Raw genomic sequence first — 451912 nt, 5'->3', positions numbered from 1 at the left:
ACCCGTTCTTCCGCGCCGACCGGCTGCACGTGTCGGGCACGGCGGCGCTGGAGCCCTCGTTCGGCGTCTACGTGGTGCTGGAGGGCGCCGGCACGCTGGGTCCCGTCGCGGTGCACCGGGGCAGCACGGTGGTCGTGCCGCACGCGGCGGGTGAGGTCGTGGTGACCGGCGACGTCGTCGCCATCCGGTGCAGGCCGCCAGTGGTGTAGAGCCCGGGAGCTGATGCGCATGGCGTTACCCCTGCTGGACGCACGGGAGTTGGTCAAGCACTACGGGAACGTGGAGGCGTTGCGAGGCGCCTCCTTCACCGCGCACGCGGGCGAGGTGGTCGCGCTCGTCGGTGACAACGGCGCGGGCAAGTCCACGCTGGTGAAGTGCCTGTCCGGGGTGGCGCGGCCGGACTCGGGCACGATCCTGTTCGACGGGTCGCCGGTCGAGCTGGACTCGCCGGTGGCCGCGCGGTCGCTGGGCATCGAGACCGTGTACCAGGACCTGGCGGTCGCGCCCGACCTCGACCCGGCCGCGAACCTGTTCCTCGGCCGGGAGTTGCGCCGGCGTGGCCTGCTCGGCCGGCTCGGCGTGCTGGACAAGCGGGAGATGCGGCGGCGGGCGGTGGCGTCGTTCCGCGACCTCGGGGTGTCGCTGCCGGACGTGGACGTGCCGATCGGCGCGCTGTCCGGCGGTCAGCGGCAGAGCGTCGCGGTGGCCCGGTCGGTGGTGTGGGCGAGCCGGCTGGTGTTCCTGGACGAGCCGACCGCGGCGCTGGGCGTGGTGCAGCGCGAGCGGGTGCTCGACGTGGTCCGGCGGGTCCGGGACCAGGGCATGGCGGTGGTGCTGATCAGCCACAACATGCCCGAGGTGCTGGCCGTGGCGGACCGGGTCGAGGTGCTGCGGCTCGGTCGGCGGGTGGCCGGGTTCGACGCGGCGTCCACCACGGTCGACGAGCTGGTCGGCGCGATGACCGGCGCGTCGGCGCGGGAGGGGTCGTGACCGCGGCCGGGTCCCGGACGGCCGTGCGGCGGTTGTTCGGCGCGAACACGCTGTGGATCGCGGTGGTGCTGCTGGTGCTGGTCGCGGTGTTCGGCGCGCTGCGGCCGGACGCCGTGCTGACGGTGTTCACGCTGCAGACGACGCTGGTCGAGACGTCGGTGCTGCTGGTGCTGTCGGTCGGCATGACGTACGTGATCGTCACCGCCGGGATCGACCTGTCCGTCGGCTCGGTGCTGGTGTTCTCCGGCGTCACGTCGGCCATGGCGATGAACGCGCTGCACGGCGGCGACGCGACCGGCGCCGGGTGGGGCGTGGTGCTCGTCGGCCTGCTGGTGGCCCTGCTGTCCGGTGCGGCGTGGGGCCTGCTGAACGGCGTGCTCGTCGCCCGCGCCGGCCTGCCGCCGCTGATCGTGACGCTCGGGTCGTTCGGCGCGGCGCTCGGGGCCGGGCAGCTGCTGTCCGACGGGTCGAACGTGGCCGGCGTGCCGGACGTGCTGGGCGACGCGCTGGGCACCGGGACGTGGTTCGGCGTGCCGAACCTGGTGCTGTCGGCCGCCGCCGTGACCGCGGTCGGCGCGCTGGTGCTGGGCACGACGGTGTTCGGGCGGCACACGTACGCCATCGGCTCCAACGAGGAGGCCGCCCGGCGGGCGGGCATCCCGGTGACCGGGCACCTGGTCAAGGTGTACCTGCTCGCGGGCGTGCTGGCGGGGTTGGCCGGGTTCATGGCGCTGGCCTACTTCCGGGTCGCGTCGATCACCGGGCACGACACCGACAACCTCAACGCCGTCGCCGCCGTGGTGCTCGGCGGCACCAGCCTGTTCGGCGGCGCGGGGTCGGTCGTCGGCACGGTGCTCGGGGTGTTCATCCCGGCCGTGCTGCGCAAGGGGTTCGTGATCGTCGGCGTGAACGTGTACTGGCAGCCGATCGCGGTGGCGCTGGTCCTGGTGGCGGCCGTGTGGTTCGACCAGTCGCGGAGAAGGGCTCGCGACAAGCGCTAGAGGAGAGGGAGAACGTGTCAACGAGGACGGTTGCTCTTGTCTCAGCGGCTCTGCTGCTCACCGCGTGCGGCGGCGGGCAGATCGGCGACACCGGTGGCGCGGTCGACGCGAAGAAGCTCGTGCTGATCCCCGGCGTCACCGCCGAGCCGTTCTACACCTCCGTGGAGTGCGGTGTCCGCGAGGCCGCCGCGGCCGCGGGCTACCAGGTCGACGTGCAGGCGCCGGCGAAGTTCGACGCCACGATGCAGACCCCGATCGTCACCGGCGTGCTGGCCGACAAACCGGGCGCGGTGCTCATCGCGCCCACCGACGACAAGGCCATGGCCGGCCCGCTGCGGCAGCTCAAGGACGCCGGGATCAAGGTCGTCGAGGTCGACACCAGGCTGGAGGACACCTCGATCGCGGAGTCCACCGTCTCGTCGGACAACGAGCAGGGCGGGCGGCTGGCCGCGCGGACCCTGGCCGAGCTGGTCGGCGGCAGGTCCGGGTCGGTGCTGGTGCTGAACACCAAGGCGGGCACGTCGACCACGGACGCGCGGGCCGCCGGTTTCGAGGAGGAGGTCCGAGAGCACCCGAACCTGGAGTACATCGGGCAGCAGTACACCGACAACGAGCCGGACCAGGCGGCGTCGAAGGTGACCGCCACGCTGGCCGCCAACCCGGACCTGATCGGCGTGTTCGCCACGAACCTGAACACCGGCGAGGGCGCGGCGACCGGGTTGCGCAACGCGGGCCGGACCGGCGTGGTGAACCTCGTCGGGTTCGACGCCTCGCCCAAGCAGGTGGAGGACCTGCGGGTCGGCGCGGTGCAGGCGCTGATCGCGCAGGACCCGGCGACCATCGGCCGCACCGGCGTCGAGCAGGCCGTGGCGGCGCTGGAGGGCGAACCTGTGCGGCGGGACGTCAAGACCGACCTGGTCGCCCTGACCAAGGCCGGCATGGAGGCCGACTCGGAGTACTTCTACAAGCAGAAGTGCTGACGCGGTGACGGGTGGCCGGGCGCGCGACCCGGCCACCGCCGTCACAGGTACTTGTTCGCCAGCTCCGAGTACTCCTTCTCCAGGTCGTCGGCCAGGTAGGCGACGTAGGCCCAGGGCACCTCGTGCACGTGGTCGCGCATGCCGAGCAGGTGGCGCTTCGCCCGCGGCGCGTCGTCGGCCAGCGCGAACGCCGCCGCGAACAGGTTGTGCGCCTGCAGCGCCCGCGGGTGCGGCTTGGTCGGGGTCGAGTCCCACTTGTCCGCCGCGGTCGCGATCTCCTCCCGGTGCCGGGTGAAGTAGCGCATCTTCAGCGTGGCGATCTTCAACGCCGACCGCGACTGCACGGCGTCCTCGAACTGCTCCAGGAAGATCTCGAAGTGCGCCAGCGGCAGCATCGCCACCACCGGGTCGCCCGGCGGCGCGGCGTCCACGCTGCCCTGCGCGAACGCCATCATCTCCTCGGCCGAACCGCCCCACTTGGCCGCCAGGATCTGCAACCGGGTCCAGTGCGCCGGGTACAGCGTCGCGCACCGCGCCACGATCTCCCGCCACACCTCGTCCTTCTGGTCGCGGTCCACCTGCAGCCCCAGCCCCGCGGTCTGCAGCTGCGCCCACGGCACGGCGTCGCGCGGCAGGAGCTTGGCGGCCTCGTGCAGCGGGCCGACGGCCTTGCGGAGGGTGCCGAAGAAGACCTTGAACCGGTCCTTGCCGACGCTGTCGGCCCGCCCGGAGCCGCGGATCGCCCACGCCTCCCGGATGAACGCCGTGCCGGCCAGCAGCCACAGGTCCGGGTCGGTGTTGTTCTTCGCCAGCTCCAGCAGCTCGTCGGCGTGCCCGATGGCGTGCTCGCCCAGCACCTCCGCCCGCAGCGCCCGCACCTCGGGCTGGTCGCGGCACTCCGCGAGCACGGTCGTCGCCGCCCTCAGGTGGCCCGCGTCCATCTCCTCCGCCGCGATGTCGAGGATCGCGTCGTCGTAGGTGTGGTCCCGCACCACCTCGCGGGCGACCGCGGCAGGCCGCTTCCTCCGGAAAATCCCCACTCCAGCGACCTTACTTCCCTCCGAGCCCGAGTGGCTTCGAGTCTTGCGCGGAACCGGGCCGCGCCGGTCCGCGGTCGTCCTCCAGGGTACGTGCGCGCCCGACCGCGCCGCCGCCGGCTCCCGCCGGTCAGCGCCCCCCGCCACCTGCCTGCCGCCGGCGCGCGGCGTAGACGCCCGCCTCGGTCCGGCGGTCGAAACCGAGCTTGTGCAGCAGCGTCGAGACGTAGTTCTTGACCGTCTTCTCCGCCAGGAACAGCCTGCCCGCGATCTGCCGGTTGGTCAGGCCCTCGGCGATCAGGTCCAGGATGCGCCGCTCCTGCGGGCTCAACGACGCGTAGCGCGGGTCCTCGACCGGACCGCCGCGCAGCCGTTGCAGCACGGTCGCCGTCACGCCGGAGTGCAGCAGCGAACCGCCCGCGGCCAGCGTGCGGATCGCGGACACCAGGTCGTTGCCGGAGACCTGCTTGAGCATGTACCCGGCCGCGCCGGCCATGATCGCGCCGAACAGCGCCTCGTCGTCCGAGTACGACGTCAGCATCAGGCACGCGGGCGGCGGCTGGACCGTCGACCGGATCTCCCGGCACACCGTGACGCCGTCGCCGTCGGGCAGCCGCACGTCGATCACCGCGACGTCGGGCCGGTGGAACGCGGCGGCGGTCACGGCCTCGGCGGCGTTCTCCGCCTCGCCGACCACCTCGATGTCCGACTCGACCGCCAGCAGCTGCTGCAACCCCCTCCGCACGATCTCGTGGTCGTCCACGAGGAGAACCGAGATCGACATGTCACTCCCTATCCCGACCCGAGCGGCACGGACCACGTCACCGTGACGCCACGCCCCCCGGTCGACTCGACCTCGCACGAACCGTCCCACCGCGCGGCCCGTGCCGCCATGTTCACCATCCCGCCGCTGTGCCTGCCGCGACCGGGCGGCAGGCCGTCGCCGTCGTCGCGCACGACCAGCCGCAGGCTCGTCGCCGAGCGGTCCACCTCGACCTCGACGTCCACCCGCTTCGCCGACGCGTGGCGGGCGGCGTTGGCCAGCGCCTCGCGCAGCGTGGCCAGCAGGTCCGGCCGCAGGTGGTCGGGCACCACGGAGTCGAGCGGGCCGTCCATCGCCAGCGCGGGCTCGAAGCCGAGCAGCCTGGTCGACTCCTGCACCACCTTCATCAGCTGGGCGCGCAGGTCGGCCGCGCCCGCGGGCGGCTCCTGGAGCGAGAAGATGGTCCGCCGGATCTCCCGGATGGTCTGGTCGACCTCCTTGACGAAGTCGGCCAGCCGCTGCGCCACCACCGGCTGCTCCACCAGCCCGTTCATGCTCTGCAACCCGAGACCGAGGCCGAACAGCCGCTGCACCACCAGGTCGTGCAGGTCGCGGGCGATCCGGTCGCGGTCCTCCAGCACGGCCAGCCGCCGGTTCGCGCCGGTGACCCGGGTGAACTCCAGGATCAGCGCGGCCTGCCGGGCGAACGACTCCACCAGCGCCACGTCCGAGGCGTCGAACGCCCGCCGGTCCCGGGCGCGGGCCACCATCAGCACGCCGAGCACCCGCTCGCCCGCCGCCAGCGGCGCGAACACCACCGGGCCGGTCGGGTCGTCGAGGCCGGGCAGGCCGTCGAGCACCTTGGCCCGGCCGGTGTCGAACACCTCGTCGACCTCGCCGGACACGTCGACCCCGCGCAGCCCGCCGTCCACCACCCGCACCACCAGCTCGCCCTGCACGTCCGGCAGCGCCAGCAGCGCGTGCGCGCCGTCGGCCGCCAGCCGGGCGCGGACCGCGACCAGGCGCAGCGCGTCCCGGTCCGGCGCGCCGGTGAGCAGCGCGTTCGTCACCTCGTTGGACGCGCGCAGCCACACCTCGCGCTGCCGGGACTGCTCGTAGAGCCGGGCGTTCTCGATCGCGATGCCCGCCGCCGCGGCCACCGCCACCACGACCTCCTGGTCGGCGCGGGTGAAGTCGGCGCCGCCCTCCTTGTCGGTCAGGTAGAGGTTGCCGAACACCTCGCCGCGCACGTGCACCGGCACGCCGAGGAAACCGGGCTCGGACGGGTCGAACGCGGTCGCCGCGCCCCGCTCGGCGGCGGGCTGGTGGCCCTCGCCGTAGGTGAACTCCAGCAGCTGCCGGTTCGGCCCGACCACCGCCAGCGCGCCGTACCGGGCGCCGACCAGGCTGCACGAGGACTCCACGATGCGGCGCAGCACGTCCGGCAGCGACAGGTCGCTGGCCAGCGACACGACCGCGGCCAGCAGCCGGTGCAGCCGCTCCTGCGAGACGACCACCTCGGCGGTCCGGTCGGTCAGCTGCCGCAGCAGGCCGTCCAGCCGCACCGCCGCGTTCGCGTCCGGGGTTCCTGGCACCCGAGTCCACCCTCCGGGTTGGGGTCCCCGAGGTTATCGCCTCCGACTAGGGGATGCGACGACCCGACAGGACCTCCAGGTCGACCAGCAGGTAGCGGTCCCGGTCGCCGTAGCCGCGGGAGGCGAGCGGCAGCCGTTCGAGCCGGGCCAGGTGGTCCGCCTCCTCGACCTCGGTGACGTGCCCGACCGCCATCACCGACCAGCCGCGGGACAGGTCCGGCGCGACGTCGTCGATCTGGAACGCCACGATGGTGTCCCGGGCGACGAGGGCCGCGCTGCCGTCCGGGACGCGCAGCACCACGCACTCGCCGTCGAGCGCGAACACGACGGGGTGCACCACCGGCAACGCCTTGTCGGTGTAGACCAGCCTGCCGACGGCGGTCGCGCCCAGCAGCTTCAGGCACTCGTCGCGGGAGAGGACCTGAAGCCCAACGGAGTCGTACATCGTGCCCCTTATGTCCTCCAAGTCACTGCGATAAACGTTCGGCTCCGTGATCGTCCTTGCCTAGGGTCGGAAGTCCCGGCTTCTCCGAGCCGCCCGGATGGGGGATTTCCGCATGATTGCGCCCGATGTCACCGCGTTCCTGCGCCGGCTCGGCCTGCCCGACGCCGAACCGCCGAGCGCGGCGGCGCTGACCAGGCTGCACCGGGCGTTCGCGGAGCGGGTGCCGTACGAGACGGTGGAGATCCAGCTCGGCAGGCCCACCTCGATCGACCCGCGCGACTCGGTGGCCCGCGTGCTGGCCGGTCGCGGCGGGTACTGCTTCCACCTGAACGGCGCGTTCGCGGAGCTGCTGCACGCGCTCGGCTACCACGTGACCCGGCACGCCGGCGGCGCGCAGATGAAGCGCGAGGACGAGCCCGCCCTCAACCGCAACCACCTGGCGCTCACCGTGCGCGACCTGCCGGACTCGGACGACGTCTGGTTGGTGGACGTCGGACTGGGCGATGGCCTGCACGCGCCGCTGCCGTTGCGCGAGGGCACGCACCGGCAGGGCCCGTTCGCGTTCGGCCTGCGGCCGTCGGTGGTGGCGCCGGGCGGCTGGCGGCTGGAGCACGACCCGCGCGGCAGCTTCTTCGCCATGGACTTCGCGCCGGCCGCGGTCGGCCTCGACCACTTCGCCGACCGGCACGCGCACCTGTCCACGTCGCCCGAGTCGGGGTTCGTGCGCGCGTTCTGCGCGGAGCGGACCGACGCGGAGGGCTGGGACGTGCTGCGCGCGCTGACCCTGTCCCGGATCGGGGAGACCACCGCGAAGACGCTGGTGGACGACCGGGGCGACTGGTTCGCCGCGCTGGCCGACGTCTTCGGGCTGGTCGTCGCCGACGAGGACCGCGAACCGCTGTGGCGCAAGGTCGTGTCGCAGCACGAGGCCCGGCAGACGGCGACCTGACCGGCTACCCGGCGAAGTGCGGCACGTAGCCCCGGTAGAGCTGCGGCGCGTGCCGGGTCAGCGCCAGGTCGAGCAGGTCGGCGCCGATCCCGTCGGACAGCTCGACCCAGTGGCCGTGCGCGTTCCTCGGCACGCTCAGGTACGTGACGGCGAACGCCCGCGGGTCGCGCGGCTCCAGGTACACCCACAGCGACGACTTGGGCCCGCCGCGGGCCAGCGCGATCGCGTTCAGCTCGTACCAGGGCACCGCCCACGAGGCGCCCTTCTCCTCCCAGCGCAGGCCCTGCGGCTCGACCAGCAGCCGGCGCGGCCGCGCCTTGCGCCGCCAGACACCGCCGCCGATCAGGCCGCCGATCACCACCAGCGGGCCGACGAACATCGCCGCCAGGTGGCCGTCGGCGTAGGACATGAACATCAGCACGACGCCGACGACGGCCAGGCCGAGCTGGACCGCGAGCGCCGCCCGCCGCTCGACCGGGCTGCCGAAGGGGATCTCGACCTCTCTCATGACAGCCCCACCTCGAAGCCCTCGTCCAACACCCCGGACGCCGCGCCGCCGATGAGCACCCGACGGGTGTCCCTCGTGCCGATGTCGACCACTACCGGCGTCATGCACCCACCCCCTCGACCAGTCGATCAGCCGCAGCGTAGGGGTCCAGCTCGCCCGCCACGACGCGTTCGGCCAGGGTTCCCAGCGCCGCCGCGCCGCGCAACCCGCCGATCCGGGACCGCAGCCGCGCCAGCGCGATGGCCTCGACCTCGCCCGCCGCCCTGGCCGCGCGGCGTCGTCCCAGCTCACCGCGCTCGACCAGCCAGGCGTGGTGCGCGTCGACCGCGGCCACCACCTCGTCCAGGCCCTCGGCGCGGGCCGCGACCGTCTTGACCACCGGCGGTCGCCACCGACCGCCCTCGCGCTCCCGGCGGCCCATCGAGACCAGGTGCTTGAGGTCGCGGGCGGTCCGGTCGGCGCCGTCGCGGTCGGCCTTGTTCACCACGAACACGTCGGCGATCTCCAGGACGCCCGCCTTGGCGGCCTGGATGCCGTCGCCCATGCCGGGCGCGAGCAGCACCACCGTGGTGTCGGCCAGCGACACCACCTCGACCTCGGACTGGCCGACGCCGACCGTCTCGACCAGCACCACGTCGCAGCCCGCCGCGTCCAGCACCCGCAACGCCTGCGGCGTGGCCCAGGACAGCCCGCCCAGGTGGCCGCGGGTCGCCATGGACCGGATGAACACGCCGGGGTCGGTGGCGTGCTCGCCCATCCGCACCCGGTCGCCGAGCAGGGCGCCGCCGGAGAACGGCGACGACGGGTCCACGGCCAGCACGCCGACCCGCTCGCCGCGGGCGCGGTAGGCCGCGACCAGCGCGGACGTGGACGTGGACTTGCCGACGCCCGGGGCGCCCGTCAGGCCGACGACCCGGGCGTTCCCGCAGAACGGGGCCAGCGCGCCCGCCACCTCGCGCAGCTGCGGGCTGTCGTCCTCGACCAGCGAGATCAGCCTGGCGACCGCGCGCGGTTGTCCCGCACGCGCGCGGTCGACCAGCTCTGCTACGTCAACGGTGCGGGCCACACCTCTAGACCTTCGGCACGCGCACGATCAGCGCGTCGCCCTGACCGCCGCCGCCGCAGAGGGCCGCCGCGCCGATGCCACCGCCGCGGCGCTTCAGCTCCAGCGCGAGGTGCAGCGCGATCCGGGCGCCCGACATGCCGATCGGGTGGCCCAGCGCGATCGCGCCGCCGTTGACGTTGACCTTGTCCTCGGCGATGCCGAGCTCGCGGGTGGCGACGATGCCGACCGCGGCGAACGCCTCGTTGATCTCGACCAGGTCCAGGTCGGCCGGGTCGATGCCCTCCTTGGCGCACGCGGCCTTGATCGCGTTCGACGGCTGCTGGTGCAGGCTCGCGTCCGGACCGGCCACCACGCCGTGCGCGCCGATCTCGGCCAGCCAGGTCAGGCCCAGCTCCTCGGCCTTGGCCTTGCTCATCACGACCACGGCCGCCGCGCCGTCCGAGATCTGCGACGCCGAGCCCGCCGTGATCGTGCCGTCGGGCGCGAACGCCGGGCGCAGCTTGGCCAGGGTCTCCGCGGTGGTGTCGCCGCGCACGCCCTCGTCGGTCGCGACGACGACCGGGTCGCCCTTGCGCTGCGGGATCGAGACCGGCGCGATCTCCTCGTCGAAGACGCCGTTGCCCGCGGCCTTGGCGGCCAGCTGGTGCGAGCGGGCCGAGAACGCGTCCTGCTCCTCGCGGGTCAGGCCGTGGCGCGCGTTGAACTTCTCCGTGGACATGCCCATGGCCACCTGGTCGAACGCGCAGAACAGGCCGTCGTGGGACATGTGGTCGAGCATCGTCACGTCACCGAACTTGAACCCGCCCCGCGACTTCTGCAGCAGGTGCGGCGCCTGCGTCATCGACTCCTGGCCGCCCGCCACCACGACGTCGAACTCGCCCGCCCGGATGAGCTGGTCGGCCAGCGCGATCGCGTCGATGCCGGACAGGCACACCTTGTTGACGGTCAGCGCGGGCACGGTCATCGGGATGCCCGCGTTCACCGCGGCCTGGCGCGCCGGGATCTGGCCCGCGCCCGCGGTCAGCACCTGGCCCATGATCACGTACTGCACCTGCTCGGGCGCGACACCGGCCCGCTCCAGGGCCGCCTTGATCGCGACGCCGCCGAGCTGGGCGCCGGTGAAGTCCTTCAACGACCCGAGCAGTCGCCCCATCGGGGTACGGGCCCCGGCGACGATGACGGAACCGGACACAGCGGCCTCCACAGCGGGTGTAAGCGGTTGTTAACACGCCACGATACCCAGGGTTACCGCGGAGTAGCCCTGTGAGGCGTCGCACAGGGCTACCTGCACCGATTCGGCCACTAGCCTCCCGGCCATGGAACAACTCTCCGGCTTCGTCACCGCCATCGACCACGTCGGCATCGCCGTGCCCGACCTCGACGCCGCGATCGCGTTCCACCGGGAGCACTTCGGCCTGGAGGTCGCGCACCAGGAGGTGAACGAGGAGCAGGGCGTGCGCGAGGCGATGCTGCGCGCGCCGGGCGACGACGGCACGGGCGCCGCCGTGCAGCTGCTCGCGCCGCTCACGCCGGAGTCGACCATCGCGAAGTTCATCGGCCGGTCCGGGCCGGGGCTCCAGCAGCTGGCCTACCGGGTGTCCGATGTGGACGCCGCCGCCGACGCGCTGCGGGCCAAGGGCCTGCGGCTGCTGTACGAGGAGGCGCGCCGCGGCACGTCGGACAGCCGGGTCAACTTCGTGCACCCGAAAGACGCGGGCGGCGTGCTGGTCGAGCTGGTCGAGCCCGCGGCCCGCTGAGGGCGTTCCGACACACCCCACCACGCACCGCCCAAGGACTCGCTTCACCCGGCGCACCTCTAGTGGCGCATTCGGTCGAGGGGGACCGATCGGGGGAAATGCCAGTGCAGTGGCTCACAGCCCGCGTTCTGAATCGGTTACCGATGGGTAACCTCCGGCCACTCGCGTGGACCTCTAGAGCCCGCCACACCCACCATCCCGAAGCCCCCTTGGGAGGGAACGCCGTGCAGAAGATCCTCGACGCGATCCTCGCGGACGAACTGGACGCGATCGGATCGCTGGACGTACCGGAGAGCTACCGGGGCGTGACGGTGCACGCCGACGAGGTCCGGATGTTCGAGGGCCTGGAGACCAAGGACAAGGACCCGCGCAAGTCGCTGCACGTCGACGAGGTCGCCACCCCGGAGCTCGGCCCCGGCGAGGCGCTGGTGGCCGTGATGGCGAGCGCCATCAACTACAACACCGTGTGGACCTCGATCTTCGAGCCGCTGTCGACGTTCGGGTTCCTGAAGAAGTACGGCGGCCGGCACGACCAGCCGTTCCACGTGGTCGGCTCCGACCTGGCGGGCGTGGTGCTGCGCACCGGTCCCGGCGTGAACGCGTGGAAGCCCGGCGACCGCGTCGTCGCCCACTGCCTGGACGTGCAGCTGGAGCACCCGGAAGGGCACGGCGACACCATGCTCGACCCCGAGCAGCGGATCTGGGGCTTCGAGACCAACTACGGCGGCCTGGCCGAGATCGCGCTGGTCAAGGCCAACCAGCTGATGCCGATGCCCGCGCACCTCACGTGGGAGGAGGCGGCGTCACCCGGTCTGGTGAACTCCACCGCCTACCGGCAGCTCGTGTCGACCAACGGCGCGAACATGAAGCAAGGCGACACCGTGCTCATCTGGGGCGCGTCCGGCGGCCTCGGCTCCTACGCCACCCAGTTCGCGCTCAACGGCGGCGCGACCCCGGTGTGCGTGGTGTCGTCGCCGGAGAAGGCCGAGATCTGCCGCCGGATGGGCGCGGAGCTGATCATCGACCGCAGCGCCGAGGGCTACCGGTTCTGGAAGGACGAGCACGAGCAGGACCCGCGCGAGTGGAAGCGGCTCGGCGCGAGGATCCGCGAGCTGACCGGCGGCGACGACCCCGACATCGTCTTCGAGCACCCCGGCCGGGAGACGTTCGGCGCGTCGGTCTACGTCGCCAAGCGCGGCGGCACCGTCGTGACCTGCGCGTCCACCAGCGGTTTCCTGCACCAGTACGACAACCGGTACCTGTGGATGCACCTCAAGCGGATCATCGGCTCGCACTTCGCGAACTACCGCGAGGCGTGGGAGGCCAACCGGTTGGTCGCGAAGGGAAAGATCCACCCGACACTGTCCAAGGTGTACTCCTTGGAGGACACCGGGCAGGCCGCGCACGACGTCCACCGCAACGCTCACCAGGGCAAGGTCGGCGTGCTCGCGCTGGCGCCGTCGGAAGGGCTCGGCGTGCGCGACCACGAGCTGCGCGCCGCGCACCTGACCGGTATCAACCGTTTCCGGGGCGTGTAAAGCGAAATCACTCCCGATGTGCGGCCTCTCGGGTGACCGCCGCACATCGGGAGCGGGTAGCGTGCACGGCATGGGCCTCGCCGACGACCGTGACCTCGTCCCCCTGGGATCCGGCTTCGACATCGTCAAGCGCGGGTACGACCGCGCCCAGGTCGAGGACCACCTGGAACGCCTCGACTCGGACCTGCGCCTGCTCGCCGCCGACCGCGACGCGGCGGTGTCGCAGACCAACGACCTGGCCCGGCAGCTGGAGGCGGCCCGGTCGGAGATCGCCGAGCTGCGCGGCCAGGTGGAGCGGCTGTCCCTGCCGCCGACGACGTTGGAGGGCCTGAGCGAGCGGTTGCAGCGGATGCTGCGGCTCGCGCAGGACGAGGCGAACGAGATCAAGGCGCGGGCCGAGGCCGAGGGCGGGCACATCCGCGCCAAGGCCGAGGCCGACGCGGGGGTGCTGCGCACCCGGTACGAGAAGTTGATCGCCGAGCTGGACCAGCGGCGCGCCGACATGGAGGCCGAGCACCGGGGTGTGCTGGAGCAGGCGCGCGCCGAGGCCGACCGGGTGGTCGGCGAGGCGCGGGCCGAGGCGGCCAGGTTGGACGAGGAATCCCTCCAGCGCCGGACCACGGTCGAGGAGGACTTCGAGATCGCGATGGCGGCCCGGCGGGTCGAGTCGATGAAGACGCTGGCCGAGCAGGAGGCGTCGTCCAAGGGCGAGGCCGAGCGCCGGGTGCGCGAGGCGGCCGAGGAGGCAGCCCGGGTGCGCGCCCAGCTGGCCCAGGAGCAGGCCGCGTCGAACGCCGAGGCGCAGCGGTTGGTGCGCGAGGCGACCGAGGAGGCCAACCGCCGCCGGCACGACTCGGTCAGCGAGGCGACGGCCCGCGTCCAGGAAGCGACCGACGAGGCGAACCGCCGCGTGCGCGAGGCCACCGAGGAAGCCAACCGCCGCGTCGCCCAGGCCACCCAGAAGGTCGACGCCCTCCGCCAACTCCGCAACCGCCTCTCCCAGCAACTGCACGCCGTCAGCTCCGCCCTGCACGACGTCACCCCCCTGCTGGACCCCCTGGACGAGGAACACCCCCAACCCCCCACCCCCACCACTCCTCCCGCACCCTCCGCCACTCCCACCCCCGCCACTGCCGCTCCCACCACCCCCACTGCCGCTCCCACCCCCGCTCCCACCTCGACCAAACCGGCCCCCGACGGCCCAACCCAAAAGATCACGCGCCCGAAACCCCAACCGACCAAGCGCTGACCCCCGCGCGAGTCGAACACCCACGTCCCGCGAGTCGAACGCTCCCGACCCGCGTGTCCTACGTTCCCGTCACGCGTGTCCTACGTTCAGGACCCCCGAGTTCAACGCTCAGGACCCGCTGACCCGGCCCGGCCTGCTCAAACACCGGCACGCCGCCGCCAGTCCAAGACCGCCGAGGCGAACGCGCCCGGCGCCTCCAACGGCGTCAGGTGCCCGACGCCCGGCAGCTCGACGCACTCGCCCCGCCGCAGCACCCCCGCCAGCTCCCTGGCCAACGCGGGCGGCGTGAGGACATCGTGCTCCCCCACCAGCACCAACGCCGGCACGTCCGCCTCCGCCAGCACCCGCGTCGAGTCCGGTCGAGCGGCCATCGCCCGCTGCGCCCACGCCACCTCCGCCGGGTCCTGGGCGAGGACCAGCTCGCGCACCCGCTCGACCACCGCCGCGTCCGGCGCCGGACCGAGCAGCCCGCTCACGACCGTCTCCGGCACCCAGCCGACGCCCTCCGCCTCGACCCGGGCCGCCATCGTGAACCGGTTCGCCCGCGCCTCCTCGGCGTCCGCCCCGGCCCGGGTGTCCGCCAGCACCAGCCCTGCCACCCGCGACGGGTCGCGCCGCAGCAGCGCCATCGCCACGTACCCGCCCATGGAGCACCCGCCGACCACCGCCCGCTCGATCCCGCGCTGGTCGAGCAACCGCAGCACGTCATCCGCAACAGCCACCAGATCGGGTGAACGTCCGCCGCCCCGCTGGTCCGGCGTGATCGGTTTCAGCAGGTCACGGACCCCGTCCCACATCCGCGAGTCGAGCGGGAAGGCGTGCAGCAGGACGAGAGGCACAGGTTTCATGCCCGAAATTGTCGGACCCCCTGACTACCTTCGCCCCCATGACCCCCACCCCGGGACCGGACGAACCGCGGACCGATCGCCTGCTGCTCAGGCGCGTCGGCCCTGGTGATGTGCGGGCGGCGATCGCCGTGCTGTCCGATCCGGAGACCAACCGCTTCAACCCGGCCGGGCCACCGTCCGCGGAGCAGGCGGTGAAGATGCCGGCCGAGTGGCAGGCCCACTGGGCGCACGACGGCATCGGCTACTGGGCGGTGGAGCTGCCGGGGACCGGGGAGGTCGTCGGCTTCGGGGATCTGCGCCACCACGAGCTGGACGGTGAGCGGACGCTCAACCTGTTCTACCGGTTCCGCACCCGGCACTGGGGCCGCGGCTACGCCGGGGAGATGGCGCGCGCGGCCGTCGACTGGGCGGGTCGGGTCCGGCCGGTGGCGATCATCGCCGACCCCGGCAACACGCCCTCCCAGCGCGTCGCGGAGAAGCTGGGCTTCGCGCACGTGGGCGACAGCACCACCGCCGAGGGTCCGGTGCTGGTCTGGCGGCGTCAGGAGGCCACGATGGTCACCTGACGCTGCTCGTGGGGGCCGGACCAGGTGCGCGGCAACGGCGTGGGCACCTCGGGCACGGCCGCGGACACGATCGCGTCCAGCACCTCTTCGGCGTGCCCGACCATGAGGTGCTTGGCGCCGGGGAAGTCGATGACGTCCGCGGTCGGGATGCCCGCGCCGAACCGCCGTCTGGCTTCGGCCGGTGGCAGGTACGTGTCGAACTCGGGCACGAGGCACACCACCGGCTTGCCCGCGGTCGCCCACGTCCGCAGGTGCTCGGCCTTGCTCCACCGAAGGGGAGGTGAGATCAACACGGCGCCCTCGACCACCGGGTCGCACCCGTGCATCAGCGCGAGGTCCGTGCCGAACGACCAGCCGACGAGCCACACCGAGGGCAACCCGCGCTCGGCGACGAACGCCAGGGCGGCGGCCACGTCCAGCCGCTCGCCCACGGCGTGGTCGAACGCGCCCTCACTGCACCCGGCCTCGCTGGCGGTGCCCCGCGTGTTGAACCGCAACACCGCGAGGTCCGCCAACGCGGGCAGCCGCCACGCCGCCTTGCGGTAGAGGTGGGAGTCCATCATCCCGCCGTGCGTGGGCAACGGGTGCAGCAGGACCACCGTGGCCCGCGGTTGCCGGTCGGCGGGGAGGGCCAGCTCGCCGACCAGCGCCAACCCGTCCTCGGTCCGCAACGTCACCGCTTCCCGGCGTGCCGGGAGCACGGTGTTGGCCTTGATCGGGACTTCGCCACGCACGAGCGTCACGACCTCATCGTGCCACCCGCCGACAACGCCGCCGCCGCGCTCGTCGGCCGGCCGCGCTCGGCGGCCAGTTGACGGCGCTCGGCGGCCTCGGCCACCCAGCGCGGGCGGGCTCAGCCAGCACAGAGCGTCACCAACGGCGGGCGGTGGGGCCTCGGCGGCCGCGGGAGTTCCAGCAGCCCTGGTGCCAGTGGCGGCGGTCTTCGACCGAGCCGTAGTCGGCGGCGGGCCACGCCACGACGTGCGGGGTGCCGGGGCGGATCTCGTGGTCGCAACCAGGGCAGCGGTAGGTCTTGGTGGTCGCCGTGCCGGACACGCTGCGCACCAGCCACTCGCCGTCCGGGCCGCTCTCGGCCCGCGCCCAGCCGTGCCCACCGACGGGTGACGGCTCGGGCGGGTGTTGCGGGCGGTTACGGCGGGGCATGAGAAACGAGGGTATCCGGGCTTGCCGTCCGTGATCGCCTACGGTCCACTGGGTGAGCAAATGGCAACGGGTCATATTAACCGTGCTCCTGGTGGCCGAGGTGGCTGTGACGCTGCTCCCGGCCGTGCGGGGGCTGCTGTTCGAGGCGTCACCGACAAACGTCCTGCGTGATGACGCGGCACGACCGGTGTACGCGCAGACCGACGTGCCGGTCGGTCAGCCGCGCGGGCTGCGCCAGGGCGTGCTGCTCGGTACGACGGTGTTGATGCTGGTCACAGCGCTCTCGGCGTTGGCCCCGGTGTGGCTGCGACCGAGGTCGCGGACCTGGGTGGTGACGTTCACCGGCACCCACCTGGCCGCCGCGGGCCTGGGCTGGGTCCACAACCTGCCGCTGATGACGCTGCTGGCCGTCGTGTCAGCCGCTGGGGTGCCCTTGCTGGTGCTCGCCCCACCTCGCCGGGAACAATGAGCGACGTGCCCACCTACGAGTTCCGTTGCAAGGCGTGCGGGTCGACCTTCGACGTGAAGCGGTCGATGAACGACGCCTCCGCCCCCGCGCCGTGCCCGAACGGCCACGACGACACCGTGAAGCTGCTTTCCATGGCCGGCCTCAGCGGCAAGGCCAACGCGCCCGCCGGTGGCGGCGGTGGCGGTGGCTGCTGCGGCGGCGGGTGCTGCGGCTGACCCGACCGAGTCACCAACGCGACGGAGCCGGCCGCCGAGCCGCCAACGCGGCGCGGCCGGCCAAACGCGCCACCGGCCGAACGCGGCTGGCCAACGCGCCGCCGACCGAACGCGGACGGCCAACGCGGTCAGCTGAACGCGGCCGACCGCCGACCAAACGACCGCCAACCACCGACCTCGGCTCCGCCTCCCCGGCCGATCAGCCGGCGGGCTCCTTCTCCAGCAGCACCTCGGCCACCTTCTTGCCCTGGTCGCAGATCGCGCCGTACCGAGCCGAGCCGTCGATCACGATGATCCCGATCCCACCACCGGCGTAGTCCATCACCAGCACGCACGACGGCTGCACCGACGTGTCCGTGGTCCGGTCGAAGTACGTCACCTTCCGGTCACCGAGGTCGAACTGGCCGTTGCTCTGCTCCAACGTGATCGCCCGCCCCTCCCGGAACCGCAGGGTGACGCCGACGTCCAGCGACCCGACCGACGTCTGCCACTTGCACGACTGGTCGAACGTCTCGTCGTACCCGGTGTCGGTCGGCTTCGCGCCCTTGTCCGGCACGTCGTACGGCAGGTCCTTCCACCCGATCAGCGAGCAGATGTCCCCGACGTTCCCGGTCGGCTCGTCGGTCGGCTCGTCGGTGGGGTCGGCGGACGGGTCGGCCGACCCCGTCGGCGTCGGCCTGGACGAGGTGAACGGCGGGTCGACGTCGAGCAGCTGCTCGGCGACCGGGGTGCCGTTGACCGTGTACGCGCAAGCGCTCGTCAGACCGAACGCCGCCACCAGGAGCGAGATCACCACACGCCGCATGCCACCACGATGCCAAACGCCGAATCCCGCCGGTGCATCAGCCCGCGCAACCGACCCCGGTCGACCTCGCACCGAACCCCTCAGGCGGCGTAGTCGCGAAAGCCCTTGCCGGTCTTCCGCCCCAAGCGACCAGCCGTCACCAGGTGCTCCAGCAGCGGCGCGGGGGCGAAGCCGGCCTCGCGGAACTCCAGGTACAGCGTCCGCTCGATGGCCAGCGACACGTCCAGCCCCACCACGTCCAGCAGCTCGAACGGCCCCATCGGCAACGAGCAGCCGACCTTCATCGCGTTGTCGATGTCCTCGGACGACGCGTAGTGCGCCTCCAACATCTTCACCGCGTCGTTCAGGTACGGGAACAGCAGCGCGTTGACGATGAACCCCGCCCGGTCGCCGCAGTGCACCGGCGCCTTGCCGAGGTCCAGGCACACCTGCCGGGCGGTGGCCACGACGTCCGCCGACGTCGAGATGGTCTCCACCACCTCGACCAGCTTCATCACCTGGGCCGGGTTGAAGAAGTGCAGGCCCACGACGTCACCGGGCCGGGACGTCGCCGCCGCGCACTCGATCACCGGCAGCGACGACGTCGTCGTGGCCAGCACCGCGCCGGGCTTGCACACCCCGTCCAACGCCTCGAACACGGCCTTCTTGATCGACAGCTCCTCGGCGACCGCCTCGACCACGAGGTCGCAGTCGGCCAGGTCCGAGAAGTCCACGGCGGGCGTGACGCGACCGAGCGCCGCGTCCCGGTCCTCCGCCGACAGCCTGCCCCGCGACACGGCCTTGTCCAGCGACTTGCGCACCCTGCCCACCGCGCCGTCGGCCTTCTCCGCCGACCGCGCCCGCAGCACCACGTCGTACCCGCGCTTGGCGAACACCTCCACGATGCCGGTGGCCATGGTCCCGGTGCCGATCACGCCGACCCGCTGGACCTCCCGCGCGGGCGCGTCGTCGGACGACGTGACCGGCGTGTGCACGTCCGGCACCACGACCGGCGAGTCCGGGCCGTCGTAGGTGTAGAAGCCGCGCCCGCTCTTGCGGCCCAGCAGCCCGGCCGTGATCATCTGCTTGAGCAGCGGCGCCGGGGCGTGCAGGCGGTTGCGCGACTGGTGGTACATCGTGTCCAGGATCTCGTAGGCGGTGTCCAGCCCGATCAGGTCGAGCAGCGCCAGCGGACCCATGGGGTAGCCGCAGCCGTGGCGCATGGCCGCGTCGAGGTCTTCCCTTGTCGCGTAACGGGTCTCGTACATCCGCACGGCGTGGTTGAGGTAGCCGAACAGCAGCGCGTTCGCGATGAACCCGGCCCGGTCGCCGATGACGACCGGCGACTTGCCCAGCCCTTCGGCGAACGCGACCACGTCGGTCACCACGTCCGGCTCGGTGACGACCGTGCGGATCACCTCGACCAGCTTCAGCACCGGCGCGGGGTTGAAGAAGTGCAGGCCGACGACCTTCCCCGGCCGTCCCGTGTGGACACCGATCTCGGTGATCGACAGCGACGACGTGTTGGACGCGAAGACGACCTCCGGCCCGCAGATCCGGTCCAGCTCGGCGAACACGGCCGCCTTCAGCTCGATCCGCTCCGGCACCGCCTCGATGACCAGGTCCGCCCCGGCCAGCGCGTCCAGCGAGGTCGCGTACGAGATGCGGCCCAACGTCTCGTCCCGCTCCCGCGCCGACAGCTTCCCGCCCGCCACCGCGCGGTCCGTCGAGTGGTCCAGGTGACCGCGACCGCGGGCCAGGCCGGCCTCGTCCACGTCCACCGCCACCACAGTGATGCCGCTCCGGGCGAGGACTTCGGCGATACCGGCGCCCATCGTGCCGAGACCGACGACGCCGACCGTGTTGAACTGGCGCATCACTGCTGACCTCCCACTCACCGGAGTGGCTACCGAACGGTAACTTGATCGCGACTATCCCACGGTCGTGACGCCTCGTATGCGTGAGCTTCACCATCGGTATCGAGCAAGTAATCGGTCCAGCGCTTCACTCGCCGAACTGCCGCGCGGCCAGCTCCTGAACCCTCCGCACGGCCTCCGCGGCGTCGGCGCCGGTCGCCACGACCTCCACCCGCGCACCACCCGGCGCGCCCAACCCCATCAACGCCAGCACGCTCTTGCCGTCCGCTTCGGACTCCCCGAACCGCACCACCACCGACGCGTCCAACGGGTCCAACGCCCGCACTACCAACGCCGCCGGCCGCGCGTGCAGGCCGACCGGGTTGGTCAACTCCACCTCGGCCCGGACCGCGTCCCCCACCACTCCCGGCCCGGCACCGCCTGCCCAGTTCGACGCCGCACCCGCCGCCGCGGCGGCCACCTCCGCCAACCCGGCCCCGCCCTGCGCCCGGACCGCCGCCGCCACCGCACCCTCGACCAGCGGCGCGTCCACGACCACCACCGACGACGACGCCTCCTCGGCGGCCATGTCGGCCACCATCTTCGCGCTGCCCAGGTCGAACAGCACGACCACACCACTCCCGGAATCAGCCGCCGCGATGGCCTCGCCGACCGCCAGGTAGTCCGTGCCCAACCCACCGGACCCGTCACCACCGGATGGCACGATCGCCACCGAGGGCGCCATCTGCCCGGCCAACTCCGCCACACCCGCCGCCAACTGCCGGCTGTGCGACACCACCACGAGCCCGATCACCGCGCGACCCCCGCGAACGTCCGCAACAGCAACGCCGTCGACCGCGAGCCAGGATCGAGGTGCCCGGCACTGCGCTCGCCGAGGTAGGACGCACGCCCCTTCCGCGCCACCAGCGGCACGGTGGAGTCGGCCCCCAACTCGGCCGCACCGGCCGCCGCCTCCAGCACCTCGGCCACCCCACCACCCGTCGCCGCGACGGACTCCGCCGCCGCCACCGCGGGCGTCAGGGCGTCCACCATCGTCTTGTCCCCCACCTCCGCCTTCCCCCGCGCGACCACACCCTCCAACGCCGCCCGCAACGCCGCCGCCACCGCCGTACCGTCCAGCGACGCCACGTCACCCACGGACGTCGCCGCACGCAGGAACGCCGTCCCGAACAGCGGACCCGCCGCACCACCCACCGTGGAGATCAACGTCGTCGCGACCAGCCTCAACACCCCACCGGGCGACGACGGCACCTCCTCCAGCTTCGCCACGACCGCGTTGAACCCCCGCGCCATGTTCTCGCCGTGGTCGCCGTCCCCGATCTCCCGGTCCAGCCGGATCAGCTCGTCCCGGTGCTCCACGACGACACCGGCCGCCGCCCGGATCGCACCCGCCAACGACTCCGCCGTGCACCCCATCAGACGCCCCACCGCAGCGCCGGGGTGTGCACGGGCGCGTCCCACAGCTCGACCATCTCGTCGTCCAGCTTCAACAGGGTCAAGCTCATCCCCTGCATCTCCAGGCTCGTGACGTAGGGCCCGACCAGCCGTCGCTCCACCACGATCCCCCGTTCCGCCAACAACCGCTCCGCGATGCCGTGCGCCAAGTACAGCTCGATCAACGGCGTCCCGCCCATCGAGTTCGTGAACAGCAGCACCCGGTCGCCCTCGCCGAACGGCAGGTCCTCCAACACCGGTTCCAGCAACGCCGCCACCATCTCGTCGGCCGACCCCACCGGCACCCGCCGCCGACCGGGCTCCCCGTGGATGCCGATGCCCAGCTCCATCTCGTCGTCCGCCAACGTGAACGACGGCTCCCCCGCGTGCGGCACCGTGCAGGCCGTCAACGCCAACCCCATCGACCGCACCCGTGCGACGACCTTCCGCGCCAACGCCTCGCACCCGTCGAGGTCGACCCCGCGTTCCGCCGCCGCACCAACGATCTTCTCCAGCAGGACGGTGCCACCGACACCCCGCCGCCCCGCCGTGTACAGCGAGTCCTTCACCGCCACGTCGTCGTCGATGACGACCGTCCGCACGTCGACGCCGTCGACCAACTCGGCCGCCGTCTCGAAGTTCAGCACGTCACCGGTGTAGTTCTTCACCACCAACAACGCCCCCGCGCCACCATCCGTGCGCTCCACCGCCGCCGCCACCTGATCAGGCGTCGGCGAGGTGAACACCGCACCGGGACAGGCCGCGTCCAACATCCCCCGACCGACGAACCCCCCGTGCAACGGCTCGTGCCCCGACCCGCCACCGGAGATCAGGGCGACCTTCCGCGGCACCGGCGCATCCGCCCGAACGATCACCGCCGGGTCGAAGCGCACGTCCAGCAGGTCGCCGTGCGCGAGCGCCATCCCGCGCAACGCGTCGACCACCACGGTCGCCGGATCGTTGATGATCTTCTTCACGGGTGACCTCCCGATCGACGCTGATCACCCCATTACTACTCCACCCGCCGCGCCCCGGAAAGCGGGAGCTACGGTGAGGACAGCCTAAGAACAGCAGGTCAGTGACCTGGAGTAGTGGAGGAACACCGGAGTGTCGTACACCAGGACCGCAGCCCTGCTAGCAGCGGCAGCCCTCATCCTCACCGCGTGCGGCCAGACCGGCACACCCGCCGACAAACCCGCGGTCGCCCAGGGCGGCTCGGAGTTCGGCCAGGCAGGCGAGAAGAGTTCCGCCTTCGGCACCGACGCCCAACCGGGCCAGTTCCCCCGCACGATCAGGCACGCCATGGGCGAGACCGTCATCGAGGAGCGCCCGGAACGCGTCGTCGTCCTCGACGGCGGCGAGCTGGACAACGTCGTCGCGCTCGGCATCGAGCCGGTCGGCGTCGCCTACCCCGACGGCGCGCCGACCATGCCGACCTACGTCGGCGACCGGGCGGGCGCCCCGGAGAACGTCGGCGGCATCACCAGCCTCAACCTGGAGACGATCGCCAAGCTCCAACCGGACCTGATCATCGGCTCCCAACTGCGCGCCGAGCAGCAGTACCCCAAGCTCTCGGAAATCGCCCCGACCGTCTTCGCCGTCCGCCCGGGCTACACGTGGAAGGAGAACTTCCGCCTCAACGCCGCCGCCCTGGACAAGTCCACCGAAGCGGAAGAACTGATCTCCGACTACGAAACCCACGCCAAGCAGGTCGGCGAGAACATCGAGCAGAAGGCCGGGAAGCGCCCCACCGTCACCATGCTCCGCTTCATGCCGGGCAAGACCAGGCTCTACGCCAAGAAGTCGTTCATCGGCACCGTCCTCATCGACGCCGGCATCCCCCAACCCCCGGCCAGCCAGGCCGACGACCTGGCCGTCGAGGTCAGCACCGAACAAATCTCCCAGGCCGACGCCGACTGGATCCTGATCGGCGCCTACGGCGACCAGACCAAGACCGCCCAGGAACAAGTCCTGGCCGGCCCCCTCTGGCAAACCCTCGACGCCGTCAAGACCAACCACGCCAAACCGGTCAGCGACGAGACCTGGTTCCTCGGCCTCGGCGTCCTGGCCGCCGAGGAGGTCCTGACCGATCTGGAACAAACCCTGACCAGCTAACAACCGACCGCACCGACCCACCGAGGCTCGATTTGACATGGGTTCGTCCAGCCTGGGGTGCCCGTAAGGGCCCCATGTCAAATCGAGCCGGACAGCACCACCGCCCTGAACGTTGAACTCAGGACTCCCGAACGTAGGACTCTCGCGTTCCCAACGCAGGACTCTCGCGCCCTGAACGTAGAACTCAGGGGTCCTGAACGTTCGACTCGCGCGACCCGAGTGTTCGACTCGCGCGGCTGGAACGTAGGACGCGCGGGGGTCAGCGGCCGTAGAGGAGGCGGACGAGGCGCAGCACGTGGCGGATGGTGCGCGAGCCCCGGTCGTACGTCATCGGGTTCAGCAGCGCCCCGAACCGCTTCCGGGTCACCGAGTGCGCGTAGGCGAACTCCCGCAGCCCGTCCTCCCCGTGAATCCGCCCGAACCCCGAATCCCCCACCCCGCCGAACGGCAACGCGGGCACCGACGCGTACGCCAGCACCGCGTTCACCGACACCATCCCGCACCGCAACCGGTCCGCCAGCTCCTCACCCCTGTTGCGCGAGAACACCGACGCGCCCAACCCGTAGGCCGACGCGTTCGCCCGCCGAACCGCCTCGTCGGCGTCCGCGACCCGCGTCACCACCAGCGTCGGCCCGAACGTCTCCTCCGTGACCGCCGTCGACTCGTCCGGCACGTCCACCAGCACCACCGGCTCCACGTAGGGCGGCCGGATGGACTCCAGCCCGCCCACCACCGCCCGCCCGCCGCGCTCCAGCGCGTCGGCCACGTGCGACTGGATGACGTCGACCTGCTTCGGCATGGTGATCGGCCCGAAGTGGGCGTCCGCCTCGCCACCGGGCCGCAGCTTCTTCGCCTTCTCCACCACCAGGCCGACGAACTCGTCGTACACCGCTTCGGCCACGTAGATCCGCTCGACCCCGGCGCACGTCTGCCCGGAGTTGAAGATCCCGCCCCAGACCGCGCCCTCCGCCGCCGCGCGGACGTCCGCGTCCTCGGCCACGATCAGCGGGTCCTTGCCGCCGCACTCCACCAGCACCGGCGTCAACGACGTGGCGCACGCCGCCATCACCTTCTTGCCCGTCGCCGTCGACCCGGTGAACGCCAGCTTGTCCACCCCGGACGTGCACAGCGCGGCGCCGGTCTCGCCGAACCCGGTCACCACCTGCAGCACCGGGAACTCGGGGACCACCTCACCCAGCGTCGCGGCCAGGAACCCGCCCACACCGGGCGTGAACTCGGACGGCTTGAACACCACCGCGTTGCCCGCCGCCAGCGCGTACGCGATCGACCCCATCGGGGTGAACGCCGGGTAGTTCCACGGCCCGATCACCCCGACCACGCCCAGCGGCCGGTACTCCAGCGACGCCGCGTGGTTGTACATCAACATCCCCGGCGACACCTTGCGCTTGCCCAGCACCTTCGACGCGTGCTTGGCGGCCCAGTGCAGGTGGTCGATCACCAGCGCCAGCTCGGTCCGCGCGTCGTCGGCCGACTTGCCGGTCTCCGAGCTGATCAGCGCCTGGAACTCGTCCAGCCGCTTCACCAGCACCTTGCGCCACGCGTCCAGCCGGGCGCGCCTGCCGTCGAAGCCGAGCTCCGCCCAGAACGCCGCCGCGCCGCGCGCCACCCGCACGGCCTCCCGGACGTCCTCCTCCGACGCCACGGGGTGGTGCGCGATGACCTCACCCGTGCGCGGGTCCAGCGACGCGAAGCGCTGCTCCTCGTCGGCCCGCGCAGGAGTGGTGGGAGCTGTCTGCGTCATCGGGCCCTCCAAGCACAAGCACGAACGCGGGGGTGTTACCGGACAGTAACGGGTAACAGGGGGTGATGTCAGCCCCCGTTCAGCCCTTGGGGATCTTGGCGACCACCGTCTTGGCGAACGTCACGGCCACCGCGCACCGGTCGAACTCGGACGACTTCGGCCCGGCCGACTTGACGTCGACGACCTCGCCGTCGTTGTCGCTGCCGGCCAGCTGCACCCACTTGACCTCGCACGACGGGAAAGCCGTGTCCGAGACGACCTGGTACCCCGTGACGCCGCCGCCCAGGTCGACCTCCGTCTGACCCTCGTCGAACTCCCGGTCGTCGGGGATGAACGCCTCGCGGAACGCCAGCGACAGCTCCTTCTTGTCGCCGACCCACGCGCAGTTGTGCAGCCCGTACGGGAACACTCGGTAACCGGCGCCCGCACCCGCCTCGACCGCCGCCCGGTCCACGACCGCGCACGGGTCGAGCGTGAGCAGCGAGCCCTTGGCGGCCGTCCGGGCCCCCGTGCCCGCCTTGATCAGCCCGACCACCGACGCCGCGACCTCGCGGCCGGGCGCGCACGCGTCGGCGTCCTCGTAGCCGATCTGCACGGTGATGCCCAGCCCCGGCTCCTCCTGGGTGATCACCGAGACGAAGCACGCGCTGCCCTCCAGCACCTGCTCGTAGCTGCGCAGGCCGGCGAGCTGCTTGTCCGCGTTCTTCAGCTCGGTGGTCATGGTCTGGCCGATCTCGACGGTGACCGCGAGGTCCTTGCCGCCCTGGTCCTTCATGAAGTTCGAGCACCGGCTGAACCCGCTGCGCGACTGGGTGCCGGGCGTGCCGAGCTTCTTCAGCAGCTCCTCGTCCAGCAGCTCGCACGGGTCGAGCAGCCGCAGCTTGTCCGCCGCGAACGCCGGGTCGACCGGCTGCCCGTCGGCGGGCGGCGGCGTGCTCCGGTTGGCGCCGGAGGTGCCGGTCGGGTCGGCGACGTTCTCGGCGTCGGCCGGGATGGTGGTGCGCGGGAAGTTCTGCTTGGCCAGATCCGCCCCGGCGCAGCCGGCCAGCAGCAGGATCGAGCTCAACACGGCGACGAGGCGGGACACGAGGTGCACGGTAGCGACCGACTGCGCCATTCGTGGCACGAACCCGCGCGTCATCCCGCACCAACCCCTGTGTGCCCGGCCTCACCGATTGTTCGGGAACGATTCAGAAGATCGACGCGCTGTACCGGGTGACCCCGACGAGAGGACACCGAATGCGCCACCGCGTCCGACGCGCCGTCCGCTGGCTCGACACCTGGACGGTCGAGGCGTTCAACCCGGTCTACCCCCGGCGCTGAGCGCTCGCCCCACCCGAACCCGACCCGTCGGAGCCGGGACCGGAACCGGAACCCGGACCGGCTCCCGCCTCCGCGCCCGACGTGCCCGACCCATCGGGTTCGGGCACGATCACCGGCCGCAGCGTCGCCCAGGCCCCGAACACCGCCGACAGCGCGAGCATCCCGACCCCGCTCCACAGGTTGATGTTGAGCCCGTCCGCCTTGGCCAGGTCGGCGTCGTCGGTGAAGCCGAGACCGACCACCAGCAGCACCACGCCGTAGATGCCGAACAGCACCGCGATCACGAGTCGCAGGTCGAAAAGACCGGCCTTGTGCGCCATGACGACTTCCCCCTCCCTCAGCCGAAGATGATGTTGAGCACGGCGGTCAGCAGCAGCACGCCGATGCCCAGCAGCAAGGGCGACCGGTACCAGCCGGCGTCGTCACCGGTGGTGGAGTGCCTGCGGTCCTCCTTGGGCGTCAGGCTGTAGACCAGCCCGACCAGCCGCTCCTCCGGCACCGGCCGGGTGAACGTGGTCACCACCACGCTGACCACGATGTCCACCGCGAACGCCGCGCCCGCGCCGATGAAGCTCGCGCCCTGGCCGGGCAGGTCCAGCACGCCGGTCTCGGCGAGCACGAACACCGCCACCGCCGCGAGCGTGCCCGCGACCAGGCCGGACCAGCCCGCCGCCGCCGACATCCGCTTCCAGAACATGGCCAGGATGAACGTGGCGAACAGCGGCGCGTTGAAGAACGAGAACAGCGCCTGGATGTAGTCCATGATGTTGCCGTAGCCGGCGGCGAGGAACGCGGTGCCGATGGCGACCAGCGTGCCGCCGATCGTGGCCAGCCTGCCGACCCGCAGGTAGTACTCGTCCGGCCGGTCCTTCTTCACGTAGTCCTGCCACAGGTCGTACGTGAAGACCGTGTTGAACGAGGACACGTTCGCCGCCACACCGGCCATGAACGACGCCAGCAGACCGGTGATCGCGATGCCGAGCATGCCGTTGGGCAGCAGCTCGCCGATCAGCGCGGGCAGCGCGTTGTTGGGCACCGCGCCGCTGCTGTCGTCACCGGCCTTCAGCGCCGCCATCTCCGGCACGACGAGGGCGGCGATGATGCCCGGGATGATGACCACGAACGGGATCAGCATCTTCGGGTACGCGCCGATGATCGGCGTGCGCCGGGCCGCGGACATGCTCTTGGCCGACAGCGCGCGCTGCACCTCGGCGAAGTTCGTCGTCCAGTAGCCGAACGAGAGCACGAAACCCAGGCCGAAGACGATGCCGATGACGCTGAGCACCGGGTTCTCGATGCCGGTCAGGTTGGTCGCGGGCCACGCGGACAGGTCCTCGGCGCCGCCGGGGCCGGCCGTGACCTTGTCCACCAGGCCCTGCCAGCCGCCGACCTTGTGCAGGCCGACGATGGTCAGCGGCAGCAGCGCGGCGACGATCACGAAGAACTGCAGCACCTCGTTGTAGATGGCCGCGGACAGGCCGCCGAGCGTGGTGTAGGCCAGCACGATCAGCGCGGCGGCGACCACCGAGAGCGGGATCGGCCAGCCGAGCATGAGGTTGAGCAGGAACGCCAGCGCGTACAGGTTGACGCCCGCGATCAGCACCTGGGCCACGGCGAAGCTGATCGCGTTGACCAGGTGGGCGCCCTTGCCGAAGCGGCGGCGCAGGAACTCGGGGACGCTGCGCACCTTCGAGCCGTAGTAGAACGGCATCATCACCAGGCCGAGGAACACCATGGCCGGGATCGCGCCGATCCAGTAGTAGTGCACGGTCGCCATGCCGTACTGGGCGCCGTTGGCCGCCATGCCGAGCAGTTCGATCGCGCCGAGGTTGGCGGAGATGAACGCCAGGCCCGTCACCCACGCGGGCAGCGAGCGGCCGGAGAGCAGGAAGTCGAGGCTGGACGAGACGGATCTGCGGGCCAGGAAGCCGATGCCGAGGACGAACACGAAGTAGATCGCCAGCAGGGTGTAGTCGAGCGGACCGGCGTCCAGCCTGAGGTCCACCTGCGCCAGTACGGGCACTTCCGCCCCACCTCCGATCGAACAACCCCGAACACCATCGCGCACTACCGCACAGCCGATCAGGCCGACGGTAGTGCACCCCGGCGCGCTCCGCCGGTTTGAACTACCCGGGGCTAAACCTCAGGTGAGCGGGGGCGGGCGTCAGCCGGTGAGGACGAACGGCGTCTCGCCGTAGACCGGTCCGGAGGTGGCGCCGATGGTGAACTGCGTGCCAGGCGCGGTGTCGCCGAACGAGTCGGGCACGTGCACCGGGACCGCGCTGAACCGGCCCGCGGCGTCCGCGGTGGTGTCGCCGACCTGGAGGCCGTGGAAGGTGAACACCACCCGACCGTGTGCCGGGTACCCCTCACCGCTGAGCCGGACCTCGCCACCGGCCGAACCGGCGAGCGGCTGAGCCGCGAGGTGCGCGGAGGCCACGGCCACCGCGGTGGAGCTGAGCGCCGGGAGGGAGGGCGGGGTGATCGACGGCGGCGGCGCGCAGCCCGTCAGCACCAGGGAGAGCAGCAGCAGGACAAGTGGACCGGATCTTCGTCTTCGCACCGCACGCCTCCAGGCCCGTTGACGGGGGTCGTCAGCGTATATCGCGGAATCCGGCCTGCCACGCACCCGAACGGCTTACCGGACATAGGCATCACCGATCCGCGGTGCGGGGCAGTTCGGGGCAGTTCGGGGCGCCACACCCGGGTCCACGGCCACTACCCTGACTTCGACGATGCTCCTCGAACCCCGGCGGAAGACACCTTGAGCACCCACGGCACCGAGGGCGGACCCGGCGCCGACGCCTCGCGCGCGTTCCCCGGGCGGGACGCGGCGGGCTGGTCGAGCGACACGTTCCTCGGTCGGCTCCCCGCGAGCGCGCGGTCACGGCTGTTCGCGACAGGGCACGAAGTCCTGTTCCACCCCGGGCACCCCCTCATCCGGGAGGGGGAGGAGACGACCACGGTGTTCGTCCTGGTGGAGGGCATGGCCAAGGTCACCATCACCACCTCGACGGGTTACACGACCCTGCTCGCCATCCGGGTGGCGGGCGACATCGTCGGCGAGCTCGCCCCCATCGACCGCGCGCCCAGGAGCGCGAGCGTGGTGGCCGCGCTGCCCACTCGGGCGCTGGCGCTCACCGGTGAGGCGTTCCTGCGATTCCTGGAGGAGAACGCCACCGCGAGCCTCGAACTGCTGCGCGCGATGTCGCAGAAGCTCCGATCCGCGACCAACGCGCGGTCCATCAGCGGCGGTTACCCGGTGGTGAGCAGGCTGGCGCAGATCCTGCGCGAACTCGGCCGGTCCTACGGCGTGGCGGCCCCCGTCGGCACGGAGATCATCGCGCCCCTGTCGCAGTCGGACCTGGCCGCGTTGATCGGGGCATCCGAACCGGCCATCCACAAGGCGTTGCGAGACCTGCGCGACAGGGGTGCGATCCGCACCGGGTACCGGCGGATCCACATCGCCGACGACGGGATCCTGGCGGAGATCGCCGATCCCGACAGCGCATGACCCGCAGGTGGGAGAAGGCGGCCCGTGGGTTACCAAGCCACAGGCCGCCTGACGATGAACCAGGCTCGGCAAGAGCTGATGACATCGCGTCACGAGGTTAGACCCGCACCACGGCCGCAAACCTTGTAACAGTACGAGTTCGCTCGGGTCAGCCCTAGCACCCCAGTTGGAGTAGTACCTTGTAAAAGTATTACTTCTTGCGAAGAACTTTCTTCTTCGGTCTAGGCACGCCCTCGTGGAGTGGCTACGCTGATCGACACTCGATCAACCCGGGCCGGCCCCTTACCAAGGCCGCCCAAGGCCCGGGACCCCTGGTCGAGCAGGCTCGGCAAAGCTGACGCAGGGAGTGCGGATGGACCAGCGACTCATCACCATCGCAGCAATCGTCCTGATCGTGTCGGTCCTGGCAGGACCGGCCTGGTTCGCCATCGCTCGGGTGGCCGAGGCGGCACCTGCTCGGGTCGGTATCGTCATCATGGCCCCGGCGACGTTCGCGACCGCGAGCGCGGCCGTGATCAGCGCCTTCGGTCAGTGACTTAAGTGAACCGGCGCCGATCCCCGGTCACGGCGGTCGAGTCCGCGGTGCGGAGTCCGGTGTTCGCGAGCCTGCTCAGCCTCGGGCTCCCCCCGCACCAGTTCGTGATAGCGGGGAGCGCCCCGTTGTGGGCACACGGGCTCAAGGAGCGCATCGCCGATCTCGACGTCGTGGCCTGGGGATCGGCCTGGGCCACCGCCCGCCGGCTGGGCGCCGTCGAGGCCGCCCCGTACCAGGGGTGCCGGGCGGTGCACCTGTTCGGTGGCGCGATAGAAGTCCTGGACAGGTGGTTCCCCCACTGGTTCGCCCAGGAGGACCTGTTCGGGCGGACCGAGCTCATCTCCGGCCTGAGCTTCGTCAACGTCGAGGACACCCTGGCGTGGAAGCGCCGCTTGAGGCGCCAGAAGGACCTCGCAGACGTGGCGCTCGCCCTGCGGCGCGATCCGGCCAGGGGCCGGCCCGACGAGGCCCGGCCCCTGGCCGCCTAGAACGGCCAGCCGGCGTTCCGACCGCCCTCCAGCAGCGGGATCATGGTGAAGGCGTGGTCGGTCAGGCCGCCGAACGCGTGCCGGTGACGGCTGCCGCTCGGCGCGTGGCCGTGGCGGTACCCGGCCAGGTTCCACGTGTACAGCGGCACCCGGGCGGGGACCTCGCGGTGCACGTCGCCCTGGTCGGCCTGCTCGTCGGTGACGATCACGACCCGGTCGTGCCGCCCGAGGTGCGACCGCACCGCCCGCGCCGTGGCCGTGCCGCTGCCCAGGAAGTAGCCGTCGGACTTCCAGCGGTCCACCGCCTTCAGCAGCGACTCGCCCCCGCGCAGCGCGAACGGCCGCGTGCCGTCGGAGAACGACACCACGTCCGCCCGCTCGCACCGCAGCCCGAGCGCGATCCCGAACACCGCCGCCGCGTCCCACCGCTTGAGCGTGCCGTCCTCCGAGAACGGCGCGTTCATCGAGTACGACGTGTCGACCAGCACCAGCGTGCGCCCCGGCAGCTCGGGCACGTTGCCGAGCGACAGCGCGATGGCCCGCTCCAACGCCCACGCCCACCGCAACGACGGCGCCGCGCGGTACGCGGACAGGAACCTCATCGGCAGCTGCCGCGACCGCGCCACCTGCTCGGGGTCGGCCAACCGCGCCGCGACCGCCGCCGCCACCTCGTCCCGGACACCGGCCTGGTCGAAGTTGCGGAGGTTGCGCAGGACGGCCATGTACCCCATCGACGGGATCAGGGCCTCCCACACCCGCGCGGTCATCGGGCCCTGCAGCCAGCCGGCCACGGACTCCCACGTCATGCCCGCGCGGCGCAGGGTCGTGGTGACGGTGTCGCTGTCCTCCTCGAACAGCGCGCGCCGCCGCTCCACCGGCCACGCCAGCAGTTCCGCTCGTGCGCGCAGCACGCCCAGCGAGCCGGGCACCTCGGCGTCGCCACCGCCGTGCCTGCGGTCGAGGGCGTGGGTGAACAGGTCGGCCTGCCAGTCGGCGCGCGGCGACGGGTGGGTCAGGTTCAGCACGTCGCCGAACCGGAAGCCGCGCGCCTCCGAGTCCCACTTCACCAGCGCGCGCTCGTCGTAGAGCCGCCGCACCGCGTCCGCGACACCGCGCTTGACGGGCTTCGGCAGCGCGCGGCCGTACCGCGTGGTCCAGTGGGCCAGGAACTCGCCCGGCTCGTCGGGCCGCTGGAGCACCGAGTCGACGACCTGCCGGGACATCCCCCGCGCGCCGGCGTCGAGGCGCGCCTTGACGAAGTGCGCCGCGCCGGCGATCGCCGCCGACCGCAGGTTCGCCTCACCGCGCAGCCACGCCAGGAACCGCGCCGTCCACTCGGGGTCGGCGGTGGTGGTGGCGCGCACCAGCGCGGCGTAGCGGTCGTCCCGCTCGTCGGCGCCCTCGTAGAACGTCCGCTCCCCCACCATGTTGGCCACCGCCAGCAGGAAGAGCTCCGACTTCAGCTCCCGCGCGTACCCCGGACCGCCCTCGTGGGTGCGCCCGCTCGCCACCGCCTCGGACACGACCGGGCTGGACACGGCCGCGCGCAGGCGGCCGAAGTTGAACTTGCTCATTTCCGCCCCTCGACTTCGAGGGGAGCGACGACGACCCCACACGTGCCCGAGATCGATTCGGCGAAGGCACAAAGGCGCTCTCGGCCACTGAGCTACACCGGTCGGACCGGCGACGGGATTCGAACCCGCGACCACCCCGTTATCAGCGGAAGTAGCCCTCGCCCGCGCACCGGGCACGTGTGGAGTCGTGTGCTCCCGAGATCCGGTTCGTCCTGCGGCATGGATTCACCTGAAGAAGTAGCCGCCGGACTTCGCACCGGGAGTGCACGCGTCAGAGTATTCGGCGCGGCCCGGATCTCAACCGAATTAGGGAGCGACCGGGAACCGTCAGAACAGGCGGAACTCGTCGGATTCGATGCCGCGCAGCGCGTCGTAGTCCAGGACGACGCAGCGGATGCCGCGGTCCTCGGCCAGGGTGCGGGCCTGCGGCTTGATCTGCTGGGCGGCGAAGACGCCGCGGACCGGGGCCAGCAGCGGGTCGCGGTTGAGCAGTTCGAGGTAGCGGGTCAGCTGTTCGACGCCGTCGATCTCGCCCCGGCGCTTGATCTCGACCGCCACCGAGGCGCCCTTGGCGTCGCGGCACATCAGGTCGACCGGGCCGATCGGGGTCGGGAACTCACGGCGGACCAGGGTCCAGCCGTCGCCGAGGGTGGTGACGTGCTCGGCCAGCAGCTTCTGCAGGTCCGCCTCGACGCCGTCCTTGACCAGGCCGGGCTCGGGGCCGAGCTCGTGCTTGGAGTCGTGCAGCACCTCGGCCAGCGTGATGATCAGCTTCTCGCCCGCCTTGTTCTGCACCACCCACAGGTCCGGGTCCTCGATCAGCCAGCACGGCGGGCTCATCCAGTTCAGCGGCTTGTACGCGCGGTCGTCGGAGTGGATCGACACGGAGCCGTCCGCCTTGATCAGCAGCAGCCTCTGGGCCATCGGCAGATGGGCGGTGAGGCGTCCGACGTAGTCGACCTGGCAGCGAGCGATGACGAGGCGCACGGCCGACAGGCTACGGGGTGCGGGGGTCCGGCCACCGGCAGGTACCGTCGGCCGACGTGTCACCACTGCGGCAGCTCCTGCGCACCAAGCCCGTCGACCTGATGACCGACGAGAGCGCGCGGACGACGCTGCGCCGCAGCCTCGGGCTGTTGCCGCTGGTCTCCCTTTCGGTGGGCGCGACGCTGGGCACGGGCATCTTCGTCGTGCTCGGCCAGGCGGCGCCGGTGGCCGGGCCCGCGGTCACCGTGTCGTTCGCCGTGGCGGCGCTGGCGGCCTTGTTCTCGGCGCTGTCTTACGCCGAATTGGCGGGTGCGGTGCCGGTGTCCGGGTCGGCCTACTCCTACACCTACGCCACGTTGGGCGAGCTGGTCGCGTGGGTGTGCGGGTGGTGCCTGCTGCTGGAGTACGGCGTGTCGGTGGCGGCGGTCGCGGTGGGGTGGAGCGGCTACCTCAACGCGTTCCTCGACGCCACGGTCGGCTTCCAGCTGCCCGCGGCGCTGTCCGGCGAGGTGGTGAACCTGCCCGCGGCGGTGGTCGTGCTGCTGGCGACGGCCGTGCTGCTCGGCGGGGTGCGGGAGAGCGCGGTGGTGACGACGGTGACCACGCTGCTGAAGGTGGCGGTGCTGGCGTTCTTCGTGGTGGTGGCGGTGTTCGGGTTCCGCAGCGGCAACCTGGCGCCGTTCGCGCCGGCCGGGGTCGCGGGCGTCACGGGCGCGGCGTCGCTGGTGTTCTTCTCGTTCATCGGGTTCGACGCCGCCTCGACGGCGGGCGAGGAGGCCCGCGACCCGCAGCGGGACCTGCCGCGCGCCATCGTGATCTCGCTGGCCGTCGTCACGGTGGTGTACGTGCTGGTGGCGTTCACCGCCGTCGGCGCGGTGGGCGTGGACGCGCTCGCGGGCTCCGACGCGTCGCTGGCCGCGGTCGTCCAGCAGGTCACGGGTTCCGGTTGGCCCGCGACCGTGCTGTCGGCGGGCGCGGTGGTCGCGATCGCGTCGGTGGTGCTGACCGTCCTGTACGGACAGACGCGGGTGCTGGTCGCGATGGCCCGGGACGGCCTGGTGCCCAAGGTGTTCGCGCGGGTCGGCGGGCGGCGGGTGCCGACGGTGAACACGGTGCTGGTCGGCGTGGTCGTCGCGGCACTGGCGGCACTGGTGCCGCTCGGTCAGCTGGCCGAGGCGACGAGCATCGGGACGCTGGTGGCGTTCAGCCTGGTCAACGTCGGCGTGCTGGTGCTGCGGCGGACCCGGCCGGACCTGCCGCGCGGGTTCCGCACGCCGTGGTCGCCGGTGGTGCCGCTGCTGGGCCTGGGCATGTGCGCGCTGCTGGTGACGGGCCTGGCGCCCGCCACGTGGGCGGCCTTCGGCATCTGGTCGGCCGCGGGTCTGGTGGTGTACTTCGGCTACGGGCGGCGGCGGTCGGAACTGGCCCGGTCGCGATCCGGCCCGGGGACAACGGCACAGGGAGAAGACTGATCGTGGAAACCCTCGGATCACGTGAGGTGTACGCGAACCCGTGGATGGTGGTCCGGGAGGACGCCATCGCGCGGGCGGACGGGACCACCGGCATCTACGGCGTGGTGGACAAGCCCGACTTCGCGCTGGTGATCCCCCTGGACGGCGAGCGGCTGCGGCTGGTCGAGCAGTTCCGCTACCCGCTCGGCCTGCGGCGCTGGGAGTTCCCGCAGGGCACCGCGCCGGAGCGGGCGCACGTCGACCCGCTGGCGCTGGCCGAGCGCGAGCTGCGGGAGGAGACCGGGCTGCGGGCGGGCAGGCTGGTGCAGCTGGGCCTGCTCGACGTCGCGCCGGGCATGTCCAGCCAGCGCGGCCGGGTGTTCCTGGCCACCGAGCTGCGGGAGGGCTTCCACGAGCGGGAGCACGAGGAGCAGGACATGCGCTCGGCGTGGTTCCCGCGGGCGGAGTTCGAGGCGATGATCGCCCGCGGCGACGTCACCGACGCCCAGTCGATCGCCGCCTACACGCTCCTCCTGCTGCACGAGAACGCGCAGCCGTAGGTCACCTCCCACGCCGCCCGGACGTCGGGTGAGCAGTCCGCTCACCCACGTCCGGAGGTCCCGTGTCCACCGCGCACGTCGTCGTCATCGCCCTCACCGCCCTGCTCAACGCCGGCATCGCCGTCGCCGACCTGGCGCGGGCGGGGTTCGTCCTGGCCAACTCGGCGGCGGTCGGCGTGCCGCCGTCGTGGCTGCCGGTCCTGGGCGCGGTGAAGGGGGCGGGCGCGGTCGGCCTGCTCCTCGGCCTGCTCGGCGCGCACGCCGTCGGGGTCGCGGCGGCGGCCGGGCTGGTGGCGTTCTTCACCGGCGCGGTCGCCGCCCACGTGCGGGCCCGGGTGTGGCGCACCATCGGGGCGCCCGGCGCGTTCCTCGCCCTCGCCGCCGCCTCCCTGGCGCTCACGGTCGCTCGCTAGCCGCCCGCTAGTCGGTCCAGGCGGCCGGGCGCTTCTCCAGGAACGAGGACATGCCCTCCTTGGCCGCCTCGGTCTGCGACGCCGCCGCCATCACCTCCACCGCGATGGCGTAGGCGTCGGCCTCCGGCCGGTCGAGCTGGGCGTAGATCGTCTGCTTGCCCAGCGCCTTGCTCGCCCGGCTGCCGCGGGTGGCCCGGCGCATCAGGTCGTCCACCGCGTCGTCCAGCCGGTCCGCCGGCACGACCCGGTTCACCAGGCCCCACTGCTCGGCGGTGCGCGCGTCGACCGGGTCACCGGTGAGCGCCATCTCCAGCAAGCGCTTGCGGCCGATCGAGCGGGCCACCGGCACCGCCGGGGTGTGGCAGAACCAGCCGCCCTTGCCGCCGGGCAGGGCGAACGCGGCCTCCTCGGCCGCCACGGCCAGGTCGCACGAGGCCACCAGCTGGCAGCCCGCCGCCGTGGCCAGGCCGTGCACCCTGGCGATCACCACCTGCGGCACCGACTCGATGGTCCGCATCAGGTCCGTGCACAGGGTCAGCAGGTCGCGCACGCCCTCCAGGTCGCGGGCGGCGACGTCGGCGAAGTCGTGCCCGGCGGAGAACACCGGCCCCTCGCCCGCCAGCACGACGCCCACCGCGTCCGTCGCGGCCACCTCGCGGAACGCCGTCAGCAGCTCAGCCAGGTGCTCGGCGGACAGCGAGTTGCGCCGTGCGGCGCGGTCCATGGTGATCCGCACTACGTCATCCGCCCGGTCGACGCGGATGTGCTGGTATTCGGCCATGTCGCGACCGTAACCGGCCGTGCAACCGACCGCTCGGGGACTACCGTCCAGCGGGTATGAGACTTCCGCTGTCAGCCGTGGTGCTGGGCGTCCTGCTGGCGGGCTGCGCCCAGCCGATCGGGCCCGGCGCGCAGGTCCCGCCCGTCTGGACCACCACCGCGACCCCCGGCGAGCCGGTGCGGCCCGCCACCCCGGACCCGGAGGGTTTCCCGGTGGCCGCCGTGCCCCGCCCGATCGTGCTGATCGGGCCGCCGCTGGAGCTGGTGGACCCGGTCGGCAGCGAGCAGGAGAAGGTGGCGGCCGAGAGCGGGACGTACTCGTTCACCGGCGCCGAACCGCCGACGCCGGGGCCGACGTCGGTGCCGCTGCCCGGCGGCGCGGCGACGCTGCCGCTGATCGGCGTGCGCGACGCGCTGGCGGCGATGTCCGCCGGCGGCCGCGGTGGCGAGCCGCTGGAGCTGGTGGACGTGGAGCTCGGCACGGCGCGGTTCCCGACCGACCGGGGTGGGCTGGAACTGCCCGCGTGGCGGTTCCGCAGCGGTTTCGGCAGCGTGTGGGCGTGGCCCGCGGTCGCGCCGACGGCGTTCTGGCACCTCGGCGGCATCCCCCACGCGCTGCACCGGGCCGTCACGTCCGACGGGGTCGAGCTGGAGGTGGAGCTGCCCGCGCCGCCGCTGCCGTGCCCCGGCCAGGAGCCGATCACCACCGAGGTCGTGGTCGTCGAGGGGGCGACGTCGGTGAAGGTCGGCGTGCGGCAGCCGGGCCCTGACGGCGTCGGCTGCGCGCGGGACGCGATGTACCGCAGCGAGAAGCGCACCGTGACGCTGAAGGAGCCCTTGGGCGCCCGGTTGCTGGTGGACGAGCAGAACGGCGTGGTGCCCGTGGAGGTCCGCTGAGGGTGGATGCCAGTATCCGGTGGTGAACAACAGGTTGGTCGTGCTCGTGCTGGGTCTCGCGCTGACGGCGTGCACGGCGCGGGAGGGCGAGGGGGTTCCGCCGACGGCGTCCGTCGCGCCGCTGGTCGGGCACGCCCTGTGCGGCGACCACGTCCTCGTCGACTTCAGGACGGACGACGAGATGCGCGCCGGTGTCACCGCCGTCGGCTCGGACCCTCGGGTGCGGCAGGTGTTCACGGAGACCAGGGAAGAGGCGTTGGCGCACTACAAGGAGATCTTCGAGTCCCGCCCGGAGCTGGTGGAGATCGCCAGGGTGGAGGCCATGCCCGCGAGCCTGAAGCTGCTCCCGGCGCCGGGCGTGGACGTGCGCGGGTTGGCGACCTCCCTGCGCGAGGAGTTCCCGGGTGCGAAGAAGGTCGACAGCTTCACCCGGCCCACCGACGACCCGGACGTGCCGGACTGCCCCGAGAGCGGCTTGTGGCCGCCGAGGTGAACCCGCGGGATCAGGAGCCGCCGGCACCCGGATCGCGCGGTGGCAGGCGACTGGCCCCACCCGCCGCCACCGGCCCGGGAACGGCGTGGTCTACAGGCCGTTCGCCTCGCGCACGACGGTCACGATCTCGTCCATGATCTGGGTCAGCTCGTAGTCCTTCGGCGTGAACACCCGGGCCACCCCCCGCGCGCGCAGCTCGTCGGCGTCGGCGGGCGGGACGATCCCGCCGACGATCACCGGCACGTCGCCGGCGCCCGCCGCGCGCAGGCCGTCGACCACCGCGGGCACGACCTCCAGGTGCGAGCCGGACAGGATCGACAGGCCGACCACGTGCACGTCCTCCTGCACGGCGGCGGCGACGATCTGCGCGGGCGTCAGCCGGATGCCCTGGTACACCACCTCGAAGCCGACGTCGCGGGCCCGCACGGCGACCTGCTCGGCGCCGTTGGAGTGGCCGTCCAGACCGGGCTTGCCGACCAGGACGCGCAGCCGCTCGCCCAGCTCCTCGCCGGTCGCCCGCACCCGCTCGCGCACCCGGCCGATCTCCGCGCCCGCCTCGCCGGACGCCGACGCGGCCGACACGCCGGTCGGGGCGCGGTACTCGCCGAACGTCTCGCGCAGCGCCTGCGACCACTCACCGGTCGTCACGCCCGCGCGGGCGCACGCGATGGTCGCCTCGACCAGGTTCCGGTCCGTCCGCGCCACCGCCCGCAGTTCGTCCAAAGTGGACTTCACCTGCGCGTCGTCGCGGCCGGACCGCCACTCCCGGATCGCCTCGACCGCCTGCCGCTCCACGACGGGGTCGATCTGCTCGATCGCGTTCGCGCCCTCGGCCTGCAGCGGCGACGGCTCGGTGGTGGCGAACCTGTTCACGCCCACCACGACGTCCTCGCCGACCTCCACCCGCCGCCGCCGTTCGGCCAGCGACGACACCAGCGCCGACTTCATGTACCCGGACTCGACCGCCGCGACCGCCCCGCCCATCGCCTGCACGCGGTCGATCTCGGCCCGCGCGCCCTCGACGATCTCGTCCACCTTGGTCTGCACGACGTGCGAGCCGGCGAAGATGTCCTCGTACTCCAGCAGGTCGGTCTCGAAGGCCAGCACCTGCTGCATCCGCAGCGCCCACTGCTGGTCCCACGGCCGGGGCAGGCCGAGCGCCTCGTTCCACGCCGGCAGCTGGATCGCGCGGGCCCGCGCGTCCCGGGACAGCGTCACGGCCAGCATCTCCAGCACGATCCGCTGCACGTTGTTCTCCGGCTGCGCCTCGGTCAGCCCGAGCGAGTTGACCTGCACGCCGTACCGGAAGCGGCGGTGCTTGGGGTCCGCGATGCCGTACCGGTCGCGGGTGACCTCGTCCCACAGCTGGACGAACGCCCGCATCTTGCACATCTCCTCGACGAACCGCACACCGGCGTTGACGAAGAAGGAGATGCGGGCGACCACCTCGCCGCGCCGCTCCTCCGGCACCTGGCCGGAGTCGAACACCGAGTCCAGCACGGCGATCGCGGTGGACAGCGAGTAGGCGATCTCCTGCACCGGCGACGCGCCCGCCTCCTGCAGGTGGTACGAGCAGATGTTGATCGGGTTCCACTTCGGCGCGTTCGTCACGGTCCACGCGACCACGTCGGTGATCAGCCGCAGGCTCGGGCCGGGCGGGAACACGTACGTGCCGCGGGACAGGTACTCCTTGATGATGTCGTTCTGCGTGGTGCCCGCGAGGGTGGCGCGGTCCGCGCCCTGCTCCTCGGCCACGCTCACGTACAGCGCGAGCAGCCACATGGCCGTCGCGTTGATGGTCATCGACGTGTTCGCCCCGGCCAGCGGGATGCGGTCGAACAGCTGCCGCATGTCGCCGATGTGGCCGATCGGCACGCCGACCTTGCCGACCTCGCCCCTGGCCAGCTCGTCGTCCGGGTCGTAGCCGGTCTGGGTGGGCAGGTCGAACGCCACGGACAGGCCCGTCTGCCCCTTGGCCAGGTTGCGGCGGTACAGCTCGTTGGAGGCGGTGGCGCTGGAGTGGCCCGCGTACGTCCGCATCACCCACGGGCGGTCGCGCTCTCGGTCGGCCGGGTACGGCACGGCACCTCCTACGACGTCGTTCCCCGTAGCGTACTGACGGGTAACACGGGTCGCGCGTGCCGTTGCTCACTGAATCGAAGCCGCGGGACGGTGGTCGGCGTGACCGCGCTCACTGCGTTCCCGCCCCCCGGAAGGCGGAGGGCGGGCTCGGTCGCCGGTGGCGGGTCAGGCGCTGATGCGGTCCACGGTCGCGCCCAGCTTGCGCAGGTTCTCCACGAAGCCCGGGTAGCCGCGCTCGATGTGGAAGATCTCGTACACCTCGGTCGCGCCGTCCGCGCACAGCCCGGCCAGCACGAGCCCCGCGCCCGCGCGGATGTCCGACGCCCACACCGGCGCGCTGGACAGCCGCTCCACCCCGCGCACCACCGCGTGGTGGCCGTCGGTGCGCGCGTCGGCGCCCAGCCGCACCATCTCCTCGATGAACCGGAACCGCGCCTCGAACAGGTTCTCGGTGATCATCGACGTGCCGTCGGACACGCTCGACAGCGCGATCGCGAACGGCTGGAGGTCGGTGGCGAAGCCGGGGTACGGCAGGGTCACGAAGTCGACCGAGCCGGGCCGCTCGGTCTGCACCACGCGGAAGCCGTCCTCCAGGGTCGTCACCTCCGCGCCGGCCATCCGCAGCTTCTCCAGCACCAAATCGAGGTGGTGCGGGTCCACGCCGCGCACGGTGATGTCACCGCGGGTCATGGTGGCGGCGAACGCCCAGGTCGCGCCGACGATCCGGTCGCCGATGACCCGGTGCTCGGTCGGCTTCAGCGACTCCACGCCGTGCACGGTGAGCGTGGACGTGCCCGCGCCCTCGATCTTCGCGCCCATCTGCTGGAGCATCACGCAGATGTCCACGATCTCCGGCTCGCGGGCGGCGTTGTCGATGACCGTGGTGCCGTTGGCCAGCACCGCCGCCATCAGGATGTTCTCCGTCGCGCCGACGCTGGGGAAGTCCAGCCAGATCTGCGCGCCGTGCAGGCCCTCGGCCTCGGCGATGACGCAGCCGTGCTCGATCTCGCTGTGCGCGCCGAGCTTGCGCAGGCCGTTCTGGTGCATGTCCAGCGGCCGGTTGCCGATCGCGTCGCCGCCGGGGAGCGCGACCACGGCCCGCTTGCACCGGCCGACCAGGGGGCCCAGCACGCAGACGGACGCCCGCAGCTTGCCCATCGCCTCGGAGTCGGCGCGGTGGTTGAGCTCCGCCGGGGTGGTGATCGTGACGACCTGGCCGTCGAGGTTCACCTCGCAGCCCAGGCTGCGCAGGACGTCCGCCATCAGCGGCACGTCCAGGATCTCCGGGCAGTTGGTGATCGTGGTCGTGCCCTCGGCCAGCAACGCCGCCGCCATCAGCTTGAGCACGCTGTTCTTCGCGCCTACGACGGCGACCTCGCCGACCAGCCGCGCACCGCCCTGAACCCGGAAGTGCTCACTCACGTGGGGAACTCCTCGCTCGTAGTGCCGCAATCCTACGTACGGTCTGAATCGAGCCCGTCCGTGGTGGGGCACTGCGGTGTCTACAGTGCTCGGCATGGCCGTGCACCTGACGAAGATCTACACCCGGGTCGGCGACGACGGGACCACGGGCCTCGGCGACTTCTCCCGGGTGCCCAAGACCTCTCCGCGGATCACCGCCTACGCGGACGTGGACGAGACCAACGCCGCGCTCGGCGTGGCGCTGGCGCTGGGCGCGCTCGAAGCGGACGTCGCCGACGTGGTGCGGCAGGTCCAGAACGACCTGTTCGACGTCGGCGCGGACTTGTGCACGCCGATCGCGCCGGACCCCAAGTACCCGCCGCTGCGGATCACGCAGGCGTACGTGGACCGGCTGGAGGCGTGGTGCGACGAGTTCAACTCCCGGCTGGGCAAGCTGGAGTCGTTCATCCTCAACGGCGGCACGCCGGGCGCGGCGCTGCTGCACCAGGCCCGCACCATCGCCCGCCGGGCGGAGCGCGGCGCGTGGGCGTTGATCGAGGTCGAGGCCGAGCAGACGAACGCGCTCACCGCGAAGTACCTGAACCGGCTGTCCGACCTGCTGTTCATCCTGGCCAGGGTGGCGAACCCGGACGGTGACGTGCTGTGGCGGCCGGGGGCCAACGCCTGACCGGCGCGTGGCACGGCGGCGGGGCCCGGGAGCGGGGTCACGCCGCCGCCGGTCCGACCGGCCCCGGTCTTCTCAGGAGGCCCAGGGGATGGAGCGGCCCGGGGGCGCCGACTCCAACCAGGACAGGAAGCCGGTCAGCGCGTCCGGGCCCATCGCGATCTCGACCTCGCCCTTGGCGCCTCGGCACCGCAGCACCACCGCGCCGGACGGCATGGCGTACGCCTCCGGCGCGGTCGGCTCGCGGCGGTCGTCGATCTCGAAACCCTCGCGGGAGATCACCATGTCCGGGCCGGAGCGCAGGCTCAGCACGCGGAACCAGGTGAACTCGTCACCCCGGTAGTGGCCGACACCCAGGTGCCAGCCCCGGCCGGAGTCCTCGATCCGGGACCTCAGCGCGACGTGCACACCGCCCGCGCGCAACAGCCGGACGCGGCGCCACGCGAGGTACGCGAGGACCACCACCGCGCCGAACAGGACCACCCCGACCAGTTCGGCGATCCCCACGGCGTCGTCCGCTCGTCCGCGTCAGGCCGAGTGCCCCGCGGCGCGGAGCCGCGCGATGGCCCTGGCCCGCTGGACGTCGTCGTCGTTCTTGACGTCCGCCCGGGCCCGTTCGACGTCGATCTCGTCGGCGAGCTCCGCGTCCTCGGCCAGGATGCTCACACCCTCGCCGGTCACGGAGAGGAAGCCACCGTGCACGGCCGCCGTCACCAGCTCGTTGTCCGTGGTCCGGATCTTCACCACGCCGCCCTCGACGAGCTGGCCGAGCACCGGCTCGTGACCGGGCAGGATGCCGATCTCGCCTTCGAGCGTCTGGGCGACCACGGTGGTGGCCGTGCCGGACCACAGGCGGCGTTCCACCGCGACCAGCTGGACGGTCATCTCGGCCACGCGCATCTCCCTGAGTCGACTGGAGTCACCCGCAGTCTAAACGGTGCCCGGAACCCACCGCCGCACCAGCCACCCCCAGCCGCCCCGACCACCCGCCGGCACGGGCGCCGCGAGCGCGCGGGGGCCGTTCGGGCGGGTGGGAGACTGGGCCCGTGCCGACACCGAAGTCGCTGCTCGACCGGGCCTTCTCGCTGCTGTCGGTGTTCACCGTGGACCGACCCGCGGTGACGCTGTCCGAGCTGAGCCGCCACTCCGGCCTGCCGCTGAGCACCACGCACCGGCTGGTGGCGTCCCTGGTGGCCCTGCGCGCCCTCGACCGGGCGCCGGACGGCCGCTACTGCGTCGGCCTGCGGCTGCTGGAGCTGGGCTCGCTGTCGCCCGGCAGCCTGGACCTGCGCGACCGCGCCCTGCCGTTCCTCGAAGACCTCTACGAGGTGACGCGGCACAACGTGCAGCTGGCCGTCCGCGACGGCGTGGAGGTCGTGTACGTGGAGCGGATCTCGGCGCGGGACGCGGTGAACGTGGTGACCCGCGTCGGCAGCCGGATGCCGCTGCACTGCACGGGCGTCGGCCTGGTGCTGCTGGCCGCCGCGCCCGTCGCGGTGCAGGAGGCCGTGCTCGCGGGACCGCTCAAGCGGTTCACGCCGAAGACCATCGGCACGCCCCAGGAGCTGCGGGAGACCCTGGCCAGGGTGCGCCGCGACGACTACGCCACCAGCGACCGGCAGATCGAGCTGATCACCTACTCGGTGGCCGCGCCCGTGCGCGACCAGGACGGCGAGGTGGTGGCCGCCGTGTCCGTCGTGGTGCCCACCGGGACCCGCACGGACACCGTCGTGCCCGCCGTGCGCGCGTGCGGCCTGGCCATCTCCCGCGCGCTGGGCTGGGCGTCCCCCTGACGCCGGCAGGGCCGCCCCCGGTGGGGACGGCCCTGCGGACGAGAGCCCGGCCTACTTGCCGGCGAGCTTCTTGGCGTTGGCCTCGACGTCGTCCAACCCGCCGCAGGAGAAGAACGCCTGCTCCGGGAAGTGGTCGAACTCGCCCTTGCAGACGCGGTCGAACGCCTCGATCGTGTCCTTGATCGACACGAAGGAACCCGGCTGGCCGGTGAACTTCTCGGCCACGATGAAGTTCTGGCCGAGGAAGCGCTCCAGGCGACGGGCGCGACCGACGAGGACCTTGTCCTCCTCGGACAGCTCGTCCATGCCGAGGATGGCGATGATGTCCTGCAGCTCCTTGTACTTCTGCAGGATCCGCTTGACCTCCTGCGCCACCCGGTAGTGCTCCTCGCCGACGATCGACGGCTCCAGGATCCGGGAGGACGAGGACAGCGGGTCCACCGCCGGGTAGATGCCCTTCTGGGAGATCGGACGGGAGAGCTCCGTCGTCGCGTCCAGGTGGGCGAAGGTGGTGGCCGGCGCGGGGTCGGTGTAGTCGTCCGCGGGCACGTAGATGGCCTGCAGCGAGGTGATCGACTTGCCGCGCGTCGAGGTGATGCGCTCCTGCAGCTCGCCCATCTCGTCGGCCAGCGTCGGCTGGTAGCCCACGGCGGACGGCATGCGGCCCAGCAGGGTCGACACCTCCGAGCCCGCCTGGGTGAACCGGAAGATGTTGTCGATGAACAGCAGCACGTCCTGGCCCTGCACGTCGCGGAAGTACTCCGCCATCGTCAGCGCGGACAGCGCGACGCGCATGCGCGTGCCGGGCGGCTCGTCCATCTGGCCGAACACCAGGGCGGTGTCGCTGAGCACGCCCATCTCCTCCATCTCCAGGAGGAGGTCGGTGCCCTCACGGGTGCGCTCGCCGACGCCGGCGAACACCGACGTGCCGGAGAACTCGCGGGCGATACGGGTGATCATCTCCTGGATGAGCACCGTCTTGCCCACGCCCGCGCCGCCGAACAGGCCGATCTTGCCGCCCTTGACGTACGGGGTCAGCAGGTCGATGACCTTGATGCCCGTTTCCAGGATCTCGGTCTTGCCCTCGAGCTGGTCGAACGACGGCGCCTTGCGGTGGATGCCCCACTGCTCGCCGTCCCGGCCGAGGCCGGGCTCGTCCAGGCAGTCGCCCAGCGCGTTGAAGACGTGGCCCTTGACGACGTCGCCGACGGGCACGCTGATCGCCTTGCCGGTGTCGGTCACCGCCGCGCCGCGGACCAGGCCGTCGGTCGGCTGCATCGAGATGGTGCGGACCAGGTTGTCACCCAGGTGCTGGGCGACCTCCAGGGTCAGCGTCTTGGCGACCGCCTCGTAGGTGATCTCCACGTTCAGGGCGTTGAACAGCTCCGGCACCGCGCCGCGCGGGAACTCCACGTCGACGACGGCGCCGATCACCCGGACCACACGGCCGGTGCGGGTGGCGGTAACGGTTGCGGTCATGTCACTCATCACTTCCTGCGCCACCGGTAAGCGCGGAGGCGCCACCGACGATCTCGCTGATCTCCTGGGTGATCTGGGCCTGGCGGGCCGCGTTCGCCTGACGGCTCAGGTTGCGGACCAGCTCGGTGGCGTTGTCCGTCGCCGCCTTCATCGCGGTCCGCCGCGCCGCCGACTCGGAGGCCGCCGCGTCCAGCAGTGCCGAGAAGAGCCGGGTCTTGACGTACTTGGGCAGCAGCGCGCCCAGCAGCGTGTCCGCACCCGGCTCGAACGAGTACACCGACTGGAGCTTCTGCGGCTCCGGGTCGAAGTCGACCACCATCGGCGCGATCCGCTTGGCGACCGGCGTCTGGCTCAGCATCGACTTGAACTCGGTGTAGACCACGTGCAGCTCGTCCACGCCGAGCACGCCGTCCGGGCCGGGCTGGTCGCCCTCGTCGTCGCTGCCCGCGACGAACGCCTTGACCAGCGCCTCGCCCGCCTCGGCGGCGTTGACGTAGTGCGGCAGCTGCGAGAACCCGGTCCACTCGCCGGCGATCGCGCGCCTGCGGAACCGGTAGTAGCCGACGCCCTTGCGGCCGATGACGTAGAGCACGGGCTCCTTGCCCTCGGACCGCAGCAGCGAGAGCAGTTCCTCGGCGGCGCGCAGCACGTTGGCGTTGTAGCCGCCGCACATGCCCTTGTCGCTGGTCACGACCAGCACGCCGGCACGGCGGGGGTTCTTGCGCTCGGTCAGCAGCGGGTGGTCGAGGTTCGTGGACGCCGTCGCCAGCGCGGAGAGCACCGAGGTGATCTCCTCCGCGTAGGGCTTGGACGCCGCGACCCTCGTCTGCGCCTTGGCCAGACGGGACGTGGCGATGAGCTCGTACGCCTTCGTGATCTTCTTGGTCGAGTTGACCGAGCGGATCCGCTGGCGCAGCTCTCGGATCTGTGCCGCCATGCCTACGTCACTTCTCGGCCGGAGCGGGCCGGTTGACCTTCACCGACTCCTGCCCGACCTGGTCGGCGTCCATCGCGTCGGCGGGCACGTCGGCGACCGACGCACCGTTCGAGGCGCTGAACTGCTGCTTGAACGCGTTGACCGCGTCGACGATGCCCTTGGCCGTGTCGTCCGACAGCTTCTTGGACTCGCGGATGTCGGACAGGATCACGTCGTGGCCGCGGCGCACGTGGTTCAGGAACTCCGACTCGAAGCGGCGGACGTCGCCCACCGGGATGTCGTCGTAGTGGCCGTTCGTGCCGAGGTAGATCGAGACGACCTGCTCCTCGACCGGGACCGGCGAGTACTGGCCCTGCTTCAGCAGCTCGACCAGGCGGGCGCCGCGGTCCAGCTGGGCGCGCGAGGCCGCGTCGAGGTCCGAGGCGAAGGCGGAGAACGCCTCCAGCTCGCGGAACTGCGACAGGTCCAGGCGCAGCGAGCCGGCGACCGTCTTCATCGCCTTGGTCTGCGCGGCGCCACCGACGCGGGAGACCGAGATACCCACGTTGACGGCCGGGCGCACACCGGCGTTGAACAGGTCGGACTCCAGGAAGCACTGGCCGTCGGTGATCGAGATGACGTTGGTCGGGATGTACGCCGACACGTCGTTGGCCTTGGTCTCGATGATCGGCAGACCGGTCATCGAGCCGCCGCCCATGTCGTCGGACAGCTTCGCGCAGCGCTCCAGCAGGCGCGAGTGCAAGTAGAAGACGTCGCCGGGGTAGGCCTCGCGGCCCGGCGGGCGGCGCAGCAGCAGCGAGATGGCGCGGTACGCCTCCGCCTGCTTGGTCAGGTCGTCGAAGATGATCAGGACGTGCTTGCCCTGGTACATCCAGTGCTGGCCGATGGCCGAGCCGGTGTAGGGCGCGAGCCACTTGAAGCCGGCCGAGTCGGACGCGGGGGCGGCGACGATGGTGGTGTACTCCAGCGCGCCCGCCTCCTCCAGCGCGGACTTGACGCCCGCGATGGTGGAGCCCTTCTGGCCGATGGCCACGTACACGCAGCGGACCTGCTGCGTCGGGTCGCCCGACTCCCAGGCCTTCTTCTGGTTGATGATCGTGTCGATGCAGACCGCGGTCTTGCCGGTCTTGCGGTCGCCGATGATCAGCTGGCGCTGACCGCGGCCGATCGGGGTCATCGAGTCGATCGCCTTGATGCCGGTCTGCATCGGCTCGCTCACCGGCTGCCGCTGCAGCACGGAGGCGGCCTGCAGCTCCAGGGCGCGGTTGTCGTCGGCCACGATGTCGCCCAGGCCGTCGATCGGCTGGCCGAGCGGGTTGACCACGCGACCGAGGAAGCCGTCCCCAACGGGCACGGAGAGCACCTGGCCGGTCCGCTTGACCTCCTGGCCCTCTTCGATCTTGTCGAAGTCGCCCAGGATGACCGCGCCGATCTGGCGGACTTCCAGGTTCAGGGCCACGCCGAGCACGCCGCCGGGGAACTCCAGCAGCTCGTTGGTCATGGTGCCGGGCAGACCCTCGACGATGGCGATGCCGTCGTAGGTCTCCGCGACGACGCCGACCTCTTCCCGGCTGACTTCCGGGGAGTAGGTCGAGACGTACTTCTCGATCGCACTGCGGATCTCGTCCGACGAGATCGTCAGCTCCGCCATGTCGTTCCTGCTCTCACTTCGTTCTGGGAAAGGGGCTTGTGGGCCGCGGTTCCGATTCGGTCAGCCGGCGAGATCGCGGCGCAGGGACGCCAGCCGACCGGCCACGCTTCCGTCGATGACCTCGTCGCCGATCTTGATCAGCAGACCACCGCGCAGCGTGGGGTCCACCTCCACGTGCAGCGCGATCGGCCTGGAGTAGATCCGGGTCAGCGTGGCTTCGAGGCGGTCCTGCTGCGCCGCGTCCAGCTCGACAGCAGAACGGACGTACGCGACGGAACGTTCCCGGCGCTTGGCCGCGAGCGAGGCCAGCTCGCCCAGGCCGTTGACGACCCCCTGGCCGCGCGGCTCGCGGACGAGCTGCTCGACCAGGGTCTTGGTGGTCTGGTCCACCTTGCCCGCGACGAGGCCGTCGACCAGCGCGACCTTGCCGGCGGGCTCGGCCGCCGGGTCGGACAGCGCCAGCTCCAGCTCGTGGTTGGCCGCGATGATGCGGCCGAGCCGGAACAGCTCGTCCTCGACCGAGTCGAGCCTGCCGTCCCGCTCCGCCCGCACCAGCAGCGTGGTGCGGGCCAGCGACTCGATGCCGTCGACCAGCTCGCGGGGGCTGGACCAGCGGACGGTGACGACCGTGGCCAGCACCTGCAGCGTCTCGTCGGAGACCTTGCCGGCGAGCAGGCCGCGCAGCAGCTGCTCGCGGGACGCGGGCTCCGAGGAGTTGTCGGCCATCGCGCGGCGCAGCGCGGGCTGCGCCGACAGCAGGCTCACGGCCGCGAACAGCTCGCTGCCCAACTTCGCCAAGGACTGGCTGGCGGTGGGGCCGGTCGTGCCGTCGACGACCTCCAGCAGCCGCAGTTCGGCGGCGGCCAGGGCGTCACGGCTGGCGGCGTGCAGCGTCATCGGCGTTCCCTCACTTGGCGGCCGGAGCCGACGTGCCGTCGAGCTCGGAGAGGAAGCGGTCGACGGTGCCCCGACGGCGCACCTCGTCCTCCAGCGACTCGCCGACGACCCGGTCCGCCAGGTCGATGGCCAGCCTGCCCAGCTCGCCGCGCAGCTCCGCGACGATCTGCGCGCGCTGCGTCTCCAGCTGGGTCTGCCCCTGCGCGATGATCCGCGAGGACTCCTCCTGCGCCTTGGCGCGCAGCTCGCTGATGATCTGCTCGCCCTCGATGCGGGCGTCGTCGCGGATGCGGGCCGCCTCGGCGCGAGCCTCGGCCAGCTGCGCCCGGTACTGCTCCAGGGCCTCCTGGGCCTGGGCCTGGGCCTGCTCCGCCTTCTCGATGCCGCCTTCGATCTTCGCCGCACGCTCCGCGTACAGCGCCTCGAACCGCGGGGACACGTACTTCTTCATGACCCACAGCAGGAGGAGGAAGGCGATGAGGCCGATGATGACCTCGGAGAGGTGCGGCACGACCGGGCTCGGCTCGCCCTCGGCCGCGAGGATCATGGTGTTCAGCACGGCGTCTCCCTACGCGCTCAGTCGGTGATCAGGCCGTCGAAGCGAGGAAGTAGAGAACCAGACCGATCAGCGCGAGGACCTCGACGAGCACGAACGTCGTCCACGCGATGCTCATGAGCGGGCCGCGCGCTTCCGGCTGCCGGGCGGTGCCGTTGATGACGGCGGCCCAGATCAGACCCACGCCGATGCCGGGGCCGATCGCGCCCAGGCCGTAGCCGATGAGGGCCAGACCCGGGTTGATGTTCGCGGCTTCCTGCGCAAGAACGATAGCGCTCACTTTGTGCATTCCCTTCAACTTCGGTCCGCGGTAACTGCGGATCGGAGGCTTTTTGTCGTGGTACCGATCAGTGGTCGGACGCGAGCGCCATACCGATGTAGCTGGCGGACAGCAGGGCGAAGATGTACGCCTGGATGACCTGGACCAGCGCCTCGAGGAACGTCATCGCGATGGCGAAGGCGAACGAGACCAGCGAGATCGGCTTGAACAGCGCGGACGCCTCGAGCAGCAGGAACTCCCCCGCCAGGGTGAACACCAGCAGGATGAGGTGACCGGCGAACATGGCCGCGAACACCCGGATCGCCAGCGTGATCGGGTTCATGATGAACTTCGAGAAGAACTCGATCGGCGTCAGCAGCAGGTAGATCGGCTTCGGCGCGCCGGGCGGCATGAGCTGGTTCTTGAGGTAGCCGGCGAAACCGTGCCGCTTGAACCCGACGTAGTGGTAGACCGGGTAGACCACCAGGACCGAGAGCGCCAACGGGAAGCCGATGTGCGACATGGTCGGGAACTGCACCAGCGGGATGATCCCGAAGATGTTGTTCACCAGGATGAACGTGAACAGGCTGAGGATCAGCGGCACGAAGGGCTGGAAGTCCTTGCCACCGATCTGCTCCCGGGCGATCGTGTTCCGGCCGATGTCGTACAGGGACTCGGCCATGAACTGGAACTTGCTGGGAACCAGCTTGAAGCTCCGCGTCGCCAGCAGGAAGAACACTGCGATGATGATGACCGACAGGACGACCAGCACCATCGGCTTGGTGACGCCACCGAAGATCGGCGGCAAGAAGAAGTCCTTCGCGCCGGGGGGGACGAACTCGCCACCCTCGGCCAGCACCAGGTTGGTCACTGTCTTCCTTCCGGTTCTCCCGGCCGGCGTTCACTCCGCCGGGGGAATCGTCACGATCGGGACTAAACGTACCTCACGCGCCACAGCCGCCTGCCGGGAGGCACCACCTGCGTCCATCAGGACGTGGGCGCCTCCCTGTCGCGCGCACCATACCAACCGGTAGGCGGGCGTTCGCGACCGGCCCTAGGGCTGCTGAGCTGCGGGGATCACGTTCGGGAGCCGGGTGCGGCGGGACGCGATCGCCTCGGCGGCGGCGGTGGCCACGATCATCGCGATCATGGTGAAGGCGAGGGCCCGGGGGTGCAGCCCGGGGACGTCCCTCAGCAGCATCATCACACCGAGCAGGATCAGCATCTTGACCACGAAACCGCCCAGCGCGGCGGCCATCACCAGGTGGACGTCGAGCGCCGCCGTGCGGCGCATCGCCCAGAGGGTGGCCAGCGAGGAGGCGCCGACGACGAGGCCGCCGACCAGCGCGCCCAGCGCGCCGTCGAGGCCGTAGAAGAAGGAGGAGACGGCGATCCCCAGCAGCGCGGTCGGGATCGCGGCCCAGAGCGCGCCACGGGACATCGCACGGGCCGTGATCCGCACAACGTCCTCGTGGGTCTTCGGCTCGGGGCTGGCGCTCATTCCGTCGATTGTAGACAGGGGCCTTCCCGGCGCGTCGGCGGCCGTCAGGAGCGCCGGACCTCGCGCAGCCGGGGGATCGCCGAGACCAGCAGCGCCAGCAGCAGGCAGATGCCGAAGCACCACACCACCACGACGACGTCGAACATCGTCAGCGCCACCGCGCCGAACGCCAGCACGCCCGCCCACAAGTAGATGAGCAGCACGGCGCGGCGCTGGGAGTGGCCGATCTCCAGCAGCCGGTGGTGCAGGTGCATCTTGTCCGCGGAGAACGGGCTCTCGCCGCGCCGGGTGCGCCGCACCACGGCCATCAGCAGGTCCAGCAGCGGCACGAACAGCACGGCCGCCACCACGACCAGCGGCGAGAGCAGGCCGAGGACGTCGGTGGCGCGCACCGACTCGTAGTTGATCTTGCCGGAGGCGGAGATGGTGGCCGCGGCGAGCATCAGGCCGATCAGCATCGAGCCGGAGTCGCCCATGAAGATCCGGGCCGGGTTGAAGTTGTGCGGCAGGAAGCCGAGGCACGCGCCGGCCAGCGTGGCGGCGATCAGGGCGGGCGGGTACGCGCCGACGTCACCGCCGTTGTTGGCCAGCAGACCGATGGAGAACACGCAGGTGGCGGCGGCGGCGATGAGGCCGATGCCGGCGGCGAGGCCGTCCAGGCCGTCCACGAAGTTCATCGCGTTGACCATGGTGACGGCCAGCAGCACGCTCAGGATCGCGCCCTGGTTCTGGTCCAGCGACAGCAGCGAGCCGGTGCCCTCGCCGTCGTCGCCCCACGGCACCCAGAACAGCAGCCACTGCAGGCCGAACAGCACCAGGATGCCCGCGGCGGTGACCTGGCCCGCGAGCTTGGTCAGCGAGTCCAGCTCGAACCGGTCGTCCAGCACGCCGACGAGCACGATCACGCCGCCGCCCACGATCACCGCGTACGGGTCGTAGGAGAAGTCGAACGCCGAGCGCAGCACCGGCAGCTGGTGGGCGAGCAGCATGCCGCCCAGCACGCCGCCGTACATGGCGAGCCCGCCCATCCGGGGCATGGGCTTGACGTGCACGTCGCGCTGGCGGGGGTAGGCGACCGCGCCGATCCGGAACGCCAGCACGCGCACCAGGCCGACGAGCAGGAACGTCACGACCGCGGCGGTCAGCGCGACGAGCAGGTACTCCCGGACGGGGAGGACGTTGGACACGGCAGGCAACTGGCCCACGGCAGGCTAGCCCCTCGGCGATGGGGTGTCGGGTGGATCTTGCACGGGTGGTTCGTGCGGCAGGACCACCACGCTACTCCGATCGGGAAGATCCACTAGCGCGCGACCCCGACTTCGACGCCGAGCGCCTTGGACACCTCGGCGACCGGCACCGCGCCCTCGCGCAGCACGACCGGGTCCGGGCCGGTCAGGTCGACGATGGTGGAGGCGACGTTCTCCGCCGCCGGCCCGCCGTCGAGGTAGACGCCGACCTCCTCGCCGAGCTGGTCCCACGCCTCCTGCGCGGTGCCCGCGGGCGGGAAGCCGGACTTGTTCGCGCTGGAGACCGCCATCGGGCCGACGTCGCGCAGCAGTTCGAGGGCGACCGGGTGCAGCGGCATGCGCAGCATCACCGTGCCGCGGGTGTGACCGAGGTCCCACGCCAGCGACGGCGCGTGCGGCAGGACGAGCGACAGGCCGCCCGGCCAGAACGCCTCGATCAGCGCGCGGGCCTGCCGGGGCACGCCGAGGACCAGGCCGTCGATGGTGGTCCAGGAGCCGACCAGCACCGGGACGGGCATGTCCGGGCCGCGGCCCTTGGCCTCCAGCAGCGCGCGGACGGCGGAGGCGTCGAACGCGTCGCAGCCGATGCCGTAGACCGTGTCGGTGGGGAGGACCACGAGGCGCCCGGATCGCACCGCGCCCGCGGCGGCGGCGAGACCTGCCGCCCGGTCGACCTGGACGCTGCAGTCGTAGACCGTGCTCACCCTGCTGATCCAAGCACAGGGCGGTGGAGGGCGGCGGCGGAGGTCGGCGGTGCGAGGAGCGGGGTCAGCGTCGGCGGGCGGTGTCCGCGTCCACCGACCACTGGCGCTTGCGGTGGGTGAGCACGAAGCCGAACACCAGCGCCCCGCCGACCAGCACGCCCGCCGCCGTCACCACCCGGTCCCCGATCGCGCCCCCGACGAACGGCAGCACCAGCACCGCCAGGCCGACCGCGGCCGCCGTCACCACGTCCGGTTCGACCCAGCGCCAGCGCCGGGCCACCGCCAAGCGCTGCCGCAGGTCGGTGGCGAACCCGGTCAGCTCCGGGTGCGGGCTGAGCGCGACGATCTCGTCGGCCAGCGCGCGGCACTCGGCCTCCTGGCGCGCGCCGGTGACGACGAGCCTGCCGTCGGGGGCGACGTCCCGGACCTCGGCGGTGCGGGCGGCCAGGGCGGCGGCCAGGTGGGTGCGCAGCAGGTCGTCCGCGCGCGGGCCGCCGCCGAGGTCGAGCTGGCCGCGGACGGCTTCGACGGCGGGGAGGCTGTCGTCCAGGGCCGTGCCGAGCGCGGTCGCCGAACGGGTGAGGCGGAGGCGGTCGTGCTCGGTGAGGCCGGTCGGGTCGAACGGGCGCGCGAGGTGGCCGGCGAGCCATTCCCTCAGTTCGCTCCACTCGTTCGGGCCATTGACAGCCATCGCGGGTTCTCCGATTTACTCGGCGGAGCGTTGACGTCCAGGATATCCCGATGGTGAGGCGCCCGGTGAGTGCCAGGAACCAGCTCGGCGCCCTCCCGCTGGCGTTGTCGTTCGCGGCTCTGTACGTCGTCGTGGCGGGGGCGGCCGGCTATTCGGCGCTGGACGCGCCCGACCCCACCGCCGTCGCGGCTGCCCCGACGCTCCCGGTGATCACCACGACGACCACGACGACCACCGTCGCGCCCACGACCACCACCACGAGCACTGCCGCGCTCCCCCCGGACCTGCGACGCCTGGAGGCGCCGGGCGGCCTCACCACGGCGATCCCGGCGGACTGGGAGGTCGGTCCCGGCACGGTCGCCACCACCCTGGTCGCCACCGACCCGACGGCACCGCGCCGCGAGGTGCGGCTGGGCGGCGCGCCGGTGACCGATCCGGCGAAACCGCTGCTGGACCGCATCACCGGGGCCGCCGCGGAGCGCGAGCGGGAACCGGGCCACCGCCGGGTGGCGCTGACGGCGACGACGATCCGGAACCACCCGGCGGTCAGCTGGGAGTTCGACGAGAACGCCGCGAACCGGGTGGCGACCGCGTTCTGGGAGGCGAACGGCGTGGAGTACGTCCTGTACTCCGCGGGGCCGCCGGAGGAGTGGGACCTGACGAAGTCGCGGCTGGCCGGGATGGTCGAGCGGGCCACCCCCTGACCCGGCGCCGGACGAACGCCGCCAGACCCTCGGCAGGCACGCCGCCAGACCCGGCGCGCAACCGCTGAACGCCGCCAGACCCGGCGGACAGCCGCCGAACGCCGTCAGACCCGGCGCGCGGTCGCGAAGCGGGGGCGGCCGGCCAGGTCGCGGTGGTCGGCCACGTCGGTCAGCACGCGGCGGGCGGCGAGCAGGGCCGGGACCGTCGAGCCCTGCGTGTCGTCGTGCTCGATCGCCACGTGCCCGCCCGGCTTGAGCAGGCGCGCGGCCAGGGTGACGACGTGCTTGACCACGTCCAGCCCGTCCTCGCCGCCGAACACCGCCTGCCGCGGGTCGTGGTCGGCGACCTCCGGCTGCACCTCGGTCCCGTCCGGCACGTACGGCGGGTTGCACAGCACCAGGTCGACCCGGCCGTCCAGGTCGGACAGCACGTCCGGCGCGGTCACGTCGCCCGCGTGCAGCGTGATCGGGGTGTCGCCGGCGGCGGCGCGGGCGTCGGCGTTGCGCCGCGCCCAGGCCAGCGCGGCCGGGTCGCGCTCGACCGCGTGCACGGACGCGCGGGGCAGCCGGTGCGCCGCCGCGAGCGCCAGCGCGCCGGAACCCGTGCACAGGTCCACCACCACCGACCCCTCCGGTTCCACAGTGGACAGGCCCCACTCCAGCAGCAGCTCGGTCTCCGGGCGCGGCACGAACACCCCCGGGCCCACCTCCAGGTCGACGCCGCCCAGGTGCGACCAGCCGGTGATGTGCTGCAGCGGCACGCGCGTCATGCGCCGCCGCACGACCTTGTGCAGCGCGTCCACCACCGGCGGGTCGACCAGCGGGATCAGGGCGAGCCGCGACCGCTCGACGCCGAGCACGTGCGCCGCCAGCAGCTCGGCGTCCACCCGCGGGCTGTCGACACCCGCCGCGGCCAGCAGGCGTTCCGCTTCGATGATGGCCGGCCGCAGCGGGTGTCGGGTCATGCCGCCCAGGGTAGGCGGATCAGAAGTTGATCATGTGCCCGGCCAGGCCGTGCACCGCTTCCTTGACCGCCTCGCCCAGCGTCGGGTGCGCGTGCACGTTGCGCGCCACCTCGTGCACGGTCAGGTCCCACTGCTGCGCCAGCGTCAGCTCCGGCAGCAGCTCGGTCACGTCCGGCCCGATCAGGTGACCGCCCAGCAGCTCGCCGTACTTCGCGTCGCTGATCAGCTTCACGAAGCCGGCCGAGTCGCCGATGCCGTGCGCCTTGCCGTTCGCGGTGAACGGGAACTTCGCCACCCGGACGTCGAAGCCCTTCTCCCGGGCCTGCGCCTCGGTCCAGCCGAACGACGCGATCTGCGGCTGGCAGTAGGTGGCGCGCGGGATCATCACGTAGTCCAGCTCCATGGTCTCCGCGCCCGCGATGGTCTCCGCGGCGATGATGCCCATGGACTCGGCGGCGTGCGCGAGCATCAGCTTCGCGGTCACGTCGCCGATGGCGAAGATGTTGTCCACGGTCGTGCGGCACCGGCTGTCGACGGCGATCGCGCCGCGCTCGGTGAGCTGCACGCCGGTCTTCTCCAGCCCGTAGCCCTCGACCCGCGGCTGGAAGCCGATGGCCTGCATGACCTTGTCGGCCTCCAGGACCTCCTGCGCGCCGTCCTTGGACACCGTCACGCGCACCTTCGGGCCGGAGTCGTCGATGGACTCGACCCGGGTGGACGTCCGCACGTCGATGCCGAGCTTCTTGTAGCGCTTGGCCAGCTCCGCCGACACCTCGGCGTCCTCCAGCGGCACCACCCGGTCGAGGAATTCGACGATGGTGACCTTCACGCCGTAGTTGTGCAGCACGTAGGCGAACTCGACGCCGATGGCGCCCGCGCCCGCGATGACGATGCTCCCGGGCAGGTCCTCGGACAGGATCTGCTCCTCGTACGTCACCACCCGCTCGGACAGCTCCGTCCCCGGCAGGAGGCGGGTCGTCGCGCCCGCCGCGATGATCGCGTTGGTGAACGTGACGGTCTCGTCACCCACCTGGATGGTGTTCGCGTCGAGGAAGGTCCCCCGACCGTTGTACTCGGTGATGCCGTTCTTCTTCATCAGGAAGTGCACGCCCTTGACGCGCCCGTCCGCGACCTTGCGGCTGCGCTGGTAGGCGGCGCCGTAGTCGAACTTCACCGAGCCGTCGACCTGGATGCCGTAGGCCTTCTGCTCGTGCGTGAACAGGTGCGCGAGCTCCGCGTTGCGCAGGAGCGCCTTCGACGGGATGCAGCCCACGTTCAGGCACACCCCGCCCCAGTAACGCTCCTCGATGACCGCCGTCTTCAGCCCCAGCTGGGCCGCCCGGATCGCGGCGACGTACCCGCCTGGCCCCGCACCGAGGACCACGACGTCAAAGTGTGCGCTCATGAACGACACATTAGGTGCCCAGTTGGTCCGACAAGAACTCAACGGTCCGCCGCCACGCGTCGGCGCGGGCGGCGGCCGTGGCGGCGGGCGTGCCACCCGTGGCGAACCGCACACCGGGCCCCGGGACGACGTCCTCGACGGCCGGTCGGTGCGGCGGGCCCGCGATCAGGTGTCCTGCCTCGGGGTACACCACGCGCTCGTGCCGGTGCGGGTGCCCCGCCTCGGTGAGCCTGCGCCAGGCGACCTCGCTCAGCGCCTCGCACGGCCACAGCCCGTCACGGCCCGATGAGAGGAGCAACACACCGCCGTCGATCCGCTCGACCGGGATCTCGGTGTCCTCCGGGATGCCGTCGGCGAAGTCGTACGCGAGCCGCAGCGGCACCGGTTCGCCGTCCACCACCAGGCGGCGCAGCTCGTCCGGGACCGAGTACGGCAGGTAGGGCAGCGGCCTGCCGCGGAACGTCCAGGACGCGGCTTCGTGCTCCAGCTTCTGCGACAGCCGTCGGCCCGGTCCGACGCACTGCGTCACCACTCCGCTGCCGACCACGCTCACCACGGCCTTGACCTGCGGGAACGTCGCCCCGATCAGCAACGCGGCCTCACCGCCGCGCGAACCGCCGACGATGCCGACGGGACCGGTCCGCGCGCCGAGCCGGTCCAGCGCCGCGCCGAAGTACTCCAGCGGGATCTCGACCAGGTCGTCCGGCACGCCCGGCGCGCCGAAGTAGGCGAGCGCGAGCGCCGCGAACCCGTGCCCGGCGAGCAGCGCGGCGTCGTCCTCGCGCAGCCCGCCCTCGGACCCGCCGAGCACCACCACTCCGGGGTGGGTGGCGTCGTCGTCCGGCTCGAACAGCACGCCGACCAGGCCGTCCTCGGCGACCTCGGTCCGCCGCACCCCTCCGGGCACCGCCGACCGGTGCAGCTCGACCTCGCCGACGCCGACGACCTCGACCAGCGTCGGGCCCGGGTCCTCGCCCGTCCGGGTCATGGACCAGAACAACCCCATCGGGTCCACACCGGTGTAGCTGCCCCCGACCGGCGCGTGCCTGGTCAGGTCCACGACGCCGCGGTCGTCGGCCAGGAAGGCCGCCGCCGCCGCCCGGTCGCCGGTCGACGCGCGGACGGTGACCCGTTCACCCGGTGGGAGGTCGACCACCCGGATGTCGATCGCGGTGTCCAACGGGGCGCTCTGCGGGTTCACCAGGATCTCCGCCATCGCGCGCCCCTCTCGTCGTCACCCTCCGGCGAGCCGTTCCGCGCGGTCCGCCGCCGCCAACGCGTCCAGCACCGCGTCCAGGTCGCCGTCGAGCACCTGGTCCAGGTTATGGGCTTTGTACCCGACCCGGTGGTCGGAGATGCGCGATTCCGGGAAGTTGTAGGTCCGCACCCGCTCCGAGCGGTCCACCGTGCGGATCTGGTTGCGCCGGGCGTCCGACGCCTCCTGCTGCTGCTTCTCCTCGGCCAGCGCGGTCAGCCTGGCCTGGAGCACCTGCATGGCGCGCGCCTTGTTCTGCAGCTGGCTGCGCTCGTTCTGGCAGGACACCACGATGCCGGTCGGCAGGTGCGTGATGCGCACCGCCGAGTCGGTCGTGTTGACGCTCTGCCCGCCCTTGCCCGACGAGCGGAACACGTCCACCCGCAGGTCGTTCTCGTCGATCTCGACCTCGACGTCCTCGGTCTCCGGGAACACCAGGACACCGGCGGCGGAGGTGTGGATGCGGCCCTGCGACTCGGTCACCGGCACCCGCTGCACGCGGTGCACGCCGCCCTCGTACTTCAGCCGCGACCACACGCCGTCCGGGCCGTCGGTGCGGCTCTTGATGGCCACCGTGACGTCCTTGAAGCCGCCCAGGTCGGAGTCGGTGCCGTCGAGCACTTCGGCCTTCCACCCGTGCCGTTCGGCGTACCGCAGGTACATCCGCAGCAGGTCGCCCGCGAACAGGGCCGACTCCTCGCCGCCCTCGCCGGACTTGATCTCCAGCACGACGTCCGCGCCGTCGTGCGGGTCGCGCGGCAGCAGCAGCTCGGTCAGCTTCGACTCCAGCGCCGGGACGGCCGCGGCCAGCTCGTCGGCCTCCTCGGCGAACGCCGGGTCCTCGGCGGCCAGCTCGCGGGCCGTCTCCAGGTCGGACTTCGCCTGCTCCAGCTCGCGGGCGGTCTTCACGATCGGGGTCAGCTCGGCGTAGCGCTTGCCGAGCTTGCGCGCACCCGCCTGGTCGGCGTGCACCGAGGGGTCGGCGAGCCTGGTCTCCAGCTCGGCGTGCTCGGCCAGCAGGGCGTCCAGCGTCACGATCTTGCTCCGGTCCTGGGGGTCTGCGGCATCGGTCTACGGCGTCGGCCTGCGGCGTCGGCTTGGTGCGGAGACGACAACGGCGCCCACCCGCGAACTCGGGGTGGACGCCGTTCTGGCAGCTACTTGGCGCGCTTGCCGTAGCGGGCCTCGAAGCGCGCGACCCGACCACCGGTGTCGAGGATCTTCTGCTTGCCCGTGTAGAACGGGTGGCAGTTCGAGCAGATCTCGACGTGGATGGAGCCGGACGACTTGGTGCTGCGCGTGTGGAAGGTGTTGCCGCAGTTGCAGGTGACCTCGGTCGTCACGTACTCGGGGTGAATGCCGGTCTTCAACGTCTTGTCCCTTTCCCTGGTGGCCGCCGGGTCCTCGCCACCGATCGGGCGAGGTGAACCGGAGCCGGACTCGACCCGACAGTGTGCCAGATCGGCTGTCCCCCTCTGAAACGCCAGGCAGTCGGGCGTTGTTCCCGGTGCCGGCCGTCACAGCCGCTCGCCGATGGTGGTCGACCATTCGGCGCACGAGGTGACCGTTGGACTACGGAGAGCAGCGTCAGTCGTTGCGCGGACGCCACACTTGACGGGTGTTATGCGCTGCCGGGCGACCGCTGACGTTGACCACGTGGCTGGTCCTGCCACTCCTGTTCAGCACCGCCGTCCTCGGCGTCGCCGGGGTGGCCGGCCTGCTCGTCGGCGCGCCGGGCGACCTCGCCCTGTCCAGCCCGGTGTTCGGCGCCGGCGTGGCCGTGGGCGTCGCGGCGTCCGGCTCGGTCCGCTGGACCGCGCCCTGGCAGCGCGTCTGGCTGCGGTGGCCGTACCTGGCGCTCGTGCTGGTCCTGGGCTCGCTGCTGCACGGCGTGCGGGTGCCCGTGCCGGCCGTCGTCGGCCTCGGCGTGCCGGTCACCGGCCTGCTGGTCACCCAGTACTTCCTCGAACGCCGCCGCACGGCCGCGCTGGTGGCGGCGGGGGCGGCGCCCGCCTCGCGCTGCTGACCGCTCCCCCGTGACGCCCGAAGGCCCGCCCGGCTGTGCTGCCGGACGGGCCTTCGGTGGTCTGGCCCGAGGTGGACCGGACCCTGATCAGTCGTTGTCCGCACCCGGGGTGGTCTTGGCGACCTGCATCAGGAACTCGATGTTCGTGCGGCTCTTGCGCAGGCGGTCCAGCAGCAGGTCGATGGCCTGCTGGCTGTCCAGGGCGTGCAGCACCCGGCGCAGCTTGTGCATGACCGCCAGCTCGTCCGGCGAGAGCAGCAGGTCTTCCTTGCGGGTGCCGGACGAGTCGACGTCCACCGCCGGGAAGGTCCGCTTGTCCGCGATCTTCCGGTCGAGCTTGAGCTCGGCGTTGCCGGTGCCCTTGAACTCCTCGAAGATCACGCTGTCACCCGCGGACCCGGTCTCGACCAGGGCCGTCGCGATGACGGTGAGGCTGCCGCCGCCCTCGATGTTGCGGGCCGCGCCGAGGAACCGCTTCGGCGGGTACAGCGCGGTCGAGTCGACACCACCGGACAGGATGCGGCCGCTCGCGGGGGCCGCGAGGTTGTAGGCACGACCCAGCCGGGTGATCGAGTCCAGCAGCACGACCACGTCGTGACCCATCTCGACCAGGCGCTTCGCCCGCTCGATGGCCAGCTCCGAGATCGTGGTGTGGTCCGACGGCGGGCGGTCGAAGGTGGAGGCGATGACCTCGCCCTTCACCGACCGCTGCATGTCGGTGACCTCTTCGGGGCGCTCGTCCACCAGCACCACCATCAGGTGGCACTCGGGGTTGTTCTTCGTGATCGCGTTCGCGATCGACTGGAGCACCGAGGTCTTGCCCGCCTTCGGCGGCGACACGACCAGGGCGCGCTGGCCCTTGCCGATCGGCATCACCAGGTCGATGACGCGCGTGGTGAGGATGTGCGGTTCCGTTTCGAGGCGCAGGCGCTCGTTCGGGTACAGCGGCGTCAGCTTGGTGAAGTCCGGCCGGTTGCGGGACTCCTCCGGGTCGAGGCCGTTGATCTTGTCCACCCGCACCAGGGGGTTGAACTTCTGGCGCTGCTGCTCGCCGTCGCGCGGCTGCCGCACGGCGCCGATCAGGGCGTCGCCGCGGCGCAGCCCGTACTTGCGGACCAGCGACAACGACACGTAGACGTCGTTCGGCCCGGCCAGGTAGCCCGAGGTGCGGACGAACGCGTAGTTCTCCAGCACGTCGAGGATGCCCGCCACGGGCAGCAGGACGTCGTCGTCGCGCACCTCGGTGTCGGTCGACTGGCCGCCGCCGTCCTCGCCGCGGCCACCGCGACGGCGGCGGTCCCGGAAGCGGCGACCGCGACGGCCGCCGTCCTCGTCACCGTCGTCGCCGGGACCGCTCTGCTGGCGGTTGCGGTTCTGGTCGCGGTCACGGTCGCGGTCACGGCCACCGCGGTCGCCGCGGTCGTCCCGACCGCCGCGGTCCTGCCGGTCACCGCGGTTGCCGCGGTCGCCCCGGTCCTGGCGCTGTTCGCGCTGCTCGGAGCGGTCCTGCCGGTCACCGCGGTCCTGCCGGTCGGCACGCTCGCCCCGGTCGGCGCGGTCGGTCCGCTCGGCGCGGTCGATCCGGTCGGCCTGGGCCGGTCGGTCGGCACGCTCGGCGCGCTCGGCCTGGGCGGGCCGGTCGGCCTGCGGCTGGGCCTGCTGGCCGTCCGCGGCCGGCGCCTCGGGGCTGCCCGCGGGGCGGTTGGCGGAACGGCGGCGACGGTTGCCCCGACGGCCGCCCTCCTCCTCGGCGGGCCGCTCGGCCACGTCGAGCTGCTGCTGGGTCGGCTTGTCCACCGGAGCGGGGGCCTCGACGGCCTTCTCCGCCGCGGGCGCCTTCCCGGCGGCCGCCTTGGGCGCCTCGGCCTTCTTCTCGGCCTTGGGCGGCGTCGCGGCACTGCCCCGACCGGAGGTGCCGCCCTGCCGCTCCTTGATGGCGGCGATCAGGTCGCCCTTGCGGAGGCCGGCCGTGCCGGTGATACCCAGCTGACCTGCGAGTTCACGGAGTTCGGCCAGCACCATTCCAGAGAGGCCCGCGCGCTTGCGCGGCGTGGCGCTGCCGTTCGAAGGGGTGGTCAGAGCGTTCTCCTCGGCTCCGGAACTGGCAGCGGTGTCGGGAGCAGCAGGAGCTTGGCTGCTCAGTACGTCGGTGTTGGTCACACATGTCCTTCCTGACCGGGTCGCGCCTCCTACGCGACCCAGCGGACCTGCCGTCCGACGGAATGCGGTGCGGCAGTTTCGCCCCGGTTCAGGCGGACCTCGGACGGCGCGGAACGCGCACGAAAGCGGAGTCCTCCGGTACGGGACTTCGGTCACACGGCGAGCGGGTGCCTTCCAGCGTCGGCCCCGTCCATACGGCACAGAGCCAAGTCACTGGAGGAATGCGATCCGGAGCGAACGTCCGGGCACCACACCGGCGCCCGTGCGCGCGGTGACTGATGGCCCCGAGGGTAGACGCCGGTCCGGCCGGGTGCAACAACCGGGGCGCGGCGCGTCGCACCGCTCAGCCGAGTGGCGCAACCCGGACCCCGGCCAGGTCGACCGGCACCCTGCGGGCCTCGAACCCGGTCCGGTCCACCTCGGCCGGCAGCGCCCCGTCGACCGGCAGGGCCAGGACCGTGGGCCCCGCCCCGGACACCGCGGCCGGCACCCCGGCCTCCCGCAGCGACCGCACCAGGCGCGTCGTCGCAGGCCAGGCGGGCTCCCGGTACGGCTCGTGGAGCCGGTCGTCCAGCGCTTCGAGCAGCAGCGACGGGTCCGAGGTCAGCGCGTGCACGGCCAGCGCGGACCGGCCGGCGGCGAACGCCGCGTCCTCGTGCGGCACCTTCGACGGCAGCAGGCCGCGGGTGGTCTCGGTGGACGACTCCTCCGCCGGCACCAGTACGACGGGCATCACACCCGGGTGCGGGTCGACGCGGACCGCGCGGTACCGGTCACCCCGCGTCCAGGCGATCGCGACGCCGCCGAACATGGCCGCGGCGGCGTTGTCGGCGTGGCCCTCGAACTCCGCGGCGAGTTGCAACGCGCTCGTGTCCAACTCGCGACCGGCCAGGGCGAACCCGGCCGCCACCCCGGCCACGACCGCCGCCGACGACGAGCCGAGGCCGCGGGCGTGCGGGATGGCGTTGCGGCACGTCAGCCGCAGTCCCGGCACGTCGAGTCCGACCAGCCCGCAGGCCGCCCGGAACGCCCGGACGACCAGGTGGCCCTCGTCCACCGGCACCGCGCCCGCGCCCTCGCCGGAGACCTCCACGATCAGCCCGCCGCCGGTCACCTCGAACTCCAGCTCGTCGTGCAGGCCGAGCGCCAGGCCGAGCGCGTCGAACCCCGAGCCTAGGTTGGCAGTGGTGGCGGGCGCGACGACCCGCGCACCGCGGCCGACCAAGGCCGTCACGTCAGTTCCAGCGCGCTCGCCACGGCGCCGGGGTCCACCGGCACCGGCTCGACCTCGGACACGCCCAGCAGGGCGGTGTCGGGGTCCTTCAGGCCGTGCCCGGTGACCGTGCAGACGACCGTGGAGCCCTTCGGCAGCCTGCCGTCGGCGGCGGTGGCCAGCAGGCCCGCCACGCTGGTCGCGGACGCGGGCTCGACGAAGATGCCCTCGGTCGAGGCCAGCAGCCGGTACGCCTCCAGGATCTTCTCGTCCGTCACGGCCTCGAACAGGCCGCCGGACTCCTCCTTGGCCGCCACCGCGCCGGTCCACGACGCCGGGCTGCCCACCCGGATGGCGGTCGCGATCGTCTCCGGTTCCGCCACCGGCGCGCCCAGCACCAGCGGCGCGGAGCCCGCGGCCTGGAAGCCGAACATGCGCGGGGTCGACCTGGTCACGCCGTCACCGGCGTAGTCGGAGTAGCCGCGCCAGTACGCGGTGATGTTGCCCGCGTTGCCCACCGGCAGGCAGTGGACGTCGGGCGCGCGGCCGAGCACGTCGCAGATCTCCCACGCGGCGGTCTTCTGGCCGATCAGCCGCACCGGGTTGACCGAGTTCACCAGCGTGATCGGGTACTCGGCCGACGTCTTGGAGGCCAGCTCCAGGCAGTCGTCGAAGTTGCCGTCGATCTGCAGGATCCGCGCGCCGTGCGCGACCGCCTGGGCCAGCTTGCCCAGCGCGATCTTGCCCCGCGGCACGAGCACCGCGGCGGTCAGGCCCGCCTTGGCCGCGTACGCCGCCGCGCTGGCCGACGTGTTGCCGGTCGACGCGCAGATCACCGCGCGGATGCCGCTGGCCAGGGCGTGCGTCATGGCCACGGTCATGCCGCGGTCCTTGAACGAGCCGGTCGGGTTCGCGCCCTCGACCTTGATGTGGACCTCGCACCCCGTCAGCTCGGACAGGCGCTCGGCGAACACCAGCGGCGTGCCGCCCTCGTGGAGGGTGACGACCTCGGCGCCCTCGGGGAGCTGGATCCGGTCCGCGTAGGCGTGGATGATGCCGGGCCACCCCGGCCGCACCGCAGTCTGATTGTCGGCTCTGCCGACGGTCGCTTGGGCCGCCATCACTCTTCGCCTTCCACCCGCATCACGCTGACCACTTCCCGAACCACGGGCAGACCGCCGATTTTGTCCACGGTCGACCGCAGTGCCGCGTCGGTCGCGGCGTGGGTGACGATCACCAGGCTGGCGTCGTCGACCCGTCCCTCCTGCCGCACGGCCGCGATGCTCACGTCGTGCTCCGCGAACACCGCCGCCACCTGCGACAACACGCCCGCCCGGTCGGCGACGTCGAGGCTGATGTGATACCGCGTGGGCGTCTGGCCCATCGGCCGCACGGGCAGTCCCGCGTAGGCCGACTCGCGCGGGCCACGACCGCGGTGCACCAGGTTGCGGGCCACCGCGACGAGGTCGCCGAGCACCGCGCTGGCGGTCGGGGCGCCACCCGCGCCCTGGCCGTAGAACATCATCTCGCCGGCCGCGTCGGCCTCCACGAACACCGCGTTGAACGCGCCGTGCACGCCGGCCAGCGGGTGGGAGGTCGGGATCATCGCCGGGTGCACGCGCACCGAGATGCCCTCGGCGCCGTCCTGGACGACCCGCTCGCAGATGGCGAGCAGCTTCACCGTGCGGCCGAGCGCCTTGGCGGCGGCGATGTCGGCCGCGCTGACCGACGCGATGCCCTCGCGGTGCACATCGGCGGCCGTCACCCGGCTGTGGAACGCCAGGGACGCCAGGATCGCGGCCTTGGACGCGGCGTCGAAGCCGTCCACGTCGGCCGTCGGGTCCGCCTCGGCGTACCCGAGCCGGGTCGCCTCCTCCAGCGTCTCGGCGTAGCTCGCGCCGGTGGAGTCCATGCCCGAGAGGATGAAGTTCGTGGTGCCGTTGACGATGCCCATCACCCGGGTGATGCGGTCACCGGCCAGCGACTCGCGCAGCGGGCGCAGCAGCGGGATCGCGCCCGCCACGGCCGCCTCGAAGTACAGGTCCGCGCCGGAGCCGTCGGCCGCCTCGGACAGCGCCGCCGAGTGCTCGGCCAGCAGCGCCTTGTTCGCGGTCACCACCGACTTGCCCGAGCGCAGCGCGGCGAGCAGCAGCGTGCGGGTGGGCTCGATGCCGCCGATGACCTCGACCACCACGTCCACGTCGTCGGAGGCGATCAGCGCCTCGGCGTCGGTCGTCAGCAGCTCGGCGGGCACCTCGCGGTGCTTGTTCGGCTTGCGCACGGCGATGCCGACCAGCCGGACCGGCGCCCCGACCCGCGCGGTCAGGTCGGCCGCCTGGTCGGTGAGCAGCCGGACCACCTCGGTGCCGACCGTGCCGCAGCCCAGCAACGCGACCCCGATCGGTTTGCGGTCGCCCTCGTGGCTTGACACTTCTCATACCTCCAGGCGGAACAGGTCTTCCTCGGTCTCCCGGCGCAGCAGCAACCGGGCCTGGCCGTCCACGACCGCGGCGAGCGCGGGCCGGGGAAGTCGGTTGTAGCCGCTGGCCATCGAGTAGCAGTAGGCGCCGGTCGCGGCCACCGCGACCAGGTCGCCCGGCGCGAGGTCGCCGGGCAGCCAGCAGTCGCGCACGACCACGTCGCCGGACTCGCAGTGCTTGCCGACGACGCGGCACAGCACCGGCTCGACGTCCTCCGCCGAGGCCCGCGACACCAGCTTGCAGTCGTAGACCGCGTCGTAGAGGGCGGTGCGGATGTTGTCGCTCATGCCGCCGTCCACGCTCACGTACCGGCGCACCGCGCCCGCGTCGAGCTGGACGTCCTTGATGGTGCCCACCTCGTACAGCGTCACCGTGCCGGGGCCGACGATGGCCCGGCCCGGCTCGACCGCGATCTTGGGCGTCGGCAGCCCGGCGTGCTCGCACTCCTTGGCCACGATGTTGCGCAGCTGCCTGGCCAGCTCGGCGGGCGGCGGCGGGTCGTCGTCCGGGGTGTAGGCGATGCCGAGGCCGCCGCCGAGGTCGACGGTCGACACGTGGTCGAGGATCGCCTCGCCGTGCTCGTCGCGCAGGTCGGCGAGCAGCCCGACGACCCGGCGGGCGGCGACCTCGAAGCCGCTGGCGTCGAAGATCTGCGAGCCGATGTGGCTGTGCAGGCCGATCAGCCGCAGGCCCTCGGACTTGAGCACCCGGCGGGCCGCCTCGGCGGCGTCGCCGGAGGACAGCGAGAAGCCGAACTTCTGGTCCTCGTGCGCGGTGGCGATGAACTCGTGCGTGTGCGCCTCGACGCCCACCGTCACCCGGATCATCACCGGCTGCACCCGGCCGCGCTCGCGGGCCACCTGGTCCAGCCGGGCGATCTCGTGGAACGAGTCGAGCACGACCGCGCCGACACCGGCCTCGACGGCGGCGGTCAGCTCGGCCACCGACTTGTTGTTGCCGTGCAGCGCGATCCGCTCCGGCGGGAACTCCGCGCGCAGCGCGACGGCCAGCTCGCCGCCGCTGGCCACGTCGATGCTCAGGCCCTCCTCGGCGACCCAGCGGGCCACCGCGACGGACAGGAACGCCTTGGACGCGTAGTGGACGCGGGTCGGGTCGCCGAACGCCTCGGCGTGCGCCCGGCAGCGCGCCCGGAAGTCGGCCTCGTCCATCACGAACAGCGGGGTGCCGTGCTCCTCGGCGAGCTGCCGCACGTCCACGCCCGCCAGGCGCACCGCGCCGTCGTCGCCGCGCTCGGCGTTGAGCGGCCAGACCTGCGGGTGCAGCGCGTCCAGGTCGGCGGACCCGGTCGGGCGATTGCCCGCCGTGTTCGCGGGGACCACGACGTCGGCGTGCCGGGGACCGGCCGGGTGCGCGCGCATCACATGCGCTCCGGAGCGGTCACGCCCAGCAGCGCGAGGCCGTTGGCGAACACCTGGCGGGTGGCCGCGCAGAGGCTGAGCCTGGCCCGCTGGACGTCGGTGGCCTCGTCGTCGCCGCGCGGCAGCACGCGGCACTCCGGGGTGTCGTAGAACCGGTGCAAGGCGCCTGCCAACTCCTCCAGGTAACGCGCCACGCGGTGCGGTTCGCGCAGCTCACCGGCGGTGGCGACGACGCGCGGGAACTCGCCGATGGTGCGGATGAGGTCGCCCTCGCGGTCGTGCCGCAGCAGCTCGTAGGACTCGTTCGGAGCCATGCCGAGGTCGGCCGCGTTGCGCAGCACCGAGCAGATCCGCGAGTGCGCGTACTGGACGTAGAACACCGGGTTGTCGTTGCTGCGCTTGCGCAGCAGGTCGAGGTCGATGTCCAGCGACGAGTCCGCCGACGAGCGGGTCATGGCGTACCGGGCGGCGTCCACGCCCACCGCGTCCACCAGGTCCTGCATGGTGATGACGGTGCCCGCGCGCTTGCTCATCCGCACCGGCTTGCCGTCGCTGACCAGGTTCACCAGCTGGCCGATCAGCACCTCGACCGACGCCGGGTCGTCGCCCAGCGCCGCCGCGGCGGCCTTGAGCCTGCCGATGTAGCCGTGGTGGTCCGCGCCGAGCATGTAGATGCACAGGTCGAAGCCGCGCGACCGCTTGTCGACCAGGTACGCGATGTCACCGGCGATGTACGCCGGGTCGCCGTCGCTCTTGATGACCACGCGGTCCTTGTCGTCGCCGAACTCGGTGGACCGCAGCCACCAGGCGCCGTTCTCGAAGTACAGCGCGCCGGAGCCCTTCAGCTGCTCGACGGCCTTGGCGACCGCGCCGGACCGGTGCAGCGAGTCCTCGTGGAAGTAGACGTCGAAGTCCGTGCCGAAGTCGTGCAGGTCCTTCTTGATCTCCTCGAACATGGTGCCGACGCCGATCCGGCGGAACACCTCGTGCGAGTCCTCGGCGGTCAGCGCGCCCGGCTCCTGCCGCAGCACCTCGGCGGCGATGTCGCCGATGTACCCGCCCGCGTAGCCGTCCTCGGGCGCGGGCTCGCCCTTCGCGGCGGCGATCAGGGACCGGACGAACCGGTCGATCTGCGCGCCCGCGTCGTTGAAGTAGTACTCCCGGGTGACGTCGCCGCCGTTGGCGGCCAGGACGCGGCCGAGCGCGTCGCCGACCGCGGCCCAGCGGGTGCCGCCGAGGTGGATCGGGCCGGTCGGGTTCGCCGAGACGAACTCCAGGTTGATCCGGGTGCCGGCGAGCCGGTCGCCGCGACCGAACGCCTCGCCCGCCGCCAGCACGTCGCGCACGATCGCGCCCTGGGCGTCCGCGGCGAGCCGCAGGTTCAGGAAGCCGGGGCCCGCGACCTCGACCGACGAGATCGCGTCGGTGCCGGTCAGCGCGTCGGCCAGCCACCCGGCCAGGTCGCGGGAGGCCACGCCGACCTTCTTGGCGGTCTGGAGGGCGAGGTTCGTGGCGTAGTCGCCGTGCTCGGGGTTGCGGGGGCGCTCGATCGTGACCGCTGTGGGCAGGGCGGCGGGGTCGAGGCCGCGGGCGGACAGCACGTCCACGGCCGTCGCACGGACCAGTTCGGCTAGCGCAGCGGGAGTCACCCGGCAAGTCTAGGGAAGCGTTCCCGCTGGTCTCGCACGGGATGGGCGTCCCGCGAAGTGGGAACGGCAACTGTTGACGACCACCGGCTGTGACGGCCAGTTGACGGTGATCAGACACGATGTCCCTACACTGGCCCACGGCATGGGCGTATGACGAGACTGAGGCGGACATGACCAGCGGCAAGAAGACGAAGGCCGCGCGCTCCAGCGTTGCGGCGGCGCGCTCCTCGGTGGTGGCGAAGAAGCCGAAGCCATGGGGGACCATCCTCGCGGTGGTCGCCGTCCTGGCCCTGGCGGGCACCGTGTTCGGTTACGCGTACGCGCAGATCGCGGAGCGGAACGAGAAAGAGGCCGCCCTCGCCCAGTGGAACCCGTCCGAGGAGAACAAGGACCCCTCGGACCAGATCGCCGGTGTGGTGAAGGTCGAGTACGAGGCGAGCAAGCACGTCGACGCCACCCAGCGGGTCGCCTACGACCAGTCGCCGCCCTTCGGCGGTCCGCACGACAACGTGTGGGCCGACTGCACGGGCACCGTCTACGCGTCCCCGGTGCGCAACGAGAACATGGTCCACCCGCTGGAGCACGGCGCCGTGTGGATCGCCTACAACCCGGACCAGGTCAGCGGTGACGCGCTGGACAAGCTGAAGGCGCGGGCCGACGGCCAGCCGTTCACCATGCTGTCGCCGTACCCGGGCCTGGACAAGCCGATCTCGCTGCAGTCGTGGGGCCACCAGCTGAAGCTGGAGAGCGCCGACGACGAGCGCATCGACCAGTTCATCCAGTCGCTGCGGCGCAACCAGTACGCCTACCCCGAGGTGGGCGCGACCTGCGACAACCCGCAGTTCGACGTGACCAGCCCGCCGCCGTTCGTGGCGGAGGCGCCCGGTGCGGACGCCGTCCCGATGGACGGTGGCGCCGAGGCCGCCGCGGAGGAGTCGGCCGCGCCGACGGCCGCCTCCACGCCCGGTAGCTGACCCGTGGCGGACGCCGAGCAGGAAGAGGTCGCGCCCGCGCCCGCCCGCGCGACGACCGCGACCAGGACGGTCGTGGTCGCGGTGGCGGTCCTGGCCGTCCTCCTGCTCGGCGCCGCCGTCGGGCTGCTGATCAAGCTGCCGGGCGCGGACAACAGCTCCACGCCCGCGCGCGACTCGGTGGACGTCGGCTTCACCCAGGACATGTCGGCGCACCACCTCCAGGGCGTGACGATGTCCAACCTCGCGCGCGACAAGACGGCGGACCCGGCGGTCGAGCAGCTCGCGTTCGACATCTCCTCGACCCAGTTGGAGCAGGTCGGCCGGATGAAGGGCTGGCTGTTCCTGTGGGGCTACCCGGAGCAGTCGGTCGACGGCAGGCACATGTGGTGGATGACGTCCTCCACCCACGGCCACGGCGGGGGCACCGGCTCCGACTCCGGCGCGGGCGCCGACGACCCCGACCTGATGCCCGGCATGGCCACGGCGGAGGAGCTGAACCGGCTGCGCTCGCTGGTCGGCGTCGACTTCGACGTGTACTTCCTCCAGCTGATGCTGCGCCACCACCGGGGCGGCGCGCCGATGGCCGAGTACGCCACCACGCACGCCGGGCAGTCGGTCGTGCGCACGCTGGCCGAGAACATGCTCAAGTCGCAGACCAGCGAGAGCGCCTACCTGGAGCAGCTGCTCACCGAGCGCGGCGCGGCGCCGCTGCCGAGCTGATCCCGGTCCTGAGCGCCCTGAAGGTCCTGAGCGCCCGAACCTCGTCCTGAAAGCCGTTGTGCACGGGGCAGGTGTTTGGCGGGCGCGGCACCTGCCCCGTGGCACGGTCGAAAGGGGACCACGTCCCCCGTACTCCCCTTTCGACTCCCCTTCTAATAACGGAAGGAACAACACCCTCCAGGAGGAGGTACGGTCACGCTACGTCATTACTGGTGAGTTAGCTCCTACATCTTTCGAGTGAATCACCAGGTGAGGGCCACTCGACTACTCTCAGAGAGTCACAGCACCGCGGCGGTCGAACACCAGCTCCCGCGCCGACCGCAACCCGATCTCCACCGCGCCGCTGAGCACCGCGCCGTCACCCAGCTCCCCCGCCGCGATCCGCGGCGCCAACGGCGTCATCCGGCGCAGCGCGGCCTCGATCGGCTCGTGCAGCAGGTCGGCGTTGCTGCCGATGCCACCGGCCAGCACCACCAGCTCCGGGTCGATCACCGCCACCACCGAGGCCACCACGAACGCCAGCCGCTCCGCCTCGTCCCGCACCGCCAGCAGCGCCCGCTCGTCACCGGCCTTCGCCGCCGCGAACACCTCGCGCGCCGACCGCGCCACCAGGCCGCGCTGCTTCGCCAGCGCCACCACGGACTCCGCCGCCGCGGCGGCCTCCACCTGGCCCCGCTGCCGCCCGTCCTCTTCGGACTGACCGGTGTAGGGCAGGTAGCCGACCTCGCCCGCCGCGCCGTGCGCGCCGCGGAACAACCGGCCGTCCAGCACGATCCCCATGCCGATCCCGGTGCCCACGGTGACGCACACGAACACGTCGGCGCCCCGCGCCACCCCGTGCGCCTGCTCGCCCACCGCGGCCAGGTTCGCGTCGTTCTCCACCACCAGGCCCGCGCCCAGCGCGGCCTCCAGGTCGTCCAGCAGGCCGGGCCGCTCCCAGCCGGGCAGGTTCGGCGCGTGGTGCAGGGTCCGGTCGCGCGGGTCCGGCACGCCGGGCGTGCCCACCACCTTCACCACCAGGTCGGCCAGCGACAGGCCCGCGTCGGCCGCGGTCCGCTCGGCCAGCTCCCGCACCGTGCGGACCAGCGCCGTCGCCGAGCGGCACCGGTTGCGCTCGTCCACCCGCGCGATGACCGAGCCGGCCAGGTCGGCCACCGCCACCCGGATGCGCTGCCTGCCGATGTCGACGCCCAGCACGTGCCCGGCCGCCGGGTTCGGCTCGTAGACCATCGCCGACCGGCCCGGACCCGCCGTGGTCCGGCCGATGGGCCGCACCAGGCCGTGCTGCTCCAGGTCGAGCAGCGCCTGGCCCACCGTCGGCTTGGACAGGCCGGTGTCCCGGGCGACCTGCGGCCTGGTCGCCGGGCCGCCCGACCGCAGCCGGTCGAGCACCGCGCGCTGGTTGAGCACGCGCATCCCCGCGGGGGTGCCCACCTGGGGCGTGTTCCGGGCCGTCACAGCGAGTGAGTGTAGATCGGTTGGAGCAGCATTCGGACAGGCTTGCGGACAAGATGGGCGACCGTACTTGACAACGATGTCAGGTGCCCCTTTGCTTCGCTAAGGATCGGGTCGGTATGGGCGAAAGGCGTGCGCAATGGGGCACATGCGGGGCAGGAGATCACTCGTGGTGGTCTCGACCATCGCACTGGCGGTGGGAGGCGTGGGAGGCTGGTCGTCCGCGACCGCCGCACCGGGGGAGCCAACCGTGAGCGATCCGCTCTTCGCCACGTCCTTCGAGGACGGGCAGCCGCAGCCGGACTGGACGAGCACCGTGGAGACGGGCCCGGACGGCACGCCGAGGACGTCGGGCGTCAACGGCTCGGACTCCACCAGCATCCCCGGCAACGTCACCGACCGGGTGGTCGACGTGGTGGCCAACTCGGAGAACTCGGCGGCCGGCGAGGTCGCGGGGAACCTGGTCGACGCCAACGGGTCCTCGAAGTGGCTCACCTTCACGTCCACCGGCTGGGCCCGGTTCACCTTCGCCGAACCGGTCGCGGTCCAGCGCTACGCCATGACGTCGGCCAACGACGCGCCCGAGCGCGACCCGAGGGACTGGGCGCTGCGCGGCTCCAACGACGGCACGACGTGGACCCCGGTCGACGCCCGCGCCGGCGAGGTGTTCGCCGAGCGGTTCCAGACCAAGACCTACGACACCGCCAACACCGCGGCGTTCAAGCACTACCAGCTCGACATCACCGCGAACGCGGGCGGCGTCAACCTCGTCCAGCTCGCCGAGGTGCAGTTCTCCGACGGCTCCACCACCCCGCCGGCGCAGAACATGCGCACGACCGTGGGCAAGGGCGCCAACGGCGGGTACAACGCCAAGGCGGGCGCGGGCTTCACCGGCGTGAAGGCGTTGCGGTACCAGGGGACGCACGTGGCCGACGGCCGCGGGTACTCGTACAACAAGGTCTTCGACGTCGACATCCCGGTCACCGCGACCACCGAGCTGTCCTACTTGATCTTCCCGTCGTTCACCGCGGACGACCTGAACTACCCGGCCACGTTCGTGTCGCTGGACCTCGCGTTCGCCGACGGCACCTACCTCAGCGACCTCGGCGCGCGCGACCAGCACGGGTTCGAGCTGTCGCCGCGCGGCCAGGGCGCGGCGAAGTCGCTGTACACCAACCAGTGGAACCGGGTCGCGTCGGTCGTCGGCGCGGTGGCCGCGGGCAAGACGATCAAGCGCGTCCTGCTCGCCTACGACAACCCCGAGGGACCGGCCGGGTTCAACGGCTGGGTGGACGACATCGCGGTGAAGCCCGCCCCGGCCGTCGTCGAGCGCGCCCGCCCGTCGGACTGGGTGCTGACCACCCGCGGCACGAACTCCAGCGGCTCGTTCTCCCGGGGCAACAACATCCCGGCCACCGCGGTGCCGCACGGCTTCAACTTCTGGTCCCCGATGACCAACGCGGGTTCGATCAGCTGGCTCTACGAGTACGCGAAGAACAACAACCGGGACAACCTGCCCACGCTGCAGGCGTTCACCGCGAGCCACGAGCCCAGCCCGTGGATGGGCGACCGGCAGACGTTCCAGGTGATGCCCGGCACGGGCGCGCCGACGGCCGACCGGGCCGTGCGCGCGCTGCCGTTCAAGCACGAGAACGAGACGGCCCGGGCGCACTACTACGGCGTGCGGTTCGAGAACGGGATGCGCACCGAGATCGCGCCGACCGACCACGCCGCGCTGTTCCGCTTCACGTTCGTGGACGACACGTCGAACCTGGTGTTCGACAACGTCAACAACAGCGGCGGGCTCACGCTGGACCCGGCGTCCGGCGTGGTGACCGGCTTCTCCGACGTCAAGAGCGGCCTGTCGACCGGCGCGACCCGGCTGTTCGTCTACGGCGTGGTGGACAAGCCGGTGACGGCGAGCGGCCGGCTCACCGGCGCGGGCCGGGACGACGTGGCCGGTTACTTCCGGTTCGACACGTCCGCCGACAAGACCGTGACGATGCGGATCGCGACGTCGCTGCTGGGCGTCGACCAGGCGAAGCGGAACCTGGAGCTGGAGGTGTCCGCCTCGGACACGTTCGACTCGGTGCGGGACCGCGCGCAGCGGGCGTGGGACGACGTGCTCGGCATGGTCGAGGTCGAAGGCGCCTCGGAGGACCAGCTGACCACGCTGTACTCCAACCTGTACCGGCTCTACCTGTACCCGAACTCCGGCTTCGAGAACACCGGCACCGCCGACGCGCCGAAGTACCAGTACGCGTCGCCCGTGCAGGCCGCGGGCGCGAGCACGCCGACGCGGACCGGCGCGAAGGTGGTCGACGGCAAGGTCTACGTCAACAACGGGTTCTGGGACACCTACCGGACCACCTGGCCCGCGTACAGCCTGCTGACGCCGGGCAAGGCGGCCGAGCTGGCGGACGGCTTCGTGCAGCAGTACCGCGACGGCGGGTGGATCTCGCGCTGGTCGTCGCCCGGCTACGCGAACCTGATGACCGGCACCAGCTCCGACGTGGCGTTCGCGGACGCGTTCGTCAAGGGCGTCGAGCTGCCCGACGCGAAGGCCGCCTACGAGGCGGCGGTGAAGAACGCGACGGTCGCGCCGCCGAACGCGGGCGTCGGCCGCAAGGGCCTCGACACGTCGATCTTCACCGGCTACACGTCCACCGCCACCGGCGAGGGCATGTCGTGGGCGATCGAGGGCTACGTCAACGACTACGGCATCGCCAACATGGCGCAGGCGCTGTTCGAGAAGACCGGCGACCCGCAGTACCGGGCGTCGTACGAGTACTTCACCAACCGCGCGCAGAACTACGTCCACATGTTCGACCCGTCGACCGGCTTCTTCCAGGGCCGCGACCCGGACGGCACGTGGCGCGCGCCCACCGACGAGTACGACCCGCGCGAGTGGGGTCACGACTACACCGAGACCAACGGCTGGAACATGGCGTTCTCGGTGCCGCACGACGGGCAGGGCCTGGCCAACCTCTACGGCGGCAAGGACGGGCTCGCGTCCAAGCTGGACGAGTTCTTCGCGACGCCGGAGACGGCGAAGTTCGTCGGCTCGTACGGCGGCGTGATCCACGAGATGACCGAGGCGCGCGACGTGCGGATGGGTCAGCTCGGGCACTCCAACCAGGTCTCGCACCACATCGCCTACATGTACGACTACGCCGGTCAGCCGTGGAAGACGCAGGAGAAGGTGCGCGAGATCCTGTCCCGGCTGTACCTGGGCAGCGAGATCGGCCAGGGCTACCCCGGTGACGAGGACAACGGCGAGCAGTCGGCGTGGTGGCTGTTCAGCGCCATGGGCTTCTACCCGCTGCAGATGGGCAACGACTCGTACGCGATCGGGTCGCCGCTGTTCAAGAAGATGACCGTGCACCTGGACAACGGGCGCACGCTGGTGATCAACGCGCCCGGGAACTCGGCGGAGAACGTCTACGTGCAGTCGTTGAAGGTCAACGGCAAGGCGTGGGACAAGTCGCACCTGCCGCACGCGGAGATCGCCGACGGCGGGGTGCTGGACTTCGTGATGGGGTCCGAGCCGTCCCGGTGGGCGACCGGTGCGGACGCCGCGCCGCCGTCGCTGACCACGGGGACGTCGGCTCCCGCGCCGCTGCGCGACGTGACGTCGCTGGGCACGGTGACCGGCGCGCCGGCCGCGCTGGTGGACAACACGTCGCAGACGTCCGGGGCGCTGTCGTGGTTGCAGGTCGACGTGCCGACGAACAAGGAGAGCGCCACGTTCTACACGCTCACGTCCGGCAAGGCGGGTGGCGACCCGGCGTCGTGGGTGCTGAAGGGCTCGTACGACGGGCAGGCGTGGGCGACCGTGGACGAGCGGTCCGGCGAGGCGTTCCCGTGGCGGCAGCAGACCAGGGCGTTCGAGATCGCCCGACCGGGTCACTACCAGCACTACCGGCTGGAGTTCCCCGGTGAGGCGACGCTGGCCGAGTTCGAGCTGCTGGCCAAGCCGTTCGTGACGTGCTCGGCGTCGGTGACCGGCGAGCACGCCGGGCCGTTGCGCGTGCAGTCGGGCGTGACGTGCGTGGACGGCGCTTCGGTGACCGGGCCGGTGACGGTCGCGGCCGGCGCGTCGCTGTACGTGTTCGGCGGGTCGGTGAGCGGTCCGGTGTCGGCGACCGGCGCGGCGGCGGTCGTGCTGGTGGGCACGTCGGTCGGCGGACCGGTGAGCGTCACCGGGACGTCCGGTCAGGTGTCACTGGAGCGGGTGACCGTCGGCGGGCCCGTGCGGCTGGTGGACAACAAGGGCGGCACGGTCGTCGCCGGCAACACCGTCAGCGGGCCGATGTCCTGCTCGGGCAGCGACCCGGCGCCGGTGGACAACGGTTGGGCGAACGAGGTGCGCGGGCCCAGGACGGGTCAGTGCGCCAAGCTGTAGGTGCTGGTCACCAGGAGATTTCGCGGCACCTGCGCGCGGAATCTCCTGGTTCGACCTGCAGCGTCGCGTGCTCGATGTGGTACCGCTGGGCCAGCAGCGCCTGCGCGGCGTGCAGCACCTCGGCCGGGTCGACGTCGTCGCGGGTCGTGAGGTGGGCGGAGGCGACCTCCATGCCCGAGGTGAGCGTCCAGACGTGCAGGTCGTGCGCCTCGGCGACGCCGGGCAGGCGGCTCAGGTCGGCCTGCACGGCGGCGACGTCCAGGCGTTCCGGGGCGTGCTGGAAGAGGATGCGCAGCGCGCTCGCGGCCAGCTTGTAGGTGCGGGGCAGGACGAACAGGCCGATCGCGACACCCATGACGGGGTCGGCGTGGCGCCAGCCGAAGACCAGCGTCACCAGGCCGCTGACGAGCACGCCGACCGAGCCGATCAGGTCGGCCAGGACCTCCAGGTACGCGCCGCGGACGTTGATGTTCTCCTTCGCGCCGTCCCGCAGCACGAAGAACGAGACGACGTTGGCGACCAGGCCCGCGGTGGCGGCCAGGACGACCGGCAGGCCGGGCACCTCCGGCGGGTCGCTGAACCGCCCAATGGCTTCGTGGACGACGTAGCCGGCCACGCCGAACAGCAGCACGGCGTTGGCCAGGGCGGCCAGCACCTCGGCCCGGTAGAGGCCGAACGTGCGGCTGCCGCCCGTCTTCGCGCGGCGGGCGAGCGCGATGGCCGCCAGCGCCATGCCGACGCCCAGGACGTCGGTGAGCATGTGGGCGGCGTCGGAGATCAGGGCCAGCGAGCCGGTGGTGACGCCGACGACGAACTCGACGGCCATGAACGCCGCCCCGATGCCGAAGGCGACCCAGAGCCGACCGAGGTGCTTGGCGCCACCCGTCGCAACGCCGTGGCCGTGTCCGTGACCCATGGGCAGAACATATAGTCACATGCGCATGAGTTCAACTCGACTGTCAGGCGCGCCACAACCGTCCCAACCGGCGGACCAGCCCCGGCGCGAGCCGGTTGAGCAGGTGCACCGCCTTGGCCTCCGCGGTGACGGGCACCACGACCCTGCCCCGGTCCACCGCGTCCAGCACCTCGGCCGCCACCCGCTCGGGCCCGAAGCCGCGTCGACGTGCCGTGCCGGCGGCGCGCCGACGCCGTTCGTCCTGCTCGGCCGCGGTCGCGCCGGAGAACGTGAAGGAGTGGGCGATGTTCGTGCGCACGATGCCGGGGCAGATGGCGGTGACGCGGACGCCGTGCTCGCGCAGCTCGGCGTCCAGGCACTGGGCGAGCATGAGGACGGCGGCCTTCGTCGTGGAGTAGGCCGGCATCGCGGCGTTCGGCAGGTAGCCCGCCGCGGAGGACGTGACGACCAGGTGACCGCCCTCGGCCCGGTCGACCATGTGCGACGCGAAGGCCCTGAAGGTGTGGACGACGCCCCAGAGGTTGACGTCGACCACCCGCCGCCAGTCCTCCTCGGACGTGCGGAGGAACGACCCGACCACCCCGATGCCCGCGTTGGCCACCACGACGTCCGGAACCCCGTGCCGCGCGCCGATCTCCGCCGCGACCCTCTCGACCGCCTGCCCGTCGGCCACGTCGAGCCGGTACGCGTGCCCGCCCACCTCCGCCGCCACCTCCCGGGCCGACGCCGCGTCCACGTCGACCACGACCACTTCGGCGCCCTGCTCCGCGAACTTCCGCGCGGTGGCCCGCCCGATCCCGCTGCCCGCACCCGTGATGACCACCAACCGCTTCCGCCGCCGTCCGTCGATGGCGTCCTCGATGTGCCGCGCGACCTGTTCCGGGTGCGTGCGCGGCGCCCAGTGCCCGGCGTGCAGCGTGCTGCGGGTCAGGTCGTCCACCCACGGCTCGGCCGCCTCCAGGTGCTGCCGGACCACGAAGGGGTCCTTGGCCAGCTCGACCTGGTGAACCCTCACCCGGACCGCCTTCGGCGGACGTCCCCGGCCCACGTTCGCCCGGTACAGCCCCAACCCGTTGACCAACTCCCGCCGCCCCGCGCCCAACCGCTCCCGGATCGCGGGGACGCTCCACACCACCTCCGCCACCCCCGGAACCTTGAACCCGGCGACGTACCACGACCGGCGGAGCACGTTGAGCACCTTCAACGGCCGCAAGCGATTGCGCCTCACCCAATCCGCCAGGTGCCCCAGATCCGGCCCCGAGATGCTGGTGAACGACAGGAACAACTCGGGCCGCTCCACCACCGCCGCCCACCCCTGCACCGACCCCCAGTCGTGCCCGACGAGGTGAACCGGCCCACCCACCTGTCGCACCACGGTGGCCAGGTCCTCGACCAACCGCTCCAGCGCGTACCCCTCGGCACCGCCGGGCTCCCCCGACCTCCCGGCGCCCCTCACGTCGTACCGGACGACCCGGAACCTCTCCCCCAGCCTGCGGACCACCCCGTCCCACAGCTGCGAGGTGTCGGGGAACCCGTGCACCAGCACCACGGTCGCCGCCCCCTCGACTCCCTCCACCTTCCCCCAAATCCGCAGGTCATCCACCCCGGCCCCGCTACGCCACACCGCCTCCATGCTCCGAGGGTAGGCCCGGTGAAACCCCCTCGCCCCCGTGCGCTAAGCTTCTCCCCGTAGCTGCGGCCCCCGTAGCTCAGGGGATAGAGCACCGCCCTCCGGAGGCGGGAGCGCAGGTTCGAATCCTGCCGGGGGCACCACGCAAAAAAGCCCGCTGAGCAGCACGAATGCTGCCCAGCGGGCTTTTTGCTTGTCCGGCTGTGTCCGGCCAAAACCGGCCGTTTGCGGCTGCCTGTGCCGATGGTGTGCCGACGAGATCCCGCCGACCTTGATCAACGGGGCGGATCGGGCCCCGTCGCAGGTGACGTCGATCACGTCACTCTGAGTCGCCCGAAGCCCCCTTCAACCCCGCCTCGACCAGCGCGCGGATGGCGTCGTTGGAGCCGCTGAGCACGTGGGCGTAGATCCGGAACAGCACCTCCAGCGAGTGCCCTGCCCACTCGGCGACCTGCTTCGGCGGCACGCCGGAGCTGAGCCACAGCGACACGCCCGCGTGGCGCAGGTCGTAGGGCGAGGCGGCCAGGTCCGTGGCCGCCAGCTCGGGCGGCAACGCCTTCTCCCTCGCCTTGCGCCACGCCCGCAGGATCGTCAGCTTGGGCAGCTCGTCGTCGTTGCGCTCGCCGCGGAACAGCCGCCCGTCCCTGGCCGTGCCGTAGACCCGCATGTGGCGGTGCAGCAGCTCGGTCAGCTCGGGCGGGCTGGGGACCGGGCGGATCGTGCCCGCGTCCCGCTGTTTGAGCTGGCGCTCGTCCCGGTTCTTCCCGCTGTCGGTCCACTCGCGTCCGGCGTGAGGGCGGGCGGTCTCCAGGTGGATCTCTCCCCAGCCCTCCTCGGGCAGGGAGAGCTGGTGCTTGGACAGCGCGACGGCCTCCTCCGGGCGCATCCCGGCGTAGTAGAGGCAGCCGAAGAACGCCACCAGGCGCGGGCCGCTGCGCTGCTGCACGCGCACAGCGTCCAGGAGGTCGCGCACCTGCGCCGGGTTGGCGACGCGGCGCTGGTCGATCGCCTGGACCGTCTTCCGCGGCGCGATCCACTTCAGGGCCGGGATGGGGTTGGAGTCGAGGAGCTTGCGCTCCACGGCGTACTCCATCGCCGTGCCGAGGATCTTGCGCTGGCGGGACACGACGCTCGGCGCCGCGGGCTTGCCGTCGAGCTTGACCGCGAGCCGGTCGAGCAGGGGCCGGAGCACCTGCGGGTCGCGCAGCGCGGTCACCGGCAGGGTGTTCGCCGCGACCCACTTCAGCGCCCGGCGCACGTCCTCGGGCGCGTCGGCCCGGCGGGCGGTGTTGAACCCCCAGCGGGTCAGCGCGGACCTGATCAGCGCGTCGTCCGGCTTCCCCTTCGTCGAGGAGAACATCGCCGGGGTGGCCCTGGTCAACGCCTCGGCGTGCGTCCGCCGGGTGGTCGCCGCGACGTGCGGCCACTTCATGTCGACGAACGCGCAGGCGAACTCGTACCAGCTCATCTCGTCGGACTGCCGCGCCATCGACACGGGCAGACCGTCGAAGGTCCGGAACGCCTCGCCCTTGCGGGCCGCGGAGAGCAGCTCGGACCGGAACCCTTCCGCGAGCGCCTTGGTCGCGTACTTCTGCTTGAAGCGCTTTTTGATCACCCGCCAGCGGACCCAGTAGGTGACCTTCTTGCTCCCCTTGTGGATGTAGGGGTCGAGCGCGAAAACCTGGACGTCGTAGCTCGTGTCGTCCGTCATGCCGATTCCTCCAGTTCTTCCAGCCACCGTTCGTAATCCGCGACCCGGATTCGCAGCTCGCCATTCGGCAGGCGGATGCACTTCGGGCCGCGCTTCTTCGCGCGCCAGTCGTAGAAGGTGGACCGGGAGATTTCGAGGTCGGCACACACGTCAGCAACGGTGAGGCGGCGAGGGTTCAAGGGGGCAATTCTCCGATTCGATTTCAGGGAATGGGGGCGGGACGCCCCTGAGTGGAGCGCCCCGCCTTCGTTCAGCGCCTCACAGGCTGGAGACGATCCGCGCCACGTTCGACGACTGGGGCAGCACGGCCATGCGGCGGTGGGCCATCACCTGGACTTCGCCGTGCTCCACCCAGACGTCGATGTAGCCGTCGTCCGGGGCGTTCGGCCGGAACCGGACCCGCCGCCCTGTGCCCAGGCCGATCGGGATCTCGGCGTACGGGTCGAGCACGGCGTCCGAGTCCTCGGGCCGGGTGGCGAGCCGCGCCTCGTCCGCGCGCTGGTCGGCCGCCACGACGTCGAGGGCCGCGAGACTGACCGCGCGACGCAGGCCCTCCATCTTGTTGCGTGCCCAGCGCGGGAGCTTCTCCTCGCGCGGGTCGGCCTTGATGAGCTCCGCGAGCTTGGGGTACGTCACGCCTGGAACGCCCGAGCCTGGTTCAGGCCGCGCACCAGCGCCGCGTCCGCCTCGGCCAGCCGCCCGTAGTCCTCGATCGGGGCGATCAGCTCGGCGGTCCCGCGCGCCACCTGGTACTCCAGGGTCGAGCGCGTCTGGGCGAACAGCACGGAGCGCGCGGCGTCCGGCGTGAAGTAGACGCGGCGGAGGTGACGGCCGTGCAGGGACCTGTTCGCCTGCATGGCCCGCACGATCTGGCCGCGCTCGAACTGCGGGTAGTCCGCGGGGTTGTCGCGCTCGCCCGTGATCAGCAGGTCCAGCTCGTGCGCCGGAGCGGCGTGCCGCGCGGCGCGGTCGGCCTCGTCCGCCGCGGTCAGCCGCTCGTAGGCCGAGACGTGCACGATCATGTCCGCCTCGCCCTTCGCCACCCGGTCGTGCAGGGTGTCGGCGAGCCGGTCGAAGCCCTTCATGCGCTGCGCGCCGTCCGTGAAGTAGGCGCGGCGGAAGCGACGCCCGCTCAGCATCATCGTCAGCGGCGCCGAGGCGGCGTAGACCTGCCAGTGCCGGAACTGGGGGTAGGCGCGGCGCTCCTCGGTGAAGCCGACGATCAGGATGTCGGTCTCGGGCGCGAGCTGGGGGGCGATGGCGTTGGTCACTGGGTGGGACCGTCCTTCGGCGACGACGCGGACGAGGGAGTGTCCGCGTGCTGGTTGATCAGGAGGGCGACGGACTGGAGGCGTTCGCGGTCGATGACCGTGACGGCCTCCTGGATGCTCAGCGGCTCGGCGTGCTTCCAGCCGTGCCGCACCAGGGCCATGCGGGCGGCGAACATGCCCGCCATGAAGGGGTTGAGGTACCGGGGATCGTTCTCCGGCAGAGCTACGGGGCACCGCCGGAAGTGGTGGAGGGCTCGCCTGGAGCCCGCCGGGCACGTGCACCGCACGGACGTCGGGGGCTGCACCTCGGCCAGCACCTCGAACTCAGGCTCGGAGCCCACCGGGCAGGTGCACCGGATGGACTCGTACCAGCCGTCTTCGTCGATGCCGGGCGACAGCCAGGCCGCCCGGCACCCCTTGCATCGGTGGACAATCACCAGCCGCGCTCGCCGTACGCGACGCAGGCCGGACGCGGCGCGAAGCCGCCGGGCGGCAGGCCGCGGAGCTGAGCGTTCTGGCGGCGCAGCGCGTCGACCGCGGTCACGACGCGGCGCATGTTCGCCGGGCTCCACACGTTGCCGTCGAGCGGGTCCTTGCCGAGGTCGACGCCGACCAGGCGGCCGATCGCCTGCACGATGCCGCGGGCCTCGCCGCCGCGCTCGTTCTCCTCGTAGACCGCGCCCCGGATCGCCTCCAGGGCGGCTTCGAGAGCGACGCTCACGCGGCCACCTCGCAGTACGCCTCGTGCTGGGTGAGCACGCTCTTGGCGTCCTCGACCTTTGCCTTGGCGGCGATCACGAGCTCGACGTTGCGCCGGGTCTCGTTGCGGGCGGCCATGCGGGCGAGACGGCGGAGGTTGGCGGCCTCGGAGGTCACCACCGCTCGGCGGTTCACGCAGGTCATGCAGCTCACGCGACCGCCCCCCAGCGGCGCGCGGTGTGCTGGTGGTGCACGCGGCGGGACTGCTCCGTGAGGTGGAGCAGGCCCTCCGAGCACTCGTAGTACCTGTTCTCCCGCTTCATCCCTCGCCGCGAGGCGGGGTTGATGCGGTCGGCGTTGCGCTCACGACGGGCGCGGGCCCTCCCCAGAGCCTTCTCCGCGTCGTGTTCGTCTTCGAAGCCGCGCTTGCCGCAGGTGTCGCACCACACGTGGGCGACGGTCTTGATGTTGCTCACAAGGTCACATCCAGGGGGAGAACTGCCAACGTTGCACACGCGGACAGGTGGAGACGTGGGGGATTCACTTGCGGTCTTGCTTGCAGGTACAGCGCCGGATGGCGCACCTACCGCCGAACTTCGGGTGCTCGTGCGCGCCGTGGGGATGGCCGCAATCCGTGCAGTGTTCGGTTGGGGCGATGTTGCCTTCCGCGATGCGGGCGAGAAGGCCGTTGGTGCTGTAGAGCTTCAGGGACATCGACTCGCCGCCCAGGCTCGCCTTCTTGGCGAGCTTCAGCACTTCGGAGTCGCTGGTCAGCGGGCCCCAGGCCAGTTGAAGCTGACCGGGGCCGAAGCGGTGGACCCAGGCGTAGAACTCGCGGTCGCCGAACAGCTCGGCGACCCTCTTGATCACGTCCTTGGCGAGCGCCTCCGCCGAGTCGTAGCCGTCGCTCTCCAGGAGCTGAACGACAGCCGCGACCTCGTCCTTGCGGGGGGTGATCTTCACAGGACGTCACCCCCCGCCTTCGCCAACGTTACACACTCAGCCACGCGAAGTGGGCGGAACGTAGACGACGAGGAGTCCTTCGGCGATCTCCTCCGCGGCCTCGATGCTGTAGGGGCCGGGCCAGCCGGGCTGTCGCCAGGTCCCGGCTCCGTCCTTGACGAAGACCTGGTTGCTGACCTCGTTCACGATCACCGTGCCGGGCCGCAGCGCGGCCAGGTCGGCGAGGTCGGCCACCTTGCGGTACGCGGGCGCGTCGATCAGCGCGACCAACTCCTTGGCGCGGAGGGGGAAGAGAATCCCCGAGTGGTCGAGGCGCACGTAGACGAACCCCTGCTCGACCTCGCGCACCGTGCCGATCGAGCCGCGCGGCGCCGTGCCGGGGACCTCGTTGGTCATCACGCGGACCCGGTCGCCCACGGCGAAGGTCGGATCGGGGTCGACGGGCGCGGCCTTGATCTTGGCCGGGTCCAGCAGCACGGGGGCGCCACCCTCGCCCACGGCGAGGTAGCGGTTGCCGTCGAACGCGGGGTGCTGAACCAGTCCGGTGATCGTGAAGACCTCGGCATCGGGGTGCTCGGCCAGCACGACCGCGTCCCCGCTGTCGAACTCCGTGGGCGCGGTGGATGGCGTCGGCGCCTTGGACAGGACGAGCGTTCCGCCGCCGAGGTCGAGGTCACCGGTCTGCACTGAGGTACCGTGGACCTTGCCGATGAGGGTGTTGTAGACGGTCACTGCCGAGCTCCTTCGTTCCGGTACTGCCAACGTTACACACCACGTCGGGCGTGTGCAACCTTGTCGAACTTGAAAATCACGCCGACCGCTCGGGTGAGTCGAAGCGGTCGTCGGTGCCGATGTCGCGGAGCTGGAAGCTCAGCATCGCCAGACAGTGCCAGGCGGCGTGCGCTACGTGCGGCAGACCGCTCTCGGGATCGAGTTCCTCGCCCGCCCAGAAGGCCAGCAGGTGGCGCTGCGCGGCGTCGAAGCTCAGGCTCCAGGCGTAGCCGCGGAGGAAGTTGTGCTGGTCGTACTTCGCCGCGCCGAAGCCGGACGCCTCAGCCAGCACGAGCAGGGCCTTCGGGTCGAGGCTGCCCAGGGAGGCCAGCTTCTTGCCCTTCGCCCCGCCGGTCTCCGATACCACGCGGACCTCCTCGCCGCGCTTCAGCGGCGTGGGCGTGAGCGGATCGTCGTCCTGACGGACGTGTCCGATCAGCGGCGTGATGAACCTGCCGTCCGGCAGCTCGACGCGCAAGCGCCAGCCGTCCGCACGGTCGATGCGGTACACCTCGGGCGGATCGGCGACCTTGCCGCGGTCACCCTGGAACATGCCACCGATGACCTTGACAGGCTGGCCGACGCTGAAGAGGTTCGGCCACGGCTCGGTCAACTCCATCAGGCGGCCCGCAGCTCGCGCAGCTCGATGTACGGCGCCCACTCGGGGTGACGCTGCACCAGCAGGCGTGCGTAGCGCGAGGTGTAGACGTCGTTCAGGGCGAACGTGCCGGGGGCCGCGAGCTTGCTGCGCTCCCACCGCATCGTCTCCCAGAGCATCTTCACCCCAAGCTTGCGCTTGCCCGCCTCGAACCACTCGGCCGCGAGGCGCTCCAGCGTCTCGTAGACGTCGGGGTTGTCCACGTGGAACTGCTGGAAGCGGTCCTGGATGGTCTGCACTAGGCACTCCTCCTCATGGCAGGCTCGTCAGCGGTGGGATGCCACCCCACCGGACCCGGCTCGCGCCGGGTTTCGCCTCATCTCGTCGACTCGTTGAAGTGGCGGACCCAGAAGTTCGTGATCGTCGAGTCGATCACCAGGTGCGGCACCTCGACGATGCGCGCAACGAGGTCGCGCACAAGCGCTCCGTCCCCCGCCACACGCGCCAGGCGTGCGAAGTCCTGGTACGCGCGCTCCTTGCGCTCCAGCAGGGGCGCCGCGCGCTCGCGCAGCCCTTTGTAGGGCAGCGTGACGACGTGGCGCACGTAGGCGCTCATCGCCTCGTCGTTCACCAGCCGCAGGCGCCATGCCTCCTGCGGAATGGCCGGGATCAGGACGCTGATCGCGTCGAGGCACCCGTTGCACCGGTTGCGGTCGTTGCCCGCGTGGTAGATCGAGGACCCCATCGCGTCGGTCTCCGGGCAGCCCGGCGTGTAGCACAGGCCGCCGAAGTTGCCCCTCGCCTCACTGGCCTTGGTCATCTTGTTCCCCTCGTCTCGGCAGGCTCGTCAGCGCGGGGATGCCAGCCCCGCGGACCCGGCGTCAGCCGGGTTTCGCCTCATCTGCGCTTGCGCTCCCGGATGCGCGTCTCCACCGTCTTCAGGAGGGCGTCGAGCGCGCTGTTCCAGCCGCCCTCCCACGGGCGGGCCGGGGTCTCGTTGCGCATCTCTCGGAGCGTGGCGGCCAGGCGCTCGTCGTCGACCGCGCGCACCGTCTCGGTCACGGTGATGACGACGTCGCCGACCAGCGTCGTCACGTTCCAGTCCGGCTGATCGGAGCTCGTCGCCTCGACGATGTTCTTCAGGTGGCCGGGCCCGGCGACGACGGCCTGCCACACCTTCTCGGGCACCTGCGCCACGCGCGGGCTGGGAGCGTCGCTCTCGTCGTCGCCGCCGTCCTCGGGCTCGGTGGTCAGCGCGTCGATCGCTTGCTGCGCCTCACGTTCGGCCTCGGCCTCGGACTCGTAGCCCCCGTGCTCCTCGACCAGCTCCCACGTCTGCCGGGTGGTGCCCAGTTCGGGGCTGCTCCAGGTGACCAGGCGCTCGATCACGTATTTGAGCACCTCGCCGCGGGCCCACGCGCGGTACTCGGTGCGCTCGGCCTCCAGGATCTTCATCGCGTACGCCTGGAGTCCCTCGGGGGCGTAGGCGAGGTTCACGTCCTCGGGCAGCAGGTACCAGATCGCGCGGGCCCCGTCGTAGTGCGCGGTGTCGAGCAGCACGGTCGCCCCGTGCACGGCCTGCGCGTACCTGACGAAGATCGCCATCGCGCGGCCCCTGGCGTACCGCTCCTCCAGGCTGCGCCACTGGTCGGCCAGCGGGCCGAAGTCCTCGTCGACCGGGATGGACCTGTTGGCGTCGACCGTGATCACGTGCGACGTCTGCTCGAAGGTCAGGCGCGGGTTCTCGGCGTCGTCGTCCCGCTCGATCCGCACCCGGTAGGCCGGGGTGAGCAGCTCTGTGGTCGTCATGGGTCGTTCCCCCTTGCTCACGGCAGGCTCATCAGCGCAGGGATGCCAGCCCTGCGGACCACCCCCAAAGGGGGCGGTTTCGCCTGGTCATAACGGGTGCCACTGGTGCTGCCTGATCGGCTGCATTGCTGGCTCTCCTCTCGCTCGGCGGCAGGCTCGTCGGCGGCGGGATGCCAGCCCGCCGTACCCCTCGCGGGGTTTCGCCGTAGATCAACCGGCCGCGGCGATGCGCCCGTGGATGCGCTGGAAGAAGTCGCGAGTCGCGTTGCGGAGGTTGACCTCCGTCGAGATGCCGTTGAAGTCCTTGCTCCCGAACCAGTAGGTCGGGGTGTCGGCGAACACCGACACGGAACCGGTCGCGTAGTCCAGGCCCAGGCCGCTGGGCTTCGCCAGCAGGAGGATGCGCTCCCCCAGGCCCAGGAAGTCGTAATGCGCGACCACTCGGTACGTGCCGACCCGCTCGGGCACGGGCGCCGCCTTGGCGACCTCGGCCGGGGCGGTCATCGCTGCACCTGGCCGGGCAGGACGCGCTTGCGGACGCTGACCGGCTCGCCGCGCTCGTCGAAGTGCACGAGGATCACGACGCCGGTGTCGTCGGGGTCGGGGAAGCCGCAGTCGTGGTTGCCCATCGTGCGGCAGTTCCAGTTGGGGTCGTCCTCCTGCGGCTCGCCCCACGGGACGGTCGCCACGCTCGCCACGGCCAGGCTCGCCGCGAAGGCGAGGGCCGGGATTCTCCACAGCAGCCGCTTGCGCATGGCCGCTCTCCTCTCGTTCGGCAGGCTCGTCAGCCGAGGGATGCCAGCCCTCGGGACCGCCCCGCGGGGGGCGGTTTCGCCGGGTCATCTGAAGAACCACTGGTCCTGGAGGGTCGGGAGCATCAGCCGTAGACCAGTCGTCCGAAGGCGGCGACCTGCACGATGCAGTCGGCCGCGTCGCTGTCGACGTGGGTCGTGTCGATGCCCTCGCCGTCGCGGTCCCGCCAGGCGGCGAGGAGGTAGCCCTGCACTCTGTCGTTCACGAGCGTCTGCTCGGGCCCGAGGATCTTCAGGAAGGCGTCGCGGATGTGGTCGCGGGTCAGGTAGTGGACCTCGCCGCTCCCGTCCTCCTCGTCCTCCACGATCACGAACGAGGTGTCCTCGGGCGCCTTCGCGAGCTGCCCCTCGGTCGGGCTGGTGGCCCAGTAGGTGATGCCGTATCCGGCCGTGTCCATGATCTCGTCCACGTTCTCGTCGGTGATCACGTTGCGGTCGAACTCGTTGTCCTGCATGGTGTTCCCCTGTTCTCGGCAGGCTCGTCAGCCGGGGGATGCCAGCCCCCAGGACCCCCGACAGGGGGTTTCGCCGTGCGTTCAGCCCTCGTGGCGGTCGTGGACGCGGACCGCGAACCCGCCCGGAAGCAGGGCGTCGAACCGGGAGTCGGTGGTGTCCGCGAAGTTGCCCCCGTGCATCCACCAGCGGGTGTCCGGCTGCCACGTCTCCTGGTCGGCCGGGATGATGAACCGGTCGTTCGGGCCGTGCTTGCCCATCACCAGGTAGACCGCCGGAGCGTCGGGCCTCGGCTCGACGACCTGGCTGAGCTTGGGTAGCGGCTGCGGTGCGGGGGGCTGGCCCGTGAGTCGCGCGCTGGTGTGGTTGATGATGCCGATCAGCACGCACTGGTCGAAGCGCCCGGAGATCCCGCCGAGCGTGTAGTCCCCGCCTCGCGCGGAGCGGTAGAAATCCAGGCCGAGCCCCTTGGGCTTGGGCGTCTCGCTCATGTGGTCCCTCCTCGTTGGCAGGCTCATCAGCCGAGGGATGCCAGCCCTCGGGACCGCCCAGCACGGCGGTTTCGCCAGTCAGCCCCAGTGGCCCTCTGCCTCCAGGCAATCGGCGCAGTTGCCGCAGAACCCGTCGTAGCCCTCGCCGTCGTCCGGGTCGCCGTCGCATCCGTCCGTGCGGCACGTCGCGGTTTCGTCCTCGTAGTCGTCCATGTCGTCCGTCCTCGTTGGCAGGCTCATCAGCCGAGGGATGCCAGCCCTCGGGACCGTCCGGTGTGGACGGTTTCGCCGGATCAGGAGGCGATGGGCAGGGAGGTCTGCTCGGGGTCGACCGCGACCGCGCGCCAGGCGTCGCGGATGGTGTCGATCACGTGGTCGACCGTGTCCTCGTGGGCGTGGTTGGTGACGGTGTTCGAGTCGCTGAACTGCCAGTCGTTGTCCTCGAACCCGAGGTAGATGTCCCGGACCTGGTCGTCGGTGAACCCGAGGTCGTCCGCGTTGTAGCCGGTGAGGTGCTCCAGCTCGTGGGACACCTCACGGGCGTAGAAGTCGCTCCACGCCGCCGCGATCCGGTCCTGGCGGTACTCCTCCAGCGCCTCGTCGTTGAGGCACACGACGTCGCCCTGGGTCAACGCCTCGACCAGCTTGACCAGGGCCTCCAGTCTCTCGATGCCCACGTCGATCGGGTCGTCGGTGACGGTCGGGAGCTCTCCGAGCTGGACCCACGCCGCCCGGTACCCCTTGGACAGCTCGTTCTCGTTCAGGCCGTGCGTGTCGATCAGCTCGCCCACGTTCACGGCGTCGTACTCGTCGCCGTGGTAGTCGGAGTGCGAGGCCACGATCACGGTCACGGCGTCGTAGTCGCGCGTCGCGGCGCCGTCGCTCATGACCAGCGCGTACAGGTGCTCCGGCTCGACCTTCTCCAGGCCGCGGTTGTACCGGTCCTCGGTCAGGCTGATCCGGTGGCTGTCCAGCAGGCGCCCCCACAGCTCCACCGTCTTGGCGTACTGCTCCGGGGAGTAGGCGTGCCAGATCGCAACCTCAGTACTCATGGGGTTCCCCTCGCGGGTGAATTGGCAGGCTCATCAGCGCAGGGATGCCAGCCCTGCGGACCCCCGCCAGGGGGTTTCGCCAGTTAGCTCCGGGCGTTCAGGCGGTCCGCGACCCCCTGCGCTTCGCCGCGCCAGCCGTAGTCCGTGGAGTGCCAGTGCCGGTACTCGGGCGGGGCGTTCTCGTCGTCGGGGAAGACGGGATCGGGGCGGTTGTCGTAGACACCCCACCCGCGCCCCATCGGAACGCGCCCGACCGTGTAGCGCGGTCTTCTCCGCATCTCCGCTTCGAGCCGGACCTCGCGCCGTTCGGCCAGGGTGGCGTCGAGCCAGTCCCGGTAGATCAGCGGTGCGTACCCGCTGGGCCCTTCCCAGACGGTCTGGACGTAGGCCCGGAAGCAGACGCCGCACGTGCAGTCCCACGGGTGGGCGCCCAGGCCGCGACCGGCGATCATCTGGTCGGTCGTCCACTCCTCCAGGAGGGAGATCCGGATCTGGGCTGCGAGTTGCAGCGCGCGGTGAACCCCGTCGCGGATGCCCATCCGGCGGTACTCCCGCGCCCAGTCCACGAGGGCGGCGTGCTGGTCGAGGAGACCTCGCCGCGCCTTGGCCCTTGCGTCCATTCGATTCCCCTCGTCTCGGCAGGCTCATCAGCGCAGGGATGCCAGCCCTGCGGACAGGGGTCTCCCCCTGTTTCGCCGTCAGTCGGTGTCGCCGACGTACTTGCACTGCACGCGGTCGCCGTTGTGCCAACCGCCGCACTCGATTTCGCCCAGGACGCGCTCCGCGACCGCGAGCTTCCGGCGGGATTCCGCCTCCAGGTCGTCGATCTGCGACCCCTTCAGCGCTTCGTAGTGCGGGAGGTCGCTCTCGATCGCGGGGACGAGGTCCGGGAACGCCTTCTGCCACATGCGGAAGTAGAGACCGGCCGCGCTGGTGTTGAGCGGGGTCACCTTGCTTGCGTCCGAGGCGATGCAGCACACCTCCGCAGCAGTCCCCGGTCGGGTGTCCTCCCGGTTGACCACGCGCTGGAGCAACTCGCGGCAGTGGGCCCGGAACACCCTCTCCGAGTCCATTCGGTCGTGCGTCGCCTTCAGGAGCTCGAAGCTGTGGTAGAGCAGGTCCGCTTCCGCCGGGTTCCGGCGCATCGCGCGCTGGATCTCGTCCTCTGCCCACTCGATCCGGTCGAATGCAGTGCCCATCGCCTTGAACAGGTCGCCCCCGAGGATTTCCCGCACCAGGGGGACGTCGGTGATTCCGGGCATGGCAAATACACCTCTCGATTGCTGAATTGGCAGGCATCCTCAGCGCGGGAATGCCAATCCCGCGGACCGTCCGGGCGGACGGTTTCGCCAGTCGCTCAGCGCCGATGCACGCAGGCTGCGTAGCTCCAGCCCTCGGATTCGGTGACGGTCATGCCGCCCTTGCACAGCACTCCCGTTGCGGTCGCTGGGGAGTAGGCGTAGACGACCAGCACCAAGCCGACCGCCACGGCTACCGCGACCAGGAGGGACGCCACGAACGCGCCCACGACTTGCCAGGTCTTCAGCTCCACTGCGATTCCCCCGTAACTCGGCAGGCTCATCAGCGCAGGGATGCCAGCCCTGCGGACAGGGGTCTCCCCCTGTTTCGCCAACGTTTCACACCTGGGCGTCCTCTTGGGCCCACTGCTTCCGCAGCTCGTCCAGCTCGAAGTCGGAGATGTACCAGCGCTTTTCCTGCGCCTCTCTCACGAGCCGGGCCGCCCGGTCGTCGTCGTTGCCGACCAGGGGACGCACCGCGTCCGTGAGCTCTTTCTGGAGGGTGAAGACCAGGAGCTCGTCCGGGTCCGCGCCCCTCTGTGCGTTTTCGAGGGCGATCAGCAGGTCGTCGGCCTTGCGGACGAGCGCCATCTCCTCGCGGAAGGCCCACTCCTTGCGCATCTCGGCCAGGTTGTAGGCGACGTCTTCCCCGTTGTCGCACAGTTGGTAGTCGATCCACTCCGCCTGTTCTTCGTTCCCCCCGCACAGCTCCAGCAGGGAGACCCGGAGCGCGTGCTGCACCGCCGCGTACGGCTTCAGGGCACGCCACCCCTTGGCGTTCGCCTGGTGCGAGTTGTCCGAGGCGTAGAACCCGTTCACCGAGTCGTGCGCCATGTTCAGCTCGCGCAGGGTCTTGCACAGCATCTCCGCCATGCGGACGTGCTCCGCTTCCGCCTCTGCGGACAGTGCGCCATCGGTGGTGCTCATGGATTTCCCTTCGTTCGGCAGGCTCATCAGCCCTGGGATGCCAGCCCAGGGGACGGAGGTCTCCCCCCGTTTCGCCGGTTACCGGGGCAGGGCTCTCGTTCGCTGGGCGCCGAGCGCCGCCTGACGGGGCACGCCGTAGCCCTCGATCGAGCCGTCGAGGCGGTGCACGTAGACGTGCGGTCCCTTGATCTCCCGCCGGGGGCGGTCGGGGACGTAGTCCTCCACGGGCACGCCGTAGACCTCGGGCCGGTCGCGACCGGGAGCGTCGGACCCCAGCTCCCACCACCGGTAGCCGCAGCAGCTCTTGCACTGATCGTCGAAGTTGATCCCGATCGCCAGTGCGCGCCGGTTCGCCTCCACCGCGGAGGCGGCCTGGATGAACACCCGCACGGAGATCCCGCGCTCGGCGTCGAACCAGTACCGACCGCCAGCGTTGTTCTGATCGAACTCGAAGTAGCGCAGAGGAGTCGGACGGATGGCGTCGACAAGCGCCAGGGTCATGGCCGACAGTCCTTTCGGGATGGGCAGGCTCATCGGCACGGGGATGCCAGCCCCGTGGACAGGGGTCACCCCCTGTTTCGCCAACGTTTCACACCAGGGCCATGAAGACGACGTCCGGCTCTCCGGGCGTCCAGTTCGCCTCCCGGTGGGTCTCCCGGAACCCGAAGGTCTCGTAGAACTCCGGCAGGAAGCCGTCGAAGCAGTCGAGGCGCACGGCACCGGCGGTGATCGCTTCGGTCACCAACTCCTTGCCGCGCCCTTTGGTGGTGCTGAACAGGCCGATCAGCTCGGCGTCGGCCGACACACCGAACCCACTGGTCAGGTCGTCGGCGAGGTAGTACACGGCGTCCTCGGGCATCTCCTCCGGCTTGGAGGTAGCCGCCGCGATCCGGTCGGACTGGTCCCGTGCCACGGCAAGCGCGTCGCGGTACAGCTCCGGGGACACCTCGAACAGTCGGAACACGGTTCACTCCTCTGGTCAGTGATCAGGAACCGAGCGCCCGCCGCTGCTTCCGAAGCACGCCGTCCAAATTCGACGGAAGCGACAGGCTGCCAACGTTACACACGCTGGGCTTGAAGTGCGGGCAGAGGTCACCCCCTGCCCGCCATGCGTTCAATTCAGGCCACGATGTCGCTGCGTCACCATTCCTACGGGGGCTCCGCGTGCGATGGTCGTCCGCACACTTCCCCGGCGTTTCGGCTGGCCCTTCCACGTGCCCCCGAAGGGGGCTAACGGGCTGCCCGTATGCAGTGACGCATTCCGGTTACACGCTATTTATTTCTCAAAGAACAGGTTTTTGGGGGCTACTCCGGACTTAGCAGCTATTGCTAGCGACCAGTATCCGGTCCCGCCTTGCCTTGCTCTCTCGCTCTGTGTCAAACCTTAGCAGGTCCGACCCGTCTGCGCAAGTTACACACTCGGCGATTTTGCTTCCGCTCTGTGCTGCCTCCCGCTACCCGTCCGTGCTATCCCGTTCGGTACGCACATCCTTGCAGGACAACCGCCTTTCCCCTTGCGCCCGTTGCGTAGGTAGTCCGGCAGCTTCACAACGGTTGCCCGTTGTGCCGCTTGGGTGCGCGTTCCGATCGTTCCCGCTGGGCGGTCGCTATCGGCTCTTGCTGTGAAGAACCTTAGCAAAGGTTCGCCACGTGTGCAAGTTGCGCATTCGGTTTTCAAAGGACCTGCGCCGGAACTTCGTTCCCCCTGGTGAGGGCCGGTTCGTTCTGACAGCGAGAACACTAGGCCAACGTTGCACACCACGTCAAATCGAACCTGTTTTTGCTGGTCAGCCCTGGTTTTGGGCCCTTTGTGGGCAACGTTGGCAGATATTCCAGCGCATGGCCGTATAGGGCCCTGGTTTGGCCGTAGAGGCGATTTCCGGTCAGTCCGGTACAGCCACACACCCCCGGTCGTGAGAGGCGCTCTCAGACGTTTTGGCTGGTCAAAGGGGGGTTCAAATCGGACATTTCGGGACTTCAAGATCCACACCATGCGGACCTTGCCAGGTGCGCCCGGTGGCCTGCCCTCGCGTTGTGACCTGGCTCACGCTCTGTCGCGTGCTCGCTGCCTGCCTCGCGCTGGTCGCTCGCTCGCTGGTCGCTGCCTGCCGTGCCCGTGCCGCGTGCTCTGCGGTGAAAGGGAACCGCGCAACGGGCGCGCGATCATACACCATGCCGAGCGACCCGCGTACCCCCTGGGGGTATGACCCCTCGCGAGCCAGGAGGGGTACCGCCATGTCTTAGCGGCTGAGATTCCGCCACGGTTCCAAAGTCGTTCGCAAGCTTGCGAGCGGAGCTCGCTCACCGTGTCGCCGCAGCTCAGTGGCGGTCAGCTACGCCTGGCAGCCCGCACCTGGGCGTCGCGAATCTCGTCGTTTGGCACTCCGGCGGCCTCCAGCTCTCGGCGGCGGCGGGAGAGCTCTGCGAGGCGGCTACCTGCGGGGATGTCCTCTGCGGAGGCTAGCTCGGCGCCCAGCACGAGCGCGCCGAATCGAGCGGTTTCGGCCGCCGCGGACTCGCGCTCGTTCGTCATGCCTTCACGGTACAGCAGGTGTGCAACGTTGTCCCACGAGTTGGGCCAGGCCAGTGCCCAGGCGCCAAGCCTCGACGCCGTTGCCCAGGTGGGCCCCGGAGGGGCCCCAGCGCGAAGTCCTCGCGGAGGCCAGCCCTTCGCCGCTGCGGGCCCCGCCAGGGGCCCAAGCCTTCCACCTGGCGCTCAGCCCTTCGCCGCCGCCCAAGCCTGTAGGTGTGACCCAGGTCACAAGCGAGTGTGGTTCTAAGACCATGATCAAAAACCGTATATATAAGTGAAAGCCTGAAACGCCAAGACGAAGCGCTGAAGGCTTAGGCCCCTGTCGGGGCCTACAGACGAAGTCACTTAGGCAAATACAAGCCTCCTGCGCTTGTGCCTTCCAAGTCGCCTCGGGTCGGCAGCGGGCCCTCCTCTCCCCGCCCACGTCGTCGAGGCTCCCTTTTCCACGTCGTGAAGGCGGTTTTTCGCCATGCCCCAGTGGTCCGGTTCTGACCGGCGTAGTCGCCTCCCGGCCGACTGGGTTCGCATCCGCGCTCGCATCTTGAAGCGCGACGGTTACCGCTGCACCCACCTCGACGAGCTCGGGGTGCGGTGCGCGGAACCGGCGAGCGACGTGGACCACGTTCTGCGCGGTGACGACCACCGAGACGCCAACCTCACCTCGCTCTGCGGGTGGCATCACCGACAGAAGTCCTCCAAGGAAGGGGCGGCGGCGAAAGCCGCCAACTGGAGGCGGCAGAACGCGAAATTCCGGCGCACTGAGGAGCACCCCGGCCTCATGTGAATTCCCGCGGACGAGGGCGCCGGTCCCTTGTCTAGCTTCAAGGCGTGTAGCTCAGCGGCCAGAGCAACGGTCTCCAAAACCGTGTGTCGCGGGTTCGAGTCCCGCCGCGCCTGCGCGCGAAAACCCCGTCAGCGAAATCGGCTGGCGGGGTTTTTCGTGCGCCCTGCGATTGGAGATGAGCCTTTGTCCTACCTCCTGGCGCCCGCGCTGGTCACCCTCCGGGCCCAGTTCGACCAGAAGTTCCCCGGCCGGTCCAAGGCCAGCGACGGCTGGATCGGCGACGCGGCACACCGCGCGCAGGGTTCGGCGTCCGACCACAACCCGTGGGTGGTGATCGACGGCCAGGCGTACGTGACCGCGCTGGACATCACGAACCACCCCGAGATCGGCCTGGACCTCAACCGGTTCACGGACCAGCTCCAGGTGGCGTGCCGCGACCAGGGCGAGAACCGCCTGAAGTACGCGATCCACCGGGCGTTGATCATGGACACCCGTCCGCAGTTCCGGCCGTACCAGTGGACGCCGAGCTCGGGGCACTGGTCGCACGCGCACTTCAGCGTGCACAGCGACCGGCGGTTGCTCGACCCGCGGCCGTGGAACATCCCCATGCTGACGGGCACCAGCGCACCGGCTCCGGCCCCCGCGCCGCCCCCGGCACCGCCCAAGCCCGCCGCTCCGGCATGGCCGCTCGCGCACCTGCCGGGCCACTGGTTCGGCGACTGGCGCGGCGACCACCGCCAGCACGGCGGCGCACCCGGCTCCCAGTACGACTGGGAGCGCCCGCACATCCGGGCCATCCAGGTCAAGCTCCAGCAGCTCGGCCTCGCCCCCGGCTACGCCGGTTGGGCTGACGGTCGGTGGGACCCGCCCACGACCGACGCGATGGCGGCCTTCCAGCGGAAGTACCGCCCGAACCAGACGACGATCTGGGGCAAGTGCTACAGCGACGACTGGCAGCACCTGTTCAGCCTCTGATCGACGCGACCACGCCCGCCCCGTCCCCTGTCACGGGGCGGGCGTCCCCCTACTTCACGAGGTGGTGATCGAGATGCCAGGCCCCGTGCCTGACCGCGAGGACAACCTCGCCCGCCCGCGCGAGCGGAAGGGCGGCGACGCCCAGTCGGTCACCCGCGGCACCCTGCGTCCGGTCACCGTCCCGCACCCGGACAAGGAGTGGCACCCGATCGCGCTCCGCCTCTACAGGGCGTTGAGGAGCTCGGGACAAGCCGACTTCTACCAGGACTCGGACTGGGCCTTCGCCTACTCGCTGTGCGAAGACCTCTCGTACTACAAGCGGGCGCCGGGCGGGAAGCGGTCGGGGCAGATGCTCCAGACCATCTACTCGGCGTTCGAGCGGCTCCTCGTCACCGAGGGAGATCGCCGCCGCGTGCGCATCGAGCTGCACGAGCAGGAGGAGGAGAGCACTCCCGCCTCCGTCACGGCCATCGCCGACTACCGCAAGGATCTCGGGCTCGAAGCCTGAGCCCTGACCTTCTCCTCGCGGTCCCCCGCCCGAGGAGGTGTCACCAGTGGCGAACGTGCTGACCGCCGAGGAGATCGACGCCCTGGAGCCGACCTTCCTCGGCCCCACCTGGCGGCGCAACCCGCTCGGCGCCTGGGAGCTCCCGCGTTACACCCTTGGCTGGCAGATCGCCGGGTGGTGCGCGGAGTACCTCCTCGCCGAGGACGGCGGGCCCTGGAAGTTCACGCCGGAGCAGCTCCGCTTCGTGCTGTGGTGGTACGCGGTCGACGAGACCGGCCGCTTCGTGTACCGCAAGGGCGTCCTCCAGCGCATGAAGGGCTGGGGCAAGGACCCCCTGCTCGCGGTGCTGTGCCTGGTCGAGCTGGTCGGCCCGTCGCGGTTCTCCCACTGGGACACCAAGACGATGGAGCCGGTCGGCATCCCGCACCCGCAGGCGTGGGTGCAGGTGACCGCGGTCAACCAGTCGCAGACCACGAACACGATGGCGCTCATCCCGTCGTTGATGAGCGACCGGTTCAAGAAGACCTACCGCGTCAAGGACGGCGCGGAGCTCATCCGGGCCAACGGCGGCAAGTGCCGCCTCGAAGCCGTCACGTCGAGCTACCGCGCCATTGAAGGCAAGCGGACGACGTTCGTGCTGCTCAACGAGACCCACCACTGGGTGAGCGGCAACAACGGCCACAAGATGTACGAGACGATCGACGGCAACGCGACCAAGAAGGACTCGCGCTACCTGGCGATCACCAACGCCTACCTGCCCGGCGAGGACTCCGTAGCCGAGCGGATGCGCGACGCCTTCGAGAAGATGCTCGAAGGCCGCGCGGCCTCGATCGCGTTCCTCTACGACTCGATCGAGGCGCACCCGCGGACCCCGCTGACGCCCGAGTCGCTGAAGATCGTCATCCCCAAAATCCGGGGTGACGCGGTCTGGTTGCGCGTCGAGGCGATCATCGAGTCCGTCCTCGACACCACGATCTCGGCCAGCCGGTCCCGCCGGATGTGGCTCAACCAGATCGTGGCCGAGGAAGACGCGCTGTACGGGCCCGCCGAGTGGTCGGCCTGCCTGCGCGAGGGCGCGGTCCTGCGCCCCGGCGACGAGATCGTGCTCGGGTTCGACGGCGGCAAGAGCGACGACGCGACCGCCCTCGTGGCGATCCGGATCAGCGACTTCACGGCGTTCGTCATCGACGTCTGGGAGAAGCCGGACGGCCCGCAGGGCGAGGGCTGGGAGGTCAACCGCGTGGCCGTGGACAGCACGGTGCACGAGACGTTCCGGCTTTACGAGGTCAAGGCGTTCTACGCCGACGTCGCCCTGTGGGAGAGCTACATCGCCGACTGGGCCGAGGCGTACGGCGAGAGCCTGGCCGTCAAGGCTCCGGGCACCAACGCCATCGCCTGGGACATGCGCGGCTCGCTCCAGCGCTCGACGCTGGCGCACGAGCGGCTCATGCGGTCGATCTTCGACGCGAAGCTGGGCCACAACGGCGACTTGGCCCTGAAGCGACACGCGCTCAACGCGCGCCGCCGCACCAACAACTACGGCCTCTCCTTCGGCAAGGAGAGCGCCGACTCCCCCCGCAAGGTCGACCTCTACGCGGCGCTGATGCTCGCGCACGAGGCGCTCTACGACCTGCGCACGAGGGGCAAGAAGACCAAGAAGCGCACCGGGCGCGGCTACTTCATGTGAGGCGGTGAGACCCCTTGGCGGACACCAGTCCCGCGTCGCTGGCGAAGCAGCTCCTCGGCATCCTCTACAAGGACGGCGACCGGCTGGAGCGCATCGACAACTACCTGCACGGGGAGCACGACGACCCGTACATGCCGGAGACGGCCGACGACGAGTACAAGATGCTCGCCAAGCGAGCGGTGTCCAACTGGATGCCGCTGCTCGTCGGCACCCCGGCACAGGCGCTGTGCGTGGACGGGTTCCGGCGCGGTCGCCCCGGCGAGCTGCCCGTCAGCGGTGCCGCGGTGCTGCCCGAGTGGGACCACTGGGAGCGGTCGGGCCTGGGTGCCCGGCAGACCGCGGTCTACCGCGGCGCGCTGACCTACGGCCACGCCTTCACCCTGACCGAGAAGGTCAAGGGCGGGCGCCGGGTGGTCACCAAGGGCCTGTCGGCGCTGAAGACCGCGGCACTGTTCGAGGACCCGGCTAACGACCTGGTCCCGTTCGCGGCGCTCACCATCGTGACGAAGCCGCTCGGCGAGATCCGCGGCGTGGCCCGGATGTGGGACCGACGCAACGAGTACCGGGTGACGTTCAAGTCGCTGTCGGACCTCGCCTCGGTGGTCGTGCAGAACGGGCGCCGCCACGGCTCCTCGGAGTGCCCGGTCACCCGGTTCGCCGCGATGGTGGACCTGGAGGGCCGCACGGTCGGCGTGATCGAGCCGATGATCGAGCTCCAGAACCGCATCAACCAGACGGTTTTCGACCTGCTGATCGCGCAGACGGGCGGCTCGTTCAAGGTCCGGTACGCCTCGGGCATGGCCCCGCCGGTCTACCGCGACCCGGAGACCGGCGAGCCGATCCTCGACGAGCACGGCAACCCCAAGCCGCTGCCGATCAACCTCAACGCCAAGCGGTTCCTGTTCTCCGACGACTCGGATGTGAAGTTCGGGACGTTGGACGAAACGCCCCTCGGGGGCTACATCGAGTCCATCGACATGAGCATCCGGCACCTGGCCGCGATCTCGCAGACCCCTCCGCATCACTTGCTCGGGCAGATCGCCAACCTGTCGGCGGAAGCCCTGCTGGCCGCGGAGACGGCGCTCTCGCGCAAGATCGAGGAGTTCCGCCGGGTGTTCAGCGAGGCGTGGGAGCGGGTCTTCCGGCTCGCCGCCGAGCTCGCGGGCGAGACCTTGTCGGCCGACGACTGGCACGGCGAGGTGCTCTGGCGCGACATGGAGCAGCGCTCCCTGGCGCAGTCCGCGGACGCGCTGGGCAAGCTGGCCGACCAGCTCAACGTCCCCAAGCGCGGCCTGTGGCGGCGCATCCCCGGCGTCACCCAGAACGAGATCGACGACTGGGAGGAGCTGCGCGAGGAGGAGGACGCCGAGCTCCAGCTCGCGCAGTCCATCCGCCGCGCCACTACCCCGGCGCCCGCGGTGCAGTTCTCCGACGCTGAGCCGGTGGCCGCATGACGGCCGTGGAGATCGACCTGCGCAACGCCGGGCTCGGCCCGGCCACGCCGCGCGTGCTCACGTTCGTGCCGACCCGGCGCCTCACCGCGCCGAGCCACGTCGTGCTGCCCGAGCCGATGCGCGTCGCCCTGGCGAACGGCAAGGCCACGGTGCAGCTCGCGGCGACCAACGGCGGCACCTACGCGGGCCTGTGGGCCTGGCGGGTGACCGAGTACGGCCCGCTGGCCCGCCACGTGCGGACCGTGCTGGTGCCCAACTCGGCGACCCCGCTGGCCTACTCCGCGCTGGTCGACGTCGACCCCGCCACGCTGGCCCCCGAGGTGCCCCCTCCGGCCGCGTGGTGGGGCGAGATCGCCGACCTCCGCGCGCAGCTCGCGGCGCTGGACGGCGTCTCGCCCGAGGAGGTGGAGGCCGCGGTCGAAGCCTGGCTGGCGGCCAACCCGCTGGCGGGCGAGCCCGGTCCCGCCGGTCCCGCCGGTCCTGCCGGTCCGGAAGGCCCCGCCGGTCCGGCCGGTTCGGTGCCGACCAACGCCATGTTGGCCTGGCGCTGGGGCGGAAGTGCCTACGTGGCGTCGACCAGCGCCGGTCACTACGTGGGCCCGGTCGACCCCGGCAACGTGCCGGACGGCTCGATCTGGGACGACACCAGTGCCTAGGCGGGTGCGGGTCGGCGGCTCCTGGGTCGACGTGCGGCGCTCGGTGCGCCTGGGCGGCGCCTGGGTGCCGGTCGACCAGGAGCCGCCGCTCGAAGCGGTGCCCCTGTCGATCATGGACGGACTGACGCCCGCGAACCCGAACGTGGACGACACCGAGTCCTACACCCTCGGCACGGTCTGGATCGCCAGCGTGCCGGGTCGGGTGCACGGTGTCCGCCTGTTCTGCCCGTCGACCCTGCCGCTCGGCACGCCCACCGGCCTGCTGTACCGCCTCGACACCGACAGTGCCGGAGTCGAGCTGGCCCGCGCGGACTTCGGCGCGCTCACGCCTGGCGCGTGGTGCGAGGCCCTGTTCGCCGAGCCGATCAGCGTCGCGGCGAACCAGCCCTACGTCGCGGCCTACTGGACCCAGCGCGGCTACGTCGCCACCTCCCGCGGCCTGTCGCAGCCCATCGTCAGCGGTGGGCTCACGGCTGTGCCCAACGAGTGGGCCTACCCCGGCGTCGACCTGCTGCGCAACGGGCGCTACGGCCAGGGCTCCGCGCCCGCCTTCCCGGTCAACGCCTTCAACGCCACGAACTACTTCGCGGACGTCCTCTGGACGCCCGCCTGATCGAGCAGGGGGTGATCAACTGACCGCCCCCGCTCCGCAGTCCGAGACCGACGCCGCGTCGGTCGCCTACCACCTGGCCTTGACTCAGCTCGGCGTCGCCACGATCCAGGACGCCCTGAAGCTGTGGGCCAGCGTCCCGCCCGCCAGGACCACCGCGCTCAGCGCGGCCTGGCTGGCGCGGGCCGTCCGGCAGGTGCTGACCCGCAGGCGGCAGTCCCGCGACCTGGCGATGGCCTACTACCGCCTCGCCCGCGCGCTGCACACCGGAACCACCATCGCCGACCCCCGGCGGCCCAATCCGCCCTACGTCACCCTCTCCATGCTGCGCGCCGAGTTCGCCGAGCTGGCAAGCCCCGAAGCGCCCCAGGAGGGCGTCGTCGAGCCTGCCGGTACGACGAGCCGGCCCACCCCGGAGAGGCCCGCAGAGAGCGAACCAGGGCCCGAGAGCCGGCCCTCCGACACACCTGCGGAAACGCCCGCAGAACCCCCCGAGGACGACCGCATCCCCGTCGAGACGATCGACGGTCTCGACCGCGAGCTGGAGCGCCTGGAGCGCGAGGCGGAGGCCGAGGCCCGGCTCGTGCTCGAAGCCCTGGGGCTGGACAACCTCGACAGCAAGCTGAACGAGATCGACGAGGAGCTGCCTGCGTCCGAAGTGGACGTGCTGCGCGCCGAGGCCCACCGCAAGGCCGGAGCACGCCAGGCCGCCGCCGCCGAGCGCGTCGCCATGAACGGTGCCAGGAGCACCACGTGGTCGACGGGCCAGCGCGACCGGCGCGTCCTGGGCTACGTCCGGCTGTCCCGCACCGGGACGCCCTGCGGCTGGTGCGCCATGTTGATCTCGCGCGGGGCGGTCTACCGCTCCGAGAAGTCCGCCACCTACGCGGACGGCGACAAGTACCACGACGGCTGCCACTGCTACGCCGAGCTCATTTACAGCGACGAGCAGTTCGACAACTCCGCGTTGACCGAGCTGAACCGCAAGTACGCGGTCGAGTGGCCCCGCGTCACCCGAGGTCTGAGCGGCAAGGCCGCCGTCTCGGCGTGGCGCCGATTCATCCGCCAGGAGCAGCGCAACGCGCGCCTGGCAGCCCGCTCGCGTCCAGGTGACGCGGCGTGATCCCCGAGAACGTCCAGGAGGCGTCCCGTGCCCGAGCCCACCCAGCCCGACCCGACCACCGAGGAGCCGACGACCGATGACCAGCAGGCCACGGGGAGCGCAACGGCCCCCGAGGGCGGCGAGGTACCCGGCGACGGTGCAACGCCCCCCGAGGTGAAGCCCGAGGACGAGCTCCCGGAGTGGGCCCGCAAGGAGCTGACGAAGGTCCGCGGCGAGGCCGCGAACTACCGCACGCAGCTCCGCGAGGCACAGAAGAACCTGGAGTCGGCGAAGACCCCCGAGGAGTTCGCCGCGGCGACCACGTCGCTGACGGAGAAGGTCGCCGAGCTGGAGCGCCAGCTCGTGCGCGAGCAGGTCGCCCGCAAGTACGAGCTGCCCGACGAGCTTGCCGCTCTGCTCACCGGCAAGACGCCCGAGGAGCTGGAGGCGGTCGCCAAGACACTCCAGAGGTACGCCCCGGCCACCGAGCCCACCGTGCTGGGCGGGGGCCTGACCCCCGACGACGGCGACGACGGCGAGATGGACCCCCGCAAGCTCGCCCGCCGCACCCGCCGCTAACCGAGCACACCCCCGCCCACCACAAGCCCCTGAGCCGATCCGGCCAGGGGCTTTGTCATGCCCTGGAGGAGCCACACAGTGCCCACCCCTCAGCACCAGGTCGTCAAGCCGGAGAAGTTGGTCGCGACCGCCATCGGGATGCTGGAGCAGGAGCTCGTCGTCCCGAACCTGTTCAAGAAGGAGTCCGTGGACGCCTTCAAGGGCGCCAAGGACGACACGATCTCGGTCAAGGTCGAGGGCGTCCTGCCGTTCCACGAGTACGCCTGGCGGAACGACCGCTCCAGCGGCATCGTCTTCGACGAGTACGCGGAGCGGAAGATCCCCGTCACCTTCGGCGGGAACTTCTACTCGGCGGTCAAGCTGACCGACGAGCAGAACGACTTCGACATCGACCAGTGGGGCAAGCTGCTGCGCCCGCAGGTCAAGGCCGTCGCCCGCGGCCTGGCGCGCAAGTGCGTCACCACGCTGACCGGCGCGGCCTACAACGTCGTGATCGGCAACGTCGAGCAGGGCCTGCGCGGCGCGCTGATCGAGGCCCGGCGCGTGCTCAACGCCTTCCGCGTGCCGGAGGGCCAGCGGTTCATGCTGGTCGGCTCCGACTTCGAGGCGGCGCTGCTCAACGACGACAAGCTCAACCTCGCGCAGTACGTCGGCGACAACGAGGCCGAGAGCGCGCTGCGCCTGGCGAGCCTGGGCCAGAAGTTCGGCTTCAACTTCGTGGTCGACCAGACCATCGGCGCCAGCGACGCCTACGCCTTCGCCGACACGGCGTTCATCATGGCGACCGCGGCCCCGAGCGTCCCGCAGTCGGTGCCCTACGGCGCGACCACCTCGTTCGAGGGCCTCGCGCTGCGCTGGGTCCGCGACTACGACTCCGAGCACATGCAGGACCGCTCGGTCGTGAACTGCTACGCGGGCGTGCGGGACGTCAAGGACGTCCTGGTCGGCTGGGACGAGGTCGAGAAGACCGAGATCGTCTCGGCGAGCGAATACTTCGTGCGCGGCATCAAGCTGACGCTCGACGGCTCCTCGAACTACCCGGCCGCGTCCTCGGAGCTGGCCCAGATCACCGGCGTCAGCGACGCCCGCGTGTGGACCCCGACCGGCCGCAAGGCCGAGACGGACCCGGCCAACGCCTGACCCCCCTGAGCACGGCGGCACGTCCACCTCGGGCGTGCCGCCTGCTCGCGTGCGCAAGGAGGCACGATGGAGCCCTTCGCCACGCTGGACCAGCTCAAAGACCGCCTGGACTGGGTGCTCGACGACGACGAGGAGCGCCTCGGCGCTGCCGCGCTGGACGACCTGTCGGGCTGGGCCCGGCACTACGGCCGCCCCTGGCCCGACCCCTCGACCGCCCCGCAGCTCGTCCGCACGCTGGTGTTGGGCGCCGCGGTGCGCTACATGCGCAACCCGGACGGCTACGTCACCAGCCGCGCGGGCGACGAGACGCTCACCTGGGCCGAACAGGGCGACCGCGCAGGGTCGGCGCACTTCAACCGCGACGAGCTGGCCGCGCTGGTCAGCCTGTCCGGCAAGACGGCGCTGCTGTCCGCGCCCGTGTCCACGTGGGGCCCGCAGCGCAAGCGCGACGCCTCGTACGTGCCGGTCGTCGGCGGCGGCAAGCCGTTCCCGATGTTCTCCGACCCGGAGAGCCCCTGGTGAGCTACCAGCGACGCCGCGGGCAGCCCGCCCGCATCTGGAAGACCGTCAAGACCACCGACCGGCGCGGCAACCACGTGACGCGCGCCGAGCCGGACGGCCCGCACGAGGTGCGCGCGGCGTTCATCCCGCAGCGCTCCGCGCGGGCCGAGGTGCCCGGCCAGCAGCAGATCAACGTGACTCGCATGATCGTGGACGCCGACCTGCCCGACGTGAACCTCTGGTCCCGCGTCGAGTGGAAGGGCAAGCAGTGGGACATCGTCTCGCCGCCGCAGTACCACCACGGCACGCGCCGCACCCGGCACTGGTCACTCGACATCAGGGAGCGGCCGTAGTGGCTGAGGTGTACCGGCGCGTAGGGCGCCTGAAGATCGAGAAGCTGATCGCGCTGCACCGGACCGTGCACGACAGCCTGGACGACATCGCACTGGATCGCGCGGAGAACGCCGAGGCCCGGCTCGCGGCCCACCGACACGACGGCCACGCCCAGATCACTGTCGAGGTCGGCGACATCGACCGCTACGTGGTGCTCGACGACGAGCGCGGCCTCATGGCCGCCCTGTCGATCGAGTTCGGCCGCGCTCCCGTCCCGCCGACCGAGGACGACCCGGACGGCCGCGCGGGCATGGAGGGCCTCGGGGTCCTCCGCGACGCGATGGGTGTCCAGCGCAAGCCTCGCAGGGGCAGGCGGTGATCGACCTCCCTGCCAGCGTGCTGGCCCTGGTCGAGCTGACGCCGATCGAGGACATCTGCCTGCGCATCCTGCGCGACGGCCTGCCGGACGTGCCGGTCAACTCGCTGATTGCCGACGACGCGCCCGGCCTGTTCATCCTCGTGCGCCGCCTCCCCGCGCTGGGCGACTGGCGCGGCGACCCGCGGTTCACCGACGCCGCGCGGTTCAGCGTCAACGTGTTCACGCGAGACCCGGACGGCGACGAGAAGGGCGCGATCGTCTCCGAGGCCGTGCGCGTGGTCATGCGCAACGCCTGGCTGGCGCACGTCAACTACCCCGGCCTGGGGTCGGTCATCTCGATCCGGATGCGCGGCGAGCCGACGCGCAAACCCGACTGGGCCACCAGTTCGGGCCCGGTGCAGTACGCCGACCTGCCCACCGGCATGTGGCGCTACGAGAGCACTTACGACCTGGAGATCCGCAAGCCGCGCAGGCGCTGATCCCCCTTCCCCCTCACCCCGCCCTCGTCGAGGCGCGGGGTCTTCGCCGACCCCTGATTCCCTTGGGAGGGAACGACTTTGGCACTCGACGACGGCGCCACTCTCGTCATCGACACCGGCAACTACCTGCTGGCCCCGACCGGCACGGAGATGCCGTCCGACCTGACCTCGCCCACGGCCCCGTGGGAGAACGTCGGCCACACCTCGCTGGAGGAGCTGCTCAGCATCACCTCCGAGGGCGGCGAGGCCACGGTGCTCGCGACGCTCCAGAACAAGACGCTGCGCACCCGCTACAGCGCGCGGACCGAGCGGATGACCTTCATCCTCCAGCAGTTCGACATCAAGGGGCTGCGCCTGTTCTACGGCGCGAACGCGCCCCTGCTGGCGAACGGCACGCTCGGCGTCCCGACCGACCCGAAGCCGACCGTCTGCGCGATCCTCATCGTCTTCGTGGACGGCGACAACACCTTCGCCTTCTACGCCCCGAAGGCCGAAATCTACCGCGCGGACGACCTGTCGCTGTCGGACACGGAGTCGCTCGCGGGTATGCCGATCGGCATCACCCCGCTGGTCCACGGCACCAACAACTGGACCTACGCCGTGACGCCGCTCACGAGCACCCCGGCCAGCGTGGTCGCCACGGGCGCCACCGCGGGCTCGCCGGGCGCCTTCACCCCGACCGGCGCGGCGCTCCCGGCCAGCCTGGCGGCGCTCCAGTCCGGCTCGATCACCGCCTCCCCGGCCACCGCGTGGACCACCGGCCAGCACGTCGTGCTCGGCAACTCCACGCAGGCCCACTGGGACGGCGACTCCTGGGAGTCCGGCGCGGCGGCCTGACCCGCGTCCTCCCCCTGACACCCGGCGCGCACGTGCCTTGCGGACCCGCGTGCGCGCCGGGCCACCCCTCACGGTGGCCCTCTCGGTCCGCTTCCCCTTGTCCCGCAACACACTGGAGGTCCGCAAACCGTGTCCAGCTTCTCCCTCGACGACATCCGCGCCGCCGCCGACCGCAAGTACGGCTCGACCGACATCCAGGTCGGCGACACCACCGTCCGCCTGCTCAACCCCTTGCGGATGCCCAAGGCGCAGCGGGACAAGCTCGTCGGCATCCAGAAGGAGATGGAGGGCGAGGGCGACGAGGTGGACCAGGTCGCCGTCTTCCAGAACGCCATCAAGACCATCGCCGAGTCCGCCTCCCAGGCCAAGGTGCTGATCAGCGCCATCGGTGACGACCTGGGTGTGCTGGCCGAGGTCTTCGAGCGCTACACGGAGGGCCAGCAGGTGGGGGAAGCCTCGTCCTCTGCCGCCTGATCGACGACTACGGGCGGGGCCTGTACGCGGACTTGCGCTTCCACTACGGCATCGACCTGGTGGACGTCATCGAGTGCCGCGGACCGGCCCCGTCCCTCGTCCTCGCTCTGGTGCAGAGGCTGCCCGACACCTCCCTGACCGTCGCCCTCGCCAGCGGCGGCGCCCACCACTTCGGCTGGGGCATCGACCGGCACCTGCGCGCCGACCTGTTCGACGCGCTCAACCAGAACACCCGCGCCACCGGCAACTGGGGCAAGAAGCCCCCGACCTTCCCGGAGTGGCCGCGCCCCAGCGACAAGCCCAAGACCCCCGCGCCGCCCGGCAAGAAGCGGGTCTCCGTGGCGGATCTGCACGCCCGTATCTCCAGGAGGTAGCCCATGTCTGGCACCCAGATCATCGGCCGCGTCGCGGTCAAGGTGCTGCCGGACACCGACGAGTTCCGCCCGGAGACCGAGCGCAAGCTCAACATCGTCGAGAAGGCCCTGCGGGACGTCAAGATCGTCGTCAAGCCGAACCTCGACATGAGCGGCGTGGCGGCCCAGACGCGGAAGTTGCGCGAGACCGCGGCCAAGCAGCTCGACGCGATCACGCTGCGCGTGAGGCTGGACGACCAGGGCTCGGTGCAGCGCGGCATCGCGCGCCTGCGCGCCGAGCTGGACAAGCTCGACGAGAAGGAAATCCAGGTCAAGCTCAACCGAGCCGACCTGACCGCCAAGCTGAACGCACTGGAGGCGCAGCTCCAGCAGATCGCCACCCTCGACCTGAAGGTCAATAAGAGCAGCACGAGCTCCCTTCAGCGCGCCGTCGCCAAGATCGAAGCGGAGCTGGAGAAGCTCGCCGAAGTCGACCTGAAGATCAAGATGGACAAGGCGTCACTGGAGAAGGCCCGCAAGGAGCTCCAGGACCAGATCGACGCCGCGGCCACCGTCGACCTGAAGGTCAACAAGGGCAGCGCCGCCTCGTTGACCTCGGCTATCGCCAAGCTCGACGCCGAGCTGGAGAAGATCCGCGAGGTCGAGATCAAGGTCAAGCCCGACCGCGCCTCGCTGGAGAAGGCCAAGGCCGAGCTGACGCAGAAGCTCCAGTTCCAGCACAACCTGGAGCTGGTCGCCAACTACGCCAAGGCGGACCTGATCCGCCAGAACGTGCAGGCGCGACTCGACGGCATCAAGATCGCACCCACGCTGGACCAGGCCGTCGTCGCCAAGACGATGCGCCAGATCGAGGCGCACGCCGAGAAGATCGAGCAGCTCCGGGCGCAGATCAAGCCCGAGTTGGACCCGGTCGCCCGGCGCAAGCTGGAACGCGAGATCGAGGACATCGAGGACCGCATCAGCGGCCTGACCGCCGAGATCCACACCGACGTCAACGCGGTGGCGCAGAAGGCGACCCAGGCGAAGCTGGCGGCTTTGACCCGCGCTCGGCGCGTGGAGATCATCGTCGACCTGAACAAGGCCGCGGCGGCGCGCGTGAGCGCCGCCCTGGCCGCTCTGTCCGGCGCCCGCGTCGCGGGCAACTGGATTCGCCGCCTGGGCGAGTCGCTGTCCAGCCTCGACAAGAGCGTCCCGATCATCGGCTCGATCGCCCTGGCGGTCGCCGGGCTGGCCGGATGGGCGATCACCGCAGGCTCGAACCTGTTCGCCCTGTCGGCGAGCCTGGCGCAGATCGGCGGAGCAGCGCTCGCGCTGCCCGGCATCATCGGCGGCCTCGCCATCGGCTTGGGCGTGACCGTCGCGGTCCTGCGGGACTTCAACGAGGTCATCCCCGAGGTCAAAGAGCGGCTCGCCGACCTCCAGGACCAGCTCTCCGAGCGGTTCTGGAGGGTGGCCGAGGCCCCGATCCGCCGCCTGACGGACAAGCTGCTCCCCTCCCTGGAGAAGGGGCTCGGACGCACGGCCGACGCCCTGGGCGGGTTCTTCGGCCGCTTGGCCGACTCGCTCGCGCGGGCCCTGCCCGCGGACGTCCTCGACGGGATGTTCGCCGGGCTGATCGCCTCGATCCGCATCGCCAGCACGGGCACCGACGCCTACGCCGGAATCCTGGCGAAGCTCGGCACGGTCGGCGCCGCCTACCTGCCGCGCCTGGCGAAGTGGTTCGTCGACATCTCCCGCCGCCTGGACGACTTCCTCGGGCAGGCCGCGGCGGACGGTCGACTCCAGACCTGGATCGACAACGGCATCCAGGCGCTGGCCGACCTCGGCACGGTCATCCTCCAGATCGGCCGGATCTTCAACGGGATGTTCAACGCGGCCGAGGCCGCGGGCGGCTCCACCCTGGGCACGCTGGCCGACGCGCTGACCCGCATCGCGGACATCGTCAACGGCGACCGCTTCCAGCACGGGATGACCGAGGTCTTCCGCGCCGCGCACGAGGCGATGGACCTCATCTCCTCGCAGTCGGGCCCGGCGGTCGCACGCCTGCTGGAGGCCCTCGGGCAGACGCTGACGTTCATCCTGCCGTTGGTCGGCAGCGCCATCGGCACGCTGCTTGACAGCGTTGCCACGGCCCTGAGCCAGCCTGCCTTCCAGGGCGGGCTGGTCCTGATGTTCCAGGGCATCCACGACGCGGTCATCGCGTTGGCCCCGGCCTTCGAGCCGCTCGGCCGAGCGCTGGGCGTGCTGGCCTTCCTGATCGGCGAGGTCGCCCGCGTCCTGGCCCCGCTGCTGTCCAAGGTGCTCTCGACCGTGGCCGAGGTCGTGGTCCGGCTCGCGCCGAGCGTCATCAAGCTGGTCGACGTCCTGGGCGGCGGCCTGCTGCGCGTGGTCGAGGCACTCTCGCCGGTCCTGCTGCGTGTCGCCGAGGCGCTTGCGCAGGCGGCCGACGACGGCTTGATTCCCGCGCTGACCGCAGCGGTCGACGGCTTGGCCCCGGCGCTGGAGCGCGTGCTGCCGCTCATCGGCGAAGCGCTCGTCAAGGCGCTGGAGGGGCTCACCCCGATCCTGCCGAAGCTCGGCGTGATGTTCGCCCGGCTGGCCGACGTCTGGGCTGACTACGTCACCACCGTTGGGCCGAAGCTCATCGAGCTGATCCCGGCCATCGCCGACGCTCTCCTGCGAATTGTGGACGCGGTAACGCCTCTTGTCCCGCAGCTCGCGGAAATGGCCCTCGTGATGGGAACGGTACTCGTTCCCGCATTCGCCCGCTTCGCCGTGGAAGTCCTTCCGGGGCTCGTTGAGTCGATTGTCAGCCTGGTCGGCGTCTTCGCTTCGCTGCTCGGGAGTTTCGGCGAGGTCACCGAAGCGCTTCCGGTCCTGCTCCCTGGGATCGAAATGCTGGCGAAGTACCTCGGCGAGAACCTCGCCACCGCCCTGTCCGGGCTCGGCGACATGTTCAAGGGCACCTTCGAGACCATGAAGGGCGCCTGGGACATCTTCTCCGGGTTCCTCACGGGCGACTGGGACAAGGTCTGGAACGGGATCAAGGAAGTCGGCAAGGGAATCTGGGACGGGATCGGCGGCCTGTTCGACCTGTTCCTCGGCGTCACCATGCTGGCCCCACTGAAGAACAAGCTCGTCGAAATGGGCGAGAAGTGGTCCGAATCCTGGGACGCGAAGAAGCGGAAGCTCAGCGAGGCCGCCAGCGAGATGGGCCGACGCTGGGACGAGTTCTGGTCGAACCTGGGCTCCACGCTGCGCTCGAAGGCCGAAGAGGTCAAGAGCAACATGGCCGAAGCCTGGGAGAACATCAAGCAGAAGGCGTCCGACGCCTGGCGCAACATCCAGGACACCGTCCGGGATGGCGTGCAGGGCGTCATCGACTGGGTCAAGGGCATTCCCGGCCGGATCGTCGAATCCCTCGGCGACCCCGGACGCATCCTCGTCGAAGCGGGCAAGAAGGTGATCGACGGATTCCTTCAGGGAATTCAGAGTGCCTTCCAGAGCGTGAAGAACAAGCTCTCCGAGCTGACCTCCATGCTGCCCGACTGGAAAGGACCGGCCTCTCGTGACCGGACCATCCTGTTCGACGCTGGACGCCTTGTTGTCGACGGCTTCATCGACGGACTCGAATCGCGTTACGACGCAGTTCGCCGTTCACTGAAGGGGCTCACCGACGACGTGGCCGGAACCGAATTCTCCTCCCCTGAAATGCGCGCCCCCGGCGTCGCACGACGGATCGCGGGAATCGCGGACGGTGCACTCGGAAACGGTGATACCGGCACTCAAAAGGTTCTCAACTACTACGCGGCACCCGGTAGCAGCATCTCCTCCGAGGAGGATCTGTTTGCAGCCGCAGGTCGCGCGAGGATGGGCTGGTAAGTGCCACGACTGCAACTCGAATCAGCGACGGACGTCTTCGACCTCGACGACGCCCTGCGCAAGGGAAGGGGGGTGCAGGCCCTGTCCGGCGTAACCGGGCTGGGCCTGCCCCCCGTCTCCGTGCAGTGGCTCAGCGGCGCGGGCGACGGCGCCATCTACCGCGGCAAGCGCGTCCTGCCGCGCGACGTCGATCTGCCCCTGCTGCTCGAAGCCCCCGACCGCGCCGAGCTCCAGCGCCTGGTGAACCGACTGGCGGTCATGCTGTCCGGCCCGTGCACGCTGCGCTGGGTCGAGGACGACGGCACCTCGTGGACCACCACCGTGGTCCGCGTCGGGGGCGGTGACTACGCCTTCGGCGTGGACACGGTCGGCGAGACCGACCTGCTGATCGTGGTCACCGTGCGCGCCGGGAACCCGTACTTCACCTACAGCGTGCCGACGCGCAAGACCATCGGCGAACAGGCCGTCGTCCGCGGTCTGCTGGTCGGGGGCCTGGCGAACATGAACGTGGCCTCCAGCCAGGCCATCGGCCAGATCCAGTTGGAGAACACCGGCGACGCCCCGTCCTTCCCCGTGTGGGAGGTCATCGGGCCGGGCCGGGACTTCAAGGCCATCTCGCCGACCGGCGAGCTGCTGCACTGGCGCGGCACCCTCGGCGTCGGCGAGAGCCTGGTCTTCGACGCCAGCCTGGGCACGGTCGTCGACCACCTCGGCGCGAACCGCTACGGCGAGCTCGCCGCCGCCCCCCGGTTCTGGTCCATCCCTCCCGGCACGACCACCGCGACGGTCAGCCTGGAGGACGTCATCCCCGAGTCGCGCATCGTGTGCACCTGGCGACCTCGGAAGTGGATGGTGATCTAGCAGTGCAGCTCGCCGACCTCACCGTGGAAGTGCGCGACCGCGACCTGAAGCGCCTGGGCCTGATCCGGCCCGAGGAGCTGAACCTCCGGATCGAGGGCGAGCACAACGGGATCGGCACGTGGAAGCTGGAGCTGGCAGCGGAGCACCCTCTCGCGGGCGCTCTGCGCCAGCCCGGCTCCGGGGTCATCGTCACCGGCCCGCAGGACATCCTGCTGTCCGGGCCGACCGTGAGCCCGGTCGTGGTCACCTCGGCCGACGACCCGGCGGGCATGGTCAGCTTCGAGGGCGTGTCGGACTCCGTCGTGCTCGCCGACATGCTGGCCTGGCCCCAGCCGGGCAACCCGGACCCGACCACGCAGACCGCCTCGCACGACGTCCGCCAGGGCGACGCCGAGAGCGTGATCCACGGCTACGTCAACGCCAACTGCGGGCCCGGCGCCCCGGCCGCACGCCGCAAGGCGAGGCTTCGCATGGGCGCCAACCTCGCCCGCGGCCCGCAGGTCAAGAAGTCCGCCCGCTTCCCCGTGCTGGGCTCGCTGATCGCCGAGATCGCCGTGATGGCGGGCTTGGGCTTCCGCGTGGTGCAGCGCGGCGACGAGCTGGTGTTCGAGACCTACCAGGTGACCGACCGGAGCCTGGACATCCGCCTGGACGTGCTCAACGGCACGTTGGCCTCCCAGTCCGTCGCCATCGCCCCGCCGGGCGTCACGCGCGTGATCGTGGGCGGCCAGGGCGAGCTGGAGAACCGCGACTTCCTCGCGGCCACCACCGACGAAGCCGTTGCGGCGGAAGTCGAGTGGGGTCGCCGGATCGAGCGGTTCGTGGACCAGCGGCAGACCGACGACCCGGCCGAGTACCAGCAGGCCGCGGACGAGGTGCTCGCCGAGGAGGGCTTCACGGGCGTCGCCATGCGCGCGGTGCCCACCGACGACACCACCATGCGCTTCGGCGTCGACTGGTACCTGGGCGACCGCGTCTCGGCCGTCGTCGGCTCCGGCGAGCTCACGGCCGTGGCGACCGGCTTCGTGCTCGCGGTCGGCGCGACCGGCGTGCAGCTCGGCGCAATCCTGGGCGACCCGAGGCAGTTCGACCGCAACGAGACGCTGAACCGCCGCCTGGAGGACGCGCGCAGGCGCATCAGTGCGCTGGAGCGCAACGCAGAGATCGGAACCACCGCCGCAGACGACGTGGCGGTCATGAACCTGATGGGGGTGTGGTAGCGCATGGCGAACACGCCCAAGGCGCTGCACCGCGGACTGCTCAGCGCCACGACGAACGAGGTCGTCGGCACGGTGCCCGGCGGCAAGCGATGGATCATGACGAATCTGATCCTCACGAACTACGGCACTGCGGCGGTTAACGTCTACGTGCAGCTCAACGCGACCCCCGTGGTGCACGCGATGCTGCTAACCCCGGCCGCGACCTTCACCCTCGACTGCGCCCAGGTGCTCGAATCCGGCGGCGTGATCCGTGCCTGGGCTAGCGCCGCGAGCAGCGTCGCCATGCACGCCTGCGGAGTGGAGATGGACGTCTGATGGGCATCCACATCATCAACGGCCCCCGCGAGATCGACGCGGTCCGCTCGCAGGTCATGCTCTCGGGTGGCGGCATCAAGTCGTCCACAGTGGACGGCGTGAAGTGGTCTCAGCGCCTGCTGGTCATCAGCCTCGGTCGCAACACCCGCTGGAGCAGGGATGGTCTGTGGGAGATCGACATGCCGCCGGACGGCACGGTGATCCCCAGCATCTCCGGTGGGGCGTCGGTGACGGTCGCCAACGGTCGCGTGCCCATCCCCAGCGCGTACGGGGCGCTGTGGTACATCCCGCCCATCAGCCGCGGCCAGGCGTCGGTGCCGGGCAACTTCCGCGTGTCGCGCTACATCGACAGCTCGAACTGGGAGATCCCCGAGCACTGGGTGCTCATCGTCAGCCGCAATGACGACGGCCAGGCGAGCCTGTTCAAGTGGGGCGACGGCAGCACCACGGACTACTGGCGCCCTCTCAGCCTGCTGAACAACTGGGTCAACTACGGCTCCGGTTACGCACCCGCCTGGTTCCGCAAGGGCGTCGGAGACCTGGTCGAGGTACGCGGCCTCGTCGCCAACGGCACGTCCAACCACATCGCGACGCTGCCCGCAGGCTTCCGTCCGGGTTCGATCCTGCTCACCTCCCAGCACGCCCAGGACAGCTTCGCCCGCGTGGACCTGCACCCGAATGGCGAGCTGCACCGCAACATCGGCGGGACGAGCTTCCTGTCGATCAACATCGTCTTCCACGCCGAGCAGTAGGAGCGCCCGTGTCCACCGACCCGAGCACGGCCGCCGCCCCCGGCGTTCCGCTGCGCCCGCTGAGCTGGGCTTACGACGAAGCCGCGGGCATGATCCTCGGCACGTTCACGGACGGCCCTCTGGACGACGACCCGGACCCCGTCGCGTTCCGGCCGTCGCTGCGCTACGTCGTTGCGCTGGAAGTCATCGCCAGCGAGACCCACCCGCTCGACGAGCCGCCGGTAGACCCGGCGCCCGAGCCGGACCCCGCCTAGCTTCCCGTCCCCGAAGCCCCCTGCGCCACGCCGCGCGGGGGGCTTCCCCATGCCCGCAGGAGGCCGCCCTCGTGGCAGTCAGCTCGTACCCCTTCGACAACCAGGCCACCACCGAGTCGCAGTACAGCGCGCTGTTCCGTGAGCTCCAGGACTCCGGTGTCGTGGACACCGCGACCGGCACAGGCTTCGCGGTCAGCGCGGACGCAGGCGGCATGTACGTCAACGTCCAGCCCGGCATGGCGATCGTCCGCGGACACGTCGTGGTGTCCACCGCCGTGGAGCAGATCCCGATCCCCGCGGCCGAGCCGCTCTCGCGCACCGACCGCGTGGCGCTGCGCCTGGACCCGGCGCAGAACAAGATCAGTCTGGAGGTCGTGAAGGGTGAGCAGGGCGCGGGCCTCCCGCCGCTCACCCAGACCGACAGCGGCATCTACGAGCTGGGCCTGAGCCGGGTGCCCGTGCCGACCGGCACGACCAACATCGGCACGACCGTGCCGCAGGACGACCGCCAGTTCGTCGGCGGTCGCGTCCGGGTGTGGCGCACCGAGACCCGCCCGCCCGCGCCGCGCGTCGGCGCGCTGGGGCTCAACCTCTCCACGGGCAGGTGGGAGTGGTTCAACGGCACGGCCTGGGTCGACCTGGCCCCGGTCATCGTGTGGAACACGATCGAGGGCAAGCCAGCGACCTTTGCCCCCTCCGCGCACCGCCACCACTGGAACGACCTCGACGGCGTGCCCGCCTCGTTCACGCCCGCGGCCCACTCCCACACCTGGGACAGCGTCACCGGCAAGCCGAGCTCGTTCCCGCCGTCCGGCCACACGCACGGCAAGGGCGACGTCGTCGGCCTTCAAGGCGACCTGGACTACCTGGTCAACAACAAGGCGTGGGCCGACCACGGCCACGGCCAGTACGCCACGTGGGGTCACCGGCACGGCGGCGGCGACATCGACGGCCACGTCTCCCGCGCCTGGGGCACCGACCGCGTCCACACCAACGGCCCCGGCCCCGGTCCGTGGTACGCGGCGTGGGTCGACGGCAACCGCAACTTCTGCCAGAACACGTCGGCCCGGCGGTTCAAGGAGAACATCCGCGACTACTGGATCGAGCCGGAGCGCGTGCTCGCGCTGCGCCCGCGGGTCTACGACCGCAAGAACACCGACCACAAGGACGAGCTCGGCCTCATCGCCGAGGAGGTCGACGCGACGCTGCCGGAGATCGTCCAGCGCAATGAGGACGGCGTGATCATGTCCCTGCGCTACGACCTGCTCGGCGTCGCCCTCCTCCCGGTCGTCCAGGACCAGCAGAACCGGATCGAGCGCCTGGAGCGACTCGTCCACGACCTCATGGAGCGTGGCGCGTGAGCGACCCCGTCCTCGTCGCCCTGATCACCTCGGGCCTCGGCTTCCTCGGCGTCGTCGCCGGACTCCTCCGGCGGCAGGACCGCAAGCTGTCGGAGGTCAAGGAGAACACCGCCGAGGCGCGCAAGCAGGTGCAGAACTCGCACAGCACGAACTTGCGCGACGACCTGGACCGAGTCATCGCCGGGCTGGACCGGGTGCTCGCCGGGCAGGCCCGCCACGACGAGGCGCTGCGCGAGCACGGCCAGGAGATCAGCGGCCTGGCCCGCGACCTGTCCCACGAGCGCGCCGAGCGCCTGGCCGTGTCCGAGCGCCTCGACCGGCACATCGACAGCGAGCGCTGACCACCCCTCTACCCCCACGAGCCCCCGTCTCCACACGAGACGGGGGCTCGTGGCTTTCGTCACACCAACCTGAAGGAGGCCCCCAGTGGGTTCCACCCCGACCAAGGCCGTCGTGATCCGCGGCGCGATCGTCGCGGCGATCACCGGCCTGATCCACACCCTCGTCGTGCTCGGCGTGCTGCCGATCACCCCGGAGGCCGAGGACGCCATCGCGGGCGCCGTCGACCTGCTCGGAACCGCCGTGCTGGTCATCTGGCTGCGCGGCGCGGTGGCCCCGTCCGGTGACGGCACCGACAAGGGCTGATCCGGATACACAAGAGCGCCCCACCCGCTGACTTGTTTCAGCAGGTGGGGCGCTTTTGGCGTTCTTCGGCTACTGCTTGGCGGCTGCCTTCTCCGCTTCGACCTGTGCCAAAGTCTTGACGACCTTGCGCTTGCGGCCGGACGAGGGGGCGCCCTCCGTGGGCGCCGCGGGCGAGGCCCGCCCTGTGGGCGTCGGAGCGTCGGCCAGGAGCTGGTCGAGCTGCTCGCCGCCGTGCTCGGCGCACAGATCCTTCTGCACCTCCAGGCCAGTCGTGACATCCGTGACCCGGTATGTCTTGGCGGGCACGCTGCGCTCCTGGCATACGTCACAGACAGTCAGGCTGATCTTCACGAATGGGTCCTCCGTCTACCGTGCGTTACGTCTGCGGGTTAGGCTCCCCTCAGAGTGGCAACCCTTGACAAGAACGATCAAGGCGTGCCAATGTTACACACGACAGTGTGTAACATCAACCGCACCTCAGGTTGCACCGCGGAGAGGATCATGCCAGCACCGAAGATCCAGAATAAGCAGGAGGTGATCCGTTGGTTCAAGGAAGGGCTCACCTACGAAGAGATGTGCCAGAAGTACATGGAGCTCTACAACATCGAGACCGTTCCCTCGCTCTGGGGCAACTTCCGCAGGCGTGAGGGGCTACCGAAGCGCCAGGCCCGAGATACCAGCCTCATCCCGTGGAAGGTCAAGCCGGAGCACCGGTTCTCGTACGACCTTGCGATGCTGCGTGTCGAGGCGCGCAAGCGGCAGGAGTTCGAAGTCCGGGAAACCGACCTGAAGCGCCTGGAGAGCTGGCGCAAAGACCTCGACGAGGCCAACGCGGTCGTCCACTACGACCCCGGCCACCCCGAGGGGTTCAACTGGGTTCCCCGCGAACCCACGGACAAGGACATCATCCGCCAGCCTCCCCCTGAACTTCGCACCGGCCGCAGGTCCGCTGACGATGGCGACACTCCCGGTGACACTAAGTGACACTCTGAAACCCCCTTCTTGCGGTTGAATCGTCACATACCGCCCTCATTCGTGTCGAGGCCGAATCGGCATCATCGCAGCGCCCTGGCATCCAGCCGGGGCGCTGTTCGCTTAGGTCGAACGTCTGATCGAAACTTACTGGCGCGTAGGGCGTAACAGGCGTTAGCCCGTTCGCGATGGCCTTGACGCTGCACGCCACGCAACGTAACTATCGGGTTGGTCCAGATCGTTGACACCGCATCGTTCGGACGGGTAAGACTTCCCTATCTCGCCAACGTTACACACCGGAGGTTTTGCCCAGTGCAAAGCGCAAGGCTGCAAGAGCAGCCCCCCACGGAACCGGCAAGGCCCCACCTGCGACTGGTGGTCCCTCCCGCCAGCGAGACAGCCACCGACCCGGCGGCGGTCAGCCTGCTGTCGTTGGTGGCGAAGGATCAGGTCCGCGTGGTGTTCGACGCGGAGAACTTCGACTTCCACGCCGACGTGGCCCCGAACGCCGACCCGCGGTGGACGAAGTTCCTCGTGGGGTACCTGACCTTCCTCGGCTACGAGCTGCTCGACGACGATGAGTGCGAGCCCGAGGTTCTCGACGACGACTGGGTGCGCTGCTACTTCGTGCCCGTCGAGCCCGCCGAGGATGACCAGCACCTGATCTCCCCGCCGCAGGTGAGCGCTTGACCATCGAGCTCCCCCGCAGGCTGTCCTACTCCTCCCTGTCCTCCTACGCCGAGTGCGGCGAGCGCTGGCGCCTGGAGCGAGGCCACAAGCTCAACGCCTCCACCTGGTTCGCCACCGTCGCGGGCTCCGCGGTCCACGAGATCACCGAGGCGCACGACCTGATCGAGGTCGGCCGCCGCGAGGGCGCCGTGCCCTCGTTCAAGGAGGTCTTCGACCGCCTGCTCGCCAAGGAGCGCGAGCTCGGCCGCGAGATCAAGCCCTCGGGCAAGAAGCTGAAGAACATCGGCCCCAGCGGTGGGCCGAACAAGAAGGACTACGACTGGTGGCTGGTCTATGGCCCCCTGTACGTGGAGAAGTGGCTGGCCTGGAAGGAAGCTAGCGACTGGAAGATCGCGATTCTGCCGGACGGCAACGTCGGCATCGAGGTCATGATCAACGACCCGATGGCGGACGACGCCTTCCTGGGGTTCATCGACCGCGTCTATGTCACGCCAGCGGGACAGGTCGTCATCGTCGACCTGAAGACCGGCAGCGTGCCGATGTCCTCGCTCCAGCTCGGCAGCTACTCCGTGGGCCTGTGGCGCAAGTACGGGCTTTTCGCGGAGTGGGGCGCGTACTGGATGGCGAGCGACGGCGAGCTGACCCCGCTGAAGGATCTGACCGCGTACTCCGACGAGTACATCGACGAGCAGTACGCGATGGCCTGGCGCGGCATCCGCAACGGCGTCTTCCTGCCCAACGTGACGTCGTTGTGCAATGGCTGCGGCGTGCGCGACTACTGCCGCGCGGTCGGCGGTCTGCGCGCGAACGAGCTGCCGGTCCGGGACGACCTGATCCTCACGCCCGCTGTGACCCAGACCACAGACGCCAAGGTTGCACACGCAGGTCCCAGTGTGTAATGTTGGCAATGTCAGAGAGAGAGGAGCCCACCTCCCAGTGAGCATCGACACCGCCAAGGCCCGCGGCCTGAGCGTCACCATCAAATACGACAAGGGCCACGACGCCACCTGGGCGGTCTTCACCGGCACGCCGGAGAGCATCCGCCAGGACATCGCCTCCTACTTCGGCGTCGCGAGTGCAACGTTGGCAGACCTGAGCTTGCACGAGATCGTCGTCAACATGACGCAGATCGCGCACGGGGTCACCACCGCGGCCACGCTGCTCGGCGCGACGGTCATCCCCACGCAGGGACAGACGCCGGTCAGCGCCCCACCCAAGCCCGGCCAGGACGTCTGGGCGGACGCGGGCAACACGGCCAGCACGCCGCCCTGGCAAGACCTCCCGGCCGCGCCCGCGGCGCCCGAGCGCAACCCGCTGCTCGACCAGATCGCTGCCGCGCCGACCATCCCGGACCTCCAGCGGCTCTGGGCCGAGAACCAGGCCGCGTTCGCGGACGGCGCCCTGATGGACGCCTACAAGGCGCGCGGTCGCGCGCTGAAGGCCGCCACGGGCGCCTGACCGGCCCGCCCCTCACCGACTTCCCGTTTACCGCAGAGGAGAACCCCACCCCGTGCTGAAGAAGCTGCTGAGCGCCCAGCCCACCGAGACCCCCGAACCCACCCTCGACGAGCGCGCCGCCAGCGCGGCGGCCCGCGCCTCGTCCGCCCGCTCGGTCTTCCAGGTCAGCATCGACGAGCTGGAGGGCGCGGCGCGCGAGCAGGAGCACGTCGCCCAGGACGCCCAGGCGAAGATCGAGGAGCTGGCCGAGGTCGCCGCCTCGGCCGCCTTCCAGGCCGCGGAGAACCGCGCCGCAGCGGACAAGCTCCGCGCCCTCGTCGCCTGACCCTGCACCACCCGGCGAGCAGGCCCGTGACGTAGCCGGGCCCCGTCCCCTTCTCGGCGGTCGCTCCGCGCCGCCTTCCCCTCTTGCGCGACCCTTCGTTTCGGGTCAGGTGTGTAACGTTGGCGAGTTGTGCAACGTTGGCAACCTGCCCCTTCTTGTCCTGCCTCGAAACTCACCTCTCATTAGGAGTAACCCAACAGTGGCTCTCACCTTCGCGGAAATCCCCCAGCAGGGCGGCGGCTGGTTCAAGCCCAAGGAGCACACCGGCGCGGTGGCGATCCTGGTCGAGGTCAAGCAGTTCGACGTCCAGCGGCCGACCCCCAACGGCCCGAAGGACTCCGCGCTGGTCGACCTGTCCATCTTCGACTCGGCCGAGGCGCTCGCCGCGGGCGAGCCGACCATCGTCAAGGGCACGCGGATCGAGCAGACCGTGCTGGCCCGCGACCTGAAGGGGCTCGTCGGCCAGGCCACGGTCGTCACCGTGACCCAGATCCCGGCCTCGAAGCCGGGCGCCCACCCGGCGTGGGTGTGGCGGCAGGTCGACCGCTCGGTGATGCAGAAGGTCGTCGAGTACGCGACGAAGCGCGAGCAGGCCGTCCAGGCGGCCGTGGCGGCGGCGCCGGACTTCGACTGATGCCCGAGGCGCAGCAGGGGACGAGGCGGGCCTCCCGGTCCGCCTCCGCCCCGGTCCCCAGCGTAGGCCGGCTCGTGCACTACTCGACCGACCCGGACGGCGCCGTGCGCGCCGCGCTCATCACCGACGTCCACGACGACGACTCGACCGCGGACCTGCTCGTGTTCAACCAGGTCGCCCCGTACGCGCACCCGCTGCCCGGCGTGCCGTTCGCGATCGAGCCCTCTCCCGGTCACTACAACTGGCCCCCGCGGGCCTAGGAGGAGGCAGCAGTTGCTCACGCCCTCGCGGTCGTTGAGCCTGCACGCCGAGTCCGGCCGTGAGCTTCCTCGGGTGGCGGCATTCCAGTCCCTCTACGACATGGGATGCCGCCCCCGGCACGGGGAAGTCATCATGATCGCCGGGCGGAGCGGCACGCAGAAGTCGGGCCTCGCCCTGTTCTGGGTCGCGCAGATGAACCTGCCGACGCTGTACTTCAGCGCCGACATGAGCGCCTTCACCGCCTCGTCGCGGCTGGCCTCGATGTTCACGGGCGACACCACCGAGATGGTCGAGGCGGGCATGGCCGCTGGCGGGCACCACCGCCAGCGGTACCTGGACGCGCTCGGACCGTCACGCATCACCTTCTCGTTCGGCTCGCCGATCTCCTGGCAGGGGGTCGACGAGGAGATCGAGGCGTACATCGAGCTGTGGAACGCCTATCCGCAGGTCATCGTCTTCGACAACCTCATGGACTTCGACGGCGCGGAGTCCGACTACACCGAGCAGATGGCGGTGATGAGCTCGGCAACCGAGCTCGCCCGCGCCACGGGCGCGACCGTGATCCTGCTCCACCACGCCAGCGACAAGTCCTGGGAAGCCAAGAGCGACCCGTGGGCGCCGCCGTCGCGCGACCAGGTCAAGGGCGGTCTGTCGGAGAAGCCCGAGCTGAGCCTCTCCGTGGCCCTCGACCCCACGTCGATGGTCTACAAGATCGCCGTCATCAAGCAGCGCATGGGGCCCTGCGACCCCACCGCGCGCACGCACGCCACGTTGATGTGCGAGCCGGACAAGACCCGCTTCCACGCCATCAACGCCCAGAACCCCGCATTGGTAGGTGTTTCACTTTGATCTACGACCGCTCCGTGCGGATCGACGGCGAGGACTTCGAGGTCGTCGCCGCGGCAGGCGACTACGGCTACGACTGGAGCGAGGCCGCGCTCCTGCGCTCGGCTTCCGGGGAGCTGTTCTACGACTACGAGAGCGGCTGCTCCTGCAACTCCTTCGGCGACTACACCACCCGCGACGACCTGAAGCCGGTCCAGACCTGGCAGCAGGCCGTCGAGCTGGCGAAGGTCGACCTGGACCCCGGTGACGCGGCCACCTTCGCAGCTCGGCTCAACGAGCTGCGCCCCGCCCGTTCGACCGCGGCGGCGGCGTGATCTTCCGCGAGGGCGAGTACGTCTCGATCGCAGGCGCCGGGCGGTGCGAGGTGCTCGCCGCCTCGGGCGCGGGCATCGGCGAGTACAGCTTCCGCGAGTCCGCGGTCCTGCTGACCCCGACCGGCGAGGTCGTCTACGGCCACGAACGCGGCACCGAGGCCAGCTACTGGGGTCTCGACCTGACCGCCAGCGGCCTGAAGCCGATCGCCAACTGGCGGCAGGTCGCCCAGTGGGCCAGGGCCCATCTCTCCCCGGAGCAAGTCCTCACGTTCGAGGCCCGGCTCGTCGAGCTCGGCTTCCTCCCTTCCACCCCTGGAGGTGCATCCCAGTGACCGACATCGCGAAGCGGAACGCCGCCAATCGGCGGCGCGGCGCGAAGTGGCAGAGCGACCTCCGCAACGGCCTGCGCGAGGCGGGGCTCGACGTCGAGCGCCTCGTGCTCACCGGCAAGGAGGACGAGGGCGACCTCGTCGTCAGGGACTTCGCCCACCCCGGCGAGTTCGTCGTGATCGAGGCCAAGGCCGGGCAGCTCCACCCCGCCGAGTTCGTGCGCCAGGCGCTGGTCGAGGGCGGGCACTTCGCGGCACACCGCAACCTCGACCGGGCGCGCGTCGCCAGCATCGCCGTCGTCAAGCGCGCCGGGATGAACTGGAAGGACGCCTACGTCCTGACCACGGTCGGCGACTACTTCGGGCTGACCAGGTGACGGACGAGAACCACCTCGGCCCCTACCTCCACGTCCTCAACGCCGCGGTCGACGTGCTCTCGGACCCCGACTTCCTCGCCGGGGAGGTGCCCGGCCTCAACGAATTCTGCGAGGCCGAGCCCGAGCCCTACCGCACGCCGACGCTGGCCGAGCTCGGCTTCGACCGGACAACCGGGACGCTGCGCGGCCGGAGGCTGGCGTGAGCAACGAGCGCCCGGACCTCGGCGCCCTGCTCGACCACTACGGCGTCCAGCGCTCCGACCGCTCCAAGCAGATGGTCGCGTGCCCGCTGCACGAGGACCGCACCCCCTCGTGCAGCGTCGACCTGGACAAACACCTCTGGAACTGCCACTCGTGCGGCAAGGCGGGCGACAGCTACAACCTGATCGAGATCAAGGAGAACGTCGACTTTGTCGGAGCACGCGCCTTTGCAGCCACTCTCGGACTCGCAACGGGAGGCTCTGGAGGAGGCGGTGAGCAGCTATCAGGCAGCGCTTACGGTGGACGCCGCAAAGTGGCTGGTCGCAAGGGGGCTAAGCCGGGAGGCGGCAGCTACGTTCCGGCTTGGCGTCGTCGGTGAGCCCTTCCCCGGCCACGGCCCGTACCGCGGGTTCCTCGCGATCCCGTACCTCGACCACCAGGCCAAGCCGCTGACGGTCCGCTTCCGGTGCCTCCAGGAGCACGACCACCGCGTCTACGGGCACGGCAAGTACATGACCGTGTCGGAGGACATCCCGCGGATGTTCAACGTGCGCGCGGTGCACGAGGCGGGCGACGAAATCCACGTCTGCGAGGGCGAGCTCGACGCGGTGATCCTGTCGATGCTCGGCCTGCACGCCGTGGCGATCCCCGGCGCGAAGCTGTGGTTCGGCCGCCACCGCCGGATGCTCGCGGGCTTCTCGCGGGTGTGGGTGTGGGGCGACCCGGACGACGCGGGCGCCGAGTTCGTCGCCAAGGTGACCCGCTCCCTGCGCAGCGCCAAGGGCGTGCGCCTGCGGGTCGGCGACGTCACCGAGACCTACCTCGCGGGTGGCCGCGAGGCCATCTTCGACCTGATCAAGCCCAAGGAGCTGACCGCCGCGTGACCCTGACCTTCGCCGAGCTGACCGCGATGAACGAGCGCGTCCGGCTGACCAACAACACCCTGTCCCTCGTCCGCAGCGAACGCATCGCCCAGGACGCCCAGTGGGGCGTGCAGGACCACCCGGACGGCACCGGCCCCGCGTTCCACGAGATGCTCCGCGACGTCCGGTCGAACATGCGCCTCGCCGAGCGGATGGGCGTCGTCTCCTGGCGCGACGTGCTCCTGGAGGAGGTGGCCGAGGCCCTCGTCGAGCAGGACCCCGTGCGCCTGGCCGAGGAGCTCGTGCAGATCGCCGCCGTGGCCGTCGCCTGGCGTGAGAGCCTGCACCGCCGCGGGGTCGCGGCCGTCGTGGCAGTCGCGTGATCGCAGGCTTCACGCACGGCGAGCTGGCCTACGTCGTCCTCTACGGCGAGACGGAGCCCCGGCTCGCGGAGTACAACTTCCTGCTCGGCGGTGGCTACTGGGCCTTCTTCGGCACCGAGCAGACCGCGCACCCGGCAGAAGTGACCGTGCTGCGCCGCGCGGTGGTGATGCCCGAGTGACCGCCGAGACGATCACCATCCGCGTGCCGGTCTACCCGGCCACCCCGATGGACTTCGGCAGCCACCCGGAGCACGGCGGGCGCGTGGACCGGCTGTGTCGCCTGTGCGGCACCAAGACGCGGTCCTTCGACACGGGCGACTGGCCTCGGCCCGAGGACGACGAAGTCCCCGACCAGGTGGTGCTGTCCGACCTGTTCGGCACGGTGCACGCGACCTGCTACGTGCGGGTCGTCGAGCGCCAGCAGGGCGCCGGGGCGTGGACGATTCTCGCCGCCGACATCGCCAAGGCCCCGAGCAAGTACCGCGCCGCGGACATCCGCGCGGTACTCGGGCAGCTCCTCCGCATCGTCAGCACCAAAGCACTCAGGAAGGCGGTGAGCCCGTGACCGAGTCCCCCAAGGACTGGCGCGGCACTCCGATCGAAGTCGGCTCGGCCGTCCTCTACGCGACCAGCCCCGGCCGTGCGACGGCGATCGTCGAGGGCGTCGTGTCCGGCTTCCACCCGTCCGGCCTCGTGAAGGTGGACGTGATCCGGCGCTCGCGTTACGGCGGCTCCAAGCCGACCGTGGACGTCGGCACGACCTCCCTCACCGTCGTGAGCGCGCTGCCCGCCAGCGACGTGCCCACGCAGGCCGAGGCGAACGAGTCCACGCGGGTCAAGCTGCTCGCCTCGTACGAGAGGGACCTCGCCAACCTCCGCGCTGGCGAGGTCGAGGGGCAGCCCTCCTGGTACACGGAGGAGTACCTCCTGCGACAGATCGCGCGGTACTCGTGAGCGAGCCTCTCCCCGGAACACCAGGGCCCACGCTCCAGGCCCTCTGGGACGAGCTCAACGCCGACCAGAGGGCCGCGTTGCGGCCCCACCTGCTGGGCGACACGTCGGCCGACTGGCTGACCGCCCTGCTGCGCGAGCACGGCTTCTCCGTGTCCGCGTCCACTGTCCGTACCTACCGACGAGCGATTCGTCAGAAGGGGGTGTGTAACGTTGGCTGACAGCCTGACAGAGCAGCTCCTCGCCAAGCCGGTCGGCCCCGCCATCCCCGCGAAGGCACCCAGCCCCGAGAAGGACTTCACTCGCCAGGTCGAGGTGTCCGGCGACGTCGCCGAGGTCACCGTTCGCGGTGAGGTCCAGGTCGACGAGAGTGCGGCAGCCGCCTACCTCCGCGCGCAGGGCGAGGACCCGGCGTTGTGGGAGGTGACCGGCTTCCGCTCCTCGGAGTGGACGATGGCGAACGGCTCGACCGGCGTCTCCACCCGCTACAGCTTCGCCCGGCGCGGTTCGGCCGTCAGCGCGGAGCGCCCGCCGCTCGACGAGCTGTTCGCGCAGATCGAGCGGCACGAGCCGGTCGCGAAGCGGGCCGAGGGCGACCACGGGTTCATCGTCGCGCTGGGCGACACCCAGTTCGGCAAGATCGACGGCGACGGCGTCGAGGGCACCCTCAACCGCGCGATCCACTACCTCAACGAGGCGCGCGACCTGCTGGAGGTCTACCGCCTGCGGGCCGACATCGGCCACGTGCACGTGGCGTGGCTCGGTGACCACGTCGAGGGCTTCGTCTCGCAGGGCGGCGCCAACACCTGGCGCACGCAGCTCACGCTCAACGAGCAGATCCGGCTGACCCGCCGGGTGATGCTGCACGCGCTGAAGCTGTTCGCCGACAGCGCCTCGCAGGTGTCGATGGCCGCGGTGCCCGGCAACCACGGCGAGGCCGTGCGCTTCGCCGGGAAGGGCGTCACCCGCTACGACGACAGCCACGACACCGAGTCGCTGATCGCCGTCGCCGACGCCGCGGCGCTCAACCCGGAGGCGTTCGGGCACGTGCGGTTCTACGTCCCGGAGACCGACGAACTGACCGTCGTGCTCCCGGTGGCTGGGACCGTCGTGGCGCACGCCCACGGCCACCAGTGGCGGCCCGGCAAGCACTTCGAGTGGTGGAAGGGCCAGGCGTTCAACCAGGACTCGGCGATGCACCAGGCCGACCTCCTGCTGGCCGGGCACCTGCACCACGAGCACGTCGACAGCGACGGACGTCGCCTGTTCATCCAGCCGCCCGCGATGGAGAGCGAATCCACGTGGTGGCGGCACGCCAAGGGCACGACCGGCCACCCCGGTCTGGTCGTCGCCATCACGAAGGACGGGGCCACAGGGCCCCTGGAGGTGGTTCGTTGATCGACCTGATGGACTGGGACCTGCTCCGCGTTGACGCGGTTCTGTCGGCCCGTGAGAGCGCGGTGTCCCGCCTGGTGCGCGACCTCGGCCACCTGGTCGAGGCCGACGACCTGTTCCAGGAGTCGTCGATCATCATCGCCAGCCACCCGGAGAAGGTGCGCGCCTACCTGGCGGACGCCGAGAACCCCGGCCACCTCACGCGGTGGATCTGGTCGCGGCTGAGGGACAAGATTCGGCCCGAGCTGCGCCGGGCCAACCAGACCGTGTCGCTGACCCGCGTGGAGGCGACGCACCAGTGACCTACACCCCGGAGCAGGTCGAGCGGCTACTGCCGACCGTCTGGGGCGGGACGTGGGCCTGGGGGATGCAGAACCCCCAGGCCCCGGACCCCGACATGCCCCGAGCGACGAGCGTGGCCTCCCAGAGCGGCACCTACTGGGCCCACCTGGCGGACATCCGCACGGCCTGGCAGAAGACCTTCCTGACCCGCGAGCTGCGGGCCGCGCTCCTGCTGGCCTACGGCTGGGGCTGGACCCAGGAGGAGATCGCCGAGCACGAGCACGTCAGCCAGCGGGCGATCAGCAAGCGCTGCACCCGCGGCCTGGAGCTGCTGACCAACTACCTGAACGGGACCGCCCACGAGGAGGCTGCCGCGTGACCTGGCACAACACGTCCATCGACCGGCGCCCGCCGGGCAGCACGCCTCCGATCGACCCCACCGCGTACGCCAGCCGCGTACCGGACCGCTCGCCGAACTGGAAGGTGCACACCACCCTCGGCCGGGCCCGCGCCGCGGTCGGCTGGAGCGGCTACGGCGGGCCCCGTGGCGGCGAGGTGTGGAAGCTGGTCGACGGCGAGTGGAAGCTGCTCGACACGGTCGTCGCCGAGTCCTGAGTCCCGGCGAGGCTAGGCCGAACGCACGAAAGCCCCCTACCCTGAATCGGGTAGGGGGCTTTTCGTCGTTGGAGGAGGTGCAGCCGGATGTCCCCTGGTGGCGACTTGCAAGAGCGCCTCGGCTTGGACGACCTCGACCCCGAGCTGCGCCGGGTGGCGCTCCTGCTGGCCGATGGCGACGCCCGTCGCATCGAGGTCGTGTCCGCGGACGAGGTCCGCATCTGGCACCAGCCCGGCGGCGGGACGCTACCGCTGTTCGAGCTCTGACGCCTCCTGCATCTCGCGCTGAAGCGCGACGAGCAGCTCCAGCAGCGCGTCCGCGTGCTGGTACTCCAGCTCGACCGTGCGCACCGCCCAGTCCTGCTCCAGGCCGTAGGCGTGTGCCGGGCCGTCGAGGTAGACCAGCCCGTCGCGCCGCTCCAGCAGTGTCCAGGAGCCCGCCTGCGTGATGCCGCCCTCGGCCCGCCAGCGGCTGTAGTTCACGTGGTTGAGCACCTGGCGCACCGCGGCCTCGACGCGCGGCAAGTCCTCCTCGGGGAAGGCCAGGCCGCCGTCCTTGCGCGCCCGCGGGGCGTGCACCGTGGCCGGGGCGTCGCCCTCGGCGAAGACGTCGTGCCCGTTGAGGTACCAGCTCTCGCGCCGGACCTCGACGCGCCACGGCGTCATCTCGGTCGTGGGGTCCAGGAGTGCACCCATCTACCTCACCTCTCCGTACTCGGACGCTCCAGGGGAGCCTGTCATGGTGGCGACGGCCACGACCGGGTGACCGGCGGGACCGCTGGTCCCGAAACGCAGAAAGCCCCCCTCGCCGGTCAGGGAGGAGGGCTTTCCACAGGAACTCACATGTGCACGAAAAAGGTACCTGCCAAGCGGTCTCCCTTCGGTTGACGTGGGGCGCGTTCCGCGTATCGGACGCGGTCTGTGGGCGTCAGGCGCTCGCGGGTGGGGGTCCGGTGAGCCAGGGCAGGGGGACCTCAGCAGGAGGCACAGAACCGCCTCCGTCTGACTGCGCAGGCTTGCAGTCCGCGCACCCCGCACACTGCCGACTGATCGCGGCGGCCGGTCCGCTCGCGGTGTCGCGCACGATCTGGACGACGCCTGATCCTCCGCACGTGTTCGCCAAGGTCGCCCCCCTCGTCCGTTCGCCATGCTGCGGGGAGCGCGAGGTGGGCGGCTGCACCAGGCCGTCGCGGTACGGCAGTCGGGCGCTCAACCCACCTCGCGCTCATGGCGAACCCTCGTGGGAGGGTTCGGGCTTCGGGCGCAGCATGAAGCGCGGCAGCGGCTGCCTCAGCCCGGCTGGCCGGAGCGTGCGGCGCGATCCGAGCCGCTCGAAGTACGGGCTGACGCCGGGCGGCGTCGGGATGACCACGTTCGGCGCGGCGGGGTGGCCGGGCTGCGGCAACGTGAGGATCGACCGGACGATGTGCACGGGCTTGGCGCCCTCGTTGACGTACAGGACGTGCCCTGGGTGAAGGAAATCCACCCCCTGCGGAGTGAGGGCGCGGTAACCGAACGCGAACTCCTCGTGCACCAGCGAGATGACGTCGGTGATGCCGAGCCCGCGCCACTCGCGGTAGGCAACCACCGCGTCGGGAGTCTTCCAGTTCGGCCAGTAGAGGAAGGCGTAGCCGTCCCTCGCGACGAACTCCAGCCAGTCGCCAAGCAGGTTCGTGTCCGCGCGCTCCGTCTCCACGGCGGTCATCGCGTCAGGCCCAGCAGTCGCCGAACGGACTGCGGGACCGCCCGTGCGCAGTCCTGGCATCCGGTGACCCAGTAGTGGGCCAGAGCGCCCACGCCGAACACGGCCACCACGAGCAGGACTCCACCTATCGCACCTAGAACCGCTCCTAGCTGTTCCATGCCGTTCACCTCCGAGTGGGCTGGCGAGGCGGGGGCCTCCAGCGGCGCCCGGCTCGGGCAGCACGCCGCGGGGGATGAAGCCCCCGCCTCGCGTTGTGCGGGCGGGCAGGGGCGCCGCTGGGACAGCGCGCCGGGCGCGAGGGACACCTGACGGCGCTTTGCCAGACGCGCTACGGTTGCCCCTGCCCGCAGATGCAGACGCTACCATTTGCGGAACCGCAATTACAGGGTCTGCGTTCGGGTGACGTCGATGCGTAAAGCGCTACGCACGGTGGTTAAGGTGCAGGTATGGCGACAGGGAGCACGCGAGCGAAGCGGCGACTCGGGCGACACGTACGCCCGATCATGGAGCGCGCCGGGCTCAAAGCCGGGGACGTCGCGAGGATGTCCAAGACGTCGCGCGACACGGTGGACCGGATGCTCGCTGGCGCGCACCTGCCGCGCTACACGACGCTCGTCGCGATCCTGACCCTGCTTCGAGCCACGGAATCCGAGATCGCGGAAGCGACCGTCTTGTGGGAACGCGCCAACAAGACGGCCGTGAAGATCGAGAACGCCGACGTGCTTGCGCCGTCCTACCTGCGCTTTAGGATGGACGAGGGTGAAGCCAAGCTGGAGCGCACGCTCGACCAGCAGCTCATCCCTGGCCCGTTCCAGCTCGGCGGCTACGCCGAGGAGCTCGGCGAGCGCGCGAAGCCGCTGACCGCCGGGTCGGGCTGGACGTCAGCGGCGGCGGCCGAACGCGACGACCGGCGCGGCCTCCTCGACCGGGAGGAAGACCCACTCCTGGTCGACTCCCTGATCGACGAGTCCGCGCTCTATCGGATCATCGGCAGTCGCGAGCTGATGGCCGACCAGCTCGACGTCCTCGCCGAGAGGGCGAAGAAGCCGAACGTGACGATCAGGATCGTCCCGTTCGAGCGGGGCAGCTACGGACTGCACTACGGCGCACTGACGCTGCTCCAGTTCCCGGAGGCCGACGAGCCGATCTCGGCCTACGTCGAGGAGCACACCGGGGTCCGGGCAGTAGAAGATGCGGAGGAAGTGGACAGGCTCGTCGCGACTTGGGACGCCGCGGCGGAGCTCGCGCTCGACCCCGAGCGGTCCGCGGAGCGCATCATTGAGGTGAGGGACACCAGATATGCAACACGATGACGAGCTGAGCTGGAGGAAGTCCCGGCGCAGCACAAGCAACGCCAACTGCGTGGAGGTGGCGTTCGCCTCCGACGACGAGGCGCGCGTCAGGGACACGAAGCGACGAGACGGGGGCACGCTGGGGTTCACCCCCAGGGCCTGGCAGGCGTTCCTGGAGGCCCAGAGGACCGAGTAGCGTGTAACCGGAGAGTGACGAACGTGCGGGGCGCCTCGATTGCGGGGTGCCCCGTCGTCGTGCCGGGGGCTGTCGCGCCTTCGGCTGCGTGCGAGCCCTCCCTGTGCCGACGAGAACGCGGTGCCCGTCGTGTGCCGACGGGAAGATCGTCTTCTGAATACGTGCAGGTCGGAGCAGGTGTGTATACCGCCCTCCGGAGGCGGGTGCGCAGGTTCGAATCCTGCCGGGGGCACCATTGCGAAAGGCCCTTGACCAGCACGAACGTGGTCAAGGGTCTTTTTCGTGCGTCCGGCTGTGTCCGGTGAAATCCGGCCGTCTACGGCTGGCTGTGCCGAACACGTGCCAAAGTTCAGGCCGTCGACGCGTCTCTGACGGCCACTCCAGCAGCAGGCCCTGCGAGCCGACAGCGGCAGGCGAAGGCAGCAGGACTCCCGACCCTCCGGCAAGCATCGTTCGTCACATCCCGATCAAACTGCCGCAGCCTCTCACCGCATCAAGCTATAGAGGACACGCAACCCTCCTTACGCGTCGCGGTGGTGCTTTTGACAGCCGTGACAGCGGTCTGTGCCGTGATTCTGACGATCGCCCTGATCTCAGGGAATGCATCCGTGCGCGTGGAACAACTGCGGACGTTCGACCGCGTGGAGTTGTCCAACGCTGTGCTCGACCTGGTGGTCGAGCAACATCCCGACTCGGGTATCAGCAGCTTCAGCCACAGCTCCCTGCCGTGTCCTGCCTCTGTGGCCGTCAAGAGTGGCGTGAAGTTCACCTGCGCCTTCGCAGGAGAGGGTGGCTTGAAGAAGAAGGTGCCGGTGACCGTCAAGGACACCTACAGCGCCGAACTGGAGATAGGCGCTCCGACCGAGTGACTTCACCGCCCGGCCGGCAATGCACCGCATTCACCAGGCAGGTCGATGGGGATCAGTCGCCAGTAGATTCAGAAGTCGGGTCGTCAGGCGGGTTGGGTCCGGCGTCAACAGTCAGAATGCGGTGCCAGGTTCCCTCGCGACCTTCGATGGCCGTGTGGTCGGATGAGAGCCGCCATCCGGGTGGCCACGACGAGAAGGTCGACGTGCCCAGAGAGTGACGGAACGTCGCTTCGTAGAAATTGGCTTTCTCGGTGAACGTAGCTCCGTTGAACCGGGTGTACCCGGTGAACGTCGCCTCGTGGAACAGCACGTGCCCTGCGAATGTCGCTCCATCGAACCAGGCGGGCCCGGTGAACGTCGCTCCGCCGAACTGAGCGCCCCCGATAAACGTGGTCTGGTAGAACGTCGCGTGGCGTACCAGGCACCCTCTCATATTCCAGCCGATGAGGACTGCGGCGGTGAGATCGAGGTCAATATCCGTCCAGAAGGTTTTCGTGGAGTGGTCGGCATCAACACCGGGGTTGAGGTGTGCGGTGAGGATGCGTTGAGCGGTTAGCCGGACCTCGCGTTCCTGCACTTGTTCGCGGTGCTCGTCGCGGGCGGCTCGGTCGGCATCGTCGCCGGGCGGGTCGCCGGGGAGGTCGAACGGGGCGCGGAGGTAGGCGCAGAGCACGTTGACCACGGTCTGGCGCAGGGCGGGGTTGTCGGGGTGGTCCTGTGCGAGGCGTTCCAGGGCGTACAAGCCACCGTGACGTACCGGGGCCTTGTCCGAGCCGAGCTGCTCCACCGACTTCGCGTACAGGTCGGTGATCCGGCGGGCCTCGGCGTCGCGTTCGGTCGTGGCCGCGACGCGTTCGGCGTGAAGGCGGGTGTGCTCGGCGGTCTCGCGTTGCAGTTCGTAGGCGCGGGCGACGTCGGCCTGGTCGCGTTCCTTCTGCACCAGCCCGATCTCGGTGGCGTGCTGGCGTCGCCACGCCAGGTACAGCGCGAAGATCCCACCACCACCTACTCCGATGCTCAGCCCAGTGCGTAATGCGTTGAACCGCGCGTTCACAAGCTCCGCACCGGACAGGCCCGCGGTGCCTGCCCACCACAGCGCCACCACCAGGCCGATCGTCGCCGTGGCGATCACAGCCGCCACGGTCGCGATCACCTTGCGCGGTATCGGCTCCAGCGGCGTGCGTGACGTGGGTGGCGTCGGCAGCGGCGCATGGGTGGTGCCCTGCTCGCCGGGGGAAGGTCGGGGTAACGGCGCAGGAGTGGGGCGGTCCTCGGGCATGTCCGGATCATCGTTGGTCGACGTGACCGTGTTCCGAAGGCACGCCAGTCGGGCCGGATGGCTTGCTGACGCTGCCCCACCTGTCTCGCTCCTCCACGCTGACCTCGGAACGCTGTAACAGCAGGGCGTGTTGAGGCTCCCCTTGGCTCTACACGCTTGGCTGTGCTCGATTTCGCCGTTCACTGCGGCGGGCGGACCGATTTCTGCACAGGGCCCTGCACGTAGCGCTGAGACGGCCGCAGAGCAGTGCGCGAGCCGTGGTTGACGGGTTGGCTACCCGGCGCCCAGCAGTCGACACGATATCCACCTGCGCCAAATACGGCGTACCCACCAATGAGAACCGAATCCAGTGGATGCGCAAAAAGCGCGGTGGGCGGTGTCCGGTTCCGGGATTGAGCGGGCCAGGCAGATCTCGTCCAAGGGGCGGATGAGCGCACGTAGTTCGCACGCTGCCTTCGTCGGCAACACGTGCAAGGCGGTGTGCAGCGCTTGGCGGCGCACGATTGGATCGTGCCACTGGCACTCTGGGCAGGAGCACGGCTCGGGCGCGTGGTCGTAGAGATCGCGGATGGGACCGCGGACGAATCGACCTCAGCCGTCGGATTGCGGTCGCTCCCGGTGGCCGGTAGTGGTCTTGGCGGGGCTCGACGGCATGCTATTCCAGCGCGGTGATCGTTGCTGAGGCTGCTGGATGCGGGTGGAACCGCGCGGACCCGGAGCTTTGCGTGGTTCAGGGTTTTCGTGCTCGGGCGGCGGCTTCGGAGCACATTAGGAAGCTCACGGTCCGCACTGCGTCATCGACGAGATGTGGGTAGGCGAGGCGGATCGCGCGGTCTACCGCCTCCTCGATCAGCGTCCACTCGCGGTGTTTCGGGGAGGGTTGCAGTCCGGCGCACGCCCGCTCAGCGGTGGCGATCACCCGCATGACCTCGGGCAGCAGGGCCGGGTCGACGGCCTCGGGCTCCCGGGTCGGGCGACGACCGCCGTGCAGGTAGCGGCCCGTGTACTGGAGGAGGGCGGCGTCGAGCGGGGTGAGGTGGACGCCGCGGCGGGCGCGGTCGCGGTTGGCGTCGTAGTGGTGGACGCGTTGCCAGTCGGACTGGGCGGTTGCGGGGTGGAGGGCGGTGAAGAGTTTGCCCTGGTCGAGTGGTTCGAGGGCGGCGCCTTGGGCGATGAGCCGGCGCTTGTCCCAGGGAATGCCTTCGAACAACAGCTCGATGTCGTCGGGCTCACCGAAGAGGATCGGGTCCAGCAGGGCGACCGCCGCGCGTTCGTCAAGAGGACCCCTGATCCCGGCAGCCGCGCACAAGGGCAGGATCGCGCTCCACAGCAGCAGGTGCCGGGTCAGGTCGTCCCTGATCACCTGGAAGTGCTCCTCGGTGATCGGGACGGTGAACGTGCGGGGGTCGTGGTTGGCGTCGGCTCCGGCGCCCAGTTCGAGCCTGAGCTGACCGTCCGCGCGCACCACCCGCGGGATCCAGCTGTTCTCGCGGGTGAAGAGGACTTCGCTCATGTCCCCCAGCCTCCCCGCCTCGCCGGTGACGGCTCCCGGCGGGGCCTGCGAGCAGGTCGCCGGGCCGTCCACCACAGCACGGGGGCCCGCCTCAGCCGGCGGTGCGCTCCTCCACGCCGGTGGCGGGGCCGGGGTTCGGCTGCGACCGCTCGGCGGACTGCGGGGTCCAGTCGGCGCCCAGCTTGGTCCGGCGCGGGTTGGCGACCGCACGGCCCGTGTTCACTTCGTGCATCCTGTCCTCCAGGTAGAGATGTAACGCCACTTAATCATTACCTTTTGTTCGCCTGGGAAAACGATGACGTGCATCACCGACTTCCGATTCCGGACGTCGGCGGACCAGGGTCGGGACGCAGTCGGCGATCCAGGCGACCTGCACCGGCCAACCGGGGAGACCCATGATCAACAGGGTCAAGGTAGCCGATGCGCGGAGCGGGGCGGCGACCAGGAGGCGCGGAGCGCGGAACCCGAGGACGGCTCACCGGGGGCGCACGGCCAGACCGCGCAGCACCACGGCGATCGGGTGGTCCAGGCGGCGCAGGTCGGCTCGGGGGTCTTCGGCGTAGACGACGGCGTCGGCGGGGGCGCCCGGGACCAGGCCGGGCAGTCCCAGGTAGGCGCGGGCGTCCCAGGACGCGGCGGCCAGGGCGTCGTGGGGGCGCATCCCGGCGGCGGCCAGGGCCCGGACCTCGTCGGAGATGCGGCCGTGGGGCAGGGAGTCGGTGCCCGCCAGGATCCGGACGCCCGCTTCGGCGGCGGCGGCGATCAGGGCGGGGTGCGCTTCGGCTCCCCTGGTGTACCAACGCTTCCCGGGACCGTCGGGTCGGCTGCGGACTTCCGGCAGGGTCCGCTCGAAGATGGACAACGTCGGGGTCAGCGCCGTGCCCTGCTCGGCCATGCGGTGGACCAGGTCGGGGTCCAGGAGCATGCCGTGCTCGATCGAGTCGACGCCGGCCGCCACCGCGATCGCGCCGCCCTCCGCCTGCTGGGAGTGCACGGCGACCCGACCGCCCACCGCGTGCACGGCGTCGACCACGGCGGTCAGCACGTCCAGCGGCACGGGGGCGCCGGTCGAGCTCCAGTCGCCGATGACCTTCGCCCAACCGGTGCGGGACGCCTGCGCGGCGGCCAGGGCGGGCAGCTCGGCGTGGTCCGCCCGGCGCCCCCAGTTGTCGAAGAACTGGCCGTGCTGCGCCAGCCACAACCCGGCGTGCCGGGCCCTGGGCGTGTCGGGGTCCGAGCCGAACCACGACGGCGGCTCGCCGGCCAGTCCGGGCGCCCGGATCAGCGTCACGCCGGCGTCCACGTGCTGCCGGAGGTGGCGGCGCAGCACCTCGTCGTCCAGCTCGTCGTCGACCTCCTCGACGCCGGGGTGTGTGTGGGCGTCCACCAGGCCGGGCAGCAGCCAGCCCTCGGCGACCAGCTCGGCGTCGGGCACCGGGTCGGTGGTCCACCGGTCGCCGTCGGCGTAGAGGTCCGTGAACTCGCCGTGCGGCAGCGCGCGGCCTCGGATTCGGATCACCATCGGACATCCCCCCTCGATCACCGTTGAGTCTCCCCCTGCGGGAGGTGTGAAGGTCGGCGCATGGACGACGACGCGGTCTTCGCGATCGGTGAGCCGGCCCGGCGGACCGGGTTGACGGTCGAGGCGGTCCGGTTCTACTCCGATCGCGGCATCGTGCCGCCGACCGGTCGCAGCCCGGCCGGTTACCGGCTCTACGGCCCCGACGCCGCCGCGCGCCTCGACCTCGTGCGGACGTTGCGCGAGGTGGGGCTGGACCTGCCGACGATCCGGCAGGTCCTGGACCGCGAACGCACGCCGGCCGAGGTGGCGGCCACGCACGCGGACGCGCCGGCGGCTCCTGGCCGCCGCCTTCGGCGACCTGGCGGACGACCCGGCGTTCGCCGGGATCATCCGGTCGATGACGCCGGAGCTGCCGGAGCACCCCGGCGTCGAGCAGGTGGAGGCGTGGGTCTCGCCGGCCCGGCTCACGCAGGACCCGGACTTCCGGGCCTGCCTCAAGCGGCTGGTCGAGCACCACGTCGGCACGCGGGGTGAAGGGCTGCGGCCCGACCCGACGGCGGTGGTGCGGGACGAGGTGGGCCCGGCACTGGCCTCTGGGGTCGACCCGGCGTCACCCGAGGCGCGGGACGTGGTCGAGGCGGTCCTGGTCCGGGTGCCGCACGTGTCGCGCGAGCAGTTGGCCGCGCTGCTGGAGAGCGCGAACGACACGCGCCGCGAGCGGCGCCTGCGGCTGCCGGCGGTGGTCAACGGGTGGCGGGCGCCGGAGAGCACGGCGCCCGCGTTCGACTGGTTCCTGCGCGCCCCGGGTCACCGGGCGGTGGCCAGCACCCCGTAGTCGGTGTAGCCGGTCTCGCCGCCCACGTACATCATGTGCTCGTCGCGCACCGGGTTGAGCGGGGCGTCCAGGCGCAGCCGGTCGACCAGGTCCGGGTTGGCCAGGAAGGCCCGGCCCAGCGAGACCAGGTCCGCGCCGGCCGCCAGCAGCCGCTCGCCGTGCCGCTTGCCGCCGTCCGCGGGCAGCGGGCCCGGCCACGGCAGCTTCGGGTTGGCGATCAGCGTGCCCGCCCACCGCTCCCGCAGGACGCGGAACAGCGGCTGGTCGGGGTCGGCGAACCCGACGTGCAGGTAGGCGAGGCCGAGGTCGGCGACGGCCGCGAGCAGCGCCGGGTAGACCGCGTCGGCGTCGTCCTCCCGGATGCCGTTGGAGGTGACGCCGGGCGAGATGCGCAGGCCGACGCGTTCCGCGCCGACCTCGGCGACCACGGCGCGGGTCACCTCGGCCACGAACCGGACGCGGTTGGCCGCCGGGCCGCCGTACTCGTCGGTCCGCCGGTTCGTGCCGCTCGCCAGGAACTGGTGCAGCAGGTAGCCGTTCGCGCTGTGCACCTCCACGCCCTCGAAGCCCGCGTCGACCGCGTTGCGGGCCGCGGCGGCGAAGTCGGCCGCGGTGGACCGGATCTCGTCGGTGGTCATCTCGCTCGGCACGACGGCGGGCACGCGGCCGTCCGGGGTGACGATGGTGTCCGGCAGCGGGATCGGCGACGGCGCGACCGGGTGCAGGCCGCTGTTGGCCGGGTGGCCGATCCGGCCGCCGTGCTGGAGCTGGAGGAACATCCGGCCGCCCGCGTCGCGGACGGCGTCGGTGACGCGGCGCCACCCGGCCGACTGGTCCCGGTCGTGGATGCCGGGGATGTCGGGGTAGGTCTGGCCGACGGCGTTCGGGGTGGTCGCCTCGGCGATGATCAGACCGGCGGACGCGCGCTGCGCGTAGTAGGTCGCCATGATCGGTCGCGGCACGCCGGCGGAGTCGGCGCGGTTGCGCGTCATCGGGGCCATGACGAGGCGGTTGGGCAGGTCCAGGCGGCCGAGCCGGGCGGGGTCGAACAGGGTCTTCGTCATGCCGGTACGGTAGAAGTTGACACCGGTGTCAGGTTCAAGTCGGGAGTGAGGTGGGTCATGCGGATCGGGGAGCTGGCCGAGCTGACCGGCGTGAGCGTGCGCTCGTTGCGCTACTACGAGCAGCAGGGGCTGTTGACCTCGGACCGCACCGCCGGTGGTCACCGGGACTACCCGCGGCGCGCGGTCGACCGGGTCATCCGCATCCAGGAGCTGTTCGCCGCCGGGCTGCACAGCAAGAAGATCGCGCAGGTGCTGCCCTGCATGCGCGACGCCGACGGCGGGCCGTCCGAGGTCGCCACGCCGCTGCTGGTCCGGGACCTGACCGCGGAGCGCGCCCGCATCGACCGGATGATCACCGACCTGGTGCGGTCGCGGGACGTGCTGGACGAGGTGATCGAGACGGCGGCGGGGCGCGCCGCTCAGTCCAGCACGGCGGCCACGGCCTCGATCTCCACCAGCTGATCGTCGTACCCGAGCACGGTGACGCCGAGCAGCGTGCTGGGCACGTCGTGGTCGCCGAACGCGGCCCGCACCACGTCCCACGCCGCCACCAGGTCGGCCTGGTCGGTGGTCGCGACGAGCACGCGGGTGCTGATGACGTCCTCGACGCCCGCGCCCGCGTCTTCCAGCGCGGTGCGCATGTTCTCGAACGCCTTCGCCGCCTGGGCCGCGTAGTCGCCGACGCCCGCGGTCGTGCCGTCCTCGTTCAGCGGGCACGCGCCGGCCAGGAACACCAGGCGCGCGTCGGCGGGCGCGGTGGCGGCGTAGGCGTACTCGGCGACGTCGGACAGCCTGGACGAGCGGATCAGGGTGACGGCCTTGCCCACGGTTCCTCCCCTGGTGGTCGGCGGTCCGACCAGCCTAGGCGGCCAGGGCCTGGTCGATCTTCCGATTTGTCGCGGCGGTCAGGCCGAGCAGCGTCAGCAGCGCCACCACCGACATGACCACGAAGACCGCGCGCAGGCCGAACACCTCGCCCAGCACGCCGCCGAGCGCCGCGCCCAGCGGCATGGTGCCCCAGGCCACCAGTCGGTAGGCGCTGTTCACGCGGCCGAGGAGGCGGTCGGGCGTGATGTGCTGCCGCAACGACACCGCGACCACGTTCAGCAGCGTGATGCCCGCCCCGGCCACCGCGAACGCCGCCGCGACCGCGTAGGGCTCGGTGGTGACGGCGGGCGCCACGACGAGGAGGGTGGCGGTGAAGAACCCGGTGGCGAGGGCCCGCCCCCGGCCCAGCCGGGTGATCACGCGCTCGGCGACGAGCGCGCCGAGCAGGCTGCCGGCCGCCGGGGTGGTGATGAGCAGGCCGAAGAGCTGCGGTGTCAGGCCCATCGCCGAGGACGGGCCGACGGCGTGCAGGACGAGGACGGAGCCCGTCGCGGTGTTGGCGACGTTGAACAGGCCCACCATGAGCGCGAGACCGCGCAGCAGCCGGTGGCGCAGCAGGAAGCGCAGCCCCTCGGCGATGTCGGCGCGCAGGGTGCTCCGGTGTTCGCGCGGGACCTCGAACGTCCCCCGGATCGACCACAGGACGGCGAGGGCGACCAGCCAGAGGGCGGCGGGCGCGGTGAACGCGGCCAGCGCGCCGGCGGCGACCAGGAGACCGGCGAGGGGCGGGCCGACGAACTCGCTCGCGCTCAGCTCCGCGGCTTGCAGGCGGGCGTTGGCGCGCGGCAGCAGGTCGCGGTCGACCAGTTGCGGCAGCAGCGACTGGGCCGACGTGTCGTAGAGCGTTTCGGCGGTGCCGGCCGCGAACGCGATCGCGTACAGGAGCCAGATGTCCACCCGGTCGAGGGCGACGGCCGCCGCGAGGAGCGCCATCAGGCAGGCCCTGGCGGCGTTGGCCCGGAGCATGGTGCGGCGGCGGTCGAGGCGGTCGGTCAGCGCGCCCGCCGGCAGCGCGAAGACCAGCCACGGGAGGGTCACCGCGAAGACCAGGCCGGCGATCAGGGTCGGCTCGCGGGTGGTCTGGATCGCGACCAGCGGGAGGGCCACCTTGAACGTGCCGTCGGCGAGGTTCGACAGGCCGGTGGACGTCCAAAGGCGCCAGAAGCCGGTTCCCGGGGATGCCATTGGTGGAGGGTTGCACATCGGTGGAGTTTTCTCCATCGGTTCACTTGTCCACCGGTGGATTAAGTTGTGCCCCATGGGTGAGCGACAGCGGCGTCCGGCGACGGTCGAGGAGACGAAAGCGCTGGCCCACCCGTTGCGGCTGCGGATACTGCGGTTGTGCGGGCAGCAGGAGCTGACCAACAAGCAGTTGGCCGAGCGGTTGGGCCGCGACCCCGGGACCGTGCTGTACCACGTGCGCCAGTTGGCGGCGGCGGGGTTCCTGGAGCCGGGCGAGGTGCGCACCGGGGCCAGCGGCGCGCTGGAGAAGCCCTACCGGTCGACCGGGGTGTCGTGGTGGCTCGACGGGCCGTTGGCGGACAGCGGCGCGGTGGCGAGCACCGCGCCGCTGGAGGCGTTCCAGGAGGAACTGGCGGAGGCCGGGCCGGAGTCGGTGCGGGTGCACGCGCGGTTCGCCCTGCACCTGTCGGCGGAGGACCTGGTCGAGCTGGACCGCCGCGTCAGCGCCGTGCTGGACGAGTACGTGGCGACCGACCACGAGCGGCGACACCTGCCGGCGCACGGCGGGATCATCGTCGTGCACCGGCTTCGGGAGTGACCCCGCTCAGTCGCTGACGCGCCGCCGGTACAGCACGGTGGCCAGGGCGAACGACGCCAGCAGCAGGCCGACCGACCAGGCTGTCGCGACCCAGCCCCGGTCACCGATCGGCGTGCCGGTGAGCAGGCCGCGCACGGTCTCGATGACCGGGGTGATCGGCTGGTGCTCGCTGATGCCCCGCAGGAACGGCGGCATGGTCCGCGTCGGCACGAACGCGCTGCTCAAGTAGGGCAGGAACAGCATGAAGAAGCTCAACGCGCTGGCCGACTCGACCGACCTGGCCACCGCGCCCAACCCCGCCGCCAGCCACGACAGCGCCAGCACGAACAGCAGGAGCAACCCCACCGCGGCCAGCCACTCCAGCGGTGACGCGGACGGGCGGAAGCCCATCGCGACGGCCGCGCCGACCACGATCGTGGTGGACAGGGCGTTGCGGGCGACGCTGGCGGCCACGTGCCCGGTCAGCACGGCGAAGCTGCTGATGGGCATGGAGCGCAGGCGGTCGATCATGCCGCCGTTCACGTCGTCGGCCACCGACATCGCGGTGGACGCGGCCCCGAAACCGCTGCACAGCAGGATGATCCCGGGCACCACGTAGTTGATGTACGCGGTGCCGGTCTCGATCGCGCCGCCGAAGACGTAGACGAACAGCGCCATCATCAGCAGCGGCAGGACGATGGACATGATCAGCGTGTCGAGGTTGCGCCTGCCCAGGCGGACGCTGCGGTCGATCATCGTCATCGAGTCGGCGAACGCGTGGCTCATGCCGGCACTCCTTCACGGGTGGTCAGGGCGAGGAAGACGTCGTCGAGGGTCGGGCGGTGCGACGAGACCTGCGCGGGCTCGGCGGACGCGGCGCGCAGGTGGTCCAGCACCCGGTGCAGGTGCGCGGCCGTGCCGTCGGACGGGAGGCCGAGCACCAGCCGCTCGCGGTCGGCGGACCCGCCGAGCGACGCGGCGGCGACGTCGAGCGCGGCGACCGAGGTGAAGCGGAGGTCCAGGCGGTCGCCGCCGACCCTGGCCTTGAGGTCGTCGGCGGTGCCCTGGGCGGCGACCTTCCCCCGGTCCAGCACCATGATCCGGTCCGCGAGGCGGTCGGCCTCCTCCAGGTACTGGGTGGTGAGGAAGATCGTGGTGCCGGTGCGGACCAGGTCGCGAATGGCGTCCCACATGGTCGTGCGGCTGGCCGGGTCCAGGCCGGTGGTCGGCTCGTCCAGGAAGATCACCCGCGGCTCGGCGACCAGGCTCATGGCCAGGTCCAGCCGCCGGCGCATGCCCCCGGAGTAGGTCTTGACCCGCCGGTCGCCGGCGTCGACCAGGTCGAACCGCTCCAGCAGCGCGGCGGCCCGCCTCCTCGCCCCCGACCGGCCCAGGTGCATCAGCCTGCCGATCATGACCAGGTTCTCCCGGCCGGTCTGCTCGGCGTCCACGGCCGCGTACTGGCCGGTCAGGCTGATCACGCCGCGCACCTCGGCCGGTTCGCGCACCACGTCGAACCCGGCCACCCGCAGGCGCCCGCCGTCCGGGCGCGAGAGCGTGGACAGGATCCGGATCGTGGTCGTCTTGCCCGCGCCGTTGGGACCGAGCAACGCGAAGATCGACCCCTCGGCGACCTCCAGGTCCAGCCCGTCCAGCACCGCGGTCGAGCCGTACGCCTTGCGCAGGCCGCTCACCTCGATGATCATCACGTCCCCCTTATGTGTATCAGGTACGCCTAAGAGCGTAGCTCATACGCACTTTAAAGAGGAAGCCCTAGACTCGACCCCGGCGGAGACGAGAGGGTGGAGATGACCGACGAGAACGGCCTACCGGCGGACGTCGCCCTGCTCTGGGGCCTGCGCGAGGCGCCGCGACGCGGCCGGAAGCCCTCCCTGACCGTCGACGACATCACCCGGGCCGCGATCGAGGTCGCCGACGCCGAAGGGCTCGGCGCGGTGTCGATGGCCAGGGTGGCCAAGCACCTCGGCAACTCCACGATGGCGCTCTACCGGTACGTGGACAGCAAGGAATCCCTGCTCAAGCTGATGTCCGACGCCGCCCTGGACGACCCGCCGGAGCTGCCGGCGGACGGCGACTGGCGGTCCGGCCTCACGCTGTGGACGCACAGCGTGCTCGCCTCGCTGCGCAAGCACCCCTGGTACACCCGCATCCCGCTGCACGGACCGCCGATCGGACCGCGCAACCTGGCCTGGTTCGACAGCGGGTTGCGCGCGCTCACCGGCACACCGCTGGAGGAGGCCGAGAAGGTCGGCGTCGTGATGGGGCTGATCACGTTCGTGCACGGCCAGCTGCGGTTCAGCGTGGAGCTGGAGGAGGGCTTCCAGGGCAACCCGGACGCGTTCGGGCAGTCGTACGGGCGGGCGCTGCGGGCGGTGGTCGACCCGCGCCGGATGCCCGCGCTGGACCGGGTCGTCGCCGCGGGCGTCTTCGAGCCGGGCGACGTCGCCTACGACCAGAGCGACATCGACGCCGACTTCACGTCCGGCCTGGACTTCTACCTGGACGGCGTGGCCGCCCACCTGGCCCGACGGGGGTGATGGTGCTGCGGGGCCGGTCGGGGCCCCGCAGCACCGGAGGATCACCGCCGACCGGCGTCGACCGGCGTCGCCCGCTGCCGCACGGGCGCGTCGGCCGCCATGACCGCGAGGCCGGCGGTGATCAGGACCAGGTTCTTGACCACGAACTCACCCGTCATGGTCAGCAGCAGCGGGTTGCCCGCCTGGAACGCGACGGACGGCTGCACGACGAGCGTCGAGAACGTGCCGATCAGGTGCAGCACCACCAGCAGCGCCACCCAGCGCAACCGGCGGCCCACCACCAGGGCGAGCCCCAGCACCACCTCGACCACGCCGAGGGCCGGCACGAAGGCGCCCGGGTCCAGCCACGGGACGGTGTGCGCGACCAGCTCCGCGACCGGCGTCGTGCCGGTCACCTTGAGGGCGCCGAACCACACGAAGACAACGCCGAGGGAGCCCCGCAGGAGCGGGGTGCTCAGCGTCCGCAGGGTGTTCGCGGGCGCCTCCGGACGGGACGAGAACTCCGCCATCCACATCACTTCCTTCGTGAGCGGGTCCACGTCGACCCGCTTCCGGAACGGACTGGGAGCGCTCCCAGAACTGTAACGGTAAGGACACGCGTTGTGAAGGATCGATTCCACCCCGTTCCGGATGGAGCCGGCGACCGGCCGTGGCGCTCGCCCGTTCGGGCCGGCTCACCAGGTCCGGCTCACCAGGTCCGGAACTCGCCCGCCCCCACCGGCCCGCCGAACAGCGCGCCCGTGCCCGCCACGGCTCCCGCGGCCCGCCACCACCCGGCCCGCTCCGCCGAGTCCAGCCCGTCGACCAGCACCCGCGCACCGGCGCGGTGGGTCAGCGGCACCAGCCCGGCCAGGAACTCCGCCTCGCCCCTGGCCTGCCGCTCGACCAGCCTGCGCGCCACCCGGACCCACCTGACCGGCAGCTCCGAGGCCGCCGCCAGGTCGTCCGGCCCGAGCCCGAAGTCGTCCAGCGACGTGCCCACGCCCAGCTCGGCCAGCACCGTCAGGTTGTCCACCGCCTCCGGCTCGGACAGCGCCCGGACCGGCATCCCGACCGTCAACCGGGACGCGGGCAGCCCGGTGTCGTCCAACACCCTCCGCACCCGGCGGACCAGATCGCCATCACCCGATTGGTGGCGGGTCAACCCGACGTGCAGCGGTGCGGTGAACCCCGACCGCGCCTGGGCCCACCACCGCAGCTGGCCGCACGCGGTGGCCAGCTGCCACTCGCCCAGCGGCAGGATCAGGCCGGTCCGCTCGGCCAGCCCGGCGCACGCCTCGTGGTCGAGGCTCCCGCCGTCGTCGCGGTCCCAGTGCAGCCGGGCCGCCACGCCGACCAGGGCGCCGTCGGCCAGCCCGACCAGCGGCTGGTAGCGCACGCCCACCTCGCCCTGCTCCCACGCGCCCGGCAGGGCGACGGCGAGCGAGTCCGACCGCCGCTCGGTCTCGTCCTGGCCCGGGTGGTGCAGCTCCCACTGGCCGCGCCGGCCCGACTTCGCCCGCCGCAGCGCCTGCTCCGCGGCCCGCATCACGTCCTCCGGGCCCCAGTCCGGCGGCGGTCGGCGCACCACGCCGACGCTGACCGACACGGCCAGCCCGCGGTCGTCGAAGTACACCGGCTCGGACAGCTCTCGGTTGATCTCGGTGACGGTGGTCGCGACGTCCGGCGTGGTCGCGGTGTTCTCGACCAGGATGGCGAACTCGTCGCCCTCGAACCGCGCCACCATCGCCTTCTCCCGCGCCACCACGGCCTTCAGCCGCTGCGCGACGTGCACCAGCAGCCGTTCGCCGGTCTGCCTGCCGAGGCTGTTGCACACCATGCCGAAGGCGTCGATGTCGAGGTGGAACACCGTCACGCCGCGCACCGGGTCGGCCCGGCGCAGCGCGCTCTCCAGGTGGGTGGTGAAGAACTGCCGGTTCGGCAGCCCGGTCGACACGTCGTGCAGCGCCTGCCGGTTCAGCTCGGACTGCAGCAGCATCAGCTCGGTGCCGTCCTCGATCACGGCCACGAAGTGGCCTGGCTGGTCGCCCGGACCGCGCAGCAGCGACACCGTCAGCGAGATCCGCGCGACGTCGCCGTCCTTGCGCAGCAACCGCTGCGCCTGCCGGACCCGCTCCTGCCCGCCCTCGACCAGGCCGCGCATCGCCTCGTCCAGCACCCGCGCCGAGTCCGGGTGCACCAGGTCGCGCAGCGCCAGGCCGGTCAGCTCCTCGGTCGTGTAGCCGAGGATGTCGCCGATCGCCGCGTTGGCGCGCACCAGCCGACCGTCCGGGTCGACCACCAGGATGCCGCTGGCGGACGAGGTGGCGACCTCCTCGAAGCGCGCCTCGCTCTCCCGCAGGTTCCACTGCGCGTCGCGGACCGCCTTGAGCAGCGACAGCTGCATGGACTCCTGCTGCTCGAACACCGCGCGCCTGCTCGCCGCCAGGAAGCCGGACGACAGCGAGCCGAGCACGGCCACGATCGGCTCGGCGTAGCGCTCGACGGGCTGGAACTCCGGCAGCGCGAGCAGGCCCTTGCCGAGCACGTCCAGGCTGACCCGCAGGCCGTCCTCGACCACGTAGCCCAGCTCGACCAGGCTCCGGCCGATCTGCTCGGCCGACCGGGCGGGCGGTGGCGAGGCGGACGACGCGGCGTGGACGGCCGCGCACACCTCGTCGAGGCGTTCGCCCATTTCGCGGTCGAGTTCGGCCCTGTTCAGCGCGATGACGACGACTTCGCTGAGCAGGTACGACCACTTCCGGGCGAGCAGTTCACGACCCTGTTCGGGTGGTGACGCGCCCTCCGGTCTACGACTGGGGGTGGGCATTCCCGTTGCCTTGCTGTGATATTGAGGATTCGCGGCAGTTTACCCACCCCCCACTGGCCAACGCTCGACCGGAAGTGTGAATCTCGAACACTCAACGTGACTTTCGGCGAACCATTTCACAGTTTCCGTCCGACGCCCGCGTACACCAGCATGTTCATGTCCGGCTGCCCGGCGATGTCGCCGGGTCCGCCCGGTCGCCATTCGCCGCAGCCGACCAGTCCCGGTTCGACCAGGTCGAAACCGTCGAACAACTCGGCCACCTCGGCGTGCGAGCGCAGGTTGACCTGGTCCGGGCTGTTGCTCCGCTTGATGGCGTCGGTCGCCTCGGTCAGGCCGTCCCCCTGGTTGTCCGCGGTGGCGTGGGTGACGGCCAGGTAGCTGCCGGGCGCGAGCGCGTCGCGGTAGCGGGCGACCAGCGAGCGCGGGTCGGCCGAGTCCGGCACCCAGTGCAGCATCAGCAGCATGAGCAGCCCGATCGGCTGGTCGAAGTCCAGCAGCCGGCGGGCCGCTTCGCTGCCCAGGACGGCCTCCGGCTCGCGCATGTCTGCCTGCACGACGGCCGCGCCGTCGTTCGTGACCAGCATCAACTCGCTGTGCGCGACGGCCACGGGGTCGCGGTCGACGTACAGCACGCGGGAGCCGGGCGCCTGCGCCTGGGCGACCTCGTGCACGTTGCCGACGGTCGGGATGCCGGAGCCGATGTCGAGGAACTGGCGCACGCCGCGGTCCACCATGAACCGCACGACGCGGCCGAGGAACGCCCGGTTGACCCGCGCCGCGTGCCGCAGGCCGGGCATGGTGGCCTCGATGTGGTCGCCGAGCGCGCGGTCGACGGCGAAGTTGTGCGCGCCGCCGAGCATGTAGTCGTAGGTCCGGGCAATGCTCGGCACGGAAATGTCCACGCCGGATGGAATCCATTCGCCCTGCGTCATCTGCGAACACCTTCTTCACGTCCGGGAGGCGGACAGTACCGGCTGGACGGCACGCGTACTCAGTCGCCTGTTAGTGTGACACCAACCCACCCGAATGGGCGCTGTCAACCTCCGCCGAACGGGTCCTAGGGTAGGCCGTCCCATTCGGTGGTCGACAGGAGCGGACATGAGTGTCCCGGTGGCTCCCGGCCGCCTGCCATTCCTCGGGCACACCGCGGCGATGTTGCGCCGAAGGCACCGGTTCACCTCATCACTGCGCGATCACGGCGACGTGGTGGGAGTCGACCTGGGCCCGCTGCGGACTTATTTCGTGACCACTCCTCAGCTTGCGCACCAAGTGCTGGTCACCGATGCCGCGCGGTTCCGCAAAGGCGCGATGTTCGACAAGTTCCGCCCCTACCTGGGCAATGGCCTGCTGCTTTCCGACGGACCGTTCCACCTGCGGCAGCGGCGGATGGTCCAGCCCGCCTTCCACCGCGAGCGGATCGCCCGCTACGCCGGGATGATGACGCGCGCCGTCGCCAACCTGACCTCGTCCTGGGCGCCCGGCGAGGTGCGGGTGGTGGAGGACGACATGCAGGGCCTGGCGGTCACCGTCGTCGGCGAGGCGCTGTTCTCCACCGAGCTCGGGCAGCGGGTGATCGCCGAGGTGCGGCGGTCCGTGTTCGTGGTGATCCAGCAGGGCATGGTGCGCGCGCTGTCGCCGTCGTTCGCGGAACGGCTGCCGCTGCCGGGCCACCGCGAGTTCGACCGGGCCATCGCGCGGATGCGCGCCATCGTGCTGGAGGTCATCGCGGGCAGGCGGGCCGAGGGCGCTCGCGACCACGGGGACCTGCTGTCGACGTTGCTGCGCGCGCAGGACGAGTCCGGCGACGGGATGACCGACCAGCAGACCCACGACGAGGTGCTGACCCTGCTCACCGCGGGCATCGAGACCACGGCGCTGGCGCTGGCCTGGTCGTTCCACGAGGTGGCCCGGCACCCGGAGGTCGAGCGGCGGCTGGTCGCCGAGGTGGACGAGGTGCTGGGCGGCCGACCGGTCCGGTTCGACGACGTGCCCCGGCTGACGTACACGGCGGCCGTGGTCAACGAGGTGCTGCGGATGTACCCGGTGTGGATCCTGATGCGCCGGGCCACCGCGCCGGTCGACCTCGGCGGGGTGCGGTTACCCACGGGCGCCGAGGTCGTCGTGAGCCCGCACGCCCTGCACCACGACCCGGCGTCCTTCCCCGAGCCGCACCGGTTCCACCCCGAGCGGTGGTTGACCGGCCCCGACGTGCCGCGCGGCGCGTTCATCCCGTTCGCCGCGGGCGCGCGCCAGTGCGTCGGGAACCTGTTCGCCCAGGTGGAGATCATGATCACCCTCGTCACCGTGCTCGCGCGGTGGCGGCTCGTCCCGGTGCCCGGCAGGCCCGTGCGCACCAGGTTCACGTCCGCCGCCTACCCCAGCGGTCTGCTGATGACGGCGGTCCCCCGTTGACGTTGTGGAGGTTGTCCAGTCGTGCGTAGGTCGCGATCCCGGTTGTCCGCGGTCACGAAGTCGCTCGTCGTGGCGTTGCTGGCCGCGGTCATGGCGCCCGTGCCGCCCGCGAGCGCCGCGGCTGTGGAGTGCGAGGAGCTGCGGGTGCCGGTGAGGGTGCTCGGCGCGCCGCACACCATGCACGGCACGCTGTGCACGCCCGCGGGCGCGTCCACCGTGCAGGTGCTGATCCCCGGTGGCACGTACAACAGCTCTTACTGGGACATCTCGTACTCGCCGGCCACCCGGTCGTACCGGCAGGCCATGAACCGGGCCGGGATCGCGACGCTGGCCGTCGACCGGCTCGGCACCGGGCGCAGCTCGCGGCCGTTGAGCGCGCTGGTGACCGCGACGACCCAGGCGCAGGCCGTGCACCAGGTCGTCCGGGCGGTGCGGCCGCGGTTCGGGAAGGTGGTCGTCGGCGGGCACTCGATCGGCTCGGCGATGGCGATGATCGAGGCCGGGCTGCACCACGACGTGGACGGCGTGCTGGTCACCGGGTTCACCCACCGGATGAACCTCGTCACCGTCGTGCCGGTGCTGGCGGGGATGATCCCGGCGGCGCTCGACCCGCGGCTGGACCGGTTCGGCCTGGACCTGGGCTACCTGACGACCGCGCCCGGCACCCGGTTCGGCGCGTTCCACTCCCCCGGGCCGCGGGTGCCCGGGGCGATCGACGCGGACGAGGCCGCGAAGGACGTGTTCGCCGCGTCCGAGGCGGTGGACACGATCGCGCTGAACAACGTGGTCATCCCGTTCACCCGGCTGATCGACGTGCCGGTGATGGTGGCGGTGGGCCGGGGCGACACCCACTTCTGCGGCAGCCCGCTGGGCAGCGACTGCGCGTCGGCGGAGGCGTTGCGGGCGTCGGAGGCGCCGTTCTTCTCGGGCGCGGCCCGGCTGCACACCTACGTGCTCGACGGCTACGGCCACGCGATCAACTACGCCCCCAACGCCCCCGACCTGCACGCCGCCGTCGTGGCCTGGACCAACACCCTCTAACCCACGAGAGTCCTACGTCCAGAACGCGAGAGTCCTACGTCCAGAGCACGTGAGTTCAACGCTGAGCGTTGAACTCACCGGTGCTGGATGTAGGACTCTCGCACTTGGGGGGTTGGACTCTCGCGCGGGGGGATCACTTGTCGCCCAACGACTCCAGCACCTGCTTCAGGGTGTCCGCCAACGCCGCCCGCTCCCGCTTCGTCAACGCCCCGAGCAGGCGGTCCTCCGTGGCGAGGTGGTCGGGTAGGACTTGATCGACCAGTTCGCGACCGGCGTCGGTGAGCGCCACGACCACGCCCCGGCCGTCGTGCTCGTTCGGCGTCCGGGCGACGAGGCCGCGGGCTTCGAGGCGGTCGAGCCGCTGGGTGACCGCGCCCGAGGTGACCATCGACGCCCGCATCAGCTCGGTCGGCGTCAGCCGGTGCGGCGGCGCGCTGCGGCGCAGGGTGGCCAGCACGTCGAACGACGGCCGGTCGAGGTCGTGCCGGGCGAACGTGCGGCCCAGCTCGCCGTCGACCAGCCGGGCCAGCCTGCTGAGCCTGCCGATCACCGCCATCGGCGAGACGTCGAGGTCGGGCCGCTGCGCCCGCCACTGACCGAGGACCAGGTCGACGTGATCTGCCACCGAACTAGCTTAGCGGTGAGGTAAGTCACCCCGGAGATACCTTAGCGATGAGCTACTTTGTCTTAGTGCTAAGCAAATGGGTGACCGCGCTCGCCCCCGCCGCGTGGGGCACGACGTACTACGTCACCACCGAGCACCTGCCGCCGGACCGGCCGCTGCTGGCGGGCCTGCTGCGGGCGCTGCCCGCCGGGTTGCTGCTGGTCGCGCTCACCCGCAGGCTGCCGCACGGCGACTGGTGGTGGCGTTCGCTGGTGCTCGGCACGCTCAACATCGGCGCGTTCCTGCCGCTGTTGTTCCTGGCCGCGTACCGGCTGCCGGGCGGTGTCGCGGCGACCGTCGGCGCGGTGCAGCCGCTGGTGGTCGCCGGGCTGGCGGTGGCGCTGCTCGGGCAGCGGCTGCGGACGCGCACGGCGCTCGCCGGGATCGCGGGCGTCGTCGGCGTCGCGCTGCTGGTGCTGCGGGCCGACGCCCGGCTGGACGCGGTCGGCGTGGCGGCGGCGCTCGGCGGCGCGGTGGTGATGGCGGTGGGCGTCGTGCTGAGCAAGCGCTGGACCTCGCCCGCGCCGCTGCTGGCCGTGACGGGGTGGCAGCTGGTGGCGGGCGGACTGGTGCTGCTGCCGGTGACGTTGCTGGTCGAGGGCGTGCCGCCGGCGCTCACCGCGTCGAACGTCGGCGGCTTCGCGTACCTGGGCGTCGTCGGCGGCGCGCTGTCCTACGCCCTGTGGTTCCGCGGCATCCGGGTGCTGGCCGCCACCCGGGTCACGTTCCTCGGCCTGCTCAGCCCGGTCGTGGCCACGCTCGTCGGCTGGCTGGTGCTGGACCAGGGGTTGACCGCGTCGCAGGTGCTCGGCGCGGTGGTGGTGCTGGGCGCGCTCGTCGCGGCTCAGGTGAGGACAGCGGACAAGGAGGAGGACAACCGTGCGGATCACCGTGTTCGGAGCCTTCGGTGACGTCGGCCGCCGGGTGGTCGCGGAGGCACGGCCACGCTCCTCACGCCGCACGGGCACGCGGTCGAGGAGGCGCCGGACTTCCCGGAGGCGTTGAAGCCGATCGCGCGGGCGTGCGCCGGGCAGCCGTCGGGTACTGACGCGCAGAGGGGGCGGACCCGTCGCGGGTCCGCCCCCTCCCGTCACGTCACGCCAGTTCGGCGCACGTCTTGGCGTCCGGGTCGGCCGCCGCCTTCGGCACCCACCGCACGTTCGCGAACGACGCCTGGAACGCGCCCTCGGTGTAGACCAGGAACGGCGTGTTGACGTTCTCCAGGTCCAGCCCGCCCTGCCCGAAGCAGGAGATCGGGATCTTCACCGTCGACTTCACGCCGGTCGGCAGGCCGGTGAACACCCCGGTCGCGTTGACCTCGGCGAAGCACGGGTACTGGCAGTGCGTGCTCACCACGGTCCGCGCCGCGGGCGCCTGGTGCACGATCACGTCGAACACCAGCGCCGCGTTCGCGTTGAGGTACCCGCGCAGGTCGGAGCCGCCCGCCGGGTCCTGGAGGTAGAGCTGGCCCGGCCCGGTGCCGGTCCACGTCGTCTTCATCGCGTCGCCCTGCACGTTGACGTCCGCCGGCACGACGTTGATCTCGCCGTGCGCGGCCTCGCCGTCGGGGCCCAGCTCGGTGCCGCCCCAGTTCTCCGGCGAGCCGATGAAGCTCTTGTACGGCGCGACGTCGGTCCGGACGTGCACCTCCAGGTCCTCGGTCGCGGTGCCGCCGCCGCCGTTGCCGGAGCAGCCGAACTCGGGCGAGGACTCGTCCAGCTGCCCGAGGTCGCCGGTCTGCCAGGAGCGCAGGCCGTAACCCGGCTTGAACAGCGGGTCGTACCCCTCCGCGCCCGGGTTCAGCGGGGTCTGGCAGGCGCTGCGCGGCCACGAGAACGACAGCGCGCCGGTGAAGCCGGGGTACGTGTGCCGACCGCGGACCAGCAGGTCGGCCACGCCGCCGCCCTCGGTGCCGGGCAGCCACGCCGCCACGAACGCGTCCGAGCGGTTCAGCTCCTTGTTGACGTGCAGCGGGCGGCCGGACACGTAGACCGTGACGACCGGCGCGCCCTTGCCGCTGACCTTGTCCAGCACGGCCAGGTCGTTCGGGTAGAGCTTCGCCGCCTCCAGCGAGCGCTTGCCGATGTCGCCGACGCCCTCCGCGTACGGGGTCTCGCCGATCACCGCGATCACCGCGTCGAACCCGGCCGGGTCGACGTCGCCGGTCTCGCTGAAGACCACGTTCCGCTCGCCGAGCGCTTCCCTGAGCCCGCCGAGGATGGTGGTGCCGTTGGGGAAGTCGGCGTTGGTGTTGCCGGTGCCCTGCCAGGTCAGCGTCCAGCCGCCGGTCTGGTTCTGCAGGCTGTCCGCGCTCTTGCCGACGACCAGCACCTTCGACCGCGGGCTCAGCGGCAGCACCCGGTCGTCGTTCTTGAGCAGCACCTGGGACTCGCGCACGGCTTCCCGGGCCAGCTTGCGAGCCTCCAGCGCGTCGGCCCTGCCCGCGTGGTCGCGCCGCGACGGCTTCTCGCCGTCCAGCACGCCCGAGCGGAGCTTGACGCGCAGGATGCGGGTCACCGCGTCGTCGATCCGGGCCATCGGGATCTGGCCGCCCTCGACCTGGGCGATCGTGTTGGCGATGAACGCCTTCCAGTCGTTGGGCACCATCACCACGTCGATGCCCGCGTTGATCGCCTGCGGGCAGCTGGCGTTGGTGCAGCCCGCGACCTGGCCGATGCCGTTCCAGTCGGAGACCACCAGGCCGTCGAAGCCCATCTTGCCCTTGAGGATGTCGTCCACCGCGAGCTTGCTGCCGTGCAGCTTGCCCTCGTCGATGCCGTGCTCCTCGTTGGTCCAGCTGTTGAACGAGACCATCACGGTCTGGGCCCCGGCGGCCAGCGCGCCGTAGTAGCCCTGGCCGTGCACGTTGATCATCTCGGCCTCGGAGGACGGGTTGACGCCCTGGTCCTTGCCGCCGAGCGTGCCGCCGTCGCCGATGAAGTGCTTGGCGGTGGCGAGCACGTCGACCCGCCGCTTGCCGTTGCCCTGGAGGCCCCGGACGGCCTCGTAGCCGTAGGCGCGGGTGATCCGCGGGTCCTCGGAGTAGCCCTCGTAGGTGCGGCCCCACCGGTCGTCCAGCGGCACGGCCAGGGTCGGCGCGAACGCCCAGTCCTGGCCGGTGGCGCGGATCTGCTCGGCGGTCGCCTCGCTGATGTCCCGGATCAGGCACGGGTCGTGCGCCGCGCCGAGGCCGATGTTGTGCGGGAAGACCGTCGCGCCGTAGACGTTGTTGTTGCCGTGCACGGCGTCGATGCCCCAGATCACCGGCACCTCGGTGCGGCTGGCCTTGGAGGCGTCCCAGTAGGCGTCGGCCAGCGACAACCACGCCTCGGGCGCGGCGTGCTTGTCGCGGTTCGGCCACGAGCCGCCGCCGTTGAGGACCGAGCCGATGCCGTAGTCGCGCACCTCGTCCGGGGTGATCGCGGCGATCTCCGGCTGGGTCATCTGGCCGACCTTCTCGGCCAGCGTCATGTCGGCGAGGATCTTCTTGACGCGCCGCTCGTCGGCCGGGTTGGACTTGACCCGGCTGTCGACCCTCGGCCACTCGGCCAGCTCGGGGAGGTTCTTCTCGATCCGGGCGCACCCGTGCTCGGTGCGCGGCTCACCGATGACCGGCTGGCGTGGTTTCGACTCCGGGGAGGCACTGGCGGCGCCTCCGGTGATGAGACCGGCGGCGAGCACCGCGGCCAGCGCGGCGCTCAGGTGTCTGCGGGACATCGGCGGTTCCGTTCGTCTTCAGGGGCGACGGCTCTGTCGCGCCCGATCCTCGTTACCCCGCCAGACATGGTCAAGACCTCCGTGGGAGCGCTTCCTCGCAGGTCGGAGTTACGGTCTCGACCTTGGTTCCCGGTTTCCGGAAGTGAAACTCATTCACGTCACGCAGCGTGTCGGACCAACTACTTGACTCCGGAGTAGGTAGTGGGTCAGACTCGGTCGCGGTAAGCAAGGTCCACTCAGGACTCTCCCCGCCAAGTCCTTGCCACGCTGGAAGAGCACACCATGTCCCCGAGGTCTCCCCTGTCCCGTCGCGCCTTGGTCCTCGCCGCGACGGTCGCCCTCACCACGTCCGGCGCGGTCGCCCAAGCCGCCGACAACCCGTACGAACGCGGACCGGCTCCGTCCACTTCGAGCATCGAGGCCACCCGCGGGCCGTTCGCCACCAGCCAGACCACCGTGTCGTCGCTGAGCGCGCGCGGCTTCGGCGGCGGCACCATCCACTACCCCACCAGCACCGCCGAGGGCACGTTCGGCGCGGTCGCCGTGTCGCCCGGCTACACGGCGAGCCAGTCCAGCCTGTCCTGGCTCGGGCCGCGACTGGCCTCGCAGGGCTTCGTCATCTTCATCATCGACACCAACTCCCGCTACGACCAGCCGTCCTCGCGCGGCGACCAGCTGCTGGCCGCGCTGGACTACCTGACCACCAGCAGCAGCGTGCGCAGCCGCATCGACCCGTCCCGCCTCGGCGTGATGGGCCACTCGATGGGCGGCGGCGGCGCGCTGGAAGCCACCGAGGACCGACCCACCCTGCAGGCGTCGATCCCCCTCACCGCGTGGAACACCACCAAGACGTGGTCGACCGTGCGGACGCCGACGCTGGTCGTCGGCGCGCAGGACGACTCGGTCGCGTCGGTGACGTCGCACTCCGAGCCGTTCTACACCGGCCTGCCGTCCACTCTGGACAAGGCGTACCTGGAACTGGCGGGCGCGAGCCACTTCGCGCCGAACTCGGCCAACACGACGATCGCCAAGTACAGCATCGCCTGGCTCAAGCGGTTCATCGACGACGACACCCGGTACGAGCAGTTCCTCTGCCCCGCGCCGCGCGGCACGGCCATCTCGGAGTACCGCGACACCTGCCCGCACTCGTAGCCGGAAAGCGCTTGCCAGAGTGATTACCGGTGCGTTACCTTCGGGATCTGGGAACGCTCCCAGAACCTGATCGGCGAGAGTGCTGAAGTTCCCGTAACGCGCGGCGGGCGTTACGGGCACACGGGCCGCCGTCGGCGTGGTGGGTCTCAACGACGAGACCGCCGCACCGGCGGCGGCCCTCGTCGTGGGCCTAGCCGGCGGACACGCCCCGGTACGGCAGGGTCTGGCTGTAGACGATGTTGGTGGTCGTGCTGCCGAAGCCGGTCAGGTCGTTGACCACCTGCTCCAGGTGCGCCATGGACGTCGCCGCGACCTTGAGCGTGTAGCAGTCGTCACCGGTGGTGCGCAGGCACTCCAGGATCTCCGGGCGCTCGGCGAGGAGCGCGTGCAGCGGCTCGTGCCGGTTGCCGGGGTACTTCAGGCGGACGACGGCGAGCACCGCGTAGCCGACCCGGCCCAGGTCGACCTCGGCCCGGTAGCCGGTGATGACGCCGGTCGACTCCAGCCGGCGGACGCGTTCGGTGGTGGCCGAGGCGCTGAGGTTGACCCGGCGGCCCAGCTCGCTGAGCGCGATCCGGCCGTCGCGCTGCAGCTCGCCGAGGATGGCCCAGTCGGTCGGATCGAGACTTGCGGTCATCGGCCGATATTACCGGGGAATCCACGGCTTTCCAGGCTTCAGACCGGTGGGATTCTCTTCAAGACGGGCGGTCGGCGGCCTAGTGTTGGCGTCGTGCAAATCGGTGTGAACGTGCCGAACTTCGGCCCTGGGACCTCACCGGAGGTGCTGCGGCGGTGGGCGTTGACGGTCGAGGGGCTCGGCTTCGACCTGTTGATGGTGTCCGACCACGTGGCGGTGACGCCGGACGTGGCCGAGCAGTACCCGGCCCCGTTCTACGAGCCGTTCACCGCGCTGGCGTGGCTGGCCGGGGTGACGTCGCGGATCAGGCTCGGGACCACCGTGCTGGTGCTGCCGTACCGGCACCCGCTGCTGGTGGCGCGGATGGCGGCGAACCTGGACGAGCTGTCCGGCGGGCGGTTCGTGCTCGGCGTCGGGGTCGGGTGGGCGCGGCAGGAGTACGAGGCCCTGGGCGTGCGGTTCGCCGACCGGGGCCGGTTGACCGACGAGGGGCTGCGAGTGCTGCGGTCGGCGTGGGCGGACGCGTCCGACTACCGGGCCGGGCGCATCCCGATCTGGGTCGGCGGGCACTCCGACGCGGCGCTGCGGCGGGCCGTCCGGCTCGGGGACGCCTGGCACGGCCTGCGCCTCACGCCTTCGGCGTTCCGGGAGGCGGTGGGGCGGTTGGGGTCCATCGCGGAGGCGGAGGGGAAGCCGTTGCCCGCCTTGACCCCTCGCATCCTCTTGAACATCACGTCCGACGAGGTCGGGCCGGAGCGGCGGTTGGGCGAGGGGACGGTGGACCAGGTCGTCGGCGACCTGGCGGAGCTGCGCTCGCTCGGCGCCGAGGCCGTGGTGCTGGACCCGTTCGTCGGCGATCCGCAGGAGACCGTTCACCCCGAAGTGGCATGGCAGGCGCTGGCCACCGTGCGGAAGGAGTTCCGATGAGCTTGCGCAGGGCGATCGAGCTGGCGACCGAGGCCAGGGAGGCGGGCAACCCGCCGTTCGGCTCGTTGCTGGTGGGGCCGGGCGGCGAGGTGCTGGCGGAGGAGCGCAACACCAGCGTGACCGACGGCGACATCACGGCGCACCCGGAGCTGAAGCTGGCCCGGTGGGCGGCGCGGGAACTGGCGCCGGAGGTGGCGGCCGGCACGACGATGTTCACCAGTTGCCAGCCGTGCGGGATGTGCGTCGGCGCGATCGAGCGGTCCGGGCTGGGCCGGGTGGTGTACGCCCTGTCGACCGAACAGCTCAACGCGTTGAAGCCGGGCGGCGGCTTCGCCCCCGTGCCGCAGGAGGGGCCGTCGTTGCTGGAGGAGGCGAGCGCGGCGGTGGCCGGTTACTACCGCTGACGGGTGTTCCCAGTGCTCAACTCGGGTGTTCCGAACGTTGGACTCTCGCGTTCTGAGCGTTGGACTCTCGCGTTCTGAGGGTTGGACACGCGCGGTTGGGGGTGTGGGCGGGGCCGATCGGGTGACTGTCCGGAACGAAAAAGCTTCGTCCGGACATGGGGTTCACAGATTGTGCCCGGTTCGCTACCTTGGGATCTGGGAGCGCTCCCAGTCCCTGTAGGCGGCACATCCTCAACGTGGAGGACACACACATGACCTTCCGACGCGGTCTCCGCTCGGTAATCGGCGTCTTCAGCTCGGTCCTGGCGGTCCTCGCCGCCGGCCTCGTGGCCCTGGTCGGCACGTCGGGCGTGGCCAGCGCTCACGGCTCGGTCACCGACCCGCCGTCGCGCAACTACGGCTGCTACCAGCGCTGGGGCAGCGACCACCTGAACCCGAACATGGGTCAGACCGACCCGATGTGCGCCCAGGCCTGGAAGGCCGACCCGAACACGATGTGGAACTGGAACGGCCTGTACCGCAACGGCGTCGGCGGCAACCACCAGGGCGCCCTGCCGAACGGCCAGCTCTGCAGCGGTGGCCTGGCCGAGGGTGGCCGGTACCGGTCCCTCGACGCCGTCGGCGCGTGGAACGTCGCCAACAAGCCGCGTCAGTTCACCCTGACGATCACGGACCAGGCGAGGCACGGCGCGGACTACCTCCGCATCTACATCACCCGCCAGGGCGTGAACACGGCCACCACGCCGCTGCGCTGGAGCGACCTGGAGCTGGTCACCTCGACCGGCCGCTACGGCACCACCGGCCTCTACCAGGCCCAGGTGAACGCGGGCAGCCGCACCGGCCGCCACGTGGTGTTCACGATCTGGCAGGCCAGCCACATGGACCAGGCGTACTACCTCTGCAGTGACGTGAACTTCCAGTAGCACCGGGCGGTTCGCGAGGCAGTAGCGGAAGACCGGCGCACGGGTGCGGTGGACCACCAACCACCGCACCCGTGCGCTTTCCCCGGTTCAGCCGGGGAGGTTCGTGGTGGCCCAGAACGCCTCGCCGTCGCCCGCGACCTCGGCCGCGTCCGGGCTGTGCGGCAGGAAGGCCGACTCGCCGCCGGCCAGCGCCACCTCTTCGCCCGCACGGCGGACGGCGATGAAACCCCTGGTGCACAGCAGGAGTTGAGGCCCGTCGCCGGGCAGCAGGGCCCCTGGCCGCACGCGGTGCAGGCGGAACTCCGGGTCCGGCGTCCGGTAAGTCCTCAGTGGACCTTCGCCTTCACCGTCGAGCACGGTGGCGGGGCCACTGCTGTGGTCGACCAGCGCCAGCACGGCGCGCACGTCCACCGGCTTGGTGGTCAGCCCGGCGCGCAGCACGTTGTCGGAGTTCGCCATCAGCTCCACGCCGGTGCCGCGCAGGTGCGCGTGCAGCACGCCCGCGCCGACGTGGACGGCCTGGCCCGGCCGCAGCGTCACCGCGTTGAGCAGCAACGCCGCCACCACGCCCGCGTCCGCCGGGTAGACCTCGGCCAGCGGCGCGATGTGCGCGAGCGCGGGCACGCGGGCCGCCGCGCCGGCCACTTGGACGACCAGGTCGGCGTCGGCCGTGTGCAACGCCCAGCGCAACGCGCCCCCCGTGTCGCCGACCGACAGCGCGGCCCGCAGCGGCGCGAGTGCCGGGAGGTCCAGCACGTCCAGCAGCGCCACCGCGTCGGCGGGGTGGCGGAAGCCCGACAGGGTCTCGAACTCGGTCAGCGCGAGCAGGACCTCCGGCTTGGCCCGGTCGTCGCGGTAGCCGTGCTCGGCGAACCCGACCGCGGCCTGCTCGCGGTCCGGGTGCACCTGCAGCGACAGCGGCGCGTCCACGGCCAGCACCTTCAGCAGGAACGGCAGGCGCGGGCCGAACGCGGCCAGGCTGCGCGGGCCGAGCAGCCCGGCGGGGTTGGCGGCCAGGTGGGCGTCCAGCGGCACGCCGCTGCCGGCCAGCCGGGACGGGTCGTCCGGGTGCGCGCCCACCCACAGCTCGGCCTGCGGCGCGGCGCTCGGCGACGGCTCGCCGAGCAGGTCGGCGAGCGCGGTCCGCGAACCCCAGTGGTACTCGCGGATGACGGTGTCCAGCTTGCGCACGGCGTTCCCTCAGATCCGGGCGGGCACGGACGGGGCCCGTTCGTCGGCGAGCAGGGCCGCCGCGCCGATCAGGCCGGAGTCGACGCCCAACGTCGCCGGGCACACGTCGACCCGGCGCATGAAGTCCAGTCCCGCGTGGTCCGCGAGCGGACCGGTGACGGCGGGTTCGAGCAGGTCCCACGCCTGCGCCACACCGCCGCCGATGACCACGCGGTCGATCTCGCACAGCGCGGCGGCGACCGTGATGACCTGGGCGACGGCCGCGCCGCAGCGGTGGAACGCCGCCCGCGCGGTCGGGTCGCCCGCCCGCGCGGCGGCGGCCAGCGCGACGCCGTCCGCGGCGCCGCCCGGCGGCTGCCAGCCCTGCGCCAACGCCCAGCGCACCATCGACGGCCCGCTGGCGACGGCCTCGGAGCAGCCGTTCGCGCCGCAGCCGCACGGCGGGCCGGCCGGGTCGACCACGAAGTGCCCGACGTGGCCCGCGTTGCCGGTGACGCCGAAGTGCGGCCGGCCGCCGAACACGAACCCGCCGCCGATGCCGGTGGACACGACCATGCCGAGCAGGCACTCGCTGCCCCGGCCGTTGCCGTGGTGGTGCTCGGCCAGCGCCATGCACAGCGCGTCGCCGCCGAGCCGCACCGGCAGGCCGGGCAGCAGGTCGCCGACCCGCGCGGTGATCGGGAAGTCGCGCCAGCCGGGGATGTTGACCGGGCTGATCGTGCCGGTGCGCAGGTCCATCGGGGCGGCCGAGGCGATGCCCGCGCCGAGCACGACGCGACCGGCGGCGAGGGCGAGGAGTTCGCCCAGCACGCCCGCGAGGCCGCGCCAGACGGTCTCGGCGTCACCGGCGGGCGTCGGCGTGGTGCGGCGGGCCACCACGGCGCCGTCCACCCCGACCAGCGCCCCGGCGAGCTTGGTGCCGCCGATGTCGACGGCGACCGCGACCGGGTCGATTGCTTGCCCCATGCGACGTAGTTAAGCGGTTAAGCACAGCCTCGTCAAGGGGTGGCGATACTCTAGCGACTACCTGAACTGAAGCGGTTCACCTGAGGAGTGCGACGACGCCCGTCCACTGTGGACGGGCGTCGTCAGCGGGGAGGTCAGAGGTGCCGCTCGATCTCGGCCAGCTCGTCGGCCTCGAACGCCAGGTTCGCCGTCGCGGCGACGTTGTCCTCCAGCTGCTTCACGCTCGAAGCGCCGATCAGCGCCGACGTGACGTTGCGCAGCACCCACGCGATGGCGAGCTGCGCCAGCGTCTGCCCGCGCCGCTTCGCGACGTCGTTGAGCGCGCGCACCTTCGCCAGCGTCGCCTCGGTCAGGTTCGCCTCGGACAGGAACGGCGACGCGCCCGCCGCCCGCGAGTCGACCGGCACGCCGTCGAGGTAGCGGTCGGTCAGCACCCCCTGCGCCAGGGGCGAGAACGCGATGCTGCCCGCGCCGACCTCGGCCAGCGCGTCCAGCAGCCCGTCCTCGACCCACCGGTTGAGCATCGAGTAGGACGGCTGGTGGATCAGCAGCGGGGTGCCCAGCTCGCGCAGCACCCGCGCGGCTTCCAGCGTCTGCTCCGCCGAGTAGTTCGAGATGCCGACGTACAGCGCCTTGCCCTGCCGCACCACGGCGTCCAGCGCGCCCATCGTCTCCTCGATCGGAGTCTCCGGGTCCGGCCGGTGGTGGTAGAAGATGTCCACGTGGTCCAGGCCCAGCCTGGCCAGCGACTGGTCCAGCGAGCTGATCAGGTGCTTGCGCGAGCCCCACTCGCCGTACGGGCCGTCCCACATGTGGTAGCCGGCCTTCGTGGACACCAGGACCTCGTCCCGGTGCGCCCGGAAGTCCTCGGCGAACAGCCTGCCGAAGTTCTCCTCCGCGCCGCCGGCGGGCGGGCCGTAGTTGTTGGCCAGGTCGAAGTGCGTCACGCCCAGGTCGAACGCGCGGCGCAGGATCGCCCGCTGGCCGTCCAGCGGCTTGTCGTGGCCGAAGTTGTGCCACAGGCCGAGCGACACGGCGGGCAGCTTGAGCCCGCTGCGACCGGACCGGCGGTAGGGCATGGCGTCGTACCGCGCCGAAGCGGCGTCGTAGGTCATCGGTGTCCCTTTAACGAGTGCTTTCCCGCGCGATGAGCGTGGGCCTGGGCGACCAGCGCTCGGCGACCTCGACGCCGTCGACCAGCTCCAGCACCGACTCGGCCACGCTGACGCCGAACTGGTGCACGTCGACGCTCATCGTGGTCAGGGCGGGCGACGCGAGGCGGCACAGCGACGAGTCGTCCCAGGCGACCAGGCTGAGCCGGTCGGGCACGGTGACGCCCAGCTCCTTGGCGGCGTTCAGGCCCGCGACGGCCATCACGTCGTTGTCGTACAGGATCGCGGTGGGCGGCTCGGGCGCGTTGAGCAGCGCCGTGGTGAGCTTGGCGCCGGACTCCTCGGAGTAGTCGCCCTCCAGCACCACGGGCTCGATGCCCGCCTCCGCGCAGCCTTCGAGCAGGGCGGCCGTGCGGGCGCGGGTGTGCAGCAGGGTCTCCGGGCCGCTGACCCGCGCGACGCGGCGGTGCCCGAGGTCGAGCAGGTACGCCAGCGCCTCGCGCACGGGACCGGCGTCGTCGGTGCGGACGGCGGGCACGGCCAGCTCGTCCGGCTCGCCGACGTACAGCGCGGGCAGGCCCATCTCCCGCAGCACGGCCGGGCGGTGGTCGTCCACCGTCCGGTTCACCACCACGACCGCGTCGACCACGCCGCCCGCCGCCCACCGGCGGTAGGCGGCGATCTCGGCGTCCTCGGTGGACACGATGTGCAGCAGCACCGAGCGGTCGCGCTCGGCCAGCCGCTCCTCGATGCCCGCGATGAACTCCATGAAGAACGGCTCCGCGCCCAGCAGCCGCGCGGGGCGGGCCAGGACGAGGCCGACGGAGCCGGTGGTCACGTGCGCACCGCGCACAGGCCGTTGGCCGAGCGCAGCACCAGCGGGCCGGTGAACGCCGACGGGTCGGCCACCTCGGTCGCGGTCCGGACCAGGAACGAGTGCGTCCCGCCGGCGGGGATCGACACCAGGGTGTCGTCCGCGACGGCGTCCGGCGCGACCCGGTCGGCCAGCACGGCGACGTCGCGGGCGAAGGAGGACGCGGTGACGTCCACCCGGTAGCCCTCGGCCACCCGGCGCACCTCGGCGGTCAGCGGCGCGGGGTCGTAGGACAGGTCGACGTCCTCCCGGAACAGGTGCGCGGCGCGCGCGTCGGCCGTGCTCACCACCAGCACCTCCCCCTCCGGGTCGCCCGGCGTGACCAAGTCGGCCGCCAGGTCGAGCCGCGCCACCGAACGGGCCGGCACGTCGAGCGGGAGTTTAACCGCCGCGAGCACGTCACCGGCGAAGGTCTGGCGCTCCAGGACGACTTCGCTGGTCCAGACCTCGTCGGTGTCGTTGACGGCGATCAGCGCGTCCACCCCGTCGCGCGGCTGCACGGTGAGCAGGCGGGGCGCGAAGGCGTGCTTGAGCGCGTAGAACAGCGGCTTGGGCCGCTCGTCGCCGTCGATCGCGGCCCACGAGGTGACCGGCCAGCAGTCGTTGAGCTGCCAGACCAGCGCGCCCGCCGTGCGGGGCCAGTGCGAGCGGAAGTGCTCGACGCCGAACGCGACCGCGCGGGCCTGGTTGAGCTGGGTCGCCCAGTGCCAGTCCTCGAACGCGGTGGGCGCGGGCAGGTGCGGCGCGAGGCCGCGGGCCAGCTTGCCGTTGCCGTCCTCGGCCTTCTGGTGCAGCAGGAACGCGGGCGAGGTCGGCGTCATCGGCTCGTCGTGCACCCACTCGGTGAGCGTCGTCCAGGTCGGCGGCCCCTGGAAGCCGAACTCCGAGCAGAACCGGGGCGTGGCGTCGCGGTAGTGCGCGTAGTCCACCCGGTTCCACACCTCCCACTCGTGCCGCGTGCCGTGGGTGTCCTCGTTCGGGTGCAGGTCGCCGGGGCTGTACGGGCTGCCGGGCGAGTAGTGCCTGGTCGGGTCCAGCTCGGCGACGATCGAGGGCAGCAGCTCGGTGTAGTAGCGCAGGCCCCAGCTGCGGCCCCGCAGCTGCTCCTGCCAGCCCCAGTCGGCGAAGCCCCACAGGTTCTCGTTGTTGCCGTTCCACAGCGCCAGGGAGGCGTGCGAGGTCAGCCGGGCGACGTTCTCGCGCGCCTCGGCCTCGACCTCCTCCCACAGCGGCGACTCCTCGGCGTAGGCGGCGCAGGCGAACAGGAAGTCCTGCCAGACCAGCACGCCGCGCTCGTCGCAGACGTCGTAGAAGTCCTCGGTCTCGTAGATGCCGCCGCCCCAGATCCGGAGCATGTTCATGTTGGCGTCGAGGGCCTGCTCGACCCGGCGGACCAGGCGGTCGCGGGTGACGCGGGTGAGGAAGTGGTCGTCTGGGATCCAGTTCGCGCCCTTGGCGAACACCGGCTTGCCGTTCACGACGAAGGTGAACGGGGCGCCGATCTCGTCCGGCTCGGTGTCCACGGTGATGGTGCGGAAGCCGATGCGGCGCTCGGCGCCGTCCACGTCCTCGCCACCGGACTGGAGGACGACGTGCAGGTCGTAGAGGGGGTGGTCGCCGTAACCCACGGGCCACCAGAGGTCGACCCGCGGCACCTCGACGGTCACCACGGCGGAGTCGCCCTCGACCCGGACGCGCCGCTCGACGCCGTCCACGGTGGCGATCGCGGTCAGGTCGGCGTCGGCGGCGGCGCGGTCGACCGCCACGTGCACCTCGACCCGGCCCGTGCCGTCCTCGTCCACCGTGACCAGCGGGCGGACCTGCGCCAACCGCGCCTCGGTCCAGCGCTCCAGCCGGACCGGCTTCCAGATGCCCGCGGTCTGCAGGTCGGGGCCCCAGTCCCAGCCGAACGAACAGGCCATCTTGCGGACGGCGTTCATCGGGTGCGGGTAGGCGCGGTCCCGCCGGCCCAGCGCCTCCTCCTGCTCCTCGGCGTGGGCGAGGGCGGAGCGGAAGGTGACGACGAGCTCGTTCGCGCCGTCCCGCAGGTGCCCGCGCACGTCGAAGCGGTACGAGCGGAACATGTTCGCGGTGCGGCCGAGCACGTGGCCGTTCAGCTCGACGGTGGCGACGGTGTCCAGGCCGTCGAACGCCAGCTCGACCTTCTCGCCGCCCCCGGCCGCCTCGGCCTCGAAGGTGAGGGCGTAGCGCCAGTCGGCGCGGTGCATCCAGGCCAGCTCGGTCTCGTTCGTGTCCAGGTACGGCTCGGGGATGAGGCCCGCGGCGAGGAGGTCGAGGTGCGTGCTGCCGGGAACGACGGCGGGAACCTCGCGGTCGGCGACGGCCGCCGGGACCGGCCCGCCCACCGCGCTCAGGCGCCACCCGTCGTGCAAGGTCGTGCGGATCATCGTTCCTCTTTTCCCGGCGGCGGTGGGTTTCTGCCGTGCGACCATCAAGGTATGGCGATTCTTACGCCAGCAACTAAAGTAAGTCAACGAGGTTCACCGCCAGAGAGGAAGACCACAAGTGGCAGACCTGAAGCACCTGCGGGCAGCCGGTGTGAGCCTGGTGCTCGACTTCTCCGGGGGCGCCCTGCCGCGAGTCCGCCACTGGGGTGCCGACCTGGGCGAACTCGATCCGGACGAACTGGGCGCGGTGCTCCTGGCGCAGGCGCCGCACCCCATCGGCTTCTCGGTCGACGGCGCGGTCGGCGTGGCCGTGCTGCCCGAGCAGTCGGCCGGGTGGCTCGGCACGCCGGGGGTGGTCGGCAACCGCGCCGGGCGGGACTTCTCGACCGCTTTCCGGGTGGTCTCGGTGGACGGCCCGGTCGTCCGGGCGGTCGACGAGGCGGCCGGGCTCGGGCTGGAGCTGGTCGTCGAGCTGACCCCGTCCGGGCTCGTGCGGCAGCGGGCGGTGCTGACCAACACCGGGTCGTCGGACTTCGCCGTGGACGCGGTGAACCTGACCCTCCCGGCGCCGCCGCAGGCCGTGGAGATCCTGGACTTCACCGGGCGGTGGGCGCGCGAGCGCAGCCCGCAGCGGACCCGGTGGACGCAGGGGCTGCGGGTGCGGGAGAACCGGACCGGGCGGACCGGCTATGACTCGGCGTACCTGCTCGCCGCGGGCACCGCCGGCTTCGGCAACCGGTCCGGCGAGGTCTGGGCCGTGCACACGGCCTGGTCCGGCAACCACCGGACGTTCGCCGAGCGGACCTACCACTCGGTGTCCCTGCTCGGGTCCGGCGAGCTGCTGCTGTCCGGCGAGGTCGTGCTGGGACCGGGCGAGTCGTACGCGTCGCCGTGGCAGTACGCCTCCCACGGGCACGGCCTGGACGAGGTGTCGGCGCGGTTCCACCGGCACCTGCGGTCCCGCCCGTCGCACCCGACGACACCGCGCCCGGTCGTGGTGAACACGTGGGAGGCCGTGTACTTCGACCACGACCTGGACCGGCTGAAGGCGCTGGCGGACGCGGCCGCGGCGGTCGGCGCGGAGCGGTTCGTGCTGGACGACGGCTGGTTCGGGTCGCGGCGCGACGACCGGCGCGGCCTCGGCGACTGGTACGTGTCGGACGAGGTGTGGCCGGACGGGCTGGGGCCGCTGACCGACCACGTCACCGGGCTGGGGATGCAGTTCGGCATCTGGGTCGAGCCGGAGATGGTCAACCCGGACTCCGACCTGGCGCGGGCGCACCCGGACTGGATCATGGCGGCGGGTGACCGGCTGCCCGGTGCGGCGCGGTCCCAGCAGGTGCTCGACCTGGCGCGGCCGGAGGCGTTCGCGCACGTCCTGGAACGGCTGGACGACCTGCTGTCCGGCTACCCGGTGTCGTACCTGAAGTGGGACCACAACCGGGACCTGGTCGACGCGGGCCACCGGCCGACCGGGCGCGCGGGCGTGCACGGGCAGACGCTGGCGGTGTACCGACTGCTGGACGAACTGCGCCGGCGTCACCCGGACGTGGAGATCGAGTCGTGCTCGTCCGGTGGCGGGCGGGTGGACCTGGAGATCCTGGAGCGCACCGACCGGGTGTGGGTGTCGGACTGCATCGACGCGCTGGAGCGGCAGTCGACGCAGCGGTGGACGAACGCGCTGATCCCCTTGGAGCTGATGGGGACGCACGTCGGCGCGGGCACGTCGCACACCACGCACCGGCAGCACCCCATCGACTTCCGCGCCGGCACCGCGCTGTTCGGGCACTTCGGCATCGAGTGGGACCTGACGGCGGCGTCCACCGCGGACGTGGAGCGGCTGGCGTCGTGGGTGGCGCTGTACAAGTCCCTCCGGCCGTTGCTGCACAGCGGGGTGGCGGTGCACGGCGACCACCCCGACCCGGCGATCGAGGTGCACGGCGTGGTGGCGGAGGACGGTTCGGACGCCGTGTTCGCGATCGTCGCCCTGGAGACCTCCCAGTACTACCCGCCGGGCGCGGTGCGGCTGCCGGGCCTGTCCGCCGACCGCCGCTACCACGTGCGGCCGCTGGCGCCGGGTGACGTCCCGGACGGCAACGCGCACGACTGGGGCGTGGCCCTGCCTTGGTGGCGACCGGAGGGCGTGACGCTGCCCGGCCGGGTGCTGGACACGGCCGGCGTGCAGGCGCCGGTGCTGTACCCGGAGCGGTTGGTGCTGGTGCGCGCCACCGCCGTGTAGCGCAGTAGTCGAATGCGAGTGCCGCACACCTGAAGGCGTGCGGCACTCGCGTTTTATCCCCCTTTTGCGCCGCCGAATTGCGGTCCGCCGTCCACTCGCCACTGCCACCATGGGCCTTGTGGATCAAGAGGGGGTACTTCGGGCGTGACGCGGGAGATCGTCTGTTCGTTCGCCGAGCTGGACGCGGTGGGCGACGCGTTGCGGCTGGACGTCCGCCGGTTCCCGTTCACCATCGGGCACCACGGCGTGACCGTCGAGGAACGCATTTCACTGATAACGGCAGTTCACCGCGACCTGGTGGCGCGCGATCTCGTGCGCGGAAACGACTTCGCACCCGAATTGGTCGAGCAATTGCACCTGTTCGCCCAGGCGCCGCTCACCATCGCGGTGGTCGGCGCCATTCGGGACGCGCCACTGGTCGCCCTCGCCGCCACGGATGGTCGCAGCGGCGTGCTCGCGGTCCAGCGGGACGAGGCGGTCGCGTTCCACCGGCACTCCCCGGACACCGTCGTGCGGGCACTGCTGGGACTGCTGCCCGAACTGCGCCCCGGCCCCGGCTCCCCCGTCGTCGTGACGACCCCCGCGCCACGGGCCCCGGATGAGGACTTCTCACAATTCCGCTTCACGTCCGGAATGCGCCCCGCCGCCACCGCCGACTCCCTCGCCGCGGAAATCGTGCGCCGCCCCCGCCTGGGCGCGGGCTACTTCACCGCCACCGCCCGCCACGGACGCCGTGAGGCGGAACTGGGCACCATCAGCTACCTCGACACCGATGCCGGCCGGTACGCGGTACTACCGGGCACCGGCCCGGACGGCCGCCCGACCGCCACTTACACACCCGCGGACCGCTGGTCCCTCGAACGCATGCTGACCCGCCTTACGAGTGAATTCGGAGGCGGAGCCGGAACTGCATGAGCACAACTGCTGTCGGACCCGACATCACTTGGGAGAGGGTGATCGCTGTGGAAGGTCTGATCAGGGGGGTCAGCGGCATGAACGCCGCCGTCTCCGACTTCGGCGCCGCGGTCGCGGCGGGCTTCACCGTCAGCACGACCGGAGGTGAGGCCCTGCTCCGGGCCATCGAGATGATCAACTTCGACCTCGACCGGGCAGCGCAGGCCACCGGGCGGCTGACCCAGGAACCGCCCTTGGGCACCACGCCCGCCGCACAGGTCTACAAGCCGTTCCTGGCCACCATCGCCTCGGACCCGGTCCAGGGGTTGGAGGCCGCGCTGAAGCAGTTCAGGAGCGATCTCGACCGGCTCGGGGAGCAGGTCCAGGAGGCGATGAAGCTCTACGACACCGAAGACCAGGACGTCGCGAAATCCGTCACCGACACCGGTGGATCGACGCTTTCCACCTGAACACCGAGGAAGAACCCGTGAACTTTCGGATGGCCGCAGTCGGGCTGGCTGCCACGTTCCTCGCCGTCACGGCGTGCGGCGGGCCGATCCAGGGCAAGCCGTCGGCGAACGTGGGCGGCTCACCGTCGACCTCGACGGGCAAGACCTCGACCACCACCGGTAGCGCGTCACCGACGTTGGAGGACGCCGACCCGTGCGAGCTGCTGACCGTGGCCGAGGTCGAGCGCGTCGCGGACAAGCTCGCGGACGAGCCGGCCCGCAACGACCTCGGCACCGCGCGCGGCTGTGAGTACAACGTGAACGGACGGCCCTTGTCGGTCGACATCCGCACCAACGTCGGGTTGGCCGGGGTCAACCCGACCGGCCCGGTGACTGACCACACCATCGGTGGGCACGAGGCGAAGGTGTGGGTTTCCCCTTACGGGAGCTGCTTCTTCATCTTGGGGGTCACCGCGTCATCGCGGGTGGACGTCGTGTTCACGGCGAAACCCGGCGAGGACTCGTGCGGCTTCGCCAAGCGGCTCGCCGAACTGGTCGAGCCGAAACTGCCGTAGCCGTCCGGGGAGGGACAACAACGATGAACCAGGGAACACCGGGAAGACCGTCCTCCTACGAAACGGACGGCTCCGAGCACCGCTCGGAGGTCACCACCGGTCGGGAGTTCGACGAACGGGTCACCCAGGAGCCTTCGCAGACCCTCGGACCGTTCAACCCCGTCGTGGCGTCACTGCTCAGCCCCGGCCTGGACGGCGGCCTGCTGGACTCGCGGGTTTCCCAGCAGGGCGGGACCATGCTGAAGCGCTCCGCACCGCCCCAGCCCCGGGTCGACTACCTCAGCATTCCCCATCGGGAGCTGTACGAAAGCGTGAACATCGACGCCAACCCCGGCGTCGTCGGCGAGAACAGCGATGTCTGGACGAAGTTGGGCAACAAGCTGGTCGAGTTCGAGGATGTCATCGCCAGGGCGATCACTGCCAGCGAGTCTTATTGGACGGGAGACGCGGGGGACCGGGGTCGGCAGGCCATGGCCGAGATCGGCCGCAGGTCGGCGGGAATGGGAGCTGCGGCGCAGGTGGCGGGCACCCTGTCCGCACAGCAGTCGGATGCTCTGACAACGGCAAAGTCGAACGTGCCGCTGCCCCCTGCCGAGCCGTTCAACGTGGAGGCGGCGAACCGGCGGCTGATGACCATCACCGACCCGATCGCCTACGCGATGCAGGCGGAGGCGGATCGGGCTGAGTTCACCAAGCAGCGGCGGGAGCACATGGAGGCGGCGCTGGCGGTGGAGGCGTACGACCGGACGGTGGCGCAGACGGCGGCGGCGCAGCCGGCGTTCGCGCCGCCGCCGGTCGTGCCGCCACCGCCACCGCCTCCGCCGCCGCCGATGCCTCCGCCGCCTGACCAGCCGCCCGTCCGGCCGCAGCCGGGTCGGCCCGGGCAGCCGTTCGGGACCGCGCCGGGTGAGCGCGCGGTCGTGCCGCCGGTGGTCGGTGGTACGACCGGTGTCGCTTCGGTGGGTCCGGGGGATGGTGGGAGTGGTGGAACTGGTGGGACGACGGGCACCAGTGGCACTGGGTCGGGTACGTACACGCCCTCCGGGGGGCGGGATGGGCACGTAGGTGGGACTGGGGTCGGTGGTCGGGATGCCTTGGGTGTGCCGGGGCCGGGTGGGCTCGGTGGAACGGGCGCGGGGCGGAACGGGCGGGGTGGGGGCGGCTTCGGCAGAGGGGTCGGAGGTGTTGGCGGTGTAGGTGGCGCTGCGGGAGGTGGCGGTCGGGTGCCCGGTGGTGGGCTGCCCGGTGGCGGGTTGCCGGGGTCCGGGTTGGCCGGAGGGGCTGGGTCGGCGGCGAAGGGGTGGGCTGCGGGTGGCGCCCACGGTGAGGCAGGGGCACGGGGTGGTGGTCGGGCGGGTGTGGGCGCCGGGATGCCTGGCATGGGGCCGATGGGTGGGCCCGCCGCGGGCCGGGGCGAGGAGGACGTTGAGCACCAGTCGCCGTCCTACCTGCTCGAACCCGACGCCGAAGCCCTGTTCGGCAACGACGAGGCGACCGCGCCGCCGGTGATCGGCGACTGGTCCGGCCACTGACGGCGCTGCGCGGCAGGTGCTGGGCCGGTTCGCGGGACAACGGTCTGGTAGCGCTCCCAGAAAGTGGGCTACCGTCGGTCACCCATGCCGGCGGCGTTCTTGCACCGCCCTGACCGATCAGGGAACCCCGTGAACCGTCGAACCACCCTGGCCGCGGTCGCGGTCGTGTTGTCGGTCCTCACCGCCTGCGGGACGGGTGAGCCGGAGTCCGCGCCGGCCACCGGCACGACCACCGCGCCGCAGTTCGGTCCGGTCAAGGGCGGTCCGCTGGACGGCGCCGACCCGTGCGCCCTGCTCACCAAGGCCGAGGCCGAGCAGGTCACCGGCGCGCAGACCGCCGAACCGGCGGTGGAGCAGTTGGGCGCGGCGAAGGTGTGCAACTTCTCCCCCGAGAAGGCGCGGCTCGGCGTCGGCATCCGCACCTCCACCGGGCTGGACGCCGTGCAGTCGAACGGCAACCCGGTCGACGAGATCACCATCGGCCGCCACCGGGCCAAGCAGGCGGTGGGCGCGACCGGCAGCTGCGGGATCTTCATCGGGGTCACCGACTCGTCCCGGGTCGACGTGGTGCTGAACTCGGGCAGCCCCGACGAGGACCCGTGCCCGGCGGCCTTGCGGGTCGCCGAACTGGTCGAGCCGAGGCTGCCCTAGCGGTCAGCCCGCCAGCCGCACGACGACCGCCGCCGGGGCGTCGCCGGAGTGGTGGACGCGCAGCACCCCCCTCTGCGCGTCCCACCCGAAGGCCCACGACGGCGACGCCACCGGGAACACCGGCGACGCCGCCACGTCCCGCCCGCGCAGGTGCGGCACCGGCAGGTCGACCGCCGCGGTGGCGTCGGGCAGCCGCCAGACCGTCACGTAGCTGTTCCCGGCGGCGCGCAGGCCCTGCGCCAGCCAGGGACCGACGTGGTCGGCCAGCCCGAGCGGCCAGAAGGGCGTCGAGGTGGCGATCTCCGGCCGAAGTCCCTTGTGGACGGTCACGGCCTCGCGCACCAGCGCCCGCTGCGCGTCGTCCATCAGGTCGACCCGCCCGGCCAGGTAGAGCCGGCCGAGCACGCCGGTGGCCAACGTGAACGCGGCCTCGTCCGGCGACATCCCCGGCTGCGCGCACGCCCAGTTGCCCGCCTGCTCCGGCAGCACGGAGGCGGGCGCGGCGGCGGCGATCGGCGGGTACAGCAACGGGTTCTGCTGGTCCGAGGTGGACTGCAGGTGCAGCCGGGACAGCATCGCGTAGTCCATCCGCATGGCGCCGGACGCGCAGTTCTCCAGCAGCAGCCCCGGGTGGCGGGCCAGCACCGAGTCCAGCCACGCCAGGTGCGCCCGGTTGTGCCCGAGCAGGCCGTCACCGGGCGCGAGACCGCCGACGTCGGTGCCGGCGCCGGGCATGATGTTGTAGTCCAGCTTGACGTACCCGATGCCGAACTCGCGGACCAGCCGGTCGACCACCTCGTCCACGTGCCGCACCGCGGCGGGGTGGCGCAGGTCGAGGTGGAACCGGCCGTGCTCGCCGACCCGCGCGCCCTGGCGCTGGAAGAACGCGTCGTCGGGCAGCGACCTGGCCGGCGCCGACCGGATGCCGACCACCTCGGGCTCCAGCCAGATGCCGGGCACCATCCCGCGTTCCCGGATGCGGTCGGCGACCTCGCCGAACCCGCCGGGGAACCGGGTCCGCGACGGCTGCCACTCGCCGACGCTGTCCCACCACTCGCCGTCCTCGGCGTACCAGCCGGCGTCGACGCAGAAGTAGTCCGCGCCGACGTCGGCCGCCGCGTCGACGAGCGGGAGCAGCTTCTCCGTGGTCGGGTCTCCCATCAGGGTGTTCATGTAGTCGTTGAAGACCACCGGCAGCTCGGGCGCGCGCCGGTCGCGCAGGGTCGCCCGGCGCTGCCGGGTCAGCGCGCCGAACGCCTCGTCCACCCCGCCGGCGGCGACCGCCACCGACACGGGCACGGTGGTGAAGCCGTGGTCCTCGGTCACCACCCGGCCCCACTGGTGCTCGCCGTCGCTCGGCCCCAGCAGCGCCAGGTACGCGCCGGCGACCGTCTCGCCGACCTCGAAGTGCCACGCGCCGTTGTGCTCGATCTGCCACGCGAGCGCCCAGCTGTCGTCCCGCGCCACCAGCACGCCGGTCGGCAGGTGCTCGCCGGTGGACCACGAGCTGCGCGACGTCAGCGCGAACCGGCTGCGGGACGCGTGGTGGTGCGCGGTCGGGTCCATCGCCACCAGGCCGGCCTCGCGCAGCGGGGTGCGGTGCCAGCGCGACTCGGCGACCCAGTCCGAGTCGGCGTGCACCAGGTCCACCTCGTCCACCGACCGACCGGAGTCGACCAGGAACGCGCCGGTGGACAGCGACGTCACGGCCTGGACGTGCACCGGCCCGCCCTCGACCGCCACCTCCGTCCACGTCCGCACGGCGGGCACGCCGGCCACGCCCTGGAACACCGACGACACCACCAGGCCCGTCACCGGGTCGTGCTGCACGACCCGCAGCTCGTCGGTGGACGCCACGTGGTCGCGGTAGCGCAACCGGGCGCCGATGGTGGTGTCCGCGTAGCGGTGGCTGCCGGGGAACCGGCCGTGCCCGAGGGCCTGCACCTCGACCAGCGGCACGCCGATCCCCTCGACCGGGCCGTCCGGCCGCAGCGAGAGCAGGCTCACCGGCCGGTCCTCACCGCCCGTCAGGACGAGCCGGATCGCGCCCGTCGACCAGGTCACCGTCATGTGGCGACCTCCTCCCACGCACCGGTGTTGTGGTCGTAAGCGGCGGCGGAGCCGGCCCGTTCCACGTCGGCCGGGTCGATCTCGACGGCCCGGCCGCGCGCCTCGGGGTTCGGCGCGGCGGAGGCCAGGATCTTGGTGTACGGGTGCTGCGGGTTGAGGATCACCTCGTCGGCCGGGCCCCGCTCGACCACGCGCCCCTTGTAGAGCACGAGGATGTCGTCGGAGAAGTGCCGTGCCGTGGCCAGGTCGTGGGTGATGTAGAGGACGGCCAGGTCCTCCTCCCGCTGCAGGCGCGCCATCAGGTTCAGCACGCCCAGCCGGATCGAGACGTCGAGCATGGACACCGGCTCGTCGGCCACCACGACCTTGGCGCCCGGCGCGAGCGCCCGCGCGATGGCCACCCGCTGCCGCTGGCCGCCGGACAGCTCGTGCGGGCGGCGGCCGGCGACGTCGCGGCCGGGCAGCGACACGCGGTCCAGCAGCCGCACCACGTCGTCCCAGCCGTGCGGCTTGCCGTGCAGCTTCAGCGGTCGCGCCAGGTGGTGCTCGATGGTGTGGAACGGGTTCAGCGACGCGAACGGGTCCTGGAACACCATCTGCACGTGGTCCCGGTACTGCCGGTCGGGCACGCGGGCGCCGTCCGGGCCGGTCACCGCGATGGAGCCGCCGCTGGGCTTCTCCAGCCGGGCGATCATCCGGGCGATGGTCGACTTGCCCGAGCCGGACTCGCCGACCAGCGCCACCGTGCGGCCGGGGGTGAGGGTGAACGACACGTTGTCCACCGCGCGCAGCCTGACCCGCCGCAGGCCGACCCGGACGTGGAAGTCCTTGACCAGCCCACTCGCTTCCAACGCGGTCATCGGGTGCCTCCGGGCGTGGTGGGCTCGCCGGAGCGGACGAACGAGCCGCGTTCGCCGGTCAGGCTGGGGAACGAGTCGAGCAACTGGCGGGTGTAGGGGTGCTCGGGCCGCTCGAACATCTCCTCGGCGGTGCGGTACTCGACCACCTCGCCCTCCTTCATCACCGCGATCCGGTCGGCGAGTTCGAGCAGCAGCGGCAGGTCGTGGGTGATGAACAGGACGGCGAAGCCGATCTCGTCGCGCAGCCGCAGGATCTCCCGCAGGATGCCGCGCTGCACGACCACGTCCAGCGCGGTCGTCGGCTCGTCCATGATCATGACCTGCGGGTCGAGCAGCAGCGCCATGGCGATCATCACCCGCTGCCGCATGCCGCCGGACAGCTCGTGCGGGAACGAGCCGAGCCGGCGCACGTCCACGCCGACCAGCCTGAGCACTTCCTCGCACTTGGCCCTGCGCTGCGCCTTGGTCATCTCCGGGCGGTGCGTGGTGAGCACGTCCTCCAGCTGCGCCCGGATCGAGATGACCGGGTTCAGCGCGTTCATCGCGCCCTGGAACACCATGGACAGCTTCGACCAGCGGAACTCGCGCAGCTCGCCGGGCGTCAGCGCGAGCACGTCGACGTCGTCGCCCTCGCGGTCGTGGAACGTGACCGAGCCGGTGGTCACCTCCGCCGGGGGCCGGTGCAGCCGGTTGACCGCGTAGGCGAGCGTCGTCTTGCCGCAGCCGGACTCCCCCGCCAGGCCCAGGATCTCGCCGCGCCGCAGCGTGATCGACACGTCCTTGACCGCGTGCACCGGGTTCTCCACCTGGTAGACGACGGACAGGTTCTCGACGGTCAGCACCACGTCGTCGTCCACCCGCGCCGCGGGGTCCGGCGTCCGGGCGGCCTCGGCCTCGCCACGCCGGGGCACGTCGCGCAGCTTGGGGTTGATGATCTCGTCGATGCTGAAGTTGACCAGCGCCAGGCCGCAGCCGAACAGGGCGATGACCAGGCCCGGCGGCACGAACCACCACCACGCCTCGCGTTGCAGCGCGAAGCCGTTCTGCGCGTAGTAGAGCATCGTGCCGAGGGTGGACGAGTTGGACGCGCCGAGGCCCAGGAACGACAGGCCCGCCTCGCTCAGGATCGCGTAGATCACCGAGAAGACGAACTGCGAGGCCAGCAGCGGCAGCAGGTTCGGCAGGATCTCGACCGTGATGACGCGCCACGGCCGCTCGCCGGAGACCCTGGCCGCGGCGACGTAGTCCCGGTTGCGCAGCGACAGCGTCTGGGCCCGCAGCACGCGGGCCGACGCGGCCCAGCCGGTGATCGCCAGCACCACCGCGATCGTCCACGAGCCGCGCTGGTCGGCGGGCACGAACGCGGAGATGACGATCACCAGCGGCAGGCCGGGGATCACCAGCATCACGTTGGAGAACAACGAGAACGCCTCGTCGACGTACCCGCCGATGTAGCTGCCGACGATGCCGAACAGCGCGGACAGGGCGGTCGCCATCACGCCGACCATCAGGCCGATGTAGAGCGAGCCGCGGGTGGCGTGCGCGAGCTGCGCCACGATGTCCTGGCCGGTGAGCGTGGTGCCCAGCCAGAACTCGCCGCCGGGCGCGGTGAGGCTGATGTCGCGGATCGTGTTCGGGTCGCCGACCAGGAACGGGCCGAGCAGGCCGAACAGGCCGATGAGGCCGATCAGGACCAGGCCGACGCCGAGCTTCGGCGACCAGCGCGGCAGCGTGGACCGCCAGCCGGCCCGGCCGCGCGGCGGCTCGACGGCGACGGCACTGAGGTTGGTCACGGTGTCCGTTCTCCTTCTCAGCCGCTGACGCGGGTGCGCGGGTCGATGACGGCGTACAGCAGGTCGACCACGAGGTTCGCGCCGAGCACGGCGACCGTGATCACCAGGAAGATGCCCTGCATGAGGGCGTAGTCGTTGTTCTGCACCGCTTGCAGCAGCTTGGAGCCGATGCCGGGGTAGGAGAACACCTGCTCGGTGATGATGGAGCCCGCCACCACGAAGCCGAGCGAGATCGCGAAGCCCGCGACCGACGGCAGCACCGCGTTGCGGGCCGCGTACTTGATCATGATGCGGGAGTCGCGCAGGCCCTTGGCCTTGGCCGTCAGCACGTAGTCCTCGGCGGTGGCGGACACCATCATGTTGCGCATGCCGAGCAGCCAGCCGCCGACGGACGAGATGACGATCGTCAGCGCGGGCAGCGTGCCGTAGTAGAGGGCGGAACCGATGAAGTCGGCGTTCCAGCCGGGCCACAGGACCACGTCGTAGCCGCCCTGCAGCGGGAACCAGCCCAGGCCGGACGACAGGATCGCGACCAGGATCAGCGCCAGCCAGAAGTACGGCACGGCGGCCAGCACGGTGGTGGCGGGCACCAGGCTGTCCAGCCAGGTGCCGCGCCGCCAGCCGACGAACGTGCCGAGGGCGATGCCGAGGACGAACGACAGGAACGTCGCGATGCCGACGAGCATCAGGGTCCACGGCAGGGCTTCCGCGATGATCTGGGACACCGGCGTCGGGAACGCGCTCACCGAGATGCCCAGATCACCGCGGAACATGTTGCCCAGGTAGGACGTGTACTGCGTGAGGAGCGATTCACCGCTGTTCGTGCCGAGCAGCAGTTCGTACGCTCTGCGGGCCGACGGGTCCACGGTTCCGCCGCGTTGCGCGAGCTTCGCCATGAGGATGTCCACCGGGTTGCCCGGCATGAGCCTCGGGATGAAGAAGTTCAGCGTCAGCGCCGCCCAGAGGGCGACCAGGTAGAACGCGAACTTTCGGGCGTAGTACCTCATCGGTCCGCCTATCGCCTCGATCAGTCGGTCACTGGCCGGCCGGCTTGAGCTTCAGGTAGATCTCCGAGTGCTCCGGTCGTGCCCAGACGGCCGGGAACGAGTAGAGGTCGTCGGTGGTCGGCCACCCGGTGAACTTCTTGGCGTTGAACTCGCTGGTCGTGCCGCCGGTGAGCACCGGGATGTACGGGATCGACTTCTCGATCTCGGTCTGGATCGTGTCGAAGTGCGGCTGCCGGGCGGCGTCGTCCTCCGGGTCGATGCCCTTCAGCGCGGCCAGCGCGGCGTCCACGCCGGGGTTGGAGAAGCGGGCGAAGTTCGGGTTCGCCACCTCGCCGACCTCGGCGGTGGTCGCGGTGCTGAAGAAGTAGGACGCGTTGTAGAACGGGTCGGGCGCCGGGCCCTGGTGCAGCGAGTCGATCAGCAGCTCGAAGTTGCCGCGGCCGCGGGCGTCGGACCACTCGTTCCAGGACACCTGCTGCGCGGTCGCCTTGATGCCGACCTGCTGCAGCTGCTGCGCCATCGTGTCGACGGCGGTGATGTAGTCGGTCCAGCCGGCGACGACCTTGAGGGTCATGGCCAGCGGCTTGCCGTCCTTCTCGTAGATCCCGTCGCCGCCCTTGGCGTAGCCGGCCGCCTCCAGCAACTGCGTGGCCTTGGCCGCGTCGGGCTGCATCGGGGCGGTCTTCTCCTGGAGCTCGCCGGAGATCTGGTCCTTGTCCCGCTCGACCAGCGCGGCGCCCGGCGAGACCTCGCTCGCGGTGTTCTCGAAGGCCAGCGAGTTGATCTGGGTGCGGTTGATCCCGTAGTAGATCGCCTTGCGGACGGCGACGTCGGTCTGCGGGCCCTGGCAGCCCAGCTCGGCGTTCGAGCAGGTGAAGAGGGCGACCTGGTTCATCGGGATGGTGATGGCCTTGTAGCCGGGGTAGTTCTTCTCGACGTTCTTGATGTCCGGGACCGGGCCGGTCTGCCAGTCGATCTGGCCCTGCTTCAGGGCGGCCTCACCGGACTGGTTGCCGGACAGCGCCAGGTAGCGGACCTGCTTCAGCGCGGGCGCGCCCTCGTAGTAGTCGGGGTTCGCCTTGAGGGTGAACGCCTGGGCCTTGAACTCGTCCAGCATGAACGGGCCGGTGCCGACGGGCTCCTTGACGACGTCGGTCGACGGGGTCGCGACGTCCTTCCACTTGTGCTCGGGGACCATCCAGACCCGGCCGAGGACCTGCGGGCCCTCCATGAAGGACGGTTCGGTGAACTTGATCGACACGTGGGTGTCGTCCACGGCGGTGGCGACGCCCTTGTAGCCCGTGCCGTTCATGGCCGGGTTCTTGGTGATCATGTCAAGGGTGAAGACGACGTCCTCGGCGGTGAACTTCTGGCCATCGGTCCACTTCGCGTCGCCGCGCAGCTCGATGTCGAGCTGGGTGCCGTCGGCGTTCCACTCGAAGCTCTTGCCGAGGCGGGGCCGCGGTTCGACGTCGCGGATGTTGTTGAAGAAGAACAGCGGCTCGAAGATGGTGCCCGGGCCTTCGAGCATGGTCGGCGAGAACGGGTTGAAGTTCAGCTGCCAGTCACCGGACTGACCGGTGTACACGATGAGCGTGTCCTTGTTCGCGTCACCGCCCGAGCTGGACCCGCCGCACGCAGTCGCGAGCATGGCGACCGCGGCCAGTCCGGCCGCCGCCATGCGCGCCCGTGAGAAGCGCCTTGCCTTCAGGGACATCGTCGATTCCTCTCGTGGCCCGAGACCGGCCGCGGTCCCGCGTTGAGGCAGATTGTTAAGTCATCGAAGAAACGAAGTCAACACCTCGGCGTCATCTGCCGGTCAAGTTGCTACTCTTCGACCGACGAACGAACTAAGACGGACGCGGGGGACCACGTGAGCGGACCGGCGCGGGCGACGCAACACGCGAGCAGCAAGTCCGCCGTGCTCGACGTGATCCGCGCGGCGGGCACGATCAGCCGGGTCGGCCTCATCAACGCCACCGGCTTCACCGGCGCCACCATCTCGACCGTCGTCCGCAAGCTCATCGACGAGGGGTTGGTCGTGGAGACCGGCCGCGCCGAGTCGACCGGCGGCAAGCGGCGGGTGCTGCTGCAGCTCAACCACTCCTCCCGCTACGCCGTCGGCGTGCACCTCGACCACGCGGGCATCACCTACGTGCTGACCAATCTCGGCGGTTCGGTCGTGGCGCGCATTTCGAGGGCGGGCGCGGGCGCGGCGGAACCGCGGACCGTGGTGGCGCGGATGGCGGCCGAGGTGAAGGGCCTGATCGACGGCGTCGGCGTGGACCACAACCGGGTGCTCGGCCTCGGCCTGGTCTCCCCCGGCCCGCTCAGCTCGGAGACCGGCATGGGCCTGACCCCGCCTTCCATGCGCAAGTGGGAGGACTTCCCGCTCGACCAGGAGCTGGAGCGGGCGACGGGCCTGCCGGTGGTGCTGGACAACGACGCCACCGCGGCGGCGTTGGGCGAGCACTGGTCGGGCGGCATCGGCGGCACGTCCACCTCGGCGGCCCTCTACATGGGCACCGGCATCGGCGCGGGCCTGGTGATCAACGGCATCACCTACCGCGGCACCAGCGGCAACGCCGGGGAGATCGGCCACATCTGCGTCGACGCCGACGGTCCGGAGTGCTGGTGCGGCGCGCGCGGGTGCGTCGAGGCGCTGGGCGGGCCCGCGGCGGTGGTCGCGGCGGCGCGGGCGGACGCGGAGCTGGCCAGGTCGGCCGGGTTGACCGGGCGGGCGCGTTCGGTGTCGTCGGACTTCGCGGCGGTGAGCCGGGCGGCGCGGCGGGGCGAGCCGGCGGCGTCGGCGATCCTGGAGCGCTCGGCGCGGTACGTCGCGGTGGCGGCGCGGACGTTGGCCAACATCATGGACCTGGAGGTCCTGGTGCTGACCGGACCGAGCTTCGCGATCGCCGGGTCGGTGTACCTGCCGGTGGTCCGGGACGAGCTGGAGCGCACCTTCTTCTCGCGCGCGGCGCACGGCGTCGACGTGCGGTTGTCGCGCTCGGCCGCGACGGCGTCGGCGATCGGCGGGGCGGCGCTCGTGCTGCAGTCCGAGCTCGTGCCGCTGCACGAGGGGCTGCGGCTGCCGGAGAACCTGGCCGACTCGGAGCCCGCGGCCCTGCCGGAGCCGGTGGGCGAGCAGACCCGGGGCGCTTGAGCGGGGTCGTGAGCGTTCGGTTCGGGGGTCGTGGGTGTTCGACTCGCCGGTCGTGGGCGTTCGACTCGCCGGTCGTGGGCGTTCGACTCGCGGGGGTCAGTGGCGGGTGGCCCAGAGCAGGCCGCGTTCGACCAGGGTCCGGACCGGCGGGTGGGCCAGGTCGGCCGGGAAGTGGCCGATCGTGCAGGCGAACACGCGGCCGGCGCCCCAGCGGCGGGTCCACACGGCGGGCACGGTGAGCGGCGCGTGCCACGGCGACTCGGCGGCGAAGGTCGTGGTCGCGTGGACGTCGTTGAGGCCGTCGGTCAGCACCCAGTACTGCTCGGTGCGCAGGTCGAAGCCGGACAGCCCCTCCACCACGGGGTGGGTCGACGTGATCTCGACCCGGTGGTCGACGAAGCCGCCCGGGTGGGCGACGAACTGCCCGCCGACCAGCTGGAGGTAACCGCGGGAGTGGCGGAACGAGTCGACCAGGCCGCCGTGCCACCCGGCCAGCCCGGTGCCACCGCGCACCGCCGCCTCCAGGCAGGCGAACTGGTCGTCGGTCAGCACGCCGTCGCTCCAGCACTGGAGGACCAGGTCGTAGGAGCCCAGGTTCGCGTCGTAGACCTCCAGCGAGTCGGAGACGTCCACCGAGAAGCCCGAGGACCGCAGGAACGGCAGGAACGAGTCGGTGGCCTCCACCGGCGAGTGCCCCGGCCAACCACCGCGAACGACGAGTGCCTTCACCCCACCGACCCTAGGTGATCGACCGAGGACGACGCCGTCACGGCGCGGGTGGGACGGGCTCCGGTTCGGGCGCGGGCGTGGGAGGGGGCGGCGGGTCGTTGCGGATCACCACCGGCGGTGGCGGCCGGCGGGTGCCCAGCGTCTCCTCCATCGACGGCCGCGGGGTGGCGACGCGGTTGTTGCGCTCGGCGACGGACAGGCCGTCGGACGGGGTCGTGCCGGTCTGGTCGGTGACCGCCTGGCCGGTGACTCCCTGATCGGTGACGGCCTGGCCCGGAACGGGCTGGTCGACGGGGGCGGCGTTGGGCAGCGACTCGGCGACCGGCTCGGTGGCGGCGGGGTGGGCGGGCGGCGCGGGTCGGTCGGCGTCCGCGCGCAGCGATCCACCTTGGACGGAGAGCGGCGCGGCGGCGGCCGACGGGGTCCGCGCTTCCGGCAGGCGCGCCACGACGGCCGAGGGGACGGCGCCGACCAGCGCCGCGGCCACCAGCACGTGGACAGCACGAACGACCCGCACGACGCCTCCCGCACCCCGGTCGAGGCGACGCGCCTCAAGCAGTCGCCCGCATCCTGCCCGACCGGGCGGGTCCGGGCAAAGCGTGGGATCAGGACCGCGCCACCAGGCCGACCAGCTGGTTGACCAGGCCCTCGGTCAAGCCGTCGCGGACCAGCTCGGCCGCCGGCGGGCCGCCCAGTTCGGCCACCGCCCGCGCGACCGCGTCGGTCGGGTGCGCGTGCGGCCACAGGCCGGCCGTCATCACCAGCACCGCGCGGGCGAAGTGGCGCGCGCCCGCCTCGTCCAGCACCGGCACGCGTGCCCGCACCAGGTCCGCCAGCCGGTCCGTGCGCGCGTGCGCCCGCCGCTTGAACCCGCGCGCGAACTCCACCGTGATGTTGCGCTCCAGCACCCCGGCCATGCCGCTGACCAGCTCGCACAGCAGCGGCCGGCGCAGCAGCGTCGTCGCGACCGCGGTGGCCACCTCGACCGCGTCCGAGGTGGCGCCCAGCGCGTCCTCCACCTCGTCCAGCCAGGCGGCCCACTCCCCGTCCAGCACCTCCAGGAAGATCGCCTCCCGGCTGTCGAAGTACCGCAGCACGTTCGACTTGGCCAGCCCGACCCGGTGGCTCAGCTCGCGCAGGCTGATGTCGGCGACGGACCGCTCCCGCAGCACCGCGCGCGCCGCGTCCAGGATCGCCCGCCGCCGCTGCTCCACCTGCTCGGGCCGCCGGGCGCGCTGGAACTCCACCGCCGCAGGCTAACAGCCCGCCGGTCTCTTGTTCATGCCCAACTTCACCCGCCCGGTCCGCTTGACCCGCCGCCGCACGGGGTAGCTGCCTGGGGTGCAGACGTTCCTGCCGTGCGACACGTTCGGCCGCAGCGCCGCCGCCCTCGACTCCCGCAGGCTCGGCAAGCAGCGCGTGGAGACGTTGCAGATCCTGCGCGCCCTGATCTGGCCCGAGTACGGCTGGAAGAACCACCCGGCGGTGGTGATGTGGCGCGGCTTCACGCCCGCGCTGGTCGCCTACGGCGTCGCGGTGTGCGACGAGTGGCGCCGCCGCGGCCACCGGGACGGGATGCGCGCCGTGCTGCTGGACTACAACGGCGGCCGGGAGGTCAGCTGGTCCTGGTGCTTGAAGGAGGGGCTGCTGCCGCCGTGGCTCGGCGACGAGGACCTGCACCGCAGCCACCAGTCCTCCCTGCTGCGCAAGGACCCCGACTTCTACCGGCCGCTGTTCCCGGGCGTCCCGGACGACCTCGACTACGTCTGGCCGACGCCGGTGTTCCCCCTGGAGGTCCCGGAGACGACCGGCCTGATCGCGTGCCGGCTCGACCTGCCGCCGCTGCCCGACGAGCACCTGCCGCCCGCGCCGCCGCTGGACCACCGGCCCGGCCCGTCCGTCGCCAGGGTGCCGACCGAGGCCGACCTGGACGCCATGCGGGCCGAGGCGGACGACCCGCGGCAGGTCCGCTTCTTCCGCCGCGGCCAACGCCTACCGGCTCCGACCAGCCGGTTCACCCTTCGCTTGAACTTCTCGGAAAAAAGTTCGGCGGCCGTGTCGATCCCGAGGGGTCCCCGTTCGACGCCTTGGTGAGACCACCGAGAAGGGGAGCCCGAGATGACCACGACCGAGATCCGCACCGCCGCCAGCATCGCCACCGCCGCTGCCACCACCAGGCGCAACGACCTGGTGCTCGCCGCCACCCGCGTCGTCGTGTCGTTCCTGTTCGGCTGCCACGGCCTGATGGGCCTGGGTTTCCTCGGCGGCATCGACGGCCAGGGCGCCGCGGTGCCGTTCGGCTCGTGGCCGGGCTGGTACGGCAGCGTGATCGAGCTGGTCGGCGCGGTCCTGGTGCTGGTCGGCGTGGCCGCCCGGCCGGCGGCGTTCGTGCTCTCCGGCGTGATGGCCTACGCCTACTTCACCGTCCACCAGCCCGAGGCGCTGCTCCCGGTGCACAACACGGGCGAGCTGGCCGCCGTCTACAGCTGGGTGTTCCTGCTGCTCGCCGTCCTCGGGCCGGGCGCGTTCACCCTCCAGCGCGCGTTCCGCAAGCAGCAGATCTCGCAGCGGTAAGCCGATCCCGAACGCCTGAAGCGCACCTCACGCCCCGAGGTGCGCTTCAGGCGTGTCAAGGACCCGTCACCGGGCACCCTGCGGTCATGGCCGAGACCTCCATCGAATACCCAGGTTTGACCGACGACGTCCGCCCCACCCCCGACCACGGCGAGGACAGCTACCGCGGCACGGGACGGCTGACCGGGAAGAAGGCCGTGATCACCGGCGGCGACTCCGGCATCGGCCGGGCCGTCGCGCTGGCGTTCGCGCGCGAGGGCGCCGACGTGCTGATCTCGTACCTGCCCGCAGAGGAGAAGGACGCGCGCGACACCGCGCGGCTCATCGAGGACGCCGGGCGCAAGGCGATCACCGTCCCCGGCGACCTGGTCGAGGAGGCGCAGTGCGCGGCCGTCGTGGCCCGCGCGGTCGAGGAGTTCGGCGGCATCGACATCCTGGTCAGCAACGCCGCCTACCAGATGGCCCAGGAGGACGGCCTGCTCGGCATCACCACCGAGCAGTTCGACCGGGTCGTGAAGACCAACGTCTACGCGATGTTCTGGCTGTGCAAGGCGGCCGTGCCGCACATGCCCGAAGGTTCCGCGATCATCACCACGTCCTCGATCCAGGGCTTCCAGCCCTCGTTCCAGCTCCTCGACTACGCGACCACCAAGGCCGCGATCGTCAACTTCACCAAGGGCCTGGCGCAGAACCTGGTCGACCGGAAGATCCGGGTGAACTCGGTGGCCCCCGGTCCGGTGTGGACGCCGCTCATCCCGGCCACCATGCCGCCGGAGAAGGTGGCGGACTTCGGCGAGCAGTCGCCGATGGGTCGCGCCGGGCAGCCCGCCGAGCTGGCGCCGCTGTACGTCTTCCTCGCCTCCGCCGAGTCCAGCTACATCACCGGCGAGGTCGTCGGCGTCACCGGCGGCTCGCCCATCACGTGATCGCCGCAGGTCAGGAGCCTGGCAAAAAATCTCGGAGAAAGTTCGGCGACCGTGTCGATCCGCACCCCCGCCCGATCGTCGCACAGGTGCAGGCCAGGATGGACCGGCCACCGGACCCGACAGGGAGATCGAGATGCGTTTCATGGTGATCGTCAAGGCGACCGAGGAGACCGAGGCCGGGGCGCAGCCGACCGAGGAGCAGCTCAACGAGATGGGCGCGTTCAACGAGGAGCTGGTCAAGGCGGGCGTGCTGCTGGCGGGCGAGGGCCTGCACCCCAGCTCCAAGGGCGCGCGGGTCTACTTCTCCGGTGACCGGCGGACGGTCGTGGACGGCCCGTTCACCGAGACGAAGGAGCTGATCGCGGGTTTCTGGCTGCTGGAGGTCAAGTCGCTGGAAGAGGCGGTCGAGTGGGTGAAGCGGGTGCCGAACCCGACCGGTGAGGAGTCCCAGATCGAGATCCGCCAGGTCTTCGGCGAGGACGACTTCGTCAACGCCTCCGAGGAGCTGAAGTCCCGCGAGCGCGAGCTGCGCGCGCAGCAGGAAGCCCGCGCCGACGGCTGACCGCCCGGTGCCCGCCTCGCTTGCCGACGCGCGTCGGTAGCTGATCTGATCCCCGGTCGTGATGGCTACCGATGCGCGTCGTGCGGTCGAGGCGGTGTGGCGGATCGAGTCCGCCCGCCTGATCGCCGGGCTGGCGCGACTGGTGCGCGACGTCGGGCTGGCCGAGGAGCTGGCGCAGGACGCGCTGGTCAGCGCGCTGGAGCAGTGGCCGGAGCAGGGCGTGCCGCGCAACCCGGGCGCGTGGCTGATGACGGCCGCGAAGAACCGGGCCGTCGACCGGATCCGGCGGGAGCGGAACTACCGGCGCAAGCTGGAGCAGGTCGGGCGGGACACCGAGGCCGACCACGCGCCGGACGCGTCGGCCACCGTCGGCGAGATCGACGACGACCTGCTGCGGCTGGTGTTCACCGCGTGCCACCCGGTGCTGTCGACCGAGGCGCAGGTGGCGCTGACCCTGCGGCTGCTCGGCGGCCTGACCACCGACGAGATCGCCCGCGCGTTCCTGGTGCCCGAGGCGACCGTGGCGCAGCGGATCGTGCGAGCGAAGAAGGCGCTGGCCAAGGCCGGCGTCCCGTTCGAGGTGCCGGCGGAGGACGAGCGGGACGCCCGGCTGGCGTCCGTGCTCGGCGTGATCTACCTGATCTTCAACGAGGGCTACTCGGCCACCGCGGGCGACGACTGGATGCGCCCGGCGCTGTGCGAGGACGCGCTGCGGCTGGCCCGCGTGCTGGCCGGCCTGGTGCCGCGCGAGCCCGAGGTGCACGGCCTGGTGGCGCTGCTGGAGGTGCAGGCGTCCCGGGCCAGGGCGCGGGTCGGCCCGGACGGCGAGCCCGTGCTGCTGCTGGACCAGAACCGGGCGCGCTGGGACCAGTTGCTGATCCGGCGCGGCCTGGCGGCGCTGGCGACGGCCGAGTCGCTGGGCGGCGCGGGCGGCCCGTACGCGTTGCAGGCCGCCATCGCCGCGTGCCACGCGCGGGCCAGGGCGCCGGAGGACACCGACTGGACCCGGATCGCCGGTCTCTACGAGGCGTTGTCGCTGGTCGCGCCGTCGCCGATCGTGGAGCTGAACCACGCGGTGGCGATCGGGATGGCGTTCGGCCCGGAGGTCGGGCTGGAACTGGTGGACGAGCTGCTGGACGAGCCCGCGCTGCGGGACTACCACCTGCTGCCGAGCGTGCGCGGCGACCTGCTGGTCAAGGTGGGCAGGCCCGCCGAGGCGCGGGTGGAGTTCGAGCGGGCGGCCGGGCTGACCCGCAACGAGCGCGAGCGCAGGCTGCTGCTCGACCGGGCCGCCCGCTGCTAGGCGACCGGCGCGTCAGGCGCGGCGCGTCAGGTGCGGCGCGCCCGGTCGAGGCGGATGCGCACGGCGACGCCCGCGCAGAGGACGACGGCCAGCCCGCCGAGGACGGTCGGCCAGGTCAGCTCCTCGCGCAGCAGCAGCGCCGCCCACCCGATGGTCAGCACGGGCTGGACCAGCTGCACCTGGCTGACCCGCGCCATCGGGCCGATCGCCAGCCCTCGGTACCAGGCGAAGAAGCCGAGGAACATGCTCACCGCCGCCAGGTAGCCGAACGCCGCCCACTGCGCGGCCGTCGCCGACGGTGGCTGCCGGACCGCCGAGACGACCGCGAGCACGGCCATCACCGGCGCCGACAGCACGAGCGCCCAGGACACCGTCTGCCAGGAGCCGAGCTCGCGGGCCAGCAGCCCGCCCTCCGCGTAGCCGACCGCGGCGGCGGCGACCGCGCCGAACAGCAGCAGGTCCGACCAGTGCGGCCGGCCGAACCCGCCGCCCTGCGCGGAGGCGAACACCAGCGCGGCGACGGCGCCCACCGCGGCCATGACCCAGAACGACCGAGGTGGCCGCTCCTTGCCGCGGGCCACGGCCATGGCGGCGGTCGCCGCGGGCAGCAGCGCGATCACCACGGCGGCGTGGCCGGCCGAGGCGGTGGTGAGCGCGTAGGACGTCAGGACCGGGAAGCCGACGACAACTCCGCCCGCGACCACGGCCAGCCGCGCCCACTGCCCGCCCCTCGGCCGGGACTGCCCGGTCAGCGCGAGCGCGGCGGCGGCGAGCAGTGCCGCGACGACCGCGCGGCCCGAGCCGATGAACAGCGGCGACAAGCCGCCGACGGCGACGCGGGTGAAGGGGACGGTGAACGAGAACGCCACCACGCCGAGCAGGCCCCACGCCAACCCTGCCCGCTCCGACTCACGCTTTTGCGGTAGCACGGCTGCCGATTCGTCGATAGCGCTATCGTTTGCCGACATGTCCAACGATAGCAGCGCACGCATCATGGCCGGCCTGCGCGAGTGGATCGCGCAGGCGCCGCCGGGTGCGCGGGTGCCGTCCACCCGGGCGCTGATGGCGGAGCACGGCGCCGGCCCCGTCACCGTCCAGAAAGCGGTGCACGCGCTCACCGCGCTCGGGCTGGTCGAGCCGCGACCGGGCGTCGGCACGTTCGTGCGGGCGGCGCGGACCGCGCAACCGCCGGACTACGGCTGGCAGACCGGCGCCCTGCGCGCGCCGAGCGCCCGGCTGCCCGTGCTGGCCACGCCGCTGCGCGGCAACCTGCCGGACGCGATCGGCCTGCACGCCGGCTACCCCGAGCGCGACCTGCTCCCGGAGCGGCTGGTGCGCGCCGCCCTCACCAGGGCCGCCCGCGCCGACGCCGCGCTGACCAGGTCGGACACCGCCGGGCTGCCCGAGCTGCGGGCGTGGTTCGCGACCGAGCTCGCCGCGGCGACCCCGCCCGGGACCACACCGCCCGCGCCGCGCGACGTCGTGGTGCTGCCCGGCAGCCAGAGCGGGCTCAGCTCGGTCTTCCGGTCCCTGGTGGGCGTCGGGCAGCCGCTGCTCATCGAGTCGCCGAGCTACTGGGGCGCGATCCTGGCGGCGACGCAGGCCGGCGCGCGGGTGGTCCCGGTGCCCAGCGGCCCGTCCGGTCCGGACCCGGACGAGCTGGCGCGCGCGTTCGAGGAGACCGGGGCGCGGGCGTTCTACGCCCAGCCGAACTACGCCAACCCCACCGGCGCGCAGTGGTCGCCGGACCTGGTCGACCGGGTGCTGGGCGTCGTCCGCGCGCACGGCGCGTTCCTGGTGGAGGACGACTGGGCGCACGACTTCGGGATCGACACCGGCGCGCGGCCGGTGGCGGCGCACGACGACGCGGACCACGTCGTCTACCTGCGCTCGTTGACCAAGAGCGTGTCACCGGCCATCCGGGTCGCCGCCGTCGTCGCCCGCGGGCCGGCGCGGGACCGGGTGCTGGCCGACCGGGGCGCCGAGTCGGTGTACGTCAGCGGCGTGCTCCAGGCGGCGGCGCTGGACGTCGTCACCCAGCCCGGCTGGCGCACCCACCTGCGCGGCCTGCGCCAGCGGCTGCGCGACCGGCGGGACCTGCTGGTCGACGCCCTGGCCGAGCACGTGCCGGACGCGCACCTGGACCACGTGCCGCCCGGTGGGCTCAACCTGTGGGCGCGGCTGCCCGACGCGACCGACCTGGACCGGCTCGCCCGCGACTGCGAGGCCGGGGGCGTCGTGATCGCGACCGGGGCCGAGTGGTTCCCCGCCGAGCCGTCCGGCAACTTCGTCCGGCTCAACTACTCGGGTCCGGACCCGGACCGCTTCCCCGAGGCGGCACGCGTCATCGGGGAGGCGTTGAGCCGTGCGACCGAGCGGTGACCCCGGCCCCCGTGCCCGTCGCGGTCGGCGATGAGCCGGGACGGGCGCCGGTCGAGCGCGGCGGGTCCGCGGCGCACCGGGGTGGACCTCGGCTGCGGTTGGGACAGCGCGGCCCGGCTGGTGGACGGCCGCTGGGTCGAGCGCCGGCCGCGGCGGCCGGAGGTGGTGGACCAGCTGCGCCGGGAGACCCGGTTGCTGCCGTGGCTCGCCCCGCGCCTGCCGCTGCCCGTGCCGGTGCCGGAGGTGGTGTCGGAGGAGCCGTTCGCGGTGCGGCACCTGCTCGTGCCCGGTGAGCCGATGGCCCGCCCGGAGCGCGGGCGCGAGCTGGGGTTGTTCCTGCGCGCCCTGCACGACTGCCCGACCGGCGAACCGGCCCGCCTCGGCGTTCCGGGCGCCGGGCGGGGCGCGGCCCGGTTCGAGGCCGAAGTCCTGCCGCTGCTGCCGGCCGACCTGCACGAGGACGCGCACGCGGTGCTCGCGGCGGGACGGCGGCCGGTCGACCACGCCCTCGTGCACGGCGACCTCGGACCCGACCACGTGCTGACCGCGGACGGCGAGCTGACCGGCGTGATCGACTTCGGTGACGCGCACCTCGGCGACCCGGCGGTCGACCTGGCCTGGCCCCTGCACGGCGCCACGCCGGAGTTCGCCGACGCGGTGGCCGACGCCTACGGCGCGACCGACGACCAGCGCGAGCGCGCGCTGGTCCGGCACCGGCTCGGCCCCTGGCACCACGTCCTCTTCGGGCTCGACCACGACGACCCGGTGATCGTCCGCGAAGGGCTCGTCGACGTCGTCGCCCGGTTGCGGCGGGACCGGGCGCCGGCAGCGGGCCCCTGGCTTTGACAGGGTGGCCGCGTTTGACAGGGTGGCCACGGGGGGTGGCCGCATGGCGGACGGTGGACTGCTGCGCCGGCCGGGTTTCGCGCGGTTCTGGGCGGCCGACGCGGTGTCGCTGGCCGGGACGCACGTCACCGCGCTGGCGCTCAAGGCCGTGGCGGTGCTGACGCTCGGCGCGTCCGCCACCGCCGTCGGCATGCTCGAAGCCGCGCGCTGGCTGCCCTACCTGCTGTTCGGGTTGGTCGCGGGCGCGCTGGTGGACCGCGGGCGGCGGATGCCGGTGCTGATCGGCGCCGACCTCGCCCGCGCCGCCGTGCTGGCCCTGGTCCCGCTGATGGCGTTCACCGGGACGCTCACCATGCCGCTGCTGATCGCGCTGGTGTTCGTCTTCGGCGCGCTGTCGCTGTTCCACGACGCGGCGCACCAGTCGTTCCTGCCGGTGCTGGTGCCGACCGCGCGGCTCACCGACGCGAACGCGCGGATGGAGCAGACCCGCTCGGCGGCGCAGGGCTTCGGGCCGCTGGTCGGCGGCGCGCTGGTCAAGCTGATCGGCGGGCCGCTCGCGATCCTGGTCGACGCGGTGTCGTACCTGGTGTCGGGCCTGGTGCTGGCCACCCTGCGGAAGCTGGAGCCGCCGGTCGAGCCGCCGCCCGAGCGCGACCTGCGCGCCGAGGTGCGGGAGGGGCTGCGCTGGGTCTACCGGCACGAAGTGCTCCGGCCGCTGGCCTTCGCGACGCACGCGTGGTTCCTGTTCACGTCGATGGTCTCCGCGATCTACACCGTGCTGGTGCTGGACGAGCTGCGCTTCGACGCGTTCCTGTTCGGCGTCACGTTCGCCGTCGGCGGGTTCGGCGGGCTGCTCGGCGCGTCGCTGTCCGGGGCGGCGGGCCGGCGGTTCGGCGTCGGCCCGGTGATCGTGGCCGCCCGCTGGCTGCCGCCGGCGGCCTACGCGCTGGCGCCGTTGGCGACGTCCGGCGGGACGGGGTTCGCGCTGCTGTGCGCGGCGCAGTTCGTGTTCTTCCTGTCGATCGGCCTGGACGGCCCGGTGGAGATGGGCTACCGGCAGTCGATCACGCCGGACCGGCTCCTCGGCCGGATGAACGCCACCATGCGGTCGGTCAACCGGGGCATGGTCGTGTTCGGCGCGCTGGCCGGCGGCCTGCTGGCCGACTGGCTCGGCACCCGGCCCGCGCTGTGGACCGCCGTGGTGGGGCTGGTCGGCCAGGCCGTCTGGATCACCTCGTCCGCCGTCCGCACGGCCCGGCTGTAGCGCCGTGCGACCGGGCGGGCTCGCGCTGTTCGCCCGCGACCGCTAGCAGTAGGTGGCCGCGGGCAGGTCCCCGGCGAGGTAGGCGCCGGGCGGCACGCCCATCGTGGCCCGGAACTCCCGGCTCAGGTGCGACTGGTCGTAGTAGCCGAGCTCGGCCGCCAGCCGCGCCCACCCGCCGCGCCCGCCCCGGGCCACCACCCGCCGCACCCGGTCGACGCGGGCGTACCGCTTGGGCGACAGCCCGACCGCCCGGGTGAACACCGTGCGCAGGTGCCGCTCGCTGGTGCCGAGCGCCCGCGCGGTGTCCGCCACGCCACGCGTGCGCAGCAGCCGCACCGCCGCGTGCACCAGGTCCGACCGCTCGGGGTCGGTCGACGCGAGCCGGTCGAGCAGCGCCGACCGCAGCGCGGCCACGTCGCCCACCGGCCGTCCCCAGACCTCGCTCAGCGGCACCACCCGGTCGACCAGCTCGTCCACCGGCACGTCCAGCACCGCCTGCGCCCGCCCCGGCGCCAGCCGGACCACGGTCCGCCGCGCCGCCGGCCCGGTGGTGTAGCGGGCCCGGTCGCGCGGGCCGACCACGAACGCGCCCTCGGACGCCGTGCAGACGACCAGCGTGGTCGCCGCGTCCGGCGCGTGCACGAACCGCTCGCCGGTGAACGACTGGGTGCCGATCGCGGTGACCCAGGGTCGCAGGCGCTCCTCCACGTCCACGACAACCGCCGAATCGTCCAAGACCTTCCCGGACCCGGTCGGCCAGGCTGTGACCATGTTGCTGATCACGGGTGCCACCGGCACCACCGGCCGTGAGGTCGTCCGCCTCCTCGCCGACCGCGGCGCCCCCTTCCGCGCCATGTCCCGCACGCCGACCGGCGACCAGGTGTTCGGTGACGGCGCCGATCCGGCGTCCCTCGACCGGGCGATGGAGGGGGTGGACGCGGTGTTCCTGCTCGGTCCCGGCACCGCCGACCTGCCCGCCTACGAGCTGGCCGTGCTCGACGCGGCGGAACGCGCGGGCGTGTCGAAGGTGGTGAAGCTGTCCGCGATCCCGCTCGGGCCGGTCGCCCGGTGGCACGGACCCGGCGAGGAGGCGGCTCGCGCGTTCCCGTCGTGGACGTTGTTGCGCCCCAGCGTGTTCGCGTCGAACTCGCTGCAGTGGGCGCCGCGGGTCGCCGCCGGCGAGCCGATCCCGAACCCGATGGGCACGGCCAGGCTCGGCGTCGTGGACCCGCGCGACCTGGCCGAGGTGGCGGTGGCGGCCCTGCTCGGCGACCACCGCGGCCGGACGTACGTGCTCACCGGGCCGGAGCTGCTGAACGTGCCGGAGCAGGTCGCCGTGCTGTCGGAGGTCCTGGGCCATCCGCTGTCCACTGTGGACATCTCGCCGGACTCGCTGCCCGCGCCGTACGCGGAAGGGCTGAAGGCGGTGCGCGCCGGCGGCGGCGCGTTGCTGTCGGACGACGTGGCCGAGGTCCTGGGCCGACCGGCCCGCGACTACGCCACCTGGGCGCGGGAGAACTTCCCGCGGTCCTGACCTACTTCCAGGCGACGTCGCCCGCGACACCGTTGGACACGGCTTCGCGGGCGATGTCGGTGCGGGAGCGCACCCCGAGCTTCGCCAGCACGTGCGACACGTGCGTGGCCACCGTGCGACCGGACAGGAACAGCCGCTCGCCGATCTGCCGGTTCGACAACCCCGCCACCACCAGCTCGGTGACCTTCAGCTCCGTCGGGGTCAGGCTCTCCCAGCCGTGCGTGGCCCGCCGGTGCTTCGCGTGCGGGCCGCGCCGGATGCCGAGCTCCCGCATCCGGGCCAGCAGCCGGGTCGAGTCCCACTCCGCGCCCAGCTCCGCCTGCACGTCCACCGCGTGGCTCAACGCCGCCCGCGCCGACGACCGGTCGCCCGCCGCCGCGAACCGCTCCGCCGCGGCCGCCAGCGCCTTGGCCCGGAACAGCGGCCGGCCCGCCACCCGGTACTCCTCGGCCGCGCGCAGCAGCGCCACCGGGTCGGCCGACACCAGCGCCCGGCAGTAGGCCGCGGACGCCCGCCGGTGCGGCACGTCCAGCTCGGCGGCCAGCGCCTCGGCGTGCACGACCGCGGCGGAGGCGTCCTCGCCCAGCTCCGCGGCCAGCCGCACGAAGTCCGGCAGCAGGTCCTCCACGCAGTCCCACCCGGTCAGCACCGACCACGCCTCGCGCACCCGTCCGGCCTGCTCCAGCTCCAGGCTCACGGCCAGCGCCAGCGGCCCGATCACGTGCCCTTCGAGCCCGGTGCCCGCCGCGTCGAGGTGCCGCCGGGCACCGGCCGCGTCACCCCGGTGCAGGTGGATCAACGCCGCCACGCCGTGGTCGCACCGCGACACCATCGGGTGCTTCAGGTCGTCGGCCAGCAGGTCGACGTCCACCAGCGCCTCGTCCCACCGGCCCGCGTCCAGCAGCAGCTGCCCCAGCGCGCTCTGCGCCTGCCCGAGCCGGACGAGGTTGCCGACCTGGTCGGCGGCGTGCCGGACCACCTGCGCGGACGCGATGGCCTCCGCGCCGCGGTCCAGCTCGCCCAGCGTCACCGCCTGGTTGATCTGGAGCAGCAGCCGCAGGTCCGACGTCGCCGGCTCGCCCATGGCCACCGCCAGCGCCCGGTCGAACAGCGGCAGCGCCTCGGCCATCCGACCGCGCGCCATCGCCACGATCGTGCGCACGTGCAGGCCCCAGCTGGTGGCCCACCGGTCGCCGTCGACCAGCGCCGCGCGGGCCAGCCGCTCGGCGGCGTCCAGGTCGCCCATGTCCCAGTGCGCGCGGGCGGCCAGCACGAGCAGCCGCGCCCGGTCCGCCGAGCAGAGGTCCGGCGCGCCGAGCGCCCGTTCCACCTCGACCAGCGTCTCCGCCGAACGGCCGGTCATGCTGCGGCACTGCGCCAGCGTCCAGTGCAGGTCGACGAGCGTGCCGTGCTCCAGGCCGGCCAGCGCGACGGCTTCCGCGCCGTGGTGGTCGCCCAGCCGGAACCTGGCCTCGGCCAGGTGCGCCAGCAGCACGCCGCGCCTGGTCCCGGCGTTCGGCGCGATCACCACCCGGCCGAACAGGTCCACGGCGGCCTCGGGGGCGTGCGCGACGAGCATCGAGCCGTGCAGCACCAGCCAGTCCGCCACCCAGTCGGGCACCCGGTCGTCGGCGGCGAGCAGCTGCCGGGTGACCCGGTCGACGCCCGCGCCCGTGTCGGCCAGCGCGCGGGCCGCCTCGACGTGCCACGCGCCGCGCGCCGCCTCGGGCACCTCGTCGTACAGGGCGGTGCGCACCAGCGGGTGCCGGAACGACAGGCCGGCCGTGCCGTCCACCAGCACGCCCGCCACGGTCGCCTCCTGCAGCGCGGGCAGCAGCTCCACCACCCGCACGCCGAGCACCGCGGCCAGGTCGGCGACCGGGAAGTCCACGCCGAGCAGCGCGGCGGCCACGAGCACCCGCCGCACGTCCGCGCCGAGGAACCCGATCCGGTCCGCGATGGCGGCCGACAGCGACGGCGGCACACCGGAGTCGACCAGCCGGGCCGTGCCGGTCGCGTCGGTCTCGATCGCGGCGCCGCGGACCAGCGCCTCGACCAGCTCGACCAGGTAGAGGGGGTTGCCGCCGGCGTCCTCGGCCAACCGGGCCAGCGCCTCGTCCGGCGTGCCGCCGACCAGCTGGCCGGTCAGCTCGACCACCGCGGACGGCGCGAGGCGCGGCACCGGTAATCGGAGCACGCCGCTGCGCAGCACCGCCAGGTCGCCGCGGCGCGGCAGCGGTCGCAGCACGCCGATCAGCAGCAGCGGCAGCTGCGGCACCAGACCCGCCAGCCGCCGCCACACCGCGACGCTCGCCTCGTCCGCCCACTGCAGGTCGTCCAGCACCAGAACCACCGGGCCGACGGCGCACAGGTCGTCCACGCGGGCCAGCAGGCGTTCGGCGGTGACCGCGGCGCTCTCCGACCGGGCCACCGCGAGCGCGTCGAGCAGCGGCAGCAGCGGGAGCGGTCGGCCGAGTTCGTCGCCCGCGCCCCGGCACACCCGGAAACCGCGGGCCGCCGCCGCGTCGCACGTCACCCTGACCAGCGCGGTCTTGCCGATCCCCGGCTCACCCTCCACGAGCAGCGCGCTTCCCCGCCCCTGGGACAGGTCGTCCACCAGCGCCAGGAGGCGTCCCAGCTCACGCTCGCGGCCGGCGAGGCGCAGTGTGACGGCGCGCACACCACAAGAATACGTTGCGCTCGCCAGGTTAACAAGGTGTTACATTTTTTCCCAATTAACCTGCCTGCCGCACATTTTGCAGTTTGTTCACGCCGATTACGCTGCACACCGCTCCGGCTACTGCCACGGTAATCGCCGGAATTCCCCGACCCTGTCGACTGGAGAACGCATGCGAATCGGCCGAGTGCTCATCGCCGTCCTGGTGGTCACCCTCTTCACGACTGCCGCGGAGGTAGCCACCAGCCCATTCGGCGGAATGCCCTACAACTGACCGGCACTATTCCAACCCGATCCGAAAGATATTCCAACCGAGTTGCCGGACAGCCGGGAATAGGGGTCGCCAGGACGACGAGGTCCGGCGCGCCCCGCCACCGCCGAAGATTCGCCCTTCATGCCGGGCGATCGCGGCGCTACGCTCCGCAAGCGTGGCACCGGTTCCGACCAGAGGCGTCGCGCGCGTCGTGCGCTGCGGCGCGGTCGGGCTGTCCACCGGTCTGCTGGCCGTGCTCGCCCACGCGAGCGGCGGCGGTCACCTGCCGTCCCTGCCGCACCTGCTGGTCTTCACGCTGGCCATGGCCTGGACGTGCGGGCCCCTGACCGACCGGCAACTCGGGTTCGCCGAACTGCTCGGCCTGGTGGGCGTGGTGCAGGTGGCCGCGCACGTGTTCCTGGCCGTGCTGTCGAGGCACCCGCGCGAGGTGCTCCCCTCGCCGGCGGTGCTGCTGACCCACGTGGCGGCCACGACGATCGTCGTGGCCGCCCTGGCGGGCTTCGAGCGGGCCGTGTTCCGGCTGGCCGCCGTCCTGGCGGCGGTGCTGCCGCGCCGGCTGAGCCCGCCGCCCGCGTTCGCGCCGCTGCGCATCCCGATCGCCGCGCACCCGCGGCACCCGTTGTCGGAAGTGCTGCGCCGCCGCACCGTGCCCCGGCGCGGACCGCCCCGCTCCTAGGTGACGAATCCCCCCACCACCGTCCCGTCATCGGGACCGGTGGCACTCCCCACACCTAGGAGTTCTTCGCCATGACCGAATCCTGGCGCGGCTTAGTGCTGCGCTTCCACTTCTACGCGGGTGTGCTGGTCGGCCCGTTCGTGCTGATCGCCGCGCTCACCGGCGTGCTCTACGCCGCGACACCGCAAGTGGAGTCGTGGCTCTACTCGGACCAGCTCCGAGTGCCCGCCCCCACGTCGACCGTGCCGTTGTCGGAGCAGGTGAAGGCCGCCATGGCCAGCCGGCCAGGCGACGACCTGGTCGCCGTCCGACCGGCGCCCGAACCGGGCGCGACGACCCGCGTGCTGTTCGCCGGCGACGGTGACGCGCGGCCGACCGTGTTCGTCAACCCCGGCGACGGCGCCGTCGTCGGCGACCTGATGACCTACGGCACCAGCGGCGTGCTGCCGCTGCGCACCACGATCGACTCCCTGCACCGCAACCTGCTGCTCGGCGAACCCGGTCGGCTCTACAGCGAGCTGGCCGCGTCCTGGCTGTGGGTGGTGGCGCTGGGCGGCGTGTTCCTGTGGTTCAGCCGCCGCCGCGCGCAGCGGGTCAAGCCGACCACCGAGCGGCACGCCAAGCTGGGCCTGTGGGTGCTGGTCGGCGCGCTGTTCCTGTCCGCGACCGGCCTGACCTGGTCGACCTACGCCGGGGAGAACGTCTCGGACCTGCGCGCGGCGCTCAACTGGAGCACCCCCGCGCTGGCGGGCGGCGGCGACCACGCCGGGCACGACATGACCGACCCGATCCCCGCTCCACCGGGCCAGGTGGACTCCGTGCTCGCCACCGCGCGGGCCGCGGGCATCGACGCGGGCGCCATCGAGATCACCGTGCCGCCGATGGCCGGGATGGCGTGGAACGTCACCGAGATCGATCGCGGCTGGCCGACCCAGGTGGACGCGGTGGCCGTCAACGGCGGCGAGGTCGTGGACGAGGTGCGGTTCGCCGACTACCCGTTCGCCGCCAAGCTCGCCCGGTGGGGCATCGACGTGCACATGGGCGTGCTGTTCGGCTGGCCCAACCAGCTCCTGCTGCTGGCGCTCGGCCTCGGCCTGGTCGGCCTGGTGCTGCTGGGCTACCGGGTGTGGTGGCTGCGCCGCCCGACCCGCGGGTTCGGCCGGCCGGTGCCGCGCGGGCAGTGGCGGAAGGCGCCGCGGGCGCAGCTGTTCGTGGTGCTCGTGGTGGCCGCCGCGGTGGGCTGGTTCATCCCGCTGTTCGGGCTGAGCCTGCTGGCGTTCCTGCTGGTGGACGCCGTGCTGAGCAGGCGGTCGCGGCGGGGCGAGGACGTCGCCGAGCCGGTGGCCGGGTAAACCGCGCGACGGCCGAGCCGGGTCGGGGTCAGCCTGCGCCGTGCGCTTCGGTTGACGCCCCCTACCGCCCCCGGCTCGGCCGCCGGCCCGCCTCGCGGTGGGCTGGGCGGTGCCGGCCGACACCGTGCCGATCTACCCGCTGTACGCGCTGCTGTTCGTGGCCACCGGGTTGTCCGACGCCCAGGTCTCGGCGCTGTTCGCAATCTGGTCCGCGGTCGCGGTCGTCGCGGAGGTGCCCTTCGGCGCGTTCGCCGACCGGTTCTCCCGGAAGTGGTCGGTCGTCGGCGCCGGCGCCGACGAGCACTTCGGGCACGTGTTCGGTCAGGTCACGGCGGTCGGTCTGCCGGCGCAGGCGCCCGCCGCCCTGCCGGCGGTGGCGCTGTTCTCGACGGGCGGGTTCGCGCTCGTCGGGTGGGTGAGCGTGGCGACGTGCCTGGGCGCGGCGCTGGTGGCGACCCGGCTGCCGGAGGCGCCGCGACCGGAACCCGGGAGCTACCTGGCCGTGTTGCGGTCCGGCCTGTCGGAGACCGTGCGGGCGCCCGACGTCCGGCTCCCGGTGCTGGTGGTGGCCGTGCCGGCGGCCGTCGACGCGGTCGAGGAGTACTTCCCGCTGATCGCGGCGGGCTGGCGGGCGCCGATCGGCCTGGCGCCGCCGGCGACGGTGGCGATCCCGTTGGCGGGCGCGGCCGGGGCGGCGTTGGGCGGCACGCGGGCGCCGTCGGGGGTGCGGTGCGGCGGTGCGGCGGTGCTGCTGGGTGGCGCGGGGTTGGTCGGGCACCCGGCGGGGCTGGCGGTCGTCGCGGTGTTCTACGGGGTCTACCGGTTGGTGCTGGTGAGCGCGGAGGCCCGGTTGCAGGCGAGGATCACCGGCGACGCGCGGGCGACCGTGACGTCGGTGGCGGGGCTGGGCAGCGAGGTGTTCTCGTTCGCCGTGCACGGGGCCTGGGTGGTCGGCGGCGTGGTCGCGGTGGCGGTCCTGGTGCTGCCGATCGCGTTCGCGCACGGCTGGGAGCGCACCCGGCCGGAACCGGACGAGCCGGTCGTTTCACCACCGTGAACGGTGTTGACGCTGGTGGTCCAGACCACACAAACTCCGTTGCATGCGTGGGAAATCGGTCTTCTCCGCCGCCCTGGTGGCGGCCAGCCTGGTGGTCGTGGCGCCGTCTTCCTCGACGGCGGCTCCGGCCACGTTCGCCCACCCCGGGGTGTTGGTGAGCAAGTCGCAGCTGGACTTCGTGCGGGCCAAGGTGAACGCGGGCGCGCAGCCGTGGCGCGGGGCGTACGACCAGATGCTGGCGCACCCGTTCGCCTCGCTGTCCCGCGTGCCGAAACCGCGCGCGGTGGTGGAGTGCGGGTCGTACTCCAACCCCAACTACGGGTGCACCGACGAGCGCGAGGACGCGTTGGCGGCGTACACGTTGTCGTTGGCGTGGTACGTGACGCGGGACAACCGCTACGCGGCGAAGGCGATCGAGATCATGGACGCGTGGTCGGCCACGATCCGCGACCACACCAACAGCAACGCGCCGCTGCAGACCGCGTGGGCGGGCTCCTCGTGGCCGCGCGCGGCGGAGATCATCAAGCACGTGCACGGGAACTGGCCGAACGCCGGGCGGTTCGCGACCATGCTGCGCGACGTCTACCTGCCGGAGGTCGTGAACGGCAGGCCGGCGACGAACGGCAACTGGGAACTGTCCATGATGGAGGCGACGATCGGGATCGCGGTGTTCCTGGAGGACCGCGCGGTGTACGACCGGGCGGTGTCGACCTTCCGGACCAGGATGCCCGCGTACGTCTACCTGACCACCGACGGCGCGCTGCCCCGGACACCGCCGGGCAGCGGCATCGACACCCGGGACGAGATCGTCTCGTACTGGCACGGGCAGACGACGTTCGTGAACGGGCTGTCGCAGGAGACGTGCCGGGACTTCACCCACACCGGCTACGGCCTGGCCGCCGCCGCGCACATCGCGGAGACCGCTCGGCACCAGGGCCAGGACCTGTGGGGCGAGGTGCGGGAGCGCCTGCGCCACGCCTACGGGCTGCACGCCAAGTACCAGCTGGGCGTGGAGCCGATGCCGTCCTGGCTGTGCGGCGGCACGCGCGAGCAGGCCCTCGGCCCGACCACCGAGGTCGCGTTCAACGCCCTGCACACCCGCCTGGGCATCGCCATGACCAACACCCAGACCCTCACCGAGCGCCAGCGCCCCGCCGCCACCGACCGCCTCTTCATCGGCTGGGAAACCCTGACCCACGCCACCAACCCCTCCTGACCCCGCGCGAGTCGAACACTCGCGACCCCCGAGTCGAACGTTCGCGTCACCGACGTTCGGCCTGAATGTTGAACTCGGGGGTCCTGAGTGTTCGACTCGCGGGGTGGTGGGGGCGGTCTCCTGGTCGAACGCCGCCAGGGCCGGCACCGCTACGTCCAGCTGGCCGTCACCGACGACGGCCTCGCCCGGCTGCGGGACGAGCTCGCGTTCACCCCGCCGGCCACCCGCCGACCGCCGGCCAAGGCGTGCCTGGACTGGACCGAGCGCCGCTCCCACCTCGCGGGCGCGGCGGGCGCGCACGTGTGCGGCCACCTGCACGACCGGGGCTGGGTACGCCGGATCGGCACGGGCCGCGCCGTCCGCCTCACCCCGACCGGCGAGGCGGCGCTGCGCGACCTGCTCGGCATCTCGCCCTAGCCGACCAACCGACCAACCGGTCAGCCGGTCGGGGTCAGCCGGTCAGCCAGTCCGGCAGCCACGAGGAGTCGCCCGACGGCAGCACGTCGATCACGACGCAGGTGATGTTGTCCGGCCCGCCGCCCGCGTTGGCCGCCTCGATCAGCGACCGCACCGTCGCGTCGCCGTCCGCCGACGCGGTCAGCAGCCCGGCGATCTCCGCCGGGCCCACCACGTCCGACAGCCCGTCCGAGCAGATCAGGTACCGGTCGCCGACCTCGACCTCCTGGAAGAACAGGTCCGGGTCGTGCGCGCTGCCCGCCTGCAGGGCGCGCATCAGCATGGACCGGCCGGGGTGCTCGGCGGCCTGCTCGGCGGCCATCCGCCCGTCGTCCACGAGCGCCTGCACCATCGTGTGGTCCCGGGTGACCTGCGCCAGCTCACCGCCGCGCACGACGTAGCACCGCGAGTCCCCGATGTGCCCGACCGCGAACCGCTCGCCGTCCCAGAGCAGCGCGGTGAGCGTGGTGCCCATGCCGCGCATGTCGAAGTTCTCCTCGGCCAGGTCGGTCAGCCGGATGGCGATCTCCCTGGTCGCGCCGGACAGCTCGCCGAGCGGGTCGTCGGAGTCCACGTCGAGGTCGGCCAGCACCGCGACCGCGATGGAACTCGCCACTTCGCCGTACGCGTGACCGCCCATGCCGTCGGCGACGGCGAACAGGCGTTCGCTGAAGTGCACGGAGTCCTCGTTCGCTTCACGGCGCAGGCCGGGGTCGGTGCCGACGGCGTACCGGAGCGCATACATGCCGCACAGTGAATCACCCGCACGAGTGCCCGTGAGCAGGGCATGTCGAATCCGGCTACCTGGGACGGCCGTAGAACTCGCTCAGGAGGAGCATCGCAGCCCCCGCGGCGACCACGTCATCCCCCAACGGGGTGATCGACACGTCCACCGGCAGCCACTCGTCCTTCGGCATCCGGGCGCGCACGCCTTCGAGGTAGGCGGCGGGTTCGGCGAGCACCGCGCGACCGGCCAGCACCACGTGGTCGATGTCGAGCAGCTGCACGAGGTCGGCCACGGCCACGCCGACGACGGACGTCGCCTCGACCAGGTCGCCGCGCCCGGCGGCGAGGTTGTGCAGCGCCTCGACGCACCCGCTGCGCCCGCACACGCACAGCGGTCCGTCGAGCTGGAGGGTGGTGTGGCCGTACTCGCCCGCGTTGGTGCGCACGCCCCGGTGCACGCGGCCGTCGAGCAGCATGCCGATGCCCAGGCCGGTGCCGACGAGCACGAGCACGGCGTCCCGCAGCTCCTCGCCGCGCCGCCACGCCTCGGCGACGACCGCCGTGTTGGTGTCCTTGTCGAGCACGACCGGCAGGCCGAGCCGCTGCTCGGCCAACGCCCGCAGCGGCACGTCCTGCCACTCGGTCAGCCCGGTCGGGTAGTGCACCACGCCGGTGCGGTGGTCGAGCGGACCGACGAAGCCGATGCCGACGCCGAGGATGCGGTCGCTGCGCAGGTGGTCGACCAGCCGGTTCAGCTCGGCCACGAACGTCGGCGGGTCGAAGTCGCGCGGCAGCGGGGCGACCGCGCGGTCCAGGACGGTGCCGGCGAGGTCGGTGAGCACGACCCGCAGCTCGTCCCGCTCGACCTGGGCGCCGAGCGCCAGCCTGCTGTCGGCGACCAGCTTGAGCAGGGTGCGCGGCTTGCCGACGCCGACGTTGCGGGTGCCGGACTCGACCAGCAGGCCGTCGTCGATGAGCCTGCTGACCACCTTGGACACGGCCTGCGGCGTGAGACCGCTGCGATCGGCCAGCTCGACCCTGGTCACCGCGCCGGACCTGGCCAGCCCGAGCACCACCGCGTCGTTGTACCCCCGCAGGAAGCGCAAGTTGGCCACGGGTCCATCATCGCACCTGGCGCTTAACTACACGGCGTTGCTTTAATCGGAGGACGGCGGTCGCACCCGCCCGGACCGGACAGGTGGTGTCGCCGTGAGCTTGCTGGACACGTTGGTCGAGCAGGAGGCCCGGCTGGTGTTCACGTCGTTCGACAACGACGTGGCGCTGGCGCTGGGCGCGTTCCTGCTCGACGCCGCCCGCGAGCGGTCGCTGCCGGTGACGATCTCGGTGCGGCGCGGGCAGCAGCGGCTGTTCCACGCGGCGCTGCCGGGCACGTCGGCGGACAACGACGAGTGGATCGACCGCAAGAGCCGGGTGGTCGACCGGTACGGGCAGAGCTCCTACCGGGTCGGCGAGAGCTTCCGGGTGAGCGGCAAGTCGTTCGAGGTGGACTCCCGGCTGGACCCGGACCGCTACGCCGCGCACGGCGGCGCGTTCCCGGTGACCGTGGCCGGTGTCGGCGTGGTCGGCACCGTCGGCGTGTCCGGCCTGCCGCAGGCCGACGACCACGCCTTCGTGGTCGAGCAGGTGGCGGAGTTCCTGGCCTCGCGGTGACCACGGGCGCACCGGCTGCCGCCCAGCCGCGGCGCCCCTCCACCCGACGCGTCCTGCCCCCGGACGCACGTCGGGCAGGCGGTGAGGGGCCTCCCGACCACCCCCGGGAAGCCCCTCACCGCCTTAGACCACTCCTCGGGCGGGCGCCGCGATCAGCAGAACACCTCGTTCAGCAGCTCGTCGAAGCCCTGGACGTCGGCGGGGTCGGGGGCGAACGTCAGCGACACGACCAGGCGCGTCTTCGTGTCCGGCGTGCTGAGCATCAGGCTGGCGTAGCCGGGGATGCTGCCCCCGTGCCCCCAGACGGACCCGCCGCACGGCAGGTCGGTCCGCTCGACGCCCAGGCCGTAGCCGTTGGTGGTCGGCAGCGCCGACGTCAGCTCGGCCCGCTGCGCCGGGCGGAGCAGGCGGCCGTCCAGCAGCGCGTCGGCGAACCGGTCCAGGTCCGCCGTCGTGGAGATCATCTCGCCCGCCGCGTACGCGACCGACGGGTTCATCTCGGTGATGTCCACGACCTCGCCGCCGTCCCTGAGGTAGCCGTGCGCGTGCGGGCCGGGGATGTCGCTCCGGGCGCCGGGCACGACCGTCGAGCGCAGCCCGAGCGGCCGCAGGACGCGCTGCGCGACCTCCGCGCCGTACGGCCTGCCGGTGACCGCCTCGACCAGCAGCCCGGCCACCACGTAGTTCGTGTTCGAGTAGTTCCAGCCCGTGCCCGGCTGGAAGTCGAGCGGCCGGGCGGTGGACAGGGCCACCAGCTCGGCGGGCGTCCACGTCCGGAACCGCTCGGACAGGTCCTGCGGCAGCACGAGCGTGTAGTTGTGCAGGCCGCTGGTGTGCTGCAGCAGGTGCCGCACGGTGATCCGGTCGCCGTCCGGCAGCAGGCCGGGCAGGTAGCGCCCCACGGGCGCGTCCAGGTCGACCTCCCCCTCGCCGACCAGCTGGAGCACGACGGTGGACACGAACGTCTTGGTGATGCTGCCGACCCGGAACCGGCCGTCGGTCGGCACGGGCCGCGGCGAGTCGACCCGGGCCGTGCCGGCGCGGGCGGTGAACTCGCGCCGCCCGTCGGTGACCCGGACCTGCACGCCCTGCGCGCCCGTGCGCGCCATGGCGTCCAACGCCCGCTGGACGACCTGCCGGTCGACCCGGCCGGCGGGCTCGGCCACCGCCGTGCCGCCGACGCCCGCGACCGCCAACCCCACGACGGCGGCCAGGGCGATTCCCCTCTTGCCCATCAACGGCTCCTCCCTCTTCCGTCGAGACCCCCTCGACGGCTCCGAGTCTGGCCGTCCCGGCACACGCCCACGTCCGACCCTGGTCTTGGGGTCGACGCGACTTTAGGCTCATCCACCCCTAGTGGTCGCTGTTCTTCGGAACCGGTTCCGAAGGTCCTGCGACTACTCCATTCGAGTGACGAGAATGGTCTAGACCTTGACCGTGAAGTGGTCTGAACCACATGGTGGCGTCAACCCTGCACTCCTTTCCTGACAAGGAGCACGATGTCCAAGATCCGATGGCATGTCACAGCGTTGTTCGTGGCGGTCGCCACGTTGGTGGTGGGACTGGTGGTCGCGCCCGCGGCCAGCGGCGCGGGCGGTGTCTCGGCCACCTTCACCAAGGGCTCGGACTGGGGCACCGGGTACGAGGGCAAGTACACGATCAAGAACGGCGGCACGTCCGCGCTGACGTCGTGGACGGTCGAGTTCGACCTGCCCTCCGGGCACAGGGTCAGCTCCCTGTGGGACGGCTCCCACACCGCCAGCGGCCAGCACGTGACGGTCAAGAACACGTGGAACGGCACCGTGGGCGTGGGCGGGACGGTGAGCTTCGGCTTCAACGTCACCTACTCCGGCGCGTTCAGCGGCCCGCTCAACTGCAAGCTGAACGGCGCGTCGTGCGACGCCGGCGGGACCAACCCGACGACGACCACCACGACCACCACGACGACGACCACGACCACGACGACCACCACGACGGGTCCGACCACGACCACCAGCAACCCGCCGGTCGGCTCGCGGAAGAACCTGGGCTACTTCACCCAGTGGGGCGTCTACGGCCGCCAGTACTTCGTCAAGAACATCCACACCTCCGGCTCGGCCTCGAAGCTGACGCACATCAACTACGCGTTCGGCAACGTGCAGAACGGCCAGTGCACCATCGGTGACGCCTACGCCGACTACGACATGGCGTACACCGCCGCGAACTCCGTCGACGGCGTCGCGGACACCTGGGACACCGGCGCCCTGCGCGGCTCGTTCAACCAGCTGCGCAAGCTGAAGAAGATGTACCCGCACATCAAGGTGCTGTGGTCGTTCGGCGGTTGGACCTGGTCCGGCGGCTTCGGCCAGGCGGCCCAGAACCCGGCGGCGTTCGCCGAGTCCTGCTACAAGCTGGTCGAGGACCCGCGCTGGGCGGACGTGTTCGACGGCATCGACATCGACTGGGAGTACCCGAACGCCTGCGGCCTGACCTGCGACACCTCCGGCTTCAGCTCGATGAAGACGGTCTCCCAGGCCCTGCGCGCCCGCTTCGGCGCCAACTACCTGGTCACCGCCGCCATCACGGCGGACGGCTCCAACGGCGGCAAGATCGACGCGGCCGACTACGGCGGCGCGGCGCAGTACCTCGACTGGTACAACGTCATGACCTACGACTACTTCGGCGCGTTCAACGCCAAGGGCCCGACGGCTCCGCACTCCCCCCTCACCTCCTACCCCGGCATCCCGCAGGCGGGCTTCAACTCCGACGCGGCGATCCAGAAGCTGAAGAGCAAGGGCGTCCCGGCGTCGAAGCTGCTGCTGGGCATCGGCTTCTACGGCCGCGGCTGGACCGGCGTCACCCAGGCCGCCCCGGGCGGCACGGCGACCGGCGCGGCTCCCGGCACCTACGAGGCAGGCATCGAGGACTACAAGGTCCTGAAGAACACCTGCCCGGCCACCGGGACCGTCGCGGGCACCGCGTACGCGTTCTGCGGCAACAACTGGTGGAGCTACGACACCCCGGCCACCATCGGCGGGAAGATGAGCTACACCAAGTCGCAGGGCCTGGGCGGCGCGTTCTTCTGGGCGCTCGACGGTGACACCGCCAACGGCGAGCTGATCACCGCCATGGGCAACGGTCTGAAGTAGCGCGACCGGCACGAGGAAGGGCCCCGCGGGCAGCTGCCCGCGGGGCCCTTCGCCGTTCGGCGTTCGTGACCCGACCTGCCTAGAGGGTCAGGCTCCACGAGTTCAGGTACCCGGTGTCGGCCGAGTACACGTCCTGGACCTTGAGCTTCCACGCCCCGTTGCGCGCCTCGGACGAGACGTTCGCCGTGTACGTGGTGTCGATGTTGTCGCCCGAGTCGTTGTTCGACGCCTTCAACCGGTACGACGAGCCGTCCGGCGCGACGAGGTCGATCACCACGTCACCCCGGTAGGTGTGCACGACGTTCACCCCGACCTGCGTGGACGACGAGGCCGTGCCCTCGCACCCGGTGATGGTGATGGTGCTGGTCACGGCGGCGCCGTTGTCCGGGATCGCGACGTCGGTGTCGTTGGTGGCCTTCGCGCAGCCGACCGGCGGGTTGCCGCCGCCGCCGTACGGGTTGGCCGCCTTCTTCGCCGCGTACATCAGCATCGGCTTCGTCTTCGGCCAGAACGTCGACGCCTGGCACGAGTACGCCGGGAAGAACCCGGAGCAGGCGCCCGACGACGGCCCGATCTCCCACACGAACGACGCCACGCCCAGGTCGTCGTACACCCAGTCGTCGGTCGCGCCGGCCGCGTTGTACAGCACCTCGCCCGGCTGCCCGTACTGCCAGCCGCCGGCCATCGTCGCCATGTCCTTGGCCATCGCGCGCAGCGGCGCGTCGTTGCCCGTCTTGTACGACGTCGTCCAGCCCCACGGGAACAGCACCAGGTTCGAGTAGCTGTGCATGGAGATCACGACGCCGGTGGTGTCGGCGGGCGCGGCGTCGGTGACGCCGGTGCCGCGGCGGTCGCGGTAGAGGTTGCGCCACAGCGCCTGCAACGCCCGCGTCTCCACCTCGGAGTTCGCCGACGGGCCCTTGTAGGTCTGGTCGCACGGGTTGGACGACGTGCCCGAGCCACCCCAGTGCGAGTCGGTGTTGCGGTTGAGGTCGACGCCGACCTGCGACGACGACGTGCCCGAGCAGTTCGACCCGTTCGTGGTGTTGGCGTTCTTGCGCTGGTAGCGCGGCGAGTTGCCGCCCTGCTGCACGATGTTCACGCCGTCCGGGTTGGCGATCGGCACCACCCACACCTCGGTGGTGTCCAGCAGCGCGGTGACCTCGGCGTCGGCGCCGTAGCCGGTGGTCAGGTGGTCGATCCACTTCCACGCCGTGTCACCGGTGGTCAGCTCGCGGGCGTGCAGCTGGCCCATCACGAAGAACCGGGGCTTGGGCGCGGAGGGGTTCAGCGCGCAGTCGCCCGCGTTCTTCTTGGTGATGCAGACGGCGCGCAGGTCGTAGCCGCCCGAGCCCTGGGTCTTGCGCCAGGAGTCGCCGTAGTCGACCAGCGTGGCCAGGCCGGGGTACTGCTGCGCGACCTGGTCCAGGTGCGACCAGTGCGCGTTGATCGTGCGGTAGCCGCCGTAGTACGTCTCGTTGATGTCGGCCGCGTCGAACGTGGGCGACTGGGACTTCTTGGCGGGCGGCTGCCACTCCGGCGCGGGCAGCACCTCGTCGATGACGGCGGTGAATCCGGCTTCCTCGATCCGGCCGCCGGTGCCCGCGTCGCCGAGCACGAACAGGTAGTCGCCGTCCCGGTCCTCCAGCACGTCGAAGCCGCGCCCGAGCAGGGTTTGGGCGGCGGCGCCGAGCGGCGCGTGGACCTTGTAGACGTAGGTCGGTCCGGCGGGTGCGGCGGTGACCTCGGGGGCGGGGCCGGCGGTGCCGGGGACGCCCCCGGTGACCACCGCGGCCGCCGCGACGCCGGCTATGGCCAGCGTGAGCAGTGAACGTCTGGTCGACTTCACGGTCGTTCCTCCTACAGGCAGGGTTCGAGCAGGAGGATGGGGCACCGGGGGCCACCTTGCACACCCGCCGACCGGCCGTTCCTGGCCGTCGGCGGACGGGGTTTTGACAGATGGCGTCGAGGTACCCCGGCTCTTGGTCCGGATGGAGGAGGAATCGTGACGGACGAAGAACTGGTCGCCCGAATCACCCAACTGGTGGAGGAAGAGCACCGGCTGGAGGGCTCGCGCATCGGCGAGGGCCTGGGCGAGGGTGACGTGCGGCGGCTGCGGGACCTCGAAGTGGCCCTGGACCAGACGTGGGACCTGCTGCGCCAGCGCCGGGCGCGGCGGGCCGCCGGCATGGACCCCGACGGCGCGGAGCCGCGCGACCCCGGCACCGTGGAGGGCTACCGGCAGTAGCGGACCGCCGGCCGGGATCGGGCGCCGCGGCGGTCGGGAGCCGGGGGTTGACCCGTCCCCTGGGGCAGGCCGCAGGGTCGTCGCCGTGGAGGATGTGGCGGTGGCACGGCTACTGGGGATCGGCGAGTTCGCCCGCCGGTCGCGGCTGTCGGTGAAGGCGCTGCGGCTGTACGAGCGGCAGGGGCTGCTGTGCCCGGCCGAGGTCGACGCGGGCAACGGCTACCGGCGGTACCGCGAGGACCAGCTGGTCGGCGCCCGCCTGGTGGCGCTGCTGCGCAGGCTGGACATGCCGCTGGTCGACGTGGCCCGGATCGTGGCCGCGCCCGAGGCGGACCGGGCCGACCTGGTCGCCGACTACTGGGCCGACGTCGAGCACCGGGTGGCCGTGCGGCGCGGCCTGGCCGCCCACCTCCGCGTCGTGTTGTCCGGAGGGAAGGGGTTGGCGGAGATGTACGAGGTCAAGCAGCGGGAAGTACCCGAACAGGTGGTCCTGACCGAGCAGCGGCACCTGCTGCAGCCCGAGCTGGACGGGTGGATCGGCGCGGCGGCGGACCGGCTGGCGAAGGCGGCGGAGGCGCACGGCGGGGTGGCCGGACCGATGTTCGTCGTCTACCACGGTGAGGTGAACGAGGACAGCGACGGACCGGTGGAGGCGTGCGTGCCGGTGCGCGCGGACGCGCCGCCGAGCGGGGTGGCGGCCCGGGTCGAGCCGGCGCACCGGGAGGCTTACGCGCGGCTGACGAAGGCGCAGGTGGTGTTCCCGCAGATCCTGTCCGCCTATGACGCCGTCGCCGCATGGATCAAGGAGAACGGCCACTCGATCCACGACGCGCCGCGCGAGGTCTACTTCGCCGACTGGGCCGCCGCCGGTCCGGACGACGGCGTGTGCGACGTCGCCTTCCCGCTGCGCTAGCGGACCGAGCGCAGGAACGCCTCGAAGGCCCGCGCGGGAACGGCCACGTGCCCACCCGCGCGGGACTTCGTGTCCCGGATCGCGGCGAACCCCGGCACCACCGCCACCTCGACGCAGGTGCCGTTGTCCTCGGTGTGGCTCGACGTCTTGAACGCGGCAACCGAGAAGTCCGGAGTCATGGCGGGGACCACCTCTCGCAGTCAGGCGTAGCTCTGGGCGACACCCAGGACGAACCTCCTCGATTCTTCCACCCCGAGCGCGTTGGCGGTGAGGTTGGCCCACAGCTTGGAGTAGTCGGCGACCTCCTTGTCGCCATCGAGGTAGTCGGCATCGTGCAGGTTCTCGACGTAGACCATCTCCAGCGGCGGCGCGGAGGTGGGAGCGGGGATCCGCAGCATGGTGAAGCCGAAGGTGCTCGCCCCACCCGGCGCGTCGAACGGCAGCACCTGGATCCGGACGTTGGGCCGCCGGGCGATGTTCGCCAGGTGCAGCAGTTGCTCGTGCATCACCGCGTTCCCGCCGAAGACCCGCCGCAGGCAGCTCTCGCTCAGCACGAAAGCCGCATCGGTCGGTTGGTCGCGGAACAGGATCTGCTGCCGCTCCAGGCGCATGGTGATCACATCATCGATCTTGTCCCGATCGACCCGGTTCCGAGCGACCAGCAGGGCTCGCATGTAGGACATCGTCTGCAGCACACCGGGCACCAGTTCCGTGCCGTACAAGCGCAACTCGCTGGAATCCAGCTCGAAGTCGTAGTAGGGCCGCAGCTCCATCGGCACCGCTGCCCGGTGCCCGGCCCACCGACCGCGCTGACTCCTGGTCCGCGCCAACTCGACGATCTCGGCCTTCTCCTCCTCGGTGTGGACGTCGTAGTGGTCGAGCAGCATCTTGGCGTCGCCCGGGGTCAGGCCCTCCCGGCCCTTCTCCATCTTGGTGACCCGGGTGGTGTCGCGGCCGAGGAGCTTGGCGACCTCCTTCGGCTCCACACCGGCGCGTGCGCGGGCTTCCCGCATGCAGATCGAGAGGAACTTGAGCCGGACCGTGGGCGTCAACGGCATGGTCATCATCCGATCGGGTCAATTGCTCGCTAGCAGTTGCAAAATCATCTCGGTCAGGATCAGGCTAGCAATCGGGTCGGGGGTCTCGGCCGCAGAAGATCGGGAACCACTCGAAAGGGGTCGCCGTGCAGGTCAAGAGGGAATGGCTGGTCCGGTGCACGGACAACCAGGAGCAGCCGTCTGTCTGCTCGATCGCGGTCAGCGACGGCATCGTGGAGGTCTGGGACACGAACGGCCACGTCATCAAGTTCGGCGGCACCGAGATCGAGGACTTCCGCACGATGTTCGCCGAGGCGGCGGAGCGGGCGGCGGCCGACGAGGGGTTGCGCCGGGCCGGCTGACCGGTCAGACCAGCTGGGCCAGGCGGTGGTCCAGCGCCGTGTGCCGCCGTCCCGCGCCCACGGTGCGGACCGCCTGCCCGATCGCCTTGCGCGACCCGACCAGCACCACCAGCTTCTTCGCTCGCGTCACCGCCGTGTACAGCAGGTTCCGCTGCAACATCATCCACGCGCTCGTCGTGATTGGAATGACCACACATGGGTATTCACTGCCCTGTGAGCGGTGAATCGTCATGGCGTAGGCGTGGGTCAACTCGTCCAGCTCGCCGAACTCGTAGTCCACGTCCTCTTCCTCGTCGGTCCGAACGGTCAGCTTCTGCTCCACCGCGTCAATCGCCGTGACGACGCCCAGCGTGCCGTTGAACACGTTCTTGTCGTAGTTGTTCCGCAGCTGGGTGACCTTGTCGCCGACCCGGAACACCCGGCCGCCGAACCGGCGCTCCGGCAAGTCCTGCCTGGACGGTGTCAAAGCCTCCTGCAGCAACGCGTTCAGCCCGCCCGCGCCCGCCGGTCCCCGGTGCATGGGCGCGAGCACCTGCACGTCGGTGCGCGGCTTGAGGCCGAACTTGCGCGGGATGCGGTTCGCCACGACGTCGACCACCAGCGCCGCCGCGTCCTCGGCTTCCTCCACCGGGAACAGGAAGAAGTCGGGCAGCCCCTGCACGACCGGGTAGTCGCCGTTGTTGATCCGGTGCGCGTTGGTGACCACGCCGGACTGCTGCGCCTGCCGGAAGATGTGCGTCAGCCGGACGTTGGGCACCGGGCTGCGGTCGGCCAGCACGTCGCGCAGCACCTCCCCCGCGCCGACGGACGGCAGCTGGTCGACGTCGCCGACGAGCAGCAGGTGCGCGCCGGGTGCGACGGCCTTCGCCAGCTTGTTCGCCAGCAGCAGGTCCAGCATCGACGCCTCGTCCACGACGACGAGGTCCGCGTCCAGCGGCCGGTCGCGGTCGTAGGCCGCGTCACCGCCGGGCTTCAGCTCCAGCAGCCGGTGCACGGTGCGGGCCTCGTGCCCGGTCAGCTCGGTCAGCCGCTTGGCCGCCCGGCCGGTCGGCGCGGCCAGCACGACCTTCGCGCCCTTGGCCGCCGCCAGCTTCACGATCGACCGCACGGTGAAGCTCTTGCCGCACCCCGGGCCACCGGTCAGCACGGCGACCTTGCTGGTCAGCGCCAACCGGACGGCGTCCCGCTGCTTGTCCTCCAGCGACGCGCCCAGCCACCCGAACGCCCGGTCCCAGTCGACCGACGCGAACGCGGGCAGCCGCTCCTCGTCGGTCCGGAGCAGCCGCAGCAGCTGGTTGGCCAGGGAGATCTCCGCCCGGTGGAACGCGACCAGGTAGACGCCGGGCTCGCCGTCCGGCATGACCTCGCGGACCACGCCCTCCTCGCCGACCAGCTCGGCCAGGCAGTCGATCACCAGGCCCGCGTCCACCTGGAGGATCTTGATCGCGGCGCCGATCAGCTCGTTCTCCGGCAGGTAGCAGTTGCCGTCGCCGGTCGCCTCGGACAGCGTGAACTGCAACCCGGCCTTCACCCGCTGCGGGCTGTCGTGCGGGATGCCGACGGCCTTGGCGATCACGTCCGCGGTGCGGAACCCGATGCCCCACACGTCGTTCGCCAGCCGGTAGGGCTCCTCGCGGACGACGTCGATCGACTTGTCCTGGTACTGCTTGTAGATCCGCACGGCCAACGACGTCGACACGCCGACGCCCTGGAGGAAGACCATCACCTCCTTGATGGCCTTCTGCTCCTCCCACGCCGCCGCGATCAGCTTGGTGCGCTTGGGGCCCAGCTTCGGCACCTCGATCAGCCGCTGCGGCTCGTGCTCGATGACGTCCAGCGCGTCGACGCCGAAGTGGGTGACGATCCGGTCGGCCAGCACCGGCCCGATGCCCTTGATCAGGCCGGAGCCGAGGTAGCGCCGGATGCCCTGGATGGTGGCGGGCAGCACGGTCGTGTAGTCGTCCACGTGGAACTGCTTGCCGTACTGCGGGTGCGAGCCCCAGCGACCGCGCATCCGGATCGACTCGCCCGGCTGCGCGCCGAGCAGCGCGCCGACCACCGTGATCAGGTCGCCGCCGCGGCCGGGGTCGACGCGGGCGACCGTGTAGCCGGTCTCCTCGTTGGCGAACGTGATCCGCTCCAGCACCGCTTCCAGGACCGCGTCAGCCACCGGGTCACCCTAGGACGTGCCACCGACGCGCCGCGGTCAGGGCCAGAGCACCGCCCGCCCGCCGAACTCGCCGACGACCACCCCGCCGGCGTTGACGCCCAGCGCGAACCCGTAGGTCCCGGACGGCACGGGCAGCAGCTGCACCTCGCCCGTCGGCGACCAGCGGATCGGCCTGACCTCCCGGTTCTGCGCCGTGCCGACGGCCACCCCGGCGTCGTTGAGCCGCATCACCTCACCGATGGTGAAGCCGGTCGGCAGCGCCAGGGTCGTGAGCGTGCCGTCCGCCGCCCACCGCGCCGGCTTGCCGCTCACCCGGCCGAACGCGGCGCCGGTCGCGTCGACGGTCTGGAGGGTGCTGGACTGGCCGGGTGACGCGGGCGCCTCGGTCAGCGCCGTGCCGTCCCAGCGCGCGGCGAAGGACGTCCGGTCGCCGCGCTGGAAGTGGGCGATGACGAACGGGCCGCGCACCGCCTTCACCGAGAGCGAGGCGCTGTCGGGCACGGCGCCGAGGTCGGTGAGCGCGCCGCCGTCCCACCGGACGGCTCGTCGGTGGTCGGCGAAGTGGGCGATGCCCGCGATGGCGCCGTCGGCGTCGACCGCGGTGGCCTCCGTCGCGACGCCGAGGTCGGGCAGGGCGGTGGCCCGGCCGTCGCGGTCCCAGCGGATCGCCCGCCGCACGCCGCCCGCGTCGCCGCCGTAACCGACGACCGTGCCGCTCGCGTTCACCTCGACGGCGAAGCTGTAGGTCCCGCCGGGCAGGAGGTCGAGGACGGTGGCGACGCCGTCGGCGCCCCACTTCGTCGCCTGCGCCCAGTGCTCGGGCGTGCTGGTGTTGCCGTGCGCCACGCCGTCCGCGTCGACCCCGAAGACCTTCCCGGGGTTGACGGCCCCGGGAGGCGGGAGCAGTTCGGTGATCGCGCCCGACGCGTCCCAGCGCACCGGCCTGGCCTTCCCGTCCGCGCCGGTCGAGCGACCGACGACCACCCCGGCGTCGTTGATCGCGACCGCCGAGCCCTTCGTCCCGCCGGGCAGCGCGGCCAGTTCCACCACGCCCGGCTCGGCTCGCGCCGCGGGCGCGCCGAAGACCACCGATGCGAGCGCCAACGCGGTGCCTAACGACCGTCGCACGACCAGACCTCCTCGTCGAAGTCCCGCTCGTGCCAGCTAAGCAGGTTGCCTCTGGGAGCGCTCCCAGAATCGGCCGATCGGACGTCTCGGCGCTTCGGGTCCCGGGAACGGCGAACGGCCCCGGGCAGGTGCCCGGGGCCGTTGCCGTCACGCGGGTCAGGCGGCTCGGCGCCGCCGTCCGCCGACCATCGCCGCCGCACCGGCGAGCAGCGCCAGCACGCCGACCGCCATCAGGCCGAGCGGGGCGACGCCGGTGTCCGCCAGGGCCGCTGCCGCCGCGCCGCCACCGGCAGCCGGTGCCACCGGCGCCGCCGGCGCCGCCGGGGCCTGGGCGGGCGGGTTCGGCACGGCCGGGGGCGTCGTCGGCTCCGGGCCCGGGGCGGTGTCCTCCCACGGCACGAGCCGGGGGTACCAACCGCCGCAGTAGTCGCCGCAGTTCGCCTTGAAGTGCATCACGACCCGGTCGACGGGCAGCTCGCCCCAGTCGCTGAACCGCCACGGACCGTCCACCTCGACCCAGTACGGGCCTGCCGGCAGGTCGGTGAAGTCGACCCGGCCGGTGGCGTCGGTGACGCCCCGCGCCGCGGTCTGCCCGGAGAACCAGTCGACCAGCCGCACGGTGAGGCCGGTGACCTGCTCGCCCTCGTCGTGGATCGTGTCCTCGTCCGCGTCGTGGGTGAACCTCATCCACGTGTGCGTGGTCCCGGTCGGCACGCGCGCCAGGTCGTAGGCGTCCGGGAAGCCGCGCTCGTTGTAGAAGTCGTCACCGAAGGTGCACCCGAAGCTCACCGAGCCGAAGTCGGCGGCCTTCGGCGGCACCACGCCGCTGACGGTGACCGTCACGGTCTGCCCGGCGGGCACGTCGACGCCGGACGCGTCCCAGTTCAGCGCACCGAGCCGCAGGTCGACCACGTGCGGCCCCTCGCCGCCGCTGCGGTCGCAGAACGCGGTGATCCGGTGCAGGTCCGTCGTGCCGCTGTTGGTCAGCGCCACCACGGCGTGCGCGGTGTCGCCCACCGAGTACTGGTCCTGCGTGAACGCGATCGACGCGGAGAACCGGTCGGTGAGCGGCCGGACCGCCACGTACTCCACCGACTCGTCGCCGTCGACCTCGACGGCGGCGTTGGACGGCATCACCCAGCCGTCCGGCACCCGGCTGAAGAAGACCGAGTAGCGGACGAGCGGCAGGTCGGCCAGGTGGAACCGGCCGTCGGCGCCCGTCGTGGCGACGGTCTCCCGACCGGCGTGGTTGAGCCGCACCTGGACGCCGGCGATCGGTTCGCGAGCGCCGTTCCGCTCGCCGAGGACCAGGCCGCTCACCGAACCCGCGGCGGCGTCCGGAGCGGTGAGCAGCGGGGCGACCGTCGTCCGGTTGTTGTCCCAGACCATGTCGTTCTGGGAGTAGATGATCACCTCGAAGACCGGCGGGCCCTCCCAGTTGTAGACCTGGCCCTGCCACCGCGCGGTCGCCGACTGACCGGGCGCGAGGGTCTTCGGCAGGTCCGGCAGGGGCCACTGCAGGCTCACGTACGACCCGGACGTCCGGAGCGTGTAGGTGCTCAGGCCGGTCACCTCGGCGGTGCCGTGGTTGGTGACCGTGACGTCGATCGGGAAGGGCTGGCCGACCAGGTACGGGCCGCCGTCGACCTTCGCCGTGACGCCCGGGTCGGCGAAGGGCTCCGCCGCGGGCTCGACCTCCGGGTCCTGCTGCTCCCCCGCAGGCGTGCCGGTGTCGGCTCCGGTCTCGGTGTTGGTGTCGGCGGGGTCTTCGGTCGCCGGCTGGTCGGTGTTCGCCGGGTCCGGCGTCGCCGGTTCGGTGTCCGGTTCGGACACCGGCTCGGACACGGGCTCGGTCACCGGTTCCGCGGCCGGTTCGGTCGCGGGCTGCGTCACCGGCACGGTCACCGGGTCCGCGATCTCGGCCGGCTCCGCGGTGGTGACGGGCTCGGCGGGTGGCGCGTCCTCGGCGTGTGCCGTGGCGCACAGGGTGGTGGTGAGCGTTATCGCGATGGCCGCCGCGGCGGTCCTTCGTGCGAGCAGACGTGCTCTGCGCACGGTCAAGCCGGCCCCCTTTTGCAGGGTGCCCGAACAGGCGACTGGTCCCCCGACCCCCCCGTGACCTGCCGAACACCACTTGGCATGTCCCGTTCACCGTATCCGAAACCGCGTGGTCCTCACAGCGTTATCGGTTCGAAGTCGTCGCCTCGAACGAGTCTCCACAGGACGTTCACAACTCGCGCCGGTCACCTCCACCACCCGCACCTAGAGTCGGTCGCATGACACGCCGCGTTCTGGTGGTCGAGGACGACCTGACCATCGCCGACTCCGTGGCCGCGAGGTTGCGCGCCGAGGGGTTCGAGGTGGAGTTGGCGCACGACGGCCCGACCGCCGTCAACCGGGCGCGCGACGTCCGCCCCGACCTGGTGGTGCTGGACGTGATGCTGCCTGGGTTCGACGGGCTGGAGGTGTGCCGCCGCATCCAGGCCGAGCGGCCGGTCCCGGTGCTCATGCTGACCGCCCGCGGTGACGAGACCGACCTGCTGGTGGGGCTCGCGGTCGGCGCGGACGACTACCTGACCAAGCCGTTCTCGATCCGCGAGCTGGCCGCGCGGGTGCACGCGCTGCTGCGGCGGGTGGAGCGGGCGGCTTCGGCGGCGGCGAACCGGATCGCGGTGGCGGACCTGGAGATCGACCTGGCCGAGCGGCGCGTGGCGCGCGGTGGCGAGGAGGCGCACCTGACGCCGACCGAGTTCGAGCTGCTGGTGCACCTGGCCGAGCGGCCGCGGGCCGTGCAGTCGCGGGAGCGGTTGCTGAACGAGGTGTGGGGGTGGGCCGACGGCACCGGGACGCGGACCGTGGACAGCCACATCAAGGCGTTGCGGCGGAAGCTGGGCACCGACCTGATCCGGACCGTGCACGGCATCGGCTACGCGCTGGAGGTGCCCCGGTGAGCCTGCGGTCGGCGTTCCTGACGGCCGTCGAACTGCTGCCGCGCCCGCTGGACCCGGTGCGGTCGATCAAGCTGAAGCTCGGCATCCTGCTGGTGTCGGCGATGGCGGCGGGGTTCGCGTTCTTCCGGTGGCGGATCGGGTGGTTGGCGCCGGGGACGACGTTCGGCGCGGTGGCGATCGTGCTGGTGACGTCGCAGGTGCTGGCGCACGGGATGACCAGGCCGCTGCGGGAGATGACGGCGGCGGTGCGGGCGATGCGCGCCGGCGACTACAGCCGGCGGGTGCGGGCGACGGCGCGGGACGAGGTCGGCGAGCTGGCCGGCGCGTTCAACCAGATGGCCGCCGCCCTGGGCGCGGCGGACCAGCAGCGGCGCGAGCTGATCGCGAACGTGTCGCACGAGCTGCGGACGCCGATCACCGCGTTGCAGAACGTGCTGGAGAACGTGGTGGACGGTGTCGAGCAGCCGGACGCGGCCACCATGCGGACGGCGTTGGCGCAGACCGAGCGGCTGGGCAGGCTGGTGGCCGAGCTGCTGGACCTGTCGCGGATCGACGCCGGCGCGCACCGGCTGGACAAGGCGGAGTTCGCCCTGGAGCCGCTGCTGGAGGAGGTCGTCGCCGAGGCTTCGGTGGCCGCCCGGGGGGTGCGGTTCACCGTCGCCGTGACGCCGGTGGAGGCGGTGGTCTACGCGGACGAGGCGCGGTTGGCCCAGGTCGTGGCGAACCTGGTCGACAACGCGGTCCGGCACGGGCCGGCGGGCGGCGAGGTCCGGGTGTCGGCGAGCGTGGGCGCGGAGCTGGTGCTGGAGGTCTCGGACGACGGGCCGGGCATCGCGCCGCAGGACCGCGAACGGGTCTTCGAGCGCTTCACCAGGGGCGAGCGGGCCGGCGACGGGGGCACCGGCCTGGGCCTCAACATCGCCCGCTGGGTGGTCGACCTGCACGGCGGCACCATCGCCGTGGTGGACGGACCGGGCTGCCGCATCCGCGCCACCCTGCCGGCCACCGGGCCGACGACGACCTAGTTCGCGCAGAGCGCTGCCCCGCAAGGGTCCCCGCCCAGGGGAACCCTGAATTCGATTCAACCACGGACCACCGACAATTCCGGCGCCTCAAGCCGGCCGTGCCACAACAACCGCGTCCGACAACGCGCCTACAACAACCGCGCCACAACGACGCGACCACGACAACCGCGACCACGACAACCGCGCCCACAACCGCGACCACGACAACCGCGCCCGAAACAACCGCGCCCGACAACCGCCGCGAGTTCGGCGGGCGGTGGCGCACGCCCTGGAGGCGACACCGGATGACACCCAACCGCGTACTGCTCACCGGCGCCGTCGCCGGGACCGGGGCAGCCGTGCTCCTGCCCCTCGACGAACCCGGCCTGGGCTGGGCCCTCACCGCCGTCCTCGTCTTCGCCCTGCTGCGCAAGGTGAAACCGGGTTGGGCGGCCCTCTCCGCCGCCCTCTTCGGCGTCGGCGCGTTCGTCGCCGCCGACTGGCTCTTCACCCTCTGCGCGATCGCCGGGTGCGCCGCCGGGTCGCTCGCGGTCGTCGGGGGGCGGACCGCGCGCGGCCTGGCGCTCGGCGCGGTGGCCGTGCCCGCCGCGACGATCCGCGCGGTCCCGTGGGTGGCCAAGGGCGTCCGCGAGGGCGGCACGCCCGCGCTGGCCCGGCCCGTCCTGGTGACCGCCGCCCTGCTGCTGGTGTTCGTCCCACTGCTCGCCGGGGCCGACGCCGCGTTCGCCGACCTCCTCGGCTCGATCACCCCGGAAGAGGCGTCCGGCCAACCGCTGGTGCTGTTCCCGGCCGTCGGTCTCGGCACGGTCGGCGCGGCCTACCTGCTGGTCGCCCCGCCGAAGCCGGTGGAGGCCGCCGGTCTGCCCCGCCGCCTCGCCCGGCGGGACTGGGTGCTGCCGGTCGGCGCGCTGGTGCTGCTGTTCGCCACCTTCGTCGCCGTCCAGGTCAACACCCTCTTCGCGGGTGACGAGCACGTGATCACCACCGCCGACCTCACCTACGCCGACTACGCCCGCAGCGGCTTCTGGCAGCTGCTCGCCGTCACCGTCCTCACCCTGGGCGTCATCGCGTTCGTCGCGAGCCGGGCGCACCTGGACTCGGTGACCGACCGCCGTTGGCTGCGCGGCCTGCTGGGCGCGCTCAGCGCGCTCACGCTGGTGATCGTCGCCTCGGCCCTGACCCGGATGTGGCTCTACCAGCAGGCGTACGGCTTCACCGTGCCGCGCGTGCTCGTCGCCGCCTGCGAGCTGTGGCTCGGCGTCGTCTACCTGATGGTGCTGGCGGCGGGCGCGCGGCTGCGGGGCGGTTGGCTGGCGCGCGCCGTCGTCGGCACGGGGTTCGCCTCGCTGGTCGCCCTCGCCGCGCTCAACCCGGACCGGTTCACCGCCGAGCGCAACGTCGAGCGCTGGCACGCCACGCAGAAGGTCGACGTGTGGTACCTGGCGACGCTCTCCGACGACGCCGTGCCCGCCCTCGCCTCGCTCCCGGCCGACCTGCGCGGCTGCGCGCTGGAGTTCCGCCGGGTCGGCCCGGACGACTGGCGCTCCTACAACCTGGCCCGGCAGCGGGCCAGGGACGCCCTCGCCGGGCTCAAGCGGGCCGACTGTGCGCGGTGACGTGGTCGGCGACGAGCAGCGCGACCGCGCGGGCGTGCGTGACCGGCGCCCAGTGCCCGGCGTCGATCACCCGCCGCCGCACGTCCGACGCCCACAGCTCCACGTCCTCGTTGATCTCGCCCGTGACGTACTTGTCCCGCAACGGGTGCACGAGCTGCACCGGCACGTCGGTCCGCCGTTCGCGGGGCGAGCGCAGCCGCGGGATGAAGTTGGCCCGGTACAGGGACATGCCCCGCACGCCGTCCCGCACGACGGTCGGCGACACCTGCGGCGACACGCCTTCCACCTTCCGCAGGACCTTCTCCCAGCGCGGCCCGACGACGTGCCGCCAGACCAGGGGCGCGACGAACGGCAGGTGGAACGCGGCGATGTACCAGGAGTGCAGCAACTGCTTGAGCTGCTTGGGCCTCGGCCGGCGCATCCAGTGGCCGACGTGGTCCAGGCACGGCCCGGACATCGACGTGAACGACGCGATCGGCGCGCCGGGCGTCGTCACCGCCTCCCACGACTGCACCGAGCCCCAGTCGTGCGCGGCGACGTGCGCGGGCGCGTCCGGGCTGACCGCCGCGATCACCGCGAGCAGGTCGCGCGCCAGCACCGGCAGCCGGTACGCGGCCAGCCCGCGCGGCGCGGAGGACGCCCCGGCGCCGCGCACGTCGTACGTCACCACGTGGAACTCCTCGGCCAGCAACGGCACGACGCCGTCCCACACCCGGTGCGTGTCCGGGTAGCCGTGCACCAGGACGACGGTCGGCGCGGACCGGTCGCCGTGCTCGAACACGGCGAGCCGCGCACCCTCGGACTCCACGAACACCGCTGCCTCCGAGCCGCCGAACGATTGCTACGCCTGCGTAGCTTTGTGAAAGCTACGACACCGTAGCAATATGGCCCGGTGACGACAACGCGTCGCAGGTACGCCCCGCGCCTGCCACCCGGACAGCGGCGCGACCAGCTGCTGGACGGCGCGCTCGACCTGATCGCCGACGGCGGCTTCGACGCGGTGACGATGGAGGCCGTGGCCAGGCGGTCGGGCGTGACCAAGCCGGTGGTCTACGAGCTGTACGCGAACCGGGCCGAGGTGGTCGCCGCGCTGCTGCGGCGCGAGGCGGAGCGCGCCACCGGACAGGTGCTGTCGGCGATCCCGACCACCGACTTCGGCGACCGCTCGCCGGAGGAGGTCTACACCGACGCGGTGCGCGCGTTCGTCGACGCCGTCGTGGCGTCGCCCGCCCGGTGGCGGCTGGCCCTGCTGCCGCCGGAGGGCACGCCGGTCGAGTTCCGCCGCCAGGTCGAGTCGGTCCGGGCCCAGGTCCTGGCCCAGGTCAGCGCGCTGGCCGAACTCGGGCTGAAGGCGTGGGGCAGCACGGCCCCGGACGCCGAGCTGCTGGGCCACACCGTGCTGGCGCTGGCCGAGATGGCGGGCCGGCTGGTGATCACCGACCCGGAGCGGTTCCCGCCCGAGCGGCTGGTCGCGTTCGTCGGCCGGGTCGCCCGCGCGCTGCCCGGCAGTGGGGAATCTCGCACTTCGCCCGTTCCCGGTTGAAACACGCCTGAACTACTCCGTTCGCGGGTACGGGTCCCCAGACGTACCCGCGCAGAGGAGGTGCCTTCTTCGTGCTCGCAACCGTCATCACGTTCGCCGGATCGCTGCTGGTGGCCCTGCTGGCCGTGACGCTCGTGCACCGGGTGGTCCGCCGCATCGGCCGCCGGTCCGACCTGTTCGCGGGCCTCGCCCGGCACGCGCACCGACCCGCGCTGGCCGTGGCGGTGCTGGTGGCGGTGCAGTTCTCCCTGGGCGTGGTGGCCCACGGCGAGTGGCGGCCCGTCGCGCTGCACGTCACCGGGATAGCGCTCATCCTCGCCGGCGCGTGGCTGCTCGCGTCGCTGCTGGTGGTGATCGAGGACGCCACGCTGGCGCGCATCCGGGTCGACGTGTCCGACAACCGGCACGCGCGCCGCGTGCACACGCAGATCACCCTGGTCCGCCGGGTCACCGTGGTCGTGGTGAGCGTGCTGGCCGCGGCCGGGGTGCTGATGACGTTCCCGGGCGCCCGCGCGGCGGGCACGAGCATCCTGGCGTCCGCCGGTGTGATCGGCGCGATCGCCGCGCTGGCCGCGCAGTCGTTGCTGGGCAACGTGTTCGCGGGCGTGCAGATCGCGTTCAGCGACGCGCTGCGGCTGGACGACGTGGTGGTCGTGGAGAAGCAGTGGGGCCGGATCGAGGACATCACCCTGACCTACGTGGTCGTGCACCTGTGGGACGACCGGCGGCTGATCCTGCCCACCGCGTACTTCCTCAAGTCGCCGTTCGAGAACTGGACGCGGACCCAGTCGGCGCTGCTGGGCACGGTGGAGCTGGACGTCGACTGGACGGTGCCGGTGGAGGAGCTGCGGCAGGAGCTGCGGCACGCCCTGGAGCAGGGCGACCTGTGGGACGGCCGGGTGTGCGTGGTGCAGGTGACCGACGCCGTCGGGTCGTTCGTGCGGGTGCGGGCGCTGGTGAGCGCGTCGGACGCCGGGCGGCTGTGGGACCTGCGGTGCGTGGCCCGGGAGCACCTGGTCGACTGGCTGCGGTCGCGGCACCCCGGCGCGCTGCCGCAGGTGCGGGTGCGCGACCTGCCCCGCACCGCCGGTCGGGCGCCCGCGCAGTCGTCGAACGGGGCGTCGGACAACCGGGTGTTCGGCGAGAGCCAGGACGGCGAGGAGCGGGTGCAGGCGTTCAGCGGCCCCGACCAGTCCGTGCAACCGCGCTGACCCCGCGTTCCGTCCTGGGGACAGGACCGGTTCGGCTGGAGGGCTCATGCGAAGACTCGTGGCACTGGCGCTGGCGGGGTCGGCGCTGACGGCGTCCGCCCTGGCGGGCTGCGCGCAGCAGCAGGGGCACACCGGCTCGGCCGGCACGCCCGCCCCGCTCACCACCGCCCCGGTCAGCACCACCCCGGTCACCACCGCCCCGCTCACCACCCCGGCCGACGCCTCGGAGGTCCCGGTGCCGCCCAAGCTCAGCCCGCACGGCGAGGACGTCCTGGCGCGGGCCAAGCGCTCCGGCGCGCGGGCGGTCGTGCTGACCGTCTCCGCGGACCGGGGCAGCACCGACCAGGTGGCCGACCGGGTCCGCGCGCTCGGCGCGACCGTGGAGGCCACCGACCCGACCATCGGCTACCTGCGCGTCTCCACCCCGGTCGAGCTGGCCGAGCGGGTGGCCGCGGTCGAGGGCGTCAGCCGGGTCGACGTGGACGAGCCGCTGAGCAACGCCGACCCCACCCCCTGATGACACCCCCTGACGAAGTTCCCCGACGAAGCTCCCTGACTGCAGGACCGGTGGAACGGCTCAGGGCCACCCCCGCGGCGAACGCGGGGGTGGCCCTGAGGTCTTCAGCGGGGTGGCGTCAGGCCACGTTCCGCACGATCACCGCGCCGCGACCGACGACCGCGCCCTCGGAGGTCTGCACGGCGAGCTCGCCGCGCAGCACCCGGCCGGGGCCGGCCGGACCGGACACGGTCACCGTGCCGGGGACCGTCCACGTCGACCCGGCGGTGCGGTCGGCGTCGGCGTCGGTCACCGCGACCGAGCCGAGGCCCGGGGCGACGAACAGGTCGATGTAGTCGTACTCCGTGGTGCCCGCGGGCACCTCGTAGCCGTCGACCTGCACCCGCCACGCGCCGGCGGCCGGGTTGGCGATGGTCACCGACTCCTCGGAGTCGCCGTCCGCCGCCTGACCGGCCAGCACGCAGGAGCCGGACGCGCAGTTGTAGACGAACAGGTCGAGGTCGGCCGACAGGTCCGCCGTCTTGCCGATGGTCGCCCGCAGCGACGTCGCGCCGGGGGCCACGGTCAGGTCGTACACCTGGACCGCGGCGTCGGCGATGGTCGGGCGGTCGATCCGCGCGCTGGCCAGCGAACCGCCGACGAGCTTGCCGTTGAACGCGGCCAGCGAGTTCGTCACCACGTACTCGCGGCTGATCGGCGTGCCGATGACGGCAGACTCGATGGTGTCCGGGTTCGGGCTGACCGACGTGCCCAGCACCGACGCGGTCACCGAGAACGGCGCGGCGTCGGCGTCCGAGGTGCGCCGGGACTCGACCACGATCTCCCACACGCCCGGCACCGGGTTGCTCACCGTGCGGCTGGTCGGCGACCCACCGGCACAGCCGGCGCCCGCGTCGGGGTTGTAGCAGTTGGTCGAGGACGTGGTGTCGAACGGCACGCCGTACGGGTCGTAGCGCAGGAACCGGACCTGGCCCTTGCCCTCCGCGCCGCCCGCCGCCATGTCGACCTTCAGCGCGCTCGTGCCCGCGGGCACGTTCACGAACAGCCGCTCCGACTGGTTGCGCGCGACCGTGCCGGTCTTCGTCACCGCGTACTTGCCCGCCGCGGTGAAGTCCTCCGCCGCGAACACCGTGTTCAGCGTGAACACGTCGATGCCGCGGGTGGCCGGGTTGTCCAGCTTGAGCACGGCCGAGTGCGCGCCCGCCTTGGTCGGCTTGACCTTGACGTCGAACGTGACCGGCGTGTTCAGCGGCAGGCTGACCAGGGACTTCGACTTGAACGTGCCGTCGTTGCCCTGCCACTTCACCAGGAACTGCTGGTTGCGGTTCGGGCCCGTGGTGCGGGTGAGGGTGTACGTGCGGGTGTACTCCTCGCCCACGCTCACGCCCTCGCGGTCGTGGATGCCGACACCGGTGTTCGGGGTGGCCAGCGAGCCCGACAGCGCGGTGTTCACCGTCACCGACGTGCTGACCGCCTGCGTCTCCGGGTGCGCGTTGAGCTGCGACCACGCGCGCTTGGTGTCGAACAGGCCCGCGCCCTGCTCGAACGCCTGGAGGGTGGAGACCCACTTGGCGCCGGACTGGATCGCGTTGCGCAGCGCCGCGACGGGCGGGCGCTCGCCGTTGTGCTCGGCCTTGTAGGCGCTGACGAGCAGCGCGGCCGCGCCGGTCGCCTGCGGCGCGGCCATCGACGTGCCGTTGAACATCGCGTAGCCCGCGGGCAGCTCGTAGGTGCCGGCCACCGGGCCGGGCGCCTGCCACTGCGGCGTGGTGGAGATCGCCGAGCCGGGCGCGATGATGTTCGGCTTGAAGCCGCCGTCCTCGCGCGGGCCGCGCGACGAGAAGCCGTGCAGGCTCTCGCGCTGCTGCGTCTTCGAGCCGTAGTTGGACAGCCAGGTGTCCTTGGTGATGTAGGAGCCGACGCTCACCGCGTCCGTGGACACCGACGGGTCGCCGACGGTGTTCGCGCCCGCGCCGCTGTTGCCCGCGGAGATGAACACCTGGACGTTGTACTCGGCGATGGTGCGGTTGTAGAGCTCCGCACGCGCGTTGTTGCCGTCGTTGAGGGCGGGCAGGCCGCCGATGGAGATGTTGACGACGTCCGCGCCGTTGCGCGCCGCGTACAGCAGGCCGTCGATCAGGCCGCTGTTGGTGCACGACGGGGTCGACAGGCAGACCTTGACGCCCATCAGCTTCGCGCCGGGGGCCGCGCCGGTCATCTTGCCGCCGAACATCTTGTTGGCGGCGGTGATGCCCGCGACGTGCGTGCCGTGCGCCGCGGCCGAGATGCCGATGTTGACCCACGCGGCGCCGTTGGCGTCGTAGATCGACTTGTCGGTCTGCACCACGAACGCCACGGTGTCCAGCACCGGGGTGGCCGGGTTGTCGGCGCCGAAGTGGCCGACGTCCTTCTTGTACTTGTAGTCGATCATCGCGGCCTGGTCGGTGAAGTCACCGTCACCGTCGACGTCGACCCGGACTTCCTTGGTGGTGATGTCCTGGAGGACGCCGAACGCGTCCGTGCGGTCGCCGTCGCGGTTGATGTCGCCGCCGGTCTCGCTGTTGGCCAGGCCCAGGTCGCCCGCGGTCTCGCGGAACAGGCCGAAGCTGTACGGGCCGCCGGTAGCCGGCGCCTTGTAGGTCGCGCCGCCGCTGGTGAACGAGCCGTTGTAGCGGCCGGCCACCTGCAACCACGTGCCGTCACCGGAGTTGGTGGCGTTGGCGTTGTACCAGTCGACGATCTTGCGCTCGCCGGTCGTGGTGGTCGCCAGCGCCGGGTGGTCCAGGTCGATGCCGGAGTCCATGACCGCGATCGTCGTGCCGCGGCCGTCCCACTTGGGGTGCGCGTCGGTGAACTGCGCCGCCTGCGTGTCCTGCGTCGGCATGTACGGGTTCTTCTTGGGCGTCTTGGCGCCCGGCGCGGGCTGCGGCAGCGGCGCGGTCGCGCCGTCGGGACGCGGGTCGTCGAGGACGACCAGGCCGTCCACGTCCACCGAGTCCACCGACGCCAGCTCGGCCACCTTCTCGGCCCGGTCGCGCGGCACCGACACCTTGAGGTAGTCGACGTCACGCTCCGTCGACTCGACCACGCCGCCGAGGGCCCGGAGGTCGTTGGTCGCGGAGTCCAGCTCGCCCTCTTCGGCGGCGACCAGGAGCGTGACGTTCGCCTGCCCGGCCTGCTCGGCCTCGGCGATGCGCTCCCGGTCCTGCTTGTCGAGCTGCTTGTCGGCGGGCGCGGGCGCGGTCTGCGCCTCTTGCGCGACTGCCGACCCGGCGGCGAAGCCGAACCCAGTGGTGCCCAGCACGGCGGCCAGCAGGGCCGCACTGGTGCGGTGTCTCCACCGACTTCCTGAGTTGATCACGGCGCAAACCCTTCGTGGGGAAAGATTGGCGCAAGCACATCTCCCCGACCCCCGGGTAACAATCGGACGAACAGCCCAATGGAAGTGTCCTTATTGGACTGAACAGCCTATTGCGCGAACGCGCGAGAAGTGCCGCAGAACACCGGAACGGGTGCGGCACCTCCAGTCAAGAGCCGACCGGCCGGAATGTCAACCACTGTCAACGGTGAACCGCCCGGACCTGCGAGGAATCGGTAACAAATCGCACATCAACGCGATGGCGAGCACACTGGTCGACATCGTGGACCCCGCACCGATCGACCTGGTAGCCGACGAGCTGTACGCCCTGCCGCCGGCTCGGTTCGTCGCGGCCAGGGACGCCCGCGCGCGGGAAGCCGCGGAGCGCGGCGACCAGGCGTTGGCCAAGCAGGTGGCCGCGCTGCGCAAGCCGACGTCGTCCGCGTGGGCGCTGAACCTGCTGGCCCGCGAGGGCGCGTCCGACCTGGCCGAGGCGGTCGCTCTGGGTGACGAGCTGCGGGCCGCGCAGGAGGAGCTGCGCGGCGGGGCGCTGCGGCAGCTGGGCGCCCGTCGCCGGGCCGTGCTGAGCGCCCTCGTGCGGCGGGTGGAGGCGTTGGCCCGGGACGCCGGCCGGCCGCTCGGGCCGGACGCCGTGCAGCAGGTGCGGACCACGTTGACGGCGGCGCTGGCGGACGACGTGCTGGCCGCGCGGATCAAGGCCGGGCGGCTGGTCAAGCCGGTCGAGCAGTCCGGGTTCGGGCCGTTGAGCGGGACCGCGACGCCGGTGCGCGACGACCTGGCGCCCCGCCGCGAGCAGCGGCGGGAGCGGCAGCTGGAGCGGGCCCGGGACGACGTCGGCAGCGCGCGGGCCGACGTGAAGAAGGCGGACGCGGCCGTCACCGAGGCCGAGCGGGCGCTGGCCGAGCGCGAGGAGCACACCGCGACCCTGCGCGCCGAGCTGCGGCGGGCGCAGCGGGCGGAGCAGGAGGCGTCGACCAGGCTGGCGCGGGCCGAGCGCCGGGCCGAGGCGGCGCGGGACAAGCTGGCGGGCGCGGAGGCCCGGATGGGCGAACTGCGCGGCGACGCCTGAGCAGCCGTTCCCGCACCTCTCGCACCACCTCCCACCGGCCACCCTCGCAGCGCCCCTCACCGCCCTCACCGGCCGCCCCGCACCACCTCCCGCCACCCCGCGCGAACACTCGTGGTGATGCCCGACACCCCACCGCCCCCCGGGGAACACCCGCAGGTCACCACCCGTTCTACTGTTGGTCGGCACGTGGACGCCGCACCGGACGTCAGGCCCGCAGGGCACCTCCCCCTCGGCCCGCGCGGCACCTCTCCCCGAGACGTTGCAGGTGCGCCCACGCATGCCCGACCACCGCCGGCCGTTCCGGTTCCCCCCACCGAACGGCCGGCGGCCTGATACCGCTCCCAACCCGACTCACCGATCTCGGCGAGTTCCCGGAAGTACTCCTCGCGCGGCGGCGCGGGGCGAACAGGATCAACATCGACGCGGGGTCGTCGGAGTCGTTGCGGAAAGCGTGCACACCGCCCTCCGGGACGTACAGGAAATCGCCCGCGGTCGCGTTCACCCACGTCTCGCCGTCGTACAACCGGACCGTTCCTGAGATGACGTGGAACGACTCGGAGAACGTCTTGTGGAAGTGCGCCGCCGGACCACCGGCGGGCGGCCGCATCCGATGATCGGCACCTCCGAGACCGGCCGCCACACCGCGCTGACCTCGCCGACGTCCCCCGTGTACGACACCGCCACCACTCCCTAAGGTGAATTTTCTTCAACTATCGTCCAGCGCCGCGCTTCGATCTAGACTCGCCCGATGCCTCATGACGCTGATGTCATCGTCGTCGGCGCCGGCCTGGCGGGCCTGGTCGCCACCGCTGAACTGGTCGACGCCGGTCGCAAGGTCATCCTGCTCGACCAGGAGCCGGAAGCGTCCCTGGGCGGTCAGGCGTTCTGGTCGTTCGGCGGGTTGTTCCTGGTCGACAGCCCGGAGCAGCGGCGGCTGAAGGTCAAGGACTCCGCCGAGCTGGCCCTGCAGGACTGGCTGGGCTCGGCCGCGTTCGACCGGGACGCCGACCTCTGGCCACGCCGGTGGGCCGAGGCGTACGTGAACTTCGCGGCCGGTGAGAAGCGGTCGTGGCTGCACGCGATGGGCGTGCGCTGGTTCCCGCTCGTGCAGTGGGCCGAGCGCGGCGGGTACCTGGCCGACGGCCACGGCAACTCCGTGCCGCGCTTCCACGTGACGTGGGGCACCGGCCCCGGCATCGTCGCGCCGTTCGAGCGGCGGGTGCGGGAGGGCGTGGCGCGCGGGCTCGTGCAGCTGCGGTTCCGGCACCGGGTCACCGGCCTGACCACCACCGGCGGCGCGGTGGACGGCGTGCGCGGCGAGGTGCTGGAGGTCAGCACGGCCGGTCGGGGCGAGCCGAGCTCGCGGACCGCGTCGGGCGAGTTCGAGCTGCGCGCGCAGGCCGTCATCGTCACGTCCGGGGGCATCGGCGCGAACCACGAGGTGGTGCGGCGGAACTGGCCGTCGCGGATGGGCACGCCGCCCGAGCACATGCTGTCCGGCGTGCCGGACCACGTCGACGGCCGGATGCTGAAGGTCGTCCAGGACACCGGCGGCGAGATCATCAACGAAGACCGCATGTGGCACTACCCCGAGGGCATCGCCAACTACGCGCCGGTGTGGAGCAGGCACGGCATCCGCATCCTGCCCGGACCGTCGTCGCTGTGGCTGGACGCCACCGGGTCGCGGCTGCCGATCCCGCTGTTCCCGGGGTTCGACGCGCTCGGCGCGCTGGAGCACATCGTGAAGACCGGGCACGGGTACTCGTGGTTCGTGCTCAACAGCCGGATCATCGGCAAGGAGTTCGCGCTGTCCGGGTCGGAGCAGAACCCCGACCTGACCGGCAAGGACGTCAAGGCCGTGCTGAAGCGGGCCATGCCGGGCGCGGTCGCGCCGGTCGAGGAGTTCGCGAAGCGGTCGGAGGAGTTCATCTTCGGGCGGACGCCGGAGGAGCTGGCGGCCGGGATGAACGCGCTGACCGGCACGTCGCTGATCGACGCCGGCGCGCTGCGCCGCACCATCGTGCGGCGCGACCGGCAGGTGCTGTCCGGGTTGGGCAAGGACATGCAGGTCAACGCCATGCGCGAGGCGCGGCGGTTCATCACCGACAAGCTGATCCGGGTGGTCGAGCCGCACGCGCTGATGGACCCGAAGGCCGGTCCGCTGATCGCCGTGCGGCTGTCCGTGCTGACGCGCAAGACGTTGGGCGGCCTGCACACCGACCTCTCGGCCCGCGTGCTGAAGTCCGACGGCGCCCCGCTGGAGGGCGTCTACGCCGCCGGTGAGGCGTCCGGCTTCGGCGGGGGCGGCGTCCACGGCTACCGCGCCCTGGAGGGCACCTTCCTGGGCGGCTGCCTGTTCTCCGGCCGAACCGCCGGCCGCGCCGCCGCCGACGCCACCGCCTGACCCCCGAACGCAGAACTCGGGGTACGCGAGCGTTCGACTCGCGGTACCTGAACGTACGACTCGCGCGAGAGTCCTACGTTCAGCCCGCGCGAGTCGAACGCTCGCGTGCCGCGAGTCGAACACTCAGGACCGGCGAGTTCAACGTTCGGGTCAGGGGGAGGAGAGGGTAGCCGGGTCCAGTTTGCGGGCCAGGTCGTCGGCGTCGGCGAGGCGCAGGTCGCGGTAGAGGTGCAGGGCCGCCAGCCAGTGGGGGACGGCGGCGGAGGGGCCTTCGGACTGCTCCAGGACGTCGCCGATCGCGCGGTGGCACAGGGCCTCCTGGTAGCGGTCGCCCAGGCGGGCGGCCAGCGCCAGGCCCGCCCGGTAGGACTCCAGGGCCTCGTCGGCACGGCCCAGCTGCTGCGAAGCGGCGCCGACGGTGTGAAGAGTCGCCGTGTGCGCCTTCGACGGCGCGGACGGGAACAGGCTCAGCGCCTCCCGCGCGTGCCGCAGCGCCTCCTCCGGCTGGTGCTTGCGCAGCAGCACGTTCGCCAAGTTGTTCTGGATGCTCGCCTGCGACCGGTCGTCACCGACCTCCCGCGCCACCTCCAGCGCCTCCAGGATCGTCTCCTGCGCCCGGTCCAGCTGGTCGTCGGCCATCAGGCAGTACCCGAGGTTCGCCAACGCCGCCAGCTCCAGGTGCCGGTCGCCGTCCGCCAGCGACGCCGCCCGCGTGCACGCCCGCACCGCCTCGTCGATCCGCCCCAGGTCGGCCAGCGTCGAACCCAGCCGCAGCAGGAACGTCGCCTCGGCGTGCCGGTCGCCCAGCCCCCGCGCCGCCGCCAGCCCGATGCGGCACAGCGCCAGCCGGTCCAGCCGGTTCCCGCGCCGGAAGTGGAACGCGTCCAGGCACAGCGCCAGCTGCCACGTCCGCTCCCGCTGCCCGCCGTTCACCGCGATGTCCAGCGCCAGCCCGAGGTTCGCCTCCTCCAGCGTGAACCAGTCCAGCGCCGCCGCGTGCGACGACAGCTCGGGGAACGACGAGGGCCGGTGCTCGGCCGGTCCGAACGGCCGCACGTGGTCCGACAGGTGCGCCCGCGCCCGGTCGGCGACGTGCAGGTAGTAGTCCAGCAGCCGGTTGGTCGACACCTGGTTGTCCACTTCGGACTCGGTGGCCGCCAGGTGGTGGGTGAACAGCCGCACCAGGTCGTGCCGCGAGTACCGGTCGGGCGTCGACTCGTGCAGCAGGTTCGCGTACGCCAGCGTGCGCAGGTGGGTGCGCGCGCTGACCACGTTGATGTCCAGCAGCGCCGCCGCCGTGTAGCTGTCCAGGTCCGTCCCGGGGTGCAGCCCGAGCCGCCGGAACAGCCGCGCCGCGCCCTCGGGCAGCTCCCGGTAGCTCACCGCCAGCGCCGCGTGCACCCCGCGCCCGGCCTCCGGCAGCGACAGCGCCGACAGCCTGCCCTGCTCGTCGCGCAGCTCGTCGACCAGCGACTGGATCGTCCACCTCGGCCGGGACGCCAGCCGCGCGCCCGCGATCCGCAGCGCCAGCGGCAGCCGGTCGCACAGCTCCACCAGCTCGGCGACGGCGTCCGGCTCCTGCTCGATCCGCAGCCGGCCGAGCACCGCCGTCAGCAGGTCCTCGGCGCCCGCCTCCGGCAGCGTCGGCACGTGCAGCGACGACGCGCCCTCGGTGACGACCAGGTCGTCCAGCCGGTGCCTGCTGGTCACCAGCACCAGGCACCGCGACGAGCCGGGCAGCAGCGGCCGGACCTGCTCGGCGGACCGGGCGTTGTCCAGGAACACCAGCACCCGCCGCCCGGCCAGCAGCGACCGGTACTGCGCGGCCTGGTCCTCCAGGTCGACCGCGATCTGCGAGTCGGTCAGCCCCAGCGCCCGCAGGAACCCGACCAGCGCCGTGCGCGGATCCAGCGGCTCGGTCTCGTCGAACCCGCGCAGGTTCACGAACAGCTGGCCGTCCGGGAAGTCGCCGGCCACCCCGTGCGCCCAGCGCAGCGCCAGCGCCGTCTTGCCGACCCCGGCCGGGCCGACCAGCAGCCCGATCGCCGAGTCCTGGCCGCTCAGGCTCGCGCCGAGGTCGGACAGCTCCGCCTCGCGCCCGACGAACCCGCGGTGCTCGCGCGGCAACTGGGCGGGGGCGCGGTGCTCGCGAGCGGGCGGCGGCGACGCGGGCGGCGGCACCGGCGGCGGTGTGCGGTCCACCGGCGTGGCGTCGCCCGCCAGCACGGCCTGGTACGCCTCGCGCAGCTCCGGCCCGGGGTCCACGCCCAGCTCCTCGGCCAGCCGCTCCCGCGTCCGGTGGAACAACGCCAGCGCCTCGGCCTGCCGGCCGGTCCGGTGCAGCGCCAGCACCAGCCGGGCCACCAGCGCCTCGCGCAGCGGGTTGGCCTCCACCGCGTCCCGCAGCCCGGCCACCGCCTCGGCCGCCCGGTCCAGCCGCACCAGCCGGGTCGCCAGCTCCTGCACGCCGACCAGCCGCAGCTCCTCCAGCCGCGCGGACACCGCCTCGCGCAGCTGGTCGCCGGGCACGTCGGCGAGCACCGGACCCCGCCACAGCCCCAACGCCTCGCGCAGCACCCCGACCGCCTCGTCGTCGGCCGCCGCGCGGGCCGCCGCCAGCAGGTCCTCGAACCGGAACACGTCCACGGCCGCGCGGTCGCCGGTCAGCGCGTAACCGGGCGCACGCGTGACGAGCGCTACACCGCCGTTGAGGACCTTCCGGAGTTGGGCGATATGTCCCTGCAAGGCCGCTTTGGCCTGCGGCGGTGGTGAGCCGTCCCACACCAGCTCCAGCAGGCGGTCGCCGGACACCACGCGGTTCAGCTCGAGCGCGAGGGCCGCCAACACCGTCCTCCGCTTGGCGGCGCCCAGCCGGACGACCTCGCCACCTGCGGAAACAAGCTCGACGGGGCCAAGCAGGTTCACCCGCATCCGCAAGCCCTTTCGGCGTTGTCACCGTGTAGTCGCAGAGTTTCCCACAGTCGTGACGACCCCTCGGGAGCACGCGTTGGGCGCGCGTTGGCCGGGCGTTGGAGCGCTCCGGGACGGTGGGTTCCGTCCAGCAGGCCGCCTTCGCGAGGGATACCGATGTACGTCGCCGAAACCGGGGGTGAAGTGGCCCCGCCCCAGGAGGTCCCGACCGTCAACGGGCAGGTCGTGGCACTCCAGGAGACCGTGAACTCCGGCCGGGTCTCGCTCGACCCCGCGACCGGCGAGGAACTGCGCAAGATGCTCCTGGAGCAGATCGACCAGGTCGACTCGTGGCTGGAGCGCGCCGGGCGGCTCGCCCGGCCCGCGCCGATCGGGGCGAACCCCGTCGGCGACCGGCTGGCCCGCAAGTTCGAGGCGCGCGCCGACGGCGACCCGAGGTCGTTCGTGGCCGTGATGACCGCCTACCGCGAGGTGCTGCAGCAGACGCACGACTCGGTGCGCAGCGCCATCCGCAACTTCACCGCGGTGGACGAGGAAAGCAGCGTTGCGCTGACCAGGCTGAGCGGGAACTGAGGGAGCGGCGACGATGGCGGACGAGCAGGTGGCCGGGGCCGTGCAGGCCGCGCAGGCCAGGCGGCTGACCCGGGAGGAGCGCGAGGTCGACCTGGTCCTCACCGAGACCCAGAACTGGGCGTCGAGGTCGCACCGCGAGCTGTACGAGGCCGTGCACAACAACAACGACCCCGGTCAGACCGGCGAGATCGGCGCGGAGTGGGGCCAGTTCGGCACCGAGCTGACCGAGGCCGCGCGGCTGATCAACGAGCGGGTGGCGGTCAGCGAGTCCGGCTGGACCGGTGACGCGGCGGACGCGGCGCGGCTCGCGATCAAGGGCCTGGCCGACTGGGTCACGCACACCGCGGAGACCGCGGTCGAGGTCGGCAAGCGGGTGCAGGACGAGAGCCAGATCATGCAGAACGCCCGGGCGAGCATGCCCGCGCCGGTCGAGTTCAACTGGGACCAGGCGACCGGGGCGTTCACCGCGGGCGGCATCTCGGGGCTGGCCAGTTCTGCCGCCGACGTGCAGGCGGCCAACGACCACGCGCGGGCGCTGCACGAGCACGCCATCACGGTCATGACCACGATGGAGCGCGAGTCGCAGGCCGTCGACCAGACGACGCCGCTGTTCAGCGCGCCGTTCAACCCGGTCACCGGCCGCACCGAGGAGCCGCAGGTCGCGACGATGCGGGCGATGTCGACCACGACGCTGGCGGACGCGGCCCTGGCGAGCGGCGGCGGTGGCGCGGGCGGGACCACGTCGGCGTCCTACGCGTCGGCGCAGGCCCAGCCCCACCAGCAGGCGCAGGCGTTGCAGGCGGGGCAGGCGTACCAGCCCTCGGGGACCACGAACGCGTCGTACGCGGCGCCGGCCGCTGCCTCCTACCAGTCGCCGACGGCGCCCGCGGGCGGCGCGTACACCGGCGTCGCGTCCACGACCCCGGCGACCCCGATGACGGCGTACCGGCGGCCCGAGGGCACCACGGCGGCGGCCGCGGCGGCCCAGGTGCCGGTGGCGAACCCGTACACGCCGCCGTCCAACTCGTCCTACACCGGCGGCGGCAACTACCAGTCCGGCGGCGGGTACAACCAGCCCGGCGGCAGCGGTTACGTGCCGCCGTACCAGCCGGCGAACCCGAACACCGTGCCGCGCCAGGGTGGCGGCACCCTGCCGCCCGGCGTGAAGCCGCCGGCCTACGTCCCGGCCGGCAGCCCCGGCACTCCCCCGCTGCCCGGCAACGTCCCCGGCGGCGGCGCCCCCGGTGGTGGCGGCGGTGGCGGTGGCGTTCCCGGCGGCGGTCGGATGCCCGCGGGTGGCATGCCGCCCGGTGGTTTCGGCGGCGGCGCGGGCGGCTTCGGCGGCGGCGGTGGCTTCGGCGGCGGTGGCGGTGGCGGTGGCTTCGGCCCGACCGGGTCCGGCGGGGCCGGTGGCGGTGGCGGTTCGCTGGCCGCGGGCAGCTCCACGGGTGCGGTCGGCGGCCCCGGTCCGCGCGGCCCGATGCCGGTCGGCGGCTTCGGCCCCGGCGGCGCGAGCGCGGCGGGTTCCCCGATGGCCGGCGGCGCGCCGATGGGTGGCGCGCCGGCGGGCGGCCAGCAGGGCGAGGACAAGGAGCACCGGGCCGCCGCGTACATCCGCGGCGAGGACATCTTCGAGGTGCCCGGCGAGAACCTGCCCCCGTCGGTGATCGGCGGCGCGAAGCCGCGCAAGAAGGGCGACCAGCCGTGATCGACCCCGAGTTCGTGCTCACGCCGCGCGAGCTGGACGTGCTGTGGCACCACCTCGACCTCGGCCGGCTGCCCTACCCGCTGGACGTGCCGAGCCACGGCGCCACCGAGGAGGAGCGCAAGCGGGTGCGGGAGGACGTGCTCGCCTCGTACGGCGAGCCCGACCCCCGGCTGGTGGCGCTGCTCCGGCTGCTCGGCGACCACGAGCTGGCCGTGGACGCGGTCGCCAACGTGGACCGCGCGGTGCGGGCGCTGGCCGTGTCCGACGGGTCGCGCGGCGCGCTGGCGGTGATCGACAGCGGTTCGATCGGCGTGCTGGAGATCCGGCCGACGGCGCTGGCCAGGGCGATCGTCGAGGTCCTGCCGGACGGGTCGGCGGGTCCGGGCAGCGCGTTGTCGCTGCGGCTGGAGACGTTGCAGGCGGCCGTGGCGCTGCAGGACGAGCCGCAGGACGACGAGGACGACGACCCGTGGGGTGGCGGCGAGCTGGACGAGCGGGAGGCGCTGCAGAAGGCCGGGTTGTCCCGCGAGGACGCGACGACGGTCAGCGAGCTGGCCGGCAACCGGGTCGCGGGCGGCCAGTTCGGCGTCACCGTCGGCGGCGGCTACCGCCGTGAGCGGGCCGGCGCGCTGATCACCTGGTTCGACACCCACCAGGGCCGGTACCTGATGGTCCACGAGGACGGTTGGCTCAGCCTCGCGCCGACCGACAACGACCGCATCGCGACCAGGATCGCGAAGGTCCTCTCGACGGTCTCCTGACCGCACGTGGGCGTAGGGCTCTCGCGAGAGCCCTACGCCCACCTCGCGCGTGTCCTACGTTCACGTCGCGCGTGTCCTACGTCCAGGACCCCCGAATTCAACGCTCGGAACGCGGCACGCCTTGCCGTGCGCGGACCGGTGGCCAGTAAGCTGAATGGGACCTACGGTCCGCATTACACCATTCGAGTGACAATTGGCCGGAAATGCGCGCGTCGGCGCAACACGATGATCTCCTCGCCCGACACGCCGACGACCGGGTGACCCTCGACGATTGGCCCGCAGAACTGAATGAAGATGGTCGAACAGGCAGGCGCAGCGAGATCCGGTGACGAACCCGGGCAATCCCGGGCCGCGTTCGCACGCCGTTGGGGCGCGGCCGTCACCACACCCGACGACGACCCCGACCCGCGGCTGGACGAACTGCTCACCGGCCTCACGGCCACCCTGCACGACGCCGTCCACAACGACCCCACGTCCGCGCAGCAGGTCGGCCACGGCCTGGTGGAGCACGGCTTAACGGCCACCGACACGCTCGAGCTCACGCTCGCGTTCATCGGCGAGCACCTGCCCGACGACGTCGGCGCCCCCGTCGAGCAGCGCCGGCTGATGGCCGTGCTGGCCGCCGTCGCCGCCGGTTTCACCGAAGCCCTCCGCCGCCGCGCGCTGGACGAGCAGGAACACCACCGCGTCACCGCCCTCAGCACCACCCGATCAGCTGAATCCGCCCTCCGAGCGGGTGAGGCGAAGTTCCGCGCCGTGTTCCAGACCTCCGCACTGGCAATAGCGATCTCCGACGTCGACGGCACGATCCTCGACTGCAACGACGCGATGCTGGCCATGCTGGACCACACCGCCGAGGACCTGGTCGGCTCGTTCGGCCGCGACCTGGTTCACCCGGACGAGAGGGAGTCGGTCTCCCGCGCCGCCCAGCGGCTGCACGCCGGGCAGGAGCACGTGCGGGTGGAGACGAAGCTGGTCCGCGCCGACGGCGACCCCGTCAACGTGCTGATCGCGCTCGCCCTCCTGCGCGACGACGACGGCGAGCCCGCCTACTACGTCTCGATGATCGAGTGCCTGGACGAGGTCCGCGCCCTGCAGTCCCAGCTGGTCCGGCAGAGCCTGCACGACGTGCAGACCGGCCTGGCGAACCGGGCGCAGTTCGTCGGCTGGCTGGAGGGCGCGGTCGGCTCCCGCGGTCCCGACCGGCTCGCGCTGGTCGTGTTCGACCTCGACGGGTTCCGCGTGGTCAACGACGCGTTCGGGCACGAGGTCGGCAACACGATCCTGACCTCGGTCGCCGGGCACCTGCGGTCGGTGTTCGACGGGGTCGGGCAGCTGGCCCGGATCGGGCCGGACGAGTTCGGCGTGCTGGTCCGCGACCCGGCCGACGTGGCGGGCGTCGTGGCGCTCGCCGAGGAGGCCGTGGAGCTGCTGGCCGAACCGGTGTGGGTCGGTGACGACGGGATCGGCGTGACGGCCAGCGTCGGCATCGTGGTCGAGCCCGCCCGCGGCGCCGACGCGGCCGAGCTGCTGCGCCGCGTCGACCTGACCGTGCGGTGGGCCAAGGACGACGGCAAGGCGCAGTGGGCGCTCTACGACAGCGTGCGCGACCAGCGGGAACGCGCCCGGATGCGGTTGGCCGCGTCGATCTCCGGCGGGCTGGAGCAGGGCGAGTTCCGGGTCGACTACGAGCCGGTGCGCTCGCCGGCGGACGGCTCGCTGCTGGCCGTCGAGGCCCGGCTGCGGTGGGACCACCCGACCGAGGGCGTGCTCGACCCGCAGTCGCTGGTGTCGCTGTCGACGTGCACCGGGATGGTGGCGCGGCTCGGCCGGTGGGCGATCGAGCAGGCGTGCGCGGACGCGGGCCGCTGGTACGCGGAGTTCGGCGACGCCGCGCCGGTGGTGAGCATGGACCTGTCCGCCCGGCAGTGCCAGGAGCCGGAGCTGGTGGCGACCGTGCGGCGGGCGCTGCGGGAGAACGGCCTGCCCGCCGGGCTGCTCCAGTTCGAGCTCGGCGAGCAGCTGCCGGGGCTGATCAGCGACGACCAGGCCGAGGAGCTGACGTTCCTGGCCGACCACGGCGTGCGGCTGGTGCTCGACCAGGTCGGCGGCGGCAGCGTGCCGGTGGAGCGGGTGCGGCGCATCCCGCTGACCGCGGTGAAGTTCCAGGGCCCGCCGGTGCACGGGCTGGGCGAGGGCGCGAGCCCGCTGGAGGAGAGCGCGGCCGTGGCGCTGTTCACGTGGTCGCGCACGCTGGGGCTGCCGCTGTACGCGTCGGGCGTGCGCACCGAGGTCGAGGCGCGGCGGCTGGTGGAGCTGGGCGTGGTGGGCGCGCAGGGACCGCTGTACGGGCCGCCGCTGTCGTTCGACGAGGTCGTCGCGATTCTTGGCAAGTCCTGACCGGACCCTCAGCCTGCTCATAGCATCCGGGCCGACCCTGGGTGCATGACCACGACACAGGACTTCCCCGCCGTGCGCGGGTCGTTGGAGGAGCCCCCGCCGTTCTGGCGGCGGCGCACGGGTGCGGTGGTGACCTCTGCGGCGCTGGTCGCCGCGCTGTTCGGCGGTGTCACCGGCGGGGTGGTCGGCGCGCTGAACGCGTCCGGCGGCACGGCGGCGCCGTCGTCGCTGAGCAGCCCGGTCTCGCTGGGCTCGACGTCCGGCGCGGACGTCTCGGCGGTGGCGGCGGAGGTGCTGCCCAGCGTGGTGCAGGTGAACGTCGTGTCGGCGCAGGGCCAGGGCCTCGGTTCGGGCGTGGTGCTGACCTCGGACGGCCGGATCCTGACCAACAACCACGTGGTGGCCGGCGCCCAGCAGGTGAGCGTGACGCTCGGCGACGGGCGGACCGTCGACGCCGAGGTGGTCGGCACGGACCCCGGCAGCGACCTGGCGGTCGTGCGGGCGGCCGGGGTGAGCGGGCTGACGCCGGCGCGGTTCGGCGACTCCGACCAGGTGAGGATCGGTGACGAGGTGGTGGCGATCGGCTCGCCCGAGGGCCTGCAGGGCACCGTGACCTCGGGGATCGTCAGCGCGCTCGACCGGACGGTGACCGTGCCGGGCACGTCGACCGGTCGCCGCGGCTCCTCGTCGGTCAGCTACCAGGCGATCCAGACCGACGCGTCGATCAACCCGGGCAACTCGGGCGGGCCGTTGGTCAACGCGGCGGGCGAGGTCATCGGCATCAACTCGGCGATCTACTCCCCCGCGTCCGACAGCGGTGCGGCGGGCAGCGTCGGCATCGGTTTCGCCATCCCGTCGAACCAGGTCCAGCAGATCGTCGGCGGGTTGTCCTGAGTGCTTGGATCGGGGCGTGGACGTCGAACTCGTGGCAGTCGCGGAAACCGACAAAGCGGTGCTGGCCAACCTGATCCAGCTCTACCAGCACGACTTCTCGGAGATCCGCGACCTGCCGCTGACCCGGCACGGCACCTTCACCTACGCCTACCTCGACCACTACTTCACCGAGCCGGGGCGCGAAGCGCACTTCATCGAGGCGAACGGCGCGCTCGCCGGGTTCGCCCTGGCCCGCGCCCACGTGGACGGGGACGACTCGTGGAACGTCGCCGAGTTCTTCGTGGCCCGCGGCCACCGGCGGCGCGGGGTGGCGCGGCGGGCCGCACGCCTGCTGCTCGCCCGGCGCCCCGGCGAGTGGACGCTGTCCTTCGACCACGCGAACCCGCCCGCGGCGGCGTTCTGGCGGTCGGTCGTCGCCGACGTCGCGACCGGACCGGTCACCGAGGTCGACCGCACCGAGCCGGTCCCGTCGACCCGGCTGCGGTTCCGGGTGGGGTGACCGGCCGGCGTCGTGCGGACGGGGTGCCCGCGCGACGCCGACCGGGACGGGTCAGCCCAGCCAGTCCGGTCGCAGCGGCATGTGGGACGTGACGCCGTCCAGCTTCACGCCGAGCACCTGGTGCAGCTGGATGTTGTTGCGCTCGAACCCGAGCCGCGACGCGGCCAGGTACAGCCGCCACACCCTGGCCTTGCCCAGCCCGACCTCGCTGACCGCGTCGTCCCAGTGCTTCTCCAGGTTCTCGCACCACGCCGCCAGCGTCATGGCGTAGTGCTCGCGCAGGTTCTCCTCGTGCCGCACCTCGAACCCGGTGTCGTGCATCAGCGACACCAGGTGCCCCGGCCCGACCAGCTCGCCGTCCGGGAACACGTACCGGTTGATGAACCCGCCGGTCCGGGCGGGCTGCCGGTTGTCCGGCCGGGTGATGCAGTGGTTGAGCATCCGCCCGCCGGGCTTGAGCTTCGCGTGCAGCGACCGGAAGTACGCGGGCAGCTTGGCCTTGCCGATGTGCTCGGTCAGGCCGATCGAGCTGATCGCGTCGAACCCGTTCTCCCGCACGTCCCGGTAGTCGAGGTAGCGCACCTCGGCCAGGTCGGACAGCCCGGCCTCCAGGATGGCCTTCTGCGCCCACTCGGCCTGGTTGCGCGACAGCGTCACGCCGAGCGCCCGCACGCCGTACTCCCGCGCGGCGTGCATGACCATCCCGCCCCAGCCGCAGCCGACGTCCAGCAGCCGCATCCCCGGCTTGAGGCCGAGCTTGCGCGCCACCAGGTCGTGCTTGGCGAACTGCGCCTCCTCCAGCGTGGCCGCCTCCGTCGGGTACACGGCGCACGTGTACGCCATGGACGGCCCGAGGATCCACTCGTAGAACGTGTTCGAGACGTCGTAGTGGTGCGCGATCGCCTCCCGGTCACGCGCCTTGGAGTGCCGCAGGCCGCGCAACCGGCGCTCCTGCGGCGGCACCTCGACCCGCGTGCCGAGCCGGGTGCGCCCGAGGGTGGCCAGCAGCTCCACCCGCTCGCCCCAGGGCAGCTCCCGGAGCGAGATGTCCGACAGGTGCGCCAACGCCCCGTACACGTCGCCGATGATCTCCAGGTGCCCGGTCACGTACGCCCGCGCCAACCCCAGTTCACCCGGCGCGGACGCCAGGTACGACAACGCCTCCGGCGTGCGCACCTCGATGCTCACGCCCGCGTCGGCCGGCCCCGCCTGGCTGCCGTCGTACGCGCTGAACCGCACGGACGCGCCGCCTCCGACCGCCCGCTGGAACACCTCCGCCAACCGCATGGCCGCGGCTCCCTTCACCTACGGAGAACACACTTGGCGTACAAATCGGGCAGCCGGCCCGCCGGGTCGTACCGCTTCTTCAGGTCCTGGTACGTCGGGCCGTTGTAGTTCTCCCAGAACTCCTCCTCGTCGTAGTAGGAGTCGGAGTACAGGGACTTGTGCCCGCCCAGCTCGGTGACCTTGTCCTCGATCAGCCGGTTCCGGCTGCCCAGCTCCTCGTCGGGCCGCAGCGGCACCGTCGACCAGAAGCCGACGTTGACGTACAGCACGTCCGGGTCCATGGGGTACAGCGGCCAGCTCGCCCGGCTCCCGTCCTGCCGGGCGCGCAGCCGCACCGGGCACAGCCACACCGGGCTGATCCCGATCTCCCGGTGGAAGAACTCCAGGAACTCGGCCAGCCGGTCGACCGGGATCTCCACGTCCTGGATCACCGGCTCCTGCACCGCCTTGCTCAGCCGGTCCGACAGCTTGTGCCGCCGGTCCCAGGCCACGACCTTGCGGTAGACGTCCGACCGCAGGTACCGCTTCGGCACCAGCCGCCGCACCACCGGGTTCTGCACGCCGAACGCGCGCGAGCACCAGAACCAGTCGGTGTCCCACCGCCACAGGTAGTCGCGGACGGTGAGGTAGTCGGCGCTGCGCTCCTGGATGGACCGGTAGTAGACCTGGTTGCCGGTGTAGTCCGACGTCCACGGCGCGCGGTCGGCCCAGTTCGCCAGGGTCAGGTACTGCTCGCGGCCGGAGAACACCGTGCCGTCCACGAAGTCGACCGGTTCGCCCCCGTACGAGCCGTCGGCGCAGACCTCGGCGATCACCCGGGCGCACTCCGCCGCGTCGCTGAACGGCACGTGCCGCAGTCGCACGAACGGCCGCACGGGCTCCAGTTCGATCTCCAGCCGCAGGGTGTAGCCGAGCGTGCCGTAGGAGTTCGGGAACCCGCGGAAGAGATCGTCCCCCGGACCCGCGACGACGACCTCGCCGTCACCGGTCATGATCTCCAGCTCGCGCACGGACTCGTGCGGCAGGCCGTTGCGGAACGAGCTGGACTCGATGCCCAGACCCGCCACCGCGCCGCCGAGGGTGATCGTCTTCAGCTGTGGGACGACCAGTGGCATCAGGCCGTGCGGCAGGGTGGCGTCGACCAGGTCCTCGTAGGTCGTCATGCCCTGGACCTGCGCCGTTCGCGCGTCCGGGTCGACCGAGAGGACCCGGTTGAACCGGGCGACGTCGAGCCCGCCGGCCTGGTCGGCCCGGAAGCGGAAGAGGTTGGAGGTCGACTTGGCCAGGCGCACGGGTGCGCCCGGCGGGATCGCCGCGTACTGGCCGCGCAGCGCGGCCACCGCCTGACTGTGCTCCGGTGCCCGGCTCGCCCCTGGGTGATCCCTCACCGGATCGACGTTAGGCCGCCGGAGCTTGATCAGCACCCCCAAATTTTCACGGCTGTCCAAGTTACCGACGGGTAGTACGCTGCCAGGTTATGACCCACGCCACTCACGAGGTGACCAACCAGGTCCCGCCGCTGGAAGGGCACGACGTCTCCGCCGACCCGGCGTTGCTCGACGGCCTGCGCCGCGGCGGCGCCGAGTGGGCCGAACCCGAGCTGCGCGCGCTCGGCGTGCTCGCGGGCACACCGCACGTCCAGCAGCTCGGCCGGCAGGCCAACGCGCACCCGCCCGTCCTGCACACCCACGACCGGTACGGGCGCCGGGTGGACGAGGTCGAGTTCCACCCGGCCTGGCACGAGCTGATGGCCACCGCCGTGTCGAACGGCCTGCACGCCGCGCCGTGGCGGGACGACCGGCCCGGCGCGCACGTCGCCCGCGCGGCCAAGTTCCTGGTGTGGAGCCAGGCCGAGGCGGGTCACGGCTGCCCGATCTCGATGACGTACGCGGCCGTGCCCGCGCTGCGCCGGGCGCCCGCGCTGGCCGAGCGGTTCGAACCGCTGCTGGCCTCGACCGAGTACGACTTCGGGCTGCGCGCGCCGCAGACCAAGCGCGGGCTCATCGCGGGCATGTCGATGACCGAGAAGCAGGGCGGCTCGGACGTCCGGTCGAACACCACGCGGGCCGTGCCGCAGGGTGACCACTACGTGCTGACCGGGCACAAGTGGTTCACGTCCGCGCCGATGTCCGACTTGTTCCTGACCCTGGCGCAGGCGCCGGGCGGCCTGTCGTGCTTCGTGCTGCCGCGCGTGCTGCCCGACGGGACGCGCAACGCGATGTTCCTCCAGCGGCTCAAGGACAAGCTGGGCAACAAGTCCAACGCCTCCGCCGAGCTGGAGTACGACGGCGCGGTCGGCTGGCTGGTCGGCGAGGAGGGTCGGGGCGTGCGGACCATCATCGAGATGGTCAACACGACCCGGCTGGACTGCGTGCTCGGCTCGGCGTCCGGCATGCGGCTGGGGCTGACGCAGGCCACGCACCACGCGGCGCACCGCAAGGCGTTCGGCTCCTACCTGGTCGACCAGCCCGCGATGCGCAACGTGCTGGCCGACCTGGCGGTGGAGTCGGAGGCGGCGACCACGGCGGCGCTGTGGCTGGCGGGCAACCGCAGCCGGCTGGGGCTCGCGGTGACCAAGTACTGGGTGTGCAAGCGCGGACCGGCGCACGCCGCCGAGGCGTTGGAGTGCTTGGGCGGCAACGGTTACATCGAGGACTCGGGGATGCCGAGACTGTTCCGCGAGTCGCCGCTGATGTCCATCTGGGAGGGTTCGGGCAACGTCGCCGCGCTGGACGCGTTGCGCGCCCTGACACGTTCGGGTGAGGCGGTGGAGGAGTTCTTCGGCGAGCTGGACGCGGCGCGCGGGGCCGACCGGCGGCTGGACGCGGCGGTCGACGGGATCAGGGACGAGCTGACCGACGTGGCCGACCTGGAGGTGCGGGCGCGCCGGCTGGTGGAGCGGATGGCGCTGGCGCTGCAGGGCTCGCTGCTGGTGCGGTTCGGGCACCCGGCGGTGGCGGACGCGTTCTGCGCGTCCCGGCTGTCCGGTGACTGGGGCGTGGCGTTCGGCACCCTGCCGCGCGGGGTGGACTTCGGCGCGATCGTGGAGCGGGGGTTGCCGAAGCCGTGACCTCCGTGCTGGTGAGCCGGTCCGGGCCGGTGGTCACCGTGTCGTTGAACCGGCCAGGCGTGCGGAACGCGGTGGACGGGCCGACCGCGCACACGTTGACCGAGGTGTTCCGGGAGTTCGACGAGGACCCGACGGCGGCGGTGGCCGTGCTGTGCGGCGAGGGCGGGACGTTCTGCTCGGGGGCGGACCTGAAGGCGATCGGGACCGAGCGCGGCAACGACGCGCGGTCGCCGTCCGGGCCGATGGGGCCGACCCGGCTGCGGCTGTCCAAGCCGGTGGTCGCGGCCGTGTCGGGGCACGCGGTGGCGGGCGGGTTGGAGCTGGCCCTGTGGTGCGACCTGCGGGTGGCCGACGCCGACGCCGTCTTCGGCGTGTTCTCGCGGCGGTGGGGCGTGCCGCTGATCGACGGCGGCACGGTCCGGCTGCCCCGGTTGATCGGCGCGTCGCGGGCGATGGACCTCGTGCTGACGGGCCGTCCGGTCGACGCGGCGGAGGCGTTGGCGATCGGCCTGGTGAACCGCGTCGTGCCGGCGGGCACCGCCCGTTCCGCCGCCGAGGCCCTGGCCCTGCGGCTCGCCTCGTTCCCGCAGCTGTGCCTGCGCGAGGACCGCCTGTCCCTCCTCGAACAGGAGGCCCTGCCCGAACCGGACGCCCTGGCCAACGAACTGGCCCACGGCCTGACCTCCCTGACCGAGGTCGACCCGGGCCTCCGCCGCTACCGCTCCGGCGAAGGCCGCCACGGCACCCCCTGACCCGCGAGAGTCCAACGCCCAGCGGCCGAGAGTCCAACGTTCGCGTGTCCTGAGTTCAACGCTCAGGCATACCGGTCGGTCGGCCGAATGGTGAACTCAGGTGCTCTGAACGTTGGACTCTCGCGGCGTGGACGTTGGACTCTCGCGGGGGGTCAGGAGGGGTGGGGGAGGCCCAGGTCGCGGGCGATCAGCATCTTCTGGACCTCGCTGGTGCCCTCGCCGATCTCCAGGATCTTGGCGTCGCGGTAGAAGCGGCCGACGGGGTACTCGTTCATGAAGCCGTAGCCGCCGAAGATCTGGGTGGCCTCGCGGGCGTTGTCCATCGCGGCTTCGGACGAGACGAGCTTGGCGATCGCCGCCTCGCGCTTGAACGGCTCGCCGCGCAGCATCTTCGCCGCCGCCTGGTAGTACGCCAGCCGCGAGGTGTGCGTGCGCGCCTCCATCTCGGCGATCTTGAACTGGATCGCCTGGTACTCCCCGATCCGGTGCCCGAACGCCTCCCGCTCCCGGACGTACCGCAGGCACTCGTCCACGCACCCCTGCGCCAGCCCGACGCCGATGGCCGCGATCGCCACCCGGCCCTCGTCCAACGTCTGCAGGAACTGCGCGTAACCGCGCCCGCGCTCGCCGACCAGGTTCTCCAGCGGCACGCGGCAGTCCTGGAACGACAGCTCGCGCGTGTCCGACGCGTTCCAGCCCACCTTGGAGTACTTGCGCGACACCGTGAACCCCGGCGTGCCCGACGGCACGATGATCGCCGAGATCTCCGGCTTGCCGTTCTCCCGCCGCCCGGTCACCGCCGCCACCGTCACCAGCCCGGTGATGTCCGTGCCGGAGTTGGTGATGAACGCCTTGGTGCCGTTGAGCACCCACGAGTCGCCGTCGACCTTGGCCGTGGTCCGCAGCGCGCCCGCGTCCGAACCGCCGCCCGGCTCGGTGAGCCCGAACGCGCCCAGCGCCTCACCCGCGCACAGCCGGGGCAGCCAGGTGGCCCGCTGCTCGTCGGACCCGAACCGGAACAGCGGCATCGAGCCGAGCGAGACGCCCGCCTCCAGCGTGATCGCCACCGACGAGTCGACCCGCGCCAGCTCCTCCAGCGCCAGGCACAGCGCGAAGTAGTCGCCGCCCATGCCGCCGTGCTCCTCCGGGAACGGCAGCCCGAACAGGCCCATCCGCCCCATCTTGGCGACGATCCCGTACGGGAACTCCTCGCGCTCGTAGAACTCGCCGATGACCGGCGCGACCTCCTCGCGCGCGAACTCCTCGACGGTCTTGCGCAGCGCCTCGTATTCCTCGTCCAGACGGAAGTCCAACATCGCTCACTCCTGGTGGGGCACGACGACGGCTAGGGGTTCGTCCAGCGCGACCTGTTGGCCCGCCCGGACGTGCACTTCGGTGAGCACGCCGGCCACGGGCGCCGTGACGGTGTGCTCCATCTTCATCGCTTCGACCACGAACAGCGCCTGCCCGGCGACCACCTCGTCGCCCCGCGCGCCGCGCACGACGAGCACCGTGCCGGGCATGGGGCTGGTGACCGGGCCACCACCGGCGGCGGCCGACGCGGCGACCTCGGACGGCCGGGTCTCGGTGAGCGCCCACGCGCAGCCGTCCCGCCCGAGCCACAGCACGTCGCCGTCGCGGCACATCGCGTACAGCCGCCCGTCCACGGACAACCCCGAGCCGTCGACCGAGAACCGGCGTCGCGCCGGCTCGCCGTCCGCGATCGCCACCTCGTCGCCGCGCACCCGGACCTCGACGCCCTCGATCAGCCACCGGGTCCACGCGTGCTCGCCGACCCGCCAGCCGTCGGACCGCGCCCACGGGTCGTCACCGCCCGCCGCCGAGCGCTGCCGCTCCAGCGCGGCGGCGGCCAGCACCTCGTCCGGCCGGTCGACGGCCACCAGCGAGTCGAGCTTGCGCTCCACCAGGCCGGTGTCGAGGTCGCCGGACCGCACGTCCGGGTCGGTCAGCAGCGCCCGCAGGAACGGCACGTTCGTCGTCACGCCCAGGAGCACGAACCGGCCCAGCGCCGCGTGCAGCCGCCGCAGCGCCTCGTCCCGCGTCGCGCCGTGCGCGATCACCTTGGCCAGCATCGGGTCGTAGTCGCTGCCCACGGTCAGCCCGACCCGCAGCGCGGAGTCGACCCGCACGTCGTCCGGCTCGTGCAGCAGCAGCACCCGACCGCCGGTCGGCAGGAACCCGCGCGCCGGGTCCTCGGCGTAGACGCGCGCCTCGACGGCGTGCCCGGTGAGCCGCACCGACGTGAACCCCAGGGGCTCGCCCGCCGCCACCCGCAGCTGCTGCTCGACCAGGTCGACCCCGGTGACCAGCTCGGTCACCGGGTGCTCGACCTGCAGCCGGGTGTTCATCTCCATGAAGAAGTAGTCGCCGGACGCGCCGTCCACGATGAACTCGACGGTGCCCGCGCCGACGTACCCGACGGACCGGGCCGCCTCCACCGCCGCCTGCCCCATCGCCTCGCGCACCTCGGGGGTGAGCAGCGGTGACGGCGCCTCCTCGATGATCTTCTGGTGCCGCCGCTGGAGGCTGCACTCGCGCTCGCCGAGGTGCACCACCCCGCCGTGCGCGTCGGCCAGCACCTGGATCTCGATGTGCCGGGGATTGTCGATGAACCGCTCGATGAGCAGCGCGTCGTCGCCGAACGACCCGCGCGCCTCGCGCCGGGCCGACTCGACGGCGTCCCGCAGCCCGTCGGGCGACGTCACCAGCCGCATGCCCTTGCCGCCACCGCCCGCGGACGGCTTGAGCAGCACCGGGAACCCGATCTCACCCGCCGCCGCGACCAGGTCGTCGTCGGTCATCCCGACCTCGGTCCGCCCCGGCACCACGGGCACGCCGGCCGCCGCGACGGTCAGCTTGGCGCGGATCTTGTCGCCCATCGCCTCGATCGCGTCGGCGGGCGGTCCGATGAACACCAGACCGGCCTTCTCGCACGCCCGCGCGAACTCGGCGTTCTCGGCCAGGAACCCGTACCCGGGGTGCACGGCCCGCGCGCCCGTCGACTGGGCGGCCTCGACGATCCGCTCGATCGACAGGTAGCTGTCCCGCGCCGCCGCGGGCCCGATCCGCACCGCCACGTCGGCCTGCCGCACGTGCAGCGCGTCGGCGTCCGCGTCGCTGTGCACCGCCACCGACCGGATGCCCAGCCGCCTCAACGCGCGGATCACCCGCACCGCGATCTCGCCGCGGTTGGCCACCAGAACGCTGTCGAACATCCCCATCACATCCGGAAGACGCCGTAGGAAACCGGCTGGATCGGGGCGTTGGCCGCCGTGGACAACGCCAGGCCCAGCACCATCCGGGTGTCGAGGGGGTCGATCACACCGTCGTCCCACAGCCGGGCCGTGGAGTAGTACGGGTTGCCCTGGTCCTCGTACTGCTGCCGGATCGGCGCCTTGAACTCCTCTTCGTCCTCGGCCGACCACGCGTCGCCGAGCTGGTCGCGGCGCACCGTCGCCAGCACCGAGGCGGCCTGCTCGCCGCCCATCACCGAGATCCGGGCGTTCGGCCACATCCACAGGAAGCGGGGCGAGTAGGCCCGCCCGCACATCGAGTAGTTGCCCGCGCCGAACGAACCGCCGATGACCACGGTGAACTTCGGCACCCGCGCGCACGCCACCGCCGTCACCATCTTCGCGCCGTGCTTGGCGATGCCCGCCGCCTCGTACTCGCGGCCGACCATGAACCCGCTGATGTTCTGCAGGAACACCAGCGGCACGCGGCGCTGGTCGCACAGCTGGATGAAGTGCGCGCCCTTCAGCGCCGACTCGCCGAACAGCACGCCGTTGTTGGCCACCACGCCGACCGGGTGGCCGTGGATCCGGGCGAACCCGGTGACCAGCGTCGTGCCGTACTCCTTCTTGAACTCCTGGAACCGGCTGCCGTCCACGACCCGGGCGATCACCTCGCGCACGTCGTAGGGCGTGCGGCTGTCGGTCGGCACCACGCCGTACAGCTCGGCCGGGTCCACGACCGGTTCGACGGTCGGCTCGACCTGCCACGGGCGCGGCTCGCGCGGACCCAGCGTGCTGACGATCGAGCGCACGATCCGCAGCGCGTGCGCGTCGTCCTCCGCCAGGTGGTCGGTGACGCCGGACGTGCGCGAGTGCAGCTCGCCGCCGCCCAGCTCCTCGGCCGTCACGACCTCACCGGTGGCGGCCTTCACCAGCGGCGGGCCGCCGAGGAAGATCGTGCCCTGACCGCGCACGATCACCGCTTCGTCGGACATCGCGGGCACGTACGCGCCGCCCGCCGTGCACGAGCCGAGCACGGCGGCGACCTGCGGGATGCCGCGGCCGGACATGGTGGCCTGGTTGTAGAAGATCCGGCCGAAGTGGTCGCGGTCCGGGAACACCTCGTCCTGCCGGGGCAGGAACGCGCCGCCGGAGTCCACCAGGTAGACGCACGGCAGGTTGTTGTGCAGCGCGACCTCCTGGGCGCGCAGGTGCTTCTTCACCGTCATGGGGTAGTACGTGCCGCCCTTGACGGTGGCGTCGTTGGCGACGACCACGACCTCGCGGCCGGACACGCGGCCGACGCCGGTGATGATGCCCGCGGCGGGCGCCTCGTCGCCGTACATGCCGGTCGCGGCCAGCGGTGAGAGCTCCAGGAACGGCGAGCCGGGGTCGAGCAGGGCGTCGACCCGGTCGCGCGGCAGCAGCTTGCCGCGCTCGACGTGCCGGGTGCGGGCCTTGTCCGGGCCGCCGAGGGCGGCTCGGCCGAGCTTGGCGCGCAGGTCGCGCACGAGTCGCGCGTGCTCCTCGTGGTAGCGCCGGAAGGCTTCGGCCGACTTGTCGGCCGTGCTGCGCAGCACCGGGGCGTCCATCGGGCTCCTCGCGGTTAGCCGTCGTTAACCTGAGGAGATGTTAGCGCTTGTTAACGCCAGTTCACAAGCGGGAGGGGGCCGCGGTCGCGACCCCCTCCCGGTGGTGGTCCGCCGGTCAGCCGGTGACGGCGGTGAGCTGCGGCAGGTAGCCGAGGCGCTGGCCGTTGCGGTTGGGGTGGTAGGACTCCTCGACCGGCCAGGACAGGCTGTTCAGCCACCAGTCCGACGAGCAGATCTCGTGCCCGGTGAACGCCGTGCGCACGTCGCGGTAGGTGAACGACCGCGCGCCCGCGCGGGCCGAGATGACCTGGTGCAGGGTGTCGGCGGCGGAGTTGATGGCGGCGCGCTTGGTGTCGCTCAGGCCGACCGAGCAGCTGCCCGGCACCTTGTACAGGCGCGGGTAGCCGAGCACGACGACCGCGGCGGACGGCGCCCGGTTGCGGATCTGGGCGTAGACGTTGTCCAGCAGGCCGGGCAGGGTGCCGGTCGCGTAGGCCTTGGCCTGGTTGACCCGGTTCACGCAGGTCGAGTCCGAGCCGAAGGTGCAGGTGGTGATCACGTCGGTGAAGCCGGCGTCGTTCCCACCGATCGAGATGCTGACCAGCGAGGTGGTCGCGGTGAGGGCGCTGACCTGGTTGGCGAGCACGTCGCCGGTCTTGGCGCCCGAGCAGGCGACGAACTTGAACGACGCGGGCGCGTGCGACGCCGCCCAGAGGGCCGGGTAGCTGTACTGGCTGCGCTTGCAGCTGCCGGAGTCGCTGTAGTACGAGCCGGTGCCGGTCCCGGAGGAGTACGAGTCGCCGAGCGCGACGTAGTTGGCGGCGGCGGCTTCGGCGGGCACGACCAGTGCCAGCGAAGCCAGTAGTGCCAGCGCCGCGCTGGACAGGGTGCGGACAAGGCGCATCGGAGCCTCCCGGAGGGAAACAACGCAGGGTGTGATGCGGAGCACAACAAGAGTTACCAGCAGGTAGGCCCCCGCAAGAAGAGTGGGTCAAGAGTTAACTACGAGATCCACAGCCCGGTGGGCGATCCACGGCGACAGCCTGGTTAACGCCCGTTTACCAGCACTGGGCTGGGCGTTTAAGATGGGCGGCGTGCCAGCCGAGCCAGCGAAGCAGACCCGCCGGGACCAGATCCTGGCCGCCGCCGCCGAGCTGTTCGCCCGGCACGGCTTCCACGGCGTCGGGATCGACGACATCGGCGCCGCGGTGGGCATCTCCGGGCCCGCGCTGTACCGGCACTTCCGCAGCAAGGACGCGATGCTCGGCGAGATGCTGACGTCGATCAGCGAGCGGCTGCTGGAGGGCGGGCAGAACCGGGTGGCGGCGTCCGGCGACCCGGGGCACGCGCTGCGCGAGCTGATCGGGTGGCACGTCGACTTCGCGCTGGACGACCCGGCGCTGATCACCGTGCAGATCCGCAACCTGGCGAACCTGACCGACCCGGACCGGCGGCGGGTGCGGGCGCTGCAGCGGCGGTACGTCGAGGTGTGGGTGGAGACGATCCGCAAGACCTCGCCCGAGGTGGACGAGCCGACCGCCCGCGCCGCCGCGCACGCCGTGTTCGGCCTGATCAACTCGACGCCGCACAGCGCCCACCTGGACCGGGAGCAGATGGCCGGGCTGCTGTCGCAGATGGCGCTGGCCTCGCTTTCGGGCGCGCTGCCCTAACCGCCGCTCCGACATCGCGGGCCGTCCCCCGTCCGCGCGGCCTTGCTGGCGGCCGGGGTGGGTCGTCCGTACGCTGGGTTGCCAATGAGCGACGTGGCGGTGAAGACCACCGGGGGGTGGCCGGGGCTCCGGTTGTTCGCCCGCCTGCCCGCCTGGTTCAGGTTCCTGCTGGTCGCCCTGGCCGTCTTGGTCTGCGGCGTGATCGCGTCCCGCCCGACGGGCGCGACCGACCCCACCCCGCCGACCGGCGACGTCGCCACCGCCGCCAGGGCCGTCCAGGCGATGGCCGACCCGTCCGACGCCAACCCGCTCGCCGCCTTCCCGGACGACTTCGCCGCGGTGGTCAACCGCCGCCCCGCGGTGGTCACCGCCCCGGACGGCACCACGCGGGCCATCGACCCGGGCGGCGGCTGCTCGGGGCCCGCGGGCGACACCGAATGGGACTTCGGGGTCGGCTGCCGGGCCCACGACCTCGGCTACGACCTGCTCCGCTACGCCGAGCACAAGGGCCGCCCGCTGGCGCCGGACGCCCGCAGGTCCCTGGACGACCGCCTGGCCCGCGACATGCACGCCCAGTGCGACCTCAACCCCCGCGGCCACCTCGTCCGCTGCCACGCCACCGCGCAGCTCTACGCGGCCGGCCTGGAGTTCAACTCCTGGCGGCAGCGCTGGGGGCCGCCCGGCCACGAGCCGGTGCTGGCCTGGGGCTTCGGCAGCGCCGTGGTGGTGTTCCTGCTGCTCGCCCGCCTGCCCCGGCCGGCGGGCCGCCGCGACCGGGAGGACGCCGGGCCGGTCGACGCGCCACGGCCGCCGGCGCCGGACGACCGCTACGCCACGTTCCTGCGGCTGGCCGCGCTCGGCCTGGTGGTGATCGGCCAGTCCGCGCTCACGGTCCTGCACTGGGCGGGCGTGAGCCCGAACTGGCTGTGGCTGCTCACCTGGGTGCTGCAGGTCGTCCCGGTGTTCTACTTCGCGGGCGGCCACGCGAACCTCACCAGCTGGCACGCCGTCCAGGCCGACCAGGGCGGCTACGGCCGGTACCTGGCGGGCCGCATCTCCTGGCTGCTGCGGCCGGTGCTGGCGTTCGTGCTGGCCTGGCTCGTGCTACCGCTGCCCCTCGAACTGCTCGACGTGGACAAGTCCAGGGTCGAGGTGTTCGGCAGGCTGATCGCGAACCCGCTGTGGTTCCTCGGCCTGTACCTGGTCGCGGTCGCGGCCACCCCGGTGATGGCCTGGCTGCACCGCAACGCCCGGCTGGTCACGCCGGTGGCGCTGGTCGCCGCCATGATCGTGGTCGACCTCGCCCGCATCGGCCTCGCCTGGCGCACCGGCGGCCACGTCAACCTGGTGCTCGGCGCGCTGCTGCTGCAGCAGCTCGGCTTCCACTACGCCGACGGCAGCCTGCACCGCGTCCCGCGCCGGGTCCTCGGCGTCCTGGCCCTGGCGGCCGTGCCCGCGCTGCTCGCGCTGATCACGTTCGGCGGCTACCCGCGCACCATGCTGCCGCTGCCCGGCGAGGGCGGCTCGAACCTCAGCCCGCCCACCGTGTGCCTGCTGGTGCTCGGCCTGGCCCAGATCTGCCTGGTGCTGCTGGTCAAGCCGAGGATCGCGGCCTGGCTGGAGGGCGGCCGGACGTGGCGGGTGGTCGACTTCGCCCGCTCCGCGCCCATGACGGTCTACCTCGGCTACCTGACCGGGCTCGCCGTCGTGATCGGCCTGCTCGGCCTGCTGGACGCGCCCGCGATCGACTGGGTGATCACCCGCCCCCGCTGGCCCGCCGTGCTGGTGCTGCTGCTCCTGCCGGTCCTGCTGGTGTTCCACCGCTTCGAGCGCAGCGCCGCGGTCGGCCCCTGCCACACCCGCGAGACGCACCGCACCCGGCTCGCCGTCACGCTCGGCGCGGGCTACGGCGTGCTGGGCGTCCTCGGGTTCGTGGTGACCGGCTTCGCGGGCACCGCGGGCACGCTGGTCGTGCTGAAGGTCGACCCGCTGCAGAACCTCATCCACCTGCTGCTCGGCTGGTACCTGCTGCACACCGCGCACGCCGGCGCCTGCCACGGCCGCCGGCCCTGGCTGCTGACCGCGCTGGCCTGCGTGCCGCCGCTGCTGGTGCTGGAGCCGACCGGCGCGGTGGTCGTGCTGCACGGCGCGACGATCGCCGTCGCCCTGCTGGCGGCGATACCGAAGCAGCAGCAGGCACACGCCGGCGAACACCGGCAGCCACGTCCCGCGCTCCAGCACCCATAGCGCGTCCGACGGCGGTGTGTGCAGGCCGCGCAGCGCGCCGAACGCCGACCCGGCCAGCGTCACCACCAGCAGCGCGCTCTGGTGCGTCAGGAAGATCGGCAGCGCCAGCGCGTTCAGCGCCCGCGCCCGGAACGACGGCCGCACCAGCAGCACCAGCCCGACCTGCGCCAACGCCAGCGCCAGCGCGGCGGCCGACGGCGGCGACAGGTTCGACTCGGCCGCACCGGGCACCCCGACCGCGCTGGCCGGGTGACCGGCGCGCAGCAGCAGCACGAACGCCACCCCGCCCGCCACGAGCAGCGCCGCACCCCAGGAGCGGTGCCCGCCGATCCGGGCGTGCCCGCGCCGGGCGACCAGCACGCCCACCTGCCACGGCGCCCACCACACCGCGATCACGTTCACCCAGCCGACGTCCACCGCCACCAGCGCGACCGGGATCGCCACGCCCCACCAGCCCAGCCGCGAGAGCAGCGGCGTGAGCGCCAGGAGCACCACGTGGACGGCCAGGAACCACAGCGGCGTGACGACGAGGTGACCGACGGTCCACACCGTCTGCTGCGGCAGCCCGCGCAGCGACAGTCCGAACAGGACCGCGCCCCACGCGCCGAGCAGCACCGCCACCGGCAGCACGAGCCCGCGCGCCCGGCGCCACCACGGCGTGCCCGACCGCGCCGCGGCGAACCCGCCGGTGAAGAAGAACAGCCCCAGCGTCTGGAGCACCCAGGTCGCCGGGGCCAGCTCGGGCAGCCACCGCAGCGGGCTGTCGACCACCAGGCCGTCGCCGGTCAGCACGACGGCCGTCACCAGCCAGTGCCCCAGCACCACGCCGACGACGGCGATGGCCCTGGTCGCGTCGATTACCGGGTCCCGGCTCACGGCGCCTCCCCCACCGCGATCCGGGTCAGGGCGCGCAGCGACGGCGTGCCCGCCCGGAAGTACCCGTCGTGCTCGACGTCACCGGCGTCGAACACGCGCGCGCCGAACGCCGGGTCGACCGGGTCCGGCCCGTGCCCGAGGTCGCCGAGCCGCACCGCGGGCACCCACCGGGTCCAGTCCCGGCCGCCGCGCGCCGCCCACACCCGCGCGGCCGACCCGACCGAGTCCACCCGCACGCCGGGCGACCCGAGGAGCACCACGTCGTCGACGGGCGGCGCGGCCAGCGCGCACACCACCGAGCCGTAGCTGTGGCAGATCAGGTGCACGTGCCCCGGCAGCGTCCGCACGTACTCGGCCAGCGCGACCGCGCCGGCCCGCGCCAGCCGCCCGCCCGCCGCGTCCACCCCGAGCCCGGACGGCGTCCGGTAGCCGAGCCAGGCGACCACGGCCAGGTCGTCCCGACCGGCGGACGCGTGCAGGTCGCGCGCCATCCGGCCGACCGTCGCGGCGAACCGCCGGTCGTCCACATCGGACCCCGGCACGACGACGGCGACGTGCGCGGCGCGCGCCAGGTCGCCGGTGACCTCGACCCTGGGCCGGAACGGGGGCGGGTCGCCGCCGCCCGGTGTCGCCACGACCAGCAGCGCGGCCAGCAACGCGATCTTCTTCGGCATGGCGACGAAGCTAGGAAGACCACGGCCGCCCGGTCGTCACCCCGCGGCGCCGGTTCCCGCCCCCTACCCCGGTACCACCAGGCCGGACTCGTAGGCCGCGATGACCGCCTGCGCCCGGTCCCGCAGCCCCAGCTTCATCAGCACCCGGCTCACGTGCGTCTTCACCGTCTGCTCGGCCAGCACCAGGTGCGCGGCGATCTGGCCGTTGGACAGACCCCGCGCGATGAGCAGCAGCACCTCGGTCTCCCGGTCGGTCAGCGCGCCCAGCGCGGCCGGCTTGACGGCCCGGACCGGCTGCGCCTTCACGAAGTCCTCGATCAGCCGCTTGGTCACCGAGGGCGCGAGCAGCGCGTCACCGCGCGCCACCACCCGCACCGCGGCCAGCAGCTCGCTGGCCGGCGCGTGCTTGAGCAGGAACCCGCTCGCGCCGGCCCGCAACGCCTCGTACACGTAGTCGTCCAGGTCGAACGTGGTGAGCACGAGCACCTTGACCGGGTCGTCGGCGAGCAGCCGGGTGGCGGTCAGCCCGTCCACCCCCGGCATCCGCACGTCCATGAGGACCACGTCCGGCCGCAGCCGGCGCACCTCGGCGACGCCGGCGGCGCCGTCACCGGCCGACCCGACCACGGTGATGTCGTCCTGGGCGGCCAGCAGCGCGGAGAAGCCCTCGCGCACCATCTCCTGGTCGTCCACGACCAGCACCCGGATCACCGCCGACCCACCGGGATCACCGCACGCACCTCGAAACCCCCGTCCTCGGTGGGCCCGGCGGTCAGCGAACCGCCGTGCACCGCCACCCGTTCCCCCATGCCGCGCAGCCCGTGCCCGCCGCCCCCGCCCCGCGACGGCCCGCCCGCCGTGTTGCGCACGACCACCCGCAGCTCGTCGCGCACCAGCTCCGCGGTGACCGACGTGGTCGCGCCGGGCGCGTGCCGACCGGCGTTGGTCAACGCCTCCTGCACGATCCGGTACGCGGTCAGCCCGACCGCCTCGGGCACCTCGGCGTCGGTGACGGACGCGTCCGCGTGCAGCGAGGTGATGTCGGCCAGCCCCGGCTGCGGGGCCCGGTCGGCGTGCTGGTCCTCGGCCCGCAGCACGCCGAGCAGCTGCTGCATGTCGGTGATCGCGGCCCGCGCCGCCGCGCCCAGCTCGGCGAACTCCCGCTCGGCGGCCCCGGGCAGGTCCGCGATCCGGTAGGGCGCGGTCTCGCACCGCACGACCACCAGCGACATGTGGTGCGCGACCACGTCGTGCATCTCGCGGGCGATCCGGGCGCGTTCGACCAGCGCCGCCTTCTCGTCCCGCTCGGAGTGGAACCGCTGCTCGGCCCGGCCGCGCGCGCCCACCGCGTACCCGAGCAGGAGCAGCAGGAGCAGGAAGCCGGTCGTCGGCAGGGCGTCACCGGGTGTTCCCAGCGCGAACACCACGCCGGACGTGATCAACGCCACGAGCAGCACGACCCGGCCGCGGTGCACGGTGGCGACCGCCAGCAGCACCGCCGGGTACCACCACCACTGCCAGCTGCCCAGGACCGCGGGCTCGGACGTCACCAGCAGCCGCATGACCACCAGGCCGACCGTGGCCAGCCGCCACGCCAGGAGCGCGGAGCGCAGGGTGAGGGCGGTGCTGCCGGCCACGAGGGCGAACAGCAGCGGCCACCAGCCGTCCGGCTCCTCGTCCGCGACGTACCCCGAGCTCACCCCGATCCCGATGACCAGGCCGTGGAGCAGCACCAACGCGCTCAGCGCGTGGTGGAACCGGGAGCCGTCGAAGATCCGCGAGCGGTCGCGGAGCAGCACGACCTGGAGGAGGGTGCGGACCACGGCCCGATGCTATGCGCCGGGACCGGCCCGCCACAGGAGACCAGGGGCTGTCATACCGGGGTAGCACGACCCGCCCATACCGGACGCACGACACCCCGGACAAGCCGTTGCGGCGGGCGAACACCACCAGGTAGGCAATATGCAGAGCTGTGCGCCCCTACTCCGTGTTGGAAGATGGCTGAATGCACCCGCAGCAAGATCCGGATCGCTGGTCGCGGCTCCAGGCCGTGGCCGGCGAGGCCCTGACCGCAGCCAAGGTCGGGGAGGACGCTGTCGCGGTCGACCTGGTCACCGGGTACCTCAGCGGCTCGCCCGAGGGCAACGAGGAGATCCGCGAGCTGGTCCTCCTGCTGTTCTCCGAGTGCAGCGAGATGGTCGCCGCGCTCGGGTCCGGCGGCGCGACGCCGGTGAAGATGCAGGTCTTCGACGAGGACGGGCAGGAGGTGCCGATCGACGACGCCGACCCGCCGGTCCGCACCGCGATCCGCACGCTGCTGGCCGAGGTGCACGGCGACCAGGAGGCCGCCGCCGAGCAGATCGAGATCGCCCTGGCCAACGGGCAGCCGCAGGAGCTGGCCACGGTCGTGCTCCAGGCGCTGCGGTGGACGGTGAAGCTGGCGGGCGAGTGCGAGTCGCGCGACCTGCCGGTGACGCCGTGGATCGCCACCGCGCTGGACGAGTAGTCCGCTCCGCCCCTTTCGCCCGCCACTTCCGCCGGGCGAACCGGTCAGGAGCCTTGCCTTTCGAACTGGTCTAGACCACTCTCCCAGGTGGGCGCGATTCACCCCTGCCGATCCCGCCGAAGAGGAGATCCCTCATGTCAAGACGCACGAGCGCGCTGCTCGCAGCAGGCGCACTGGCCCTCGGTTCCCTGGTGGTGGGCCCGGCCGCGCAAGCGGCGCCGGGCGTCACCGCCACCTTCGCCAAGACCCAGGACTGGGGCAGCGGCTTCGAGGCCAGGTTCACCGTCGCCAACGGCGGGCCCGCCGCCATCACGTCCTGGCGGATCGAGTTCGACCTGCCCGCGGGCACCTCGCTCGGGTCGTACTGGGACGCCTTGGTCACCCGGACGGGTGATCATTACGTGGCGACCAACCGCGAGTACAACGGCTCCGTCGGCGTCGGCGCGTCGGCGAGCTTCGGCTTCGTCGGCGCCGGTCCCGGCGCGCCGCTCAACTGCACCGTCAACGGGGCCCCCTGCACCGGTGGCGGCGGTGGTGACGCGGTCGCGCCGAGCGCACCGGGTTCGCTCCGCGTCACCGGCGCCACCAGCAACTCGGTGTCGCTGTCCTGGACCGCGTCGACCGACAACGTCGGCGTGACCGCCTACGACGTGTACCGGGGCGCCACCGTGGCGACCACGGTCAGCGGCACCACCGCGACCGTCGGCGGCCTCAGCGCCTCCACGGCGTACACGTTCACGGTCCGGGCGCGCGACGCGGCCGCGAACACCTCGGGCCCGTCCAACCAGGTCTCGGCCACCACCCAGCCGGGCACGAACCCGGTCGGCGGGCGCGGCGCGCCGTACCTGTTCATGGGCTGGGGCAACCCGCCGGCCCCGGCGACGATCATGAGCACCACCGGCGTCAAGTGGTTCACCATGGCGTTCGTGCTGGCCTCCGGCGGGTGCAACCCGGCGTGGGACGGCAACCGGCCGCTGACCGGGAGCGTCGACGCGCAGGCCATCCAGCAGATCCGGGCGGCCGGCGGTGACGTGGTGCCGTCGTTCGGCGGGTGGAGCGGCAACAAGCTCGGGCCCAACTGCTCGACGCCGCAAGCGCTTGCGGGGGCCTACCAGAAGGTCATCGACGCCTACGGGCTCAAGGCCATCGACATCGACATCGAGAACACCGACGAGTTCGAGAACGCGACCGTGCAGGACCGCATCCTGGAGGCGTTGAAGATCGTCAAGGCGACCAACCCCGGCATCCAGACGATCGTCACTTTCGGCACCACGACCACCGGCCCCAACTCCTGGGGCAACCGGCTGATCGAGCGGTCCGCGGCGATCGGCGCGGGCGTCGACGTGTTCACGCTCATGCCGTTCGACTTCGGCAGCTCGAACATCGGCGCCGACACGATCAACGCCGCCACCGGGCTGAAGAACAAGCTGAAGGCCACGTTCGGCTGGTCGGACGCGGAGGCGTTCCGGCACGTCGGCATCTCGGGCATGAACGGCCTGTCCGACCAGCGCGAGGTGACCACCACCCAGACGTGGACCCAGCTGCGCGACTGGTCCAAGGCGAACGGCCTGGGCCGGTTCTCGTTCTGGGCGGTCAACCGCGACCGCGGCGGGTGCGATGGCCAGGTGTCGTCGAACTGCAGCGGCATCGCCCAGCCGGACTGGGAGTTCACCCGCATCACGGCCGGCTTCTAGCCCTCCCCGAGCAGTTCGGAGACCAGTTCCGACACCTGCTCGACCTCGATGAGGAACGCGTCGTGGCCGTGCGGCGAGGTCACCACGCGCAGGTCGCCGGCGCCGGGAACGGCGTCGGCGACCTCGGCCTGCTGCCACAGCGGGTACAGCCGGTCGGAGTCGATGCCGGCCACCACCGCGCGGGCCGTGACGCGGCGCAGCGCGGCCCGCGCGCCACCCCGGCCGCGCCCCACGTCGTGGCTGTTCATCGCCTCGGTCAGGGTGGCGTAGCTGACCGGGTCGAACCGGCGGACCAGCTTGGTCGCGTGGTGGTCCAGGTAGGACTCCACCTCGAACCGGCCGTCCGGGCGGACCGCGCGCCCGAACCGGGTGGCCAGCTCCGGCTCGGCGCGGTAGCCGACGAGCGCGATCCGGCGGGCCACGCCGAGGCCGCCGACCGGGTCCAGCCGGATGGCGTGCAGCTGCGCGGACGCCAGCGCGATGTGCTCGGCCGTCGACGCGGCCGGCGCGGCCAGCACCAGCAGCGCCCGCACCCGGTCCGGTTCGGACACCGCCCACTCCAGCGCCCGCATGCCGCCCATGGACCCGCCGAGCACGGCGGCCCACGCGTCGACGCCCAGCGCGTCGGCCAGCAGCACCTCGGCGGCCACCTGGTCGCGCACCGTGACGCGCGGGAACCGCGTGCCCCACGGCCGGCCGTCCGGCGCGGTCGAGGTCGGCCCGGTGGTGCCCTGGCAGCCGCCCAGGACGTTGGGCGCGACCACGAACCAGCGCCGCGGGTCCAGCGCGCGTCCCGGGCCGACCAACCCGTCCCACCAGCCCGGCGTGGGGTGGCCCGGCTCGGCCGGGCCCGCCACGTGGCTGTCGCCGGTCAGCGCGTGCAGCACCAGCACCGCGTTCGACCGGTCCGCGTTCGGCTCGCCCCAGGTCTCGTAGGCGATCGCCAGGTCGGGCAGCCCCGGCAGCGCGCCGCGCACCCACTGCCGTCGCCCGTTCGGGTCACCTTCCCGCCATCCGCCGGCGCCCCCGGGGCTCACAACGCCGACTTGGCGGCGCGGAAGCCGGCCTCCAGGTCGGCCTTGAGGTCCGCCACGCCCTCGATGCCCACCGACAGCCGGACCAGGCCCGGCGTGACGCCCGAGACGACCTGCTCCTCGGGGGTGAGCTGGCGGTGCGTGGTGCCGGCCGGGTGCGCGATGAGGCTGCGCACGTCACCGATGTTGACCAGCCGGCTGAACAGCTCGACGCCGTCGACGAACGCGCGGCCCGCGTCGACGCCGCCGCGCAGCTCGAACGACACCACGCCGCCCGCGCCCGCCGGCAGGTACTTCCGCGCCAGGTCGTGCCACGGGCTGGAGGGCAGGCCCGCGTAGTGCACCCGCGCCACCTCGTCGCGCCCCTCCAGCCACCGCGCCAGCTCCAGCGCGTTCGCCGAGTGCTTCTCGATCCGCAGCGACAGCGTCTCGATGCCCTGCAGCACCAGGAAGCTGTTCAGCGGCGCGATCGCCGCGCCGGTGTCGCGCAGGCCCTGCACCCGCAGCTTGGCCGCGAACGCGCCGGGCCCGAGCGCGGGCCAGTAGCGCAGGCCGTGGTAGCTGGGGTCGGGCTCGGTGAAGTCGGGGAACTTCGCGGCGTCGGAGTACTCGAACGTGCCGCCGTCCACGACCACGCCCGCGACGGCGGTGCCGTGCCCGCCCAGGTACTTCGTGGCCGAGTGGACCACGACGTCCGCGCCGTGCTCGATCGGCCGCAGCAGGTACGGCGTCGGCACGGTGTTGTCCACCACCAGCGGCACGCCGGCCGCGTGCGCCACCTCGGCGACCGCCGCGACGTCCAGCACGTTGCTGCGCGGGTTGGCCAGCGACTCGGCGAAGAACAGCTTGGTGCCCGGCCGCACCGCGGCCCGCCACGCGTCCAGGTCGTCGGGGTCGTCCACGAAGGACACCTCGATGCCGAGCTTGGCCAGGGTGTGGCGGAACAGGTTGTGGGTGCCGCCGTAGAGGGACGCGCTGGACACCAGGTGGTCGCCCGCGCGGGCGAGGTTGAGCACGGTCGCGGTCACGGCGGCCTGGCCCGAGGCGAACGCGACCGCCGCCACCCCGCCCTCCAGCGCGGCGACCCGCTGCTCCAGCACGTCCTGGGTCGGGTTGTTGATGCGGGTGTAGATGTTGCCCGGCTCGGCCAGGCTGAACAGCGCCTCGCCGTGCGCGGAGTCGCGGAACACGAACGACGTGGTCTGGTAGATCGGCGTGGCCCGCGCGCCGGTCGTCGGGTCGGGCGCGGCGCCGGAGTGGACCTGGAGGGTGTCGAAGGACCAGGACATGCTGAAGGCTCCTGTCAGGGCAGGCGGGGGTTTTCGGGCAGGCCGGGGTTTCAGGCAGGCAGAGGGGTTTTCGGGCACGCCGAGGACACCGGGCGCGCGGTGGTGCGGGGCGGATCAGCCGAGTCGACAGGCCGTGCTGGTGACGCGCACGTAGTCCACGTGCCGACGGGTCACGAGCGGGATCATGGTGCTGAAGCTAGCGCCGGGCGGACGCCCGCGACAGGGCGTCCACGCCCTGGGACGCTTAGGGTTGGCCCCCATGCGCACCGCACTCATCGGCTACGGGCTCGGCGGAGCCGCCTTCCACGCGCCGTTCCTGGCCACCACGCCGGGTCTGGAGCTGACCGCCGTCGTCACCGGCAACCCCGAGCGGCGGGCGGAGGTGGCGGCCCGCTACCCCGGCGCCGAGCTGATCGCGTCGGTGGACGAGGTGTGGCCGCGGGCGGACGAGTTCGACCTGGTCGTGGTGACCACGCCGAACCGGTTCCACGCCGCGCACGCCCGCGCCGCGCTGGAGCACGGGCTGAACGCCGTGGTGGACAAGCCGTTCGCGCCGTCCGCCGCCGAGGCGCGGGAGCTGGCCGACCTGGCCGCGGCGCGGGGGCTGCTGCTCGCGCCGTTCCACAACCGGCGCTGGGACGGCGACTTCCGCACGGTGGCGCGGCTGGTCGGCGAGGGCGCGCTGGGGCGGGTGCACCGGTTCGAGTCGCGGTTCGAGCGGTGGCGGCCGGAGGTGAAGGGCAGCTGGAAGGAGTCCGGCGACCCGGCCGACCTGGGCAGCATCGTCTTCGACCTGGGCACGCACCTGGTCGACCAGGCGGTGGCGCTGCTCGGCCGGCCGGCGAGCGTGTACGCGGAGGTGCGAACGCTGCGGCCGGGCGCGCTGGCGCACGACGACGCGTTCCTCGCGCTGACCCACCCGGACGGCGCGGTGTCGCACCTGTGGGCGTCGGCGTTGGCGGCGTCGCTCGGCCCGCGGTTCCGGGTGCTGGGCGACCGGTCGGCGTACGTCAAGCACGGGATGGACCCGCAGGAGGACGCGTTGAAGGCGGGCGCGACGCCCGGCGGTCCGGGTTGGGGCGAGGAGCCGGAGGAGCGGTGGGGCTCGCTCGGCGACCGGCCCGTGCGCACCGAGCCGGGCGCCTACCAGGACTTCTACGCGGCCGTCGCCGCCGGTCAGGCGCCCGTCCCGGTGGCGGACGCGGTGACCGGGCTGGAGGTCGTGGAGGCGGCGTTCGAGTCGGCGCGCACCGGGGAGACCGTCCGACTCGACTAAGACTCTTGCCTGCCAAATCTCTTACTGCCTAAGATTCTTCTTATGGCAGATGAGAACGTGCGGGTTCTGGTGGTGGGCGCGGGGCTCGGCGGGCTGTCCGCCGCGATGTTCCTCGCCCAGCGGGGCGTCGAGGTGCTGTGCGTCTCGAAGCACCGGGGCACGTCACCGCACCCGAAGGCGACCGGGCAGACGCACCGGACGATGGAGCTGCTGCGCCGGGGCGGGGTGGCGGACGAGGTGCCGGCGGCGGGCGCCGGGCTCGACGGCGGCCTGGTGATCAAGGTCGCGGCCAGCCTGCGCGGGGAGGTGTTCACCACCATCGTGCACGAGGACGAGGGCTGGGACACCCCGCTCAGCCCCGAGCGCTCCGGGTTGGCGAGCCAGGACGAGGTCGAGCCGGTGCTGCTGCGGCGAGCGCGCGAGCTGGGCGCGGACGTCCGGTTCGGGACCGAGCTGGTGGCGCTGGAGCAGGACGACGAGGGCGTGACGGCGCGGCTCCGGACGGCCGACGGCGAGCGGACCGCGCGGGCGGACTACGTGATCGGGGCGGACGGCGCGCACAGCGCCGTGCGCGGGATGGCGGGCATCGGGCGGCACGGGCGCGGCGGGCTGTCGCACCACGTCGGGGTGGTGTTCGACGCGGACCTCGCGTCGCACGTCGCGGCCGACAAGGTCACGCTGTACTACCTGCGCAACCCGGCGTTCACCGGCGCGCTCGTGGCGACGAGCACGCCGCGGCGCAACGTGTTCACGGTCGAGTACGACCCGGCGCGCGAGTCGGCGGCCGACTACCCGGTGCGGCGGTGCGTCGAGCTGCTGCGGGTCGCGACGGACGTGCCGGACCTGGAGCCGGAGGTGCTGGAGGTGACGGCGTGGGAGGTGGCGGCGTGGCTGAGCGACCGGTTCCGGGCCGGGAGGGTGTTCCTGGTCGGTGACGCGGCCAAGGTGACGCCGCCGACCGGCGGGCTGGGCGGCAACACGGCGATCGGCGACGGGTTCGACATCGCGTGGAAGCTGGCGGCGGTGCTGCGCGGCGAGGCGGGCGAGGGCCTGCTGGACAGCTACGAGGCCGAACGGCGGCCGTACGCGCAGCTCGTGGTGGACGGCTCGTACGCCAACTACGTGCAGCGGTTCGCGCCGCAGCCGGCCGGCCCGGACGTGCCGGCCGAGGTGGACCCGTTCCGCCTGACCCTCGGCTACCGCTGCCGCTCCGGCGCCGTGCTGGTCGAGGACGACGACCCGGCCCCGATGGAGGACCCGGCCGAGCCGAGCGGCCGACCCGGTTTCCGCGCGCCGCACGTGGTGGTGGAGCACGACGGCGCCCTGAAGTCCACTTTGGACCTCTTCACCGGCTGGACCCTGGTCACCCTCGACCCGGCGTGGGCCGCCGACGTCCCCGGCCTGGAGGTCCCGGCCCTGGCCGACCCCACCGGCGAGCTGGCGGAGCGCTACGGGATCGGCCGCCGGGGCGCGGCCCTGGTCCGCCCCGACGGCGTGATCGCGTGGCGCGCCACCGCTCCCCCGGCCGACGCCGCCCGCGCGCTCACCGACGCGCTGGCCGCCGTCACGTCGCGGTAGCGGGCGCGCGGCGGAGGGTTTCGCCGATGGCGAGCAGGGAGAGGGCGCTGATCAGGGCGCCGACGATCAGGTAGAGGGAGATGGGCCAGGAGTCGCGGGTGGGGGTCACGCCCAACAGCCACGTGGCCACCACCGGCGACAGGCCACCGCCCAGCACCGCGCCGAGCTGGTAGCTCAACGACACGCCGCTGTACCGCACCCGCGCGCCGAACAGCTCCGCGTAGTAGGCGGGCATCGGGCCGAACACCGCCGCCGACCCGGCGAACGCCACCACCATCGCCACCACGGCCAACCCCGCCGACCGCGCCTCCAGCAACCAGAACAGCGGGAACGCGAACACGCCGAGGAACGCCGCGCCGCCGAGCATCACCGGCAGCCGCCCGACCCGGTCGGACAGCCGCGCGAACACCAGGATCGCCACCGCCTGCGCGAACGCCCCGACCAGGGCGGCGGTCAGCAGCGTGCCGCGCGGCATCCCGAGCTGCTTCGTCCAGTACGACAGCGCGAACGTCGCCACCACGAAGATGAACATGTTGAACCCGACGTTCACCCCGGCGCCCAGCAGCACCTGCCGCCACGACCGCCGCAGCACGACGACCACCGGCAGCCGCACCGCGCCCGAGGTCTCCCGGGCCCGGCGGAACACCGGGCTCTCCTCCACCGACAGCCGCACGTACAGCCCCACGCCCACGAGCACCAGGCTGAGCAGGAACGGCACCCGCCAGCCCCAGCTCAGGAACGCGTCGCCGGACACCGCGGTCGACGCCGCCATCGCGCCGTTGGCCAGCAGCAGCCCCACCGGCGAGCCGAGGAACGTCCAGCTGCCGTACCACCCGGTGCGCCCGGCGGGCGCGTGCTCGACCGCCATCAACGTCGCGCCGCCCTGCTCGCCGCCCAGGAAGAACCCCTGCACCAATCGCAGCAGCACCAGGCCCAGCGGCGCGGCCAGCCCCACCGACTCGTACGTCGGCAGCAGCCCGATCGCCGCCGTGCACAGGCCGGTCGCGGTCAGCGTCAGCACCAGCATCGACCGCCGGCCGACGCGGTCGCCGAAGTGGCCGATCACCACCCCGCCGAGCGGCCGGGCCAGGAAGCCCGCGCCGAACGTGGCGAACGCCAGCAGCGTGCCGATCCGCGGGTCGAAGGACGGGAAGAACAGCTTGTCGAACACCAGCGCCGACGCGGTGCCGTAGAGCAGGAAGTCGTACAGCTCCACGGCGTTCCCGGCCGAACTGGCGAGCGCCACCCTGCGCACCTCGGAAGCCATCCACCCACCCTGGCCCGACGACCCGGGTCGGCCACCTCGACGTGACTCACCTCACACCGGCGCGTGGCACCGTCCAGGAAACCACACGATCCGGTGAGCCCCCTGGAGACCGCCGTGCCGGCCGGTCAGGCTGGGGAGCATGGCACCACTCCCCTTGCTCGCGGCCATGACCGCGTTCATCCCCGTCTTCTCCGCACCGGAGTCGGGCTTCCTGCTCACCGTGCGGCACGGCGAGACGTTCCAGCTGGCCAACCTCACCTGCGAGCCGGCGGGCGGCCTGCACCCCAGGGCGGACGAGGCGTGCCTGGCGCTGTCCGATGTGGACGGCCAGATCGGCGGCCTGTCGTCCGGCCAGGCGATGTGCACCATGGAGTACGACCCGGTGCGGGTGAAGGCGTCCGGCAAGTGGCGGGGCGAGACCCGCGTGTTCGAGGCGGAGTTCCCCAACCCGTGCGTGATGCGCGCCGAGACGGGTCCGATCTTCGAGCTGTGAGCCCGGACGAGCGGGCGCACCCGTGGAGGGGCCCGCGACACCGCCGCCGAAGTCGGGGCCCCTCCACGGGTGTTCCTGCGGAGGTCCTCGGACCTCTTCGCCGACCGTAGGGACTGCACGCCCGATTCGTCAACACTCTTCACATGCGTGAAATGAGGAACCTGTACAGCTCCGCGCAGACCATTACCCGTTGAACACCTCGCCTGAGCCATCCGAGTGGTCGGAGGTCTGGGCACGCCACGCACCGTCTCAAGCAGATCGCTCTATCCTCCGCCCGGAACGCTCGGGGGAGGACGTATGGGTGATTTCCTGCTGTACACGGTCGGCGTGCCGGCGACGTTCCTGGCGCTGGTGCTCGGCATGGCGCTGGCCGCGCGCCGCATCCTCGGCCTGCGGGTCGGCCTGATCCGCACCACGCTCGCGTGCCTGCTGGGCCTGTCGATGACCAGGGCCGCGCTCAGCGGCATGCCGGACGCGCAGCAGGCGCCGTCGCTGGGGACCGTGCAGTTCGGCATCTCGCTGCTGCTGGTGATCGCGGTGCTGACGTTCGCCGAGATCGTGGTGCCGACCGGGTCGGTCCCGCCGCCGACCGAGTGGTGGCGGGCGCTGCGCGGCCGGGTCTCCCGCACCCGCCGCTACTCGCGGATCACCGCGATCGCGGTCCGGCACGGCCTCGGCCCGTACCTGCGCGGCCGGGAGCGCACCGACACCCGGCTGGCCCGGTCGCTGCGGCTGGCGCTGGAGGAGGGCGGGGTCACCTTCGTCAAGCTCGGCCAGGTGCTGTCCACGCGGTCGGACCTGCTGCCCGCGGACGTGGTGGACGAGCTGGCGCTGCTGCAGGACAAGGTGCCCGCCGCGCCGTGGCCCGCGGTGCGCGAGGTGCTGGTGGCCGAGCTGGGCCGGGCGCCGGAGGACGTGTTCGCCGAGTTCGACCAGCGGCCGATCGCCGCCGCGTCGGTGGCGCAGGTGCACCGGGCGCGGTTGAAGACCGGCGAGGACGTCGTGGTGAAGGTGCAGCGGCCGGGCGTGCGGCGGGTCGCCGAGGCCGACCTGGACATCGTGGACCGGCTCGCCTCGACGTTGCACGACCGGACCAGGTGGGGCAAGGCGATCGGGGTGCGCGACCTGGCGGCCGGGTTCTCCGCGGCGTTGCGCGAGGAGCTGGACTTCCGGGTCGAGGCGCGCAACCTGGCCGCCGTGCGCGCGGCGTCCGCCGGTACCGACGTGGTGCTGCCGACCGCGCACGAAGAGCTCTGCACGGCCCGCGTGCTGGTGATGGAGCGGCTGGACGGCGTGCCGGTGCGGTCGGCGTCGCTGGACTCGGTCGACCGGGACGCGCTGGCCCGGACGCTGCTGGCCGCGCTGCTGCGCCAGGTGCTGGTCAACGGCGTCTTCCACGCCGACCCGCACCCCGGCAACATCATGCTGCTGCACGACGGTCGGCTCGGCCTGCTCGACTTCGGGTCGGTCGGCCGGATCGACGCGCAGCTGCGGGCGGCGCTCGGCAAGCTGCTGCTGTCGGTCGACCACGGCGACCCGGCCGGGCTGCGCGACGCGCTGCTGGAACTCGTGACCAGGCCGGACGAGATCGACGAGCAGCACTTGGAGCGCGCGCTCGGGCAGTTCATGGCGCGGCACCTGAGCACCGGGATGCGACCGGACGCGCAGATGTTCGGCGACCTGTTCACGCTGGTCTACCGGCACGGGCTGAGCATCCCGCCGGAGATCGCGGCGGTGTTCCGGGCGCTGGCCACGGTGGAGGGGACGCTGGCCGCGCTGTCGCCCGGGTTCAACCTCGTGGTCGAGTCGCGGACGTTCGCGGACCGGGAGTTCAACGCCCGCCTGACGCCGGAGTCGCTGCGGCGGACGGTGACCGAGGAGCTGCACGCGATGCTGCCGATGCTGCGCCGGCTGCCCCGGCGGGCCGATCGGATCTCCGCCGCCCTGGAGCAGGGGCGGCTGGGCGTGGGCGTGCGGCTGTTCGCCGACGACCGGGACCGGCAGTTCGTCGTCTCGCTGCTGCACCAGGTGATGCTGACCGTGCTGGGCGCGACGGCGGGCGTGATGGCGGTGATGCTGCTCGGCGCGGACGGCGGGCCGGAGGTCGGTCCGAACGTCTCGCTGTTCCAGCTCTTCGGCTACAACCTGCTGGTGATCAGCGTGCTGCTCGGGCTGCGGGTGGTGGTGACCATCTTCCGGCCGCGTGCTTGACCCATCCGGTTTGCGGTGCAAACCTGATTGGGTGGCAGACCTGCTGCGCGACCTGGAGGCGCTGCGCCGGCGGGCGCGGGAGGACCGGCACGCCTACCCGTTCCCGCTGCTGTTCTTCGGGATCGCGTCGTTCCTGGCGGTGCCGCTGCACGAGCCCGCCGCCGGGTCGCCCGAGCCGGGCGCGTGGTCGCCGCTGACGGTGCTCGGCGCGCTGCCCGACGTGCGGCACCCGGTGCTGCTCGGCCTGTACTGGCTGGTGGTGCTGGTGACCGGTGGCCTGGCGACCGTGTGGTGGTACCGCAGGCGCGGCGCGCGGGTCGGCATCGAGACGTCCACCAGGGGTTACCTCGGGGCGTTGGCGATCGGCCTGAGCGGGCCCGTGGTCGGTTTGGCGCTGGCCCACCTGCCGTTCCGCTTCCAGTCGGGCACGGGCGTCGGGCTGATCGTGCTCGCCGCGGCCACCGTGCTGTGGCACTGGAAGGCGCCCCGCCTGCCGACGGCGGCCGCGGCGGTGCTCGGCACGGCCGTGCTGCAGCAGGACCAGCCGGCGATCGGGCAGTTCATCGCGATCGGCCTCGGCCTGGTGGTGCTGGCGGCGTTGGAGCGCAGCACCCGGTTCACCACGACCACCGCGGCCTACCTGGTCGTGCTCTGCGCGTCCGCCACGATCACGCCGCTGACCGTCGCGCACCCGACCACGTGGTCGACGGCCGCCGTGGTCGTGCTGCCCGGCCTGGCCCTCGTCGTCGGCGGCCTGGTGGGCCTGCGGCGTGGCTGAGCACCCGACCGCGTCGCTGGACGACGTGGTGCACCAGAAGCACCGGCTGGGCATCCTGACCGTCGCGGCGGAGGCGAAGCGGGTCGAGTTCGGCTACCTGCGGTCCACCCTGGAGCTGACGGCGGGCAACCTGTCGCGGCACATCGCGGTGCTGGAGCGGGCCGGGCTGGTGGCCGTGGAGAAGGGCTACGACGGCAGGCGGCCCCGGACGTGGGTCGGCGTGACGGCGGCGGGCCGGGCCGCCCTGGCCGCCGAGATGGTGGCGCTGCGGGCGCTGGTCGAGCGGCACGTAGCCTCGCGGGCATGAGCATCCACGACATCCCGCTGCACACCCTGGACGGCGAGCCGTCGAGCCTGGGCGCGTTGGCGGGCAAGGCGTTGCTGGTGGTGAACGTCGCTTCCAAGTGCGGGCTGACGCCGCAGTACCAGGGCTTGGAGCGGTTGCAGGAGCGGTACGCCGAGCAGGGGTTCTCGGTGGTCGGGTTCCCGTGCAACCAGTTCGCCGGCCAGGAGCCGGGCACGGCGGAGGAGATCGCCGAGTTCTGCTCGACCACCTACGGCGTCACGTTCCCGCTGTTCGAGAAGATCGAGGTCAACGGCCCGTCCCGGCACCCGGTGTACGCGGAGCTGACCGCGTTCGCCGACAACGACGGCGCGGCGGGCGACGTGCAGTGGAACTTCGAGAAGTTCCTGCTCTCCCCCACCGGCGACGTCGTCGCCCGCTTCCGGCCGACCACCCAGCCGGAGGACGAGGCGGTCGTCAAGGCGATCGAGTCCGTCCTGCCGTGACCCGCGGGCCGGGGGCCGTCACCGACCCCCGGCCACGCTCAGCACTCGATGACGTTCACGGCCAGGCCGCCGCGTGCCGTCTCCTTGTACTTGACCTTCATGTCCTTGCCGGTCTCGCGCATGGTCTTGATGACCTTGTCCAGCGACACGAAGTGCGAGCCGTCGCCGCGCAACGCCATCCGCGCCGCCGTGATCGCCTTGATCGACGCCAGCGCGTTGCGCTCGATGCACGGGATCTGCACCAGTCCGCCGATCGGGTCGCACGTCAGCCCGAGGTTGTGCTCCATGGCGATCTCGGCCGCGTTCTCGACCTGCTCCGGCGTGCCGCCGAGCACTTCGGCCAGCCCGCCGGCCGCCATCGAGCACGCCGAGCCGACCTCGCCCTGGCACCCGACCTCGGCGCCGGAGATGGACGCGTTCTCCTTGAACAGCACGCCGACCGCGCCCGCCGTCAGCAGGAACCGCACCACCCCGTCGTCGGACGCGCCGGGCACGAACCGCGTGTAGTAGTGCAGCACCGCGGGCACGATGCCGGCCGCGCCGTTGGTCGGCGCGGTCACCACCCGGCCGCCGGCCGCGTTCTCCTCGTTCACCGCCAGCGCGAACAACGTCACCCAGTCCATCACCCGCAGCGGGTCGGTGGCGTAGTGCTCGGCGGTCATCCGCTGCCGCATCTCCGCCGCCCGCCGCCGGACCTTCAGCCCGCCCGGCAGCACGCCGTCGATCGTGCAGCCGCGCTCGACGCACTCCTGCATGACCGCCCAGATGTGCAGCAGGCCGGAGCGCACCGACGCCTCGTCCCGCCACGACAGCTCGTTGGCCAGCATCACCTCGCTGATCGACAGCCCGGTCTCCCGGCACCGCGCCAGCAGCTCGTCCCCGGTGCGGAACGGGTGGGCGAGCGGGGTCTCGTCGGCTTTGATCCGGTCGGCCCCGGTGGCCGTCTCGTCCACCACGAACCCGCCGCCGACCGAGTAGTACACCGCCGAGTCGACCTCGGTGTCACCCGAGTGGGCGGTGAAGCTCATGCCGTTGGGGTGCAGCGGCAACGACTTGCGCCGGTGCATCACCAGGTCGGGGTCCTCGGTGAACGCGATCTCCCGCTCACCGCCGAGCCGCAGCCGCCCGGTGGCCCGGATCTCGGCCACCCGCCGGTCGGCCTCGGCCGGGTCGACCTCCTCCGGCCGGTGGCCCTCCAGCCCGAGCAGCACCGCCTTCGGACTCCCGTGCCCGTGCCCGGTCGCGCCCAACGACCCGAACAGCTCCACGTGCACCCGGTCGACGGTCCCCAGCACCGGCCGCAGCCGGTCGACGAACATCACCGCCGCCCGCATCGGGCCGACGGTGTGCGAGCTGGACGGCCCGATGCCCACCGAGAACAGGTCGAACACGCTGATGGCCACGGCGTCAGTCCCCGGTCAGTTCCGCGTACTTCGCCGCGGTCAGCAGCCCGGTGGCGTCGGTCACCGCCACCTTGAACAGCCAACCCCGGCCGTACGGGTCGTTGTTGATCAATGACGGGTCGTTCACGGCCTCGTCGTTGACCGCCACCACCTCGCCGCTGACCGGCGCGTACAGGTCGCTGACCGACTTGGTCGACTCCAGCTCGCCGCACACGTCGCCGGACTTGACGACGGCGCCGACCTGGGGCAGCTCGACGAACACGATGTCGCCGAGCGACCCGGCCGCGTAGGAGGTGATGCCGACCGCCACGGGGTCCTGGGTACCCGGCGCCCAGTCCACCCACTCGTGCTCGGGCGTGTACAGCAGGTTGTCCGGAAATGTCACGACAGCTCTCCTCAAGGCAAGGTCCGGATCCCCTGCTCTGTCCTGGGACCTGAGAGCTTCACCGCGGCGTCGCGGCTTGCACCGTGGGTGCGCGTCGAGCGCGCTTTCCAGAGTCGCCTCACCCGAGCGGTTCTCGCTGCCTGAGAGTGTGCGGGGGTGCTTGCTCCTTCGGCGCCCCGGCACGTTCACCGAGGTCTCTCCCGCGCGGGTTCCGGCGCTGTCGTCGCGCCGCGGCCGATGTTCAGTTGGTTGGACGCACGCTAGGTGCCACACCAACGGGTGTCAACGCGACCACCGGCTTGTGCGATCGGCACAACCCGACCCCGGCCCGTTGGTGCCCGCCGCACGATGACACCGAAATCGCGTTACCGGACCTTGGGTGTAACACCGGCCGAAGGAGCCCACCGTGCGGATCGCCGTCCCCCGCGAGATCAAGAACCACGAGTACCGCGTCGCGCTGACACCGGCGGGCGCCCACGAGCTGGCGCAGCGCGGTCACGACGTGGTCGTCGAGACCGGCGCGGGCCTCGGTTCGGCGATCACCGACGAGGAGTACCTGGCCGCCGGCGCGAAGGTCCTGGCCACCGCGGACGACGTGTGGGCCGAGGGCGACCTGGTGCTCAAGGTCAAGGAGCCGATCGCCGAGGAGTACCCGCGGCTGCGCAAGGGGCAGGTCCTGTTCACCTACCTGCACCTGGCGGCCGACCAGCCGCTGACGCGGGCGCTGCTGGACTCCGGGACCACCGCCATCGCCTACGAGACCGTGCAGACGTCGAACGGCGCGCTGCCGCTGCTGGCCCCGATGTCCGAGGTCGCGGGCCGGCTGGCGCCGCAGGTGGGCGCGTTCGCGCTGATGAAGCCCTCCGGCGGGCGCGGCGTGCTGCCCGGCGGCGTGCCCGGCGTGCACCCGGCGCGGGTGGTCGTCATCGGCGGCGGCGTGGCGGGCCTGAACGCGGCGGCGATCGCCGTCGGCATGGGCGCGGACGTGCAGATCCTGGACACCAACGTGGACCGGCTGCGCCACATCGACGCCCTCTACCAGGGCCGCCTGCGCACGGTGACGTCCAACCGCTACTCGGTCGAGCAGGCCGTCCGCGAGGCCGACCTGGTCATCGGCGCGGTGCTGGTGCCCGGCGCGAAGGCGCCGAAGCTGGTGAGCAACGAGCTGGTGGCCGACATGAAGCCCGGCGCGGTGCTGGTGGACATCGCGATCGACCAGGGGGGCTGCTTCGCCGACTCGCGGCCGACCACGCACGCCGACCCGACGTACCAGGTGCACGACGCGGTCTTCTACTGCGTCGCCAACATGCCCGGCGCGGTGCCGCGCACGTCGACCTACGCGCTGACCAACGTGACGCTGCCGCACGCCGTGGCGCTGGCCGACCGGGGCTGGGAGGCGGCGCTGCGGTCGGACCCGGCGCTGGCGCTCGGCCTGAACGCGCACGACGGCCTGCTGACCAACCTGCCGGTCGCGCAGGCGCACGGGCTGGCCCACACGCCCCTGGAGCTCTGAGCGCCGGAACCGCGAAGGGCCCCGCTCACCAGGTGTGAGCGGGGCCCTTCGGCGTTGAGACGGCCCGCTCAACCAGCCTGGGGGTCACTGGGAGCGGGCCGCGTCACCAATCCTAGCCGGGATCGGGGGTCCGTGCCCAGCGGGCCCACCGAACCGGGGCGCATTTCGCCCCCCGGTGGCCAACGGACCGTGCGCGACCTCAAGCAAACGAGTGAATTCGGGGCGTAACGGGTAAGTCACGACGCCCTCACGGCCGATGCACAGGGCGGGAACCCCGCAGCTACGCAGCGGGGTCGTCCGCCCGCGTGGCGCGCTCGCCGCGCCACTCCCCGATCGGAGCGCAGATGGCTGAACCCGAGGGTTGGATCGACTGCCACGACCCGTTCGGACGAGACCGGTCGATGACCGTGCTCGTCGAGGACGACCGAGTTCTCCTGGTCGCACCGCCCGGCGAGTCCGCTGTGATGTCCGTCACGCAGACCCGTCGGCTGCACCGCCTGCTCGACCAAGTCGCCGACAGGATGTGAGCCGGCGTGGACGAGGCACTGCGGGCCGCCGTGCTGCGCCGGCTGGCGCTGCTGGACGAGGCCGCGGAGCGCGGTGAGGCGGACGCCCTCGTGCCGCTCGCGCGGTCCGAGATCCACCGCCTGGCCGACGGTTGGCGGCTGCTGCTGACCCTGCACCAACCGGACCCGGACGGCCGCTGCGGCGCCTGCCCGGGCATCCTGCGGCACAAGAAGTGGCCGTGCCAGGTGTGGACGATGGCCCACCAGCACCTCATCGGCGAGGGCGTGCCGCACCGCGAGCGCCGCCGCCCGCTGCGACCGCTGCGCCGCGCGGCCGACACCGAGACGACCACCGAGATACCGAGAGTGGCGTCGAAACCGCGACACGCACTACCCGAGTGAACCTCCTAGGGCAGGATGACGCCCGGTAGGAGTACTCGGGAGGGACGCGTGCACGACGGCACTGGCCGCATCGTGGTGCAGAACTTGACCAAGCAGTTCGGTCCGGTCGCAGCGGTGCAGAATCTGAGCTTCACGGTGGAACCCGGTTCGGTGACCGGCTTCCTCGGCCCCAACGGGGCGGGCAAGACCACGACGCTGCGCATGCTGCTCGGCCTGGTGACCCCGACCGCGGGCATCGGGCTGATCAACGGCAGGCCGTTCGACCAGCTCGGCAACCCGGCCCGGGTCGTCGGCGCGGTGCTGGAGGCGCAGGGCTTCCACCCCAAGCGCACGGCCCGCAACCACCTGCGGGTCTACGCCGCCGCGATCGGCATGCCCGACTCGCGCGCGGAGCAGGTGCTCCAGCTCGTCGGCCTCGGCGCGGCGGGCGACCGCCGGGCGGGCGGCTTCTCGCTGGGCATGAAGCAGCGGCTGGCCCTGGCCACCGCGCTGATCGGCGACCCGCAGATCCTGGTGCTCGACGAGCCGGCCAACGGGCTGGACCCGGAGGGCATCGCGTGGCTGCGGACGTTCCTGCAGTCCTACGCGCGCAGCGGGCGGACCGTGCTGATCTCCAGCCACCTGCTGGCCGAGGTCGAGCAGACGGTGGACCAGGTGGTCATCATCAGCCGCGGGCAGACCATGTACTACGGGCCGCTGGACCACCTGCGCGCCCAGCAGCAGGGCCGGGTGCTCGTGCAGCCGTCCGACGTCGGCGCGCTGGTCACGGCGCTGCGCGAGGACGGGATCGCCGCGGTCGAGCAGCTGCCGGACGGCCGCATCGCGGTCACCGGCGTCGAGGCCAAGCAGGTCGCGGACACCGCGCTGAAGGCGGGCGTGTCGATCTACGGCATCCAGGAGGAGAAGGCCGACCTGGAGCGGCTGTTCTTCCAGCTCACCAACGGCCAGTACGCGGCGCCGGGCCTGGGCCAGCAGCAGTACCAGCAACCACCGCCCGGTTACCAGCAGCAGTACCAGCAGCCCCCGCAGGGCTATCAGCAGCAGCAGTACCAGCAGGGCTACCAACAGCAGTACCAACAGCCCCCTCAGGGCTACCAACCACCACCGCCGGGACACCAGCCGCCGCCGCAGGACAACCCGTACGGTCAGCACGGTCAGGGCGGCCTCGGGGGCGGTGCGTGATGGGCAACCTGATCAAGTCGGAGTTCCGCAAGACGACCACCACGGGCCTGTGGTGGGGCCTGATGATCCCGACCGTGCTGATCGCCCTGGGCTGGGCGCTCGGCACCGGCGCCATCGGCAAGGGCCTGATGGACCTGATCAACAGCTCGGAGGCCGAGGAGCTGACCGAACTGCTCGGCGTCGACCCGTCGCAGTGGCAGGTGGCGCTGTTCGGCATGGCGCGCAGCATCAACGTGGCCACGATCTTCCCGATGATCTTCGGCGGCCTGGCGGTCGCGAACGAGATCAACCGCAAGACGATCACCACCACGTTCCTCACCGCGCCGAACAGGGTCGCCGCGATGACCGCGAAGATGGTCGTCTACATCGCCTGGGGCGCGATCTACGGCCTCGCGATCGTGGCCGCGGTGAGCATCGGCACCGTGATCACCTCGGACTCCGGCGCGCTGCCGGACGCCACCGGGTGGCTGGCGCTGGCCGGTGTCGGCATCCTGTCGTCGATCCTGATGACGATGTTCGGCGTCGGCGTCGGAGCGCTGATGACCAGCGTCGTCGGCACCACCGTCGTGCTGCTGCTCTACATGCTGCTGGTGGAGAACGGCATCCAGCTGGTGCTGGCCTCGCAGGGCCTGCCGGAGATCATCGGCTTCCTGCCCAACGGCGCGGTGAACGGCCTGACCGGCTCGGTGGCGTCGTCGCTGTTCCTGTCGAACGCGGGCGTCGTGCCGGACGACCTGGTCGAGGTGATGCGGACCATCGCGGGCGCGCTCGGCGCGTTCGACTGGTGGTTGAGCGGCCTGGTGTTCCTGGTCTGGACGGCCCTGTTCTTCCTCGGCGGCTGGGCCGCGACCCAGCGCAAGGACATCACCTGATCCAGTGATCCAGCACTGCTGACGAGGCCGTCCCGAAGTCCGGGGCGGCCTTCGTCGCACCGGGGTTCGCGAAACTGTCGGCGCCGCGACCTATGTTGGACCCGTGACTCGTTCCGACGGCTGGATCCGCAGGCTCGCCTCCGCGTGCTGGCAGCACCGCTCCCTGGTGGTGTGGTCGGTGCTGGCCGCCGTCGTCGGCGTCGGCCTGCAGGCCGTCGGGCCCCTGCTGATCAAGGTCGCGGTGGACGACGCCGTGGCCGGCCGCACGGACCGGCTCGCGTGGCTGGCCGTCGTCCTGGTCGCCCTGGAGCTGCTGACCTTCGGCACCGCGTTCGTGCGCCGCTACCTGGGCGGCCGGCTGGCCGTCGACGTGCAGCACGACCTGCGCCAAGCCGTGTTCGGCGCCGTGCAGCGGCTGGACGGGCCCAAGCAGGACGCGCTGCGCACCGGCCAGGTCGTGTCCCGCTCGATCACCGACCTGCAACTGGTCAACAGCCTGCTGTCGATGACGCCGCTGGCCTTCGGCACGGTGGTGTTCGCGCTGGCGGCCCTGGTGGCGATGTTCTGGCTGTCACCGCTGCTGACCGTGATCGCGCTGGTGATCGTGCCCGCCGTCGGGGTGGTCGCGGCGCGCAGCAGGCTGACGCTGTTCCCGGCCACCTGGTCGGCGCAGCAGCGCGCGGCGGACGTGGCGCAGCACGTCGAGGAGACCGTCACCGGCGTGCGGGTGGTGAAGGGCTTCGGGCAGGAGGCGCGCGAGGTCGCCCGGCTGGAGTCGCGGGCCAGGCTGCTGTTCGCCGAGCGGATGCGCGCGGCCCGGCTGACCGCGCGCCCGTCGGCCACGTTGAACGCGCTGCCCTACCTGGGGCAGGTCGCGGTGCTCGCCCTCGGCGGGTGGATGGCGATGCGCGGCGAGGTCACGCTGGGCACGTTCCTGGCGTTCGCGACCTACGTGGCGACCCTGGTCGGCCCGTCCAGGCTGCTGGCGAGCCTGATGGTGACCGCCCAGCTGGCCCGCGCGGGCGTCGAGCGGGTGTACGAGCTGGTCGACTCCCAGCCGGACGTGGTGGACGGCGACCGCGACGTCCCGGCCGGTCCGGTGGCGGTCGAGCTGCGGGACGTGGTGTTCGGGTACGCGCGCAGCGAGCCGGTGCTGTCCGGGGTGTCGCTGCGGGTCGAGCCGGGCGAGACGCTGGCGGTCGTCGGCACGGCGGGTTCGGGCAAGTCGACGGTGTCGCTGCTGCTGCCCCGGTTCTACGACGTGCACGAGGGCTCGGTGTCGGTCGGCGGGGTCGACGTGCGGGAGCTGCGGCTGTCGTCGCTGCGGCGGACCGTGGGCACGGTGTTCGAGGAGGCTTTCCTGTTCTCCGACACCGTGCGGGCCAACATCGCCTACGGCCTGCCGGACGCGTCCGACGAGCAGGTGCGCGCGGCGGCGCGGGCGGCCGAGGCGCACGAGTTCATCGAGGCCCTGCCGAAGGGCTACGACACCGTCGTCGGCGAACGCGGCCTCACCCTCTCCGGCGGCCAGCGCCAACGGGTGGCGCTGGCCAGGGCGCTCCTCTCCGACCCCCGCGTCCTCGTCCTGGACGACGCCACGTCAGCCGTGGACAACGCCACCGAGGCCGCCATCCACCGCACGCTGGCCGCCGTCACCGCCGAGCGCACCACCGTCCTGATCGCGCACCGGCGGTCGTCGCTGTCCCTGGCCGACCGCATCGCCGTCCTGGACGCGGGCCGCGTGGTCGACATCGGCACCCACGCCGAACTGCACCGCCGCTGCCGCCTCTACCGCGACCTGCTCGCCGGGCCCGGCGAGGCGATCGAGCAGGTCGACCCGAGGGCCGACGCCCACCTGGAACCGGGCCCCGACGGCACCACCCCGGCCCTGTGGCCCGACTCCGACGACGACGAACTGGCCGTGCGGGCCGCGAACAGGACCCCCACCGGCAAGCTCTCCCGAGGTGGCGGCGGCACGTCCGCGCTGCTCGGCGGCACCCCGCCGACCCCGGACCTGATGGCCCGCGTGCACGCCCTCCCGCCGGCCGAGGACGAGCCGACCCTGGCGGGCGAGGATCCCCGCGCCCCCGACCCCGGCTTCCGCCTGCGCACCCTGCTCCGCCCGGTCCGCTGGGCGATGCTCGCCGTCGCCGGCGTGCTGCTGGTCGACACGGCCCTGGCCGTCGCCTCGCCCAACCTGGTCCGCCTGGGCGTCGACCAGGGCGTCGTCGGCGGCCGGGCGGGCTGGCTCTGGACGGCCGTGGCCATCAGCTTCGCCCTGGTCGTCGCGGGTTGGGCAGCCGCCGCGATCGGCGCCGTGGTCACGTCCCGGGTCGGCGAGCGCCTGCTCTACCTGTTGCGCGTGCGCAGCTACGCCCACCTGCAAAGACTGGGGCTGGACTACTACGAGCGCGAGATGGCCGGCCGGATCATGACCCGGATGACCACCGACGTCGACGCCCTGTCCAGCTTCCTGCAGACGGGCCTGACCACCTTCGTCATCAGCGTGCTGACCGTGTTCGGCATCGCCGTCGCCCTGGTCCTCACCGACCCCGGCCTGGCCCTGGTCGCGCTCGCCGTGCTGCCGATCCTGCTGATCGCCACGGCCATCTTCCAACGCCTCTCCTCCGCCGCCTACGCCGAGGCCCGCGAACGCGTCAGCGCCGTCAACGCCGACCTCCAGGAGAACGTCTCGGGCCTGCGCGTCTCCCAGGCGTACACCCGGGAAGCCCGCTCCGCCGAGGCCTTCGCCGAGCGCAGCGACGCCTACCGCAAGTCCCGCATCCGGGCCCAGCGCTACATCGCCACCTACTTCCCGTTCCTCTCGCTCCTGTCCGGCGTCGCCCAGGCCGCGATCCTCGTGGTCGGCGCCTACCGGGTGGCCGACGGCACCCTGTCCCCCGGCGTCCTGCTGGCGTTCGTGCTGTACCTGGGCCTGTTCTTCTCGCCGCTGTACCAGCTGTCCGGCGTCTTCGACGGCTACCAGCAGGCCAGGGTCGGCCTGAGCCGGATCGGCGACCTGCTCCGCACCCCGACCACCGTGCCGCCCGCCGAGCACCCGGTCCCCGTCACCGCGCTGCGCGGCGAGGTCGAGCTGCGCAACGTCACGTTCGCCTACCAGGACACCACCACCCCCGCTGTGCGGGACATCTCCCTGCACGTGCGGCCGGGCGAAACCGTCGCCCTGGTCGGCGCCACCGGCGCCGGCAAGTCCACCCTGGTCAAGCTCGTCGCCAGGTTCTACGACGCCACCGAGGGCCAGGTCCTGGTCGACGGCGTGGACCTGCGCGACTACGACCTGCCCGCCCTGCGCCAACGCCTGGGCATCGTCCCCCAGGAGGCCCACCTCTTCGGCGGCGACATCGCCGAGAACGTCGCCTACGGCAACCCCGACGCCACCCGTGCCGACATCGAGGCAGCGGTCCGCGCGGTGGGCGCCCTCCCCGTCATCGCCTCCCTGCCCAACGCCTTCCACCAACAAGTGGGCGAACGCGGCCAAGCCCTCTCCGCCGGCCAACGCCAACTGGTCGCCCTGGCCCGCGCCGAACTGGTCCAACCGACGATCCTCCTGCTGGACGAAGCCACTGCCGCCCTGGACCCGTCCACCGAAGCCACCGTCCTCGCCGCCAACGACCACCTGTCCGGCTCCCGAACCACCTTCGTCGTCGCCCACCGCCTAGCCACCGCCGCCCGCGCCGACCGGATCGTCGTCCTCGCCGAAGGCCGAATCGTCGAACAGGGCACCCACGACGACCTGCTCCAGGCCAACGGCCCCTACGCCACCCTCTGGTCCCACGGCGCCAACCACGAACCAACCGAACTAACCCCCACCCACTAACCACAACCCCACCACCAACAACTCCCACCCACTAACCACATCCCCACCACATCGGACCCGCCGCCAACCCGCAGAGGTTCGATTTGACATGGGTTCGGGTGCCATAGGCTGGACGAAGCCGGCAGGCCTGGCGGGACGCTCTTCCCCGCCGGGCCTGCCGGCTTTGGCCTGCATAGGGTGCCCGTAAGGGCCCCATGTCAAATCGAACCGGACCCAACCACCGCCCTGAACGTTGAACTCGCGGTACGGGAACGTAGGACTCTCGCACCCTGAACGTAGGACTCTCGCGTCCCGAACGTAGGACACGCGCGGTCGGAACGTAGGACACGCGGGACGGGAGTGTTCGACTCGCGGGCGGTCAGGGGGTGGTGAGGAGGTCGTCCAGCTGTTCGTAGCCCTCGACCACGCCGGTCTCCATGCCGCTGGCCATGGCCATGTCCCGCACCTCCGTCGTCTCGAACACGCTGACCGCGTGCAACCGGCTCCGCCCACCGCCCAGGTCCTCGAACGTCACCGTCTCCAGCGACACCCCGTCCGGAAATCCCTCGAACGTGAACGTCTGCACGATCCGCTCACCGGGCCGCACCTCGTGGAACGAGCCGTAGAACCGGTACTCCTCCTCACCCCGGGTGTGCGCGTACCGGTACGCCCCGCCGGTCGTCGCGTCCCACCGGTCCACCCGCATGGTCACCGAGCGCGGCCCCAGCCACCGCACCACCAGCTCCGGGTCGACGTGCGCTCGGAACACCGCGTCCACCGGCGCGTCGAACTCGCGCGTGATGTGGATGGTCGGCGCCTCCGGGTCGGCGCTGATGCTGGTCTCGGGGTGCGCGGTCGTCGTGCTCATGATGCTTCTCCTCCAACTCGGTCCGGGTCGGACCCCTCGGTCGCCAGCTCGGCGAGCACGGTGTCCAGCCGCTGGTAGCGCTGCTCCGCTTCCCGCCGGTAGCGCTCGATCCACTTCGTCATCAGGTCGAACACCTCCGCCTCCAGGTGGACGGGCCGCCGCTGCGCCTGCTTGCTGCGGCTGACGAGCCCGGCGTCCTCAAGGACCTTGAGGTGCTTCGACACGGCCTGCACGGTCACGGAGTACGGCCCGGCCAGCTCGTTCACCGTCGCGTCGCCCACCGCCAACCGCGCCACCATGTCGCGCCGGATCGGGTCGGCCAGGGCCGAGAAGACCCGCGACAACTGATCGTCCACCGCCATCTCCTTACTCAACCGTCCGGTTGAACACAACGATACGAACGCACCCGAAACATGTCAACCACAAGGTTGAACAAGCAGCTCAGACCATGATCTTCAGCCCGCTGAACGCCTCACGCCCACCGGTCGGCCGCAGTGCGCACAAGTACTCCGACTCGAAGCACCGCCGACGGTGTGACGGGCTTAACCTCAAGTGATGCTCAAGCACCCCTAACGCCGACCCACCACCGGATCGATCCTGTGAGGGAACACTCGTTGCCCGCCCCCTCCTGTGTGTGAAGTGCACCAGACGGGGGACTAGCCTGACCATGAGTGAGTCATTGCCAAGAGCGAGATGGATAGAGGCGAGCGCCAGCCGTGTCCAGCAGCAGTCCTGCTTCTCAGTTCGGCCCCAATGAGTGGCTGGTCGAGGAGATGTACGAGCAGTTCCTCGCCGACCCGTCGTCGGTAGACCCGGCCTGGCACGACTTCTTCGCCGACTACAAGTCGACGCAGCGGTCGGGCAACGGCGCCGCGTCGACCACCTCGACGGCCGCGGAGAACGGCACCACGACCGCCACCAAGCCCGCTCCGGCCCAGTCCGCGCCCGCCGCCGCGCAGACGCAGGCCACGCAGCCGGCCGCCGCGCAGAAGCCGGCGCAGGCACAGCCGCCCGCGCAGGAGCAGGCCGCGCAGAAGCCCGCACCCGCCCAGAAGCCCGCGAGCAAGCCCGCCGACAAGCCGGCCGACAAGCCCGCGAGCAAGCCCGCACCCGCCCAGGCCGCCAAGGCCGCGCCGGTGCAGCCGGCCCAGGGCCAGGAGCAGAAGCAGCTGCGCGGGGCCGCCGCCGCCATCGCGAAGAACATGGAGCTCTCGCTCACCGTTCCGACCGCGACGAGCGTGCGCGCCGTGCCGGCCAAGCTGCTGGCCGACAACCGCATCGTGATCAACAACCACCTCAAGCGCACCCGCGGTGGGAAGGTCTCCTTCACCCACCTGATCGGGTACGCCGTGGTGCGGGCGCTCAAGGCGTACCCGAACCTGAACCGGCACTTCGCCGAGGTCGACGGCAAGCCGTTCGTGGTGACCCCGGAGCACGTGAACTTCGGCCTGGCGATCGACCTGCCCGGCAAGGACGGCTCCCGCACGCTGGTCGTGGCCTCGGTCAAGGGCTGCGAGAACATGACGTTCACGCAGTTCTGGCAGGCCTACGAGGACCTGATCCGCAAGGCGCGGTCGGGCTCGCTGACCACCGAGGACTTCTCCGGCACCACCATCTCGCTGACCAACCCCGGCACGATCGGCACCAACCACTCGGTGCCGCGCCTCACCGCGGGTCAGGGCGCGATCATCGGCGTCGGCGCGATGGAGTACCCGGCGCACTTCCAGGGCACCAGCGAGCAGGCCCTGACCGACATGGGCGTCAGCAAGATCATCACGCTGACCTCCACCTACGACCACCGCATCATCCAGGGCGCGGAGTCGGGCGAGTTCCTCAAGCGCATCCACCAGCTGCTGCTCGGCGAGGACGGCTTCTACGACGACGTCTTCACGTCGCTGCGGCTGCCGTACGAGCCGATCCGCTGGGTCGCCGACATCCCCGAGGGCGCGGTCGACAAGACCGCCCGCGTCATCGAGCTGATCGACGCCTACCGCACCCGCGGCCACCTGATGGCCGACACGGACCCGCTGAACTACCGCCAGCGCAGCCACGGCGACCTGGACGTCCTGTCGCACGGCCTGACCCTGTGGGACCTGGACCGGGAGTTCCCGGTCGGCGGGTTCGCGGGCCAGGAGCGGATGAAGCTGCGCGACATCCTGGGCGTGCTGCGCAACTCGTACTGCCGCACCGTCGGCGTCGAGTACATGCACATCCTCGACCCGGAGGAACGCCTCTGGATCCAGGAGCGCGTCGAGGTCCCGCACGAGAAGCCCCCGGCCACCGTGCAGAAGTACATCCTGTCGAAGCTCAACGCCGCCGAGGCGTTCGAGACCTTCCTGCAGACCAAGTACGTCGGCCAGAAGCGGTTCTCGCTGGAGGGCGGCGAGACCGTCATCCCGCTGCTGGACGCGGTGCTGGACAAGGCCGCCGAGCACGAGATCGACGAGGTCGTCATCGGCATGCCGCACCGCGGCCGGCTGAACGTGCTGGCCAACATCGTCGGCAAGCCGATCTCGCAGATCTTCCGCGAGTTCGAGGGCAACCTCGACCCGGGCCAGGCGCACGGCTCCGGCGACGTGAAGTACCACCTGGGCGCGGAGGGCAAGTACTTCCGCATGTTCGGCGACGGCGAGACCAAGGTGTCGCTGACCGCGAACCCGTCGCACCTGGAGGCCGTGGACCCGGTGCTGGAGGGCATCGTCCGGGCCAAGCAGGACATGCTCGACAAGGGCGGCGAGGGCTTCACCGTGCTGCCGGTCGCGCTGCACGGCGACGCCGCGTTCGCGGGCCAGGGCGTGGTCGCCGAGACGCTGAACCTGGCGCTGGTGCGCGGCTACCGCACCGGCGGCACGGTGCACGTCGTGGTCAACAACCAGGTCGGCTTCACCACCGCGCCCGAGCACTCGCGCTCGTCGAAGTACTCGACCGACGTGGCGAAGATGATCGGCTCGCCGGTGTTCCACGTGAACGGCGACGACCCCGAGGCGTGCTACTGGGTCGCGAAGCTGGCTGTGGACTACCGGCAGACGTTCAACAAGGACGTCGTCATCGACATGGTGTGCTACCGCCGCCGCGGCCACAACGAGGGCGACGACCCCTCGATGACGCAGCCGGCCATGTACGACGTGATCGACACGAAGCGCTCGGTGCGCAAGACCTACACCGAGTCCCTGATCGGCCGCGGCGACATCTCCGTGGAGGAGGCCGAGAAGGCGCTCCAGGACTTCTCCTCGCAGCTGGAGCACGTGTTCAACGAGGTCCGGGAGCTGGAGAAGCACCCGATCAAGACCTCGCCGTCGATCGAGCAGGAGCAGCAGGTCCCGACCAAGCTGCCCACCGGCGTCGAGCGGTCGATCATCGAGCGGATCGCCGACGCGCACGTGAACCTGCCCGACGGCTTCACCCCGCACCCGCGGGTCAAGCCGGTGCTGGAGCGGCGCGCCAAGATGGCCCGCGAGGGCGGCATCGACTGGGCGTTCGCCGAGCTGCTGGCGTTCGGCTCGCTGGTGATCGAGGGCCGCACGGTTCGGCTGGCCGGCCAGGACTCGCGGCGCGGCACGTTCGTGCAGCGGCACGCCACGCTGGTGGACCGCAAGCGGTCCGAGGAGTACACCCCGCTGCAGAACCTGGCCGAGACCCAGGGCAAGTTCATGGTGTACGACTCGGTGCTGTCGGAGTTCGCGGCGCTCGGCTTCGAGTACGGCTACTCGGTGGCCAACCCGGACGCGCTGGTGCTGTGGGAGGCGCAGTTCGGCGACTTCGTCAACGGCGCGCAGCCGATCATCGACGAGTTCATCTCGTCCGGTGAGGCGAAGTGGGGCCAGGTCTCCGACGTCGTGCTGCTGCTGCCGCACGGCCACGAGGGCCAGGGCCCGGACCACACGTCCGGCCGCATCGAGCGGTTCCTCCAGCTGTGCGCGGAGGGCTCGATGACGATCGCGGTGCCGTCCACGCCGGCGAACTACTTCCACCTGCTGCGCCGGCACGCGCTGGACGGCGTGAACCGCCCGCTGGTGGTGTTCACCCCCAAGTCGATGCTGCGCCTGAAGACCGCGGTCAGCCCGGTCGAGGCGTTCGTGGAGGAGAAGTTCCAGTCGGTGATCGACGACCCGACCGGCGTCGACCCGAGCGCGGTGCGCAAGGTCCTGCTGTGCAGCGGCAAGATCTACTACGAGCTGCTGGCCGAGCAGGAGAAGCGGGGCGACAAGGACGTCGCGGTGGTCCGCGTCGAGCAGCTGTACCCGGTGCCCGCGCGCAAGCTGACCGCGGCCCTGGACCGCTACCCGAACGCCACCGAGGTCCGCTGGGTCCAGGAGGAGCCGGCGAACCAGGGCGCGTGGCCGTTCTTCGGCCTGGCGCTGCCCGAGCTGCTGCCCGAGCGGTTCGCCGTGAAGCGCGTCTCGCGCCGCCCGATGGCCGCCCCGTCCGCGGGGTCGTCGAAGGTGCACGAGGTCGAGCAGCGCGAGCTGATCGCGAAGGCGTTCGAGTAGGGACCGTTCGACCGCCGAGCCGCCGAGACCCAGACCCCTGGGTTTCGGCGGCTCGGCCCGTTACCGGAGGAAAGACCGTGTACTTCACCGACCGCGGGATCGAGGAGCTGGAGTCCCGGCGCGGCGAGGAGGAGGTCACGTTCGCGTGGCTGGCCGACAAGCTGCGGGCGTTCGTGGACGCGAACCCGGACTTCGAGACGGCCGTCGAGCGCCTGGCGACCTACCTCGCGCGGGACGACGAGGACCTGGACGACTGAACCGGTCGCGCCGGGAACCACGCTCCAGCACCTCCGCCCCGGCCGGCAGCGCGCCGTGCACGACCTCCGCCTCACCGCTCTCGGGGAGGAGTGCGCAGACCTCTGCGGTGCTGCCGTCCGGGGCGGTGGTCACCGTCCCCTGCTACCAGGCGTACGCCTCGGGCGCGGGCTTGCTGCCGTTCGGGCCGGGGGCGGGGAAGAGGTCGTCCAGCTTCGCCAGCACGTCGGCGTCCAGCTCGATCTCCGTCGACCGCAGCGAGCCGTCCAGCTGGTCCAGCGTCCGCGGCCCGATGATCGGCGCCGTCACGCCCTCCTGGTGCAGGAGCCACGCCAGGCCGACGTGCGCCGGGTCCTCGCCCAGGTCCGCGGCCAGCCTCTCGTAAGCCTCGATCGCGTCCCGGTGCTTCTCCAGCGCCTCCAGGCCGCGCCCGGTCGTGCCGCGCGACCCGCCGCCCTCGCGCTGCTTGCGCAGCACGCCGCCGAGCAACCCGCCGCCCAGCGGTGACCACGGGATGACGCCGAGGCCGTAGTGCCGCGCCGCGGGCAGCACCTCCAGCTCCACGAACCGGTTCACCAGGTTGTAGATGGACTGCTCGCTGACCAGCCCGAGGAAGCGCCGCTCACGTGCCGCCTCCTGCGCCTGCGCGATGTGCCACCCGGCGAAGTTGGACGACCCGAAGTAGATCACCTTCCCCTGCTGCCGCAGCACCGAGAACGCCTCCCAGATCTCGTCCCACGGCGTGTCGCGGTCGACGTGGTGCATCTGGAGCAGGTCGATGTGGTCGGTCCGCATCCGCCGCAGCGACTCGTCCGCCGCGCGCCGGATGTGCAGCGCGGACAGCTTCCGCTCGTTCGGCCAGTCACCCATGTCGCCGTACAGCTTGGTGGCCAGCACGGTCTTCTCCCGCCGGCCGCCGCCCTGCGCGAACCACCGGCCGATGATGTTCTCGGTGATCCCCTCGCCCCGCTGCCACCCGTAGACGTCGGCGGTGTCGAAGAAGTTGATGCCGTGCTCGTGGGCCCGGTCCATGATCGTGTGGCTGTCGGCCTCGGAGGTCTCCGGCCCGAAGTTCATCGTGCCGAGGCACAGGCGGGACACGGACAAGCCGGAACGGCCGAGCTGGGTGTACTCCATGCGGTCAAGCCTGCCCCAACTCGCCCGGGGCGACCACCGCTCGCGACCTCCCTCGGGCACCCGGGCGTTCGACGCGGGTCCGGACGGTCGCGGTGATCACGCCGAAGTCTCCTGGCCCGGCGAGGCGGGCATCCGCGCGACGGCGTTGACCTCGCCTTACGCCTCTCTCCCCAGAGCGAGGTACGCGGCGGTCGAGGTCTCCAGCGCGGTGACGCAGGCGGCGATGGCGGGGTGGTCGCCCGCACCCCGGCGGTAGGCGATGCGGGTGCGGCGGTGGACGTCCAGCGGGATCAGCCGGACGCCGGTCGGTGGGCGGATCGCGCCGAGTTCCGGCACCAGGGCGACGCCCTGACCGGCGGCGACCAGGGCGAGCACGGCGGTGAAGTCGTCGGCGTGGTGGCGCACCCCGGCGGTGAAGCCGGTCGCCTGGCACACCCGGATCGCCACCGTGTGGCAGAGCGTGCCGGGGCTGCCCACGATCCACGCCGACTCGCGGGCTTGCCCGATCGGGTCGTCCTCGCCGAACCCCGCCGACGCCGGCACGGCGAGGAACACGGTCTCGGCCAGCAGCGGCACCGAGTCCACGCCGGGGTCGGGCTCGACCGGCGCGATGTCGTAGTCGTGCCACAGCGCCACGTCGAGCCGGCCGTCGCGCAGGGCGTCCGGCATGTCGACCGGGTCGAGTTCGGTGACCATGAGGTCGAGCGCCGGGTGGTCGCGGCCCAGCGCCACCAGCGCGGCGGGCAGCAGGGTCGGCACGGCGCTGGGGAACGCGCCGATGCGCACGGCGCCGGACAGGCCGGTGCGCGCGGCGGCCAGCGTGGCGGTGGCGGCTTCCAGGGCGGCGAGGATCGTCTCGGCGTGCCGGACGAGCGCCGTGCCGGCCGGGGTGAGGCTGACGCTGCGGCCGGTGTGCTGCAGCAGCGGGACGCCCGCCTCCCGCTGCAACGCCGCGAGCTGCTGCGACACGGCCGACGGCGTGTAGGCGTGCGCCTGCGCGACGGCGGCGATCGTGCCGAGGTGGGCGAGGTCGCGCAGCAGGCGCAGGCGGCGGACGTCGAGCATCAGTTCAGCTTACGGTTCTGTTGAGGAAAGCGAACTGGTGCTTCACGGTCGCGCCGGGCAGGCTGCGGCTCATGACGTTCACCGGCTTGTTCGTCCCGCTGATCACGCCGTTCGACCGGTCCGGCGAGGTGGCCCTCGACGCGCTGGAAGCCCTCGCCACCGAGTCCTTGGACGCCGGCGCGCGCGGCCTGGTCGCGCTGGGCACGACGGGCGAGCCCTCGGCGCTCGGCACGACCGAGCAGCGATCGGTGGTCGAGGTGGTCGCCCGGGTCTGCCGCGAGCGCCACGCGCCGCTGGTCGTCGGCGCGAACACCGCGCAGGCCCTCCAAGAGCTGACCGTTCACCCGGAAGTGGTGGCCGCGCTGACCACGACGCCCTCGTTCGTGCGACCGGGCGAGGCGGGCGCGCTGGCGCACCTCACCCGGCTGGCCGCCGACAGCCCGGTGCCGCTGATCGTCTACGACATCCCGTACCGGACCGGCCAGTACCTGTCCGCCGCCACCCTGCGCCGACTGGCGGACGTGCCCGGCGTGGTGGGGCTGAAGTACGCGGCGGGCGGGATCAACGCCGACACCGTCGAACTGCTCGCCGACCCGACCGACCTGGCCGTCCTGGGCGGCGACGACACGTTCATCTCGCCGCTGCTCGCGCTCGGCGCGCACGGCGGCATCCTCGCCTCGGCGCACCTGGCCACCGCCGAGTTCGTCCGGCTGATCGACGCCTGGACCACCGGCGACGTGGTCCGCGCCCGCGCCCTGGGCGGGCGGCTCGCGGCCCTGTCCACCGCGCTGTTCGCCGAGCCGAACCCGACCGTGATCAAGGCCGTGCTGCACGCCCAGGGCCGCATCCCGACCCCGGACGTCCGCCTCCCGCTGCTGGCGGCCCACCCCGACAGCGCGGCGGCGGCCCTCCGGGCGCTGGACGCGGTGATCTCGCGGGACGCGGCGACCGCGGGCCGGTGAAGCACTTCCGGCACGGGCGCGTTCGGGCCATGCTGGTGCGATGCAGGGGGATCACTCGGAAGTGTTAGGCGCCGTGGCGCACCGCGGCGGCTCGCTGGTGCAGCGGCCGGAGCTGACGATCGGCGTCAAGCAGGCGATCTCCCGGTCGACCGGTCTGGACCTCGACCTGGTCACCCGTCAGCCGCTGGACCGGCGCGACGCGACCCGGCGGCAGCACGACACCCGCGTCGCCGAACCCGTCGCGCCCGCGCCCCGCCGGCTGCTGCCCGCGTTCGACGAGGGCGTCGACCTCCGCGTCGGCACGCTGGACGACGAGGGCCGCGCGCACTGGCACTTCCCGACCTCCTGGTCGAGCGGCAGCGGGGACCACTTCGAGGGGCGCTCCGGCCCGGTGCACGACTTCGCCTTCCGACTGCCGCCCGCGTTCGACGAGATCACGCTGGTGCTCGCGTGGCCGGAGATCGGCTTCCCGGAGACCACGGTCACCCTGCCGCTGCCCGACCGCGCCACCGCCGACCGGGCCACCAGGTCGGTCTGGGACGCGCCCGTCAGCGCGGTCGCCACGGCCGAGCGGTTCGAGCACCACGTCGCGGCCTCGTGCCCGGAGGTCGACGTCGAGACGGGCACGAGCGCGGCGGCCCCGCAGGTCCTGCACCGCAGCGACCACGCCGCGATCGTGCTGACCCGCTTGACCGTCGTGGACCGGACCACGCTGTCGGTCGGCCTGGCGAGCAGCGCCCGGGGCGACGCCGCGCAGGCGATCCGGGCCGACACGTCCCGGGGGACGGACAGCGCCCCGGCCATCGCGGTGGTCGCGGACGGCAAGGCGTTCTGGGTCCGCTCGCACTCCGGTTCGGCCTCGGGAGGGGCCCACGGGCACTCCGGCAGCCAGGACTTCCTCCTGCCGCGCCCGCACGACGACGTCCTGGACCTGCTCGTCGCCTGGCCGCGGGCGGGTCTGGGCGAAGCCCGCGCCCGCATCCCGCTCGACTCCCCCTGACCCCGTCAGGTCACCGGGCGCGCCTGCCCGCCCGCCACACGGCGTGGGTGAGCGGGACGCCCGGCCGGTACGCGAGGTGCGTGGTCGAGGGCGCGTCGAGGACGTGGACGTCGGCGCGCGCGCCCGGCGCGAGGTGGCCGACGTCCGTGCGGCGCAGGGCCTTCGCGCCGTTGAGGGTGGCGGCGGTGACGGCTTCCTCGACGGTCATGCGCAGCTGGAGGACCGCCGTCGTGACGCAGTACGCCATCGAGGTCGTGTAGGAGCTGCCCGGGTTGCAGTTGCTGGCCAGGGCGACCGTCGCGCCGGCGTCGAGGAGCCGCCGGGCGGGCGGGAGCGACTGGCGGGTGGACAGGTCGCACGCCGGGAGCAGGGTGGCGACGGTGGACGAGTTCGCCAGCGCGTCGACGTCGGCGGCGGAGAGGTACGTGCAGTGGTCGACGCTGGCCGCGCCCAGCTCCACCGCCAGCCGGACGCCCGGACCCTCGCCGAGCTGGTTGCCGTGCACGCGCAGCCCCAGGCCCCTGGCCCGCGCGGCTTCGAGGACGGCGCGCGACTGGTCGGCGTCGAACGCGCCCTGCTCGCAGAACACGTCCGCCCAGCGCACGTGCGGCGCGACGGCGTCCAGCATCCCGCCGACCACCAGGGCCACGTACTCGTCCGCGTCGGCGCCCGGCGGCACCAGGTGGGCGCCCAGGAAGGTGACTTCATCGACCTCGTCGGCCGCGATCCGTGCCGATCGCACCTCGTCCGCGACGGTCAGGCCGTAACCGGTCTTGGTCTCGACCGTGGTGGTGCCCTGCGCGACGGCCTCGGCGACGTGCCGCCTCAGGTTGTCGGCCAGCTCCCGGTCGGACGCCGCGCGGGTGGCGTCCACGGTCACCGCGATGCCGCCCGCCGTGTACGGCAGACCGGCCATCCGGGCTTCGAACTCGGCCGTGCGGTCGCCCGCGAACAGCAGGTGCGTGTGGCTGTCCACCCAGCCGGGCAGCACTGCCCTGCCTCCCACGTCGACCCGCACGTCGGCGGCGGGGGCGGAGGCGGCGGGGCCGACCCACTCCACCCGGTCGCCGGCGAGGACGAGCGCGGCGCCGGCGAGGCGGCCCAGCTCGGGGTCGTTGGTGGTCAGCTCGCCGATGCCGGTGACCAGGGTGCTGGTCACGGGCGCACGAACCGCTGCCAGGCGGACGCCGGGAACGCCAACCGGCCCGCATCGCGGTTCTTCGAGTCCCGGACCGCCACCGAGGGGCCGGGGAAGGCGACTTCGACGCAGTTGTCCTGACCACCGGCGCCGCTGCGACTGCTCTTGCGCCACACCGCGTCGGTGGATTTCCCGGTAGACAAGGGATGACTCCTCATTCGTCCTCGGCGATGATCTGCTCGATCAGGGAAACCGAGTCCTCCGGACCGAGCGCTCGGTCAAGCAGGTGGTCGAACAGAATCCTAGCCCGCCACACCTCACCGGGTTCCTCGATGTGGATGGACCCGATGCCGTACCCCACGTACAGCATGGTCCGGTCCTCGGGATCGGGGAAGTCCAGCAGGGTGAAGGCGCCGCCCTGTCCGCCGTGCGCGCCGATGCTCCTCGGCAGGACCCGCAGGGTGACGGTGCTCAGCTCCGCCACCATGACCAGGTGTTCGAGTTGTTCGCGCATGACCTCCGGGCCCCCGATCGTCTGCCGGAGCGCGGACTCGTCAACCAGGGCGACCAGGTGCAGCGGCTCAGCGTCGTCGGTGAGGCGGCGTTGTCGGATCAGTCGGACCTCGGTCTCGGTGCCCTGCTCGGCCCGCTTCAAGGTGCCTGATTCGAAGATCGCCCTCATGTACGCCTGGGTTTGCAGCAGACCGGGTATGTAGATGAGCGCGAGTTCGCGAACCTCCTCGGCCTCGGTTTCCAGGTCGACGTAACCCATGGCGCGAATGCCGAACTTCATCCACCACCGGGGCTTCAGGGTGTCGCGGACGTCGTCGATGAGCGTCGGGTCGTAGTGGTCGTAGACGTCCATCATCGAGCGGGCGAGGTGGACGTCCACCCTGGTCTCGCCCGCCTCCAGGCGGTAGAGGCTGTTGCGGTGCTTGTCGAGCGCGACGGCGGCGTCCTCGATGGTCATGCCCGCCGCCTCGCGCATCCGGCGCAAGCGGCGGGCCAACTTCCGGCGGCGAAAGGTCGGACGTGGCGGTGACATGGGGCCATGATCCTGAGCGGGACCGACAAAACCGGGAATCCCGTCACCCGATCAGGTAAGTACGTCGACCAGCAGCCGCGACACGTCGCCCAACCGCTCGTGCACGCCGTCACGTGCCACGACCTTCCCGCCGACCACGACCACGGCCACGTCCGACGCCGTCGCGGTCAGGACCAGCTGCTCGGGAGCGGTCCCGGCGGTCCGGACCGAGTCCACCCGCACGGCCACCAGGTCGGCGGGCGCGCCGACCTCGATCCGGCCCGCCTCCGGCCACCCGATCGAGGCGTGGTTCGTCAGCGCCTCGACCAGTTCCGCCGGCGCGAACCGGCCCCGCTCCCCCGTCCGCAACCGCTCGTTGTGCTCCAACGCCCGCGCCTCGCCCAGCGGGTCGATCACCGCGTGCTGGTCGCTGCCCAGCGACAACGGCGACCCGGCCGAGGCCAGCTCGCGCGCCGGACCGATCCCGTCCGCCAGGTCGGCCTCCGTCGTCGGGCAGAAGCACACGCCCGTCCGCGCCGCCCCGAGCAGGCCGATGTCCTTCGCGGACAGGTGCGTCCCGTGCACGGCCGTCGTCCGCGCCGTCAGCGCACCGGCCTCGGCCAGCAGCTCGGTCGGCGTCAGGCCGTACGCCGCCAGGCACGCCTCGTTCTCCGCCGGCTGCTCCGACAGGTGCACGTGCAGCGGCCGATCCGGGAACGCGCCCGCTACCAGGGACAACGTCTCACGCGGCACCGCGCGGACCGAGTGGATCGCCGCGCCGATCCGGGTGTTGTCGTCGCTGCGCAGCTCGGCGACCCGGTCGAGCCACCGGTCACCGGTCCCGTCGGAGAACCGCTCCTGCACGCCGCGCACGGGCCGGCCGATCCCGCCCGCCAGGTAGCAGGCGTCCAACAGGGTGAGGCGGATGCCGGCGTCGAGCGCCGCCTGCCGAAGCGCCTCGGCCATCTCGTTCCCGCCGCCGTGCAGGTAGTGGAACTCGCCCACCGCCGTCACCCCGGCCACGGCCATCTCCGCGTACACCGCCGTGGCCAGCTCCAGGTACGACTCGGGCGTCAACCGCTCCGCCACCGCGTACATCCGGTCGCGCCACGTCCAGAACGTGCCGCCGCCGTCGTGCGTGCGACCGCGCAGCGCCCGGTGGAACGCGTGCGAGTGCGCGTTGGCGAACCCCGGGAACACCAAGCCGCGCAACCGCTCGACACCCAGCGGGATCGTGTCCACTGTGGACACGTCGGAGATGGTCCCGCGGTCCACCCGCACCAGCACCCGGGACGCGATCCCGTCCGGCAACCACGCCCGCTCGCACCAGAAGCTCTTCATCGCGCCAGGTGCTCCAAGGTCGACGCCAGCGCCACCACGCCCGCCTCGCAGTCGTCCGCCTCGGCGAACTCCTCCGGCGCGTGGCTGATCCCGGTCGGGTTGCGCACGAACAGCATCGCGGTCGGCACGTGCGCGGCCAGGATGCCGGCGTCGTGACCGGCGCCGGTCGGCAGCGCGGGGGTGTCCTCGCCGAGGGCCTCCCGGACGCGGGCCGCCAGCCCCGCGTCGAAGGTCACCGTCCCGCCCCAGCTCTCCTCGGTCACCCGCACCTCGCACCCCTCGGCGGACGCCGCCTCGCGCGCCGCCGACGTGATCTCCGCGACCACCTCGCGGGTGCGCGGCTCGTCGTCGGCCCGCGCGTCCAACCACACGTCCACCGACGACGCGATCACGTTGGTGCCGCCGGGGTTCGGCACGATCCGGCCCACCGTCGCACGCGCGCCCGAGGTGGCCGCGCGCCGGGCCGCCAGGACGAGGGAGGCCGCCGGGACCATCGGGTCGCGCCGGTCCTCGATCAGGGTCGCGCCGGCGTGGTTGCCCTCGCCGGTGAACGTGAACCGCCACCGGCCGTGCGCCAGGATCGAGCCGGCCAGCCCCACCGGCACCGCCAGCCCGCGCCCCTGCTCGACGTGCAGCTCCACGAACGCGCCGATGGACGCCAGAGCCCGGTCGTCCCGCCCCATCCGCAACGGGTCGAACCCGGTCGCGAGGGCGGCCTCGCCGAACGTCACGCCGTCCGCGTCGACCAGCGCGCACGCCGCCTCCGCCGAGATCGCGCCGGTCATCAGCCGCGACCCGAGGCACGCCACGCCGAAGCGCCCGCCCTCCTCCTCCACGAACACGACGACCGCCAGCGGCTTGGTCGGCGTGAACCCGCGCGCCCGCAGCAGGTCCACCGCCCGCAACGCCGACACCACGCCCAGCGGTCCGTCGAACGCGCCGCCGCCCGGCACCGAGTCCAGGTGGCTGCCGGTGACCACGGCGCCCGGTCCCGGCTCGCCCCACCACGCCCAGATGTTGCCGTTGCGGTCGGGCCGCACGTCGAGCCCCCGCCGCTCGGCCTCCTCCACGAACCACGCGCGCAGCTCGCGCTCGACGTGGTCGAAGCCGTGCCGCGAGTAGCCGCCGCGCCTGCGGTCGCGCCCGACGTCGGCGATGTCGGCGAGGTCAGTCATCGGAGCCCGCCCTCATCGGGATCGGCACCTGCTTCTCGGCGGCGACGTCGACCGCCCGCTGGTAGCCGGCGTCCACGTGCCGGATGACGCCCATGGCCGGGTCGTTGGTCAGCACCCGCTCGATCTTCCGCGCGGCCAGCGGCGTGCCGTCGGCGACCGTCACCTGGCCCGCGTGGATCGACCGGCCGATGCCGACGCCGCCGCCGTGGTGCAGCGACACCCAGGTCGCGCCGGACGCGGTGTTGACCAGGGCGTTCAGCAGCGGCCAGTCGGCGATGGCGTCCGAGCCGTCGGCCATCGCCTCGGTCTCCCGGTACGGCGAGGCGACCGAGCCGCAGTCCAGGTGGTCGCGGCCGATGACGATCGGCGCGGACAGCTCGCCCGAGGCGACCATCTCGTTGAACTTCAACCCGGCCAGGTGGCGCTCGCCGTAGCCGAGCCAGCAGATGCGGGCGGGCAGGCCCTGGAACTCGACGCGCTCGCCGGCCATCCTGATCCACCGCGCCAGCTGCTCGTTCTCCGGGAACAGCTCCAGGATCGCCCGGTCGGTCTTGGCGATGTCGGCCGGGTCGCCGGACAGCGCGGCCCAGCGGAACGGGCCCTTGCCCTCGCAGAACAGCGGCCGGATGTAGGCGGGGACGAAGCCGGGGAAGTCGAACGCCCGCTCGTAACCGCCCAGCTGGGCCTCGCCCCGGATCGAGTTGCCGTAGTCGAAGACCTCGGCGCCCCGGTCCTGGAAGCCGACCATCGCCTCGACGTGGTCGGCCATCGACTCGCGGGCGCGGTCGGTGAACTCGTCCGGCTTGGCGGCGGCGTAGTCCGCCCAGTCCTCGACCGGGACGCCCTTCGGGCAGTACGCCAGCGGGTCGTGCGCGGAGGTCTGGTCGGTGACGACGTCCACCGGCACGTCGCGGCGCAGCAGCTCGGGCAGCACCTCGGCGGCGTTGCCGATCAGGCCGACCGACAGCGCCCGGCCCTCGGCCTTCGCGGCCAGCACGCGGGCGATCGCGTCGTCGATGTCGTCGGCGATCTCGTCCAGGTAGCGGGTCTCGACGCGGCGGCGGGCGCGCTGCGGGTCGACCTCGACGCAGAGCGCGACGCCCTCGTTCATGGTGACCGCGAGCGGTTGCGCGCCGCCCATGCCGCCCAGGCCCGCCGTGACGGTCAACGTGCCGCGCAGGGTGCCGTTGAAGCGCTTGTTGGCCACGGCGGCGAACGTCTCGAACGTGCCCTGGAGGATGCCCTGGGTGCCGATGTAGATCCACGACCCGGCCGTCATCTGGCCGTACATGGTCAGGCCCTCGGCCTCCAGCCGGCGGAACTCGGGCCAGTTCGCCCAGTCCGGCACGAGGTTGGAGTTCGCGATGAGCACCCGCGGCGCCCACTCGTGCGTGCGCATGACGCCGACCGGGCGGCCGGACTGCACGAGCAGCGTCTCGTCGTCGGCCAGCGCGGCCAGCTCCCGGCTGATGGCGTGGAAGCTCGGCCAGTCCCGGGCGGCCTTGCCGGTGCCGCCGTAGACGACCAGGTCGTCGGGGCGCTCGGCCACGTCGGGGTCGAGGTTGTTGTGGAACATCCGCAGGGCGGCCTCGGTCGGCCAGCTGCGGGCGGTGAGGTCGGTGCCTCGGGCGGCGCGCACCATCAGAGTGCTCCCTTCCGGATCAGGTCTTCGGCGGCGGCGATCTCGGGCGCGAGGTGGCGGTCCGGGCCGGGGCCCTCGACGTGCTCGCGCAGCTTCGCGACGGCCGCCGCGGTCGCGGGGGCCGGCTTGAGCGGCTTGCGCAGGTCCAGGGCCCGGGCGGCGGTCAGCAGCTCGATCGCCAGCACCCGGCGCAGGCCGTCGACGGACTGGCGCAGCTTGCGCGCGGCCGACCAGCCCATGGAGACGTGGTCCTCCTGCATCGCGCTGCTCGGGATCGAGTCGACCGAGGCGGGCACGGCCAGCCGCTTCAGCTCGCTGACGATCGCCGCCTGCGTGTACTGGGCGATCATGTGGCCGGAGTCGACACCGGGGTCGTGCGCCAGGAACGGCGGCAGGCCGTGCGAGCGGTTCACGTCGAGCATCCGGTCCGTGCGGCGCTCGGCGATGCTCGCCACGTCGGCCGTCGGGATGGCGAGGAAGTCCAGCACGTAGGCGATCGGCGCGCCGTGGAAGTTGCCGTTGGACTCGACCCGGCCGTCGGCCAGCACCACCGGGTTGTCGATGGACGACGCCAGCTCGCGGTCCGCGACGGCCTCCGCGTAGGCGACGGTGTCCCGCGCCGCGCCGTGCACCTGCGGCGAGCAGCGCAGCGAGTAGGCGTCCTGGACCCGGGTGCAGTCCGGGCCGCGGTGGCTGTCCATGATCTCGGAGCCGCGCAGGATCTCCGCCATCCGCCGCGCGGACCGCCCCTGGCCGGGGTGCGGGCGCAGCGCCTGGAGGTCCGCGGCGAACACGCGGTCCGTGCCCAGGAGGGCTTCCACGCTCATCGCGGCGGTCAGGTCGGCGACGTCGAGCAGGTGGTTCAGGTCCCGGACGGCCAGCACCAGCATCCCCAGCATGCCGTCGGTGCCGTTGATCAGCGCCAGGCCCTCCTTCTCGGCCAGCCGCACGGGCTCGATGCCCGCCTTGGCGAGCGCGACGGCGGCCGGCAGCAGTTCGCCGTCCGCGTCGCGGACCTCGCCCTCGCCGGTCAGCGCCAGGGCGGCGGCGGACAGCGGCGCGAGGTCGCCGGAGCAGCCGAGCGAGCCGAACTCGTGCACCACCGGCGTGATGCCCGCGTTGAGCATCGCGGCCATCGCCTCGGCGGTCTCCAGCCGGACGCCGGTGTGGCCACTGGCCAGGGTCTTGAGCCGGAGCAGGACGAGGGCCCGGACGACCTCGCGCTCCACCTCGGGCCCCGAGCCGGCCGCGTGCGAGCGGACCAGCGATTGCTGGAGGGCGGCGCGGCGGTCCGGCGGGATGTGCCGGACGGCGAGCGCGCCGAACCCGGTCGAGACGCCGTAGGTGGGCTGCTCGGCGGTGGCCAGGCGCTCGATGTGGGCCCGCGCGGTGGTGACCGCCTCGCGGGCCGCTTCCGTGATCTCCACGCGCGCGTCGGCGCGGGCGACGGCGTGGACGTCCTCGCGGGTCAGGGGCTTCGGACCCAGCTGCACGGGTGGCTGCATGCACCCATCTCAACCCGGCGGCGCGGCGCGCACGACCCGGCGCCCACCGATCGTGTCTGGTATCCGGGACGGTTCGCCCCGCCGAAATCGCTCGCCGCGCGTCCTCACCGTCGGTAGCTTCGCCGAAACCACCAGGGGGGACCATGAGCGTTCGCGTCCACGACCTGACCAGGACGTTCCGCAAGGGCAAGGGGTGGCGGCCCAAGGGCGAGGAGGTGACCGCGCTCGCCGGGCTGACGCTGGACGTGCCGACCAACGAGGTGCACGGCCTGCTCGGCCCGAACGGCGCGGGCAAGACCACGCTGTGCAAGATCCTGTCCACCATCCTGCTGCCGACCTCGGGCGTCGCCGAAGTGCTCGGCCACGACGTGGTGACCGGCGCGGCCGAGGTCCGGCGGCGCATCGGCATCGTGTTCGGCGGCGAGCGCGGCCTGTACGGCAAGCTGACGGCGCGGCAGACCCTGCGCTACTGGGCCGCGCTGCACAAGATCCCGGACGCGGTGGCCAAGGCCCGCGCCGACGAGCTGCTGGCCCGGCTCGGCCTGGCCGACAAGGCCGACGACCTCGTGGAGACGTTCTCCCGGGGCATGAAGCAGCGCGTGCACCTGGCCCGCGGCCTGATCGGCGACCCGGAGCTGATCCTGTTCGACGAGCCCACCACCGGCATGGACCCGGTGGCCGCCCGCGACTTCCGCGACCTCATCGCCGAGCTGCGCGACGAGGGCCGCACGATCCTCATCACCACCCACGACATGGACGAGGCCGAAGCGGTCTGCGACCGCGTCACGCTGATCGACAAGGGGCGCGTGCTCGCCACCGAGACGCCGCGCGGCCTGGCCGAGATGTCCGGCCTGCACCGCTGGGTCGAGGCGGAGACCTCGCTCGACGTCACCGGCATCCCCGGCGTCCTGGGCACCGAGACCCGCAACGGCAGGCTCCGGGTCAAGACCGCCGACGACCGCGCGGCGCGGGCCGTGCTGGACTTCCTGCTGGACAGCGGCGTGCGCTCGGTGCACGCCGTCCCGCCCCGCCTGGAGGACGTCTACCTGGACCTCATCGGCCGGCGCGGGATGGGGGTCTGACCGTGCGCCCGTTCCTGACCGCGCGCCTGTTCCTGACCGGGGTGCGCACCCAGTTCTGGCTGGTCCGCAGGGAGCCCGACGCCCTGCTGACGCTGTGCACGATCCCGTTCACCGTCGTGATGGTGCTGTCGATCGTGGTGCACGCGGCCCGCCCCGACCTGATCGCCACCGCGTTCCTCGCGCCCGCGCTGATGGGGCTGTGGGGCTTCTCCGTCGGCCTGGCCTCGGAGGTGGTCGTCGGCGAGCGGTGGAACCGCACGCTCGACCTCGGCATGGCCTCGCCCAGCTCGCTGCAACCCGTGTACCTGGGCCGGATCTCGGCGGTGATGGTGCTGGGCGTCGTCCCGCTCGGCGAGACGTGGTTGCTGGGCAGGCTGCTGTTCGGCGTCACGCCGGAGGTGCACCACCCGTGGGTGTTCTGGGCGGCGATGGCCGTCTCGGTGTTCGCGATGACCGGGACCAGCCTGCTGCTGGCCGCCGGCCTCCTGCTGTCGAACAACGGCCACGTCTACGTGAACTTCCTCAGCTACCCGATCTACCTGCTGTCCGGCGTGCTGGTGCCGGTGCACCACCTGCCGGAGTTCCTGCGACCGCTGTCCCACGCGGTCTTCCTGTCCTGGTCGGCCGACCTGATGCGGGACGCCATGGCGCCCGCGCCGGTCGCGGGCCCCGGCTGGCGGCTGCTGGTGATCGGCGGCCTCGCCGTCGCCGCGCTGGTCGGCGGCCGGGTCCTGCTGGCGCTGACGCTGCGCCGGGCGCGCGAGCTGGGGACGGTGACGTATGCGTGACCAGCTGCGGGTGCTCAAGCACGGCCTGATCGCCTCGTGGACCATGTACTCGGCGTACCACACGTGGAAGACGTGGACGTTCACCTGGCTGTCCCGCCTGCTGGTCCAGGCGGCCTTCTTCGCGCTGATCGGCCGGGTGCTCGGGTCGCAGGAGCAGGTCGACTACCTGCTGATCGGCAACCTGGTCGCGATCATGGCCATCGACGCGACCGTGGTCATCCTGCTGGCCGTCGGCGAGCGGCAGTCCGGCACGCTGGCGCTGATGGTCGCCGCGCCGTCCACCCACCTCGCGGTGTACCTGGGCCGCGGGCTGGTGAACCTCGGCTCGGGGGTGGCCGCGTCCACCACGGCGTTCCTGGTGCTGCCGCCGCTGTTCGACGTGCGGCTGCCGTGGCCGGCGGCGGCCCTCGTGCCGTTGATGATCTTCGTGGTCGGCCTGTCGTGCTACTGCTACGGGACGTGCGTGGCGTCGTTCGTGCTCGGCTTCCCGTCGGCGCGGTGGCTGGCGCTGAACGTCAGCTAACTGGTGCTGATGACGTTCAGCGGGGTGAACGTGCCGACGTCGTTCTGGCCGGGCTGGCTGCGCGCGGTCACGTCCGCGCTGCCGATGACGCACGGGCTGAGCGCGATCCGGGTGTTCGTCGCGGAAGGGCCGGTGTCGGCGGTGCTGGCGCAGCTCGCGCTGGAGGTGTGCGTCGGGGCGGCGTGGTTCGCCGTGGCGGCGGTGAGCTTCAACCGGATGGTCCGCCGGGGCCGGCGTGACGGCACGATCGAGTTCGGCGGCTAGCGCGGCGGTGGGCGCTCCCCGTTCGGGAGCGCCCACCGCGTCGCGTCAGGGGGTCGCCCAGGGCAGGCCGGGGTCCGGGTCGAGCACGACCGCCTCCGCCACCGCGACCAGGTCCTGCGCCGACGTCGTGCCCGGCCCGGGGCCGAAGACCAGCAGGTGCAGGTCCGGGCCGAGGTCGACGCGCAGGTAGCCGCCCCGCTCCCCCAGGTACTCGGCGGACGCGCCGCGGGCCGTGACGGCGACCGGCGCGACGCCGGGGTTCCCGATCGGCTCGTCGACGTAGCTGCTCAGGTTCGCGCCGTAGGTGACGCCGCCGACCACGCCGGTCGTGGACACGTGCCAGCCCAGGCCGTTCACCCCGGCCTGGTGGGCGACCTCGCCGCCGACGGACACCGGGCCGCGCAGCGACGTCGGGTCCGGCCTCATCGACTCGGCGATCCGGATCGCCTCGGCGCGGGCGTCCGCCGTGTTCGAGAGGGTGAACTGGAGGTAGCGGCCCGGCTCGGGGTTGAGCACGACCCGCGTGTCCGGCGGCGTGCCGTCCGGCGCGCCCGGCTCCCGGGTGTCGCCCGGCAGGGGCGTCACCAGCGTCGCCGGGTCCGCGACCAGGGCGGTCCTGCCGTTGATCACGACCTGGTCGGCCGCCGCGGCGTCGCGGACCTGCCGGTGCAGCAGCTCCTGCGCCTCGGCGTCCTTGGGGACCACCAGCTCCAGCGACGGCGCCACCACCTGCCCGCCGTCGTGCTTCCAGACGCGCTGGACGCCCCCGGTCGCGTCCACGAACCGGTTCCGCTCGGTCAGCCCGTCGGGCAGCCACGACGGGCTGTAGCCCAGGGTGAACGGGTCGAACGACGCGGCGGTGGTCGGGGACGCATCCGGCGAGGTGGTCGGCAGCACGCTGCCCGGACCCGCGGGCGGCGCCCCGGCGGAGGGCCTGCCGATCGTGGTGGCCACGACGGCGACCGCCACCGCCGCGGTGGCCGCCGCGACGGCCAGGAACACCGGCTTGCGGCTCTTGCGCGGCCGGTGCAGCGCGGCCAGCACGGCGCCCTCGGGCGGCGCCTGGTCGGCACGCAGCCGCAGGGCGTCCTCGATCAGGTCTTCGGTGTCCATCACAGTGCCTCCTTGACGCGTTCGTCCGCGCGCAACGTGGACAGCGCGCGGGAGATGTGGCTGCGGACCGTGCCCTGCGAGCAGTTCAGGACCTCGGCGATCTCGGCGTCGTCGCAGCCCTCGTAGTAGCGCAGGACCACGGCGGCCTTCTGCTTGCGCGGCAGCTTGTCGATGCGCTGGAGCATCGCCTCGCGCTCGTCGTAGTGGTGGGACGGGTCCGGGGTGGACGGGTCCACCCCGTGCAGCGGCACGTGGGTCCTGCGGCGGCGGCGCCGGCTCAGGAACTCGTTGGTGACCATCCGCTTCACGTACGCGGAGGGGACGTCGACCGCGGCGATGCGCGCCCAGCGCTGCTGGGCCCTGAGCAGGCACTCCTGGACGACGTCCTGGGCGAGGTGCGGGTCGCCGGTCAGCACCGTGGCGTAGCGCAGCAGCGGGGTGACCTGCCGGGTGGCGAAGTCCTCGAAGCTGGTCGTCATGCCCCTCCAATGCGCCGGACCGGCGTTTTGTTGAGAATGGGTCCCGTGGGAGGCAGCAGCGACGTGCCGGCGTTGCGCCGCGGGCTGGCCGTGCTGCGGCTGCTGGCGAGCAGACCGGGCCCGCTGTCGGCGGCGGCGGTGGCCCGGGAGCTGTCCCTGCCCAGGTCGACGACCTACCACCTGCTGGCGGAGCTGGCCGCGGCCGGGTTCGCCACCCACTTCCCCGAGGAGCGGCGCTACGGGTTGGGCGTGGCCGCGTTCGAGCTCGGGTCCGCCTACCTGCGGCACGACCCGCTGGAACGGCTCGCGCGGCCCGTGCTGCGGCGGTTGGTCGACTCGGTCGAGCGGACCGCGCACCTCGGCGTGCTGCACGGCGCGGAGGCGCTGTACCTGGTGCGGGAGCAGCCGCGGCAGCCGACCACGATCGTGTCGGACGTCGGCGTGCGGCTGCCCGCCCACCTGACCGCGTCCGGGCGGGCGGTGCTGGGCCGGCTGCCCGCGGCGCAGGTCCGGGCGCTGTTCCCGGGGCCGTTCGTGGACCGGACCGGGCGGGGGCCGCGCGACCTGCCCGCGCTGCGCAGGCTGCTGGCCGTCGAGCGGCGGCGCGGGTGGTCGGTCGAGGACGGTTACGTCACGGCGGGGTTCGCGTCGGTCGCCGCGCCGGTGTTCGACCACGGCGAGCGGCCGATCGCCGCCGTCACGCTGACGTTCCGGCACGTGTGCGAGGCGGAGTGCGGCGAGACGTGGCCTGACCTGGCGGCGGCGGCGCGCCGGGCGGCGGACGAGCTGACCGGCCGCATCGGCGGCCGGGCCCGAACGCACGACGGCCCGGCCACCCCCTCGGGGTGACCGGGCCGCGATCACCGCAGCGCGATCACTGCGGTGCCGGTGCTACAGGGTGACGTCCTTCAGGAAGTCGGCCGCCACGTTCGCGACCGTCTCCTTGTCCACGTCGACCCGCTTGACCAGGTCGGCCAGCTTCTCGGTGGTCAGCGCCGCGGACACCTTGTTCAGCGCGTCCTTGCCCTTGGCGTCGACCGCGTCCGACCGCAGCAGCGGCACGATGTTCTGCGCCGGGTACATCGTCTTCGGGTCTTCCAGCTCCACGAAGTCGTTGGCCTTGATGTCGGCGGACGTCGTGTAGAGGTTGATCACCTGCACGGTGCCGTTCTTCAGCGCGTCCACCGTGATCGGGCCACCCGCGTCGGTGGTCTTGATCTCGGTGAAGGAAACCCCGTACAGCTCCTTGATCTTGGTCTCCCAGCGCTGCGCCCACTCGCCCGCCGCGCCGAGCACGTACTTGCCCGCGCCGAGGTCGGCGATCGACTTCACGCCGCCGTCCGCGGTGGCCTTGGTGACCACCAGGACGTCCTTGTCCTCGGCGTCGGCCTTCTCCAGCACCTCCAGGCCGGACGGCGTCTTCGACTTCAGCGCCGTGTAGACCTCTTCGGCCTCGGTGGTGGCGTTGGTCTTGTCGAAGTAGTTGAGCAGGTTGCCGGTGTACTCCGGCACCACCCCGAGGGACTTGTCCTGCAACGCCTTCACGACCAGCTCACGGGCGCCGATGCCGGACTTCACCGTCACCTTCGCGCCGGTCGCCTTCAACGCGCCGGCGTAGATCTCGGCCAGGATCTTGTTCTCGGTGAAGTCGGCCGAACCGACCACGACCTCACCGCCCGACGCGGGTTCCTGCCCGCTCCCGCTCAGGTCCTCCTTGGACCCGCACGCGGACACGACCAGGGCGGCCGCGGTGACGACGACGGCCAACGTGCGCTTCATGCCGTGCTTCCTCCAGATTCGACGGGCGCCGGCTCTTCCCGGCGCCTCGGCTGTGTCCTGCTCGACTGCGCCTTACCACGCCGTGCGCCCCGATCGCGGGCCGACAGCCGCAACCCCGCGGGCACGACCAGCCTGCCGACGCCCGCGAGCACCACGTCCAGCACCACCGCCAGCAGCGCGATCAGGATCGCGCCGCCGACGAACTGCCCGTAGTCCAGCACCCGCAGGCCGTCCAGCAGCGGACGTCCCAACGTCTCGATTCCCACGTACGCCGCCACCGACGCGGTCGCGACCACCTGCAGCATCGCGTTGCGCAGACCGCCGACGAGCAGCGGCAGCGCGTTGGGCACCTCGACCTGCCACAGCCGCTGCGCGCCGGTCATGCCCATGCCGCGCGCCGCGTCCACCACGCCGCGGTCCACGTCCTGGATGCCCGCGTAGGCGCCCGCCAGGATCGGCGGCACGGCGAGCACGACCAACCCGATCAGCACGCCGGTCGTCCCACCGCCCGCGACCAGGTACAGGAACGTGACCAGGCCCAGCGTCGGCAGCGCGCGCAACGCGTTGCTGCCGCCGACCAGCACGACACCGCCGCGCCCGGTGTGCCCGACGTACAGCCCGAGCGGCACCGCGATCACCGCCGCGCCGAGCACCGCGCCGAGGCAGTAGAGCAGGTGGACGCCGACCCGCACCGGGATCGACTTGCCGCCGGACCAGTTGACCGGGTCCAGCAGCCAGGAGAGGGCGTCGGAGAAGATCACGGCTTGCCACCGACCCTCGCCCACGGCGTCAACCGGTTGCGCAGCAGCACCAGCAGCAGGTCGACCACCAGCGCGAGCACCAGGGTCAGCACGATGCCGATGATGATCGGCGCCAGGTAGCGCTGGCGGAACCCGTCGGTGAACAGCGTGCCGAGGCCGCCGGTGCCGATCAGCGCGCCGACGCTGACCAGGCTGATGTTGCTGACCGAACCGACCCGCACCCCCGCCGCGAGGACCGGCACGGACAGCGGCAGCTCGACGGTCAGGAACCGGCGCAGCGGCCGGAAGCCCATCGCGGTGGCGGCGGCGGTGATGTGCGCGGGCACCGCGGCCAGCGCCTCGGCGACCGGCCGGACCAGCAGCGCCGTCGTGTAGACGGTCAGCGCGATGATCACGTTCAGCGGGTCGAGCACCTGGGTGCCGATGACCGCCGGGATGATCGCGAACAGGGCCAGCGACGGCACCGTGTAGATGACGTTCGACAGCGCGATCAGCGTGGCGTTGACCCGCCGGAACCGGTGGCACAGCAGGCCGAGCACGATCGCCAGCAGCACCGAGACGACCAGCGGCGCCAGCGACAGGTAGACGTGGGCGAGCAGCATGTCCAGCAGCGCCGCCCTGGTGCCCGCGTCGCTGAGGTACTTCGGGATGTCACCCACGGCGGCTCTCGATCACGTCCAGCACCTGCCGCGCGGTCACGACGCCGGCCAGCCTGCCCTCGGCGTCCACCGCGACGCCCAACCCGGACGGGGAGGACAGCGCGGCGTCCAGCGCGCCCCGGATCGACGCGCCCACCTCGTACAGCGAGCCGCCCGGCACCACCGACGAGTCCGGCGCGACCCAGCCCTGCGGCCGCCGGTCCGCGTCCACCACCAGCCGCCAGTCCGAAGAAGACCCGGCCCCGGCGGAGGACCCGCCCTCGGCGACCGTCGGCGCCTCCGCCACCTCGACGCCCGATGAGTCCACAAAGGACAGACTGCGGTAGCCGCGGTCCTTGCCGACGAAGCCCGCCACGAAGTCGTCCGCGGGCCGGGTCAGCAGCTCGGCGGGCGGCGCGTACTGGGCGAGGTGGCCGCCGGTGCGCATCACCGCGACCTTCTCGCCGATCCGGATGGCCTCGTCGATGTCGTGCGTGACGAACACGATGGTCTTGTCCAGCTCGGCCTGGAGCCGCAGCAGCTCGTCCTGGAGCCCTTCGCGCACCACCGGGTCGACCGCGCTGAACGGCTCGTCCATCAGCAGCACCGGCGGGTCCGCGGCCAGCGCGCGCGCCACGCCGACGCGCTGCTGCTGGCCGCCGGAGAGCTGCGCCGGGTAGCGGCGGCCGAGTTCGGCGGGCAGGCCGACCAGCTCCAGCAGCTCGGCGGCCCGCTCCCTGGCCCTGCGGCGCGTCCAGCCGGTGAGCAGCGGCACGGTGGCGACGTTGTCCAGCACGGTCCGGTGCGGGAACAGGCCCGCCTGCTGGATGACGTACCCGATGCCGCGCCGCAGCGTGGGCGGGTCCACCCCGAGCACGTCGCGACCGTCCACCAGGACGGTGCCCGACGTCGGGTCGATCATCCGGTTCACCATGCGCAGCGACGTGGTCTTGCCGCACCCGGACGGTCCGACGAAGACGGTGATCGTGCCTGCCTCGACCACCAGGTCCAGGCTGTTCACCGCGGTGGTCCCGTCGTCGAACCGCTTGGTGACGTCGCGGAACTCGATCACCCGTGGTCCTCCTGCCGATGGGTTATCAAGTGTCGAACGACCCTAGCCCGTTAGCCCGACCGTGGCACGGCGTTTCAGGATGCGGTCAGTAGGCTGCACCGTTTGTGGCAACCGAAATGGTGCGAGCACTCCTCGCCGAACGGGGTCCGCACGCCCGCGAGCTGCGGCGCGTGCTCGACCTGCTGGCCGGCGACTGGCACGCGTTGGCCGAATTGGTTCGGCTTCCCGCTGTGCCGCGGCGAACGGTGCAGGAGCTGTTGACAGCGGTCGGTGACGACCTGGAGACCAGCGGCGACCGGCACCGGCTCGCGCCGGGCAAGGCCGCCGACTACGCGGAGTTCCGCGTGCGCGGCGACCTGGCCGACCCGCTGGCCGAGCCGGTGTCGCGGCACGCCGAGCAGCTGCGGTCGATCTCGGCGGACATCGCGGCCGTGCCACCGCCGCTGGCCGCGCTGGACCACGTGCAGGCGACGGCGGAAACGGCGTTGAAGCGCGCGCTGTGGCTCGACGCGACCTACGACCTGGACGGGCGCACGCTGCTGTGCCTGGGCGACCACGACCTCACGTCGCTCGCGGTGTGCGCGGTGAACCCGGCCGTCGACGTCGTCGTGGTCGACGTGGACGACCGGTTGCTGGAGTACGTCTCGAACCGCGCGGCGGAGCGCGGGTGGCCGGTGCGGACGGTGCACGCGGACTTCCGGTTCGGCCTGCCGCCCGCCGTGCTGGAGTCGGCGGACCTCGTGTTCAGCGACCCGCCGTACACGCCGGAGGGCATGGCGCTGTTCGCCGGCCGGGCCATCGAGTGCCTGGCGGACCCCGGCCGGGGCCGGGTGCTGCTCGCGCACGGGTTCAGCGACCGGACGCCCGCGCTGGGGTTGAAGGTGCAGCAGGAGCTGCAGCGCCTCGGGCTGGTGTTCGAGGCGATCCTGCCCGCGTTCCACCGGTTCGACGGCGCGCAGGCCATCGGCAGCGCGGCCGACCTGTACGTGTGCCGGCCGACGTCCCGGCGCTCGGCCTCGCCCTCGTCGGCGGCCAGGACCGCCATCTACACGCACGGCCCGCAGTCCGTCGAGGCGTCCGGTCCGGGCTCGACGGCGTTGGCCGCCCTGGTCGACCTCGCCCCGCGACCGGAGTCCTCACCGCCGCCGAAGCCGCGCGCGCCGGGGTGGGCCGACCCGATCGGCAAGGGCGCGGCGTCGCTGGCGGTCGACCTGTCGGGCGACCCCGGGCCGTGGCTGCTGCGGACGCTGCTGGCGTGCTCGCCCGGCCGGATGGCGGCCCTGGTGCCCAACAACCACCCGAACGTGTCGTCGGCGGCGGGTCAGCGGGAGCTGACGTCGTTGGTGGACACCAGGTTCGCGCTGCGGTTCCTGCGGTCCACTCCGGACGGCAAGCACTGCGTGGTGGTGGCCGACCAGGTGCTGGCGGGCACGCTGGACGTCGGCGGGTTGGCGGTGCGGGAGGTGTTGATGCGCGCGCACGGCAAGCTGGGCAACGTGTGGCGCGAGGCGCTGGTCACCGCCACGCACGGCGCGTTGACCAAGCGGGAGGCCAGGGAGCGGATCGGCGAGCACGACGACCTGGAGCTGCGGCTGATCGACCTGCCCCGGCACCGGATCGCCGCGCTGCTGCCGCTGATCCGCGCGTCGGCTTCCTGACGGCGGCGTTCCTCGCGGTCCCGGTCGGGGTGGGCCGACCGACCGGTTCACCCACCTAGCCGCGTGATGACCCCGAGCACGTCGCGCGCCCTGCCGAACAGCACCCGCAACGCCGCCAGCACCCGCGCCAGCACGCGCAGCAGGTCCGCCAACCGCCGACCGATCCGCTCCAGCACGACCGCGCCCCGACCGACCGCCCACACCGCGAAGTCCGACACCGACGCGCCCGCCGTCATCTCCGACGCCGCGAGCGCGACGGCGGCGTTGTCGAGCACCTCCGCCACGTACACCGCGAGCACGTCCCGGAGCACGCCCTGGACCGCGGCGGTGATCGCCCGCGCCTCGGCGACGTGGCCCGCGACGCGCGAGCACACCCGCGCCGTCGCCGCGATCTCGTCGGTCAGCCACCCGCCCGCGCGCCGCCGCGCGATCCCGCTCAACGTGGTCGCGACCTGCTCCCAGGTGGCGACGGCCTCCTCGAACCGGTCACCGTGGTCCGCCGGCCGGCCCAGCGGCTCGCGGAGGAAGTCGACGTGCTCCGCCAACCACCCGAGCCCGGACTCCGCCAGCAGTCGCAACGGGTCGGCCTCCGAGGCGCAGGTCGCCGGGGCCGACCGCAGCACGGGGGCGCGGGTCACCGAGGGGCCGTCCCGGCCTCGGGGTCGTCAGCGGGCGCCCACAGGCTGCGCGGCAGGGGCAGCTCGGGTTCCGCCGCCGCCGGCGGCGCCGAGCCCACCAGGAACCGCATCGCGGCGGTGCCGGCGAACTGCGGCTCCACGCTCGCCACGACCTGCCGCGCGGCCTGCGCCTGCGCCTGCCGCACCGTCTCCAGCACGACCTCGCCGAGCCGGGCGGGCGAGCACCCGGTCACGTCCGGCGAGAACTCGATGTGCCGCAGCGACCCGTTCGGCGCGACCGTCACCGTCACCACGCCGTCCGCCGACCGCTGGGTGGCCTCGACGCGCCGGAGCCGGTCCCGCAGCCCGCGCGACCGGTCGGACAGGTCACGCGCAGTAGCTTCGAGGTCAGCAATCACACGTTCCGGGTTCACTCGCCAGAGTATCTAGGATCACCCTGCGCGAGGGATGTGCAACGGGCCAAGAGCGAGCACCGCGCGGAACTCCTTGGGCGGCACCGGCCGGGAGAACAGCCAGCCCTGGTAGGTGTCCACGCCCATCGCGCGCAGCACGTGGAACTGGGTCGCCGTCTCCACGCCCTCGGCCACGCACTTGCGGTCCATCGCCCGCGCCATGTCGACCACCGCCTTGGCCACGGCCAGGTCCGACGGGTCGTTGCCGACACCGGAGACGAACCGGCGGTCGACCTTGATGATCTGCGCGGGCAGGTCCTTGAGCCTGGCCAGCGACGAGTAGCCGGTGCCGAAGTCGTCCACCGCGAACCGGACGCCCCGCTCCACCAGCGCGCCCATCGCCTGCCGGACCCGCGACGGCAGGTCGACCAGCGCGGTCTCGACCAGCTCCAGCACCACCCGGTCCCACGGGATGCCGGCCTCGGCGATCGCGTTCGCCACGATGTCCACGAACTCCGGGTCGCCCGGCACCAGGCCGGCCAGGTTCACCGCCACCGACACCGGCCGCCCGCCCGGCTCCGGCCACGTCGAGGCTTCCTTCAACGCGGTCCGCAGCACCCACCGGTCCAGCTCGCGCAGCAGGTCGCCCTGCTCGGCCACCGGCAGGAAGACGTCCGGCGGCAGCAGCCCGCGGTCCGGGTGCGGCCACCGCACCAGCGCCTCCGCGGTCTGCACCACGCCGTCCACGCCGACCACCGGCTGGAAGTGCAGCGCCAGCCCGTCGTTCTGCAACGCCTCGCGCAGCTGGCCCTCCAGGTGCACCTGGCGGTCGGCCGACGCGATCAGCGCCGCGCTGGCCAGCGACACCCGGCCCGCGCCGGCCCGCTTGGCCTCGAACATCGCCGCGTCGGCGAACCGCAGCAGGTCGTTGCCGGTCGCGCGGGACCCGTTCGGCACGGCCGCGCCGATCGACGCCGACACCCGGACCAGCTGCCCGTGCACCGGGACCGCCGTGCGCAGCAACCCGGCCACCTTCGTGGCCAGCGCGTCGACGCCGCCGACGTGGTCGATGTTCTCGCAGATGATCACGTACTCGTCACCGGACAGCCTGGCCGCCGTGCAGCCCTCGGGCAGCCCGCCCTCCAGCCGCCGCGCCAGCGCCACCAGCAGCTCGTCGCCCGCGTCGTGGCCGAGCGAGTCGTTGACCCGCTTGAAGTTGTCGATGTCGCAGAACAGCACGGCCACCTTCGACCGGTCCGGCGACTCCAGCAGCCCGCCCAGCAGCTCCTTGACCAGCGCCCGGTTCGGCAACCCGGTCAGCTCGTCGTGCGTGGCCTGGTGCCGCAGCGCCTCGGCCGTGCGGCGGCGCTCGGTGATGTCCTGGAACACGATCAGCCAGAACCGGCGGCCGTCGTCCTGCACGGACAGCGCGATGTGCAGCTCGCAGTACACCTGCACGCCGTCGCGGCGGACCAGGATGCGCTGCGGGATCTTGTGCGTGCGCTCGGCGTCCGGCGCGGACATCTCGTCGATGGACGGGAAGGCCGTGCCGTTGTCGTCCGGGTGGGTGAGCTGGCCCGCGGTCATCCCGCGCAGCTGCTCCAGGTCCATGCCGAGCAGGTCGCACAGCGCGTCGTTCGCGTCGACCAGGCGCTCACCCTCGTCGAACAGGCCGATGCCGACCGGCGTGAGCGACACCAGGTCCGCGAAGCGCTGGCTGGACCGTTTCATCCGGGTCTCGGTGGCGCGCTGCTCGGTGATGTCCTGCGCGGTGCCGACCGCGAGCGGCAGGCCGTCCGAGCCCTTGACCACCACGCCGTAGCAGCGGAACACGCGCTGCCTGCCGTCGCGGCGCACGATCCGGTGCTCCAGCTGGATCGGCACCTCCTCGGTGGCGAGCTGCTGCCACAGGTCGTCCACCCAGGCGCGGTCCTCGGGGTGCACCAGGTCGAGGTAGGTCTGGTAGCGGGTGTGCTCGTCGTGCGGCACGCCGAACAGGTCGGTCATCATGTCCGACCACAGCACGTCGCCGGTCTGCAGGTTCCACTCCCAGACGCCGAGCTGCGCGGCCTTCTGCGCGTCGGCGAGCCGGCGGCGGTCGTCGCGCATCTGCCGTTCCAGCGCGCGGGCCTCGGTGACGTCCTGGATGGTGCCGTGCAGCCTGCTGACCTTGCCGCCCTCGAACTCGGCCCGCGCCCGGCACACGTAGACGCGGTCGCCGACGTCGCTGCGCACCTCGGCCTCGACCGTGCTGCCGTCCTCCGCGCGGGAGAGCAGGTCCTCCAGCGCGCCCCGGTCGTCCGGGTGCACGCCGAGCAGCAGGTCGTCGGTCGGGTCGATGCCCAGCTCGGCGTAGAGCTCCTGCAGCACCTCGCTGCGGTGCACGGCGCCGGACGCGACGTCGAAGCTCCAGCTGCCCATCCGCGCGATGCGCTGCGCCTCCAGCAGCCTGGCCCGCTCGGTCTCCAGCGCGCGGTCGGAGAGCTGCTGGTCGGTGATGTCGCGGATGTAGCCGGTGATGAACTGGGTCCGGCCGTCCGACCGCACCTTCGCCTCGGCCACGCCGCGGATCCAGCGCAGCTGCCCGTCCGGCAGGACGATCCGGTAGACGATGTCGATCGGGTTGCCGTCCAGCGCCCGGTTGGCCCAGTAGCTGGCGACCATCTCGTGGTCGTCGGGGTGCACGACGTCCAGCACCGCCTGCGCGCCGGGCACCACCTCGCCGGGCCGCACGCCCATCATCTCGTAGTGCGACTCGGACCAGACCGTGACGCCGGTGTCCGGGTCGTACTCCCACGAGCCGATCCGCGCGACCCGCTGCACGGTGCGCAGCCGCCGCTGCTCGTCGCGCAGGTCCTCGGCGGCCTGGGCCAGGTCGGAGACGTCGACCAGCAGCACGGCGTGCAGCCCGGTGCCCGGCACCTGGGTGCGCACCACGCGGACCGCCACCAGCGTGCCGTCGGCCCGGTGCAGCCGCAGGTCGTCCGGGGCGCCGAGCAGCAGCTCGCCGAGCGGCCGGCCGACCAGGTCGTCGGCGGAGCGGGCCTTGGTCAGCTCCACCGCGGCCGGGGTCACCCGCATGACGACGCCCTTGGCGTCGCAGAGCAGGGTGGGCGCCTCGGGCAGCCCGATACCGGCCGGTGTCACGTCGCCGTTCTGCGGACGCGCAGGGTCGAGCACCACCGGAGCGCGTCCAACCCGCTTGGGCACGGTCCCACCTTCCCGTGTCTACGGCAGGGATGACCGGCCCGACCGCACCCAAAGACGGCGTCCCTCTCCACGGGCAATATTCACCCGAGGAGAGGGACGGTAGCGCTTCAGGGCGTCATCGCCCACCCCTCAACGGGCTAACGAAACAACACGTTAGCGGTTTCGTTGCCTGCCGACGGGTACGGACGGATGCGGCCGGAGCTCTCCCAACTCCGACTTGGGGTCAGGCTACTCCGTCCTGCCGGGCTGCCAAGGCCACGGCGGCGGCGACTTCCGGCCCGACCCGCGGGTCGAGGGCGCTGGGCACGATCCGGTCGACCGCGAGGTCGTCCGCGGCGACCGCCGCGATGGCGTCGGCGGCGGCCAGCTTCATCCCCTCGGTGATCTTCCGGGCGCCCGCGTCCAGCGCGCCGCGGAAGATGCCGGGGAACGCGAGGACGTTGTTGATCTGGTTCGGGAAGTCGCTGCGACCGGTCGCGACGACGGCGGCGTGCCGCCCGGCGACGTCGGGGTGCACCTCGGGGTCGGGGTTGGAGAGGGCGAACACGACGGCGTCGTCGGCCATGCTCGCGATCAGCTCCTCGGGCACCTTGGACGACGAGACGCCGACGAACACGTCCGCGCCGCGCAGCGCCTCGGCGATCCCGCCGCGCAGGCCGCTGCCGTTGGTGACCTCGGCCAGCTGCGCCTTCACCGGGTTGAGCGCGTCCCGGCCGACGTGCACGATGCCGCGCGAGTCGACCACGGTCACCTCGCCGACGCCCGCGGCCAGCAGGATCTTCGCGCACGCCACACCGGCCGCGCCCGCGCCGGAGATGACCACGCGCTGGTTCGCCGCGTCCTTGCCGAGCACGGTGTTCGCGCCGCGCAGGGCCGCCAGCACGACGACCGCGGTGCCGTGCTGGTCGTCGTGCATGACCGGCACGTCCAGGGCCTCGATCAGCCGGGCCTCCAGCTCGAAGCAGCGCGGCGCGGCGACGTCCTCCAGGTTGACCGCGCCGAACGACGGGCGCAGCCGGACCAGGGTCTCCACGATCTCGTCCACGTCCGTGGTGTTCAGCACCAGCGGGATGGAGTCGAGGCCGCCGAAGGTCTTGAACAGCGCCGCCTTGCCCTCCATCACGGGCAGCGACGCGCTCGGGCCGATGTCGCCGAGGCCGAGCACGGCGGTGCCGTCGCTGACCACGGCGACCAGGCGGTGCGCCCAGGTGTACTTGGCGGCCAGCGCGGCGTCCTCGGCGATGGCCCGGCTGACCCTGGCGACGCCGGGGGTGTAGGCGATGGAGAGGGCGCGCGGGTCGGCCAGGGACGCGGTCGCGCCGATGGCCAGCTTTCCGCCTTCGTGAGCGCGGAAGATTTCCTCGTCGCTCAATTCGGTGGTCATCGGGGGCTGGTCGTTCAATGCGGTCACGAAGTCCTCCTGCGGTGCGCGATAACCTGCGGCGCACCGGGACCGGCGTTGTCACGCGGGCCGACGGGGCCTGTCTGGGGGGTCGTCCACTCGGTCTGGCGGACGGCTCCGGGGGCGGTGTGCGGGCAAGCATGGCAGCGTCAACGGCCGCTGTCTGCGGCGCGGATCACACTTTTTCCGCAGGTCAGAGGTAGTGCCACAGAACGTACGTCCGGTTTTCTGAACCGACCGGTCAGTTTCCGCAGGCAGGATCGGTCAAGAGCGGCCGGGCCATAGGGTGTGGGCCATGCAGGCACGTGAGTTGAAAATTTCCGGCGCTTTCGAGTTCACCCCTTCGGTGTTCCCCGATGACCGCGGATTGTTCGTCGCGCCATACCAGGAAGCGGTGTTCGCCGAAGCCGTCGGCCACCCGTTGAAGGTCGCCCAGACCAACCACAGCGAGTCCAAGCGCGGCGTGATCCGCGGGCTGCACTACGCCGACACCCCGCCGGGGCAGGCGAAGTACGTGCACTGCCCGCGCGGGCGGTTCCTGGACGTGGTGGTGGACCTGCGCGTCGGTTCGCCGACGTTCGGCGAGTGGGAGGCGGTGGAGGTGTCGGCGGAGGCGTTCAACTCCGTGTACCTGCCCGAGGGGATGGGCCACGCGCTGATGGCGCTGGAGGACGGCACGGTCGCGTCGTACCTGTGCTCGGTCGGCTTCAACCCGAAGGCCGAGCACGCGGTCCACCCGCTGTCGATGGACCTGCCGTGGCCGACCGGCGTGACGCCGCTGCTGTCGCCGAAGGACGCCGCCGCGCCGACGTTCGAGGAGGCCCGCGACGGCGGGCTGCTGCCGTCGTACGACGAGTGCGTGTCCTGGTACGCGAAGCTGCGCGGGTAGGTCGCCCGGGTTCGCCGGCGGCCCGCGGGCTCAGCTCCCGGGTGCGGGCCGCCGGCGCAGCAGGCGGGGGCGCGGCCAGAGCCGGGCGCGGACCACCCCGACCACCTCCGCCGCTCCCAGCGTGCGCGAGTCGGTGGAGGCGAACGGGTTGTCACCCTCCACGTGCCAACCACCGCCGTCCGACCGGACCGCCCGCTTCACCGACAGCTGCCCCGGCCGCGCCGGCCACCTGACCAGCACGAGATCGCGCGGGCGGGGCGGTTTCCCGAAGTGGACCAGCACCACGTCCCCCGTCCTGAGGGTGGGGGACATCGAGGGCCCCACCACCCGAACCAGCGGCAACGGGTTGCCTCCCGGTCGTGCCAACGATCACCTCCGACTGCTCGCGACGAGGTCCCGGAGTAGGGTTCGTCACGTCGGAGCATCCACTGTCAGGGAGGAAAGATGCGACTTCTGTCGCGCATCCGTTCACTCCGCCGCCCGCTCCTGGAGGCCACCGCGCACTGCGACCTCCCGTGCGGTGTTTACGACCCGGCCCAGGCCCGGATCGAGGCCGAGTCGGTCAAGGCGATTCAGGAGAAGTACCAGGCGAACGAGGACCCCGAGTTCCGCTCCCGCGCCATCCTGATCAAGGAGCAGCGGTCGGAACTCGTGAAGCACCACCTGTGGGTGCTGTGGACCGACTACTTCAAGCCGCCGCACTTCGAGAAGTACCCGGAGCTGCACGACTTGTTCAACCGGGCCACCAAGGCGGCCGGCGCGTCCGGCGCCAAGGGTTCCATGGACCCCGCCAAGGGCCAGGAACTGCTCGACCTGATCGCCCAGATCGACAAGATCTTCTGGGAGACCAAGGCCGCGGCCTGATCCACCCGCACCACCACGGCGCTGACCAGCGGAAAGCATTTCACTGGTCAGCGTCGTCCCATTTCCGGTGCGAGGTCTCCCCGGCCTTCCCGGCGCCGTCCGCAAATGCGCTGCGGCAGTTTCGATTTCACCCGGGGAGAGGGTTTCGGGTCGAATCATCGCCCCGGCGACAACCCTGCCGCCGACACCGGGTCCCGTGACACCCGCGTCCCGCCTCCGAAGGTGATCCGCGCCCTGGCCCGCCCCGAGGACGCCGGCTACGTAAGCTCGCCCCTGTGACCTCACACGTCTACCTGCTCCGGCACGGGCAAACCGAGTGGTCCGAGAGCGGGCGGCACACGGGGACGACCGATGTGCCGCTGACCGGGACCGGTGTGCAGCAGGCCCGCCGCGCGGGCGCCGTGCTGGCCCGCCTGCGCGCCACCGACCTGCCGCCCGCGCTGGTGCTGTCGAGCCCGCGCCAACGCGCCTGGCGCACGGCCGAGCTGGCCGGGCTGCACGACGTCGAGCGCACCGAGCAGCTGGCCGAGTGGGACTACGGCGACTACGACGGCCTGACCACGCCGCAGATCCGCGAGACCGTTCCGGGCTGGACGGTCTGGACCCACCCGGTGCCGCACGGCGAGTTGGCGGACCAGGTGCACGCGCGCGCCGTCGCGGTGCTGGAGCGGGCGCGGCAGGCGTTGCCGGGCGGGGACGTGGTGCTGGTCGGGCACGGGCACTTCAGCCGCGTGCTGATCGCCACCTGGCTGGGCCTGCCGCCGAGCGAGGGTGTCCACTTCGGACTGGACCCGGCCGGCACGACGGTGCTCGGCGAGGAGCGCGGCGACCCGCAGGTCCGCCGGCTGAACGTCCCGGCCTGGGAGGTCGACGTTGACTGACGCCCGCGTCCGCCGCGTCCGCGAGGAGGACGTGCCCGCGATCGTCGGGCTGGTCGAGGAGCTGGCCGAGTACGAGCGCGCCCGGCACGAGTGCCACCTGACCGCCGAGCAGCTGCACGACGCCCTGTTCCGCCCCTCGCCCGCGCTGTTCGGCCACGTGGCCGAAGTGGACGGTCGGGTCGTCGGGACGGCCTTGTGGTTCCTCAACTTCTCCACCTGGCGCGGCACGCACGGCATCTACCTCGAAGACCTGTACGTCCAGCCGGCGCACCGCGGCGACGGCTTGGGCCGGGCGCTCCTCCAAGCCCTCGCGCGGGAGTGCGTCGAGCGCGGCTACGCCCGGCTGGAGTGGTGGGTGCTCGACTGGAACGCGCCGGCGATCGGCTTCTACAAGTCGCTCGGCGCGATCCCGATGGACGAGTGGACCGTGTTCCGGCTCACCGACGGCCCGCTCACCCGACTGGGGCAGGACGGCTGACGGCGACCTGCCGGACCAGCCCCACCCACCAGACGAACGTGAACGCGATGACGGTCGGGTTCTTCGCGAACAGCAGCACGGCCAGGTAGACCTGCCGGGCCGACTCGGGCAGCAGGCCGCCGAGCACCTGCTCGGTCCCGACGTCGAACACGAGGAACGCGACCGCCAGCAGCACGCCCTGCCACACCAGGCTCGGCCAGTGCCGCGTCGTGAACGCGCGCGCGTCGGCCCACGTCAGCCGCTCCCCCCTGGTCGCCAACCGCCAGATCACCACGACCAGCAGCACTCGCGCGGCCACCACGACGACCTCGGACGCGAACGCCACCGCGCCGGGCACGTGCTCGCCCCAGTTCACCACCACGAGCCGCTGCACGGACGCGACCAGCGACAACCCGACGACCACCGCCCAGTGCCGCCGGTAGAACCGCCCGGCCCACCGCACCACCTCGAACGCCAACCGCAGCTCCGCCACCACAACCCCCTCAGTAACCGAATATTTTAGTTCAGTGTACTGAAATATCAGTCCGGCTAAAGTGAGCTGCATGGACGCGCGGGACTACGGACGCGAGCTGAGCACGGCGGTGGTCGCGTTCCACGAGGCCGTCGGTGCCCGCCTGGGCGTGACGGCGGTCGACCAGCGCGCGCTCGCGCTCATCGCCGGCAAGGGCCCGCTGTCCGCGGGCGAGTTGGCCAAGGAGATCAACCTGACGCCCGGCGCGGTCACCGGCGTCGCCGACCGGCTCGAACGCGCGGGCCTGGTGCGGCGCGAACCCGACCCCGGCGACCGCAGGCGGGTGGTGATCAGCGCGATCCCCGGCGCGTTCGGGCAGGTCTTCGCCGGGCTGGGCGCGGCGATGGACGAGGTGGCCGCGAGCTACAGCCCGGACCAGCGGCAGGTGATCGCGGACTGGGTGGTGCGCACGGTGGAGGTCCTGAAGGAGCAGACGAGGCTGCTCACCGAGCCGCGCTGAGGCGTCAGCCGGTCGGCCGCTTCACGCCCACGGCGCCGTAGGACACCGCCTCCGCGCCGCTCTCCGGCTCGTCCTCGGCCCGCCACGACGTCGACAGCACCAACCCCGGCTCCAGCAGGTCGAACCCGTCGAGCATGGCCTCGACGTCGGCCTTGGACCGCGCCACGATCGGCGTGCCGGCCGCGGCCGTGACCTCCAGCAGCTTGCCCACCACGTCCGGCTGCTCGTCGGCGGTCAGGTGGCTGATCACCAGGTAGCTGCCGTCGGCGATCGCGTCCCGGTAGCGGCCGACGACCTCGGCCGGGCGGTCGGCGTCGGGCAGGTACGGCAGGATCGCGACCATCAGCAGGGCCACCGGCTCGGCCAGGTCGAGCAGGCCGCGCACCTCCGGCGTGCCCAGCACCGCGCCCACGTCCCGGACGTCGGCCTCGGCGATGGCCGCGCCCGCGTTGTCGCGCAGCATGGTCCGGCTGTGCGCCACGGTGGCGGGCTCGTTGTCCACGTACACCACGCGGCACGTCGGGTCGGCGCGTTGGGCGACCTCGTGCACGTTGCCCGCGGTGGGGATGCCGGAACCGAGGTCGAGGAACTGGCGGATGCCGCGCTCGACGCACAGGCGCACGGCCCGGCGCAGGAACGCGCGGCTGTGCTGCACCATCGCGGCGGTCGGCACCAGCCTCATGGACCGGTCGGCGAACTCGCGGTCGACCGCGAAGTTGTGCGCTCCACCGAGGTAGTAGTCGTACAGCCGGGCCACGTTGGGGCGCTCGACATCACCGCTGGTCGACACCCACCTCGGGGGGTTCTGCACTGCACACCTCACCCTGACTGCACCCGGAGCGGCGTGGACGCCTGCCAGACCGTATCTGGCTACTCCGTTCGTGTCCATCCACCAATGGTGAACACGCAGGGTGATTGGAACTGGTGAGTGACGGCGGTGCGGGCCGTGGTGCCCCGGCCGAGGGGGCGGCGCAGGGGAGAGGTCCAGCCCCCTCGGCCGGGGAATTCGGTCACACGCCGGCGTAGGAGCGGATCCAGTCGCGGTAGCGCGTGACGGCGGTGTAGTTCGACCGGCTGGAGCGGTCGCTGGTCGAGGCGACGCCGACCTGGTAGCGGCGGCCGTCCACCGGGCTGGTGGCGAACATCGGGCCGCCCGAGTCGCCGCCGGCCGCGATGCCGTCGATCCGGGACACCGAGATCGCGATGCCGCCCCGGTAGTCACGCCCGTTGACCGAGGTCACCCGGGTGTTGGCGTACTTGAGGTAGCGGGCCTGGCAGTTGATCTCGGGCTGGTTGGTGCAGGTCGCGCCCCAGCCGTAGAGCTGCACGGTCTGGTTGACCGCGACGGCGGTGGTGGTGCCGAGCGGCGCGTAGGTGCCCGCGACCGACCGGTCCAGCCGCGCCAGCGCGAGGTCGACCGACGGGTGCTGGATGATCTGCGTGGCGGTGGCCATCGTGCCGCCCGTGGTCTGGTCCAGGCTGCCGATGCGGAACGTGTAGGTGCCCGAGCTGGCCACGCAGTGCTGCGCGGTCAGGACCCACGTGGGGGCGATGATGGTGGCCGAGCAGTTCTGCTGGCCGTTGCGGAACAGGCGGGCCGCCCAGGGGGCGTTGGTGGCCGTGCCACCGCCGATGATGTACGGCTGCACGTCCGCCTCTTCAGCGGAGGCAGTCGGCGCCAGCGTGGTCAGCGCGAAGGCGGACAGCAGTGCGGTAGTGGCTCCGACCACCGCGGACAGGGCGCGAGTGAATCGCATGGAGTTGTCACCTCAACGAACGCAGGGAGTGGTGAATTCACCACGCACAGCGTCACCTGTCCGAGTGACGCTGGCCACCCGCCGTTAGTCGGCGGGCAGCCAGACGATGGTCGGCGTCCGAATGCCCTACCCGGGTCCCGGCCCGGCCGGCCCGGTCAGGAGCCCCCGCTGGTAGCCGGCGGCCACGGCGGCGGCCCGGTCCGGGACTTCGAGCTTGGCGTAGATGTGCAGCAGGTGGGTCTTCACCGTCGCCTCGCTGATGAACAGCAGGGCCGCCGCCTCGCGGTTCGTCCGGCCCTCGGCGACCAGTTCGAGCACTTCCCGCTCACGCGCGCTCAGCCGGGCCCGCGGCAGCGGCTGCTGCGGGCGAACGCGGCCGAGCAGCATCGTGGCGACCGACGGCGACAGCACGGTCTCACCCCGGCCGGCAGCCCGGACCGCCCGGAACAGCTCCTCCCGGGGCGCGTCCTTCAGCAGGTAGCCGATCGCGCCCGCCTCGACCGCGGGCAGCACGTCGGAGTCGGTGTCGTGGGTGGTGAGCACCAGGACCGCGACCCCCGGCACGCGCTCCCGGAGGAGCCTGATCAGCGCGCCGCCGCTGGGTTCGGGCAACCGCAGGTCGGTGACGACGACGTCCGGCCGGGTGGCGGCGACGACGGTCAGCGCCTCCGCGCCGCCCGCGGCCTCGCCGACGACCTCGAAGTCGGGCTGGGTGCCGAGCATGCCGCGCAGGCCGTCGCGGACCACGGGGTGGTCGTCCACGACCACCAGGCGCAACATCGTCACCCGGCCACCCCGATCACCGGCACGGCCCGGCCACCATCCGCGAATCGGCGCTTCGACCGACCCCGACCGTCCACCGCCGTCGTGCGGTATCAACCGATCGGTGGATACCGCACCGGGTGGTCTAAGAGTCCTCGTCCACGCCGAGCGCCCATCGGCGCACCGGGTTGGTGAACAGCAGCACGAGCGTGCCCACGACGTACGCGCCGAGCAGCGCGCCCCACAGCTGGCGGCCGGACGGCCCGTACATGTACCAGGCGACACCCAGGAGGAGCAGCTGCACGACGACCGCGGGCGTGCGGCCCCAGTGGTTGCCGAACACCAGGCCGACGCCCGCCGCGAACACGCCCGTCGACACCACCGTGAAGTAGGCGGCCTCGCCCAGCACCGCGCCCGCGTCCTCCGCGCTGAACGACCGCACCACCAGCGCGACCGCGCCGGCCAGCCCGACCAGGCCCTGCAACGCGGTCAGCGCGCCGGCCACCCGAACAGCCGGTGGAACCTTGCCCGTGGTCGCCACTCCGTGCCCCTTCAACTGGGCCTTTCCTCACCGTGAGTACTCGTCACGCATCGTAGGCCACCCGGTTGGCGAGTCCCGCTCGACCGCCCCAGGAGCGATGATCACAGCAGTCTCTTCGGCGAGCCGGCGGTCGGGCCGGGGTGCACTTGTCGCGAGGCGCAGGACGACGCGGATCCACGGGATCGCGACACGGAAAGGAGACGTCGGCCACTTTCGTGCGCGAATGCCCCTCCTACCGGGTGACACGCAACCTGTCCGAGGTCACGCGCTGTCCTACCCTTCAGGAGTGCGCGCACTTCTGGTGGTCAACCCGCAGGCAACGGCAACCACGCCTGCCGGTCGGGACGTGCTCGCGCACGCACTGGCCAGCGACGTGAAGCTCGACGTCGTCGAGACGGACTACCGCGGCCACGCGGCGAACGCCGCCGCGCAGGCCGTCGTGGACGGGTACGACCTGGTCGTGGCCCACGGCGGCGACGGCACGGTCAACGAGGTGGTCAACGGCGTGCTGCGCGGCGGCGCGCAGCCCGGCCTGCCGATGCTGGGCGTGGTGCCCGGCGGGTCCGCGAACGTGTTCGCGGGAGCCCTCGGCCTGCCCCGCGACCCGGTCGAGGCCACCTACCGCCTGCTGCAGGCGATCGAGCACGGCACCAGCCGCCGGGTCAGCCTCGGGCACGTCGCCGCCACCGGCGCGGGCCTGGACCACGACCGCTGGTTCACCTTCAACGCGGGCGTCGGCTGGGACGCCGACGTGGTCGAGGGCGTCGAGCAGCAGCGCGCCAGGGGCCGCCAAGCCTCGCCGACCCTCTACGCGCGCACGGCGCTGACCAGCTACTTCACCCAGCGCAAGCAGCCACCGGCGCTCACCGTGCAGATCCCGGACGAACCGCAGTTCGAGGACGTGCGGCTGGCGTTCATCTCGAACACCGACCCGTGGACCTACCTCGGCGACAAGGCGATCCGGTTGAACCCGAGCACGTCGTTCGACGGCGGATTGGGCCTGTTCGCGCTGCACGGGATGGGATTGCCGACAGTTCTTCGCTATGTCGCGCATCTCTTGGCCACGGATGGGAACCCCAAAGGGGGGAACCTGCTCCGGCGCGACGACGTCGAGTACGTCCGGGTGACGAGCCCGCAACCCGTCAACCTCCAGGTCGACGGAGACCTGCTCGGCGCGTGCACCGAAGTGGAGTTCACCGGAGTGCGAGGGGCGCTCACGGTCGCTGTGTGATCGGTGCGTGACCGGCTCGGTACCGATCCGCGATGTTGTGACCTGCTGTGATGCCAGAGCGTGAAACGGCGGATGAACTCAGTCGATCTTTCGGGTGAGTTCACTCACCGGGTTGGTGCTAAACCCTTGACATCCCCGCCGTTCGTGAAAGCATTCACAAGCACCCCAAAACCGACCGCTGACGAGTGGCGCGCCTTCACGCGCGCCTAGCTGAGGAGTAGTTCCAATGGACTGGCGCCACCGCGCGATCTGCCGCGACGAGGACCCCGAGCTGTTCTTCCCCGTGGGGAACAGCGGTCCTGCGCTCCTGCAGATCGCCGAGGCGAAGACCGTCTGCCGCCGCTGCCCCGTCGTCTCCGACTGCCTCGCGTGGGCGCTCGAGAGCGGCCAGGACGCCGGCGTGTGGGGCGGGATGAGCGAAGACGAGCGTCGCGCCCTCAAGCGCCGCAACGCCCGCACCCGGGCCCGCAGCAACGCCTGAGTGCCACACCGCGAGCACACGAAAGGCCCGACACCGTGCCAGGTGTCGGGCCTTTCGCTTGTGTTGCACACCCTCCCGCATGACCACGTGACCCCGCTGAGGCAGGTCGTCACGTGTGCACGGGAGCAGTCTAACGCCGCGCCCGGAGCGGTACGCGCAGGACCGCCTCTGTACCGCCTCGGGGCCGCCTCCGCAAGCTCAACGAGCCCCTGAGTTCGGACTCCACCAGCGTCCTGACGATCTGCAGGCCGAGCCGGTCGGTGCGCTCCAGCGAGAAGCCCTGCGGCAGGCCGCGGCCGTCGTCCGAGATCACCACGTCCAGCCACTTCGCCGAGCGCTCGGCGTGCACCACGACCTCGCCGCGCTGGCCCGCCGCGTACGCGTGCTCGAACGCGTTCTGCACGAGTTCGGTCAGCACCATCACCAGCGGCGTCGCCAGCTCCGCCTGCACGATCCCGAACGGCCCCTCGCGGCGCACCACCACCTGCGACTCGGTGGCGGCCACGTCCGACATCATCGGGATGACCTTGTCCACCACGTCGTCCAGGTCGACCCGCTCGTCCACCGACATGGACAGCGTCTCGTGCACCAGCGCGATCGACGTGACCCGGCGCACCGACTCGGCCAGCGCCTCGCGCGCCTCCTCGCTGCTGGTCCGCCTGCTCTGCAGGCGCAGCAGCGCGGCCACGGTCTGGAGGTTGTTCTTCACCCGGTGGTGGATCTCGCGGATCGTCGCGTCCTTCGACATCAGGGCGCGGTCGCGGCGGCGGACCTCGGTCACGTCCCGGCACAGCACCAGCGCGCCCGCCGCGCTGCCCCTCGGCCGCAGCGGCAGCGCGCGGAACAGCACCGCGGCGCCCCGGCGCGACTCGGCCTCGATGCGCATGCCCGGCTGGCCGTCCAGGGCCGCCCGGATGCGCTGCGCGACCTCGGTGGCGTCGAACGGGTCGCCGATCAGGGACCTGGTCAGCGGGGCCAGGTGCACCCCGACCAGGTCGGACGCGTGCCCCATGCGGTGGTAGGCGCTCAGCGCGTTGGGGCTCGCGAACACCACCGCGCCCGAGGCGTCCAGCCGGATCAGGCCGTCACCGACGCGCGGGCTGGTGTGCACGTCCGGCGACGGCTCGGTGGTCGGGAACGTCCCGTCCGAGATCATCTGGCACAGGTCGGCCGCGCTGCCCAGGTAGGAGATCTCCAGCGGGCTCGGCACCCGCGGCACGGCCAGGTTGGTGTTGCGGCTGAGCACCGCGATGACCTCGGCGTCCCGCTTCACCGGGATCGCCTCGCGCCGGACCGGCACGCCCAGGTGCCAGCGCGGGTCCTCCTCGCGGCAGATCCGGGCCTCGGCCATCGCCCGGCGCAGCTGGGGGTGCTCCTCGACGTCGACCGTGCTGCCGACGACGTCCTCGGGGTGCGCCGTCGGCGCGGTCGTCGGCCGGGCCTGGGCGACGCACAGGAACGTGGTGTCGTCCAGCGGCACCCACATCAGGAAGTCGGCGAAGCTGAGGTCCGACAGCAGCTGCCACTCGGCCACCACCAGCTGCAGGTGGTCGACGGCGCCGCCGGAGAACTTGGTGTGCTCCGCCAGGAGGTCGGTGAGCGTGGACAGCTACTCCACCACCGCGATGAGGTCGCCCTCCTGGACCACGTCACCGGTGGACACGGCGATGCGGGTGATCCTGCCCGCGCCCTCGGGCAGGACCGGGATCTCCATCTTCATGCTCTCCAGCACCACGACGGTGGTCTCGTGCGTGACCTCGTCGCCCTCCTTGACGGCGATCTGGGCCACGTTCGCCACGATCTCGGCCCGGATTTCCTCGGCCATGGTCCTCCCTCGGTCCGGGGTTCATCCAACCACGATCGGGGCAGGTGCGGTGGCCGGTCGAGCGCGTGACACACTGTCGTGAGGTAGTTCGAGCACTAGGAGAACCCCATGTCGAAGCGTGCCCGCAAGCGCCGCGACCGCAAGAAGGGCGGCGCCAACCACGGGAAGCGCCCCAACGCCTGACCGAGCGTCACGGTGCGCGAAGGCCCCGGGGCAACCGCCCCGGGGCCTTCGCCTTCCCGTCGTCAGCTACCGGACGTCTCGGTCGTGCGGATGTCGACCTCGACCGTCAGCGTCGCCTCGTCGCTCACCTCGTAGAGCCGGGCGCGCACCCGCCGCCGCAGCTCCTCCGGCGCGAGCTCGCCGCCGCACTTGCGCGCCAGCAGCGCCTTCAGGTGCTCCTCGATGCCGTACTGCTCGAGGCACGGGTGGCACTCCTCCAAGTGGGTCTGGAGGAGGTTCTGGCGCTTCTCGTCGCACTCGTGGTCGAGGAAGAGGTAGACCTCGGCCAGCACCTCGGAGCAGTCCGTCTCGTGCGGTTCGCCGCAGCTCATCAGCCCGCCACCTCCTGGTGACCGTCGCGGATGATGCCGCGCTCGCGGGCGGTGTCCGCCAGCTGGTCGCGAAGCTGCCTGCGGCCCCGGTGCAACCGGGACATCACGGTGCCGATGGGGGTGCCCATGATGTCTGCGATCTCCTTGTAGGCGAAGCCCTCCACGTCCGCGAGGTAGACCGCGATCCGGAACTCCTCGGGCAGTCGCTGCAAGGCTTCCTTGACGTCTGAGTCCGGCAGCCGGTCCATCGCCTCGACCTCGGCCGACCGCAGCCCGGTCGACGTGTGGCTCTCCGCCTGGGCCAGCTGCCAGTCGGTGATCTCGTCCGTCGGCTGCTGGATCGGCTGGCGCTGCTTCTTGCGGTAGCCGTTGATGTAGGTGTTGGTGAGGATGCGGTACAGCCAGGCCTTGAGGTTCGTGCCCTGGGAGAAGGACGCGAAAGCCGCGTACGCCTTCAGGTAGGTCTCCTGGACCAGGTCCTCGGCGTCGGCGGGGTTGCGGGTCATCCGCAGGGCCGCCGAGTACAACTGGTCGAGCATCGGCATCGCGTCGCGCTCGAACCTGGCTGCGCGCTCGGCCGTCGTCTCGTCAGTCGGCGTGTCCTGCGTTCGCGTGGCTGGCACCGCGCTCCCTTCCCACCGGCTGGTCAGCGCGGTGGCCGGTACTGTCTGGGACGCAGTCGAGGATACGCGGCGGTCGCCTGGACGGCAGTGAGCCGAGCCACGCGGCGGGCGAGCTCTGACCTGCCTGCCGACCTGCTGATCCATCACCTCGGTAGCCACGTTGGCACCAACGCGACGGCCCCGCCGGGCATTCCCTGCGTTATCGTGCGCGATCATGGCCGGACGTGGGACGCCCGCCACCGCGTTGCTGGACAAGCAGAAGGTGGCCTACGCGCTGCACGCGTACGAGCACGACCCCCGCCACGACTCGTACGGGTTGGAGGCGGCCGAGGCGTTGGGAATCCCACCCGAACGGGTGTTCAAGACGCTGGTCGCGGACGTGGACGGCAGGCTGGCCGTCGGCGTGGTCCCGGTCACCGGGCAGCTGGACCTGAAGGCGCTGGCCGCCGCCGTCGGCGGGAAGAAGGCGAAGATGGCCGACGTGGCGGCGGCCGAGCGGGCCACCGGGTACGTGGCGGGAGGCATCTCGCCGCTGGGGCAGAAGAAGCGGCTGCCGGTCGCGCTGGACGCCTCGGCCGAGGGCTTCGCGACCGTCTACTGCTCGGCCGGGCGGCGCGGGCTGGAGGTCGAGATCGCGCCGGCCGACCTGGTCCGGCTGACCCAGGCGGTGGTCGCGCCGATCTCGGCCTGACCGGAACCCCGGCCCCGGCCTGACCTGACCGCCGATCCCGGGCCCGGTCGGACCGCCGGGTTCCGGCCCGCTCAGACCGCCGGACCGGGCCTGACCTGACCGCCGGTCCCGGGCCTGGTCGGACTCCGGACCGGGCCCGGTCGGACCGCCGGTTCCGGCGTGGTCAGACCTCCAGCGGTCGCAGCACGCGGTCCAGCCACTCGCCGACGGCCCGGCCGACCGCGGCCACGTCCGCCTTCAGGTTGTGGTCGCCGGGCAGCAGCACGACCTCCCGGTGGTGCGCCGACTCCGGCCGGCCGAACGGGTCGTTCTCGCCCTGCACGACCAGGGTGGCGACCTCGACGCCGGCCAGCTCCGCCGTCCGCGACTTCTCCGGCTTGCCCGGCGGGTGCACCGGGAACGCCAGGCACAGCACCGCCACCGCCTGGCCCTCCACCGACGTCCGGCACGCCACCCGCGCGCCGGACGACCGGCCGCCGAACACCAGCGGCACGTCGTCGAACCAGCTCGTGCCCAGCTCGTCGGCCACCGCGAGCCACGCCGCGTCCAGCTGCTTGGCGGGCGCGGGCGCGCGGCGGCCCGCCACCCGGTACGGCTGCTCGACCAGCGCCACGTGCACGCCGACGCCCACCGCCGCCCGAGCGGCCGCGACCAGGTCCGGTGCGGTGATCCCGCCGCCGGCGCCGTGCCCGAGCAGCAGCGCGGCCCGCCCCTCCGGCGCGCAGTGCAGCTCGGCCCGCGCGGGTCCGTGGGGCGTGTCGACCAGCCGGGACGTCATGTCAGCTCGAACAAGGTGGGCTCCGGTTTCTCGGACTCCCCCAGCGCGACCGCGTCCATCAGCGACGGGTCGTTGTTCTTGATGCTGTTGACCTTCATCGACACCGGCCGCAGCTCCAGCGCGTTCACCAGGTCGAGGTCGGGCGCCAGCAGGTCCTTCGGGTCGGCGTCGTCCGGGTCGAGCCAGGCCGCCCAGCGGTCCCGCGGCAGCACCAGCGGCATCCGGTGGTGCACCGAGGCCATCTCGCCGATCGCGTCGGTGGTGAGCACCGCGCAGGTGATGACCGGCTTGCGCTCGTCGCCCTCCTGCTGCCACCACACCGACCAGATGCCGGCCAGGGCGAGGCTGGAGCCGTCGCCGGGGTTGATGAAGTACGGCTGCTTGCGGCCCTCGCCGGGCTGCCACTCGTACCAGCCCGCGGCCGGGACGATGCACCGGCGCTTGGCTGCCGAGTCGCGGTAGGCGGGCTTCTCCAGCACGCTCTCCGCCCGCGCGTTGATCATCTTCGCGGCGCCGGACAGGTCCTTCGCCCAGTGCGGCACCAGGCCCCAGCGCATCGTCCGGACGCTGCGCTCGGTGGTGTCCGGGTCGGGGTTGCCCTCGTCGTCGCGCGGGTGCCGCTCCACGACGGCGAGCACCTGCTTGGTCGGCGCGACGTTGTAGTCCGGGCCGGGCGCGCCGCCCTCGGTGCCGTCGACCGCGTCGAACTCCGCCGCGAGCAGCGCGGGGTTCTTGGTGGACGCGTACCTGCCGCACACACCGATCACCTCTCCAGGGTCACCCTCGGGCACGCCATCGTCGCACGTGGGAAAGCCCGGTGCGAGCTGTCGACCACCCGATGCGGAATCATCAGGCCATGACTCAGCAGTGGTCCGCTCCCACCGCCGACGGCCCGGTCCACGCGACGGTACCCGTCCCCGGCTCCAAGTCGATCACCAACCGGGCACTGGTGCTGGCCGCGCTGGCCGACCGCCCGTCCACCCTGCACGCGCCGCTGCGCAGCCGCGACACCACCCTGATGGTCGCCGCGCTGCGGTCGCTCGGCGTCGACGTGGCCGACGGGCCGGACGGGTCGTGGCTGGTCACGCCCGGCGCGCTGCGGGGGCCGGCGCAGGTCGACTGCGGGCTCGCGGGCACCGTGATGCGGTTCCTGCCGCCCGCCGCGGCGCTCGCGGTCGGCGACGTGACGTTCGACGGCGACCCGCACGCGCGCAACCGGCCGATGGCCACGATCCTGGACGCGCTGCGCGGCCTCGGCGCCGACCTGGAGGGCGACGCGCTGCCGTTCACGCTGCACGGCAAGGGCGGCGTGCCCGGCGGCGAGGTCACCATCGACGCGTCGGCGTCGTCCCAGTTCGTGTCCGGGCTGCTGCTGTCGGGCGCGCGGTTCGAGAGCGGCGTGACCGTGCGGCACTCGGGCAAGCCGGTGCCGTCGCTGCCGCACATCGAGATGACGCTGGCCATGCTGCGCGAGGCCGGTGTCGCGGTGGACGGCTCGACGCCGGACGTGTGGCGGGTCGAGCCGGGCGCCATCACCGGTCAGGACCGGCACGTGGAGCCGGACCTGTCCAACGCGACGCCGTTCCTGGCGGCGGCGGCCGTCACCGGTGGCGAGGTGACCATCCCGGGCTGGCCCTCGCGGACCACCCAGCCGGGCGGCGCGGTGCGCGGGCTGTTCGAGCGGATGGGGTGCGCGGTGGAGCTGACCGAAGCGGGTCTGGTGCTGCGCGGCCCGGACCGGCTGACCGGGGTCGACGTCGACCTGCGGGACGAGAGCGAGCTGACGCCGACGGTCGCGGCGCTGGCGGCCCTGGCCGACGGCCCGACCCGCATCCGCGGCGTCGCGCACATCCGCGGCCACGAGACGGACCGGATCACCGCGCTCGCCACCGAGATCAACCGGCTGGGCGGCGCGGCGGAGGAGACCGAGGACGGCCTGGTCATCACGCCGCGGCCGTTGCGCGGCGAGGTGTGGCGCGCCTACGCCGACCACCGGATGGCCACCGCGGGCGCGATCATCGGCCTGGTGGTCGCAGGCGTGTCGGTCGACGACATCGGGTCGACGTCCAAGACGATCCCGGACTTCCCGGGGATGTGGGCGTCGATGCTGGGTGCGCGCTGACGTGGCCCGCGGCGACTGGCGGAAGCTGGACGAGTCGGACGTGCGGGTGCGGCCGGGCAAGGGGACCCGGCCGCGCAGCAAGCGCCGTCCCGAGCACGCGGACGCGGTGCCCGCCATGGTCGTCGGGGTGGACCGCGGGCGGTGGACGTGCGCGGTGGGCGACGACCCGGAGCGGTTGGTCGTCGCCATGCGGGCGCGGGAGCTCGGCCGCACGCCGGTCGTCGTCGGCGACCAGGTGGGCCTGGTCGGCGACACCTCCGGGCAGGCGGACACGCTGGCCCGGATCGTGCGGGTCGAGGAGCGGCGCAGCGTGCTGCGGCGGACGGCCGACGACACCGACCCGTTCGAGCGGGTGGTGGTGGCCAACGCCGAGCAGCTGGTGATCGTGTCGGCGCTGGCCGACCCGCAGCCGCGCCGCGGGTTCATCGACCGCTGCCTGGTGGCGGCGTGGGCGGGCGGCCTGGAGCCGCTGCTGTGCCTGACCAAGTCGGACCTGGCGTCGCCGGACGAGCTGCTGGCCGCGTACGCCGAGCTGGACCTGCCGGTGGTGGTGACGCGGTCCGACCAGGACCCGGCCGAGCTGCGCGCGCGGCTGGCGGACCGGCTGTCGGCGCTGATCGGGCACTCGGGCGTCGGCAAGTCGACGCTGGTGAACAAGCTGGTGCCGGACGCGCACCGGGCGGTGGGCGTGGTGAGCGGCGTGGGCAAGGGGCGGCACACGTCCACCCAGACCGTCGCCCTGCCGCTGCCCGAGGGCGGGTGGGCGGTCGACACGCCGGGCATCCGGTCGTTCGGCCTGGCGCACATCACGCCGGACGACATCGTCGGCGCGTTCCCGGACATGAAGGCGATGGCCGAGGAGTGCCCGTCCGGCTGCGGCCACCTGGGCGAGCCGGACGACCCCGACTGCATGCTGGACGAGCTGGTCCGCACCGGCGAGGCGTCCCCGGGCCGCCTCGCCTCCCTGCGCCGCCTCCTCGCCTCCCGCGCCAAGCTGGAGGAGTACGACTGACCCCCGGACCGCGCGTGTCCTACGTTCGCGACCACCGTGTCCTACGTTCAGGACCCCTGAGTTCAACGCTCAGGAGCACGACCGGGGCTCGGGTGGCGGCGTGCACCGGCCGTGGCGCGCGGTAGTACGGTGCGCAGCCGTGGCGAAGGTGACTGGGATCGGCGGCGTGTTCCTGCGCGCCCGCAACCCCGAGCGCATGGCCGAGTGGTACCGCCGGCACCTCGGGGTGCCGATGAGCCCCGGCGGCGCGATCACGTTCCACTGGCTGGAGTCGGAGACGACGACCTTCGCGCTGTTCGCCGACGACACCGACTACTTCGGCGAACCCGGTCAGCGGGCCATGCTGAACCTGCGGGTGGACGACCTGCCGGCGCTGCTGGCCGAGCTGCGCGGGCAGGGCGTCGAGGTGCTGCCGCAGACCGAGGACTCGGAGTTCGGCCGGTTCGGCTGGTGCGTCGACCCCGAGGGCAACCGCATCGAGCTCTGGCAGCCCGCCCCCGGCATGTAGCTACATCAGCTCCAGCAGGAACGGCAGCTCCTGCGGCGCGTACCAGGCCAGCTCGTGGTCCTCCGCACCGCCCAGCGCGAACTCCGCGTCCGGGTCGCCCAGGTCGGCCGCGTCGATCACGTCCGCCGCCGCGCGCACGTCGTCCTCGGCCTCCAGCGTGTCCAGGTGGATCGCGGCGACCAGCCGCAGCGGCACCGGGCCGGACAGCTTCACCACCGAGAAGTCCAGGTCCGGCCGCAGCTTCACGTCCGGCACGTCCGCCGACACCACCGCCCGCCGCGGCACGGCCTTCTCGTCGCCCGCGATCAACCGCAGCGAGCCGCGGGCGGCGTCGAGCATGGCCGAGTACTCCAGCTCCTCCGTGTCGCCGGTCGCGTAGGACTCGCGCAACGCGGGCGTCAGGGCGAACCCCGTCCCGCCCACCGCGACGAACTCGCCGTGCTCCACCAGGTCGCGCAACATCGCGACGGTCGCCGGGAGGTACACCCTCATGCGGACACCGTTCCCATCAGTTCCTCCACCGACTCCTCGACCATCGCCGCCAGCACGTCCACATCGGACATCGCGTCGCGGTCGGCGTTCAGGCCGAAGTACACACCACCGTCATAGGACGTCACACCGATCGACAGCGCCTGGTTCTTCGCCAGCGGCACGACCGGGAACATCTCGATCATCCTCGCCCCCGCCGCGTACAGCGGCACCTGGGGCCCCGGCACGTTCGTCACCACGACGTTGAACAGCCGCCGCGAGAACGACGACGCGGCCCGCGCGCCCAGCGCGTGCAGCGTCGGCGGCGCGAACCCGGAGAACCTGACCAGCGTCTGCGCCGCCACCGACTGCCCGGACTCCTGGTGCGCGCGCATCGCGTGCGACACGTGGTGCAGCCGCACGACCGGGTTCGGCTCCCCCACCGGCAGGTCGACCAGGTACGCCGACACCCGCGCCTCGTCGTCGCGCACCGACATGGGCGCCATCGCCCGGATCGTGGTGCCCGCCGTGACGATCTCGCCGCGCGAGAGCAGCCAGTTCCGCAGCGCGCCGGACAGCACCGCGAGCACGACGTCGTTCACCGTGCCGCCGTGCGCCCGCCGGACCTCGCGCAGCACGTCCAACCGGGTGCGCCCCACCGCGAACCGCCGCTGCGGCGAGATCCGCACGTTCAGCGGGCTGCCGGGCGCGGGCGTCGCGGCGGTCCGCACCGCCGACGCCAGCCCGCCGAACACCCCGGCGACCTTGCGCACCGTCGCCACCGTGTCCGCGGTCGCCGAGCGGACGTTCTCCACCAGCTCGCCGGGCCGCTGCACGGTCTCCGCCACCGCGTCGGCCACCAGCTGCAACCCGCTCGGCGCGGGCGACGGCATCCACAGCGACTCGACCGGCGGCCGGGGCGTGGCGGAGGCGTCCAGCATCACCTGCCCGATCTCCGGCGCGCCGATGCCGTCCACCATCGCCTGGTGCGTCTTGGTGATGACCGCGGTCCGGTTCCGGGCCAGCCCCTCGACCAGGTAGACCTCCCACAGCGGCCGGGTCTGGTCCAGCGGGCGGGACATCAGCCGCGCCACCAGGTCGTGCAGCTGCCGGTCGCTGCCCGGCTTCGGCAACGCCGACCGCCGCACGTGGTAGGTGACGTCGAAGTCCGCGTCGTCCACCCACACCGGCCGGGCCAGCCGACCCGGCACGTGCACGACCTTCTGCCGGTACCGGGGCACCAGCGACAGCCGCTGCTCGATCAGGTCGACCAGGCGGTCGTAGTCGAAGCCCGTGCGCGGTCGTCGGAACACCGCCACCCCACCGACGTGCATCGGCGTCGTGGAGTCCTCCAGGTACAGGAACGAGGCGTCCAGCGCGGACAGGCGGTCGGGCATGCGGTCCAGGCTAGTCGCTGCAGTCGCGCACCAGCCGCCGCACGGCGCTGACCTCGGCCTCGTCCCGCTCGTGCCGGGCCAGCCTGATCGCCGCCGCGGCCGGCATGGCCCGCCTGGCCTCCACCCGGACCGACACGTCGACCGAGGACAGGAACCCGCGCACCAGCCGGGAGCGGGCGAGCCGCTTGAACGGCCGCAGCGGCGCCACCGCGATCGCCAGCCAGCTCAGCGCGACGTCGACCTTCCGGTCGCCCTTGCTCGCGCTGCCCCAGTCGACCACCACCGCGCCCTCCGGGCCCATCACCACGTTGCCGGGGTGCAGGTCGAGGTGCAGCAGGCCGCCGTCGCCGCTGAGGAACGGCGGCGCGGGCACGGCGTCCAGCCTGCGGTGCAGGTCGGCCAGCTCGCGGCCGAGCCCACCTGCCCGCCACGGCTTGGCGTCCAACTCCTGCGACATGCGCGGGCCGGGGACGTACTCCATGACCAGGTCGGAGCCCGAGGCGTCGGCCACCCGGGGCACCGGCACGCCGTGCCGGCGCAGGTAGCGCATCAGCTCGGCCTCGGGCGCCAGGTCGCGACCCGTGCGGCTGCGCTTGACCAGCAGACCGTCGGGACGCAGGTAGACGTCCGCCTCCCGGCCGCTGGCCAGCAGGCGGTGCGCCTCGTCGCGCGTTGCCATGTGACGATCATCATGGTTGACAGCTCGAAAGCAAGCCCCAAACGGGTAGAGGACACTTGCTCCGTGGATGTGTCACCCAAGGACAAGTTCGTCACCGTGTACGGCCGCAAGCCCGTGCTGGAAGCGCTGGACGACCCGCGGCTGGAGGTCGACAAGGTCGTGCTCGCCGACACGGCGCGCGGCCAGGCCGCCCGGGAGATCCTGGACGCGGCCGGCCGCCGGGGCGTCCCGGTCCAGCGGGCGACGGCGCAGCGGGTCAAGGTGCTGGCCGGGAACGGCAAGCAGGACCAGGGCGTGCTGGCCGACGTCGTCGCGCCGCGCATGCGACCGCTCTCGGCCGCGTTGCCGGACCGGCCGCGGGTCGTGCTGGTGCTCGACGGGATCACCACGCCGGCCAACGTCGGGATGATCCTGCGCACCGCCACGGCGGCCGGGGTGGACGGGATCGTGGTGCCGCGGCGCGGGGTCGCGTCGATCGACCCGATGGTGGTCAAGGCTTCGGCGGGGGTGGCGTTCCGGGCGCCGGTGCTGCGGTGCGCGACGGCCGGGGAGGCGGTGGCGGAGCTGCGCGCCGCCGGGTACCCGGTGTTCGCGCTGGACGCCGGCGCGCGGGAGTCGGTGTACTCGGCCGACCTGCCGAAGCGGGCGGCGTTCGTGCTGGGCAGCGAGACGGCGGGGGTCTCGGACGACGTGCGGGCGCAGGTGACCGGCTGGCTGTCGATCCCGATGGCGGGCGGGGTGGAGTCGCTGAACGTGGCGAGCGCGGCGGCCGTGCTGTGCTTCGAGGTGGTCCGCAGGGGGTTGGCCTGACGCCGAGCCCCGATGCCGAGCCCTGACGCTGTGAACCGACCGCCGTGAGAGGCGCAGCGCGGGCGCCGGAGGGCCGCTCCGGCGCCCGCGCTGCCCAACCGGCTGATCGGTGGCTCACCACAGCCGTCCGACGTGGTACCCGCCGGACCGTCCCGACCAGCCCTCGACGTCCCGCACCCGCGCCCCTCGTACGGCACCGGGTGCGGAACCGGGGTGCTCACGCGCTGTTCCGCTCATGCACTGTGTACCGGCGCGCTGGGATGACCGGCAATTCACCGGCCAGGTGGCAGCGCGGTGGCCGATCGTCACCGGCTAACCCCGGAGGGGGACTTCCAGCAGGGTTTCCAGTTCCTCGAGGGTGGACAGCACGGACTGGTGGTGCACGCCGACCATCCCGGCCGCCGCGGCTCCCCGGACGTTGACCGCGAGGTCGTCCACGAAGACGCACTCGCCCGCGGGCAGGCCGAGCCGTTCGGCGACGAGCAGGTAGATCCGCCGGTCCGGCTTGGCCAGGCCGACCTCGCCGGACGTGATCACGACGTCGAACAGCCCCTCCCACCCCGCCGGCGGGCGCCACAGGAAGTCGGCGTTGGAGAGCATCGCGGTGCGGATGCCCCGGTCGCGCGCCTTCCGGGTGACCGCGAGCAGGGGTGGCTCGGTGGCGGCGTGGTCGTCGCCCAGGTCCGTCAGGACACCACCGAAGTCCAGGACCAGTCCCCGCACCGTGCCTCCATCGGGTGATCTTGGTACGAACCGGCGTCGTCCGCCCTCGGTTCAGCATGCCACCTCGACTGCGCGCGCTGCCGTCCTCGGCGACCGACTCCGCCACGTCACCTCCGGGCACGCCCGGCGGCCCGCCACCGCTGGACGCCCGCCGCTTCCTGTTCCCGCTGCTGGAAGCCCTCAACGGCCGCCGCCCGCCGAAGCAGCTGTCGACCGCCTTCGCGCCGCACGCCGTGACCACCGTGACCCGGGCCGCGGAACCGGCCCGGACGCGCCTCGGCCGCTACCGGCTGTGCCACGTGACACCGGACGCGGCCGAGCTGGCGGGAACCCTGCACATGCCGACGAAGGTCCGCGCGTTCGCCGCCCGGGTGGAGCGCCGGGGGTCGCGCTGGCACTGCACCGAGTTCCACCTGCTCCCCTGACCCGCCCGCCGCCGGGTGCGACGAGAGCGGGGCCCCGGTCCGGGGCCCCGCTCTCGTCGTGCGGCGTGTGACGGGGTGGTGCTACTGGCGGGGACCCTTGCGCTGGTCCTTGGCCTGGGCGCGGGCGGCGGCGCGGCGCTCCTTGCGGGTGCCGCCCGCCTGCTGACCGCCCTGCTGGGCCTGGTTGCCCGAGGTCTCCGCGTCACCGCTCTCCGACGGGCCGGAGTAGGTCAGGCCCCGCTGGGCCTGGCCGTCCAGGCCCTTGCCGCGCAGGGCGGGCGGGATGGCGCTGCCGCTCTGCAGCTGGGCCAGCGCCGGACCGGCGGGCGCCTGGTTGGCCGCCGCCGCCTCCGGCTGGGCGGCAGCGGCGGCCGCGGCGCGGGCGCGGGCCCGGCTGCCGGTGAGCGGGCCGCCGTTGGCGATGGAGACCTGGACCGGCGGCTCGGCGGCGGGCTCGGGCTCGGCGGCCTCGACCTGGAGGTTGTACAGGAAGCCGACCGTCTCCTCCTTCAGCGCCTCCAACATGCCGTTGAACATGTCGAAGCCCTCCCGCTGGTACTCGATCAGCGGGTCGCGCTGGGCCATCGCCCGCAGGCCGATGCCCTCCTTGAGGTAGTCCATCTCGTACAGGTGCTCGCGCCACTTGCGGTCGAGGACGGAGAGCAGGACGCGGCGCTCCAGCTCGCGCATGGCGCCCGGGCCGACCCGGCCGTCGATGTCCGCCTCACGGGCCTCGTACGCGGCCAGGGCGTCGGCCTGCAGCTTCGCCTTCAGCGACTCGCGGGTGACGTCGTCGTCCTCTTCGAGGACCTTCTTCGGGTCGAGCGTGATCGGGTACAGCGTCTTGAGCGCCGTCCACAGCTGGTCGAGGTCCCAGTCCTCGGCGTAGCCGTCGGAGGTCGCGCCGTCGACGTAGTCGCCGACCACGCTGGTGATCATGTGCTCGACCTGGTCGCGCAGGTCCTCGCCGTCCAGCACGCGGCGGCGCTCGGCGTAGATCACCTTGCGCTGCTCGTTCATGACCTCGTCGTACTTGAGGACGTTCTTGCGGATCTCGAAGTTCTGCTGCTCGACCTGCGTCTGCGCGCTGCGGATGGCCCTGGTGACCATCTTGTGCTCGATCGGCACGTCGTCCGGCACCTTCAGCCGGGTCATGACGGTCTCGACCATCGCCGCGTTGAAGCGGCGCATCAGCTCGTCCTTCAGCGACAGGTAGAACCGCGACTCGCCCGGGTCGCCCTGCCGGCCGGAACGACCGCGCAGCTGGTTGTCGATCCGCCGCGACTCGTGCCGCTCGGTGCCCAGCACGTACAGGCCGCCGGCGTCGCGGACCTCCTCCGCCTCCGACTTGACCTCGGCGGTGATCTCCTCGATCAGCTTCGCCCAGGCGGCCTCGTACTCCTCCGGGTTCTCCACCGGGTCGAGGCCGCGCTCGCGCAGCTCGTGGTCGGTGATGATGTCCGGGTTGCCGCCCAGCACGATGTCCGTGCCGCGGCCCGCCATGTTGGTGGCGACCGTGACGGCGCCCTTGCGGCCGGCCTTCGCGATGATCAGCGCCTCGCGCTCGTGGTGCTTGGCGTTGAGGACCTCGTGCGGGATGCCCTTCTGCACGAGCAGCTTCGACAGGTACTCCGAGCGCTCGACGCTCGTCGTGCCGACCAGCACCGGCTGGCCCTTGTGGTGCCGCTCGGCGATGTCCTCGGCGACGGCCTCGAACTTGGCCTCCTCGGTCTTGTAGACGAGGTCGGCCTGGTCGGCGCGCTGCATCGGGCGGTTCGTCGGGATCGGCACCACGCCGAGCTTGTAGGTCTGGTGGAACTCGGCCGCCTCGGTCTCGGCGGTGCCGGTCATGCCGCCGAGCTTCTGGTACAGCCGGAAGTAGTTCTGGAGGGTGATCGTGGCGAGGGTCTGGTTCTCCGCCTTGATCTCGACGCCCTCCTTCGCCTCGATCGCCTGGTGCATGCCCTCGTTGTAGCGCCGACCCGCCAGCACGCGGCCGGTGAACTCGTCGACGATCATGACCTCGCCGTTGCGGACGATGTAGTCCTTGTCCTTGGCGAACAGCTCCTTGGCCTTGATCGAGTTCTGGAAGTAGCCGACCAGCGGGGTGTTGGTCGAGTCGTACAGGTTGTCGATGCCGAGCTGGTCCTCGACGTACTGCACGCCCGCCTCGGTGACGCCGATCGTGCGCTTGCGCTCGTCCACCTCGTAGTGGGTGTCGCGGCGCATCTTCGTGGCCAGCCGCGCGAACTCGACGTACCAGCGCGACGACTGGTCGGCCGGGCCGGAGATGATCAGCGGCGTGCGGGCCTCGTCGATGAGGATCGAGTCGACCTCGTCCACCAGGGCGAAGAAGTGGCCGCGCTGGACCATCTCCTCACGGCTCCAGGCCATGTTGTCGCGCAGGTAGTCGAAGCCGAACTCGTTGTTCGTGCCGTAGGTGATGTCGGCGTTGTAGGCGACGCGGCGCTGCTCGGGCGTCATCTCCGACAGGATCGCGCCGACCGTGAGGCCGAGGAAGCGGTGGATGCGCCCCATCCACTCCGCGTCCCGCTTGGCCAGGTAGTCGTTGGTCGTGATGACGTGCACGCCCTCGCCCGCGATCGCGTTCAGGTACGTGGGCAGCACGGAAGTCAGCGTCTTGCCCTCACCGGTGCGCATCTCGGCGATCTGCCCGAGGTGCAGCGCCGCGCCGCCCATCAGCTGGACGTCGAACGGTCGCTGGCCGAGGGTGCGCTTGGCGCCCTCGCGGACGACCGCGAACGCCTCCGGCAACAGCTCGTCCAGGGACTCGCCGTCGGCGTAGCGCTTGCGGAACTCCTCGGTCTTCGCGCGCAGCTCCGCATCGGAGAGGTCGACGACGTCGTCTTCGAGGTTGTTGATGTGCGCTGCGATGTTGCGCAGGCGCTTGAGCATCTTGCCCTCGCCGGCGCGGAGCAGTCGGGACAGCACCATCTGGGTCGACCTCATTACCTCATCGCGACGCGCCCGGGGGACGGGCGCCTTCCACAGGGGCTCGCCACGGCCATGGCGAGCCTTCACCACCCGCCATCGTAGGCAAGTCGTGAAGGTGTGTGCACAGACACAGGTAGGAACCGGTGCGGAACCCCACGCGACCGCCCCCCGGAGCACCCCCGCGCACCACTGCCAAGATCACGTTCCGTGGTGGTGGCCGCCCCGTCGCCACCCGGTTGGAGCAAGGCGGCGGGACGCTCCGGCGCCGCCCCGGGAGATCGGCGAATTCACCGGATTTCGAAGACCGTCCAAGCCGTGCCGCGGCGGGTTCGGCGACGGTGATTTCCACGCGGGAACACCAAGACCATTCGTGACTCGTTTTCCGACGATCACGTTTCGACCGGCGGGCGCCCGTCCCGGGAACTCCTCCCCCACGCCCCGACCCCCGGCGCGCAAGGCGCCGGGGGCCGCGAGGGTCGAGTGAGGGGACAGTGTCCAGGTGGCGGTCCAGGTGGCGCTCAGGCCAACCTGATCACGCCGTAGTCGAACCCCTTCCGGCGGTAGACGACGCTCGGCCGGCCGTTGTCGGCATCGGCGAACAGGTAGAAGTCGTGGCCGACCAGTTCCATCTCGTAGAGGGCCTGGTCGACGGTCATCGGCTTGGCCGTGTGCTCTTTCTCGCGCACGATCCGGCCGGGCAGGTTGTCCTCGATGCCGTCTTCCCAGCGCTGCGCGGGCACTTCCGCCATGCCCTCGCGGTCGGGTTCCGGCGCGGCTTCCAGCACGGCGGTGTGACCGAGCCACATGCCCTGCGCCTGGCCGCCGTCGTTGTCGGAGCGGACGGGGATCGCCTCCCCGAGTCCGCTGGTCGCCTCGGCGACCGATGTCGGTCCTCGTCGCCCGTGGTGCACGCGCCTGCGGTCGTGGGACCGGCGCAAACGGCTCTCGAGCTTGCTCACCGCGGAGTCCAGGGCGGCGTAGAAGTCGCCCGCGCACGCTTCGGAGCGGACCACCGGGCCGCGTCCCTTTCCGGTGATCTCGACGCGCTGGCAGTTCTTGGACTGCCGGCGGTTCGGCTCGTGGAAGAGCTCCACGTCGAAGCGGATGACCTTGCGGTCGTAACGCTCAAGCCTGGCCAGCTTTTCGGCGACGTGAACCCTGTAGTGCTCGGGCACCTCGACGTTGCGGCCCTTAACGACGATGTCCATACACACTCCCTCGCTTTGCTGCGAGCAATGGCTTTGGATCGCTCGGGCGCCGGTTCGCGATCATCTTTCGCGACTCGTCGCTGAGGGTTGCCCTCAGGGACTCATCGGCGCCAGGGTCATGGGCTGTTCGCCTCCTCCCCGCGGGCCGGGAACGCTGATAGCGGTGCACGCTAGCCCGGTATTCGCCGCTGCGACAGCCCCCGGGGCGGGGTAACTCCAAGATTTTGTTTTTGTGACGCACAGCGACGAAAACCCGGCGCTCGGCACGCGCCGAACCGACGCGCTGGAGCACCACGCTGACAGTCGCTCACCCGAACGGTCCAACTCGACACGCGCACTCGTCAGCGGAGCGGTTACGTCGAACGGCCTCGGCAAGGGCGTCATATCCGGCCAACGGGCGAGCGTCGCGGGAGGTTCCCGGTCAGGTTCACCCGTGTGGGTGGGTCGGGTGTGCGGTTGTCAGCGTGAGAACGGCGGGTACCCGGAACCCGGCCGCTTTCAACACCGAAACGCAGGCGCGTGCCGTCGATCCCGTCGTCACCACGTCGTCCAGCAGGACGACCGGGGTTTTCGGCGGCGGCAGCCGTTCCGGGACGAGCCGGACGCGACCGGCCAGGTTCGCCCTCCTGGACGCCGCGTCGAGCCCGACGGAATCGCGAACACCTTTCGCAAAAGTCAGCGCGGGCAGCACCGGAATGCCGGACGAGCGTGCCATTCCCAGGACGTGGGAACCGCCGCGGGCTCGGGCGGCCGACGCCCGGGACGGCACGGGCACCAGCCACGGGTCGGGGCCCACGCCGGGCAGCCGGGGCACAGCGGCGGCCACCAGCGCGCCGAACACGGCCGCCAGCTCGCGCCGGCCGCGCTCCTTGAAGGCGAGCACCAGCTCACGCGCCGCGCCCGCGTACGCCGCCAGCGCGAACACCGGCGGCCCGGCGCCGGGCACGCGCCGGGGAGGGCCGAACAGGGCCAGGCAGCGGGCGCAGACGCGCACGCCCCAGGCGCCGCAGCCGGGACAGCGGGGCGGGAACAGCAGGTTGATCAGCACGGTTGCGACCATGCCGGCGGCCCCCGACAGGAACGGGGCCCTGCGCGAGGTGCGCGGAGTTCTCGATCGGGTGAAGATGGACCGGTGGACCCCCGCGACGCAGCCACCGCCCGCAGAGCAGCGGCAACACCGGCCGCAGCGGTGAGACCGGCGACCAGACCGGTGGTGCCCAGGTCCGCAGCACCCGTCAGAGCAGCGGCGGCACCCGCCAGAGCGGCGGCGGAAGCCGGTCAGCCCGGGTAGAACGCCTGGGTGCCCGCGTCGACCTTCGTGGTCGACGCGCGCCACACGTCACCGACGTCGCCCGCGCTCCACAACCCGCTCTGGTCCACCGCCAGCACGTTCCGACCGGGCGCCGCGGTCACCGACGCCACCGGCACGGTCAGGTTCGACGTGTTGTACCGCTCGACCCGCACCCCGTCGATGTTCACCTTCGCGATCGGCCACGCGCTCAACGACGTGCTCACCACCAGCACGTCCTGCGCCAGCCAGTCCAGCGCCAGCGCGCTGCTGCCCAGCTGCGACGGCTGCAGGTGGCGCGGCGACCGCAGCGACACCGCCGAGTCCTGACCCCGCACCACGGCCGCCACCACGAGCTTCCCGCCGACCACGGCGGCCACCCTCGTCCCGTCGCGGGACAGCCGCAGCTCGGTGATGCCGCCCAGCTCGGTCAGCTCGGAGGCGTTGACGGCGTTCGCCGACCACCCGCTGTCGGTCTTCATCACCCGCACCACGTTGGTGCCGTCGGCCACCGTCCACACCTCGGTGCCCGGCTCGCCCTGCCGCCCGCTGAGCAGCCACGTCGGCCTGGTCATGCTGCTCGCCGACAGGTCGACCTGCGCCAACTGCTCCTGGACCGGCCCGACCCGCAGCTTCACCGAGTTCCCGACCCGGCCGACCACGGCCAGCCGGCTGCCGTCCATCGACTGCGCCGCCGTCACCGCCTGGTAGTCGCCCGCGCCCGCGGGCCCCGGCACCGGGTTGCCGTCGACCTGCTTGATCCGGCCGTCGCCGACCAGCAGCCCGGTCAGCTCCGCGCCGGGCGTGGTCAGCGCCTCGCCGGTCTGCACGTCGGCGGGCCGCCACTCGTACTGCTCGGCGCTGATCGGCTGGCCCTCGACCAGCAGTCGGATCCGGCTGCTGGTCACGCCCGCCAGCGACCGCACCACCTGCGCCACGATCTGCTTGCCGACCTGCGCGGTGATGTCGCCGACCTTCGTCAGGTCCACCTCCAGCGCGCCGTCGTTGGCCTCGGAGGTGTTCCGGCGCTGCGTGGCGCCGTTCGGGACGGCCGTGACCAGCGCGCCGCGCATCCCCACGGCCGGACCCTTGAGCAGCAGGCTCGTCACCCGGCTCGGGATCGACGTCGACGGCGCGATGACCACCCACCGCGGGTCGGGCACGAGCACGCTGAAGTCCGGGCTGTAGAAGAACAGCGTCACCCGCCGGTAGTTCTGCTGGAACCCGCCCAGCGGCACGTAGATGCCGTCCGGCGGGGCCGAGATGCGCCACTGGTCCTCGTCGTCGCGCTCGATCCCGATGGGGGTGTCCAGGGGCCCGATGAGCTGGATGAACGAGTTGTCCTCCAGCTGGAGCCGGCCGACGTTGCGACCTTGGAGCAGCACCGTGCGGTTCTTGTCGTCGGCCGCCACGCCCGGCGACGGCACGGTGTTGAACGTGGTGTCGATGATCGTCGGCGTGCCCTTGGTGTTCCACGCCTTCTTGGCGTTCTCGGTCAGGTACGCCTTGGCCGCCGCGTAGTCGCCCTCGGGGTTGGCCGACGCGTTGACGAACTCGCGGACCAGCGTCAGCGGGTCGATGTCCTTGACCGGCTTGGGCGCGGCGGCCTCGCTGGCGTTGCCCGCCGACGGGTTGACCGCGATCGGCGAGGTCTCGGTGGGGATCGCGGCGCAGCCCGCGAGCGCGAACAGGGCCAGGAGCGCCGCGAGCAGCCTCACCGGACCTCCTCCCGCTCGCCGGTGACCGGTTGCGCGGGCTGCCACGTGATCTCCTCCTCGGTCAGCTCGACCTCCTCCACCGCCTCGGGCTCGTCCGGCTCGGGCTCGACCACGGGTGGCAGGTCCGGCGGCTCCAGCGGCAGCGGGCTGGACGTCAGCTCGTGGCCGTGGTGGCACGGCAGGGTCATCCGGAACACCGCGCCGTGGCCGCGCTCGCCCCACGCCTCCAGCCAGCCGCCGTGCAGCCGCGCGTCCTCCAGGCTGATCGACAGGCCGAGGCCGGTGCCGCCGGTGCGGCGGTTGCGGGACGGGTCGGCCCGCCAGAACCGGTTGAACACCAGGTCCGCCTCGCCGGCGCGCAGGCCGACGCCGTGGTCGCGCACGGTCACCGCGACCGCCTCGCCGTCGCCGCGCAGCTTCAGCTCCACCGGCAGGCCCTCGCCGTGGTCGATGGCGTTGGCCAGCAGGTTGCGCAGGATGCGCTCGACCCGGCGGGAGTCCAGCTCGGCGGTGACCTCGTGGTCGGGCAGGTCCATCACGATCGTGGTGCCGCTGCTGTTGGCGATGGCCCGCACGGCGTCGTGGGCGCGCCTGGCCAGCACCCGGATGTCGACCAGCTCGGCGGCCAGCTCCTCGACGCCCGCGTCCAGCCTGCTGATCTCCAGCAGGTCGCCGAGCAGCGACTCGAACCGGTCCAGCTCGTCCACCAGCAGCTCGGTGGACCGGGCCAGGCCGCCGGGGAACTGCTCGCGCGAGGCGTGCAGCACGTCCGCGGCCATCCGCACGGTGGTCAGCGGCGTGCGCAGCTCGTGCGACACGTCGGAGGTGAACCGGCGCTGCAGCTGGCCGAACTCCTCCAGCTGGTGGATCTGCCGCTGGATGCTCGCGGCCATCTCGTTGTAGGACTCGGCCAGCCGCGCCACGTCGTCCTCGCCGACCACCGGCATCCGCTGGTCGAGGCTGCCCTCGGCGAACCGCTCGGCGATTTCGGCGGCCTGCCGCACCGGGCGCACCACCTGCCGGGTGACCAGGTTCGCGATGAGCGCGAGCAGCACGAGCAGCACCACGCCGCCGACGACCAGGGTGCTCTGCACGACGTCGGCCGTGGCCTGCTCGCTGGTCAGCGGGAACAGCAGGTACAGGTGCATGGCGCGGGCGGAGCTGTTCACCGGCTTGCCGACGACCAGCAGCGTGGTCGGCCCCGTCTCCCGGTCGACGGTGGTGATCTGGTAGCCGGTGCTGCCCCGTTCGAGCATCTTGAACAGGCCGTCCGGCACGTCCTCGTACTGGCCGACGGCGACCGGCAGGCCGTCCGAGCCGGAGCCGAAGGGGTCGCGGAGCACGGGCTCGAACGCGCCCGCGCCGGAGCTCGTGGGGTCGAGGTCCGCGCCGGAGCTGTTGATCTTGTTCAGCGCGGTGGTGAACCGGGCCTTGACGCTGTCCGGGCCGGGGTTGAGCCCCGCGAGGTCGGGCTGGATGGCCGCCGCGCTCGCCTCGGCCTGCCGCAGCGCCGCCTCGATCTTGGTCTCCAGCAGCTGGCCGGTGATCTGCACCTGGAGCACCATGCCCAGCACGAACACCACGGCGGACGACAGCGCCAGCGTGCTGACGACCACCCGCAGCTGCAGCGAACGCCGCCACAGCTCGCCGAACGAGACCGCCTGGCGACGCGCGCGCTCGACCACGCGGCGCGCCTCGCGCACCACGCGGTCGAGCACACGACGGGTCATCTCCAGGGCGATCCGATCACGGAGGGCCGGCCTTGTACCCGACGCCGCGCACGGTCAGCACCACCTCGGGGTGCTCCGGGTCGCGCTCGACCTTGGAGCGCAGCCGCTGCACGTGGACGTTCACCAGCCGGGTGTCCGCCGCGTGCCGGTAGCCCCACACCTGCTCCAGCAGCACCTCGCGGGTGAACACCTGGCGCGGCTTGCGGGCCAGCGCCACCAGCAGGTCGAACTCCAGCGGCGTCAGCTGGATCGGCTTGCCCTCGCGCAGCACCTCGTGGCCGGGCACGTCGATGGTCAGGTCGCCGATCTGCAGCACCTCGGCGGGCTCCGCCTCGGTCCGCCGCAGGCGGGCGCGGATGCGCGCCACCAGCTCCTTCGGCTTGAACGGCTTGACCACGTAGTCGTCCGCGCCGGACTCCAGCCCGAGCACCACGTCCACCGTGTCGCTCTTCGCGGTCAGCATCACGATCGGGACGCCGGACTCGGACCTGATCGCCTTGCAGACGTCGATGCCGTTCATGCCGGGCAGCATCAGGTCCAGCAGGACCAGGTCGGGCTTCAGCTCGCGCAGCGCGGGCAGCGCGCGTGCGCCGTCGGCCACCACAGCGGTGTCGAAGCCCTCGCCCCGCAGCACGATGGTCAGCATCTCCGCCAGGGCGGGGTCGTCGTCCACGACGAGCACGCGTGCCTTCATGCCCAACATCGTCCCACTAGCTGTCGGAAGTCCACGCACCGCCCAGCGGTCATCGCTGCTGGTCGCCGTGCGCGCCCACTCCGTAGCCGGTCTCTGTCGCCGATCCACCCAGCCCACCTCGTCTCGCTGAACGGGAATCGTCAGCGACTCATCGGTGAACTGGTGACATTTCGTTACTTCACCACACTAATGGGTGAACCACCGGTCGAGCAGCGCTTCGACGCGCAGGTCAGCGGTGCCGTCCAGGACCTCCCACGGCGAGAGCCACCCGGCGGCGGCCAACCCGTCGTAGACGGCGGCGCAGCGCGCCTGCAGCCCGCCGTCGGACTCGTAGAGGTCCCGCTCCCTGGCTTCCTCCGCCTCGCGGTGCGCCGCGCGGTCCGCCGCGACGCCCACCGGCACCCTCAGCAGCAGGTGCAGGTCCGGGATCGGCAACCCGAAGCGGTCCACCTCCAGCGCCCGCACCCACTCCACGAACTCGCCGTCGGCGCCCTGGTGCAGCCGGGCCGCGCCGTAGGCGGCGTTGGACGCGATGTACCGGTCGAGCAGCACCACGTCGTACTGGGCCAGGTCGGCGCGGATGCCGTCGGCCGCGCCGCGCCGGTCGAGGGCGTAGAGGACCGACATGCCGTGCACCGAGTCGGTCAGGTCGCCGAGCCTGCCGTGCAGCCCGTCGCGCACCAGGTCCGCGTGCACGTCCTCGCCGTACCGGGGGAACGCGCCGGTGGCCACCTTCGCGCCGCGCGCGCCCAGCGCGTCGGTCAACGCCTTCGCCAGGGTGCGCTTGCCGGCGCCGTCCAGGCCCTCGATCACGACGAGTTTTCCCACGAAGCACACCCTAAGGGGCACCCTCCGCTCACGATCGGCCGCACCAGATCGCCCAGTCGGGTGAAGAGAGATCCTTTGCGTCACCAGATTGAGTGACTACGGTGAACCCCATTTCCGGTTGCGCGAAAGGGTGGTGCCGCGGTGACCGCGGATTCCGGGCACGCCAGACCGGTGGACGAGCCGGGGCGCCACCTGCCCGGCGCGCTCGCCGAGACACTGCGCTACGGACCGTTCCACCGGGCCCTGCACGACGCCATCGCGCACCGGGGCCTGTCGCTGGCCAGGCTGCGCGCGCACCTGGAGCAGCTGGGCGTGCAGGTCGGGCAGTCCACCCTCAGCTACTGGCAGCGCGGGCTGCGGCACCCCGAAGTGCCCCGCGCCATCGCCACCGTCCGGGCGTTGGAGGCGGTGCTCGAGCTGCCGCCGGAGTCGCTGGTGGCGCTGGTCGGCAACCGGCCGCCGCCCCGCCCGACCAGGCCGGGCGGCTGGGTGTCGCCCGCGCCGGTGCTGTCGGAGTTCGAGGCGGTGGCCGACGTCGGCGCGAACTCCGACATCGAGGTGCTGTCCGTGCACGACACCGTGCACATCGGTCCGGAGCGCGAGCAGCGGTCGATCAGCACCCGGATGGTGGTCCGGGCGGCGAAGGCCGGGCCGGACCGGTTCCTGGCCGTGCACCAGGGCGACGAGGGCTGCCTGATCGACAACGCGCTCGTGCGGCCGGGCGAGGGCTGCCGGCTCGGGCGGCTGCGCCGGCAGCTGACCACCCGCGGGCTGGCGTTCGAGCTGCTGTTCGACCGCAGGCTCGCCGAGGGCGAGGAGCACGTGTTCAGCTTCACCGTGGTGGACGACACGGGCGGGCCGACCCCCGGTCACCGCCGCGCGTTCCGCGAACCGTGCCGCGGCTACCTGGTGCAGCTGGCGTTCAACCGGCGCGCCCTGCCCGCCCGGTGCACCAAGCAGTTCCGGGTGGACGCCGAACCGGCGCCGATCGACCTGGAGGAGCTGGTGTGCGGGCTGGGCGGGTTCGCCAGCGCCTACTTCGAGGACGTCGGTCCCGGCGTCGCGGGCATCGGCGTCGAGTGGACCTGAGCCGGTGGACCCCCTCCGGCAGGTCGGGAGGACCTGACGGAGGGGGACCCGGTCCTAGTACCGGTAGTGCTCGGGCTTGTAGGGGCCCTCGACGTCGACGTCGATGTACTCGGCCTGGTCCTTGGTCAGCTTGGTGAGCTTGCCGCCGAGCGCGTCGAGGTGGATGCGGGCGACCTTCTCGTCGAGCTTCTTGGGCAGCCGGTAGACCTCGCGGTCGTATTCCCGGTGCTTGGTGAACAGCTCGACCTGGGCGATGACCTGGTTGGAGAAGGAGTTGGACATCACGAAGCTGGGGTGGCCGGTGGCGTTGCCCAGGTTGAGCAGCCGGCCCTCGGAGAGCACCAGGACGGAGTGGCCGTCGGGGAAGACCCACTCGTCGACCTGGGGCTTGATGTTGATCCGGCGGACGCCGGGGAAGCGGGCCAGGCCGGCCATGTCGATCTCGTTGTCGAAGTGGCCGATGTTGCCCACGATCGCCTGGTGCTTCATCGCGGCCATGTGCTCCACCCGCACCACGTCCTTGTTGCCGGTGGTGGTGATCACGATGTCCGCCCGGTCCAGCACGTCCTCCAGGCGTTGGACGTCGTAGCCGTCCATGGCGGCCTGCAACGCGCAGATCGGGTCGATCTCGGTGACCACGATCCGGGCGCCCTGCCCGCGCAGCGACTCCGCCGCGCCCTTGCCGACGTCGCCGTAGCCGCAGATCACGGCGACCTTGCCGCCCATGAGCACGTCGGTGCCGCGGTTGATGCCGTCGATCAGCGAGTGCCGGATGCCGTAGCGGTTGTCGAACTTGGACTTGGTCACCGCGTCGTTGACGTTGATCGCCGGGAACAGCAGCTCACCGGCGGCGGCGAGCTGGTAGAGCCGCATGACGCCGGTGGTGGTCTCCTCGGTCACGCCGCGGATGCCCTCGGCGATCTTGGTCCACTTGCCGCTGTCGGCGGCCAGGGAGTCGCGCAGCCGGCCCAGGAAGACCTGCCACTCCTCGGAGTCGTCGGCCTCGGGCTGCGGGACGACGCCGGCCTTCTCCCACTGCGCGCCCTTGTGGACCATCATCGTGGCGTCGCCGCCGTCGTCGAGGATCATGTTCGGGCCGCCGCCGTCGGGCCAGGTCAGCATCGACTCCGCGGTCCACCAGTACTCCTGCAGCGTCTCGCCCTTCCAGGCGAAGCAGGGGACGCCCCGGGGTTCCTCGGGGGTGCCGTGGGGGCCCACCACGACCGCGGCGGCGGCGTGGTCCTGGGTGGAGAAGATGTTGCACGACGCCCAGCGGACCTCGGCGCCCAACGCGACCAGCGTCTCGATCAGCACCGCGGTCTGCACCGTCATGTGCAGCGACCCGGAGACCCGCGCGCCCTTGAGCGGGTAGACCTCCGAGTACTCGCGGCGCAACGCCATCAAACCGGGCATCTCGTGCTCGGCCAGCCGGATCTCCTTGCGGCCGAACTCGGCCAGGGAGAGGTCCGCCACGGCGAAGTCGATGCCGTTGCGGGTCTGGAGCCTCTCGGCGGTCATCGCGGGTTCCTCCATATCGGGTAGGACGTCCCGACACTACCGCCCGCCACGCCGGGTCACGGAGGTCGGCGGCAACTGCGCACCGATGGACCAGTATGGCGAGGCTGGCGCGAGGTTCGCGGGAGGATCTGTGCTGATTCCCGGCCCGGACACACGGGTGGTCGAACTGCGGGTGCACGGTGTCCAGGGCACCACCCCGCAGTCGCTGGTCGACGCCGTGGCGGCGGTGGACGTGGCGGGCGACGGGCTCGGCCGCGTCGTCCGGCCCGCCGACCGGCTCCGCAGACCCGCGCCCGGCCCGGTGCTCCAGGCCGCGGGCCGCCCGGTGACCAGGGTGGTCGAGGGCTACGTCTGGGGCCGCATGACCTCGGGCGGCTGGGCCAAGGCGACGTGGGCGCTGCTGTTCCCGTTCTCGCTGGCCAACGTGGCGCACTGGATGCTGCCGCCGGTGCCGACCGGGTCGGCGCCCGCGCACCTGCTCGGGATCGCGCTGCGCGCGTTGCTGCGGCTCGCGGCGCTGCTGCTGACCGTGCTGCTGGTCGCCCAGCTGGCCGTGATCAGCCTGGACCTGGTCGCCGCCCAGTGCCTCGCGCCCGGCTCGGCGTGCCTGTGGGGGCCCTCCTGGCTGAACACGACGCCGTGGGTGCGCGCCCTGATCGGCCTCACGCCGATCGCGCTGGCCGTGCTGGTGCTCCAGAGGATGTCCAGTGTGGACTGGCGGATCGAGCGCCAGGAGGCGCCCGCGGCCGAGGGCGGGCGCAGCGGGCTGCCCGGCGCGCACGTGGCCACCGACCCGGACACGCCCGCGTTGCGCGTGCTGCACGTCGTCGCGGCCCTGGGCACGGCGGTGGTGGTCGCGCTGGGCGGACCGCTCAGCCCCCTGGTCGCGCCGGGCTGGCACGGGTTCGCCATCACGGCGTGCTGGGTGCTGGGCGTGGCGCTGGTCGGGGTGGCCGCGCTCGGCGCGATGCTGCTGGACGACCCGACGGGCGGCGCGCCGCACCGGGGCGGGCGGTGGCTGCGGGCGGCGCTGGGGCGCGGGCCGCGGCGGGTGCTGCAGACCACGGCGTGGCTGTCGCTGCCGGTGACCGCCGCGCTGCTGGTCCACCTGCCCGCGCCGCTGCCGGGCGCGGACCTGGCCGTGCAGATGGTGGCCGCGCTGGTGGCGCTGGTGTGCGTGCTGATCGCGGTTCTGCTCGTGCCCGCCGCGCTGCTGGCCCGGCGCACCTGGTCGGCGCAGCCGCGCGACCTGCGGCCGTGGGCCGGCGGCTGGATGGCCGCGCCGGTGGTGGCGCTGGCCGCGCTGCTCGGCGGCGGGTTCGGCGCGGGGGTGGCGCTGACCGCGGAGCAGGTGCTCGGGCACGGCGACCTGCCGGACGGCTACAAGTACCTCGCGCTGCTGTGGGGCGTGGCCGGGGTGCTGGCGTTCCTGGCCGGGGTGGCGATGGCGGCGGCCACCGGGATGGTGCGGTGGAGCTCCCTGCGGCGGGACAAGGACTGGGCCCGCGAGGCGGCCCTGCTGCACGCGGGACGCGCGCGTGACGTGAAGCACGCCGCGCGGGCGTGGTGGTGGGCGCGGTGGCAGCGGCGGCACAGCCACCACGTGGTGCTGGTCGCGTCGTCGGTGCCGGCGGTCGGCGCGGTGCCGGCGGCGTTCCTGCGGCTGCGCGGGGTCGAGCCGCCGACGTGGACGGGCCCGGTCAGCGGGTTCGGGGTGGTCGTGCTGGCCGTGCTGGCGCTGTCCCTGCTGCGGGCGGTGTACCTGGCGGCGCGGCGGCCGGACAAGGCGCGGCAGGTCGGCGTGCTGGCCGACCTGGCCGCGTTCTGGCCGCGCGAGGCGCACCCCGTGGTGCCGCCGTGCTACGCGTTGAAGGTGGTGCCGGAGCTGGTGGCGCGGGTGCGCGAGCACCTGGCCGAGCCCGGCACCAGGGTGGTGCTGGCCGGGCACAGCCAGGGCAGCCTGCTCGCGGCGGTGGCGGCGGCCCGGCTGCTGGAGGAGTTGCCCGAGCACGAGGCCGAGCGGTTGGGCCTGGTCACGGCCGGTTCGCAGTTGCAGTGGGCGTACCCGCGGGCGTTCCCGGCGGTCGTGCCGCACACCTCGCTGGCGACGCTGGCCGGTGGGCTGGCCGGGCGGTGGCGCGCGCTGTGCCGGGGCACGGACGCGTTGGGCGGCGCGGTGACGACGTGGAACCGGCAGGTGTTCGACGGGATGCTGCTCGGCGCGGGCTTCCGGCCGGACGGCACGTCGGGCGCGCTGCCGCCGGCGCTGCGCGGGCCGACCGGCGCCCTGGTGCTCGGCGGCGACCACTGGCTGCCGGACCCGCAGCGCGGCCCGTTCCCGGGGCGGCGGTGGGCGCCGGGCGTGAACCGGCACGCGGACTACACCTCCGACCCCGAGTGGGACCGGGCGGTCGCGATCGCGGCCGGGTTGGAGACGGCGGAGCCGCCGAAGCCGGTGCTGCCTATCGCGCGCCAGGCGCCGTCGTGGTCCCCGTCGCCGCCGTCCCGGCCCCCGGCTCCGTCACCGGCTCCGTTCCCGACGCCGTCGCCGGAGCCAGAACCGAAGTGAGCAGGCGGTCGGCCGCTTCCGGGCGGCCGATCCCGGCGAGCAGGCCGGCCGGGGCCAGCGCGTAGTCGCGGTCGACCGCGATGTCGGCGGTGCGCAGGAACGGGCGCAGCACGGGGTCGGCGAGCAACACCCGTTCCACGTCCGCGGTGGACGCGGCGTGCCGGAACACACCGCCGGACAGCACGAGCAGGCCCGCGCCGCGCGGGCCCAGCCGACCGTCGACCAGCCGGAGGTGGCGGCGGATCGCCAGCACGGCGGCGAGCGCCGCGAGCCTGAGGTCGACCGCCGGGTCGTCGGGCAGCCAGGTCACGTCGGCGGCCCGCGCGTCCGCCTCCGCCCGCAGCACCGCGGCCTCGGCCCGGTCCACCAGCTTCTCGGCGACCGCCTCGGCCACCACGCCGGGCGCGGACCAGCGCATCCCCAGGTCGCCCTCGACCGTGCGGCGGTCCGGCGGCAGCGCCACGGCCCGGCCCGTCCCCTCCACAGTGGACACCGCCGAGTACACGTCCGTGGTCGCGCCGCCGACGTCCACGACCAGCACCGCGCCCTCCCGGTCCCGCATCGCCAGCCGGGACACGCCCCGCAGCACGGCGTCCGGCGTCACCGCGCGCACGAGCCCGCGGAACCGCCGGCCCCGGGACAGGCCCTTGCCGCCGATCACGTGCTCCAGGAACACCTCGCGGATCGCCGCGCGGGCCGGTCCCGGCGCGAGCTCGCCGACGTCCGGCAGCACGTTGGCCGTCCGCACGACCGTCCGGCCGCGGAGGAGTTCCGCCGCCTCCGGCTGGGCGTCGGCGTTGCCCGCGAGCACGACCGGGCAGGCGATCCGGTTCGCGCCGAGCCTGCGGGCGTTGTGCAGCAGCACCGACGCGTCACCGCCGTCCGTGCCGCCGACCAGCAGCACCAGGTCGGGCTTCGCCGCGCGCAGGGCCCGGACGCCCGCGCCGTCGAGCGGGCCGGTCGACACGTGCACCACCTTCGCGCCCGCCGACAGCGCCACCCGGTAGCCGGCCTCGGCGCTGATCAGCCGCTCCTGACCCACCACCGCGAGCCGCAGCCCGCCACCCGCCGACGAGCACGCCAGGACCTGCTCGGCCGGGCCGAGCTCCCCCGCCACGGAATCGATGCCTCGAAGCACCTCCGGCGGGGTAGTCGTGTGCTGTGCGGTGCCGAGCAGGTCGCCGGCGGGCGACACGAGGGAGCCCTTGGTCCACGTCGAGCCGATGTCCAGGCACAGCACGGTCATGCGGGCAAACTACCGGTGCCGCCGAACGTCGGCACCCACCTCTACGCTGAACGGACCAGTCGAGCACAGGAGGCGAAGACCGTGCCGGGGAACGGGTTGTGGCGCACGAAGTCGATCGAGCAGTCGATCGCGGACACCGACGAGCCGGGCACCAGGCTGCGCAAGGACCTCACCGCGTGGGACCTGACGGTGTTCGGCGTCGCGGTGGTGATCGGCGCGGGCATCTTCACGTTGACCGCGTCCACCGCGGGCAACCTGGCCGGGCCGTCGGTGTCGCTGGCGTTCGTGCTGGCGGCGGTGGCGTGCGCGCTGGCCGCGCTGTGCTACGCCGAGTTCGCGTCGACGGTGCCCGTGGCGGGCAGTGCGTACACGTTCTCCTACGCGACGTTCGGCGAGTTCGCGGCCTGGATCATCGGCTGGGACCTGGTGCTGGAGTTCGCGGTCGGCGCGGCGGCGGTGGCCAAGGGCTGGTCGCAGTACCTGCAGGTGGTGCTCGGGCAGCTCGGCGTCGAGGTGCCGACCACCGCGGCGGTCGGCGGGGTGGACGTCGACTGGGGCTCGCTGCTGCTCGTCGCCGCGCTGACGGTGCTGCTGGTGGTCGGCACGAAGCTGTCGTCGCGGGTCAGCGCGGTGATCACGGCGGTGAAGGTGGCCGTGGTGCTGCTCGTGGTCGTGCTCGGCATCGGGTACGTGAAGGCGGCGAACTACAGCCCGTACGTCCCGCCCGCCGAGACCGGTGGCGCCACCGGCTCCGGGCTGGAGCAGTCGCTGTTCTCGCTGGCCACCGGCTTCGAGGGCAGCACGTACGGCGTGCTCGGGCTGCTGGCCGCCGCGTCGCTGGTGTTCTTCGCGTTCATCGGCTTCGACGTGGTCGCCACGACCGCCGAGGAGACCAAGGACCCGCAGCGCGCCGTGCCGCGCGGCATCCTCGGGTCGCTGGCGATCGTGACCGTGCTGTACGTCGCGGTGTCGCTGGTGATCACCGGCATGGTGCCCTACGACCAGCTCAAGACCCAGCCCGACGGCACGCGGGCGACGCTGGCCACGGCGTTCTCGGCCAACGGCGTCGACTGGGCGGCCACGGTCATCTCGGTCGGCGCGCTGGCCGGCCTGACCACCGTCGTGATGGTGCTGATGCTGGGCCAGTCGCGGGTGCTGTTCGCGATGTCGCGCGACGGCCTGCTGCCGCGCGGCCTGGCGCGGACCGGCAAGCACGGCACGCCGGTCCGGATCACCGTGGTCATCGGCGTGCTGGTCGCCGTCGCGGCGGGCTTCTTCCCGGCGGGCAAGCTGGAGGAGATGGTGAACGTCGGCACGCTGTTCGCGTTCATCCTGGTGTCGGCGGGCGTGCTGGTGCTCCGCAAGACCCGCCCCGACCTGCCGCGCGGCTTCCGCGTGCCGTGGGTCCCGGTGGTCCCGGTGCTGGCGATCCTGGCGTGCCTGTGGCTGATGCTGAACCTGACCGCGCTGACGTGGGTGCGGTTCCTGGTGTGGATGGCCCTGGGCGTGGTCGTCTACTTCGCCTACAGCCGACGGCACTCGCTGCTGGGCAAGAAGGGGGCCACCGCCGAGCCCGTGGTGAAGCCCGACGAGGTTCCGTAGCGTTCCGGGCGTGCCGGGCGTGCCCGAACCGGTGCGCGACGAAGGGCGAGCGGGTGCTCGCCGAGGGGTTATGACTTGGCCTGCGACCGGTCCAGGTCGGGCTCCAGGTAGATCAGCCGCGCCGCCGGCACCTTGTTCCGGACCCGCTGCTCCGCGTTGTCGATGGCCTCGGCCACCTCGGTCACCGTCAGCCCCGGGTTCAGCGCGATCTTCGCCGCCACCAGCAGCTCGTCCGGCCCGATGTACTGGGTCCGGATGTGGATGACGCGCTGCACCTTGCCCGCCGCCAGCTCGTCCACGATCACGTCCAGCTCCGCGGCCGCCGCGCCCTCGCCGATCAGCAGCGACTTCATCTCCACGATCAGGATGACCGCGATCACGCCGAGCAGCACGCCGATGCAGATCGTGCCGATGGCGTCCCACACCGGGTCGCCGGTCAACGTCGACAGCCCCACGCCCATCAGCGCCAGGACCAGGCCGAACAGCGCGCCCGCGTCCTCCAGCAGCACGACCGGCAGCTCCGGCACCTTCGACTGCCGGATGAACTGCCACCACGTGGCGTCACCCTTGACCGCCTTCGACTCCACGATCGCGGTGCGGAAGCTGTAGGTCTCCAGGCCGATCGCGACGACCAGGATGATCACCGCGACCATCGGGCTGCTCAGCTTCTCGTGCGCCTCCAGCTTGTGGATGCCCTCGTACAGGGCGAACACCGAGCCGAGGCTGAACAGCATCAGCGCCACGATGAACGAGTAGAAGTACCGGTCCCGACCAAACCCGAACGGGTGGTTCAACGTGGCCTTGCGCCGGGCGGTCTTCTGCCCCAGCAGCAACAGCCCCTGGTTGGACGTGTCCGCCACCGAGTGCACCGACTCGGCGAGCATCGACGACGACCCGGTGATCAGGAAGCCGACGAACTTGGCCACGGCGATCCCGGCGTTGGCCACCAGTGCGGCGATGATCGCCTTGGTCCCGCCCCCTGCTGACACGGTTGCTCCCTACTACACCCAGGTCCGATTTGTCGGTGTGACCCTACTCAACGCCGGGGGTAGCCCGGAAAAGCTGGGTGTCAACCTCCGCGGTGACGAAAACCTCGGGGTCGCGCGCGGGCAGCCACACGGACTGGCCCCGGGTCAGCTCGATCGACTCGCCGCCGGTGGCCAATCGCGCCCGGCCGCGCGTGCAGAGCAGGATCTGCGGGCCGCTGTGGTCCACCCGGACCGACGTCGACGGCCCCACCTCCAGCCGCGACAGCTCGAACTCCGGGCACGGCGTCCGGTACGACCACAGCCCCGGCGACGTCTCCACCCCGGTCTGCACGGGCATGTCGCCGCACTGGAAGTCCAGCACCCGCATCAGCTCGGGCACGTCGACGTGCTTGGGCGTCAGCCCGCAGCGCAGCACGTTGTCCGAGTTCGCCAGGATCTCCACGCCGGTGCCGTGCAGGTACGCGTGCAGGTTGCCGGCGGGCAGGTAGATCGCCTCGCCCGGCCGCAGCACCAGCCGGTTGAGCAGCAGCGCGGCCAGCACGCCCGCGTCACCGGGGTACGCCTCGCCCAGTTCCAGGACCGTCCGGCACTCCAGGTCGAACTCGCCGCGCTCCTTGACGTGCAGCACGCACGCGTCCAGCACCTGCGGCAGGAGCATGTCCAGCGCGGTCTGCGGCAGCGTGATCAGCGTGGTGAACAGCGCGCGCAGGCCGTTGCCGTCCGGCTGGGCGGCCAGCAGCTCGGTGTACGGCGCGAAGTCCGGCGCGTCCAGCGAGCGCAGCAGCGCCACCGAGCGCTCGGGCGCCCGGAACCCCGCCAGCGCGTGGAACTCGGTCAGCGCGCAGACCAGCTCCGGCTTCGCGGAGGGGTCCTTGTAGTTGCGGATCGGCGAGTCCATCGGCACGCCCGCCGCGTCCTCGGCGGCGAACCCGTTCGCGGCCTGCTCGGCCGACGGGTGCGCCTGCAGGCTCAGCGGCTCGTCCGCGGCCAGCACCTTGAGCAGGAACGGGAGCCTGCTGCCCCAGCGGTCGGCGTGCCGGGAGCCCAGCTGGCCGTCCGGGTCGTCGGCGAGCAGTTCGAGCAGCGACCGCGCCCGGCCGTCCGCTCCCACCACCCGCGACGGGTCGCCCGGGTGGGCGCCCATCCACAGCTCGGCCTCGGGGTGCGGCGTCGGCACCTCCTTCCCGAGCAGCTCGGCGATGGCGGTGCGCGATCCCCACGCGTACGCCCGCACCGCGTTGTGCAGCAGGTCCACAGTCATCCCCTCACACGGCCGGCGCGTACAGCCCGGGCCCGCCCAGCGTCCCCGCCGCCAGGCCCAGGTACAGCGCGGCCAGCTCGAACCGCAGGGCGAGCAGCGCGGCGCACACCGCCTCGCCGCCGCTCACCTCCTCGGCCGGTTCGAGCACGTCGGCCCCGGACAAGGTCTCCATCGCGACCCGCCGGTCGAAGTCGGCCTGCGGGCCGCGGCGCGCGGCCACCAGCAGCACCCGGACCAGGCCGTCGACCTCGTCGTCCGGGTCGGCGAACAGGTCGGCGCCGGACGTGCCGAGCACGGCCCGGCGGTGCAGCATCGAGCGGGTCAGGGCCTGAGGATAACCGGCCACGTCGCTCACCACGCCCGCATAAGTCGCGAGCACGCCCGCGCCGTGCCCGGCGACGGCCGTGGCCAGGTCGTCCAGCCCCCACAGCAGCGGGGTCCGCTCGGCGATCCGCAGCGCGAGCGTCTTGGCCGGGTTGACGAACGACTCGTGCATCGGGTGGCACCGCTCGGCTTCGCGGTCCAGCTCGTCCGCGACGGCCTGCACGTCCGCGTCGAGCAGGCCGAGCGCCTTCAGCGCCACCACCCACGCGGCGAAACCGCGGGCGAAGCCGAAGCCCTGCGGCACCGGCACCCGCGGCGGGATGAGCAGCGCGTGCTGGGCGGCGGACGCGGCCACCGGGCCGTCCGGCTCGGCGGTCAGCAGCACCCGCGCGCCGCGCCGGGCCGCCCGGTCCACCGACTCGGCCATCCGCACGTCACCGTGGTCCTCGGTGTGCGCGAGGACCACGTCCAGCGCGCCCACCCACGTCGGCACGTCGTCGGCGACCACGACCGGCACCGGGCAGCGCGGACCGAGCAGGGCGGTCACCACCCCGGCGATGGCGCCACCCACGCCGGGCCGCGTGACCAGCACCAACGCGCGCGGCCGGTCCTCGAACACCCGGCTGACGCCGAGTTCGTCGGCGGCCTCGGCGGTGGCGCGGACCTGCGCGCCGGCGCGGGCGGCGGCGCGCAGCAGGCCCTCCCGGTCAGCGTCGCCGAGCCGGGACTGGTCGTCGAGCAGGCTGTCGTCGAGCACGGATCATCACCCGGCCGTCGGCTCGACAGCCTCGTCGAGCAGCAGCACCGGGATGCCGTCCCGAACCGGGAACGACCGGCCGCACGAGGTGCAGGTCAGGTAGTCCGCCAGCGGGTCGGCCGGGGTGCCGACCCGCAGCGGCGCGTGCTCCGGGCACGGGCAGGCCAGGATCTCCAGCAACTGCGCGTCCAGTTGGACCGCCACGGCGCTCATCCCCTCACGATCTCCAGGACCTCGTCGCGCAGCGCGGCGACGGAGGCCGCGTCGGCGGCTTCGACGTTGAGCCGGAGCAGCGGCTCGGTGTTGGACGCACGGAGGTTGAACCAGGAGCCGTCCGGCAGGTTCACCGTGAGGCCGTCCAGCTCGTCCAGCTCGACGCCCTCGCGCCCGCCGAACTCGGCCTTGATCGCGGCCAGCCTGCCCTGCTGGTCGGCCACCGTGGAGTTGATCTCGCCGGACGCGGCGTACCGGGAGTAGTCGCTGGTCAGCGCGGACAGCGGGCCGTCCTGCTCGCCCAGCGCGGCCAGCACGTGCAGCGCCGCCAGCATGCCGGTGTCGGCACGCCAGAAGTCGCGGAAGTAGTAGTGCGCGGAGTGCTCGCCGCCGAAGATGGCGCCGGTCTTGGCCATCTCCTCCTTGATGAACGAGTGGCCGACGCGGGTGCGCACCGGCACGCCGCCGTGCTCGCGGACGATCTCCGGCACCCCGTGCGAGGTGATCAGGTTGTGGATGATCGTGCCGCCCGGGTCCTTGGCCAGCTCGCGCACCGCGACCAGGGCGGTGATGGCGGACGGGGACACCGGCTCGCCGCGCTCGTCCACCACGAAGCAGCGGTCCGCGTCGCCGTCGAACGCCACGCCGGCGTCCGCGCCCTCGGCCCGCACCCGCTCCTGCAGGTCGACGATGTTGGCCGGGTCCAGCGGGTTGGCCTCGTGGTTCGGGAAGTTGCCGTCCAGCTCGAAGTACATCGGGACGACCTCGATCGGCAGGCCCTCGAAGACCTTCGGCACGGTGTGGCCGCCCATGCCGTTGCCCGCGTCGACCACGACCTTCAACGGCCGGCTGGTGCTCAGGTCGACCAGTTCGCGCAGGTAGGCGGCGTACTCGGTGAGCATGTCCTGCTCGGTGACCTCGCCCTCGGCCACGCCCTCGGCGTCCGGGACGCCCTGCTCGGCGTCCGCGCGGATCTGCCCGAGGCCGCTGTCCTGGCCGACCGGCGCGGCGCCGGGGCGGCACAGCTTGATGCCGTTGTACTTGGCCGGGTTGTGGCTGGCGGTGAACATCGCGCCGGGCAGGTCCAGCTTGCCGGAGGCGAAGTACAGCATGTCGGTGCTGGCCAGGCCGATGCTGACGACGTCGACGCCCTGGGCGGTGACGCCCTCGGCGAACGCCGCGGCCAGGCCGGGCGAGGAGTCGCGCATGTCGTGGCCGATCACCACGGCGGGGCCGCCGACCAGGCGGGCGAACGCCGCGCCGAAGTCGCGGACGACGTCGGCGTCGAGCTGTTCACCGACGACACCGCGGATGTCATAAGCCTTCACGATGCCGGACAGATCGCGCACGGCCACACTCCCAAGTTGGCTCTTGACACTGCCTTGGGAAGCCTACCGGCGCGCGCGTGAGCGTCGTGTCCGGTCGTTGAGTCTTCGTTCAGTCTTCGTTCGGATCGGGCAGAACGCGCAGGTGGCCGCGTCTGATGGTGCCGGCGGGCAGCTCCGGCAGCTCGACCTGCGGTGCGGCCCGGCCGGCCTCGCGGACCGCCTCGGCGAGCGCGGTGAGGTCGTCCACGGTGGGCTCGGGCGCCCGGAACTCGCCCTGGTGCCGGACGACCTCCCAGCCGCGCGGCGCGGTGAGGCGCAGGGCGTGCTCTTCGCAGAGGTCGTAGGAGTGCGGTTCGGAGTACGTCGCCAGGGGGCCGACCACCGCGGTCGAGTCCGCATAGGCGTACGTGAGCGTGGCGACTGCCGGGTTCGCGCACCCGGTTCGCGAGCACCGTCTCACGCTCCGCACGGCGGGGACGATATCGCGTCCCGCGCGACGTGTGTTGGATTACCTCCGGCGCGGCGCTGGCGACCGTGCCCGGGTTCGGCGAGTTGCCTGGTCGCGAAGGCCGCCCGGGAGGGTCCGACGCGGGCCTCGGCACGGGGTCGGCGGGTGGGCAACTACCCTTGTCCCGTGGTGATGGCTCGGGGTTCACGGCGGCAGGGCGCTCCGCGGCGGCGCAACCGCGACCGGCACGGCCGGGGGCTGCGCGGACCGCTGTACCCGGCCACGCTGCCGGCGGCCCGCAGCCGGGCGGAGCGGTTCGACGCGCTGGTGCTGGAGGCGCTGGAGCCGATCGAGGCCCGGTGGCGGACGGAGCTGACCCAGCTGGACGTCGCGGTGGACGACGTGCCGGACGTCCAGTCGGGCGACGACGGCGACGTGGTCGAGGACGGCAACGTGCCCCTGGCGCGGCTGGTGCCCGCGGGCGCGGACCGCCGGGCCCGCATCGTGCTGTACCGGCGGCCCCTCGAAGCGCGGGCCAAGGACGGCGCCGACCTGTCCGACCTGGTGCACGACGTGCTGGTCGAGCAGGTGGCCAACTACCTCGGCCTGGACCCGGACGTCATCGACGGCGACTGACCGGCCCGACCCGAACGGGTGGGGATGGCGGTCAGCACGGTGAACAGGGCAGCCGCCGCCTGGAGCATCAGCAGCAGCTCGCGCAGGGTGGACGACGCCTCCACCCGCACCTCGGACGCCGTGGTGGGCACCGTCACGCCGACCAGGTGACCCCACGCCCGCACGACCGCCACCTCGCGGCCGTCCACCCACGCCCGCCAGCCCGGCTCCTCCTCCGCCGCGAGCACCAGCAGCCGGCCCTCCGGCCCCTCGGACACCCGCACGCCCACGTCGGGCGGCCCGGCCTCGACCGGGGCGGTGCCGGGCGCGCCCAGCTCCACCGGCGGGTCGCCGCCGGTCCTCGCCCGCCGCGCCAGCTCCGGTGACAGCAGCACGGCGTTCCCGGCCGCGAGCTGCACCCGCAGCACCGGCCGGCCGTCCGACATCGACGGCGTGACGCCGACCAGGTCGCCGACCGCGTCCCGCAGCCGCTGCGCGGTGGCCAGGTCCGGCGCCACGACGAACGCCACCCCGGACGCCGCCGCCTGCGCCAGCGCGACCTTCGCCGCCGCCGACGACCCGCCGGTCAGGTCGCGCGACCACCGCTCCAACCGGGTCACGGCCGTCGGCACGGGCACCAGGTCGTCGTCGCCGAACGCGGGCAGCCGCCCGGCCACCAGCCGCGTCGGCGTGCCCAGCACCAGCACCGACCGCCCGGTCCGCGGCAGCTCTTGCTCCACCGTCGACGGCAACCGCGCCGCCTCCGCCGTCAACGGGCCCGACCGCAGCCCGACGAACCCGGCGCAGGCCAGCCCGAGCACCGACACGACCCCGAGCACCGACACCGCCCGCCGCACCGGCGCCGCGGCCACGTCCCGCCGGAACGCCGACAGCACCACCCACAGCAGACCCCACCCGACCAGCACCAACGCCACGCCGGTCCACCCCGGCGACGCGTCGCCGCCGGGCACCGGCGACACCGGCACGGTCCGCAGCACGACCACCGAGAGCCCGCCGAGCACCACCACCGCGAGCCCCGCCGCCATCGACCGCGACGGCCGCAGCACCAGGCCCGCCAGCGCGAACGCCACCACCAGGAACCCGACGAACGGCACCGCGCCCGTCCCACCGGGGCGCAGCGACAGCAGGTCCACCAGGCCGACGGCGGGCGGCTCCACGAACGCGCCGACCCCGTGCAGCACCACGGACGGGTTCTGCAGCACCACCGCGGGCCACGGCAGCAGCAGCGCCACCGGCAGCAGCACGACCATGAACAGCGCCGCCACCCGCCGCCGCCCGTCGCCGTGCCGACCGGGCACCACCACGAACCCCACCAGCGCGGCCAGCGCCACCAGCGCGTGCACCAGCGGCGAGAACGCGCCCACCGCCGCCACCGCCAGCGCCGTCCCCGACGCCACCGGCAGCCACGACGCGCCCGCGCCGCCGCGCAGCACGGACGCCACCCCGGCGAACACCACCGGCGCCAGCACGTGCACCACGACCACGTCCAGCCGGCCCTGGCTCACCGCCGACGTCGCCGCCGGCAGCAACGCGTACGCCGCCGCGACCAGCGCGCGCACCGGCCGCCGCACGGGCAGCCGCCGTGACGCCGCGTACGCCGCCAGCCCGGCCAGCGGCGCGTCGCCGATGAACAGCACGGCCACCAGCGCGGCGGGTGAGGAGAACAGCACGCCGACCGTCCCCAGCACCGCCAGCGCGGCCGGCGCGGGCGCGGTCGTCCCGCCCGCCACCGAGTGCCAGGACGCCAGGTAGGACGACCACGTGCTCGCCAGGTCGCCGACCGGCAGCAGCCTGCCGCCGCTCAGGTCGAGCCCGATCCGCGCCGCGTTGGCCAGCACCCCGAACACCGCCAGCCCCACGACCAGCAGCAACGGCGGTCCGAGCACCAGCGACCGCAGCACCCGCGCCCGGTCGACCTCGACGAACACCACCCCCGGCGCGGTCGAGCCCCGCGGCACCGGCGAGGGCCGCGGCTTCGGCGACGGTCGCGAGGCGGCCGGCGGCTCCACCGGCACGGTCACCGCCGGGCGGCGCAGGCCACCGGTCGACCGCACGGGCCGCCGCCGGGACAGCGCGCCGGCGGGCAGCGCCGACGGGCCCACCGCCGGACGCTCCACTTCGGACGGGAGGGACCAGGCGCCCGGTCGCGCGTCGTCCTCCGGCAACCGGCCGAGCGCCAGGTCGGCCTCGACCCGCCGCCGGACCAGCGCGGCCGACGCGGCCCGGATCGCGTTGCGCAACCGGGTGACCCGGCTGGTGAACAGGCCGCGCACGACACCGTGCGCGGGTCGTTCGGCGCGTCCGGCGAGCAGCCCCGCCCGACCGCTCAGCAGGTAGCGCAGCGCGCCCAGCTCGGCGTGCGCGTCGGAGAACCGGCGCAGCAGCAGGAACCCGAGGGCGCGCAGCAGCGCGAGGACCGCGATCCGCGGCAACCCGAGGACGAACGAGAGCGCGCCGCAGTTGACCAGGAACGTGCGCAACCCGTGCGCCCGGTCCACGCCGCGCAACGCCGGTCCGGGTCGGGCCGCCGCCGCGTCCAACCGCCGCCCGCCGCGGCCCACCGCGCGCGCGTGCCGCATCCGGGCCACCGGGACGGACAGCACCAGGTGGCCGGCGAGGTTGGCCCGCCAGCCGAAGTCGATGTCGTCGCGCAGCAGCGGCATGGTCGGGTCGTAGCCGCCGAGCGCGTCCCAGACCGAGCGGCGGATCAGCGAGCCCGCCGACGGCACCGCCAGCGCCTCGGTGCTCTGCTCGAACGACCCGGCCAGCTCGACCCGGCCCATGCCGGTCTGTCGGTGCCCCGACGCGTCGGTCGACAGCCCCGCCTCCACCACCAGCCGCGGGTCGGTCCAGTCCAGGCCCAGCGGGCCGAGCACGGCCGCCGACGGCGACACCTCGGCCGCGGTCAGCAGGGCGGACAGGCAGTCCGGTTCCGGGGCGCAGTCGTCGTGCAGCAACCACAGCCACGCGCCCGGGTCGCCCCACCGCTGCACGGCGTGCTGCACGGCCGCCCGCACCGCCGCGCCGAACCCGGTGCCGCGGGGCAGCGTCAGCACGCCGTCGATCACCCGATCGGGACCATCGGCCGCGTCGGCGAGCAACGTCGCGGTGCCGTCGACCGAACCCGTGTCGACCGCGATCACGTGCCGCGGGCGCGGCTGCTGGCGGCGCAGCGAGGACAGCGCCGTGCCCAGCCACCGGTCGCCGTCGTGGCAGACCAGCACCGCCAACACCGGCGCGGTGCGCAGCCGCGGAGTGGCCCCGCTCGTCAAGTGCCGCTCCTAGGTCGCTCCGACTACGCCGTGGGACGACCACGGTAAGCCAGAGCGCGCGCGGGAGCGATCACACCGCGCGCTTTTTGAGCTTCCTCCGCTCACGCTCGGACAGCCCGCCCCAAATGCCGAAGCGCTCGTCGTGCTGCAGGGCGTACTCCAGGCATTCGGAGCGCACCTCGCAACCGAGGCAGATGCGCTTGGCCTCCCTGGTCGAGCCGCCCTTCTCCGGGAAGAACGCCTCGGGGTCGGTCTGCGCGCACAGGGCGCGCTCCTGCCAGTCCTGCTCATCGGTCGCGTCGAACAGGTCGAGCACGACCGGCTCCGATGCCGGGACGTCCCCGCCCACGATGCGACCCCCGTCGAATTCCTGCATTCAGTCCGCCTCCTCGCCTTCCGCTCTCCCCGGTTGGCGGACACCACTCGCCGTCCCCACAACGACGAATGACACCGATGTGATTACACCTGTGTCACAACACGCGGTCAAGCGGAGTCCACAGGACGGGGGATATTCGCGCGGATGGCCGGAAAATCCTTGACTAGCAGCACAGACGGTGATTGAGGCGGTGCGCCGAGCAATGCGGGCGGCGCGAACGGCCCAGCGGACGGCCTGTCCGGCACCGGATCGGGGAGGTCACACTGGAGGGGTGAAGCGATCAGCGGTGCGACCGAGTCCACTGTTCCTCAGCCTGCTCGCGGTGACGGTGGCGGGCGCCGTGCTGACCCTGTTCGACGGCCCCCTGCGGACCACCGGCACGGTGCTGCTGGTGCTGGGCGGCTGGGCCGTTTCGCTGTGCCTGCACGAGTTCGGCCACGCGATCGTGGCCTACCGGGGCGGCGACTACGCGGTGCGGGCCAAGGGCTACCTGACCCTCGACATCCGCCGCTACACCGACCCCGTCTTCAGCATCGTGCTGCCGCTCGTGCTGCTCGCGTTCGGCGGCATCCCGCTGCCCGGCGGCGCGGTGTGGATCAACCACCACGCGTTGCGCGACAAGCGGGTGGAATCGCTGGTGTCGCTGGCCGGGCCGTTGAGCAACCTGCTGCTCGGAGTGCTCCTGTCGCTCTCGGTGATACTTTTCACGCCCCCCGTGGGTTTGGCCGCCGGTTTGTCGTACTTGGCGGCCGTGCAGATCCTCGCGTTCGTGCTGAACATCCTGCCGATCCCCGGGCTCGACGGCTGGGGCGCGATCGAGCCGTACATGTCGTACTCGGCCCGCCAGTTCGGCGCGAAGGCGCGGATGTGGGCGCCGTTCGCGCTCTTCGCGGTCCTGATCGGGTTCCCGACCATCGGCCGGATGTTCTTCGAGGCCGGTTACTCCCTGTTCGAGCTGATCGGCGGCTACCGGGGGCTGGCGGCCCAGGGGCAGGGCACCTTCCTGTTCTGGCAGTGACACCTGGTGGGAGGATGGCTGCCCGTGAAGGTCGTCGTACTGGTTGGCGGGGTTGGCGGGGCGCGGTTCCTGGTCGGGCTGAAGAGCCTCCTGGCCGGTCCCGGGCACGAGATCACCGCCGTGGTGAACACGGGTGACGACGTGTGGATGCACGGGTTGCGGATCTGCCCCGACCTGGACACCTGCATGTACACCCTCGGTGGCGGCATCGACGCCGAGCGCGGCTGGGGCCGCGCGGACGAGACGTGGGCGGTCAAGGAGGAGCTGGCGGCCTACGGCGCCGACCCGTCGTGGTTCGGGCTCGGCGACCGCGACGTCGCCACGCACCTGGTGCGGACCCGGATGCTGCGGGCGGGCTACCCGCTGTCGGCCGTGACCGAGGCCCTGTGCCACCGCTGGCAGCCCGGCGTGCGGCTGCTGCCGATGTCGGACGACCGGGTGGAGACGCACGTCGTCGTGACGAGCGACGGGGGCGAGCGGGCGATCCACTTCCAGGAGTGGTGGGTCAAGCACCGGGCCCAGCTGCCCGCGCGCTCGTTCGCGTCGGTCGGCGGGGAGACGGCGACGCCCGCGCCCGGTGTGCTGGACGCGCTGCGCGACGCCGACGCGGTGCTGATCGCGCCGTCCAACCCGGTGGTGAGCGTGAACACGATCCTCGGCGTGCCCGGTGTGCGCGACGCGCTGCGCAAGACGGAGGCGGGCGTGGTGGGGCTGTCGCCGATCATCGGCGGCAAGCCGCTGCGCGGGATGGCGGACGCGTGCCTGTCGGCGATCGGCGTCGACACCTCCGCCGAGGCCGTCGGCCGGTACTACGGGTCGCGCAGGACCACCGACAAGGGCGTGCTGGACGGCTGGCTCGTGCACACCGGCGACCGGTGCGACGTGCCGGGCGTCGCGGTGCGCGCGGTGCCGCTGCTGATGTCCGATGTGGACGCGACCGCGACGATGGCGCGCGCGGCGCTGGAACTGGCCGGTGTCGACGTTGGCTGACCAGGCGGCGCCGGGCGACCACGCGGCGCCGGGCGGGATCACCGTGCTGCCGGTGGCGGGGTTGCCGGAGTTCCGGCCCGGTGACGACTTGGCGGGCGCGCTGGCGGCGGCGGCGCCCTGGCTGGCCGACGGCGACGTGGTCGTGGTGACGTCCAAGGTGCTGTCCAAAGTGGAAGGTCGGCTGGTGCGGGTGCCGGCGGACCCCGAGGCGCGCGACGCCGTGCGGCGGCAGCACGTCGAGGCGGAGTCGGTGCGGGTGCTGGCGCGCCGCGGCCGGACGTTGATCACCGAGAACAAGCTGGGGATCGTGCAGGCGGCGTCCGGAGTGGACGCGTCGAACGTGGCGGGCGACGAGATCGCGCTGCTGCCCGTGGACCCGGACGGGTCGGCGGCGGCGCTGCGGGCGGCGTTGGCGGACCGGTTGGGCGTGTCGGTCGCGGTGGTGGTCACCGACACGATGGGCCGGGCGTGGCGGGTCGGTCAGACGGACGCCGCGATCGGCGCGTCCGGGCTGGCCGTGCTGCACCGGTACGGCGGTTCGGTCGACCGGCACGGCAACCCGCTCGTGGTGACCGAGGTCGCGGTGGCCGACGAGGTCGCGGCGGCGGCCGACCTGGTGAAGGGCAAGCTCGGCGCGGTGCCGGTGGCGGTGGTGCGCGGGCTGCCGGTGTCCGACGACGGTTCGACGGCGCGCGACCTGGCCCGGCCGGTCGAGGACGACCTGTTCCGGCTGGGCACGGCCGAGGCGGTGGCGCGGGGACGGGCCGAGGCGGTGCTGGTGCGCCGGTCGGTGCGGTCGTTCTCCTCCTCTCCGGTCTCCGGGGACGTCGTGCGGCGGGCCGTGGCGGCGGCGTTGACCGCGCCCGCGCCGCACCACACGCGGCCGGTGCGGTTCGTGCGGCTGTCGTCGCGGCGGGAGGTGCTGCTGGACGCGATGCTGGCGCGCTGGCGCGCCGACCTGCGTGGCGACGGGTGGTCGGAGGAGCGGATCGACGCGCGGGTGGCGCGGGGTGACTTCCTGCGCGACGCGCCGGAGGTCGTCCTGCCGTTCCTGGTGCGCGAGGGCGCGCACCCCTACCCGGACGCGCGGCGCTCGGAGGCCGAGCGGACGATGTTCACGATCGCGGGCGGCGCGGCCGTGCAGGGGCTGCTGGTGGCGTTGGCCGCCGAAGGGCTCGGGTCGTGCTGGGTGTCGTCCACGATCTTCTGCGCGGACGTGGTGCGGGAGGTGCTGGAGCTGCCGGCGTCGTGGGAGCCGTTGGGCGCGGTGGCGATCGGGCACCCGGAGGCGGAGCTGGCGCCGCGGGAGCTGCCCGAGTCGGACGAGAGGTACGTGGAGCTGTGAGCCTGCACGCGGACGCGGTGGCGACGTTGGGCGCCTGGCGGCCCGCCGACCGGGCGCAGGAGGCGTTGCGGCAGGCGTACCTGGGGTTCCTGGCGGCTCGGGACGACGCCTGCCGGCGGTCGTGCGAGCCGGGTCACCTCACGGCGTCGGCCGTGGTGGTCGACGCGTCCGGCTCGCGGACGTTGCTGACCCTGCACCCCCGGGTGGGCCGGTGGTTGCAGCTGGGCGGGCACTGCGAGCCGTCGGACACGACGTTGGCGGGGGCGGCGCTGCGCGAGGCGACGGAGGAGTCCGGCATCGCCGACCTGCGGATCTCCCCGGAGCCGGTGCACCTGGACGTGCACCCGATCACGTGCTCGCTGGGCGAGCCGACCCGCCACTTCGACGTCCGCTTCCTGGTCCGCGCCCCGGCCGGCGCCGTCCCGACCCGCAGCGCCGAGTCCACCGACCTCCGCTGGTGGCCCCTGACCGCCCTACCCCCCGACACCGACGACCTGCACCCCCTCCTCACCGCCATCCACCCCCACCTCTGACCCGAGAGTCCTACGTTCAGCCCGCGAGAGTCCTACGTTCGGAACACCTGAGTTCAACGCTCAGGAGCCGGCGGGCCGACGTGAGCGTTGAACTCAGGGTGCGTGAACGTAGGACTCTCGCGAGCTGGAGGTAGGACTCTCGCGGGGGTCAGGTGTCGCCGTTGAGGCGTTGGGAGAGGCCCGGGGGGTGGTGGGGCTGGCCGCCGGAGAGGCGTTGGGAGAGGGTCGGGCGGGAGGTCGGGACCTGCTGCACGGTGGGGACCGGACCCGGGGCCACGCGCAGTTCGGGTTCGGGTTCCAGCGGCGGGGGTGGGGCGGGCTGACCTGCGGCGACGTGGGCGGCCAGGACCATGGTCGAGTCCGGGTCGGAGCGCGGGTCGACCGCGTTCACCAGGGCGCGCGGGATCTGCTGGGTCGCCGACGAGTCCATGGGCGACGTCATGTTGTCCGGCGTCACGACGTGGATGCCACGTGCACGAGCACGGGCCAGCGCCGCGTCGGCCCGAGCGCGGGGGTCCATCCGGATCTCTCCTGCGGGTGCCTTGGGCCGGCTAGCGGAACGCCGGCGTGCCGATCGGTGGCGCTCGCCGACACGGACCACCGCCCGTGCCGCCGGAGTGCTCGTGCCAGAGTATTCGCAAACTACGGGTGGAAGTAAGCGGAGGAGGAAAAACGGCATGTCGGAGCTGAAAGGCGCCGAGGCAGTGGTTCTGGTCGGGGGCAAGGGAACCCGACTCCGACCACTGACCCTGTCCGCGCCCAAGCCCATGCTGCCGACCGCCGGGGTGCCGTTCCTCACCCACTTGCTGTCGCGGATCCGGGAGGCCGGCATGACGCACGTCGTGCTCGGCACGTCCTACAAGGCCGAGGTCTTCCAGGAGCACTTCGGCGACGGCGCGGCGCTCGGCCTGGAGCTGGAGTACGTGGTCGAGGACGTGCCGCTGGACACGGCGGGCGCGATCCGCAACGTCGCGCACAAGCTGCGCGAACGCGACGTGGTGGTGTTCAACGGCGACATCCTGTCGGGTGTCGACCTGCGGGCGGTGGTCGACACGCACCGCGAGGCCGAGGCGGACGTGACGCTGCACCTGGTGCGGGTGGACGACCCGCGCCGGTTCGGCTGCGTGCCCACGGACGCGGACGGCCGGGTCACGGCGTTCCTGGAGAAGACCGACGACCCGCCGACGAACCAGATCAACGCGGGCTGCTACGTGTTCCGCCGCGAGGTGATCGAGGGCATCCCCGCCGGTCGACCGGTGTCGGTGGAGCGCGAGACGTTCCCCGGCCTGCTGGCGGCGGGCGCGCGCGTCCAGGGTTACGTCGACGCGTCGTACTGGCTGGACCTGGGCACGCCGGCGGCGTTCGTGCAGGGGTCGGCGGACCTGGTGCGCGGCATCGCGCCGACGGCCGCGCTGGCGCTCCAGGGTGACGCGGTGATCCTCGAAGGCGCCTCGGTGGACGAGAGCGCGGTGGTGACGGGCGGCGCGACGATCGGCTCCGGCTGCACGGTCGCGGCCGGAGCGGTGGTGGACGGCGCGGTGCTGTTCGACGGCGCGGTGGTCGGCGAGGGCGCACGGGTGGAGCGCAGCGTGCTCGGCGCGAACTCGCTGGTGCAGGCGGGTGCGGTGGTCTCGGACGCGGTGATCGGCGACAACGCGGTGGTCGGCGCGCGGTGCGAGCTGGTCAACGGCGCGCGGGTGTGGCCGGGGGTCGTGCTGCCCGAGGGCGGGGTGCGGTTCTCCGCCGACGTGTGATGTCGACGGCTGATGTCCGATGACTGGTGTGCGGTGTCCGACGACTGGCGTCCGGTGACTGACGTCCGATAGCCGAGGTGTTGTGGTGCGCAGGACGTGGTCGCCGACGTTCCCGCTGGACCTCGCCGCGCTGCTGATGCCGCTGCGGCGGGGACCGGGCGACCCGACGTTCCGCGCGGACGGCGCCGGGGTGCGGCTGGCCGCCAACACCCCGGCCGGGCCGGGCGCGCTGCACGTCCGCCGCACCGACGTGGTGGAGGCGGAGGCGTGGGGTGACGGCGCGGAGTGGCTGCTCGACGGGCTGCCCGCGCTGCTCGGCGCGGGTGACGACGACTCCGCGTTCGAGTGCCACCACCCGCTGGTCGCCGAGACGCGGCGGCGGCGGCCGGGCATCCGGCTCGGCACGACGGGCCGGGTCTGGGACGTGCTGCTGCCCGCGGTCCTGGAGCAGAAGGTCACCGGCACCGAGGCGTTCCGGTCGTACCGGGAGCTGAGCCTGCGGTTCGGCACGCCCGCGCCCGGCGTGCCCGGCCTGCGCGTCCCCCCGACACCGCGGGCGATCCTGGGCATCACGGACTGGGAGTGGCACCGGGCGGGGGTGGACGGCGGGCGTCGCCGCGCCCTGGTCGCCGCCGCCCAGGTCGCGCACCGGCTGGAACGCGCGTGCGAGTTGGGCGGGCGGGAAGGCCGCGACCTGCTGCGCAAGGTGCCGGGCATCGGCGGGTGGACGGCGGCCGAGGTGGCGCAGCGGGCGTGGGGCGACCCGGACGCGGTCAGCTTCGGCGACTACCACCTGGCCGGGATCGTCGGCTGGGCGCTGGCGGGCGGACCGCTGGACGACGACGGCATGGCCGACGTCCTGGCCCCGTACGCGCCCCAACGGCACCGCGCGGTCCGCTACGTCCTCGCGTCGGGTGTCCGGAAACCCCGCTTCGCGCCCCGGTTCTCCCCCAGGGACTACCGCGCGATGTGAGACCCCTCGACCCTGGCCAGCAGCTCGGCGGCGTTGTGGTTGCCCCCGCGGGTGATCTCGACCAGGCGCATCGCGCACCCGACCAGCAGCGGCTGGTGAGCGGCGGAGCTCAGCCCGATCCGGACGGCCTGGTCGAGCAGCTGCTCCGTGGCGACCTCGTCACCGGCCAGTGCCCCGAAGAACAGCCGCCCGTAGTTCCCGATGAGCCCGACACCCCGGAGCGACTGGTCCGACAGGGCGGTCGTGTAGGCCGCGACCCGCTCGTCCGGGTCGTCCGCCGTCAGCACGACCAGGAGCAGGTGGGCGAGGGAGACGAGCCGGCCCCGGTGGGGCACCACCACGTTCATCGACGGCCCGACCCAGTCCATCAGGGGCTCCAGGGCGTGGAGCACGAGCCCGTCGCGCCAGGACGCGCGGAAGGTCCCCCACCGGCGGATCTCGTGGAGGTGGTCCGACACGACCTGGTAGCGGTAGGGCATCTCGGCCGGGTCGGTCCGCAACAACCACGCCAGGTCCACCGGAGCGGGCCGGCGGTCCTCGCGGAGCACGACCACGACTTCCGCCGACACGTCGGCCGGCGGGGGCCTGACCTCCAGCACCTCGGTGACGCTGTCCCACTCCTCCCCGTCGAGCTGCGACTGCCACAGCAGCGTGAGCCCCCGCCACGCGGTCCGGTTGCGCTCGACGCCGTCGAGGTCCGACGCGGCGAACCAGCCGCGCACCAGGACCGCGAGGATGACGAGGTTCGCCGTGTACGCCGCGATGCGACGCGCGACCGGGAGGGCTCGCGGCGCGTAGTCGGGGTGCTCGGCGCCCGGCGCCCGGAACTGGGCCACGCCGACGAGATCGGTGAACAGCTCGTGCATCGCCGACCGGTCGGCCGCCGGGGTGTCGTCGAACAGCTCCCGCAGGAACGAGATCACCGGCGCCCGCGAGGACATCGGCGCGAACGACAGCACCGGCTCCAACCAGCCCGTGTCGGCCCGCTGGCGGCTGTAGGGCGACCGGGCCGCCCGGTCGCGCGCGACGGCCTCGCGGGACACCCGGTGCACCAGCCGGGCGACCAGGTACTCGCCGAACGTCGCGTGCAGGAACTCGTACGTCCGCAGCGTCCGCCCGTCGTGGGCGGCGCGGGCGGCGTGCACGAAGAAGAACCGGCCGACCGCCAGCTGGGCCGAGCTGAGCCGGAGGCGGCGGTCGCCGCGCGGCCCGGTGGGCAGCAGGGCGTTCAGGTCGGCGTCCAGGTCGGTCTCGTCGATCCACTGCACACCGCGGTTGAACATGGCGAACGCGACCACCGAGAGCCGGATCAGCTCCTCCTCCACGGCCCGCTCCACCTCGTGGTCGAGCGCGCCCTGCAGGTTCTTGGCCACCTCGCGCCGGGCGAACCCGGTCAGCAGCCGCTCGTAGAGCCGGGCCCTGGCGAGCCGCACGCCCTCCGAGCGCAGGGCGTCGCCGTCCGCGTTGTACAGCGCCAGCATGAACAGCAGCAGCGGCTGGCCGACCAGGTCCTCGAACCGCAGCGCCACCTCCGGCTCCAGCACCGCGCCGGGGTTCGCCCGGTTCCAGACGTCCAGCCAGTGCCGCACCTGCGCGTCGCCGAACGGCTCCAGCTTCAGCACCACCGTCGCACCGGCGAACCGCGCCCGGTTGGCCACCGCCGTGCGGCTGGTCACCACGACGATCACCGCCCGGCCCTGGTCCGCCTCGCGGTGCTGGAACTCGCGGACCCGGACCAGATAGTCCGACCGGCTGGCGCCGGTGGCCTGCAGCAGCTCGTCGAACCCGTCCAGCAGCACGACGGGGACGGCGGGCGCCGCCGCGCGGGCCAGGTCCGGCCAGTCCAGCCGCTCCCCCGTCGCCCGGGTGATCGCGTCCTCCACCTGCTCCTGGAGGGTGGCGTCGACGGGCACGTCGCGCAGCGCGACCCGGATCGGCAGGAAGTCCTCCGCCGGCAGCTGCCCGGCCAGGACCTTGGTCAGCAGCGACTTGCCCGCGCCCGGTTGCCCCAGCACGACCAGCGGCGCGGTGGTGGCGAACGACGAGGTGAGGTAGCCGGCGAGGTAGTCGTCCAGGTCGGTGCGGACGGGCTGCTGGTCCCACCAGCCCTCCTGGCTGACGTCGTCGCTCCGGTTCGCGGAGACGACCTTGAACCGCGGTGGCACGTACGCCTGCGCGAGCGACGGCAGGACCAGGCCGGGCGGGACGTCGCCGTCCACGATCGGCCGGTTCAGCACGGCCCGGTGGCTCACGGACAGGGCGCGGCGGCGGTCGTCGGGCGGTTGCGAGCCGACGAGCTGCCCGAGCAGGGACCGCAGGTCGGCCAGGGCGGTGCGGACGGTGGCGCGGGTCGCCGCGTGCTCGATCCCGGCCGTCCACACCGAGAACTCCGGGCAGTCGACCGCCAGCTGCCGGTAGTGGGTCTCGTAGTGCGCGACGGCACGGTGCGGCACGTCGGAGGCGGTCCGGGTGGCGAAGTCGTCGCGCTCCGCTTCGGTGAGGCCGTACCAGGCTTCGAAGCCGCTCACGAAGTCGATCAGCACGCCGACCTTGATCGCGTAGAAGTGGCCGAGCTCGTCGGTGACGGCGTCGGGCGGCTGTTCCGCGCTCGGCAGCGGGATCTCGGTGCCCAGCAACGCGCGGACGAGGTCCGGCTTGCGCTTCGACCCGGGCCGGTCGGCGCCCGCCAGCGCCAGCTGCTCGCCGCCGCTGAACCGGAGCTGGAACGGCAGCCCCACCTCGTCCAGGGCCTCGAAGAACGCGGTCATCACGACGACGCCGTGCGCGGCTTCGAGCAGTCGGGTGCGGTCGGTGCGGTGCAGGCCGGTGACCCGCGAGCGGACCGAGGACAGCACCCGCTTGCCCAGCCGCACGACTTCGGCGCGGGCGTCGAGCAGGTCGATGCCGCCGGTGACGAGCACGGCCGCCGCCGAGGCGTGGTCGAGGAGCTTCACGAGAGCGGTGTCGCCGTCGAGCAGCTTGACCGCGTCGCCGTAGGAGAAGGAGCGGCGCATCGGATCATCATCCACCGCGCCGCCCCCTGAGGGGACCGCGGTCAGCGGGTCATCAGCTTCAGCCGCGCGGCCAGGCCCGCGCGCACGGCGAGCCGCACCGGCGCCCAGAGCGGGCCGGGGTGGCGGTCGGCCAGGTAGCGGTAGGCGCTGGAGTGGTGGGCGGCGAGCATCCGCTTGGACGCGCGGCGGGTGGAGTGGCCGCCGATGTGCACGACCTCGGCCTCCGGCACGTAGACGTTCAGCCAGCCCGCGCGGCCGAGCCGGTCGCCCAGGTCGACGTCCTCGAAGTACATGAAGTAGCGCGGGTCGAAGCCGTCGACCGAGTCGAACGCCTCCCGCCGCATCAGCAGGCACGAGCCGGACAGCCACCCGGCGGTGCGCTCCGCGGGCGGCGCGGCGGCCTGCCGGTAGCCCCGCGACCACGGGTTCGCCGGCCAGACGTGCGCGAACAGCGCGTGCCCGAGGCCGCGGCCGAGGGACGGCAGCAGCCGCGCCGACGGGTACACCGCGCCGGACGGCTCCCGGATCAGCGGCCCGAACGCGCCGCCGCGCGGCCACCGCTTGGCGGCCTCCAGCAGCACGTCCAGGCTGCCGACGCCCCAGGACAGGTCGGGGTTGGCGATCGCGACCCACCCGACCGACGGCGGCAGGGACGCGACGCCGCGGTTCACGCCGCCTCCGTACCCGAGGTTGCCCCCGGTGGGCACGAACTCGACATTGGCGTGCTCGGTGGCGGCGCGCTCGGGCACCCCGTCGGTGGACCCGTTGTCCGCGAGCACCACCGACACCGGCCGGGTGGTCGCCGCGGACAGGGTGGACAGGAAGGTGTCCAGGGTCTCGCCGGGCGAGTAGGTGACGGTGACCACCGCCAGCTCGTCTCCGTAACGCGTCACGCCGGTCACCCTAGTGGTGGTGGAGGTGGTGCACGACGGCGTGCCCCTTGCCGCGCGAGATGAGCCACCGGTTCACCGGCACGGTCAGCACGAACGCCACCGCCAACGAGAACGCCAGCGCGCCCCAGAACAGCAGGCTGGCCACACCGGCCTCCATCGCACCCGGCACCACCAGCATGATCGCGTTGTCCACGACCTCCATCACCGCGATGGACGCGGTGTCGGCGGCCAGCGCCACCTTGACCGCCGCGCCGAAGCCGACACCGGACTTCAGCACGCCGCGCAGCGTCAGCGCGTAGCCGAAGAGGAACGCGAGCGCCACGGCCAGCACGACGGTGCCCCAGGCGGGCAGGCCGATCGCGGTGCCGATGACCATGCCGAGCACTTCGCCGATGGCGCAGCCGGTGAGGCAGTGCAGCGTCGCCGAGATCGCCGTTGACCAGGATTCCCTCATGCGGCGAACTATACCCCCTGGGGGTATCCAAGGCGCAAGCCGGAAGGCACCTCGGACGAGGGGTCTTTCAGCGGCGGTGGGAGCGCGCGGCCCGTTCGTAGGCCAACCGGTGCCGGGCCGCCGACGTGGACCAGGAGAAGTCCTTCGCCCGCACGACCGCCGAGGCGGCCAGCTCGTCCCGCCGGGCGGGGTCGTCCAGCAGCTCGGTCAACGCCGCCGCGATGTCACCGGCGCCGACGCCGCAGTACGCCACCGCGTCGCCGCCCACCTCGGGCAGGCTCAACCGCCGGGTGGTCAGCACGGCCGCGCCGCACGCCATCGCCTCCAGCACCGGCAGCCCGAACCCCTCGCCGAGCGACGGGTACGCCACCACCTCCGCGCCGCCGAGGAACCCGGCCAGCGAGGGGAACGGCAGGTAGCCGGCCCGGATCACCCGGACCCGGTGCGGCACGGCGTCCAGCGCGCGTTCCACCTGGCTGTCCCAGCCGGGCTGGCCGGCCAGCACGAGCGCCGGCGGGTTCGGCCGGTCGCGGACCGCCTGCGCGAAGCCGCGGATCAGGGCGGGCACGTTCTTGCGCGGCTCCAGCGCGCCGAGGAACGCCACGTACGGCGCCGAGCCGAGCGACAGCGACCGCCGGACGGCGGTCACCTCCTCGGGCGTCGGCGGGTGGAACCGCTCGGTCTCCACGCCGTGCTGGGCGATGTGCAGCAGCCGCCGGTCCGCGCCCGCGACCCTGGCCAGCTCGTCGGCCGTGGCCCGCGACGGCACCACGCACAGCGCGGCCCGGCGCAGCGAGGCCCTGGTCCAGGCCCGGAAGAAGCGCGCCTTGACCGACGAGTGCAGCACCGGGTCGGTGAAGAACGTCGCGTCGTGCAGCGTCACGACCGACGCCACCCGGTTGGCCAGCGGCACGGTGTAGTGCGGCGAGTGCACGACCGCCACGCCGAGCCGGTTCACCAGCCGGGGCAGGGTGGTCTGCTCCCAGGTCAGCCGGGCGGTCCTGGTCGCCACCGCGTCGGTCGCCGGGATGATCCGCGAGTCGGGGGCCAGCGACGAGTAGAGCTCGGCGTCGCGGGGCTGGCACACCACGCTGATCCGCGCGCCGTCCGCGTCCAGCGCGGCCACCAGGGAATCCACGTACCGACCGACGCCACCTCGGTCGGCTGGAACGGCGGTGGCGTCGATCAGCACGCTGGGCTCGACGGGTGACACGCGGTGAAGGGTACGGCGGCGGAACGCCGGGTTGACCGGGATTGGCGCAAAACGGTTCAGGGCCGGAACAGCCCCAGGTGGACCGCCCACACCGACCGCGCAGCGTTTTCCCAGGTGAACGCTTCGGCCCGCTGTCGACCGGCAGCGACCAACCGGTCACCGAGTGACGAATCGGACAGCACCGACCGCAGTCCTGTGACCAGCGCCGCACGATCGCCGCGGGCCACCCCGACCCCGGCGCCGCCGGCCACCTCGACCAGCGCGGGCGCGTCGGAGTGGACCACCGGCACACCGGCCGCCATCGCCTCCACCACCGGCAGCCCGAAGCCCTCGGCCAGGCTCGGCGCGGCCAGCACGGCGGCGCGGCGCAGCACGAACGCCAGCTGCGCGTCGCTCAGCCGTCCCAGCAGGTGGACGTGCGGCGCACGCAGGTCGACCCCGCCCCAGCCCTGCGGCCCGACCACGACCAGCGGCACGCCCAGCTCGGCCGTCGCGTCCGCCAGCAGGTCGAAGCCCTTGCGCGGCTCGATCGTGCCGATCGCCAGCACGTACCGCGGCGGGACGGGCACCGGCTCCTCGGGCGGGAACGCCGTCACCCCGTTTCCCACCACGTGGATGGGCGCGGGCCCCGGCGCGCACCGCCGCAGCTCCTCGGCGACCACCGACGTCGGCACCACGACCGCGCCCGCCCGCGCCGTCGCCCGGCCGATCACCCGCCGGTGCCAGGCCACACCGCGCCCGGTCAGCGTCGACGGGTGGCTCCACGGCACGGTGTCGTGCACGGTCACCACCACCCGCCCGCGCGGCGGCGCGAACGGCGTGAACGCGTGCACCGAGTCGCCGCCCGGCCAGTACGGCACGCCCCGCTCCCACGCCGCGACCAGCGCACGCCGGGGCAGCGGCAGCACGCGCGGACCGGCCACACCGGGCACCACGGCCGCCGACACGTCCGCGTGCCTGCTCACCGCGCCCGTCACGGTCCACCCGGCGGGCGCGGTGGCGGCCAGCGCGGCGGCCAGCTCGCGGGTGTACCGGCCGGTGCCGCCGGGCACCGGCGCCAGCAACTGCTCGGTCAGCACAACCAGGTTCGGCACGTCGCGTACCGTCTCACGCCGTGTCGAACCACAGCACGACGGTGGTCGTGGTGACGTGGCGTGGCCGCGAGCACATCACCGCCTGCCTCGACGCCCTCGCCCGGCAACGTCCACATCGGACACTCGTGGTGGACAACGCCTCCGACGACGGCACGGCCGACCTGGTCGCCGCGCACCCGAGCCGCCCGCGGACCCTGCGCCTGCCGGTCAACCGCGGTTACGCGGGCGGCCTGGCCGCGGCGCTGCCCGGCGTCACCACCGAGTACGTGGCCTGGCTGAACGACGACGCCGTGCCCGACGACGGCTGGCTCGCCGCCCTGGAGGACGCCCTCGACGCCGACCCCGGCGCCGCCGCCGCGAGCGCGTCCCTGGTGCTGGCCGACGGCTCCACCCAGTCGGTGGGCGTCCGGCTCACCGCCGACGGGCACGGCGCCGACCTGGTGCGGGCCGGTCACGAGGTGTTCGGGTTCTGCGGCGGCGCCGCCCTGCTGCGGCGGGCGGCGCTGGAGCAGGTGGGCGGCGTCCCGGCCGCGTTCTTCTGCTACTACGAGGACACCGACACGGCGTGGCGGCTGCGGCTGGCCGGTCACCGGGTGCTGTCGGTCGGCCCCGCGCGGGCGCGGCACCGGCACGGCGCGAGCACCCGGCCCGGCTCCCGCCGGTTCCACCGCTGGAACGAGCGCAACCGGCTGCTGACCCTCCTGCGCTGCGCCCCGCCGGGCACGGCGCTGCGCGAGCTGGCCAGGTTCGCGGTGATCACCGCCCTGCTGCCGGTGCGGCGCGGCGTGCCCGACGCGGAGAACTTCCGCGTCGGGCTCCGGCTGCGGGTGCTGCTGGAGGTGGTCGGCGGGCTGCCGGCCACCCTGGTCCAGCGATCCGCGATCGGCCGGCGTGCCAAGGTGTCCAGGAGCGCCGTGTGGCGCGAGTGGGCCGGCCGCTGACCGGCCCGGTGGCGCGGACGAGGAGCGGGATGACCGAGTACGTCGAGGTGCGCACCGAGGACGGCGACCTGGTGCCGTTCGAGCTGGACGAGGAGCACGACGGCCTGGTGCGCGCGGGCAAGCGCTGGGACGCGGCCGTCGAGCGGGCCGAGGAGACGCTGGAGAGCGGCATCGAGCGGGCGAAGAAGGTGGCCAGGTCGGTCGCGACCAGGATCGGCAGCATGCCGTCGCCGCGCCCGGACAAGGTGGCCGTCGAGATCGGCCTCAAGGTCAGCTCCAGCGCCGCGCTGGCCATCGCCAAGTCCTCCGCCGAGGCGCACGTCAAGATCACCGTCGAGTGGCACCGCGACAGCCTCCCGACCGCGCCCCCGCCCGAGGACGTCGAGCCGGGGTCGGGCCCCGAGCCGGCCGCGGAGGCGTAAGTCACCGCGACCGCACGCTGCGGAGCGTGATGAGGCAGAGTTAGCGCGTGGAGCAAGGGACCCTGCCTGACGTATCGGTCGTCGTGGTCAACTACCGGGGCGCCGACGACACCATCACCTGCCTGCGCACGTTGTTCGGCGAGCTGGCCTACCCGGCGGACAAACTGCAGGTCATCGTGGTCGACAACGCCTCGGGCGACGGGAGTGCGGAGCGCATCCGCGCCGCCGCGCCGAACGCCGAGGTGGTCGAGGCGCCCGCCAACCTGGGCTTCGCGGGCGGCTGCAACCTGGGGGTGCGCGGCGCGCGCGGGTCGGTGGTCGCGTTCCTCAACAACGACGCCCGTCCTCACCCGCAGTGGTTGCGCGAGGCGGTGCGCGTGCTGCGCGCCGAGCCCGCGGTGGGCGCGGTGGCCAGCAAGGTGCTCGACTGGGACGGCCGCGAGATCGACTTCGTGGACGGCGGCCTCACCTGGTTCGGCATGGGCTACAAGCGGCACGCGGGCCAACCGGACGACGGCTCCCACGACACCCCGCGCGACGTGCTGTTCGGCACCGGTTCGGCGCTGGTCGCGCGGACCGCGGTGTTCCGCGAGCTGGGCGGGTTCGACGAGCGGTTCTTCATGTTCTACGAGGACGTCGACCTCGGCTGGCGGATGAACCTGCGCGGCTGGCGGGTCCGCTACGCGCCCACGTCCCTGACCTACCACAAGCACCACGCGTCGATGTCCGATGTGGACACCAGTCGGGAGCTGTACCTGCTGGAGCGCAACGCGCTCGCCGCGCTCTACAAGAACTTCTCGGACGAGACGCTGGCCAGGGTGCTGCCCGCCGCGCTGGCCCTGGTGGTCCGCCGGGCCACCGCGCGCGGCGAGCTGGACGCCACCCAGCTGGAGATCACCCGCCGCCCCGCCGACCCGGCCGACGACCGGGCGCCGGTGCCGGTGCCGCGGCAGGCGCTGGCCGGGTTCCTCGCGATCGACCAGTTCGTCGAGCTGCTGCCGTCGCTGGCCGAGTCGCGGAAGGCCGAGCAGGCCGCCCGCAGGGTGTCGGACGCCGACCTGGTGCCGCTGATGCGCAAGGCGATGGAGCCCGCCTACCCGCTGCCCCGCTACCTGGCCGCGCACGACGTGCTGGTCGACGTGTTCGGGCTGGACGAGGTGTTCGGCCGGCCGCGCCGGGTGCTGGTGATCACCGGCGACGCCATCTCGGAGAAGATGGCGGGCCCGGCGATCCGGGCGTGGCACATGGCCGACGTGCTGTCCGGCGAGCACGAGGTGCGGCTGGTCACGGTCAACCCGCTGTGCGCGCCGCCCGAGTCGTCGTTCCCGGTGCAGAAGGTCGGCAGGCACGACCTCGGCCCGCAGGTCGACTGGGCCGACGTGGTCGTGCTCCAGGGCCACGTGCTGGAGTTCGTGCCGGAGCTGAAGAAGCCGACGTCGACCAAGGTCGTGGTCTGCGACATCTACGACCCGATGCACCTGGAGCTGCTGGAGCAGGGCAAGGACGCCACCGACGAGCAGCGCGAGCTGGACCTCGTCGGCGTCACCAGGGTGATCAACAACCAGTTGGCGCGCGGTGACTTCTTCCTGTGCGCGTCGCAGCGGCAGCGGCACTTCTGGCTCGGCCACCTGACCGCGCTGGGCAGGCTCACGCCGTCGCTGTACGACAACGACCCGACGGTCCGGTCGCTGCTGGCCGAGGTGCCGTTCGGGCTGCCGGGCAAGCCGCCGCAGCGCACCGGGCCGGGGCTGCGGTCCACGCTGGGCATCGGCGAGTCGGACAAGGTCGTGCTGTGGGCGGGCGGCGTCTACAGCTGGTTCGACCCGCTGACGCTGGTGCGGGCGGTCGACCGGCTGCGGACGCGCCGGCCGGACGCGCGGCTGGTGTTCCTCGGCATGAAGCACCCCAACCCCGAGGTGCCGGACATGGACGTCGCCGGGCAGACCCGCGCGCTGGCCAAGCGGCTCGACCTGGTCGGGACGCACGTGTTCTTCAACGAGACGTGGGTGCCCTACCAGGACCGGCAGAACTGGCTGCTGGACGCGGACGCGGGCGTGACCACGCACTACGAGCACGTGGAGACGACGTTCGCGTTCCGCACCAGGGTGCTGGACTACCTGTGGGCCGGGCTGCCGATCGTCACCACGGACGGCGACTCGTTCGCCGACCTGGTGCGGGCCGAGGGCTTGGGCGTCGTGGTGCCGTCGGAGGACCCCGACGCGCTGGCCGACGCCCTGGAGAGGGCCATGTACGACACCGCGTTCGCGGCCGCCTGCGCGGAGCGGATCGCGGTCGTGCGGGAGCGGTTCACCTGGGAGAACGTGCTCGCGCCGCTCACCGGGTTCTGCCGCAACCCGCGGCCCGCCGCCGACCGGCTGCCCGGGTCGTCGTTCATGGTGCGCAACCGGCCGCTCGGCCCGCGGGAGAAGGTGCAGCGGGACGTGGCGCTGGTCAAGGAGTACCTGGCCGCCGGCGGTCCCGGTGAGCTGGCCCGGCGGGCGACCGGCCGGGTGCTGAAGAAGTTGCGCGGCCGTGGCTAGGCCGCTGCGGGTGCTGATCGACGGCACCCCGCTGCTCGGGCAGCGGACCGGGATCGGCCGGTACACCGCGGCGCTGGCCGAGGAGCTGGCGTCGATGCTGGACGAGGTCGACGTGCGGGCGGTCGCGTTCACCCTGCGCGGGTGGCGCGCGCTGCGGACCGTGCTGCCGCACGACGTCGTCGCCCGCGGCCTGCCGGTGTCGGCGCGCCTGCTGCGGCAGTTCTGGCTGCGCGTGCCGTTCCCGCCGGTGGAGTTCCTGGCCGGGCCGACCGACGTGGTGCACGCGACCAACTTCGTCCTGCCGCCCGCGATCCGCGCCGGCGGCGTGACGACCATCCACGACCTGGCGTTCCTGGACGCGCCCGGCGACCTGCCGCCGTCGGACCGCAGGCTGCCCGAGCTGGTGCGGCAGTCGGCGACCCGGGCGGACGTCGTCTGCACGCCGACCCGCGCCGTGGCCGAGGTGGTCGAGGAGCGGCTGGGCGTGCCCGCGGCGAAGATCGTCGTGACGCCGCTGGGCGTCGACCCGGCGTGGTTCGCCTCGCGCCCGCCGTCGCCCGCGCTGCGCACCCGGCTGGGGCTGCCGTCGGAGTACCTGCTGTTCGTGGGCGCGGGCGGGCCGCGCAAGGGGCTGGGGACGCTGCTGGCGGCCCACGCGGCGCGCCCCTCCCTGCCGCCGCTGGTGCTGGCCGGGCCGCACGCGGTCGGCTCGGACGGCCGGGTGGTGCGGACCGGGTACCTGAACGACGTGGACCTGCGGAGCGTCGTGGCGGGTGCGGCGGCGCTCGTGCTGCCGTCGCGCGACGAGGGGTTCGGGCTGCCGGTGCTGGAGGCGTTGGCGTGCAACGTGCCCGTGGTGTGCACGGACGTCGCGGCGCTGCGCGAGGTGGCCGGCGGGCACGCCGCGCACGTGCCGGTGGGTGACGTGGAGGCGTTGGCCTCGGCCATGGAGGACGCCGTGCAGGCGCCGCCCACAGCCGCCGCGCAGGCCGCCCGGCGGACGCACGCGGCGGAGTTCACGTGGCGCCGGACCGCGCAGGCGACGCTGACGGCCTACCGGCGTGCCGCGGGGCGGTGAGCGGGCGGCGGTGACGTGAGTTCCCGGTCGGGCTCGGGCACGATCGTGGCATGGACGTCTTCCTGCCACTCATCCTCGCGCTCGGCGGCGTGGTCGTCGGGGTCGTCGGCTACCTCGGTCTCACCGAACGGTTGCCGCGCAACCGCTTCGCGGGTCTCCGAACCCCCGCGACCATGAGCAGCGACACGGCGTTCCGGGCCGCCAACAAGGCCGCGGGGCTGCCCACGGTCGTCGGTGGCGGCATCGCGGTGATCGGTGCGGTGGTGGCGTGGTTCGCGCCCACCGACGGCGCGCTGCTCGCCGTGGTCATCGCGACCGGCGTGGGGATGCTGCCGCCGTTGGTCTTGGGCGTGGTGCGGGGTTCCCGCGCGGCGCGGGAGGACCCGCGCTAGGAGTGCCCGGGTTGCCGGTCGACTTGGGCGGGCTTGAGGACACTCCAGGAGATCTGTCGTGATCCCGTCACGGCACAGACGCGACGCAGGAACCGCTGCCGCTCGCCTTCAGGACGAGGCGCGGTTGCTTCAGGGGAACGCCCGATCGCGGACATGGCGGAAAGGTTCTCGCACCGGTGGAGCGCAAAACCAGTGCGACAATCCGACTCCACCCCAACGGCGCAACCGGCCCCTCCGGTGGTCACTCAGCGCGTCCACTGCGATGATTCCGCCATGAGCTTCACGGCTGTCTGGCCGATCACCGACGAGCACGACGCCGCCGCGGCGGACGGGATGACCGTCGCCACGCCGGAGGACGTCGACACCCTCCTGGCCCGCCTGGCCGAACCCGGCGCGGGCCCGGCCGTGATCGAGCACCAGGACCGCGGGTCGATCACCGACACCGAGGGCCTGCTCGGCGCGCCGGGCAGCGCGCAGCTCCCGGACCACGACGTCACCGCCGCCGTGCACCAGGGCTACGGCTACCTCACCCACGCCGACCCGGACCACGACTACTCGACCCTGGCGGGCGACCCGGCGTCACCGGAGCACCGCTCGGAGCACGTCGACTACCCGGCCGGCGCGGGCGTCCCGGTGGAGGTGCTGGCGGCGGCGCTGAAGGACTTCCTCGCCACCGCTCGACGGCCCGGGTCGGTCACCTGGCAGGCCGCCTGACCGCCGGCGCCGGGTGGGAGACCCGGACGTTCGCCTCGACGTACACGGCGACGTTGCGTGACGTCGACACGAGCACCGGGGCCGGCGCGCCGGGCACGACCACCGGCCCGTCCCGGTCGAACGGCAGCCCCGTCCACTCCCGCCACCGCGCCGGCGTCGCCTGCACGGTGGACGAGCACCACGCGATGCCCTCGACCCGTCCCCCGGCCCGCACGCGGGTCCGCAGCCACCGGTCCGCGGGCAGCCCGTCCGCCCGGGTCCGCGCGGCGTGCTCCGCCATCGACACCTCGGGCTCCTCGGCCTCGTCCGGCGGCGGCCTGAGCGGCACCAGGAGCGCCGAGAGGCCGGCCGCCGCCGCGCGCATCGCGGCCAGCACCTCGCCGGACAGCCCGCCGCCCCCGGACCAGCGAGGCCGCGAGGTCGCCCCGCACGAACCGGGGTGAGTCGGCCGGGTAGGGGATGCCGCAGACCGCTTCGGTGAGGTCGGGGCGGGATGCGAGGGGTGACCGCGTGACCCCCGCATCCCGCACCCCCGCGGTTCAGGGCACGGCGTTCGCCGCGACCGCCGCGGTCAACGCCTCCTGCCAGTGCCGCAACGGCGTCAGGCCCGCCTCCGCCCAAGCCTTGCCGGACAGCACGGAGTAAGCCGGGCGCGGCGCGGGGCGGGGGAAGTCGGCCGTCGCGCACGGGCGCACCCGCTCCGGGTCGAGGCCCAGCTCGGCGAAGACCGCGCGGGCGAACCCGCACCACGTGGTCTCACCGCCGCCGGTCGCGTGCAGCACCCGGGACGGCGAGCCGCCGGACGACACCAGCGCCGCCAGCTCCAGCAGGCCGTTCGCCAGGTCGAGCGACCACGTCGGCGAGCCGAGCTGGTCGTCCACAACGGACAGCGTGTCGTGCGTGCCCGCCAAGCGCGCCATGGTCTTCACGAAGTTGTTGCCGTGCTCGCCGTAGACCCACGCCGTGCGCACCACCCACGAGCGGTCCCAAGTGGACAGCACGCGCTCCTCGCCGCCGAGCTTGGTCCGCCCGTAGACCGACTTCGGCCCGGTCTCGTCGGTCGGCTCGTACGGCCGCGCGCCGTCGCCGGGGAACACGTAGTCGGTGGACACGTGCAGCAGCGGCACGTTGTGGTCGCGGCAGCTCCTGGCCAGGTGCTCCGGGCCGAGCGCGTTGACCTCGAACGCCCGGTCGGCGTCGGTCTCGGCCGCGTCCACCGCCGTGTAGGCCGCCGTGTTCACCACCACCGGCCGGACGCCGGCGTCACGGGCGGTGGCGGCGAACACGGCCACCGCGTCCGCCACCGCCGCCGAGTCGGTCAGGTCCAGCTCGGCCGACGACGGCGCGTGCACCAGGCCGTCGGGGTGCGCCGCCGCGACGACGTCCTGCCCGAGCTGGCCGCGGCCGCCGGGCACCAGGAGTGCGAGCGCCATCAGCCGGCCAGCGCGGCGCGCTGCTTCAGGGGCTCCCACCACGCCCGGTTGTCCCGGTACCACCGCACGGTGGCCGCCAGGCCCTCGGCGAAGTCGACCCGCGGCGCGTAGCCCAGCTCGGTGCTGATCTTGGTGATGTCCACCGAGTAGCGCCGGTCGTGGCCCTTGCGGTCGGTGACGGGCTCGACGGAGGAGTCCCAGTCACGCCCGGTGGCGTCCAGCAGGCGCTCGGTGAGCTCCCGGTTGGTCAGCTCGGTGCCGCCGCCGATGTTGTAGATCTCACCACCGCGACCGCCCTCCAGCACGAGCTGGATGCCGCGGCAGTGGTCGTCCACGTGCAGCCAGTCGCGGACGTTGAGCCCGTCGCCGTACAGCGGCACCTTCTTGCCGTCCACCAGGTTGGTGACGAACAGCGGGATGACCTTCTCGGGAAACTGGTACGGACCGTAGTTGTTCGAGCACCGGGTGATGCTCACCGGCAGCCCGTGGGTCCGGAAGAACGACCGCGCCAGCAGGTCGGACGACGCCTTGGACGCCGAGTACGGCGAGTTCGGCTCCAGGATGTGGTCCTCGGTCCACGAGCCCTCTTCGATCGTGCCGTACACCTCGTCGGTGGACACGTGCACGAACTTCGCCACGCCGGCCTCCAGCGCGCCCTGGAGCAGCACCTGGGTGCCGAGCACGTTGGTCAGCACGAAGTCGGCCGAGCCGGAGATCGAACGGTCCACATGGGACTCGGCGGCGAAGTGCACCACCACGTCGGTGCGGCTCATCAGGTCGGCGACCAGCTCGCGGTCGCAGATGTCGCCCCGGACGAAGGTCAGCTTCGGGTCGTCCGCGACGGGTGCCAGGTTCGCCTCGTTGCCCGCGTAGGTGAGCTTGTCCAGCACCACCACCTCGGCGTCGGCGTAGGCCGGGTACGCGCCGCCGACCATCTCCCGCACGTAGTGCGAGCCGATGAACCCGGCCCCACCCGTTACCAGTACGCGCATGCTCTGTGTCCTCCTGCCAGCGGTTGCCCATCGCAGTCTGTCACGGGGGATAACCGTGCAACCCACCTGGTTGTTACAGCGTCTCCCGTATAAGAGGAATGTGCCGCGCGGTCGACCACCGCGCCACTAATCTCGACCAGGCAGCCTGAGCGCACGGGGGAGGCAGGCAGTGGACTCCAGTCCGCCCAGAACAGCCGGTGGATCGGCTGCTCTCCGTGTCCTCTCGCTCACCGGTCGTTCCTTGCTCGCCCTGGTGTCGGCCGCTGTGCTCATCGTCACGTGGTACGGCTGGTACTACCTCGGCGACGTCAACGAGGGCGTGACGACGACCGACGTCATCCCGTCCGCCGTCACCGAGGAGGCGAACGGCGTAGCGCGCAAGCCGCTCGACGGCGCGATCGACATCCTGCTGGTCGGCGTCGACAGCCGCACCGACGCCCAGGGCAACCCGCTGTCGGACGAGGTGCTGGCGCTGCTCAACGGCGGTGTGGCGGACGGCACGCTGAACACCGACACGATGATCCTGGTGCACATCCCGCAGGACGGCACGCGAGCGGTGGCGATCTCGTTCCCCCGCGACGCGTACGTGGAGATCGCGGACGGTTTCGGCAAGCACAAGCTGAACTCGGCGATGGCCAGGCAGAAGAACGACACCGCGCAGCGGTTGCGCGAGGAGGGCGTCACCAGCGAGGCCCGCATCGAGCTGGAGTCGACGCTGGCGGGCCGCAAGACGTTGCGCAAGACGATCGAGGGGCTGACCGGCGGCGCCGTCACCGTCGACCGGTACGCCGAGGTCAACCTGGCCAGCTTCTACGAGGTCACGAAGGCGCTCGGCGGGGTCGAGGTGTGCCTGAACCAGGCGACCAGCGACCGCGACTCCGGCGCCGACTTCCCGGCGGGCAGGCAGACGATCCAGGGCGCGCAGGCGCTGTCGTTCGTGCGCCAGCGCGGTGGGCTGCCCGGTGGCGACCTGGACCGGATCGTGCGGCAGCAGGTGTTCATCGGGGCGCTGGCCCGCAACGTGCTGTCCACCGGCACGCTGACCGACCTCGACAAGCTCGACCAGCTGCTGACGGCGGTGAAGAAGTCCGTCGTGCTCAGCGAGGGGTGGAACCTCACCGAGTTCGCGGCGCAGATGCAGGGCCTGGCGGGCGGCAGCATCCAGTTCCGGACCATCCCGGTCGGCGACCCGGTGGACACCTGGACCGACGGCAACGTGCTGCCGGTCGACCCGGCGCGGGTGCGGGACTTCATCAAGGGCCTGGCGACCGACGGATCGCCGTCGAGGTCGGGGTCGACCAGCACCACGACGACGCCGGCCGGGCCGCCGAACTCGGCGATCACCGTGCACGTCTACAACGCGGCCGGGGTCAGCCGGCTGGCGGCCACCGTGCTGGACACGCTGGTGGGGCAGGGGTTCAACCGCGGTCGGGCGGACTCCGGGCCGTACGCCGGGACGACCACCGTCCGGCACGCGCCGGGCGAGCGGGCGAGCGCCGACAAGGTGATCTCCGCCCTGGGCGGTAACGCCGAGGCGGTCGAGGACGACTCCGTGCCCAGGGGGCAGGTTCTGGTCTACGCCGGCGCGGACCGCGCGGTGCCGGACGGGTCGGACCCCGCGTCGGTCGACGTGCCGGGCACGACGACCACGACCACGACCCCGCCGATCACCGCCGACGGTGTGGTCTGCGTCAACTGAGAGCCCACCTCTCGGTGAACCGGGTCCTCCGACCGGCCGAAGGTGGTTAGCCTGATCGCCACACCCACCACGGAGGAGGAACGCCGGTGAAGGCCGCGGTGATCGCCGGACGCGTGCTCGTCGCGCTGCTGTCCGCGGCTGTCCTGGTGGCCGCCGGGGTCGGCTGGTCGACGTTGAAGCGCGTGCAGGACAGCGTGAACACGACGGACGTGCTGGCCGTGCTGTCGGACGTGCCGAACGCGCCGCCCGCCGACGACGGCGCCACCGACGTCCTGCTGGTCGGCAGCGACAGCCGCACCGACGCCCAGGGCACGCCGCTGCCCGACCACGTGCTGCGCCAGCTGCGCACCGAGGCGACGGACACGCTGAACACGGACACGATCATCGTGATGCGGGTGCCGCACGACGGCAGCAGGGCGCACGCCGTCTCCATCCCGCGCGACACCTACGTGACCATCCCGGACCACGGCGAGGAGAAGATCAACTCGGCGTACGGGGTGACCAAGTTCTTCACCATGGAGCGCTTGGCGGCCGAGGGCGTGTCCGACCTCGCCGAGCGCTCCAAGCGGGGCGACCAGGCCGGGCGGCGGGCGCTGGTGCAGGTGGTGCAGGAGCTGACCGGCGTCCGGGTGGACCACTACGCGGAGATCAACCTGTACGGGTTCTACCTGCTGACCGAGGTGATCGGCGGGGTGGAGGTGTGCCTGAAGCAGGCCACCTCGGACCCGGACTCGGGCGCGGACTTCCGGGCGGGCGTGCAGACGATCGCCGGTGGTGACGCGCTGGCGTTCGTGCGGCAGCGCAAGGGCATCCCGAACGGCGACCTGGGCCGGATCACCCGGCAGCAGGTGTTCATGTCGGCGGCGATGTCGAAGCTGCTGTCCGCGGGCACGCTGGCCGACCAGGCGCGGCTGTCCGGGCTGCTGGACGCGGTGAGCAAGTCGATCGTGGTGGACGAGGGGCTGGACCTGGCGACGTTCGCCGGCCAGGCGCGCGGGCTGGCGGGCGGGAACGTCGAGTTCGCCACCATCCCGGTGACCGGCGTCGGCGCCCGCAACGAGCGCGGCCAGAGCATCGTCACGGTGGACCCGGCGCAGGTGAAGGCGTTCGTGGCCGAACTGCTCGGCGAGAAGACCCCGAGCCAGGCGCCGACCCCGACGCCCACCAGCAGCACGCAGCGCTTCGGCGCCGACCGCCTGCTGACCCTCGACGGCCCCCGCCACCGGGCGGCGGCCCAGGCGGCCCCGACCTGCGTCGACTGACCGGCGGCGGTGGACGGACCCCGGTGGCCGGGGTGTGGCAAGGTTGGCCCATGACCGTCACGGATGCCCTGTTCGCGCCCCTGTTCGCGGCGAACCCCGGCCGTCCCCTGATCACGCACTACGACGACGCGGCGGGCACCCGGGTCGAGCTGTCGCGGGCCACCGTGCGGAACTGGGCGGCCAAGACGGCGAACTGGCTGCGCGACGAGCACGACGTCGAGCCGGGCGACCCGGTGGCCGTGCTGCTGCCCGCGCACTGGCAGACCGCGGGCGTGCTGCTCGGCGCGTGGTGGTGCGGCGCGGCGGTCACCGACGACCCGGCGGGCGCGAAGGTGGCGGTCGTGGCGCCCGGTGGCGAGGCGCCCGGCGCCCTGGTGACGGCGGTGGCGTCGTTGCACCCCATGGGGTTGGGCAGCGGCGCGGCGGTGGACTACAACGACGACGTGCGGGTGTTCGGCGACGACTTCACGCCGTGGGAACCGGTCGCGGGCAGCACGCCCGCCCTGCTCAAGTCCACTGTGGACGAGGTGGTCGAGGAGGCGCACCAGCGGGCGGCGACGCTGGGCATCACCACCGCGTCCCGCGTGCTGTCCACTGTGGAGTGGAGCCTGCCGGACGGCCTGCTGAACGGTTTCCTGGCCGTGCTGGCGGGCGGGGGCTCGCTGGTGCAGTGCGACAACTCCGCGCCGGACCTGCTCGCCACCCGCCGCGCCAGTGAGCGGACGACCCTGGACCTGGTCGGCTGACGGCTACGCCGGCTGCTCGACCCTGCGCCCCTTCACCAGCCGGGTGACGGACAGCGACCCGCCGTTGAACCCCAGCGCGAGCGCCGCCGCGCCCAGCACGAGCACGAGCTCGTAGCCGCCCTGGCCCAGCAGGCCGTTGGGCAGGTGCACGAGCACCAGCGCGCCGAGCATGTCGGCGGCCAGCAGCACGCCGACCACCGGCAGGGCGACGCCGAGGACGAGCAGCGCGCCGCCGGCCAGCTCGACGATCGCGGCGAACCACGCGGACACCGCCGGCAGCGGCACACCCATGCCCGCGAACGCCGTGGCGGTGCCGTCGAGCCCCCACTCGGTCACCTTCTGCCAGCCGTGGGCGATGAACACCACCCCCACAGCGAGGCGGCCGATGAGCGCTGCCACGTCCTTGAGCATCGCGTTCCCCTTCAGTCGACGGTCGGTCACCCTCGAAGTTATATGAAGTTTCAACAAGTTCGGCGGTGGTGGCGACGTCGACAGCGACTCGACAGCCCGGGGACCGCAGTGGCCGACCGCGCCTCCGTTCGGCGGCAACGTCCACCCATCGGGTTTGACGATCACGCTGAGGGGTTAATGAGCGGTTGACCTTCGTCGCGGGACGTGAACCGGATCGGTGGACATGCTGAGCTCCTACCTGGAGTCCGTTCGAACGGGCTTCGCGGCGTTCGTCGGCGTCGGCGCGCTGGTCCTGCTGCCGCTGGTCGCCCTGCACTACCACCGGTTCGGGCGGGTGGAGCCGCGGCGGGCCGTGGTGCTGTACGGGCTGCTGGCGTACGGGCTGGTGGCGCTGGCGCTGATCTTCCTGCCGTTCCCGACGGCGCTGGTGTGCGACGGGCAGCAGATGCTGTCCACCAGGCCGTTCCAGTGGGTCACGGACATGCGCAACAACATGGCGGCCAACGGCCGGTCCGGCCTCGGCGCGATGGCGACGTCGACCGCGTTCCTCCAGCAGGCGTTCAACGTCGCCCTGTTCGTGCCGCTCGGCGTGGTGCTGCGCAAGGCGTACCGCCGCGGCCCGCTCGCGGTGGTCGCGATCGGGCTGGGCATCTCGCTCGCGGTCGAGGTGGTGCAGTACAGCGGGAACCTGGGCGCGTACCCGTGCCCGTACCGCATCTCGGACGTCGACGACCTGATCTCCAACACCGCGGGCTCGCTGCTGGGCTGGATGATCGCGCCGGTCGCGCTGGTGGTCCCGGCGGTGCCGCACCCGGACGCGTCGACCGCCCCACCGGACACCGTCACCGTGCCGCGCAGGCTGATGGCCCTGCTGGTGGACGTGCTGCTGCTGGTGCTGGTCGCGTACGCCACCGGCGCCGGCCGCTGGTGGGTGGTCGGCCTGGCGGTGGGGGTGCGGATCGCGCTGCCCGCCGCGACCGGTGGCCTGACGCCGGGCAGCTGGCTGCTGAGGTACCGGCTGCGCCGCCCGGACGGCGCCCGGGCCAACCCGCTGCGGATCGCGTCGCGCGAGGTGCTGGGCGTGACGGGCCTGATCGCCTACGTGGCGCTGGCGCCGTCCGGCTGGTGGTTCGCGCTGGACCTGGCCGTGCTCGCGCTGGTCGTCCTGGGCGCCTTCGTCATCCCGGTGTTCCGCCGGGACCAGCGGGGCTGGCCGGACCTGGCCGCCGGCACCACCGCCCTGCCGACCGTTCACCCCGCGCGAACCCGCGAACCCGCACCGATCCCGAATTGACGGGGATCAATGCCCGGACGGGCTGCCGGCAGTCCCGATGGCCGAATTGGAGCGTCAGAAACAAGTGCCGGTGTAGGCCAGGGCCGAAGCCAGCATGTACCCGTAACCGAGGTGGGTGTTGTACTGGTCATAAAGGTTGCCCTGGTACCAGACGCCGGACGGGCTGGGCACGTTGAACTTGTCGCCGGTGATGGCGTAGCCGATGACCGACCCGCCGGGGCTGTTGCGCAGCGTCGCGCTGCCGGTCACCACGTACTGCCGGGTGCACTGGATGCCGACGTCGCTGGTCGTGGCCTCGACCGGCGCCGCCACCGCAACCGCGGAGGACATCGCGAACCCGACGCCCGCGGCGAGCGCGACGGCAGCCGTCCTGATGCTTTTCATGAGCCCTGCTTCCATTTCGGCATTCCCCGGTGGCCCGATCAGTCGAACCGAAACGCAACCGTAGGGCCAGTCCACACCGGGCACACTCGACCATCAGGGTAACGAACCGCTACGTTCCGTGATAAAGCACCGAAAATGTGCGGAATTCCGCATCGACGCACACCGGTCGCCATTCACGGGGAGAACAACGAACACGGGGTGGGGACGGCACGACCGAGCGGCCCGCCGTCCCCACCCCGTGGTGAAGATCCTCGATCTAGCCCTTCAGCAGCGACCGCGACATCACGACGCGCTGGATCTGGTTCGTGCCCTCGTAGATCTGGGTGATCTTGGCGTCGCGCATCATGCGCTCCACCGGGAAGTCGCGGGTGTAGCCGGCGCCGCCGAACAGCTGCACGGCGTCCGTCGTCACCTCCATCGCCACGTCGGACGCGAAGCACTTCGCCGCCGCCGTGATGAAACCGATGTCCGGCTCGCCCCGCTCGGCCTTCGCCGCGGCCACGTAGACCATGTGCCGGGCGGCTTCGACCTTCATCGCCATGTCGGCCAGCATGAACTGGACGCCCTGGAACTCGGAGATCGACTTGCCGAACTGCTTGCGGTCCTTCACGTAGGCGATGGCGGCTTCCAGGGCGCCCTGGGCGATGCCCACGGCCTGCGCGCCGATGGTCGGCCGCGTGTGGTCCAGGGTGCGCAGCGCCGTCTTCAGGCCGGTGCCCGGCTCGCCGATGATGCGGTCCGCCGGGATCGTGCAGTTCTCGAAGTGGATCTCACGGGTCGGCGAGCCCTTGATGCCGAGCTTGCGCTCCTTCGACCCGACGACGAAGCCGGGGTCGTCCTTGTGCACGACGAACGCCGAGATGCCCTGCGACTTCTTCGGCGCGTCCGGGTCGGTCACGGCCATCACCGTGTACCAGGTGGACTCGCCCGCGTTGGTGATCCAGCACTTGGTGCCGTTCAGCACCCAGTGGTCGCCGTCGAGCCGGGCCCTGGTGCGCATCGACGCCGTGTCCGAGCCGGCCTCGCGCTCGGACAGCGCGTACGACGCCATCGCTTCGCCCGAAGCGATGGACGGCAGCACCTGCTGCTTCAGCGACTCCGACGCCGACAGCAGGATCGGCATCGTGCCCAGCTTGTTCACCGCCGGGATCAGGGACGACGACGCGCACACGCGCGCCACCTCCTCGATCACGATGCACGTCGCCACCGAGTCGGCGCCCTGGCCGTCGTACTCCTCGGGCACGTGCACGGCGCCGAAACCGGCCTTGACCAGTGCGTTCAGCGCTTCGACCGGGAAGCGCTCCTGCTCGTCGACGTCGGCCGCGTGCGGCGCGATCTCCTTGTCCGCGAGCGACCGGACGGCGTCGCGCAGCGCCTCGTGCTCCTCGGCGAGCTGGTAGGTACCGAAGCTCGGGTCCACGTTAAGTTACCTCCCGGTAGGGCGTCCTACCCGGATGTTAGCGCGCGTTCACTCAGTTGTCCGCTGTGCCGTCCGCTACAGCCCTCAGCGCCGCGTCCTTCGCCAGCACCAGCTCGGCCAGCGACGCCTGGAACTCCGCCATCCGCTTGCGCAGCTCCGGGTCGGACGCCGCCAGCACCCGCACGGCCAGCAGACCGGCGTTGCGCGCGCCGCCCACCGACACCGTCGCCACCGGCACGCCCGCCGGCATCTGCACGATCGACAGCAGCGAGTCCATCCCGTCCAGGTACTTCAGCGGCACGGGCACGCCGATCACCGGCAGCACCGTCGCCGACGCCACCATGCCGGGCAGGTGCGCCGCGCCACCGGCGCCCGCGATGATCACCTGGACCCCGCGCGACGCGGCCGACGACGCGTAGTCCAGCATCCGCTGCGGCGTGCGGTGCGCCGAGTACACGCCCACCTCGTAGCTGACGTCGAACTCCGCCAGCGCCTCGGCCGCGGCCTTCATCACCGGCCAGTCCGAGTCGCTGCCCATGATCACACCGACCTGCGTCACCGCTTCCCCCCGTGGATGTCGTACCCGTCCAGCCACACGCCGTCGGACAGCCAGTGCGCGGCCAGCCCGGCCCGCTCGCGCACCTCGTCCATCCGCTCGCCGAGCAGCGTCACGTGACCGATCTTGCGCCCCGGCCGCTCCGCCTTGCCGTACAGGTGCACGTGGGCGTCGGGGAACCGGGCGAACAGGTGGTGCAACCGCTCGTCCGGCCCCATCTCGGGCGGCGACGACGCGCCCAGGACGTTGGCCATCACGACGGCGGGCGCGACGAGGTCCGTCGCGCCGAGCGGGTAGTCCAGCACGGCCCGCAGGTGCTGCTCGAACTGCGACGTGCGGGCGCCCTCGATGGTCCAGTGGCCGGAGTTGTGCGGGCGCATCGCCAGCTCGTTGACGACCAGCCCGTCCGCCGTCTCGAACAGCTCCACGGCCAGCAGCCCGACCACGCCCAGCTCGTCCGCGATCCGCAGGGCCAGCTCCTGCGCCTGCTCGGCGGGCCCGTCCGGGGCCGGGGCCAGCACCTCGACGCAGATCCCCTCCTGCTGCACGGTCTGCACCAGCGGCCACGCGGCGCCCTGGCCGAACGGCGAGCGCGCGACCAGCGCGGACAGCTCGCGGTGCATCGGCACGCACTGCTCGACCATCAACGGCGTGCCGGCGTCCAGCAGCTCGGGGACGACCCGCTGCGCGCTCTGCGGCGTGTTCAGCATCCACACGCCGCGGCCGTCGTAACCGCCGCGCACCGCCTTGAGCACGCACGGCCACCCGTGCCGCGCGCCGAACTTCAGCACGTCGGCCGTCTCGGCCACGGCGGCGAACGGCGGCACCGGCACGCCCAGCTCGGCCAGCCGCACCCGCATGACCAGCTTGTCCTGCGCGTGCAGCAGGGCGTCGGGGCCGGGGAACACCTTGACGCCCTCGGCGACCAGCGCGCGCAGGTGCTCCTGCGGCACGTGCTCGTGGTCGAACGTGACGACGTCGCACGACTTGGCGAACGCGCGCAGCGCGTCCAGGTCGGTGTGCTTGCCCAGCTCCACGTCGCGCGCGACGAGCGCGGCGGGGTCGGCGTCCGACTCGGCGAGCACCCGCAGCGACTGGCCGAGCGGGATGGCGGCCTGGTGCGTCATGCGGGCGAGCTGGCCGCCGCCGATCATGCCGACGGCGGGGAGGCGGGTTCGGGAGTCCACGGTTTCGTGATCCTACCTGCACAAACGCGATGCTCCGGACCGGCCTCCGGGCAGCGGTGCAGGAAGCCCCGCGCGCCTCCCCGGGCGCGCGGGACCCCCTCGGCAGGGCCACCGCCGGGTGACGGCGGTGAACCCGGTCCCGGTCAGACCCGGCGCGCCCGGCGCACCACGGTGAAGGCCAGGGCGAACAGGGCCGCGGCGAGCACGGCGTAGACGGCGAACTCGAACCACTGGAACGGCACGAGCCGGTCGGCCGGGTGGTAGTCGGTGAAGTACCGGACGTCGTGGTCGGTCATGCACTGCGCGTAGGAGTCGTTGTCCTCGATGCGCGAGCAGGCGGAGGGGTAGGGCGCCTCGTTGCCCGCCGCGTCGACGAAGCCGCTGTCGACCGTCCACGCGCCCCGGCCACCGGGGTCCACGCCCTGGAACGTGGCGTACGGCTCCACGTGGCGCAGCGGCTCCTGGTAGTACGGCCGCCAACCGCCCGCGACCAGGCCGCGCACCACGACGAACACGCCGAGCGTGAGCCCCATCGAGAGCACCGTGCGCCGGGTGAGCGCACTGAGCGCCAGCCCGAGCGCGAAGCCGAACGCCACGAACCCGAACTGCACCTGCGGCGCCACCTCGAACGCGGGCGGGTCGAACGGCCGGAACGGCACGTACTCGGCCGACTCGGCGTTGACGCTGTTGATCAGCTTGATCAGCGCCAGCCCCAGGCCGACGGCGAGCACGACGGCGAGCGCGAAGAGCGGCACGACCTTGCCGGTCAGCCAGCGCAGCGGGCTGACGTCCTGGCTCCACACCACGACGTGCGTGCGCTGCTCGTACTCCCGCGACAGCAGGGGCGCCGCCCAGAACACCGCGACGACCAGGCCGAACGCCATCGGCGCCAGGACGAGCAGCTGGCTGAGGCCGACGACGCCCCACCGGCCGAACAGCTCCAGGCGGCTGCTGCCGGTCGCGTCGACGCGCAGGGCGAGGTACAGCGCCAGGCCGCCGAGCAGGACGGCGACGGCGGCCGTGCCGGCGAGCATCCAGCGGTGCTGCCGCCAGGTCACCCACAGCAGGTCGCCCCAGCCGACGCGGGCGCGGGTGGTCACCGGTGCGGCGGTCGTGACGCCGGTCGTGGTGGTGGTGGTCATGCGCGGGCCCCCTTCCGGGTGGCTTCGAGCTGCGCGAGCACGTAGTCCTCCAACGTCACCGGGCGCTCGACCCACTGGCCCGCCACCACCGGCCGCGGGCGCCCCTCGGGCAGCCGGATGAGGAACGTCGACTGGTGGGCGGTGTGCCTGGCCTCGACGACCTCGCCCAGCGCGGGCGGCACGTCCGAGCGCGGGCCGGTGTAGGCGACGTGGCCGGTGAGCAGGTCGTCCAGGTCGCCGCCCGCCAGCAGCCGGCCGTGCGCGAGGAGCAGCAGGTAGTCGGCCACGCCGGACAGCTCGGCCACGATGTGCGTGGACAGCAGCACGGTCATGCCGGTCTCGGTGACCTCGCTCAGCAGCTCGGCGGACACCTCCCGGCGGGCCAGCGGGTCCAGGTTGGCCAGCGGCTCGTCCAGCATGAGCACGTCCGGCCGCGAGCCGAGGGCCAGCGCGAACGCCACCTGGGCCTGCTGGCCGCCGGACAGCTTGCCGCACGCCCTGTCCAGCGGGACCTCGAAGCGCTCCAGCCAGCGGCGGGCCCGCGGCTCGTCCCACACGACGTTGAGCCGCGCGCCGAGGCGCAGCACGTCGGTCGCCGAGAAGTGCCGGTAGACCGGCTTCTCCTGCGACACGAACGCCACCCGGCCCGTCGCGGTCGCCGACCCCTCGTCGGCGCCGAGGAGCCCGGCCAGGACGCTCATCAACGTGGTCTTGCCCGCGCCGTTCGCGCCGACCAGCGCCGCCACCCGGCCCGCGGGCAGGTCGAACGCGCATTCGCGCAGCGCCCACTTGCTGCGGTAGCGCTTGCCAAGCCCTCGGGCGCGCACCGCGACCGCGGTGTCGCCCACGGCCTCCGCGACGATCGTCATGCGACCGCCACCCCCTCCCCCTCGGCGAGGACGGAACGCACCAGCGCGTCGATGTCCTCGGTGTCCAACCCGGCCTCGCGCGCCTCGCGCACCCACTCGGCCAGCCGCGCCCTGAGCGCCGCCATCACCTCCGGCTCGGTCGAGCCGAGACCGGCCTTGACGAACGTGCCGGAGCCCTGGCGCGCCTCGACCAGGCCGGACAGCTCCAGTTCGCGGTAGGCCTTGAGCACCGTGTTCGCGTTCACACCACTCCTCGCGACGACGTCGCGGACCGTCGGCAGCCGGTCTCCCGGCGCGAGCCAGCCCATGCGCAGCGCCTCCCGCACCTGGCGCACGAGCTGGAGGTACGCGGGGAGGCCACTGGACCGGTCGATGCGGAACTCCACCCGGCGCCTCCAAATTGTTCTACTGGACTAAGACACTAGAACACTGTCCCCGAGCACTCGGAGAGCTGTCAAGTCGTGGGCGTTCACCCTCGTGGGCGACGGTGTGGCGTCCCGTCCTCCGCGTCCGTGACCGGCGGGGCGCCCGATCCGACCGGACCGTGTCATCTGCCGCCACCATGGTTGTTCTCGCCGCTCGCGGTCCCGGCGCAGCGCTTCTACTCGACGGTGCACGTGAACCGACCCCGAAGGAGAAGCGGATGTCATTCGGTCGAATCCTCGCCGCCGTCGCCGTGGCCGCCTCGGCGCTGCTCGTCGCGCCGACCTCGTTCGCCGCCGCGCCCGACGCGCCGCAGGACGAGTGGGTGATCGAGAGCGACACCAGGAAGGGCGACGTCTGGGACCAGACCAACTGGGCGTGGGACCCCGAGTTCCCGGTCATCCCGCACCCGTACCACGGTGGGGACAACCAGAAGTGGCACATCTCCGATGACAACACCATCAAGAGCAAGGCTTACGGGTGGTGCGTGACCTCGATCGGGGGGAAGCTGGCGGGCCGGAACTGCGACGGCTCCCAGGAGCAGCGCTGGGTGGGCAGCTCCTACGACGGCTACCGCTCCTGGCTGTTCGAGTCCGGCGACACCGGTGAGTGCATCACGCACAACGGCGTCTACAAGGAGCTGGTCCTCGCGCCGTGTGAGCCGGGTCGGGCCGACCAGCGCTGGATCATCCACGAGTAACCGCGTGACCCGGTCGGACGCCGGACAGGGGTTCGGCGTCCGGGCCGGGACTCAGCGGCCGTAGCCGGCCACCAACGCCGCCGCGTCCTCGCAGGTCGGCGGGAGCTCCTCCAGCCAGACCCGGGCCGGGCCGGTCGGCGCGACGTGCGGGTCGACCGCCAACCGGTCCGCGGTGAGCACCCGCAGGTTGGCGACGGCCCGCGGCAGCCGGTGGTCGCGGCGCAGCAGCACGCAGGCCACCGACGGCCCGATCGAGGCCACCGTCTCGCCCGCGTCGAACACCTCCTTCAGCGCGTCGGCCAGCAGGGTCATCGCCACCACGCGCGACCACCCGGACGTCCGGGTCAGGTCCAGCGCCACCAGCACCAGCACGTGCTCCTGGCGACCGGCGGCGCGCGCCTCCGCGTACACCTCGCGCAGCCTGGTGCGCAGGTAGGCGGACGTGGCCAGGCCGGTCAGCGGGTTGTCCGCCGAGCAGTTCGCGGCCTGCTTGGTCATCACCTCGCCCCAGCCGAGCGCGGTGCAGCGCAGCAGCCGCGCCGGGATCGCGTCCACGTCCGGCGAGACGATGCCGGTCGACCCGGCGGGCTCGGCCAGCACCGCGTGCAGCGCCGCCAGGTCCAGCAGCGTCTCGGCCAGCCCGGCGCCCGCCTCGGCGCGGGCGCCGCCCAGCCGGTACAGCTCCGGGCTCGGGTCGCCACCGCCCAGCACCGCCCGGCACACGTCGTCCACCTCTTCCAGCGGCCAGTCGGCCGGGAACGCCCAACCCGCGGCCAGCGCGGCGGTGCGCCACCTGGACCGCAGCGCCCGCGACCCGCCGGGCCCAGAGCGCTGTGAGACCGCTTCCCGAACACCCACCCGGATGCCTCCTCGACGTCGGTTTCCGAACACGGGACGTCGCCGGGACTCATCCATGACGGCATTTGCGCCACCCGGTCGAGGGGTTCCGCGTGACGGTGAGCTACCCGGTGCGTCAGACTGGCGCCGCGCGAGGGAGGAAGACACGTGGCGACCGTTCCTGCCGACGTCCAGGGACCGAGCGACGCGGAGCTGATCGACTCCGTGCGCGGTGGGGACATCGACGCCTACGGGCAGCTCTACGAACGGCACGTGTCCGCCGCGCACAACCTGGCCCGCCAGCTCGCCAGGTCGTCCGCCGAGGCCGACGACCTGGTCTCCGACGCGTTCGCCAAGGTGCTCGACGCGCTGCGGGCGGGCCGCGGGCCGGACTCGGCGTTCCGGGCCTACCTGCTCACCGCGCTGCGCCACACCGCGTACGACAAGACCCGGCGGGACCGCAGGCTCGAACTGGCCGACGACGTGGCCGAGGTCGCGCCCGAGGCGACCAGCGTGCCGTTCAAGGACACCGCGGTGGCCGGGCTGGAGCGGTCGCTGGCCGCGAAGGCGTTCGCCCGGCTGCCCGAGCGCTGGCAGACCGTGCTGTGGCACACCGAGATCGAGGGCCAGTCGCCCGCCGAGGTCGCGCCGCTGCTGGGCCTGACCGCCAACGGCGTGTCCGCGCTCGCGTACCGGGCCCGTGAGGGGCTGAAGCAGGCTTACCTGCAGGTGCACCTGGCCGAGACGCAGGCCGAGCGCTGCCGCGCGACCGTCGACAAGCTGGGCGCGTGGACCCGCGGCGGGTTGTCCAAGCGGGAGACCACGCAGGTCGAGGCGCACCTGGACGAGTGCACCAGCGGCTGCCGCGCGCTGGCCGCCGAACTGGCCGACGTCAACGGGGCGCTGCGCGGCATCATCGCGCCGCTGGTGCTGGGAGTCGGCACGACCGGCTACCTGGCCGCCGCCGGCGCGGGCACCGCCAAGGCCGCCGCGGTGGCCGCGGTGGCAGGAGCGGGAGGTGCCGCCGGCGCTGCCTCGTCCGTGCCGCGCCAGTTCCTCGGCGCCGCCGCCTCGGTGGCCGCCCTGGTGGTCGCGGTGGTGATCGGCCTGGCGTCCGGCGACGAGCAGGAGGCGCCCGCCGCGCGGACCGCTCCGATGACGACGGCGCAGGTCGCGCCGAGCCCGTCGAACGCACCCGTGCCGCCGGCCCCGGAGACCACACCGGAACCCACTCCCGCCCCGACCACCGAACCGACTCCCCCGCCGACCGCTGAGCCGGCTGCCGAACCGGCTGCCGAACCGGCTGCCGAACCGGCCGCCGAACCCGAACCCGAACCCGAGCCCGAGCCGGAACCCGAACCCGAACCCCAGCCGATGCCGCCGAACCTGGTGCCGGTGCTGCCCAGCGGGTTCGCGCTGACGCCCGGCGACGAACCGGTCGACCTGCCGGTCACCGTGCGCAACGCGGGCGAGACCGCCTCGGAACCGGCGAGCGCCGCCCTGGTCCTGCCGCCCGGTGTGCGGTCGGTCGGGCCCGCGGTGGCGTTCGCCGGCGACCGACTGGTGGGCCTGGACGGCTCAACCGGTCGGCAGGCGGCAGACAGGCAGGCGGTCGGCGGGCAAGCGGTCGGCGGGCAGGCAGCGGACGGGCGGCAGGCGGGTGGTCGGCTCGGGCAGTTCGACGGCTCGGCCGAGCAGTCCGTGATGTGCCCGGCGGGCGTGGGGGCGGTGACCTGCGTGACCGCTCAGGGCATCGCGCCCGGCGGCACGGCGACGTTCGTGTTCCGGCTCCAGGCCGACCCGCGGGCGATCACCGGCCGGATCACCGGCACCGTCGCGGCGGGCACCTCGCTCAGCGTGTCGATCGGCCTGGACGTCGAGGTCCGGCCGGGTCGCGACGACCTCGACCTGGCGGTCCGCAAGTGGCAGCACGGCTTCTGGGAGCCCCGGCTCGACATCAGGGCCACCAACACCGGCGGCCGGGCGGGCGACCTGCGGCTGGTCGTGGAGACCGACGACCACCTCACGCTGGTCGCGCCCTGGCCCGGTTGCGAGCGGTCCGCGCGCCGGGTGGTGTGCGAGGCGCCGCTGGACCGGGGCGCGTCGTTCCGGCTCGCGGTCTGGGCGTTCGGGTGGCCGCACCGCGAGGGGGTGGTGCGGGTCAGCGCGACCCTCGGCACCGCGTCCGAGAGCGTCGACGTGCCCATCCCCCGCCACGGCCACGGCCACGACCACGACCACCCTGAGGTCCCCCCGACCGGCACGCCCGCGCCACCGCCGTCGACCACCACGACGACACCACCCGGGCCGACCACGTCGACCACGTCGCCGCCGACGAAGACCACCGAGCCGTCCACGCCGGAGCAGCCGTCGACCGAACCGCCGACCGAGCCGCCCACCGAGCCGTCGACCCGGCCACCGGCGCCCGTGACGACGACGACACCGACCACCCCGCCGACCACGACCACGCCCCCCGCCCGGGACGAGCCGTGCCGGCCCCGACCACCGTGGCTGCCCCCGCTGCTGGACATCCTGCTGCCCGATCGCTGCGACACCCCATCGTGATCGTCCGGTCACGCTGTCGGTAACCTGCCCCGGTGCTGCCACTAGTGCGCAGGTTCCTGGGCCTCCTCCCGGAACCGGTCCGGTTCCTGATCAACAAGCACCGCGAGCTGATCCGGTTCGCCGTCGTCGGCGGCACGACGTTCCTGATCGACAACGGGGTCTGGTACGCGCTCAAGCTGACCTTCCTGCAGGACAAGGTGGTCACGGCCAAGGCCATCGCCGTGCTGGTCGCGGTGATCTCGTCCTACGTGCTCAGCCGCGAGTGGTCCTTCCACACCCGGGGCGGACGTGAGCGGCACCACGAGGCGGCGTTGTTCTTCCTGGTGAGCGGCGTCGGCATCGGGGTGAACCTGCTGCCGCTGTACGTCTCGCGGCACGTGTTCGACCTGCACTCCGAGGTCGCCGACTTCGCCTCCGGCTCGGTGATCGGCATGCTGCTCGCCACCGGCTTCAAGTTCTGGGCGATGCGGAAGTTCGTGTTCCCCCAGGCCGACGCGCGGCCGTCGGTACGTCCGCTGCACGTCGTGCCGGAGCGGCGCGAAGTGGCCTGAACAGGCGTTTCACCGACTTTCCGTACACTGCCCGAGTGTCCGTAGTCGAGAACTTCGTCCTCCGCCTGCCCGAACCGCTGCGCTCACTGGCCCTCAAGCACAGAGAGCTGCTGAAGTTCGCCCTGGTCGGCGGCACCTGCTTCGTGATCGACACGGCCATCTTCCTCGGTCTCAAGACGATCGTGCTGACCGAGCACCCGGTCACCGCGAAGATCGTGGCGACGCTGGTCGCCACGATCGTGTCGTACGTGCTCAACCGCGAGTGGTCGTTCAAGACCAGGGGCGGGCGCGAGCGGCACCACGAGGCGGCGTTGTTCTTCCTGGTCAACGGCATCGGCATCGCGCTCAACTCGGCGCCGCTGTGGGTGTCGCGCTACCTGCTGCACCTGCAGGAGCCGAACGTGAGCAGGCTCGGCGAGGAGGTCTCCGACTTCGTCAGCGCCCAGATCGTCGGCACCCTGATCGCGATGGCGTTCCGCTGGTGGGCCTACAAGAAGTGGGTCTTCCCCGAGGCCGACTTCCGACCGCGCCGGGTGACCAGGTCCTACGACCGCAAGGACGACCCGGCCGCCGACGCCTGACCGGGCCCGGTCGGGCGTCGGTGATCCAGCGGCTCAGCGGTTCTCGGCGAGCACCTTCAACGCCGCCTCGTGCACGTGCCCGTTGCTCGTGAGCACGGTGCCGCCGTCGAAGCGCTCGACGCCGGAGAGGTCGCTGAACCGGCCACCGGCCTCGGTCACCAGCACCTGGAACGGCGCCACGTCCCACGGGTTCACGATCGGCTCGGCGGCCACGTCGATCGCGCCCTCGGCGACCAGGCAGTGCTGCCAGAAGTCGCCGTACGCCCGGTTCTCCCAGCACGCGTCGACCAGCGCCAGGTACGCCTCGCGGGAGTGGTGCTCGGCCCACGTGCCCAGGTGCGTGGTGGACAGGTAGGCGTCGGACAGGTCCCGCACGGCCGACGCGGAGATCGCCCGCTCGCCCGACGCGTCGGACATGTGCGCGCCACCGCCCGCCGAGGCCCACCAGCGCCGGCCCAGGGCGGGCGCGCTCACCACCCCGACCACCGGCACGCCGTCCACGACCAGCGCGATCAGCGTCGCCCACACCGGCACGCCGCGCAGGAAGTTCTTCGTGCCGTCGATCGGGTCGACCACCCACGCCCGGCCCGCGCCCGCCGTGCCGCCGCGCTCCTCGCCCGCGACCTGGTCCTGCGGCGCCTCGACGGCCAGCACCGCGCGGATCGCGTCCTCGACCGCCACGTCCGCGTCCGTCACCGGTGTGCGGTCGGGTTTGCGCTCCACCACGAGGTCCCGGGCGCGGAAGCGGGCGGTGGTGATCCCGTCGGCCTCGTCGGCGAGCCGGAGGGCCAGGGACAGATCTGCGCGAAGGTCGGCCACGCGGCCGATCGTGCCACGCCTACCCTGGGTCCTGTGAGCGTGGTCTTGTTGGCCGAGGACGACCCGGCGATCGCCGAACCGCTTTCCCGCGCGCTGCAGCGGGAGGGCTACCAGGTGCAGGTGGTCGCCGACGGACCGGGCGCGTTGGACGCGGCCACGCACAGCGGCGTCGACCTGCTGGTGCTGGACCTCGGCCTGCCCGGGATGGACGGGCTGGAGGTGTGCCGGCGGCTGCGCGCGGACGGTCGCGGGCTGCCGGTGCTGATGCTGACCGCGCGGTCCGACGAGGTCGACTTCGTCGTCGGGCTGGACGCGGGGGCGGACGACTACGTGGCCAAGCCGTTCCGGCTGGCCGAGCTGATGGCCCGCATCCGCGCCCTGCTGCGCCGCCGCGCGCCGGGCACGCTGGAGGTCAACGGCGTCCGGGTGGACCTCGCCGCCCGCCGGGTCACGGTGGACGGCTTGGAGGTGCAGCTGGCGAACAAGGAGTTCGAGCTGCTGCGCGTGCTGATCCAGCGCGCGGGCCAGGTGGTGCACCGGGACGAGATCCTGTCCGAGGTCTGGAACGACCCGGAGCTGAAGAGCAGCAAGACCCTCGACATGCACATGTCCTGGCTGCGGCGGAAGCTCGGTGACGTGCGCTCGGTGGAGCGCCGCATCGCGACCGTGCGCGGCGTCGGCTTCCGGTTCAACACGGCCGACTGATGCGCAGCCGGATACTGCGGGCCATCCTGCTGGCCGTCGCGGTCACCGGGTTCGCCCTGGGGATACCCCTCGGCTACACCGCGCTGCGGCTGGTGGAGGACGGCGCGCGGACCGACCTGGCCGCGCGGGCGCAGCGGATCGCGGCGTCCATCGACGACCAGATCGCGAGCAACCGGCCGATCGACCTGGCCCCGGTCGAGGTGGGCGTGCCCGAGGGCGGCCACCTCGTGGTCACGTCGGGGGGCGTGGTGCGCGAGTTCGGCCGGACACCCGGCCCGGAACCGCTGTCGGTCGAGGTGCCGATCGCGCAGCAGGGCACGGTCCGGCTGGAGCTGTCGTCCGCGCCGATGCACACCGCGCAGTACCAGGTGGCGGCGCTGGTCGTGCTGCTGGTCGTGCTGTCGGTGGGCACCGGGACGGTGGTGGCCACCGTGACGGCGCGCAAGCTGGCCAAGCCGCTGCGGCACGTGGCGGCGCGCGCGGCCCGGCTGGGCGCGGGCGACTTCCGGCGCGACGACCGGCGGCACGGCGTGCCCGAGCTGGACCTCGTCGCCGAGGCGCTGGACCGGTCGGCGGGCGCGCTGGCGCAGCTCGTGCAGCGGGAGCGGGAGCTGGTCGGTGACGTGTCGCACCAGCTGCGCAGCAGGCTGACCGCGTTGCAGCTGCGGCTGGAGGCGTTGTCGCTGCACCCGGAACCGGACACGGCCGCCGAGGCGCGGTCCGCGCTGGAGCAGGCCGAGCGGCTGGCCGAGGTGCTGAACGAGATGCTGGCCGCGGCGCGGGCGGCCCGCGCGGTCGGCGCGGAACCGCTCGACCTCGGCGCGGAGCTGACCGCCATCGCCGAGGAGTGGCGCGAGCCGTTGCGCCGCGTGGGGCGGGTGCTGCGGGTGCGGGTGCCGCACGGACTGCTGGCGCGGGCGACCCCCGCGCGGCTGCGCGAGGCGATCGGCGTGCTGCTGGACAACGCCCTGCGGCACGGCGAGGGTCACGTCGTCGTGTCCGCCCGGCGTGACGACGGCACGGTCGTCGTGGAGGTCGCCGACGGCGGCGCGGGCGTGCCGGACGAGCTGGCGCACCACATCTTCGAGCGCGGTGTGTCCGGTGGTGGGTCCACCGGCGTGGGATTGGCGCTGGCGCGGGCGCTGGTGGACGCCGACGGCGGGCGGCTGGAGCTGTCCGCCGCCCGGCCCGCGACGTTCGCGGTGTTCCTGCCCGTGCCGAAGGCGGAGGACGTGGTGGGCGTGAGCTGGCGGACCGACCTCACGCCTCGCTAGCGGCGCCTTCCGGGCGCGCGGTCTCCTGATGCGCCGTCTCTTGGCGCGCGGCTTCCTGGTGCGCGGCTTCCGGCTGGGGCAGCACGCCGACCGCGCCGCGCACCACCTGCGCCCACACCAGCCGGCCGAACAGGTAGTGGCAGGCGACGTCCTCGCTGGTGAACGCCGCCCAGTCGTACCGGTTGCCCTGCTCGCGCCAGAACACCTCGAAGCCCTCGTCGGTCGGCAGCAGGCACCAGGCGTTGTCGGCCTCCGCCCCGATCGACACCACCTCGGCCGGCACGCCGACGGCCAGCAGCCAGCCCTGGACCGACTCCGCGTTCATGCCATCTCCTCCAGGTAGCCGAGCGCGACCAGGTCGGCCACCGGGTGGGTGGCGCGGTACCGGACACCGCCGCCGGGCTGGCCGAACCACTCGGCGGACAGGGTGAACCACACCGGCAGCACCTTGACCACCCGGTAGCGGTGGTAGCCCGCGTCCACCAGGGCGGGCGGCAGCGAGCGCGCGGCGTAGGACGTCCCCGACTCGGACAGCACCCGGCCCTCGGGCCCGCCGAACCGGTCCAGCTCGACGCCGACCGCGAGGACACCGGGCTGCCCCGCCTCGTAGCCGCCCTCGGGGAACAGCTCACCGGGCGGCCAGGCGTACTCGGGCGGGTCGGCGCGGACCAGGAACCGGCGGTCCCAGTCGCGCTCGTTCATCCCGGCCAGCGGGTCGTAGCCGTCGAGCAGCACCGGGTCCGCCGCGCCGCCGGGCGTGAGGACCAGGCGGGGTCGGTTGCGGGCGGGCGCCGGGTCGGTCGACGCCCCGGCCGGTCCCCCGCCGGAGAGCCGGGACGCGAGCCCTTCCCGACCGGCGAAGCTCAGGTCCAGGCCGATCCGGGCGGAGGTGTCGACCAGGTGGCCGTCGGGGTGGCCCTGCGGTTCGAAGCGCAGGCCCGCCGCGAACGCCTCGTCCTCGGACGGCGGTGGCAGCTGGCGGGCGGGTGCGGCGGCGGGCGGCGGGAGCGTGCCGCCGGGGAACATGTGCAGCAGGAACAGCGCCGCCGCCTCGGTGGTCGGCTCCGCGGTCCGCGCGGCCCGCACCGGGGGTGCGGGCGGGGTGTCGTCGGCTGCGTCGTCGGCTCCGGTCGGCAGGACCGCCGCCGTCGGGCCGGACAGGAGCGGGGAGCGCCCGCCCCCGAGACCGCCGATCGGGACGGGGACGATCGCGAACGCGAGGTCGCCGTCCTTCACCTGGTCGGCGGCGGCGGCCAGGGCTTCCTCGAGGTCCTTCGGGTCGACGTTCTTGAGATCGCCCTTGAGGTCGCCCTTGACGGCGCTCTCGGCCTTGGCCTGGGTTTCCGCCTTCGGCTGGGCTTCCGCCTTGGCCTGGTTCTCGGCCTTGGCCTGAGCGCCCTGGCTCTGACCCTGGTTCTGGCTCTGCCCCTGGCCCGGTCCTTGACCCTGGCTCTGGCCCGGTCCCTGCGCGGGGGCCTGACCCGGCTGGGGCTGGGCGGCCTGGACTGCCTGGGCGGCGCGCGCCTCGGCCTTCGGGGCTGCCTGCTGGCCCGGCGCCTGGGTGTTCGCGACGGCGGCGTTGGCAGCGGCGCCGGCGGCGTTGGCGGCCGGGTTGGGCGCGACGGCCGCTGCGGCGGCTGCGGCGGCCGGACCTGCCGGTGCGGGACCCCCACCGACGTTCGGGCCGTTGAACGCCGGACCCTGTGGCGCGGCCTGGTTCGCGGCCGGAGCGGCGGGTTGCGCGTGCGGGGCTTCGACGTGCGGCACCAGCGGGCGGTCCAGGACCGCCGCCGCCGACTGGGTGACCGTGCCCTCGGGCCTGCTGACGGCGTCCACCACCGGGGCCGCGACGCCGGACGCCGCGCCCAGGACCGGGTTCACCACGCCACCGACCGCGTTGCCGACCAGGTTGCCGACCGCGTTGCCCAAGCCGGGCGCGTTGCCCGGACCGGGCGCGTTGCCCAAGCCGGGCGTGTTGCCGGGGCCGGGTGCGTCGCCGGACCGGCCGGGCGCGTGGTCGGGACCGCGTCCGTGGTCGGGACCGCGCCCGTGATCGGCGCCCTGGACGATGTCCGCCGCGCCCTGGAGCGTGCGGTCGACCGCCGCGTCCACCGCACCGCCCGCGCCCTTGGCGACGTCGCTCGCCTTGTCCACCAACGGGTCGACCACGGCGGCGGCGGGCGGCGCGACCGCGCCGACCAGCTCCACCGCCGGTTCGGTCGCCCGGACCACCACGTCGGTCAGCCCGCCGACCAAGCCACCGACCAGGCCGGGGGGCTGCCCGCCCGGAGCGCTCACCGGAACCGCGCCAGGAGCACCGGAGCCGGAACCCGCCCCGGCGCCCGCCCCGGACCCCTGACCCGGACCGGCCTCACCGGGACCGACGTCGCCGGGACCGTGCGCACCGGGGCCGTGCACGCCGGGGTTGGCGTTGACCGGGAGCTGGTGGCCGCCGACCTGCACGCCGCTGTCCAACCGCACCGCGCTGGTCAACACGTCGGTCAGGTGGGCGACGTTCGCCGCCGCACCGCGCACCGCCACGTCCAACCCGAGCAGCGCCGTCGGGTGCCCGGCGCCGGCCGCCTGCTGCGCCGCGTCGTTGTTCTTCGCCAGGTCCACCAGCTCGCGCACCAGCTCGACCTTGGCCGCGGCGATCTGCTCGGCCGCGTGGTCCAGCCGGTCGGCCGCCGCGTGGCAGCCGCGCACGACGGAGTTCAGCGTGCCGTCCGGCGCGGTGAACGCGTTCCAGTGGCCGCGCGCCGCCTCGCCGGTCGCCCCGGACATGGCGGCCAGCGCCTTGCCCGCCGAACCGTCGGACTCGCCTGCCAGCGCGGACAGCTTGGCGCCCGCGTCCCGCCACGCGGTGGCCGAGGCGCGCATCTTGTCCTCGTCGGCCTGCGGCCACGACACCCCGGCTTTGGCGGCGACGTCGGCCAGCTCGGCCGGCAGCTCGATCCCCATCACGGCCCCCTGAGTCAGATCGCGCCGAGCGCGTTGCGGTTGCCCTCTTCGGTCTCGCGGTAGGTCCGGGCCGTCTCGGCGAAGCGCTCGCCGACCCCGCCGAACCCGGCGCTCAACCCGGTCAACCCGGTGAGCACGTCACCCGACGGCCGCACGTGGCCCGCCGCGAAGCTCTGCCCGATCGCGTCGGCCCCCCAGCACTCGCCGAGCGAGTCGAGCACGCCGCTCAGCTCGCCCGCGATCTTCCCGGCCCGCTCGGCGAACGCGGCGAAGTCGTCGGCGCCCTCGGCGAGCCGGGCGAGGTCGGTGTGGAAGCCGTTCATCTCGTTCTCCTCGCGCGCGTCCTGCCCGGGGCAGGGGCTTCCGCTTCGAGCCATTCGCGCTGCTCGAAGTCCTCGTCGTCGACCGGGCGCGGGCGGGTCGGCTCGGGCGGCCGGACCTCGTCGGGGCGCAGGTCGGCGGTGCCGCGCAACAACGCCTCGGGGTCGGTGCCGGCGGGCAGCACCGGGCTCAGCGCCCGGTACGCGCCCTCGGCGGCCTCGGCCGCCGCCTCCCGCGCGGTCCGCAGGACCAGCTGGGCGAGCTGCGCGGGCCGCAACCGGTACGCGGCGTCGGTCAGCTCCAGGTCGACCAGCGCGCCCTTGGCGTCGACCACCGCGGTCACCGAGCCGTCGGGGCTGGTGGTCACCCCGGAGACCCGGGCCAGGTCGCGCTGCGCGGACGCCAGCTGCTCGCGGCTGCGCCGGTAGTCGGCCAGCAGCTGGTCCACCTGCGCGCGGTGATCGGTCGTCACGGCCACCTCCGGTCTTCGCCGTCGCCGGGCATGGTCGTCGGTCGCGCGTTGGACGTTACGACCCGGGGCCCGGTTCCCGAGCGCTCCAGCGAAATACCGGTGCGGACGGCGCGGTGGACCGTTCGGGCGAGCGCCGAGCCGATCACCGATCGCGGGCCGCCGTAGGGCTCGACCGGACCGTCCAGCGGGCACAGCAGCACGACCGCGTCGGTGACCGTCCCGGTGCCCGGCACGCCCTCCTCGCCCAACGCCTGCGCCTTGGCCTCGGCGACGGTGGCGACCGCGTTCACCATGGCCGCGTCGGCCAGCCGCACCGGCAGCACGCACACCGCGTTGATCGTGCCGACGACGGGCAGCTCCCCGGCCGGCGGCCCGGCCGCCCACGTCGGGTGCGCGCCGATCCCGGTCGTCACCCACGACCGCACGCCGCCGTCGGCCTCCACCACCACGTCCCGCACGTCGACGGCGGTGAGCAGCCCGGTGCCCGCGCCGCGCAGGCCGAGGTCGGCGGCGATCTCCCGGACGTGCGCGTCCGGGTCGCGCCGCGCGTAGTCCCTCGGCACGGTCGCGTTCAACGCCCAGTGCCGGACGCCGAGCCCGCCGCCGTGCGGCCCGGACGAGATCGCCAGCACCGGCGCGGGCAGCCGCCACACCAGGACGCCGGGGTGCCGCTCGATCACGACGCCGGCCCCGAGAACCGCACCGACCTACCCCCGCAGCGCCCGCACCACCCGCGACGGGCTCGGCCGGCCCAGCCGCTGAGCCATCCACGCGCTGGTGTCGGCCAGCTTGTCCAGGTCGACGCCGTGCTCGACGCCCAGCCCGTCGAGCATCCACACCAGGTCCTCGGTGGCGAGGTTGCCGGTCGCGGACTCCGCGTAGGGGCAGCCGCCGAGCCCGCCCGCGGACGCGTCGACGGTGCGCACGCCCGACTGCAGCGCGGCCAGCGTGTTCGCCAGCGCCTGCCCGTACGTGTCGTGGAAGTGCACCGCGAGCCGGTCCACGTCGTCGAAGCCCGCCAGCAGCGCGGTCACCTGACCGGGCGTGGCCACGCCGATCGTGTCGCCGAGCGAGAGCTGGTCGCAGCCCATGTCCAGCAGCCGCTTGCCGACGCCGACGACCTGGTCGCGCGGCACGGCGCCCTCCCACGGGTCGCCGAAGCACATCGAGACGTACCCGCGGACCCGCAGCCCCTCGGCCCTGGCCCGGGACACCACCGGGTCGAACATGGCGAACTGCTCGTCCAGCGACCGGTTCAGGTTGCGCCGCGCGAACGTCTCGGTGGCACTGGCGAAGATCGCGACGTGCTCGACGCCCGCCCGCAGCGCCCGTTCCAGGCCGCGCTCGTTGGGCACCAGCACCGGGTACTCCACGCCGGGGCGCTTGACCAGCCCGGCCAGCAGCTCCTCCGCGTCGGCCAGCTGAGGCACCCACTTGGGGTGCACGAAGCTCGTGGCCTCCAGCACCGTGCCGCCCGCGTCGGCCAGCCGGTCCAGGAACTCCAGCTTGACGTCGACCGGCACCACCTCGGACTCGTTCTGCAGCCCGTCCCGCGGCCCGACCTCCCAGATCGTCACGCGGTCCGGCAGACCGCCCGTGCCGACCGTGTCCGGCAGTCCGACTTCACGCGCGCCCATCTGCGACCCTGTCCTCCGGCCGGTGGTCGTCGGCCGGGTTGTCGTTGATCTCCCGGTACAGCGTGGACCGCACCCGCTCCACGCGAGCGATGTCGTCGAACTCCAACGGCTCGTCGGAGGCCGACTCGACGACCAGCGTGCCGCAGCCGAGCAGCCGGTCGACCAGCCCGTGCTCGAAGCGGACGCTGCTCACCCGGTCCAGCGGGATGGTCAGGCCGGTGCGCTTGAACACCCCGATCCGGTACATCACGCGGTCGCTGGTGATGACGAAGTGCGTGGTGCCCCAGCGCAGCAGCGGCGCGACGGTCAGCCAGGCGACCAGCACCACGACGACCGCGCCCAGCACGACCCAGCCGACCGGTGCCCAGCCGAGGTCCGACACCAGCACGCTCAGGTAGGCGCCGCCGCCGACCGCGACGACGAGCGCCAGCACCGGCCCGAGCAGCACCCTCCAGTGCGGGTGCTGGTGGATCACGACGTGCTCGCCGGGGCTGAGCAGGTCGTCCGGGTAGGCCACGAGGGGTCCCTTCGGTGGGCCCGGGTCCGGGGGCCTCGGTCTGGGCCACCTCACCGTACCCGGAGGTGCACCACGTCCCCGGCGGAAACGGAGTGGTCGACGCCGTCCTCGTCGCGCACCACCAGCGTGCCGTCGGTCTCCAGGTAGCGCGCCGTGCCGAGCAGCGACTCGCCCCTGGCCAGCTCCACCCGCACCCGGCGGCCGAGCGTGACGCAGTGCTCGCGGTACTCCTCGCGCGACGACGGCTCGTCGCCGCCGGCCTCCCGCCACCGCCGCTCCAGCGCGGCCAGCTCCGCCAGCAGGGTGATCGCCACCTGCGTCCGGTCCAACGGCCCGGCGTGGTCTTCGAGGCTGGTCGGCACGAGGCCGCCCGCGCCGGGCTCGACGTCGGCGGGCAGCGCGGCCACGTTGAGCCCGATGCCGACGACCACGGCCGGACCCGGGCCGGCGGCGGCCTGGGCCAGCACGCCCGCCGCCTTGGCGTCACCGACGAGCAGGTCGTTCGGCCACTTGAGGGTCGCGTCCACGCCGACGCCCCTGGCGGTGCGGACCAGCGCCAAGCCCGCGAGCAGCGTCAGCCACGGCAGCCGCGAGGGCGCCACACCGGTCGGGCGGAACAGCGCGCTCAGGTAGAGGCCGCCGGTGGGCGACGTCCAGCCCCGGCCGCGGCGGCCCTGGCCCGCGCTCTGGCGCTCGGCGACCAGGACGGTGCGGTCGTGCGCGCCCCGATCGGCCGCGGCGCTCAGGTCGGCGTTCGTGGAACCGGTCTCGGCGACCACGTCCAGGGCCGCGTAGGGACCGATGAGCTTGTCGCGCAGTGCGGCGGCGTCCAGAGTCACGCCCCGAAGGGTAGGAGCGACCCGCCCCACGCGCTTCGTCGGAGCGGTGTGGAGGTGGGGCGGGCCGCGTGATCAAGCCTGCGACCTCCACCGCGCTGGAGGTCAAGTCGTCGCGCAGTGAGCTGGGCTACGTACACCCCACCGCGCTGAGAAGGGCTGGTTAAGCTGCCGCCTCATGAGCAGTGCGACCGCCCCCATCGGCGAGGAGCCGGACGTCCACACCACCGCCGGGAAGCTGGCCGACCTGCACCGGCGCAACGAGGAGGCCGTGCACGCGGGCTCGGCGCGCATGGTGGAGAAGCAGCACTCCAAGGGCAAGAAGACGGCCCGCGAGCGCATCGGGCTGCTGCTCGACCCCGGTTCGTTCGTCGAGCTGGACGAGCTGGCGCGGCACCGCTCGACCAACTTCGGCCAGGACCGCAACCGGCCCTACGGCGACGGCGTGGTGACCGGCTACGGCACCGTCGACGGCCGCCCGGTGTGCGTGTTCAGCCAGGACGTCACGATCTTCGGCGGCTCGCTCGGCGAGGTGTACGGCGAGAAGATCGTCAAGGTGATGGAGCTGGCCATCAGGACCGGCCGGCCGATCATCGGCATCAACGAGGGCGGCGGCGCGCGCATCCAGGAGGGCGTCGTCTCGCTCGGCCTCTACGGCGAGATCTTCCGCCGCAACGTGGCCGCGTCCGGCGTCGTGCCGCAGATCTCGCTGATCATGGGCGCGGCGGCGGGCGGTCACGTCTACTCGCCCGCGCTGACCGACTTCGTGGTCATGGTCGACCAGACCTCGCACATGTTCATCACCGGCCCGGACGTGATCAAGACCGTCACCGGCGAGGACGTCGGCTTCGAGGAGCTGGGCGGCGGGCGCACCCACAACACCAAGTCGGGCAACGCGCACTACCTCGGTGACAACGAGGAGGACGCCATCTCCTACGTCAAGGAGCTGCTGTCCTACCTGCCCGCGAACAACATGTCCGAGCCGCCCGTCTTCGACGCGCCGGACGACGTGGTGCACGGCTCGGTCGAGGACTCCGTCACCGACTCCGACCGCGAGCTGGACGCGCTGATCCCGGACTCGGCCAACCAGCCGTACGACATGCACGAGGTCATCACCCGGGTGCTGGACGAGGGCGAGTTCCTGGAGGTCCAGCCGCTGTTCGCGCCCAACATCCTGATCGGGTTCGGCCGGGTGGACGGCCACTCGGTCGGCATCGTGGCCAACCAGCCGACCCAGTTCGCGGGCTGCCTGGACATCGACGCCTCGGAGAAGGCCGCCCGGTTCGTGCGGACCTGCGACGCGTTCAACATCCCGGTGCTGACCTTCGTGGACGTGCCCGGCTTCCTGCCCGGCACCGACCAGGAGTGGAACGGCATCATCCGGCGCGGCGCGAAGCTGATCTACGCCTACGCCGAGGCGACCGTGCCGCTGGTCACCGTGATCACCCGGAAGGCGTACGGCGGCGCGTACGACGTGATGGGTTCCAAGCACCTGGGCGCGGACATCAACCTGGCGTGGCCGACGGCGCAGATCGCTGTCATGGGCGCGCAGGGCGCGGCGAACATCGTGCACCGCAAGACGCTGGCAGCCGCTTCGACGGCCGGTGAGGACGTGGACGCGCTGCGGGCGCGGCTGCAGCAGGAGTACGAAGACACCCTCTGCAACCCTTACGTCGCCGCCGAACGCGGTTATGTTGATGGTGTGATCCCTCCCTCTTTCACGCGCGCGCACGTCGCCAGGTCGTTGGCGATGCTGCGCGACAAGCGCGAGGTGCTGCCGCCCAAGAAGCACGGGAACATCCCGCTGTGAACGGCGAACCGCACCTCCGGGTGGTGCGTGGCAACCCGGACGACGTGGAGCTGGCCGCCCTGGCGGCGATCGTGACGGGCTTGGCGGCTGCCGACGGACCGGCGGGCGACGCGCCCCGCGGTTCGGCGTGGTCGGACAGGTCCAGGCAGGTCAGGCGCCCGCTGCCGCACGGCCCGGGCGCGTGGCGCGCCTCCGGCCTGCCCGGCTGAGCACCGCTCGGGCTCCCGGCACCGCTCGGACTCCGACAACCGCCGCCGGCACCGCACCCGGCGGCGGTCTTCGGCGTGTCCTGGCCCGAGCAGCCCTGTGCCTCCGGCGCTCGTCGTGGGCGTCGTGCGCCGCTCGCCCCGGCCTCGTCAGCAGTCGACGCGGCGTGAGTTGACCTGGATGCCGGTGTCCCCGAGCACCGTCACCTCCCGGCACCGGGCGCCGTCCGGCACGTGCAGCCGCACCCGCATCCACATGCTGCCCGCGTCGATCCGCACCTCCAGCACCTCCACCCCCTCGGCCGCCAGCGCCGACGGCACCTCGTCCAGGTGCCCCAGGGCGCGCGCGGTCGTGGTGACGTCGTCCATCACCCGGTGCTCGACGTGGTCGCTGCCGTTCGCGAACGGCCAGAACGGCACGCCGTAGCCGACCGGGTCGGTCGACACCACCCGACCGACCAGGACCAGGGCCAGGACGGCCGGCACGACCAGGAGCCACCGGTACCGGCCTCGACCCCGGTCGGTCCTGCGGACCACCAGAGCCAAACGCTGCACGTCTCCGAGGTTGCCCAACCCCCGCGCAGCGCGCATCGGTAGTTCTACGCAGCGCCCCGGCAGTCCTGCTCGACACGATCGGCTGCCGCCCGTTCGGGTGGTTCACGGCCTGCGCCCTAGGCTGCACGCCGTGCGCTTCGTCCTCGCCTCCCAGTCCCCCGCCCGCCTGGCCGTGCTCCGCGCCGCCGGGGTGGAGCCCGTCGTCCGCGTGTCCGGCGTCGACGAGGACGCGCTGGCCGCCTCGCTCACCGACCCGACGCCGGAGGAGCTGGTCACGGCGCTGGCCGAGGCCAAGGCCGAGGCGATCGCCCGCGACGAGGACGACGCCGTGGTCATCGGCTGCGACTCGATGCTGCGCACCGCCGACGGCGAGGTGCACGGCAAGCCGGGCACGGTCGACGTCGCGCGCGAGCGCTGGAAGAAGATGGCCGGCACCACCGGCGCCCTGCTGACCGGGCACGCCGTGCTGCGGATGCGCGGCGGGCAGGTGGTGGACCGGGCCGTCGGGCACGAGGCGACGCTGGTCCGGTTCGGCCGGCCGACCGAGGACGAGCTGGAGGCGTACCTGTCGACCGGCGAGCCGCTGCGGGTCGCGGGCGCGTTCACGCTCGACGGCCTGGGCGGCTGGTTCGTGGACGGCATCGACGGCGACCCGTCCAGCGTGATCGGCATCAGCCTGCCGCTGACCCGGCGGCTGCTGCGCCAGGTCGGCGTCCCGGTGTCCGCCATCTGGTAGCGGTTGTCACACTTTCCCCGATCCGGGAAGCTCCTTGAAACGCATTCGCGTTGGAGGGGCTGTGGGTGAACTGCTGACGCGCCGCCGTCACATCGACTTCGGGCGCAGGACGAACACGGGTTGTCGCGGCTGACGCCGCCCCCCGTCGTCCCTGCGCACCCAACCCGGAGCACCCGTGTCGTTCGTCCGCAGTTACACCAAGCCGAAGGTCTTCGGCGCCACCGTCCTCGCCGCGCTCGTCCTGGGTGCGCTCGCGGGGTACCTGGCGAAGGCCACCGACCAGGCGTGGCTCACCACCGCCCTGGGGCAGATCGGCGACGTCTTCACCAGCCTGCTGCAGTTCACCGTCATCCCCCTGGTGTTCACCGCCATCGTGGTGGGCATCACCAGCCTCCGCCGCCTGGGCACGAACCGCGCGGCCCGGCTGGGCGGCAAGACGCTGCTGTGGTTCGCCGCCACGTCGCTGATCGCCGTGCTCGTCGGCCTCGCCATCGCGTTGATCTTCAAGCCGGGCTCCGGCGTGCAGGTCGAGCCGTCGCAGGCGGCCGTGGAGAAGCTGGCCGCCCGCGACCAGGGCTCGTGGAGCACGCTGCTGGAGACCCTGATCCCGTCCAACCTGTTCAGCGCGTTCACCGAGGGTGAAGTGCTCCAGGTCGTGTTCATCTCGGTGCTGGTCGGCTTCGCCGCGTACGCGCTCGGCGAGCGGGCCGCGCCGTTCGTCACGCTGACGCGGTCGGCGTTCGACCTGATCCAGAAGATCGTCGGCTGGATCGTGCTGCTGGCCCCGATCGGCGTGTTCGGCCTGATCGGCACCGCGTTCGCCACGTACGGCAACTCGTTCGTCCAGCCGCTGTTCTCGCTGATCGCGTCGGTGTACGGCGGGTCGCTGCTGGTGCTGTTCGTGGTGTACCCGCTGCTGCTGCGGTTCGTCGGCCGGGTGTCGCCGGTGACGTTCTTCAGCAAGGCGTGGACCGCGATCCAGTTCGCCTTCGTGTCCCGCTCGTCGGGCGCGACCCTGCCGCTGAGCAGGCAGACCGCCGCCAACCTCGGCGTGGACGACGACTACGCGTCGTTCGCCGTGCCGCTGGGCACCACCACGAAGATGGACGGTTGCGCCGCCGTGTACCCGGCCATCGCCACGGTGTTCATCGCGAACCTGTTCGGCGTGCAGCTGGGCGTGTGGCAGTACGTGGCGATCGTCGCGGTGGCCGTGTTCGGCGCCCTGGCCACCGCCGGGACCACCGGCTGGTTCACCATGCTGACGCTGACCCTGGGCGCGGTGAACATGCCGCCGGAGGTCATCGCCACCGGTGTCGCCGTGGTCTACGCGATCGACCCGATCCTGGACATGGTCCGCACCGCCACCAACGTGACCGGCCAGATCACCGTCCCGGTCCTGGTCGCCCGCGGCGAGGGCCTGCTGGACGACGAGGTCCTGAACGCCCCCAGCGAACCCCCGCTGCTCTCCGGCCCGACCCCCCGCCCCACCACCGTCCCCGCCTGAACGCAGAACTCGGGGGTCCTGAACGTTCGACACGCCGGCCCTGAGTGTTCGACTCGCGCGAGTCGAACACTGGCGTCCCGCGAGTCGAACGGTCGGGACCCCCGAGTTCTGCGTTCAGGGGCGGAGCGGGTGGTCAGGGGCCGCACGGGCGCAGGTCGGACGGGTCCGGGGTGACGGTCGGCCAGCCGGGCAGCGACTCCGGCTCGCGCACGACCGGCGTGCAGCCCAGCTCGCCGCCACCGCCGGTCAGCGAGAACACCTGCGCGAACCACCGCGAGCAGTCCGCGTCCACCTGGCACGACCGCTGCACGGCCACCACGTCCGCCACCGCGTCCGCGTTCACGTCGACCAGCGCCAGGTACGCCCCGCTGGACACGTACGGCACCTGCGCCCGCGACCACGCCCCCGACCGGCGCACCAGCACCTCGCCCAGCACCTCGCCGCCGACGCCGCCCCGCACCAGGCACACCCCGACCTCGGCGTCGACGCACCGCAGCGAGTCCGAGTCGATCTGCGCGCCCGACGACGCGATGGTCAGCTCGAAGATGTTCGGCCCCGATGCGCCGTTGGTCCGGATGCGGCCCGCGCCCTCGCCGACCAGCAATTCCACTGAATCGACGCCAACCTCCTGCTTCACCACCGAACGGCACGCCGTCGCACCGCACCGCAATTCGTCCTGCGGCACGGTCGTGCTCTGCTCCGGCACGGCGGGAAGACGCAGTGACCAGGCGATGACCAGTCCCGCGATAGTGGTTAGCACAGCTGCGCAAGCTGTCAGAAGCGCGGCAGCAGGCGGGCGTGTCACGATTCCCGATTGTTCCACCCAAGCGTGAGCTGTCTCTCGGTCACCGGGTACTGACGGGTCACTAAACTTCCCGACCATTGCCGACAGAAGTTCGAGCGTTGCCAGGAGGTAGGACGTCGTGTCGCTGCGCAAGGTCCTCGTCGCCAACCGCGGTGAGATCGCCGTCCGGGTCATCCGTGCCTGCCGGGACGCCGGTCTGTCCAGCGTCGCCGTGTACGCCGATCCGGACCGGGACGCCCCGTTCGCCCGGTTGGCGGACGAGGCGTTCGCCCTGGGCGGCAGCACGCCCGGGGACAGCTACCTCTCCATCGACAAGCTCCTGGACGTCGCCAAGCGCGCGGGCGCGGACTCGGTGCACCCCGGCTACGGCTTCCTGTCCGAGAACGCGGACTTCGCGCAGGCCGTGCTGGACGCCGGCCTGACCTGGATCGGACCGACCCCGCAGGCCATCCGCGACCTGGGCGACAAGGTGACCGCGCGGCACATCGCGACGCGCGCGGGCGCGCCGCTGGTCCCCGGCACCAAGGACCCGGTGAACGGCCCGGACGAGGTCGTCGCGTTCGCGCGGGAGCACGGCCTGCCGGTGGCCATCAAGGCGGCGTTCGGCGGCGGCGGCCGCGGCCTGAAGGTCGCCCGCACGCTGGAGGAGATCCCCGAGCTGTTCGACAGCGCGGTGCGCGAGGCCGTCACGGCGTTCGGCCGCGGCGAGTGCTTCGTCGAGCGGTACCTGGACAAGCCGCGGCACGTCGAGGCGCAGGTGCTGGCCGACCAGCACGGCAACGTCATCGTCGTCGGCACCCGCGACTGCTCGTTGCAGCGCCGGCACCAGAAGCTGGTCGAGGAGGCGCCCGCGCCGTTCCTCACCGACGAGCAGCGCGCCGCGATCCACACCTCCGCGCGGGCCATCTGCAAGGAGGCCGGCTACCACGGCGCGGGCACGGTCGAGTACCTGGTCGCGGCGGACGGCACGATCTCGTTCCTGGAGGTCAACACCCGGCTGCAGGTGGAGCACCCGGTCAGCGAGGAGACCGCGGGCCTCGACCTGGTGCGCGAGCAGTTCCGCATCGCCGCCGGCGAGCCGCTGCGGTTCACCGAGGACCCGACCCCGCGCGGTCACTCGATCGAGTTCCGCATCAACGGCGAGGACGCGGGCCGCAACTTCCTGCCCGCCCCCGGCACGGTCACCACGTTCACCGCGCCCGCCGGCCCCGGTGTCCGGGTGGACGCGGGCGTGGAGAGCGGCACGGTCATCGGCGGCCAGTTCGACTCGCTGCTGGCGAAGCTGATCGTCACCGGCGAGGACCGCGCGCAGGCCCTGGAGCGGGCGCGGCGCGCGCTGGACGAGATGGTGGTGGAGGGCATGGCCACCGTGCTGCCGTTCCACCGCGCGATCGTGCGCGACCCGGCGTTCGTCGGCACGGACGAGGGCTTCACCGTGCACACCCGGTGGATCGAGACCGAGTTCGACAACACCATCGCGCCGTTCGCCGGCGGCGCGGAGGCCGAGGACGACGAGCCGCGGCAGACCCTGGTGGTCGAGGTCGGCGGGCGGCGGCTGGAGGTCTCGCTGCCCGGTGACCTGGCGTTCGGCGGCGGTGGCGGTGGCGGCGCGAAGGCGGGCGTGAAGACCAAGCCGCGCAAGCGCGCCGGCGGCAAGGGCGGTGCGGCGGCGTCCGGTGACGCGGTGGCGGCGCCCATGCAGGGCACCATCGTCAAGGTCGCGGTCGAGGACGGTCAGCAGGTCGAGGCGGGCGAGCTGATCGTCGTGCTGGAGGCCATGAAGATGGAGAACCCGGTCACCGCGCACAAGTCGGGCGTGGTCACCGGCCTGGCCGCCGAGCCGGGCGCGGCGGTCACCCAGGGCACGGTCATCTGCGAGATCAAGGAATAGGCTCACCTTTGTGAGCGAGCGGGAGATCCGGATCGGCGACGCGGAGCGCCAGCACGCGCTCGAACTGCTCGGCACGCACCTCGGCGAGGGGCGGTTGACCGTGGACGAGTACGGCGACCGCTCCGCCCGGGTCACCACCGCGAAGACCCGCGGTGACCTGCTCGCGCTGTTCGCCGACCTGCCCGCGCCGCGGCCGCGGTTCACCGCGGTCGACCCGCCGCCGGTCCGCGAGACCCCGGTCCCGGCCGCGCGCCGGGCGTCGGTCCGGCGCGCGGGCGAGTTCGACCCGCGGGTCCGCAACGCCCTGGTGACGGTGGTCGCGCTGGTGAGCGTGGTGCTGTACTTCGCGGCGAAGACGCCGCTGGTGTTCCTGCTGGTGCCTGCGACGATGTTGCTCGTCAGCCGGATCGGTGGTCGTTGAGCGCGCCGTCGTTGCTGCTCCTCGACCTGGACGGCGTGCTGCGGCGGTTCCCGCCGGACGGGCCGGTCGAGGACCGGTTCGGCCTGCCGCGCGGCACGTTGGCGCGGGTGTCGTTCTCCCTGTCCGGTCCCGCGACGGCCGGTCGGGCCACCGACGGGGAGTGGCGCGCGGCGGTGCGGCGGCAGCTGGCCGTCGAGGGTCTGTCGCCGGAACGCGCGGCGGACGCGGTGGCGGCGTGGACCCGGGCCGGCGAGGTGATCCCCGAGGCGTTGGAGCTGGTGCGGCGGGTGCGCGAGCGGTGCCGGGTGGCGTTGCTGTCCAACGCCACCGACCGGCTGCCGGACGACCTGGCGGCGCTGGGGTTGGACCGCGAGGTGGACGCGGTCGTGTCGTCCGCGCGGCTCGGGGTGGCCAAGCCGTCGCCCGAGGCGTTCCGGCGCGCGCTGCGGGTGCTGCAGCACTCCCCCTCCGGGACGTTGTTCTGCGACGACAACGCGACCAACGCGGAGGCGGCGCGGACCGTCGGCATCGACGCCGTGCACACGCCGGACTTCCCCGCGCTGCACGGGGCGCTGTCGTCGCGCGGCCTGCTGGACGAGGCCGGCGGTCCGGGCGCGACCGGTCCCGGCGGGTCGTTGCTGCTGGTGCTGCACGACCGCGGCGACGCCGGGGAAGCCGCGCGCGAGCTGGCCGAGGCCGGTTGGTCGCCGTGCGCGGTGCACAAGGACCTGCTGGCGGGCGAGGACGACGTCGAGGACGCCGACTGGGTGGTGGAGTTGATCACCGGTCCGGACGGGCAGGCCGCCGCCGCGCACCGCGGGCTGCTCGAAGCGCTGGCCCGGCGCTACGACGGCTTCGTCACGGACTAGTCTCCCGGCCCATGGAGGCCGTCGAGATCAACGCGGGTGAGTTCTACCTGCGCCAACTCCGCGCCGACGACCGGATCGACGACCGGGTGGCGCTGGTGGGCGGCGGGCTGCACCCCGACCTGGCCGCGGCGGGCGGGCACATCGCCGAACGCGCGGAGCAGTGGCACAGCGGCGAAGCCTGCTCCTGGGCCGTGTGCGACCAGCTGACCGGGACGGCGGTCGGCGAGGTCGTGCTGACCCGCGCCGGCGAGCTGAGCTGCTGGACCACGCCCGACCTGCGCGGCAGGGGCATCGCGACGCACGCGGCGCAGGCCGTGCTGCGGTTCGGCTTCGGGTTCCTCGACCTGCCGCTGATCACCGCGAGACCACCGGACGACGCGGCTCGGCGGGTGGCCGAGAAGTGCGGCTTCACAGCCGGGGGTCCACTCCGCGTGTGGACCCGGCTACGGTAGGTGTCCATGAGGGCTGCTCAGGTGCTCACCGCCACGCTGTGCGCGATGGCGATGGCCGCCTGCACGCCCGTACCGGAGAAGAAGGCCGACGGCCGGCTGGACGAGCCGCTGCCCGTCACCACGACCACCGCGCTGTCGTTACCCCCCAGGCCGCGGGACGTGCGGCTGGACGACGTGGACCCGTGCGCGGTGCTGTCGCCGGAGCAGCGGGTCCGGCTGAGCCTGGACAACCCGCCGAGCGCCTACGTGGAAACGGGCTTCGGCAACGCGAAGGCGTGCACCATGCGCAGCACGATCAGCGGGAACGTGGTGCGGCTCGCGCTCGTCACAGTGGAGGGCGTTGACGTGTGGCTCAGCGAGAACGCCCAGGTCGACGCCAGGCCGACCGCGGTCGCCGGATTTCCCGGTTTGATCGTGCGGACGCCGGGCATGGACAACGTGTGCAACGTCGAGGTGGACGTCGCGGAGGGGCAGTTCCTCGACGTGATGTTCCGCGACGGCGGTAACGAAACAGCAGCCAAGCAGGACACTCTGTGCCAAGGGGCGCAACGGGCGGCAGAAGCGGCGGTAGCCGGTTTGCTGCAACGGCGCTGACCCACGCGGGGGATGTGCGGTCCCACCTACTCCCCGCTGTCGTACCGGGTGGCTAGAGTGACCATGCGCGACGGAACGAGTGAAGGCGGGAGGTCGTCCATGCCGTTCGAAGACCGAGGCCACGGCGCCGACACGGGATCACCACCGCCGCTGTCGCACACGCTGAACGTGGAGCCCGGCGCCATCCCGGGGCTGCGCAGCGCGTTCGCGGGCGCGCTGTCGAAGCTGGACGAGCAGATCGAGCTGGCCATCACCGAGGTCAGGGTCCGGCCGTGGGCCGGCGACCCGGTGAGCCAGGACGCCGCGGAGCGGTTCAACGAGCGGTCGCTCGAATCGGGCGACTCGGCGCTGATCGCGTTGGAGAACTACCAGCGGCAGCTCAAGTCGGCGATGGACGCGCTCACCCTGGTCGAGCAGCAGTACCAGTCCATCGAAGAAGACAACACCGGGTTGATGGGACAGCAGGGCAGCCGCTGAGCGCCCGGCGCAGGCAAGGGGAGCGTTCATGCCCGATGGGCACCGCTGGAGCGGGTACAGCCACGAAGAGCTGTACGAGCAGATCAACTCCGGGCCGGGGCCGAAGGCCTCGCACGCCTCGATGGAGCGGTGGCAGGGCGTCTCGGCCGCGTTGACCGAGATCAACGCCGAGCTGCACCGGGGCGTGCTGCGCTCCGGCGCCAGCTGGGAGGGCGACGCCGCCGATCGTGCGCGCACGGGCGTGAACCCGCTGGCCTCGTGGGCGGACGACGCCCGCGCCGGCGCCGAGGTCATGCGCATCTCGGCCGAGCTGCAGGCGGACTACATCGCCAAGGCGCGCGCGGACATGCCGCCGCCGGTGAAGGTGACCGCGGAGGAGCCGAACCTGCTCGTCAGCGTGCTGACCAACCTGGTGGGCGGGCAGACGGACTTCGAGCAGCAGGAGAAGGCGCAGAACGCGGCCGAGCAGCGCGCGCGAGAGGTGATGACGACCTACGCGTCCAGCACGTTCTCCAACACCAGCACGCTGGGCCAGTTCCACCAGCCGCCGCAGCTCGTGATCAGCGGGGCCGAGGCGGTGCGCAACGACTCGGCGGGCGTGTCCGGGCCCGGGTGGGGTTACGGCGGTCCGCGCGGCGGTCGCGGCGGTTATCGCGGTGGCAGGCACGGCGGTCGCGGCGGTCGTGGCGGCGCGTTCGCGCAGCGGCCGGTGTCCCAGCCGACGTACGAGGGCCGCGGGTCGACGGGCACGTCGTCCGCGGCGGCGGGCACGGCCGGTTCCGGTTCCGGTTCCACCAGGGCGTCCACCGCGGCGTTGCCGAACGGGCCGGGTTCGGCGACGTTCGGGCCGGGCGGCGTGATCGGTGGCAGCGGCGGGCAGCAGGACCGGCGCAAGTCGGGCTCGTCGGGCTCGTCGTCGGGTTCCTCGACCGGCCCCGACGTGACGACGGAGCAGCAGGTCAACGGCAGCCAGCAGCTGGCGGCGGGCGCCGGTGGCGCCGGTGGTCCGCTCCCGGTCGGCACGACGAGCGTGAGCTCGGCGGAGTTGGGCGCGTTCGCGACGGCCAACGCGCAGCACGCGGCGACGGCGGCGGGTCCGGGCGGTTCGACGGGGTCGCTGATGGGCGCGGGTCAGGGCGGCAACAACGACACCGTGCACAAGCGCAGCACGCCGATGCCGGCGCAGCCCGCGTTCGACCCGTTCGGCGGCCTGGGCGGCGCCCGCGGTGCGGCGGAGGAGGAGGAAGACGCCCTCCACGACGCGGCGGACTACCTCCGGGAGACCGACGACATCTACGGCGTCGGCGGGACCATCTCGCCCCCGGTGATCGGGGAGAGCACGACCCGCTGATGACGACGTTCGGCTTGGACCTGGGCAGCAACGACCTGCGCGAACCGGTGACGATCTCGGCGCTGGAGTTCGACGTGCTGTGGGAGCACCTGCGGCTGGAGACCATGCCGCTGGTGCTGAAGGTGCCGTCACCCGGCAAGACGCACGCCGAGCGCGCCGAGCTGGAGCAGCGGGCGTGGGCGGAGCTGGACCGGCGCGGCCTCGGTCGCCCGGTGTCGTTGGACCCGATGCTGGAGGACCTGCTGCACCTGCTCAACCGGCCGCAGCAGGAGGTGGACGGCCGGTTGTGGCTCGGGCACAGCGTCCGCGTCCTGGCCGCCGCCAAGGGCCAGTCCGGCGTCCTGGCCGTCCTGGCCCACGACCAGCTGACCCTGCGCCCGGCCTCCGCCGAGGGGCTGCCCCGCGAGGCCCTGTCCGTGCTCCCGCCGCTGCCCGCCGGTCCCGGCCACTCGGTCACGCTGCCCAGCGCCGACCTGGACGCCGCCGCGGCCCACGCCAACACCCCGGAGGAGCTGGAGCAGGCCCTCGTGGCCCGCGGCGTCCGGCAGGCGGACGCCCACACGCTGGCCGACATGTTCCGCGACGCCGGCCACCGCGGCCAGTTCGGCGCCGCCAACCGCGACAAGTGGGGCAAGCGCGTCCGCCAGGACCACGTCGTCTCGTTCTTCGACAACCCCCACGGCCGCTACGTCCAACTCCGCCGCGCCACCCCGGGCCAACAACCCTGGAGCACCGTCTCCCCCGTCGACTCCCGCCGCCTCGCCCAACACCTAACCTCCCTCACCCCCTAACCCCCCGCGAGAGTCCAACGCTCAAGCCGCGAGAGTCCAACGCTCAGAGCACCTGAATTCAACGCTCAGACCGGGTGGCCTCCCACGATCAGGTGAACCGTGTACGGAATCGGGGGCCTCGGCACTCGGTTCTACATGATCGAATTTCCTTCCGGCCTCCACGGCGCCTACTCCCGCACCCGTCTGCACGACCGCATCGGCTCGCAAGCGCTGAGCCGTGCCATCCGCGACGGCCACCTGGTCAGCTACTGCCGCACGGTCGTCATCCAGCGGGAGCGCATGACCAGCCTGCGCACCCGGGCCGCCGCCGCGCTGCTCATGGCCGGACCGGACGCGGCGCTGACCGACCACACGGCGGTCTGGCTGCACGGTTGCACGGCCGCCGAGACCAACCGGGTGCACGTCCTCCTGAACTACGACCGCAGGCTCCGCCCACGCCGGGACCTCGCCGTCCACTACCACCAGTTCGACCCAGCGGACGTGGTCGAGGTGGAGGGCCTGCGGTGCATGGTGCTCGACTTCGCCCTCACCGACCTGCTCTGCCGGGGCCGTCACCGCTCCACCGCCCTGGCCTGCGCCGATCAAGCGCTCGGCGCTCTTCCACCGCAGCAGCGAGCCGAGTTCAAGTCCGACCTCGCCGTGCGCATGGCCGCCCGTCGTGACCACCGCGGTCGACGGCGGGGCGCGTTCTTGCTGGACCTCGCCACGGGACTGCCCGAGTCCCCGGCGGAGAGCACGCTGCTCCTGATCATCGCCGACGCGGGGTTCCCGCTCCCCGAACCGCAGTACTCCATCCGCGACCTGGACGACCGCGAGATCTGGCGCTTGGACTTCGCCTGGCCGGACGCGCGCGTGGCGCTGGAGTACGACGGCTACGCGGCGCACGTCGACAAGGCCGCAGCGGACCAGTCCCGTGACGAGGACCTGCGGCGACGCGGGTGGAAGGTGATCAGGGCGGACGTGTCGGACCTGCGGAACCCCGTGCACCTGTTCCGACAGCTGAGTGTTGAACTCGGGAGTCCTGAACGTAGGACTCACGCGTTCTGGGTGTAGGACTCTCGCGCGCTGGAGGTAGGACTCTCGCGGGCTGAGGGTTGGACTCTCGTGGGGGTTAGGGGCCGATGCCTTGGCAGGGGCGGGTGCGGAGGTCGGCGACGTAGTCGTCGGGGGCGCCGGCGGCTTCGGCGGCGTCGGCGACGACGCCGATGTAGCGGGCCGAGGGCAGACCTCCCTCGTAGGCGTCCAGGACGTAGAGCCAGGCGGTCGCCGAGCCTTCCAGGGTCTGGACGCGCAGGCGGATCTTCTTGTAGAGCCCGAGGGCGCCCTCCCAGCGGTCGAGGCGGGACTCGTCGCGCGGGCTCACGTCGTAGAGCACGCAGAACACCTGCGAGTCGGGGTCCTCGACGATGGTGGCGAGCGCGCCCTCCCAGCCGAGGTCCTCGCCACCGAACGTCAGACGCCATCCGGCGAGCCACCCGGTCCCCGCCATGGGGGAGTAGGGGGCTCGCTCCATCATCTGGTTCGGGTCCATGTTGGACCCGTACGCGGCATAGAGCGGCACGACCACAGCCTAGCGACCTTGCGATCACCGCGAGGGACGGAAGACCGGACGACGCGCCCCGACACCCGACCGCGTACGGTTACCAGCGGCCGCCGGCGGCGTGAACAGCGACGCGAGCAGCGGCCTGAGCAGCGGCGCGAGCAGCGCCGAGACCACGAGGAGGACGTGTCGTGACCCGCATCGTCATCATGGGCGGTGGCCCCGCAGGTTACGAGGCGGCACTGGTCGCGGCCCAGCACGGGGCCGACGTGACCATCGTGGAACGCGAGGGCCTGGGCGGCGCCTGCGTGCTCTACGACTGCGTGCCGTCGAAGACGTTCATCGCCTCCGCAGGGGGCCGCAGCGCCTTCCGCAACGCCGGTGAGCTGGGCATTCGCACGAACAACGCGGAAGCGGCGGTCGAACTCCCGGTCGTCCACGGACGGGTGAAGGGCCTCGCGCTGGCCCAGTCGGCCGACGTCCGGGCCCGCCTCCAGCGCGAGGGCGTCCGGATCGTCAACGGCATCGGCAAGTTCTGCGACAACGCCCGCGGCCTCGCCCAGCACGAGGTCGTGGTCATCGCCGAGGACGGCGACAAGGAGGTCCTGCCCGCCGACGTGGTGCTCATCGCGACGGGCGCGACCCCGCGCGTGCTGCCCGGCGCCGAGCCGGACGGCGAGCGGATCCTCACCTGGCGGCAGATCTACGACCTCCCGGAGCTGCCCGAGCACCTGGCCGTCATCGGGTCGGGTGTCACCGGTGTGGAGTTCGCCTCCGCCTACACCGAACTGGGCGTGAAGGTGACCATGGTCTCCAGCCGCGACCGGGTGCTCCCGCACGAGGACGCCGACGCGGCCGTGGTGCTGGAGGACGTCTTCGCCGAACGCGGCACGGCGGTGGTCAAGCACGCCCGCGCGGACCGGGTGGAGAACGTCGGCGACGGCGTCCTGATTCACCTGGAAGACGGTCGCACGATCGAAGCGAGCCACGCCCTGATGACGGTCGGCTCGGTCCCGAACACCGCCGACCTCGGCCTGGACAAGATCGGCATCGAGCTGGGCCGGGGCGGGTACATCCCGGTCGACCGGGTGTCGCGCACGAACGTCGCCGGCGTCTACGCGGCGGGTGACTGCACGGGCCTGCTGCTGCTCGCCAGCGTCGCCGCCATGCAGGGCCGCATCGCGATGTGGCACGCGCTCGGCCAGGGCGTCAGCCCGATCAGGCTCAAGACGGTCGCGGCGAACGTGTTCACCAACCCGGAGATCGCCAGCGTCGGCATCAGCCAGCAGGCCATCGACTCCGGCGAGGTGCCCGCGCGCACGATCATGCTGCCGCTGGCGACCAACCCGCGGGCCAAGATGGAGGGCCTGCGCCGCGGTTTCGTGAAGCTGTTCTGCCGCCCGGCGACGGGCGTGGTGATCGGCGGTGTCGTCGTCGCGCCGAACGCCAGCGAGCTGATCCTGTCGATCACGCTGGCCGTGCAGAACCAGCTCACGGTGGACGACCTGGCCACCACGTTCTCGGTCTACCCGTCGCTGACCGGGTCGATCACCGAGGCCGGCCGCCAGCTCATGCGCCACGACGACCTGGACTGAGCCGGCCGGGAGGAGGGGGCGCCGCCCGGGTGGGACGGCGCCCCGACGACCTCACTCGACCCAGTCGAAGGTCCTGGTGACGGCCTTCTTCCACTGCGCGTAGGTCGCGGCGCGGGTGTCGTCGTCCATCGCCGGCTCCCACTGCTTGTCCCGCGCCCAGTTCTGCCGGATGTCGTCCTCCGACTCCCAGAACCCGACGGCGAGGCCGGCCGCGTAGGCCGCGCCCAGCGCGGTGGTCTCGTTGACCACCGGGCGGATCACCGGCACGCCCAGGACGTCCGCCTGGAACTGCATCAGCAGCTCGTTCACGACCATGCCGCCGTCGACCTTCAACGCCGTCAGCGGCACGCCCGAGTCGGCGTTCATCGCGTCGATCACCTCGCGGGTCTGGAACGCCGTGGCCTCCAGCACCGCGCGGGCCAGGTGGCCCTTGTTCACGAACCGGGTCAGGCCGACGATCGCGCCGCGCGCGTCCGACCGCCAGTACGGCGCGAACAGGCCGGAGAACGCGGGCACGAAGTACGCGCCGCCGTTGTCCTCCACGGTCCGCGCGTGCTCCTCGATCTCGGCGGCCGACGAGATCATGCCGAGGTTGTCGCGCAGCCACTGCACCAGCGAGCCGGTGACCGCGATCGAGCCCTCCAGCGCGTACACGGGCGCCTGCGAGCCGATCTTGTAGCAGACGGTGGTGAGCAGGCCGTTGTCGCTCATCACCTTGTCCGTGCCGGTGTTGAGCAGCACGAAGTTGCCGGTGCCGTAGGTGTTCTTGGCCTCGCCCGGCGACAGGCACGCCTGGCCGAACGTCGCCGCCTGCTGGTCGCCGAGGATGCCCGCGATGGGCACGCCGGCCAGCGCGCCGCGCTCGCGCACCTTGCCGTAGACCTCGGACGACGAGCGGATCTCCGGCAGCATCGACAGCGGGATGCCCATGTCGGCCGCGATGCCCTCGTCCCAGTCCAGGGTGTCGAGGTCCATCAGCAGCGTGCGGGACGCGTTGGTGGGGTCGGTGACGTGCAGGCCGCCGTTCACCCCGCCGGTCATGTTCCACAGCACCCAGGTGTCCATGTTGCCGAACACCAGGTCGCCGGCTTCGGCCTTCTCCCGCGCGCCCTCGACGTTGTCGAGGATCCAGCGGACCTTCGGGCCGGAGAAGTACGTCGCCAGCGGCAGGCCGGTCTTGTCCCGGTACCGCTCCTGGCCGCCGCCGAGGGCCGCGAGGTCCTGGCAGATCCGGTCGGTGCGGGTGTCCTGCCAGACGATCGCGTTGTACACCGGCTGCCCGGTGGTCCGGTCCCAGACCAGGGCGGTCTCGCGCTGGTTGGTGATGCCGACCGCGGCGACGTCGGCGGTGGTCAGGTCGGCCTTGGCCAACGCGCCCGCGGCCACCTGCCTGGTGTTGGTCCAGATCTCGTTGGCGTCGTGCTCGACCCACCCGGCCTTCGGGAAGACCTGCTCGTGCTCCTTCTGGTCGACGGAGACCACGCGGCCCGAGTGGTCGAAGATCATGCACCGGGTCGACGTCGTGCCCTGGTCGATCGCGGCCACGTACTGCGTCATGCGCTGGAGTCCTTTCAGACCGGGAGAACCAGGTACAGGAGTGCGGCGAGCGCGCCGCCGACCAGCGGGCCGACGACCGGCACCCAGGCGTAGCCCCACTCGGCGCTGCCCTTGTCGCGGATGGGCAGGATCGCGTAGGCGATGCGCGGCCCGAGGTCGCGGGCGGGGTTGATGGCGTAGCCGGTGGGACCGCCGAGCGAGGCGCCGATGCCGATGACGACGAACGCGACGCCGGCGTAGCCGAGGGCGGCGTTGCCCAGCTGCGGCACGCCGTCCGCCGCGCCCTTCGCGGCCGGGCTCAGCAGCACCCACGCGACCAGCACGAACGTGCCGATCACCTCGGTGACGACGTTCCAGCCCTTCCGGGGGATGGTCGGGCCGGTGCAGAAGACGCCGCGGGTGCCCGCGGGGTCGTCGTGCGCGTCGAACTGGGCCTTGTAGGCCAGCCACGCGAGCACCGCGCCGAGGAACGCGCCGAGCAGCTGGCCGGCGAAGTAGACGGGGACCTGGCCCCAGGGCGTCTTGTCCGCGATCGCCAGGCCCAGGGTGACCGCGGGGTTGAGGTGAGCGCCGCTCGGGGCGGCGATGCTGGCGCCCGCGAAGACCGCGAAACCCCAGCCGATGTTGATCAGGAGCCAGCCGCCCGCGTTGCCGAGCGTGTCCTTCAGCACGACGTTGGCGACGACACCCGCGCCCAAGAGGATCAGGATCGCGGTGCCCAACAGTTCCCACACGAAGATCGAGCCACTGCTCACTCGCCGACCTCCTCGCCTAGACAGGAGGGCGCACGGTCCGGGTCCGGCGGCGCTGCCCACCCCACGATGCTGGTTGACGCTAGTTCCGACCTGATCAGTTGTCCACGGGTGGCGTACCAGCGGGTAACGTGGTCGAGTCAGCCTGGTCGGACCTGTCCAGCCGAGCATCAGGGAGGCGTTCGTGGCACACCGCAAGCACCCCGCCACCGCAGGCCGGCTCGGACCGCTGGAACGCGCGGAAGCCTGGGACCGCCTCGGCGCGGAGACGTTCGACCTGGTGATCATCGGTGGTGGCGTGGTCGGCGTCGGCACCGCGCTGGACGCCGCGACGCGCGGCCTGCGGGTGGCCCTGGTCGAGGCCCGCGACCTGGCCTCGGGCACGTCCAGCCGGTCGTCCAAGCTGTTCCACGGCGGGCTGCGGTACCTGGAGCAGCTGGAGTTCGGTCTGGTCCGCGAGGCGCTGCGGGAACGCGAACTCATGCTGACCCGCATCGCGCCGCACCTGGTCAAGCCGGTGCCGTTCCTGTACCCGCTGACGCACCGCGGCTGGGAGCGGCCGTACACCGCGGCCGGGCTGCTCATGTACGACACGATGGGCGGCGCGCGGTCCGTGCCCGGCCAGAAGCACCTGACCAGGGCGGGCGCGCTGCGGCTGGCGCCCGCGCTGAAGCCGTCCGCGCTGGTCGGCGGCATCCGGTACTACGACGCGCAGGCCGACGACGCCCGGCACACCATGATGGTCGGGCGGACCGCGGCCCACTACGGCGCCGTCGTGCGGACGTCCACGCAGGTCGTGGGGTTCCTGCGGGAGGCGGACCGGGTGTCCGGCGTGCGGGTGCGGGACGTGGAGGACGGGCGCGAGACGTCCGTGCGGGCGCACGCGGTGATCAACGCGACCGGGGTGTGGACCGACGAGCTGCAGCGGTTGTCCGGCAGCCGCGGGCGGTTCCGGGTGCGGGCGTCGAAGGGCGTGCACATCGTCGTGCCGCGGGACCGGATCGTGTCCGAGTCCGGGTTGATCCTGCGCACCGAGAAGTCGGTGCTGTTCGTGATCCCGTGGCGGAATCACTGGATCGTGGGAACGACCGACACCGACTGGAACCTGGACCTGGCGCACCCGGCGGCGACGCGGGCGGACATCGACTACGTCCTGGAGCACGTGAACGCGGTGCTGGCGACGCCGTTGACGCACGACGACATCGAGGGCGTGTACGCCGGGCTGCGGCCGCTGCTGGCCGGGGAGAGCGAGTCGACGTCGAAGCTGTCGCGGGAGCACGCGGTGGCGCGGGTGGCGCCCGGTCTGGTGGCGATCGCCGGGGGCAAGTACACGACGTACCGGGTGATGGGCGCGGACGCGGTGGACGCGGCGTCGGTCGACCTGCCTGGCCGGTTGCAGCCGTCGATCACCGACAAGGTGCCGCTGGTCGGGGCGGACGGCTACCACGCGCTGGTCAACCAGGCCGACCAGCTGGCCGCGCGGTACGGGCTGCACCCCTACCGGGTGCGGCACCTGCTGGACCGGTACGGGTCGCTGGTGCACGAGGTGCTGGAGTCGGCGGAACCGGAGTTGCTGCGGCCGGTCCCGGGCGCGCCGGACTACCTGCAGGTGGAGGTGGTCTACGCGGCCTCGCACGAGGGCGCGCTGCACCTGGAGGACGTGCTGACCCGGCGGACCCGGATCTCGATCGAGTACCCGCACCGGGGCGTGGAGTGCGCCCTGCCGGTGGCGCGGCTGATCGCCGGGGTGCACGGGTGGGACGAGGCGCGGGTGGCGCACGAGGTGTCGGTCTACACGGCGCGGGTGGAAGCGGAGCGGGCGTCCCAGGCGGAACCGGACGACCAGGCCGCCGACGCCGTCCGCGCGTCCGCGCCGGAGGCCCGTCCGGAGATCACCGAACCGGTGAGCTGAACCACCCGTTCGCGGTGCCCGAGCGGGTCGGGCACCGCGGGTGGGGTCAGGCCAGGGCGGCCAGGGCGGTGTGGACCATGACCCGGATGCCGACCAGCAGGGCGCGCTCGTCCAGGTCGAAGCCGGGCTGGTGGAGGTCCTTCTGCTTGCCGACGCCGTCCCAGACGCCCAGGCGGGCGAACGAGCCCGGCACGTGCTCCAGGTACCAGCCGAAGTCCTCGCCGCCGGACGACTGCTCGGTGCCCGCCAGCGCGTCCTCGCCCAGCGCCGCCTCGACGCCCGCGCGCAGCAGCACCGTGCTCTCCCGGTCGTTCACGACCGGCGGGACGCCGCGGCGGTGGTGCAGGTCGAAGCCGACGCCCGTCGGCGCCAGCAGGGCGCCGACCAGCTCCTTGATCAACGGCTCCAGCTCGGCCCAGATGTCCCGGTCGCCGGTGCGCAGCGTGCCGCGCAGCACGCCGTCCTGCGGCACGGCGTTGGGGGCCTCGCCCGCGTGCACCGCGCCCCACACGAGCACCGTGCCCGAACGGGGGTCCACGCGGCGCGACAGGAGGCCCGGCAGGCCGGTGATCACGGTGCCCAGCGCGTGCACCAGGTCCGCGGTCAGGTGCGGTCGGGAGGTGTGGCCGCCCGGCGAGGTCAGGCGCAGCTCCAGCATGTCGCTGGCCGAGGTGATCGCGCCGATCCGGGTGCCGATCCGGCCGACCTCCAGCCTCGGGTCGCAGTGCAGGCCGAAGATGCGCTCCACCCCGTCGAGGCCGCCCGCCGCCAGCACGTCCAGCGCGCCGCCCGGCATGACCTCCTCGGCCGGCTGGAACACCAGCCGCACCCGGCCGGGCAGCTCGGTCGCCGACGCCAGCGCCAGCGCCGCGCCCAGCAGCACGGTGGTGTGCGCGTCGTGCCCGCACGCGTGCGCCACGCCGTCCACTGTGGACGAGTAGGGCGCGCCCGTGCTCTCCGGCAGCGGCAGGGCGTCGATGTCGGCGCGCAGCGCCACGCACCGCGGCCCGGAGCCGACGTCGCAGACCAGGCCGGTGCCGCCGGGCAGCACCCGCGGCTTGAGGCCGGCCGAGCGCAGCACGTCGGCGATCAGCTCGGTGGTCGCGTACTCGTGGCGGGACAACTCCGGGTGCGCGTGGATGTGCCTGCGCCAGGCGACGACCTCGGAGGCGTTCGCCGCCAGCCAGTCGTCCAGCCACGAGGGTCCGCGACCCTCACCGGGATCATCCACAGGGGCAATGCTGACCCCGCGATCGGTCAACAGCACCTCGGCACCCTCCTCCGGCAGACGCGAGTCCAGGACCGTCATGCCGCACCCGCCAACAGTCGAGAACGCTGCGCACCGTCCGTGGCAGCGGAAATAGTGGTCCAGGCGAGGGCGAGCGCCCCGTCGAGCACAGCTCGGTCGGCGGAGGCCGACGCACAGGCGGTCGCGAACTCGATTTGGTGGTTCACCGCGTCTCCGCAGTCGATGGCGATGGTCGGGTGGATGGCGGGCAGCGCGCGGGTGACGTTGCCCATGTCGGTGCTGCCGATCTTCTCCCTGAGCTCCGCCTCGGGGCTCAACGGGCGCCTGCCCAGCTCGACCGCGGCACGCCGGTAGGCGTCCGCCAGCCAGGGGTCCGGGGTCAGCTCGGCGTAGACCGGCGAGACCTTGACGACCTCGTGGGTGCAGCCGGTGGCCAGCGCGCCCGCCTCGAAGCAGCGGTTCATCCGCTCCTCCAGCCGGGCGAGCGATTCCAGGTCCTCGGCGCGCAGGTCGAACATGGCCGACGTGTGCGCCGGCACGACGTTCGGCACGGTGCCGCCGCGGGTGACGATGCCGCTGACCATCTGGCCGGGCTCCAGGTGCTGGCGGGCGAGCCCGATGGCGACCTGGGCGACGGTGATGGCGTCGGCGGCGTTCACGCCCAGGTGGGGCGCGGCGGCGGCGTGCGACGGCTTGCCGGTGTAGTGGACCTCGACGTCGGTGATGGCCAGGGAACGCGCGGCGACGGCCTCGTAGGGCGCCGGGTGCACCATCATCGAGAGCGACACGTCGTCGAACACCCCGCGTTCGAGCATCAGCACCTTGCCGCCGCCGACCTCCTCGGCCGGCGTGCCGATCACCCGGACGGTGAGGCCCAGCTCGTCGGCGAGGTCGCGCAGCGCCAGGGCCGCGCCGGTGGACGCGGCGGCGATCACGTTGTGCCCGCACGCGTGGCCGACCTCGGGCAGCGCGTCGTACTCCGCGCACAGCCCGAGCACCAGGTCGCCGGAGCCGAACGAGGCGGTGAACGCCGTCTCCAGGTCCGCCACCCCGCGCTCGACCTCGAAGCCCTCGGCGGCCAGCAGGTCGGCGACCTTGGCCGCGCTGCGGTGCTCGGCGAACGCCTGCTCGGGTTCGGCGTGGATGCTGCGCGATAGGTCCACCAGCGCAGTCGAGTACCGCTCGACGGCCGAGCGCGTGCTCATCTTGAAGTCGGTACTCATTTGCGTCCATCCTGCATCACAGCCCGGCGGGGGCGACGCACCCCGGTTGATCAACCGGCAACCGGTCGCGGGGGTGCGCCGAGCGGCGTCCGAGTTTCGGTCAGACCGATCAAGTGTGCGCAGGCCGTGCTAAAAGGCGACCGAATATCACCTTAAGGCTCCCACCAGGTGGGAATCAGCCGGACTTGCGACCCGCCCGCCACTTGGACCACCGCTTCTTGTTCCGCCAGTAAACGAGGGCGAACAACAGCACCGCGATACCGCCGATCCACAACTTCTTGCGGGTTTCGGCGCTGGTCGCGGTCGCGGGCTCCTGCTGCGGTGCGTCGATCTGCGGACCGGGGGCGACGGTGCCGCCCGGCTCGATGGTGCCACCGGGCGCCAGGGTCTCCGTCGGTTGGACCGCGAAGTGCGACGGCGACGACGTCACGGCGATCCCTGTGCCCGACGCGGTGAGAAGACCGGCGAGCACGAACAGGAACACCGCGAACACAGATCGCCACATGGTTGCCAAGCCTAGCTACCACCTTTCGTGGTTACCACTGTCAGTGGTCATCCAAACCGGTATTCGTTCACAGCAAGTGAACGAACGCCCACGGTCAGGCGTCTTCCGCACTTTCGCGGAACGCCGCCAGAATCCGTTCCGCGGCGAGGGTGGCGGTCAGCTCGCCCTCGCGCACCCGGCGTTCCACCTCGGGCACGAGCGAGCGCACCGCCGGCGCCGAGCGCAGGCTCGTCAACAGCTGGTCGTTGACCATGGCCCAGGTCCAGTCGACCTGCTGGCGCCGACGCCGCTCGGCCAGCTCGCCGACGGCCTCCAGCGCCTCGCGGTGCCGGACGACCTGCTGCCACACGACGTCGAGCCCCGAGCCGTCCAGGCCGCTGCACGTCAGCACCGGCGGGTGCCAGGTGGCGTCCGCCGGGCGCAGCAGCCGCAACGCCCCGGCCAGCTCGCGGGCGGCCTTGCGGGCGTCCACCTCGTGCGGCCCGTCGGCCTTGTTCACCGCGATGACGTCGGCCAGCTCCAGCACGCCCTTCTTGATGCCCTGGAGCTGGTCGCCCGTCCGGGCGAGGGTGAGGAACAGCGAGCAGTCGGTCATGTTCGCCACCGCGACCTCGGACTGCCCGACGCCGACCGTCTCGACCAGCACCACGTCGTAGCCGGCCGCCTCGACCAGCACGATCGACTCGCGGGTGGCCCTGGCCACGCCGCCGAGCGTGCCGGACGTCGGCGACGGCCGGATGAACGCGGCCGGGTCGACCGCGAGCCGGGCCATCCGGGTCTTGTCGCCCAGGATCGAACCGCCGGTGCGGGTGGACGACGGGTCGACCGCCAGCACCGCCACCCGGTGGCCCTGGGAGGTCAGCATCGAGCCGAACGCGTCGATGAACGTCGACTTGCCCACGCCGGGCACGCCGGTGATGCCGACCCGGTGCGCGCCGCCCGCGTGCGGCAGCAGCTCGACCAGCAGCTCCTGCGCCGACGCGCGGTGGTCCGGCCGGGTCGACTCGACCAGCGTGATGGCCCGCGCCAACCTGCTCCGGTCGCCCGCGAGCACGCCCTTGGCGTACTCGCCGACGTCGACCTGCCTAGCCATCCCGCCCCGGCAGGTCGTCGTGGCCCAGCTGCTCGGCGAGCCGGCGCAGCAGGTCGCCCGCCGCGTCGGCGATGACGGTGCCGGGCGGGAAGATCGCCGTCGCGCCCGCCTCGCGCAGCGCGTCGAAGTCCTGCGGCGGGATCACGCCGCCGACCACGACCATGATGTCCTCGCGGCCCAGCTCCGCCAACGCCGAGCGCAGCGCGGGCACCAGCGTGAGGTGGCCCGCGGCCAGCGACGACACGCCGACGACGTGCACGTCGGCCTCGACGGCCTGGCGGGCGACCTCGTCGGGGGTCTGGAACAGCGGGCCGACGTCCACGTCGAAGCCGAGGTCGGCGAACGCGGTGGCGATCACCTTCTGGCCGCGGTCGTGCCCGTCCTGGCCCATCTTGGCGACCAGGATGCGCGGGCGGCGGCCCTCGGCCTCGGCGAACGCCTCCACCACCTCGCGGGTCGCCGACACGTTGGACACCGCTCCGGCCTCCTCCCGGTACACGCCGGTGATGGTGCGGATCTGCGCGGAGTGGCGGCCCCACACCTTGCCCAGGGCCTCGGAGATCTCGCCGACCGTCGCCTTGGCGCGGGCGGCCTCGATGGCCAGCTCCAGCAGGTTGCCGCCGCCGCCCGCCGCGGTGGTCAGCGCGGCCAGCGCACCGTCCACAGCGGACTGGTCGCGCTCCTCGCGCAACCGGGCCAGCTTGGCCAGCTGCTGCGCGCGCACGCCCGCGTTGTCGACCTTGAGCACGTCGATCTTCTCGTCGAACTCGACCTGGTACTTGTTCACGCCGATCACCGGCTGCCGACCGGAGTCGATCCGCGCCTGGGTGCGCGCGGCGGCCTCCTCGATGCGCAGCTTCGGGATGCCCGCGTCGATGGCCCGCGCCATCCCGCCCGCGGCCTCGACCTCGGTGATGTGCGACCACGCGCGGTTCGCCAGGTCGTGGGTGAGGCGTTCCACGAACGCGCTGCCGCCCCACGGGTCGATCACCCGGTTGGTGCCGGACTCCTGCTGGAGCAGCAGCTGGGTGTTGCGGGCGATGCGCGCGGAGAAGTCGGTGGGCAGCGCCAGCGCCTCGTCCAGCGCGTTGGTGTGCAACGACTGCGTGTGACCCTGGGTGGCGGCCATCGCCTCGACGCACGTGCGCGCGACGTTGTTGAACACGTCCTGCGCGGTGAGCGACCAGCCCGACGTCTGGCAGTGCGTGCGCAGCGACAGCGACTTCGGCGACTTCGCGTCGAAGCCCTTGACCAGCTTCGCCCACAGCAGCCGGGCGGCGCGCAGCTTGGCGACCTCCATGAAGAAGTTCATCCCGACCGCCCAGAAGAACGACAGCCGCGGCGCGAACGCGTCGATGTCCAACCCGGCGTCACGGCCCGCGCGCAGGTACTCGACGCCGTCCGCGAGCGTGTACGCCAGCTCCAGGTCGGCCGTCGCGCCCGCCTCCTGCATGTGGTAGCCGGAGATGGAGATGGAGTTGAACTTCGGCATCCGCTGCGACGTGAACGCGAAGATGTCGGAGATGATCCGCATCGACGGCTGCGGCGGGTAGATGTAGGTGTTGCGGACCATGAACTCCTTGAGGATGTCGTTCTGGATGGTCCCCGCCAGCTGCTCGGGCGACACCCCCTGCTCCTCGGCCGCCACCACGTACAGCGCCAGGACCGGCAGCACCGCGCCGTTCATGGTCATCGACACGCTCATCCGGTCCAGCGGGATGCCGTCGAACAGCTGCCGCATGTCGTAGATCGAGTCGATGGCCACGCCCGCCATGCCGACGTCGCCGGCGACCCGGGGGTGGTCGGAGTCGTAGCCGCGGTGGGTGGCCAGGTCGAACGCGACCGAGAGGCCCTTCTGGCCGGCCGCCAGGTTGCGCCGGTAGAAGGCGTTGGACTCCTCGGCGGTGGAGAACCCGGCGTACTGCCGGATGGTCCACGGCTGGTTGACGTACATGGTCGGGTACGGGCCGCGCAGGAACGGCGCGATGCCCGGGTAGGTGGCCAGGAAGTCCAGGCCGTCGGTGTCGGCGGCGGTGTAGAGCGGTTTGACGCCGATGCCCTCGGGCGTCTCCCACGTCAGCGCGTCCGCGCCCTTGCCGGTCGCCTCTTGGAGCGCCGCCTGCCACTGCGCGGCGGAGGTCGCGGTGGGCTCGCCCAGCTCGACCTCGGCGAAGTTCGGGATCATCGCTCGACTCCCAGGGTTTCGAACGCGTGCTCCAGCACCTGGAGCGCCGGGCAGCCGGTGAACACGTACTCGTCGACGGTCGCCTCGGACTTCCTGCCCGCCAGCAGGACCCGCTCGGCGCCGGCCGCGCGGAGCGCTTCCGCGACGGGCGCGGCGAGTTCGGCGTAGCTCGTCTCGCTGCCGCACAGGCACGCGATCCGCGCGCCGCTCTCGCGGAACCGCGCGACCACGTCGTCCACGCCCTCGGTGGCGCCGGCGCTCGGCGTCTCGATGCCGCCCGCCTGGAACAGGTTCGCCGCGAACGTGGCGCGCGCGGTGTGCGCGGCGACCGGGCCGAGGGTGGCCAGGAAGACCTTGGGGCGTTCGGCGGCGGCGTCGGCCGCGTCCCGCAGCGCCTCGAAGTCCTGCGCGTAGCGGACCCGCGGCAGGCCGCCGCCGGGCTCCTCGGGGTGCGGCTGCCGGACCACCGGCTGCTCGCCGAGGTTCGGGAACTCGCTGACGCCGGTGATCGCGTCGGACCGGTCGGCCAGGTTGCCCCGCCGCCGCTCCCAGGTGGCCGCGATCCGGTCGGCGACCAGGTCGGACGCCGCCGGCAGCCCGCCCGCCGCCTCGATCTCGCGGAACCAGGCCCACGCGGCGCGGGCGAGGTCGTCGGTGAGCCGTTCCACGTACCAGGAGCCGCCCGCCGGGTCGATCACCCCGGCCAGCTTCGACTCCTCCAGCAGCAGCGACTGGGTGTTGCGGGCGATGCGCCGGGAGAAGTCGTCGGAGAGGCCGATCGCCGCGTCGAACGGCAGCACGGTCACCGCGTCCGCGCCGCCGAGGCCCGCGCCGAACGACGCCACGGTGGTGCGCAGCATGTTCACCCACGGGTCGCGGCGGGTCATCATCGCGGGCGACGTGACGGCGTGCTGCGCCTGCGGGGTCGGCGCGCCGACGACCTCGGTCACCCGCGCCCAGAGCCGCCGGGCGGCCCGGAACTTCGCGATGGTCAGGAACTGGTCGGCGGTCGCGGCGAACCGGAACTCCAGCAGCCGCGCGGCCCGCTCGACGTCCAGCCCGGCGTCGGTGAGGTGCCGCAGGTAGGCGACGCCGGCCGCGAGCGACGCGCCCAGCTCCTGCGCGTCGGAGCCGCCCGCCTCGTGGAACGGCAGGCCGTCCACCACGACCAGGCGCAGCTCGGGGAACTCCAGGGTCTTGGCCAGCAGGTCGGTCAACGCCCCGAGGTCGGCGGGCTGCCCGGTGCGGGCCCGCACGCCCAGCGGGTCCGCGCCGACGTTGCCGCGCACCTGGCTCGGCAGCACCGGCCGCTGGTCCCACACGCGCAGCATCGCGCGGCCCGCTTCGAGGAAGTCCGCGCCCGCGTCGACGACGACGGGGGCCAGGTCCAGGTAGACGTCGGCCAGCACGTCGTCGTAGGTGGCCGGGTCGAGCCCCTTGAGCCACAGCGAGGTGACGCCGTTCTCCAGGTCGGCCGCGACCGCCTCGCGGTCGGCGACCCGGTGCTGCTGGCGGACGTCCCAGCCCTCCGCCGCGCCCTGCGGGCGACCGCCGCGGGTGAACGGGGCCAGACCGGGGAAACCGGCGTCGGGCGCCCGGTCGGCCGCGGTGTAGAGCGGCTGGACCTCGATGCCGTCGTAGGTGGTGGTGATCAGGGACCCGAACTCCGCGCCCGACTTGCGCAGCACGGCCTGGACCAGGTCCAGCCACTGCTCGCGGTCAGGGGTGGGGAACTCGGCGGCCAGCGCCAACTCGCCTGACGGCTCCATCATGCTCCGCAGTGTTACTCAGCAGTAGTGCGGCGGCTATGTGAGGTTCACCGCCGTGAACGATGCAGAGGACAGTCTTCCACGCTGGGGAATGATGGCGCAGTGGAAACCGAGCGCCTGATCGGCGGCCGCTACCGCCTGCGGCACGTCCTGGGGCGCGGCTCGATGGGCACCGTCTGGGCCGCGCACGACGAAGTCCTGCGCCGGGACGTCGCGGTGAAGGAGGTCCTGCGCCCGGCGGGCGCCCCGGACGACGAGGACGAGGTGCTTCGGGAACGCACCCTCCGCGAGGCGCGTTCGGCGGCGGCGCTCGCCCACCCGAACCTCGTGACGCTCTACGACGTCGTGCAGCAGGACGGCGACCCCTACGTGGTGATGGAGCTCGTGCCGTCGTCGTCGCTGGCGGAGGTGGTGCGGCAGCGCGGGCCGCTGACCGACGTGCAGGGCGCGGTGGTGGCCGACGCCGTGGCCGCCGCGCTGGAGGCCGCGCACCGGGCCGGGATCACGCACCGGGACGTGAAGCCGGGCAACGTGCTGGTCGCCGACGACGGCCGGGTGAAGCTGACCGACTTCGGCATCGCCCGCAACGTCGCCGAGGCCACCCTGACCAGTCGCGGGATCACGCTGGGCACGCCCGCGTTCATCGCGCCGGAGGTGGCGGCGGGCGGCGCGGTGTCGTTCGCGGCGGACCAGTGGTCGCTCGGCGCGACGCTGTTCGCGGCGATGACCGGGCAGCAGCCGTACGAGGGCGCGAACGTGCTGCAGACCATCAACCAGGTGGTGCACGGCGACGTGCCGTCGGCCTCGGCGTGCGGCGCGCTGGAGGAGGTCGTCGCCGGGCTGATGGTGAAGGAGCCGGAGGGGCGGATCGCGCTGGCCGACGTGCGGCGGCTGGTCCGGCCGCTGCTGCCCGAGCCGGGCACCGACGTGTTCCCCTCGTCGGGCGACACCCGACCGGTGGTGGCGATCGTGCGGCCACCGCTGGCCAAGGCCCCGATCCCGCCGGACGCGCCGCTGGCCGCCGACCCCGGTCCCCTGCCGTTCGCGGTGACCGCGACGACCCGCGCGCCGGCCAGGCGCCGGCCGGGGCCGACCGCGGCGCTGGCGTTGGCGGCGGTGCTGCTGTTCGCGGTCGGCAGCGCGGCCGGCTTCGCGCTGACCAGGGCGGTCGCGGGCGCGTCCCTGCTGCCGCCGCCCCCGCAGGAGGCCCCGTCGCTGCCGCCGATCACCGAGACGCCGTCGCTGCTGCCGACCACCGCCGCCGCGGCCACCGCGAACGGCGAGCAGGGCGCCGAGTTCACCATCGAGGTCGGGCCGGACTGGACGAGCTTCCTGGAGCAGCGGGCCAACAACGGGCTCGGCGCGAGCACGGTCGTGCACCTCGTCGCGCCGAACGGGCTGTACGAGGTGGCGGTGCAGCGGTTCCCGGACTACTACGAGCGGAACACGATCAAGGACTACCTCCAGCTGGTGCGGTCGCGGTGGGCGGCCGACCAGTACTTCGGCGAGGCCCTGCAACCGACCGACGTCCTGCCGCCCGGCGGGCCGGAACCGGGCGTCCAGTTCAGCTACCGGACCGTCGAGCGGGCCACCGCGCTGCGCGGCAACGCCCTGCCGGGCCCCGACCTGCGCCGCAGCCGCTACTCCCGCGTCCTGCCGCGCGGCGACGACCTGTGGGTGGTCGAGGTCGTCGTGCCGACGGAGCAGGAGGAGACGGGGCGCAACCAGCTGTTCGACACGATCGCGCCGACGTTCAGGGTGCGCGACTAGCGCGCGCTTCGAGCACCCGGTCCAACCCCTGCCTGGAGAGCAGGGTCTGCGGGTGTTCGGCGCCCAGTGCCCTTTCGCAGGTGGAGACGACGTCGCGGAGTTCGGCCTCGGCGCTCTCCAGGTGGCCTCGGCGGGCCGAGTTCATCGCCGCCGACGTCCTCGTGCCCAGCGTTTCCGAGTGCTCGGGCCCGAGCACCCGTGAGCGCACCGGCAGCAGCGCGCGGTACTCCGCGTCGGCGCCGTCGAAGTCACCCTCGATCTGGAGCAGGGTCGCGATGTTCTGCCGCAAGCGCATGACGTCGGGGTGGTCGGCGCCCAGGGTCGCCGACCGGGTCGCGAACAACTCGCGGTACTCGACCAGCGCCTCGGTTAATCGGTTCTGTGCGACCAGTTCCCGGGCCAGGTCGTCCCGGGTGGCCACCGTCTGCCGGTCGCCGGGGCCGAGGGTGTCGGTCTGCGCCGCCAGCAGCTCGCGCAGTTCGGCCACCCTCGCGGCGTCGTGCCTCCCGGTCACCCGGGCCAGCTCGTTCCCGGTGCTCACCGTGTCCGGGTGATCAGGACCCAGCGCGCGCCGTTGCGCGTCGAGCACCGAGCGCAGCTCGGCTTCCGCAGTCGCGCGGTCGCCCCGCCAATCCGCCAGGGTGGCCAGGGTGTGCCTCAACAACAAGGCCTCCCGGTCGTCTTCACCGGACCTCGCGGTGACCACCGACAGCACGCGTCGGTACAGCCGCTCGGCTTCGTGGTGGAGGTCCACGCGCAAGCAGAACGTCGCTGTCGTGACGTGGACGTCGATCGCCTCGTCCGGGAGCTGGACGCAGTGCGGCAGGAGCGCGTGCCACAGCGCCCAGGTGGCCGGGTCGTTCGAGTCGAGGCGCTTGACCAGCCGGTCGAGCACGGCCACCCGCACGTCGTCGTAGCCGGGGCCCGGTCGGAGGTTGGCGTCGCGCACCAGGGGGTGCAGCACCAGCGCGTTCGCCCGGTGGTCGACCAGGCCGAGGGCGCGCAGGCCCTCCACCAGGTCGGCGAGCTGGAACGGGGTGATGCCGACGAAGGTCTCCGAGGTCGCGAGCACGGTGGCGTCCAGCAGCTCGGTCGGGATGGGCGCGGGGGCGAAGGAGGACAGCAGTCGGAGCAGCGGGCGGGCCAGTGGTTGGCCGCGCCTGGCCAGCAGGTCCAGCGACAGCTCCCACGTGCCCGCCAACACCTCGTGCCCACGCAGCTCGGCGCCGTTCGCCAGCGCTCGGCCGTACTCGGCGAAGGTGCGGGGTTGGACGAGGCCCGGCAGGCGGACGGCCTGGCTGGTGGCTCCCAGGTACTGGCCGGCCAACCGCAGGCCCAGCGGCAGGCCGCCCAGGCGTTCGGCCAGGTCGCGGGCATCGGTTTCGCCGCCCGCGCCGGGCGCCAGGTCCAGGAGCACCCTGGCCGCGTCGGCGGCGCCGAGCACGTCGACCGGGACGAACGTGCGGTCGCCCCACTCGTCGCGGCGGCCGTCGCGGCTGGTGATCAGGACGGTGCCGGTGGACCGGGGCGTGCGCAACCAGCCCCGACCGGTGGCGACGCGGACGCCGTCGGGCGCCAGGACCCGGGGGTCGTCGGCGTTGTCCAGGACCAGCAGCCACGGCGTCGCGCGGGCGTCCAGGGCGCGCCACAGGGCCTCGGGCGCGGAACCGGCGCCCGACCAGGCGTTCTGGACGGCCTGCTCGTCGGCGCCGGCGCGCAGCGCCACCTCGCGCAGCCCCTCGGTGACGTTGGTCGAACTGCTCGCGTCGACCCACCAGGTCTCGACTGCGGCCCGGCGCGCGACCTGGACTGCCACCGTTGTCTTGCCGTGCCCGCCGTTGCCGTGCAGGACGACGACCTGGCCACCGAGTTCCAGGGCCGACGACAGCTCGGTCAGGAGGTCGTCGCGACCCCGGACGGGGTGCGCCACCTCCTCCGGCACGACCAGCGTGGCCAGGCCGGGGCTCGCGGCGGGCGAGGTGTTCACGTACAGGTCACGGGCAGCCTGGTGGATCGCCGACCGGTCGGATGCCACGCCCCGCTGCTCCACCCGCCAAGCGTGCCGCACGGCGGTGCGGGCCTGACCGCAGCACTGCGGGCAGGGGTCGGAGGCGGCTATTAGAGTCGCGGCCGTGACCGCCATCAGTGAGAACACCACCCCAGAGGCCCTGGCCACCGACGCGGCGAAGGCGTTGGCCGAGCGGACCGGGGTGGCCAGGCACGACATCGCCGTGGTCCTCGGCTCGGGTTGGCGCCCGGCCGCCGACCTGATCGGCGAACCCGCCGCCGAGGTGCCCATGGCCGAGCTGCCCGGGTTCGCGGCGCCCACCGCCGTCGGGCACGGCGGCACGGTGCGGTCGGTCGCCGTCGGGGACAAGAACGTGCTGGTCATGCTCGGTCGCACGCACGGGTACGAGGGCAAGGGCGTGGCCCGGGTCGTGCACAACGTCCGCACGGCCGCGGCGGCCGGGGTCGGCGCGGTCGTGCTGACCAACGCGGCGGGCGGCCTGCGGCAGGGCATGTCGGTCGGCCAGCCGGTGCTGATCAGCGACCACCTGAACCTGACCGCGTCGTCGCCGCTGGTCGGCGCGCGGTTCGTCGACCTCACCGACCTGTACTCGACGCGGCTGCGCGACCTCGCGCGGGAGATCGACCCGTCGCTGGAGGACGGCGTCTACGCGGGCCTGCCGGGGCCGCACTTCGAGACGCCCGCCGAGATCCGGATGCTGCGCGCGATGGGCGCGGACCTGGTCGGCATGTCCACCGTGCTGGAGGCCATCGCGGCCCGCGCGGAGGGCGTGGAGGTGTTCGGCCTGTCGCTGGTGACGAACCTGGCCGCGGGCATCACCGGCGAACCGCTCAACCACGAAGAGGTGCTGGAGGCCGGTCAGGCCGCGGCCGGCCGGATGGGCGCGCTGCTGCGCGAGCTGGTGACCCGCGCATGAGCCTGGCCCCGGCCCTGCGCGACGCGGCGTTCCGCTGGATCGCCGACGACCCCGACCCCGACGCGCGGCTGGAGCTGCAGACCGTGCTGGCGCGGGCGATGGGCGGTGACGCCGCGGCCGCCGACGAGCTGGCCGACCGGATGGCGGGTCCGCTCGCGTTCGGCACGGCGGGGCTGCGCGGTCCCGTGCGGGCCGGGCCGAACGGGATGAACCGGGCCGTGGTCATCCGCACCACGGCCGGGCTCGCCGCGTGGCTCCGGGCGAACGGGCGCGTCGGCACGGTGTTCGTCGGCCGGGACGCGCGGCGCGGGTCTGAGGACTTCGCCGCGGCGGCGGCCGGTGTGCTGGCCGCCGCGGGCTTCACCGTGCGGGTGCTGCCGGGGCCGTTGCCGACGCCGGTGCTGGCGTTCCTGGTCAAGCGGCACGACGCGGTGGCGGGCGTGCAGATCACCGCGTCGCACAACCCGCCGGCGGACAACGGCTACAAGCTGTACCTGGCGGGCGGCGGGCAGATCGTGCCGCCCGAGGACCGCGAGATCGAGGCGGCGATCCGGGGCGTGCCCGCCGCCGTGTCGGTGCCGCTGTCGGACGACCACCTGCCGGTGTCCGACGCCGAGGTGGACGAGTACCTGGACCGGGTCGCGGAACTGCCCCGCGGCGCGGCGCGCGACCTGCGGGTGGTGTTGACGCCGATGCACGGCGTCGGCGGCGCGACGGCGGTGGAGGCGTTGCGGCGGGCCGGGTTCACCGACGTGCGGGTGGTGCGGGAGCAGGCCGTGCCGGACGCGGACTTCCCGACCGTGGCGTTCCCCAACCCGGAGGAGCCGGGCGCGGCGGACCGGCTGCTGGAGCTGGCGGCGGCCGAGTCGGCCGACCTGGCCGTCGCGCTCGACCCCGACGCGGACCGGTGCGCGCTGGGCGTGCGGGAGCGGGACGGGTCGTGGCGGATGCTGCGCGGCGACGAGACCGGCGTGCTGCTGGGGTCGCTGGTGCTGTCGACCACGGACAGCGCGGACCCGCTGGTGGCCACCACGATCGTGTCGTCGTCGCTGCTGAAGTCGATCGCGGCGGCGCACGGCGCCCGGTACGCGGAGACGTTGACCGGGTTCAAGTGGCTGGTGCGCGCGGGCGACGGGTTGGTGTTCGCCTACGAGGAGGCGCTGGGCAACTGCGTCGACCCGGCGCACGTCAACGACAAGGACGGCATCTCGGCGGCCGTGGTGGCGTGCGACCTGGCGGCCGGGTTGAAGGCGTCCGGGCGGTCGCTGCTGGACGCGCTGGACCAGCTCGCCGTCGACCACGGCCTGCACCTGACCGACCAGGTGTCGCTGCGGTTCACCGACCTGAGCCGGATCGGCGCGCTGATGGCCCGGCTGCGCGCCGAGCCGCCGGCGGGGTTCGCCTTCGAGGACCTGTTGCCGCGGGCCGACGTGGTCCGGCTCACGGCCGACGGCGTGCGGGTGGTCGTGCGGCCGTCCGGGACCGAGCCGAAGCTGAAGGCGTACCTGGAGGTCGTGGAGCCGGTGGCCGACGACCTGCCGGCGGCCCGCGACCGCGCCCGGTCCCGGTTGGCCGGACTGCGGGATCAGGTGTCCGACCTGCTCACGACGCCATAGCGAGCAGCAGGCAGAGCACCGCGACGACGAGTGAGCCGCCGACCACCAGGTAGGGACGCCTGGTCGGCGGGCTCACCCGGCGCGGCCGGTTCTCCGTGACGGCGGCGACCGAGATGCGGCCGGAGATGTAGCTGGTCGTGCAGAGCGCGACGCCGATCGCCAGGATCATCGTGTTGACGTCCCACGGGCTGTGGTCGACCCCCGGCCACAGGGCGATGAACACCAGCGGCAGGCCGATCAGCCCGACCCCGATCGCGACCCCCGCGCCCCAGGTGATCCGCCGGTTCCGCTTCATCGTGGCGATGCTGCGAGTTTCCATGACTCCCTCCCCGTCACTGCACAACTGAAGACGCGCGACGGCCCGATCGGTTCCGTTCCCCGTCAAGCTTGCACGCCGCCCCCGGGCGCGGCAGCCTGACCCCCGTGCCCCGCCTGCTGATCGTGCACCACACGCCGTCACCCGCCATGCAGGAGCTGTTCGAGGCGGTGTTGGCGGGGGCGAACGACCCTGAGATCGGGGGCGTCGAGGTGGTGCGGCGGCCCGCGTTGTCGGCGACCGCCTCCGACGTGCTGGGAGCCGACGGCTACCTGCTCGGCACGCCCGTCAACATCGGGTACATCAGCGGCGCGCTGAAGCACTTCTTCGACACCGTCTACTACCCGTGCCTGGACGCCACGCGCGGGCGGCCGTTCGGGGCGTACGTGCACGGCAACCTGGGTGTCGAGGGCGCGGTGAGGGCGTTGCGGGACATCACGACCGGGCTGGGGTGGCGGGCGGTGGCGGAGACGCTGTCGCTGACGGGCGCGCCGGACGGCGTCGCGCGGGAGCGGTGCCGTGAGCTGGGTGGCGTGGTCGCGGCCACGGTGGCCGGATGACCGCTCCCCGCCTCGCTCCCCGGCCCGCTGCCCGCCCGACCTAGCGGCCGATGGCGGACCGCATCACCTCGGCCGGGTAGCGGTCGCCCGCGACCGCGTCGGCGGGCACGGCGGCGGCCACGCGGGCCAGCTGGTCGTCGGTCAGCCGCAGGTCCGCGGCGGCGGCGTTCTCCTCCAGGTACTTCACCCGCTTGGTGCCCGGGATCGGCACCGCGCCCTGGTGGTGCACCCACGCCAGCGCGACCTGCGCGGGCGTCACGTCCAGCTCTCGCGCCACCGCCCGCAGCGACTCGACCAGGGCCAGGTTGCGGTCGAAGTTGCCGTCGGCGAACCGGGGCTGGCCGACCAGGCGGAAGTCGCCGGGCGCGAACGCGTCCTTCGACGTGTACCGGCCGGTGAGGAAACCCCGCCCGAGCGGCGAGTAGGCCACGACGCCGATGCCCAGCTCGCGGCACGTCGGCACGACCTCCTCCTCGATGTCGCGCGACCACAGCGACCACTCGGTCTGCACGGCGCTGATCGGGTGCACGGCGTGCGCGCGCCGGATCGTCGCCGCGCCCGCCTCGGACAGGCCGATGTGCCGGACCTTGCCCCGCTCGACCAGCTCGGCCATCGCGCCCACGGTGTCCTCGATCGGCACGTTCGGGTCGACGCGGTGCTGGTAGTACAGGTCGACGTGGTCGACGCCGAGCCGCCGCAGCGACGCGTCGGCGGCCTGCTTGACGTACTCCGGGTCGCCGCGCAGGCCCCACGCCGAGCGCGGCGTGCCCGGGTCGCGGACCACGGCGAACTTGGTGGCCAGCACGACCTCGTCGCGCCGGGACCGGATCGCCCGGCCCACCAGCTCCTCGTTGGTGAACGGCCCGTACATGTCGGCCGTGTCCAGGAACGTGACGCCCAGGTCCAGCGCGCGGTGGACGGTGGCGGTGGACTCGGCCTCGTCGCCGGGGCCGTAGAACTCGCTCATGCCCATGCAGCCCAGGCCCTGCGCGCTCACGTCGAGCGCGCCCAACCGGCGGTTCTCCACGGTTTCCCCCTACTTGTCCGAGAGCTTCAGGAACTCCGGCGGGTACCGGTCACCCGCGACGGCGGGCGCGGCGTCCTCGATCGCGCGCAGGTCGTCGGCGCTGAGCCGCAGGTCGGCGGCGGCGACGTTCTCCTCCAGGTACTCCACCCGCTTGGTGCCCGGGATCGGCACGACGTGCTCACCCCGGTGGTGCACCCAGGCCAGCGCCAACTGGCCCGCCGTGACGCCGCGCTCCGCCGCGAGGGCCCTCAGCGCCTCGACGATCGCCGTGTTGCGGGCGAAGTTCCCGTCGGCGAACCGGGGCAGGGTGCGCCGCACGTCGTCCTCGGCCAGGTCGGCGACGGACGTGACGCGGCCGGTGAGGAACCCGCGGCCGAGCGGGGAGAACGGCACGATGCCGATGCCCAGCTCGCGGCACGTCGGCGCGACCTCGGCCTCGATGTCACGCGTCCACAGCGACCACTCGCTCTGCACGGCGCTGATCGGGTGCACGGCGTGCGCGCGCCGGATCGTGGCGGCGCCCGCCTCGGACAGCCCCAAGTAGCGGACCTTGCCCTCGGCGACGAGTTCGGCCATCGCGCCGACCGTCTCCTCGATCGGCACGTCCGGGTCGACCCGGTGCTGGTAGTACAGGTCGACGTGGTCGACGCCGAGCCGGCGCAGCGACGCCTCGGCGGCCCGCCTGACGTAGCCCGCGTCGCCGCGCGGCTTGCGGTCCGGGTCGGCGAGGCCGAACTTGGTGGCCAGCACGACCTCGTCCCGCCGGGACCGGATCGCCCGGCCCACCAGCTCCTCGTTCGCGCCCGCGCCGTAGACGTCGGCGGTGTCGAGCAGCCGGACGCCCAGGTCGAGGGCCCGGTGGACGGTGGCGGTCGACTCGGCCTCGTCACCGGCGCCGTACGACTGGCTCATGCCCATGCAGCCCAGGCCCTGCACGCCCGCCTGGAGTTCGCCCAACAGGGTCACGCGGTGATCCCCTCGCTGAAGGTGTGCTCGATCTGCTCGTAGTGCGTGATCTTGTACTCCAGCACCTCCAGGCACGACTGGAGCTCGGCGATGCGCGCGCGGACCGAGGCGCGGTGCTCGAACAGCATCTGCTTGCGCCGGCCCGCGGTGGCCGCGCCGCGGTGTCGGAGCTGCGCGTACTCGCGCATCATGCGGATGGGCATGCCGGTGGTGCGCAGGCGGGTCAGGAAGACCAGCCAGCCCAGGTCGTCCTCGCTGTAGCTGCGCCGCCCGCCGGAGTCGCGGGCGGGCGGGTCGACCAGGCCGATCCGTTCGTAGTAGCGCAGGGTGTCGATCGACAACCCGCTGCGCTCGGCCGCTTGGGCGATCGAGTAAGTCACGGTGTCGACCGTAGGAGCTGGAGTGCGCTCCAGGTCAACCCGGTTCGGGCACTCGTCGGGATCGCGCCACCCGGCGGCCGGTCAGTCGTCCGGTCGGTCGTCCTTGGGCAGGCCCCACGCCTCCAGGTGGGCGGCCATGCCGGCGACGTCGACCTGCTCCCGGCCCAGCGCGCGGACCAGGTCCAGCGCCTCGTCCTCCTCGGCGTCGATCCACCAGCCGTTGATGTCGCACAACGTCACCGCCGCGACCCAGCCCAACCGCCAGTTCCCCTCGGCCAGCGGGCGCGTGCGGACGATGGAGTCGAGCAACGCGGAAGCTTTCAGCCAGAGCGTGTCGTACGCCTCGACCCCCAGCACTGTGGCCCGTGGGCGGTGGGCTGCGGAGTCGAGGAGACCTAAGTCGCGCACGACCAGGTCCCCGCCGGTGACGGCGGTCGCCAGCACGAGCAAGTCGCCGGCGTCGAGGTAGTTGACCACTGCTTGACGCGCTCCCTGTCCTGAGGGGCGGGAACTCCGACGCGGCCACCCCACATCCGGGACGTCCTCGGCGCCACCACCCACCCCCTCAGGTCCGTCTCGCCTCCCCGCCCGGCCGGCGGCGAGGATGGTGTCGGCCGCGCTGTGCACCGAAGCGCAACCTGGACGCGACCCGATCTTCAACGGCGCACGATACCGGTGCGCTTCGGGCCGTCGTGGCCGTTCACACAGGTAGTCCCGGGAAGGACCGGGCTCGCCGCCGTTGAGCTGCATGGATTGATCGTATCGAACATGTGTTCGAACGGCGAGGGCGTGCGGGGGCGATCACCTGAAGGTGTGGGTCAATTGCGGAAGGTGCGGGATTCCGCACTCTGGGTGACGCTGGATCAGGCGGAACCGAGGCGGTCGAGCAGGCCGCGGTACTTGGGGAGCACGCGTCCGAGGACTTCGGACAGCTGCTCCTCCTTCTGCAGTCTGGCCCAGCGCTCGGCCAGCGCCAGGCGCACGACCTCCTGCTTCGAACGGCCCTCGGCCGCGGCGAGTTCGTCGAGCCGCCGGTTCTCCTCGTCGCTCAGACGCAGAGTCATCGCCATGGGGAATGACGGTACCAACTTGATACCACGTTGACTAGACCACGTTGCATAACACTGTTGCGTTACGATGTCCCGGTGCCACGACCGAAGACACACGACGACGCGCTCCGCGGCCGGCTGCTGGAGCGGGCGGGTGAGGTGCTGTCCACCGAAGGACCCGGCGCTCTGAGCTTGCGCAGGCTCGCGGCGGATGTCAACACCTCGACCACGGCCGTGTACTCGTTGTTCGGCGGCAAGCCCGCGCTGCTGAACTCCGTGTACGAGGAGGCGTTCCGCCGATTCGGTGACCGCATCGCGAGCGTGCCGCAGACCGACGACCCGGTGGAGGACGTCGTCCAGATCGGCCTGGCGTACCGGGAGAGCGCGCTCGCCGACCCGCAGTTCTACCTCGTGATGTTCAGCAAGGTGGTGCCGGACTTCGAGCCGTCCGACGAGACGAAGGAAGCCGCCGTCCGGACGTTCCTGCCGGTGGTGCGGGACGTCGGCCGCGCGGTGGAGTGCGGCGCGTTCCCGGCCGAGCCGCCCGAGCGGATCGCGCTGGCGATGTGGGGCCTGGTGCACGGGCTGGTGAGCCTGGAGCTGAACGGGAACCTGCCGCCGGGCGTCGAGATCGCTCCGGTGTACGAGCGCGCGCTGCGAGCGCAAACGGACGGCTGGCGCCGTTGAGGGCGCAGCCGTCCGCACGTGAAGGTGGGGCCCGAGGAGGTGGCCGCCGCGAAACCTCCCCGGACCCCGTGAACTGCCCCGATCAGGACAGTCCGCTGGTGAGCGCCTTGATCAGCTCGCCGTCGGCGGTGTCGCCGTCGAGCGACCAGATCATCGCGCCGCCAAGGCGCCGTTCGGCCACGTAGCGACCCTTGCGCTTCATCTCGACCGGGTCGTCCCAGGTCCAGAACGTGGTGCCGTCGAACAACCACGCGTGCCCGGCCTTGGCATCCCGGTGCACGGTGAACTCGGAGAGCTGCGCCTTGAGGATCCGGTAGTCCTCGTACCCGGCCTCGTAGGTCGCGGGGGCGGGCCCGGTGGCGGGCTGGAACAGGCCGTTGTTCTCGTTGCGGACCCCGGTCCAGCCGCGGCTGTAGAACGGCACGCCCATGACGACCTTGCTCTTCGGCGCGCCGTTGCGCAGGTAGTGGTCGATCGCGACCTGCGAGCTGAACGGCGACGCGGTCGGGTCGGCCGCGGGCGTGCGCAGCGCGGACTGCTGGTTGGTCAGCGGGTCCCAGGCGCCGTGGTAGTCGTAGCCCTGGATGGTGCCGAACGTCAGCAGGCCGAAGACCTTGGCCACCTCGAAGCCGCGGTCGACCTGGCGCGGGTCGGCGGGCAGGAACGCGGTGAGGTCGTAGCGCTCGCCGGTGCGCCAGGTCAGGTTGCCGAGCTGCTTGCGGTACTCCACGAGCAGCGCGGTGAAGTTCCGCTTGTCCTCGGGGCGCACGACGTTGCCCGGCGCGGCCTCGGACGAGGGCCACTCCCAGTCGAGGTCGATGCCGTCGAACACGCCGGCCGCCGCACCGGGCGCGGCGCCGGGCAGGTTGCCCTTGAGCCACATGTCGATGCACGAGGCCACGTGGGCGGCGCGCGACTCGGGCGTGAGGGCCGCGTTGGAGAAGTACTTGGAGCCGGTCCAGCCGCCCAGCGAGATGTTGATCCGCAGCTTGGGGTAGCGGGCCTTGAGCTGCTTGAGCTGGTTCAGGTTGCCCGACAGCGGCTGGTCGGCGACGTCGGCCTTGCCGCTGACGCTCTGCTCGGCGCCGAAGGGGCGCTGGTAGTCGGCCCACGGGTCGGCGCTGACGCACTTGCCGGACTCGTCGAGGAAGCCGAAGGCGTAGTTGAGGTGGGTGAGCCGCGGGGCGGTGCCGTTGGCGACCAGGTCGCGCACCAGGAAGTTGCGGTCGTAGCCGCTCCACTGGGTGTAGTACCCGACGGTGCGCGTCTTCGGGCCGTGCGCGACGGCCTGCGGAGCCAGCGACACGGTCATCGCGGTGGCCAGGAGGGCGGGGAGCACCCATCTCCTGCTCGACATGCTTCTCCTCGCGGTGTGCGGCCGACTCTGTGTGGTCCAGACCACGGTAGTGATGAGGTCTAGACCACCTCTACGGCCGAACGGCCGAATCCGGTAAAGCGAATGTTCTTCGGGTCCGTTGCAAATCTTTGCATGTGCGCGGGGGTGGGTGGGCGCGCTAGCTTCGGTTACTCAAGTTTGAATACCTTGTTAGGGGGAGATGTGACGATCCTGGTGACCGGGGCGACCGGGACCATCGGCGGCGCGGTGGTCCGGCAGCTGGCGGCGGCGGGCGTGCCGGTGCGGGCGTTGACCCGCAACCCGGCGAAGGCCGTGCTGCCGTCCGGGGTGGAGGTGGTGGGAGGTGACCTGACCCGACCGCGCGAGGTGCCGCTGGCGGGCGTGACGGCGGTGTTCCTGCTCGCGGCGATCGAGTCGGACGACGCGGCGGCGCACGCGGCCGAGCTGCTGGCCGGCGCGCCCGACCTGCGGCGGGTCGTGTTCCTGTCGAGCAGCGCGGTGACCGTGAAGCGGCCGGGCAGCTACGAGCTGCACCACGACGTGGAGCGGGTCGTCGAGGCGTCCGGGGTGGAGTGGACGCACGTGCGGCCGGGCGAGTTCATGGCCAACAAGCTGGTGTGGGCGCGGACCATCAAGGCTTCGGACGTGGTGCGCGCCCCGTTCCCGGAGTCGGTCGGCGCGCCGGTGCACGAGGACGACGTGGCGGAGGTGGCGGTGCACGCGTTGCTGCGGGAGGGGCACGCGGGCAAGGCGTACACGGTGAGCGGGCCGGAGGCGTTGACGCACGTCGAGCAGGCCGCCGCGATCGGCCGGGGCCTGGGTCGTCCGATCCGGTTCGAGCGCCTGACCTACGGCCAGGCGCGGGCGTCGCTGATCCGCGACGAGGGCCTGCCGTACGACGTCGCCGAGTACCTCCTCGGCTACATGGCCCAGCACGCCGAGGAACCGGCCACCGTCACCCCCGACTTCACCACCGTCACCGGCCACCCCGGCCGCACCCTCTCCACCTGGGCCGCCGACCACCACCCCACCCTCACCTGACCCGCGAGAGTCCAACGCCCAGCCCGCGAGAGTCCAACGTTCACGCACCCTGAGTTCAACGCTCACGGCGAACAGCGTTAGGCCCGAGCGTTGAATTCAGGTGTCGCGAACGTTGGACTCTCGCGGCTTGAGCGTTGGACTCTCGCGGGGTTAGTGGACGGAGCCGTATTGACGGTCGCCGGCGTCGCCCAGGCCGGGGACGATGAAGCCCGAGTCGTTCAGGCGTTCGTCGACGCTGGCGGTGATCAGGCGGACGGGGAGGCCGGAGTCCTCCAGGTGCTTGATGCCCTCGGGGGCGGCCAGGGCGCAGATCGCGGTCACGTCGGTGGCGCCGCGGTCGGTCAGCAGGCGGATCGTGTAGGCCATGGAGCCGCCGGTGGCGAGCATCGGGTCCAGCACGAAGACCGGACGGCCGGCCAGGGAGTCGGGCAGGGACTCCATGTACGGGGTCGGCTGGAGGGTTTCCTCGTCGCGCGCCAGGCCCACGAACCCCATCTGCGCGTCCGGGATCAGCTTGTGCGCCTGGTCGGCCATGCCGAGGCCGGCCCGCAGCACGGGGACGAGCAGCGGCGGGTTGGCCAGGCGGTAGCCGGTGGTGCGGGCGACCGGCGTGTGCACGCGCT

The 451912-nt window shown here is 72.4% G+C and carries 457 protein-coding genes, 3 tRNA genes, 11 other RNA genes, 4 pseudogenes and 1 riboswitch (2 of these 476 cut by a window edge); of the genes and pseudogenes, 221 read left to right on the top strand and 254 right to left on the bottom strand.

Going from position 1 to position 451912, the window contains the following annotated elements; all coding sequences use genetic code 11:
• The 4 genes in view from AB0F89_RS13485 to AB0F89_RS13470 are tightly spaced (at most 19 nt apart) and all read left to right on the top strand, a layout consistent with a single transcriptional unit that may run on beyond the window.
• A protein-coding gene (locus AB0F89_RS13485) for a class I mannose-6-phosphate isomerase (RefSeq protein WP_367136009.1) crosses the window boundary here: on the top strand, positions 1-209 show its 3' end. 787 nt of this gene lie to the left of the window's left edge; the window shows 209 of its 996 coding nt (coding positions 788-996); the start codon falls outside the window, past its left edge; its stop codon occupies positions 207-209.
• Between the two features lie 19 nt (positions 210-228).
• Positions 229-990, top strand: a complete 762-nt coding sequence (locus AB0F89_RS13480; RefSeq protein ID WP_367136007.1) for an ATP-binding cassette domain-containing protein — start codon at positions 229-231, stop codon at positions 988-990.
• Complete coding sequence (locus AB0F89_RS13475; protein ID WP_367136005.1) at positions 987-1991, top strand: ABC transporter permease; 1005 nt, start codon at positions 987-989, stop codon at positions 1989-1991. The genes AB0F89_RS13480 and AB0F89_RS13475 overlap by 4 nt, the downstream gene beginning before the upstream one ends.
• Positions 1992-2005: 14 nt before the next feature.
• Positions 2006-2971 carry an ABC transporter substrate-binding protein gene (locus AB0F89_RS13470; protein ID WP_367136003.1) on the top strand — a complete coding sequence of 322 codons (966 nt, stop codon included), beginning with the start codon at positions 2006-2008 and terminating at the stop codon, positions 2969-2971.
• A 41-nt stretch (positions 2972-3012) separates the two neighbouring features.
• On the opposite strand, the gene AB0F89_RS13465 is transcribed toward AB0F89_RS13470, so the two are convergent.
• The 4 genes from AB0F89_RS13465 to AB0F89_RS13450 all read right to left on the bottom strand — a co-directional run bounded on the left by AB0F89_RS13465 (position 3013) and on the right by AB0F89_RS13450 (position 6811).
• Positions 3013-4011 (bottom strand): hypothetical protein, encoded by a 999-nt coding sequence (locus tag AB0F89_RS13465; RefSeq protein ID WP_367136001.1) that lies wholly within the window; start codon positions 4009-4011, stop codon positions 3013-3015.
• A gap of 127 nt (positions 4012-4138) precedes the next feature.
• Positions 4139-4792, bottom strand: coding sequence for a response regulator (locus AB0F89_RS13460; RefSeq protein ID WP_367135999.1), 654 nt, complete (start codon positions 4790-4792; stop codon positions 4139-4141).
• 8 nt (positions 4793-4800) lie between these two features.
• Positions 4801-6366: a GAF domain-containing protein gene (locus AB0F89_RS13455; RefSeq protein WP_367135997.1), complete on the bottom strand. Its 1566-nt coding sequence runs from the start codon at positions 6364-6366 to the stop codon at positions 4801-4803.
• A 46-nt stretch (positions 6367-6412) separates the two neighbouring features.
• Positions 6413-6811 (bottom strand): pyridoxamine 5'-phosphate oxidase family protein, encoded by a 399-nt coding sequence (locus tag AB0F89_RS13450; RefSeq protein ID WP_367135995.1) that lies wholly within the window; start codon positions 6809-6811, stop codon positions 6413-6415.
• 112 nt (positions 6812-6923) lie between these two features.
• Between AB0F89_RS13450 and AB0F89_RS13445 the strand changes: the two genes are divergently transcribed.
• A complete protein-coding gene (locus AB0F89_RS13445; protein ID WP_367135993.1) occupies positions 6924-7760 on the top strand; it encodes an arylamine N-acetyltransferase in 837 nt (278 codons plus the stop codon).
• A gap of 4 nt (positions 7761-7764) precedes the next feature.
• On the opposite strand, the gene AB0F89_RS13440 is transcribed toward AB0F89_RS13445, so the two are convergent.
• The 3 genes from AB0F89_RS13440 to AB0F89_RS13430 all read right to left on the bottom strand — a co-directional run bounded on the left by AB0F89_RS13440 (position 7765) and on the right by AB0F89_RS13430 (position 10526).
• Positions 7765-8268 carry a hypothetical protein gene (locus tag AB0F89_RS13440; protein ID WP_367135991.1) on the bottom strand — a complete coding sequence of 168 codons (504 nt, stop codon included), beginning with the start codon at positions 8266-8268 and terminating at the stop codon, positions 7765-7767.
• 100 nt (positions 8269-8368) lie between these two features.
• Positions 8369-9334: a methylmalonyl Co-A mutase-associated GTPase MeaB gene (gene meaB / locus AB0F89_RS13435; protein WP_367135989.1), complete on the bottom strand. Its 966-nt coding sequence runs from the start codon at positions 9332-9334 to the stop codon at positions 8369-8371.
• Positions 9335-9338: 4 nt separating this feature from the next.
• The gene (locus AB0F89_RS13430) at positions 9339-10526 is read right to left on the bottom strand and encodes an acetyl-CoA C-acetyltransferase (RefSeq protein WP_367135987.1); all 1188 of its coding nucleotides are present in this window, start codon (positions 10524-10526) and stop codon (positions 9339-9341) included.
• A gap of 124 nt (positions 10527-10650) precedes the next feature.
• Here AB0F89_RS13430 and mce point away from each other — a divergent pair, with 124 nt between their 5' ends.
• The 3 genes from mce (at position 10651) to AB0F89_RS13415 (ending at position 13878) form a co-directional block, all read left to right on the top strand.
• Entirely contained in the window at positions 10651-11091 is a 441-nt protein-coding gene (gene mce / locus AB0F89_RS13425; protein ID WP_367135985.1) for a methylmalonyl-CoA epimerase, read from the top strand.
• A gap of 224 nt (positions 11092-11315) precedes the next feature.
• The gene (gene ccrA / locus AB0F89_RS13420) at positions 11316-12629 is read left to right on the top strand and encodes a crotonyl-CoA carboxylase/reductase (protein WP_367135983.1); all 1314 of its coding nucleotides are present in this window, start codon (positions 11316-11318) and stop codon (positions 12627-12629) included.
• A gap of 70 nt (positions 12630-12699) precedes the next feature.
• Positions 12700-13878, top strand: coding sequence for a chromosome segregation protein (locus tag AB0F89_RS13415; protein WP_367135981.1), 1179 nt, complete (start codon positions 12700-12702; stop codon positions 13876-13878).
• Positions 13879-14015: 137 nt separating this feature from the next.
• Here AB0F89_RS13415 and AB0F89_RS13410 read toward each other — a convergent pair whose 3' ends face one another.
• A complete protein-coding gene (locus tag AB0F89_RS13410; RefSeq protein ID WP_367135979.1) occupies positions 14016-14726 on the bottom strand; it encodes an alpha/beta fold hydrolase in 711 nt (236 codons plus the stop codon).
• 38 nt (positions 14727-14764) lie between these two features.
• On the opposite strand from AB0F89_RS13410, the gene AB0F89_RS13405 reads away from it, so the two are divergent.
• A complete protein-coding gene (locus AB0F89_RS13405; protein ID WP_367135977.1) occupies positions 14765-15292 on the top strand; it encodes a GNAT family N-acetyltransferase in 528 nt (175 codons plus the stop codon).
• On the opposite strand, the gene AB0F89_RS13400 is transcribed toward AB0F89_RS13405, so the two are convergent.
• Positions 15268-16035, bottom strand: coding sequence for an alpha/beta hydrolase (locus AB0F89_RS13400; RefSeq protein WP_367135975.1), 768 nt, complete (start codon positions 16033-16035; stop codon positions 15268-15270). The two genes, AB0F89_RS13405 and AB0F89_RS13400, sit on opposite strands and share 25 nt — an antisense overlap.
• 127 nt (positions 16036-16162) lie before the next feature.
• Positions 16163-16456, bottom strand: a complete 294-nt coding sequence (locus tag AB0F89_RS13395; protein ID WP_367135973.1) for a hypothetical protein — start codon at positions 16454-16456, stop codon at positions 16163-16165.
• Between the two features lie 52 nt (positions 16457-16508).
• On the opposite strand from AB0F89_RS13395, the gene AB0F89_RS13390 reads away from it, so the two are divergent.
• Together AB0F89_RS13390 and AB0F89_RS13385 are read left to right on the top strand one after the other, a co-directional pair.
• On the top strand, positions 16509-16925 hold the full coding sequence (locus AB0F89_RS13390) for a hypothetical protein (RefSeq protein ID WP_367135971.1): 417 nt from the start codon (positions 16509-16511) through the stop codon (positions 16923-16925).
• Positions 16926-16930: 5 nt separating this feature from the next.
• Positions 16931-17140, top strand: a complete 210-nt coding sequence (locus tag AB0F89_RS13385) for a zinc ribbon domain-containing protein (protein ID WP_367135969.1) — start codon at positions 16931-16933, stop codon at positions 17138-17140.
• Positions 17141-17339: 199 nt separating this feature from the next.
• Here the strand turns inward: AB0F89_RS13385 and AB0F89_RS13380 are convergent, their stop codons facing one another.
• From AB0F89_RS13380 to dhaK, 5 genes are all read right to left on the bottom strand, one after another.
• Positions 17340-17945 carry a DUF3558 family protein gene (locus AB0F89_RS13380; protein ID WP_367135967.1) on the bottom strand — a complete coding sequence of 202 codons (606 nt, stop codon included), beginning with the start codon at positions 17943-17945 and terminating at the stop codon, positions 17340-17342.
• Positions 17946-18025: 80 nt separating this feature from the next.
• The gene (locus AB0F89_RS13375; RefSeq protein ID WP_367135966.1) at positions 18026-19804 is read right to left on the bottom strand and encodes a 3-hydroxyacyl-CoA dehydrogenase family protein; all 1779 of its coding nucleotides are present in this window, start codon (positions 19802-19804) and stop codon (positions 18026-18028) included.
• A 124-nt stretch (positions 19805-19928) separates the two neighbouring features.
• Complete coding sequence (gene dhaM, locus AB0F89_RS13370; protein ID WP_367135964.1) at positions 19929-20594, bottom strand: dihydroxyacetone kinase phosphoryl donor subunit DhaM; 666 nt, start codon at positions 20592-20594, stop codon at positions 19929-19931.
• Positions 20591-21217, bottom strand: coding sequence for a dihydroxyacetone kinase subunit DhaL (gene dhaL / locus AB0F89_RS13365; RefSeq protein WP_367135962.1), 627 nt, complete (start codon positions 21215-21217; stop codon positions 20591-20593). Before dhaL ends, dhaM begins: the two co-directional genes overlap by 4 nt.
• Entirely contained in the window at positions 21217-22212 is a 996-nt protein-coding gene (dhaK, locus tag AB0F89_RS13360) for a dihydroxyacetone kinase subunit DhaK (RefSeq protein ID WP_367135959.1), read from the bottom strand. The genes dhaL and dhaK overlap by 1 nt, the downstream gene beginning before the upstream one ends.
• A gap of 130 nt (positions 22213-22342) precedes the next feature.
• On the opposite strand from dhaK, the gene AB0F89_RS13355 reads away from it, so the two are divergent.
• The gene (locus AB0F89_RS13355; RefSeq protein ID WP_367135958.1) at positions 22343-23350 is read left to right on the top strand and encodes an ABC transporter substrate-binding protein; all 1008 of its coding nucleotides are present in this window, start codon (positions 22343-22345) and stop codon (positions 23348-23350) included.
• A 259-nt stretch (positions 23351-23609) separates the two neighbouring features.
• Here AB0F89_RS13355 and AB0F89_RS13350 read toward each other — a convergent pair whose 3' ends face one another.
• The 5 genes and pseudogenes from AB0F89_RS13350 to AB0F89_RS13330 form a co-directional block, all read right to left on the bottom strand.
• Complete coding sequence (locus tag AB0F89_RS13350; RefSeq protein WP_367135956.1) at positions 23610-25112, bottom strand: aldehyde dehydrogenase family protein; 1503 nt, start codon at positions 25110-25112, stop codon at positions 23610-23612.
• A 79-nt stretch (positions 25113-25191) separates the two neighbouring features.
• Positions 25192-26199, bottom strand: coding sequence for a hypothetical protein (locus AB0F89_RS13345; protein ID WP_367135954.1), 1008 nt, complete (start codon positions 26197-26199; stop codon positions 25192-25194).
• Between the two features lie 334 nt (positions 26200-26533).
• A pseudogene (locus AB0F89_RS13340) lies at positions 26534-26755 on the bottom strand (hypothetical protein); the annotation flags it as partial.
• Between the two features lie 17 nt (positions 26756-26772).
• Positions 26773-28458 carry a sodium:solute symporter family protein gene (locus AB0F89_RS13335; protein ID WP_367135952.1) on the bottom strand — a complete coding sequence of 562 codons (1686 nt, stop codon included), beginning with the start codon at positions 28456-28458 and terminating at the stop codon, positions 26773-26775.
• Positions 28459-28599: 141 nt separating this feature from the next.
• Positions 28600-28998, bottom strand: coding sequence for a hypothetical protein (locus AB0F89_RS13330; protein ID WP_367135950.1), 399 nt, complete (start codon positions 28996-28998; stop codon positions 28600-28602).
• A gap of 201 nt (positions 28999-29199) precedes the next feature.
• On the opposite strand from AB0F89_RS13330, the gene AB0F89_RS13325 reads away from it, so the two are divergent.
• From AB0F89_RS13325 to AB0F89_RS13315, 3 genes are all read left to right on the top strand, one after another.
• On the top strand, positions 29200-29949 hold the full coding sequence (locus tag AB0F89_RS13325; RefSeq protein ID WP_367135948.1) for a Crp/Fnr family transcriptional regulator: 750 nt from the start codon (positions 29200-29202) through the stop codon (positions 29947-29949).
• A gap of 352 nt (positions 29950-30301) precedes the next feature.
• Positions 30302-30484, top strand: a complete 183-nt coding sequence (locus AB0F89_RS13320) for a hypothetical protein (RefSeq protein WP_367135946.1) — start codon at positions 30302-30304, stop codon at positions 30482-30484.
• A gap of 125 nt (positions 30485-30609) precedes the next feature.
• The gene (locus AB0F89_RS13315) at positions 30610-30972 is read left to right on the top strand and encodes a hypothetical protein (protein WP_367135944.1); all 363 of its coding nucleotides are present in this window, start codon (positions 30610-30612) and stop codon (positions 30970-30972) included.
• On the opposite strand, the gene AB0F89_RS13310 is transcribed toward AB0F89_RS13315, so the two are convergent.
• The 3 genes from AB0F89_RS13310 to nucS all read right to left on the bottom strand — a co-directional run bounded on the left by AB0F89_RS13310 (position 30969) and on the right by nucS (position 33533).
• Entirely contained in the window at positions 30969-32546 is a 1578-nt protein-coding gene (locus AB0F89_RS13310) for a TROVE domain-containing protein (protein WP_367135942.1), read from the bottom strand. The two genes, AB0F89_RS13315 and AB0F89_RS13310, sit on opposite strands and share 4 nt — an antisense overlap.
• A 104-nt stretch (positions 32547-32650) precedes the next feature.
• Positions 32651-32712: transfer RNA gene (locus tag AB0F89_RS13305), tRNA-Ser, on the bottom strand.
• Positions 32713-32873: 161 nt separating this feature from the next.
• Complete coding sequence (gene nucS, locus AB0F89_RS13300; protein WP_367135940.1) at positions 32874-33533, bottom strand: endonuclease NucS; 660 nt, start codon at positions 33531-33533, stop codon at positions 32874-32876.
• A gap of 56 nt (positions 33534-33589) precedes the next feature.
• Between nucS and AB0F89_RS13295 the strand changes: the two genes are divergently transcribed.
• The 3 genes from AB0F89_RS13295 to AB0F89_RS13285 all read left to right on the top strand — a co-directional run bounded on the left by AB0F89_RS13295 (position 33590) and on the right by AB0F89_RS13285 (position 35957).
• Positions 33590-35005: an amino acid permease gene (locus AB0F89_RS13295; protein WP_367135938.1), complete on the top strand. Its 1416-nt coding sequence runs from the start codon at positions 33590-33592 to the stop codon at positions 35003-35005.
• Between the two features lie 2 nt (positions 35006-35007).
• A complete protein-coding gene (locus AB0F89_RS13290; protein WP_367135936.1) occupies positions 35008-35544 on the top strand; it encodes an NUDIX domain-containing protein in 537 nt (178 codons plus the stop codon).
• A 62-nt stretch (positions 35545-35606) separates the two neighbouring features.
• Positions 35607-35957 carry a DoxX family protein gene (locus AB0F89_RS13285; RefSeq protein ID WP_367135934.1) on the top strand — a complete coding sequence of 117 codons (351 nt, stop codon included), beginning with the start codon at positions 35607-35609 and terminating at the stop codon, positions 35955-35957.
• Positions 35958-35964: 7 nt separating this feature from the next.
• Here AB0F89_RS13285 and AB0F89_RS13280 read toward each other — a convergent pair whose 3' ends face one another.
• Positions 35965-36738 (bottom strand): enoyl-CoA hydratase-related protein, encoded by a 774-nt coding sequence (locus tag AB0F89_RS13280; protein ID WP_367135932.1) that lies wholly within the window; start codon positions 36736-36738, stop codon positions 35965-35967.
• Positions 36739-36794: 56 nt separating this feature from the next.
• Here AB0F89_RS13280 and AB0F89_RS13275 point away from each other — a divergent pair, with 56 nt between their 5' ends.
• Both AB0F89_RS13275 and AB0F89_RS13270 read left to right on the top strand, forming a co-directional pair.
• Positions 36795-37634: a hypothetical protein gene (locus AB0F89_RS13275; RefSeq protein WP_367135930.1), complete on the top strand. Its 840-nt coding sequence runs from the start codon at positions 36795-36797 to the stop codon at positions 37632-37634.
• 22 nt (positions 37635-37656) lie between these two features.
• Positions 37657-38127, top strand: coding sequence for a hypothetical protein (locus AB0F89_RS13270; protein WP_367135928.1), 471 nt, complete (start codon positions 37657-37659; stop codon positions 38125-38127).
• A gap of 90 nt (positions 38128-38217) precedes the next feature.
• On the opposite strand, the gene AB0F89_RS13265 is transcribed toward AB0F89_RS13270, so the two are convergent.
• Entirely contained in the window at positions 38218-40209 is a 1992-nt protein-coding gene (locus tag AB0F89_RS13265) for a protein meaA (protein ID WP_367135926.1), read from the bottom strand.
• 165 nt (positions 40210-40374) lie between these two features.
• Positions 40375-41631, bottom strand: a complete 1257-nt coding sequence (murA, locus tag AB0F89_RS13260) for a UDP-N-acetylglucosamine 1-carboxyvinyltransferase (RefSeq protein ID WP_367135924.1) — start codon at positions 41629-41631, stop codon at positions 40375-40377.
• Positions 41632-41725: 94 nt separating this feature from the next.
• Here murA and AB0F89_RS13255 point away from each other — a divergent pair, with 94 nt between their 5' ends.
• Complete coding sequence (locus AB0F89_RS13255) at positions 41726-42298, top strand: cob(I)yrinic acid a,c-diamide adenosyltransferase (protein ID WP_367135922.1); 573 nt, start codon at positions 41726-41728, stop codon at positions 42296-42298.
• Between the two features lie 72 nt (positions 42299-42370).
• Here AB0F89_RS13255 and AB0F89_RS13250 read toward each other — a convergent pair whose 3' ends face one another.
• The gene (locus AB0F89_RS13250; protein ID WP_367135920.1) at positions 42371-42802 is read right to left on the bottom strand and encodes a DUF2550 domain-containing protein; all 432 of its coding nucleotides are present in this window, start codon (positions 42800-42802) and stop codon (positions 42371-42373) included.
• Between the two features lie 21 nt (positions 42803-42823).
• The gene (locus AB0F89_RS13245) at positions 42824-43189 is read right to left on the bottom strand and encodes a F0F1 ATP synthase subunit epsilon (RefSeq protein WP_367135918.1); all 366 of its coding nucleotides are present in this window, start codon (positions 43187-43189) and stop codon (positions 42824-42826) included.
• 152 nt (positions 43190-43341) lie between these two features.
• On the opposite strand from AB0F89_RS13245, the gene AB0F89_RS13240 reads away from it, so the two are divergent.
• The gene (locus tag AB0F89_RS13240; RefSeq protein WP_367135916.1) at positions 43342-44088 is read left to right on the top strand and encodes an IclR family transcriptional regulator; all 747 of its coding nucleotides are present in this window, start codon (positions 43342-43344) and stop codon (positions 44086-44088) included.
• Between the two features lie 51 nt (positions 44089-44139).
• Here AB0F89_RS13240 and atpD read toward each other — a convergent pair whose 3' ends face one another.
• The 11 genes from atpD to AB0F89_RS13185 form a co-directional block, all read right to left on the bottom strand.
• Entirely contained in the window at positions 44140-45576 is a 1437-nt protein-coding gene (gene atpD, locus AB0F89_RS13235) for a F0F1 ATP synthase subunit beta (RefSeq protein ID WP_367135914.1), read from the bottom strand.
• Positions 45569-46504 carry a F0F1 ATP synthase subunit gamma gene (locus AB0F89_RS13230; protein ID WP_367135912.1) on the bottom strand — a complete coding sequence of 312 codons (936 nt, stop codon included), beginning with the start codon at positions 46502-46504 and terminating at the stop codon, positions 45569-45571. Before AB0F89_RS13230 ends, atpD begins: the two co-directional genes overlap by 8 nt.
• Positions 46505-46511: 7 nt before the next feature.
• On the bottom strand, positions 46512-48155 hold the full coding sequence (gene atpA / locus AB0F89_RS13225; protein WP_367135910.1) for a F0F1 ATP synthase subunit alpha: 1644 nt from the start codon (positions 48153-48155) through the stop codon (positions 46512-46514).
• A gap of 60 nt (positions 48156-48215) precedes the next feature.
• Positions 48216-49052 carry a F0F1 ATP synthase subunit delta gene (locus AB0F89_RS13220; protein WP_367135908.1) on the bottom strand — a complete coding sequence of 279 codons (837 nt, stop codon included), beginning with the start codon at positions 49050-49052 and terminating at the stop codon, positions 48216-48218.
• 10 nt (positions 49053-49062) lie between these two features.
• Complete coding sequence (locus tag AB0F89_RS13215) at positions 49063-49599, bottom strand: F0F1 ATP synthase subunit B (RefSeq protein ID WP_367138858.1); 537 nt, start codon at positions 49597-49599, stop codon at positions 49063-49065.
• A 40-nt stretch (positions 49600-49639) separates the two neighbouring features.
• Positions 49640-49888 carry an ATP F0F1 synthase subunit C gene (locus AB0F89_RS13210; protein ID WP_367135906.1) on the bottom strand — a complete coding sequence of 83 codons (249 nt, stop codon included), beginning with the start codon at positions 49886-49888 and terminating at the stop codon, positions 49640-49642.
• Between the two features lie 67 nt (positions 49889-49955).
• A complete protein-coding gene (gene atpB / locus AB0F89_RS13205) occupies positions 49956-50738 on the bottom strand; it encodes a F0F1 ATP synthase subunit A (RefSeq protein WP_367135904.1) in 783 nt (260 codons plus the stop codon).
• A gap of 183 nt (positions 50739-50921) precedes the next feature.
• Positions 50922-51368, bottom strand: a complete 447-nt coding sequence (locus tag AB0F89_RS13200; protein ID WP_367135902.1) for a hypothetical protein — start codon at positions 51366-51368, stop codon at positions 50922-50924.
• A 44-nt stretch (positions 51369-51412) separates the two neighbouring features.
• Positions 51413-52573: a glycosyltransferase family 4 protein gene (locus AB0F89_RS13195; protein ID WP_367135900.1), complete on the bottom strand. Its 1161-nt coding sequence runs from the start codon at positions 52571-52573 to the stop codon at positions 51413-51415.
• Between the two features lie 95 nt (positions 52574-52668).
• Entirely contained in the window at positions 52669-53319 is a 651-nt protein-coding gene (locus tag AB0F89_RS13190; RefSeq protein WP_367135898.1) for an L-threonylcarbamoyladenylate synthase, read from the bottom strand.
• Positions 53320-53383: 64 nt separating this feature from the next.
• Entirely contained in the window at positions 53384-54010 is a 627-nt protein-coding gene (locus AB0F89_RS13185) for a hypothetical protein (RefSeq protein ID WP_367135896.1), read from the bottom strand.
• A 65-nt stretch (positions 54011-54075) separates the two neighbouring features.
• Here AB0F89_RS13185 and AB0F89_RS13180 point away from each other — a divergent pair, with 65 nt between their 5' ends.
• Positions 54076-54714: a hypothetical protein gene (locus AB0F89_RS13180; protein ID WP_367135894.1), complete on the top strand. Its 639-nt coding sequence runs from the start codon at positions 54076-54078 to the stop codon at positions 54712-54714.
• Between the two features lie 104 nt (positions 54715-54818).
• On the opposite strand, the gene prmC is transcribed toward AB0F89_RS13180, so the two are convergent.
• From prmC to rpmE, 5 genes are all read right to left on the bottom strand, one after another.
• On the bottom strand, positions 54819-55679 hold the full coding sequence (gene prmC, locus AB0F89_RS13175) for a peptide chain release factor N(5)-glutamine methyltransferase (RefSeq protein WP_367135892.1): 861 nt from the start codon (positions 55677-55679) through the stop codon (positions 54819-54821).
• Between the two features lie 19 nt (positions 55680-55698).
• Positions 55699-57084, bottom strand: coding sequence for a dihydrolipoyl dehydrogenase (gene lpdA / locus AB0F89_RS13170; protein ID WP_367135890.1), 1386 nt, complete (start codon positions 57082-57084; stop codon positions 55699-55701).
• Between the two features lie 10 nt (positions 57085-57094).
• Positions 57095-58300 carry an acyl-CoA thioester hydrolase/BAAT C-terminal domain-containing protein gene (locus AB0F89_RS13165; protein WP_367135889.1) on the bottom strand — a complete coding sequence of 402 codons (1206 nt, stop codon included), beginning with the start codon at positions 58298-58300 and terminating at the stop codon, positions 57095-57097.
• A gap of 18 nt (positions 58301-58318) precedes the next feature.
• A complete protein-coding gene (gene prfA, locus AB0F89_RS13160) occupies positions 58319-59374 on the bottom strand; it encodes a peptide chain release factor 1 (protein WP_367135887.1) in 1056 nt (351 codons plus the stop codon).
• Positions 59375-59496: 122 nt separating this feature from the next.
• Positions 59497-59709: a 50S ribosomal protein L31 gene (gene rpmE / locus AB0F89_RS13155; protein WP_367135886.1), complete on the bottom strand. Its 213-nt coding sequence runs from the start codon at positions 59707-59709 to the stop codon at positions 59497-59499.
• 248 nt (positions 59710-59957) lie between these two features.
• Here rpmE and AB0F89_RS13150 point away from each other — a divergent pair, with 248 nt between their 5' ends.
• On the top strand, positions 59958-60365 hold the full coding sequence (locus tag AB0F89_RS13150) for a hypothetical protein (protein ID WP_367135885.1): 408 nt from the start codon (positions 59958-59960) through the stop codon (positions 60363-60365).
• Between the two features lie 87 nt (positions 60366-60452).
• On the opposite strand, the gene rho is transcribed toward AB0F89_RS13150, so the two are convergent.
• The 6 genes from rho to argS form a co-directional block, all read right to left on the bottom strand.
• Positions 60453-62525 carry a transcription termination factor Rho gene (gene rho / locus AB0F89_RS13145; RefSeq protein ID WP_367135884.1) on the bottom strand — a complete coding sequence of 691 codons (2073 nt, stop codon included), beginning with the start codon at positions 62523-62525 and terminating at the stop codon, positions 60453-60455.
• Between the two features lie 343 nt (positions 62526-62868).
• Entirely contained in the window at positions 62869-63759 is an 891-nt protein-coding gene (thrB, locus tag AB0F89_RS13140; RefSeq protein WP_367135883.1) for a homoserine kinase, read from the bottom strand.
• On the bottom strand, positions 63756-64859 hold the full coding sequence (thrC, locus tag AB0F89_RS13135; protein ID WP_367135882.1) for a threonine synthase: 1104 nt from the start codon (positions 64857-64859) through the stop codon (positions 63756-63758). Before thrC ends, thrB begins: the two co-directional genes overlap by 4 nt.
• Positions 64859-66169, bottom strand: a complete 1311-nt coding sequence (locus tag AB0F89_RS13130) for a homoserine dehydrogenase (RefSeq protein ID WP_367135881.1) — start codon at positions 66167-66169, stop codon at positions 64859-64861. The genes thrC and AB0F89_RS13130 overlap by 1 nt, the downstream gene beginning before the upstream one ends.
• Positions 66170-66172: 3 nt before the next feature.
• Positions 66173-67597, bottom strand: coding sequence for a diaminopimelate decarboxylase (gene lysA / locus AB0F89_RS13125; protein WP_367135880.1), 1425 nt, complete (start codon positions 67595-67597; stop codon positions 66173-66175).
• Entirely contained in the window at positions 67597-69246 is a 1650-nt protein-coding gene (gene argS, locus AB0F89_RS13120; protein WP_367135878.1) for an arginine--tRNA ligase, read from the bottom strand. The genes lysA and argS overlap by 1 nt, the downstream gene beginning before the upstream one ends.
• A gap of 170 nt (positions 69247-69416) precedes the next feature.
• Here argS and AB0F89_RS13115 point away from each other — a divergent pair, with 170 nt between their 5' ends.
• Positions 69417-70220: a DUF3105 domain-containing protein gene (locus tag AB0F89_RS13115; RefSeq protein ID WP_367135876.1), complete on the top strand. Its 804-nt coding sequence runs from the start codon at positions 69417-69419 to the stop codon at positions 70218-70220.
• 3 nt (positions 70221-70223) lie between these two features.
• Positions 70224-70940: a DUF305 domain-containing protein gene (locus tag AB0F89_RS13110; RefSeq protein ID WP_367135874.1), complete on the top strand. Its 717-nt coding sequence runs from the start codon at positions 70224-70226 to the stop codon at positions 70938-70940.
• A 270-nt stretch (positions 70941-71210) separates the two neighbouring features.
• Here the strand turns inward: AB0F89_RS13110 and AB0F89_RS13105 are convergent, their stop codons facing one another.
• Complete coding sequence (locus tag AB0F89_RS13105; protein ID WP_367138856.1) at positions 71211-72356, bottom strand: ROK family protein; 1146 nt, start codon at positions 72354-72356, stop codon at positions 71211-71213.
• Between the two features lie 178 nt (positions 72357-72534).
• Between AB0F89_RS13105 and AB0F89_RS13100 the strand changes: the two genes are divergently transcribed.
• Entirely contained in the window at positions 72535-76800 is a 4266-nt protein-coding gene (locus tag AB0F89_RS13100; RefSeq protein ID WP_367135872.1) for a GH92 family glycosyl hydrolase, read from the top strand.
• A 7-nt stretch (positions 76801-76807) separates the two neighbouring features.
• On the opposite strand, the gene AB0F89_RS13095 is transcribed toward AB0F89_RS13100, so the two are convergent.
• Both AB0F89_RS13095 and AB0F89_RS13090 read right to left on the bottom strand, forming a co-directional pair.
• Positions 76808-77716: a cation diffusion facilitator family transporter gene (locus tag AB0F89_RS13095; RefSeq protein WP_367135870.1), complete on the bottom strand. Its 909-nt coding sequence runs from the start codon at positions 77714-77716 to the stop codon at positions 76808-76810.
• Between the two features lie 43 nt (positions 77717-77759).
• Positions 77760-79349: an SDR family oxidoreductase gene (locus AB0F89_RS13090; RefSeq protein ID WP_367135868.1), complete on the bottom strand. Its 1590-nt coding sequence runs from the start codon at positions 79347-79349 to the stop codon at positions 77760-77762.
• Between the two features lie 65 nt (positions 79350-79414).
• On the opposite strand from AB0F89_RS13090, the gene AB0F89_RS13085 reads away from it, so the two are divergent.
• Positions 79415-79489: transfer RNA gene (locus tag AB0F89_RS13085), tRNA-Arg, on the top strand.
• A 176-nt stretch (positions 79490-79665) separates the two neighbouring features.
• Here AB0F89_RS13085 and AB0F89_RS13080 read toward each other — a convergent pair.
• The 38 genes from AB0F89_RS13080 to AB0F89_RS12895 all read right to left on the bottom strand — a co-directional run bounded on the left by AB0F89_RS13080 (position 79666) and on the right by AB0F89_RS12895 (position 94734).
• On the bottom strand, positions 79666-81057 hold the full coding sequence (locus tag AB0F89_RS13080) for a tyrosine-type recombinase/integrase (protein WP_367135867.1): 1392 nt from the start codon (positions 81055-81057) through the stop codon (positions 79666-79668).
• Positions 81054-81236 carry a helix-turn-helix transcriptional regulator gene (locus tag AB0F89_RS13075; protein ID WP_367135865.1) on the bottom strand — a complete coding sequence of 61 codons (183 nt, stop codon included), beginning with the start codon at positions 81234-81236 and terminating at the stop codon, positions 81054-81056. Before AB0F89_RS13075 ends, AB0F89_RS13080 begins: the two co-directional genes overlap by 4 nt.
• Positions 81237-81315: 79 nt before the next feature.
• Positions 81316-81693, bottom strand: a complete 378-nt coding sequence (locus tag AB0F89_RS13070) for a hypothetical protein (RefSeq protein ID WP_367135863.1) — start codon at positions 81691-81693, stop codon at positions 81316-81318.
• Positions 81690-82328 (bottom strand): hypothetical protein, encoded by a 639-nt coding sequence (locus AB0F89_RS13065; RefSeq protein ID WP_367135862.1) that lies wholly within the window; start codon positions 82326-82328, stop codon positions 81690-81692. Before AB0F89_RS13065 ends, AB0F89_RS13070 begins: the two co-directional genes overlap by 4 nt.
• Positions 82325-82765, bottom strand: a complete 441-nt coding sequence (locus AB0F89_RS13060; RefSeq protein WP_367135860.1) for a hypothetical protein — start codon at positions 82763-82765, stop codon at positions 82325-82327. The genes AB0F89_RS13065 and AB0F89_RS13060 overlap by 4 nt, the downstream gene beginning before the upstream one ends.
• Positions 82762-83049, bottom strand: coding sequence for a hypothetical protein (locus AB0F89_RS13055; protein ID WP_367135859.1), 288 nt, complete (start codon positions 83047-83049; stop codon positions 82762-82764). The genes AB0F89_RS13060 and AB0F89_RS13055 overlap by 4 nt, the downstream gene beginning before the upstream one ends.
• Complete coding sequence (locus tag AB0F89_RS13050; protein ID WP_367135857.1) at positions 83046-83231, bottom strand: hypothetical protein; 186 nt, start codon at positions 83229-83231, stop codon at positions 83046-83048. The genes AB0F89_RS13055 and AB0F89_RS13050 overlap by 4 nt, the downstream gene beginning before the upstream one ends.
• Before the next feature lie 5 nt (positions 83232-83236).
• The gene (locus AB0F89_RS13045; protein WP_367135855.1) at positions 83237-83503 is read right to left on the bottom strand and encodes a hypothetical protein; all 267 of its coding nucleotides are present in this window, start codon (positions 83501-83503) and stop codon (positions 83237-83239) included.
• Between the two features lie 64 nt (positions 83504-83567).
• Positions 83568-83990 carry a hypothetical protein gene (locus tag AB0F89_RS13040; RefSeq protein WP_367135853.1) on the bottom strand — a complete coding sequence of 141 codons (423 nt, stop codon included), beginning with the start codon at positions 83988-83990 and terminating at the stop codon, positions 83568-83570.
• Between the two features lie 36 nt (positions 83991-84026).
• Complete coding sequence (locus tag AB0F89_RS13035) at positions 84027-84722, bottom strand: hypothetical protein (RefSeq protein WP_367135851.1); 696 nt, start codon at positions 84720-84722, stop codon at positions 84027-84029.
• Between the two features lie 76 nt (positions 84723-84798).
• A complete protein-coding gene (locus AB0F89_RS13030) occupies positions 84799-85380 on the bottom strand; it encodes a dATP/dGTP diphosphohydrolase domain-containing protein (protein WP_367135849.1) in 582 nt (193 codons plus the stop codon).
• Entirely contained in the window at positions 85380-85658 is a 279-nt protein-coding gene (locus tag AB0F89_RS13025; protein ID WP_367135847.1) for a hypothetical protein, read from the bottom strand. Before AB0F89_RS13025 ends, AB0F89_RS13030 begins: the two co-directional genes overlap by 1 nt.
• A 13-nt stretch (positions 85659-85671) precedes the next feature.
• Positions 85672-85736: hammerhead ribozyme type II (locus tag AB0F89_RS13020), an RNA gene on the bottom strand.
• Positions 85736-86179 (bottom strand): hypothetical protein, encoded by a 444-nt coding sequence (locus AB0F89_RS13015; RefSeq protein WP_367135845.1) that lies wholly within the window; start codon positions 86177-86179, stop codon positions 85736-85738. The genes AB0F89_RS13020 and AB0F89_RS13015 overlap by 1 nt, the downstream gene beginning before the upstream one ends.
• Positions 86180-86192: 13 nt before the next feature.
• Positions 86193-86257: hammerhead ribozyme type II (locus AB0F89_RS13010), an RNA gene on the bottom strand.
• The gene (locus AB0F89_RS13005) at positions 86257-87168 is read right to left on the bottom strand and encodes a hypothetical protein (protein WP_367135843.1); all 912 of its coding nucleotides are present in this window, start codon (positions 87166-87168) and stop codon (positions 86257-86259) included. Before AB0F89_RS13005 ends, AB0F89_RS13010 begins: the two co-directional genes overlap by 1 nt.
• A gap of 17 nt (positions 87169-87185) precedes the next feature.
• An RNA gene (locus AB0F89_RS13000) (hammerhead ribozyme type II) lies at positions 87186-87253 on the bottom strand.
• Positions 87254-87378: 125 nt separating this feature from the next.
• Positions 87379-87672: a hypothetical protein gene (locus AB0F89_RS12995; protein WP_367135841.1), complete on the bottom strand. Its 294-nt coding sequence runs from the start codon at positions 87670-87672 to the stop codon at positions 87379-87381.
• Positions 87669-87923 (bottom strand): hypothetical protein, encoded by a 255-nt coding sequence (locus AB0F89_RS12990; protein WP_367135839.1) that lies wholly within the window; start codon positions 87921-87923, stop codon positions 87669-87671. The genes AB0F89_RS12995 and AB0F89_RS12990 overlap by 4 nt, the downstream gene beginning before the upstream one ends.
• Before the next feature lie 15 nt (positions 87924-87938).
• Positions 87939-88005: hammerhead ribozyme type II (locus tag AB0F89_RS12985), an RNA gene on the bottom strand.
• Positions 88006-88045: 40 nt separating this feature from the next.
• Positions 88046-88435 carry a hypothetical protein gene (locus AB0F89_RS12980; RefSeq protein ID WP_367135837.1) on the bottom strand — a complete coding sequence of 130 codons (390 nt, stop codon included), beginning with the start codon at positions 88433-88435 and terminating at the stop codon, positions 88046-88048.
• An 81-nt stretch (positions 88436-88516) separates the two neighbouring features.
• The gene (locus AB0F89_RS12975; RefSeq protein ID WP_367135835.1) at positions 88517-88924 is read right to left on the bottom strand and encodes a hypothetical protein; all 408 of its coding nucleotides are present in this window, start codon (positions 88922-88924) and stop codon (positions 88517-88519) included.
• A gap of 12 nt (positions 88925-88936) precedes the next feature.
• An RNA gene (locus tag AB0F89_RS12970) (hammerhead ribozyme type II) lies at positions 88937-89001 on the bottom strand.
• A gap of 1 nt (position 89002) precedes the next feature.
• Positions 89003-89164, bottom strand: a complete 162-nt coding sequence (locus AB0F89_RS12965; RefSeq protein ID WP_367135833.1) for a hypothetical protein — start codon at positions 89162-89164, stop codon at positions 89003-89005.
• Positions 89150-89215: hammerhead ribozyme type II (locus AB0F89_RS12960), an RNA gene on the bottom strand. Before AB0F89_RS12960 ends, AB0F89_RS12965 begins: the two co-directional genes overlap by 15 nt.
• A 2-nt stretch (positions 89216-89217) precedes the next feature.
• On the bottom strand, positions 89218-89976 hold the full coding sequence (locus tag AB0F89_RS12955) for a hypothetical protein (protein ID WP_367135831.1): 759 nt from the start codon (positions 89974-89976) through the stop codon (positions 89218-89220).
• Between the two features lie 19 nt (positions 89977-89995).
• An RNA gene (locus tag AB0F89_RS12950) (hammerhead ribozyme type II) lies at positions 89996-90058 on the bottom strand.
• 1 nt (position 90059) lies between these two features.
• Positions 90060-90596: a hypothetical protein gene (locus tag AB0F89_RS12945; RefSeq protein ID WP_367135829.1), complete on the bottom strand. Its 537-nt coding sequence runs from the start codon at positions 90594-90596 to the stop codon at positions 90060-90062.
• A gap of 13 nt (positions 90597-90609) precedes the next feature.
• Positions 90610-90674: hammerhead ribozyme type II (locus tag AB0F89_RS12940), an RNA gene on the bottom strand.
• Positions 90675-91238, bottom strand: a complete 564-nt coding sequence (locus AB0F89_RS12935) for a hypothetical protein (RefSeq protein ID WP_367135827.1) — start codon at positions 91236-91238, stop codon at positions 90675-90677. It abuts the RNA gene before it with no gap.
• A 24-nt stretch (positions 91239-91262) separates the two neighbouring features.
• An RNA gene (locus AB0F89_RS12930) (hammerhead ribozyme type II) lies at positions 91263-91328 on the bottom strand.
• A 5-nt stretch (positions 91329-91333) separates the two neighbouring features.
• On the bottom strand, positions 91334-91528 hold the full coding sequence (locus AB0F89_RS12925; RefSeq protein WP_367135825.1) for a hypothetical protein: 195 nt from the start codon (positions 91526-91528) through the stop codon (positions 91334-91336).
• A 15-nt stretch (positions 91529-91543) separates the two neighbouring features.
• Positions 91544-91608, bottom strand: an RNA gene (locus AB0F89_RS12920) — hammerhead ribozyme type II.
• 5 nt (positions 91609-91613) lie between these two features.
• Positions 91614-92201, bottom strand: a complete 588-nt coding sequence (locus AB0F89_RS12915; RefSeq protein WP_367135823.1) for a hypothetical protein — start codon at positions 92199-92201, stop codon at positions 91614-91616.
• Between the two features lie 12 nt (positions 92202-92213).
• An RNA gene (locus AB0F89_RS12910) (hammerhead ribozyme type II) lies at positions 92214-92278 on the bottom strand.
• Between the two features lies 1 nt (position 92279).
• A complete protein-coding gene (locus tag AB0F89_RS12905) occupies positions 92280-92702 on the bottom strand; it encodes a hypothetical protein (RefSeq protein ID WP_367135821.1) in 423 nt (140 codons plus the stop codon).
• An 88-nt stretch (positions 92703-92790) separates the two neighbouring features.
• Positions 92791-93165 carry a hypothetical protein gene (locus tag AB0F89_RS12900; protein ID WP_367135819.1) on the bottom strand — a complete coding sequence of 125 codons (375 nt, stop codon included), beginning with the start codon at positions 93163-93165 and terminating at the stop codon, positions 92791-92793.
• A gap of 1365 nt (positions 93166-94530) precedes the next feature.
• Entirely contained in the window at positions 94531-94734 is a 204-nt protein-coding gene (locus tag AB0F89_RS12895; RefSeq protein WP_367135817.1) for a hypothetical protein, read from the bottom strand.
• Between the two features lie 824 nt (positions 94735-95558).
• On the opposite strand from AB0F89_RS12895, the gene AB0F89_RS12890 reads away from it, so the two are divergent.
• From AB0F89_RS12890 to AB0F89_RS12765, 26 genes are all read left to right on the top strand, one after another.
• Positions 95559-95631: transfer RNA gene (locus tag AB0F89_RS12890), tRNA-Trp, on the top strand.
• 70 nt (positions 95632-95701) lie between these two features.
• Complete coding sequence (locus AB0F89_RS12885; protein WP_367135815.1) at positions 95702-96493, top strand: peptidoglycan-binding domain-containing protein; 792 nt, start codon at positions 95702-95704, stop codon at positions 96491-96493.
• 73 nt (positions 96494-96566) lie between these two features.
• Positions 96567-97001: a hypothetical protein gene (locus AB0F89_RS12880; protein WP_367135813.1), complete on the top strand. Its 435-nt coding sequence runs from the start codon at positions 96567-96569 to the stop codon at positions 96999-97001.
• A gap of 46 nt (positions 97002-97047) precedes the next feature.
• On the top strand, positions 97048-98688 hold the full coding sequence (locus tag AB0F89_RS12875) for a hypothetical protein (protein ID WP_367135811.1): 1641 nt from the start codon (positions 97048-97050) through the stop codon (positions 98686-98688).
• Between the two features lie 14 nt (positions 98689-98702).
• Positions 98703-100142 (top strand): phage portal protein, encoded by a 1440-nt coding sequence (locus AB0F89_RS12870; RefSeq protein ID WP_367135808.1) that lies wholly within the window; start codon positions 98703-98705, stop codon positions 100140-100142.
• The gene (locus AB0F89_RS12865; RefSeq protein ID WP_367135806.1) at positions 100139-100798 is read left to right on the top strand and encodes a hypothetical protein; all 660 of its coding nucleotides are present in this window, start codon (positions 100139-100141) and stop codon (positions 100796-100798) included. The genes AB0F89_RS12870 and AB0F89_RS12865 overlap by 4 nt, the downstream gene beginning before the upstream one ends.
• Entirely contained in the window at positions 100791-101411 is a 621-nt protein-coding gene (locus AB0F89_RS12860) for a DUF4082 domain-containing protein (RefSeq protein WP_367135804.1), read from the top strand. The genes AB0F89_RS12865 and AB0F89_RS12860 overlap by 8 nt, the downstream gene beginning before the upstream one ends.
• Before the next feature lie 79 nt (positions 101412-101490).
• Entirely contained in the window at positions 101491-102531 is a 1041-nt protein-coding gene (locus tag AB0F89_RS12855; protein WP_367135802.1) for a hypothetical protein, read from the top strand.
• 27 nt (positions 102532-102558) lie between these two features.
• Positions 102559-103089, top strand: coding sequence for a hypothetical protein (locus AB0F89_RS12850; RefSeq protein ID WP_367135801.1), 531 nt, complete (start codon positions 102559-102561; stop codon positions 103087-103089).
• 78 nt (positions 103090-103167) lie between these two features.
• Entirely contained in the window at positions 103168-104229 is a 1062-nt protein-coding gene (locus tag AB0F89_RS12845; protein WP_367135799.1) for a hypothetical protein, read from the top strand.
• A gap of 66 nt (positions 104230-104295) precedes the next feature.
• The gene (locus tag AB0F89_RS12840) at positions 104296-104751 is read left to right on the top strand and encodes a hypothetical protein (protein ID WP_367135797.1); all 456 of its coding nucleotides are present in this window, start codon (positions 104296-104298) and stop codon (positions 104749-104751) included.
• Positions 104748-105083 (top strand): hypothetical protein, encoded by a 336-nt coding sequence (locus AB0F89_RS12835; RefSeq protein ID WP_367135795.1) that lies wholly within the window; start codon positions 104748-104750, stop codon positions 105081-105083. Before AB0F89_RS12840 ends, AB0F89_RS12835 begins: the two co-directional genes overlap by 4 nt.
• Positions 105083-105442, top strand: a complete 360-nt coding sequence (locus AB0F89_RS12830) for a DUF5403 family protein (RefSeq protein WP_367135793.1) — start codon at positions 105083-105085, stop codon at positions 105440-105442. The genes AB0F89_RS12835 and AB0F89_RS12830 overlap by 1 nt, the downstream gene beginning before the upstream one ends.
• The gene (locus AB0F89_RS12825; RefSeq protein WP_367135791.1) at positions 105439-105921 is read left to right on the top strand and encodes a hypothetical protein; all 483 of its coding nucleotides are present in this window, start codon (positions 105439-105441) and stop codon (positions 105919-105921) included. Before AB0F89_RS12830 ends, AB0F89_RS12825 begins: the two co-directional genes overlap by 4 nt.
• 78 nt (positions 105922-105999) lie before the next feature.
• Positions 106000-106758, top strand: coding sequence for a hypothetical protein (locus AB0F89_RS12820; RefSeq protein ID WP_367135789.1), 759 nt, complete (start codon positions 106000-106002; stop codon positions 106756-106758).
• Positions 106759-106887: 129 nt separating this feature from the next.
• The gene (locus AB0F89_RS12815; RefSeq protein WP_367135788.1) at positions 106888-107232 is read left to right on the top strand and encodes a phage tail assembly protein; all 345 of its coding nucleotides are present in this window, start codon (positions 106888-106890) and stop codon (positions 107230-107232) included.
• 32 nt (positions 107233-107264) lie between these two features.
• Positions 107265-107606, top strand: coding sequence for a hypothetical protein (locus AB0F89_RS12810; protein WP_367135787.1), 342 nt, complete (start codon positions 107265-107267; stop codon positions 107604-107606).
• Positions 107607-107609: 3 nt separating this feature from the next.
• Positions 107610-111488, top strand: coding sequence for a hypothetical protein (locus AB0F89_RS12805; protein WP_367135786.1), 3879 nt, complete (start codon positions 107610-107612; stop codon positions 111486-111488).
• Positions 111489-112349, top strand: a complete 861-nt coding sequence (locus tag AB0F89_RS12800) for a hypothetical protein (RefSeq protein WP_367135784.1) — start codon at positions 111489-111491, stop codon at positions 112347-112349.
• Positions 112350-112351: 2 nt separating this feature from the next.
• On the top strand, positions 112352-113569 hold the full coding sequence (locus AB0F89_RS12795) for a siphovirus ReqiPepy6 Gp37-like family protein (protein ID WP_367135782.1): 1218 nt from the start codon (positions 112352-112354) through the stop codon (positions 113567-113569).
• Positions 113570-113572: 3 nt separating this feature from the next.
• Positions 113573-113884: a hypothetical protein gene (locus tag AB0F89_RS12790; protein WP_367135780.1), complete on the top strand. Its 312-nt coding sequence runs from the start codon at positions 113573-113575 to the stop codon at positions 113882-113884.
• Positions 113884-114636 (top strand): hypothetical protein, encoded by a 753-nt coding sequence (locus AB0F89_RS12785; protein ID WP_367135778.1) that lies wholly within the window; start codon positions 113884-113886, stop codon positions 114634-114636. Before AB0F89_RS12790 ends, AB0F89_RS12785 begins: the two co-directional genes overlap by 1 nt.
• Before the next feature lie 8 nt (positions 114637-114644).
• Positions 114645-114890, top strand: coding sequence for a hypothetical protein (locus tag AB0F89_RS12780; RefSeq protein WP_367135776.1), 246 nt, complete (start codon positions 114645-114647; stop codon positions 114888-114890).
• 71 nt (positions 114891-114961) lie between these two features.
• Complete coding sequence (locus tag AB0F89_RS12775) at positions 114962-116251, top strand: tail fiber domain-containing protein (protein ID WP_367135774.1); 1290 nt, start codon at positions 114962-114964, stop codon at positions 116249-116251.
• On the top strand, positions 116248-116592 hold the full coding sequence (locus AB0F89_RS12770) for a DUF2746 domain-containing protein (RefSeq protein WP_367135772.1): 345 nt from the start codon (positions 116248-116250) through the stop codon (positions 116590-116592). The genes AB0F89_RS12775 and AB0F89_RS12770 overlap by 4 nt, the downstream gene beginning before the upstream one ends.
• 85 nt (positions 116593-116677) lie before the next feature.
• A complete protein-coding gene (locus tag AB0F89_RS12765) occupies positions 116678-116896 on the top strand; it encodes a hypothetical protein (RefSeq protein WP_367135770.1) in 219 nt (72 codons plus the stop codon).
• A 69-nt stretch (positions 116897-116965) separates the two neighbouring features.
• Here the strand turns inward: AB0F89_RS12765 and AB0F89_RS12760 are convergent, their stop codons facing one another.
• The gene (locus AB0F89_RS12760; RefSeq protein WP_367135768.1) at positions 116966-117247 is read right to left on the bottom strand and encodes a hypothetical protein; all 282 of its coding nucleotides are present in this window, start codon (positions 117245-117247) and stop codon (positions 116966-116968) included.
• A 150-nt stretch (positions 117248-117397) separates the two neighbouring features.
• Between AB0F89_RS12760 and AB0F89_RS12755 the strand changes: the two genes are divergently transcribed.
• The 23 genes from AB0F89_RS12755 (at position 117398) to AB0F89_RS12645 (ending at position 128059) form a co-directional block, all read left to right on the top strand.
• Positions 117398-117880 carry a hypothetical protein gene (locus tag AB0F89_RS12755; RefSeq protein ID WP_367135767.1) on the top strand — a complete coding sequence of 161 codons (483 nt, stop codon included), beginning with the start codon at positions 117398-117400 and terminating at the stop codon, positions 117878-117880.
• A gap of 363 nt (positions 117881-118243) precedes the next feature.
• Positions 118244-118558 carry a hypothetical protein gene (locus AB0F89_RS12750; RefSeq protein WP_367135765.1) on the top strand — a complete coding sequence of 105 codons (315 nt, stop codon included), beginning with the start codon at positions 118244-118246 and terminating at the stop codon, positions 118556-118558.
• The gene (locus tag AB0F89_RS12745; RefSeq protein ID WP_367135763.1) at positions 118555-119457 is read left to right on the top strand and encodes a PD-(D/E)XK nuclease family protein; all 903 of its coding nucleotides are present in this window, start codon (positions 118555-118557) and stop codon (positions 119455-119457) included. The genes AB0F89_RS12750 and AB0F89_RS12745 overlap by 4 nt, the downstream gene beginning before the upstream one ends.
• Positions 119458-119494: 37 nt before the next feature.
• Positions 119495-120016 carry a hypothetical protein gene (locus tag AB0F89_RS12740; RefSeq protein ID WP_367135761.1) on the top strand — a complete coding sequence of 174 codons (522 nt, stop codon included), beginning with the start codon at positions 119495-119497 and terminating at the stop codon, positions 120014-120016.
• A gap of 52 nt (positions 120017-120068) precedes the next feature.
• Positions 120069-120341 (top strand): hypothetical protein, encoded by a 273-nt coding sequence (locus tag AB0F89_RS12735; RefSeq protein WP_367135759.1) that lies wholly within the window; start codon positions 120069-120071, stop codon positions 120339-120341.
• A gap of 199 nt (positions 120342-120540) precedes the next feature.
• Positions 120541-120975 carry a hypothetical protein gene (locus tag AB0F89_RS12730; RefSeq protein WP_367135757.1) on the top strand — a complete coding sequence of 145 codons (435 nt, stop codon included), beginning with the start codon at positions 120541-120543 and terminating at the stop codon, positions 120973-120975.
• Positions 120976-121049: 74 nt separating this feature from the next.
• A complete protein-coding gene (locus AB0F89_RS12725) occupies positions 121050-121235 on the top strand; it encodes a hypothetical protein (protein ID WP_367135756.1) in 186 nt (61 codons plus the stop codon).
• A 73-nt stretch (positions 121236-121308) separates the two neighbouring features.
• Positions 121309-122085, top strand: coding sequence for an AAA family ATPase (locus AB0F89_RS12720; RefSeq protein ID WP_367135754.1), 777 nt, complete (start codon positions 121309-121311; stop codon positions 122083-122085).
• Entirely contained in the window at positions 122082-122396 is a 315-nt protein-coding gene (locus AB0F89_RS12715) for a hypothetical protein (protein ID WP_367135752.1), read from the top strand. Before AB0F89_RS12720 ends, AB0F89_RS12715 begins: the two co-directional genes overlap by 4 nt.
• Complete coding sequence (locus tag AB0F89_RS12710) at positions 122393-122728, top strand: hypothetical protein (RefSeq protein WP_367135750.1); 336 nt, start codon at positions 122393-122395, stop codon at positions 122726-122728. The genes AB0F89_RS12715 and AB0F89_RS12710 overlap by 4 nt, the downstream gene beginning before the upstream one ends.
• Entirely contained in the window at positions 122725-123102 is a 378-nt protein-coding gene (locus AB0F89_RS12705; RefSeq protein ID WP_367135748.1) for a hypothetical protein, read from the top strand. Before AB0F89_RS12710 ends, AB0F89_RS12705 begins: the two co-directional genes overlap by 4 nt.
• Complete coding sequence (locus AB0F89_RS12700; RefSeq protein WP_367135746.1) at positions 123099-123305, top strand: hypothetical protein; 207 nt, start codon at positions 123099-123101, stop codon at positions 123303-123305. The genes AB0F89_RS12705 and AB0F89_RS12700 overlap by 4 nt, the downstream gene beginning before the upstream one ends.
• Positions 123302-123682 carry a CHC2 zinc finger domain-containing protein gene (locus AB0F89_RS12695; protein ID WP_367135744.1) on the top strand — a complete coding sequence of 127 codons (381 nt, stop codon included), beginning with the start codon at positions 123302-123304 and terminating at the stop codon, positions 123680-123682. The genes AB0F89_RS12700 and AB0F89_RS12695 overlap by 4 nt, the downstream gene beginning before the upstream one ends.
• Positions 123603-124187: a toprim domain-containing protein gene (locus tag AB0F89_RS12690; RefSeq protein WP_367135742.1), complete on the top strand. Its 585-nt coding sequence runs from the start codon at positions 123603-123605 to the stop codon at positions 124185-124187. The genes AB0F89_RS12695 and AB0F89_RS12690 overlap by 80 nt, the downstream gene beginning before the upstream one ends.
• Complete coding sequence (locus AB0F89_RS12685) at positions 124184-124549, top strand: hypothetical protein (protein WP_367135740.1); 366 nt, start codon at positions 124184-124186, stop codon at positions 124547-124549. Before AB0F89_RS12690 ends, AB0F89_RS12685 begins: the two co-directional genes overlap by 4 nt.
• Complete coding sequence (locus AB0F89_RS12680) at positions 124546-124728, top strand: hypothetical protein (protein ID WP_367135738.1); 183 nt, start codon at positions 124546-124548, stop codon at positions 124726-124728. The genes AB0F89_RS12685 and AB0F89_RS12680 overlap by 4 nt, the downstream gene beginning before the upstream one ends.
• Positions 124725-125114, top strand: coding sequence for a hypothetical protein (locus tag AB0F89_RS12675; RefSeq protein WP_367135736.1), 390 nt, complete (start codon positions 124725-124727; stop codon positions 125112-125114). The genes AB0F89_RS12680 and AB0F89_RS12675 overlap by 4 nt, the downstream gene beginning before the upstream one ends.
• Positions 125111-125503 carry a hypothetical protein gene (locus tag AB0F89_RS12670; protein WP_367135734.1) on the top strand — a complete coding sequence of 131 codons (393 nt, stop codon included), beginning with the start codon at positions 125111-125113 and terminating at the stop codon, positions 125501-125503. Before AB0F89_RS12675 ends, AB0F89_RS12670 begins: the two co-directional genes overlap by 4 nt.
• A 210-nt stretch (positions 125504-125713) precedes the next feature.
• The gene (locus tag AB0F89_RS12665; protein WP_367135732.1) at positions 125714-126898 is read left to right on the top strand and encodes a hypothetical protein; all 1185 of its coding nucleotides are present in this window, start codon (positions 125714-125716) and stop codon (positions 126896-126898) included.
• Positions 126895-127197 (top strand): hypothetical protein, encoded by a 303-nt coding sequence (locus tag AB0F89_RS12660; RefSeq protein WP_367135730.1) that lies wholly within the window; start codon positions 126895-126897, stop codon positions 127195-127197. Before AB0F89_RS12665 ends, AB0F89_RS12660 begins: the two co-directional genes overlap by 4 nt.
• Complete coding sequence (locus AB0F89_RS12655) at positions 127194-127556, top strand: sigma factor-like helix-turn-helix DNA-binding protein (RefSeq protein ID WP_367135728.1); 363 nt, start codon at positions 127194-127196, stop codon at positions 127554-127556. Before AB0F89_RS12660 ends, AB0F89_RS12655 begins: the two co-directional genes overlap by 4 nt.
• Positions 127553-127792 carry a hypothetical protein gene (locus AB0F89_RS12650; protein WP_367135726.1) on the top strand — a complete coding sequence of 80 codons (240 nt, stop codon included), beginning with the start codon at positions 127553-127555 and terminating at the stop codon, positions 127790-127792. The genes AB0F89_RS12655 and AB0F89_RS12650 overlap by 4 nt, the downstream gene beginning before the upstream one ends.
• A gap of 105 nt (positions 127793-127897) precedes the next feature.
• Positions 127898-128059, top strand: a complete 162-nt coding sequence (locus AB0F89_RS12645; RefSeq protein ID WP_367135724.1) for a hypothetical protein — start codon at positions 127898-127900, stop codon at positions 128057-128059.
• Here the strand turns inward: AB0F89_RS12645 and AB0F89_RS12640 are convergent.
• Together AB0F89_RS12640 and AB0F89_RS12635 are read right to left on the bottom strand one after the other, a co-directional pair.
• The gene (locus AB0F89_RS12640; protein ID WP_367135722.1) at positions 128039-128488 is read right to left on the bottom strand and encodes a hypothetical protein; all 450 of its coding nucleotides are present in this window, start codon (positions 128486-128488) and stop codon (positions 128039-128041) included. The two genes, AB0F89_RS12645 and AB0F89_RS12640, sit on opposite strands and share 21 nt — an antisense overlap.
• Positions 128489-129017: 529 nt before the next feature.
• Entirely contained in the window at positions 129018-129497 is a 480-nt protein-coding gene (locus AB0F89_RS12635) for a hypothetical protein (RefSeq protein ID WP_367135720.1), read from the bottom strand.
• Positions 129498-129943: 446 nt separating this feature from the next.
• Between AB0F89_RS12635 and AB0F89_RS12630 the strand changes: the two genes are divergently transcribed.
• From AB0F89_RS12630 to AB0F89_RS12620, 3 genes are all read left to right on the top strand, one after another.
• Positions 129944-130810 (top strand): helix-turn-helix domain-containing protein, encoded by an 867-nt coding sequence (locus tag AB0F89_RS12630; RefSeq protein WP_367135718.1) that lies wholly within the window; start codon positions 129944-129946, stop codon positions 130808-130810.
• Positions 130797-130985, top strand: coding sequence for a DUF397 domain-containing protein (locus AB0F89_RS12625; RefSeq protein ID WP_367135716.1), 189 nt, complete (start codon positions 130797-130799; stop codon positions 130983-130985). Before AB0F89_RS12630 ends, AB0F89_RS12625 begins: the two co-directional genes overlap by 14 nt.
• A gap of 569 nt (positions 130986-131554) precedes the next feature.
• A complete protein-coding gene (locus AB0F89_RS12620; RefSeq protein WP_367135714.1) occupies positions 131555-131854 on the top strand; it encodes a DUF4333 domain-containing protein in 300 nt (99 codons plus the stop codon).
• Between the two features lie 52 nt (positions 131855-131906).
• Here AB0F89_RS12620 and AB0F89_RS12615 read toward each other — a convergent pair whose 3' ends face one another.
• The 4 genes from AB0F89_RS12615 to AB0F89_RS12600 form a co-directional block, all read right to left on the bottom strand.
• The gene (locus tag AB0F89_RS12615) at positions 131907-133133 is read right to left on the bottom strand and encodes a pentapeptide repeat-containing protein (RefSeq protein WP_367135712.1); all 1227 of its coding nucleotides are present in this window, start codon (positions 133131-133133) and stop codon (positions 131907-131909) included.
• Between the two features lie 730 nt (positions 133134-133863).
• Positions 133864-134718: a DUF6357 family protein gene (locus AB0F89_RS12610; protein WP_367135710.1), complete on the bottom strand. Its 855-nt coding sequence runs from the start codon at positions 134716-134718 to the stop codon at positions 133864-133866.
• A gap of 19 nt (positions 134719-134737) precedes the next feature.
• Positions 134738-134878, bottom strand: coding sequence for a hypothetical protein (locus tag AB0F89_RS12605; protein ID WP_367135708.1), 141 nt, complete (start codon positions 134876-134878; stop codon positions 134738-134740).
• 243 nt (positions 134879-135121) lie between these two features.
• A complete protein-coding gene (locus AB0F89_RS12600) occupies positions 135122-136168 on the bottom strand; it encodes an amidohydrolase family protein (protein WP_367135706.1) in 1047 nt (348 codons plus the stop codon).
• A gap of 60 nt (positions 136169-136228) precedes the next feature.
• On the opposite strand from AB0F89_RS12600, the pseudogene AB0F89_RS12595 reads away from it, so the two are divergent.
• Positions 136229-136393: pseudogene (locus tag AB0F89_RS12595) on the top strand (MerR family DNA-binding transcriptional regulator); the annotation flags it as partial.
• A 172-nt stretch (positions 136394-136565) separates the two neighbouring features.
• Positions 136566-137003, top strand: a complete 438-nt coding sequence (locus tag AB0F89_RS12590; RefSeq protein WP_367139197.1) for a hypothetical protein — start codon at positions 136566-136568, stop codon at positions 137001-137003.
• On the opposite strand, the gene AB0F89_RS12585 is transcribed toward AB0F89_RS12590, so the two are convergent.
• The gene (locus AB0F89_RS12585) at positions 136976-138067 is read right to left on the bottom strand and encodes an alkene reductase (RefSeq protein ID WP_367135705.1); all 1092 of its coding nucleotides are present in this window, start codon (positions 138065-138067) and stop codon (positions 136976-136978) included. The two genes, AB0F89_RS12590 and AB0F89_RS12585, sit on opposite strands and share 28 nt — an antisense overlap.
• 57 nt (positions 138068-138124) lie before the next feature.
• Here AB0F89_RS12585 and AB0F89_RS12580 point away from each other — a divergent pair, with 57 nt between their 5' ends.
• A complete protein-coding gene (locus tag AB0F89_RS12580; RefSeq protein ID WP_367135703.1) occupies positions 138125-138529 on the top strand; it encodes a MerR family transcriptional regulator in 405 nt (134 codons plus the stop codon).
• Here AB0F89_RS12580 and AB0F89_RS12575 read toward each other — a convergent pair.
• Together AB0F89_RS12575 and AB0F89_RS12570 are read right to left on the bottom strand one after the other, a co-directional pair.
• Positions 138487-138894 (bottom strand): RidA family protein, encoded by a 408-nt coding sequence (locus AB0F89_RS12575; RefSeq protein ID WP_367135701.1) that lies wholly within the window; start codon positions 138892-138894, stop codon positions 138487-138489. The two genes, AB0F89_RS12580 and AB0F89_RS12575, sit on opposite strands and share 43 nt — an antisense overlap.
• 34 nt (positions 138895-138928) lie before the next feature.
• The gene (locus tag AB0F89_RS12570; RefSeq protein ID WP_367135699.1) at positions 138929-140140 is read right to left on the bottom strand and encodes an MFS transporter; all 1212 of its coding nucleotides are present in this window, start codon (positions 140138-140140) and stop codon (positions 138929-138931) included.
• A gap of 73 nt (positions 140141-140213) precedes the next feature.
• Between AB0F89_RS12570 and AB0F89_RS12565 the strand changes: the two genes are divergently transcribed.
• Entirely contained in the window at positions 140214-140735 is a 522-nt protein-coding gene (locus tag AB0F89_RS12565) for an ArsR/SmtB family transcription factor (RefSeq protein WP_367135697.1), read from the top strand.
• Between the two features lie 6 nt (positions 140736-140741).
• Here the strand turns inward: AB0F89_RS12565 and AB0F89_RS12560 are convergent, their stop codons facing one another.
• Both AB0F89_RS12560 and AB0F89_RS12555 read right to left on the bottom strand, forming a co-directional pair.
• On the bottom strand, positions 140742-141500 hold the full coding sequence (locus AB0F89_RS12560; RefSeq protein ID WP_367135695.1) for an ABC transporter permease: 759 nt from the start codon (positions 141498-141500) through the stop codon (positions 140742-140744).
• Positions 141497-142420 (bottom strand): ATP-binding cassette domain-containing protein, encoded by a 924-nt coding sequence (locus AB0F89_RS12555; protein ID WP_367135693.1) that lies wholly within the window; start codon positions 142418-142420, stop codon positions 141497-141499. The genes AB0F89_RS12560 and AB0F89_RS12555 overlap by 4 nt, the downstream gene beginning before the upstream one ends.
• 102 nt (positions 142421-142522) lie before the next feature.
• Between AB0F89_RS12555 and AB0F89_RS12550 the strand changes: the two genes are divergently transcribed.
• On the top strand, positions 142523-143272 hold the full coding sequence (locus AB0F89_RS12550) for a TetR/AcrR family transcriptional regulator (RefSeq protein ID WP_367135691.1): 750 nt from the start codon (positions 142523-142525) through the stop codon (positions 143270-143272).
• A 41-nt stretch (positions 143273-143313) separates the two neighbouring features.
• Here the strand turns inward: AB0F89_RS12550 and AB0F89_RS12545 are convergent, their stop codons facing one another.
• From AB0F89_RS12545 to AB0F89_RS12535, 3 genes are all read right to left on the bottom strand, one after another.
• The gene (locus AB0F89_RS12545; RefSeq protein WP_367135689.1) at positions 143314-143811 is read right to left on the bottom strand and encodes a DUF417 family protein; all 498 of its coding nucleotides are present in this window, start codon (positions 143809-143811) and stop codon (positions 143314-143316) included.
• Between the two features lie 149 nt (positions 143812-143960).
• Positions 143961-146081: a putative bifunctional diguanylate cyclase/phosphodiesterase gene (locus tag AB0F89_RS12540; protein WP_367135687.1), complete on the bottom strand. Its 2121-nt coding sequence runs from the start codon at positions 146079-146081 to the stop codon at positions 143961-143963.
• A gap of 116 nt (positions 146082-146197) precedes the next feature.
• Complete coding sequence (locus tag AB0F89_RS12535; RefSeq protein ID WP_367135685.1) at positions 146198-147013, bottom strand: SAM-dependent methyltransferase; 816 nt, start codon at positions 147011-147013, stop codon at positions 146198-146200.
• 166 nt (positions 147014-147179) lie between these two features.
• On the opposite strand from AB0F89_RS12535, the gene AB0F89_RS12530 reads away from it, so the two are divergent.
• Together AB0F89_RS12530 and AB0F89_RS12525 are read left to right on the top strand one after the other, a co-directional pair.
• Positions 147180-148493, top strand: coding sequence for a cytochrome P450 (locus AB0F89_RS12530; RefSeq protein ID WP_367135683.1), 1314 nt, complete (start codon positions 147180-147182; stop codon positions 148491-148493).
• Positions 148494-148514: 21 nt separating this feature from the next.
• Positions 148515-149534 (top strand): alpha/beta hydrolase, encoded by a 1020-nt coding sequence (locus AB0F89_RS12525; RefSeq protein ID WP_367135681.1) that lies wholly within the window; start codon positions 148515-148517, stop codon positions 149532-149534.
• A 133-nt stretch (positions 149535-149667) separates the two neighbouring features.
• On the opposite strand, the gene AB0F89_RS12520 is transcribed toward AB0F89_RS12525, so the two are convergent.
• Positions 149668-150159 (bottom strand): MarR family winged helix-turn-helix transcriptional regulator, encoded by a 492-nt coding sequence (locus AB0F89_RS12520; protein WP_367135679.1) that lies wholly within the window; start codon positions 150157-150159, stop codon positions 149668-149670.
• Between the two features lie 47 nt (positions 150160-150206).
• On the opposite strand from AB0F89_RS12520, the gene AB0F89_RS12515 reads away from it, so the two are divergent.
• Positions 150207-151109: an EamA family transporter gene (locus tag AB0F89_RS12515; RefSeq protein ID WP_367135677.1), complete on the top strand. Its 903-nt coding sequence runs from the start codon at positions 150207-150209 to the stop codon at positions 151107-151109.
• Positions 151110-151293: 184 nt separating this feature from the next.
• On the opposite strand, the gene AB0F89_RS12510 is transcribed toward AB0F89_RS12515, so the two are convergent.
• Positions 151294-153915, bottom strand: coding sequence for an exo 1,3/1,4-beta-D-glucan glucohydrolase (locus tag AB0F89_RS12510; RefSeq protein ID WP_367135675.1), 2622 nt, complete (start codon positions 153913-153915; stop codon positions 151294-151296).
• 282 nt (positions 153916-154197) lie between these two features.
• On the opposite strand from AB0F89_RS12510, the gene AB0F89_RS12505 reads away from it, so the two are divergent.
• Entirely contained in the window at positions 154198-155067 is an 870-nt protein-coding gene (locus AB0F89_RS12505; RefSeq protein ID WP_367135673.1) for an alpha/beta hydrolase family protein, read from the top strand.
• A gap of 190 nt (positions 155068-155257) precedes the next feature.
• On the opposite strand, the gene AB0F89_RS12500 is transcribed toward AB0F89_RS12505, so the two are convergent.
• The gene (locus AB0F89_RS12500) at positions 155258-155704 is read right to left on the bottom strand and encodes an Lrp/AsnC family transcriptional regulator (protein WP_367135671.1); all 447 of its coding nucleotides are present in this window, start codon (positions 155702-155704) and stop codon (positions 155258-155260) included.
• A 93-nt stretch (positions 155705-155797) separates the two neighbouring features.
• Between AB0F89_RS12500 and AB0F89_RS12495 the strand changes: the two genes are divergently transcribed.
• The 3 genes from AB0F89_RS12495 (at position 155798) to AB0F89_RS12485 (ending at position 157958) form a co-directional block, all read left to right on the top strand.
• Positions 155798-156631, top strand: a complete 834-nt coding sequence (locus AB0F89_RS12495) for an LLM class flavin-dependent oxidoreductase (RefSeq protein WP_367135669.1) — start codon at positions 155798-155800, stop codon at positions 156629-156631.
• On the top strand, positions 156628-157035 hold the full coding sequence (locus tag AB0F89_RS12490; protein WP_367135667.1) for a nucleoside deaminase: 408 nt from the start codon (positions 156628-156630) through the stop codon (positions 157033-157035). The genes AB0F89_RS12495 and AB0F89_RS12490 overlap by 4 nt, the downstream gene beginning before the upstream one ends.
• A gap of 251 nt (positions 157036-157286) precedes the next feature.
• On the top strand, positions 157287-157958 hold the full coding sequence (locus AB0F89_RS12485; protein ID WP_367135665.1) for a lytic polysaccharide monooxygenase: 672 nt from the start codon (positions 157287-157289) through the stop codon (positions 157956-157958).
• A gap of 87 nt (positions 157959-158045) precedes the next feature.
• On the opposite strand, the gene manA (AB0F89_RS12480) is transcribed toward AB0F89_RS12485, so the two are convergent.
• The 5 genes from manA (AB0F89_RS12480) to AB0F89_RS12460 all read right to left on the bottom strand — a co-directional run bounded on the left by manA (AB0F89_RS12480) (position 158046) and on the right by AB0F89_RS12460 (position 164509).
• Positions 158046-159149, bottom strand: a complete 1104-nt coding sequence (manA, locus tag AB0F89_RS12480) for a mannose-6-phosphate isomerase, class I (protein WP_367135663.1) — start codon at positions 159147-159149, stop codon at positions 158046-158048.
• A gap of 9 nt (positions 159150-159158) precedes the next feature.
• The gene (locus AB0F89_RS12475) at positions 159159-160115 is read right to left on the bottom strand and encodes an ROK family protein (RefSeq protein ID WP_367135661.1); all 957 of its coding nucleotides are present in this window, start codon (positions 160113-160115) and stop codon (positions 159159-159161) included.
• Between the two features lie 134 nt (positions 160116-160249).
• On the bottom strand, positions 160250-161230 hold the full coding sequence (mgrA, locus tag AB0F89_RS12470; RefSeq protein ID WP_367135659.1) for an L-glyceraldehyde 3-phosphate reductase: 981 nt from the start codon (positions 161228-161230) through the stop codon (positions 160250-160252).
• Between the two features lie 10 nt (positions 161231-161240).
• Positions 161241-162065, bottom strand: coding sequence for a LacI family DNA-binding transcriptional regulator (locus AB0F89_RS12465; RefSeq protein ID WP_367135657.1), 825 nt, complete (start codon positions 162063-162065; stop codon positions 161241-161243).
• Positions 162062-164509, bottom strand: a complete 2448-nt coding sequence (locus tag AB0F89_RS12460; RefSeq protein ID WP_367135655.1) for a glycoside hydrolase family 2 protein — start codon at positions 164507-164509, stop codon at positions 162062-162064. The genes AB0F89_RS12465 and AB0F89_RS12460 overlap by 4 nt, the downstream gene beginning before the upstream one ends.
• Positions 164510-164627: 118 nt before the next feature.
• On the opposite strand from AB0F89_RS12460, the gene AB0F89_RS12455 reads away from it, so the two are divergent.
• From AB0F89_RS12455 to AB0F89_RS12430, 6 genes are all read left to right on the top strand, one after another.
• Positions 164628-166748, top strand: a complete 2121-nt coding sequence (locus tag AB0F89_RS12455; RefSeq protein WP_367135653.1) for an alpha-galactosidase — start codon at positions 164628-164630, stop codon at positions 166746-166748.
• A 144-nt stretch (positions 166749-166892) separates the two neighbouring features.
• The gene (locus tag AB0F89_RS12450; protein WP_367135651.1) at positions 166893-167663 is read left to right on the top strand and encodes an ESX secretion-associated protein EspG; all 771 of its coding nucleotides are present in this window, start codon (positions 166893-166895) and stop codon (positions 167661-167663) included.
• Positions 167664-167740: 77 nt separating this feature from the next.
• Positions 167741-168112, top strand: a complete 372-nt coding sequence (locus AB0F89_RS12445) for a hypothetical protein (protein WP_367135649.1) — start codon at positions 167741-167743, stop codon at positions 168110-168112.
• A gap of 17 nt (positions 168113-168129) precedes the next feature.
• The gene (locus tag AB0F89_RS12440) at positions 168130-168666 is read left to right on the top strand and encodes a DUF3558 domain-containing protein (RefSeq protein ID WP_367135647.1); all 537 of its coding nucleotides are present in this window, start codon (positions 168130-168132) and stop codon (positions 168664-168666) included.
• A 23-nt stretch (positions 168667-168689) separates the two neighbouring features.
• Entirely contained in the window at positions 168690-170198 is a 1509-nt protein-coding gene (locus tag AB0F89_RS12435; protein ID WP_367135645.1) for a hypothetical protein, read from the top strand.
• Between the two features lie 129 nt (positions 170199-170327).
• The gene (locus AB0F89_RS12430) at positions 170328-170849 is read left to right on the top strand and encodes a DUF3558 domain-containing protein (protein ID WP_367135643.1); all 522 of its coding nucleotides are present in this window, start codon (positions 170328-170330) and stop codon (positions 170847-170849) included.
• Between the two features lie 3 nt (positions 170850-170852).
• Here AB0F89_RS12430 and AB0F89_RS12425 read toward each other — a convergent pair whose 3' ends face one another.
• Genes AB0F89_RS12425 through AB0F89_RS12405 form a run of 5 tightly spaced genes read right to left on the bottom strand, consistent with a single transcriptional unit; the run spans position 170853 to position 178296 of the window.
• Positions 170853-172919 (bottom strand): glycoside hydrolase family 36 protein, encoded by a 2067-nt coding sequence (locus AB0F89_RS12425; RefSeq protein ID WP_367135642.1) that lies wholly within the window; start codon positions 172917-172919, stop codon positions 170853-170855.
• Positions 172916-173779 carry an ABC transporter ATP-binding protein gene (locus AB0F89_RS12420; protein WP_367135640.1) on the bottom strand — a complete coding sequence of 288 codons (864 nt, stop codon included), beginning with the start codon at positions 173777-173779 and terminating at the stop codon, positions 172916-172918. The genes AB0F89_RS12425 and AB0F89_RS12420 overlap by 4 nt, the downstream gene beginning before the upstream one ends.
• A complete protein-coding gene (locus AB0F89_RS12415; protein ID WP_367135638.1) occupies positions 173776-175572 on the bottom strand; it encodes a dipeptide/oligopeptide/nickel ABC transporter permease/ATP-binding protein in 1797 nt (598 codons plus the stop codon). The genes AB0F89_RS12420 and AB0F89_RS12415 overlap by 4 nt, the downstream gene beginning before the upstream one ends.
• Positions 175573-175589: 17 nt before the next feature.
• The gene (locus tag AB0F89_RS12410; protein ID WP_367135636.1) at positions 175590-176579 is read right to left on the bottom strand and encodes an ABC transporter permease; all 990 of its coding nucleotides are present in this window, start codon (positions 176577-176579) and stop codon (positions 175590-175592) included.
• Positions 176580-176607: 28 nt separating this feature from the next.
• On the bottom strand, positions 176608-178296 hold the full coding sequence (locus tag AB0F89_RS12405) for an ABC transporter substrate-binding protein (RefSeq protein WP_367135634.1): 1689 nt from the start codon (positions 178294-178296) through the stop codon (positions 176608-176610).
• 156 nt (positions 178297-178452) lie between these two features.
• On the opposite strand from AB0F89_RS12405, the gene AB0F89_RS12400 reads away from it, so the two are divergent.
• Positions 178453-179742, top strand: coding sequence for an ROK family protein (locus AB0F89_RS12400; protein ID WP_367135632.1), 1290 nt, complete (start codon positions 178453-178455; stop codon positions 179740-179742).
• A 96-nt stretch (positions 179743-179838) separates the two neighbouring features.
• On the opposite strand, the gene AB0F89_RS12395 is transcribed toward AB0F89_RS12400, so the two are convergent.
• From AB0F89_RS12395 to AB0F89_RS12385, 3 genes are all read right to left on the bottom strand, one after another.
• A complete protein-coding gene (locus AB0F89_RS12395) occupies positions 179839-180471 on the bottom strand; it encodes a ThuA domain-containing protein (RefSeq protein WP_367135630.1) in 633 nt (210 codons plus the stop codon).
• 37 nt (positions 180472-180508) lie between these two features.
• Entirely contained in the window at positions 180509-180988 is a 480-nt protein-coding gene (locus AB0F89_RS12390) for a hypothetical protein (RefSeq protein WP_367135628.1), read from the bottom strand.
• 88 nt (positions 180989-181076) lie between these two features.
• Positions 181077-181718, bottom strand: coding sequence for a TetR family transcriptional regulator (locus AB0F89_RS12385; protein ID WP_367135626.1), 642 nt, complete (start codon positions 181716-181718; stop codon positions 181077-181079).
• A gap of 94 nt (positions 181719-181812) precedes the next feature.
• Between AB0F89_RS12385 and AB0F89_RS12380 the strand changes: the two genes are divergently transcribed.
• The 5 genes from AB0F89_RS12380 to AB0F89_RS12360 all read left to right on the top strand — a co-directional run bounded on the left by AB0F89_RS12380 (position 181813) and on the right by AB0F89_RS12360 (position 185836).
• The gene (locus AB0F89_RS12380) at positions 181813-182565 is read left to right on the top strand and encodes an MSMEG_6728 family protein (protein WP_367135624.1); all 753 of its coding nucleotides are present in this window, start codon (positions 181813-181815) and stop codon (positions 182563-182565) included.
• Positions 182566-182589: 24 nt separating this feature from the next.
• Positions 182590-183045, top strand: coding sequence for a DoxX family protein (locus AB0F89_RS12375; protein ID WP_367135622.1), 456 nt, complete (start codon positions 182590-182592; stop codon positions 183043-183045).
• An 86-nt stretch (positions 183046-183131) separates the two neighbouring features.
• Complete coding sequence (locus AB0F89_RS12370; RefSeq protein WP_367135620.1) at positions 183132-183971, top strand: SDR family oxidoreductase; 840 nt, start codon at positions 183132-183134, stop codon at positions 183969-183971.
• Positions 183972-184104: 133 nt separating this feature from the next.
• Positions 184105-184533 (top strand): YciI family protein, encoded by a 429-nt coding sequence (locus tag AB0F89_RS12365; RefSeq protein WP_367135618.1) that lies wholly within the window; start codon positions 184105-184107, stop codon positions 184531-184533.
• Between the two features lie 61 nt (positions 184534-184594).
• Positions 184595-185836, top strand: a complete 1242-nt coding sequence (locus AB0F89_RS12360; protein ID WP_367138854.1) for an RNA polymerase sigma factor — start codon at positions 184595-184597, stop codon at positions 185834-185836.
• 26 nt (positions 185837-185862) lie between these two features.
• Here the strand turns inward: AB0F89_RS12360 and AB0F89_RS12355 are convergent, their stop codons facing one another.
• On the bottom strand, positions 185863-186765 hold the full coding sequence (locus AB0F89_RS12355) for a DMT family transporter (protein ID WP_367135616.1): 903 nt from the start codon (positions 186763-186765) through the stop codon (positions 185863-185865).
• 37 nt (positions 186766-186802) lie between these two features.
• Between AB0F89_RS12355 and AB0F89_RS12350 the strand changes: the two genes are divergently transcribed.
• From AB0F89_RS12350 to AB0F89_RS12340, 3 genes are read left to right on the top strand one after another with little or no spacing between them, the layout of a single operon-like run.
• Complete coding sequence (locus AB0F89_RS12350) at positions 186803-188218, top strand: PLP-dependent aminotransferase family protein (protein ID WP_367135614.1); 1416 nt, start codon at positions 186803-186805, stop codon at positions 188216-188218.
• Between the two features lie 30 nt (positions 188219-188248).
• On the top strand, positions 188249-189064 hold the full coding sequence (locus AB0F89_RS12345) for a phosphotransferase (protein WP_367135612.1): 816 nt from the start codon (positions 188249-188251) through the stop codon (positions 189062-189064).
• A 43-nt stretch (positions 189065-189107) separates the two neighbouring features.
• Complete coding sequence (locus tag AB0F89_RS12340; protein WP_367135610.1) at positions 189108-190328, top strand: MFS transporter; 1221 nt, start codon at positions 189108-189110, stop codon at positions 190326-190328.
• A 42-nt stretch (positions 190329-190370) separates the two neighbouring features.
• Here the strand turns inward: AB0F89_RS12340 and AB0F89_RS12335 are convergent, their stop codons facing one another.
• Positions 190371-191111 carry a helix-turn-helix domain-containing protein gene (locus AB0F89_RS12335; RefSeq protein WP_367135608.1) on the bottom strand — a complete coding sequence of 247 codons (741 nt, stop codon included), beginning with the start codon at positions 191109-191111 and terminating at the stop codon, positions 190371-190373.
• Here AB0F89_RS12335 and AB0F89_RS12330 point away from each other — a divergent pair.
• Positions 191098-191862: an NAD(P)H-binding protein gene (locus AB0F89_RS12330; RefSeq protein ID WP_367135606.1), complete on the top strand. Its 765-nt coding sequence runs from the start codon at positions 191098-191100 to the stop codon at positions 191860-191862. The two genes, AB0F89_RS12335 and AB0F89_RS12330, sit on opposite strands and share 14 nt — an antisense overlap.
• Before the next feature lies 1 nt (position 191863).
• Here AB0F89_RS12330 and AB0F89_RS12325 read toward each other — a convergent pair whose 3' ends face one another.
• Positions 191864-194542 carry an AAA family ATPase gene (locus AB0F89_RS12325; protein WP_367135604.1) on the bottom strand — a complete coding sequence of 893 codons (2679 nt, stop codon included), beginning with the start codon at positions 194540-194542 and terminating at the stop codon, positions 191864-191866.
• 425 nt (positions 194543-194967) lie between these two features.
• Between AB0F89_RS12325 and AB0F89_RS12320 the strand changes: the two genes are divergently transcribed.
• From AB0F89_RS12320 to AB0F89_RS12300, 5 genes are all read left to right on the top strand, one after another.
• Positions 194968-195489, top strand: coding sequence for a hypothetical protein (locus AB0F89_RS12320; RefSeq protein ID WP_367135603.1), 522 nt, complete (start codon positions 194968-194970; stop codon positions 195487-195489).
• 71 nt (positions 195490-195560) lie between these two features.
• Positions 195561-196841 carry a PepSY-associated TM helix domain-containing protein gene (locus AB0F89_RS12315; RefSeq protein WP_367135601.1) on the top strand — a complete coding sequence of 427 codons (1281 nt, stop codon included), beginning with the start codon at positions 195561-195563 and terminating at the stop codon, positions 196839-196841.
• A 109-nt stretch (positions 196842-196950) separates the two neighbouring features.
• Positions 196951-197898: an MFS transporter gene (locus AB0F89_RS12310; RefSeq protein WP_367135599.1), complete on the top strand. Its 948-nt coding sequence runs from the start codon at positions 196951-196953 to the stop codon at positions 197896-197898.
• 43 nt (positions 197899-197941) lie between these two features.
• Entirely contained in the window at positions 197942-199114 is a 1173-nt protein-coding gene (locus tag AB0F89_RS12305) for an alginate lyase family protein (protein WP_367135597.1), read from the top strand.
• A gap of 87 nt (positions 199115-199201) precedes the next feature.
• Positions 199202-199531: a hypothetical protein gene (locus tag AB0F89_RS12300; RefSeq protein ID WP_367135595.1), complete on the top strand. Its 330-nt coding sequence runs from the start codon at positions 199202-199204 to the stop codon at positions 199529-199531.
• 34 nt (positions 199532-199565) lie between these two features.
• On the opposite strand, the gene AB0F89_RS12295 is transcribed toward AB0F89_RS12300, so the two are convergent.
• Positions 199566-200315, bottom strand: a complete 750-nt coding sequence (locus tag AB0F89_RS12295) for a PP2C family serine/threonine-protein phosphatase (RefSeq protein ID WP_367135593.1) — start codon at positions 200313-200315, stop codon at positions 199566-199568.
• A 55-nt stretch (positions 200316-200370) separates the two neighbouring features.
• Positions 200371-201411: an ROK family protein gene (locus tag AB0F89_RS12290; RefSeq protein WP_367135591.1), complete on the bottom strand. Its 1041-nt coding sequence runs from the start codon at positions 201409-201411 to the stop codon at positions 200371-200373.
• A gap of 94 nt (positions 201412-201505) precedes the next feature.
• Here AB0F89_RS12290 and AB0F89_RS12285 point away from each other — a divergent pair, with 94 nt between their 5' ends.
• A complete protein-coding gene (locus AB0F89_RS12285) occupies positions 201506-201967 on the top strand; it encodes a heme-degrading domain-containing protein (RefSeq protein WP_367135589.1) in 462 nt (153 codons plus the stop codon).
• 152 nt (positions 201968-202119) lie between these two features.
• Here the strand turns inward: AB0F89_RS12285 and AB0F89_RS12280 are convergent, their stop codons facing one another.
• Positions 202120-203202, bottom strand: a complete 1083-nt coding sequence (locus AB0F89_RS12280; protein ID WP_367135587.1) for a serine hydrolase domain-containing protein — start codon at positions 203200-203202, stop codon at positions 202120-202122.
• A gap of 264 nt (positions 203203-203466) precedes the next feature.
• Between AB0F89_RS12280 and AB0F89_RS12275 the strand changes: the two genes are divergently transcribed.
• Positions 203467-205095, top strand: coding sequence for a glycosyl hydrolase family 18 protein (locus AB0F89_RS12275; protein WP_367135585.1), 1629 nt, complete (start codon positions 203467-203469; stop codon positions 205093-205095).
• Positions 205096-205174: 79 nt separating this feature from the next.
• Here AB0F89_RS12275 and AB0F89_RS12270 read toward each other — a convergent pair whose 3' ends face one another.
• Complete coding sequence (locus AB0F89_RS12270) at positions 205175-206944, bottom strand: M14 family zinc carboxypeptidase (RefSeq protein ID WP_367135583.1); 1770 nt, start codon at positions 206942-206944, stop codon at positions 205175-205177.
• 156 nt (positions 206945-207100) lie between these two features.
• Between AB0F89_RS12270 and AB0F89_RS12265 the strand changes: the two genes are divergently transcribed.
• Complete coding sequence (locus AB0F89_RS12265) at positions 207101-207343, top strand: DUF2630 family protein (RefSeq protein ID WP_367135581.1); 243 nt, start codon at positions 207101-207103, stop codon at positions 207341-207343.
• Between the two features lie 100 nt (positions 207344-207443).
• A complete protein-coding gene (locus tag AB0F89_RS12260; protein WP_367135580.1) occupies positions 207444-208256 on the top strand; it encodes a MerR family transcriptional regulator in 813 nt (270 codons plus the stop codon).
• Here the strand turns inward: AB0F89_RS12260 and AB0F89_RS12255 are convergent.
• Entirely contained in the window at positions 208253-208435 is a 183-nt protein-coding gene (locus tag AB0F89_RS12255) for a DUF397 domain-containing protein (RefSeq protein WP_367135578.1), read from the bottom strand. The genes AB0F89_RS12260 and AB0F89_RS12255 overlap by 4 nt on opposite strands.
• A 21-nt stretch (positions 208436-208456) precedes the next feature.
• Complete coding sequence (locus AB0F89_RS12250; RefSeq protein WP_367135576.1) at positions 208457-209314, bottom strand: helix-turn-helix domain-containing protein; 858 nt, start codon at positions 209312-209314, stop codon at positions 208457-208459.
• A gap of 125 nt (positions 209315-209439) precedes the next feature.
• Between AB0F89_RS12250 and AB0F89_RS12245 the strand changes: the two genes are divergently transcribed.
• Complete coding sequence (locus tag AB0F89_RS12245) at positions 209440-209655, top strand: hypothetical protein (RefSeq protein WP_367135574.1); 216 nt, start codon at positions 209440-209442, stop codon at positions 209653-209655.
• 4 nt (positions 209656-209659) lie between these two features.
• Here the strand turns inward: AB0F89_RS12245 and AB0F89_RS12240 are convergent, their stop codons facing one another.
• The 3 genes from AB0F89_RS12240 to AB0F89_RS12230 all read right to left on the bottom strand — a co-directional run bounded on the left by AB0F89_RS12240 (position 209660) and on the right by AB0F89_RS12230 (position 215014).
• Complete coding sequence (locus AB0F89_RS12240) at positions 209660-211825, bottom strand: ATP-dependent RecD-like DNA helicase (protein ID WP_367135572.1); 2166 nt, start codon at positions 211823-211825, stop codon at positions 209660-209662.
• A 36-nt stretch (positions 211826-211861) separates the two neighbouring features.
• Positions 211862-212953 carry a hypothetical protein gene (locus tag AB0F89_RS12235; RefSeq protein WP_367135570.1) on the bottom strand — a complete coding sequence of 364 codons (1092 nt, stop codon included), beginning with the start codon at positions 212951-212953 and terminating at the stop codon, positions 211862-211864.
• Positions 212954-213109: 156 nt separating this feature from the next.
• Complete coding sequence (locus AB0F89_RS12230) at positions 213110-215014, bottom strand: hypothetical protein (RefSeq protein WP_367135568.1); 1905 nt, start codon at positions 215012-215014, stop codon at positions 213110-213112.
• A gap of 215 nt (positions 215015-215229) precedes the next feature.
• Between AB0F89_RS12230 and AB0F89_RS12225 the strand changes: the two genes are divergently transcribed.
• From AB0F89_RS12225 to AB0F89_RS12215, 3 genes are all read left to right on the top strand, one after another.
• The gene (locus AB0F89_RS12225; protein ID WP_367135566.1) at positions 215230-215904 is read left to right on the top strand and encodes a response regulator; all 675 of its coding nucleotides are present in this window, start codon (positions 215230-215232) and stop codon (positions 215902-215904) included.
• Complete coding sequence (locus tag AB0F89_RS12220; RefSeq protein WP_367135564.1) at positions 215901-216929, top strand: sensor histidine kinase; 1029 nt, start codon at positions 215901-215903, stop codon at positions 216927-216929. Before AB0F89_RS12225 ends, AB0F89_RS12220 begins: the two co-directional genes overlap by 4 nt.
• A gap of 284 nt (positions 216930-217213) precedes the next feature.
• Positions 217214-218545: a DUF4153 domain-containing protein gene (locus AB0F89_RS12215; protein ID WP_367135562.1), complete on the top strand. Its 1332-nt coding sequence runs from the start codon at positions 217214-217216 to the stop codon at positions 218543-218545.
• On the opposite strand, the gene AB0F89_RS12210 is transcribed toward AB0F89_RS12215, so the two are convergent.
• On the bottom strand, positions 218520-219359 hold the full coding sequence (locus tag AB0F89_RS12210; protein WP_367135560.1) for an alpha/beta fold hydrolase: 840 nt from the start codon (positions 219357-219359) through the stop codon (positions 218520-218522). The two genes, AB0F89_RS12215 and AB0F89_RS12210, sit on opposite strands and share 26 nt — an antisense overlap.
• Positions 219360-219437: 78 nt before the next feature.
• On the opposite strand from AB0F89_RS12210, the gene AB0F89_RS12205 reads away from it, so the two are divergent.
• The 3 genes from AB0F89_RS12205 (at position 219438) to AB0F89_RS12195 (ending at position 221816) form a co-directional block, all read left to right on the top strand.
• On the top strand, positions 219438-220088 hold the full coding sequence (locus AB0F89_RS12205) for a TetR/AcrR family transcriptional regulator (RefSeq protein ID WP_367135558.1): 651 nt from the start codon (positions 219438-219440) through the stop codon (positions 220086-220088).
• A 71-nt stretch (positions 220089-220159) separates the two neighbouring features.
• Positions 220160-221299, top strand: a complete 1140-nt coding sequence (locus AB0F89_RS12200; RefSeq protein WP_367135557.1) for a mechanosensitive ion channel family protein — start codon at positions 220160-220162, stop codon at positions 221297-221299.
• A gap of 46 nt (positions 221300-221345) precedes the next feature.
• The gene (locus tag AB0F89_RS12195; protein WP_367135555.1) at positions 221346-221816 is read left to right on the top strand and encodes a hypothetical protein; all 471 of its coding nucleotides are present in this window, start codon (positions 221346-221348) and stop codon (positions 221814-221816) included.
• Between the two features lie 118 nt (positions 221817-221934).
• On the opposite strand, the gene AB0F89_RS12190 is transcribed toward AB0F89_RS12195, so the two are convergent.
• The gene (locus AB0F89_RS12190; protein ID WP_367135553.1) at positions 221935-225120 is read right to left on the bottom strand and encodes a S8 family serine peptidase; all 3186 of its coding nucleotides are present in this window, start codon (positions 225118-225120) and stop codon (positions 221935-221937) included.
• 313 nt (positions 225121-225433) lie between these two features.
• Between AB0F89_RS12190 and AB0F89_RS12185 the strand changes: the two genes are divergently transcribed.
• Positions 225434-226264, top strand: a complete 831-nt coding sequence (locus tag AB0F89_RS12185; RefSeq protein ID WP_367135551.1) for a hypothetical protein — start codon at positions 225434-225436, stop codon at positions 226262-226264.
• A gap of 205 nt (positions 226265-226469) precedes the next feature.
• On the opposite strand, the gene AB0F89_RS12180 is transcribed toward AB0F89_RS12185, so the two are convergent.
• Positions 226470-226871 (bottom strand): cupin domain-containing protein, encoded by a 402-nt coding sequence (locus tag AB0F89_RS12180; protein WP_367135549.1) that lies wholly within the window; start codon positions 226869-226871, stop codon positions 226470-226472.
• A gap of 141 nt (positions 226872-227012) precedes the next feature.
• On the opposite strand from AB0F89_RS12180, the gene AB0F89_RS12175 reads away from it, so the two are divergent.
• A complete protein-coding gene (locus AB0F89_RS12175) occupies positions 227013-228668 on the top strand; it encodes an FAD-binding dehydrogenase (RefSeq protein ID WP_367135547.1) in 1656 nt (551 codons plus the stop codon).
• A gap of 150 nt (positions 228669-228818) precedes the next feature.
• Here the strand turns inward: AB0F89_RS12175 and AB0F89_RS12170 are convergent, their stop codons facing one another.
• Positions 228819-231599: a BTAD domain-containing putative transcriptional regulator gene (locus AB0F89_RS12170; protein ID WP_367135545.1), complete on the bottom strand. Its 2781-nt coding sequence runs from the start codon at positions 231597-231599 to the stop codon at positions 228819-228821.
• 156 nt (positions 231600-231755) lie between these two features.
• Here AB0F89_RS12170 and AB0F89_RS12165 point away from each other — a divergent pair, with 156 nt between their 5' ends.
• The 6 genes from AB0F89_RS12165 (at position 231756) to AB0F89_RS12140 (ending at position 238434) form a co-directional block, all read left to right on the top strand.
• Positions 231756-232172 (top strand): hypothetical protein, encoded by a 417-nt coding sequence (locus AB0F89_RS12165; RefSeq protein ID WP_367135543.1) that lies wholly within the window; start codon positions 231756-231758, stop codon positions 232170-232172.
• 13 nt (positions 232173-232185) lie between these two features.
• Entirely contained in the window at positions 232186-233880 is a 1695-nt protein-coding gene (locus AB0F89_RS12160) for a hypothetical protein (protein WP_367135541.1), read from the top strand.
• Complete coding sequence (locus AB0F89_RS12155) at positions 233877-234641, top strand: ESX secretion-associated protein EspG (protein WP_367135539.1); 765 nt, start codon at positions 233877-233879, stop codon at positions 234639-234641. Before AB0F89_RS12160 ends, AB0F89_RS12155 begins: the two co-directional genes overlap by 4 nt.
• Before the next feature lie 294 nt (positions 234642-234935).
• Positions 234936-237041 carry a putative bifunctional diguanylate cyclase/phosphodiesterase gene (locus AB0F89_RS12150; protein WP_367135537.1) on the top strand — a complete coding sequence of 702 codons (2106 nt, stop codon included), beginning with the start codon at positions 234936-234938 and terminating at the stop codon, positions 237039-237041.
• 45 nt (positions 237042-237086) lie between these two features.
• Positions 237087-237935 (top strand): S1C family serine protease, encoded by an 849-nt coding sequence (locus AB0F89_RS12145; RefSeq protein WP_367135535.1) that lies wholly within the window; start codon positions 237087-237089, stop codon positions 237933-237935.
• A gap of 16 nt (positions 237936-237951) precedes the next feature.
• A complete protein-coding gene (locus AB0F89_RS12140) occupies positions 237952-238434 on the top strand; it encodes a GNAT family N-acetyltransferase (protein ID WP_367135533.1) in 483 nt (160 codons plus the stop codon).
• A 51-nt stretch (positions 238435-238485) separates the two neighbouring features.
• Here AB0F89_RS12140 and AB0F89_RS12135 read toward each other — a convergent pair whose 3' ends face one another.
• On the bottom strand, positions 238486-239721 hold the full coding sequence (locus tag AB0F89_RS12135) for a class I SAM-dependent methyltransferase (protein ID WP_367135531.1): 1236 nt from the start codon (positions 239719-239721) through the stop codon (positions 238486-238488).
• 14 nt (positions 239722-239735) lie between these two features.
• Entirely contained in the window at positions 239736-241052 is a 1317-nt protein-coding gene (locus AB0F89_RS12130; protein WP_367138852.1) for an FAD-binding oxidoreductase, read from the bottom strand.
• 146 nt (positions 241053-241198) lie between these two features.
• Here AB0F89_RS12130 and AB0F89_RS12125 point away from each other — a divergent pair, with 146 nt between their 5' ends.
• Together AB0F89_RS12125 and AB0F89_RS12120 are read left to right on the top strand one after the other, a co-directional pair.
• Positions 241199-242791: an acyl-CoA dehydrogenase family protein gene (locus AB0F89_RS12125; RefSeq protein WP_367135529.1), complete on the top strand. Its 1593-nt coding sequence runs from the start codon at positions 241199-241201 to the stop codon at positions 242789-242791.
• Positions 242788-243543 (top strand): crotonase/enoyl-CoA hydratase family protein, encoded by a 756-nt coding sequence (locus AB0F89_RS12120; RefSeq protein ID WP_367135527.1) that lies wholly within the window; start codon positions 242788-242790, stop codon positions 243541-243543. Before AB0F89_RS12125 ends, AB0F89_RS12120 begins: the two co-directional genes overlap by 4 nt.
• A 152-nt stretch (positions 243544-243695) precedes the next feature.
• On the opposite strand, the gene AB0F89_RS12115 is transcribed toward AB0F89_RS12120, so the two are convergent.
• The 4 genes from AB0F89_RS12115 to AB0F89_RS12100 all read right to left on the bottom strand — a co-directional run bounded on the left by AB0F89_RS12115 (position 243696) and on the right by AB0F89_RS12100 (position 249293).
• Entirely contained in the window at positions 243696-244859 is a 1164-nt protein-coding gene (locus AB0F89_RS12115) for an acyl-CoA dehydrogenase family protein (RefSeq protein ID WP_367135525.1), read from the bottom strand.
• A 3-nt stretch (positions 244860-244862) separates the two neighbouring features.
• Entirely contained in the window at positions 244863-246779 is a 1917-nt protein-coding gene (locus tag AB0F89_RS12110) for a biotin carboxylase N-terminal domain-containing protein (protein WP_367135523.1), read from the bottom strand.
• A gap of 5 nt (positions 246780-246784) precedes the next feature.
• Positions 246785-248389, bottom strand: coding sequence for a carboxyl transferase domain-containing protein (locus AB0F89_RS12105; protein ID WP_367135521.1), 1605 nt, complete (start codon positions 248387-248389; stop codon positions 246785-246787).
• A 115-nt stretch (positions 248390-248504) separates the two neighbouring features.
• A complete protein-coding gene (locus AB0F89_RS12100) occupies positions 248505-249293 on the bottom strand; it encodes an SGNH/GDSL hydrolase family protein (protein ID WP_367135519.1) in 789 nt (262 codons plus the stop codon).
• A gap of 190 nt (positions 249294-249483) precedes the next feature.
• Here AB0F89_RS12100 and AB0F89_RS12095 point away from each other — a divergent pair, with 190 nt between their 5' ends.
• Together AB0F89_RS12095 and AB0F89_RS12090 are read left to right on the top strand one after the other, a co-directional pair.
• Positions 249484-250059, top strand: a complete 576-nt coding sequence (locus tag AB0F89_RS12095; RefSeq protein ID WP_367135516.1) for a TetR/AcrR family transcriptional regulator — start codon at positions 249484-249486, stop codon at positions 250057-250059.
• Positions 250060-250143: 84 nt separating this feature from the next.
• Positions 250144-252306, top strand: coding sequence for an acyltransferase family protein (locus tag AB0F89_RS12090; protein WP_367135514.1), 2163 nt, complete (start codon positions 250144-250146; stop codon positions 252304-252306).
• 6 nt (positions 252307-252312) lie between these two features.
• Here the strand turns inward: AB0F89_RS12090 and AB0F89_RS12085 are convergent.
• From AB0F89_RS12085 to AB0F89_RS12070, 4 genes and pseudogenes are all read right to left on the bottom strand, one after another.
• Positions 252313-253110, bottom strand: a pseudogene (locus AB0F89_RS12085) (hypothetical protein); the annotation flags it as partial.
• A gap of 68 nt (positions 253111-253178) precedes the next feature.
• Positions 253179-253856: an alpha/beta hydrolase gene (locus tag AB0F89_RS12080; protein WP_367135512.1), complete on the bottom strand. Its 678-nt coding sequence runs from the start codon at positions 253854-253856 to the stop codon at positions 253179-253181.
• Between the two features lie 63 nt (positions 253857-253919).
• Positions 253920-254567 carry a response regulator gene (locus tag AB0F89_RS12075; protein WP_367135510.1) on the bottom strand — a complete coding sequence of 216 codons (648 nt, stop codon included), beginning with the start codon at positions 254565-254567 and terminating at the stop codon, positions 253920-253922.
• Positions 254564-255679, bottom strand: a complete 1116-nt coding sequence (locus AB0F89_RS12070) for a sensor histidine kinase (protein WP_367135508.1) — start codon at positions 255677-255679, stop codon at positions 254564-254566. The genes AB0F89_RS12075 and AB0F89_RS12070 overlap by 4 nt, the downstream gene beginning before the upstream one ends.
• 182 nt (positions 255680-255861) lie before the next feature.
• On the opposite strand from AB0F89_RS12070, the gene AB0F89_RS12065 reads away from it, so the two are divergent.
• Positions 255862-256362 carry a hypothetical protein gene (locus AB0F89_RS12065; protein WP_367135506.1) on the top strand — a complete coding sequence of 167 codons (501 nt, stop codon included), beginning with the start codon at positions 255862-255864 and terminating at the stop codon, positions 256360-256362.
• A 134-nt stretch (positions 256363-256496) separates the two neighbouring features.
• Positions 256497-258056 carry a cellulose binding domain-containing protein gene (locus tag AB0F89_RS12060; RefSeq protein ID WP_367135504.1) on the top strand — a complete coding sequence of 520 codons (1560 nt, stop codon included), beginning with the start codon at positions 256497-256499 and terminating at the stop codon, positions 258054-258056.
• Here AB0F89_RS12060 and AB0F89_RS12055 read toward each other — a convergent pair.
• Complete coding sequence (locus AB0F89_RS12055; RefSeq protein WP_367135502.1) at positions 258053-259033, bottom strand: homoserine O-acetyltransferase; 981 nt, start codon at positions 259031-259033, stop codon at positions 258053-258055. The two genes, AB0F89_RS12060 and AB0F89_RS12055, sit on opposite strands and share 4 nt — an antisense overlap.
• Positions 259034-259089: 56 nt before the next feature.
• The gene (locus AB0F89_RS12050; RefSeq protein WP_367135499.1) at positions 259090-260379 is read right to left on the bottom strand and encodes a bifunctional o-acetylhomoserine/o-acetylserine sulfhydrylase; all 1290 of its coding nucleotides are present in this window, start codon (positions 260377-260379) and stop codon (positions 259090-259092) included.
• A 259-nt stretch (positions 260380-260638) separates the two neighbouring features.
• On the opposite strand from AB0F89_RS12050, the gene AB0F89_RS12045 reads away from it, so the two are divergent.
• On the top strand, positions 260639-261655 hold the full coding sequence (locus tag AB0F89_RS12045; protein ID WP_367135497.1) for a Gfo/Idh/MocA family oxidoreductase: 1017 nt from the start codon (positions 260639-260641) through the stop codon (positions 261653-261655).
• Positions 261656-261697: 42 nt separating this feature from the next.
• Positions 261698-263233, top strand: coding sequence for an aklavinone 12-hydroxylase RdmE (gene rdmE, locus AB0F89_RS12040; protein ID WP_367135495.1), 1536 nt, complete (start codon positions 261698-261700; stop codon positions 263231-263233).
• On the opposite strand, the gene AB0F89_RS12035 is transcribed toward rdmE, so the two are convergent.
• Positions 263220-264500, bottom strand: a complete 1281-nt coding sequence (locus AB0F89_RS12035) for an MFS transporter (RefSeq protein ID WP_367135493.1) — start codon at positions 264498-264500, stop codon at positions 263220-263222. The two genes, rdmE and AB0F89_RS12035, sit on opposite strands and share 14 nt — an antisense overlap.
• Before the next feature lie 139 nt (positions 264501-264639).
• Here AB0F89_RS12035 and AB0F89_RS12030 point away from each other — a divergent pair, with 139 nt between their 5' ends.
• The 5 genes from AB0F89_RS12030 to AB0F89_RS12010 all read left to right on the top strand — a co-directional run bounded on the left by AB0F89_RS12030 (position 264640) and on the right by AB0F89_RS12010 (position 268771).
• Entirely contained in the window at positions 264640-264993 is a 354-nt protein-coding gene (locus AB0F89_RS12030) for an SSI family serine proteinase inhibitor (RefSeq protein WP_367135491.1), read from the top strand.
• 297 nt (positions 264994-265290) lie between these two features.
• Positions 265291-267204 (top strand): ABC1 kinase family protein, encoded by a 1914-nt coding sequence (locus tag AB0F89_RS12025; RefSeq protein ID WP_367135489.1) that lies wholly within the window; start codon positions 265291-265293, stop codon positions 267202-267204.
• A 31-nt stretch (positions 267205-267235) separates the two neighbouring features.
• Positions 267236-267982, top strand: coding sequence for a hypothetical protein (locus AB0F89_RS12020; protein ID WP_367135487.1), 747 nt, complete (start codon positions 267236-267238; stop codon positions 267980-267982).
• Positions 267975-268289 carry a transcriptional regulator gene (locus AB0F89_RS12015; protein WP_367135485.1) on the top strand — a complete coding sequence of 105 codons (315 nt, stop codon included), beginning with the start codon at positions 267975-267977 and terminating at the stop codon, positions 268287-268289. The genes AB0F89_RS12020 and AB0F89_RS12015 overlap by 8 nt, the downstream gene beginning before the upstream one ends.
• Positions 268286-268771 (top strand): glutathione peroxidase, encoded by a 486-nt coding sequence (locus AB0F89_RS12010; protein ID WP_367135483.1) that lies wholly within the window; start codon positions 268286-268288, stop codon positions 268769-268771. Before AB0F89_RS12015 ends, AB0F89_RS12010 begins: the two co-directional genes overlap by 4 nt.
• 38 nt (positions 268772-268809) lie before the next feature.
• Here the strand turns inward: AB0F89_RS12010 and AB0F89_RS12005 are convergent, their stop codons facing one another.
• Positions 268810-270174 carry an L-serine ammonia-lyase gene (locus AB0F89_RS12005; RefSeq protein ID WP_367135481.1) on the bottom strand — a complete coding sequence of 455 codons (1365 nt, stop codon included), beginning with the start codon at positions 270172-270174 and terminating at the stop codon, positions 268810-268812.
• Positions 270175-270178: 4 nt separating this feature from the next.
• Positions 270179-270559, bottom strand: coding sequence for a glycine cleavage system protein GcvH (gene gcvH / locus AB0F89_RS12000; RefSeq protein ID WP_367135479.1), 381 nt, complete (start codon positions 270557-270559; stop codon positions 270179-270181).
• Between the two features lie 117 nt (positions 270560-270676).
• Positions 270677-270772, bottom strand: a riboswitch (glycine riboswitch).
• Positions 270773-270965: 193 nt separating this feature from the next.
• On the opposite strand from gcvH, the gene ald reads away from it, so the two are divergent.
• From ald to AB0F89_RS11970, 6 genes are all read left to right on the top strand, one after another.
• On the top strand, positions 270966-272072 hold the full coding sequence (ald, locus tag AB0F89_RS11995) for an alanine dehydrogenase (RefSeq protein ID WP_367135477.1): 1107 nt from the start codon (positions 270966-270968) through the stop codon (positions 272070-272072).
• A gap of 344 nt (positions 272073-272416) precedes the next feature.
• The gene (locus tag AB0F89_RS11990; RefSeq protein ID WP_123745591.1) at positions 272417-272599 is read left to right on the top strand and encodes a hypothetical protein; all 183 of its coding nucleotides are present in this window, start codon (positions 272417-272419) and stop codon (positions 272597-272599) included.
• 6 nt (positions 272600-272605) lie between these two features.
• Entirely contained in the window at positions 272606-272980 is a 375-nt protein-coding gene (locus AB0F89_RS11985; RefSeq protein WP_367135474.1) for a hypothetical protein, read from the top strand.
• 48 nt (positions 272981-273028) lie between these two features.
• Entirely contained in the window at positions 273029-274162 is a 1134-nt protein-coding gene (locus AB0F89_RS11980) for an ABC transporter ATP-binding protein (RefSeq protein WP_367135472.1), read from the top strand.
• Entirely contained in the window at positions 274162-275034 is an 873-nt protein-coding gene (locus AB0F89_RS11975) for a hypothetical protein (RefSeq protein ID WP_367135470.1), read from the top strand. The genes AB0F89_RS11980 and AB0F89_RS11975 overlap by 1 nt, the downstream gene beginning before the upstream one ends.
• A gap of 103 nt (positions 275035-275137) precedes the next feature.
• Positions 275138-278872 (top strand): ABC transporter ATP-binding protein, encoded by a 3735-nt coding sequence (locus AB0F89_RS11970; RefSeq protein WP_367135468.1) that lies wholly within the window; start codon positions 275138-275140, stop codon positions 278870-278872.
• Between the two features lie 358 nt (positions 278873-279230).
• Here the strand turns inward: AB0F89_RS11970 and AB0F89_RS11965 are convergent, their stop codons facing one another.
• Both AB0F89_RS11965 and AB0F89_RS11960 read right to left on the bottom strand, forming a co-directional pair.
• Positions 279231-279719 (bottom strand): SRPBCC family protein, encoded by a 489-nt coding sequence (locus AB0F89_RS11965; RefSeq protein WP_367135466.1) that lies wholly within the window; start codon positions 279717-279719, stop codon positions 279231-279233.
• Entirely contained in the window at positions 279716-280081 is a 366-nt protein-coding gene (locus tag AB0F89_RS11960; protein ID WP_367135464.1) for an ArsR/SmtB family transcription factor, read from the bottom strand. The genes AB0F89_RS11965 and AB0F89_RS11960 overlap by 4 nt, the downstream gene beginning before the upstream one ends.
• 354 nt (positions 280082-280435) lie before the next feature.
• On the opposite strand from AB0F89_RS11960, the gene AB0F89_RS11955 reads away from it, so the two are divergent.
• On the top strand, positions 280436-284209 hold the full coding sequence (locus tag AB0F89_RS11955; RefSeq protein WP_367135462.1) for a multifunctional oxoglutarate decarboxylase/oxoglutarate dehydrogenase thiamine pyrophosphate-binding subunit/dihydrolipoyllysine-residue succinyltransferase subunit: 3774 nt from the start codon (positions 280436-280438) through the stop codon (positions 284207-284209).
• A gap of 77 nt (positions 284210-284286) precedes the next feature.
• Positions 284287-284466, top strand: coding sequence for a DUF6104 family protein (locus AB0F89_RS11950; protein ID WP_367135461.1), 180 nt, complete (start codon positions 284287-284289; stop codon positions 284464-284466).
• Positions 284467-284608: 142 nt separating this feature from the next.
• Here the strand turns inward: AB0F89_RS11950 and AB0F89_RS11945 are convergent, their stop codons facing one another.
• Positions 284609-285601 (bottom strand): aldo/keto reductase, encoded by a 993-nt coding sequence (locus AB0F89_RS11945; RefSeq protein ID WP_367135459.1) that lies wholly within the window; start codon positions 285599-285601, stop codon positions 284609-284611.
• 156 nt (positions 285602-285757) lie between these two features.
• Positions 285758-286666, bottom strand: a complete 909-nt coding sequence (locus AB0F89_RS11940; RefSeq protein WP_367135457.1) for a LysR family transcriptional regulator — start codon at positions 286664-286666, stop codon at positions 285758-285760.
• A 20-nt stretch (positions 286667-286686) separates the two neighbouring features.
• Here AB0F89_RS11940 and AB0F89_RS11935 point away from each other — a divergent pair, with 20 nt between their 5' ends.
• Together AB0F89_RS11935 and AB0F89_RS11930 are read left to right on the top strand one after the other, a co-directional pair.
• Complete coding sequence (locus tag AB0F89_RS11935) at positions 286687-287628, top strand: dihydrodipicolinate synthase family protein (RefSeq protein ID WP_367135455.1); 942 nt, start codon at positions 286687-286689, stop codon at positions 287626-287628.
• Between the two features lie 61 nt (positions 287629-287689).
• Positions 287690-288628, top strand: a complete 939-nt coding sequence (locus tag AB0F89_RS11930; protein ID WP_367135453.1) for a hypothetical protein — start codon at positions 287690-287692, stop codon at positions 288626-288628.
• A gap of 10 nt (positions 288629-288638) precedes the next feature.
• Here the strand turns inward: AB0F89_RS11930 and hutI are convergent, their stop codons facing one another.
• Genes hutI through hutH form a run of 7 tightly spaced genes read right to left on the bottom strand, consistent with a single transcriptional unit; the run spans position 288639 to position 296453 of the window.
• Positions 288639-289787, bottom strand: coding sequence for an imidazolonepropionase (gene hutI, locus AB0F89_RS11925; protein WP_367135451.1), 1149 nt, complete (start codon positions 289785-289787; stop codon positions 288639-288641).
• Entirely contained in the window at positions 289784-289969 is a 186-nt protein-coding gene (locus AB0F89_RS11920; RefSeq protein WP_367135449.1) for a DUF397 domain-containing protein, read from the bottom strand. The genes hutI and AB0F89_RS11920 overlap by 4 nt, the downstream gene beginning before the upstream one ends.
• An 11-nt stretch (positions 289970-289980) precedes the next feature.
• A complete protein-coding gene (locus tag AB0F89_RS11915; RefSeq protein ID WP_367135447.1) occupies positions 289981-290811 on the bottom strand; it encodes a helix-turn-helix transcriptional regulator in 831 nt (276 codons plus the stop codon).
• Between the two features lie 51 nt (positions 290812-290862).
• Positions 290863-292131: a formimidoylglutamate deiminase gene (locus tag AB0F89_RS11910; protein ID WP_367135445.1), complete on the bottom strand. Its 1269-nt coding sequence runs from the start codon at positions 292129-292131 to the stop codon at positions 290863-290865.
• Positions 292128-293306, bottom strand: coding sequence for an allantoate amidohydrolase (locus AB0F89_RS11905; RefSeq protein ID WP_367135443.1), 1179 nt, complete (start codon positions 293304-293306; stop codon positions 292128-292130). The genes AB0F89_RS11910 and AB0F89_RS11905 overlap by 4 nt, the downstream gene beginning before the upstream one ends.
• A complete protein-coding gene (hutU, locus tag AB0F89_RS11900; protein ID WP_367135441.1) occupies positions 293299-294948 on the bottom strand; it encodes a urocanate hydratase in 1650 nt (549 codons plus the stop codon). The genes AB0F89_RS11905 and hutU overlap by 8 nt, the downstream gene beginning before the upstream one ends.
• The gene (gene hutH, locus AB0F89_RS11895) at positions 294948-296453 is read right to left on the bottom strand and encodes a histidine ammonia-lyase (protein WP_367135439.1); all 1506 of its coding nucleotides are present in this window, start codon (positions 296451-296453) and stop codon (positions 294948-294950) included. The genes hutU and hutH overlap by 1 nt, the downstream gene beginning before the upstream one ends.
• A gap of 143 nt (positions 296454-296596) precedes the next feature.
• Between hutH and AB0F89_RS11890 the strand changes: the two genes are divergently transcribed.
• The 4 genes from AB0F89_RS11890 to AB0F89_RS11875 are packed head-to-tail and all read left to right on the top strand — an operon-like array spanning position 296597 to position 299110.
• A complete protein-coding gene (locus AB0F89_RS11890) occupies positions 296597-297535 on the top strand; it encodes an ABC transporter ATP-binding protein (protein ID WP_367135437.1) in 939 nt (312 codons plus the stop codon).
• Positions 297536-297537: 2 nt separating this feature from the next.
• A complete protein-coding gene (locus AB0F89_RS11885; protein WP_367135435.1) occupies positions 297538-298323 on the top strand; it encodes an ABC transporter permease in 786 nt (261 codons plus the stop codon).
• Positions 298316-298846 (top strand): hypothetical protein, encoded by a 531-nt coding sequence (locus AB0F89_RS11880; RefSeq protein ID WP_367135433.1) that lies wholly within the window; start codon positions 298316-298318, stop codon positions 298844-298846. The genes AB0F89_RS11885 and AB0F89_RS11880 overlap by 8 nt, the downstream gene beginning before the upstream one ends.
• Before the next feature lie 9 nt (positions 298847-298855).
• Entirely contained in the window at positions 298856-299110 is a 255-nt protein-coding gene (locus AB0F89_RS11875; protein ID WP_367135431.1) for a hypothetical protein, read from the top strand.
• 45 nt (positions 299111-299155) lie between these two features.
• On the opposite strand, the gene AB0F89_RS11870 is transcribed toward AB0F89_RS11875, so the two are convergent.
• A complete protein-coding gene (locus tag AB0F89_RS11870; RefSeq protein ID WP_367135429.1) occupies positions 299156-300223 on the bottom strand; it encodes a hypothetical protein in 1068 nt (355 codons plus the stop codon).
• Positions 300223-300702 carry a SigE family RNA polymerase sigma factor gene (locus AB0F89_RS11865; RefSeq protein WP_367135427.1) on the bottom strand — a complete coding sequence of 160 codons (480 nt, stop codon included), beginning with the start codon at positions 300700-300702 and terminating at the stop codon, positions 300223-300225. The genes AB0F89_RS11870 and AB0F89_RS11865 overlap by 1 nt, the downstream gene beginning before the upstream one ends.
• A 45-nt stretch (positions 300703-300747) precedes the next feature.
• Between AB0F89_RS11865 and AB0F89_RS11860 the strand changes: the two genes are divergently transcribed.
• Entirely contained in the window at positions 300748-301551 is an 804-nt protein-coding gene (locus AB0F89_RS11860) for an IclR family transcriptional regulator (protein ID WP_367135425.1), read from the top strand.
• Positions 301552-301593: 42 nt separating this feature from the next.
• On the opposite strand, the gene AB0F89_RS11855 is transcribed toward AB0F89_RS11860, so the two are convergent.
• From AB0F89_RS11855 to AB0F89_RS11840, 4 genes are read right to left on the bottom strand one after another with little or no spacing between them, the layout of a single operon-like run.
• Positions 301594-302481: an ABC transporter substrate-binding protein gene (locus tag AB0F89_RS11855; RefSeq protein WP_367135423.1), complete on the bottom strand. Its 888-nt coding sequence runs from the start codon at positions 302479-302481 to the stop codon at positions 301594-301596.
• Positions 302478-303239, bottom strand: coding sequence for an ABC transporter permease (locus AB0F89_RS11850; RefSeq protein WP_367138850.1), 762 nt, complete (start codon positions 303237-303239; stop codon positions 302478-302480). The genes AB0F89_RS11855 and AB0F89_RS11850 overlap by 4 nt, the downstream gene beginning before the upstream one ends.
• Positions 303239-303844, bottom strand: coding sequence for an ABC transporter permease (locus AB0F89_RS11845; RefSeq protein WP_367138848.1), 606 nt, complete (start codon positions 303842-303844; stop codon positions 303239-303241). Before AB0F89_RS11845 ends, AB0F89_RS11850 begins: the two co-directional genes overlap by 1 nt.
• A 49-nt stretch (positions 303845-303893) precedes the next feature.
• Positions 303894-304952 (bottom strand): ABC transporter ATP-binding protein, encoded by a 1059-nt coding sequence (locus tag AB0F89_RS11840; RefSeq protein ID WP_367135421.1) that lies wholly within the window; start codon positions 304950-304952, stop codon positions 303894-303896.
• 116 nt (positions 304953-305068) lie between these two features.
• Here AB0F89_RS11840 and AB0F89_RS11835 point away from each other — a divergent pair, with 116 nt between their 5' ends.
• Positions 305069-306610: a bis-aminopropyl spermidine synthase family protein gene (locus AB0F89_RS11835; protein WP_367135419.1), complete on the top strand. Its 1542-nt coding sequence runs from the start codon at positions 305069-305071 to the stop codon at positions 306608-306610.
• 47 nt (positions 306611-306657) lie between these two features.
• Here AB0F89_RS11835 and AB0F89_RS11830 read toward each other — a convergent pair whose 3' ends face one another.
• From AB0F89_RS11830 to AB0F89_RS11815, 4 genes are all read right to left on the bottom strand, one after another.
• Positions 306658-307248: a hypothetical protein gene (locus tag AB0F89_RS11830; RefSeq protein WP_367135417.1), complete on the bottom strand. Its 591-nt coding sequence runs from the start codon at positions 307246-307248 to the stop codon at positions 306658-306660.
• Positions 307245-307661 (bottom strand): YbaB/EbfC family nucleoid-associated protein, encoded by a 417-nt coding sequence (locus AB0F89_RS11825; RefSeq protein WP_367135415.1) that lies wholly within the window; start codon positions 307659-307661, stop codon positions 307245-307247. Before AB0F89_RS11825 ends, AB0F89_RS11830 begins: the two co-directional genes overlap by 4 nt.
• 18 nt (positions 307662-307679) lie before the next feature.
• Positions 307680-310850: an EAL domain-containing protein gene (locus AB0F89_RS11820; protein ID WP_367135413.1), complete on the bottom strand. Its 3171-nt coding sequence runs from the start codon at positions 310848-310850 to the stop codon at positions 307680-307682.
• A gap of 223 nt (positions 310851-311073) precedes the next feature.
• Positions 311074-312234 carry an NADP-dependent malic enzyme gene (locus AB0F89_RS11815; RefSeq protein WP_367138846.1) on the bottom strand — a complete coding sequence of 387 codons (1161 nt, stop codon included), beginning with the start codon at positions 312232-312234 and terminating at the stop codon, positions 311074-311076.
• Positions 312235-312547: 313 nt separating this feature from the next.
• Here AB0F89_RS11815 and AB0F89_RS11810 point away from each other — a divergent pair, with 313 nt between their 5' ends.
• Positions 312548-313141, top strand: a complete 594-nt coding sequence (locus AB0F89_RS11810; protein ID WP_367135411.1) for a dTDP-4-dehydrorhamnose 3,5-epimerase family protein — start codon at positions 312548-312550, stop codon at positions 313139-313141.
• A 30-nt stretch (positions 313142-313171) separates the two neighbouring features.
• Here the strand turns inward: AB0F89_RS11810 and AB0F89_RS11805 are convergent, their stop codons facing one another.
• Entirely contained in the window at positions 313172-313483 is a 312-nt protein-coding gene (locus AB0F89_RS11805) for a S26 family signal peptidase (RefSeq protein WP_367138844.1), read from the bottom strand.
• Positions 313484-313585: 102 nt separating this feature from the next.
• On the opposite strand from AB0F89_RS11805, the gene sodN reads away from it, so the two are divergent.
• The 3 genes from sodN (at position 313586) to AB0F89_RS11790 (ending at position 315364) form a co-directional block, all read left to right on the top strand.
• The gene (sodN, locus tag AB0F89_RS11800) at positions 313586-314005 is read left to right on the top strand and encodes a superoxide dismutase, Ni (protein WP_053719552.1); all 420 of its coding nucleotides are present in this window, start codon (positions 313586-313588) and stop codon (positions 314003-314005) included.
• A 275-nt stretch (positions 314006-314280) separates the two neighbouring features.
• Positions 314281-314886, top strand: coding sequence for a histidine phosphatase family protein (locus AB0F89_RS11795; RefSeq protein ID WP_367135409.1), 606 nt, complete (start codon positions 314281-314283; stop codon positions 314884-314886).
• Positions 314879-315364 carry an N-acetyltransferase family protein gene (locus AB0F89_RS11790; RefSeq protein WP_367135407.1) on the top strand — a complete coding sequence of 162 codons (486 nt, stop codon included), beginning with the start codon at positions 314879-314881 and terminating at the stop codon, positions 315362-315364. Before AB0F89_RS11795 ends, AB0F89_RS11790 begins: the two co-directional genes overlap by 8 nt.
• Here the strand turns inward: AB0F89_RS11790 and AB0F89_RS11785 are convergent.
• Positions 315339-315836 carry a hypothetical protein gene (locus AB0F89_RS11785; RefSeq protein WP_367135405.1) on the bottom strand — a complete coding sequence of 166 codons (498 nt, stop codon included), beginning with the start codon at positions 315834-315836 and terminating at the stop codon, positions 315339-315341. The two genes, AB0F89_RS11790 and AB0F89_RS11785, sit on opposite strands and share 26 nt — an antisense overlap.
• A 70-nt stretch (positions 315837-315906) precedes the next feature.
• On the opposite strand from AB0F89_RS11785, the gene AB0F89_RS11780 reads away from it, so the two are divergent.
• On the top strand, positions 315907-316335 hold the full coding sequence (locus AB0F89_RS11780; protein ID WP_367135403.1) for a MarR family winged helix-turn-helix transcriptional regulator: 429 nt from the start codon (positions 315907-315909) through the stop codon (positions 316333-316335).
• A gap of 4 nt (positions 316336-316339) precedes the next feature.
• Here the strand turns inward: AB0F89_RS11780 and AB0F89_RS11775 are convergent, their stop codons facing one another.
• From AB0F89_RS11775 to AB0F89_RS11760, 4 genes are all read right to left on the bottom strand, one after another.
• The gene (locus tag AB0F89_RS11775) at positions 316340-317146 is read right to left on the bottom strand and encodes an SAM-dependent methyltransferase (protein WP_367135401.1); all 807 of its coding nucleotides are present in this window, start codon (positions 317144-317146) and stop codon (positions 316340-316342) included.
• A gap of 199 nt (positions 317147-317345) precedes the next feature.
• Positions 317346-318092, bottom strand: coding sequence for a trypsin-like serine protease (locus AB0F89_RS11770; RefSeq protein WP_367135399.1), 747 nt, complete (start codon positions 318090-318092; stop codon positions 317346-317348).
• Between the two features lie 126 nt (positions 318093-318218).
• Complete coding sequence (locus AB0F89_RS11765) at positions 318219-318872, bottom strand: response regulator (RefSeq protein WP_367138842.1); 654 nt, start codon at positions 318870-318872, stop codon at positions 318219-318221.
• Positions 318873-318999: 127 nt separating this feature from the next.
• The gene (locus tag AB0F89_RS11760; protein WP_367135397.1) at positions 319000-319410 is read right to left on the bottom strand and encodes a hypothetical protein; all 411 of its coding nucleotides are present in this window, start codon (positions 319408-319410) and stop codon (positions 319000-319002) included.
• Between the two features lie 271 nt (positions 319411-319681).
• Here AB0F89_RS11760 and AB0F89_RS11755 point away from each other — a divergent pair, with 271 nt between their 5' ends.
• Both AB0F89_RS11755 and AB0F89_RS11750 read left to right on the top strand, forming a co-directional pair.
• Positions 319682-320626 carry a diacylglycerol kinase family protein gene (locus tag AB0F89_RS11755; RefSeq protein WP_367135395.1) on the top strand — a complete coding sequence of 315 codons (945 nt, stop codon included), beginning with the start codon at positions 319682-319684 and terminating at the stop codon, positions 320624-320626.
• Positions 320627-320852: 226 nt separating this feature from the next.
• Complete coding sequence (locus tag AB0F89_RS11750) at positions 320853-321107, top strand: WhiB family transcriptional regulator (protein WP_015104912.1); 255 nt, start codon at positions 320853-320855, stop codon at positions 321105-321107.
• A gap of 130 nt (positions 321108-321237) precedes the next feature.
• Here the strand turns inward: AB0F89_RS11750 and AB0F89_RS11745 are convergent, their stop codons facing one another.
• The 4 genes from AB0F89_RS11745 to AB0F89_RS11730 all read right to left on the bottom strand — a co-directional run bounded on the left by AB0F89_RS11745 (position 321238) and on the right by AB0F89_RS11730 (position 324109).
• Positions 321238-322716: a histidine kinase N-terminal domain-containing protein gene (locus AB0F89_RS11745; protein ID WP_367138840.1), complete on the bottom strand. Its 1479-nt coding sequence runs from the start codon at positions 322714-322716 to the stop codon at positions 321238-321240.
• Positions 322717-322932, bottom strand: coding sequence for a biotin/lipoyl-binding carrier protein (locus AB0F89_RS11740; RefSeq protein ID WP_367135391.1), 216 nt, complete (start codon positions 322930-322932; stop codon positions 322717-322719). It lies immediately after the preceding gene.
• A gap of 245 nt (positions 322933-323177) precedes the next feature.
• Positions 323178-323486 (bottom strand): mycothiol system anti-sigma-R factor, encoded by a 309-nt coding sequence (rsrA, locus tag AB0F89_RS11735; RefSeq protein ID WP_367135389.1) that lies wholly within the window; start codon positions 323484-323486, stop codon positions 323178-323180.
• Positions 323486-324109 (bottom strand): sigma-70 family RNA polymerase sigma factor, encoded by a 624-nt coding sequence (locus tag AB0F89_RS11730; RefSeq protein WP_141980630.1) that lies wholly within the window; start codon positions 324107-324109, stop codon positions 323486-323488. The genes rsrA and AB0F89_RS11730 overlap by 1 nt, the downstream gene beginning before the upstream one ends.
• Before the next feature lie 214 nt (positions 324110-324323).
• Here AB0F89_RS11730 and ybaK point away from each other — a divergent pair, with 214 nt between their 5' ends.
• Positions 324324-324800 (top strand): Cys-tRNA(Pro) deacylase, encoded by a 477-nt coding sequence (gene ybaK / locus AB0F89_RS11725; protein ID WP_367135387.1) that lies wholly within the window; start codon positions 324324-324326, stop codon positions 324798-324800.
• A 163-nt stretch (positions 324801-324963) separates the two neighbouring features.
• Here the strand turns inward: ybaK and AB0F89_RS11720 are convergent, their stop codons facing one another.
• Together AB0F89_RS11720 and AB0F89_RS11715 are read right to left on the bottom strand one after the other, a co-directional pair.
• Complete coding sequence (locus AB0F89_RS11720; RefSeq protein WP_367135385.1) at positions 324964-325578, bottom strand: alpha/beta family hydrolase; 615 nt, start codon at positions 325576-325578, stop codon at positions 324964-324966.
• Positions 325575-326336 carry an SOS response-associated peptidase gene (locus AB0F89_RS11715; protein WP_367138838.1) on the bottom strand — a complete coding sequence of 254 codons (762 nt, stop codon included), beginning with the start codon at positions 326334-326336 and terminating at the stop codon, positions 325575-325577. Before AB0F89_RS11715 ends, AB0F89_RS11720 begins: the two co-directional genes overlap by 4 nt.
• A 98-nt stretch (positions 326337-326434) precedes the next feature.
• Between AB0F89_RS11715 and aroA the strand changes: the two genes are divergently transcribed.
• The 3 genes from aroA to AB0F89_RS11700 all read left to right on the top strand — a co-directional run bounded on the left by aroA (position 326435) and on the right by AB0F89_RS11700 (position 329220).
• Positions 326435-327700: a 3-phosphoshikimate 1-carboxyvinyltransferase gene (aroA, locus tag AB0F89_RS11710; RefSeq protein WP_367135383.1), complete on the top strand. Its 1266-nt coding sequence runs from the start codon at positions 326435-326437 to the stop codon at positions 327698-327700.
• Between the two features lies 1 nt (position 327701).
• The gene (rsgA, locus tag AB0F89_RS11705; protein WP_367138836.1) at positions 327702-328712 is read left to right on the top strand and encodes a ribosome small subunit-dependent GTPase A; all 1011 of its coding nucleotides are present in this window, start codon (positions 327702-327704) and stop codon (positions 328710-328712) included.
• Between the two features lie 139 nt (positions 328713-328851).
• Positions 328852-329220 (top strand): VOC family protein, encoded by a 369-nt coding sequence (locus tag AB0F89_RS11700; RefSeq protein WP_367135381.1) that lies wholly within the window; start codon positions 328852-328854, stop codon positions 329218-329220.
• Here the strand turns inward: AB0F89_RS11700 and AB0F89_RS11695 are convergent, their stop codons facing one another.
• Genes AB0F89_RS11695 through AB0F89_RS11685 form a run of 3 tightly spaced genes read right to left on the bottom strand, consistent with a single transcriptional unit; the run spans position 329221 to position 331764 of the window.
• A complete protein-coding gene (locus tag AB0F89_RS11695) occupies positions 329221-329712 on the bottom strand; it encodes a hypothetical protein (protein WP_367135379.1) in 492 nt (163 codons plus the stop codon). It abuts the gene before it with no gap.
• Positions 329709-331085: a wax ester/triacylglycerol synthase family O-acyltransferase gene (locus tag AB0F89_RS11690; protein ID WP_367135377.1), complete on the bottom strand. Its 1377-nt coding sequence runs from the start codon at positions 331083-331085 to the stop codon at positions 329709-329711. The genes AB0F89_RS11695 and AB0F89_RS11690 overlap by 4 nt, the downstream gene beginning before the upstream one ends.
• A gap of 10 nt (positions 331086-331095) precedes the next feature.
• A complete protein-coding gene (locus tag AB0F89_RS11685; protein ID WP_367135375.1) occupies positions 331096-331764 on the bottom strand; it encodes a phosphotransferase in 669 nt (222 codons plus the stop codon).
• 12 nt (positions 331765-331776) lie between these two features.
• Here AB0F89_RS11685 and AB0F89_RS11680 point away from each other — a divergent pair, with 12 nt between their 5' ends.
• On the top strand, positions 331777-332574 hold the full coding sequence (locus AB0F89_RS11680) for a TrmH family RNA methyltransferase (RefSeq protein ID WP_367135373.1): 798 nt from the start codon (positions 331777-331779) through the stop codon (positions 332572-332574).
• A gap of 312 nt (positions 332575-332886) precedes the next feature.
• Here AB0F89_RS11680 and AB0F89_RS11675 read toward each other — a convergent pair whose 3' ends face one another.
• Positions 332887-333297, bottom strand: a complete 411-nt coding sequence (locus AB0F89_RS11675; protein WP_367135371.1) for an HAD-IA family hydrolase — start codon at positions 333295-333297, stop codon at positions 332887-332889.
• A 56-nt stretch (positions 333298-333353) separates the two neighbouring features.
• On the opposite strand from AB0F89_RS11675, the gene AB0F89_RS11670 reads away from it, so the two are divergent.
• The gene (locus AB0F89_RS11670; RefSeq protein WP_367135369.1) at positions 333354-333722 is read left to right on the top strand and encodes an Rv3235 family protein; all 369 of its coding nucleotides are present in this window, start codon (positions 333354-333356) and stop codon (positions 333720-333722) included.
• Positions 333723-333803: 81 nt separating this feature from the next.
• Here the strand turns inward: AB0F89_RS11670 and secA are convergent, their stop codons facing one another.
• The 7 genes from secA to AB0F89_RS11635 form a co-directional block, all read right to left on the bottom strand.
• The gene (gene secA / locus AB0F89_RS11665; protein ID WP_367135367.1) at positions 333804-336677 is read right to left on the bottom strand and encodes a preprotein translocase subunit SecA; all 2874 of its coding nucleotides are present in this window, start codon (positions 336675-336677) and stop codon (positions 333804-333806) included.
• A 518-nt stretch (positions 336678-337195) separates the two neighbouring features.
• Entirely contained in the window at positions 337196-337885 is a 690-nt protein-coding gene (raiA, locus tag AB0F89_RS11660; protein WP_367135366.1) for a ribosome-associated translation inhibitor RaiA, read from the bottom strand.
• A 427-nt stretch (positions 337886-338312) separates the two neighbouring features.
• Positions 338313-338933: a ComF family protein gene (locus AB0F89_RS11655; RefSeq protein ID WP_367135365.1), complete on the bottom strand. Its 621-nt coding sequence runs from the start codon at positions 338931-338933 to the stop codon at positions 338313-338315.
• A 230-nt stretch (positions 338934-339163) separates the two neighbouring features.
• On the bottom strand, positions 339164-340891 hold the full coding sequence (locus AB0F89_RS11650; RefSeq protein ID WP_367135364.1) for an LpqB family beta-propeller domain-containing protein: 1728 nt from the start codon (positions 340889-340891) through the stop codon (positions 339164-339166).
• Positions 340888-342621, bottom strand: a complete 1734-nt coding sequence (gene mtrB / locus AB0F89_RS11645; protein WP_367135362.1) for an MtrAB system histidine kinase MtrB — start codon at positions 342619-342621, stop codon at positions 340888-340890. The genes AB0F89_RS11650 and mtrB overlap by 4 nt, the downstream gene beginning before the upstream one ends.
• Before the next feature lie 16 nt (positions 342622-342637).
• Positions 342638-343315 carry an MtrAB system response regulator MtrA gene (gene mtrA, locus AB0F89_RS11640; protein WP_015104936.1) on the bottom strand — a complete coding sequence of 226 codons (678 nt, stop codon included), beginning with the start codon at positions 343313-343315 and terminating at the stop codon, positions 342638-342640.
• Positions 343316-343501: 186 nt separating this feature from the next.
• Entirely contained in the window at positions 343502-344143 is a 642-nt protein-coding gene (locus tag AB0F89_RS11635) for a dTMP kinase (protein WP_367135359.1), read from the bottom strand.
• 141 nt (positions 344144-344284) lie between these two features.
• Between AB0F89_RS11635 and AB0F89_RS11630 the strand changes: the two genes are divergently transcribed.
• Positions 344285-345232: a hypothetical protein gene (locus AB0F89_RS11630; RefSeq protein WP_367135357.1), complete on the top strand. Its 948-nt coding sequence runs from the start codon at positions 344285-344287 to the stop codon at positions 345230-345232.
• 54 nt (positions 345233-345286) lie between these two features.
• Here the strand turns inward: AB0F89_RS11630 and ahcY are convergent, their stop codons facing one another.
• Positions 345287-346750 carry an adenosylhomocysteinase gene (gene ahcY / locus AB0F89_RS11625; RefSeq protein WP_367135355.1) on the bottom strand — a complete coding sequence of 488 codons (1464 nt, stop codon included), beginning with the start codon at positions 346748-346750 and terminating at the stop codon, positions 345287-345289.
• 130 nt (positions 346751-346880) lie between these two features.
• Between ahcY and AB0F89_RS11620 the strand changes: the two genes are divergently transcribed.
• Positions 346881-349319 (top strand): hypothetical protein, encoded by a 2439-nt coding sequence (locus AB0F89_RS11620; RefSeq protein WP_367135352.1) that lies wholly within the window; start codon positions 346881-346883, stop codon positions 349317-349319.
• Here the strand turns inward: AB0F89_RS11620 and AB0F89_RS11615 are convergent.
• A complete protein-coding gene (locus AB0F89_RS11615) occupies positions 349213-350565 on the bottom strand; it encodes a glutamate mutase L (RefSeq protein ID WP_367135350.1) in 1353 nt (450 codons plus the stop codon). The two genes, AB0F89_RS11620 and AB0F89_RS11615, sit on opposite strands and share 107 nt — an antisense overlap.
• A gap of 81 nt (positions 350566-350646) precedes the next feature.
• Between AB0F89_RS11615 and AB0F89_RS11610 the strand changes: the two genes are divergently transcribed.
• Positions 350647-352167, top strand: coding sequence for an amino acid permease (locus AB0F89_RS11610; protein ID WP_367135348.1), 1521 nt, complete (start codon positions 350647-350649; stop codon positions 352165-352167).
• A 68-nt stretch (positions 352168-352235) separates the two neighbouring features.
• On the opposite strand, the gene AB0F89_RS11605 is transcribed toward AB0F89_RS11610, so the two are convergent.
• The 6 genes from AB0F89_RS11605 to AB0F89_RS11580 all read right to left on the bottom strand — a co-directional run bounded on the left by AB0F89_RS11605 (position 352236) and on the right by AB0F89_RS11580 (position 357508).
• Complete coding sequence (locus AB0F89_RS11605) at positions 352236-353156, bottom strand: cation diffusion facilitator family transporter (RefSeq protein ID WP_367135346.1); 921 nt, start codon at positions 353154-353156, stop codon at positions 352236-352238.
• A gap of 43 nt (positions 353157-353199) precedes the next feature.
• Positions 353200-354417, bottom strand: a complete 1218-nt coding sequence (gene manA / locus AB0F89_RS11600) for a mannose-6-phosphate isomerase, class I (protein ID WP_367135344.1) — start codon at positions 354415-354417, stop codon at positions 353200-353202.
• 4 nt (positions 354418-354421) lie between these two features.
• On the bottom strand, positions 354422-355498 hold the full coding sequence (locus AB0F89_RS11595; protein ID WP_367135342.1) for a hypothetical protein: 1077 nt from the start codon (positions 355496-355498) through the stop codon (positions 354422-354424).
• A gap of 6 nt (positions 355499-355504) precedes the next feature.
• Positions 355505-355702, bottom strand: a complete 198-nt coding sequence (locus tag AB0F89_RS11590; RefSeq protein WP_367138834.1) for a Trm112 family protein — start codon at positions 355700-355702, stop codon at positions 355505-355507.
• Positions 355703-355707: 5 nt separating this feature from the next.
• Positions 355708-357060 (bottom strand): phosphomannomutase/phosphoglucomutase, encoded by a 1353-nt coding sequence (locus AB0F89_RS11585; RefSeq protein WP_367138832.1) that lies wholly within the window; start codon positions 357058-357060, stop codon positions 355708-355710.
• Between the two features lie 88 nt (positions 357061-357148).
• Positions 357149-357508 carry a DUF3499 domain-containing protein gene (locus AB0F89_RS11580; RefSeq protein ID WP_367135341.1) on the bottom strand — a complete coding sequence of 120 codons (360 nt, stop codon included), beginning with the start codon at positions 357506-357508 and terminating at the stop codon, positions 357149-357151.
• Positions 357509-357679: 171 nt separating this feature from the next.
• Here AB0F89_RS11580 and AB0F89_RS11575 point away from each other — a divergent pair, with 171 nt between their 5' ends.
• Complete coding sequence (locus tag AB0F89_RS11575; protein ID WP_123748322.1) at positions 357680-358123, top strand: metallopeptidase family protein; 444 nt, start codon at positions 357680-357682, stop codon at positions 358121-358123.
• On the opposite strand, the gene AB0F89_RS11570 is transcribed toward AB0F89_RS11575, so the two are convergent.
• Positions 358084-361395: a glycosyltransferase gene (locus AB0F89_RS11570; RefSeq protein WP_367135338.1), complete on the bottom strand. Its 3312-nt coding sequence runs from the start codon at positions 361393-361395 to the stop codon at positions 358084-358086. The genes AB0F89_RS11575 and AB0F89_RS11570 overlap by 40 nt on opposite strands.
• Before the next feature lie 70 nt (positions 361396-361465).
• Entirely contained in the window at positions 361466-361771 is a 306-nt protein-coding gene (locus tag AB0F89_RS11565; protein WP_367135336.1) for a WhiB family transcriptional regulator, read from the bottom strand.
• 271 nt (positions 361772-362042) lie between these two features.
• Here AB0F89_RS11565 and AB0F89_RS11560 point away from each other — a divergent pair, with 271 nt between their 5' ends.
• Genes AB0F89_RS11560 through AB0F89_RS11545 form a run of 4 tightly spaced genes read left to right on the top strand, consistent with a single transcriptional unit; the run spans position 362043 to position 365657 of the window.
• Positions 362043-362789, top strand: a complete 747-nt coding sequence (locus AB0F89_RS11560) for a site-2 protease family protein (protein ID WP_367135334.1) — start codon at positions 362043-362045, stop codon at positions 362787-362789.
• Positions 362790-362813: 24 nt separating this feature from the next.
• Positions 362814-363779, top strand: coding sequence for a 2-phospho-L-lactate transferase (gene cofD, locus AB0F89_RS11555; RefSeq protein WP_367135332.1), 966 nt, complete (start codon positions 362814-362816; stop codon positions 363777-363779).
• Positions 363715-365124: a coenzyme F420-0:L-glutamate ligase gene (locus AB0F89_RS11550; RefSeq protein WP_367135330.1), complete on the top strand. Its 1410-nt coding sequence runs from the start codon at positions 363715-363717 to the stop codon at positions 365122-365124. The genes cofD and AB0F89_RS11550 overlap by 65 nt, the downstream gene beginning before the upstream one ends.
• Positions 365121-365657 (top strand): NUDIX hydrolase, encoded by a 537-nt coding sequence (locus AB0F89_RS11545; RefSeq protein ID WP_367135328.1) that lies wholly within the window; start codon positions 365121-365123, stop codon positions 365655-365657. Before AB0F89_RS11550 ends, AB0F89_RS11545 begins: the two co-directional genes overlap by 4 nt.
• A 148-nt stretch (positions 365658-365805) precedes the next feature.
• On the opposite strand, the gene AB0F89_RS11540 is transcribed toward AB0F89_RS11545, so the two are convergent.
• Entirely contained in the window at positions 365806-366177 is a 372-nt protein-coding gene (locus tag AB0F89_RS11540; RefSeq protein WP_367135326.1) for a hypothetical protein, read from the bottom strand.
• Between the two features lie 157 nt (positions 366178-366334).
• Between AB0F89_RS11540 and AB0F89_RS11535 the strand changes: the two genes are divergently transcribed.
• A complete protein-coding gene (locus AB0F89_RS11535; protein ID WP_367135324.1) occupies positions 366335-367411 on the top strand; it encodes a sugar phosphate nucleotidyltransferase in 1077 nt (358 codons plus the stop codon).
• 136 nt (positions 367412-367547) lie between these two features.
• Complete coding sequence (locus AB0F89_RS11530; RefSeq protein WP_367138830.1) at positions 367548-368384, top strand: DNA-3-methyladenine glycosylase; 837 nt, start codon at positions 367548-367550, stop codon at positions 368382-368384.
• Here the strand turns inward: AB0F89_RS11530 and AB0F89_RS11525 are convergent.
• The 5 genes from AB0F89_RS11525 to AB0F89_RS11505 all read right to left on the bottom strand — a co-directional run bounded on the left by AB0F89_RS11525 (position 368369) and on the right by AB0F89_RS11505 (position 375052).
• On the bottom strand, positions 368369-371398 hold the full coding sequence (locus AB0F89_RS11525; protein WP_367135322.1) for an NACHT domain-containing NTPase: 3030 nt from the start codon (positions 371396-371398) through the stop codon (positions 368369-368371). The two genes, AB0F89_RS11530 and AB0F89_RS11525, sit on opposite strands and share 16 nt — an antisense overlap.
• Before the next feature lie 41 nt (positions 371399-371439).
• A complete protein-coding gene (locus AB0F89_RS11520; protein WP_367135320.1) occupies positions 371440-372291 on the bottom strand; it encodes a glycosyltransferase in 852 nt (283 codons plus the stop codon).
• A gap of 10 nt (positions 372292-372301) precedes the next feature.
• Positions 372302-372745 (bottom strand): DUF4396 domain-containing protein, encoded by a 444-nt coding sequence (locus AB0F89_RS11515; protein ID WP_367135318.1) that lies wholly within the window; start codon positions 372743-372745, stop codon positions 372302-372304.
• Positions 372746-372812: 67 nt separating this feature from the next.
• A complete protein-coding gene (locus tag AB0F89_RS11510) occupies positions 372813-373937 on the bottom strand; it encodes a glycosyltransferase family 4 protein (protein ID WP_367138828.1) in 1125 nt (374 codons plus the stop codon).
• Between the two features lie 77 nt (positions 373938-374014).
• Entirely contained in the window at positions 374015-375052 is a 1038-nt protein-coding gene (locus AB0F89_RS11505; protein WP_367135316.1) for a glycosyltransferase family 4 protein, read from the bottom strand.
• 20 nt (positions 375053-375072) lie between these two features.
• On the opposite strand from AB0F89_RS11505, the gene AB0F89_RS11500 reads away from it, so the two are divergent.
• The 6 genes from AB0F89_RS11500 (at position 375073) to AB0F89_RS11475 (ending at position 381139) form a co-directional block, all read left to right on the top strand.
• Positions 375073-375993, top strand: coding sequence for a glycosyltransferase family 2 protein (locus tag AB0F89_RS11500; protein ID WP_367135314.1), 921 nt, complete (start codon positions 375073-375075; stop codon positions 375991-375993).
• A complete protein-coding gene (locus tag AB0F89_RS11495; RefSeq protein WP_367135312.1) occupies positions 375969-376415 on the top strand; it encodes a CU044_2847 family protein in 447 nt (148 codons plus the stop codon). The genes AB0F89_RS11500 and AB0F89_RS11495 overlap by 25 nt, the downstream gene beginning before the upstream one ends.
• Before the next feature lie 47 nt (positions 376416-376462).
• Positions 376463-378955, top strand: a complete 2493-nt coding sequence (locus AB0F89_RS11490; protein WP_367135310.1) for a glycosyltransferase — start codon at positions 376463-376465, stop codon at positions 378953-378955.
• Entirely contained in the window at positions 378948-380033 is a 1086-nt protein-coding gene (locus AB0F89_RS11485) for a glycosyltransferase family 4 protein (RefSeq protein WP_367135308.1), read from the top strand. Before AB0F89_RS11490 ends, AB0F89_RS11485 begins: the two co-directional genes overlap by 8 nt.
• A gap of 50 nt (positions 380034-380083) precedes the next feature.
• Positions 380084-380425: an SdpI family protein gene (locus AB0F89_RS11480; RefSeq protein ID WP_367135306.1), complete on the top strand. Its 342-nt coding sequence runs from the start codon at positions 380084-380086 to the stop codon at positions 380423-380425.
• Between the two features lie 273 nt (positions 380426-380698).
• Entirely contained in the window at positions 380699-381139 is a 441-nt protein-coding gene (locus tag AB0F89_RS11475) for an Imm1 family immunity protein (protein ID WP_367135304.1), read from the top strand.
• Here AB0F89_RS11475 and AB0F89_RS11470 read toward each other — a convergent pair.
• The 3 genes from AB0F89_RS11470 to rfbB all read right to left on the bottom strand — a co-directional run bounded on the left by AB0F89_RS11470 (position 381120) and on the right by rfbB (position 383564).
• The gene (locus tag AB0F89_RS11470; RefSeq protein WP_367135302.1) at positions 381120-381503 is read right to left on the bottom strand and encodes a hypothetical protein; all 384 of its coding nucleotides are present in this window, start codon (positions 381501-381503) and stop codon (positions 381120-381122) included. The genes AB0F89_RS11475 and AB0F89_RS11470 overlap by 20 nt on opposite strands.
• 175 nt (positions 381504-381678) lie before the next feature.
• Positions 381679-382572: a dTDP-4-dehydrorhamnose reductase gene (gene rfbD / locus AB0F89_RS11465; protein WP_367135300.1), complete on the bottom strand. Its 894-nt coding sequence runs from the start codon at positions 382570-382572 to the stop codon at positions 381679-381681.
• Positions 382572-383564 (bottom strand): dTDP-glucose 4,6-dehydratase, encoded by a 993-nt coding sequence (gene rfbB / locus AB0F89_RS11460; protein ID WP_367135298.1) that lies wholly within the window; start codon positions 383562-383564, stop codon positions 382572-382574. The genes rfbD and rfbB overlap by 1 nt, the downstream gene beginning before the upstream one ends.
• Before the next feature lie 253 nt (positions 383565-383817).
• On the opposite strand from rfbB, the gene AB0F89_RS11455 reads away from it, so the two are divergent.
• The 3 genes from AB0F89_RS11455 to AB0F89_RS11445 all read left to right on the top strand — a co-directional run bounded on the left by AB0F89_RS11455 (position 383818) and on the right by AB0F89_RS11445 (position 387271).
• Complete coding sequence (locus AB0F89_RS11455; protein WP_367135296.1) at positions 383818-385263, top strand: LCP family protein; 1446 nt, start codon at positions 383818-383820, stop codon at positions 385261-385263.
• An 86-nt stretch (positions 385264-385349) separates the two neighbouring features.
• Complete coding sequence (locus AB0F89_RS11450) at positions 385350-386525, top strand: LCP family protein (protein ID WP_367135294.1); 1176 nt, start codon at positions 385350-385352, stop codon at positions 386523-386525.
• A 50-nt stretch (positions 386526-386575) separates the two neighbouring features.
• Positions 386576-387271 (top strand): TIGR03089 family protein, encoded by a 696-nt coding sequence (locus AB0F89_RS11445; RefSeq protein ID WP_367135292.1) that lies wholly within the window; start codon positions 386576-386578, stop codon positions 387269-387271.
• A gap of 3 nt (positions 387272-387274) precedes the next feature.
• Here AB0F89_RS11445 and AB0F89_RS11440 read toward each other — a convergent pair whose 3' ends face one another.
• Positions 387275-387682, bottom strand: coding sequence for a DoxX family protein (locus AB0F89_RS11440; protein WP_367138826.1), 408 nt, complete (start codon positions 387680-387682; stop codon positions 387275-387277).
• Positions 387683-387905: 223 nt separating this feature from the next.
• Between AB0F89_RS11440 and AB0F89_RS11435 the strand changes: the two genes are divergently transcribed.
• Entirely contained in the window at positions 387906-388976 is a 1071-nt protein-coding gene (locus tag AB0F89_RS11435; RefSeq protein WP_367135290.1) for a VanZ family protein, read from the top strand.
• 54 nt (positions 388977-389030) lie between these two features.
• Here AB0F89_RS11435 and AB0F89_RS11430 read toward each other — a convergent pair whose 3' ends face one another.
• The 7 genes from AB0F89_RS11430 to AB0F89_RS11400 form a co-directional block, all read right to left on the bottom strand.
• Positions 389031-389360, bottom strand: coding sequence for a hypothetical protein (locus AB0F89_RS11430; RefSeq protein ID WP_367135288.1), 330 nt, complete (start codon positions 389358-389360; stop codon positions 389031-389033).
• A gap of 256 nt (positions 389361-389616) precedes the next feature.
• The gene (locus AB0F89_RS11425; protein ID WP_367135286.1) at positions 389617-390780 is read right to left on the bottom strand and encodes an acyl-CoA dehydrogenase; all 1164 of its coding nucleotides are present in this window, start codon (positions 390778-390780) and stop codon (positions 389617-389619) included.
• 52 nt (positions 390781-390832) lie between these two features.
• Positions 390833-391339, bottom strand: a complete 507-nt coding sequence (gene purE, locus AB0F89_RS11420; RefSeq protein WP_367135284.1) for a 5-(carboxyamino)imidazole ribonucleotide mutase — start codon at positions 391337-391339, stop codon at positions 390833-390835.
• Positions 391336-392523, bottom strand: a complete 1188-nt coding sequence (locus tag AB0F89_RS11415) for a 5-(carboxyamino)imidazole ribonucleotide synthase (protein WP_367135282.1) — start codon at positions 392521-392523, stop codon at positions 391336-391338. Before AB0F89_RS11415 ends, purE begins: the two co-directional genes overlap by 4 nt.
• A 143-nt stretch (positions 392524-392666) precedes the next feature.
• A complete protein-coding gene (locus AB0F89_RS11410; RefSeq protein ID WP_367135280.1) occupies positions 392667-393665 on the bottom strand; it encodes an ABC transporter permease in 999 nt (332 codons plus the stop codon).
• A complete protein-coding gene (locus tag AB0F89_RS11405; protein WP_367135278.1) occupies positions 393662-394534 on the bottom strand; it encodes an ATP-binding cassette domain-containing protein in 873 nt (290 codons plus the stop codon). Before AB0F89_RS11405 ends, AB0F89_RS11410 begins: the two co-directional genes overlap by 4 nt.
• Positions 394531-394920 (bottom strand): GntR family transcriptional regulator, encoded by a 390-nt coding sequence (locus AB0F89_RS11400; protein WP_367135276.1) that lies wholly within the window; start codon positions 394918-394920, stop codon positions 394531-394533. The genes AB0F89_RS11405 and AB0F89_RS11400 overlap by 4 nt, the downstream gene beginning before the upstream one ends.
• 257 nt (positions 394921-395177) lie before the next feature.
• Between AB0F89_RS11400 and AB0F89_RS11395 the strand changes: the two genes are divergently transcribed.
• Positions 395178-395657 carry a ricin-type beta-trefoil lectin domain protein gene (locus tag AB0F89_RS11395; RefSeq protein ID WP_367135274.1) on the top strand — a complete coding sequence of 160 codons (480 nt, stop codon included), beginning with the start codon at positions 395178-395180 and terminating at the stop codon, positions 395655-395657.
• Positions 395658-395708: 51 nt separating this feature from the next.
• On the opposite strand, the gene AB0F89_RS11390 is transcribed toward AB0F89_RS11395, so the two are convergent.
• On the bottom strand, positions 395709-396515 hold the full coding sequence (locus tag AB0F89_RS11390) for a GGDEF domain-containing protein (protein WP_367135272.1): 807 nt from the start codon (positions 396513-396515) through the stop codon (positions 395709-395711).
• A gap of 147 nt (positions 396516-396662) precedes the next feature.
• Between AB0F89_RS11390 and AB0F89_RS11385 the strand changes: the two genes are divergently transcribed.
• Genes AB0F89_RS11385 through AB0F89_RS11375 form a run of 3 tightly spaced genes read left to right on the top strand, consistent with a single transcriptional unit; the run spans position 396663 to position 400191 of the window.
• A complete protein-coding gene (locus AB0F89_RS11385) occupies positions 396663-399059 on the top strand; it encodes a sigma-70 family RNA polymerase sigma factor (RefSeq protein ID WP_367135270.1) in 2397 nt (798 codons plus the stop codon).
• A 35-nt stretch (positions 399060-399094) separates the two neighbouring features.
• Positions 399095-399610 (top strand): GtrA family protein, encoded by a 516-nt coding sequence (locus AB0F89_RS11380; protein ID WP_367138824.1) that lies wholly within the window; start codon positions 399095-399097, stop codon positions 399608-399610.
• Positions 399611-399645: 35 nt separating this feature from the next.
• Positions 399646-400191 carry a GtrA family protein gene (locus AB0F89_RS11375; RefSeq protein WP_367135268.1) on the top strand — a complete coding sequence of 182 codons (546 nt, stop codon included), beginning with the start codon at positions 399646-399648 and terminating at the stop codon, positions 400189-400191.
• Positions 400192-400224: 33 nt separating this feature from the next.
• Here AB0F89_RS11375 and hisN read toward each other — a convergent pair whose 3' ends face one another.
• Positions 400225-401010, bottom strand: coding sequence for a histidinol-phosphatase (hisN, locus tag AB0F89_RS11370; RefSeq protein ID WP_367135266.1), 786 nt, complete (start codon positions 401008-401010; stop codon positions 400225-400227).
• A gap of 33 nt (positions 401011-401043) precedes the next feature.
• Here hisN and AB0F89_RS11365 point away from each other — a divergent pair, with 33 nt between their 5' ends.
• Both AB0F89_RS11365 and AB0F89_RS11360 read left to right on the top strand, forming a co-directional pair.
• Positions 401044-401715 carry a response regulator transcription factor gene (locus AB0F89_RS11365; protein ID WP_367135264.1) on the top strand — a complete coding sequence of 224 codons (672 nt, stop codon included), beginning with the start codon at positions 401044-401046 and terminating at the stop codon, positions 401713-401715.
• Positions 401715-402989: an ATP-binding protein gene (locus AB0F89_RS11360; protein WP_367135262.1), complete on the top strand. Its 1275-nt coding sequence runs from the start codon at positions 401715-401717 to the stop codon at positions 402987-402989. The genes AB0F89_RS11365 and AB0F89_RS11360 overlap by 1 nt, the downstream gene beginning before the upstream one ends.
• A gap of 76 nt (positions 402990-403065) precedes the next feature.
• Here AB0F89_RS11360 and AB0F89_RS11355 read toward each other — a convergent pair.
• From AB0F89_RS11355 to AB0F89_RS11320, 8 genes and pseudogenes are all read right to left on the bottom strand, one after another.
• Positions 403066-403314, bottom strand: a pseudogene (locus AB0F89_RS11355) (hypothetical protein); the annotation flags it as partial.
• Positions 403311-405950: a TNT domain-containing protein gene (locus tag AB0F89_RS11350; protein ID WP_367135260.1), complete on the bottom strand. Its 2640-nt coding sequence runs from the start codon at positions 405948-405950 to the stop codon at positions 403311-403313. The gene AB0F89_RS11350 and the pseudogene AB0F89_RS11355, both read right to left, overlap by 4 nt.
• Before the next feature lie 14 nt (positions 405951-405964).
• On the bottom strand, positions 405965-406273 hold the full coding sequence (locus tag AB0F89_RS11345; protein WP_367135258.1) for a WXG100 family type VII secretion target: 309 nt from the start codon (positions 406271-406273) through the stop codon (positions 405965-405967).
• On the bottom strand, positions 406270-406743 hold the full coding sequence (locus tag AB0F89_RS11340; protein ID WP_367135256.1) for a YbaB/EbfC family nucleoid-associated protein: 474 nt from the start codon (positions 406741-406743) through the stop codon (positions 406270-406272). Before AB0F89_RS11340 ends, AB0F89_RS11345 begins: the two co-directional genes overlap by 4 nt.
• A complete protein-coding gene (locus tag AB0F89_RS11335; protein ID WP_367135254.1) occupies positions 406740-407423 on the bottom strand; it encodes an adenosylcobinamide amidohydrolase in 684 nt (227 codons plus the stop codon). The genes AB0F89_RS11340 and AB0F89_RS11335 overlap by 4 nt, the downstream gene beginning before the upstream one ends.
• Positions 407424-407450: 27 nt before the next feature.
• Entirely contained in the window at positions 407451-408380 is a 930-nt protein-coding gene (locus tag AB0F89_RS11330; RefSeq protein WP_367135252.1) for a hydroxymethylglutaryl-CoA lyase, read from the bottom strand.
• Positions 408367-408897: a PH domain-containing protein gene (locus tag AB0F89_RS11325; protein WP_367135251.1), complete on the bottom strand. Its 531-nt coding sequence runs from the start codon at positions 408895-408897 to the stop codon at positions 408367-408369. The genes AB0F89_RS11330 and AB0F89_RS11325 overlap by 14 nt, the downstream gene beginning before the upstream one ends.
• 50 nt (positions 408898-408947) lie before the next feature.
• On the bottom strand, positions 408948-409736 hold the full coding sequence (locus tag AB0F89_RS11320; protein WP_367135248.1) for a biotin--[acetyl-CoA-carboxylase] ligase: 789 nt from the start codon (positions 409734-409736) through the stop codon (positions 408948-408950).
• A gap of 175 nt (positions 409737-409911) precedes the next feature.
• On the opposite strand from AB0F89_RS11320, the gene AB0F89_RS11315 reads away from it, so the two are divergent.
• Entirely contained in the window at positions 409912-411543 is a 1632-nt protein-coding gene (locus AB0F89_RS11315; protein WP_367135246.1) for an acyl-CoA carboxylase subunit beta, read from the top strand.
• A complete protein-coding gene (locus tag AB0F89_RS11310; protein ID WP_367135244.1) occupies positions 411540-411752 on the top strand; it encodes an acyl-CoA carboxylase subunit epsilon in 213 nt (70 codons plus the stop codon). The genes AB0F89_RS11315 and AB0F89_RS11310 overlap by 4 nt, the downstream gene beginning before the upstream one ends.
• A 147-nt stretch (positions 411753-411899) precedes the next feature.
• Here the strand turns inward: AB0F89_RS11310 and AB0F89_RS11305 are convergent, their stop codons facing one another.
• Complete coding sequence (locus AB0F89_RS11305) at positions 411900-412304, bottom strand: hypothetical protein (RefSeq protein WP_367135242.1); 405 nt, start codon at positions 412302-412304, stop codon at positions 411900-411902.
• Between the two features lie 130 nt (positions 412305-412434).
• On the opposite strand from AB0F89_RS11305, the gene AB0F89_RS11300 reads away from it, so the two are divergent.
• Both AB0F89_RS11300 and AB0F89_RS11295 read left to right on the top strand, forming a co-directional pair.
• A complete protein-coding gene (locus tag AB0F89_RS11300; RefSeq protein ID WP_367135241.1) occupies positions 412435-413040 on the top strand; it encodes a nucleoside triphosphate pyrophosphatase in 606 nt (201 codons plus the stop codon).
• Between the two features lie 175 nt (positions 413041-413215).
• Positions 413216-414544: a dicarboxylate/amino acid:cation symporter gene (locus AB0F89_RS11295; protein ID WP_367135239.1), complete on the top strand. Its 1329-nt coding sequence runs from the start codon at positions 413216-413218 to the stop codon at positions 414542-414544.
• 133 nt (positions 414545-414677) lie between these two features.
• On the opposite strand, the gene AB0F89_RS11290 is transcribed toward AB0F89_RS11295, so the two are convergent.
• On the bottom strand, positions 414678-415154 hold the full coding sequence (locus tag AB0F89_RS11290; RefSeq protein ID WP_367135237.1) for a hypothetical protein: 477 nt from the start codon (positions 415152-415154) through the stop codon (positions 414678-414680).
• Positions 415155-415467: 313 nt separating this feature from the next.
• On the opposite strand from AB0F89_RS11290, the gene AB0F89_RS11285 reads away from it, so the two are divergent.
• From AB0F89_RS11285 to AB0F89_RS11245, 9 genes are all read left to right on the top strand, one after another.
• The gene (locus tag AB0F89_RS11285) at positions 415468-417240 is read left to right on the top strand and encodes a biotin carboxylase N-terminal domain-containing protein (RefSeq protein ID WP_367135235.1); all 1773 of its coding nucleotides are present in this window, start codon (positions 415468-415470) and stop codon (positions 417238-417240) included.
• A gap of 10 nt (positions 417241-417250) precedes the next feature.
• The gene (locus AB0F89_RS11280; RefSeq protein WP_367135233.1) at positions 417251-417661 is read left to right on the top strand and encodes a DUF1707 domain-containing protein; all 411 of its coding nucleotides are present in this window, start codon (positions 417251-417253) and stop codon (positions 417659-417661) included.
• Positions 417658-418530 carry an HAD family hydrolase gene (locus tag AB0F89_RS11275; protein ID WP_367135231.1) on the top strand — a complete coding sequence of 291 codons (873 nt, stop codon included), beginning with the start codon at positions 417658-417660 and terminating at the stop codon, positions 418528-418530. Before AB0F89_RS11280 ends, AB0F89_RS11275 begins: the two co-directional genes overlap by 4 nt.
• A gap of 11 nt (positions 418531-418541) precedes the next feature.
• Positions 418542-418982: a GNAT family N-acetyltransferase gene (locus AB0F89_RS11270; protein ID WP_367135229.1), complete on the top strand. Its 441-nt coding sequence runs from the start codon at positions 418542-418544 to the stop codon at positions 418980-418982.
• A 6-nt stretch (positions 418983-418988) separates the two neighbouring features.
• Entirely contained in the window at positions 418989-419576 is a 588-nt protein-coding gene (locus AB0F89_RS11265) for a DUF3558 domain-containing protein (RefSeq protein ID WP_367135227.1), read from the top strand.
• Positions 419577-419675: 99 nt separating this feature from the next.
• The gene (locus AB0F89_RS11260) at positions 419676-420053 is read left to right on the top strand and encodes a transcriptional regulator (protein WP_367135225.1); all 378 of its coding nucleotides are present in this window, start codon (positions 419676-419678) and stop codon (positions 420051-420053) included.
• Between the two features lie 28 nt (positions 420054-420081).
• Positions 420082-421404: a PPE domain-containing protein gene (locus AB0F89_RS11255; protein ID WP_367135223.1), complete on the top strand. Its 1323-nt coding sequence runs from the start codon at positions 420082-420084 to the stop codon at positions 421402-421404.
• Positions 421404-422195: an ESX secretion-associated protein EspG gene (locus tag AB0F89_RS11250; protein ID WP_367135221.1), complete on the top strand. Its 792-nt coding sequence runs from the start codon at positions 421404-421406 to the stop codon at positions 422193-422195. The genes AB0F89_RS11255 and AB0F89_RS11250 overlap by 1 nt, the downstream gene beginning before the upstream one ends.
• A 135-nt stretch (positions 422196-422330) precedes the next feature.
• On the top strand, positions 422331-423248 hold the full coding sequence (locus AB0F89_RS11245) for a DUF559 domain-containing protein (protein WP_367135219.1): 918 nt from the start codon (positions 422331-422333) through the stop codon (positions 423246-423248).
• Positions 423249-423306: 58 nt separating this feature from the next.
• On the opposite strand, the gene AB0F89_RS11240 is transcribed toward AB0F89_RS11245, so the two are convergent.
• Positions 423307-423756, bottom strand: coding sequence for a gamma-glutamylcyclotransferase family protein (locus AB0F89_RS11240; RefSeq protein WP_367135217.1), 450 nt, complete (start codon positions 423754-423756; stop codon positions 423307-423309).
• Between the two features lie 170 nt (positions 423757-423926).
• Here AB0F89_RS11240 and AB0F89_RS11235 point away from each other — a divergent pair, with 170 nt between their 5' ends.
• Positions 423927-425330, top strand: coding sequence for an NAD(P)H-quinone dehydrogenase (locus AB0F89_RS11235; protein WP_367135216.1), 1404 nt, complete (start codon positions 423927-423929; stop codon positions 425328-425330).
• 51 nt (positions 425331-425381) lie between these two features.
• Here AB0F89_RS11235 and glpK read toward each other — a convergent pair whose 3' ends face one another.
• Positions 425382-426887 (bottom strand): glycerol kinase GlpK, encoded by a 1506-nt coding sequence (glpK, locus tag AB0F89_RS11230; RefSeq protein WP_367135214.1) that lies wholly within the window; start codon positions 426885-426887, stop codon positions 425382-425384.
• Between the two features lie 14 nt (positions 426888-426901).
• Positions 426902-427642 carry an MIP/aquaporin family protein gene (locus AB0F89_RS11225; protein ID WP_367135212.1) on the bottom strand — a complete coding sequence of 247 codons (741 nt, stop codon included), beginning with the start codon at positions 427640-427642 and terminating at the stop codon, positions 426902-426904.
• 181 nt (positions 427643-427823) lie between these two features.
• Here AB0F89_RS11225 and AB0F89_RS11220 point away from each other — a divergent pair, with 181 nt between their 5' ends.
• Positions 427824-429551, top strand: coding sequence for a glycerol-3-phosphate dehydrogenase/oxidase (locus AB0F89_RS11220; RefSeq protein WP_367135210.1), 1728 nt, complete (start codon positions 427824-427826; stop codon positions 429549-429551).
• 46 nt (positions 429552-429597) lie between these two features.
• On the opposite strand, the gene AB0F89_RS11215 is transcribed toward AB0F89_RS11220, so the two are convergent.
• From AB0F89_RS11215 to AB0F89_RS11190, 6 genes are all read right to left on the bottom strand, one after another.
• Complete coding sequence (locus tag AB0F89_RS11215) at positions 429598-430860, bottom strand: amidohydrolase (RefSeq protein WP_367135208.1); 1263 nt, start codon at positions 430858-430860, stop codon at positions 429598-429600.
• A complete protein-coding gene (locus AB0F89_RS11210; protein ID WP_367135206.1) occupies positions 430857-432023 on the bottom strand; it encodes a M20 family metallopeptidase in 1167 nt (388 codons plus the stop codon). Before AB0F89_RS11210 ends, AB0F89_RS11215 begins: the two co-directional genes overlap by 4 nt.
• Positions 432024-432198: 175 nt before the next feature.
• Positions 432199-432528, bottom strand: a complete 330-nt coding sequence (locus tag AB0F89_RS11205; RefSeq protein ID WP_367135204.1) for a hypothetical protein — start codon at positions 432526-432528, stop codon at positions 432199-432201.
• Positions 432529-432622: 94 nt separating this feature from the next.
• Complete coding sequence (gene meaB, locus AB0F89_RS11200) at positions 432623-433621, bottom strand: methylmalonyl Co-A mutase-associated GTPase MeaB (protein ID WP_367135202.1); 999 nt, start codon at positions 433619-433621, stop codon at positions 432623-432625.
• A complete protein-coding gene (scpA, locus tag AB0F89_RS11195; RefSeq protein WP_367135200.1) occupies positions 433614-435806 on the bottom strand; it encodes a methylmalonyl-CoA mutase in 2193 nt (730 codons plus the stop codon). Before scpA ends, meaB (AB0F89_RS11200) begins: the two co-directional genes overlap by 8 nt.
• Entirely contained in the window at positions 435803-437575 is a 1773-nt protein-coding gene (locus AB0F89_RS11190) for a methylmalonyl-CoA mutase family protein (RefSeq protein WP_367138822.1), read from the bottom strand. Before AB0F89_RS11190 ends, scpA begins: the two co-directional genes overlap by 4 nt.
• 102 nt (positions 437576-437677) lie before the next feature.
• Between AB0F89_RS11190 and AB0F89_RS11185 the strand changes: the two genes are divergently transcribed.
• Positions 437678-439345, top strand: coding sequence for a protein kinase (locus AB0F89_RS11185; protein WP_367135198.1), 1668 nt, complete (start codon positions 437678-437680; stop codon positions 439343-439345).
• Here AB0F89_RS11185 and AB0F89_RS11180 read toward each other — a convergent pair.
• Positions 439329-441488 (bottom strand): tetratricopeptide repeat protein, encoded by a 2160-nt coding sequence (locus AB0F89_RS11180; protein ID WP_367135196.1) that lies wholly within the window; start codon positions 441486-441488, stop codon positions 439329-439331. The genes AB0F89_RS11185 and AB0F89_RS11180 overlap by 17 nt on opposite strands.
• Here AB0F89_RS11180 and AB0F89_RS11175 point away from each other — a divergent pair.
• Both AB0F89_RS11175 and AB0F89_RS11170 read left to right on the top strand, forming a co-directional pair.
• Positions 441478-442290 carry a purine-nucleoside phosphorylase gene (locus AB0F89_RS11175; RefSeq protein ID WP_367135194.1) on the top strand — a complete coding sequence of 271 codons (813 nt, stop codon included), beginning with the start codon at positions 441478-441480 and terminating at the stop codon, positions 442288-442290. The two genes, AB0F89_RS11180 and AB0F89_RS11175, sit on opposite strands and share 11 nt — an antisense overlap.
• Positions 442287-443906: a phospho-sugar mutase gene (locus tag AB0F89_RS11170; protein WP_367135192.1), complete on the top strand. Its 1620-nt coding sequence runs from the start codon at positions 442287-442289 to the stop codon at positions 443904-443906. The genes AB0F89_RS11175 and AB0F89_RS11170 overlap by 4 nt, the downstream gene beginning before the upstream one ends.
• Here the strand turns inward: AB0F89_RS11170 and AB0F89_RS11165 are convergent.
• Positions 443893-444225 (bottom strand): hypothetical protein, encoded by a 333-nt coding sequence (locus tag AB0F89_RS11165; RefSeq protein WP_367135190.1) that lies wholly within the window; start codon positions 444223-444225, stop codon positions 443893-443895. The two genes, AB0F89_RS11170 and AB0F89_RS11165, sit on opposite strands and share 14 nt — an antisense overlap.
• Positions 444226-444329: 104 nt before the next feature.
• On the opposite strand from AB0F89_RS11165, the gene AB0F89_RS11160 reads away from it, so the two are divergent.
• The gene (locus AB0F89_RS11160) at positions 444330-444782 is read left to right on the top strand and encodes a flavodoxin family protein (RefSeq protein ID WP_367135188.1); all 453 of its coding nucleotides are present in this window, start codon (positions 444330-444332) and stop codon (positions 444780-444782) included.
• 40 nt (positions 444783-444822) lie between these two features.
• Here AB0F89_RS11160 and AB0F89_RS11155 read toward each other — a convergent pair whose 3' ends face one another.
• From AB0F89_RS11155 to AB0F89_RS11135, 5 genes are all read right to left on the bottom strand, one after another.
• Positions 444823-445809: an aldo/keto reductase gene (locus AB0F89_RS11155; protein ID WP_367135186.1), complete on the bottom strand. Its 987-nt coding sequence runs from the start codon at positions 445807-445809 to the stop codon at positions 444823-444825.
• 9 nt (positions 445810-445818) lie between these two features.
• On the bottom strand, positions 445819-446727 hold the full coding sequence (locus AB0F89_RS11150; RefSeq protein WP_367138820.1) for an aldo/keto reductase: 909 nt from the start codon (positions 446725-446727) through the stop codon (positions 445819-445821).
• 44 nt (positions 446728-446771) lie between these two features.
• Positions 446772-447155: a MerR family transcriptional regulator gene (locus AB0F89_RS11145; protein ID WP_367135184.1), complete on the bottom strand. Its 384-nt coding sequence runs from the start codon at positions 447153-447155 to the stop codon at positions 446772-446774.
• An 81-nt stretch (positions 447156-447236) separates the two neighbouring features.
• Positions 447237-447632: a type II toxin-antitoxin system death-on-curing family toxin gene (locus AB0F89_RS11140; protein ID WP_367135182.1), complete on the bottom strand. Its 396-nt coding sequence runs from the start codon at positions 447630-447632 to the stop codon at positions 447237-447239.
• 386 nt (positions 447633-448018) lie between these two features.
• Positions 448019-448219 (bottom strand): type II toxin-antitoxin system VapB family antitoxin, encoded by a 201-nt coding sequence (locus AB0F89_RS11135; RefSeq protein WP_233824133.1) that lies wholly within the window; start codon positions 448217-448219, stop codon positions 448019-448021.
• A gap of 81 nt (positions 448220-448300) precedes the next feature.
• Here AB0F89_RS11135 and AB0F89_RS11130 point away from each other — a divergent pair, with 81 nt between their 5' ends.
• Entirely contained in the window at positions 448301-448891 is a 591-nt protein-coding gene (locus AB0F89_RS11130; RefSeq protein ID WP_367135180.1) for a TetR/AcrR family transcriptional regulator, read from the top strand.
• A gap of 82 nt (positions 448892-448973) precedes the next feature.
• Here the strand turns inward: AB0F89_RS11130 and AB0F89_RS11125 are convergent, their stop codons facing one another.
• Complete coding sequence (locus tag AB0F89_RS11125; RefSeq protein ID WP_367135178.1) at positions 448974-450248, bottom strand: glycoside hydrolase family 18 protein; 1275 nt, start codon at positions 450246-450248, stop codon at positions 448974-448976.
• Positions 450249-450449: 201 nt separating this feature from the next.
• Between AB0F89_RS11125 and AB0F89_RS11120 the strand changes: the two genes are divergently transcribed.
• A complete protein-coding gene (locus AB0F89_RS11120; RefSeq protein WP_367135176.1) occupies positions 450450-451289 on the top strand; it encodes an SDR family oxidoreductase in 840 nt (279 codons plus the stop codon).
• A 150-nt stretch (positions 451290-451439) separates the two neighbouring features.
• Here AB0F89_RS11120 and upp read toward each other — a convergent pair whose 3' ends face one another.
• On the bottom strand, positions 451440-451912 hold the 3' portion of the coding sequence (gene upp, locus AB0F89_RS11115) for a uracil phosphoribosyltransferase (RefSeq protein WP_367135174.1). 154 nt of this gene lie beyond the right edge of the window; only the last 473 of its 627 coding nucleotides appear in the window; the start codon falls outside the window, past its right edge; the stop codon is at positions 451440-451442.

The organism is Saccharothrix sp. HUAS TT1 (genome assembly GCF_040744945.1).
Lineage (GTDB): Bacteria > Actinomycetota > Actinomycetes > Mycobacteriales > Pseudonocardiaceae > Actinosynnema.
Note: the sequence above shows the minus strand (reverse complement) of the source record. Positions and strands in the feature narration are given on the sequence as shown.

Excerpts from the sequence above, each read along its gene's own strand:
- AB0F89_RS13480 (WP_367136007.1), top strand. The coding sequence starts at position 229 with ATGGCGTTACCCCTGCTGGACGCACGGGAGTTGGTCAAGCACTACGGG.
- AB0F89_RS13460 (WP_367135999.1), bottom strand. The coding sequence starts at position 4,792 with ATGTCGATCTCGGTTCTCCTCGTGGACGACCACGAGATCGTGCGGAGG.
- AB0F89_RS13450 (WP_367135995.1), bottom strand. The coding sequence starts at position 6,811 with ATGTACGACTCCGTTGGGCTTCAGGTCCTCTCCCGCGACGAGTGCCTG.
- AB0F89_RS13445 (WP_367135993.1), top strand. The coding sequence starts at position 6,924 with ATGATTGCGCCCGATGTCACCGCGTTCCTGCGCCGGCTCGGCCTGCCC.
- AB0F89_RS13440 (WP_367135991.1), bottom strand. The coding sequence starts at position 8,268 with ATGAGAGAGGTCGAGATCCCCTTCGGCAGCCCGGTCGAGCGGCGGGCG.
- mce (WP_367135985.1), top strand. The coding sequence starts at position 10,651 with ATGGAACAACTCTCCGGCTTCGTCACCGCCATCGACCACGTCGGCATC.
- AB0F89_RS13415 (WP_367135981.1), top strand. The coding sequence starts at position 12,700 with ATGGGCCTCGCCGACGACCGTGACCTCGTCCCCCTGGGATCCGGCTTC.
- AB0F89_RS13410 (WP_367135979.1), bottom strand. The coding sequence starts at position 14,726 with ATGAAACCTGTGCCTCTCGTCCTGCTGCACGCCTTCCCGCTCGACTCG.
- AB0F89_RS13405 (WP_367135977.1), top strand. The coding sequence starts at position 14,765 with ATGACCCCCACCCCGGGACCGGACGAACCGCGGACCGATCGCCTGCTG.
- AB0F89_RS13395 (WP_367135973.1), bottom strand. The coding sequence starts at position 16,456 with ATGCCCCGCCGTAACCGCCCGCAACACCCGCCCGAGCCGTCACCCGTC.
- AB0F89_RS13380 (WP_367135967.1), bottom strand. The coding sequence starts at position 17,945 with ATGCGGCGTGTGGTGATCTCGCTCCTGGTGGCGGCGTTCGGTCTGACG.
- dhaL (WP_367135962.1), bottom strand. The coding sequence starts at position 21,217 with ATGGGGTGCACGGCGGAGTCGTTGGCGGGTGCGATCCGGGCGGCGGCC.
- AB0F89_RS13350 (WP_367135956.1), bottom strand. The coding sequence starts at position 25,112 with ATGACGCAGACAGCTCCCACCACTCCTGCGCGGGCCGACGAGGAGCAG.
- AB0F89_RS13320 (WP_367135946.1), top strand. The coding sequence starts at position 30,302 with ATGGACCAGCGACTCATCACCATCGCAGCAATCGTCCTGATCGTGTCG.
- AB0F89_RS13310 (WP_367135942.1), bottom strand. The coding sequence starts at position 32,546 with ATGAGCAAGTTCAACTTCGGCCGCCTGCGCGCGGCCGTGTCCAGCCCG.
- AB0F89_RS13280 (WP_367135932.1), bottom strand. The coding sequence starts at position 36,738 with ATGGCCGAATACCAGCACATCCGCGTCGACCGGGCGGATGACGTAGTG.
- AB0F89_RS13275 (WP_367135930.1), top strand. The coding sequence starts at position 36,795 with ATGAGACTTCCGCTGTCAGCCGTGGTGCTGGGCGTCCTGCTGGCGGGC.
- AB0F89_RS13255 (WP_367135922.1), top strand. The coding sequence starts at position 41,726 with ATGGCCGTGCACCTGACGAAGATCTACACCCGGGTCGGCGACGACGGG.
- atpD (WP_367135914.1), bottom strand. The coding sequence starts at position 45,576 with ATGAGTGACATGACCGCAACCGTTACCGCCACCCGCACCGGCCGTGTG.
- AB0F89_RS13230 (WP_367135912.1), bottom strand. The coding sequence starts at position 46,504 with ATGGCGGCACAGATCCGAGAGCTGCGCCAGCGGATCCGCTCGGTCAAC.
- atpA (WP_367135910.1), bottom strand. The coding sequence starts at position 48,155 with ATGGCGGAGCTGACGATCTCGTCGGACGAGATCCGCAGTGCGATCGAG.
- AB0F89_RS13220 (WP_367135908.1), bottom strand. The coding sequence starts at position 49,052 with ATGACGCTGCACGCCGCCAGCCGTGACGCCCTGGCCGCCGCCGAACTG.
- AB0F89_RS13215 (WP_367138858.1), bottom strand. The coding sequence starts at position 49,599 with ATGATCCTCGCGGCCGAGGGCGAGCCGAGCCCGGTCGTGCCGCACCTC.
- AB0F89_RS13200 (WP_367135902.1), bottom strand. The coding sequence starts at position 51,368 with ATGAGCGCCAGCCCCGAGCCGAAGACCCACGAGGACGTTGTGCGGATC.
- AB0F89_RS13185 (WP_367135896.1), bottom strand. The coding sequence starts at position 54,010 with ATGGCTGTCAATGGCCCGAACGAGTGGAGCGAACTGAGGGAATGGCTC.
- prmC (WP_367135892.1), bottom strand. The coding sequence starts at position 55,679 with ATGACCCGACACCCGCTGCGGCCGGCCATCATCGAAGCGGAACGCCTG.
- lpdA (WP_367135890.1), bottom strand. The coding sequence starts at position 57,084 with ATGAGCGCACACTTTGACGTCGTGGTCCTCGGTGCGGGGCCAGGCGGG.
- AB0F89_RS13165 (WP_367135889.1), bottom strand. The coding sequence starts at position 58,300 with ATGGCGGAGATCCTGGTGAACCCGCAGAGCGCCCCGTTGGACACCGCG.
- thrC (WP_367135882.1), bottom strand. The coding sequence starts at position 64,859 with ATGGCGGCCCAAGCGACCGTCGGCAGAGCCGACAATCAGACTGCGGTG.
- lysA (WP_367135880.1), bottom strand. The coding sequence starts at position 67,597 with ATGCGCGCGCACCCGGCCGGTCCCCGGCACGCCGACGTCGTGGTCCCC.
- AB0F89_RS13115 (WP_367135876.1), top strand. The coding sequence starts at position 69,417 with ATGACCAGCGGCAAGAAGACGAAGGCCGCGCGCTCCAGCGTTGCGGCG.
- AB0F89_RS13105 (WP_367138856.1), bottom strand. The coding sequence starts at position 72,356 with ATGCGCGTGCTCAACCAGCGCGCGGTGCTCGACCGGCTGCGGTCGGGC.
- AB0F89_RS13100 (WP_367135872.1), top strand. The coding sequence starts at position 72,535 with ATGGGGCACATGCGGGGCAGGAGATCACTCGTGGTGGTCTCGACCATC.
- AB0F89_RS13095 (WP_367135870.1), bottom strand. The coding sequence starts at position 77,716 with ATGGGTCACGGACACGGCCACGGCGTTGCGACGGGTGGCGCCAAGCAC.
- AB0F89_RS13090 (WP_367135868.1), bottom strand. The coding sequence starts at position 79,349 with ATGGAGGCGGTGTGGCGTAGCGGGGCCGGGGTGGATGACCTGCGGATT.
- AB0F89_RS13080 (WP_367135867.1), bottom strand. The coding sequence starts at position 81,057 with ATGACGGACGACACGAGCTACGACGTCCAGGTTTTCGCGCTCGACCCC.
- AB0F89_RS13050 (WP_367135857.1), bottom strand. The coding sequence starts at position 83,231 with ATGACCTGCGTGAACCGCCGAGCGGTGGTGACCTCCGAGGCCGCCAAC.
- AB0F89_RS13030 (WP_367135849.1), bottom strand. The coding sequence starts at position 85,380 with ATGGAGTTGACCGAGCCGTGGCCGAACCTCTTCAGCGTCGGCCAGCCT.
- AB0F89_RS13015 (WP_367135845.1), bottom strand. The coding sequence starts at position 86,179 with ATGACCAAGGCCAGTGAGGCGAGGGGCAACTTCGGCGGCCTGTGCTAC.
- AB0F89_RS13005 (WP_367135843.1), bottom strand. The coding sequence starts at position 87,168 with ATGACGACCACAGAGCTGCTCACCCCGGCCTACCGGGTGCGGATCGAG.
- AB0F89_RS12995 (WP_367135841.1), bottom strand. The coding sequence starts at position 87,672 with ATGACCGCCCCGGCCGAGGTCGCCAAGGCGGCGCCCGTGCCCGAGCGG.
- AB0F89_RS12990 (WP_367135839.1), bottom strand. The coding sequence starts at position 87,923 with ATGCGCAAGCGGCTGCTGTGGAGAATCCCGGCCCTCGCCTTCGCGGCG.
- AB0F89_RS12980 (WP_367135837.1), bottom strand. The coding sequence starts at position 88,435 with ATGCAGGACAACGAGTTCGACCGCAACGTGATCACCGACGAGAACGTG.
- AB0F89_RS12975 (WP_367135835.1), bottom strand. The coding sequence starts at position 88,924 with ATGAGCGAGACGCCCAAGCCCAAGGGGCTCGGCCTGGATTTCTACCGC.
- AB0F89_RS12965 (WP_367135833.1), bottom strand. The coding sequence starts at position 89,164 with ATGAGCCTGCCAACGAGGACGGACGACATGGACGACTACGAGGACGAA.
- AB0F89_RS12955 (WP_367135831.1), bottom strand. The coding sequence starts at position 89,976 with ATGAGTACTGAGGTTGCGATCTGGCACGCCTACTCCCCGGAGCAGTAC.
- AB0F89_RS12945 (WP_367135829.1), bottom strand. The coding sequence starts at position 90,596 with ATGGACGCAAGGGCCAAGGCGCGGCGAGGTCTCCTCGACCAGCACGCC.
- AB0F89_RS12935 (WP_367135827.1), bottom strand. The coding sequence starts at position 91,238 with ATGCCCGGAATCACCGACGTCCCCCTGGTGCGGGAAATCCTCGGGGGC.
- AB0F89_RS12915 (WP_367135823.1), bottom strand. The coding sequence starts at position 92,201 with ATGAGCACCACCGATGGCGCACTGTCCGCAGAGGCGGAAGCGGAGCAC.
- AB0F89_RS12905 (WP_367135821.1), bottom strand. The coding sequence starts at position 92,702 with ATGACCCTGGCGCTTGTCGACGCCATCCGTCCGACTCCTCTGCGCTAC.
- AB0F89_RS12895 (WP_367135817.1), bottom strand. The coding sequence starts at position 94,734 with ATGACGAACGAGCGCGAGTCCGCGGCGGCCGAAACCGCTCGATTCGGC.
- AB0F89_RS12880 (WP_367135813.1), top strand. The coding sequence starts at position 96,567 with ATGCCAGGCCCCGTGCCTGACCGCGAGGACAACCTCGCCCGCCCGCGC.
- AB0F89_RS12865 (WP_367135806.1), top strand. The coding sequence starts at position 100,139 with ATGACGGCCGTGGAGATCGACCTGCGCAACGCCGGGCTCGGCCCGGCC.
- AB0F89_RS12840 (WP_367135797.1), top strand. The coding sequence starts at position 104,296 with ATGGAGCCCTTCGCCACGCTGGACCAGCTCAAAGACCGCCTGGACTGG.
- AB0F89_RS12805 (WP_367135786.1), top strand. The coding sequence starts at position 107,610 with ATGTCTGGCACCCAGATCATCGGCCGCGTCGCGGTCAAGGTGCTGCCG.
- AB0F89_RS12790 (WP_367135780.1), top strand. The coding sequence starts at position 113,573 with ATGGCGAACACGCCCAAGGCGCTGCACCGCGGACTGCTCAGCGCCACG.
- AB0F89_RS12785 (WP_367135778.1), top strand. The coding sequence starts at position 113,884 with ATGGGCATCCACATCATCAACGGCCCCCGCGAGATCGACGCGGTCCGC.
- AB0F89_RS12755 (WP_367135767.1), top strand. The coding sequence starts at position 117,398 with ATGCCAGCACCGAAGATCCAGAATAAGCAGGAGGTGATCCGTTGGTTC.
- AB0F89_RS12640 (WP_367135722.1), bottom strand. The coding sequence starts at position 128,488 with ATGGGTGCACTCCTGGACCCCACGACCGAGATGACGCCGTGGCGCGTC.
- AB0F89_RS12635 (WP_367135720.1), bottom strand. The coding sequence starts at position 129,497 with ATGACCGCCGTGGAGACGGAGCGCGCGGACACGAACCTGCTTGGCGAC.
- AB0F89_RS12630 (WP_367135718.1), top strand. The coding sequence starts at position 129,944 with ATGGCGACAGGGAGCACGCGAGCGAAGCGGCGACTCGGGCGACACGTA.
- AB0F89_RS12625 (WP_367135716.1), top strand. The coding sequence starts at position 130,797 with ATGCAACACGATGACGAGCTGAGCTGGAGGAAGTCCCGGCGCAGCACA.
- AB0F89_RS12615 (WP_367135712.1), bottom strand. The coding sequence starts at position 133,133 with ATGCCCGAGGACCGCCCCACTCCTGCGCCGTTACCCCGACCTTCCCCC.
- AB0F89_RS12605 (WP_367135708.1), bottom strand. The coding sequence starts at position 134,878 with ATGCACGAAGTGAACACGGGCCGTGCGGTCGCCAACCCGCGCCGGACC.
- AB0F89_RS12600 (WP_367135706.1), bottom strand. The coding sequence starts at position 136,168 with ATGGTGATCCGAATCCGAGGCCGCGCGCTGCCGCACGGCGAGTTCACG.
- AB0F89_RS12590 (WP_367139197.1), top strand. The coding sequence starts at position 136,566 with ATGACGCCGGAGCTGCCGGAGCACCCCGGCGTCGAGCAGGTGGAGGCG.
- AB0F89_RS12585 (WP_367135705.1), bottom strand. The coding sequence starts at position 138,067 with ATGACGAAGACCCTGTTCGACCCCGCCCGGCTCGGCCGCCTGGACCTG.
- AB0F89_RS12580 (WP_367135703.1), top strand. The coding sequence starts at position 138,125 with ATGCGGATCGGGGAGCTGGCCGAGCTGACCGGCGTGAGCGTGCGCTCG.
- AB0F89_RS12570 (WP_367135699.1), bottom strand. The coding sequence starts at position 140,140 with ATGGCATCCCCGGGAACCGGCTTCTGGCGCCTTTGGACGTCCACCGGC.
- AB0F89_RS12565 (WP_367135697.1), top strand. The coding sequence starts at position 140,214 with ATGGGTGAGCGACAGCGGCGTCCGGCGACGGTCGAGGAGACGAAAGCG.
- AB0F89_RS12560 (WP_367135695.1), bottom strand. The coding sequence starts at position 141,500 with ATGAGCCACGCGTTCGCCGACTCGATGACGATGATCGACCGCAGCGTC.
- AB0F89_RS12555 (WP_367135693.1), bottom strand. The coding sequence starts at position 142,420 with ATGATCATCGAGGTGAGCGGCCTGCGCAAGGCGTACGGCTCGACCGCG.
- AB0F89_RS12550 (WP_367135691.1), top strand. The coding sequence starts at position 142,523 with ATGACCGACGAGAACGGCCTACCGGCGGACGTCGCCCTGCTCTGGGGC.
- AB0F89_RS12540 (WP_367135687.1), bottom strand. The coding sequence starts at position 146,081 with ATGCCCACCCCCAGTCGTAGACCGGAGGGCGCGTCACCACCCGAACAG.
- AB0F89_RS12535 (WP_367135685.1), bottom strand. The coding sequence starts at position 147,013 with ATGACGCAGGGCGAATGGATTCCATCCGGCGTGGACATTTCCGTGCCG.
- AB0F89_RS12530 (WP_367135683.1), top strand. The coding sequence starts at position 147,180 with ATGAGTGTCCCGGTGGCTCCCGGCCGCCTGCCATTCCTCGGGCACACC.
- AB0F89_RS12515 (WP_367135677.1), top strand. The coding sequence starts at position 150,207 with ATGAGCTACTTTGTCTTAGTGCTAAGCAAATGGGTGACCGCGCTCGCC.
- AB0F89_RS12510 (WP_367135675.1), bottom strand. The coding sequence starts at position 153,915 with ATGTCCCGCAGACACCTGAGCGCCGCGCTGGCCGCGGTGCTCGCCGCC.
- AB0F89_RS12505 (WP_367135673.1), top strand. The coding sequence starts at position 154,198 with ATGTCCCCGAGGTCTCCCCTGTCCCGTCGCGCCTTGGTCCTCGCCGCG.
- AB0F89_RS12500 (WP_367135671.1), bottom strand. The coding sequence starts at position 155,704 with ATGACCGCAAGTCTCGATCCGACCGACTGGGCCATCCTCGGCGAGCTG.
- AB0F89_RS12490 (WP_367135667.1), top strand. The coding sequence starts at position 156,628 with ATGAGCTTGCGCAGGGCGATCGAGCTGGCGACCGAGGCCAGGGAGGCG.
- AB0F89_RS12485 (WP_367135665.1), top strand. The coding sequence starts at position 157,287 with ATGACCTTCCGACGCGGTCTCCGCTCGGTAATCGGCGTCTTCAGCTCG.
- AB0F89_RS12475 (WP_367135661.1), bottom strand. The coding sequence starts at position 160,115 with ATGGGGCAAGCAATCGACCCGGTCGCGGTCGCCGTCGACATCGGCGGC.
- mgrA (WP_367135659.1), bottom strand. The coding sequence starts at position 161,230 with ATGACCTACGACGCCGCTTCGGCGCGGTACGACGCCATGCCCTACCGC.
- AB0F89_RS12460 (WP_367135655.1), bottom strand. The coding sequence starts at position 164,509 with ATGATCCGCACGACCTTGCACGACGGGTGGCGCCTGAGCGCGGTGGGC.
- AB0F89_RS12445 (WP_367135649.1), top strand. The coding sequence starts at position 167,741 with ATGAACGCCGCCGTCTCCGACTTCGGCGCCGCGGTCGCGGCGGGCTTC.
- AB0F89_RS12435 (WP_367135645.1), top strand. The coding sequence starts at position 168,690 with ATGAACCAGGGAACACCGGGAAGACCGTCCTCCTACGAAACGGACGGC.
- AB0F89_RS12425 (WP_367135642.1), bottom strand. The coding sequence starts at position 172,919 with ATGACGGTGACCTGGTCGACGGGCGCGATCCGGCTCGTCCTGACGGGC.
- AB0F89_RS12420 (WP_367135640.1), bottom strand. The coding sequence starts at position 173,779 with ATGACCGCGTTGGAAGCGAGTGGGCTGGTCAAGGACTTCCACGTCCGG.
- AB0F89_RS12410 (WP_367135636.1), bottom strand. The coding sequence starts at position 176,579 with ATGAGGTACTACGCCCGAAAGTTCGCGTTCTACCTGGTCGCCCTCTGG.
- AB0F89_RS12405 (WP_367135634.1), bottom strand. The coding sequence starts at position 178,296 with ATGTCCCTGAAGGCAAGGCGCTTCTCACGGGCGCGCATGGCGGCGGCC.
- AB0F89_RS12375 (WP_367135622.1), top strand. The coding sequence starts at position 182,590 with ATGACCACGACCGAGATCCGCACCGCCGCCAGCATCGCCACCGCCGCT.
- AB0F89_RS12370 (WP_367135620.1), top strand. The coding sequence starts at position 183,132 with ATGGCCGAGACCTCCATCGAATACCCAGGTTTGACCGACGACGTCCGC.
- AB0F89_RS12365 (WP_367135618.1), top strand. The coding sequence starts at position 184,105 with ATGCGTTTCATGGTGATCGTCAAGGCGACCGAGGAGACCGAGGCCGGG.
- AB0F89_RS12360 (WP_367138854.1), top strand. The coding sequence starts at position 184,595 with ATGGCTACCGATGCGCGTCGTGCGGTCGAGGCGGTGTGGCGGATCGAG.
- AB0F89_RS12350 (WP_367135614.1), top strand. The coding sequence starts at position 186,803 with ATGTCCAACGATAGCAGCGCACGCATCATGGCCGGCCTGCGCGAGTGG.
- AB0F89_RS12345 (WP_367135612.1), top strand. The coding sequence starts at position 188,249 with ATGAGCCGGGACGGGCGCCGGTCGAGCGCGGCGGGTCCGCGGCGCACC.
- AB0F89_RS12340 (WP_367135610.1), top strand. The coding sequence starts at position 189,108 with ATGGCGGACGGTGGACTGCTGCGCCGGCCGGGTTTCGCGCGGTTCTGG.
- AB0F89_RS12330 (WP_367135606.1), top strand. The coding sequence starts at position 191,098 with ATGTTGCTGATCACGGGTGCCACCGGCACCACCGGCCGTGAGGTCGTC.
- AB0F89_RS12315 (WP_367135601.1), top strand. The coding sequence starts at position 195,561 with ATGACCGAATCCTGGCGCGGCTTAGTGCTGCGCTTCCACTTCTACGCG.
- AB0F89_RS12305 (WP_367135597.1), top strand. The coding sequence starts at position 197,942 with ATGCGTGGGAAATCGGTCTTCTCCGCCGCCCTGGTGGCGGCCAGCCTG.
- AB0F89_RS12295 (WP_367135593.1), bottom strand. The coding sequence starts at position 200,315 with ATGTATGCGCTCCGGTACGCCGTCGGCACCGACCCCGGCCTGCGCCGT.
- AB0F89_RS12280 (WP_367135587.1), bottom strand. The coding sequence starts at position 203,202 with ATGGGCAAGAGGGGAATCGCCCTGGCCGCCGTCGTGGGGTTGGCGGTC.
- AB0F89_RS12275 (WP_367135585.1), top strand. The coding sequence starts at position 203,467 with ATGTCCAAGATCCGATGGCATGTCACAGCGTTGTTCGTGGCGGTCGCC.
- AB0F89_RS12255 (WP_367135578.1), bottom strand. The coding sequence starts at position 208,435 with ATGACTCCGGACTTCTCGGTTGCCGCGTTCAAGACGTCGAGCCACACC.
- AB0F89_RS12250 (WP_367135576.1), bottom strand. The coding sequence starts at position 209,314 with ATGCCGTTGACGCCCACGGTCCGGCTCAAGTTCCTCTCGATCTGCATG.
- AB0F89_RS12225 (WP_367135566.1), top strand. The coding sequence starts at position 215,230 with ATGACACGCCGCGTTCTGGTGGTCGAGGACGACCTGACCATCGCCGAC.
- AB0F89_RS12215 (WP_367135562.1), top strand. The coding sequence starts at position 217,214 with ATGACACCCAACCGCGTACTGCTCACCGGCGCCGTCGCCGGGACCGGG.
- AB0F89_RS12195 (WP_367135555.1), top strand. The coding sequence starts at position 221,346 with ATGCGAAGACTCGTGGCACTGGCGCTGGCGGGGTCGGCGCTGACGGCG.
- AB0F89_RS12185 (WP_367135551.1), top strand. The coding sequence starts at position 225,434 with ATGGCGAGCACACTGGTCGACATCGTGGACCCCGCACCGATCGACCTG.
- AB0F89_RS12180 (WP_367135549.1), bottom strand. The coding sequence starts at position 226,871 with ATGCGGCCGCCCGCCGGTGGTCCGGCGGCGCACTTCCACAAGACGTTC.
- AB0F89_RS12175 (WP_367135547.1), top strand. The coding sequence starts at position 227,013 with ATGCCTCATGACGCTGATGTCATCGTCGTCGGCGCCGGCCTGGCGGGC.
- AB0F89_RS12170 (WP_367135545.1), bottom strand. The coding sequence starts at position 231,599 with ATGCGGGTGAACCTGCTTGGCCCCGTCGAGCTTGTTTCCGCAGGTGGC.
- AB0F89_RS12165 (WP_367135543.1), top strand. The coding sequence starts at position 231,756 with ATGTACGTCGCCGAAACCGGGGGTGAAGTGGCCCCGCCCCAGGAGGTC.
- AB0F89_RS12160 (WP_367135541.1), top strand. The coding sequence starts at position 232,186 with ATGGCGGACGAGCAGGTGGCCGGGGCCGTGCAGGCCGCGCAGGCCAGG.
- AB0F89_RS12150 (WP_367135537.1), top strand. The coding sequence starts at position 234,936 with ATGGTCGAACAGGCAGGCGCAGCGAGATCCGGTGACGAACCCGGGCAA.
- AB0F89_RS12145 (WP_367135535.1), top strand. The coding sequence starts at position 237,087 with ATGACCACGACACAGGACTTCCCCGCCGTGCGCGGGTCGTTGGAGGAG.
- AB0F89_RS12135 (WP_367135531.1), bottom strand. The coding sequence starts at position 239,721 with ATGCGGTTGGCGGAGGTGTTCCAGCGGGCGGTCGGAGGCGGCGCGTCC.
- AB0F89_RS12125 (WP_367135529.1), top strand. The coding sequence starts at position 241,199 with ATGACCCACGCCACTCACGAGGTGACCAACCAGGTCCCGCCGCTGGAA.
- AB0F89_RS12115 (WP_367135525.1), bottom strand. The coding sequence starts at position 244,859 with ATGTTGGACTTCCGTCTGGACGAGGAATACGAGGCGCTGCGCAAGACC.
- AB0F89_RS12110 (WP_367135523.1), bottom strand. The coding sequence starts at position 246,779 with ATGTTCGACAGCGTTCTGGTGGCCAACCGCGGCGAGATCGCGGTGCGG.
- AB0F89_RS12105 (WP_367135521.1), bottom strand. The coding sequence starts at position 248,389 with ATGGACGCCCCGGTGCTGCGCAGCACGGCCGACAAGTCGGCCGAAGCC.
- AB0F89_RS12100 (WP_367135519.1), bottom strand. The coding sequence starts at position 249,293 with ATGCGCCTTGTCCGCACCCTGTCCAGCGCGGCGCTGGCACTACTGGCT.
- AB0F89_RS12090 (WP_367135514.1), top strand. The coding sequence starts at position 250,144 with ATGAGCGACGTGGCGGTGAAGACCACCGGGGGGTGGCCGGGGCTCCGG.
- AB0F89_RS12080 (WP_367135512.1), bottom strand. The coding sequence starts at position 253,856 with ATGCCGAAGAAGATCGCGTTGCTGGCCGCGCTGCTGGTCGTGGCGACA.
- AB0F89_RS12065 (WP_367135506.1), top strand. The coding sequence starts at position 255,862 with ATGCACCCGCAGCAAGATCCGGATCGCTGGTCGCGGCTCCAGGCCGTG.
- AB0F89_RS12060 (WP_367135504.1), top strand. The coding sequence starts at position 256,497 with ATGTCAAGACGCACGAGCGCGCTGCTCGCAGCAGGCGCACTGGCCCTC.
- AB0F89_RS12050 (WP_367135499.1), bottom strand. The coding sequence starts at position 260,379 with ATGTCCTGGTCCTTCGACACCCTCCAGGTCCACTCCGGCGCCGCGCCC.
- AB0F89_RS12045 (WP_367135497.1), top strand. The coding sequence starts at position 260,639 with ATGCGCACCGCACTCATCGGCTACGGGCTCGGCGGAGCCGCCTTCCAC.
- rdmE (WP_367135495.1), top strand. The coding sequence starts at position 261,698 with ATGGCAGATGAGAACGTGCGGGTTCTGGTGGTGGGCGCGGGGCTCGGC.
- AB0F89_RS12035 (WP_367135493.1), bottom strand. The coding sequence starts at position 264,500 with ATGGCTTCCGAGGTGCGCAGGGTGGCGCTCGCCAGTTCGGCCGGGAAC.
- AB0F89_RS12030 (WP_367135491.1), top strand. The coding sequence starts at position 264,640 with ATGGCACCACTCCCCTTGCTCGCGGCCATGACCGCGTTCATCCCCGTC.
- AB0F89_RS12025 (WP_367135489.1), top strand. The coding sequence starts at position 265,291 with ATGGGTGATTTCCTGCTGTACACGGTCGGCGTGCCGGCGACGTTCCTG.
- AB0F89_RS12010 (WP_367135483.1), top strand. The coding sequence starts at position 268,286 with ATGAGCATCCACGACATCCCGCTGCACACCCTGGACGGCGAGCCGTCG.
- AB0F89_RS11990 (WP_123745591.1), top strand. The coding sequence starts at position 272,417 with ATGGCTGAACCCGAGGGTTGGATCGACTGCCACGACCCGTTCGGACGA.
- AB0F89_RS11975 (WP_367135470.1), top strand. The coding sequence starts at position 274,162 with ATGGGCAACCTGATCAAGTCGGAGTTCCGCAAGACGACCACCACGGGC.
- AB0F89_RS11965 (WP_367135466.1), bottom strand. The coding sequence starts at position 279,719 with ATGAGCACGACGACCGCGCACCCCGAGACCAGCATCAGCGCCGACCCG.
- AB0F89_RS11960 (WP_367135464.1), bottom strand. The coding sequence starts at position 280,081 with ATGGCGGTGGACGATCAGTTGTCGCGGGTCTTCTCGGCCCTGGCCGAC.
- AB0F89_RS11945 (WP_367135459.1), bottom strand. The coding sequence starts at position 285,601 with ATGGAGTACACCCAGCTCGGCCGTTCCGGCTTGTCCGTGTCCCGCCTG.
- AB0F89_RS11940 (WP_367135457.1), bottom strand. The coding sequence starts at position 286,666 with ATGCTCGACGTCCGCCGCCTGCGCCTGCTGCGCGACCTCGCCCACCTC.
- AB0F89_RS11915 (WP_367135447.1), bottom strand. The coding sequence starts at position 290,811 with ATGTCACCGCCACGTCCGACCTTTCGCCGCCGGAAGTTGGCCCGCCGC.
- AB0F89_RS11910 (WP_367135445.1), bottom strand. The coding sequence starts at position 292,131 with ATGAAGAGCTTCTGGTGCGAGCGGGCGTGGTTGCCGGACGGGATCGCG.
- AB0F89_RS11905 (WP_367135443.1), bottom strand. The coding sequence starts at position 293,306 with ATGACTGACCTCGCCGACATCGCCGACGTCGGGCGCGACCGCAGGCGC.
- hutU (WP_367135441.1), bottom strand. The coding sequence starts at position 294,948 with ATGGTGCGCGCCGCCCGAGGCACCGACCTCACCGCCCGCAGCTGGCCG.
- hutH (WP_367135439.1), bottom strand. The coding sequence starts at position 296,453 with ATGCAGCCACCCGTGCAGCTGGGTCCGAAGCCCCTGACCCGCGAGGAC.
- AB0F89_RS11890 (WP_367135437.1), top strand. The coding sequence starts at position 296,597 with ATGAGCGTTCGCGTCCACGACCTGACCAGGACGTTCCGCAAGGGCAAG.
- AB0F89_RS11880 (WP_367135433.1), top strand. The coding sequence starts at position 298,316 with ATGCGTGACCAGCTGCGGGTGCTCAAGCACGGCCTGATCGCCTCGTGG.
- AB0F89_RS11875 (WP_367135431.1), top strand. The coding sequence starts at position 298,856 with ATGACGTTCAGCGGGGTGAACGTGCCGACGTCGTTCTGGCCGGGCTGG.
- AB0F89_RS11870 (WP_367135429.1), bottom strand. The coding sequence starts at position 300,223 with ATGGACACCGAAGACCTGATCGAGGACGCCCTGCGGCTGCGTGCCGAC.
- AB0F89_RS11865 (WP_367135427.1), bottom strand. The coding sequence starts at position 300,702 with ATGACGACCAGCTTCGAGGACTTCGCCACCCGGCAGGTCACCCCGCTG.
- AB0F89_RS11855 (WP_367135423.1), bottom strand. The coding sequence starts at position 302,481 with ATGAAGCGCACGTTGGCCGTCGTCGTCACCGCGGCCGCCCTGGTCGTG.
- AB0F89_RS11845 (WP_367138848.1), bottom strand. The coding sequence starts at position 303,844 with ATGCTGCTCGCCCACGTCTACCTGTCGCTGGCGCCGCTGGTCGTCTCG.
- AB0F89_RS11835 (WP_367135419.1), top strand. The coding sequence starts at position 305,069 with ATGGTGCGAGCACTCCTCGCCGAACGGGGTCCGCACGCCCGCGAGCTG.
- AB0F89_RS11815 (WP_367138846.1), bottom strand. The coding sequence starts at position 312,234 with ATGACCACCGAATTGAGCGACGAGGAAATCTTCCGCGCTCACGAAGGC.
- AB0F89_RS11810 (WP_367135411.1), top strand. The coding sequence starts at position 312,548 with ATGCAGGCACGTGAGTTGAAAATTTCCGGCGCTTTCGAGTTCACCCCT.
- sodN (WP_053719552.1), top strand. The coding sequence starts at position 313,586 with ATGCGACTTCTGTCGCGCATCCGTTCACTCCGCCGCCCGCTCCTGGAG.
- AB0F89_RS11780 (WP_367135403.1), top strand. The coding sequence starts at position 315,907 with ATGGACGCGCGGGACTACGGACGCGAGCTGAGCACGGCGGTGGTCGCG.
- AB0F89_RS11770 (WP_367135399.1), bottom strand. The coding sequence starts at position 318,092 with ATGCGATTCACTCGCGCCCTGTCCGCGGTGGTCGGAGCCACTACCGCA.
- AB0F89_RS11765 (WP_367138842.1), bottom strand. The coding sequence starts at position 318,872 with ATGTTGCGCCTGGTGGTCGTGGACGACCACCCCGTGGTCCGCGACGGC.
- AB0F89_RS11750 (WP_015104912.1), top strand. The coding sequence starts at position 320,853 with ATGGACTGGCGCCACCGCGCGATCTGCCGCGACGAGGACCCCGAGCTG.
- AB0F89_RS11740 (WP_367135391.1), bottom strand. The coding sequence starts at position 322,932 with ATGGCCGAGGAAATCCGGGCCGAGATCGTGGCGAACGTGGCCCAGATC.
- rsrA (WP_367135389.1), bottom strand. The coding sequence starts at position 323,486 with ATGAGCTGCGGCGAACCGCACGAGACGGACTGCTCCGAGGTGCTGGCC.
- ybaK (WP_367135387.1), top strand. The coding sequence starts at position 324,324 with ATGGCCGGACGTGGGACGCCCGCCACCGCGTTGCTGGACAAGCAGAAG.
- AB0F89_RS11720 (WP_367135385.1), bottom strand. The coding sequence starts at position 325,578 with ATGACGTCCCGGCTGGTCGACACGCCCCACGGACCCGCGCGGGCCGAG.
- aroA (WP_367135383.1), top strand. The coding sequence starts at position 326,435 with ATGACTCAGCAGTGGTCCGCTCCCACCGCCGACGGCCCGGTCCACGCG.
- AB0F89_RS11695 (WP_367135379.1), bottom strand. The coding sequence starts at position 329,712 with ATGAGGGTGTACCTCCCGGCGACCGTCGCGATGTTGCGCGACCTGGTG.
- AB0F89_RS11690 (WP_367135377.1), bottom strand. The coding sequence starts at position 331,085 with ATGCCCGACCGCCTGTCCGCGCTGGACGCCTCGTTCCTGTACCTGGAG.
- AB0F89_RS11685 (WP_367135375.1), bottom strand. The coding sequence starts at position 331,764 with ATGGCAACGCGCGACGAGGCGCACCGCCTGCTGGCCAGCGGCCGGGAG.
- AB0F89_RS11680 (WP_367135373.1), top strand. The coding sequence starts at position 331,777 with ATGGTTGACAGCTCGAAAGCAAGCCCCAAACGGGTAGAGGACACTTGC.
- AB0F89_RS11670 (WP_367135369.1), top strand. The coding sequence starts at position 333,354 with ATGCCACCTCGACTGCGCGCGCTGCCGTCCTCGGCGACCGACTCCGCC.
- secA (WP_367135367.1), bottom strand. The coding sequence starts at position 336,677 with ATGGTGCTGTCCCGACTGCTCCGCGCCGGCGAGGGCAAGATGCTCAAG.
- raiA (WP_367135366.1), bottom strand. The coding sequence starts at position 337,885 with ATGGACATCGTCGTTAAGGGCCGCAACGTCGAGGTGCCCGAGCACTAC.
- mtrB (WP_367135362.1), bottom strand. The coding sequence starts at position 342,621 with ATGACCCGTCGTGTGCTCGACCGCGTGGTGCGCGAGGCGCGCCGCGTG.
- mtrA (WP_015104936.1), bottom strand. The coding sequence starts at position 343,315 with ATGAAGGCACGCGTGCTCGTCGTGGACGACGACCCCGCCCTGGCGGAG.
- ahcY (WP_367135355.1), bottom strand. The coding sequence starts at position 346,750 with ATGACCGCCGAGAGGCTCCAGACCCGCAACGGCATCGACTTCGCCGTG.
- AB0F89_RS11615 (WP_367135350.1), bottom strand. The coding sequence starts at position 350,565 with ATGACCGTGCTGTGCCTGGACATCGGCTCGACGTGGACCAAGGGCTCC.
- manA (WP_367135344.1), bottom strand. The coding sequence starts at position 354,417 with ATGACTGTGGACCTGCTGCACAACGCGGTGCGGGCGTACGCGTGGGGA.
- AB0F89_RS11575 (WP_123748322.1), top strand. The coding sequence starts at position 357,680 with ATGGCTCGGGGTTCACGGCGGCAGGGCGCTCCGCGGCGGCGCAACCGC.
- AB0F89_RS11565 (WP_367135336.1), bottom strand. The coding sequence starts at position 361,771 with ATGCAGGAATTCGACGGGGGTCGCATCGTGGGCGGGGACGTCCCGGCA.
- AB0F89_RS11550 (WP_367135330.1), top strand. The coding sequence starts at position 363,715 with ATGTGGACGCGACCGCGACGATGGCGCGCGCGGCGCTGGAACTGGCCG.
- AB0F89_RS11540 (WP_367135326.1), bottom strand. The coding sequence starts at position 366,177 with ATGGACCCCCGCGCTCGGGCCGACGCGGCGCTGGCCCGTGCTCGTGCA.
- AB0F89_RS11535 (WP_367135324.1), top strand. The coding sequence starts at position 366,335 with ATGTCGGAGCTGAAAGGCGCCGAGGCAGTGGTTCTGGTCGGGGGCAAG.
- AB0F89_RS11530 (WP_367138830.1), top strand. The coding sequence starts at position 367,548 with ATGCCGCTGCGGCGGGGACCGGGCGACCCGACGTTCCGCGCGGACGGC.
- AB0F89_RS11525 (WP_367135322.1), bottom strand. The coding sequence starts at position 371,398 with ATGCGCCGCTCCTTCTCCTACGGCGACGCGGTCAAGCTGCTCGACGGC.
- AB0F89_RS11515 (WP_367135318.1), bottom strand. The coding sequence starts at position 372,745 with ATGAGGGAATCCTGGTCAACGGCGATCTCGGCGACGCTGCACTGCCTC.
- AB0F89_RS11480 (WP_367135306.1), top strand. The coding sequence starts at position 380,084 with ATGGACGTCTTCCTGCCACTCATCCTCGCGCTCGGCGGCGTGGTCGTC.
- AB0F89_RS11475 (WP_367135304.1), top strand. The coding sequence starts at position 380,699 with ATGAGCTTCACGGCTGTCTGGCCGATCACCGACGAGCACGACGCCGCC.
- AB0F89_RS11470 (WP_367135302.1), bottom strand. The coding sequence starts at position 381,503 with ATGCGCGCGGCGGCGGCCGGCCTCTCGGCGCTCCTGGTGCCGCTCAGG.
- rfbD (WP_367135300.1), bottom strand. The coding sequence starts at position 382,572 with ATGGCGCTCGCACTCCTGGTGCCCGGCGGCCGCGGCCAGCTCGGGCAG.
- rfbB (WP_367135298.1), bottom strand. The coding sequence starts at position 383,564 with ATGCGCGTACTGGTAACGGGTGGGGCCGGGTTCATCGGCTCGCACTAC.
- AB0F89_RS11445 (WP_367135292.1), top strand. The coding sequence starts at position 386,576 with ATGACCGTCACGGATGCCCTGTTCGCGCCCCTGTTCGCGGCGAACCCC.
- AB0F89_RS11440 (WP_367138826.1), bottom strand. The coding sequence starts at position 387,682 with ATGCTCAAGGACGTGGCAGCGCTCATCGGCCGCCTCGCTGTGGGGGTG.
- AB0F89_RS11435 (WP_367135290.1), top strand. The coding sequence starts at position 387,906 with ATGCTGAGCTCCTACCTGGAGTCCGTTCGAACGGGCTTCGCGGCGTTC.
- AB0F89_RS11430 (WP_367135288.1), bottom strand. The coding sequence starts at position 389,360 with ATGAAAAGCATCAGGACGGCTGCCGTCGCGCTCGCCGCGGGCGTCGGG.
- AB0F89_RS11410 (WP_367135280.1), bottom strand. The coding sequence starts at position 393,665 with ATGACCACCACCACCACGACCGGCGTCACGACCGCCGCACCGGTGACC.
- AB0F89_RS11405 (WP_367135278.1), bottom strand. The coding sequence starts at position 394,534 with ATGACGATCGTCGCGGAGGCCGTGGGCGACACCGCGGTCGCGGTGCGC.
- AB0F89_RS11395 (WP_367135274.1), top strand. The coding sequence starts at position 395,178 with ATGTCATTCGGTCGAATCCTCGCCGCCGTCGCCGTGGCCGCCTCGGCG.
- AB0F89_RS11360 (WP_367135262.1), top strand. The coding sequence starts at position 401,715 with ATGCGCAGCCGGATACTGCGGGCCATCCTGCTGGCCGTCGCGGTCACC.
- AB0F89_RS11350 (WP_367135260.1), bottom strand. The coding sequence starts at position 405,950 with ATGGGGATCGAGCTGCCGGCCGAGCTGGCCGACGTCGCCGCCAAAGCC.
- AB0F89_RS11345 (WP_367135258.1), bottom strand. The coding sequence starts at position 406,273 with ATGAACGGCTTCCACACCGACCTCGCCCGGCTCGCCGAGGGCGCCGAC.
- AB0F89_RS11330 (WP_367135252.1), bottom strand. The coding sequence starts at position 408,380 with ATGGGCGCGCGTGAAGTCGGACTGCCGGACACGGTCGGCACGGGCGGT.
- AB0F89_RS11315 (WP_367135246.1), top strand. The coding sequence starts at position 409,912 with ATGAGCAGTGCGACCGCCCCCATCGGCGAGGAGCCGGACGTCCACACC.
- AB0F89_RS11270 (WP_367135229.1), top strand. The coding sequence starts at position 418,542 with ATGGAGGCCGTCGAGATCAACGCGGGTGAGTTCTACCTGCGCCAACTC.
- AB0F89_RS11265 (WP_367135227.1), top strand. The coding sequence starts at position 418,989 with ATGAGGGCTGCTCAGGTGCTCACCGCCACGCTGTGCGCGATGGCGATG.
- AB0F89_RS11260 (WP_367135225.1), top strand. The coding sequence starts at position 419,676 with ATGCCGTTCGAAGACCGAGGCCACGGCGCCGACACGGGATCACCACCG.
- AB0F89_RS11255 (WP_367135223.1), top strand. The coding sequence starts at position 420,082 with ATGCCCGATGGGCACCGCTGGAGCGGGTACAGCCACGAAGAGCTGTAC.
- AB0F89_RS11250 (WP_367135221.1), top strand. The coding sequence starts at position 421,404 with ATGACGACGTTCGGCTTGGACCTGGGCAGCAACGACCTGCGCGAACCG.
- AB0F89_RS11245 (WP_367135219.1), top strand. The coding sequence starts at position 422,331 with ATGATCGAATTTCCTTCCGGCCTCCACGGCGCCTACTCCCGCACCCGT.
- glpK (WP_367135214.1), bottom strand. The coding sequence starts at position 426,887 with ATGACGCAGTACGTGGCCGCGATCGACCAGGGCACGACGTCGACCCGG.
- AB0F89_RS11215 (WP_367135208.1), bottom strand. The coding sequence starts at position 430,860 with ATGACGGTCCTGGACTCGCGTCTGCCGGAGGAGGGTGCCGAGGTGCTG.
- AB0F89_RS11210 (WP_367135206.1), bottom strand. The coding sequence starts at position 432,023 with ATGAGTACCGACTTCAAGATGAGCACGCGCTCGGCCGTCGAGCGGTAC.
- AB0F89_RS11205 (WP_367135204.1), bottom strand. The coding sequence starts at position 432,528 with ATGTGGCGATCTGTGTTCGCGGTGTTCCTGTTCGTGCTCGCCGGTCTT.
- meaB (WP_367135202.1), bottom strand. The coding sequence starts at position 433,621 with ATGGCTAGGCAGGTCGACGTCGGCGAGTACGCCAAGGGCGTGCTCGCG.
- scpA (WP_367135200.1), bottom strand. The coding sequence starts at position 435,806 with ATGATCCCGAACTTCGCCGAGGTCGAGCTGGGCGAGCCCACCGCGACC.
- AB0F89_RS11190 (WP_367138822.1), bottom strand. The coding sequence starts at position 437,575 with ATGGAGCCGTCAGGCGAGTTGGCGCTGGCCGCCGAGTTCCCCACCCCT.
- AB0F89_RS11180 (WP_367135196.1), bottom strand. The coding sequence starts at position 441,488 with ATGGCGGTCACGGCCGCGACTCTAATAGCCGCCTCCGACCCCTGCCCG.
- AB0F89_RS11170 (WP_367135192.1), top strand. The coding sequence starts at position 442,287 with ATGAGCCTGGCCCCGGCCCTGCGCGACGCGGCGTTCCGCTGGATCGCC.
- AB0F89_RS11165 (WP_367135190.1), bottom strand. The coding sequence starts at position 444,225 with ATGGAAACTCGCAGCATCGCCACGATGAAGCGGAACCGGCGGATCACC.
- AB0F89_RS11150 (WP_367138820.1), bottom strand. The coding sequence starts at position 446,727 with ATGGGCATGAGCCAGTCGTACGGCGCCGGTGACGAGGCCGAGTCGACC.
- AB0F89_RS11135 (WP_233824133.1), bottom strand. The coding sequence starts at position 448,219 with ATGACTCTGCGTCTGAGCGACGAGGAGAACCGGCGGCTCGACGAACTC.
- AB0F89_RS11125 (WP_367135178.1), bottom strand. The coding sequence starts at position 450,248 with ATGTCGAGCAGGAGATGGGTGCTCCCCGCCCTCCTGGCCACCGCGATG.